The organism is Kosakonia sp. LAM2021 (genome assembly GCF_016620385.1).
Lineage (GTDB): Bacteria > Pseudomonadota > Gammaproteobacteria > Enterobacterales > Enterobacteriaceae > Kosakonia > Kosakonia sacchari.
Genome location: NZ_JAENHT010000002.1, coordinates 1 through 461,373 on the forward strand (window position 1 = coordinate 1; position 461,373 = coordinate 461,373).

General features: G+C 54.3%; 418 protein-coding genes, 2 tRNA genes, 1 rRNA gene, 2 other RNA genes, 2 pseudogenes and 1 other annotated feature (1 of these 426 only partly in view). Of the genes and pseudogenes, 235 read left to right on the plus strand and 190 right to left on the minus strand.

Going from position 1 to position 461,373, the window contains the following annotated elements; genetic code table 11:
* Positions 1-100: ribosomal RNA gene (locus JKP81_RS06455) — 16S ribosomal RNA — on the minus strand; the annotation flags it as partial.
* A gap of 475 nt (positions 101-575) precedes the next feature.
* Here JKP81_RS06455 and JKP81_RS06460 point away from each other — a divergent pair.
* On the plus strand, positions 576-1,265 hold the full coding sequence (locus JKP81_RS06460) for a FadR/GntR family transcriptional regulator (RefSeq protein ID WP_200551082.1): 690 nt from the start codon (positions 576-578) through the stop codon (positions 1,263-1,265).
* Positions 1,266-1,276: 11 nt separating this feature from the next.
* Positions 1,277-2,680, plus strand: a complete 1,404-nt coding sequence (gene mdtD / locus JKP81_RS06465) for a multidrug transporter subunit MdtD (protein ID WP_200551083.1) — start codon at positions 1,277-1,279, stop codon at positions 2,678-2,680.
* Here mdtD and rbsR read toward each other — a convergent pair.
* The 7 genes from rbsR to kup all read right to left on the minus strand — a co-directional run bounded on the left by rbsR (position 2,672) and on the right by kup (position 10,600).
* On the minus strand, positions 2,672-3,664 hold the full coding sequence (gene rbsR, locus JKP81_RS06470; protein ID WP_097407231.1) for a ribose operon transcriptional repressor RbsR: 993 nt from the start codon (positions 3,662-3,664) through the stop codon (positions 2,672-2,674). The two genes, mdtD and rbsR, sit on opposite strands and share 9 nt — an antisense overlap.
* Positions 3,665-3,667: 3 nt before the next feature.
* A complete protein-coding gene (gene rbsK / locus JKP81_RS06475) occupies positions 3,668-4,597 on the minus strand; it encodes a ribokinase (RefSeq protein ID WP_200551084.1) in 930 nt (309 codons plus the stop codon).
* 108 nt (positions 4,598-4,705) lie between these two features.
* Entirely contained in the window at positions 4,706-5,596 is an 891-nt protein-coding gene (rbsB, locus tag JKP81_RS06480; protein ID WP_131412971.1) for a ribose ABC transporter substrate-binding protein RbsB, read from the minus strand.
* 26 nt (positions 5,597-5,622) lie between these two features.
* Positions 5,623-6,588, minus strand: coding sequence for a ribose ABC transporter permease (gene rbsC / locus JKP81_RS06485; protein WP_200551085.1), 966 nt, complete (start codon positions 6,586-6,588; stop codon positions 5,623-5,625).
* Between the two features lie 5 nt (positions 6,589-6,593).
* Positions 6,594-8,099 carry a ribose ABC transporter ATP-binding protein RbsA gene (gene rbsA / locus JKP81_RS06490; protein WP_200551086.1) on the minus strand — a complete coding sequence of 502 codons (1,506 nt, stop codon included), beginning with the start codon at positions 8,097-8,099 and terminating at the stop codon, positions 6,594-6,596.
* Positions 8,100-8,106: 7 nt separating this feature from the next.
* The gene (rbsD, locus tag JKP81_RS06495; RefSeq protein WP_017458034.1) at positions 8,107-8,526 is read right to left on the minus strand and encodes a D-ribose pyranase; all 420 of its coding nucleotides are present in this window, start codon (positions 8,524-8,526) and stop codon (positions 8,107-8,109) included.
* A gap of 205 nt (positions 8,527-8,731) precedes the next feature.
* Positions 8,732-10,600 carry a low affinity potassium transporter Kup gene (kup, locus tag JKP81_RS06500; RefSeq protein WP_200551087.1) on the minus strand — a complete coding sequence of 623 codons (1,869 nt, stop codon included), beginning with the start codon at positions 10,598-10,600 and terminating at the stop codon, positions 8,732-8,734.
* A gap of 223 nt (positions 10,601-10,823) precedes the next feature.
* On the opposite strand from kup, the gene ravA reads away from it, so the two are divergent.
* Together ravA and viaA are read left to right on the plus strand one after the other, a co-directional pair.
* Complete coding sequence (ravA, locus tag JKP81_RS06505) at positions 10,824-12,323, plus strand: ATPase RavA (protein ID WP_200551088.1); 1,500 nt, start codon at positions 10,824-10,826, stop codon at positions 12,321-12,323.
* On the plus strand, positions 12,317-13,768 hold the full coding sequence (gene viaA, locus JKP81_RS06510; protein ID WP_200551089.1) for an ATPase RavA stimulator ViaA: 1,452 nt from the start codon (positions 12,317-12,319) through the stop codon (positions 13,766-13,768). Before ravA ends, viaA begins: the two co-directional genes overlap by 7 nt.
* On the opposite strand, the gene asnA is transcribed toward viaA, so the two are convergent.
* Positions 13,765-14,757: an aspartate--ammonia ligase gene (asnA, locus tag JKP81_RS06515; RefSeq protein WP_200551090.1), complete on the minus strand. Its 993-nt coding sequence runs from the start codon at positions 14,755-14,757 to the stop codon at positions 13,765-13,767. The genes viaA and asnA overlap by 4 nt on opposite strands.
* A gap of 150 nt (positions 14,758-14,907) precedes the next feature.
* On the opposite strand from asnA, the gene asnC reads away from it, so the two are divergent.
* From asnC to JKP81_RS06580, 13 genes are all read left to right on the plus strand, one after another.
* A complete protein-coding gene (gene asnC, locus JKP81_RS06520; protein WP_007369362.1) occupies positions 14,908-15,366 on the plus strand; it encodes a transcriptional regulator AsnC in 459 nt (152 codons plus the stop codon).
* 118 nt (positions 15,367-15,484) lie between these two features.
* A complete protein-coding gene (gene mioC, locus JKP81_RS06525; RefSeq protein WP_200551091.1) occupies positions 15,485-15,934 on the plus strand; it encodes an FMN-binding protein MioC in 450 nt (149 codons plus the stop codon).
* A 372-nt stretch (positions 15,935-16,306) separates the two neighbouring features.
* Positions 16,307-18,196 (plus strand): tRNA uridine-5-carboxymethylaminomethyl(34) synthesis enzyme MnmG, encoded by a 1,890-nt coding sequence (mnmG, locus tag JKP81_RS06530; RefSeq protein WP_200551092.1) that lies wholly within the window; start codon positions 16,307-16,309, stop codon positions 18,194-18,196.
* A gap of 54 nt (positions 18,197-18,250) precedes the next feature.
* Positions 18,251-18,874 carry a 16S rRNA (guanine(527)-N(7))-methyltransferase RsmG gene (gene rsmG, locus JKP81_RS06535; RefSeq protein ID WP_200551093.1) on the plus strand — a complete coding sequence of 208 codons (624 nt, stop codon included), beginning with the start codon at positions 18,251-18,253 and terminating at the stop codon, positions 18,872-18,874.
* A gap of 617 nt (positions 18,875-19,491) precedes the next feature.
* The gene (gene atpI, locus JKP81_RS06540; RefSeq protein WP_017458042.1) at positions 19,492-19,872 is read left to right on the plus strand and encodes a F0F1 ATP synthase subunit I; all 381 of its coding nucleotides are present in this window, start codon (positions 19,492-19,494) and stop codon (positions 19,870-19,872) included.
* 8 nt (positions 19,873-19,880) lie between these two features.
* Positions 19,881-20,699: a F0F1 ATP synthase subunit A gene (atpB, locus tag JKP81_RS06545; protein WP_017458043.1), complete on the plus strand. Its 819-nt coding sequence runs from the start codon at positions 19,881-19,883 to the stop codon at positions 20,697-20,699.
* A gap of 48 nt (positions 20,700-20,747) precedes the next feature.
* The gene (gene atpE / locus JKP81_RS06550; protein WP_007369368.1) at positions 20,748-20,987 is read left to right on the plus strand and encodes a F0F1 ATP synthase subunit C; all 240 of its coding nucleotides are present in this window, start codon (positions 20,748-20,750) and stop codon (positions 20,985-20,987) included.
* Positions 20,988-21,045: 58 nt separating this feature from the next.
* Complete coding sequence (gene atpF, locus JKP81_RS06555; protein WP_017458044.1) at positions 21,046-21,516, plus strand: F0F1 ATP synthase subunit B; 471 nt, start codon at positions 21,046-21,048, stop codon at positions 21,514-21,516.
* Between the two features lie 13 nt (positions 21,517-21,529).
* Positions 21,530-22,063 carry a F0F1 ATP synthase subunit delta gene (gene atpH / locus JKP81_RS06560; RefSeq protein WP_017458045.1) on the plus strand — a complete coding sequence of 178 codons (534 nt, stop codon included), beginning with the start codon at positions 21,530-21,532 and terminating at the stop codon, positions 22,061-22,063.
* Between the two features lie 12 nt (positions 22,064-22,075).
* Positions 22,076-23,617 carry a F0F1 ATP synthase subunit alpha gene (gene atpA / locus JKP81_RS06565; RefSeq protein ID WP_131412997.1) on the plus strand — a complete coding sequence of 514 codons (1,542 nt, stop codon included), beginning with the start codon at positions 22,076-22,078 and terminating at the stop codon, positions 23,615-23,617.
* Positions 23,618-23,667: 50 nt separating this feature from the next.
* Positions 23,668-24,531: a F0F1 ATP synthase subunit gamma gene (atpG, locus tag JKP81_RS06570; protein ID WP_017458047.1), complete on the plus strand. Its 864-nt coding sequence runs from the start codon at positions 23,668-23,670 to the stop codon at positions 24,529-24,531.
* 26 nt (positions 24,532-24,557) lie between these two features.
* Entirely contained in the window at positions 24,558-25,940 is a 1,383-nt protein-coding gene (gene atpD / locus JKP81_RS06575; protein WP_017458048.1) for a F0F1 ATP synthase subunit beta, read from the plus strand.
* Between the two features lie 20 nt (positions 25,941-25,960).
* Positions 25,961-26,380 (plus strand): F0F1 ATP synthase subunit epsilon, encoded by a 420-nt coding sequence (locus JKP81_RS06580; RefSeq protein ID WP_017458049.1) that lies wholly within the window; start codon positions 25,961-25,963, stop codon positions 26,378-26,380.
* Between the two features lie 337 nt (positions 26,381-26,717).
* Here the strand turns inward: JKP81_RS06580 and JKP81_RS06585 are convergent, their stop codons facing one another.
* Positions 26,718-28,835, minus strand: coding sequence for a right-handed parallel beta-helix repeat-containing protein (locus JKP81_RS06585; RefSeq protein ID WP_200551094.1), 2,118 nt, complete (start codon positions 28,833-28,835; stop codon positions 26,718-26,720).
* Positions 28,836-29,178: 343 nt separating this feature from the next.
* Between JKP81_RS06585 and glmU the strand changes: the two genes are divergently transcribed.
* The 8 genes from glmU to phoU all read left to right on the plus strand — a co-directional run bounded on the left by glmU (position 29,179) and on the right by phoU (position 38,131).
* Complete coding sequence (glmU, locus tag JKP81_RS06590; RefSeq protein ID WP_200551095.1) at positions 29,179-30,549, plus strand: bifunctional UDP-N-acetylglucosamine diphosphorylase/glucosamine-1-phosphate N-acetyltransferase GlmU; 1,371 nt, start codon at positions 29,179-29,181, stop codon at positions 30,547-30,549.
* Between the two features lie 207 nt (positions 30,550-30,756).
* The gene (gene glmS / locus JKP81_RS06595) at positions 30,757-32,586 is read left to right on the plus strand and encodes a glutamine--fructose-6-phosphate transaminase (isomerizing) (RefSeq protein ID WP_200551096.1); all 1,830 of its coding nucleotides are present in this window, start codon (positions 30,757-30,759) and stop codon (positions 32,584-32,586) included.
* A 66-nt stretch (positions 32,587-32,652) separates the two neighbouring features.
* Positions 32,653-33,231: a hypothetical protein gene (locus JKP81_RS06600; protein ID WP_200551097.1), complete on the plus strand. Its 579-nt coding sequence runs from the start codon at positions 32,653-32,655 to the stop codon at positions 33,229-33,231.
* Positions 33,232-33,503: 272 nt separating this feature from the next.
* Positions 33,504-34,544, plus strand: coding sequence for a phosphate ABC transporter substrate-binding protein PstS (gene pstS / locus JKP81_RS06605; protein WP_200551098.1), 1,041 nt, complete (start codon positions 33,504-33,506; stop codon positions 34,542-34,544).
* A gap of 122 nt (positions 34,545-34,666) precedes the next feature.
* The gene (gene pstC / locus JKP81_RS06610; protein ID WP_017458058.1) at positions 34,667-35,626 is read left to right on the plus strand and encodes a phosphate ABC transporter permease PstC; all 960 of its coding nucleotides are present in this window, start codon (positions 34,667-34,669) and stop codon (positions 35,624-35,626) included.
* The gene (gene pstA / locus JKP81_RS06615; RefSeq protein WP_200551099.1) at positions 35,626-36,516 is read left to right on the plus strand and encodes a phosphate ABC transporter permease PstA; all 891 of its coding nucleotides are present in this window, start codon (positions 35,626-35,628) and stop codon (positions 36,514-36,516) included. Before pstC ends, pstA begins: the two co-directional genes overlap by 1 nt.
* A gap of 46 nt (positions 36,517-36,562) precedes the next feature.
* On the plus strand, positions 36,563-37,336 hold the full coding sequence (gene pstB / locus JKP81_RS06620; RefSeq protein WP_017458060.1) for a phosphate ABC transporter ATP-binding protein PstB: 774 nt from the start codon (positions 36,563-36,565) through the stop codon (positions 37,334-37,336).
* A gap of 69 nt (positions 37,337-37,405) precedes the next feature.
* Entirely contained in the window at positions 37,406-38,131 is a 726-nt protein-coding gene (gene phoU, locus JKP81_RS06625; RefSeq protein WP_017458061.1) for a phosphate signaling complex protein PhoU, read from the plus strand.
* A gap of 36 nt (positions 38,132-38,167) precedes the next feature.
* Here phoU and JKP81_RS06630 read toward each other — a convergent pair whose 3' ends face one another.
* From JKP81_RS06630 to yieH, 3 genes are read right to left on the minus strand one after another with little or no spacing between them, the layout of a single operon-like run.
* Positions 38,168-39,070, minus strand: coding sequence for an ADP-ribosylglycohydrolase family protein (locus JKP81_RS06630; RefSeq protein WP_200551100.1), 903 nt, complete (start codon positions 39,068-39,070; stop codon positions 38,168-38,170).
* Between the two features lie 24 nt (positions 39,071-39,094).
* Positions 39,095-39,682, minus strand: coding sequence for a PF03691 family colicin E2 tolerance protein CbrC (gene cbrC, locus JKP81_RS06635; RefSeq protein WP_017458063.1), 588 nt, complete (start codon positions 39,680-39,682; stop codon positions 39,095-39,097).
* 26 nt (positions 39,683-39,708) lie between these two features.
* Positions 39,709-40,374 carry a 6-phosphogluconate phosphatase gene (gene yieH, locus JKP81_RS06640; RefSeq protein ID WP_200551101.1) on the minus strand — a complete coding sequence of 222 codons (666 nt, stop codon included), beginning with the start codon at positions 40,372-40,374 and terminating at the stop codon, positions 39,709-39,711.
* A gap of 169 nt (positions 40,375-40,543) precedes the next feature.
* On the opposite strand from yieH, the gene JKP81_RS06645 reads away from it, so the two are divergent.
* Entirely contained in the window at positions 40,544-41,881 is a 1,338-nt protein-coding gene (locus JKP81_RS06645; protein WP_200551102.1) for an NCS2 family permease, read from the plus strand.
* A gap of 37 nt (positions 41,882-41,918) precedes the next feature.
* Here the strand turns inward: JKP81_RS06645 and JKP81_RS06650 are convergent, their stop codons facing one another.
* From JKP81_RS06650 to rpmH, 7 genes are all read right to left on the minus strand, one after another.
* Positions 41,919-42,485, minus strand: coding sequence for an NADPH-dependent FMN reductase (locus JKP81_RS06650; protein ID WP_200551103.1), 567 nt, complete (start codon positions 42,483-42,485; stop codon positions 41,919-41,921).
* Between the two features lie 19 nt (positions 42,486-42,504).
* Positions 42,505-43,248 carry a 4'-phosphopantetheinyl transferase superfamily protein gene (locus JKP81_RS06655; protein ID WP_017458067.1) on the minus strand — a complete coding sequence of 248 codons (744 nt, stop codon included), beginning with the start codon at positions 43,246-43,248 and terminating at the stop codon, positions 42,505-42,507.
* A 197-nt stretch (positions 43,249-43,445) separates the two neighbouring features.
* Positions 43,446-44,810, minus strand: coding sequence for a tRNA uridine-5-carboxymethylaminomethyl(34) synthesis GTPase MnmE (gene mnmE, locus JKP81_RS06660; RefSeq protein ID WP_200551104.1), 1,365 nt, complete (start codon positions 44,808-44,810; stop codon positions 43,446-43,448).
* Between the two features lie 72 nt (positions 44,811-44,882).
* Positions 44,883-46,529: a membrane protein insertase YidC gene (yidC, locus tag JKP81_RS06665; RefSeq protein WP_065369724.1), complete on the minus strand. Its 1,647-nt coding sequence runs from the start codon at positions 46,527-46,529 to the stop codon at positions 44,883-44,885.
* Positions 46,530-46,531: 2 nt separating this feature from the next.
* Complete coding sequence (gene yidD, locus JKP81_RS06670; protein ID WP_017458070.1) at positions 46,532-46,789, minus strand: membrane protein insertion efficiency factor YidD; 258 nt, start codon at positions 46,787-46,789, stop codon at positions 46,532-46,534.
* Positions 46,753-47,112 carry a ribonuclease P protein component gene (rnpA, locus tag JKP81_RS06675; protein WP_200551105.1) on the minus strand — a complete coding sequence of 120 codons (360 nt, stop codon included), beginning with the start codon at positions 47,110-47,112 and terminating at the stop codon, positions 46,753-46,755. Before rnpA ends, yidD begins: the two co-directional genes overlap by 37 nt.
* Before the next feature lie 16 nt (positions 47,113-47,128).
* Complete coding sequence (gene rpmH / locus JKP81_RS06680) at positions 47,129-47,269, minus strand: 50S ribosomal protein L34 (protein ID WP_000831330.1); 141 nt, start codon at positions 47,267-47,269, stop codon at positions 47,129-47,131.
* A 606-nt stretch (positions 47,270-47,875) separates the two neighbouring features.
* Between rpmH and dnaA the strand changes: the two genes are divergently transcribed.
* From dnaA to yidA, 5 genes are all read left to right on the plus strand, one after another.
* On the plus strand, positions 47,876-49,273 hold the full coding sequence (gene dnaA / locus JKP81_RS06685) for a chromosomal replication initiator protein DnaA (RefSeq protein WP_017458072.1): 1,398 nt from the start codon (positions 47,876-47,878) through the stop codon (positions 49,271-49,273).
* 4 nt (positions 49,274-49,277) lie between these two features.
* Positions 49,278-50,378 carry a DNA polymerase III subunit beta gene (gene dnaN, locus JKP81_RS06690; protein ID WP_065369723.1) on the plus strand — a complete coding sequence of 367 codons (1,101 nt, stop codon included), beginning with the start codon at positions 49,278-49,280 and terminating at the stop codon, positions 50,376-50,378.
* Between the two features lie 146 nt (positions 50,379-50,524).
* On the plus strand, positions 50,525-51,598 hold the full coding sequence (gene recF / locus JKP81_RS06695; protein ID WP_017458074.1) for a DNA replication/repair protein RecF: 1,074 nt from the start codon (positions 50,525-50,527) through the stop codon (positions 51,596-51,598).
* 28 nt (positions 51,599-51,626) lie between these two features.
* Positions 51,627-54,041: a DNA topoisomerase (ATP-hydrolyzing) subunit B gene (gyrB, locus tag JKP81_RS06700; protein WP_200551106.1), complete on the plus strand. Its 2,415-nt coding sequence runs from the start codon at positions 51,627-51,629 to the stop codon at positions 54,039-54,041.
* A 151-nt stretch (positions 54,042-54,192) separates the two neighbouring features.
* Complete coding sequence (gene yidA, locus JKP81_RS06705) at positions 54,193-55,005, plus strand: sugar-phosphatase (RefSeq protein WP_200551107.1); 813 nt, start codon at positions 54,193-54,195, stop codon at positions 55,003-55,005.
* A 21-nt stretch (positions 55,006-55,026) separates the two neighbouring features.
* On the opposite strand, the gene JKP81_RS06710 is transcribed toward yidA, so the two are convergent.
* Entirely contained in the window at positions 55,027-56,115 is a 1,089-nt protein-coding gene (locus JKP81_RS06710) for an FAD-binding protein (protein WP_200551108.1), read from the minus strand.
* Between the two features lie 124 nt (positions 56,116-56,239).
* On the opposite strand from JKP81_RS06710, the gene JKP81_RS06715 reads away from it, so the two are divergent.
* Complete coding sequence (locus tag JKP81_RS06715; RefSeq protein ID WP_200551109.1) at positions 56,240-57,466, plus strand: DUF3748 domain-containing protein; 1,227 nt, start codon at positions 56,240-56,242, stop codon at positions 57,464-57,466.
* 1 nt (position 57,467) lies between these two features.
* Here the strand turns inward: JKP81_RS06715 and JKP81_RS06720 are convergent, their stop codons facing one another.
* The gene (locus JKP81_RS06720) at positions 57,468-57,794 is read right to left on the minus strand and encodes a YceK/YidQ family lipoprotein (RefSeq protein ID WP_200551110.1); all 327 of its coding nucleotides are present in this window, start codon (positions 57,792-57,794) and stop codon (positions 57,468-57,470) included.
* Between the two features lie 242 nt (positions 57,795-58,036).
* Positions 58,037-58,112 (plus strand) — a sequence feature (ROSE (Repression Of Heat Shock gene Expression) occurs in the 5'-region of heat shock genes and acts as an RNA thermometer to modulate expression.).
* On the opposite strand from JKP81_RS06720, the gene ibpA reads away from it, so the two are divergent.
* On the plus strand, positions 58,106-58,519 hold the full coding sequence (gene ibpA, locus JKP81_RS06725) for a small heat shock chaperone IbpA (RefSeq protein WP_017458080.1): 414 nt from the start codon (positions 58,106-58,108) through the stop codon (positions 58,517-58,519). (Overlaps the previous feature by 7 nt.)
* 110 nt (positions 58,520-58,629) lie before the next feature.
* Positions 58,630-59,058, plus strand: a complete 429-nt coding sequence (gene ibpB, locus JKP81_RS06730) for a small heat shock chaperone IbpB (RefSeq protein ID WP_200551111.1) — start codon at positions 58,630-58,632, stop codon at positions 59,056-59,058.
* Positions 59,059-59,100: 42 nt separating this feature from the next.
* Here the strand turns inward: ibpB and oxlT are convergent, their stop codons facing one another.
* Positions 59,101-60,363 (minus strand): oxalate/formate MFS antiporter, encoded by a 1,263-nt coding sequence (gene oxlT, locus JKP81_RS06735; RefSeq protein ID WP_200551112.1) that lies wholly within the window; start codon positions 60,361-60,363, stop codon positions 59,101-59,103.
* 288 nt (positions 60,364-60,651) lie between these two features.
* Here oxlT and JKP81_RS06740 point away from each other — a divergent pair, with 288 nt between their 5' ends.
* Positions 60,652-62,313: a putative transporter gene (locus JKP81_RS06740; RefSeq protein WP_200551113.1), complete on the plus strand. Its 1,662-nt coding sequence runs from the start codon at positions 60,652-60,654 to the stop codon at positions 62,311-62,313.
* On the opposite strand, the gene JKP81_RS06745 is transcribed toward JKP81_RS06740, so the two are convergent.
* Positions 62,281-63,027, minus strand: coding sequence for a GntR family transcriptional regulator (locus JKP81_RS06745; RefSeq protein ID WP_200551114.1), 747 nt, complete (start codon positions 63,025-63,027; stop codon positions 62,281-62,283). The genes JKP81_RS06740 and JKP81_RS06745 overlap by 33 nt on opposite strands.
* A gap of 220 nt (positions 63,028-63,247) precedes the next feature.
* Between JKP81_RS06745 and JKP81_RS06750 the strand changes: the two genes are divergently transcribed.
* The 5 genes from JKP81_RS06750 (at position 63,248) to JKP81_RS06770 (ending at position 68,108) form a co-directional block, all read left to right on the plus strand.
* On the plus strand, positions 63,248-64,864 hold the full coding sequence (locus JKP81_RS06750; protein ID WP_200551115.1) for an alpha-glucoside-specific PTS transporter subunit IIBC: 1,617 nt from the start codon (positions 63,248-63,250) through the stop codon (positions 64,862-64,864).
* A complete protein-coding gene (locus JKP81_RS06755) occupies positions 64,861-66,183 on the plus strand; it encodes a 6-phospho-alpha-glucosidase (RefSeq protein WP_200551116.1) in 1,323 nt (440 codons plus the stop codon). The genes JKP81_RS06750 and JKP81_RS06755 overlap by 4 nt, the downstream gene beginning before the upstream one ends.
* Before the next feature lie 105 nt (positions 66,184-66,288).
* The gene (locus JKP81_RS06760; RefSeq protein ID WP_200551117.1) at positions 66,289-66,636 is read left to right on the plus strand and encodes a YidH family protein; all 348 of its coding nucleotides are present in this window, start codon (positions 66,289-66,291) and stop codon (positions 66,634-66,636) included.
* Positions 66,626-66,976: a DUF202 domain-containing protein gene (locus tag JKP81_RS06765; RefSeq protein WP_200551118.1), complete on the plus strand. Its 351-nt coding sequence runs from the start codon at positions 66,626-66,628 to the stop codon at positions 66,974-66,976. Before JKP81_RS06760 ends, JKP81_RS06765 begins: the two co-directional genes overlap by 11 nt.
* Before the next feature lie 10 nt (positions 66,977-66,986).
* Positions 66,987-68,108 (plus strand): anaerobic sulfatase maturase, encoded by a 1,122-nt coding sequence (locus JKP81_RS06770; RefSeq protein WP_200551119.1) that lies wholly within the window; start codon positions 66,987-66,989, stop codon positions 68,106-68,108.
* A 1-nt stretch (position 68,109) separates the two neighbouring features.
* Here JKP81_RS06770 and dsdA read toward each other — a convergent pair whose 3' ends face one another.
* Positions 68,110-69,426, minus strand: coding sequence for a D-serine ammonia-lyase (gene dsdA, locus JKP81_RS06775; protein ID WP_200551120.1), 1,317 nt, complete (start codon positions 69,424-69,426; stop codon positions 68,110-68,112).
* Between the two features lie 161 nt (positions 69,427-69,587).
* Here dsdA and JKP81_RS06780 point away from each other — a divergent pair, with 161 nt between their 5' ends.
* Positions 69,588-70,676: a cellulase family glycosylhydrolase gene (locus tag JKP81_RS06780; RefSeq protein ID WP_200551121.1), complete on the plus strand. Its 1,089-nt coding sequence runs from the start codon at positions 69,588-69,590 to the stop codon at positions 70,674-70,676.
* Here the strand turns inward: JKP81_RS06780 and emrD are convergent.
* Together emrD and JKP81_RS06790 are read right to left on the minus strand one after the other, a co-directional pair.
* Positions 70,579-71,763: a multidrug efflux MFS transporter EmrD gene (gene emrD, locus JKP81_RS06785; RefSeq protein WP_200551122.1), complete on the minus strand. Its 1,185-nt coding sequence runs from the start codon at positions 71,761-71,763 to the stop codon at positions 70,579-70,581. The two genes, JKP81_RS06780 and emrD, sit on opposite strands and share 98 nt — an antisense overlap.
* A gap of 177 nt (positions 71,764-71,940) precedes the next feature.
* Positions 71,941-72,774 carry a DMT family transporter gene (locus tag JKP81_RS06790; RefSeq protein WP_200551123.1) on the minus strand — a complete coding sequence of 278 codons (834 nt, stop codon included), beginning with the start codon at positions 72,772-72,774 and terminating at the stop codon, positions 71,941-71,943.
* A gap of 211 nt (positions 72,775-72,985) precedes the next feature.
* Between JKP81_RS06790 and JKP81_RS06795 the strand changes: the two genes are divergently transcribed.
* From JKP81_RS06795 to JKP81_RS06815, 5 genes are read left to right on the plus strand one after another with little or no spacing between them, the layout of a single operon-like run.
* Complete coding sequence (locus JKP81_RS06795) at positions 72,986-73,174, plus strand: ATP-dependent helicase HrpA (protein ID WP_200551124.1); 189 nt, start codon at positions 72,986-72,988, stop codon at positions 73,172-73,174.
* A 42-nt stretch (positions 73,175-73,216) separates the two neighbouring features.
* Complete coding sequence (locus JKP81_RS06800) at positions 73,217-73,822, plus strand: EscI/YscI/HrpB family type III secretion system inner rod protein (RefSeq protein ID WP_200551125.1); 606 nt, start codon at positions 73,217-73,219, stop codon at positions 73,820-73,822.
* A 15-nt stretch (positions 73,823-73,837) separates the two neighbouring features.
* Positions 73,838-74,542 (plus strand): type III secretion system inner membrane ring lipoprotein SctJ, encoded by a 705-nt coding sequence (gene sctJ / locus JKP81_RS06805; RefSeq protein WP_200551126.1) that lies wholly within the window; start codon positions 73,838-73,840, stop codon positions 74,540-74,542.
* A gap of 25 nt (positions 74,543-74,567) precedes the next feature.
* Entirely contained in the window at positions 74,568-75,149 is a 582-nt protein-coding gene (locus tag JKP81_RS06810; protein ID WP_200551127.1) for a hypothetical protein, read from the plus strand.
* Positions 75,133-75,768 (plus strand): HrpE/YscL family type III secretion apparatus protein, encoded by a 636-nt coding sequence (locus JKP81_RS06815; protein WP_200551128.1) that lies wholly within the window; start codon positions 75,133-75,135, stop codon positions 75,766-75,768. The genes JKP81_RS06810 and JKP81_RS06815 overlap by 17 nt, the downstream gene beginning before the upstream one ends.
* 53 nt (positions 75,769-75,821) lie before the next feature.
* On the opposite strand, the gene JKP81_RS06820 is transcribed toward JKP81_RS06815, so the two are convergent.
* From JKP81_RS06820 to JKP81_RS06845, 6 genes are read right to left on the minus strand one after another with little or no spacing between them, the layout of a single operon-like run.
* Complete coding sequence (locus tag JKP81_RS06820; protein WP_200551129.1) at positions 75,822-78,146, minus strand: hypothetical protein; 2,325 nt, start codon at positions 78,144-78,146, stop codon at positions 75,822-75,824.
* A gap of 51 nt (positions 78,147-78,197) precedes the next feature.
* Positions 78,198-80,309 (minus strand): hypothetical protein, encoded by a 2,112-nt coding sequence (locus JKP81_RS06825; RefSeq protein WP_200551130.1) that lies wholly within the window; start codon positions 80,307-80,309, stop codon positions 78,198-78,200.
* Between the two features lie 31 nt (positions 80,310-80,340).
* Positions 80,341-82,290: a secretin N-terminal domain-containing protein gene (locus JKP81_RS06830; protein ID WP_200551131.1), complete on the minus strand. Its 1,950-nt coding sequence runs from the start codon at positions 82,288-82,290 to the stop codon at positions 80,341-80,343.
* Positions 82,291-82,307: 17 nt separating this feature from the next.
* Positions 82,308-82,529: a hypothetical protein gene (locus JKP81_RS06835; RefSeq protein ID WP_200551132.1), complete on the minus strand. Its 222-nt coding sequence runs from the start codon at positions 82,527-82,529 to the stop codon at positions 82,308-82,310.
* A 16-nt stretch (positions 82,530-82,545) separates the two neighbouring features.
* On the minus strand, positions 82,546-83,091 hold the full coding sequence (locus tag JKP81_RS06840; protein ID WP_234455546.1) for a GNAT family N-acetyltransferase: 546 nt from the start codon (positions 83,089-83,091) through the stop codon (positions 82,546-82,548).
* 9 nt (positions 83,092-83,100) lie between these two features.
* Positions 83,101-83,646, minus strand: coding sequence for an RNA polymerase sigma factor (locus tag JKP81_RS06845; RefSeq protein ID WP_200551134.1), 546 nt, complete (start codon positions 83,644-83,646; stop codon positions 83,101-83,103).
* Positions 83,647-83,992: 346 nt separating this feature from the next.
* Between JKP81_RS06845 and sctV the strand changes: the two genes are divergently transcribed.
* From sctV to JKP81_RS06890, 9 genes are all read left to right on the plus strand, one after another.
* Complete coding sequence (gene sctV, locus JKP81_RS06850; protein ID WP_200551135.1) at positions 83,993-86,101, plus strand: type III secretion system export apparatus subunit SctV; 2,109 nt, start codon at positions 83,993-83,995, stop codon at positions 86,099-86,101.
* An 11-nt stretch (positions 86,102-86,112) separates the two neighbouring features.
* Positions 86,113-87,015, plus strand: a complete 903-nt coding sequence (locus JKP81_RS06855) for an FHA domain-containing protein (protein WP_200551136.1) — start codon at positions 86,113-86,115, stop codon at positions 87,013-87,015.
* A complete protein-coding gene (locus JKP81_RS06860; RefSeq protein ID WP_234455563.1) occupies positions 87,009-88,385 on the plus strand; it encodes a FliI/YscN family ATPase in 1,377 nt (458 codons plus the stop codon). The genes JKP81_RS06855 and JKP81_RS06860 overlap by 7 nt, the downstream gene beginning before the upstream one ends.
* Positions 88,357-88,827, plus strand: coding sequence for a hypothetical protein (locus JKP81_RS06865; protein WP_200551138.1), 471 nt, complete (start codon positions 88,357-88,359; stop codon positions 88,825-88,827). The genes JKP81_RS06860 and JKP81_RS06865 overlap by 29 nt, the downstream gene beginning before the upstream one ends.
* A gap of 440 nt (positions 88,828-89,267) precedes the next feature.
* Positions 89,268-89,885 carry a FliM/FliN family flagellar motor switch protein gene (locus JKP81_RS23545; protein WP_234455548.1) on the plus strand — a complete coding sequence of 206 codons (618 nt, stop codon included), beginning with the start codon at positions 89,268-89,270 and terminating at the stop codon, positions 89,883-89,885.
* A complete protein-coding gene (sctR, locus tag JKP81_RS06875; protein ID WP_200551140.1) occupies positions 89,885-90,538 on the plus strand; it encodes a type III secretion system export apparatus subunit SctR in 654 nt (217 codons plus the stop codon). Before JKP81_RS23545 ends, sctR begins: the two co-directional genes overlap by 1 nt.
* Before the next feature lie 14 nt (positions 90,539-90,552).
* Positions 90,553-90,819: a type III secretion system export apparatus subunit SctS gene (gene sctS, locus JKP81_RS06880; RefSeq protein ID WP_200551141.1), complete on the plus strand. Its 267-nt coding sequence runs from the start codon at positions 90,553-90,555 to the stop codon at positions 90,817-90,819.
* A complete protein-coding gene (sctT, locus tag JKP81_RS06885; protein WP_200551142.1) occupies positions 90,816-91,619 on the plus strand; it encodes a type III secretion system export apparatus subunit SctT in 804 nt (267 codons plus the stop codon). The genes sctS and sctT overlap by 4 nt, the downstream gene beginning before the upstream one ends.
* Before the next feature lie 3 nt (positions 91,620-91,622).
* Positions 91,623-92,693 carry a flagellar biosynthesis protein FlhB gene (locus JKP81_RS06890; RefSeq protein ID WP_200551143.1) on the plus strand — a complete coding sequence of 357 codons (1,071 nt, stop codon included), beginning with the start codon at positions 91,623-91,625 and terminating at the stop codon, positions 92,691-92,693.
* A 55-nt stretch (positions 92,694-92,748) separates the two neighbouring features.
* Here the strand turns inward: JKP81_RS06890 and tisB are convergent, their stop codons facing one another.
* Positions 92,749-92,838 carry a type I toxin-antitoxin system toxin TisB gene (tisB, locus tag JKP81_RS06895; protein ID WP_017458115.1) on the minus strand — a complete coding sequence of 30 codons (90 nt, stop codon included), beginning with the start codon at positions 92,836-92,838 and terminating at the stop codon, positions 92,749-92,751.
* A 510-nt stretch (positions 92,839-93,348) separates the two neighbouring features.
* Between tisB and ivbL the strand changes: the two genes are divergently transcribed.
* The 3 genes from ivbL to ilvN all read left to right on the plus strand — a co-directional run bounded on the left by ivbL (position 93,349) and on the right by ilvN (position 95,529).
* The gene (gene ivbL / locus JKP81_RS06900) at positions 93,349-93,447 is read left to right on the plus strand and encodes an ilvB operon leader peptide IvbL (RefSeq protein WP_110093690.1); all 99 of its coding nucleotides are present in this window, start codon (positions 93,349-93,351) and stop codon (positions 93,445-93,447) included.
* 105 nt (positions 93,448-93,552) lie between these two features.
* On the plus strand, positions 93,553-95,241 hold the full coding sequence (ilvB, locus tag JKP81_RS06905; protein ID WP_200551144.1) for an acetolactate synthase large subunit: 1,689 nt from the start codon (positions 93,553-93,555) through the stop codon (positions 95,239-95,241).
* Between the two features lie 3 nt (positions 95,242-95,244).
* Positions 95,245-95,529, plus strand: coding sequence for an acetolactate synthase small subunit (gene ilvN, locus JKP81_RS06910; protein ID WP_017458118.1), 285 nt, complete (start codon positions 95,245-95,247; stop codon positions 95,527-95,529).
* A 9-nt stretch (positions 95,530-95,538) separates the two neighbouring features.
* Here ilvN and JKP81_RS06915 read toward each other — a convergent pair whose 3' ends face one another.
* Entirely contained in the window at positions 95,539-96,441 is a 903-nt protein-coding gene (locus tag JKP81_RS06915) for a LysR family transcriptional regulator (protein WP_200551145.1), read from the minus strand.
* Positions 96,442-96,545: 104 nt separating this feature from the next.
* Here JKP81_RS06915 and JKP81_RS06920 point away from each other — a divergent pair, with 104 nt between their 5' ends.
* From JKP81_RS06920 to nepI, 3 genes are all read left to right on the plus strand, one after another.
* The gene (locus tag JKP81_RS06920) at positions 96,546-96,998 is read left to right on the plus strand and encodes a DUF1198 domain-containing protein (RefSeq protein ID WP_200551146.1); all 453 of its coding nucleotides are present in this window, start codon (positions 96,546-96,548) and stop codon (positions 96,996-96,998) included.
* A 96-nt stretch (positions 96,999-97,094) separates the two neighbouring features.
* The gene (locus JKP81_RS06925) at positions 97,095-97,628 is read left to right on the plus strand and encodes an SRPBCC domain-containing protein (RefSeq protein WP_200551147.1); all 534 of its coding nucleotides are present in this window, start codon (positions 97,095-97,097) and stop codon (positions 97,626-97,628) included.
* Between the two features lie 201 nt (positions 97,629-97,829).
* Positions 97,830-99,014: a purine ribonucleoside efflux pump NepI gene (nepI, locus tag JKP81_RS06930; RefSeq protein WP_200551148.1), complete on the plus strand. Its 1,185-nt coding sequence runs from the start codon at positions 97,830-97,832 to the stop codon at positions 99,012-99,014.
* A 10-nt stretch (positions 99,015-99,024) separates the two neighbouring features.
* On the opposite strand, the gene JKP81_RS06935 is transcribed toward nepI, so the two are convergent.
* The 6 genes from JKP81_RS06935 to JKP81_RS06960 form a co-directional block, all read right to left on the minus strand.
* A complete protein-coding gene (locus JKP81_RS06935; protein ID WP_200551149.1) occupies positions 99,025-99,927 on the minus strand; it encodes an EamA family transporter in 903 nt (300 codons plus the stop codon).
* A gap of 114 nt (positions 99,928-100,041) precedes the next feature.
* A complete protein-coding gene (locus JKP81_RS06940) occupies positions 100,042-101,421 on the minus strand; it encodes a carbohydrate porin (RefSeq protein ID WP_017458123.1) in 1,380 nt (459 codons plus the stop codon).
* A 149-nt stretch (positions 101,422-101,570) separates the two neighbouring features.
* On the minus strand, positions 101,571-101,882 hold the full coding sequence (locus tag JKP81_RS06945) for a PTS lactose/cellobiose transporter subunit IIA (RefSeq protein WP_044489757.1): 312 nt from the start codon (positions 101,880-101,882) through the stop codon (positions 101,571-101,573).
* A gap of 6 nt (positions 101,883-101,888) precedes the next feature.
* Entirely contained in the window at positions 101,889-103,277 is a 1,389-nt protein-coding gene (locus JKP81_RS06950; RefSeq protein ID WP_200551150.1) for a glycoside hydrolase family 1 protein, read from the minus strand.
* Between the two features lie 37 nt (positions 103,278-103,314).
* Positions 103,315-104,643: a PTS cellobiose transporter subunit IIC gene (locus tag JKP81_RS06955; RefSeq protein WP_020455796.1), complete on the minus strand. Its 1,329-nt coding sequence runs from the start codon at positions 104,641-104,643 to the stop codon at positions 103,315-103,317.
* A gap of 12 nt (positions 104,644-104,655) precedes the next feature.
* Positions 104,656-104,970: a PTS sugar transporter subunit IIB gene (locus tag JKP81_RS06960; protein ID WP_017458127.1), complete on the minus strand. Its 315-nt coding sequence runs from the start codon at positions 104,968-104,970 to the stop codon at positions 104,656-104,658.
* A 293-nt stretch (positions 104,971-105,263) separates the two neighbouring features.
* On the opposite strand from JKP81_RS06960, the gene JKP81_RS06965 reads away from it, so the two are divergent.
* From JKP81_RS06965 to JKP81_RS07005, 9 genes are all read left to right on the plus strand, one after another.
* Positions 105,264-106,220 carry a LacI family DNA-binding transcriptional regulator gene (locus JKP81_RS06965; protein ID WP_200551151.1) on the plus strand — a complete coding sequence of 319 codons (957 nt, stop codon included), beginning with the start codon at positions 105,264-105,266 and terminating at the stop codon, positions 106,218-106,220.
* Between the two features lie 333 nt (positions 106,221-106,553).
* Positions 106,554-107,279 carry a hypothetical protein gene (locus JKP81_RS06970; RefSeq protein ID WP_200551152.1) on the plus strand — a complete coding sequence of 242 codons (726 nt, stop codon included), beginning with the start codon at positions 106,554-106,556 and terminating at the stop codon, positions 107,277-107,279.
* Between the two features lie 266 nt (positions 107,280-107,545).
* Complete coding sequence (locus JKP81_RS06975) at positions 107,546-108,238, plus strand: hypothetical protein (RefSeq protein WP_200551153.1); 693 nt, start codon at positions 107,546-107,548, stop codon at positions 108,236-108,238.
* Positions 108,239-108,691: 453 nt separating this feature from the next.
* Entirely contained in the window at positions 108,692-110,395 is a 1,704-nt protein-coding gene (locus JKP81_RS06980; RefSeq protein ID WP_200551154.1) for an ABC transporter substrate-binding protein, read from the plus strand.
* Positions 110,396-110,442: 47 nt separating this feature from the next.
* Positions 110,443-111,402, plus strand: coding sequence for an ABC transporter permease (locus tag JKP81_RS06985; RefSeq protein ID WP_200551155.1), 960 nt, complete (start codon positions 110,443-110,445; stop codon positions 111,400-111,402).
* The gene (opp4C, locus tag JKP81_RS06990; RefSeq protein WP_200551156.1) at positions 111,402-112,349 is read left to right on the plus strand and encodes an oligopeptide ABC transporter permease; all 948 of its coding nucleotides are present in this window, start codon (positions 111,402-111,404) and stop codon (positions 112,347-112,349) included. The genes JKP81_RS06985 and opp4C overlap by 1 nt, the downstream gene beginning before the upstream one ends.
* Positions 112,346-113,326: an ABC transporter ATP-binding protein gene (locus JKP81_RS06995; protein WP_200551157.1), complete on the plus strand. Its 981-nt coding sequence runs from the start codon at positions 112,346-112,348 to the stop codon at positions 113,324-113,326. Before opp4C ends, JKP81_RS06995 begins: the two co-directional genes overlap by 4 nt.
* A complete protein-coding gene (locus JKP81_RS07000; protein WP_200551158.1) occupies positions 113,323-114,300 on the plus strand; it encodes an ABC transporter ATP-binding protein in 978 nt (325 codons plus the stop codon). Before JKP81_RS06995 ends, JKP81_RS07000 begins: the two co-directional genes overlap by 4 nt.
* Before the next feature lie 249 nt (positions 114,301-114,549).
* The gene (locus JKP81_RS07005; protein ID WP_200551159.1) at positions 114,550-115,743 is read left to right on the plus strand and encodes a zinc-dependent alcohol dehydrogenase; all 1,194 of its coding nucleotides are present in this window, start codon (positions 114,550-114,552) and stop codon (positions 115,741-115,743) included.
* Between the two features lie 88 nt (positions 115,744-115,831).
* Here JKP81_RS07005 and nfsB read toward each other — a convergent pair whose 3' ends face one another.
* Entirely contained in the window at positions 115,832-116,485 is a 654-nt protein-coding gene (nfsB, locus tag JKP81_RS07010) for an oxygen-insensitive NAD(P)H nitroreductase (RefSeq protein WP_200551160.1), read from the minus strand.
* 203 nt (positions 116,486-116,688) lie between these two features.
* Here nfsB and JKP81_RS07015 point away from each other — a divergent pair, with 203 nt between their 5' ends.
* The 3 genes from JKP81_RS07015 (at position 116,689) to JKP81_RS07025 (ending at position 119,481) form a co-directional block, all read left to right on the plus strand.
* Positions 116,689-117,624 (plus strand): LysR family transcriptional regulator, encoded by a 936-nt coding sequence (locus JKP81_RS07015; protein WP_200551161.1) that lies wholly within the window; start codon positions 116,689-116,691, stop codon positions 117,622-117,624.
* 79 nt (positions 117,625-117,703) lie between these two features.
* Entirely contained in the window at positions 117,704-118,657 is a 954-nt protein-coding gene (locus JKP81_RS07020; RefSeq protein WP_200551162.1) for an aldo/keto reductase, read from the plus strand.
* Between the two features lie 116 nt (positions 118,658-118,773).
* Entirely contained in the window at positions 118,774-119,481 is a 708-nt protein-coding gene (locus JKP81_RS07025; RefSeq protein ID WP_200551163.1) for an SDR family oxidoreductase, read from the plus strand.
* Positions 119,482-119,484: 3 nt separating this feature from the next.
* On the opposite strand, the gene JKP81_RS07030 is transcribed toward JKP81_RS07025, so the two are convergent.
* Entirely contained in the window at positions 119,485-120,255 is a 771-nt protein-coding gene (locus JKP81_RS07030; RefSeq protein ID WP_200551164.1) for a molybdenum ABC transporter permease, read from the minus strand.
* Positions 120,255-121,148 carry an extracellular solute-binding protein gene (locus tag JKP81_RS07035; RefSeq protein WP_234455564.1) on the minus strand — a complete coding sequence of 298 codons (894 nt, stop codon included), beginning with the start codon at positions 121,146-121,148 and terminating at the stop codon, positions 120,255-120,257. The genes JKP81_RS07030 and JKP81_RS07035 overlap by 1 nt, the downstream gene beginning before the upstream one ends.
* Before the next feature lie 386 nt (positions 121,149-121,534).
* On the opposite strand from JKP81_RS07035, the gene JKP81_RS07040 reads away from it, so the two are divergent.
* Positions 121,535-122,428, plus strand: coding sequence for a WYL domain-containing protein (locus JKP81_RS07040; RefSeq protein ID WP_200551166.1), 894 nt, complete (start codon positions 121,535-121,537; stop codon positions 122,426-122,428).
* 102 nt (positions 122,429-122,530) lie between these two features.
* Here JKP81_RS07040 and JKP81_RS07045 read toward each other — a convergent pair whose 3' ends face one another.
* The 3 genes from JKP81_RS07045 to JKP81_RS07055 form a co-directional block, all read right to left on the minus strand.
* Positions 122,531-122,926: a cupin domain-containing protein gene (locus JKP81_RS07045; RefSeq protein ID WP_200551167.1), complete on the minus strand. Its 396-nt coding sequence runs from the start codon at positions 122,924-122,926 to the stop codon at positions 122,531-122,533.
* Between the two features lie 225 nt (positions 122,927-123,151).
* Positions 123,152-124,315 carry a multidrug effflux MFS transporter gene (locus JKP81_RS07050; RefSeq protein WP_200551168.1) on the minus strand — a complete coding sequence of 388 codons (1,164 nt, stop codon included), beginning with the start codon at positions 124,313-124,315 and terminating at the stop codon, positions 123,152-123,154.
* Positions 124,316-124,425: 110 nt separating this feature from the next.
* Positions 124,426-125,028 (minus strand): XRE family transcriptional regulator, encoded by a 603-nt coding sequence (locus JKP81_RS07055; RefSeq protein WP_200551169.1) that lies wholly within the window; start codon positions 125,026-125,028, stop codon positions 124,426-124,428.
* A 45-nt stretch (positions 125,029-125,073) separates the two neighbouring features.
* On the opposite strand from JKP81_RS07055, the gene JKP81_RS07060 reads away from it, so the two are divergent.
* From JKP81_RS07060 to vapC, 4 genes are all read left to right on the plus strand, one after another.
* Positions 125,074-125,766, plus strand: a complete 693-nt coding sequence (locus JKP81_RS07060; RefSeq protein WP_200551170.1) for a B3/4 domain-containing protein — start codon at positions 125,074-125,076, stop codon at positions 125,764-125,766.
* Positions 125,767-125,776: 10 nt separating this feature from the next.
* Positions 125,777-126,658 (plus strand): dihydrodipicolinate synthase family protein, encoded by an 882-nt coding sequence (locus JKP81_RS07065; RefSeq protein WP_200551171.1) that lies wholly within the window; start codon positions 125,777-125,779, stop codon positions 126,656-126,658.
* 110 nt (positions 126,659-126,768) lie between these two features.
* Positions 126,769-127,011 carry a type II toxin-antitoxin system VapB family antitoxin gene (gene vapB, locus JKP81_RS07070; protein ID WP_200551172.1) on the plus strand — a complete coding sequence of 81 codons (243 nt, stop codon included), beginning with the start codon at positions 126,769-126,771 and terminating at the stop codon, positions 127,009-127,011.
* The gene (vapC, locus tag JKP81_RS07075) at positions 127,011-127,415 is read left to right on the plus strand and encodes a tRNA(fMet)-specific endonuclease VapC (RefSeq protein ID WP_200551173.1); all 405 of its coding nucleotides are present in this window, start codon (positions 127,011-127,013) and stop codon (positions 127,413-127,415) included. Before vapB ends, vapC begins: the two co-directional genes overlap by 1 nt.
* 8 nt (positions 127,416-127,423) lie before the next feature.
* Here vapC and JKP81_RS07080 read toward each other — a convergent pair whose 3' ends face one another.
* Entirely contained in the window at positions 127,424-128,482 is a 1,059-nt protein-coding gene (locus tag JKP81_RS07080) for an AbrB family transcriptional regulator (RefSeq protein WP_200551174.1), read from the minus strand.
* Positions 128,483-129,337: 855 nt separating this feature from the next.
* Between JKP81_RS07080 and JKP81_RS23550 the strand changes: the two genes are divergently transcribed.
* From JKP81_RS23550 to JKP81_RS07090, 3 genes are all read left to right on the plus strand, one after another.
* Positions 129,338-129,604 (plus strand): hypothetical protein, encoded by a 267-nt coding sequence (locus JKP81_RS23550; protein WP_234455549.1) that lies wholly within the window; start codon positions 129,338-129,340, stop codon positions 129,602-129,604.
* 61 nt (positions 129,605-129,665) lie between these two features.
* A complete protein-coding gene (locus tag JKP81_RS23555; RefSeq protein ID WP_234455550.1) occupies positions 129,666-130,013 on the plus strand; it encodes a LuxR C-terminal-related transcriptional regulator in 348 nt (115 codons plus the stop codon).
* Positions 130,014-130,127: 114 nt separating this feature from the next.
* On the plus strand, positions 130,128-131,231 hold the full coding sequence (locus JKP81_RS07090; RefSeq protein ID WP_200551175.1) for an alkene reductase: 1,104 nt from the start codon (positions 130,128-130,130) through the stop codon (positions 131,229-131,231).
* 48 nt (positions 131,232-131,279) lie between these two features.
* Here the strand turns inward: JKP81_RS07090 and JKP81_RS07095 are convergent, their stop codons facing one another.
* The gene (locus tag JKP81_RS07095; protein WP_200551176.1) at positions 131,280-131,561 is read right to left on the minus strand and encodes a hypothetical protein; all 282 of its coding nucleotides are present in this window, start codon (positions 131,559-131,561) and stop codon (positions 131,280-131,282) included.
* Between the two features lie 243 nt (positions 131,562-131,804).
* Positions 131,805-132,113, minus strand: coding sequence for a SymE family type I addiction module toxin (locus JKP81_RS07100; protein WP_200551177.1), 309 nt, complete (start codon positions 132,111-132,113; stop codon positions 131,805-131,807).
* A 136-nt stretch (positions 132,114-132,249) separates the two neighbouring features.
* Between JKP81_RS07100 and JKP81_RS07105 the strand changes: the two genes are divergently transcribed.
* Positions 132,250-132,441: a toxin-antitoxin system HicB family antitoxin gene (locus JKP81_RS07105; protein WP_200551178.1), complete on the plus strand. Its 192-nt coding sequence runs from the start codon at positions 132,250-132,252 to the stop codon at positions 132,439-132,441.
* A 28-nt stretch (positions 132,442-132,469) separates the two neighbouring features.
* On the opposite strand, the gene JKP81_RS07110 is transcribed toward JKP81_RS07105, so the two are convergent.
* Positions 132,470-133,036 carry a hypothetical protein gene (locus JKP81_RS07110; RefSeq protein ID WP_200551179.1) on the minus strand — a complete coding sequence of 189 codons (567 nt, stop codon included), beginning with the start codon at positions 133,034-133,036 and terminating at the stop codon, positions 132,470-132,472.
* Positions 133,023-133,117, minus strand: a tRNA-Sec gene (locus JKP81_RS07115). Before JKP81_RS07115 ends, JKP81_RS07110 begins: the two co-directional genes overlap by 14 nt.
* Positions 133,118-133,406: 289 nt before the next feature.
* On the opposite strand from JKP81_RS07115, the gene JKP81_RS07120 reads away from it, so the two are divergent.
* Positions 133,407-134,792, plus strand: coding sequence for a glycoside-pentoside-hexuronide family transporter (locus JKP81_RS07120; RefSeq protein ID WP_200551180.1), 1,386 nt, complete (start codon positions 133,407-133,409; stop codon positions 134,790-134,792).
* Between the two features lie 16 nt (positions 134,793-134,808).
* Entirely contained in the window at positions 134,809-137,127 is a 2,319-nt protein-coding gene (gene yicI / locus JKP81_RS07125; RefSeq protein WP_200551181.1) for an alpha-xylosidase, read from the plus strand.
* Between the two features lie 50 nt (positions 137,128-137,177).
* On the opposite strand, the gene JKP81_RS07130 is transcribed toward yicI, so the two are convergent.
* From JKP81_RS07130 to gmk, 7 genes are all read right to left on the minus strand, one after another.
* Positions 137,178-138,914, minus strand: coding sequence for an AsmA family protein (locus tag JKP81_RS07130; protein WP_200551182.1), 1,737 nt, complete (start codon positions 138,912-138,914; stop codon positions 137,178-137,180).
* Positions 138,915-139,035: 121 nt separating this feature from the next.
* The gene (locus tag JKP81_RS07135) at positions 139,036-140,421 is read right to left on the minus strand and encodes an NCS2 family protein (protein WP_017458157.1); all 1,386 of its coding nucleotides are present in this window, start codon (positions 140,419-140,421) and stop codon (positions 139,036-139,038) included.
* 124 nt (positions 140,422-140,545) lie between these two features.
* Positions 140,546-142,627: an ATP-dependent DNA helicase RecG gene (recG, locus tag JKP81_RS07140; protein WP_200551183.1), complete on the minus strand. Its 2,082-nt coding sequence runs from the start codon at positions 142,625-142,627 to the stop codon at positions 140,546-140,548.
* A 3-nt stretch (positions 142,628-142,630) separates the two neighbouring features.
* Positions 142,631-143,320 (minus strand): tRNA (guanosine(18)-2'-O)-methyltransferase TrmH, encoded by a 690-nt coding sequence (trmH, locus tag JKP81_RS07145; RefSeq protein WP_200551184.1) that lies wholly within the window; start codon positions 143,318-143,320, stop codon positions 142,631-142,633.
* A 4-nt stretch (positions 143,321-143,324) separates the two neighbouring features.
* Positions 143,325-145,442 (minus strand): bifunctional GTP diphosphokinase/guanosine-3',5'-bis pyrophosphate 3'-pyrophosphohydrolase, encoded by a 2,118-nt coding sequence (gene spoT / locus JKP81_RS07150; protein WP_200551185.1) that lies wholly within the window; start codon positions 145,440-145,442, stop codon positions 143,325-143,327.
* A gap of 18 nt (positions 145,443-145,460) precedes the next feature.
* Positions 145,461-145,736 (minus strand): DNA-directed RNA polymerase subunit omega, encoded by a 276-nt coding sequence (gene rpoZ, locus JKP81_RS07155; protein WP_007369481.1) that lies wholly within the window; start codon positions 145,734-145,736, stop codon positions 145,461-145,463.
* A 54-nt stretch (positions 145,737-145,790) separates the two neighbouring features.
* Complete coding sequence (gene gmk, locus JKP81_RS07160; RefSeq protein ID WP_020455761.1) at positions 145,791-146,414, minus strand: guanylate kinase; 624 nt, start codon at positions 146,412-146,414, stop codon at positions 145,791-145,793.
* Between the two features lie 257 nt (positions 146,415-146,671).
* On the opposite strand from gmk, the gene ligB reads away from it, so the two are divergent.
* Positions 146,672-148,351 carry an NAD-dependent DNA ligase LigB gene (gene ligB / locus JKP81_RS07165; RefSeq protein WP_200551415.1) on the plus strand — a complete coding sequence of 560 codons (1,680 nt, stop codon included), beginning with the start codon at positions 146,672-146,674 and terminating at the stop codon, positions 148,349-148,351.
* Here the strand turns inward: ligB and JKP81_RS07170 are convergent.
* Positions 148,345-148,962, minus strand: coding sequence for a trimeric intracellular cation channel family protein (locus JKP81_RS07170; RefSeq protein ID WP_200551186.1), 618 nt, complete (start codon positions 148,960-148,962; stop codon positions 148,345-148,347). The genes ligB and JKP81_RS07170 overlap by 7 nt on opposite strands.
* A 266-nt stretch (positions 148,963-149,228) precedes the next feature.
* Positions 149,229-150,092: a YicC/YloC family endoribonuclease gene (locus JKP81_RS07175; protein WP_020455758.1), complete on the minus strand. Its 864-nt coding sequence runs from the start codon at positions 150,090-150,092 to the stop codon at positions 149,229-149,231.
* Between the two features lie 122 nt (positions 150,093-150,214).
* On the opposite strand from JKP81_RS07175, the gene rph reads away from it, so the two are divergent.
* Both rph and pyrE read left to right on the plus strand, forming a co-directional pair.
* Positions 150,215-150,931, plus strand: a complete 717-nt coding sequence (gene rph / locus JKP81_RS07180) for a ribonuclease PH (protein ID WP_017458165.1) — start codon at positions 150,215-150,217, stop codon at positions 150,929-150,931.
* Positions 150,932-151,114: 183 nt separating this feature from the next.
* Positions 151,115-151,756: an orotate phosphoribosyltransferase gene (gene pyrE, locus JKP81_RS07185; protein WP_200551187.1), complete on the plus strand. Its 642-nt coding sequence runs from the start codon at positions 151,115-151,117 to the stop codon at positions 151,754-151,756.
* Positions 151,757-151,789: 33 nt separating this feature from the next.
* On the opposite strand, the gene JKP81_RS07190 is transcribed toward pyrE, so the two are convergent.
* The 4 genes from JKP81_RS07190 to coaBC form a co-directional block, all read right to left on the minus strand.
* Positions 151,790-152,806: an SMP-30/gluconolactonase/LRE family protein gene (locus tag JKP81_RS07190; protein WP_200551188.1), complete on the minus strand. Its 1,017-nt coding sequence runs from the start codon at positions 152,804-152,806 to the stop codon at positions 151,790-151,792.
* 179 nt (positions 152,807-152,985) lie between these two features.
* Positions 152,986-153,582 carry a nucleoid occlusion factor SlmA gene (slmA, locus tag JKP81_RS07195; protein WP_097406397.1) on the minus strand — a complete coding sequence of 199 codons (597 nt, stop codon included), beginning with the start codon at positions 153,580-153,582 and terminating at the stop codon, positions 152,986-152,988.
* A gap of 124 nt (positions 153,583-153,706) precedes the next feature.
* On the minus strand, positions 153,707-154,165 hold the full coding sequence (gene dut / locus JKP81_RS07200) for a dUTP diphosphatase (RefSeq protein WP_017458169.1): 459 nt from the start codon (positions 154,163-154,165) through the stop codon (positions 153,707-153,709).
* Positions 154,143-155,354, minus strand: a complete 1,212-nt coding sequence (gene coaBC, locus JKP81_RS07205; RefSeq protein ID WP_200551416.1) for a bifunctional phosphopantothenoylcysteine decarboxylase/phosphopantothenate--cysteine ligase CoaBC — start codon at positions 155,352-155,354, stop codon at positions 154,143-154,145. Before coaBC ends, dut begins: the two co-directional genes overlap by 23 nt.
* A 173-nt stretch (positions 155,355-155,527) precedes the next feature.
* On the opposite strand from coaBC, the gene radC reads away from it, so the two are divergent.
* The 4 genes from radC to mutM all read left to right on the plus strand — a co-directional run bounded on the left by radC (position 155,528) and on the right by mutM (position 157,722).
* Entirely contained in the window at positions 155,528-156,196 is a 669-nt protein-coding gene (radC, locus tag JKP81_RS07210) for a DNA repair protein RadC (RefSeq protein WP_200551189.1), read from the plus strand.
* Positions 156,197-156,412: 216 nt separating this feature from the next.
* A complete protein-coding gene (rpmB, locus tag JKP81_RS07215) occupies positions 156,413-156,649 on the plus strand; it encodes a 50S ribosomal protein L28 (protein ID WP_002436699.1) in 237 nt (78 codons plus the stop codon).
* Between the two features lie 20 nt (positions 156,650-156,669).
* Positions 156,670-156,837, plus strand: coding sequence for a 50S ribosomal protein L33 (gene rpmG, locus JKP81_RS07220; protein WP_003024094.1), 168 nt, complete (start codon positions 156,670-156,672; stop codon positions 156,835-156,837).
* Positions 156,838-156,912: 75 nt separating this feature from the next.
* Positions 156,913-157,722, plus strand: a complete 810-nt coding sequence (mutM, locus tag JKP81_RS07225; protein WP_200551190.1) for a bifunctional DNA-formamidopyrimidine glycosylase/DNA-(apurinic or apyrimidinic site) lyase — start codon at positions 156,913-156,915, stop codon at positions 157,720-157,722.
* A gap of 12 nt (positions 157,723-157,734) precedes the next feature.
* Here the strand turns inward: mutM and coaD are convergent, their stop codons facing one another.
* The 7 genes from coaD to JKP81_RS07260 all read right to left on the minus strand — a co-directional run bounded on the left by coaD (position 157,735) and on the right by JKP81_RS07260 (position 165,578).
* Positions 157,735-158,214: a pantetheine-phosphate adenylyltransferase gene (coaD, locus tag JKP81_RS07230; RefSeq protein WP_200551191.1), complete on the minus strand. Its 480-nt coding sequence runs from the start codon at positions 158,212-158,214 to the stop codon at positions 157,735-157,737.
* Between the two features lie 3 nt (positions 158,215-158,217).
* Positions 158,218-158,988 (minus strand): glycosyltransferase family 2 protein, encoded by a 771-nt coding sequence (locus JKP81_RS07235; RefSeq protein ID WP_200551192.1) that lies wholly within the window; start codon positions 158,986-158,988, stop codon positions 158,218-158,220.
* A complete protein-coding gene (gene waaA, locus JKP81_RS07240) occupies positions 158,988-160,262 on the minus strand; it encodes a lipid IV(A) 3-deoxy-D-manno-octulosonic acid transferase (RefSeq protein ID WP_200551193.1) in 1,275 nt (424 codons plus the stop codon). Before waaA ends, JKP81_RS07235 begins: the two co-directional genes overlap by 1 nt.
* A 172-nt stretch (positions 160,263-160,434) precedes the next feature.
* Complete coding sequence (locus JKP81_RS07245) at positions 160,435-162,069, minus strand: sulfatase-like hydrolase/transferase (RefSeq protein WP_200551194.1); 1,635 nt, start codon at positions 162,067-162,069, stop codon at positions 160,435-160,437.
* Between the two features lie 20 nt (positions 162,070-162,089).
* Positions 162,090-163,061, minus strand: coding sequence for a glycosyltransferase family 1 protein (locus JKP81_RS07250; protein ID WP_200551195.1), 972 nt, complete (start codon positions 163,059-163,061; stop codon positions 162,090-162,092).
* Between the two features lie 7 nt (positions 163,062-163,068).
* Positions 163,069-164,052, minus strand: coding sequence for a glycosyltransferase (locus tag JKP81_RS07255; protein WP_200551196.1), 984 nt, complete (start codon positions 164,050-164,052; stop codon positions 163,069-163,071).
* Between the two features lie 158 nt (positions 164,053-164,210).
* A complete protein-coding gene (locus tag JKP81_RS07260) occupies positions 164,211-165,578 on the minus strand; it encodes an O-antigen ligase family protein (RefSeq protein WP_200551197.1) in 1,368 nt (455 codons plus the stop codon).
* Positions 165,579-165,823: 245 nt separating this feature from the next.
* Here JKP81_RS07260 and JKP81_RS07265 point away from each other — a divergent pair, with 245 nt between their 5' ends.
* Positions 165,824-166,927, plus strand: coding sequence for a glycosyltransferase family 4 protein (locus JKP81_RS07265; RefSeq protein ID WP_200551198.1), 1,104 nt, complete (start codon positions 165,824-165,826; stop codon positions 166,925-166,927).
* Here JKP81_RS07265 and JKP81_RS07270 read toward each other — a convergent pair.
* The 5 genes from JKP81_RS07270 to rfaD are packed head-to-tail and all read right to left on the minus strand — an operon-like array spanning position 166,906 to position 172,076.
* Positions 166,906-168,015 carry a glycosyltransferase family 4 protein gene (locus tag JKP81_RS07270; RefSeq protein WP_200551199.1) on the minus strand — a complete coding sequence of 370 codons (1,110 nt, stop codon included), beginning with the start codon at positions 168,013-168,015 and terminating at the stop codon, positions 166,906-166,908. The genes JKP81_RS07265 and JKP81_RS07270 overlap by 22 nt on opposite strands.
* Positions 168,012-169,115 (minus strand): putative lipopolysaccharide heptosyltransferase III, encoded by a 1,104-nt coding sequence (gene rfaQ / locus JKP81_RS07275; protein WP_200551200.1) that lies wholly within the window; start codon positions 169,113-169,115, stop codon positions 168,012-168,014. Before rfaQ ends, JKP81_RS07270 begins: the two co-directional genes overlap by 4 nt.
* A complete protein-coding gene (gene rfaC / locus JKP81_RS07280; RefSeq protein ID WP_200551201.1) occupies positions 169,108-170,091 on the minus strand; it encodes a lipopolysaccharide heptosyltransferase RfaC in 984 nt (327 codons plus the stop codon). Before rfaC ends, rfaQ begins: the two co-directional genes overlap by 8 nt.
* A gap of 3 nt (positions 170,092-170,094) precedes the next feature.
* Positions 170,095-171,141: an ADP-heptose--LPS heptosyltransferase RfaF gene (rfaF, locus tag JKP81_RS07285; RefSeq protein WP_200551202.1), complete on the minus strand. Its 1,047-nt coding sequence runs from the start codon at positions 171,139-171,141 to the stop codon at positions 170,095-170,097.
* A 2-nt stretch (positions 171,142-171,143) separates the two neighbouring features.
* Positions 171,144-172,076, minus strand: coding sequence for an ADP-glyceromanno-heptose 6-epimerase (rfaD, locus tag JKP81_RS07290; protein ID WP_200551203.1), 933 nt, complete (start codon positions 172,074-172,076; stop codon positions 171,144-171,146).
* A 216-nt stretch (positions 172,077-172,292) separates the two neighbouring features.
* On the opposite strand from rfaD, the gene kbl reads away from it, so the two are divergent.
* The gene (gene kbl, locus JKP81_RS07295; protein WP_045507523.1) at positions 172,293-173,489 is read left to right on the plus strand and encodes a glycine C-acetyltransferase; all 1,197 of its coding nucleotides are present in this window, start codon (positions 172,293-172,295) and stop codon (positions 173,487-173,489) included.
* A 9-nt stretch (positions 173,490-173,498) separates the two neighbouring features.
* Positions 173,499-174,524, plus strand: a complete 1,026-nt coding sequence (tdh, locus tag JKP81_RS07300) for an L-threonine 3-dehydrogenase (protein WP_200551204.1) — start codon at positions 173,499-173,501, stop codon at positions 174,522-174,524.
* A 36-nt stretch (positions 174,525-174,560) separates the two neighbouring features.
* On the opposite strand, the gene JKP81_RS07305 is transcribed toward tdh, so the two are convergent.
* Genes JKP81_RS07305 through gpmM form a run of 3 tightly spaced genes read right to left on the minus strand, consistent with a single transcriptional unit; the run spans position 174,561 to position 178,328 of the window.
* Positions 174,561-175,502 carry a divergent polysaccharide deacetylase family protein gene (locus JKP81_RS07305; protein WP_200551205.1) on the minus strand — a complete coding sequence of 314 codons (942 nt, stop codon included), beginning with the start codon at positions 175,500-175,502 and terminating at the stop codon, positions 174,561-174,563.
* 3 nt (positions 175,503-175,505) lie between these two features.
* Positions 175,506-176,771, minus strand: a complete 1,266-nt coding sequence (gene envC / locus JKP81_RS07310; protein ID WP_200551206.1) for a murein hydrolase activator EnvC — start codon at positions 176,769-176,771, stop codon at positions 175,506-175,508.
* A gap of 9 nt (positions 176,772-176,780) precedes the next feature.
* Complete coding sequence (gpmM, locus tag JKP81_RS07315) at positions 176,781-178,328, minus strand: 2,3-bisphosphoglycerate-independent phosphoglycerate mutase (protein WP_200551207.1); 1,548 nt, start codon at positions 178,326-178,328, stop codon at positions 176,781-176,783.
* A gap of 245 nt (positions 178,329-178,573) precedes the next feature.
* Between gpmM and JKP81_RS07320 the strand changes: the two genes are divergently transcribed.
* The 5 genes from JKP81_RS07320 to cysE all read left to right on the plus strand — a co-directional run bounded on the left by JKP81_RS07320 (position 178,574) and on the right by cysE (position 181,711).
* Positions 178,574-179,005, plus strand: coding sequence for a rhodanese-like domain-containing protein (locus JKP81_RS07320; protein WP_017458191.1), 432 nt, complete (start codon positions 178,574-178,576; stop codon positions 179,003-179,005).
* Between the two features lie 31 nt (positions 179,006-179,036).
* Positions 179,037-179,288, plus strand: a complete 252-nt coding sequence (gene grxC, locus JKP81_RS07325) for a glutaredoxin 3 (protein WP_200551208.1) — start codon at positions 179,037-179,039, stop codon at positions 179,286-179,288.
* 39 nt (positions 179,289-179,327) lie between these two features.
* Entirely contained in the window at positions 179,328-179,795 is a 468-nt protein-coding gene (gene secB, locus JKP81_RS07330; RefSeq protein WP_017458193.1) for a protein-export chaperone SecB, read from the plus strand.
* Complete coding sequence (gene gpsA / locus JKP81_RS07335) at positions 179,795-180,805, plus strand: NAD(P)H-dependent glycerol-3-phosphate dehydrogenase (protein WP_017458194.1); 1,011 nt, start codon at positions 179,795-179,797, stop codon at positions 180,803-180,805. The genes secB and gpsA overlap by 1 nt, the downstream gene beginning before the upstream one ends.
* A gap of 84 nt (positions 180,806-180,889) precedes the next feature.
* Positions 180,890-181,711 carry a serine O-acetyltransferase gene (gene cysE / locus JKP81_RS07340; protein WP_017458195.1) on the plus strand — a complete coding sequence of 274 codons (822 nt, stop codon included), beginning with the start codon at positions 180,890-180,892 and terminating at the stop codon, positions 181,709-181,711.
* Between the two features lie 243 nt (positions 181,712-181,954).
* On the opposite strand, the gene trmL is transcribed toward cysE, so the two are convergent.
* The 8 genes from trmL to JKP81_RS07380 all read right to left on the minus strand — a co-directional run bounded on the left by trmL (position 181,955) and on the right by JKP81_RS07380 (position 190,508).
* Positions 181,955-182,428 carry a tRNA (uridine(34)/cytosine(34)/5-carboxymethylaminomethyluridine(34)-2'-O)-methyltransferase TrmL gene (trmL, locus tag JKP81_RS07345; RefSeq protein WP_017458196.1) on the minus strand — a complete coding sequence of 158 codons (474 nt, stop codon included), beginning with the start codon at positions 182,426-182,428 and terminating at the stop codon, positions 181,955-181,957.
* Between the two features lie 36 nt (positions 182,429-182,464).
* Positions 182,465-183,652: an FMN-dependent L-lactate dehydrogenase LldD gene (gene lldD / locus JKP81_RS07350; protein ID WP_065369647.1), complete on the minus strand. Its 1,188-nt coding sequence runs from the start codon at positions 183,650-183,652 to the stop codon at positions 182,465-182,467.
* Complete coding sequence (lldR, locus tag JKP81_RS07355; RefSeq protein WP_200551209.1) at positions 183,649-184,425, minus strand: transcriptional regulator LldR; 777 nt, start codon at positions 184,423-184,425, stop codon at positions 183,649-183,651. Before lldR ends, lldD begins: the two co-directional genes overlap by 4 nt.
* Complete coding sequence (lldP, locus tag JKP81_RS07360; RefSeq protein ID WP_200551210.1) at positions 184,422-186,077, minus strand: L-lactate permease; 1,656 nt, start codon at positions 186,075-186,077, stop codon at positions 184,422-184,424. The genes lldR and lldP overlap by 4 nt, the downstream gene beginning before the upstream one ends.
* Before the next feature lie 262 nt (positions 186,078-186,339).
* On the minus strand, positions 186,340-186,702 hold the full coding sequence (locus JKP81_RS07365; protein WP_200551211.1) for a YibL family ribosome-associated protein: 363 nt from the start codon (positions 186,700-186,702) through the stop codon (positions 186,340-186,342).
* A gap of 55 nt (positions 186,703-186,757) precedes the next feature.
* Complete coding sequence (mtlR, locus tag JKP81_RS07370) at positions 186,758-187,345, minus strand: mannitol operon repressor MtlR (protein WP_044489524.1); 588 nt, start codon at positions 187,343-187,345, stop codon at positions 186,758-186,760.
* The gene (mtlD, locus tag JKP81_RS07375; protein WP_200551212.1) at positions 187,345-188,493 is read right to left on the minus strand and encodes a mannitol-1-phosphate 5-dehydrogenase; all 1,149 of its coding nucleotides are present in this window, start codon (positions 188,491-188,493) and stop codon (positions 187,345-187,347) included. Before mtlD ends, mtlR begins: the two co-directional genes overlap by 1 nt.
* Before the next feature lie 107 nt (positions 188,494-188,600).
* A complete protein-coding gene (locus JKP81_RS07380) occupies positions 188,601-190,508 on the minus strand; it encodes a PTS mannitol transporter subunit IICBA (protein WP_200551213.1) in 1,908 nt (635 codons plus the stop codon).
* Positions 190,509-191,022: 514 nt separating this feature from the next.
* On the opposite strand from JKP81_RS07380, the gene JKP81_RS07385 reads away from it, so the two are divergent.
* The 4 genes from JKP81_RS07385 to JKP81_RS07400 all read left to right on the plus strand — a co-directional run bounded on the left by JKP81_RS07385 (position 191,023) and on the right by JKP81_RS07400 (position 195,767).
* The gene (locus JKP81_RS07385) at positions 191,023-191,631 is read left to right on the plus strand and encodes a glutathione S-transferase (protein WP_200551214.1); all 609 of its coding nucleotides are present in this window, start codon (positions 191,023-191,025) and stop codon (positions 191,629-191,631) included.
* A 91-nt stretch (positions 191,632-191,722) separates the two neighbouring features.
* On the plus strand, positions 191,723-193,099 hold the full coding sequence (gene selA / locus JKP81_RS07390) for an L-seryl-tRNA(Sec) selenium transferase (protein WP_200551215.1): 1,377 nt from the start codon (positions 191,723-191,725) through the stop codon (positions 193,097-193,099).
* Complete coding sequence (gene selB / locus JKP81_RS07395; protein ID WP_200551216.1) at positions 193,096-194,940, plus strand: selenocysteine-specific translation elongation factor; 1,845 nt, start codon at positions 193,096-193,098, stop codon at positions 194,938-194,940. The genes selA and selB overlap by 4 nt, the downstream gene beginning before the upstream one ends.
* A gap of 353 nt (positions 194,941-195,293) precedes the next feature.
* Complete coding sequence (locus JKP81_RS07400; RefSeq protein ID WP_200551417.1) at positions 195,294-195,767, plus strand: 4Fe-4S dicluster domain-containing protein; 474 nt, start codon at positions 195,294-195,296, stop codon at positions 195,765-195,767.
* Between the two features lie 183 nt (positions 195,768-195,950).
* Here the strand turns inward: JKP81_RS07400 and avtA are convergent, their stop codons facing one another.
* Entirely contained in the window at positions 195,951-197,201 is a 1,251-nt protein-coding gene (gene avtA / locus JKP81_RS07405) for a valine--pyruvate transaminase (protein ID WP_353891281.1), read from the minus strand.
* A gap of 149 nt (positions 197,202-197,350) precedes the next feature.
* On the minus strand, positions 197,351-199,387 hold the full coding sequence (locus JKP81_RS07410; protein ID WP_200551218.1) for an alpha-amylase: 2,037 nt from the start codon (positions 199,385-199,387) through the stop codon (positions 197,351-197,353).
* 315 nt (positions 199,388-199,702) lie between these two features.
* On the opposite strand from JKP81_RS07410, the gene JKP81_RS07415 reads away from it, so the two are divergent.
* Complete coding sequence (locus tag JKP81_RS07415; RefSeq protein WP_044489523.1) at positions 199,703-200,530, plus strand: protein bax; 828 nt, start codon at positions 199,703-199,705, stop codon at positions 200,528-200,530.
* 47 nt (positions 200,531-200,577) lie between these two features.
* Here the strand turns inward: JKP81_RS07415 and xylR are convergent, their stop codons facing one another.
* The 4 genes from xylR to xylF form a co-directional block, all read right to left on the minus strand.
* A complete protein-coding gene (xylR, locus tag JKP81_RS07420) occupies positions 200,578-201,756 on the minus strand; it encodes a D-xylose utilization transcriptional activator XylR (RefSeq protein ID WP_200551219.1) in 1,179 nt (392 codons plus the stop codon).
* Between the two features lie 102 nt (positions 201,757-201,858).
* Positions 201,859-203,040 (minus strand): xylose ABC transporter permease XylH, encoded by a 1,182-nt coding sequence (xylH, locus tag JKP81_RS07425; protein WP_200551220.1) that lies wholly within the window; start codon positions 203,038-203,040, stop codon positions 201,859-201,861.
* Positions 203,018-204,559: a xylose ABC transporter ATP-binding protein gene (locus JKP81_RS07430; RefSeq protein ID WP_200551221.1), complete on the minus strand. Its 1,542-nt coding sequence runs from the start codon at positions 204,557-204,559 to the stop codon at positions 203,018-203,020. The genes xylH and JKP81_RS07430 overlap by 23 nt, the downstream gene beginning before the upstream one ends.
* Positions 204,560-204,637: 78 nt before the next feature.
* A complete protein-coding gene (gene xylF / locus JKP81_RS07435; RefSeq protein WP_200551222.1) occupies positions 204,638-205,630 on the minus strand; it encodes a D-xylose ABC transporter substrate-binding protein in 993 nt (330 codons plus the stop codon).
* Positions 205,631-205,980: 350 nt separating this feature from the next.
* On the opposite strand from xylF, the gene xylA reads away from it, so the two are divergent.
* The 4 genes from xylA to JKP81_RS07455 all read left to right on the plus strand — a co-directional run bounded on the left by xylA (position 205,981) and on the right by JKP81_RS07455 (position 210,393).
* The gene (gene xylA, locus JKP81_RS07440) at positions 205,981-207,303 is read left to right on the plus strand and encodes a xylose isomerase (RefSeq protein ID WP_200551223.1); all 1,323 of its coding nucleotides are present in this window, start codon (positions 205,981-205,983) and stop codon (positions 207,301-207,303) included.
* 49 nt (positions 207,304-207,352) lie between these two features.
* Complete coding sequence (xylB, locus tag JKP81_RS07445) at positions 207,353-208,807, plus strand: xylulokinase (RefSeq protein ID WP_200551224.1); 1,455 nt, start codon at positions 207,353-207,355, stop codon at positions 208,805-208,807.
* Between the two features lie 129 nt (positions 208,808-208,936).
* Complete coding sequence (locus JKP81_RS07450; RefSeq protein WP_200551225.1) at positions 208,937-209,473, plus strand: isochorismatase family protein; 537 nt, start codon at positions 208,937-208,939, stop codon at positions 209,471-209,473.
* Positions 209,473-210,393 carry a GlxA family transcriptional regulator gene (locus JKP81_RS07455; RefSeq protein WP_200551226.1) on the plus strand — a complete coding sequence of 307 codons (921 nt, stop codon included), beginning with the start codon at positions 209,473-209,475 and terminating at the stop codon, positions 210,391-210,393. The genes JKP81_RS07450 and JKP81_RS07455 overlap by 1 nt, the downstream gene beginning before the upstream one ends.
* On the opposite strand, the gene JKP81_RS07460 is transcribed toward JKP81_RS07455, so the two are convergent.
* On the minus strand, positions 210,386-211,381 hold the full coding sequence (locus JKP81_RS07460) for an acyltransferase (RefSeq protein WP_200551227.1): 996 nt from the start codon (positions 211,379-211,381) through the stop codon (positions 210,386-210,388). The two genes, JKP81_RS07455 and JKP81_RS07460, sit on opposite strands and share 8 nt — an antisense overlap.
* A gap of 172 nt (positions 211,382-211,553) precedes the next feature.
* Here JKP81_RS07460 and JKP81_RS07465 point away from each other — a divergent pair, with 172 nt between their 5' ends.
* The 3 genes from JKP81_RS07465 (at position 211,554) to glyS (ending at position 214,980) form a co-directional block, all read left to right on the plus strand.
* The gene (locus JKP81_RS07465; RefSeq protein ID WP_175273629.1) at positions 211,554-211,853 is read left to right on the plus strand and encodes a YsaB family lipoprotein; all 300 of its coding nucleotides are present in this window, start codon (positions 211,554-211,556) and stop codon (positions 211,851-211,853) included.
* Between the two features lie 136 nt (positions 211,854-211,989).
* Positions 211,990-212,901, plus strand: a complete 912-nt coding sequence (glyQ, locus tag JKP81_RS07470) for a glycine--tRNA ligase subunit alpha (protein ID WP_017458223.1) — start codon at positions 211,990-211,992, stop codon at positions 212,899-212,901.
* Between the two features lie 9 nt (positions 212,902-212,910).
* Positions 212,911-214,980: a glycine--tRNA ligase subunit beta gene (glyS, locus tag JKP81_RS07475; protein ID WP_200551228.1), complete on the plus strand. Its 2,070-nt coding sequence runs from the start codon at positions 212,911-212,913 to the stop codon at positions 214,978-214,980.
* A 56-nt stretch (positions 214,981-215,036) separates the two neighbouring features.
* Here the strand turns inward: glyS and JKP81_RS07480 are convergent, their stop codons facing one another.
* Genes JKP81_RS07480 through JKP81_RS07490 form a run of 3 tightly spaced genes read right to left on the minus strand, consistent with a single transcriptional unit; the run spans position 215,037 to position 217,020 of the window.
* Positions 215,037-216,008 carry a GGDEF domain-containing protein gene (locus JKP81_RS07480; RefSeq protein WP_200551229.1) on the minus strand — a complete coding sequence of 324 codons (972 nt, stop codon included), beginning with the start codon at positions 216,006-216,008 and terminating at the stop codon, positions 215,037-215,039.
* Between the two features lie 2 nt (positions 216,009-216,010).
* Positions 216,011-216,652: a chemotaxis protein CheC gene (locus JKP81_RS07485; RefSeq protein ID WP_200551230.1), complete on the minus strand. Its 642-nt coding sequence runs from the start codon at positions 216,650-216,652 to the stop codon at positions 216,011-216,013.
* Positions 216,649-217,020, minus strand: coding sequence for a response regulator (locus JKP81_RS07490; RefSeq protein ID WP_200551231.1), 372 nt, complete (start codon positions 217,018-217,020; stop codon positions 216,649-216,651). The genes JKP81_RS07485 and JKP81_RS07490 overlap by 4 nt, the downstream gene beginning before the upstream one ends.
* Before the next feature lie 413 nt (positions 217,021-217,433).
* Between JKP81_RS07490 and JKP81_RS07495 the strand changes: the two genes are divergently transcribed.
* Positions 217,434-219,053 carry an ABC-F family ATP-binding cassette domain-containing protein gene (locus tag JKP81_RS07495; RefSeq protein ID WP_200551232.1) on the plus strand — a complete coding sequence of 540 codons (1,620 nt, stop codon included), beginning with the start codon at positions 217,434-217,436 and terminating at the stop codon, positions 219,051-219,053.
* Positions 219,054-219,098: 45 nt separating this feature from the next.
* Here the strand turns inward: JKP81_RS07495 and JKP81_RS07500 are convergent, their stop codons facing one another.
* The gene (locus JKP81_RS07500) at positions 219,099-219,392 is read right to left on the minus strand and encodes an HTH-type transcriptional regulator (RefSeq protein ID WP_200551233.1); all 294 of its coding nucleotides are present in this window, start codon (positions 219,390-219,392) and stop codon (positions 219,099-219,101) included.
* A 390-nt stretch (positions 219,393-219,782) separates the two neighbouring features.
* Here JKP81_RS07500 and JKP81_RS07505 point away from each other — a divergent pair, with 390 nt between their 5' ends.
* Positions 219,783-220,496, plus strand: a complete 714-nt coding sequence (locus JKP81_RS07505; protein ID WP_200551234.1) for a DUF3053 domain-containing protein — start codon at positions 219,783-219,785, stop codon at positions 220,494-220,496.
* A 57-nt stretch (positions 220,497-220,553) separates the two neighbouring features.
* Here the strand turns inward: JKP81_RS07505 and ghrB are convergent, their stop codons facing one another.
* From ghrB to JKP81_RS07530, 5 genes are all read right to left on the minus strand, one after another.
* Positions 220,554-221,528: a glyoxylate/hydroxypyruvate reductase GhrB gene (ghrB, locus tag JKP81_RS07510; RefSeq protein ID WP_200551235.1), complete on the minus strand. Its 975-nt coding sequence runs from the start codon at positions 221,526-221,528 to the stop codon at positions 220,554-220,556.
* Positions 221,525-222,814 carry an MFS transporter gene (locus JKP81_RS07515; protein ID WP_200551236.1) on the minus strand — a complete coding sequence of 430 codons (1,290 nt, stop codon included), beginning with the start codon at positions 222,812-222,814 and terminating at the stop codon, positions 221,525-221,527. Before JKP81_RS07515 ends, ghrB begins: the two co-directional genes overlap by 4 nt.
* An 81-nt stretch (positions 222,815-222,895) precedes the next feature.
* Positions 222,896-223,837 carry a sugar kinase gene (locus JKP81_RS07520; protein WP_200551237.1) on the minus strand — a complete coding sequence of 314 codons (942 nt, stop codon included), beginning with the start codon at positions 223,835-223,837 and terminating at the stop codon, positions 222,896-222,898.
* Entirely contained in the window at positions 223,830-224,591 is a 762-nt protein-coding gene (locus JKP81_RS07525; protein WP_200551238.1) for a sugar phosphate isomerase/epimerase, read from the minus strand. The genes JKP81_RS07520 and JKP81_RS07525 overlap by 8 nt, the downstream gene beginning before the upstream one ends.
* A 112-nt stretch (positions 224,592-224,703) precedes the next feature.
* Entirely contained in the window at positions 224,704-225,720 is a 1,017-nt protein-coding gene (locus JKP81_RS07530; protein WP_200551239.1) for a LacI family DNA-binding transcriptional regulator, read from the minus strand.
* A gap of 190 nt (positions 225,721-225,910) precedes the next feature.
* On the opposite strand from JKP81_RS07530, the gene JKP81_RS07535 reads away from it, so the two are divergent.
* The gene (locus JKP81_RS07535; protein ID WP_200551240.1) at positions 225,911-228,241 is read left to right on the plus strand and encodes a molybdopterin guanine dinucleotide-containing S/N-oxide reductase; all 2,331 of its coding nucleotides are present in this window, start codon (positions 225,911-225,913) and stop codon (positions 228,239-228,241) included.
* Here the strand turns inward: JKP81_RS07535 and JKP81_RS07540 are convergent.
* Both JKP81_RS07540 and tag read right to left on the minus strand, forming a co-directional pair.
* Positions 228,204-228,650: an N-acetyltransferase gene (locus tag JKP81_RS07540; protein ID WP_200551241.1), complete on the minus strand. Its 447-nt coding sequence runs from the start codon at positions 228,648-228,650 to the stop codon at positions 228,204-228,206. The genes JKP81_RS07535 and JKP81_RS07540 overlap by 38 nt on opposite strands.
* Positions 228,631-229,209, minus strand: coding sequence for a DNA-3-methyladenine glycosylase I (gene tag, locus JKP81_RS07545; protein ID WP_200551242.1), 579 nt, complete (start codon positions 229,207-229,209; stop codon positions 228,631-228,633). Before tag ends, JKP81_RS07540 begins: the two co-directional genes overlap by 20 nt.
* 148 nt (positions 229,210-229,357) lie before the next feature.
* On the opposite strand from tag, the gene JKP81_RS07550 reads away from it, so the two are divergent.
* The 19 genes from JKP81_RS07550 to JKP81_RS07640 all read left to right on the plus strand — a co-directional run bounded on the left by JKP81_RS07550 (position 229,358) and on the right by JKP81_RS07640 (position 252,597).
* A complete protein-coding gene (locus tag JKP81_RS07550; RefSeq protein ID WP_200551243.1) occupies positions 229,358-230,047 on the plus strand; it encodes an autotransporter domain-containing protein in 690 nt (229 codons plus the stop codon).
* A 242-nt stretch (positions 230,048-230,289) separates the two neighbouring features.
* A complete protein-coding gene (locus JKP81_RS07555; RefSeq protein ID WP_200551244.1) occupies positions 230,290-231,492 on the plus strand; it encodes an MFS transporter in 1,203 nt (400 codons plus the stop codon).
* 115 nt (positions 231,493-231,607) lie between these two features.
* Positions 231,608-232,039: an organic hydroperoxide resistance protein gene (locus JKP81_RS07560; RefSeq protein WP_007369567.1), complete on the plus strand. Its 432-nt coding sequence runs from the start codon at positions 231,608-231,610 to the stop codon at positions 232,037-232,039.
* A 215-nt stretch (positions 232,040-232,254) separates the two neighbouring features.
* Complete coding sequence (gene eptB / locus JKP81_RS07565; protein WP_200551245.1) at positions 232,255-233,937, plus strand: kdo(2)-lipid A phosphoethanolamine 7''-transferase; 1,683 nt, start codon at positions 232,255-232,257, stop codon at positions 233,935-233,937.
* Positions 233,938-234,028: 91 nt separating this feature from the next.
* Positions 234,029-234,105: transfer RNA gene (locus tag JKP81_RS07570), tRNA-Pro, on the plus strand.
* A gap of 36 nt (positions 234,106-234,141) precedes the next feature.
* Positions 234,142-234,274, plus strand: a non-coding RNA gene (locus JKP81_RS07575) — RtT sRNA.
* Between the two features lie 36 nt (positions 234,275-234,310).
* Positions 234,311-234,443, plus strand: a non-coding RNA gene (locus JKP81_RS07580) — RtT sRNA.
* 674 nt (positions 234,444-235,117) lie between these two features.
* The gene (dppA, locus tag JKP81_RS07585; RefSeq protein WP_200551246.1) at positions 235,118-236,725 is read left to right on the plus strand and encodes a dipeptide ABC transporter periplasmic-binding protein DppA; all 1,608 of its coding nucleotides are present in this window, start codon (positions 235,118-235,120) and stop codon (positions 236,723-236,725) included.
* Between the two features lie 108 nt (positions 236,726-236,833).
* Positions 236,834-237,853, plus strand: coding sequence for a dipeptide ABC transporter permease DppB (gene dppB, locus JKP81_RS07590; RefSeq protein WP_017458244.1), 1,020 nt, complete (start codon positions 236,834-236,836; stop codon positions 237,851-237,853).
* A 9-nt stretch (positions 237,854-237,862) separates the two neighbouring features.
* On the plus strand, positions 237,863-238,765 hold the full coding sequence (gene dppC, locus JKP81_RS07595; protein WP_200551247.1) for a dipeptide ABC transporter permease DppC: 903 nt from the start codon (positions 237,863-237,865) through the stop codon (positions 238,763-238,765).
* A 10-nt stretch (positions 238,766-238,775) separates the two neighbouring features.
* Positions 238,776-239,759 (plus strand): dipeptide ABC transporter ATP-binding protein, encoded by a 984-nt coding sequence (dppD, locus tag JKP81_RS07600; protein ID WP_020455681.1) that lies wholly within the window; start codon positions 238,776-238,778, stop codon positions 239,757-239,759.
* Positions 239,756-240,769, plus strand: a complete 1,014-nt coding sequence (gene dppF, locus JKP81_RS07605; protein ID WP_017458247.1) for a dipeptide ABC transporter ATP-binding subunit DppF — start codon at positions 239,756-239,758, stop codon at positions 240,767-240,769. The genes dppD and dppF overlap by 4 nt, the downstream gene beginning before the upstream one ends.
* 631 nt (positions 240,770-241,400) lie before the next feature.
* Complete coding sequence (bcsO, locus tag JKP81_RS07610; RefSeq protein ID WP_200551248.1) at positions 241,401-241,913, plus strand: cellulose biosynthesis protein BcsO; 513 nt, start codon at positions 241,401-241,403, stop codon at positions 241,911-241,913.
* The gene (gene bcsQ, locus JKP81_RS07615) at positions 241,904-242,707 is read left to right on the plus strand and encodes a cellulose biosynthesis protein BcsQ (RefSeq protein WP_131411352.1); all 804 of its coding nucleotides are present in this window, start codon (positions 241,904-241,906) and stop codon (positions 242,705-242,707) included. The genes bcsO and bcsQ (JKP81_RS07615) overlap by 10 nt, the downstream gene beginning before the upstream one ends.
* A gap of 15 nt (positions 242,708-242,722) precedes the next feature.
* Positions 242,723-244,834, plus strand: a complete 2,112-nt coding sequence (gene bcsA, locus JKP81_RS07620) for a UDP-forming cellulose synthase catalytic subunit (RefSeq protein WP_200551249.1) — start codon at positions 242,723-242,725, stop codon at positions 244,832-244,834.
* A complete protein-coding gene (gene bcsB / locus JKP81_RS07625) occupies positions 244,831-247,116 on the plus strand; it encodes a cellulose biosynthesis cyclic di-GMP-binding regulatory protein BcsB (protein ID WP_200551250.1) in 2,286 nt (761 codons plus the stop codon). The genes bcsA (JKP81_RS07620) and bcsB (JKP81_RS07625) overlap by 4 nt, the downstream gene beginning before the upstream one ends.
* A gap of 14 nt (positions 247,117-247,130) precedes the next feature.
* Positions 247,131-251,114: a cellulose biosynthesis protein BcsC gene (locus JKP81_RS07630; protein WP_200551251.1), complete on the plus strand. Its 3,984-nt coding sequence runs from the start codon at positions 247,131-247,133 to the stop codon at positions 251,112-251,114.
* Positions 251,114-251,593 (plus strand): cellulose biosynthesis protein BcsD, encoded by a 480-nt coding sequence (gene bcsD, locus JKP81_RS07635; RefSeq protein ID WP_065369612.1) that lies wholly within the window; start codon positions 251,114-251,116, stop codon positions 251,591-251,593. The genes JKP81_RS07630 and bcsD overlap by 1 nt, the downstream gene beginning before the upstream one ends.
* 8 nt (positions 251,594-251,601) lie before the next feature.
* Entirely contained in the window at positions 251,602-252,597 is a 996-nt protein-coding gene (locus JKP81_RS07640) for a glycosyl hydrolase family 8 (RefSeq protein ID WP_200551252.1), read from the plus strand.
* 39 nt (positions 252,598-252,636) lie between these two features.
* Here the strand turns inward: JKP81_RS07640 and bcsG are convergent, their stop codons facing one another.
* Genes bcsG through bcsE form a run of 3 tightly spaced genes read right to left on the minus strand, consistent with a single transcriptional unit; the run spans position 252,637 to position 256,062 of the window.
* On the minus strand, positions 252,637-254,316 hold the full coding sequence (gene bcsG, locus JKP81_RS07645; protein ID WP_200551253.1) for a cellulose biosynthesis protein BcsG: 1,680 nt from the start codon (positions 254,314-254,316) through the stop codon (positions 252,637-252,639).
* Entirely contained in the window at positions 254,309-254,506 is a 198-nt protein-coding gene (gene bcsF, locus JKP81_RS07650) for a cellulose biosynthesis protein BcsF (RefSeq protein ID WP_175273650.1), read from the minus strand. The genes bcsG and bcsF overlap by 8 nt, the downstream gene beginning before the upstream one ends.
* Complete coding sequence (bcsE, locus tag JKP81_RS07655; protein WP_200551254.1) at positions 254,503-256,062, minus strand: cellulose biosynthesis c-di-GMP-binding protein BcsE; 1,560 nt, start codon at positions 256,060-256,062, stop codon at positions 254,503-254,505. The genes bcsF and bcsE overlap by 4 nt, the downstream gene beginning before the upstream one ends.
* Before the next feature lie 172 nt (positions 256,063-256,234).
* Here bcsE and bcsR point away from each other — a divergent pair, with 172 nt between their 5' ends.
* From bcsR to JKP81_RS07700, 9 genes are all read left to right on the plus strand, one after another.
* Complete coding sequence (gene bcsR, locus JKP81_RS07660; RefSeq protein ID WP_017458258.1) at positions 256,235-256,423, plus strand: cellulose biosynthesis protein BcsR; 189 nt, start codon at positions 256,235-256,237, stop codon at positions 256,421-256,423.
* Between the two features lie 12 nt (positions 256,424-256,435).
* Positions 256,436-257,200, plus strand: coding sequence for a cellulose biosynthesis protein BcsQ (gene bcsQ / locus JKP81_RS07665; RefSeq protein ID WP_200551255.1), 765 nt, complete (start codon positions 256,436-256,438; stop codon positions 257,198-257,200).
* Positions 257,197-259,800 carry a UDP-forming cellulose synthase catalytic subunit gene (bcsA, locus tag JKP81_RS07670; protein WP_200551256.1) on the plus strand — a complete coding sequence of 868 codons (2,604 nt, stop codon included), beginning with the start codon at positions 257,197-257,199 and terminating at the stop codon, positions 259,798-259,800. The genes bcsQ (JKP81_RS07665) and bcsA (JKP81_RS07670) overlap by 4 nt, the downstream gene beginning before the upstream one ends.
* Before the next feature lie 25 nt (positions 259,801-259,825).
* The gene (gene bcsB, locus JKP81_RS07675) at positions 259,826-262,210 is read left to right on the plus strand and encodes a cellulose biosynthesis cyclic di-GMP-binding regulatory protein BcsB (protein WP_200551257.1); all 2,385 of its coding nucleotides are present in this window, start codon (positions 259,826-259,828) and stop codon (positions 262,208-262,210) included.
* Between the two features lie 5 nt (positions 262,211-262,215).
* On the plus strand, positions 262,216-263,322 hold the full coding sequence (gene bcsZ, locus JKP81_RS07680) for a cellulose synthase complex periplasmic endoglucanase BcsZ (RefSeq protein WP_200551258.1): 1,107 nt from the start codon (positions 262,216-262,218) through the stop codon (positions 263,320-263,322).
* Entirely contained in the window at positions 263,304-266,792 is a 3,489-nt protein-coding gene (gene bcsC / locus JKP81_RS07685) for a cellulose synthase complex outer membrane protein BcsC (RefSeq protein WP_200551259.1), read from the plus strand. Before bcsZ ends, bcsC begins: the two co-directional genes overlap by 19 nt.
* Positions 266,793-267,012: 220 nt before the next feature.
* Positions 267,013-269,019: a biofilm formation regulator HmsP gene (gene hmsP, locus JKP81_RS07690; protein ID WP_234455553.1), complete on the plus strand. Its 2,007-nt coding sequence runs from the start codon at positions 267,013-267,015 to the stop codon at positions 269,017-269,019.
* 157 nt (positions 269,020-269,176) lie between these two features.
* Positions 269,177-270,463 (plus strand): dicarboxylate/amino acid:cation symporter, encoded by a 1,287-nt coding sequence (locus JKP81_RS07695; protein ID WP_200551261.1) that lies wholly within the window; start codon positions 269,177-269,179, stop codon positions 270,461-270,463.
* Between the two features lie 217 nt (positions 270,464-270,680).
* The gene (locus JKP81_RS07700) at positions 270,681-272,180 is read left to right on the plus strand and encodes a pitrilysin family protein (RefSeq protein ID WP_200551262.1); all 1,500 of its coding nucleotides are present in this window, start codon (positions 270,681-270,683) and stop codon (positions 272,178-272,180) included.
* A gap of 43 nt (positions 272,181-272,223) precedes the next feature.
* Here JKP81_RS07700 and JKP81_RS07705 read toward each other — a convergent pair whose 3' ends face one another.
* Complete coding sequence (locus JKP81_RS07705) at positions 272,224-273,153, minus strand: sugar kinase (RefSeq protein WP_200551263.1); 930 nt, start codon at positions 273,151-273,153, stop codon at positions 272,224-272,226.
* A gap of 233 nt (positions 273,154-273,386) precedes the next feature.
* On the opposite strand from JKP81_RS07705, the gene pdeH reads away from it, so the two are divergent.
* Together pdeH and JKP81_RS07715 are read left to right on the plus strand one after the other, a co-directional pair.
* Positions 273,387-274,157 carry a cyclic-guanylate-specific phosphodiesterase gene (gene pdeH / locus JKP81_RS07710; protein ID WP_200551264.1) on the plus strand — a complete coding sequence of 257 codons (771 nt, stop codon included), beginning with the start codon at positions 273,387-273,389 and terminating at the stop codon, positions 274,155-274,157.
* A 67-nt stretch (positions 274,158-274,224) separates the two neighbouring features.
* The gene (locus tag JKP81_RS07715; protein ID WP_200551265.1) at positions 274,225-276,279 is read left to right on the plus strand and encodes an AsmA family protein; all 2,055 of its coding nucleotides are present in this window, start codon (positions 274,225-274,227) and stop codon (positions 276,277-276,279) included.
* A 50-nt stretch (positions 276,280-276,329) separates the two neighbouring features.
* Here the strand turns inward: JKP81_RS07715 and JKP81_RS07720 are convergent, their stop codons facing one another.
* From JKP81_RS07720 to JKP81_RS07730, 3 genes are all read right to left on the minus strand, one after another.
* The gene (locus JKP81_RS07720; RefSeq protein ID WP_200551266.1) at positions 276,330-277,646 is read right to left on the minus strand and encodes an MFS transporter; all 1,317 of its coding nucleotides are present in this window, start codon (positions 277,644-277,646) and stop codon (positions 276,330-276,332) included.
* Between the two features lie 272 nt (positions 277,647-277,918).
* Entirely contained in the window at positions 277,919-278,950 is a 1,032-nt protein-coding gene (gene yhjD / locus JKP81_RS07725; protein WP_200551267.1) for an inner membrane protein YhjD, read from the minus strand.
* A 49-nt stretch (positions 278,951-278,999) separates the two neighbouring features.
* Positions 279,000-279,902, minus strand: coding sequence for a LysR family transcriptional regulator (locus tag JKP81_RS07730; RefSeq protein WP_200551418.1), 903 nt, complete (start codon positions 279,900-279,902; stop codon positions 279,000-279,002).
* A 119-nt stretch (positions 279,903-280,021) separates the two neighbouring features.
* On the opposite strand from JKP81_RS07730, the gene JKP81_RS07735 reads away from it, so the two are divergent.
* A complete protein-coding gene (locus tag JKP81_RS07735) occupies positions 280,022-280,780 on the plus strand; it encodes an SDR family NAD(P)-dependent oxidoreductase (protein WP_200551268.1) in 759 nt (252 codons plus the stop codon).
* A gap of 43 nt (positions 280,781-280,823) precedes the next feature.
* On the opposite strand, the gene JKP81_RS07740 is transcribed toward JKP81_RS07735, so the two are convergent.
* Both JKP81_RS07740 and JKP81_RS07745 read right to left on the minus strand, forming a co-directional pair.
* Positions 280,824-281,222 (minus strand): YdeI family stress tolerance OB fold protein, encoded by a 399-nt coding sequence (locus tag JKP81_RS07740; RefSeq protein WP_200551269.1) that lies wholly within the window; start codon positions 281,220-281,222, stop codon positions 280,824-280,826.
* Between the two features lie 71 nt (positions 281,223-281,293).
* Positions 281,294-281,836 carry a GNAT family N-acetyltransferase gene (locus JKP81_RS07745; RefSeq protein ID WP_370568870.1) on the minus strand — a complete coding sequence of 181 codons (543 nt, stop codon included), beginning with the start codon at positions 281,834-281,836 and terminating at the stop codon, positions 281,294-281,296.
* Positions 281,837-281,984: 148 nt separating this feature from the next.
* Here JKP81_RS07745 and JKP81_RS07750 point away from each other — a divergent pair, with 148 nt between their 5' ends.
* Positions 281,985-283,574, plus strand: a complete 1,590-nt coding sequence (locus JKP81_RS07750) for an STY4199 family HEPN domain-containing protein (protein WP_200551271.1) — start codon at positions 281,985-281,987, stop codon at positions 283,572-283,574.
* Positions 283,575-283,699: 125 nt separating this feature from the next.
* Here the strand turns inward: JKP81_RS07750 and JKP81_RS07755 are convergent, their stop codons facing one another.
* Positions 283,700-285,349: an alpha,alpha-trehalase gene (locus JKP81_RS07755; protein ID WP_017458277.1), complete on the minus strand. Its 1,650-nt coding sequence runs from the start codon at positions 285,347-285,349 to the stop codon at positions 283,700-283,702.
* A gap of 307 nt (positions 285,350-285,656) precedes the next feature.
* On the opposite strand from JKP81_RS07755, the gene JKP81_RS07760 reads away from it, so the two are divergent.
* On the plus strand, positions 285,657-286,064 hold the full coding sequence (locus tag JKP81_RS07760) for a GNAT family N-acetyltransferase (RefSeq protein WP_200551272.1): 408 nt from the start codon (positions 285,657-285,659) through the stop codon (positions 286,062-286,064).
* A gap of 31 nt (positions 286,065-286,095) precedes the next feature.
* Here the strand turns inward: JKP81_RS07760 and aguA are convergent, their stop codons facing one another.
* Together aguA and aguB are read right to left on the minus strand one after the other, a co-directional pair.
* The gene (gene aguA, locus JKP81_RS07765) at positions 286,096-287,178 is read right to left on the minus strand and encodes an agmatine deiminase (RefSeq protein WP_200551273.1); all 1,083 of its coding nucleotides are present in this window, start codon (positions 287,176-287,178) and stop codon (positions 286,096-286,098) included.
* A 3-nt stretch (positions 287,179-287,181) separates the two neighbouring features.
* Positions 287,182-288,066 (minus strand): N-carbamoylputrescine amidase, encoded by an 885-nt coding sequence (aguB, locus tag JKP81_RS07770; RefSeq protein ID WP_200551274.1) that lies wholly within the window; start codon positions 288,064-288,066, stop codon positions 287,182-287,184.
* A gap of 133 nt (positions 288,067-288,199) precedes the next feature.
* Between aguB and JKP81_RS07775 the strand changes: the two genes are divergently transcribed.
* Both JKP81_RS07775 and JKP81_RS07780 read left to right on the plus strand, forming a co-directional pair.
* Positions 288,200-289,093, plus strand: coding sequence for a LysR family transcriptional regulator (locus JKP81_RS07775; RefSeq protein WP_200551275.1), 894 nt, complete (start codon positions 288,200-288,202; stop codon positions 289,091-289,093).
* Positions 289,094-289,702, plus strand: a complete 609-nt coding sequence (locus JKP81_RS07780) for a histidine phosphatase family protein (protein ID WP_200551276.1) — start codon at positions 289,094-289,096, stop codon at positions 289,700-289,702.
* Between the two features lie 16 nt (positions 289,703-289,718).
* Here the strand turns inward: JKP81_RS07780 and JKP81_RS07785 are convergent, their stop codons facing one another.
* The 6 genes from JKP81_RS07785 to JKP81_RS07810 all read right to left on the minus strand — a co-directional run bounded on the left by JKP81_RS07785 (position 289,719) and on the right by JKP81_RS07810 (position 296,878).
* Positions 289,719-290,099, minus strand: coding sequence for a hypothetical protein (locus JKP81_RS07785; RefSeq protein WP_200551277.1), 381 nt, complete (start codon positions 290,097-290,099; stop codon positions 289,719-289,721).
* Positions 290,100-290,256: 157 nt separating this feature from the next.
* Entirely contained in the window at positions 290,257-291,576 is a 1,320-nt protein-coding gene (potE, locus tag JKP81_RS07790; protein WP_200551278.1) for a putrescine-ornithine antiporter, read from the minus strand.
* Positions 291,573-293,771 carry an ornithine decarboxylase SpeF gene (gene speF, locus JKP81_RS07795; protein WP_200551279.1) on the minus strand — a complete coding sequence of 733 codons (2,199 nt, stop codon included), beginning with the start codon at positions 293,769-293,771 and terminating at the stop codon, positions 291,573-291,575. Before speF ends, potE begins: the two co-directional genes overlap by 4 nt.
* Positions 293,772-294,027: 256 nt before the next feature.
* Positions 294,028-294,132, minus strand: a complete 105-nt coding sequence (gene speFL / locus JKP81_RS07800) for a leader peptide SpeFL (RefSeq protein ID WP_200551280.1) — start codon at positions 294,130-294,132, stop codon at positions 294,028-294,030.
* Between the two features lie 468 nt (positions 294,133-294,600).
* Positions 294,601-295,953, minus strand: coding sequence for a glutathione-disulfide reductase (gene gorA, locus JKP81_RS07805; RefSeq protein ID WP_020455643.1), 1,353 nt, complete (start codon positions 295,951-295,953; stop codon positions 294,601-294,603).
* Between the two features lie 82 nt (positions 295,954-296,035).
* Entirely contained in the window at positions 296,036-296,878 is an 843-nt protein-coding gene (locus tag JKP81_RS07810) for a 23S rRNA (adenine(2030)-N(6))-methyltransferase RlmJ (protein WP_200551281.1), read from the minus strand.
* 194 nt (positions 296,879-297,072) lie between these two features.
* Between JKP81_RS07810 and JKP81_RS07815 the strand changes: the two genes are divergently transcribed.
* The 3 genes from JKP81_RS07815 to rsmJ all read left to right on the plus strand — a co-directional run bounded on the left by JKP81_RS07815 (position 297,073) and on the right by rsmJ (position 301,325).
* Positions 297,073-298,341: a phosphatase PAP2 family protein gene (locus JKP81_RS07815; protein WP_200551282.1), complete on the plus strand. Its 1,269-nt coding sequence runs from the start codon at positions 297,073-297,075 to the stop codon at positions 298,339-298,341.
* Positions 298,342-298,525: 184 nt separating this feature from the next.
* On the plus strand, positions 298,526-300,568 hold the full coding sequence (prlC, locus tag JKP81_RS07820) for an oligopeptidase A (protein WP_200551283.1): 2,043 nt from the start codon (positions 298,526-298,528) through the stop codon (positions 300,566-300,568).
* Between the two features lie 4 nt (positions 300,569-300,572).
* Positions 300,573-301,325, plus strand: coding sequence for a 16S rRNA (guanine(1516)-N(2))-methyltransferase RsmJ (rsmJ, locus tag JKP81_RS07825; protein ID WP_200551284.1), 753 nt, complete (start codon positions 300,573-300,575; stop codon positions 301,323-301,325).
* Positions 301,326-301,540: 215 nt separating this feature from the next.
* Here the strand turns inward: rsmJ and uspA are convergent, their stop codons facing one another.
* Positions 301,541-301,978: a universal stress protein UspA gene (gene uspA, locus JKP81_RS07830; RefSeq protein ID WP_007369617.1), complete on the minus strand. Its 438-nt coding sequence runs from the start codon at positions 301,976-301,978 to the stop codon at positions 301,541-301,543.
* Positions 301,979-302,428: 450 nt separating this feature from the next.
* On the opposite strand from uspA, the gene uspB reads away from it, so the two are divergent.
* Entirely contained in the window at positions 302,429-302,767 is a 339-nt protein-coding gene (gene uspB, locus JKP81_RS07835) for a universal stress protein UspB (RefSeq protein WP_017458289.1), read from the plus strand.
* A 62-nt stretch (positions 302,768-302,829) separates the two neighbouring features.
* On the opposite strand, the gene pitA is transcribed toward uspB, so the two are convergent.
* Positions 302,830-304,326, minus strand: coding sequence for an inorganic phosphate transporter PitA (gene pitA, locus JKP81_RS07840; protein WP_200551285.1), 1,497 nt, complete (start codon positions 304,324-304,326; stop codon positions 302,830-302,832).
* Positions 304,327-304,555: 229 nt separating this feature from the next.
* On the opposite strand from pitA, the gene JKP81_RS07845 reads away from it, so the two are divergent.
* Positions 304,556-305,758 carry an NAD(P)/FAD-dependent oxidoreductase gene (locus tag JKP81_RS07845; protein ID WP_200551286.1) on the plus strand — a complete coding sequence of 401 codons (1,203 nt, stop codon included), beginning with the start codon at positions 304,556-304,558 and terminating at the stop codon, positions 305,756-305,758.
* Between the two features lie 72 nt (positions 305,759-305,830).
* On the opposite strand, the gene JKP81_RS07850 is transcribed toward JKP81_RS07845, so the two are convergent.
* Complete coding sequence (locus tag JKP81_RS07850) at positions 305,831-306,607, minus strand: DUF1796 family putative cysteine peptidase (RefSeq protein ID WP_234455555.1); 777 nt, start codon at positions 306,605-306,607, stop codon at positions 305,831-305,833.
* Positions 306,608-307,341: 734 nt separating this feature from the next.
* Here JKP81_RS07850 and JKP81_RS07855 point away from each other — a divergent pair.
* From JKP81_RS07855 to JKP81_RS07865, 3 genes are all read left to right on the plus strand, one after another.
* Positions 307,342-308,763, plus strand: coding sequence for a hypothetical protein (locus JKP81_RS07855; protein WP_200551288.1), 1,422 nt, complete (start codon positions 307,342-307,344; stop codon positions 308,761-308,763).
* Positions 308,764-309,107: 344 nt separating this feature from the next.
* Positions 309,108-310,286: a RimK family alpha-L-glutamate ligase gene (locus JKP81_RS07860; protein WP_234455556.1), complete on the plus strand. Its 1,179-nt coding sequence runs from the start codon at positions 309,108-309,110 to the stop codon at positions 310,284-310,286.
* Positions 310,287-310,308: 22 nt separating this feature from the next.
* Complete coding sequence (locus JKP81_RS07865) at positions 310,309-311,421, plus strand: phosphoserine transaminase (RefSeq protein ID WP_200551290.1); 1,113 nt, start codon at positions 310,309-310,311, stop codon at positions 311,419-311,421.
* 45 nt (positions 311,422-311,466) lie between these two features.
* Here JKP81_RS07865 and JKP81_RS07870 read toward each other — a convergent pair whose 3' ends face one another.
* The gene (locus JKP81_RS07870; RefSeq protein ID WP_020455632.1) at positions 311,467-312,171 is read right to left on the minus strand and encodes a GNAT family N-acetyltransferase; all 705 of its coding nucleotides are present in this window, start codon (positions 312,169-312,171) and stop codon (positions 311,467-311,469) included.
* Between the two features lie 530 nt (positions 312,172-312,701).
* Here JKP81_RS07870 and JKP81_RS07875 point away from each other — a divergent pair.
* The 8 genes from JKP81_RS07875 to JKP81_RS07910 all read left to right on the plus strand — a co-directional run bounded on the left by JKP81_RS07875 (position 312,702) and on the right by JKP81_RS07910 (position 323,331).
* Positions 312,702-314,627 (plus strand): type VI secretion system Vgr family protein, encoded by a 1,926-nt coding sequence (locus JKP81_RS07875; RefSeq protein WP_200551291.1) that lies wholly within the window; start codon positions 312,702-312,704, stop codon positions 314,625-314,627.
* Positions 314,627-315,046 (plus strand): DcrB-related protein, encoded by a 420-nt coding sequence (locus JKP81_RS07880; protein ID WP_017458296.1) that lies wholly within the window; start codon positions 314,627-314,629, stop codon positions 315,044-315,046. Before JKP81_RS07875 ends, JKP81_RS07880 begins: the two co-directional genes overlap by 1 nt.
* Before the next feature lie 2 nt (positions 315,047-315,048).
* On the plus strand, positions 315,049-319,581 hold the full coding sequence (locus tag JKP81_RS07885) for an RHS repeat-associated core domain-containing protein (RefSeq protein WP_200551292.1): 4,533 nt from the start codon (positions 315,049-315,051) through the stop codon (positions 319,579-319,581).
* Positions 319,578-320,204: an imm11 family protein gene (locus JKP81_RS07890; RefSeq protein WP_200551293.1), complete on the plus strand. Its 627-nt coding sequence runs from the start codon at positions 319,578-319,580 to the stop codon at positions 320,202-320,204. Before JKP81_RS07885 ends, JKP81_RS07890 begins: the two co-directional genes overlap by 4 nt.
* Before the next feature lie 201 nt (positions 320,205-320,405).
* Complete coding sequence (locus JKP81_RS07895; protein ID WP_200551419.1) at positions 320,406-320,729, plus strand: SMI1/KNR4 family protein; 324 nt, start codon at positions 320,406-320,408, stop codon at positions 320,727-320,729.
* A 152-nt stretch (positions 320,730-320,881) separates the two neighbouring features.
* A complete protein-coding gene (locus JKP81_RS07900; protein ID WP_234455557.1) occupies positions 320,882-322,195 on the plus strand; it encodes an RHS repeat-associated core domain-containing protein in 1,314 nt (437 codons plus the stop codon).
* 8 nt (positions 322,196-322,203) lie between these two features.
* Positions 322,204-322,860, plus strand: coding sequence for a pentapeptide repeat-containing protein (locus JKP81_RS07905; protein ID WP_200551294.1), 657 nt, complete (start codon positions 322,204-322,206; stop codon positions 322,858-322,860).
* Between the two features lie 309 nt (positions 322,861-323,169).
* Positions 323,170-323,331, plus strand: coding sequence for a hypothetical protein (locus tag JKP81_RS07910; protein WP_200551295.1), 162 nt, complete (start codon positions 323,170-323,172; stop codon positions 323,329-323,331).
* Positions 323,332-323,609: 278 nt separating this feature from the next.
* Here JKP81_RS07910 and JKP81_RS07915 read toward each other — a convergent pair whose 3' ends face one another.
* The gene (locus JKP81_RS07915) at positions 323,610-324,197 is read right to left on the minus strand and encodes a DUF4291 domain-containing protein (protein WP_200551296.1); all 588 of its coding nucleotides are present in this window, start codon (positions 324,195-324,197) and stop codon (positions 323,610-323,612) included.
* Between the two features lie 611 nt (positions 324,198-324,808).
* On the opposite strand from JKP81_RS07915, the gene JKP81_RS07920 reads away from it, so the two are divergent.
* Together JKP81_RS07920 and JKP81_RS07925 are read left to right on the plus strand one after the other, a co-directional pair.
* Positions 324,809-325,282: a hypothetical protein gene (locus tag JKP81_RS07920; protein ID WP_234455558.1), complete on the plus strand. Its 474-nt coding sequence runs from the start codon at positions 324,809-324,811 to the stop codon at positions 325,280-325,282.
* Positions 325,283-325,630: 348 nt separating this feature from the next.
* Positions 325,631-326,608 (plus strand): AEC family transporter, encoded by a 978-nt coding sequence (locus tag JKP81_RS07925; protein WP_200551298.1) that lies wholly within the window; start codon positions 325,631-325,633, stop codon positions 326,606-326,608.
* Between the two features lie 17 nt (positions 326,609-326,625).
* Here JKP81_RS07925 and JKP81_RS07930 read toward each other — a convergent pair whose 3' ends face one another.
* From JKP81_RS07930 to JKP81_RS07965, 8 genes are all read right to left on the minus strand, one after another.
* Positions 326,626-327,420: an SDR family NAD(P)-dependent oxidoreductase gene (locus JKP81_RS07930; protein ID WP_200551299.1), complete on the minus strand. Its 795-nt coding sequence runs from the start codon at positions 327,418-327,420 to the stop codon at positions 326,626-326,628.
* Positions 327,421-327,552: 132 nt separating this feature from the next.
* On the minus strand, positions 327,553-327,954 hold the full coding sequence (nikR, locus tag JKP81_RS07935; protein ID WP_017459603.1) for a nickel-responsive transcriptional regulator NikR: 402 nt from the start codon (positions 327,952-327,954) through the stop codon (positions 327,553-327,555).
* Complete coding sequence (gene nikE / locus JKP81_RS07940) at positions 327,942-328,727, minus strand: nickel import ATP-binding protein NikE (RefSeq protein WP_200551300.1); 786 nt, start codon at positions 328,725-328,727, stop codon at positions 327,942-327,944. Before nikE ends, nikR begins: the two co-directional genes overlap by 13 nt.
* The gene (gene nikD / locus JKP81_RS07945) at positions 328,724-329,488 is read right to left on the minus strand and encodes a nickel import ATP-binding protein NikD (protein WP_200551301.1); all 765 of its coding nucleotides are present in this window, start codon (positions 329,486-329,488) and stop codon (positions 328,724-328,726) included. The genes nikE and nikD overlap by 4 nt, the downstream gene beginning before the upstream one ends.
* A complete protein-coding gene (gene nikC / locus JKP81_RS07950) occupies positions 329,488-330,321 on the minus strand; it encodes a nickel ABC transporter permease subunit NikC (RefSeq protein ID WP_200551302.1) in 834 nt (277 codons plus the stop codon). Before nikC ends, nikD begins: the two co-directional genes overlap by 1 nt.
* Entirely contained in the window at positions 330,321-331,262 is a 942-nt protein-coding gene (gene nikB / locus JKP81_RS07955) for a nickel ABC transporter permease subunit NikB (RefSeq protein ID WP_200551303.1), read from the minus strand. Before nikB ends, nikC begins: the two co-directional genes overlap by 1 nt.
* Positions 331,259-332,830: a nickel ABC transporter substrate-binding protein gene (gene nikA, locus JKP81_RS07960; RefSeq protein WP_200551304.1), complete on the minus strand. Its 1,572-nt coding sequence runs from the start codon at positions 332,828-332,830 to the stop codon at positions 331,259-331,261. The genes nikB and nikA overlap by 4 nt, the downstream gene beginning before the upstream one ends.
* A 257-nt stretch (positions 332,831-333,087) precedes the next feature.
* Positions 333,088-333,945 (minus strand): LysR family transcriptional regulator, encoded by an 858-nt coding sequence (locus tag JKP81_RS07965; protein WP_200551305.1) that lies wholly within the window; start codon positions 333,943-333,945, stop codon positions 333,088-333,090.
* Between the two features lie 98 nt (positions 333,946-334,043).
* Here JKP81_RS07965 and JKP81_RS07970 point away from each other — a divergent pair, with 98 nt between their 5' ends.
* From JKP81_RS07970 to arnF, 8 genes are all read left to right on the plus strand, one after another.
* Positions 334,044-334,550 (plus strand): phenolic acid decarboxylase, encoded by a 507-nt coding sequence (locus tag JKP81_RS07970; RefSeq protein WP_200551306.1) that lies wholly within the window; start codon positions 334,044-334,046, stop codon positions 334,548-334,550.
* A gap of 428 nt (positions 334,551-334,978) precedes the next feature.
* On the plus strand, positions 334,979-336,115 hold the full coding sequence (gene arnB / locus JKP81_RS07975) for a UDP-4-amino-4-deoxy-L-arabinose aminotransferase (protein ID WP_200551307.1): 1,137 nt from the start codon (positions 334,979-334,981) through the stop codon (positions 336,113-336,115).
* A 1-nt stretch (position 336,116) separates the two neighbouring features.
* Complete coding sequence (gene arnC, locus JKP81_RS07980; RefSeq protein WP_065369572.1) at positions 336,117-337,100, plus strand: undecaprenyl-phosphate 4-deoxy-4-formamido-L-arabinose transferase; 984 nt, start codon at positions 336,117-336,119, stop codon at positions 337,098-337,100.
* Complete coding sequence (gene arnA, locus JKP81_RS07985; protein ID WP_200551308.1) at positions 337,097-339,076, plus strand: bifunctional UDP-4-amino-4-deoxy-L-arabinose formyltransferase/UDP-glucuronic acid oxidase ArnA; 1,980 nt, start codon at positions 337,097-337,099, stop codon at positions 339,074-339,076. Before arnC ends, arnA begins: the two co-directional genes overlap by 4 nt.
* A gap of 2 nt (positions 339,077-339,078) precedes the next feature.
* Positions 339,079-339,981 (plus strand): 4-deoxy-4-formamido-L-arabinose-phosphoundecaprenol deformylase, encoded by a 903-nt coding sequence (gene arnD, locus JKP81_RS07990; protein ID WP_200551309.1) that lies wholly within the window; start codon positions 339,079-339,081, stop codon positions 339,979-339,981.
* A complete protein-coding gene (arnT, locus tag JKP81_RS07995; protein WP_200551310.1) occupies positions 339,978-341,636 on the plus strand; it encodes a lipid IV(A) 4-amino-4-deoxy-L-arabinosyltransferase in 1,659 nt (552 codons plus the stop codon). Before arnD ends, arnT begins: the two co-directional genes overlap by 4 nt.
* 13 nt (positions 341,637-341,649) lie before the next feature.
* A complete protein-coding gene (arnE, locus tag JKP81_RS08000; protein ID WP_200551311.1) occupies positions 341,650-341,988 on the plus strand; it encodes a 4-amino-4-deoxy-L-arabinose-phosphoundecaprenol flippase subunit ArnE in 339 nt (112 codons plus the stop codon).
* Complete coding sequence (gene arnF, locus JKP81_RS08005) at positions 341,985-342,386, plus strand: 4-amino-4-deoxy-L-arabinose-phosphoundecaprenol flippase subunit ArnF (RefSeq protein ID WP_200551312.1); 402 nt, start codon at positions 341,985-341,987, stop codon at positions 342,384-342,386. The genes arnE and arnF overlap by 4 nt, the downstream gene beginning before the upstream one ends.
* Here arnF and acpT read toward each other — a convergent pair.
* The 20 genes and pseudogenes from acpT to JKP81_RS08105 all read right to left on the minus strand — a co-directional run bounded on the left by acpT (position 342,340) and on the right by JKP81_RS08105 (position 359,511).
* Positions 342,340-342,927 carry a 4'-phosphopantetheinyl transferase AcpT gene (acpT, locus tag JKP81_RS08010; protein WP_200551313.1) on the minus strand — a complete coding sequence of 196 codons (588 nt, stop codon included), beginning with the start codon at positions 342,925-342,927 and terminating at the stop codon, positions 342,340-342,342. The genes arnF and acpT overlap by 47 nt on opposite strands.
* A gap of 2 nt (positions 342,928-342,929) precedes the next feature.
* Positions 342,930-344,159: a beta-ketoacyl-ACP synthase gene (locus JKP81_RS08015; protein WP_131413136.1), complete on the minus strand. Its 1,230-nt coding sequence runs from the start codon at positions 344,157-344,159 to the stop codon at positions 342,930-342,932.
* Positions 344,156-344,887 (minus strand): 3-ketoacyl-ACP reductase FabG2, encoded by a 732-nt coding sequence (locus JKP81_RS08020; RefSeq protein WP_200551314.1) that lies wholly within the window; start codon positions 344,885-344,887, stop codon positions 344,156-344,158. Before JKP81_RS08020 ends, JKP81_RS08015 begins: the two co-directional genes overlap by 4 nt.
* A complete protein-coding gene (locus JKP81_RS08025; protein ID WP_200551315.1) occupies positions 344,884-345,360 on the minus strand; it encodes a 3-hydroxy-fatty acyl-ACP dehydratase in 477 nt (158 codons plus the stop codon). The genes JKP81_RS08020 and JKP81_RS08025 overlap by 4 nt, the downstream gene beginning before the upstream one ends.
* Entirely contained in the window at positions 345,357-346,526 is a 1,170-nt protein-coding gene (locus JKP81_RS08030; RefSeq protein WP_200551316.1) for a beta-ketoacyl-[acyl-carrier-protein] synthase family protein, read from the minus strand. The genes JKP81_RS08025 and JKP81_RS08030 overlap by 4 nt, the downstream gene beginning before the upstream one ends.
* Before the next feature lies 1 nt (position 346,527).
* Positions 346,528-347,112 (minus strand): DUF3261 domain-containing protein, encoded by a 585-nt coding sequence (locus JKP81_RS08035; RefSeq protein WP_200551317.1) that lies wholly within the window; start codon positions 347,110-347,112, stop codon positions 346,528-346,530.
* Positions 347,109-349,430: an MMPL family transporter gene (locus JKP81_RS08040; RefSeq protein WP_200551318.1), complete on the minus strand. Its 2,322-nt coding sequence runs from the start codon at positions 349,428-349,430 to the stop codon at positions 347,109-347,111. The genes JKP81_RS08035 and JKP81_RS08040 overlap by 4 nt, the downstream gene beginning before the upstream one ends.
* Positions 349,399-350,004: an outer membrane lipoprotein carrier protein LolA gene (locus JKP81_RS08045; protein WP_200551319.1), complete on the minus strand. Its 606-nt coding sequence runs from the start codon at positions 350,002-350,004 to the stop codon at positions 349,399-349,401. The genes JKP81_RS08040 and JKP81_RS08045 overlap by 32 nt, the downstream gene beginning before the upstream one ends.
* On the minus strand, positions 350,001-350,423 hold the full coding sequence (locus JKP81_RS08050) for a thioesterase family protein (RefSeq protein WP_200551320.1): 423 nt from the start codon (positions 350,421-350,423) through the stop codon (positions 350,001-350,003). The genes JKP81_RS08045 and JKP81_RS08050 overlap by 4 nt, the downstream gene beginning before the upstream one ends.
* A 3-nt stretch (positions 350,424-350,426) precedes the next feature.
* The gene (locus JKP81_RS08055) at positions 350,427-352,130 is read right to left on the minus strand and encodes a glycosyltransferase (RefSeq protein ID WP_200551321.1); all 1,704 of its coding nucleotides are present in this window, start codon (positions 352,128-352,130) and stop codon (positions 350,427-350,429) included.
* Entirely contained in the window at positions 352,121-352,474 is a 354-nt protein-coding gene (locus tag JKP81_RS08060; RefSeq protein ID WP_200551322.1) for a hydroxymyristoyl-ACP dehydratase, read from the minus strand. Before JKP81_RS08060 ends, JKP81_RS08055 begins: the two co-directional genes overlap by 10 nt.
* Positions 352,461-353,819, minus strand: coding sequence for an acyl-CoA synthetase (locus tag JKP81_RS08065; RefSeq protein ID WP_200551323.1), 1,359 nt, complete (start codon positions 353,817-353,819; stop codon positions 352,461-352,463). The genes JKP81_RS08060 and JKP81_RS08065 overlap by 14 nt, the downstream gene beginning before the upstream one ends.
* Entirely contained in the window at positions 353,816-354,346 is a 531-nt protein-coding gene (locus JKP81_RS08070) for a hypothetical protein (RefSeq protein ID WP_200551420.1), read from the minus strand. Before JKP81_RS08070 ends, JKP81_RS08065 begins: the two co-directional genes overlap by 4 nt.
* Positions 354,347-354,403: 57 nt before the next feature.
* Positions 354,404-354,655: an acyl carrier protein gene (locus tag JKP81_RS08075; protein ID WP_200551324.1), complete on the minus strand. Its 252-nt coding sequence runs from the start codon at positions 354,653-354,655 to the stop codon at positions 354,404-354,406.
* Positions 354,656-354,668: 13 nt separating this feature from the next.
* On the minus strand, positions 354,669-354,926 hold the full coding sequence (locus tag JKP81_RS08080; RefSeq protein WP_131413160.1) for a phosphopantetheine-binding protein: 258 nt from the start codon (positions 354,924-354,926) through the stop codon (positions 354,669-354,671).
* Positions 354,907-355,727 (minus strand): annotated as a pseudogene (locus JKP81_RS08085) (lysophospholipid acyltransferase family protein). Before JKP81_RS08085 ends, JKP81_RS08080 begins: the two are co-directional and overlap by 20 nt.
* Complete coding sequence (locus tag JKP81_RS08090; protein WP_200551325.1) at positions 355,706-356,428, minus strand: beta-ketoacyl synthase chain length factor; 723 nt, start codon at positions 356,426-356,428, stop codon at positions 355,706-355,708. The pseudogene JKP81_RS08085 and the gene JKP81_RS08090 overlap by 22 nt, the downstream one beginning before the upstream one ends.
* Positions 356,429-356,503: 75 nt before the next feature.
* Positions 356,504-357,562, minus strand: a complete 1,059-nt coding sequence (locus tag JKP81_RS08095) for a methyltransferase (protein WP_200551326.1) — start codon at positions 357,560-357,562, stop codon at positions 356,504-356,506.
* Positions 357,563-357,635: 73 nt separating this feature from the next.
* A complete protein-coding gene (locus JKP81_RS08100; protein WP_200551327.1) occupies positions 357,636-358,025 on the minus strand; it encodes a hypothetical protein in 390 nt (129 codons plus the stop codon).
* 436 nt (positions 358,026-358,461) lie between these two features.
* Positions 358,462-359,511 (minus strand): AI-2E family transporter, encoded by a 1,050-nt coding sequence (locus JKP81_RS08105; protein WP_200551328.1) that lies wholly within the window; start codon positions 359,509-359,511, stop codon positions 358,462-358,464.
* A 145-nt stretch (positions 359,512-359,656) separates the two neighbouring features.
* On the opposite strand from JKP81_RS08105, the gene JKP81_RS08110 reads away from it, so the two are divergent.
* Entirely contained in the window at positions 359,657-360,856 is a 1,200-nt protein-coding gene (locus JKP81_RS08110) for an MFS transporter (RefSeq protein WP_200551329.1), read from the plus strand.
* A 43-nt stretch (positions 360,857-360,899) separates the two neighbouring features.
* On the opposite strand, the gene JKP81_RS08115 is transcribed toward JKP81_RS08110, so the two are convergent.
* Complete coding sequence (locus tag JKP81_RS08115) at positions 360,900-361,457, minus strand: DcrB family lipoprotein (RefSeq protein ID WP_200551330.1); 558 nt, start codon at positions 361,455-361,457, stop codon at positions 360,900-360,902.
* 72 nt (positions 361,458-361,529) lie between these two features.
* Positions 361,530-362,195 (minus strand): 7-cyano-7-deazaguanine/7-aminomethyl-7-deazaguanine transporter, encoded by a 666-nt coding sequence (locus tag JKP81_RS08120; RefSeq protein WP_017459585.1) that lies wholly within the window; start codon positions 362,193-362,195, stop codon positions 361,530-361,532.
* Between the two features lie 187 nt (positions 362,196-362,382).
* Here JKP81_RS08120 and tusA point away from each other — a divergent pair, with 187 nt between their 5' ends.
* On the plus strand, positions 362,383-362,628 hold the full coding sequence (gene tusA / locus JKP81_RS08125) for a sulfurtransferase TusA (protein WP_025263810.1): 246 nt from the start codon (positions 362,383-362,385) through the stop codon (positions 362,626-362,628).
* On the opposite strand, the gene zntA is transcribed toward tusA, so the two are convergent.
* Both zntA and JKP81_RS08135 read right to left on the minus strand, forming a co-directional pair.
* Entirely contained in the window at positions 362,625-364,841 is a 2,217-nt protein-coding gene (gene zntA / locus JKP81_RS08130; protein WP_200551331.1) for a Zn(II)/Cd(II)/Pb(II) translocating P-type ATPase ZntA, read from the minus strand. The two genes, tusA and zntA, sit on opposite strands and share 4 nt — an antisense overlap.
* Positions 364,842-364,916: 75 nt before the next feature.
* Positions 364,917-365,543 (minus strand): lysoplasmalogenase, encoded by a 627-nt coding sequence (locus JKP81_RS08135; RefSeq protein WP_200551332.1) that lies wholly within the window; start codon positions 365,541-365,543, stop codon positions 364,917-364,919.
* 129 nt (positions 365,544-365,672) lie between these two features.
* Here JKP81_RS08135 and JKP81_RS08140 point away from each other — a divergent pair, with 129 nt between their 5' ends.
* Positions 365,673-366,038, plus strand: coding sequence for a DUF2500 domain-containing protein (locus JKP81_RS08140; RefSeq protein ID WP_200551333.1), 366 nt, complete (start codon positions 365,673-365,675; stop codon positions 366,036-366,038).
* 24 nt (positions 366,039-366,062) lie between these two features.
* Here JKP81_RS08140 and JKP81_RS08145 read toward each other — a convergent pair whose 3' ends face one another.
* Together JKP81_RS08145 and rsmD are read right to left on the minus strand one after the other, a co-directional pair.
* Entirely contained in the window at positions 366,063-366,332 is a 270-nt protein-coding gene (locus JKP81_RS08145; protein WP_025263811.1) for a DUF1145 family protein, read from the minus strand.
* Positions 366,322-366,924, minus strand: a complete 603-nt coding sequence (rsmD, locus tag JKP81_RS08150; RefSeq protein ID WP_200551334.1) for a 16S rRNA (guanine(966)-N(2))-methyltransferase — start codon at positions 366,922-366,924, stop codon at positions 366,322-366,324. The genes JKP81_RS08145 and rsmD overlap by 11 nt, the downstream gene beginning before the upstream one ends.
* Positions 366,925-367,113: 189 nt before the next feature.
* Here rsmD and ftsY point away from each other — a divergent pair, with 189 nt between their 5' ends.
* The 6 genes from ftsY (at position 367,114) to JKP81_RS08180 (ending at position 374,177) form a co-directional block, all read left to right on the plus strand.
* A complete protein-coding gene (gene ftsY, locus JKP81_RS08155; RefSeq protein WP_200551335.1) occupies positions 367,114-368,484 on the plus strand; it encodes a signal recognition particle-docking protein FtsY in 1,371 nt (456 codons plus the stop codon).
* 2 nt (positions 368,485-368,486) lie between these two features.
* Complete coding sequence (ftsE, locus tag JKP81_RS08160) at positions 368,487-369,155, plus strand: cell division ATP-binding protein FtsE (RefSeq protein WP_017459577.1); 669 nt, start codon at positions 368,487-368,489, stop codon at positions 369,153-369,155.
* Positions 369,148-370,206, plus strand: coding sequence for a permease-like cell division protein FtsX (ftsX, locus tag JKP81_RS08165; RefSeq protein WP_200551336.1), 1,059 nt, complete (start codon positions 369,148-369,150; stop codon positions 370,204-370,206). Before ftsE ends, ftsX begins: the two co-directional genes overlap by 8 nt.
* Positions 370,207-370,472: 266 nt before the next feature.
* Positions 370,473-371,330, plus strand: a complete 858-nt coding sequence (gene rpoH, locus JKP81_RS08170) for an RNA polymerase sigma factor RpoH (protein ID WP_017459575.1) — start codon at positions 370,473-370,475, stop codon at positions 371,328-371,330.
* A 236-nt stretch (positions 371,331-371,566) separates the two neighbouring features.
* Entirely contained in the window at positions 371,567-372,832 is a 1,266-nt protein-coding gene (locus tag JKP81_RS08175) for a 4-aminobutyrate--2-oxoglutarate transaminase (protein WP_200551337.1), read from the plus strand.
* A 241-nt stretch (positions 372,833-373,073) separates the two neighbouring features.
* A complete protein-coding gene (locus tag JKP81_RS08180; protein WP_200551338.1) occupies positions 373,074-374,177 on the plus strand; it encodes a branched-chain amino acid ABC transporter substrate-binding protein in 1,104 nt (367 codons plus the stop codon).
* 235 nt (positions 374,178-374,412) lie between these two features.
* Here the strand turns inward: JKP81_RS08180 and panM are convergent, their stop codons facing one another.
* A complete protein-coding gene (panM, locus tag JKP81_RS08185) occupies positions 374,413-374,796 on the minus strand; it encodes an aspartate 1-decarboxylase autocleavage activator PanM (protein ID WP_200551339.1) in 384 nt (127 codons plus the stop codon).
* A 487-nt stretch (positions 374,797-375,283) separates the two neighbouring features.
* On the opposite strand from panM, the gene livK reads away from it, so the two are divergent.
* From livK to JKP81_RS08215, 6 genes are all read left to right on the plus strand, one after another.
* Positions 375,284-376,393, plus strand: coding sequence for a high-affinity branched-chain amino acid ABC transporter substrate-binding protein LivK (gene livK, locus JKP81_RS08190; RefSeq protein WP_175274128.1), 1,110 nt, complete (start codon positions 375,284-375,286; stop codon positions 376,391-376,393).
* A gap of 54 nt (positions 376,394-376,447) precedes the next feature.
* Entirely contained in the window at positions 376,448-377,374 is a 927-nt protein-coding gene (gene livH, locus JKP81_RS08195) for a high-affinity branched-chain amino acid ABC transporter permease LivH (RefSeq protein WP_017459570.1), read from the plus strand.
* Positions 377,371-378,648, plus strand: a complete 1,278-nt coding sequence (locus JKP81_RS08200; RefSeq protein ID WP_200551340.1) for a high-affinity branched-chain amino acid ABC transporter permease LivM — start codon at positions 377,371-377,373, stop codon at positions 378,646-378,648. Before livH ends, JKP81_RS08200 begins: the two co-directional genes overlap by 4 nt.
* Positions 378,645-379,412 carry a high-affinity branched-chain amino acid ABC transporter ATP-binding protein LivG gene (gene livG, locus JKP81_RS08205; protein ID WP_200551341.1) on the plus strand — a complete coding sequence of 256 codons (768 nt, stop codon included), beginning with the start codon at positions 378,645-378,647 and terminating at the stop codon, positions 379,410-379,412. Before JKP81_RS08200 ends, livG begins: the two co-directional genes overlap by 4 nt.
* Position 379,413: 1 nt before the next feature.
* Entirely contained in the window at positions 379,414-380,127 is a 714-nt protein-coding gene (gene livF, locus JKP81_RS08210; RefSeq protein ID WP_200551342.1) for a high-affinity branched-chain amino acid ABC transporter ATP-binding protein LivF, read from the plus strand.
* Positions 380,128-380,467: 340 nt separating this feature from the next.
* Entirely contained in the window at positions 380,468-381,811 is a 1,344-nt protein-coding gene (locus tag JKP81_RS08215; RefSeq protein ID WP_200551343.1) for an ISNCY family transposase, read from the plus strand.
* A 15-nt stretch (positions 381,812-381,826) separates the two neighbouring features.
* Here JKP81_RS08215 and JKP81_RS08220 read toward each other — a convergent pair whose 3' ends face one another.
* The 3 genes from JKP81_RS08220 to JKP81_RS08230 all read right to left on the minus strand — a co-directional run bounded on the left by JKP81_RS08220 (position 381,827) and on the right by JKP81_RS08230 (position 382,981).
* The gene (locus JKP81_RS08220) at positions 381,827-382,111 is read right to left on the minus strand and encodes a type II toxin-antitoxin system RelE/ParE family toxin (RefSeq protein WP_004187019.1); all 285 of its coding nucleotides are present in this window, start codon (positions 382,109-382,111) and stop codon (positions 381,827-381,829) included.
* The gene (locus JKP81_RS08225) at positions 382,101-382,349 is read right to left on the minus strand and encodes a type II toxin-antitoxin system Phd/YefM family antitoxin (RefSeq protein WP_200551344.1); all 249 of its coding nucleotides are present in this window, start codon (positions 382,347-382,349) and stop codon (positions 382,101-382,103) included. Before JKP81_RS08225 ends, JKP81_RS08220 begins: the two co-directional genes overlap by 11 nt.
* Positions 382,350-382,807: 458 nt before the next feature.
* Positions 382,808-382,981, minus strand: a complete 174-nt coding sequence (locus tag JKP81_RS08230) for a GnsA/GnsB family addiction module toxin (RefSeq protein WP_041852351.1) — start codon at positions 382,979-382,981, stop codon at positions 382,808-382,810.
* 1,330 nt (positions 382,982-384,311) lie between these two features.
* Here JKP81_RS08230 and arsR point away from each other — a divergent pair.
* From arsR to arsC, 5 genes are read left to right on the plus strand one after another with little or no spacing between them, the layout of a single operon-like run.
* The gene (gene arsR, locus JKP81_RS08235; RefSeq protein WP_047370763.1) at positions 384,312-384,662 is read left to right on the plus strand and encodes an As(III)-sensing metalloregulatory transcriptional repressor ArsR; all 351 of its coding nucleotides are present in this window, start codon (positions 384,312-384,314) and stop codon (positions 384,660-384,662) included.
* Positions 384,663-384,709: 47 nt separating this feature from the next.
* On the plus strand, positions 384,710-385,072 hold the full coding sequence (arsD, locus tag JKP81_RS08240; protein ID WP_200551345.1) for an arsenite efflux transporter metallochaperone ArsD: 363 nt from the start codon (positions 384,710-384,712) through the stop codon (positions 385,070-385,072).
* 17 nt (positions 385,073-385,089) lie between these two features.
* On the plus strand, positions 385,090-386,841 hold the full coding sequence (arsA, locus tag JKP81_RS08245; protein ID WP_200551346.1) for an arsenite efflux transporter ATPase subunit ArsA: 1,752 nt from the start codon (positions 385,090-385,092) through the stop codon (positions 386,839-386,841).
* A gap of 47 nt (positions 386,842-386,888) precedes the next feature.
* Complete coding sequence (gene arsB, locus JKP81_RS08250; RefSeq protein WP_200551347.1) at positions 386,889-388,178, plus strand: arsenite efflux transporter membrane subunit ArsB; 1,290 nt, start codon at positions 386,889-386,891, stop codon at positions 388,176-388,178.
* Positions 388,179-388,190: 12 nt separating this feature from the next.
* The gene (gene arsC / locus JKP81_RS08255) at positions 388,191-388,616 is read left to right on the plus strand and encodes a glutaredoxin-dependent arsenate reductase (RefSeq protein WP_200551348.1); all 426 of its coding nucleotides are present in this window, start codon (positions 388,191-388,193) and stop codon (positions 388,614-388,616) included.
* A 134-nt stretch (positions 388,617-388,750) separates the two neighbouring features.
* Here arsC and JKP81_RS08260 read toward each other — a convergent pair whose 3' ends face one another.
* Positions 388,751-389,989 carry an IS110 family transposase gene (locus JKP81_RS08260; RefSeq protein WP_200551349.1) on the minus strand — a complete coding sequence of 413 codons (1,239 nt, stop codon included), beginning with the start codon at positions 389,987-389,989 and terminating at the stop codon, positions 388,751-388,753.
* A gap of 295 nt (positions 389,990-390,284) precedes the next feature.
* Between JKP81_RS08260 and JKP81_RS23565 the strand changes: the two are divergent.
* The 7 genes and pseudogenes from JKP81_RS23565 to ugpQ form a co-directional block, all read left to right on the plus strand.
* Positions 390,285-390,422: pseudogene (locus JKP81_RS23565) on the plus strand (Hok/Gef family protein); the annotation flags it as partial.
* A complete protein-coding gene (locus tag JKP81_RS23570) occupies positions 390,371-390,481 on the plus strand; it encodes a DUF5431 family protein (RefSeq protein WP_370568871.1) in 111 nt (36 codons plus the stop codon). The pseudogene JKP81_RS23565 and the gene JKP81_RS23570, both read left to right, overlap by 52 nt.
* Before the next feature lie 312 nt (positions 390,482-390,793).
* Complete coding sequence (gene ugpB, locus JKP81_RS08270) at positions 390,794-392,110, plus strand: sn-glycerol-3-phosphate ABC transporter substrate-binding protein UgpB (protein WP_017459565.1); 1,317 nt, start codon at positions 390,794-390,796, stop codon at positions 392,108-392,110.
* 99 nt (positions 392,111-392,209) lie between these two features.
* Positions 392,210-393,097: a sn-glycerol-3-phosphate ABC transporter permease UgpA gene (gene ugpA, locus JKP81_RS08275; RefSeq protein WP_017459564.1), complete on the plus strand. Its 888-nt coding sequence runs from the start codon at positions 392,210-392,212 to the stop codon at positions 393,095-393,097.
* A complete protein-coding gene (gene ugpE / locus JKP81_RS08280) occupies positions 393,094-393,939 on the plus strand; it encodes a sn-glycerol-3-phosphate ABC transporter permease UgpE (RefSeq protein WP_065369558.1) in 846 nt (281 codons plus the stop codon). The genes ugpA and ugpE overlap by 4 nt, the downstream gene beginning before the upstream one ends.
* 269 nt (positions 393,940-394,208) lie before the next feature.
* Positions 394,209-395,282, plus strand: coding sequence for a sn-glycerol-3-phosphate import ATP-binding protein UgpC (locus tag JKP81_RS08285; RefSeq protein WP_200551350.1), 1,074 nt, complete (start codon positions 394,209-394,211; stop codon positions 395,280-395,282).
* The gene (gene ugpQ / locus JKP81_RS08290; protein WP_200551351.1) at positions 395,279-396,019 is read left to right on the plus strand and encodes a glycerophosphodiester phosphodiesterase; all 741 of its coding nucleotides are present in this window, start codon (positions 395,279-395,281) and stop codon (positions 396,017-396,019) included. The genes JKP81_RS08285 and ugpQ overlap by 4 nt, the downstream gene beginning before the upstream one ends.
* Here the strand turns inward: ugpQ and JKP81_RS08295 are convergent.
* Entirely contained in the window at positions 396,016-396,429 is a 414-nt protein-coding gene (locus JKP81_RS08295) for a DUF2756 family protein (RefSeq protein ID WP_200551352.1), read from the minus strand. The genes ugpQ and JKP81_RS08295 overlap by 4 nt on opposite strands.
* Before the next feature lie 120 nt (positions 396,430-396,549).
* On the opposite strand from JKP81_RS08295, the gene ggt reads away from it, so the two are divergent.
* On the plus strand, positions 396,550-398,310 hold the full coding sequence (gene ggt / locus JKP81_RS08300) for a gamma-glutamyltransferase (RefSeq protein WP_200551353.1): 1,761 nt from the start codon (positions 396,550-396,552) through the stop codon (positions 398,308-398,310).
* Between the two features lie 33 nt (positions 398,311-398,343).
* Here the strand turns inward: ggt and yhhY are convergent, their stop codons facing one another.
* Positions 398,344-398,835, minus strand: a complete 492-nt coding sequence (yhhY, locus tag JKP81_RS08305; protein WP_017459558.1) for an N-acetyltransferase — start codon at positions 398,833-398,835, stop codon at positions 398,344-398,346.
* 324 nt (positions 398,836-399,159) lie between these two features.
* Here yhhY and JKP81_RS08310 point away from each other — a divergent pair, with 324 nt between their 5' ends.
* The 5 genes from JKP81_RS08310 (at position 399,160) to gntU (ending at position 404,123) form a co-directional block, all read left to right on the plus strand.
* The gene (locus tag JKP81_RS08310; protein ID WP_200551354.1) at positions 399,160-400,197 is read left to right on the plus strand and encodes an oxidoreductase; all 1,038 of its coding nucleotides are present in this window, start codon (positions 399,160-399,162) and stop codon (positions 400,195-400,197) included.
* 123 nt (positions 400,198-400,320) lie between these two features.
* Positions 400,321-401,016: a pirin family protein gene (locus JKP81_RS08315; protein ID WP_200551355.1), complete on the plus strand. Its 696-nt coding sequence runs from the start codon at positions 400,321-400,323 to the stop codon at positions 401,014-401,016.
* A 104-nt stretch (positions 401,017-401,120) separates the two neighbouring features.
* Positions 401,121-402,116, plus strand: coding sequence for a gluconate operon transcriptional repressor GntR (gene gntR / locus JKP81_RS08320; protein ID WP_200551356.1), 996 nt, complete (start codon positions 401,121-401,123; stop codon positions 402,114-402,116).
* 136 nt (positions 402,117-402,252) lie between these two features.
* Entirely contained in the window at positions 402,253-402,786 is a 534-nt protein-coding gene (gene gntK, locus JKP81_RS08325) for a gluconokinase (RefSeq protein WP_200551357.1), read from the plus strand.
* Entirely contained in the window at positions 402,783-404,123 is a 1,341-nt protein-coding gene (gntU, locus tag JKP81_RS08330) for a gluconate transporter (RefSeq protein ID WP_086872750.1), read from the plus strand. Before gntK ends, gntU begins: the two co-directional genes overlap by 4 nt.
* 35 nt (positions 404,124-404,158) lie before the next feature.
* Here the strand turns inward: gntU and JKP81_RS08335 are convergent, their stop codons facing one another.
* Positions 404,159-404,752, minus strand: a complete 594-nt coding sequence (locus JKP81_RS08335) for a YhgN family NAAT transporter (RefSeq protein ID WP_017459552.1) — start codon at positions 404,750-404,752, stop codon at positions 404,159-404,161.
* 172 nt (positions 404,753-404,924) lie between these two features.
* On the opposite strand from JKP81_RS08335, the gene asd reads away from it, so the two are divergent.
* From asd to glgP, 6 genes are all read left to right on the plus strand, one after another.
* Positions 404,925-406,031, plus strand: coding sequence for an aspartate-semialdehyde dehydrogenase (asd, locus tag JKP81_RS08340; protein ID WP_200551358.1), 1,107 nt, complete (start codon positions 404,925-404,927; stop codon positions 406,029-406,031).
* A gap of 258 nt (positions 406,032-406,289) precedes the next feature.
* The gene (gene glgB, locus JKP81_RS08345; protein WP_200551359.1) at positions 406,290-408,476 is read left to right on the plus strand and encodes a 1,4-alpha-glucan branching enzyme; all 2,187 of its coding nucleotides are present in this window, start codon (positions 406,290-406,292) and stop codon (positions 408,474-408,476) included.
* A complete protein-coding gene (gene glgX, locus JKP81_RS08350) occupies positions 408,473-410,449 on the plus strand; it encodes a glycogen debranching protein GlgX (RefSeq protein WP_200551360.1) in 1,977 nt (658 codons plus the stop codon). The genes glgB and glgX overlap by 4 nt, the downstream gene beginning before the upstream one ends.
* Before the next feature lie 14 nt (positions 410,450-410,463).
* Positions 410,464-411,756, plus strand: a complete 1,293-nt coding sequence (gene glgC / locus JKP81_RS08355) for a glucose-1-phosphate adenylyltransferase (protein ID WP_200551361.1) — start codon at positions 410,464-410,466, stop codon at positions 411,754-411,756.
* A gap of 82 nt (positions 411,757-411,838) precedes the next feature.
* Positions 411,839-413,272, plus strand: coding sequence for a glycogen synthase GlgA (glgA, locus tag JKP81_RS08360; protein WP_200551362.1), 1,434 nt, complete (start codon positions 411,839-411,841; stop codon positions 413,270-413,272).
* Between the two features lie 18 nt (positions 413,273-413,290).
* The gene (gene glgP / locus JKP81_RS08365; RefSeq protein ID WP_200551363.1) at positions 413,291-415,738 is read left to right on the plus strand and encodes a glycogen phosphorylase; all 2,448 of its coding nucleotides are present in this window, start codon (positions 413,291-413,293) and stop codon (positions 415,736-415,738) included.
* 76 nt (positions 415,739-415,814) lie between these two features.
* Here the strand turns inward: glgP and glpD are convergent, their stop codons facing one another.
* Entirely contained in the window at positions 415,815-417,320 is a 1,506-nt protein-coding gene (glpD, locus tag JKP81_RS08370) for a glycerol-3-phosphate dehydrogenase (protein ID WP_017459545.1), read from the minus strand.
* 189 nt (positions 417,321-417,509) lie between these two features.
* Between glpD and glpE the strand changes: the two genes are divergently transcribed.
* Genes glpE through JKP81_RS08385 form a run of 3 tightly spaced genes read left to right on the plus strand, consistent with a single transcriptional unit; the run spans position 417,510 to position 419,504 of the window.
* The gene (gene glpE, locus JKP81_RS08375) at positions 417,510-417,839 is read left to right on the plus strand and encodes a thiosulfate sulfurtransferase GlpE (RefSeq protein ID WP_200551364.1); all 330 of its coding nucleotides are present in this window, start codon (positions 417,510-417,512) and stop codon (positions 417,837-417,839) included.
* A gap of 58 nt (positions 417,840-417,897) precedes the next feature.
* Positions 417,898-418,728, plus strand: coding sequence for a rhomboid family intramembrane serine protease GlpG (glpG, locus tag JKP81_RS08380; RefSeq protein WP_200551365.1), 831 nt, complete (start codon positions 417,898-417,900; stop codon positions 418,726-418,728).
* 17 nt (positions 418,729-418,745) lie between these two features.
* Positions 418,746-419,504, plus strand: coding sequence for a DeoR/GlpR family transcriptional regulator (locus tag JKP81_RS08385; RefSeq protein ID WP_017459542.1), 759 nt, complete (start codon positions 418,746-418,748; stop codon positions 419,502-419,504).
* Between the two features lie 18 nt (positions 419,505-419,522).
* Here JKP81_RS08385 and malT read toward each other — a convergent pair whose 3' ends face one another.
* Positions 419,523-422,228, minus strand: coding sequence for an HTH-type transcriptional regulator MalT (malT, locus tag JKP81_RS08390; RefSeq protein ID WP_200551366.1), 2,706 nt, complete (start codon positions 422,226-422,228; stop codon positions 419,523-419,525).
* 605 nt (positions 422,229-422,833) lie between these two features.
* Here malT and malP point away from each other — a divergent pair.
* Both malP and malQ read left to right on the plus strand, forming a co-directional pair.
* Positions 422,834-425,227: a maltodextrin phosphorylase gene (malP, locus tag JKP81_RS08395; protein ID WP_200551367.1), complete on the plus strand. Its 2,394-nt coding sequence runs from the start codon at positions 422,834-422,836 to the stop codon at positions 425,225-425,227.
* A 9-nt stretch (positions 425,228-425,236) separates the two neighbouring features.
* Positions 425,237-427,327: a 4-alpha-glucanotransferase gene (malQ, locus tag JKP81_RS08400; protein ID WP_200551368.1), complete on the plus strand. Its 2,091-nt coding sequence runs from the start codon at positions 425,237-425,239 to the stop codon at positions 427,325-427,327.
* A gap of 43 nt (positions 427,328-427,370) precedes the next feature.
* Here the strand turns inward: malQ and gntT are convergent, their stop codons facing one another.
* From gntT to gntX, 4 genes are all read right to left on the minus strand, one after another.
* A complete protein-coding gene (gene gntT, locus JKP81_RS08405; protein ID WP_020455560.1) occupies positions 427,371-428,687 on the minus strand; it encodes a gluconate transporter in 1,317 nt (438 codons plus the stop codon).
* Between the two features lie 14 nt (positions 428,688-428,701).
* Positions 428,702-428,911 carry a hypothetical protein gene (locus JKP81_RS08410; RefSeq protein WP_200551369.1) on the minus strand — a complete coding sequence of 70 codons (210 nt, stop codon included), beginning with the start codon at positions 428,909-428,911 and terminating at the stop codon, positions 428,702-428,704.
* 135 nt (positions 428,912-429,046) lie between these two features.
* The gene (nfuA, locus tag JKP81_RS08415) at positions 429,047-429,622 is read right to left on the minus strand and encodes a Fe-S biogenesis protein NfuA (protein ID WP_131411915.1); all 576 of its coding nucleotides are present in this window, start codon (positions 429,620-429,622) and stop codon (positions 429,047-429,049) included.
* Positions 429,623-429,680: 58 nt separating this feature from the next.
* Positions 429,681-430,364 carry a DNA utilization protein GntX gene (gntX, locus tag JKP81_RS08420; RefSeq protein WP_200551370.1) on the minus strand — a complete coding sequence of 228 codons (684 nt, stop codon included), beginning with the start codon at positions 430,362-430,364 and terminating at the stop codon, positions 429,681-429,683.
* Positions 430,365-430,402: 38 nt separating this feature from the next.
* On the opposite strand from gntX, the gene bioH reads away from it, so the two are divergent.
* Complete coding sequence (gene bioH, locus JKP81_RS08425) at positions 430,403-431,176, plus strand: pimeloyl-ACP methyl ester esterase BioH (RefSeq protein WP_200551371.1); 774 nt, start codon at positions 430,403-430,405, stop codon at positions 431,174-431,176.
* On the opposite strand, the gene feoC is transcribed toward bioH, so the two are convergent.
* The 5 genes from feoC to greB form a co-directional block, all read right to left on the minus strand.
* A complete protein-coding gene (feoC, locus tag JKP81_RS08430; protein ID WP_017459532.1) occupies positions 431,173-431,412 on the minus strand; it encodes a [Fe-S]-dependent transcriptional repressor FeoC in 240 nt (79 codons plus the stop codon). The genes bioH and feoC overlap by 4 nt on opposite strands.
* An 11-nt stretch (positions 431,413-431,423) precedes the next feature.
* Complete coding sequence (feoB, locus tag JKP81_RS08435; protein ID WP_200551372.1) at positions 431,424-433,742, minus strand: Fe(2+) transporter permease subunit FeoB; 2,319 nt, start codon at positions 433,740-433,742, stop codon at positions 431,424-431,426.
* Positions 433,743-433,775: 33 nt separating this feature from the next.
* The gene (gene feoA, locus JKP81_RS08440; RefSeq protein WP_017459530.1) at positions 433,776-434,003 is read right to left on the minus strand and encodes a ferrous iron transporter A; all 228 of its coding nucleotides are present in this window, start codon (positions 434,001-434,003) and stop codon (positions 433,776-433,778) included.
* A 490-nt stretch (positions 434,004-434,493) separates the two neighbouring features.
* Complete coding sequence (locus JKP81_RS08445) at positions 434,494-436,833, minus strand: Tex family protein (protein ID WP_200551373.1); 2,340 nt, start codon at positions 436,831-436,833, stop codon at positions 434,494-434,496.
* A gap of 95 nt (positions 436,834-436,928) precedes the next feature.
* A complete protein-coding gene (gene greB / locus JKP81_RS08450) occupies positions 436,929-437,402 on the minus strand; it encodes a transcription elongation factor GreB (protein ID WP_200551374.1) in 474 nt (157 codons plus the stop codon).
* Between the two features lie 227 nt (positions 437,403-437,629).
* Between greB and ompR the strand changes: the two genes are divergently transcribed.
* Both ompR and envZ read left to right on the plus strand, forming a co-directional pair.
* Entirely contained in the window at positions 437,630-438,349 is a 720-nt protein-coding gene (ompR, locus tag JKP81_RS08455) for a two-component system response regulator OmpR (protein WP_001157751.1), read from the plus strand.
* Positions 438,346-439,698: a two-component system sensor histidine kinase EnvZ gene (gene envZ / locus JKP81_RS08460; protein WP_017459527.1), complete on the plus strand. Its 1,353-nt coding sequence runs from the start codon at positions 438,346-438,348 to the stop codon at positions 439,696-439,698. The genes ompR and envZ overlap by 4 nt, the downstream gene beginning before the upstream one ends.
* A gap of 45 nt (positions 439,699-439,743) precedes the next feature.
* Here the strand turns inward: envZ and pckA are convergent, their stop codons facing one another.
* The 5 genes from pckA to JKP81_RS08485 form a co-directional block, all read right to left on the minus strand.
* Positions 439,744-441,363: a phosphoenolpyruvate carboxykinase (ATP) gene (gene pckA / locus JKP81_RS08465; protein ID WP_200551375.1), complete on the minus strand. Its 1,620-nt coding sequence runs from the start codon at positions 441,361-441,363 to the stop codon at positions 439,744-439,746.
* Positions 441,364-441,702: 339 nt separating this feature from the next.
* On the minus strand, positions 441,703-442,581 hold the full coding sequence (hslO, locus tag JKP81_RS08470; RefSeq protein ID WP_200551376.1) for an Hsp33 family molecular chaperone HslO: 879 nt from the start codon (positions 442,579-442,581) through the stop codon (positions 441,703-441,705).
* A 24-nt stretch (positions 442,582-442,605) separates the two neighbouring features.
* A complete protein-coding gene (gene hslR / locus JKP81_RS08475; RefSeq protein WP_020455549.1) occupies positions 442,606-443,007 on the minus strand; it encodes a ribosome-associated heat shock protein Hsp15 in 402 nt (133 codons plus the stop codon).
* Positions 443,007-443,684 carry a GMP/IMP nucleotidase gene (gene yrfG / locus JKP81_RS08480; protein WP_200551377.1) on the minus strand — a complete coding sequence of 226 codons (678 nt, stop codon included), beginning with the start codon at positions 443,682-443,684 and terminating at the stop codon, positions 443,007-443,009. The genes hslR and yrfG overlap by 1 nt, the downstream gene beginning before the upstream one ends.
* A 60-nt stretch (positions 443,685-443,744) precedes the next feature.
* Complete coding sequence (locus tag JKP81_RS08485; RefSeq protein ID WP_200551378.1) at positions 443,745-445,883, minus strand: intracellular growth attenuator family protein; 2,139 nt, start codon at positions 445,881-445,883, stop codon at positions 443,745-443,747.
* Between the two features lie 316 nt (positions 445,884-446,199).
* Between JKP81_RS08485 and nudE the strand changes: the two genes are divergently transcribed.
* On the plus strand, positions 446,200-446,760 hold the full coding sequence (gene nudE / locus JKP81_RS08490) for an ADP compounds hydrolase NudE (protein ID WP_017459845.1): 561 nt from the start codon (positions 446,200-446,202) through the stop codon (positions 446,758-446,760).
* A 78-nt stretch (positions 446,761-446,838) separates the two neighbouring features.
* On the opposite strand, the gene mrcA is transcribed toward nudE, so the two are convergent.
* Positions 446,839-449,391 carry a peptidoglycan glycosyltransferase/peptidoglycan DD-transpeptidase MrcA gene (mrcA, locus tag JKP81_RS08495; protein WP_200551379.1) on the minus strand — a complete coding sequence of 851 codons (2,553 nt, stop codon included), beginning with the start codon at positions 449,389-449,391 and terminating at the stop codon, positions 446,839-446,841.
* A gap of 119 nt (positions 449,392-449,510) precedes the next feature.
* Between mrcA and JKP81_RS08500 the strand changes: the two genes are divergently transcribed.
* The 12 genes from JKP81_RS08500 to trpS all read left to right on the plus strand — a co-directional run bounded on the left by JKP81_RS08500 (position 449,511) and on the right by trpS (position 459,524).
* On the plus strand, positions 449,511-450,296 hold the full coding sequence (locus JKP81_RS08500) for a DNA utilization protein HofM (protein WP_200551380.1): 786 nt from the start codon (positions 449,511-449,513) through the stop codon (positions 450,294-450,296).
* Positions 450,296-450,832 (plus strand): PilN domain-containing protein, encoded by a 537-nt coding sequence (locus tag JKP81_RS08505; protein ID WP_200551381.1) that lies wholly within the window; start codon positions 450,296-450,298, stop codon positions 450,830-450,832. Before JKP81_RS08500 ends, JKP81_RS08505 begins: the two co-directional genes overlap by 1 nt.
* Positions 450,816-451,277 (plus strand): hypothetical protein, encoded by a 462-nt coding sequence (locus JKP81_RS08510; protein ID WP_234455573.1) that lies wholly within the window; start codon positions 450,816-450,818, stop codon positions 451,275-451,277. Before JKP81_RS08505 ends, JKP81_RS08510 begins: the two co-directional genes overlap by 17 nt.
* Positions 451,267-451,614, plus strand: a complete 348-nt coding sequence (locus JKP81_RS08515) for a HofP DNA utilization family protein (RefSeq protein WP_200551382.1) — start codon at positions 451,267-451,269, stop codon at positions 451,612-451,614. The genes JKP81_RS08510 and JKP81_RS08515 overlap by 11 nt, the downstream gene beginning before the upstream one ends.
* Positions 451,580-452,815: a DNA uptake porin HofQ gene (gene hofQ / locus JKP81_RS08520; protein WP_200551383.1), complete on the plus strand. Its 1,236-nt coding sequence runs from the start codon at positions 451,580-451,582 to the stop codon at positions 452,813-452,815. The genes JKP81_RS08515 and hofQ overlap by 35 nt, the downstream gene beginning before the upstream one ends.
* Positions 452,816-453,102: 287 nt before the next feature.
* A complete protein-coding gene (aroK, locus tag JKP81_RS08525) occupies positions 453,103-453,624 on the plus strand; it encodes a shikimate kinase AroK (RefSeq protein ID WP_017459852.1) in 522 nt (173 codons plus the stop codon).
* A 55-nt stretch (positions 453,625-453,679) separates the two neighbouring features.
* Positions 453,680-454,768 (plus strand): 3-dehydroquinate synthase, encoded by a 1,089-nt coding sequence (gene aroB / locus JKP81_RS08530; RefSeq protein ID WP_017459853.1) that lies wholly within the window; start codon positions 453,680-453,682, stop codon positions 454,766-454,768.
* Between the two features lie 88 nt (positions 454,769-454,856).
* Entirely contained in the window at positions 454,857-456,158 is a 1,302-nt protein-coding gene (gene damX, locus JKP81_RS08535) for a cell division protein DamX (protein WP_200551384.1), read from the plus strand.
* Between the two features lie 67 nt (positions 456,159-456,225).
* Positions 456,226-457,047, plus strand: a complete 822-nt coding sequence (dam, locus tag JKP81_RS08540) for an adenine-specific DNA-methyltransferase (RefSeq protein WP_200551385.1) — start codon at positions 456,226-456,228, stop codon at positions 457,045-457,047.
* 51 nt (positions 457,048-457,098) lie between these two features.
* Positions 457,099-457,776, plus strand: coding sequence for a ribulose-phosphate 3-epimerase (gene rpe, locus JKP81_RS08545; RefSeq protein ID WP_017459856.1), 678 nt, complete (start codon positions 457,099-457,101; stop codon positions 457,774-457,776).
* Entirely contained in the window at positions 457,769-458,527 is a 759-nt protein-coding gene (gene gph, locus JKP81_RS08550) for a phosphoglycolate phosphatase (RefSeq protein WP_200551386.1), read from the plus strand. The genes rpe and gph overlap by 8 nt, the downstream gene beginning before the upstream one ends.
* A complete protein-coding gene (gene trpS, locus JKP81_RS08555; protein ID WP_200551387.1) occupies positions 458,520-459,524 on the plus strand; it encodes a tryptophan--tRNA ligase in 1,005 nt (334 codons plus the stop codon). Before gph ends, trpS begins: the two co-directional genes overlap by 8 nt.
* Positions 459,525-459,573: 49 nt before the next feature.
* On the opposite strand, the gene cysG is transcribed toward trpS, so the two are convergent.
* Both cysG and nirC read right to left on the minus strand, forming a co-directional pair.
* The gene (gene cysG, locus JKP81_RS08560; protein ID WP_200551388.1) at positions 459,574-460,938 is read right to left on the minus strand and encodes a siroheme synthase CysG; all 1,365 of its coding nucleotides are present in this window, start codon (positions 460,936-460,938) and stop codon (positions 459,574-459,576) included.
* A gap of 17 nt (positions 460,939-460,955) precedes the next feature.
* Positions 460,956-461,373: the 3' portion of a nitrite transporter NirC gene (gene nirC, locus JKP81_RS08565; RefSeq protein ID WP_200551389.1), read on the minus strand. 392 nt of this gene lie beyond the right edge of the window; only the last 418 of its 810 coding nucleotides appear in the window; its start codon lies off the right edge, out of view; it ends in the stop codon at positions 460,956-460,958.

The following is a 461,373-nucleotide window of genomic DNA, read 5'->3' on the forward strand; positions in this document are numbered from 1 at the left end:
CTCGTCACCCGAGAGCAAGCTCTCTGTGCTACCGTTCGACTTGCATGTGTTAGGCCTGCCGCCAGCGTTCAATCTGAGCCATGATCAAACTCTTCAATTTAAAAGTTTGATGCTCAATGTTTCTTTATTTCTAAAGAAAAGAACTTCGTAATGAATTACGTGTTCACTCGTTGAGACTTGGTATTCATTTTTCGTCTTTCGACGTCAAGAATCCAGTCACCCTGAGTGCCCACACAGATTGTCTGATAAATTGTTAAAGAGCAGTGCCGCCTCGCTTTTTGCTGCGGCGCGGGTTGCGTATACTACGCTTTCCCGCTGTGAAGTCAACTGTTTATTTTCAGAATTCTTCACCTGACAGGCCGGTGTGTTTGCCGTTGTGCCGTGTCAGTGGAGGCGCATTATAGGGAGTTAATTCCCGCTGACAACCCCTAATTTCAAAAAACTTTTCAACCGTCTCTTTTTTCAACAAAGCGTGGTAAAAAGCGGCATGAATTGCCGATTTTGCTGTTTTTGCCACCGCTGCAAGGTATCGAATGGCATACTAGCCAGTGAAATAAAGAGATAAGGAAGTAAAAATGCCGCTAAACGCACAACAACTTGCCGCGCAGAAAAACATCTCCTGGGTTCTGGCTGAGAAACTGGCGCAACAAATCCTGAAGGGAGAATATGCCCCAGGCAGTATTCTGCCGGGTGAGATGGAGCTGGGTGAGAAGTTTGGCGTAAGCCGCACCGCTGTCAGAGAAGCGGTAAAGACATTAACCGCAAAAGGCATGGTGCTCCCTCGCCCACGTATCGGTACTCGCGTTATGCCGCGCGGAAACTGGAACTTCCTTGATAAGGAGTTGCTCTCCTGGTGGATGCATGAGGATAATTTCCAGGACGTTGTTCAACACTTTCTCATTATGCGTAGCAGTCTTGAGCCTCAGGCGTGTCTGCTCGCCGCCATGCTGGGTAGTGCGGAACAAAAAGCGTATCTCAATACATTAATGGAAGAGATGGTGTTCCTGAAAAAGAACTTCAACCGCGAACGCTGGGTAGAAGTCGATATGGCATGGCATGAACATATCTATGCGATGAGCGATAACCCGTTTCTTATTTCGTTCTCTACACTGTTTCATTCTATCTATCACACCTACTTTACCTCTATTACACAAAATGAAGTGATCAAGCTCGACCTTCACCAGGCGATTGTGGACGCCATCCAGGAGAGCGATGGCGACAGCGCGCTCCGGGCGTGCCAGCTGTTACTGAATACGCCGAATTAACAGGACAAGGTATGACAGAGAAGAAAGCACGCAGTATGGCCGGCCTGCCGTGGATTGCGGCAATGGCTTTTTTTATGCAGGCACTGGATGCCACGATCCTTAACACCGCACTCCCTGCAATAGCACAAAGCCTTGGCCGTTCCCCTTTAGCAATGCAATCGGCGATCATCAGCTACACACTCACAGTCGCCATGCTTATCCCCATGAGCGGCTGGCTGGCCGATCGCTTCGGTACCCGGCGCGTCTTTATGCTGGCAGTCAGCCTGTTTACTCTTGGTTCGCTGGCCTGCGCGCTTTCTAATTCATTATCGATGCTGGTCGTGTTCCGCGTGATTCAGGGGATCGGTGGCGCAATGATGATGCCGGTCGCACGCCTGGCATTGCTTCGGGCTTATCCGCGTAGCGAATTGCTGCCGGTACTGAACTTCGTCACCATGCCTGGGCTGGTCGGGCCGATTCTGGGGCCGGTAATGGGCGGCGTACTGGTTACCTGGGCGAGCTGGCACTGGATCTTCTTAATTAATATCCCGATTGGCCTCGCCGGTCTGTTTTATGCACGTAAATACATGCCGAACTTCACCACGCCACGGCGCAGTTTCGATATGGGCGGTTTTTTCCTGTTCGGTTTGAGCCTGGTGCTGTTCTCAAGCGGTATGGAGTTATTCGGTGAGAAGCTGGTCGCCAGTTGGATAGCTTTTACTATCATTCTGAGCGGCATTTTGCTGTTACTGGCCTACATCCGCCATGCGCGCCGCTATCCAACGCCGTTGATATCGCTCAACCTGTTTAACACCCGCACCTTCTCCGTTGGCGTTGCCGGGAATATTGCTTCGCGTTTGGGTACTGGCTGTGTGCCCTTTTTAATGCCGCTAATGTTACAGGTGGGCTTCGGTTATCCGGCATTGATCGCCGGTTGCATGATGGCGCCCACCGCGCTGGGTTCTATTCTCGCAAAATCGATGGTAACCCAGATATTGCGCCGGCTTGGCTACCGTAAAACGTTGGTGGGTATCACGCTGTTCATTGGTTTGATGATTGCCCAGTTCGCCTTACAAACACCGGCGATGGCAATATGGATGCTGGTATTACCGTTGTTCATTCTTGGGATGGCAATGTCCACGCAGTTCACCGCAATGAATACCATTACGCTTGCAGACTTAACCGACGATAACGCCAGCAGCGGCAATAGTGTGCTGGCAGTAACACAGCAACTGTCGATTAGCCTCGGCGTGGCGGTTAGCGCAGCAGTGCTGCGTTTCTATGAAGGATTTGACAGCACAAACACAGTGGAGCAATTCCACTACACCTTTATTACTATGGGCGCGATTACGTTGATTTCCGCGTTAGTGTTTATGTTGTTGAAAGCAAACGATGGTCGCAACCTGATTAAAGAACGGCACAAAAAGTCAGGCTGAGCCGCGCTCCATTAATATTGGCGTGAGCTGCAAACGCTGCTGTTGCAAGCCAGGCTCCGCAATCCGGTGGATAAGCACATCAATCGCCAGCTCACCCAGTTCATCTTTCGGCTGATGAATAGTGGTGAGCGGCGGCGTCATGTAGCGCGCCAGTTCAATGTCGTCATAACCGACGATCGCCATATCCTGCGGGATTTTCAGCCCCGCCTGGTACAGCGCCTGATACGCGCCAACGGCCATCGCATCATTACCAATAAATACCGCCTGCGGGCGTTCGTGCATTGCCAGTAATGCCTGCATCGCGTCGAAACCGCCGCCAAATTCAAAATCGCTCTCGATCTCATCCCCTTCACGGATCACCAACCCGGCGCGAGCCATCGCTTCGCGATACCCTTCCAGACGTAAACGTGCAGGCGTTTTATCCAGCGGGCCAGTGATGCAAGCGATACGCGTATGGCCTTTGTTGATCAAATACTGGGTCGCCATATCGCCGCCGAGCAACGAATTGTCCTGAATCAGATCGCTGTCGCCATCGAAGGGCGCCCAGTCCATCATCACAGTTGGAATTGAAGGATAGCGCTGCATGATCTCTTGCGAGGGCTGATGCGTTTCGGTACACAGCAACAGCAACCCATCGACGCGTTTTTGCATCAATGTTTCCAGGTTGCGGTTCATCCGCTGCTCGTCACCCTCGGTGTTGCACAACACCAGGCTGTAACCCCGCTCGAAGCAGCTGCGCTCCACGCCGCGTACCAGCTCCGAGTAAAAGGGATTAGTACTGGCGGTGATCAGCATGCCAATCGTACGCGTCTGGTTGATCTTCAGACTGCGCGCAATCGCTGAAGGCGCATAATTCAGCGTCTTGATCGCCGTTTCCACTTTTTCGCGGATAGCCTCACTGACAAAGCGATCTTTGTTAATCACATGGGAAACGGTTGAAGTGGAAACGCCCGCCAGGCGGGCAACATCCTTCATGGTCGCCAAGCATCACCCCTGCGAAGAGAGAAAATCGTCAATCTCATTGCGCCACGGCACAGACGGTTGCGCACCCTTACGCGTGACGGCAATCGCCGCCGCCGCATGAGCAAAACGAATCGCCTCATCCAGAGGTTTATCTTCCAGTAACGCGGTCAGCAGCGCGCCATTAAACGTGTCACCCGCCGCAATGGTATCGATGGCTTTCACGTTAAAACCCGGTACGCGTTTGCCTTCGCCACTAACGCTGGCCCACACGCCACGGCTACCGAGGGTAATAATCACCGTTTTAATACCTTTGGCGTGAAGCGCCTGTGCAGCCCGCGCGGCATCTTCGTCGCTGGATACCTTAATTCCGGTGAGTTTTTCCGCTTCGGTCTCATTTGGCGTGATGATATCCACCAGCGCCAGCAGTTCATCGGAAAGCTCGCGCGCCGGTGCCGGATTCAACGCCACGAGGGTATCGCTCTGACGCGCAATACGCGCCGCAGCCAGTACGCTCTCAACCGGTGATTCCAGTTGCATTAACAGAGCAGAAGCTTGTGCAATCAGATCCTGCTGCGCGTTGACGCGATCAATTGAGAGCGCCGCATTCGCTCCCGCATGAATACCGATAACATTCTCACCTTCAGCGTTGACGAAAATTAGCGCAACACCGGTGGATTCACCCGCAACAACGCTCACCGGCGCAACATCAATATTGTCGCTCTCGAGCTGTTTACGCACACGCGCACCGGTATCGTCATCACCGGTACAGGCAATAAACGCAATATCCGCACCGCTGCGCCCGGCGGCTACCGCCTGGTTTGCCCCTTTACCGCCAAAAGCCACCTGATACTGGCTGCCCGTCACGGTTTCGCCCGGAGCAGGGAAAGATTCAAGGTTAAGAATGTGATCGGCATTGATACTGCCAAGGACAACGAGTTTGCCTGCGGTTTTCATGATGAGCTTGTCCGTAAAATGCGCCACCTTTCGGTGGCGCGTGCCATGCTTTTCTTTTTTGCATTGTCCCTCAGGCGAAAGGTTTTTGCCCTCCACCAGAATGACCAATTACTGCTTGATAACCAGTTTCAGATCAACCGGGTTTTTGGCGTAGACTTTTTCACCTTTCAGCACTTTGTCTGCGGTATCCACGCCTTTCGCGCCGATCTGCTCCGGCAACTGAGCGATAGTCGCCGCCAGTTTACCGTCGTTAACCGCTTTCACGCCGTCTGGCGTACCGTCAAAGCCCACCACCATCACGTCGGATTTACCGGCAGTTTGCAGTGCGCGCAGCGCACCCAGCGCCATTTCATCGTTCTGTGCGAAAACAGCCTGCACATCCGGATGCGCGGTCAGCAGGTTCTGCATCACATTCAGGCCCTTAGTGCGGTCGAAGTCAGCCGGCTGGCTGGCCAGTACATTGAATTTGTGCGCAGCAACTGCCTGCTGGAAGCCTTCGCCACGTTCACGCGCAGCGGAAGTCCCGGCAATACCCGCCAGTTCGATAACTTTCGCGCCTTCGCCCGCTTTTCTGGCAATGTAATCGCCGGCAATTTTGCCGCCGAGCACGTTATCAGAAGCAATATGGCTTACCACTTCACCGCTGGACGCTACGCGGTCGAGGGTGATCACCGGGATTTTCGCCTGGTTTGCCATTTTCACAGCGTTACCTACAGCGTCGGAATCGGTCGGGTTGATCAGCAGCAATTTGGTGCCGCGCACGGTCAGGTCCTGCACGTTCGCCAGCTCTTTCGCCGGGTTGTTTTGCGAGTCCAGCACCACCAGGTCATAACCCAGTTTGTCCGCTTCTTTCTGCGCGCCATCCTTCAGGGAAACGAAGAACGGGTTGTTCAGCGTGGAAATCACCAGAGCAATAGAGTCTTTCGCCATCGCGTTCGCGCTTACGGTGGCGCTCAGTGCAACAGCAGAAACCAGAGTGGCCAGTTTTTTCATGTTCATTTTCATGAGTCCTGTTGTGTAGGTAATTACTGCTTTTTGTTGTCTACCAGTACCGCGAGCAGAATAACCACTGCTTTAACGATCATCTGGTAATAGGAGGAAACGCTCAGCAAATTCAATCCATTATTGAGGAAGCCAAGGATCAGCGCGCCGATTAATGTGCCGACAATACGTCCTTTGCCACCTGCGAGACTGGTCCCACCCAAAACAACCGCAGCGATAGCATCCAGCTCATAACCCGCTCCCGCAGTAGGTTGCGCCGAGGAAAGACGCGCCACTTCAATAATGCCCGCCAGCGAGGCCAGAAGGCCGCACAGGGAGTAAACGATAATTTTGACTTTATCAACGCTGATACCGGATAAGCGCGTCGCCGCTTCGTTACCGCCTAATGCATAGATATAGCGACCCAAACGGGTGTGATGCAACAGATACCACGCCGCGATAAAGACAACGGCCATTAGCCACACCGGCGTCGGAATACCGAACGGACGACCAATACCGAACCAGCCAAACACATCCGCGTTATCAGTAAAACCGGTATTCACCGGGCTACCGTTGGTATAAACCAGCGTCACACCGCGCAGCAGCAGCATCATCACCAGCGTGGCGATAAACGCCTGTACGCGGCCTTTCGCGACAATCGTACCGGTCAGCGCGCCAACAGCCGCGCCGAGCGCCAGCGCGCCAACAACCGCCACCAGCGCGTTAACTTCCATGCCCACCAGCGAGGCGGCAACCGCGCCGGTGAGCGCTAACAGAGAACCGACGGACAGATCGATCCCCGACGTTAAAATAACCAGCGTCATACCGACCGCCATAATGGCGTTCACCGAGGTCTGTTGCAGGATGTTTAACAGGTTATTGACGGTAAAAAAGTTCGGGCTCATGGTCGAGACAATCGCAATCAGCACCAGCAGGGCAATCAACGATTTTTGTTCCATCAACCATGCTTTGGTGAAATAACGGCGACCAGAAACAGCCTGGGTAGTCATCTTTTTTACTCCTGATTCACACGATTAAGCTTGCCCACAGCGGCAGCCATCAACACTTCCTGAGTGGCCTGCTCGCGCGTGAATTCCCCGCCGAGATGCCCTTCATGCATCACCATTATGCGATCGCTCATGCCCAGCACTTCCGGCATTTCGGAGGAGACAAGAATGATGCTCAGGCCATCGGCCTTAAACTGGTTAATTAACTGATAAATCTCTTTCTTTGCCCCAACGTCGACACCACGCGTTGGCTCATCGAGGATTAGCACTTTCGGCCTGGTCATCAGACCTCGGGCAATCGCTACTTTTTGCTGATTCCCGCCGGAGAGCAAACCAATGGTCTGTTCCATAGAAGGCGTTTTCACATTAAACAAACGAATAAAATCACTTACCGCCTGCTGCTCATCTTTGTGTTTTAGCGTACCGCCCGCATGGCTGAAGTAACGCAGCGCGGTCAGCGACATGTTCTCTTTAACCGACATGCCGAGTACCAGCCCGTCGCGCTTGCGGTCTTCCGAAATATAAACAATGCCGTTTGCCAGCCCGTCTTGCGGTGAGCGGGTGATCACTTCATGGCCATCAAGCGTCACATAACCGCTGGTGCGCGGCAGTGCGCCATACAGCACTTTCATCAGCTCGGTGCGCCCGGCGCCCATCAATCCGGCTACGCCAAGAATTTCGCCTTTACGCAGCGTGAAACTGACATTTTCCACGCCCGGCCCGCACAGGTTATCAACGGAAAGGCGAATCTCGCCCGGCGCTTTATCCAGCCGCGGATATTGATCTTCCAGTTTGCGGCCCACCATCATTTCAATCAGCGTATCTTCGGTCAGCGTGGCTACTTCGCGCTCGGCGATAAATTGCCCGTCACGGAAGACGGTCACGTCATCGCAAATCTCGAAGATCTCTTTCATGCGGTGAGAAATATAGACGATGCCGCGCCCCTGCGATTTCAACTCGCGAATGACGCGAAACAGCGATTCGGTTTCGGTATCCGTCAGGGCATCGGTTGGCTCATCCATAATGATGACCTGCGATTCGTAGCTCATCACTTTGGCGATTTCGACCATCTGCTGATCGCCAATCGACAGTTCGCCGACCAGTCGCTCGCTTTTAAAGCGCAGGTTCAGCTTTGCCAGCAGTTTGTCGGCTTCGGCAAACATCTTTTTCCAGTCTATTTTGCCAAAGCGATTCACAAACTCACGACCGAGGAAGATGTTTTCGGCAATGGTGAGTTGCGGGATCAGGTTCAGTTCCTGGTGGATGATGCCAATACCGGCTTCCTGGGAGGATTTCGGCCCGGTGAAGGTGGTTTCTTTGCCTAACCACAGCAGCGAACCGGCATCACGGGTGTAGATACCCGTCAGCACTTTCATCATCGTTGATTTGCCGGCGCCGTTTTCACCCACCAGCGCCATTACGCGGCCTGGGTAAACATTCAGCGCCGCGCCGGAGAGGGCTTTTACGCCGGGAAAGGCTTTGTCGATGCCTTTGAGTTGTAGTAACGCGTCCATGATGGCCTCAGAAGGTCACGCCAGCACAGAGAATGATATTCGCAAACGGGGAACACTCCCCGCTGCGAATCACCGCATGACTGTCCGCGGTGTGTTTTTTAAATTGCTCGTGCGTAACGTACCGCACGTCGATGTTATTTCCCTGGTGTTGCTGCAGCTGCTCAATATGCTTGAGCAACGTTTCATGGAGCTGCGGATTATGCTGCTTAATCTCCGAGGCGATAATCGCGGACTCAACCTGCATTTCCGCCGTCACCACTTCCAGTACTTGCATAAAGGAAGGCACGCCCTGCGTTAATGCCATATCAATACGTTGCGTGTTACGCGGCACCGGCAACCCGGCATCACACACCACCAGCGAATCAGTATGACCAAGACGAGAGATGACTGACGAGATGTCAGCGTTCAGCACACGACCTTTTTTCATTTTTTATGCTCCATCAGCGAAACGTTTCGCTGTATGCAGTGTAGTACGAAGAATGTGCAGAAAACTATCTTGCCGTTACAGAAGTGTGATCGATATCGAAACGTTTCGCTTGTCGAATTGATGAAAAAAAACAGCTTTCCTGTTTTAAGTGAAATAGTCAGCAATTAATAGCAAAAACCCCTCATATAGAGGGGTTTTATTGGCATTAAATTTCGACCTGCGTTCCCAGTTCTATCACCCGGTTTGGCGGGATCTCAAACTGGTCTGGCGCGCGCAGCGCGTTGCGCTGCAGCACCAGATAGAGCTTACCGCGCAGACGCAGATACCACGGCCGTTTGCCCAGAATCAACGACTCATGCGACATAAAGAACGATGTCTCCATCATGCGGCAGTTCAACCCTTCCAGCCCGCAACGGTGGAACACTTCTTCCACGTTCGGCGTTTCACGCCAGCCGTAGCTCGCCACCACACGCCAGAAGGTCGGCGACAATTGCTCAATCTGCACGCGGCGCACATTGTGCACATACGGCGCATCTTCAGTACGCAGCGTCAGCAGGATCACGCGCTCATGCAGCACCTTGTTGTGCTTCAGGTTATGCATCATCGCAAACGGAATAACGTTCAATGCACGCGACATGTAGACCGCCGTGCCCGGCACGCGCACCGGCGGTGATTTCTCCAGCGAGGCGATCATCGCCTCCAGAGAGTTACCGTGTTCATGCATACGGCGCAGCAGGCGGAAACGCTCGCTCTTCCAGGTGGTCATCACCATGAACATCACCAGCCCCAGGGTTAATGGCAACCAACCGCCGGAGACGATTTTGTCGAGGTTCGCCGAGAACAGCGGCACATCGATAGAGAGGAATAAGAGCAGAAGCAACCCCACCAGCACTTTGTTCCAGTGCCAGTTTTTACGCGCCACCGTGGTAGAGAGAATCGAGGTCAGCACCATGGTGCCGGTCACGGCGATCCCGTACGCCGCCGCCAGGTTACTGGAGTGCTCAAAGCTGACAATAACCAGCACCACCGCAAAGTAGAGCAGCCAGTTAATGAACGGAATATAGATCTGCCCGGATTCCATCTCCGAGGTATGGATGATGCGCATCGGCGCCAGATATCCCAGACGCACGGCCTGGCGCGTCAGCGAGAACACGCCGGAAATCACCGCCTGCGAGGCGATAACTGTCGCCAGCGTAGCGATAATCAGCATGGGGATCAGCGCCCATTCTGGCGCAAGCAGGAAGAAGGGGTTTTTAATCGCTTCCGGCGTTTTCAGCAGCAACGCGCCCTGGCCAAAGTAGTTCAGCACCAGCGACGGCAGCACAACGATAAACCACGCCACGCGGATCGGCAGCTTACCGAAGTGGCCCATATCCGCATACAGTGCTTCCACCCCGGTGATAGACAGCACCACCGCGCCCAGCGCCACAAAGGAGATAGCTTTATATTGCAGGAAGAAGTTCACCGCCCACATCGGGTTCAGCGCCTGCAATACTTCAGGATTATCAATAATACTGCGCGCACCGAGCACCGCGAGAATCAAAAACCACGCCAGCATAATGGGCGCAAACAGCTTCCCCACAAGGCCAGTACCGTGTTTCTGAATCGCAAACAGCAGGGTTAACACGACAATCGACAGCGGCACAATCCAGGCGTCGAGCGAAGGCGCGATAATTTCCAGCCCCTCTATCGCCGACATCACCGAGATGGCGGGCGTGATGACCACTTCACCATAGAAGAAGCTGCCGCCAATCAGCCCCATGATCACCAGCACCGAGGTCATCCTTGCGGAGGTATTGCGCCCGGCCAGCGACATCAGGGTTAAGATCCCGCCTTCACCGGCGTTGTCCGCCCGCATGACGAATGTTAGATATTTAATGGAGACAACAAAAATCAGCAGCCAGAAGATGAGCGACAAAAAGCCGAACACGGCATCGCGCTCAACGCCAAAACCAAACTGACCAGACAAACATTCACGAAGTGTATAAAGTGGGCTGGTGCCGATATCACCGTAGACAACCCCAATCGCCGCAAGCGTAACCGCAGGTAATGATTGCTTATTCTCAGTGCTCATAGACTAATCTTTTGATTGAATGCCAAAATGTGTGCTTAGTCCCTTGGCCCACAAAAAGCGCACAGTATGCACGATTATTTATGAAATCGTACCCCTAAATGCGGCCACATTAATCTGGCGCAAAGAAAATAAAGCCGTTCTTCAGTCTATTACAAGCCCTTTCAGGAACGTCTATACTCGCTTTTGCAAGCCGGATAACACGGCGAAAGGACGCAAATCTATTATGGCTCACTCACATTTATTAGCAGAAAGAATTTCCCGCTTAAGCAGCGCGCTGGAAAAAGGACTCTTTGAGCGCAGCCATGCCATTCGCCTGTGTTTGCTGGCGGCGCTAAGCGGTGAGAGTGTGTTTCTTCTTGGTCCACCGGGCATCGCCAAAAGCCTGATTGCTCGCCGTCTGAAGTTTGCCTTCAAACATGCCCGCGCCTTCGAATATTTGATGACCCGTTTCTCCACGCCGGAAGAGGTGTTTGGCCCGCTTTCTATCCAGGCCCTGAAAGATGAAGGGCGCTACGAGCGCTTAACCAGCGGCTATTTACCGGAAGCTGAAATTGTCTTTCTGGATGAGATCTGGAAAGCCGGTCCGGCCATTCTCAACACGCTGCTGACAGCGATTAACGAGCGGCGTTTTAGGAATGGTGCCAGCGAAGAGAAAATCCCCATGCGTCTGCTGGTGGCCGCCTCTAACGAACTGCCGGAAGCGGACAGCAGCCTTGAAGCGCTGTATGACCGCATGTTGATTCGTCTGTGGCTCGACAAAGTGCAGGAGAAGGGCAATTTCCGCTCGATGCTGATTAGCCAACAGGATGAGAACGACAACCCGGTGCCCGCTGAGTTGCAAATCACCGATGAAGAGTACGCCAGCTGGCAACAGGAAATCAGCAAGGTCAAACTGCCGGATAATGTCTTTGAGCTTATTTATACGTTGCGCCAGCAGCTTGATGCGTTGCCGAGTGCGCCGTATGTTTCCGATCGTCGCTGGAAAAAAGCTATCCGCCTGTTACAGGCCAGCGCCTTTTTTAGCGGTCGCGATGCGGTTGCGCCGATTGATTTAATCTTGCTGAAAGATTGCCTGTGGCACGACGCGGAAGGCATGCGTCTGCTGGAGCAGCAACTGGAAGTATTGATGACCGGGCACGCCTGGCAGCAACAATCGATGATTGCGCAGCTCACCACGATTTCGCAGCGCCACCTGCAACTTCAGCAACAACAAAGCGACAAAACGGCACTCAAAGTAAGCCGTCAGGGCGGGATGTTCAGCCGTAAGCCGCATTATGAGTTACCCGCCGGTTTAACCGAACCAGTGTTGACACTCCTCCTGCAACAGCCGTTAAAACTGCATGATTTGCAGGTTATTCACGTCACTCTTGAACGCAGTGCGCTGGAGCAGTGGCTGGCGAAAGGCGGTGAGATCCGCGGCAAACTCAACGGCATTGGTTTTGCGCAAGTGCTCAATCTGGAAGTGGATACCAGCCTGCATCTGTTGATCCGCGACGTCAGCCTGCAAGGATCGCGTCTTGCTCTGCCCGGCGGCAGTGCCACTGAAAATGTGCCGGAAGAGATCAAACAACAACTGGAAGCACTGGACAATACCTGGCACCAGCAGCACACCCGCTTTAGCGAGCAGCAAAAATGCCTGTTTATCGCCGCCGACTGGTTAGGTCGCATTGAAGCCAGCCTGCAGGATGTCAGAGCGCAGATCCAACAGGCGCGACAATGCTAACGCTGGAAACACTGAATGTAATGCTCACTATTAGTGAGGAGGCGTTGGTTGAAGAACTTATCGTCCTCCTGCTGGCTTCACCGCAACTGGCGCTGTTTTTCGAAAAATTCCCCAAACTCAAACATGCGATCACTGAAGATGTGCCGCGCTGGCGCGAGGCACTGAAAAAGCATCTGAAAGAGACCGAGGTGCCGCCGGAACTGGCGCAAGAAGTACTGAGCTATCAGCAAAGCCAGCTGCTTTCAACCTCGCAATTTACCATTCAGCTTCCGCAAATCCTGGATTTACTGGATAAGCTGCGATCCCCTTTCGCCACACAAGCCCGGCAAATGGTTGCCGATAACCCGGTCTTCACGCCCGCGCTGCATACCCTGTTTTTGCAACGCTGGCGGCTGAGTCTGGTGGTGCAAACCACCGCATTCAATCAGCAGTTACTGGAAGAGGAGCGCGAACAACTGCTCAGCGAGGTCCAGGAACGCATGACGCTCAGCGGCCAGCTGGAGCCGGTCCTGATCGAAAATGAAAATGCCGCAGGCAGGCTATGGGATATGAGCGCCGGGCAGCTCAAACGCGGTGATTATCAGTTGATCGTGAAGTACGGTGATTTTCTCAAAGAGCAGCCGGAACTCCAGCAGCTCGCGGAACAACTTGGTCGCTCACGGGAAGCCAGGTCGGTGCCGCGGAAAGATGCGCCGATGGAAACTTTCCGCACCATGGTGCGCGAACCGGCAATCGTACCGGAGCAGGTTGACGGGCTGCATCAGAGCGACGATATCCTGCGCTTATTACCGCCGGAGCTGGCAACGCTGGGAATCACCGAACTGGAGTATGAGTTTTACCGGCGGCTGGTGGAAAAACAGTTGCTAACCTACCGCCTGCATGGCGATGCCTGGCGGGAAAAAGTGACGGAACGCCCGGTCGTTCACCAGGATTTTGACCAGCAGCCGCGCGGCCCTTTCATTGTCTGTGTCGATACCTCCGGTTCCATGGGCGGTTTCAACGAACAGTGCGCCAAAGCGTTCTGCCTGGCACTGATGCGCGTGGCGCTGGCAGACAAACGATGCTGTTTTATTATGCTGTTTTCCAGCGAAGTGGTTCGCTATGAACTTACCAGTGCGCAGGGGCTGGAGCAGGCGATCCGCTTTCTTAGCCAGCGCTTTCGCGGTGGCACCGATCTGGCGAGCTGTTTTCGCGCGATCATCGAACGGATGCAGGGTGGAGAGTGGTATGACGCGGACGCGGTGGTGATTTCGGATTTCATCGCCCAGCGCCTGCCGGACGATGTCGTCAGTAAAGTAAAGGAGCTCCAGCACATACACCAGCATCGCTTTCACGCGGTGGCGATGTCGTCCCACGGCAAGCCCGGCATCATGCGTATCTTCGACCATATCTGGCGCTTCGATACCGGGATGCGCAGCCGCCTGTTACGACGCTGGCGGCGTTAAAGCAGGCCGGAAACCTGCTCGCTAACTTGCGCAGGCCATACGCCGCACTGCACTTGCCCGATGTGCGGTAATTGCAGCAGCAGCATGGTAAGGCGCGATTGCCCGATACCGCCGCCGATGGTTTGTGGCATCTCACCGCGCAGCAGCGCCTGGTGCCACTCCAGCTGTAAGCGATCTTCATCGCCGGTCAGCTTCAACTGGCGTTTTAAGGCGTCAGCATCGACGCGAATGCCCATCGACGACAGTTCCAGTGCGTCTTCCAGTATCGGGTTCCACACCAGAATATCGCCATTCAGACCGCTGAAACCGGCTTCCACCGCCGTGCTCCAGTCATCATAATCCGGTGCACGCACATCGTGGCGTTTGCCGTCGCTAAGCTTGCCGCCAATGCCCATCAGGAACACTGCGCCCAGCTCTTTCGCGATCGCTCTCTCGCGCCCTTTGGCATCGAGATCCGGGAAACGGCTCAGCAAGGTTTCGCTGTGAACAAAGTGGATCTGTTCTGGCAGGAACGGTGCCAGGCCAAATCGCTCGCTGACGGCGGCTTCGGTCTCTTTGATTCCTGACCAAATTGCCTCAACGGTGCTTTTTAACGATGCCAGCTGACGCTGATCGTCACCCAACACGCGTTCCCAGTCCCACTGATCCACATAGACGGAGTGAATAGAAGAAAGGCGATCTTCATCCGGGCGCAGGGCTTTCATGTGCGTGTAGAGCCCTTCTCCGGCGCTGAAGTCGTGCTGGCCCAGCGTCTGACGTTTCCATTTAGCCAGTGAATGCACCACTTCGAAACGGGCATCCGGCAGCGTTTTCACATTGACCTGTACCGCTTTTTCGCACCCCGACAAATTATCTTGCGTGCCATCACCAACGCGGCTAAGGATCGGCGCCTGAACTTCAATCAGGCCCAGTTTTTCCTCCAGCTGGCGAGAGAAAAAAGATTTCACGAAAGCAATCTGCCGTTGTTTTGCGATGTAAGCGGTTTTCATTATGTTACTCCTGTGTCCTGTTGCTGTTCATTAAGCAATAAAACATCGCGATAACTCAATAATTGACAATTAAAAAGGCGGTAACGATTTTGATTCGTCAATACGGCAAGCTAAAATAGAAGGAATCATTATTCTTCATAAGAAAATTCTATGGAAAATTATCAGATCGATAATCTGGACCGCGGCATCCTCGACGCGTTAATGGCAAATGCGCGTACTGCATACGCCGAGCTGGCCAAACAGTTCGGCGTCAGCCCCGGTACCATTCACGTTCGCGTAGAGAAAATGAAGCAGGCAGGGATCATTACCGGTGCGCGCATTGACGTAAGCCCGAAACAATTGGGATATGACGTCTGCTGCTTTATCGGCATCATTTTGAAAAGCGCGAAAGATTACCCCTCCGCATTGGCGAAGCTGGAAAGTCTGGAAGAGGTAACCGAGGCTTATTACACCACTGGCCACTACAGCATCTTTATTAAGGTGATGTGTCGATCCATCGACGCCTTGCAGCAGGTACTTATCAACAAGATCCAAACAATTGATGAAATACAGTCCACGGAGACGCTGATCTCCCTGCAGAACCCGATCATGCGAACGATCCGCCCTTAACCGGGCGTTTTCATCCTCAAATAATACCCGCATTGTCCACAGGTAGATCCCAGCCCATTCACAGCGTACAATGCCCCCCTATTTATCGCCGAATGGCGAGTAAAACGGAGCGGGCTTCATGGCAGACATCACTCTTATTAGCGGCAGTACCCTTGGCGGCGCGGAATACGTGGCGGAACATCTGGCGGAAAAGCTGGAAGACACCGGTTTCAGTACCGAGACGCTGCACGGCCCGCTTTTAGAGGATCTCGCTTTGCAGGGTACCTGGCTGGTGGTCAGTTCCACCCATGGTGCGGGCGATCTGCCCGAGAACCTGCAACCGCTTTTAGACGATTTGAATGAGCAAAAGCCGGATCTGTCCCAGGTACGTTTTGGCGCTATCGGTATCGGTAGCCGCGAATATGACACCTTCTGTCAGGCAATCGAAAAACTGGAAGCTTCATTAAAGGCGTGCGGAGCAAAACAGATCGGCGAAACGCTGAAGATCAACATCCTTGATCACGATATTCCGGAAGATCCAGCGGAAGAATGGCTGGGATCCTGGAAAAATTTACTCAACAACGATTAAAGATCGTGCGATCAGATGTGGATAACTATGCTTAAAAGCACTGATAAACCGGTAGTTATCCCATTAACAACTGCAGTTCAGTTTTTGACTTGTGTATAACTAGCCATTCTGATCCCAGCTTATACGGTTCAGGATCACCGATCATTCACAGCTAATGATCCTGCCTAATGAATTGATCTTAAAGTGATGATCCGGGTTATCCACAGCACCTGTCGATCCTAATAAGAGATCACAATAGAACAGATCTCTACATATAAAAGATCTTCTTTTTAATAGCCGGGATCCGATCCTTTCTCACTGGACTAAAGTTGAGTAGAATCCACGGCCCAAGCTTCAATCCAATTTCTAACCGCTCAGGCGAGGCATACCACCATGTTTTATCCGGATCCTTTTGACGTCATTATCATTGGCGGGGGTCATGCAGGCACTGAGGCCGCAATGGCCGCAGCGCGTATGGGTCAGCAGACCCTGTTGTTGACACACAATATCGACACGCTGGGGCAGATGAGCTGCAACCCGGCGATCGGCGGTATTGGGAAAGGACACCTGGTAAAAGAAGTGGATGCGCTCGGCGGGCTGATGGCGAAGGCGATCGATCAGGCGGGTATCCAGTTTAGGATACTAAACGCCAGCAAAGGTCCGGCAGTGCGCGCGACACGTGCGCAGGCCGACCGCGTGCTTTACCGTCAGGCAGTGCGTACAGCGCTTGAAAATCAACCGAACCTGATGATCTTCCAGCAGGCGGTTGAAGATCTGATCGTCGAAAACGATCGCGTTGTTGGTGCCGTGACCCAGATGGGGCTCAAATTCCGTGCGAAAGCGGTGGTGCTGACCGTAGGGACATTCCTCGACGGTAAAATCCATATTGGTCTTGATAACTACAGCGGTGGTCGTGCAGGCGATCCGCCATCGATTCCGCTGTCGCGTCGTCTGCGCGAACTGCCGCTGCGCGTCAGTCGCCTGAAAACCGGTACACCGCCGCGTATTGACGCTCGCACCATCGATTTCAGCGTCCTCACCCAGCAGCATGGCGATAACCCGATGCCGGTGTTCTCGTTTATGGGTAACGCTGCGCAGCATCCGCGTCAGGTGCCGTGCTACGTCACGCATACGAATGAGAAAACGCATGATGTGATCCGCAATAACCTCGATCGCAGCCCGATGTACGCCGGTGTTATTGAGGGAATTGGCCCGCGTTACTGCCCGTCGATCGAAGATAAAGTCATGCGCTTTGCCGATCGTAATCAGCACCAGATCTTCCTTGAGCCAGAAGGACTGACCTCAAACGAAATTTACCCGAACGGAATCTCCACCAGCCTGCCGTTTGATGTGCAGATGCAAATTGTGCGCTCTATGCAGGGGATGGAAAACGCGAAGATTGTTCGCCCTGGCTACGCCATTGAGTACGACTTCTTCGATCCGCGCGATCTAAAACCTACGCTTGAAAGCAAATTTATTCAGGGTCTGTTCTTTGCCGGGCAGATTAACGGCACCACTGGATATGAAGAAGCTGCGGCCCAGGGGCTGCTGGCGGGGCTTAACGCCGCGCGCTTCTCTGCCGAAAAAGAGGGCTGGGCACCGCGTCGCGATCAGGCTTATCTCGGCGTACTGGTGGACGATCTCTGTACCCTGGGGACGAAAGAGCCGTACCGCATGTTTACCTCCCGCGCGGAATACCGCCTGATGCTGCGCGAAGACAATGCCGATCTGCGCCTGACGGAAGCGGGCCGTGAGCTGGGTCTGGTGGACGACGCTCGATGGGCGCGTTTCAACGAGAAACTGGAGACTATCGAGCGTGAACGTCAGCGCCTGAAATCTCAGTGGGTATCGCCAGCCTCTGAATATGCGCCAGCGGTCAACGAACATCTGACCGCACCGCTCTCGCGCGAAGCCAGCGGAGAAGATCTGCTGCGTCGTCCAGAGATGACCTACGAGCAACTAGTTCAGTTGACTCCGTTCGCTCCGGGCCTGGAAGATCAACAAGCCGCCGAGCAGGTGGAAATCCAGGTGAAATACGAGGGTTACATCGCGCGTCAGCAGGATGAGATCGAAAAACAGCTGCGCAATGAGAATACGCTGTTGCCCGCAACGCTGGATTACCGCCAGGTTAACGGGTTGTCCAACGAAGTGATCGCCAAGCTTAACGATCACAAGCCGTCGTCCATTGGCCAGGCATCACGCATCTCCGGGATCACCCCGGCGGCTATCTCCATTCTGCTGGTGTGGCTGAAAAAACAAGGTATGCTGCGCCGCAGCGCCTAATCTTACTTATCTGCCCGGTTTTTACCGGGCATTTTAATTCCACAGGTAACAACCGTGCTTAACAAACTTTCTCGTCTGCTCGATGAAGCAGGTATTTCGTTGTCCGATCACCAGCAACAGCAACTGGTGGCTTACGTCGAAATGCTGCACAAATGGAACAAAGCGTACAACCTGACTTCCGTACGCGATCCCAACGAGATGCTGATCCGCCATATTCTCGACAGCGTTGTGGTTGCGCCTTATCTGCAAGGCTCTCGCTTTATTGACGTCGGGACCGGCCCCGGATTGCCTGGCATTCCGTTGTCTATCGTACGCCCTGAATCGCACTTCACTTTGCTTGATAGCCTTGGCAAACGGGTGCGGTTTTTACGCCAGGTTCAGCATGAATTAAAACTGAGCAATATCGAACCGGTGCAGAGCCGTGTAGAAGATTTTCCGGCAGAACCTCCATTTGACGGCGTTATTAGCCGCGCTTTTGCTTCGCTGAACGACATGGTGAGCTGGTGCCGACATTTGCCTGGCGAAGACGGGCGTTTCTATGCGCTTAAAGGTTTAGTGCCGGAAGAGGAAATCGCGCTGTTACCCGCTGATTTGTGTGTAGAAACTATTGTTAAACTGCATGTTCCGCACCTGGATGGCGAACGTCATTTGGTCGTCGTTAAAGCAAATAAAGTTTAATTTTTATCAAAAAATGTATCATTCGTGCGGTTGCCGCGATGTTAAAAAATGGCATTAAAAACGATGATACGTTCGGTTACATTTAACCGTATTTTTACCAGGATTTTTCTGACATTTAACGATGAGAATTTTATTAACGCTTAAAATAATCAACTGTGAAAATATCAGCCCGCTAAAAATCGGCCTCGATAACGAAATATTGATGTTAAATAATTATTAAAAATGTCAATAAATCGTTTTCATAGTAGATGCGAGTGTTTTAAAAAGAGTTGTGATAAATCGGCTTAAATATCAGAAAGATGAAAAGTATCAAATTCCTGCTGCGATAAATGTGGCAAGCGCATAAATGTTTATTTTGTGACCGAGTGCACGCTTTATCATCAGGAATTTCGCGTTATTTGCACTTTTGTCTGAAGGTTCACAGTTTCTGCAAAAGTTTAAAAATAGCCCTTGGGAAAAATATTTAAACATTTATTCACCTTTTCGCTACTTATTGTTTGAAATCACGAGGCCGCACCGTATAATTTGACCGCTTTTTGATGCTTGACTCCGGGCCCCAAAGAACGTTTTATACGACACGCGGCATACCTCAAAGGGAGCAGGAGTTAAGAAACGCAATGTCTGTGTCGCTCTATAGTCGAAACGTTGCTCGCAGGCTTCTGCTTATTCAGTTTCTGGCAGTAATGGCAAGTGGATTGCTGTTTAGCCTCAAAGACCCCTTCTGGGGCATTTCCGCCGTGTGCGGAGGTATGGCAGTCTTACTGCCGAATATGTTGTTTATGATTTTTGCCTGGCGTCATCAGGCGCATACACCCGCTAAAGGCCGCGTGGCCTGGACCTTCGCCTTCGGTGAAGCGCTCAAGGTGTTGATGACATTCGTGTTACTGGTGGTGGCGCTGGCGGTTTTTAAGGTGGCTTTTTTGCCGCTGATAGTCACGTGGGTTTCGGTGCTGGTAGTTCAGATACTGGCACCTGCTGTAATTAACAACAAAGGGTAAGAGGCATCATGTCTGCAGGAGAATACTCAACACCGCAGGAGTACATCGGTCACCATCTGAATAACCTTCAGATTGACCTGCGTACCTTCTCACTGGTGGATCCGCATAACCCCCCGGCCACTTTCTGGACGCTGAATATCGACTCCATGTTTTTCTCAGTGGTTCTGGGTCTGTTGTTCCTGGTGATGTTCCGTAGCGTAGCGAAAAAAGCCACCAGCGGTGTCCCGGGGAAATTCCAGACGGCGATTGAGCTGGTGATTGGTTTTGTTCATGGTAGCGTCAAAGACATGTACCACGGCAAAAGCAAGCTTATCGCACCACTGGCCCTGACGATTTTCGTCTGGGTATTCCTGATGAACCTGATGGATCTTTTGCCTATCGACTTCCTTCCGTGGATTGGCGAGCACGTCCTGGGTCTGCCTGCACTGCGCGTGGTGCCGTCTGCTGACGTGAACATCACCCTGTCGATGGCGCTGGGCGTATTTATCCTGATTCTGTTCTACAGCATCAAAATGAAGGGTATTGGCGGTTTCGCTAAAGAGCTGACTCTCCAGCCGTTCAACCATCCGGTATTTATTCCGGTAAACCTTATCCTTGAGGGCGTGAGCCTGCTGTCCAAACCGGTTTCACTCGGTCTGCGACTGTTCGGCAACATGTACGCGGGTGAGTTGATTTTCATTCTGATCGCGGGTCTTCTGCCGTGGTGGTCACAGTGGATTCTGAATGTGCCGTGGGCCATTTTCCACATCCTGATTATTACGCTGCAAGCCTTTATCTTCATGGTTCTGACGATTGTCTATCTGTCGATGGCATCCGAAGAGCATTGATTTTTAACAACACTACTACGTTTTAACTGAAACAAACTGGAGACTGTCATGGAAAACCTGAATATGGATCTGCTGTACTTGGCTGCCGCTGTGATGATGGGTCTGGCGGCAATCGGTGCTGCGATCGGTATCGGCATCCTCGGGGGTAAATTCCTGGAAGGCGCTGCGCGTCAGCCGGATCTGATTCCTCTGCTGCGTACTCAGTTCTTTATCGTAATGGGTCTGGTGGATGCTATCCCGATGATCGCTGTGGGTCTGGGTCTGTACGTGATGTTTGCTGTCGCGTAGTAAGGGTTGCTTTTCAAGCAATTGTTTAGAACGTTAACCAGATAAGAGGCATTGTGCTGTGAATCTAAACGCAACAATCCTCGGCCAGGCCATCGCGTTTGTCCTGTTCGTTCTGTTCTGCATGAAGTACGTATGGCCGCCGTTAATGGCTGCCATCGAAAAACGTCAGAAAGAAATTGCTGACGGTCTTGCTTCCGCAGAACGAGCTAAAAAGGACCTTGACCTTGCACAGGCCAATGCGACCGACCAGCTGAAAAAAGCGAAAGCTGAAGCTCAGGTAATCATTGAACAGGCGAACAAACGTCGTTCTCAGATCCTGGACGAAGCAAAAGCAGAAGCCGAGCAGGAACGTACCAAAATCGTGGCGCAGGCGCAGGCGGAAATTGACGCCGAACGCAAACGCGCCCGCGAAGAGCTGCGTAAGCAAGTGGCTCTGCTGGCAGTAGCCGGCGCCGAGAAAATCATCGAGCGTTCCGTGGATGAAGCTGCTAACAGCGACATCGTGAATAAACTGGTCGCTGAACTGTAAGGAGGAGGGGCTGATGTCTGAATTTGTAACGGTAGCTCGCCCCTACGCCAAAGCAGCTTTTGACTTTGCCGTCGAAACTCAGAGCGTTGACCGCTGGCAGGACATGCTGGCGTTCGCCGCCGAGGTGACGAAAAATGAAGACATGGCAGAGCTTATTTCCGGCGCTTTAGCACCGGAAACGCTCGCTAAGTCGTTTATCGCAGTTTGTGGGGAGCAACTTGACGACAAAGGTCAGAACCTGATCCGGGTGATGGCTGAAAATGGTCGAATTAAAGTGCTTCCTGATGTTCTTGAGCAGTTTATTCAGTTACGCGCAGCCAGCGAGGCTATCGCAGAAGTCGAAGTGACTTCCGCGTCCGCACTGAGTGAAGAACAGCTTTCGAAGATCCGCGCCGCGATGGAAAAACGTCTGTCACGCAAAGTGAAGCTGAATTGCAATATCGATAAGTCTGTAATGGCAGGCGTAATCATCCGTGCGGGTGATATGGTCATTGATGGCAGCGTACGCGGCCGTCTTGAACGCCTTGCAGACGTCTTGCAGTCTTAAGGGGACTGGAGCATGCAACTGAATTCCACCGAAATCAGCGAACTGATCAAGCAGCGCATTGCTCAGTTCAGTGTTGTGAGCGAGGCTCACAACGAAGGTACTATTGTTTCTGTAAGCGACGGTGTTATCCGCATCCACGGCCTGGCCGACTGTATGCAGGGCGAGATGATTTCTCTGCCGGGTAACCGTTATGCTATCGCACTGAACCTGGAGCGCGACTCCGTAGGTGCGGTTGTGATGGGTCCGTACGCTGACCTCGCCGAAGGCATGAAGGTTAAGTGTACTGGCCGTATTCTGGAAGTTCCGGTTGGCCGTGGCCTGCTTGGCCGTGTGGTCAACACCCTGGGCGCGCCGATCGACGGTAAAGGTCCGGTTGATAACGATGGCTTCTCGCCAATCGAAGTTATCGCCCCGGGCGTTATCGATCGTCAGTCCGTCGATCAGCCGGTTCAGACGGGTTATAAATCCGTTGACGCCATGATCCCAATCGGCCGTGGTCAGCGTGAATTGATCATCGGTGACCGTCAGACCGGTAAAACCGCGATGGCAATCGATGCGATCATCAACCAGCGCGATTCCGGCATCAAATGCGTATACGTCGCTATTGGCCAGAAAGCCTCTACCATTTCTAACGTGGTACGTAAGCTGGAAGAGCACGGCGCACTGTCCAACACCATTGTTGTTGTGGCAACCGCTTCTGAATCTGCTGCACTGCAATACCTGGCGCCGTATGCCGGTTGCGCAATGGGCGAATACTTCCGCGACCGCGGTGAAGATGCGCTGATCGTATATGATGATCTGTCTAAACAGGCAGTCGCTTACCGTCAGGTTTCCCTGCTGCTCCGTCGTCCGCCAGGACGTGAAGCATTCCCGGGCGACGTATTCTATCTCCACTCTCGTCTGCTGGAGCGCGCATCCCGCGTTAATGCTGAATACGTTGAAAACTTCACCAAAGGTGAAGTGAAAGGTAAGACCGGTTCTCTGACCGCGCTGCCGATCATCGAAACCCAGGCGGGTGACGTTTCTGCGTTCGTTCCGACCAACGTAATTTCTATTACCGATGGTCAGATCTTCCTGGAAACCAACCTGTTTAACTCCGGTATTCGTCCGGCGGTTAACCCGGGTATCTCCGTATCTCGTGTGGGTGGTGCAGCTCAGACCAAGATCATCAAGAAACTGTCCGGTGGTATTCGTACCGCACTGGCGCAGTATCGTGAACTGGCTGCGTTCTCTCAGTTCGCATCCGATCTGGACGAAGCAACCCGTAAACAGCTGAGCCACGGTCAGAAAGTGACCGAGCTGCTGAAACAGAAACAGTATGCCCCAATGTCTGTTGCACAGCAGGGCCTGGTGCTGTTCGCGGCTGAGCGCGGTTACCTCGAAGATGTGGAACTGGCGAAAATCGGTAGCTTCGAAGCCGCTCTGTTGGCTTTCGCTGACCGTGATCACGCTCCGCTGATGCAAGAGATTAACCAGTCCGGTGGCTATAACGACGAAATCGAAGGCAAGCTGAAAGGCCTCCTCGATTCCTTCAAAGCAACCCAATCCTGGTAACGTCTGGCGGCTTGTCTTAGGGCAGGCCGCAAGGCATTGAGGAGAAGCTCATGGCCGGCGCAAAAGAGATACGTAGTAAGATCGCAAGCGTCCAGAACACGCAGAAGATCACTAAAGCGATGGAGATGGTCGCCGCTTCCAAAATGCGTAAATCGCAGGATCGCATGGCGTCCAGCCGTCCTTATGCAGATACCATGCGCAAAGTGATTGGTCACCTTGCAAACGGTAATCTGGAATATAAGCACCCATACCTGGAAGAACGCGACGTTAAACGCGTGGGCTACCTGGTGGTGTCGACCGACCGTGGTCTGTGCGGTGGTTTGAACATTAACCTGTTCAAAAAACTGCTGGCGGATATGAAAGCATGGTCCGATAAAGGCGTTCAGAGCGAACTCGCGATGATCGGCTCTAAAGGCGTCTCTTTCTTTAATTCCGTAGGTGGCAACGTTGTCGCTCAGGTGACAGGTATGGGTGATAACCCGTCCTTGTCAGAACTGATCGGCCCGGTAAAAGTGATGTTGCAAGCCTACGACGAAGGTCGTCTCGACAAGCTTTATATTGTTAGCAACAAATTTATCAACACTATGTCTCAGGTTCCGACCATCACTCAGCTGTTGCCGTTACCGGCTGCAGAAGATGAAGAGTTGAAGCGTAAATCCTGGGATTATCTGTATGAACCTGATCCAAAAGCGCTGCTGGATACTCTCCTGCGTCGTTATGTTGAATCTCAGGTTTACCAGGGTGTTGTTGAAAACCTGGCCAGCGAGCAGGCCGCACGTATGGTGGCGATGAAAGCCGCGACCGACAATGGCGGCAGCCTGATTAAAGAGCTGCAGTTGGTATACAACAAAGCTCGTCAGGCCAGCATTACTCAGGAACTCACCGAAATCGTCGGTGGTGCATCCGCGGTATAACCAGGTTAATTCGTAGAGGATTCATGATGGCTACTGGAAAAATTGTCCAGGTAATCGGCGCCGTAGTTGACGTCGAATTCCCTCAGGATGCCGTACCGCGCGTGTACGATGCTCTTGAGGTTAAAAATGGTAACGAGACGCTGGTGCTGGAAGTTCAGCAGCAGCTCGGCGGCGGTATCGTACGTACCATCGCCATGGGTTCTTCCGACGGTCTGCGTCGTGGTCTGGAAGTTAATGACCTTGCGCACCCGATCGAAGTCCCGGTAGGTAAAGCAACACTGGGTCGTATCATGAACGTGCTCGGTCAGCCGATCGACATGAAAGGCGACATCGGTGAAGAAGAGCGTTGGGCGATTCACCGCGCGGCACCTTCCTATGAAGAGCTTTCCAGCTCTCAGGAACTGCTGGAAACCGGTATCAAAGTTATCGACCTGATGTGTCCGTTCGCCAAGGGCGGTAAAGTTGGTCTGTTCGGTGGTGCGGGCGTAGGTAAAACCGTAAACATGATGGAGCTGATCCGTAACATCGCGATCGAGCACTCCGGTTACTCTGTATTTGCGGGCGTGGGTGAACGTACTCGTGAGGGTAACGACTTCTACCACGAAATGACTGACTCCAACGTTCTGGATAAAGTATCGCTGGTTTACGGCCAGATGAACGAGCCGCCGGGAAACCGTCTGCGCGTTGCGCTGACCGGCCTGACCATGGCTGAGAAGTTCCGTGATGAAGGTCGTGACGTTCTGTTGTTCGTCGACAACATCTACCGTTATACCCTCGCCGGTACTGAAGTATCCGCACTGCTGGGCCGTATGCCTTCAGCGGTAGGTTACCAGCCGACGCTGGCGGAAGAGATGGGTGTTCTGCAGGAACGTATCACCTCTACTAAAACCGGTTCTATCACCTCCGTTCAGGCGGTATACGTACCTGCGGATGACTTGACTGACCCGTCACCAGCCACCACCTTTGCGCACCTTGACGCAACCGTGGTACTGAGCCGTCAGATCGCGTCTCTGGGTATCTACCCGGCCGTTGACCCGCTGGATTCCACCAGCCGTCAGTTGGATCCGCTGGTTGTTGGTCAGGAACACTACGACACCGCGCGTGGCGTACAGTCTCTGCTGCAACGTTATCAGGAACTGAAAGACATCATCGCCATCCTGGGTATGGATGAGCTGTCTGAAGAAGACAAACTGGTGGTAGCTCGCGCACGTAAGATCCAGCGCTTCCTGTCCCAGCCGTTCTTCGTAGCGGAAGTATTTACCGGTTCTCCGGGCAAATACGTCTCCCTGAAAGACACCATCCGTGGCTTTAAAGGCATTATGGAAGGCGAATACGATCACCTGCCGGAGCAGGCGTTCTACATGGTTGGTTCCATCGAAGAAGCAGTGGAAAAAGCCAAAAAACTTTAACGCCTTAATCGGAGGGTGATATGGCAATGACTTACCACCTGGACGTCGTCAGCGCAGAGCAACAAATGTTCTCTGGTCTGGTCGAAAAAATCCAGGTAACGGGTAGTGAAGGTGAACTGGGTATTTTCCCGGGTCACGCACCGCTGCTCACCGCCATTAAGCCTGGTATGATCCGCATCGTAAAACAGTTCGGTCATGAAGAGTTTATCTATCTGTCCGGCGGCATTCTTGAAGTGCAACCGAGCAGCGTGACCGTTCTGGCTGATACCGCTATTCGTGGCCAGGATCTCGACGAAGCGCGAGCCCTGGAATCGAAGCGTAAAGCAGAAGAGCACATTAATAGCTCTCACGGTGACGTGGATTACGCTCAGGCGTCTGCGGAGCTGGCGAAAGCCATCGCGAAACTGCGTGTTATCGAGTTGACCAAAAAAGCGATGTAACACCGGCTTGAACGTTAAAAAGCCAGTCTGGTTTCCAGGCTGGCTTTTTTTATGGCTGCGTTCCCGTAAATATGAAACTGAAAGTGTGTTTTATTATTTTGTGATGCAAGTCACAAAAATGTTGATCGGTTAAAAAATGAGGCGTAGACTCTTTTTTTGTGAAGTTCATCACAGAAAATAACCTTCAGTCAAAGCAGGAAACCATTATGAAACTGATCAACAAAATCATCGCTCTCTTCAGCAACATGAACATCTCTTTCGGTACGTTCAATCATTAATTGCTGATATGCCGAGTGGCGCCACGCTTACCGTTGTGTGATAAGCGAGCGCCATCTGGCTACATCTTCAGTTCCGCCAGCACTGCCCCGCTATCCAGCACTTTTCCTTTGTTGTTCACGCTCTGCCCTTTCGCAATAAAATAATTCGTCTCATCAATATTTCCGGTCACTGCATCGTCATAGCGGCCCGGCGCACTGCGCACGGATTTGTTATTGGTGAATTTCCCCTGAGTAGACGCGTCACCGTAGGGGCTTGGGCGAAAAATAAAGTTAAAGCGTTGATTATCCGCAGCAATATTGTTCTCTACCACCAGCGCGCCAGGGTTAAAGTTGTCGGTGAAACCGTCCAGATGGTTAGCAATCGCTTTACTGTTCCGCACCTGATGTGCGACTGGCTGCCCTTCTCCCCCCAGTTTGAAACCGTTGCTGGTATTGTTGCTGGCAATAGAATTCTCGATCACCACAACACCGTTGCCACCGTCCTCAATCTTGTTAAACAAATCAAAACCGTCATCGATATTGTCATGGGAGTAGCATCTCTCCAGGCGGTTCCCGTCACCGACGCGCATCTTCACCGCGAAACCGTCAGCGTTAATTTTGCCCGGATCTTCATTCCCCCATGACTCAGCATCGATCACGCGGTTATGGCTCGCCCACAATGCGCGACCGATGTTTTCCGGTGAGGAGATTTGAATGCCGGTATCGTCATTACGCCAGGCGACCACTTTTTCGATCACATTATGGCTACCCTGCACGCGCAGGCTCTTGTCGGTGACTTCAATGCCATTGATATTCCAGTAGCTGGCATCAACCAGTAAACCGTGGATCACCGCTTTGCCATCGGCTTGCAGCGTTTTTGGTTTATCACGTAAACCGCTGGCGGTGAGCGGGATCTCTGCCCGGGCATAATCTCCGGCTTTCAAGTTAATTGTCCCGCCTGGCGGCAGCAGAGAGATTGCTGTTGGCAAATCCAGAGGCGATGCAGCGGTGCCTTCACCATCCGCTTTACCATCGGCTGCGGCATACAGAGTAGAAGCCATCGTTCCGGCAACCCTTTCGACAGTGAATGTCTGCGAGATGGGAGTTGTGTCTTTGCCGCTTGTCGGCGTAAAGGTCAGTGCAAAGGTGTTCTCTGCCGACAGGTGGGTTGGCAGAGTATACATTTCACCCGCTTTCACCGGTTTTTCATTACCGATCACCACTTCATTCTGCCGAACGCTAAACAAGCCATCATAATTAGCGCGTGCCTGCACCGTGTAGGCTTCGCCAATGCTTTGTGTGGGAGAGGCTATTTGTACGACAACCGGCAACGGCTTAGCCTGCCAGGGCTTCGAGTCGATAGTCTGGGCTTTGCTGGTGGTCAATGTGGCATCGCTGACCACGATTTTGGCGTTACGTGAGGCAAAAAAACCCACGTAATAATGCTCCTTATTCTGCACTGAAATCAGATCGGCGCGCGGTACGCTGCGGCTAACCCATTGATCACTACCCTGCGGTGCCCATGCGGTGATAAAACCGTCATTGGTACGCTCTAGTTTCAGGCGGAAGGTTGGCGTCTGGCGAAGATCAACCTCTTCCTGATAACTCTGTTTCGAGATCGTGGCGCCGGCGTTCCCCCACGGTTGACTGATCCCCTCGCGGGTGATCGCTTGCATCTTCACGCGGAAATTATCTTTTTTATCCTGAGTCATAATGGCGTTCATCACCATATTCGATGCCGCCGGAAACTCTTCATAACCCTCTTTCAGCGGCTGCTGGCGCGGAGCACCTATCACGTCTCGTACCAGCAAACCTGCACCTTCCTGCGCGGCGGGTTTTGCACCGTTTTCCGGACCGAACTGTTCAACAGTAATGGTCGCCTGTAAGACAAAATTTTCGTTACTGGGAAGCTGGGTATAAAAAAACGTCAGCCCGTCGTGGGAATTGGCAATTTTGCCGCCACGGCTTTCAATGGTGATCGGATTGGTTAACGTTGCCTCATCCGCGACTGAGAGCTTTTTACCGGCGATGGTGACATCATTGACGCCTATTTTTTCCGGTAACACATTCGATGAGAAATTCACGTCGGTAGATTGCCCGAAAGCAATAGCTTTCCAGACAGGGGCTGTTGCAGACAACGCAGGAACGGAAATAAGTGAACTGCAAACTGTTAGGGCCAGAGGTATTTTATAATTCATTCTATTCTCCTGATTGATAATTACCCGCCATTATCATCAAGATGAAACGTTGTTTCTTTTTTGTGCGTCACACTCTTTGATGATTAAAACACTGTTTTGTTTTTGTGCGATCTTTATTCAGGATGAAAATAATGGCTAACTCGTTGTATGAATTAGCACCCTCAGGATATGGCGCTATTTTTCAGCGGCAAACTGATTTACTCTGCGCACCAAATAGCCTTCAAATGGCCTGTAACAGCGGAACTTGGGCGTTTCGTCGGCAATCCATTTCATGCTACAAAATATGTAGAATTTTCAACGCGAAAGAGGTTTACTTCTTTCCCAAAATAGAGTCAGGACGCATATGTTGAACACAAAAATGAGTGTGGTGATCCTTGCTGCGGGCAAAGGCACACGCATGTATTCCGATCTTCCCAAAGTGCTGCATACGCTTGCAGGGAAAGCGATGGTTCAGCATGTCATTGATACTGCAACTTTTCTTGGCGCGAACCACGTTCATCTGGTGTATGGCCACGGCGGCGATCTGCTCAAAAAACGCCTTTCTGACGATAAACTCAATTGGGTTTTACAAGCTGAACAGATGGGTACTGGCCATGCGATGCAGCAGGCTGCACCGTTCTTTGCGGATGACGAAGATATTCTCATGCTCTACGGCGATGTGCCGCTGATTTCAGTGGAAACACTGGAACGTCTGCGTGCTGCAAAACCGCAAGGCGGGATCGGTTTGTTAACTGTGGTTCTGGATGACCCTTCTGGATATGGCCGCATCACGCGCGAAAACGGTGTCGTTACGGGTATTGTTGAGCAGAAAGATGCCAGTGAAGAGCAGCGTAAGATTAATGAAATCAACACCGGTATTTTGATCGCTAATGGCGGCGATATGAAACGCTGGCTTGGTAAGCTCACCAACAACAATGCCCAGGGTGAATACTACATCACCGATATCATTGCGCTGGCTTATCAGGAAGGGCGTGAAATCGTCGCTGTGCACCCGCAGCGCCTGAGCGAAGTGGAAGGCGTTAATAATCGTCTTCAGTTGTCACGCCTGGAACGCGCTTACCAGTCTGAACAAGCCGAAAAATTGCTGCTGGCAGGCGTTATGCTGCGCGATCCTGCGCGTTTCGACCTGCGCGGTACGCTGGAGCACGGGCGGGATGTTGAGATCGATGCTAACGTCATCATTGAAGGTCACGTTAAGCTTGGTGATCGCGTGAAGATCGGTGCAGGTTGTATCCTGAAAAACAGCGAAATTGGCGACGATTGCGAAATCAGCCCGTATAGCGTTGTGGAAGATGCTCGTCTGGAAGCTGAATGTACCATCGGTCCTTTTGCGCGTTTGCGCCCGGGTGCTGAATTGCTGGTTGGCGCGCATGTCGGCAACTTTGTGGAAATGAAAAAAGCGCGTCTGGGAAAAGGCTCGAAAGCCGGGCATCTGAGCTATCTGGGCGATGCGGAGATTGGCGACAACGTGAACGTCGGCGCAGGCGTTATCACCTGTAACTATGACGGCGCGAACAAGCATAAAACCACCATTGGTGATGATGTGTTTGTTGGTTCTGATACGCAGCTGGTGGCGCCTGTCACGGTCGGTAAAGGCGCGACGATTGCCGCCGGTACTACGGTGACGCGCAACGTTAACGAAAATGAACTGGTTTTAAGCCGCGTGCCGCAGGTGCAAAAACAGGGCTGGCAGCGTCCGGTGAAGAAGAAGTAACGATTTCAGGGACGAGGGGAAAGATTATTCCCCCGCCCAAATGCAGTACCTATAAAAATAACCCCACTCTCTACAAGGCTCGGGGAGTCCGGTAATCGGACACTTACACTCAATAATTCGCGTTGTACAAAGGCAGCGTCGAAGAATGACGTGTAAACAGGTTGACCGACAACAAAAGGCATAATGCCAAAATCGGAATCAAAAAATATGTGTGGAATTGTTGGCGCAGTCGCGCAACGTGATGTAGCTGAAATCCTTCTCGAAGGCCTTCGTCGTCTGGAATACCGTGGTTATGACTCTGCTGGTCTGGCAGTGGTTGATGCACAAGGTCACATGACCCGTCTGCGTCGTCTCGGTAAAGTGCAGATGCTCTCTCAGGCAGCGGAAGAACACCCTCTGCACGGTGGAACCGGTATTGCGCACACCCGCTGGGCAACACACGGTGAGCCATCGGAAGGGAATGCGCATCCGCATGTTTCTGACCATATTGTTGTGGTGCATAACGGTATTATCGAAAACCATGAACCGCTGCGTGAAGAGTTAAAAGCACGCGGTTATGTGTTTGTTTCTGAAACGGATACCGAAGTTATCGCGCATTTGGTGCACTGGGAACTGGAGCAGGGCGGCACGCTGCGTGAAGCTGTACTGCGCACGATCCCGCAGTTACGCGGTGCATATGGCACGGTTATTATGGATACCCGCGATCCTAACACGCTGCTGGCAGCGCGCTCTGGCAGCCCGTTGGTTATCGGCCTGGGCATGGGCGAAAACTTTATCGCATCCGATCAGCTGGCGTTGCTGCCGGTTACCCGCCGCTTTATTTTCCTCGAAGAGGGCGATATTGCTGAAGTGACTCGCCGTAGCGTGACTGTTTTTGACAAATCCAGCGCGCAGGTTAAACGCCCTGAGATCGAATCTAATCTGCAATACGACGCTGGCGATAAAGGTATTTACCGCCATTACATGCAGAAAGAGATCTACGAGCAGCCGAACGCCATCAAAAACACCCTGACCGGCCGTATCAGCCATGGCGAAGTGGATTTGAGCGAACTGGGGCCGAATGCCAACGAATTGCTGTCGAAAGTTGAGCATATTCAGATTGTTGCCTGCGGTACGTCTTACAACTCCGGTATGGTTTCCCGTTACTGGTTTGAAGCGCTGGCAGATGTTCCGTGCGATGTCGAAATCGCTTCTGAGTTCCGCTATCGTAAATCTGCGGTGCGTCGCAATAGCCTGATGATCACGCTGTCGCAGTCTGGTGAAACGGCAGATACGCTGGCGGCGCTGCGCTTGTCGAAAGAGCTGGGTTATCTGGGATCGCTGGCAATTTGTAACGTTCCGGGTTCCTCGCTGGTGCGCGAATCCGACCTGGCGATGATGACCAAAGCCGGTACGGAAATTGGCGTTGCATCAACCAAAGCGTTCACCACTCAGCTCACCGTGTTGCTGATGCTGGTGGCGAAACTGAGCCGCCTGAAAGGGCTGGATGCGGCCATTGAGCACGATATCGTCCATGGTTTGCAGGCGCTGCCGAGCCGCATTGAGCAGATGTTGTCGCAGGTTAAACGCATCGAAGCGCTGGCAGAAGATTTCTCCGATAAGCATCATGCGCTGTTCCTTGGCCGTGGCGATCAATATCCGATCGCGCTGGAAGGAGCGTTGAAGCTGAAAGAGATCTCTTATATTCACGCTGAAGCCTATGCCGCAGGTGAACTGAAACATGGCCCATTGGCACTAATTGATGCCGATATGCCGGTGATTGTCGTTGCGCCAAACAACGAACTGCTGGAAAAACTGAAATCCAACATCGAAGAAGTTCGCGCTCGTGGCGGCGTGCTGTATGTCTTTGCCGATCAGGATGCCGGTTTCACCAGCAACGACAATATGCACATTATCGATATGCCGCATGTAGAAGAGGTGATTGCGCCAATCTTCTATACCGTGCCGCTGCAATTGCTGGCTTACCACGTTGCGCTGATCAAAGGCACCGACGTGGATCAACCACGTAACCTGGCGAAATCGGTTACCGTGGAATAAGGTCTTAAGCTTGTCATAGTGTAGAAAGAGGTTGCCTGATGGCAGCCTCTTTTTTTAAGGATACGCATGAGTTTGTTGGAAAAAATGGCGGGTGCGAAATTGCTTGCACTCATCAATTATTGCCGGGGCGTTGATGCGGGAATCGCGGGTCGCAAGCTGGCGCAGTTGAAGTTGGCGGCAGAGGCATTTAAAGAGATGCCAAAAGCCTATCCTGCAGGCAGAGGCGGGATGACATTTTATGGCAGCGTAACTGTCGTGTTTTATGCCTTGCTACTGAGCTATGTCTGCCTTGCGCTGACGGTGAAAACCGCCATTGGCGGCCTGGGTTTTATAATCGGTGTCGCGGTATTTTTAATCCTGGTCGTGGCGCTCATCTGCATAGAAAAAGGGCGCACGCTCTCCTTAAAATTATTTCTGGCTGTCTGGTTGTTGTTATGTGTTTGCAACGTGCCAGTGGCAGGATGGCTTCTCATTGTTCCGTTTTCCACACTGTCTCTGGTTTTTTGGGGGATTGGTATTGTTCTGTTATGGCTTACACGAAAAGTGATGAACGGACCGGAACTTACGAAATTAGTGCAGTGGCGTATATCGCTAAAAATCGCTCAATTCCGGCGTCAGGCGTTGACGCAATCTAAGCGTAAATAAAGTGATAAGCGGTGGCTTTTTCTCGCGTTTCGTTAGGACTTCTTGTCAGATTCAGCTACGTTTTTAATGTCATAAAACTAAAATTTTTCTGACATCTTATCGTCATCAGCTTTTTTATCTCGCTGATAAATCATCCGACATTCGTTAAATCTGACCGTAATTCGTTGCTGTCATCAAACCGTAACAATCATTGCATATAACTGTCATCAAAGTGTCCTATTTTGCTCATCGTAGCCACTAAACAACGATTTACGATTCTTGCAGGAGACATTATGAACGTTATGCGTACCACTGTCGCAACTGTTGTCGCCGCGACCTTTTCTCTGAGTGCATTTGCTGTAAACGCAGCTGCCAGTCTGACAGGCGCGGGCGCAACTTTCCCTGCGCCGGTGTATGCCAAGTGGGCTGATACCTACCAGAAAGAAACAGGTAACAAGATTAACTACCAGGGTATTGGGTCTTCTGGTGGTATTAAACAAATTACTGCTAAAACTGTTGATTTCGGTGCGTCAGATGCCCCGCTGTCTGACGACAAACTGGCTCAGGAAGGCCTGTTCCAGTTCCCGACCGTGATTGGCGGTATCGTGCTGGCAATCAACGTCCCGGGTGTTAAATCCGGCGAACTGGTGCTGGATGGCAAAACACTGGGTGATATCTACCTGGGTAATATCAAAAAATGGGATGACGCGGCTATCGCCAAACTCAACCCAGGCCTGAAACTGCCTTCACAGAACATCGCTGTGGTTCGCCGCGCTGATGGCTCCGGCACCTCCTTCGTTTTCACCAGCTACCTGGCGAAAGTGAACGAAGAGTGGAAATCTAAAGTCGGTTCTGGTTCTACCGTTAACTGGCCAACCGGCCTGGGCGGTAAAGGTAACGACGGTATCGCCGCGTTCGTTCAGCGTCTGCCGGGTTCTATCGGTTACGTTGAATATGCTTACGCTAAGCAGAACAACCTGACCTATACCAAGCTGCTCTCTGCCGATGGTAAAGCGGTTAGCCCGACGGAAACCAGCTTCTCCAACGCGGCTAAAGATATCGACTGGAGCAAGTCTTTCGCGCAGGATCTGACTAACCAGAAAGGTGCGGATGTGTGGCCAATCACCTCCACCACGTTCATTCTGGTACATAAAGAGCAGGCTAAACCTGAACAAGGCGCTGAAGTGCTGAAGTTCTTTGACTGGGCTTACAAAAAAGGCGGCAAACAAGCTAACGAACTCGACTACGCAACCCTGCCGGATGGCGTTGTTGAACAAGTTCGCGCTGCCTGGAAAGCCAACGTGAAAGATAGCAGCGGTAAAGCACTGTACTAAGCACACGTTTTTGAAGAACATGGCGGATGGCGCTTACACCATCCGCCTTACAGATCTTCTGTAGGCCGGCAAGCGCAAGCGCCTGCTGGCAATTCGTAAGACGTTAAACTGAAGAGTAATTTATGGCTGCAACCAAGCCGGCATTTAATCCCCCGGGTAAAAAAGGCGACATGTTATTCAGCGCACTGGTAAGACTGGCTGCGCTGATTGTGTTATTGCTGCTCAGCGGCATTATCGTGTCTCTGATTTTCTCCTCATGGCCAAGCATTCAGAAGTTTGGTTTTTCTTTCCTGTGGACCAAAGAGTGGGATGCGCCAAATGACGTCTACGGGGCGCTGGTACCGATTTACGGCACCATTGTTACCTCGGTCATTGCGCTGCTTATCGCGGTTCCGGTGAGTTTTGGTATCGCACTGTTTCTGACAGAGCTGTCGCCAAACTGGCTGAAACGTCCGCTGGGCATTGCTATTGAGCTGCTGGCGGCGATCCCGAGTATTGTTTACGGCATGTGGGGGCTGTTTATTTTTGCTCCGCTGTTCGCGACTTACTTCCAGGAACCGGTGGGCAATGTCCTTTCCAACATTCCTTTTGTCGGCGCGCTGTTTTCCGGCCCCGCATTTGGTATCGGCATTCTGGCTGCCGGAGTTATCCTCGCCATTATGATTATTCCGTACATTGCGGCGGTAATGCGCGATGTATTCGAACAAACACCAGTGATGATGAAAGAGTCGGCCTACGGCATTGGCTGCACCACCTGGGAGGTTATCTGGCGTATCGTGCTGCCATTTACCAAAAATGGGGTGATTGGCGGCGTGATGCTGGGTCTGGGGCGCGCACTGGGTGAAACCATGGCAGTGACCTTTATCATCGGTAACACCTACCAGCTCGACAGTGCTTCGCTGTTTATGCCCGGCAACAGTATTACTTCCGCGCTGGCGAACGAGTTCGCCGAAGCCGAATCGGGCTTGCATGTCGCGGCATTGATGGAACTGGGGCTTATCCTGTTCGTGATCACCTTTATCGTATTGGCCATTTCTAAATTTATGATCATGCGCCTGGCGAAAAACGAGGGGGCACGCTAATGGCTACGCTTGAAATGCAAAGCACCGCACAGCTGGCTGAATCGCGCCGTAAAATGCAGGCGCGCCGCCGTCTGAAAAACCGTATTGCCCTGACATTGTCGATGGCGACCATGGCTTTTGGTCTGTTCTGGTTGATCTGGATCCTGCTGTCGACGGTTACGCGCGGTTTTGACGGGATGTCAGTGGCGATGTTTACCGAAATGACGCCACCGCCAAATACGGCGGGCGGTGGCCTGGCTAACGCCCTGGCGGGCAGTGGCCTGTTAATTCTCTGGGCGACGGTTGTCGGTACCCCACTGGGCATTATGGCCGGGATTTATCTGGCGGAGTATGGTCGCAAATCCTGGCTTGCTGAAATTATTCGTTTTATCAACGACATTCTGCTTTCAGCGCCTTCGATCGTGGTCGGACTGTTCGTTTACACCATTGTCGTCGCGCAGATGCAGCACTTCTCTGGTTGGGCTGGTGTGATTGCGCTGGCGCTGTTGCAAGTGCCGATTGTCATCCGTACCACGGAAAACATGCTGAAACTGGTGCCGGACAGCTTGCGTGAAGCAGCTTACGCGCTGGGAACGCCGAAATGGAAGATGATTTCCGCGATTACCCTGAAAGCCTCGGTTTCCGGGATTATGACCGGCGTGCTGCTGGCTGTCGCGCGTATTGCGGGTGAAACGGCGCCGCTGCTGTTTACTGCGCTCTCCAACCAGTTCTGGAGCACCGATATGATGCAGCCTATCGCTAACTTGCCGGTGACGATTTTCAAATTCGCTATGAGCCCGTTTGCCGAGTGGCAGCAGCTGGCCTGGGCCGGGGTGCTGATCATCACTCTTTGCGTACTGTTGTTAAATATTCTGGCGCGCGTCATTTTCGCGAAGAGTAAACACGGTTAATTTTTGCGACGCGGCGAAAGCGGCGTCGAGTTGAGGAAAGAGATAAATGAGTATGGTTGAAACAACGCCGGGCAAGATTCAGGTTCGCGATTTGAACTTCTATTACGGCAAATTCCATGCATTGAAAAACATCAGCCTGGATATTGCCAAAAATCAGGTGACGGCATTTATCGGGCCGTCGGGCTGCGGTAAATCCACGCTGCTGCGTACGTTTAACAAAATGTTTGAGCTTTATCCTGAGCAGCGCGCGGAAGGCGAGATCCTGCTGGATGGCGACAACATTCTGACTAACACGCAGGATATTGCGCTGCTGCGCGCAAAAGTGGGAATGGTGTTTCAGAAGCCAACGCCGTTTCCAATGTCGATTTACGACAATATCGCGTTCGGTGTGCGCCTGTTTGAGAAGCTTTCACGCCCGGATATGGACGAGCGTGTACAGTGGGCTTTGACTAAGGCCGCATTATGGAACGAAACCAAGGATAAACTGCACCAGAGCGGGTACTCTCTTTCCGGTGGTCAGCAGCAGCGTCTGTGCATCGCTCGCGGCATCGCGATCCGCCCGGAAGTGCTGTTGCTTGATGAACCCTGTTCCGCGCTCGACCCGATCTCAACCGGTCGTATTGAAGAGCTGATTACGGAACTGAAACAGGATTACACCGTTGTTATCGTAACGCACAACATGCAGCAGGCGGCGCGCTGTTCCGATCACACGGCATTTATGTATCTCGGTGAGTTGATTGAGTTCAGCAATACAGATGATCTGTTCACGAAGCCGAAGAAGAAGCAAACGGAAGACTACATTACCGGGCGCTATGGTTGATTTGCCGGGCCGTAAAGGTCTCAGCAACCCTGTTACAACGTGAAATCTGTCGGGCATTTGGAGTGCACCATGGACAATCTCAACCTTAACAAACACATTTCCGGGCAGTTCAACGCTGAGCTGGAAAGCATTCGCACTCAGGTAATGACCATGGGTGGAATGGTGGAGCAGCAGCTTTCTGATGCGATCACCGCCATGCACAACCAGGACAGCGAGCTGGCAAAGCGCGTTGTTGAGGGCGACAAACAGGTCAATATGATGGAAGTCGCCATCGATGAAGCCTGTGTGCGTATCATCGCTAAGCGTCAGCCGACGGCGAGCGATTTACGTCTGGTGATGGCAATTATCAAAACCATCGCTGAGCTGGAACGTATTGGCGACGTGGCGGATAAAATCTGCCGTACCGCGCTGGAAAAGTTCTCCCAGCAACACCAACCCCTGCTGGTAAGCCTTGAATCGCTGGGCCGTCACACTGTGCAGATGCTGCATGACGTGCTGGACGCTTTCGCCCGAATGGATCTGGATGAAGCGGTACGTATCTACCGCGAAGATAAAAAAGTGGATCAGGAATATGAAGGCATTGTGCGTCAGTTAATGACCTACATGATGGAAGATTCCCGCACCATTCCAAGCGTACTGACCGCGTTGTTCTGCGCCCGTTCCATCGAGCGAATCGGCGACCGTTGCCAGAATATCTGTGAATATATCTTCTACTTCGTGAAGGGGCAGGATTTCCGTCACGTTGGCGGCGATGAACTGGATAAGCTGCTGGCTGGAAAAGATCCTAAAGAGTGATAAGAAAACCCCCTCTGCGATGAGGGGGTTTTTGTTTCAGGCCGATTTTGCCAGCAGCTTTCTTGCCAGCGTATCGATATCTTCGTACTGCCAGAGTTTGTCGCGCCACGTTTGCGGAATGCCGTTTACCCCGTAAAACGCGCCAGCCAGTTGCCCGGCAATGGCAGCGGTGGTATCCGCATCATCGCCAAGGTTGGTTGCCAGCAGGATGGTTTCTTCAAAATCGTTACCTTTGGCGAAACACCACAGCGCAGCTTCCAGGCTCTGCACGCAGTAACCGGTACCAAAAATCTCCGCCCGCGTTTTTTGCAGATAGCGACCTTCCGCAATATGGCGCAGGTTTTCCTGCTCCGGTAACTGCGCGATATCGGTCAGCGTTTCCCGTTTACTTTTGCCCTGTAAGGCATTCATAAGCTGTTGCGCGAACAGACGGCAACTGGCGAGCGCTTCCGGCGCGGCGTGCGTAGTGCGTGAAGAGGCTTCCGCATACTCCAGCACTTGCGCTTGATCCGGAAAGAACCATAGCACGACAGGTGCCAGACGCATCAGCGAGCCGTTACCGGCCGTTCGCGGATTGCTGGAACCGGCAAACGGTTCGCCATCATTGGCGAACTTCTGCAGCGCGCTGGCAACGGTCATGCCGATATCAAAACAGTGACCCGTAGCGCTTAAATAGCCCCACTTCCACCAGTTCAGATAACGGTTCATCTGATCCTTTGCGTCAAACCCGTTACAGGTGACCAGGCTTTCCGCAAGGCACAGCGCCATTGACGTATCGTCAGTCCACTGCCCGGCCTGTAAATGAAACGGGCCGCCGCCGACCATCCCGGTCACGGGTGGAAAGGAGTCCTTCGCGCTGAACTCCACTGTGGTACCAACCGCATCTCCTGCGGCCAGCCCAAGCAGGCAACCCTGATAACGTGCAAGTAATTCAGACATCTGTTGTGCTCCTGTCGCTCTCCATCAGGAGAAATCGGCCCACAGCCGAAGTTTCCCACAATGCAGACAGCGGAAGAGATAACCCTGGCAATCACCGCCGTCGAGCAGGTATTCGGGTAGTTTCTCGTAATCAATGCCGAAAGCATCGCAGTCGGCCTGCAGATCGGCAAATTGGTCCAGTTTGTCGGCAATCTCTTTCCAGCCCACGTACCCTTCGAAGGCGCAGAAATCATTACAGTGCGCCAGCCAGAACTCCTGCTGCCAGCCACAATATCCCGGCGTTCTTTCGGTCAATTCAATCACGCTGGCTTCCGGCCAGGGATTTTTAAAGCCGGTAAATTCGCCTTCGTCGTCGAACTCGCTTTCTATGCCCTCCAGAGAGGATTCATCCTGAAAGCTGCCGCCAAATTTCTCTGCGGCTGCACCATCTGCAATACACCATGGGCAGAGATAATCGACATCTTGCTGGGTATAGAACGGATTGGTGTAGTAGACATTGGTCGGCTGCTGACAGCAGGCGCAGGTGACCGTTTTGTCTTCAGAGAACACTCCGGTTTCCAGAGGCTGCGGGTGATACTTAAATACCGGTAGAGGGCGATGTGTCTGGGCCATAAAAACATCCTGTTTAGTGGTTTAGATTAACGCGTAACATGCCACCCGCGAGCGCGCCACAGCTCTGGCAACTGCGCCAAATCAGTGAACGTAGTCACTTTTGGGTGGTCGATGGGTTTGTTATGCGGATCGGCGCAGAAGTAAAATACTTCCATCCCTGCCGCGATACCAGATTGCGCCCCGGCGGTGGAATCATCCACCAGAATACAGTTTGCCGGATCGACATTAAGCGCTTTAGCTGCATGGTACATTATCGCCGGATCGGGCTTCCAGCGTTGGATGTCATAGCCGCTAAACAGTTTTTCAGGAAAGTGATGTAGCATCCCAAGTTTGCCCAAAGAGTGTTGCATTTTGCTGACGGGGCCGTTAGAAACGACGCACATCGGAATCGCCACCGCATCCAGCAATGCATTCGCACCGGCAATCACGTCCAGCTCGCTGTCAAACAGACGCGCCACTTCCGCGCGGTACACCGGTACCAGCGCGCTTTGATCCAGCGGTTTACCGTACTCCTCGCCGATAACATCGATGATTTCATACAGTTTCATGCCCTTAAATCGTTTAAAAACCTCGTCCAGATCGAGCGAAATACCAAACGCTTCAAACATATGCACGTACGCGCGGGAACAAATTACTTCACTGTCGACCAGGGTACCGTCACAGTCGAAAAATACCGCTTCAATGTGGGACATGCCGTTTCCTGTTTTATTGCAAGTTTAACGTTTACTTAACGCAGATTACGGGACGCAATCGTTGCCGTATAAGCAAATTCAATGAAAAAAAGTGTGTGATAACCGTCAACATTGTCTCATTTTGGTATAGGATAGCGACGAATTTTCCCTCCTATTCCGGAAATTGATAATGAGCCAACAACACACTACCCAGGCTTCACGCCAGGGGTTGCTTGACCGCGTGTTTAAACTGCGCGAGCACGGTACTTCGGCACGCACCGAAGTGATCGCCGGTTTCACGACGTTTTTGACGATGGTGTATATCGTTTTTGTTAACCCCCAGATTCTGGGCGTCGCCGGAATGGATACCAGCGCAGTATTTGTGACAACTTGCCTGATTGCCGCTTTTGGCAGCATTCTGATGGGGCTGGTGGCGAATTTGCCGGTCGCACTGGCTCCAGCCATGGGTCTGAATGCTTTCTTTGCGTTCGTGGTGGTTGGCGCGATGGGCCTCTCCTGGCAGATTGGCATGGGGGCGATTTTCTGGGGCGCGGTCGGTCTGCTGCTGTTGACCATTTTCCGCGTCCGTTACTGGATGATTGCCAATATCCCGGTGAGCCTGCGTGTTGGTATTACCAGCGGTATTGGTTTGTTTATTGGCATGATGGGGCTGAAAAACGCCGGTGTTATCGTCGCCAACAAAGACACGCTGGTGAGCATTGGCAACCTGACATCTCACAGTGTTCTGCTGGGTGTGCTCGGTTTCTTTATCATCGCCATTCTGGCGTCGCGCAACATTCACGCCGCGGTGCTGATTTCTATTGTTGTGACAACGCTGCTGGGCTGGCTGATGGGTGATGTGCAGTACCACGGCATCGTTTCCGCACCGCCGAGCGTGGCGTCTGTTGTCGGCAACGTTGACCTGGCAGGTTCGTTTAATATCGGTCTGGCTGGCGTGATTTTCTCGTTTATGCTGGTTAACCTGTTCGACTCTTCCGGTACGCTGATTGGCGTGACGGATAAAGCCGGGCTGGTGGATGAGAGCGGCAAATTTCCGCGCATGAAGCAGGCGCTGTATGTAGACAGCATATCTTCGGTTGCCGGTTCGTTTATCGGAACCTCTTCGGTGACGGCGTATATCGAATCGTCTTCTGGTGTCTCTGTTGGTGGGCGTACCGGCTTGACCGCGGTGGTGGTTGGTCTGCTGTTCTTGCTGGTTATCTTCCTGTCGCCGCTGGCGGGCATGGTTCCGGCGTATGCCGCTGCAGGTGCGCTGATTTATGTTGGTGTGCTGATGACATCCAGCCTCGCGCGCGTGAAGTGGGAAGATATGACAGAAGCCGTACCCGCGTTTATCACTGCGGTGATGATGCCGTTTAGCTTCTCGATTACCGAAGGTATCGCGCTCGGCTTTATCTCTTACTGTGTGATGAAGATTGGCACCGGTCGTTTGCGCGATCTGAGCCCGTGTGTGCTGGTGGTTGCGGTGCTGTTTCTGCTGAAAATCATCTTTATTGACGCGCATTAATCTTTCTCCCTCTCCCGCAAGGGAGAGGGATTTACTACTACCGCCTAACGCGCTGAATATAATCACCAAAAGCCGTTAGCTGCCCGGTCAAATGGTCGAGCGTGCTTTGATCGACCACTTCTCCCGTTTGCTGATCCACCTTGTTCTGGATCACGCCGCCCATAAACTCCGGCTTGTTCATCACCATTGCATCCAGGAACACCAGGATCTGGCGTAAGTGATACTGGCAGCGAGCGCCACCAATCGCGCCCATTGAACTGGTCTGGATCAAAACCGGTTTTCCGGCCAGCGGTTGCTCAGGCAGACGCGATAGCCAGTCGATGGCGTTCTTCAGGCCGCCTGGCACGGAGTAGTTATACTCCGGAGTCACAATGACCACGCCATCCGCTGCGCGGATTTGTGCCGCAATCGCTTCCACACTTTGCGGGAAACCCTCTTCTTGCTGGATATCCGCGTCATACAGTGGGATATCAGCAATGGAAGGCAACGGCGTCACTTCCATTCCTGCCGGAGCGAGTTTTGGTAACGTGCGTGCAACCATGGCATTAAATGAGCCTTTGCGCAGGCTCCCGAGAAGTGTCACAACCTTGAGTTCAGCAGACATGAGGACTCCTGTGTAGGGATTAATTAAGGATCAGGGCTTTTTCCGCAGGCAGGCTGGTGAATCGCATTAAGCGGGATGCGGGATCGTTAGCGCGTGTTTGCACATCTGAAAGGTAACGCCACCCTTTTTGACTGTCGAATTCCCAGATCTTCAGGCTTTCGATTGCCGGACTCACCGCGACCGACCAAATCAGCACATCTTCCGCGTCACACATCACTTCCACCTGCGACAGCTGCGCGGCGCGAAGACGCCCGGATCCCGGCAATAACTGTAGCTGGCCCGGCTCATCCTGCATCTGGTGCAGTAGCTTCATTACGCTCTGGCGTATGGTCAAAAGCTGGGTTTGCGCTTCGTTCGCATCGTTTTGGTTGTTGATCCACAACTGTTCATTATTGGTGAACGTGTGTTTATGCCCATGCGGGCTATGAAAACTCCGCGTTGCGCGCTGTAGCTCCATATCCAGCCCGCATTCACCTTCGGTGGTGATAGCCACACCGACCATGTTCCCGGCATACGCCAGTGAGAAGTGCGGCAGGCTGTTGTCGACAAACCTCGGTCTTCCGCTTGGCTCAACTTCTATTTCCGGCAGTTCACTCGCGCCGTAAAGCATAAACAGCATTTCGGCGAGTAACGCGCGGGAAGCGAGAAAGCGTGAGCGGCGATGTTCAGGAAGCTGGCGCGCCGTATCATGGCAGGCTAGTGGTAACCGGGTAGAGATGAGATTCCCTTCTGACAGGATCCCTCTTGCAAAGTGCGTCGCCATTTTTCTCTCCGTGATAATGGTCTGAGTTGATCGAATCGATAATCAATATTATCGCCCATACTGCATAGGTTTTAATGCGGAAATTCGCATCTGAAAAGTCCTAATGGGGATATTTACACTTTCTTTCGCTGATCCGAAACACTTTAGGAAAATCCACCGTAGTAACACAAACGGCCGTTAAAACGGCCGCCATGTCATTACTTACCAATACAGAAACTTGAGAAAATTCGCCCCAGCAAATCGTCTGAGGTAAATTCGCCAGTGATTTCACTTAAGTTTTGTTGTGCAAGGCGTAGCTCTTCGGCAAGCAGTTCACCCGCCCACGCCCCTAACAGCTGCGCTTTGCCCTGTTGCAGATGCTCTGCGGCCGTTTCCAGCGCTTGTAAATGACGACGACGCGCGAGGAAGCCGCCCTCCATGCTGGTGTCAAAGCCCATACTCTGTTTAAGATGCTGACGTAACACATCCACACCTTCACCGGTTCGTGCCGATAGACGAACAAGTGAGTGATTATTCACTTCACTAAGACCCAGCGGTTCGCCAGTCACGTCGGCTTTATTGCGCACCACGGTAATCGGTAGTTTCGCTGGTAAACGGGCAATAAAATCAGGCCAGATCGCCGCCGGGTCAACGGCATCGGTAGTGGTGCCATCCACCATAAACAGCACACGGTCGGCTTGCTCGATCTCCTGCCAGGCGCGTTCGATACCAATGCGTTCCACTTCGTCGCTGGCTTCGCGCAGCCCGGCGGTATCAATGATATGCAGCGGCATACCATCAATATGAATATGTTCGCGCAGCACGTCGCGAGTGGTGCCGGCGATATCGGTGACGATTGCCGCTTCGCGCCCGGCCAGCGCGTTCAGCAGGCTCGATTTCCCGGCATTTGGACGTCCGGCAATGACGACCTTCATCCCTTCGCGCAGCAGGCTACCCTGACGCGCTTCGGCGCGTACGGCGTCCAGATCGGCGATAACGTTATTCAGTTGCGCTTCGATTTTGCCATCGGAGAGGAAATCGATCTCCTCATCCGGAAAATCAATCGCCGCTTCGACGTAGATGCGCAGGTGAGTGAGTGCTTCCACCAGGTGATTCACGCGCGCGGAAAACGCGCCCTGTAATGAGTTGACCGCCGAACGTGCCGCTTGCTCAGAACTGGCATCAATCAGGTCAGCAATCGCCTCCGCCTGCGCCAGGTCGAGCTTGTCATTAAGGAATGCGCGCTCTGAGAACTCCCCAGGATTGGCGATACGCAGCCCAGGCAGCGTCAGGATACGTTTTAACAGCAGATCGAGGATCACCGGGCCGCCGTGGCCTTGCAGCTCCAGCACGTCTTCACCAGTGAAAGAATTCGGGCCGGGGAACCACAGCGCAATGCCCTGGTCCAGCGCGGTGCCGTCGGCATCCATAAACGGCAGATAGTCGGCATAACGCGGTTTCGGGAGCTTGCCCAGCACCGCTTGCGCTACATCGCGTGCCTTGCTGCCTGAAATACGCAGGATGCCCACGCCACCGCGTCCCGGTGGGGTTGCCTGGGCGACAATCGTGTCGTTGTGGTTCATGGTTTATTTTCCGAAATCTCAAAATAAGAAAGGCGGTCAGTTGACCGCCTTCCGTAGAGCTATGACTTTCTGTCAGGAGCTTTTCTTCTCGCGGCTATGCAAACCACGTTTCTCCAGACCACGGTAAATCAGCTGCTGCTGAATAATGGTCACCAGGTTGCTGACGATATAGTACAGCACCAGACCTGACGGGAACCACAGGAAGAACACCGTGAAGATGACCGGCATAAAGGTCATGATCTTCTGCTGCATCGGGTCGGTCACGGTGGTCGGCGACATCTTCTGAATGAAGAACATCGTTACGCCCATCAGGATCGGCAGGATGTAGTACGGGTCTTGCGCGGACAAGTCGTGGATCCACAGGGCGAACGGCGCGTGGCGCAACTCAACGGAACCCATCAGCATGTAGTACAGCGCGAGGAAGATTGGCATCTGAATCAGCAGCGGGAAACAGCCACCCAACGGGTTCACTTTTTCCGCTTTGTACATCGCCATCATTTCCTGGCTCATACGCTGCTTGTCATCGCCTAAACGCTCACGCATCGCCTGAATTTTCGGCTGCAGCATGCGCATTTTCGCCATGGAGGTGTACTGCGCTTTCGTCAGCGGGTACATGATGCCACGTACGATAAAGGTGATGGCGATGATGGCGAAGCCCCAGTTGCCGAGGAAGCTATGGATCCATTTCAGCAGTTTGAACAGCGGCTGAGAGATGAACCATAACCAGCCGTAATCCACGGTCAGATCCAGGTGAGGTGCCGCAGCAGCCATTTTGTCCTGAATCTCCGGGCCAACCCACAGGGTGCTGTTCAGCGCGGTAGTCTGGCCCGGCTGAACAATCACCGGCTGGGATTTGTAGCCGATAGCGGCCACGCCATTACCCAGATTGCTGGTGTAGAAGTTATTGGCACTGTTGCTGTTCGGGATCCACGCGGTAGCGAAATACTGTTGCAGCATCGCAACCCAGCCGCCATTGGAGCTGACGTTCAGGTTTTCGTTATCGGCGATGGTGTCGAATTTGTATTTCTCATACTTCGCGTCTGGCGTGGAGTACGCCGCGCCACGGAAAGTATGCAACGCAAAGTTGCTGCTGCCGGTATCACGATGAGTCGGTAAATTGATGGATTGCTTCAGCTGACCGAAGGCTGCTACTTCCAGCGGTTTTTCGCTGGCGTTCTGCACGTTATAGCCGACGTTCACCGTGTATTCACCGCGTTTCAGGGTGAAGACTTTGGTGAAGGTATTGCCAGCCGCATCGGTGTAGGTCAGCGGGATAGCCAGCTCGTTCTGACCATCAGCCAGCACAAACGCATCTTTTTCCACGTTATACAGCGGACGTGGACCGTTCGCCGGGTTATCCGGGCCATCACGACCTGTCAGGCCGCTTTGCGCCTGATAGATAAACTGCGGGGTTGTTTCCAACAGCTGGAACGGCTCGCTGGAACCCAGTTCTTTCGGGTAAGCCGGAAGCAGTGCCTGCTCAACATCACCACCACGGGTGTTGATGGTCAGCTCGAGCACATCGGTTTTAACCGTAATCAGTTTCCCCTGGCCACTGGCCGGAACGCCCTGGTCGGCTGCGTTACCCGCTGCGGTGGTCGTAGTCTGCGTGGTCTGCTGCTGCGCAGGAGGAGGATTTTTATCCTTCTCCCACGTTTGCCAGATCATGAAAGACACGAACAACAAAGCGATGATAAAAAGATTGCGTTGCGAATCCATCGTTAGTGTTCTCTGGTTTTAGAAGGTCCTGGCGGGACGGGATCGTCTCCACCCGGGTGTAAAGGGTGGCATTTTAATACGCGTTTCACTGTCAACCAACTGCCTTTTATCACTCCAAACCTGCGCAATGCCTCAATTCCATAGTGAGAGCAGGTTGGAGTGAAACGGCAGTGCGGCCCGAGTAGCGGACTAATCAGGCGTTGATAGACCCGAATGAGGGCTATCAGGACCCTTGAGCCTGGCGACAATGGCGGCGCCATAATTTTTCCAACGCTTCCGAGAGAGCACGGTTATCGAGGTCGGCAACCCCTTTCTTCGCCACCACCACAAAATCCATTGCCGGCAGTTCATGCTGGCGTAAACGGAAACTTTCACGCGTCAGACGTTTAATCCGATTGCGTTCATGGGCGCGTTTGACGTTTTTTTTGGCGACGGTAAGACCGATACGGGGATGCCCCAGCGAATTCAGGCGGCCGAGGATGGTGATTTGCGGCGTGCCAGCCCGTTGTGGCTGCTGGAAGACGAAAGTGAAATGAGTGGGAGTTAACAAACGTAACTCCCTGGGAAAAGCGAGCTTAACCACTCAGGGGTTAGCTTTATTACTTGGAAACGGTCAGACGTGCGCGGCCTTTAGCGCGACGACGAGCCAGAACCTGGCGACCATTTTTAGTAGCCATACGAGCACGGAAGCCGTGAGAACGGTTGCGCTTCAGTACAGACGGTTGAAAAGTGCGTTTCATGGCGGTTTCTACCTAAACTTGAATAAATTCACTGACTTTTGCGTATGCCTGAACGGATATCGAACGACTGGCGCGCAAGCCATGGGTAATTAAAGAGGCCGGATTGTAATAATTGTACACTCCGGAGTCAATTCTCTTTCCTTATTGCGCTCCTATTTTTGCACAGATCCGCACAAAAAATAAGCAGCATTCGACGCCCGAAGAAGAGCAAGACGCGCCGGGGGCAGAATTATACGGAGCCAACAGCAAAGCGCAAGGATCCTCCAGGATCTTCATTAGATCGTTTAAGCAATAAATCGGCGTTACTCATTAAATTTTCCAATATGCGGCGTAAATCGTCTCGCACGTCTGGTCGGATCGTTTACACTTACCCGATTCCGAATCGCCCTGTGGATAAATAGTGAAGAATCTGTGAGAAACACAAGATCTCTGCCTCGGTTTACGCTATGATCCGCGGTCCCGATCGCGATCCAGGATCGTGAGCAGGGCAAAAAACCGTAAATAGCGGTTCGCACGTCACCCGGTTGGGTCTTATCGACGTGTGTCAAAAAACATTAATGTTTCTGTCTTTACTATTTATCGATTTTCGTTCGAGTGGAGTCCGCCGTGTCACTTTCGCTTTGGCAGCAGTGTCTTGCCCGATTGCAGGATGAGTTACCAGCCACAGAATTTAGTATGTGGATACGCCCGTTGCAGGCGGAACTGAGCGATAACACGCTGGCTTTGTATGCGCCAAACCGTTTTGTCCTCGACTGGGTTAGGGACAAATACCTTAATAATATCAACGGGCTGCTGAATGACTTCTGCGGCACGGATGTTCCGCAGCTGCGTTTTGAAGTGGGCACCCGCCCGGTTAGCCAGACCCTGAAAGAACCTGCTGTTGTCGCTGCGCCCGCGCAGGCGGCGCAAGTGGTTGTGCAGCGTGCGGCACCTGCAGCTCGCCCTGGCTGGGATAATGTCCCGGCGCCGGCAGAACCGACCTACCGCTCAAACGTTAACGTGAAACATACCTTTGATAACTTCGTTGAAGGTAAGTCTAACCAGCTTGCTCGTGCGGCGGCTCGCCAGGTCGCGGATAACCCCGGCGGTGCGTATAACCCGTTGTTTTTATATGGCGGAACCGGTCTCGGTAAAACGCACTTGTTGCATGCGGTGGGTAACGGCATTGTGGCGCGAAAGCCCAACGCTAAAGTGGTGTATATGCACTCCGAGCGTTTTGTCCAGGACATGGTAAAAGCCCTGCAAAACAATGCGATCGAAGAGTTTAAACGCTACTACCGCTCCGTTGACGCCCTGCTGATCGACGATATTCAATTCTTTGCCAATAAAGAACGATCCCAGGAGGAGTTTTTCCACACCTTTAATGCCTTACTTGAAGGCAATCAGCAGATCATTTTGACGTCGGATCGTTATCCAAAAGAGATCAACGGCGTTGAGGATCGTCTAAAATCTCGCTTCGGCTGGGGGTTAACGGTGGCGATCGAGCCGCCGGAGCTGGAAACTCGCGTCGCGATCCTGATGAAAAAGGCCGACGAAAACGATATTCGTCTGCCGGGTGAAGTGGCCTTCTTTATTGCTAAGCGTCTGCGCTCTAACGTGCGTGAGCTGGAAGGGGCGCTGAACCGCGTTATCGCCAACGCCAATTTTACTGGTCGTGCGATTACTATCGATTTTGTCCGTGAGGCGCTGCGCGATTTGCTGGCGTTGCAGGAAAAACTGGTCACCATCGACAATATTCAAAAGACGGTGGCGGAGTATTACAAGATCAAGGTAGCGGATCTGCTGTCGAAGCGTCGATCCCGTTCGGTAGCCCGCCCGCGTCAGATGGCGATGGCGCTGGCGAAGGAGCTGACCAACCACAGTCTGCCGGAAATCGGCGATGCATTTGGTGGTCGCGACCATACTACCGTGCTGCACGCCTGCCGTAAGATTGAGCAGTTGCGTGAAGAAAGCCATGATATCAAAGAAGATTTTTCCAATTTAATCAGAACATTATCTTCGTGACGCTATGAAATTTACCGTTGAACGTGAACACTTATTAAAGCCGCTGCAACAGGTTAGCGGCCCGCTAGGCGGACGTCCGACGTTGCCTATCCTCGGTAATCTGCTGCTGCAGGTTACTGAAGGCGCGTTGTCGCTGACCGGCACCGATCTCGAAATGGAGATGGTGGCGCGTCTTGCATTAGTCCAGCCGCATGAACAGGGAGCGACCACCGTACCGGCGCGTAAATTCTTCGACATCTGTCGCGGTCTGCCGGAAGGCGCTGAAATCGCTGTGCAGCTGGAAGGCGAGCGTATGTTGATCCGTTCCGGGCGCAGTCGTTTCTCTCTTTCCACTCTGCCTGCTGCAGATTTCCCGAATCTGGACGACTGGCAAAGCGAAGTGGAGTTCACGCTCCCGCAGGCCACTATGAAACGCCTGATCGAAGCGACACAGTTTTCGATGGCGCATCAGGATGTACGTTACTACTTAAACGGCATGCTGTTTGAAACCGAAGGCGAAGAGTTGCGCACGGTTGCCACTGACGGCCACCGTCTGGCGGTCTGCTCGATGCCGATTGGTCAGGCGTTGCCGAACCATTCGGTGATCGTGCCGCGTAAAGGGGTGATTGAGCTGATGCGCATGCTCGACGGCGGTGATACGCCGCTGCGCGTGCAGATTGGCAGCAATAACATCCGTGCGCACGTTGGCGATTTCATTTTTACCTCCAAGCTTGTTGACGGCCGTTTCCCGGATTATCGCCGCGTATTGCCGAAAAACCCGGATAAAACTCTCGAAGCGGGCTGCGATTCGCTGAAACAGGCATTTGCTCGCGCAGCGATCCTCTCTAACGAGAAATTCCGCGGCGTGCGTCTGTATGTCAGTGAGAACCAGATTAAAATCACCGCCAACAACCCGGAGCAGGAAGAAGCGGAAGAGTTTCTCGATGTCACCTACGGCGGGAGCGAAATGGAGATCGGCTTTAACGTCAGCTATGTGCTGGACGTACTGAATGCGCTGAAATGTGAAAATGTGCGCATTCTGCTGACGGATTCGGTTTCGAGTGTGCAGATTGAGGATGCGGCGAGTCAAAGCGCAGCCTATGTTGTTATGCCAATGCGTTTGTAGTGATTAAAAGGGGCTGGTTTACTTGCCATTTCGCCTTCCGGCAGTGCTCGAAATGCTCACGTACTTCGTGTACGCTCCGCTTTCTGTGCGCTGGCGGTAAACGAACTGGCTGTGACACTCACGCCCCTGGACTGATGCTCTGAACTATGTCACTGACCCGCCTTCTTATTAAAGACTTCCGTAACATCGAGAATGCGGATCTCGCGCTCTCCCCTGGTTTTAATTTTCTGGTTGGTGCTAACGGCAGCGGCAAAACCAGCGTGCTGGAAGCGATCTATACGCTCGGACATGGGCGGGCGTTTCGCAGTTTGCAAATCGGTCGTGTGATACGCCATGAGCAGGAATCTTTTGTGCTGCACGGGCGTTTACAGGGCGAAGAGCGGGAAACGGCGATTGGCCTGACCAAAGACAAGCTCGGCGACAGCAAAGTGCGCATTGATGGCACCGACGGCCACAAAGTCGCGGAGCTGGCGCTGCTGATGCCGATGCAGCTGATCACGCCTGAGGGGTTTACTTTACTCAACGGCGGCCCCAAATACCGAAGAGCGTTCCTTGACTGGGGATGCTTTCACAACGAAACCGGTTTTTTCACCGCCTGGAGCAATCTCAAGCGTTTGCTGAAACAGCGTAACGCCGCGTTGCGCCAGGTGAGCCACTACGCGCAGCTTCGTCCGTGGGACAAAGAACTTATCCCGCTGGCCGAGCAAATCAGCCGCTGGCGTGCGGAATACAGCACCGCTATCGCTGAAGATATGGCGGATACCTGCCAACAATTTTTGCCGGAGTTCTCTCTCACCTTCTCTTTTCAGCGTGGCTGGGAGAAAGAGACGGACTATGGCGACGTGCTGGAGCGCAATTTTGAGCGCGATCGCATGCTGACCTACACCGCGCACGGCCCGCACAAGGCGGATTTCCGCATTCGTGCGGACGGCGCGCCGGTAGAAGATACGCTGTCGCGCGGGCAGCTAAAACTCCTCATGTGCGCGCTGCGTCTGGCGCAGGGCGAGTTTTTAACGCGCGAGAGCGGACGACGCTGTTTATACCTGATAGATGATTTTGCCTCAGAACTTGATGACGCGAAGCGCGGGCTGTTAGCCAGCCGCTTAAAAGCGACGCAGTCGCAGGTTTTCGTCAGCGCTATCAGCGCTGATCACGTGATGGACATGTCGGACAAAAATTCGAAGATGTTCACCGTGGAAAAGGGTAAAATAACGGATTAACCCAAGATTAAATGAGCGAGAAACGTTGATGTCGAATTCTTATGACTCCTCCAGTATCAAAGTCCTGAAAGGGCTGGATGCGGTACGTAAGCGCCCGGGCATGTATATCGGCGATACGGATGACGGCACCGGTCTGCACCACATGGTATTCGAGGTGGTAGATAACGCTATCGACGAAGCGCTCGCAGGGTACTGTAAAGATATTATCGTCACTATTCATAGCGATAACTCCGTCTCCGTACAGGATGATGGCCGTGGTATTCCGACCGGTATTCACCCGGAAGAGGGTGTTTCCGCGGCGGAAGTGATCATGACCGTTCTGCACGCAGGCGGTAAGTTCGACGATAACTCCTATAAAGTTTCCGGTGGCCTGCACGGCGTGGGTGTTTCCGTGGTTAACGCCCTGTCGCAGAAACTGGAGCTGGTTATCCAGCGCGATAACAAAATTCACCGCCAGATTTATGAGCATGGCGTTCCGCAGGCACCGCTGGCGGTTACCGGCGATACCGAAAAAACCGGGACGATGGTGCGTTTCTGGCCGAGCTATGAAACGTTTACCAACGTTATTGAATTCGAATATGAGATTCTGGCGAAGCGCCTGCGTGAACTGTCATTCCTGAACTCTGGTGTGTCTATTCGCCTGCGTGACAAGCGCGATGGCAAAGAAGATCACTTCCATTACGAAGGCGGCATCAAGGCGTTTGTTGAATACCTCAACAAGAACAAAACGCCGATCCACCCGAATATCTTCTATTTCTCCACCGAAAAAGACGGTATCGGCGTCGAAGTTGCGCTGCAATGGAACGATGGTTTCCAGGAAAACATCTACTGCTTTACCAACAACATTCCGCAGCGCGATGGCGGCACTCACCTTGCAGGCTTCCGCGCGGCGATGACCCGTACGCTGAATGCCTATATGGATAAAGAGGGCTACAGCAAGAAAGCCAAAGTCAGCGCCACCGGCGACGATGCCCGTGAAGGCCTGATTGCGGTGGTGTCTGTGAAAGTGCCGGACCCGAAATTCTCCTCGCAGACCAAAGATAAACTGGTTTCTTCCGAGGTGAAAACAGCGGTAGAACAGCAGATGAACGAACTGCTCAATGAATACCTGCTGGAAAACCCGTCCGACGCGAAAATCGTGGTAGGCAAAATTATCGACGCAGCACGTGCGCGTGAAGCGGCACGTAAAGCGCGTGAAATGACCCGCCGTAAAGGCGCGCTGGATCTTGCCGGCTTGCCAGGCAAACTGGCAGATTGCCAGGAGCGCGACCCGGCGTTGTCCGAACTCTACCTGGTGGAAGGGGACTCCGCGGGCGGTTCTGCGAAGCAGGGCCGTAACCGTAAAAACCAGGCGATTCTGCCGCTGAAAGGCAAAATCCTGAACGTTGAGAAAGCGCGTTTCGACAAGATGCTCTCTTCGCAGGAAGTGGCGACGCTTATTACGGCGCTGGGCTGCGGCATCGGTCGTGATGAGTACAACCCGGATAAACTGCGTTATCACAGCATCATCATCATGACCGATGCGGACGTCGATGGTTCGCACATCCGTACGCTGCTGCTGACATTCTTCTACCGTCAGATGCCGGAAATCGTTGAGCGCGGCCATGTCTACATTGCGCAGCCGCCGCTGTACAAAGTGAAGAAAGGCAAGCAGGAGCAGTACATCAAAGATGATGAAGCGATGGATCAATACCAGATCGCTATCGCGCTTGATGGCGCAACCCTGCATACCAACGCCAGCGCGCCTGCGTTAGCCGGTGAGCCGCTGGAAAAACTCGTCTCTGAGTACAACGCGGTGCAGAAAATGATTGGTCGCATGGAGCGCCGTTTCCCGCGCGCGCTGCTGAAAGAGCTGGTGTATCAGCCGACGCTGGCCGAAGCCGACCTTTCCGACGAACAGAAAGTGACTCGCTGGGTCAATGCCCTGGTTACTGAGCTTAACGAAAAAGAGCAGCACGGTAGCCAGTGGAAGTACGATGTGCGTGTTAATAGCGAGCTGAACCACTTCGAGCCGATTATTCGTGTACGTACTCACGGCGTCGACACGGATTATCCGCTGGATAACGAGTTTGTTGTCGGTGGCGAATACCGTCGTCTCTGCGCGTTGGGTGAAAAGCTGCGTGGTCTGATCGAAGAAGACGCCTTTATCGAACGCGGCGAGCGCCGTCAGCCGGTTGCCAGCTTCGAGCAGGCGCTGGACTGGCTGGTGAAAGAGTCCCGCCGTGGTCTCGCTATCCAGCGTTATAAAGGTCTGGGCGAAATGAACCCGGATCAGCTGTGGGAAACCACGATGGATCCGGACAGCCGCCGTATGCTGCGCGTGACCGTTAAAGACGCGATTGCTGCAGACCAGCTGTTCACCACGCTGATGGGCGATGCGGTTGAACCGCGCCGTGCCTTTATCGAAGAAAACGCCCTGAAAGCGGCGAATATCGATATCTGATCCGCTGTTTCCCCTCTCCATCCGGAGAGGGGAAAATCGAAAAGAGGCACTTCCCGCCCCGTTTCTATCCCCCTTTTCCCACCATCTCCGTGCTGTTTTTTGAGCGGAATCGCGTTAGCATGAGCCTGGAAATATCTCATCTGGGGATCTCATGGCTATCAAACTTATTGCAATCGATATGGACGGCACGCTGCTGCTGCCGGACCACACCATCTCTCCCGCAGTTAAAAACGCGATCGCCGCTGCGCGCGAACGCGGTATTAACGTGGTGCTGACCACCGGCCGGCCTTACGCGGGCGTACACAGCTACATGAAAGAGCTGCATATGGAACGGGAAGGGGATTATTGCATTACCTATAACGGCGCACTGGTACAGAATGCCAGCGATGGCAGCACCGTCGCGCAAACTGCGCTGAGCTATGATGATTATCGCTATCTGGAAAAACTCTCCCGCGAAGTGGGCTCCCACTTTCACGCGCTGGATCGCAACACACTCTACACTGCTAACCGCGACATCAGTTATTACACCGTGCATGAATCTTACGTCGCCACCATTCCATTGGTGTTCTGTGAAGCGGAAAAAATGGATCCGGCAATCCAGTTGCTGAAAGTGATGATGATTGATGAGCCAACCATTCTCGATCAGGCCATTGCCCGTATTCCGCAGGAAGTGAAAGAGAAATATACCGTGCTGAAAAGCGCGCCGTACTTCCTCGAAATCCTCGATAAACGCGTAAACAAAGGCACCGGCGTTAAATCGCTGGCCGATGCGCTGAATATCAAACAAGAGGAGATTATGGCGATTGGCGATCAGGAAAATGACATCGCGATGATTGAATACGCCGGCGTTGGCGTGGCAATGGATAACGCCATTCCCTCGGTGAAAGAGGCGGCGAATTTTGTCACCAAATCGAACCTGGAAGACGGCGTTGCCTACGCGATTGAGAAATTTGCGCTGAACTAAGCCGTAACATGCGCAAGGGCGCTACGCCCTTGCTGCGGTTGTCGGTTTTTCTGCGGTCAGTGGGATATGCGCAACACCGCTTTTCATGATCCATTTGCGTAACCATGGTGTGGTCAGAATGCGATTTTTGATGATTTTTCCCAGCAGTTTTACGCGTAATCCTCGCGTTTTTCGGCGATAGACGGTATTCGCATTGTCCGGCGTACTACAAAGCACGCCGCTGAGTATTTCGGCGCTATCCAGCGCATAACTGATGCCTTCGAGCGAGCTGGCGCTGATAAAACCAGCCGCTTCACCAATCAAAAAGGCATTATCTTCTCCACAGACAAAATCACCCCAGCGCGACGGGCATAACACCGTACATTTCTCGCTTTTCACCACTTCGCCGAAGCGGAAATCAAACGCTTCCAGCCGCGTTTTCAGCGCCTCAAAATTTTCACGGCTGTTTTTCAACGCAAACGCGCAGCCGAAAATAAAGTAGCCCTCCTTGCTGATGCTCCACGCGTAACAATCGGTGGTCGCGTTATCAAAAACGCAGGAGTAGAACGGCTGTGGATGTCGGTCTTTAAGCCACTGTTGCAGCGCGACATATTTACGAATTTCATGCGCCGGATAGATAACCCGCCTCACCATCGAATTTGCGCCGTCTGCACCCACCAGATGGCGGCATGACACAGTGGATTCCGCACCTTCGGCGCAAAATGTCAGATGCCAGAGATCGTTTTCGCGCCAGATTTTTCGGCACAGCGCATCGTGGTAAACGTTGACCGAGGGTGGAATCAACGATTTCATCCATAAATCAAACGCATGGCGATCGATATTCAGATAGCTGCGCTGATAGTTTCGCGTAATGCCACTTTGCACATCGACCGTACGCACGCTAAAAATCTGCGGATCGGCCATCACCTGCACCGGAAGCGTAATACCTGCACGGATAAACGCCCGCTGCGCATCGGGTGCCAGCAGCCCACCGCAAGGTTTTTTAAAGCCGCGATTGCCCTGCTGCTGCTTTTTATCCAGTGCGATAACGCTCAGGTTCCCGGCTAACTGCCGCGCCAGCGCTGCGCCTGCTGGCCCCAGACCGATTATTGCCACGTCAAAATGCTGCATTTTTTCCTCCTGTGTTGAGCGAGGAAGGCTAAACCGAGTCTGTGAAGTGACCGTGAAGTGCAGAGTAGGCGGATCCCGCGCATTGCGATACCCTGAGGCGACATTATGGCTTTAGGGTCTTTCCATGAAACAGCTCACCTTTGCCCCACGCAATCATCAACTTACCAATATCAACACCTGGACGGCGGACAGCCAGTGGCTGGTTTTTGATGTTCGTCCTTCTGGCGCATCGTTTACCGGTAAAACCATTGAGCGGGTCAATGTGCGCAACGGTGATGTTGAGGTGCTGTATACCGCAACACACGATGCGCATGTCGGGGTGGTGACGGTGAACCCTCGGGCGCAAGAGTATGTTTTTATCCACGGCCCGGAAAACCCGGATGCCAGCTGGCAGTATGATTTTCACCATCGGCGCGGCGTGGTATTGGCAAACGGTATTGCCCGTAATCTTGATGCGCTGGACATTACCGCGCCTTACACGCCCGGTGCGTTGCGCGGCGGCACACATGTGCATGTGTTCAGCCCGAATGGCGAGTTTGTGAGCTTCACATATAACGACCATGTATTGCACGCGCGCGATCCGGCCCTGGATTTACGCAATGTCGGCGTTGCGGTGCCGTTTGGCCCGGTAACGCCGCCTTGTACGCATCCACGCGAATATGGCGGAAGCCACTGGAGTGTTTTGGTCAGCCGCACGACGCCCGTGCCGCAACCGGGCAGCGATGAGATCAATCGCGCCTATGAAGAGGGTTGGGTGGGTAACCTGCGTCTGGCGTTTATCGGCGATACCTTATCGCTCAGCGGTGAAAAAGTGCCGGAGTTGTTTATTGTTGCGCTTCCCGGCGATGAGCTGGGCTGGAAAACACCGGGTGATACGCCGCTGGCGGGCAGCGAACAAACCCTTCCTGCGCCGCCAAAAGGTGTGATGCAAAAACGCCTGACGTTTACCCATCACCGCTGCTACCCAGGATTAGTGAATGTGCCGCGTCACTGGGTGCGCAGCAATCCGCAGGCCACGGCAATCGCCTTTCTGATGCGTGACGACAATGGCACTGTGCAATTGTGGCTGATAAGCCCGGACGGCGGTGAACCGCGCCAGTTAACGCATACCACACACGGAATTCAGTCAGCCTTTAACTGGCATCCTTCCGGCGAGGCGCTGGGGTTTGTGCTGGAAAATCGCCTCGCTATATGCGATGCGCAGCATGGCGATATCACCTTTTTGAGCGCCGATCATGCAAACCCGCCGTCGGCTGATGCGGTCGTGTTTTCACCGGATGGTAAGCAGATTGCCTGGATGGAAGAGGTGGACGGTTTCCGCCAGCTATGGATGACGGAAACCGGCTGGTAATTTAATGCGCCGGCATGGGCGCGGGTGGGATCACCGAATCGGTCGCCAGCGCGGCTTTCTCGCTCTGCTCCACCCGCGATTTAAGAGAATTATCGCGGCGGAAAAGATCCCACGGCAGCAACAGCGTATCCAGGATGGCGGTAAAGGGCATATCCAGCACCACCAGCGATTTCGTGCCTATGCCGGTGTCATCATCAGACAGCATCGCCGAACTGGCGCGTGTGCCGGGGTAGGTCCCCTCTTTGCCGCCAGTATGCGACATCACGCTTGAACATCCCGACAACACCATCCCGCTGAGCAATGCAGAAACTATCAGAATCGTTTTCATTTTCGATTTGTCATCGTTGTTTATTGTTTGAATGCTATCCGGGGGGTTATAGCCCCCCGAACGAGAAAGCGACAGCATTCGAGCTCCGCTCTGTGGCGGCATTCGCACTTTAACCATTTGTGCTGCAACCCCAGTCTATGCGTTGTGCCAGAAAGTGCAAAAAAAAGTCCAAATTGTGGGCTTGAAAACCTCTCCTTCAGCCACATTTTAGGAATGTAGCCCGGGAACATGCCGGAAGGGTGTTCGGCTACGTTAGTTGCCTGTCCATTGTGGAAGGCATAAAAATCTCGCTGATTTCAGGAGCTTTAACTATGCGTAACTTCGATCTTTCCCCGCTTTATCGTTCAGCCATTGGTTTTGACCGTCTGTTTAACCTGCTGGAAAACAACCAGAACCAGAGCAATGGCGGTTACCCTCCGTACAACGTCGAGTTAGTGGATGAAAACCACTATCGCATCGCTATTGCTGTGGCCGGTTTCGCTGAAAGCGAGCTGGAAATCACCGCCCAGGACAACCTGCTGGTGGTGAAAGGTTCCCATACCGACGAACAAAAAGAGCGCACTTATCTCTATCAGGGCATCGCCGAACGCAACTTCGAGCGCAAATTCCAGTTGGCGGAAAATATCCACGTGAAAGGCGCCAATCTGGTCAACGGCCTGCTGTATGTCGATTTAGAACGCGTGATCCCGGAAGAGAAAAAACCGCGTCGTATCGAAATTAACTAATTATGCAGGGTCGCGACTGGCGGCCCGTCCCAAACATGCTCGCCGACAGGGAGCATATGTGAGCTTACGCGCTCGCAGGTATTCACTCGCTTCTTAGAAGGAGAAACACAATGCGTAACTACGATTTATCCCCGCTGCTGCGTCAATGGATCGGCTTCGACAAACTGGCTAACGCCCTGCAAACCACCAGTGAGCAACAGGCATTTCCGCCCTACAACATTGAGAAGGGTGATGACAATCACTACCGCATTACCCTCGCGCTGGCGGGTTTTCGCCAGGAAGAACTGGATATCCAGCTGGAAAATGGGCGCTTAACCGTTAAAGGTACGCCGGAAAAACCGGCTAACGAGCCGAAATGGCTGCATCAGGGGCTGGTGATCCAGCCGTTTAGCCTGAGCTTTACGCTGGCCGACTATATGGAAGTCTCCGGCGCGACCTTCACCAACGGCCTGCTGCATATCGATCTGTTGCGTAACGTACCGGAAAGCGCCGCGCCACAGCGTATTGCCATCAGCAATCGCCCGGCGTTAAACAGCTAACGGTCAATAACGAAAAGGCTCCGCATGCGGAGCCTTTTTTGTTTATGCCCGCACGCTCTGCAAGAAGCGGTGACGCCAGGGTTTCAGCACAAAAAACGCCAACAGCGCGCAGAGAATATCCAGCGTAATGGCGCAGCCAAACACCAGATCCCAGCTACCGGTTTTCTGGTACAGCAGCGCCGCCAGCGGGCCGCCGAAAATCGAACCAATTCCCTGAGAAATATAGAGCCAGCCGTAATTCGCGGTGGCATGCTGCGTGCCAAAGGTGTCGGTGAGCGTGGCGGGAAACAGGGAGAAAATCTCGCCCCAGCCGAAAAATACCACCCCGGAAAGCAGCACAAACAGCAGCGGATCGTCTTTGCACAGCAACCACAGCGCCATTGCGCAGCCTTCCAGACCAAAGGCGATAAACATCATGTTTTCCCGGCCAATCCGGTCAGAAATATAACCGCACACCGGGCGCGTTAGCCCATTCATAAAACGGTCAATAGTCATTGCCAGCGGCAACGCTGCCATGCCCATTACCGTTACGGCGGTGATGCCGAAATCCTCAGCGAAAATGGCCATCTGCGACGTCACCATCAGTCCTGAGGTAGACATCATGGTCATCATCGCAAACATCAACCAGAACAGCGGCTTGCGCAGCATCTCTTTCGGCGCAAAACTTCTGTCGCTCATCTTCAGGTTACTGGTGACGTCTTCTGTTCGGCTGCTGTACGGTGCCCGCAGCCCCTGGCTGGCGAGAAACCCGATGACCGCCATCAGTAGACCAAATTGCCACAGCGTATTCTCCAGCCCTTTGGCGGCCAGCGATTGCGTCACCGGGAAAGTCGTCAGAATTGCGCCCATACCGTAGCCCGCCGCCACCATCCCTGTGGCAAATCCGCGTTTTTCCGGGAACCATCGCACCATCAGGCCAACCACGCCGATATAAACAATGCCGGTGCCAAGGCCGCCCAGTACGCCGTAATAGAGATAGAGTTCCGTCAGGCTGCTGATGGTGGCGGTCAGCATCCAGCTAACGCCGCTGAACACCGTGCCGATGGCAATTAGCCGGCGTGGGCCAAACTTATCAATTAATCGCCCCTGAAAGGGGGAGAAGAAGGTTTGCAGAATAATCAGCAGCGAAAAGGTGAGCTGTATTTCCGCCAGGGGTACGTGTAGTTTTTCCATAAACGGTCGCGTCAGCAGTGCCCAGACATACTGCGGGCTGGAAATGGAAACCATGCACACCAGGCCCAGCGCCAGTTGCATCCACTTTTTCGGGCTTGCTACCACCACGTTGGTCAATGTTGTATTTGTCATTCTGCCACCCTGTTGTTAACAAAAGTGGTCTTTTGCATTAACTATGCCATAACCTATTGTTGCGGTTGGGATTGCGCCGATGCTTAGCAGGCATAGGGTTTGAGCCCATCAAGAAGCGGTCAGACAGGTGAATAGCACTGCTTTGATTCGGGGCAACCGTCGTTTGCTGGTGCAATTTTCGCCACATCACGAAGCAGAGAAAATCCCTGCACTTTGTGCAGCATCACCCATACAGTTATTACAGCTTCTGCCAATATTCCTGTAGTCATCATGTACAGGGAAAAGATCATGAGTGATATCGCGTTAACCGTAAGCGTTCTGGCACTCGTTGCTGTCGTCGGGTTATGGATAGGTAACCTGAAGATTCGCGGCGTCGGGTTTGGCATCGGTGGTGTGCTGTTCGGTGGGATAATCGTCGGCCACTTTGTGGATCAACTGGGCATTCCGTTGAGTAGCCCAATGTTGTTGTTTGTGCAGGAGTTCGGCCTGATCCTGTTTGTTTATACCATCGGCATTCAGGTGGGGCCTGGCTTCTTCGCCTCGTTACGCGTCTCCGGCCTGCGGCTGAATCTGTTCGCTATTCTGATCGTGCTTCTCGGCGGCCTTGTCACCGCCATTTTGTATAAGCTGTTCGCCATTCCGTTGCCGGTGGTGCTGGGGATTTTCTCCGGCGCGGTCACCAACACCCCGGCGCTCGGCGCAGGGCAACAAATCCTGCGTGATTTGGGCATTGCAGGCCCGGTGCTGGATCAGATGGGCATGAGTTACGCGATGGCGTATCCGTTCGGTATCTGCGGGATTTTGCTCAGCATGTGGTTACTGCGCGTGCTGTTCCGCATCAATGTGGATGAGGAAGCACGTAAGCACGATGCCACGCTCAGTAACGGTACATCGCTGATTCGCACCATTAATATTCGCGTGGAAAACCCGAATCTCAACAAGATGGCGATTCAGGACGTGCCCATCCTCAACAGCGATAAAATCATCTGCTCGCGCCTAAAACGCGGTGAGTTGTTGATGGTGCCTGCGCCGGGCACGCTGATTGAAGCCGGAGACTTACTGCATCTGGTGGGGTTACCGAAAGATCTGCATAACGCTCAACTGGTTATCGGTCAGGAAGTTGATGTCTCGTTATCCACGCGCGGTACGGATTTGCGGGTAGAGCGCGTGGTGGTCACCAACGAAAAGGTGCTGGGGAAGAAAATCCGCGATCTGCACTTTAAAGAGCGCTACGACGTCGTAATCTCGCGCCTTAACCGCGCCGGGGTTGAGCTGGTGGCCAGCAGCGATGCCAGCCTGCAGTTCGGCGATATTCTCAACCTCGTAGGGCGACCATCGGCGATTGACGCCGTCGCTAATGAAGTTGGCAATGCGCAGCATAAACTGCAACAAGTGCAGATGCTGCCGGTGTTTATCGGTATTGGCCTCGGTGTGTTACTGGGATCGGTACCGGTGTTTATCCCCGGTTTTCCTGCGGCGCTAAAACTGGGTCTGGCCGGTGGGCCGCTGATTATGGCGCTGATCCTTGGGCGTATCGGCAGTATCGGCAAGTTGTACTGGTTTATGCCGCCCAGCGCCAACCTGGCGCTGCGGGAACTGGGCATTGTGCTGTTTCTGGCGGTGGTTGGGCTGAAATCGGGCGGGGATTTTATCGCCACGCTGACCCACGGCGATGGCGTGAAATGGATGTGTTACGGCATTTTCATTACTGCCGTTCCGCTAATAACCGTCGGTTTGCTGGCGCGGATGTTGGCGAAGATGAACTACCTGACCTTATGCGGCATGTTGGCCGGGTCGATGACCGATCCGCCCGCGCTGGCCTTCGCTAACGCGCTGCACCCTACCAGCGGCGCGGCGGCACTCGCCTATGCGACGGTCTATCCATTGGTGATGTTTTTGCGCATTATCACGCCGCAATTACTGGCGGTGATCTTCTGGGGAATGGGGTAACAGCGTTTCCGGGTGGATACGCCGCAAATGGTAATCCACCTGGTAATCGCGGGTGTTACGAAACATCACCGAGTAGTTAAGAAACTCGCCGCTGTCGCTGTAGGAAAGGGAGGTGATGCGCAGCAGCGGCGTTTGCTCCTGGATGTTCAATGTTTGCGCCAGTTGCTTATCCGCCAGCACCGGTGTCAGGCTTTCGTAGTTGCCACTAATCGTTATGCCGCACTCTTTTTCAATGTAATCAAACTTTGACCCTTCAAGGTGCGCCAATGAGAGCGTGCGGAACAGTTTCACCGGCATATAACTATCTTCCAGCATCAACGGCTTGCCCTCGACATAGCGAACCCGGCGCGAAAAGTAGATGCGTTCATTGATTTGGATGCGTAACTGGCTGGCTATCGCTGGTGGCGCAGGCATTACTTCAAACAGCAGCACTTTGCTGTACACCTCTTTGCCTTGTTGGCGCAGCACCTCTACCAGCCCGGTAAGATTGGTGGTTTCATGGTGCACATCCTTGCGCGCAACAAAAGTACCGCTGCCGTGACGGCGCACCACCAACCCCCACACCACCAGCAGATCAATGGCTTTTCGGATAGTCATTCGCGCTACGCCAAACTCCTGCGCCAGCGTTTTTTCACCCGGCAAGGGACTACCAACGTTGTAATCCGATGAATTGAGCCGCAGACGTAGCCGCTCGGCTATCGATTTGTAGATCACCTGTAGACCTCTTTACGCCTCTTTATCAGAACAGCCATCACTGACATGCCTATTTTTAATTCAAAAAGTAGACCTGAAGGGGCGAAATAAAACCATGAAAGGGATCACGGAACGCAGCGGCGTGTCCTGCCTGCAAGAAGGTGAATTCTTATGCTCATTTCAGGCCACTAAAACAAAACAAGGCCTCTCCCCCTACAGGTTGTTTCATGAGGATTTAACTATGCTCAGTCAAATACAACGTTTCGGCGGCGCAATGTTTACCCCGGTGCTGCTTTTTCCCTTCGCGGGCATGGTGGTGGGCATCGCCATTATGCTGCGCAACCCGCTTTTCGTCGGTGAAGCATTAACCGCGCCCGATAACCTTTTCGCGCAGATTGTGCACATTATCGAAGAGGGCGGCTGGACCGTGTTTCGTAATATGCCGCTGCTGTTTGCCGTTGGTTTACCGATTGGCCTGGCAAAGCAAGCGCAGGGGCGCGCCTGCCTGGCTGTGCTGATCAGCTTTTTGACCTGGAACTACTTTATCAACGCGATGGGAATGACCTGGGGTCACTTCTTTGGCGTGGATTTCTCCGCAGAACCGACGGCAGGCAGTGGCTTAACGCTGATTGCCGGGATTAAAACGCTCGATACCAGCATTATTGGCGCGATTGTGATTTCCGGCATTGTGACCGCCATTCATAACCGTTTTTTTGAAAAGCCATTACCGGTCTTTCTGGGGATTTTCCAGGGCACTTCGTTTGTGGTGATTATCGCGTTTCTGGTGATGATCCCCTGCGCGTGGTTAACCCTGCTCGGCTGGCCGAAAGTGCAATTGGGCATTGAATCCTTACAGGCCTTTTTACGCTCTGCCGGTGCGTTGGGCGTGTGGGTGTATACCTTCCTCGAACGCATTCTGATCCCGACCGGGTTGCATCATTTTGTCTATGGTCCGTTTATCTTCGGCCCGGCGGCAGTGGAAGGTGGCATCCAGGTTTACTGGGCGCAGCACTTACAAGAATTCAGCCAGAGCACTGAGCCGCTGAAAGCCTTGTTCCCGGAAGGCGGATTTGCGCTGCACGGGAATTCCAAAGTGTTCGGTTCTGTCGGTATCGCGCTGGCATTGTGGTACACCGCCGCGCCGGAAAACCGCGTCAAAGTTGCCGGCCTGCTGATCCCCGCCACGCTCACTGCTGTACTGGTGGGGATCACCGAACCGCTGGAGTTCACTTTTCTGTTTATCTCGCCGCTGCTGTTCGCCGTTCACGCCGTACTCGCCGCGTCCATGGCGACGGTGATGTACAGCTTCGGCGTAGTCGGCAACATGGGCGGCGGGCTGCTCGACCAGTTCCTGCCGCAAAACTGGATCCCGATGTTCCATAACCATGCGGCGATGGTGTTCACCCAAATCGCCATTGGTCTGTGCTTTACCGCGCTCTACTTCGTGGTTTTCCGCACATTGATTGTGCGCTTTAACCTGAAAACCCCGGGCCGGGAAGAGAGCGAAATCAAGCTCTACAGCAAAGCCGACTACAAAGCCGCGCGCGGGCAAACCACGGCGGCAGCGAATACCCAACTCGGTCAGGCCGCCGGTTTCCTGCAGGCACTGGGTGGCAGCGCAAATATAGAAAGCGTAAATAACTGCGCCACAAGGCTGCGTATCGCGCTGATCGATATGGCGAAAACGCAAAGTGATGACGTCTTTAAAGCACTGGGTGCGCACGGTGTGGTACGTCGCGGCAACGGCATCCAGGTGATTGTCGGGCTGCATGTCCCGCAGGTGCGCGACCAAATCGAATCGTTAATGAAAACCCCTTTAACCCCCGAACCATCTACCATGACAGAGGCTGTATCATGAAAAAATTCTCCGTTGTTATTGCCGGTGGCGGCAGCACCTTTACGCCGGGTATTGTTTTAATGCTGCTGGCTAATCGCGAGCGTTTTCCGCTGCGGGCGCTGAAGTTCTATGACAATGACGGCGCGCGCCAGGAAACCATCGCCGAAGCCTGCAAAGTCATCCTGCGGGAGCAGGCACCGGATATCGAATTTAGCTACACCACCGATCCGAAAACGGCCTTTACCGATGTCGACTTTGTGATGGCGCACATCCGCGTAGGCAAATATCCGATGCGCGAACAGGATGAAAAAATCCCGTTGCGCCACGGCGTTGTCGGGCAGGAAACCTGTGGGCCTGGCGGCATTGCTTACGGCATGCGCTCGATTGGCGGTGTGCTGGAGCTGGTGGACTATATGGAAAAATACTCCCCGAATGCCTGGATGCTGAACTACTCCAACCCGGCGGCAATCGTGGCAGAAGCGACGCGCCGCCTACGTCCGCAGGCCAAAATCCTCAATATCTGCGATATGCCGATCGGGATAGAAGGGCGCATGGCGCAGATTGTGGGCCTGCAAGATCGCAAACAGATGCGGGTGCGCTATTACGGGCTCAACCACTTTGGCTGGTGGACATCGATTGAAGATTTGGACGGCAACGATTTAATGCCGAAATTACGCGAATATGTGGCGAAAAATGGCTATGTACCACCTGCAAAAGATGAGCATACCGAAGCAAGCTGGAACGACACGTTCGCCAAAGCGAAAGATGTGCAGGCGCTTGATCCGGATACGATGCCGAACACCTATCTGAAGTATTACCTCTTCCCGGATTATGTGGTGGCGCACTCCAACCCTGAACGTACGCGTGCCAATGAAGTGATGGATCACCGTGAAAAACAGGTGTTTGGTTCCTGTCGCGCCATTATCGAAGCGGGTAAATCATCGGCAGGGGAGCTGGAAATTGACGAACATGCGTCGTATATCGTCGATCTGGCAACCGCCATTGCCTTTAACACCCAGGAGCGCATGTTGCTGATTGTGCCGAACAACGGCGCGATCCATAACTTTGATGCCGACGCGATGGTGGAAATCCCCTGCCTGGTGGGTAAAAACGGCCCGCAACCGCTCACGGTGGGCGATATCCCGCATTTCCAGAAGGGGCTGATGAGCCAGCAGGTCGCCGTGGAAAAACTGGTGGTCGATGCCTGGGAGCAGCGCTCGTATCAGAAGTTGTGGCAGGCGATAACCTTGTCCAAAACGGTTCCGAGCGCTTCTGTCGCCAAAGCCATTCTGGATGATTTAGTCGAAGCCAATAAAGCGTTCTGGCCTGAGCTGCATTAATCCCCGCGACCGGCATCGTCAGGATGCCGGTCCAAATATGAAACGTGTCGAAAAAATTCACAGTATCCGCTACTTTGTTGACCAGTACACCAACAAGGAGCACTGATGAAAATTTCTCGCGTTGGCCAGGCGCCGGACTACCGTTTCTCACTGGCGAACGAACGTACTTTTCTTGCGTGGATCCGCACGGCGCTTGGTTTTCTGGCGGCCGGAGTCGGTCTGGACCAGTTAGCACCGGAATTTGCCACGCCGTTGATTCGTGAAGTGCTGGCGCTGCTACTGTGTCTCTTCGCAGGCGGGCTGGCGTTGTATGGCTATCTGCGCTGGCTGGGCAATGAAAAAGCGATGCGCCTGAAAGAGGATTTGCCCTACACCCGTGCGTTACTGGTGATAAGCGTTATTTTGCTGGCGGTTGCACTGGTGGTGATGGGGCTGGTTTTCTATGGCGGATAACCGTAAAGCACGCCGCGAAAAAGATCCCGGCTTGCAGCCGGAACGCACGTCGCTGGCGTGGCTGCGCACGTTGTTCGGCTACGGCGCGCTGATGGCGCTGGCGGTCAGGCATAACTGGCAGCATTCGGGGCTGCCGTTTTGGATCTCGCTGGGGGTGCTGCTGTGCGTGGCGCTTCTGCTTTGGCGTTACACACATAAACGTATCTTAACGGATGTGAATAAAAGTGATTTCGTCTTATCCGGCGCGGTACGTGACAAATTATTGATCTCCCTCGCGGTGCTCTCCCTCGCATTACTGTTTGCTGTAACGCATATTCGTCAATTACTCCTGATTTTCTGAGGAACACCGCATGCCAGGCTGCCACGTTATGGCCAAGCCCGCCAGTTCTCGCTGCAATCTTAACTGCCGCTACTGCTTTTACATTGAAAAGCCGCAACAAAAGATCATGGATGATGCCACGCTGCAGGCGTTTATTCGCCAGCAGATCGACGCCCAACCGGGCAATGTCGTGCCGTTTGCCTGGCAAGGTGGTGAACCCACACTCAGCGGGCTGGATTTCTTTCGTCGGGTCGCCGCGCTTCAGACGCAGTTCGCCAACGGCAAACGAATCGAAAATGCCTTTCAAACTAACGGGATTTTGCTGAACGATGCCTGGTGTCGCTTCTTTCGCGAGCACGGCTGGTTAGTCGGTATCTCTATTGATGGCCCGGCAGAAATGCATAACGCTTACCGTGTTAACCGTAGCGGCAAGCCGTCACACCATAAAGTGATCGACGCCATTCAACGGCTGGCGAAACACAGTGTGGAATACAACGTGCTCTGCGTCGTCAACAACCTCAATAGCCAGCAGCCACAGCGCTTATACCAGTACCTGCGCTCTCTCGGTACGCCTTTTTTGCAGTTTATCCCGCTGGTGGAACAGGATGAGCAGGGAAATTTAACGGCGGAATCGGTGAGCGGCGAGGCGTGGGGGCATTTCCTGACCACGGTTTTTGATTGCTGGGTGCGCGAGGATATTGGCCGGGTTTATGTTCAGCTATTTGATTCAACGCTGGGCGTATGGAGCGGTTACCCGTCGCAAATGTGTACCTTTGGCGAAACCTGCGGTCACGCCTTCGCGCTGGAGGCGAACGGCGATATATATCAATGCGATCACTACGTTTATCCGGCCTACCGGCTTGGCAACCTGCACCATATTCCGATCAAAGAGATTAATCTCAGCCACGAGGTTATCGCTTTTGGGCAAAACAAAAAGAGTACCCTGCACGCTGCCTGCCGCCGCTGCGACGTACTGCGCTTTTGCCAGGGCGATTGCCCGAAGCACCGCTTTGTGCAGGGAAAAAGCGCGTTATGCCACGGCTACCTTCACTTTTTCAGCCATACCGCGCCGCATATGCGCGTTATGCGTGACCTGCTTAAACAGCGGCGTTCACCGATGGAGTTAATGTCTTTTATGCGCAACCACCGCTGAATCAGCGCGCGTTCGCCAGATATTGCGCCATCTCTTCTGCCGGAACCATACCGCCGCCCGTCGCCCACACCAGATGGGTGGCCTGCGCCAGTTGCGCCTGGCTAAAGCCGTGAAGCTGATGGTAAGAACTCTCTTCACAGATCTGTTTCGGTCCCGGCATGCCTGCCAGCGCCGACGGTTCCAGTAAAATGTTCTCTTCCTGCGCCAGTAATCCCAGCAGGTTATAAAGTGTTTGGTCATCGACGGTGTAAAAGCCGTCCAGCAGGCGTTCCATCGCGCGGCCAACAAAACCCGACGCGCGTCCGACGGCCAGCCCATCGGCGGCGGTTTGGTTATCAATGCCTAAATCCTGCACCGCGATGCCATCATGCAGACCGGTGTACACGCCAAGCAGCATGCACGGTGAATGCGTCGGTTCGGCAAAAATACAGTGGACATCATCGCCAAACGCCAGCTTCAGGCCGAACGCCACGCCGCCAGGGCCGCCGCCAACGCCGCAGGGAAGATAAACAAACAGCGGATGGTCTTTATCGACCACTTTACCGATGCGGGCAAACTGTTCTTTTAGCTGTTGCCCGGCGACGGCATAGCCGAGGAATAGCGTGCGCGAGTTTTCATCATCAATAAAAAAGCAGTTCGCGTCCGCTTGCGCCGCGCGGCGCCCTTGCTCAACGGCGACACCGTAATCTTCGGCATACTCCACCACGTTCACTCCGTGGCTGCGTAACAGCGCTTTTTTCCAGGCGCGGGCATCAGCAGACATATGTACTGTTACGCGAAAACCGAGGCGCGCGCTGATAATGCCGATCGACAGCCCGAGGTTACCGGTCGAACCGACGGCGATACTGTACTGGCTAAAAAAGCGGGTGAATTCCGGCGAGAGCAGGCGGCTGTAATCGTCTTGCGGCGTCAGCAACCCGGCGGCGAAAGCGAGTTTTTCCGCGTGGGTCAGCACTTCATAAATGCCGCCGCGCGCTTTGATAGAGCCGGAAATCGGCAAGTGGCTGTCTTTTTTCAGCCACAGCTCACCGGTGATGGTTTGTCCCAGACGGCGCTGCATTGCCGGGATCGGTATCACGTCGGATTCAATGATGCCGCCGTTGGCGGCGGTTTCCGGAAACGCCTTCGCAATAAAAGGCGCAAAGCGCGCCAGGCGGGCGTGCGCGTCGCTCACATCTTGCTGTGTCAGACCAACATGCGGCAAAGCCTCGGCAACCGGGGTAGTATTAGGGTTAAACCAGCGCGTTTCTTGCAAATCAATAAGGCGTTGCACTAGCGGGTCGTGCTGGATGAGCTTCTGGAGGTCGGCGTTTTTCATCGGTTCTTCATCATCGAAAGCGGATGGTTAAAGAAAACAGGAATACGCCGTCGGTGCAAGTGTGCAGACGTGGTGAGAATTTATTACGTTTTGCCGCTACACGTTGTGGCGTAAAGCATGCTAAATACATGTATTCGCCCCCAATTTTCACAAGGTTAACTGTGTTAAAGCCACTGATTGCTGTTGCTATGCTGCTGGCGGGAACCTCTGCGTTTGCCGCTGATACTCCGCTGACAGCGGCGCATTATGCGCAGCAGTTGGGTGTGGGGATGGATGTCGACTGGGCGCGTACCGACAGGGGAATTCGTGAGTTTGATCCGCTGGTGGTGCGTGATTTCTACGAGGCGGGCATTCGCCATGTGCGTATTCGCGTTGCCGATAACATGACCGAAGCGCGTCTGATCCATCTGCGAAAACTGGTGGAAGCCTGCGAAGCGTATGGCGTAATTCCGATTATTGCTTACCAGGCGGATAGCTTTAAAGCCGATCCCGACGCCAAAAATGAAGCGCAACTGGTGGTGTGGTGGAAAACCGTCGGCACCTTTTTTGGCACTGATCACCCTACGCTCGGTTTTGATGTGATTTATGAACCGGCCGATAAACTTAACCACGACCTTTCTGCGCTGAATCGCGCCTATGAAAACGTTGTCAGAACGCTGCATGATATCGATCCGCAGCGCATGATTTTTATCGCACCCCGGATGCGCGCCGCTCCTGAAGATCTGCCCTCGCTGAAGCTGCCGCCGCATAGCCAGAATTTCCTGCTCGCCGAATGGCACATTTTTCCCTGGGGACCGCTAAAAGCGAACGGCAAATACCCCTGGACCTCCGGCACGCCGGCAGAGAAAGCCGCTATTCGCGCGCGTATCAACACCGCTGTACGCTGGCAGCAGAAAACGGGCCATACCAGTTGGGTTGGCGGTTGGGCAGTCGGCGAGTCCATGAAAAGCGCGCCAACCGAGTCGCAGCTGGCGTTTGCCCGTTTTATGGCTTGCGAGCTGAACAAGGTGAAAATCCCTTACGCGATTAACACCGATACGCAATTTTATGACGGTGAAGAGGGCGCATGGCGACCCGCACCGGAGCCATTACTGAAGGTGATGATCGCGCCAGATTGCTGCAAGCCCGACGCGAAGCCGGGCCATCATGAGGTTAAATCGCCGGTTCGTGGCGAGCAAAACGCGACGCCAGCGGCAGCCAACACAGCAGGATCAAAAGCCCGGCCAGCGTCATCAGCATCCCAAGGCTAAACTGGCTGGTCTGCGGCAGTTGTGACGAAAGCCATGCCAGCCCGCCGGAGCCAATATTCTGCAAACCACCGACCAGCGCCCCCGCCGTTCCGGCGAGAAACGGGAACGGCTCCATCGCGCCGCTGGTTGCCAGCGGGAACAACATCCCGGCACCAAAGAAGAACAACGCGGCGGGAACCACCAGCGTCCAGATATTCATTACGCCCAGCAAACCGGGGATCCACATCAGAATACCGGCTGCCAGGCAGCTAATCACCGACTGCCACATCAGCGTGGTGAAGCGCTTATTCTGCCGCCCGGCAAACCATGCGCCGAAAAACGCCGCCGGAATCGGCAGGATAAACAGCACGCTGACCGTCATGCTGTTGAGGCCAAGAACACCGCCCATCAGCACGCCGGAACAAGCTTCAAACACCGCAATTCCCGCCAGACCGCCAATCAACATCAGCAGATAGCAGTTAAACGCGCCGCTACCGAATAGCGTTTTATAGCTGGCGATAAGCCGGATACGCGGCGCGTCCGTTGGGCGGGTTTCCGGCATCCAGCGCGCCATGCTGTAGGTGACAAACGCACAGAGTGCCAGCAGGAAAATAAAACAGGCGCGCCAGTTAACCAGCGTGTTCAGCACGCCGCCAATTAGCGGAGCCAGTAACGGGCTGACCAGAATCCCCATATTCAGAAGGCTGTTGGCGTGGCGCAGCTCCGTACCGGCGTAAAGGTCACGCGGCAGGGTTCGCGCCATCACGCCGCCGACGCCGGTACCAATGCCCTGTAAAGCGCTGGCCAGAATGAGCACCGTCAGGCTGTGCGTGGAGATAGCAATCAGCGTCGCCAGCATAAAAATGCTCATCCCGGCGAGGATCACCGGCCGGCGCCCAATTCTGTCCGCCAGCGGGCCATAAAACAGCTGCGAGACGCCATAAGTCAGCAGATAAGCCGCCATCACGCTCTGCACCGCGCCTTCACGCACATTAAGATCGCGCGCCATATCGGCGATGGCTGGAATGTAGATTGTCTGCGCCATCTGCCCGACAGCGACCAGCAGTACCAGCATCAACAACAAATTGACGTTTCTTTGCCTTTTCATCTCGATGATTACTTTAAGAAATTGAGGAATTAAAGAATATATGGCTGCAATTAAGCCTTAATGCGGGAGGAATCTATCACAGTCAGATGACAGAACCACTATGCGGCACAGCAAAGGCGATGCTGCGCCAGGCAGGTTTTGTAAACGATTTTCGGCAACTTTTGTTGCCAGTTTGTCTTATGAAAGACGCAGTAAAATTGCCCCAACGGCAATGCCGCAGGCAGCGATGATTCGCAGTCCGGCGACTTTCTCATTGAGCAATAAAAATGCCAGCAGCGCGCCGAAGAGAATCGAGGTTTCGCGCAGTGCCGCCACTACCGCCAGCGGCGCTTGTGTCATGGCCCACAGTGCCAGCCCATAGGAGCCCATCGTGCCGATACCGCCGGGCAATCCCTTTTTCCAGTTTGCCGCCAGATAACGCGTCACTTCTTGTCGGCGCGCCAGCATTGCCCACACCAGCAGGCAGAAGCCGTTCATAAAGAATGTCCACAGCGTGTAGCCGAGCGCCGAACCGGCGAGGCGCACACCAGTACCATCTACCAGCGTGTAACCGGCGATAAAGCAGGAGTTGAGTAATGCCAGCCAGATGCCTTTACGCGACTGGCTGCGGCCGTTGAACGCCATGCCGAGAATCGACAGACAGATCACCGCAATCCCGCCCCATGCCACGCTTGAGAGGGAATCGCCAAGCCACAGCACGCTGATTATCGCCACCAGCAACGGCGCGGTGCCGCGCATCAGCGGGTAGGTCTGGCTCATATCCGCTACTTGATAGGTTTTGGCGACCAGCACCGTGTAGATCACCTGTAAGGCGCAACTGGCAATGAGATAAGGCGCGCTGGCAAGCGTTGGCTGCGGAGAAAAAGGCAGCAAAACCAGCGCGATTAATGCGGCGGAACCACTGACGGCAATGGCCGAATAGAGCTTATCGCTGCCCGCTTTTACTATCGCGTTCCAGCTGGCATGCAGCAGCGCGGCGAACAACAGAATGAAAAACACAGAGAGGGTCATAGCGGCACACATGGGTGGAATGTCACCAAAATGTAACATGATGAACGTAATGGAAGCCAGCTAACCAGACCCGCGCAAATGGCGCGCTAAACAGTTAAAAACGTCCTGCGAAAAGTGAACAGTTTTATAAAAAAGCGCCACCAATAAATCGTAGCAACCCCAAGTCACTACTCATCAATAAGGAGAAAACGTTATGGCCGGAGGAGCTTCAATGGGAGCGTCTTTAGCTTCCATGGGACAACTGGATATGGTTTCCGCCGCAACAACCATGATGAATGCCCAGGCGCAGTCAGCCAAAATGATCACCGATACCATTAACGGTATTACCAGTTCGTTCATCGATTCATCAACGAAAGCGCAAAACTCAATGCAACAGGCGGGTAAAGCCATTCAATATTAAATGGCATCAACAAAATAACACTGTGCGATAAAGGAGTATTCTATGTGTTTTATTACCAGAGCAGCTTTAAGTATGGTAAGCAACCCACAGGTTGTTTTTCAGCAAAATAACAACAACACCAACAACGTGTTAACGCGCTGCGGTTCCACCCCTAAACCGCCTGAAAATAATAATAACTGCTGTAAACCAGACGATGGCAAAAACTGTAATAAACCCAATAATGACTGGAATCATTGCAACAAGCCAAACAACGACTGGAATAACTGCAATAAACCTAATAACAACTGTCATAAACCAAATAATAACTGGGATGGTTGCAACCGCCCTGATAATAATTGGAATGGTTGCAATCGACCTGGCAATAACGGGAATAACTGCTCCGGTTCAAATAATCACCATCGGCCGGGCAATGACCGAAATGATTGTAATACCGATACGAAGTCTATCCTGCGCCAGTTATCTGATATGTTAGAAAAGCTGTCCAGGCAGGCGGGACGGGATTTAAAAGCGGCTTCCGGTAGCAATGATCCTTATGATGTGCTGAAAGCCAACCGTTCGATGTCAAACTATTATTTAAATAATCAGTTTGTCTCGAAAATGATTAGCAAAATGACAAACAGCGTGGAGCGAATGACAAACCTCCAATAACGATAAAAATCCATTATGTTAATAAGAGCAATTAACGCCATCATCCTGTTATTCCTGGTCATCTTTCTCTCCGGTTGTCAGGGTGAGCTGGCGTTATATCAGGGGCTTGCTGAGCCAGCGGCTAACGCCATCGTTGCAGAACTCAAGGACAAAGGTATTGAAGCCGCGAAGCATTCGGATAAAACGGGTTATTCCGTTTCGATAGCTATGTCCGATCTTCCTGAAGCTGTGAAAATATTACATTCCGCAGGATTGCCCTCCCAGAGCTATGTTAGCCTGGGAGATGTTTTTCGTAAGGAAGGTATGATTTCATCACCGCTTGAAGAACGTGTTCGCTATATTTATGCCTTGTCTCAGGAACTTGAGTTTACGTTATCGCAAATAGATGGCGTCATTATGGCAAGGGTGCATATTGTTCTTCCGGAACGTATCTCAGTGGGCGAGCCAATACAACCCGCATCCGCGGCGGTATTTATTAAATATAATCGGGATATTGATGTGGGAAAATTACAGCCTGTTATTAGGCGTATGGCACTCAGCAGTATTCCGGGAATGGTTAATGCCGATGATAAAAAGCTCTCTATTTCCTTTATCCCCACTGCGGAATATAAAACACAAGGTATTGCGCCGGAAAATAAAAAACCAAACACCATGATATTGTATTTTCTCGGTTGTCTCTGCTTACTTGCATCGTTTTATTTCTTTATACAGAAAAAATAAAGCCAACTTTATTAAAGGGATTTTCATGCTGCGATGGATTCACTGGTGGCGCGATGGCTGGCGCCATAAACGTCATCACAGTTGGCCGTTGCCGGAAGAGTTGCACATTATCCATGCGGTTATCACTCATGCTGAAGCACATCAAAGACACTGGATCGACAGCCTTTTTGGCGTCAAACCTACGGCAATTCCTGAGCCAACAGAGGCGTTTATTAACGTCATTGAGCTCTTACAACACCAGCGCGTTTTATTATTTGAAGTCCTCTTTTGTGTCTGCGTGGATCATCCACAATCGGCCTATCGTTTTATGTCTTCAGGTGCTTTGCAATGGTGCCGCCGGTTGGCTATGGGGTTAAAACCTGGGCTGTGGACACCGCCTCTCTCTCCTGATCCGGAAATTACCGGAATCATCCTGCTTCGTGGCTGGGTGGGTGAGCCTGTCTGGTCGCGGATGCGTTTTTCTCTGCCGAAAGAAAAAGTCGAAGAGGTCGAGCGCCAGCCAGCCATCACTATCACAGCGCATAAGATCTCCACGCTGTGGATGGCGGTTATCGCCTGGATGCAGCGCAAACGCCAACGGGAAAACGGTCATGTTAACGGTACATAAAATTAATCTGCTCGCCGGGAATTCTCTTGTGCAACAACCGGTGCTGCGTAGGGAAGAGATAGCGAATTTTTTTGTCGCGCAACAGGCGTGCGACATTGCCAATCTGCGCGCCAGCGAGACGATAAAACATGCGCAATTAGCGGCAGAGCGGATTCGCCATCAGGCGTATGAAGAGGTGTCGAAGACGCTATGGAAACAGGCACAGGTATTACTGGATGACTGGCAAAAAGAGCGGGAAGAGATGCGTAAGCAGGCGGTCGAGTGCGCAAAACAGTTGCTTACCCAGGCGCTGCGCCTTGCTCTTGCCAAAGAGCCCGCCAAAGCACGTATAAACTTACTTTTCAAACAGTTGCAAAAGCATCCTGATGCTAACCATGCGGCAATGCTAATTGTTAATCCGCAGCAATATGAACAGGTCGAACAATTTTTAGGCGCGCAAGGCGATACGCCCTGGACGCTGGTGAGCGATCCTCAGCAGGCCAAAGACGAATTGTGTCTGAAAAGCCCTCACGGGAAATATACGATCGGCTGGCAGACATTAACCGACACTTTTCTTTCTGCCATCACGGAAAGCGCGGTGAACGCCAGCGGGGAAAATGAAACCGAAGGGGGAGAGTAAAGTCATTGCGGAGCCATTACGCGGCGGTAATAGCTCCGTTTATTTTGCGGGCGTTAATAGATTTTGGTTATTTTATCCGGCGTCACCTGGTCATTGGCCAGATGAACCTCATCGAATGACCAGGCGTAATCGCCAAATCTTTCCAGCTGATTGACGCTGCGCAGGCCGGCGACATATCCGGGCTGCATGGTGTTTGCCAGCTCCATATATTGCTCATTGTGTTCAATATTTTCCCGAAGTGAGACGCCGGGTATGCCCTGCGCATCAATTTCATACAGATGAAAACCGTTTATTAGCTCGCCACGGCCAAAACGTTCTGCGCCCTCACGGGTTCGCGCAACGAATACCACCGGCCTGGACATCATCTTCTCTACACCGGCAAAGTAATTGCCGTCCCTGAAGCCAACGTTCTGTGGATCGCCACGTCGGTCGACCCGATCTGCCTGTTCAACGCGGTACAACTTATTAAAATCCCTTCTCTCAATGTAGCCGCGATCGTTCAGATAGCTTCCTGGTGGCAACTGAACGTTATCCGCCCAGGGGTTGAAATTAATTGCATCGTCGGCGTAAGGCGTGTACCCGGCGCCGGAGGTTGCGACGGATGATGGGGTGCTCCTCCCAGAATTGTTTGGTGATCGCATTTCGACGGCCGATGACTCACTTTCCGCGCCTGGTGTTAACGGCCTGGAAAGGGGAGAACTTCTACCCTCTGAGCCAAACAGGGATGCGCCAGGTGTGCGCGGGAGACCCGTTGCGGAATAGCTTTCTGACATTGCTGGTGAGAAGGGGGTAACAGGTGTTGGCGCACGGCTGCTCGCCGGTGTGAATATAGGCGTGCCGGGCGTGGGTGGCAGGCTGTTTTCCGGCGATCGACTATCCGGTAAGCGGCGCGGCATACTCAGATCAAGAGGGCGTTCTGTTTCTGCTGTGTCGCGCGCTGTCGAAGGGCCTGGCTGTGAATCAACGTCCATCGGCGATGGACGCGAGGTTGATGCTGGCCGGGAGATCCTGAGGTCGAGTGGCTGCTCGGGAAGGTCTGCGCGTGGATTGCCATACATTTTACCTGCTGGCGCATTACCCGGGTTGACCCCACCGGGCAATGCGCTGCGCTGCCATTCGCCGTTGCCCGACTGCACTGTCAGTACCGGCTGGCGGGTTTGCGGGTCGATAATCCGCGCCCGCCCTTCGCCTGGCCGGAAATCCTGTCCCACTTCGTACACCCTGCTGTCACCTGTTCCCTCGCGGTAGCGCAGCAGCCAGCGGTCATTTCCGGCGGCGTCCTTCACCTGATGAATGCCCCCGGCGCTGGCGCGGCTCTCCTTAAGCAGCGCCTCGCCATCTTTTACCGCGTACTGGCTGATATCGCCCGCCAGTGAAGGACGCAGCCGGTTTACTGCTGCCGTTCCGGTTTCCCCGGCCGCTGCACTCGCTGCCGCCGTGGTTTCCCCTGCCAGTGCCCCTTTAGCGGCTCCGGCGGTGGCTGCCCTGGCTTCGCCGGCCATCGCCATTTCTGCCGCTGCGGTACCGGCTTCGCTGGTTATCGCCACACCGGCTTCCCCGGCTGCCGCCTGCTCAGAGGTGTTGCGCAGCGTGGCCAGCGCGCTCCGGCCTTCCGTGGTCACCGCTTTTTCAGTGAAGAACTCCGCCATGGCGCCCACTTCTGCAGCAATACCGTCGAGCATCAGCAGCGCGCCGATATCTTTCATCACCCGCTCAGCGTTGGTGGGCTCATTCTGTTCGGTGCGCAGCGGCTGCCCGGCAAAATGGCGCAGTGACTGCACTTTATCGCGGTCGCTGTACTGCGCCAGTGCCCTGCCTTCAAGGCCGGGTATGTCGTCGTGAGTATTGGTTTTGTACTGCGCGCCGGTATTGATCTGCTGGTCGAAAAAATCCCGCGCTGCCGCCACCAGAAGGGAAGGCGTGCGCGTGTTGCCCTGGGCGTCATAATGCGCCTGCGGAGAGGTGGCATACTGCTCGCGGACTTTATCCAGCAGCGCTGTCGTCTGTGTGCCCCCGCCTTCGGACAGGCTGGCCGGATCGTGAATGCCCGCCGCCGACAGGCCATAAGCGAGGAGGGATTTTCGCGCCTCGTAAGGCGCGCCGTAGGAGGCAGTAAAGCCGGATTCGCTGGTCTGCCCTTCGCGCTGGCGGATCATCTGCCCGGCAATCTGTTTCTCAAGGGAGGGATACCCTTCACCACGCGGATCGGGAGTAAAGACCAGCGAGCGGGCATCCGGGCGGACAGGGCGGTCGTCGTTATTGTTCTGCGGGCCGGTGTATAACGAGCCGGTGGGAATATCACGTTTGTTTTTGGCGGAGGTTTCCTCGCGAAGTATCGGCTGGGGAAATACAGGAACGGATAGAGAATCGATTTTCATAACCACCTCTTTTGCACAAATAAAAAAGATGTCGTACTTCAGGTCGTCAAATTAATGACGGATACCAAATTTTTTCAGGAATGGCACTTCGACGGCGGGTAATTCAATATTTCCGGAAAAAATATTCTTAATATCATGCCTGAAAGGGTGTTCTGCATCTTTCAATCTGACAATGGTTATGGGATCGCGTGATGCATTTCCTTCGATGGCGTGAATCTCTTTAACTTTTAATGGCGTGTTGGGATTAATTAAAATATGGTCCGGGAGCATTCCTCCGGCAGCCATTTTTTTTGGCGTAGTGTGGTCTAAAATGAAAAGCACTTTGTCAGTAGATTGCTTTTCAAATTGTCCAGTCCAGGTTTCAAGCCAGTTTATTGAATTCTGCGGTAATGCAGATGCCGACATAAATCCTGCGTCGGTCACCACATCGTTGACTTTTATTTTATTACCGTATGTACCCGAGGGAACTGTCGCCGCCCGGTATGCCGGTGCGTCATAATCCTTTAATTTTGATACAACTGCTTTTAGTTCTGTTGCCAGCGTTTCCCCTTCGGCTGAGGGACTAATATGCCGCAGATGGTTATTTATCGTGCGGTAAGTCCCATCTCCCCCTTCAATATATTCCGCAAGAATAGCTGACTCTTGCCTGTTTTTAACCGAATTCAAATCCAGAAGGATTTTTTCATCGGCTGCTTTCTCTTTGGGTGTTCTGGCCCGGTATTGCCCCTCATCAGGCCTCATATAAAGTTCGCGAAGCTCTTCGCTGACCGGTGAAAACTTTTCCTGGCGGGCAGAGGAGAGCGCACTGCCGCCGGATGTTCCGGCGCTCGCTGCAAAGCTGGTTTGCGGTTCGGTGTTGGTGCGCGGCTTGACCCCGCCGGGTAATGCGCTGCGCTGCCACTCGCCGTTGCCCGACTGCACGGTCAGCACCGGCTGGCGGGTCTGCGGGTCGATAATGCGCGCCCGCCCTTCGCCTGGGCGGAAATCCTGCCCGACTTCGTACACCCTGCTGTCACCTGTTCCATCGCGGTAGCGCAGCAGCCAGCGGTCATTTCCGGCGGCGTCCTTCACCTGATGAATGCCCCCGGCGCTGGCGCGGCTCCCGTTGAGCAGCGCCTCGCCATCCTTCACGGCGTACTGGCTGATATTGCCCGCCTGCGAAGGACGCAGGCGGTTTACTGCTGCCATTCCGGTTTCTCCGGCTGCTGCCGCCGTGGTTTCCCCTGTCATTACTCCCTTAGCGGCTCCGGCGGCGGCTGCCCTGGCTTCACCGGCCACTGCCATCTCCGCTGCTGCGGTACCGGCTTCGCTGGTTATCGCCACACCGGCTTCCCCGGCGGTCGCCTGCTCAGAGGTGTTGCGCAGCGTGGCCAGCGCGCTCCGGCCTTCCGTGGTCACCGCTTTTTCAGTGAAGAACTCCGCCATGGCGCCCGCTTCTGCGGCAATGCCGTCGAGCATCAGCAGCGCGCCGATATCTTTCATCACCAGTTCAGTGTTAGTGGGTTCATTCTGTTCGGTACGCAGCGGCTGTCCGGCAAAATGGCGCAGCGACTGCACTTTATCGCGGTCGCTGTACTGCGCCAGCGGTTTGCCTTCCAGACCCGGAACGTCATCGTGAGTGTTGGTTTTGTACTGTGCGCCGGTATTGATCTGCTGGTCGAAAAAATCCCGCGCCGCCGCCACCAGAAGGGAAGGCGTGCGCGTGTTGCCCTGCGCGTCATAATGCGCCTGCGGGGAGGCGGCATACTGCCCGCGCACTTTGTCCAGCAGCGCTGTCGTCCGGGTATGCCCGCTATCGGGCAGGCTGGCCGGATCGTGAATGCCCGCCGCCGCCAGGCCATAAGCGAGGAGGGATTTTCTTGCCTCGTAAGGTGCGCCGTAGGAGGCGGTAAAGCCGGATTCGCTGGTCTGCCCTTCGCGCTGGCGGATCATCTGCCCGGCAATCTGTTTCTCAATGGAGGGATACCCTTCGCCACGCGGATCGGGAGTAAAAATCAGCGAGCGGGCATCGGGGCGGACAGGTCGGTCGTCATTGTTGTTCTGCGGGCCGTCGTATAACGAGCCGGTGGGAATATCCCGCCGGTCCCGTTTCTCAATGCCAGGATCTTGTTTGTTCTCAACCGGTGTATTAGTAATAGCAGGGGTTAATGGGTTAATTTTCATTGTAGGGCTCCTTCACGAACTTCGGACGAGGTTATTTCTGTGCTTCGATCTTTCTGGCAATATAAACTTCGATATAAGCACCGGGTGATATAGGCGCATTGGGGTAAGGGATAATCATGACATTTTCATCGTTATCACAATCTGCATCATGAAATAAAACGGACTGTTGCCCTGCGTTTTTTATTAATGATGAAGAAATAGTATATTCCTGCGTTGCCAGCGATTTAACGTTTCCAGCCAGAACGGTCAGTGGCCAGTTAATATCGCAGATATCCTCGATGGTTATATCATCGTTAGTTGGCGACGTACCGGGTGGAATAGTGCCGCTGGATAGTCTGGTAATATCATCGAAAATCTGTTTGTACATCTTTTTAGAAAACGAGCCGCCATATTCTGATGCGTTTTTTCTTGCCCTGGTTTTTTCTTTATTAGCATCTTTTTGGATTATCTTCGGCGTAATGATAATAAACCGTTGCCGATTTTCACTTTCCCGCAAGTTGAAGGTAGTGTTCTTTTTTTCATGGACAGATAAACCGCCAATAATTAACGAATCACCCTCATCGACCGTTACCAGCGTGCTGAGATTGCCCGTCTTGTTGTTATCTTCAGGCGCTGGCGTTGTCCCTTTGTTATACATATTGACTTTTATCTGCAGCGCTTCCTGTTTGTCACTGGTAATAACACGAGGCGTGATTTGCAGCACCGCACCGTTGGATGCAGTAGAGAGCGGGTCATCTTTTGTCGCTTGTCGATTTTGATGACTAAAATTAAAGACTGCCGGAAAATTCTCCATTGTTGTCAGTGAAGGGCGAGCGGTTAACGACGCGCCGCCTTGCTCGACAATTTTTTGAATTTCAGCCTGGAATTTTTTCATCTCCTGGGCGTTAAGGACAGATTTGTTGCCGTTAATAACCTCATCGTAAACGCTGCCTCTGCGGCTTAAACGTTTTTCCTGCATGCCGGTGTTAAGAACCTGGCGGTTATCCACGTCGATAACCAGGGTGTCGATGGCGACCGATCTCAGTGGCACATCGAGTTTTTCAATGAGCTGCGCATATTCACTCCTTTTGGCGGGATTGTCCTGAATGAGGATGGCATTGCTGCGTGTACTGACCACGATTTTCGGTTTGTCCTCGCTGGACGCGGGCAGTGCGGGTGCTAGTGAAACGCGGTCAGTCAGGGCTGAAAACGAAGCGCCTAATCGGTTATTAAACGGGGTTTTGCCATCACCCGCATCGAGCGCAACTGGGTAATTGTACCGCTGAAGCTGTGGCGAGGATTTCTTTGCATCTAATAACTCGGATAATATTGTGCCAACACCCGGAATGGTGATCAGCTCATTCTGATATTCAACCCGGATATCGGCCGCTTCTGCGAAACGCAAAGGAAAGAACATGGTTTCAAAAGCGCCCTCTTTGTTTTTACTGGCATCAGGCTGCTCGGCAAACATCTTTATTAAATTGACATATTCGGTTGGGCCGCTTACCAATATTTCGGCGCTCTCCGGCAGCTCTCCCCAGCCAAATCGCTTTTCCAACAGACCTATATCCGTTAATGCCTTTTTAAGGCTGTCAATCGACTCGCCAGAAACTTTTATTTTGAGAGATTGCTGATCCGTTTTACTGCTAACGTATAATTTATCTTCAAAAATAAACCACTGTAAACTATATTCGAGCGCCAGACGTTCAATAAATTGCTGAGCCGTAGTAGCGCGTAGTTTATTCTTTACCTCTGCCGATATCTTTGGGTCTATAACCAAACGTAGCGAAAATGCATGGGCAAAATCCTCCAACACTTTATTTAACGGTGCTGGAGTATTTTGATAAGAAAACTCACCACTGTTTAATATGGCAGGCACCGCCGCCACGGCATGTTGATGTATCAGAACTGTTAAGAATATCAGGGCTAGCGTTGCGCATCGTTTATATTGCCTGGCGCAATGCGAAATTGGTGAATAAAAGACACGCCAGTATAATTTCATACATGCCACCTGTTAGTTTATCGGCCATCGTTGATAATTGAACGTGCCAGATTGTGATTGAGCGTCACTTCCTGGTTAGCAGCCCAGGTGGCTGAAGAATATTTTTTCATCTGCTGATGAAACGTGAGCCAGTCGCCCATTGACATGCCATTCATATTTTTTGCAGAGGTCTGAAAATCACTGCTGGCTTGTTTGAATTTACTATCTAACTGGCTACGCACAGATTCCATTTTTAGCATTACAATTATTCCTGTTTTATTTATAAAGACGCAGATCTGGCCGGAAACCAAAAAGCATAACGCTGGCGCGTTGTTCACCAAAACGGGCAATTCTGGGTAAGAAAGCCCATTGTTCTCCACCGAGATATTTAGCAATTCGTTGGCTGGCAAGGTTAGAAGCCATAATCCAGGCGACCATGGTTTCAAACCCATATTCACGGCCAAGCAGCAATGCCGCCAGCCCAAGATGCACGCCAAGGCCGCTGCCGCAGCGATCCGCGCGGACGTATAAGGCAATTTCCCCGGTTTGCCGGCAAGCTAACGTTCCCCAGCTAAAGCGGTTTATTGACAGCCAGGCGACGATTTCGCCTTCGCGTTCCAGCACATACACCGGCAATTTATCTTCTTGATAAAGCTCGATATAAAACCCCAGTTCTTTAACGGTGATCAGCCTTGTTACGGGAGAATTAGCGCCGGTATTTGCTGTCTCATTAAAAATCATGGTCATGGCTTCAATATCGCTTTTTTGCGCTACCCTCAGCCCGTGAGGCAGTCTTTTTAAGACGCGTTCATCTAATTTCATTTCCATTAATTACCTTTCTTGTTGATTATTTTTCAGTATTTTTCGAACTCTGGAGAGTCTGGAACGTATTGTTCCAATGGGAATACCTAATTGCTCGGCGGCGTCGTTATAACTGGTGTCTGAATCCATAATATGGTAAATGACGCTTTGCATTTTGAGCGGCAATTTATCGACCATGGCAATGGTTTCAGAAAGTTGTATTTTGTGTTCATTGATATAATCAGGATTGAATATCTGATCGGAAATTAAAAAGTTGACATCATCCAGCGCTACCACCTCAGGTTTACTAAATGTCTTTTTAAAATGATTTCGTACCAAGTTAGAAGCAATACCAAATAACCAGGTTTCTTTACTCGACGCGCCAATAAACTTATGTTGATTGCGAAACGCTTCAAGGTAAGTCATTTGCACAAGGTCATCAACATCGCTCTGGTTGTAAACCCGGCGGCTGATAAAGCTTTTGAGCCGAGTCATTGTCTTTGCAACTAACTCATCGATATCGAACGCGTCTTTATTCGCTGATTCATTCTTAACCCTGATGGGCAACTTCCCCATAAAACTTCCTTTTTCTTATCGATTTATTCCTTGTTCATTTATGAGTGGCAATTAAATGCAAATCTGCCTGGTTAGCATGAAGATTATTTTGAATGTGCCTCACCCGAGGCTGTGTGTTTTTATTTTTCGTGCTGCAGGAAAGTGTTAATCCTTTTTCCATAATGCCTGGTGAGCTTTTAGGCATTTTCTTTTGTACAGTTTTACACTTTATGCCCACTAACGTTGAGGTGTTGCCTTTTGATTGATTTGAAAAATGTCAATTTCTGATGCGTTATCTAATACTGAGATGATTATCGATGGTTAATAAAAATTACTTATTCGAACAATATGAAAATATGTGGTTTTCATGAGAATGCTTTTCACGAAACTGGCCGTTCGAATGGTTAACCAGACGGAACTCATTGGTGCGGTTATTGTCATGACGATTGTCTTTATGATGGTTTTACCGCTGCCAGTTTTTATTATTGATACCGCCCTCTCTCTGAATATCTGTATTGCCACGTTGCTGGCCATCCAGGCATTATTTATGCCCCATCCGCTGGCATTTTCGACGTTCCCGGCCGTTTTATTGCTGACAACCATGTTTCGCCTCGCGTTATCTGTCGCCACGACGCGCATGATTTTATTGCAGCATGATGCTGGTCATGTTGTTGAAACTTTTGGTAATTTTGTCGCCGGCGGCAACCTGGCTGTGGGGTTGGTTATCTTTTTGATCCTGACGCTTGTTAACTTTCTGGTCATTACGAAAGGGGCTGAGCGCGTTGCAGAGGTGTCTGCACGTTTTAATCTGGATGCAATGCCCGGTAAGCAGATGGCCATTGATAGCGATTTACGCTCGGGCCTGATTGATACGGCAGACGCGAGAGTTCGCCGCGAACAACTGACGAAAGAGAGCCAGCTTTTTGGCGCCATGGACGGGGCGATGAAATTCGTCAAAGGTGACGCCATTTCCGGGATTATCATCGTCTTTATTAACTTAATCGGTGGCTTTTCCGTCGGCATTTTGCAGCACGGCATGCCCGCCGCCGACGCCATGCATATCTACTCGATTTTAAGCATTGGTGATGGTCTGGTGGCGCAGATCCCGGCGCTGCTGATCTCGCTCGCGGCGGGCATTATTATTACGCGCGTCAATTCTGATAATGCAGCGTCCAGCGTCAATATTGGCGGTGAGATCATCTGGCAGTTAACGCGCCACCCGAAAGCCTGGATCTATTGCGGCATCATTATGGCGCTGTTTGCGGTGGTGCCTGGCATGCCAGCAATGCTTTTCACCACCCTGAGTTTGCTCTGCCTGACGTTAGCCTTCCTGCTCACCCGGCAGGAAAAGCACCGGCTTGAAGTGGCTGGGCAATCTAACCCATCGATTGTCGGCGCTGAGCAAGATAATTCAGCAGAACTAATGGGTTATGAAAATGTTCGCCGCTTTTTTCCGCTGCGCCCCTACCTGATGCAATTTCACCCACAGCATCAGCAACAGCCAGCGTTTGAACAACTGCTCCAGCGCATGTATGCCCTACGCAACGACACGGTTTTTGAATATGGCCTCACGCTGCCCTCTTTCGAGCTTGAGGGTAATGAGCAGCTGGCGCCCGATGAATTTCGTTTCTGCGTGTATGAAGTGCCGGTTATTCGCGCAACGTATGATCCTGATAAGTGCGCCGTCAACGCCAGACTGGTCGCAGAAGATGACGGTACGCCCGGGCTTGAAGAGCGCGAAGAGCAAGGCTTGCGATGGTTTGACGTTGACGATCACCGCTTATCTCAGTACGGGGACGAAAAGCGCACGTCTGGCGATCTGATCCTCGCCAGGATGCAGCGGACTATTCTGTCAACGGGGTGGAAATTTGTCGGCTTACAAGAGAGCAAATCGCTGGTCGACTGGCTACGAAGCGAGCAGCCTGAGCTGGCCGATGAACTCGAAAGGTGCTTGCCCATCGCGTGGTTTTCGGCTGTTTTGCAGCGGCTAGCCGCAGAACGTGTCACCCTGCGACCGCTGCGCCTGATTGCCGAAACATTGATTAAAAACAGCCGCCATGAATCCAACCTGATGGTGTTAACCGAGCAGGTTCGCCACGCGCTGAGAGAGCAGATTTGTTACCAGTACAGCCAAAATGAAACGCTGAATAGCTGGTTACTGGCACCCGCCACGGAAGCGGTGTTCCGCCAGGCATTAAACGCGGCGGATGCGCAGCCGATGACGCTCTCTTCAGTGATGCATGAGGCGTTACTTTCCCGTTTAGCGCAGTGCTTTCCCGCTGATGAAGAGTCCCCTTGCGTGCTGCTTGTCGAGCCAGAGTTGCGTGGCCCGCTTGCCGGTCTGCTACGGGAGTCGTCCACGTCTGTTCCGGTACTCACCTTTTCGGAGCTAATTCCATCGATAAAAGTCCAGATCCAGGGGCGGATCGATCTTGAAGCAGAAACCCACGAACCCGCAGAACATGCAGCAGATTGAGGGAAAATATCGTGCTCTATGAACTGAGAGTGCTTAGCGGTCTGAATAGCGGCGCACTGTTACCTTTAACCGGTACGCAGTGGTTAATTGGATCATCGCCCGATGCGGACATGGTGTTATACGACGCGGCGATTGCGCAAAACCATTGCCGGCTGCGTGCGACGGACAACGGCTGGCAGGTGGAAGCTTTGCAAGGCGCGGTGCTGACCAATGAAGGGCGGCGGGTCGAACAAATCGACAGCCTTGAACCCGGTACGCCATTCTCGCTGGCGGGGATTTGGTTATGTGTGGCGCAGTCCGACACGCCGTGGGAAACGGAAAGCGCTCCCACGGCGCAAGCAGACAGCCAGGCGGGTTCGCACGCGCCTGTAGCTGAAAGACCGCGCCGCCGACTGAATAAAGCCGTGGCTGCAGTTTGTTTTTTCCTTGCGATAGGCGCGTTCGGGCTGGGCGGTTTTTCCGGCAAGGACGAGCAACCGACAGCGATTTCAACGCCGGTGCCGAAACCGCAGAAAACGTTTCTTGAATCTGCCGCGCAAACCCGCGAAATGCTGGCCTCGCTGCTTCAGCAGGCCGGCTTAGGGCAACGCGTCGATCTGGAGATAACCGGCAATGACGACATCATTTTGCATCTTGTCGGCGATGATAAGTTACAGGCTGAAACGCAGGCGTTACTGCAACAGTTTGCCCGGCAGTACCAGAGTGCTGCGCAAATCTCAGTGGATATTGTCCAGCCGCCGCCACCGCTGCCTTTTCGCATTGCCCTTGTGGTAAAGGGAGCATCCCCGTATATCGTGACCGACCAGGGGCTGCGGGTGTTTATCAATGATGAGATTAATGGCATCAAACTTCTCGCCATTAACGAAGAAAAGCTGATCTTTCAGGGCGAAACGCGGTTCGAGGTGCCCTGGTGAGCGACTACTGGCAAGAGGAATTTGCCCGCTGGCAGCAGGCCACACAACGCCAGCTTGAGCAGACAGAGCCGGTAAACATTATCGGCTCGGTGACCGGGATTAGCGGCATCGTTTTGCAGTGTCATCTGCCGGGCGCGCGATTAGGAGACTTATGTCTTTTGCCACGCACGACGGGCGCCCCGATTTTGGCTGAAGTGATTGGCTTTGATGCGCAAGAGGTTTCACTTGCCGCGCTGGATACGCTGGAGGGAATTAAGCCAGGTTCAGCAGTCCACCCTTTAGGCTTGCCGCACAGTATTCACGTCTCGCCCGCGCTGAAAGGGGGCGTATTCGATGGGTTTGGTCGCGCCCTTGATGGGCAAGGCCGGGCTGCTTTCGTCGACACCTTAACTGCACAAGCCGTGCCCGTCATGCATAACGCCACGCTGGCGACCGATCGCCTGTGTATTGAGGCGCCGCTCTACACCGGGCTAAGCAGTATCGACGGTTTGCTGACGCTGGGCGCAGGCCAGCGGGCGGGGATTTTTGCCGGGGCGGGATGCGGTAAAACAACGCTGCTGGCGGAGCTGGCGCGAAACATCCCTTGCGACACTATCGTGTTTTGTCTGACGGGTGAGCGCGGGCGCGAGCTGCGTGAGTTTATGGACAGGGAGCTTGATGAAGCGCTACGCCAGCGCACCGTGCTGGTTTGTGCCACCTCGGATCGCAGCAGCATGGAGCGTGTGCGCGCCGCGTTTACTGCCACCGCCATCGCTGAAGGGTTTCGCCAGCAAGGGGAATCCACATTGCTCATTGTTGATTCGCTGACACGTCTTGCCCGCGCACAGCGCGAAATCGGGCTTGCCAGTGGCGAACCGCCGGGGCGTAATGGTTTTCCTCCTTCGGTTTACAACTTGCTCTCGCGGCTGGTTGAACGCAGTGGGCGTACCCGGCAAGGCGCCATCACCGCGCTGTATTCGGTGCTGGTTGAACAAGATTCGATGCAAGACCCGATAGCCGATGAAGTGCGCTCTTTAGTGGACGGGCATATTATCCTTTCGCGCAAACTGGCCGATCAGGGGCATTATCCCGCAATTGATGTTGCCGCCAGTCTGAGCCGGGTGATGAATACGATTACGGGAACTGAACAGCAAACTATTGCCACACATATAAGGCAATTAATGACGGCCTATGCCGATATCGAAATGTTAATTCGCCTGGGAGAATACCAGACCGGTAGCGATCCTTTTACCGATTACGCGGTTGCGGTTAATCCGGCACTGGATAATATTCTCAAACAATCATTACGCGCGCCGCGAGCGCCTGAAATAACCTTAAATCAATTACGGGAGGTCGTGGCGAATGCTCCGGATCCGCAAGGTGTTTTATAACGAAGAGGATGAAAATGCCGCAGATAAGTCATTAAGATTAACTTCGCTGCTGCGCCAGTTATTATCGCTTTATCATTACCGGACGGTAAAAACGGAATTGGCGTGGTTAAAGCAACAGCGCGAAATGGTAAAAATGGCGCAACAACTTGATGCGCTTAATCGCCATTCACAACATATCGCCCAATATAATCGTGATTACTTTTGTTCGATGAGCGACCGTAATACACAGCGCGCGTTATCGTTAATGGATATGCGAAAATGGCTTGAAAAAGAACAGGCAATGGTGCAGCAACAGCAAGATGCCGTGTCGCGGGTTAAAGAGCAAGAAACTGATTACCTGCGCCAGTGCGATAAAGTCGCCGCGCATTTCCAGCAGGTTATCGGGAAAAGAAAACGGCAGGAAAAGTTTCGTTTTATCCTTGAACATCTGCATGCCATTTAGTGTTGGGCAAAGAGCTATTATTGATGAATAAAGCTGCGCTGTTTTTTCCTCCTGTCAGCAAAGATGAGGTCATTGCTCGGCAATATCTGGATCGACAACCGATATTGAATTTTCAACTTAACGACCAGCAAGGCCAGTTACGGCTCTTTCCGTTGCAGGCGGGAGAACGACTGCCGAATAAACCGATATGTTTTGCCAGCCAATACGGGAAATTACGCCTTTATAATGCGGAACCTTTGCTGAACCTGTTATCGCTTTGTCCGTTATTAGCCGAAAATAATAATTCCTCGGCACATTGGTACTGGGATGTATATAACTCCGCGCTCAGTCAGGAAATTAAAAATATAGTGGGTTACTTGCAGCCTGCTGAGGAAAACCATGAACCGGAAATTTATTGTTGGATTGAAATAAAAAACAGCGAGCAATATGAAAGAGGGTTAATGGCGCTGTCGCCGTTAACATTAATTCGCCTGCTTCAGCATCCGGCATGGCACTTTTCCCCGACGCAGCAAAATAAGCATTTTTTACTCTCTTTCCCGTTGATCCTGGCCTCAACGGAGCTTGCGGCGTCGGCATTACGGCATTTGCGCGTTGGCGATATTGTGCTGCCAGAAAACCGGCTTTTTAACCCGGCAGGATCAGGGCAACTGCAAATCGGCGCACAGTGCTTCTCTTTACAACAATGCGCCCCGCTGGCGCACAGCTTTACGATTGTTTCCCATAAGGAGATTGAAATGGAATTCACCCCTGTTGATACGGCATTTCCGCACCCGGACGCGACGATTCCCCCGGTGCCTTTGTCGCGCGAGATCCCGTCACAACCTCATGAAATGCCGGATCTTTCATCTGTCCCCCTACGGATAACGCTGCGTGCCGGAACGCTAACGTTAACCCTCGACGCGCTGCAGTCGCTGCGGGCGGGTTCGATATTGACATTCACGGATTTTACCCCCGGTCAGGCGGCGATTTATTATGGCGAGCGCCCGCTGGCGCAGGGCACTTTGGTGGATGTTGAAGGCGTGCTGGGGCTGCAAATTATCCGCATGGAGCATTTCTGATGGATATTCAGCAGATCAATCCCGCGGCGCTGGCGCTGTTTATCGCGGCGCTGACGTTGTTGCCCTTGCTGATGATTATCTCCACCTCGTTTCTTAAAATTTCCGTTGTCTTGCTGATTGTACGCAACGCGTTGGGCATACAGCAGGTGCCCGGCAATATGGTGATCTACAGCATCTCGCTTGCCGCGACGCTGTTTATTATGGGACCGGTGTTTAATGATATAACCCAGCGCGTGCGACAAATCTCACCGGACAAAATAGATGTCGCCGCGATTTATGCTCACTACCCGACGGTAATTGCGCCGCTGCAAAATTTTTTACAGCGCAATATTGATGCAGATACCCATGTTCGTTTGACGGAAGCGGCAAAAAAGCTGTGGAAAGATCAGGCGAGTAACCCAATAACGCGCGATAACCCGGCGCTGATATTAAGCGCGTTTGTTCTTTCGGAATTACAGTCTGGCTTTAAAATTGGCTTTTTAATCTATATTCCTTTTTTAGTGATAGACCTCGTTGTATCGACAGTGCTGATGGCATTGGGAATGCAAATGGTGGCACCCATGTTTATTGCTATTCCGCTTAAGTTACTGCTTTTTGTTTTAATAGAAGGGTGGAGCCGTTTACTCGAAGGATTATTTTACAGCTACATTTAGCGATGAGAATAAATATGTATATTGTCGAACTGCTCAAGCAGGGATTAGTGCTGGCAATGTTGATATCGGTTCCTCCGGTGGTGACCGCTGTGGTAGCGGGTATTATCATTGCGCTGCTGCAATCGGTGATGCAATTACAGGATGCAACATTACCTTTTGCCATAAAAATGGTAGCTGTTGGCGTCATTCTGGCTTTTTCCGGCCACTGGATGCTGCAAAAAATAGTGCAATTAAGTATTAACTGTTTTGACTTAATCAGCCAAATAAGAGCCTGGCAATGACGTTTGTCTCTTTCGACTGGTTAGGTGAGGCGTTAATGGCACTGGTGAGTGCCTGTGCGCGCATTTATCCCTGCATGGCTATTATTATTGCTTTTTCTTTCAAGGAGATCAGAGGTGCGGTGCTCTACAGTATCGCGCTGGTGTTTACTTTGATTCCCGCAACCACCTTTTATGCGCAACCCGATTTTGGCAATGTCAAAGGCGTCATGTTTATTATCATGATGATAAAAGAGTCGCTGCTGGGTATTTTTTTAGGCTTTCTGTTAGTTGTACCTTTCTGGTTATTCGAAAGCGTCGGAGTTCTGTTTGATAATCAGAGCGGCGGTCAAATGGGTGAGCAAATAAACCCGGCGATAACCAACAGCGGATCATTTTTTGGCTATGTCTTTAAAAGTATTTTCCTGTTAATTTTTATTCATTTTCACGGTTTCGCTTATCTTATCGATATTCTCTGGCGCAGCTACACCTTCTGGCCGATAGATAAGCTCTTCTTCACTGACACAGCGGCAACCTTTAAACAGTGGTTATCTTTTATTGCAGAAATATTCTCTTTTATTGTTATTTACAGCGCACCTTTTGCGGTGCTGATGCTGATGATCGAATTTAGCGTGGCGATCCTGAGCCTTTACAGCCCGAAAATGCAGGTCACCACCGTGACCATCCCGTTAAAAATTATTATCGGTTTGTCCTTCCTGGTGGTGTATATCCCGACATTACTGCATCTCGCTGAGCAACAATTATTGCAGCCTGAGCGCGTCATCCCGATGATTTTTTCCACGCTTAACCTAAAAGCGGATTAAGCGATGGCGGAAAAAAACGAGCAACCCACACCGAAAAAAATCCGTGATGAGCGTAAGAAAGGGAATGTTTTTAAAAATGAAGGTGTGCCGTTGCTGCTGCTGATCACGCTGGCGATGGAATTCATTTTTATGATGATGGAGCGCGGAATTGCTCGCCTGCAGCAGCTCTTTACTGTGGCGCTGAGTTTCATGACGCTGCCGTTTATTACAGCGGCAAAGCGGTTAACACAATTGCTGGCAGTGGAGTTGAGTATCTTCCTGGCGCCTGTTCTGGGTGTGGCGATAGGGGCAAGGTTATTAGGAAACTGGCTGCAATTTGGCTTTCTCATCGCGCCCGAATCGGCGATGCCAAAATTTGAACGCCTGAACCCGCTACAAAAAATTCAGCAAATGTTCTCCTCCAGGGAGCTTGCAGAGTTGGTGAGCAGCCTGCTGAAATTCTTAACAATTGTCTATGCCAGCTACAGCGCGGTTTATCCGCATATCAACGAAATCGTCTTCCTGGCGGCAAGCCCGCTGATGCGCTTACCGCAGGTGCTGCGTAACCTGGTTAGCGACATCTTTCACCACATGTTGATATTGCTTGCGGTCTGGACGGCGCTCGATTTCGGCCTGCAAAAATATCTGTTTATCAAGACGCAAAGGATGAGCCTTGAGGAGGTTCGCCGGGAAAACAAAGATACCGAAGGCGATCCGCATATTAAATCGTACCGCAGAAGCCTGATGATGAGCCCGCCGCCGGTGCCCGTCGACGTGCCGCAGCCCGGGGAGATGTTAAAGCTGGCGGATGTGGTGCTGAATGATGCCGCATCACGGGCGGTTCTCCTGCGTTACGAACAGCAGAACATCGCGTTGCCGCATATTCTTTTTAAACAGCAGGGTAAAGACGCGGTATCCGGGCTTCTCGATAGCGCCCGCGCGTTGAACATTCCGGTTATCGACGCGCCGCAGTTAGTTCATCTGCTGATGCAATATGAGAGTGGGCAGGCCATTCCACGCCAGGCGATTGCCCACACGGCGTATATTTACAACCAGCTGCAGCAAATGAAAAATCGCGAGCCAGAGCCAGCCTGATAAGCGTAAAAGAGGGGCGGTTTCCCGCCCCTCTTTGGTGCGACTTGAACCTGAATTACCGCAAAAACTTCAGGACAGCTTCAAGCAGTTGCAACAAGGCAACAATGAGTTTCAGGATCAGAATAAACATCTCCATTCCGCCCATACGCTTCTCCTCTGGTCAAGGAGCACCGGCTGGCGTACCTTTCCGCTACCTGTTGCCAGCCTTGTTGTTGGCGTAACGCAGTGTGCTCTTGAGGGGTTAAGGCACTGACGGCACCACCCGTTTCAGCCAGGAATTCTTGCGCCGTAGAACGCGGCCCCTCACGCTGGTTCGCAAGGTCATTATATATTAACACTGTTTATATATACAGTATTTATTGGCGGAATTTTCGACATTGATCCATACTCAATGCGGGAAAAACCGCCTGAAAATTGCGCATCCGCAGGATTCGTCGTATAGTTGCTTGGTTGACGTAACGCAGTGTGTTTTGCGGTCACCAACCGCGAAAATGCTGACAAAAACCTCGCTCCGGCGAGGTTTTTTGTTTTCAGACGCCAGGCAAATAAACGTGATCGGCTGCGCAGTTTTCTGCGGGTGCGTAAAAAGCAGTTGTCGGCGAATGATTCCTGTGCTTGTATAAATCTCGTAAATAACACAACAGACAGGCCCCTAATGAACGCTTCCACCAATCCGATGAACCTACTAAAAACCGCGCATAACGCCGCGGTGGTCGTCGTGCGTGTGGTGGTGGTCGTCGGCAATGCGCCGTAGGGTCCGGAACAACACACGATTCCAAAACCCCGCCGGCGCAAACCGGGCGGGGTTTTTCGTTTAAGCCCCTCCAGGAAAGCCGGCTCAGAAGAAAAGGACTGGAGCATGGCAAGTTCGGGCAACACATCGCAATCCACGCGCTACACAGGCGCGCAGCTGATTGTTCATTTACTGGAGCGTCAAGGCATCACCACCGTGACCGGCATCCCCGGCGGCACCGTTTTGCCGTTATACGACGCGCTAAGCCAAAGCAAACAGATTCGCCATGTGCTGGCGCGCCACGAGCAGGGCGCGGGCTTCATCGCACAGGGTATGGCGCGTACGCAGGGCAAACCGGCGGTTTGTCTGGCATGTAGCGGGCCGGGGGCGACCAATCTGGTGACCGCCATTGCTGACGCGCGTCTTGATTCCATCCCGCTGATTTGCATTACCGGCCAGGTTCCGGCCTCGATGATTGGCACCGATGCATTCCAGGAAGTGGACACTTACGGCATCTCTATCCCCATCACAAAACACAACTATCTGGTTCGCGATATCAGCGAACTGCCACAGGTGATTTGCGATGCGTTTCGCATTGCGCAGTCAGGTCGCCCTGGCCCGGTGTGGATAGATATTCCTAAAGATGTGCAGACGGCGGAAATCACCCTCAGCGAGCTGCCGGAACCGGGTCATAAAGCGCCAGCGCCCGCCTGGAACGCCCAGGATGTTCACGCCGCCGCAGAGATGATCAATGCCGCCGAGCGCCCGGTGCTGTACCTGGGGGGCGGGGTGATTAACGCACCGCAGCAAATCCGCCACCTGGCAGAAAAAGCCAACCTGCCCACCACCATGACGCTGATGGCGCTCGGCATGTTACCGAAACAGCACCCGCTGTCGCTCGGGATGCTGGGAATGCACGGCGCGCGCAGCACCAACTACATTTTGCAGGAAGCGGATCTGCTGGTAGTGCTTGGCGCACGTTTTGATGACCGGGCGATTGGCAAAACTGAACAGTTCTGCCCGAATGCCAAAATTATTCATGTGGATATCGACCGTGCGGAGTTAGGCAAAGTGAAGCAGGCGCATGTGGCAATTCAGGGCGACGTTGGTGAAGTGCTCGATGCGCTGATCCCGCAAGTCGAAGCCCATTCCCGCCACGCCTGGCGCAACACCGTGGAGCAGCTGCAAAAAGAGTTTCCCGGCGCGATCCCGCAAGCGGGCGACCCGCTCACCCATTACGGTTTGATCAATGCGGTCGCTGCCTGCGTGGATGACAGTGCGATTATCACCACCGATGTCGGCCAGCATCAAATGTGGACGGCACAGGCTTACCCGCTGAACCGCCCGCGCCAGTGGCTGACTTCTGGCGGGCTGGGCACCATGGGCTTTGGCCTGCCCGCGGCGATTGGCGCGGCGCTGGCGAATCCGGAGCGTAAAATCATCTGCTTTTCCGGTGATGGCAGTTTGATGATGAACATCCAGGAGATGGCCACCGCTGCGGAAAATAATCTGGATGTGAAAATCATCCTGATGAATAACGAAGCGCTGGGGCTGGTGCATCAGCAGCAAAGCCTGTTCTACAAGTCCGGCGTCTTTGCCGCAACCTATCCCGGTATGATCAACTTTATGCAGATTGCCGCTGGCTTTGGCCTGCACGCCTGCGATTTAAACGCCGAGTCCAACCCGCAGGCCGCGTTGCAGGAGATAATCTCCCGTCCGGGCCCGGCGCTGGTGCATGTGCGTATCGACCCGCAAGAAAAAGTTTACCCGATGGTGCCGCCGGGCGCGGCGAATACAGAAATGGTGGGGGAATAAGCCATGCAAACAACTGATAACGTCATTCTCGAACTCACCGTGCGCAACCATCCGGGCGTGATGACGCATGTGTGTGGGCTGTTTGCCCGCCGCGCGTTCAACGTCGAAGGCATCCTTTGTCTGCCGCTACAAAGCGGCGAGCAGAGCCGCATTTGGCTCCAGGTGGCGAACGACCAGCGGCTGGAACAGATGATTAGTCAGATCGATAAGCTGGAAGATGTGGTGCAGATTATCCGCCACCAGACCGATCCCGGCGTGTTCAACAAACTCGGTCTGTTCTTTGAGTAATCGCCGCGCTTAACGCTGGCTGATGTCGAACAGCAGGTTGCGTAGCCACTGATGTGCCGGATCGCGGTGGCTGCGTTCGTGCCAGGCCAGGGTTTTGGTAAACCCCGGTATCGGCAAAGGCGCTTCACGTATACACATGCCCGGCGTCAGGCTGGCAAGGCGTTGCGGCACCACGGCAATCATATCGCTGACGGTTAACATCTCTGGCAGGATCAGGAAGTTATTCACCGACACGCCCACGCGGCGGCTTTTGCCGATTGCGGCCAGCGCGTTATCCGCCACACCGCGAAAGCGCTCGCCATCCCACGACACCAGCGCATGCTCCAGCGCGCAGAAGCGTTCAAGTGTCAGCGTTCCTTGCGCCGCATCCGGATGGTCAGCGCGCATCATACAGACAAAACGCTCATCAAACAGCGCCCGGCTGTGCAGCGCTTCCGGCGTGCTGTGCGGGGTCATTAACGCCGCATCCACTTCGCCGCGCTCAAGCTGGCTCACCAGCCGCTGCGGCTCCACGGGTTCAACGCGGATGCGGATCCCCGGCGCGTGCTTTTTCAGCTCCGCAATAAACGGCACGATCACCACTTTCAGCGCGTAGTCAGTGGCCGCCAGCGTCCAGATAAACGTGGCGCTGAGCGGGTCAAAGGCGGTGGGTTTCAGCAAGCGGTCGATATCCGCCAGAATCTGTTTAACCGGTGCCGCCAGGGCCTGCGCACGAGGCGTGGGCACCATGCCATGCGGCGCGCGGATAAACAGCGGGTCGGCAAAATAATCACGCAGGCGCGTCAACATGCCACTTACCGCCGGTTGCGTCAGCGAAAGGCGAGCGGCAGCGCGCGTGACATTGCGTTCATCAAGCAGGGCATCGAGCGTTTTCAACAGGTTAAGATCGAGGTTTCTGATATCGTTATTCATGATAGTGACCAGCCAGAGCGATAATAAAGATTATCGCATTTACGGCTGTCCGTAGCGGGTAATTTCCCCGTATGATGAGCCTCTTTTGCGCCTCGGGAGCGGTTATGATTTGGTTGATGCTGGCAACGCTGGTGGTGGTTTTTGTTATTGGTTTCAGGGTATTAACCTCTGATTCTCGCCGTGCGATTCGCCGCCTCACCGACCGAATCAACATCCAGCCCGTGCCGGTGGAATCGATGATCGACCAGATGGGAAAAAGCGCGGGTAACGAATATTTAAGCTACCTGACGCGCCCGGACGAAGCGCACCTGCAAAACGCCGCCCAGGTGTTACTGATCTGGCAGGTGTCTATTGTCGATAGCAGCGAGCAGAACCTGGTTTACTGGCACCGGTTGCTGCAAAAAGCGCGGCTGGCAACGCCTGTCACCGATGCACAAGTCCGCCTGGCGCAAGGGTTTCTTCGCGAACTGGAACCGGACAGAGCCGATCTCATCAATTTCCAGATGCGCTATAACACTTTGTTTATGCCCGAAGAAGGTGTTCACTGGTTGCACTGATATCACGCAGCGTGATGATGCTCATCAAAGATAGTCATTAGATTTATAACACCGCGCGGCGCAAAGTGGCTTCGTTCATCCATGACGAGGTACACCATGACTCAATCTCTGACGCAAAGCGCCATTGTCTGGCCGCAAGATTACCTGCCCGGCACCACCGATAATTTTGCCTCTAACGAAATCATTGTCGCCGGGCTAACGGCACACGACATTTGGGCGCAACTGAACGACACCCGCCTGTGGCCGACTTACTACAGCAACGCGCAAGATATCCGTTTCCATGATGGCAGCGGCCCGTTATTAAGCGCCAGTGCCCGTTTTTGTTTCACCACTTTTGGTTTTCCGGTCGAGGCGCAGGTGTGTGAATATGTGCCGCCGGTTGAAGGACAGGCCGCGCGTATCGCCTGGTACGGCTGGGTGGAAGGGGATGCGCAATCGCGCCTGGATGTGATTCACGCCTGGCTATTTGAGGATTTACCCGGTAACCGCGTGCGCATCCTGACCCAGGAATCGCAAACCGGTGTTCCGGCGCAGCAACTGGCGAGTGCGGTGCCAAACCCGATGATCAATGCTCACCAGGAGTGGATTGTTGGCCTGGCAACGGCGGCGCGTAACGCACAGGTTAAATAGCTCCTGGTGCTGGTGACGCGGCATAAAACCCGCCGCCGTTATGCCGCGACACCACGGTGGCGTATGCGCACTGGCGGACACGGCTTTGTGCCTGGCGGTTGAATTCATCGCCGCCACAGAGTTGCCAAATTGTTAATTGCGTCACACATTTTGAATGTTACACTGCGCGACTTTCACGAATAAAAACTAAGCAGGTAACTAATGAGTGAGCAATCTGTTACGCCCTCTTCAACGGATGCGGTAAGCCGCCCGAACTGGTCGGCGGTTTTCGCCGTGGCGTTTTGCGTGGCCTGCCTGATTACCGTGGAGTTTTTGCCGGTAAGCCTGCTCACGCCAATGGCGCTGGACTTGGGCGTTTCGGAAGGTCTGGCCGGGCAAACCGTCACCGTGACGGCGTTTGTCGCCATGTTCGCAAGCCTGTTTATCACCACGGTTATTCGCGCGGCCGACCGTCGTTATGTGGTGATCGCGTTCGCGGTGCTGCTTACGCTTTCCTGCCTGCTGGTGTCGTTTGCCACTAATTTCACCCTGCTGCTGCTGGGTCGGGCCTGCCTTGGTCTGGCGTTAGGCGGTTTCTGGGCGATGTCGGCGTCGCTGACCATGCGGCTGGTGCCGATGCGCGTCGTACCAAAAGCGCTGTCGGTGATTTTTGGCGCGGTGTCGATTGCGCTGGTGATCGCCGCCCCGCTCGGCAGTTTTCTTGGTGGCATCATCGGCTGGCGCAATGTGTTTAACGGCGCGGCGCTGATGGGTGCGGTCTGTATCATCTGGGTGTGGCGGGCATTGCCATCGCTGCCGGGGAAAACCGAGCACCACGAGAACATGTTCGGCCTGCTCAAGCGCCCTGGCGTACTGGCCGGGATGATCGCCATTTTTATGGTCTTCGCCGGGCAGTTTTCGTTCTTCACGTATATTCGCCCGGTTTATATGAATCTCGCCGGGTTTGACGTCGACGGGCTGACGTTAGTGCTGCTGAGCTTCGGTATCGCCAGCTTTGTCGGTACATCATTCTCCTCGGTGGTAATGAAGCGCTCGGTGAAACTGGCGTTAGCGCTTGCGCCATTAACCCTGGCAATTAGCGCGCTGGTGCTGATTCTGTGGGGCAGCGATAAGGTTGTCGCGGCGGGCATCGCCATTATCTGGGGGCTGGGTTTTGCGCTGATCCCGGTGGGATGGTCAACGTGGATCACCCGCACGCTTGCCGATCAGGCAGAAAAAGCCGGTTCCATTCAGGTGGCGGTGATCCAGCTTGCCAACACCTGCGGCGCGGCGATTGGCGGCTTTGCGCTGGATCACTACGGTTTACTCTCGCCGCTGGTGCTTTCCGGTAGCCTGATGTTGTTAACGGCGCTGCTGGTGGCCGCGAAAGTGCGGGTAAAAGCGTAAACCCGGCGGATCAGGCGGCGCGTATTTTGCGCCGCGAATCCCAGGAAATCAGCAAGACCGACGAGACAATCAGCAGCGTGCCGAGCCAGTCCGGCAGCGAAAACGCCACGCCGAGGAGCGCCACTGACAGCAGGGCGCTGCTCAGCGGTTCAGCGCAACTCAGAATGCTGGCTTTCGACCCGCCAATCATCTGCGCGCCTTTCAGATAGAGGCTAAACGTCAGCGCGGTGCCAATCACCACCAGGTAGAAAAAGGCCATCAGCAGGCGGCCATTCACCACAACATCATTTCCCTGCCCGCCAAAGAACGGCGTCAGCATCAATCCCGCCAGCAACATACTCCAGCCGACAATCGGCAACGTGCCGTAACGGGCGATCAGCTGCGAAGGGTAGGTAGTGTAAAACGCGGCGGCAAACGCCGAGACAATGCCCCACAGCAGCGCTTCAGGCGAGATAGAGAGCGACGTCAGATTGCCGTGCGTCACCAGTAAAAATGTACCGATAAGCGAAGTGACAATTGCCGACGCTACGGGGAAGGTGGGGCGCGCTTTGCGCACCAGGGCGAACCACGCCACGATAATGGTCGGGGAGAGAAATTGCAGCACCGTCGCGGTGGCGGCGTTGGATTTTTCAATTGTCAGCAGGAAAGTGAGCTGCACGGTCAGCGCGCCAAACAGCGAGAAGAACAGCAGGCTAAAGGCGTCTTTGCGGTTTTTCAGGATGGCGAAAATTTTGTCACCGTGGACAAACGACAGCGTTAACAAAATCACCCCGGTGAACAGCAGTCGCGTCATGGTCAGCCACGGCGAGGCGATATGACTTTTCTGCATGATGTACTGCGCGCAAACCCCGGAACTGCCCCATAAAACGGCGGCGGCCAGGACGTAAAACATCCCTTTCTTGCTCGAACCCATGTGCTAACCCAACTCTGTGATGCTGATGACTTATCGTGAGGCCGCGCATCATAACACATGTACAGAGTTTAACCGGAGGCGGCATGAGGGGGGACCGCCTCCGGTTTTGTTACCTTACCACCAGGCTTCCCACATCGCGCCGATGTTAAACGAATCGAGCGTCGAGTCGTTGGTGCCGTTCACGCGTGCGGTGCGTTTGTTATCCACTTCGCCGCCGGTCACGTAGAAGCGCAGCATCGGGCGGAACTCCGGTCCCATCGCGATAGAGATGTTCTGCGACAGGGTTGCTTTCCAGCCGTGGTTATCACCGCCGTCATCATAATCTACGCGTTGATAACCCAGTTCCAGCCAGGTGGAGTGCACATCGTTCCACCAGTGCATCGGGCGGACAATCGCGCCATAGTTGCGGCGGTTATCCGCTTTGTTGGCGCTGTTGTCGTAGTCGTGGTACGCGAGCAGGTAGTCCACCTGTGTCTGCCGGGAGAATTTGTAGCTGCCTTCGAAGCTGGCGTAAATCGCGGTCAGATCGTCGGTTTTGTTAAATACGCTGTTATCCGCGTTATCGGAGTAGCGCGCGATCAGTTTGTTAATGCCGTGGTCGTAGGTGTGGCTCAACACCGCACCACCTTGCCAGGCTTTCAGACGGGCATCGCTTTCAATCGCTTTCGAGTCAAAACCGTAGTTAGCGTAGATTTCCAGATCCAGCGGGCCGACTTTCATACCGTGGATTTTGGAGGTCACCGCATAGTTACCTTTATCGCCGACGTTGGAGCCGCCAGTACAGGTGATGCGCGACGGGTTGGCTTCATCTTCCAGTACTTCCGGGCTACAGGATGCGACCGAACCGACAGCCGCAACGTCAAACTGCACGCCGCCGATATCGAAGTTTTTCACCCCGGCGCCCTGGCCGTCGTGGTTCATCCAGAAGTAATCGTTGATGCCCTGTTGTGGACGCTGGTGGAAATCACGTCCCGCCCAGAAGTAGGCGTTCGGGTTGGACGCCAGAAGGTTGGTCACCCCGGCATAGGCTTTTTTCAGGTTAACTTCGTCGCCCCAGTGATCGAACATCACGTTGACGTCCCAGATAGCGCCGTTGTCGCCTTTAAAGGCTTTGGAGAGCTGGAATTCACCGCCGTTGCCTTCGTTGCCCAGACGACCAATCGCCGACGCGCCGTTATAGGAGCCATCAACGCCAACATATTTCTGATCGCCAGACTGGAAGTGCGCGCCGTAGCGGGCGTAACCGCTAAATTTCACGCCGTAAGGCACCGCCAAATCCGGGGTTTGCGCCGCGCTTTGCGGTTCCACCACCACATCCGCTTTTTTATCAATCGCGGCGTCCATTTTCGCCTGGCGTTCCGCCAGCGCTTTATCCACCGCCTTGGCGACGATGGCATCGATTTGCTCTTGGGTAAACTCTTGTGCGAAGACGGAGCCAGAGCAAAGGGTGGCCGCAACCGCCAGCGCCACTGGAAGTTTTTTATTAATTCTCATGGTTATCTCAATTTAGTAAGTTATTCTCAGACAATAACCATCCCGGGTGACCGGGCAGAGATTATTGCCATCACCATTACGAACTGCTTTTATTTTATAAATGCGGGTACAGCTTAATTAAGATTTACCGTAATCAATTTCTCCGTTAATTATTGCCGATATAAAGTGTGAAGCTGAATTATCTCTTCAGATAACTCACGCGCTAATAATGACGTCATTAAATGATCCTGCGCGTGTACCATAATTAATGTCATCGGTTGTCGGGCTTCGCCCGCATCCTGTTCGATTAATTTGGTTTGCATGTGATGCGCCTGGCGCGAGTAGCCATCCGCCTCCTTCAGCAACTGGCGCGCTTCGTCAAGATTGCCTGCCCTTGCCGCGCGCAGCGCTTCAAAGCACAGGCTGCGTGACTGTCCGGCATTGACGATAATTTCCATTACCGCTTCTTCGAGTTCAATCATTGTCATTTAATCCTGAGTAAAACCATTATTTTCAGCGGTGGCGGCAAACCACTCTCCACTTTTCTTAATGGTACGTTTTTGCGTTGCCAGATCTAATTGCACAAAACCGTAGCGGTTTTTATAGGCATTACACCATGACCAGTTATCAATAAATGTCCACATATGGTAGCCAAGGCAATGACACCCTTCGCTAATTCCTTTATGCAGCCAGATAAGATGATCGCGAACAAACGTAATACGATAGCTATCGTTTATTTGCCCATCTTCAATAAAACGCTGTTCGTTCTCGACGCCCATACCGTTTTCGGAAATAAAACAGCGTGGGTTACCGTAATTGACGCGTAAGTTAGTGAGAATATCGTAAATACCCGGCTCATAAATTTCCCACCCGCGGTACGGGTTCATTTTGCGCCCTGGCATTTCGTAATAATCAAACAACCACTCCGGCATAAACGGCGCATCGGGATTGACCGCGCTGTCCCGGCACTTTACCCGCCGTGGCTGGTAATAGTTAATGCCGAGCAGATCGATTTTCCCTTCTGCAATCAGCGCGATATCGTCCGGCTGGCAGGTGGGCAACTGGTCATACTCTTTCAGCAGCGCCACCAGGTCAGCGGGATACTCGCCGCGCAGTACCGGGTCGAGAAAACTGCGATTAAACAGCAAATCGGCATAGTGCGCCGCTTTCACATCCGCCGGGTGCTGCGAACGTGGATAGGACGGCGTCAGGTTCAACACAATGCCAATCTCACCGGCGTAAAACCCGGCGCGAAACGCTCTCACCGCGCTGGCATGCGCCAGTACCGTGTGGTACGCCACCGTGGCCGCACGTTTAAAATCCACCACGTTCGGGTAATGGAAATCGTACAGATAACCGCCTTCTACCGGCACAATCGGCTCGTTAAAGGTGAACCAGTGATGCACCCGATCACCAAACAGCTCGAAACAGATTTGCGCATAGCGGCTGAAAGCCTGTACCACTTCCCGGCTTTCCCAGCCGCCTTTTTCCTGCATCACCATCGGCATATCAAAGTGAAACAGCGTGATAAACGGCGTAATACCCTGCGCCAGCAGCTCGTCGATGACCTCGTTGTAGAACGCCACCGCCTGCGGGTTCACTTCACCGTCGCCATCCGGGATCAGCCGTGACCAGCTGATAGAGGTGCGAAAGCTGTTGTGCTTGAGCTGCTTTAATAGCGCGATGTCCTGCCGCCAGTGGCGATAAAACGTCGAGGTCGCTTGCGGCCCAATTTGCTGGTGAAAGCGCCACGGTTGGCTGGCATGCCAGGCATCCCATGTGGTCGCGCTTTTACCGCCTTGCTGGCTTTCCCCTTCGGTTTGCAGCGCAGAGCAGGCGCTGCCCCACCAGAAGTTTGCGGGAAATACGTATTTCATTACCGACTCCTTTTCGTTACTGCTAATGCATTACGGCTTAGTTACTGCGGACGGTTTCCGTCATCGGCGCGCTGCTCTGCGCTTTTTCTTCTTCTGCTTTCATTAATGAATGCTCGTAAGCACGCAGGAACGGCAGATACATCAGGGCGGACATCACCATACAAATCAGGCACATCACCACCGGGCTAAAGGCCCAGTTCGCCGCCCAGGACGCACCGATAGGCGCAGGCGTTGTCCACGGTGTCAGGGAGACGACTTGCGCCAGCAGGCCCATTTTGGTGGCGGTGTAAGCCAGCACGGCGTTAACCAACGGCACGCAGACAAACGGCACAAACAGCATCGGGTTCATGATGATCGGCGCGCCGAACAGAATCGGTTCGTTGATGTTAAAGAAGCTCGGTACGACGCCCATTTTGCCGATAGTGCGCAGATGTGCGACGCGGCTACGCAGCAGCAGGAACGCCAGCGGCAGGGTGGAACCGACGCCGCCAATCAGCAGGTAGTGATCCCAGAAACCTTGCAGATAAACGTGCGGCAGCGCAGCGCCCGCAGCCAGTGCAGCCTGGTTGGCGGAGAGGTTTGCCATCCAGAACGGGTTCATGATGCCGGTGACAATCAGCGAACCGTGGATACCGGCGAACCAGAAGATCTGGCACAGCAGCACGGAAAGCAGAATGGCAGGCAGGGAATCGGACGCGGAAACCAGCGGTTCCAGCACGTGCATAATCGCCTGCGGCAGGATCATGCCGGTTTGCGCTTCAATAAACAGGTTCAGCGGGTGCAGCGTACCAATGATCACCAGCACCGGAATGAGGATTTCAAACGAACGGGCAACGCCGGTCGGCACCTCTTTTGGCAGGCGAATGGTGATGTTGTGCTGCTTAAGCCAGGCGTAAACGCGGGTGGAGTAAATCGATGTCAGCAACGCGGTGAAAATGCCCTGGCCGGAGAGATACTGTGTAGAAATTTTGCCATCGGCATACGGTGCGGCAACCAGCAAAAACGCCATAAACGCCAGCAGACCGGTCATCACCGGATCGAGGTTAAACTGGCGACCCAGGCTCGCGCCGATCCCGACAGAGATAAAAAAGGTCATTACCCCCATGCTGAGGTTAAACGGCAGCATCAGCTGCGCGCGGTATTCGGTGGAGAAATCGAGCCACGCGCGGGCGAAACCAACGGTGGTGTCGGCGGAAAACGGCGGGAAGATAAACACCAGCATAAACGAGCCGATGATCATAAACGGCAGTGCGGCGGTAAAACCGTCGCGAATAGCGATAACGTACTTCTGTTGCCCGAGGCGACCGGCCAGCGGCGTAATACTTTGCTCAATAACCGTAATCATTGATTGATATAAGGAACTCATAAGAACACCTTTTTAATGCGCCGCTTCTATGAGCGACAGTGCATAGTCCAGTACCTCATTGCCACGTTGCATTCCGTAGTCCATCGGGTTGATGGGTTGGACCGGAATGCCCTGAGCGGCGGCCTTTTCTGACAGCGTGTTTAACATGTATTTGACTTGCGGTCCGAGAAGCACGACCTGGTAACGCGGAAATTGCGTGTCGAACTCCGCGACGCCATACGCGTCGATCTCTACCGGTATATCGCGCTCCTTCGCGGCTTCCAGCATTTTCCTCACCAGTAAGCTGGTGGACATACCGGCTGAACAGCACAACATAATCCTGAACATCGTTAACCATCCTCGAAGTGTAAAAAGTTATTGCGGGGTCGATTGGATATCATATGGAAACCGGTTTCCATTTGTTCGCCGCAGAAGTGTGATAGCTGTCAATGTCTATGAATTATCTGATGCCGTAATTGGATTTGCGTCACGGAATTTGGCACTCTGTTGAGAACAAAAAGCGCAAAACGGAAAATCGGTTTCCATCAAAAAGCGAAACCGTTATACTGCGTGTGGTTATATATTAGCCGTTGAAGTATTTAGATTTTGCGGGCGCAATGTGCGTCTGTCAGGGGAGAAAGATGTCTACAATCAACGATGTATCACGTTTAGCTGGGGTGTCGAAAGCCACAGTCTCACGGGTGTTGAGCGGTTCGCGCGGCGTTAAGGAAGCCAGTCGCCTCGCGGTGCTGAAAGCGGTCGAAGAGCTGAATTATCGGCCCAATGTTATCGCGCAGTCATTGCTCAGCCAGTCGACAGGCTGCATCGGTGTTATCTGCGCCCAGGACAATATCAACCAAACCACCGGCTACCTCTACGCGCTGGAAAAGCATTTAAGCCAGAGCCAGAAACATCTGCTGCTGCGCTTCGCCAATACCAAAGCGGAAGTGATGAGTGCGCTGGATGAGCTGACCTGCGGGCTGTGTGACGATGTGCTGATCATCGGCGCGCGTTTTCCGCTCAAAATTGACGATGAAAACGTCATCCTGGTGGATTGCGTTGAGTCTGCCGACGCCACGCCCAACTGTATTCAATTTGATCACGCCTTCGCCGCCGAAACGGCCTGTAACTACCTGATTAGCCAGAGCCGCCGACAAATTGCGCTTATTCACCCGCGTACCGCCGCAGCCGATCAAGTGCTGCACGGCTATAAGCTGGCGCTGGAAAATAATTTCCTGCCGTTTAACCGCAACCTGGTGTTTATGGATGACACCACGTCCTCTGTTGCGTTGCAGGTGCTGCTCAATAACGCCACCACCCTGAATTTCAACGCGTTGCTGGTGGCGGACGAGCAGGAAGCCCAGCGCGTGATCCCGCAATTGCAGGCGTTTAATAAATCGGTGCCGGGCGACATTATGGTCTTCAGCCTCGCCGGTTCACTGCATTTGCCAGGCATTCCTACCATTCCGGCTATCGAATATTCGATGGACGCGATGGCAGCGCGCATTGTCGCCTGGCTAAATGAAAAAACGCAGAGCGTGCTGGGTGCTTACCGGGTGCGCGGGGATTTAATTATTCCCGATGTCAGCAAACGCTAATCGCTTTTTTGAAAGCCTCCGGTCGGGGGCTTTTTTATTGATGTATAGAGTCTATCCTTTTCGACGTTAGCTGTTGTTAAGTGGATATATCTTTGTCTAATCCTAAATTTTAATTCGGATATAATATTTACGCCGAAGGATGGTGCTTTGTAATTTCTTTGATAGGATTATACTCAAAACGGATAATTAAATGAAATTTAACCTAAATTGACATTTTTTAGTTGGGTATTCTCTCAAGGATTCTGATCCGCCCCGCAGGCTGGAGAAAAGTTAAAAATAGGTGCAGGGAACAGACCGATCTCAGGTGTATACAACATTAAAAGGAAGTGAAAAATGGAGAGATATGTATTAGATATAACAGATAGTTATGAACGATTTATCTGTATGGATAGTGATGTTGGATTACATAATTACATTACCTTTCCTGAAATATCTTCATGGGGGAATGAGCAATTTGTTATAATCCTGGAAAATATCGAAATAAATATGTATGAAGATATTTGGTTTTCTCCAATTTTAAATCAGAATCCAAATAGCATAATAGCTACATTGTTAAAAGAAGTGGATATTAATCAGCCAGAATGCATATTCACTGTGGTATTAAAACGGGCAAGAGTGCTGATGGATAAAAGAAGTGTCTTTATGGTGTTGGAAAAAGGAGGAGAAAATCATTATCACTCTGATGATTGTGGTTTTGATATTGGTGATAAATACATTTTTCTTGCTGGAAGAAGTGCAGACTACCATAACACCATGGTATGGTTAACAATTATTGCTACAGGAAAATTATTCCTGGAATTCGATGAGTTCGATATAATTTCTCAATCCATCGAACTTGAGAACAACATAACTATTGAGTCTGCGAAAGCATTAAATAAAGCACAGGAGTTATTTATTGATCTCAAAAAAAGAGATTTTGATGCGTTGCATTTAAATAATATTCAAAGTCCTTTTCATGATCATTCATACCTTTCTCGCTATTTTAGTTATAGCGAAAATAATAATATAGCGATTAAAAGTCACGTTATTGATCATAAAATAAGATTTGTTCCTTTTTAATATTTATAAAGGCGACTACAACGCATTATTGAAGATGCTATTTTTTGCTTTCGCTTATTCAGCATCATACTATCGTAGCGCTAGTATTTATTCTCAGTAACTTATTTTGCATTGTTAAGTTAAATTTGCAAATTGATCACAAAAATGACCAAATTTTGTTGTGAAAGGAATTGCTTTAGTATCAAACTCGCACTCTGTTAGATAGAATAATACCAATCAATAGTGAAATATCTTCAGGTGTATTTCTTCAAAGTAAGGGGGCAGTAATGAATTACAAAATCAATATCACCGAGGGGTATCCGTCTTTGCTTAACCTGGATAATTCTTCTGGGTTGTATTCTTACTTTGCGATAGATCCCTGTGGTGAGACTGACAAAATCGTTGTGAGTGTAGAAAACCTTGAAATAAACGCTGATAAAAATCTTTGGTGTTGTCATGCCATTGCTGAAAATCCTGAAGGAGTAATTGCTAAATTTGCTGACAGGTATGATAGTGAGGATTCAGTAGCATCATTCTTGTTGAGAAAGGCAAAAATAGTTGCCGAAGGGGATGTCACATATTGTATGTGTCTCGATAATGGGTCAGGAAAAATTTATCACACACTTCCCGTATCTTTTTCTACCGGAAGTAAATATGTTTGGCTTTCTGGAAAGAGTTTAGATTACACGGATTCCAACATAGGATTGTATATATTTTTCTCGGGTAGTTTAAGTATTCAGTTCGAAGACCGAGACGTTCTATTGCAAATGCAAGATTTTAAAAATACTTTTAATATGGAAGAGGTTAAAATAATTAATAAAACACAAGAGATACTCAATAAACAAAGAGATGCGTTCATTGAGCATGATGTCTTTAATAATATAAAATCGCCTTTCTTTGATTTCGATTTTCTTATGAGCTATTTTGAGCATACAGAATATATCAATATAGCATTGAGAGATTTTTCAGGGCGACTTTAATTAACCAAGGCTTCTATGTGAGCATAATGTCTGGTTTTTATAATTAAACATAGAATTAATTTAAGATTGCACTTTTTAAATAACTATTCTGCTTTAGATGGGGTTGAAGGTTTATATTTTTTAGTAATGACTTGCAGGGGGAATGTTAAGAGATATTTGTTGTTATGCACTGCATTTCCTTAATAGTGCTAATGAACGTTCCTTTATGATGCTCACTTTACGGTGTTGTCCTCATTATTATGATTCCTCATCCAATAGCATTCGCATACGCAGGTGGGCTTGTAAGCCAGAAAACACGCTACTTAGCTAAATCCCACCAATCGTTAGCCATAAGTTTGCTAAGGACGTTTAGCTATAAGCCATACGTTTTCGTTGTTAGACAGGGTGCGGTGCGGCTCTTATCGTTCGTCATTATTTGTAAATTCCACGCAATCATTTGATGAGGGAGCAATTTTGGCCAGCTTTGTGAATAGCTTAAAAACGAAACCCACGCGCTTCACCCTCGCGCTGAAAATCGCGCTACTCAGCAGTGTGGTGGCTTTCTCGTCTGCCTCGTTCGCCGACGAAACCTTAAAAGAAGGCATCACACCGGCGACAGATGCCAGCCAGATCCCGGCGGCGGCGAAGCTGCGCAAAGACACGGTGGTCGCCGGTATTTCGGAGCCGCAGGGGATTTTTAACCCCTACTTCTTCGTCAATGGTTGGGATGAAAACGTCACCAACGTCATCTTCTCGCGCCTGATCGACTGGGACAGCCATGGCAAACTGGTACCGGGCCTGGCCGAAAGCTGGACGGTTAGCCCGGATAACAAGGTCTACACCATCAAGCTGCGCCCGAATCTGACTTTCAGCGACGGCTCGCCGCTGACCGCCGAAGACGTGGCTTTTACCCTGACGGTGCTTTACGACCCGAAATATGATGGCGACACGGATATCACGCTGGCGAATATCGCGGGTGGCGCGGAATACAAAGCCGGGAAAGCGGACAGCGTCAGCGGCCTGAAAGTGATTGATCCGTTAACGCTGCAAGTCACCACCACCCAGCCAGGTGCCACAACGCTGGCGAAAATCGGCGGGCCGGTGCTGTCCAAAGCCTATTACGGCAAGGATTATCAGCGCGGCAACCTGGATTACCTGCGCACACTGCACGGCAAACCGCTGGGCAACGGGCCGTATGTCTATGAGAAATACATTCCAGGTCAGGAGATCCGTTTCCACGCCAACACCCATTTCTACCGTGGCACACCGCCAACGCCGCGCTTTATCTACCGCGTGACCAATCCGTCCACCAATTTCCAGCTGTTCCAGACCGGCGAGACGGACTACGATGCGTTCACCTCGCGCCCGGATGATATTGAACAGCTGAAAATGCTCGGCTTCGCCAATATCAACCTGTACGGTTCCAGCGATTACAGTAAAGTGGAATTCAACGTGCGTCGCCCGGCGTTGCAGGACGTGAAAGTACGCCAGGCGCTGATTTACGGCCTTGATCGCCAGAAGCTGATTGATGTGGTGTATCAGGGGTACGGCAAAGTGGCGATTGAGCCAATTGCGCCGATCTCCTGGGCCTATAACACTGACGGGGTTAACCCGTACAAATTCGACCCGGCGCAAGCGAAAAAACTGCTGGATGAAGCGGGCTGGAAACCGGGGCCGGACGGCATCCGTGTGAAAGACGGCAAACGCCTGGAACTGACCTTGCTGGTGAGCAAGAAAGTGCTGAACGACGCGCTGATCCCGATTGCCAAAGAGAACTGGCAACAGATTGGCGTGCTGCTGAAACCGCAGGTTGTCGACTTCAACGCCCTGATGGCGCAGCGTAAAGCCGGCAATTATGACCTCGCCTCCTTTAGCACCAGCACGTTAAACGATCCGCATGACGGCGTGTGGGATTACTACAGCACGGAAGCGAAAGAGTCCGGCTATAACAATCCGCAGGTCGATAAGCTGATTAACGAAGGTAACGCGGTGCTGGATGTGGAAAAACGTAAACCGATTTACCACCAGCTGTATAAAGTGCTGGCAGATGATCCGCCGGTGATCCTGCTGGGCAACCGCGAGATTTTGTCGGCCAGCAGCGCCCGCGTCACCGGTTTTAAACCGGATATCTACAACGGCCTGACCGGCAGCCTGCCGGATGTGAAAATCGTTAAGTAACACCATCACAACTGCCGGGGCGTCCCGGCAGTTGCCATGAGAGCACTATGCGAAATTTTATCCTGAGGCGGCTGCTGCAAACTATTCCCATGCTGCTGCTGGCTTCGCTGATTATCTTCATGCTGTTTGCCAAAACGCCGGGCGACTTTATCGACGGCAACGTCACGCTGACCGCCGCCCGCGCCGCTGAACTGAAAGCCATTTATGGCCTCGATCAACCACTATTCACCCGCTATCTGCACTGGCTCGGCCAGTTATTACGCGGTGATTTAGGCTTCTCGTTGCAATACCAAATTCCGGTGAGCCAGTTGCTTAACCAGTACATCTGGAACTCGTTCCTGCTGGCAAGTGTGGCGCTGGTGTTTTACTGGGGCATCGGCCTGGCGGTGGGTATCGCCTCGGCGCTGAAACCCAACTCGCTGTTCGATCACCTGGTGAGCGTGGTGGTGTTTGCCGCCATGTCTTTTCCGACCTTTTTCCTCTGCCTGTTGCTGATTAAGTGGTTTGCGGTGGATCTGCACTGGCTGCCGGTCGGCGGTATGACCAATACCGGCAGCGACGAAGGCGGCTGGGCGTGGGTGATGCAGGTGGCGGCGCACCTGGTGCTGCCGGTACTGGCACTGGTGATGTTGCAGGCGGGCAGTCTGACACGCTATTTCCGCGCCAGTATGCTGGATGTGGTGAAGATGGATTTTATCCGCACCGCGCGCGCCAAAGGGCTGCGCGAACGGACGGTGATTTTTAAACACGCGCTGCGTAATGCGTTGCTGCCAATTATTACCCTGCTCGGGTTTGAGCTGCCGGGGCTGTTTTCGGGCGCGATCATTACCGAAAAAGTGTTTAACTGGCCGGGCGCGGGACATATTCATATCGATTCGCTGGCGGCGCGCGATTACCCGGTGCTGATGGGTTTTACCCTGTTCCTGGCGGTGCTAACCATTCTTGGCAACCTGATTGCCGATGTGCTTTACGCGTGGGCTGATCCACGTATTCGGGTGAGGTCGTGATGTTCGGTTCGCTTTTTTCAACCAATCGTCGCCTTCGTAAAGCGGAAATCCCGGCGCTGGCACAGGCCACACCTTCACCGTGGCGGCAAGCCTGGAAAGCGCTGCGCCATAATCATTTAGCCATGTTGTGCCTGTTTTTGCTGGTGGTAATGACAATCTGGTGCGTGATTGGGCCGCTCTGGTCGCCGTGGAAAAACGACGCCACCGACGCGCTGATGATCAACAAGCCCCCCGGTGCGGAGCACTGGCTGGGCACTGATTTTCTGGGCCGCGATGTCTATACCCGCCTGCTGCTGGCGGGGCGCATTTCGTTGATTATTGGTCTGCTGACCATGCTGCTCTCCGTGGCGCTCGGCTATCTGCTGGGCGCGGTCTCCGGTTATGCGGGCGGCTGGACAGACAAACTGATTATGCGGCTGGCGGACTTGGTGATGACCATTCCGAGTTTACCGCTGCTGATTGTCGCCGGTGCGATGCTGTCGGAACTCGATTTCTCCGCTGAATCACGCATCTACATGGTGGTTGTCATGCTCAGTTTGCTGGAGTGGCCGAAACTGGCGCGGCTGGTGCGCGGGCAAATTCTCTCCCTGCGCGAGCGCGATTTTATGCTGGCGACGCAGGTGCTGGGCTTGTCGTCGCGTCGCCGTCTGTTTGGTCACTTATTGCCGAATACCATCCCGATTCTGGTGGTGATGGCGACGATGGCGGTGGCGAACGCTATTCTGATGGAGTCCGCGCTAAGCTATCTCGGTCTTGGCGTGGTGCCGCCCACGCCATCGTGGGGCAACATGATGGACGCCGCCAACAGCCTGATTGATTTTCAGCGCCGCCCGTGGCTGTGGATGCCGCCGGGTATTGCCATTTTTATTACCGTGATTGCGATTAACGTGTTGGGTGACGGCCTGCGTGATGCGCTGGATCCGAAGATGAAACGGAGCGTGAAATGAGCGAACCGCTGGTCACCTTTAATCAATTGTCCCTCTCTTTTGCCGGCGATCAGGGGCGCGTGCGCGCCGTGCAGGACGTGTCGTTCACCATCAACGCCGGGCAAACTATCGGCGTGGTGGGCGAGTCCGGCTGCGGTAAAAGCGTCACCGCCATGTCGCTGATGGGGTTGTTACCACCGCAAGCGGCACGCATCGACGGCGGGCAAATCCTGTTTCAGGGCACCGATCTGCTGCGCCTGAAGCCGTCAAAAATGGCGGGTCTGCGCGGCAACCAACTGGCGATGATTTTCCAGGAGCCGATGACCGCGCTTAATCCGGTGCTGACCATTGGCGAGCAGCTTTGCGAACCGCTGATTCGCCATCGCGGTGAAACGCCCAAAGCGGCGTGGGCGCATGCCACGCAGTTAATCACCGAGGTGGGGCTTGCGCGGGCGGAGAGCCTGATGAGCAGCTACCCGCATCAGCTCTCCGGCGGCATGTTGCAACGCATCATGATTGCCATGGCGCTGAGCTGCCAGCCAAAACTGCTGATCGCCGACGAACCGACCACCGCGCTGGATGTTACCGTACAGGCGCAAATCTTGCGGCTGCTGCGCGACCAGGCGCGGGCGCATGAGATGGCGCTGATGCTCATTACCCATGATTTAGGCGTGATCGCGCAAATGGCGGAGCACGTGGTGGTGATGTACGCCGGGCGCATTGTTGAACAAGGCCCGACGGCCGATGTGCTGCGTAACCCGCTGCATCCGTACACCAAAGGGCTGATCGCGGCACGTCCTGTTCCGGGCGAGCGCAGGCGTCGGCTCTACTCCATTCCCGGCCAGGTGCCGGATCTCGCTGCGCTGCCGCCGTACTGCGCCTTTTACGATCGCTGCGAGCGGGCGACCGACGCATGCCGGGCGGGGATCCCGCCGCTTATCGGCCAGACGCGGCAAGCCGCGTGTATTCACAGTACGCTTCTGGAGCCAACCGCATGAGTGAGCAATATGTCATTGAAGTGGAAGGGCTGAAAAAGCACTTCCCGCTGCGTGACGGGCTGTTTGGCCAGCAAACCGGAGAGCTACGCGCCGTGGACGGCGTCAGCTTTAAGATTCGCCAGGGGACGATTTTCGGGCTGGTGGGCGAGTCCGGCAGCGGTAAAACCACCGTTGGCCGCACCTTGCTTGGGCTGTACGACAAAACCGCAGGCAGCGTGAAGTATCGCGGCCAGGAGCTGCAGGATCTGAGCGCGAAACAGATGCGCGCGCTGCGCCCGAAAATCCAGCTGGTGTTTCAGGACCCGTACAGTTCCCTGAACCCGCGTATTCGCGTGGGCGATGCGATTGGCGAAGCGATGCTTGAGCATAAGCTGTGCAGCCGGGCAGAGCTTATGCTCAAGGTGCTGGACGTGATGAAGATTTGCGGGCTGGCGCCGCAGCACTACAACCGTTTCCCGCACGAGTTTTCCGGCGGGCAGCGCCAGCGTATTGGCATTGCGCGCGCGCTGATCCTCAATCCGGATTTCATCATTGCCGATGAGCCGATTTCGGCGCTGGATGTATCCATTCAGGCACAAATCATTAATCTCTTTGCCGACCTTCGCGACGATCGCGGCGTGACATTCCTGTTTATCTCCCATGATTTGGGCGTGGTGGAACACCTGTGCGATGACGTCGCGGTGATGTACCTCGGGCAACTGGTGGAAACCGCCAGCCGCGACACGTTGTTTAACCGGCCGCTGCACCCTTACACCCAGGCATTGCTGGCGGCGGTGCCAACGCTCGACCCGGATAGCGAACCCGTCGCTGTGGTGCAGGGGGAAATTCCCGATCCGTCGCGCCCGCCGTCCGGCTGCCGTTTCTCGTCGCGCTGCCCGCTGGCGACCGCCCAATGCCGCGCTGAAATCCCGGTGCTGCGTGAAGTGGAACCAGGGCATCATGTGGCGTGTCATTTGGTAGGAATGGCAGAATAAATAATGGTCTTTTTATTTCTGGCTGGCGTTACGGCTCCAGCCAGAAATAGAGAAAAATAATCTCTCTATTACTGCCGAATAATTAATATTCATCTTTTTAATCAGCGAAGCGGTAATTTAACAAGCAATGTTGTTGTGACCAAAAATAACCGTTTCGCTGACATTAAGAATTACTGCTTATTTTATTTCTCTGCTCTGGTCTGTTCTATGCTTATCAGTTCTGTCTGAACCTTATAAGGAACAGGATATATGAGAGCACTGACTTATCACGGCGCGCATAAAGTTAGCGTTGATAACCGCCCCGATCCGGTTATTGAATCTTCAGACGATATTATTCTTCGCGTTACCGCAACGGCAATTTGTGGTTCCGATCTGCATCTTTATCACGGGAAAATACCGGGCACCAATCACGGCGATATATTCGGTCATGAATTTATGGGCGAAGTGGTGGAAACCGGGCCGGGCGTCCATGCTGTCAGCAAAGGCGACCGGGTAGTGATCCCTTTTGTCATTGCCTGCGGGGAGTGCTTTTTCTGCAAACTTCACCAGTACTCGGCCTGTGAACAAACCAATTCCGGCAAAGGCGCGGCGCTGAACCGCAAGGGCATCACGCCGCCTGCGGCGCTGTTCGGTTACAGCGATTTATACGGCGGTATTCCCGGCGGCCAGGCCGAATATGTGCGCGTGCCGAAAGCGAACACCGGGCCGTTTAAAGTGCCGGACAAACTGGCTGATGAGAAAGTGCTGTTTCTCTCCGATATTCTGCCTACCGCCTGGCAGGCGGTGAAAAACGCCGAGGTGAAACCCGGCTCCAGCGTGGCGATTTACGGTGCCGGGCCAGTCGGTTTACTCACGGCGGCCTGCGCGCGTCTGGAGGGAGCCGAACAGATCTTTATGATTGATGACAGCGACTACCGGCTGGCTTTTGCCCGCGATCGCTATGGCGTGATACCGATTAACTTCGATAACAATGACGATCCTGCGGCCTGGATTATTGAAAACACGGCGGGTCACCGTGGCGTTGACGCCGTTATCGATGCCGTGGGATTCGAAGCCAAAGGTAGCACCACCGAAACGGTGCTCAGTACGCTGAAAATCGAAGGCAGTAGCGGGAAAGTGCTCCGCCAGGCGATCGCCGCTACGCGACGCGGCGGGATTGTCAGCGTGCCGGGCGTATATGCTGGTTTTATCCATGCGTTTATGTTTGGCGATGCTTTCGACAAAGGGCTGACGTTCAAAATGGGCCAGACGCATGTGCATGCGTATCTGCCGGATTTGTTACCGCTGATTGAGTCTGGCCATTTGAAACCGGAAGAAATCGTTACGCACCACCTGCCGCTGGAAGAGGCCGCTCGCGGCTATGACATCTTCGATAAACATGCCGAAGATTGCCGCAAAGTGATCCTCGTACCGGGCCTGAATGCACAAAAAGCGACGATTTGACCTGTCGCTTTTTGGCTAACACCCGCGGGAATTGCTAGGACGTGCCATGCCTCTCCCGGCGAGGAGAGGCATACCGAAGCGCTGGAGCTTAAATAAAGGTGAAAATCTCGTCGCGCGACAGGCGCGATTTTGGCAGCGCGGCGTTGAAATCGTTGTCGCTGCGAACACCGAGCGACGCCAGCACCACGCTGGTCAGCCCTTTCTCACGCAGGCCGAGGGAGAGATCCAGTTCGCGCTGGTCGAAACCTTCCATCGGTGTGGCATCAATCCCCAGCATTGCCGCACCCAGCAGCAGGCCGCCAAGCGCCAGATAAACCTGTTTTTCCATCCACTGCGGCAGATCGCGCTGCTCATAACGGTGAATCGCTACGTACGAACGGCGGCCTTTATCCTGACCCGCTTTTGCCGCTTCGTCTTTAAAGCGACCATCTTTCTGCTCTTGTTCCAGTACATTTTGCAGGTGCTGCTCATCAAGATCGCTGCGGATGCACAAGGCGATAACGTGAGACGCATTGACGATTTTCGGCTCGTTATAGATGAACGCCGCAGTGGCGGATTTCGCCATTGCCGCGCGGCCTTCCGGCGTGGAGGCGACCACAAAGTGCCACGGTTGCGAGTTCACTGAAGAGGGGCTGTTTTGCAGCACGTTGAGCAAGGTGTCGATTTTATCCTGCGGCAGCGTTTTGCCGGGTTCAAAGGCTTTCACGGTATGGCGGGCAATTACCGCATCATCAAGTGTCATTGTCGTTCTCCTGCGCAATAGATGAAAAATTCGGGGCGAACCGTCCCGTAGAGTGTGACGAGAATAAACACAAAGCGGCACAAGATAAATCGGTGTAAAAAGGCAGCACTTTCACTCGGCGAGTGAAAATGGTGTTTGCCAGGACGCTGTTTTCTGGCAAAACAGAGAAGCCACTCGCCTGTTATTCATCCTGCGGAGAAACCATGATTCGGCTGGAAGATGTCACGCTGTTCGTCCGTTCAGCGCTACTGGGAAGTTTTTCAAACGCGGCGCGCGAAGCCGGGCTGTTGCCAGGCCAGGTGAGCGCGGCGGTACACCGGCTGGAGCGCGATCTGGATAAACGGCTGTTTGTCCGATCCACGCGCAGTTTGCGCCTCACCGCCGAAGGGGAAAAATATCTCCCTTTCGCCCAGGAGATGCTGGCGGTTGTCGCGGCCGGTGCGGAGAGTCTGCACAGCGGCGATAAAGAGATTCAGGGCGAACTGCGCGTGGCGGTGCCTTCCGATATTGGCCGCAATGTGCTGCTGCCGCTGATTACGCGCTTTTGCGAGCAGCACCCCAAAGTGTCGCTGCGGCTTTCGCTGTCCGATCAAATCAGCGATGTCTTTCGCGATCCGGTCGATATCGCCATTCGTTACGGCGTGCTGGACAACAACAGCTATGTCGCCTTGCCGCTGGCGGAGGATAACCGTCGTGTGCTGGCGGCGTCACCGGCTTACCTGGCGCAGCACGGACGCCCGCAAACGCTCGATGACGTGGTCAATCACCACTGTTTACTCTTCACCATGAACAGCCAGGTGTATGACAAATGGAGCTTTCCGGAAAACGGCATGCGCCGCCAGTTGATCGTCAAAAGCCGGATGCTGTGCGACGACGCTGATGTTGCCCGGCGTTGGGCGCTGGAAGGCATGGGGATTATTTATAAATCGTGGATCGATATCAGCGCCGATGTGCTGGCAGGGCGACTGGAAGTACTGTTGCCACAACACCCCGGCGAAGCCACGCCGCTGAATCTGATTTGCCCGCATCGCAAACAGTTTTCCCCGGCAATTCGCCATCTGCATAGCGTGCTGCGCGAACATCTGCGGCCGATCACCGCGTTGCTGCACACTCACCCGGCTTTTAAACCGCACGGATGACCAAAAAATGTACGCCACTGCGCGCCAGGATTAACCTCTTTGCACAGGATATTACGCACTCTTACGGAGGTATCAGCACATGGCTTTACGTTCACTGGGTACAACAGGATTACAGATCCCGACACTGGTTTTCGGCGGCAACGTTTTTGGCTGGACGGTCGATGAAAAGCAGAGCTTCAGCTTGCTGGATGCGCTGCTGGAAAGGGGTTTTAGCGCTATCGATACCGCCGATGTTTACTCGCGCTGGGCGCCGGGCAATAAAGGCGGCGAATCGGAAACCATTATTGGCAACTGGCTGGCGGCGCATCCTGGCGCGCGCGACAAAGTCACGCTGTTTACCAAAGTCGGCGCCGATATGGGCGAAGCGGGTAAAAAAGGCCTTTCCGCGCGCTGGATCACCCAGGCGGTGGAAGATTCGTTACGCCGCCTGCAAACGGACTATATCGATCTCTATTTCTCACACTGGCCAGACAGCGAAACCGCTTATGACGAAACGCTCGGCGCGTATGAAAAACTGCTGAAAGCCGGGAAAATCCGCGCCATTGGCGCATCCAACCTGAACGCCGAACAACTGGGCGAATCGCTAAAAGTGGCAGACGCCAAAGGCCTGCCTCGCTACCAGGTGCTGCAACCGGAATACAATCTTTATGACCGTTCCAGCTTTGAAGGCGCATTGCAGGATTTAACGATACGGGAAAATATTGGCGTGGTGACCTATTACAGCCTCGCGTCCGGTTTCTTGTCCGGCAAATACCGCAGCGAAAAAGATCTGAGCCAAAGCCAGCGCGGGCAGGGCATCGCCAAATATCTGAACCCGCGAGGTTTCGCCATTGTTGAGGCGCTGGAAAGCGTGGCGGCCAGCCACAATGTGAAACCCGCCGAAGTGGCGCTGGCGTGGCTGATTCAGCAACCGGGCGTTACCGCACCGATTGCCAGTGCCACCAAACTGGCGCATATCGACAGCTTTGTCACCGCCGTGTCGTTAAACCTCTCCACCGATGAAATCGCCGCGCTGAATAACGCAGGCGCGTAACCCCCATTGCCCGGCGGCACCCGCAGCCGGGCTGCATAACCTTATGCGCAATTGAGATAGAACCGCGCACCGATCCAGGCTTCAATACCTTCTTTGAAAACAAAGAGAAGCAGGCAATGACGCAACTTAACTACGCCATAATTGGCGGCACGTCGGGCATTGGATTCGCGCTGGCGAGTAAGCTAGTCGCGCGCGGCAACCGCGTGCTGATTGGCGGGCGCAGCGAGCAGAAGCTTCACACCGCGCTGGAACAGCTGGGCAAGAATGCCACCGGAGGCATCGTTGATATTACCGATCGTGTCTCGCTGCGTACCTTCTTCGACGGGGTTGAGCCGCTGTCGGGGCTGTTTACGCCCGCGGCATCCTATTCGACCGGTCACTTTCGTGATGGTGATGTTGCAACATCGGAAGGGTTGTTCGATGCCAAATTCTGGGCGCAGTACTGGGCAGTGTTCGAAGCACTGCCGTATCTGGACAAATCCGCCTCTGTGGTGTTGATGTCTGGCGCAGCATCGGCCAGACCGATTGGCGCACCGGCCTACGCCGCGTGTAACGCCGCGCTGGAAGGGCTGGCACGCGGACTCGCGGTGGAGTTGCGACCCATCAGGGTTAATTGCCTGTCGCCGGGAACCACCGATAGCGAACTGTGGCGCAACCGCGAAGCCAGCCAGCGGGAAGCGGCATACGATTACTGGAACAGTGTGACGCTGGTACAACGCCCCGGTACGGTGGAAGAGCAGGCCGATTCTGCACTGTTCTTGCTGGACAATAAAAACATGACCGGCAGTACGCTCTACTGCGACGGCGGTTATACGCTGCGCTAGGTCTCACGGTTGATTGATTTGCGCCCGCTTGCCCAGCGCCATACAGATCATCGGCAGCGGCAGGGTGACGACCAGCAGTAACCACAGCAGGGTATACACCGAAGCCACACCGTCGTTTTGCAGATTCGTGTACAGCTTGACCGGAATACCCTGCGGAAAATAGGCGAAGATCATTACGATGCCGAACTCGCCCACTGCCCGCACCCATGCCAGCGCAACGGCGGAGGCAAGCCCCGGCAGCGCCAGCGGCAGAGCCAGGTAACGAAACCGCTGCCAGCTGCCTGCGCCAAGGGTTTGACCCGCTTCGAGGATCGCTTTCGGCACGGTGCTAAATGCGCTGCGTGCCACCACGATAAAATAAGGCAGTGCGCCATAGATTTGCGCCAGCACAAACGCTGCGGGATTGTTGACCAGCGTCAGGCCTGCCTCTGTCAGCCAGTGACCGAAAACGCCGTAAGGACCCCATGCGGATACCAGCAGAATGCCCATCGACAGCGGCGGCGTCAGCAGTGGGATCATCACCAGCAACTCGGTGATGACACGTCTGCGCCCGCGTGCTTGCGCCAACCACCATGCCACCGGCAGCCCAATGACGATAATCAGGCACAGCGCCAGCAGCCCGAGGCCAAGCGACACGGCAATCGCATTCTCATCCCGCCAGGCAAGCCTGAAATGACCCCACGGCGTTTCATGCAGCAGGGTAACAAACGGAATACTGAGCAGCAGCAATGCGGGGAGTGACAGCCAGCCCGCCACTCGCCTGGTCGCGCGCATCAACGATACAGCGCATCGCCTTTCGGCGCGGCGTAACCATACTGATTAAGGATTTTCTGGCCTTGCGCGCTTTGCATAAATGCGACGAATTTTTTCGCCTGATCGGTGCCATTTGGCGCATTCTTCAGCACGGCGGCGTAGAAAACCATCGGTTGGGTATGCAGCACTTGATCGTTACCCGCGCTGTCTTTGATGGTGAAGCTCACGGTGTCATACCACTGTTTCGCCAGCGCCGGGTTGCTGAGGTTGATCTCATCTGGCAGTGCCACATACGGCAGGTGCGCGGAGCGAACTTCGCTCTCGTATCCGGCAGCGGCATCAATTTGCCCGCTTTCCAGGCGCGCCAGCAAACCGCCTTCCTGATGAGTCTGTTCCGGGTTTTGCAACTCTCCCAGCACTTTTTCCGCCATACCTGGCTGGTTATAATATTTTTCCGCCAGCAGCAGCGTAAAGACGATGTTCTGCCCTTTCGGGTCAACATACGGATCGGTACGACCAAAATGGACATCTTTTTGCGCCAGCAGTGTCAGCCAGGAAGCGTCATGTTTTTCATTGGCCTTTGCAAATTGCGCAGCGTACTTCCCTTGCGGGCTGTAGGCCACCACCATGCTAGTGCTGGCGACCGGTACGGCATCGTCGATTAAGCCCGCGTCTTTCAGGATCTGCATCGGGCCTGGGTTAATCGAAACAAACACATCCGCCGTTAGCTTATGGCTCGCCAGCAGACGCGCCATACCGTACGCACCTTGTCCTTGCCCCTGATAATCGCCATTCTGCGCTTTTGCGAACACCGGCCCTAAGCCTTGATCCATTACTTTGCCCATCGAACCGGCGTACGTTACGCGGATATCTTTTGCCATCGCGGGCGCAACGGTAAACACCACCAGAGCCATAACCACTGCCCATTTTCCTGTCAATACACGCTTCATTGCTCTCTCGTTATATACATAAGTAAATAGCGATTATCGGTATCACGCCGGAAAGGAACAATGTAAGCGGCGGACTTGTTGATACTTTGTTGAAGTAAACGCAGCGGTAACGTGCAAAAAACACCTGAGTGACACGCCCTGTCAGGGCGATCGTTTATCTTTCCCTGAGCGAAATCATGGCATTGTGTAATTGTTGCGCTTTGGGCAGAAATTTCATTTTAGTTTTTCGCATTACTGCCGTTAACCACTATGAAAAAACAAGGTTTTACCTGGATAGCAGGGCCGTGGCGCAAGGGTCAGGCCGTAACCGTTAACGTCTTCTGAGACTTAGTATTCCGGAACCCGTCACAATGAAGGAAAGTCACGACAGAAAACACGACCCGTTGATTGAGCGGCTGTGCGAGATCTTCGCGGCGTTGTATCAGGGAAAGATCATTGATAAGGCGTGGCTGTGCGAAAAATTCGGTATCACTGAACGTACGGCTTATCGCGATCTGGCACGGCTTGGGCATATTCTCGATCAGGTTTCGCCGGGGCGGTATAAACTCAGCGTCCATCTTCTTCCTGCCTTGCATAACGGCCATTTGGCGGAGTTCGCCGATTTTACCGGCGTGGCGCACCTTTTTCCGCGTAATGATGGTCAGTCACTGCGTAACAGTATGCAGCACCGCAGCAATATTACCTTTCACGCGCCGAGTAGCCGGGAGAACCGGCAAATTGAAGATGTCCTTAATCAGCTTAATCGCGCCATCACCGGGCATTGCGAAGTGGAATATCACTATCGCGATAAACCCCGGTGCGCACAGCCCTATCGGCTGATTAACCAGTACGGTCTCTGGTATCTGGCGGCGGTGGAAAATGGGCGGCTGAAAGCGTTTGAAGTGGCGCGAATAGAAAACCTGAAAAGCACGACTCTCCGTTTTGAACCCCATACCGAGGTGCTGGCGGAGCTGGAAAACAGCGTCGGCATCCGCTTTGGCTCACGAGTAGAAGCGCTGTTGCGCGTCTCAGCCCACGCCGCCGAATATGTCACCCGTCGGACGCTGTTTCCGGCACAACGCATTGTTGAACAGCATGATGACGGCAGCTTAACGCTCGCCACCGCCATCACCGATCCGCACACGCTGTTCCGCTGGTTGCGCTACTGGTTGCCGGATATCGGCATTCTTTCTCCGGCGTCGCTGCGCGAACAGTTCGAGCAGGATCTGCACCTGCGCTACGCCCACGGCGTGGCGCACAGATAGTGCTTGCGTTTATCGCGCTTACTGACCTAAACCTTACACTGTTCGGCCAGTGAGACCGGGCTACGCCGCGAATATGCTATTAAGCGGACGCTGTTCAGGCGGTTAGCCGTGATACTGCTCGTCGGTCACATGTTCAAGCCAGGTAACCGGGCTGCCGTTTAGTGATTCGGCAATGGCGATATGAGTCATTGCGTTTGTGGCTGTTGCGCCATGCCAGTGTTTCACGTCTTCCGGGATCCAGACGATATCGCCCTGGTTCATCTCCTGGACGGCTTCGCCTTCGCACTGAATCCACCCTTTACCGTGGGTAATAATCAGCGTTTGGCCCAGCGGATGGGTGTGCCACGCGGTACGTGCGCCGGGTTCAAACGTGACCGTCGCACCGCCAACGCGTGCGGGTTCGTCAGCTTTAAATGGCGCGTCGATACGTACGCGCCCGGTGAAATAATCTTGCGGCCCTTGCGCAGAGGGAACCGATGCGCTGCGGATGATTTTCATGTTGTTCTCCCGTGTTTGAATACGTTTTAAAGCGTAGTTGGCAGGCGAGAAATTGTTGCAGGCAGACCGCGCCAGTTCGCGACCAGAACCGCGACTAACGCCGGTAATAAACTCGATTTTCTGCGCCCTATTCGCTCCAAAAGGAAAAGTGACAGGGCGATCATAATCCTCACCGACTACCGGCACTATTGGGGGAAATCGGCATGAGCTTATGAGTAAAACTCATCAATGGCGGCGTGGCGCCATCATCGCGCTGGCAAGAGTAAACAGCGCCATGATCCACGCCATCGTCCACGGCGTTCCGTCGCGAAACCACGTCAGCAGCAGGGACGAGATAATACCGCTGCCATATTGCAGCGAGCCAATCAGCGCCGAGGCAGAACCGGCGATAGAGGGAACAGTGTCGAGCGCGGCGGCGGTTGAGGTGGCGGCGATAATGCCGTTCATCGAAAAGAACAGAAACACCGGAATGATCACCGCCGCAATACCGCCGAACTGCAACTTCACCGCCAGCGCCAGAGTTACCATTGCCAGCGCGGCAATGGTAACGGCAATTTTCAGTAACTTATCTAACGGATGGCGCTGCACCAGCCGCCGGTTCAGAAAGCTCACCCCCATTAAGCCGACAATATTGACGGCAAACAGCCAGCCGTAATATTGCGGATCAATACCGTAATAGCGGATGTAAACGAACGGCGAACCGGTAATAAAGGCATAGGCAGAGACGTAGAAAAAGGTCACACATAGCGTGTAACGCATAAACGCGCGGTTACGCAGCAACGCGAGATAGTTACGAAACACGCCCGGCAGCGAGGCTTTGGTGCGCTTTTCGGCGGGTAAGGTTTCCGGCAGGAAATAGAGCGAAAGAAACATCAGCGCGCCAATTCCCGCCAGCAGCCAAAAAATGGCGTGCCAGCTGGTGATTTGAATAATTTGCCCGCCCGCCAACGGCCCAACGATCGGCGCAATCGCCATAATGATGGTTAACGTTGAGAGCATTTGCGCCGCGCGGGTGCGGGCAAACAGATCGCGGATCATCGCCCGCGCCAGCATCGGCCCGGTACAGGCACCGAAAGCCTGAAACACGCGCCAGAACACCATCTGATGGATTTCTGTGGAGAGCGCGCAGCCGGCAGAACCGATGACAAACAACAGCATGCCAATAAACAGCGGCGTGCGGCGACCAACCGCGTCGCTAATTGGCCCCCAAACCAGCTGCGCCAGCGCGAAGCCGACCAAAAAACCGGTGATGGTCAGTTCGATATCGCCCTGTAACTCTTTTGCCATCAAAGGCATCGCGGGCAGATAAATATCCGTCGACAGGGAGGTAAAGGCCATCAGCGCGCTGAGGATCGCGAGAAATAGCGGCCCGTGGAGCTTGTTGTTCATAAGATCCTGATTAAGTCATGAAGGGAACGCCGGAAAAGGCGGAACGGTATCTTAATCAGTGCGGCACAAATGATAACGCCATTAAATCATAATGGCGTTATGAGCCAGATTCATGAATGGCGTTCACTGACTGTCATGGTGAAAATAACGGGTTGGCTGCTTTCATTGGCGTAATGGTGCGCGGTGTCGGTTTGCGCCACGGCAGAGCAGCCTTCGTCAATAATGAGCGCCGTTTGCCCAACCTGAATATGCAGCGTGCCGTGCTCAACATGCAGAAGCTCAACGGTGCCGGAAGGGTGACCAGGCGAGGCAAACCGTTCACCGGGGAACATCTCCCAGCGCCACATCTCCAGCATATCCGGCCCGCTGGTACCTGCCAGCAACCGCGCAGTGCCGCCGTTTTCGCCCTGCCACAACGTGGGAATGTCTTCTTTGTCTATCAGATGTGCGGTCGGTTTACTGGCGACGTCGACAATATCCGCCACGGAAACGCCCATCGCGGCGGCGATTTTGCACAGCAAAGCGATGCTCGGGTTGGCGAGACATTTTTCAATCTCAACCAGCATGCCTTTGCTGACGCCCGCGCGGCGCGAAAGCTCATCCAGCGAGAGTTTTTGTTGCTTACGAAACGCTTTAATACGCGTTGCCACCGCTTCACTGACGCGATGAACATCGGCGCCTGAATCGGTCGGTTTATTGACTTTTTTGGTCATCGGTCGATACTGTGCAATAAAATGGTCACTAAAAAGGATTATCCGATGCTTTCCGTTCAGCCGTCAATTGATGCTCGTCTTGCCGTCATCGCCCCTGGTTTTCGCGCGCTCAGCGTTTATGTTGATGCCGCGCCGCTACTAAACCCGCAAGTGGGCGAAGCGGCACTGGCAAGTGCGTGTGAATTTGTCGCGGCGGGCGGCCTGGCCTGGGCGGATGCGCATCTGGCAGCATGGGATGAGGTCTTTAAGCGCTTCGGCGCGAAGCCAAAACGCACGCCCTGCTCGGCGCAGGCGCTGCGAAAACGTGTGCAGCGCGACGGTGTGGTACCTGCAATTGACCCGGTGGTGGATCTCTATAATGCCATCAGCCTGCGCTACGCTATTCCGGTCGGTGGCGAGAATATTGCGGCCTATCACGGCGCGCCGCGTTTGACGCTCGCCGAAGGTACGGAGCTGTTCGACATGATGAAAGAGGGCGAGCTGGCGCACGAAACACCAGAGCCGGGGGAAGTTATCTGGCGCGATGACACGGGCGTAACGTGCCGCCGCTGGAACTGGCGACAGGGCGTGCGTACCCGCCTGAGTGCTGCCGACAGCCAGATGTGGTTTATCCTCGAAAGTCTGCCGGAAATGCCGCTGGACGCATTATGTGAGGCAGGCGACGAACTGATCGCCGGATTGCAACGTATGATGCCGGGCTGTCGTGTTGAAAAAACCAGGCTCGGGTTTGATCTCTGAAGGGGGAAGAATGGATTTCACAGGATTGAGCGCCTTTCCGCTGTCGCCGCTGCGCGACGAACGGCTGGATGAAGCGGCTTACGTGAAGTTGATTGAACGGCTGCGTGTTGCCGGAGTCGATTCGATTGGCGCACTGGGCTCGACGGGGTGCTACCCCTATTTCAGCCGTACCGAGCGGGCCAATGCGCTGCGCCTGGCGACGGAGCATTCCGGCGCGGTTCCGGTGATTGCCGGGATTGGCGCGTTGCGCACGCGCGATGTGCTGTGGCTGGCGGAAGATGCGCAGAAAGCGGGCGTTAGCGCTGTGCTGCTGGCACCGGTCTCCTACCACGCCTTAACCGAAGAGGAAGTGTTCAGCCTGTTTGCTGCTGTTACGCGCGAACTCTCTGTGCCGCTCTGCGTGTACGATAACCCCGGCACCACCCATTTCACTTTTAGCGACGAGTTGCTGCTTCGTATTGCCCAGTTGCCCAATATTGGTTCAATCAAAATCCCGCCGATTTCCGCACCCGAGCGGGCTGCGCGCCTGCGCCCGCAAATTCCGCAGAGCATTACGTTGGGTATCAGCGGTGATGCCGTCGCGGTTGACGGTCTTAGCGCCGGATGCGGTGTCTGGTATTCGGTGCTGGGCGGCCTGTTCCCGCAAGCGGCGCTGGCCATTTCCCGCGCGGCGCAGGCCGGTGATTTAACGCAGGCGCGCACCCACTCTGATGCGTTGCAACCCTTGTGGGATCTCTTTAAACGCTATGGCGGCAGCTTGCGGGTGATGGCTACCGCGGCGGAACTGCTGGGCTTAGCGGGTGCATCGTGTTTGCCTGCACCATTGCGGACGCTCACCGGCGATGCGCGCCGCGAGGTGGCGGAAGTGATTGAGCAACTGCGGTTAGCCTGATGATTACTCTTTGAACGTTTCTTTTTGGTTCGTTGCATGGGGTATTTTGTATATCCCATTGACATATCCCATTGGTAAATTATCCTGTCTTTCAGTGTGAAATTTCACCAATGGAGGCGCATGTGGAAAAAACGACACTTTTCAAAAGCAACCGTAGTCAGGCCGTGCGTTTGCCAAAGGCAGTCGCGCTGCCGGAGGACGTGAAACAAGTCGATATCATTGCTGTAGGAAGAACACGCATCATTACCCCCTCCGGGGAGGCCTGGGATAGCTGGTTTGATGGTGAAAGTGTGTCACCAGACTTTATGGCTGCGCGGGAGCAGCCAGGGGATCAGGACAGGGAAGACTTTTGATGCTCAAATTTATGCTGGATACGAATATTTGCATTTTCACTATCAAGAACAAACCTGAGATCGTCAGGCAGGCTTTTAATCAGCACAACGGGCAGATGTGTATCAGCTCTGTCACGTTGATGGAGCTGATTTATGGCGCCGAGAAATCAGCCATCCCCGAAAAAAATTTGCGTGTTGTGGAAGGGTTTATGGCGCGCCTGGAAGTGCTGCCATATGGTGTAGATGCTGCTGTTCATACAGGTCAGTTGCGTGCGGAGTTAGCCAGAGCTGGTACTCCAGTCGGACCATATGATGCCATGATTGGCGCACATGCTCGCTCACTGGGACTGGTACTTGTCAGCAATAACACTCGTGAGTTTGCCCGTATACCAGGCTTGCGTTTGCAAGACTGGACCTCGCATTAAGCTGGAGATTAAGCCCCAAGCCGTTTCGCCACAAAGCGGGAAATCGCCGGGCCGGTTATCAGCACCAGGATAAACCGCCCGGTCTGCATTGCCATTACAAACGAGATATCAACCTGGCTTGACGAGGCGATAATCGCCACTGTATCTGCCCCGCCGGGGCTGGTGGCGAGGTAGGCAGTGAGCGGATCGATCCCCGCAAACTGCACCAGTAACCAGGCAAAACCGCAGCACACCGCGACAAGCGTCAGCACCGACAGCAGCACGCGCGGTAACGCGCGGGCGGCGTAGCAAACAATCTCCCGCGTAAAACGCAAACCGATACTCCAACCAATCAGCGCGTAAGAAAGTGCCAGTAACCACGGCGGCAATTCCAGCGTCAGCAAACCGGTATCTTCCACCATTATTCCCAGCGCCAACGTTATCAGCATTGGCCCGGAGGGAATTTTGACGCAGCGGGCAATCAGGAAACCTGCGGCAATCACCAGTAATGTTCCGGCGAACGGCAGCCAGCGCACAGGGCCAAACAGGGTAAAGGTGGCGACCGCGTGATCCGCGCTCTCAGTTCCCATCCACATACGGGTCACCAGTACCGCGACCAGCGCCACGATCATCACCCGCAAATACTGCATAAACGCCACCAGGCGAACGTCCGCACCAAAGCTCTCGGCCATAATCGTCATGGCCGCCGCCGCGCCTGGCGACGATCCCCAAATCGCTGTTGAACCGGGGAAAACCTGCAATTTCGCCATGATCCAACCCAGGATTGCACTGGCGAAAATAACGGAGAAAATACAGCTGATAAACAGTGGCCAGTCGGCGGCGATGCGGCCAAATACGGACGGCGGGATCGCATGTGCAATCATCGCGCCGACTACCGCTTGCGCAGCGGCGAAGCATTTTTTACTGACGGTAACAGGCCGGTTGAAGATGGCGAGAAGAATGCCGGAAAACATCGGGCCCAACAGAAGCGCTGCGGGCAGATGAATCAGTTCCATCACAGCAACGAAGAGCAATGAAAGGCCGATTAGCTGTAACCAGTTGCGAAACCAGGGCGCATGTGTCGCCATCAGCGGCACTCCCTGCACGCTACAGCAGCGGCGGCAAGATCAATCAACAGCATAACGCTTCCCGAAAATAACGTGTTGAAAAGCAAGGTTGGGTCTTTGAATGTAAGTGTTCTTCTTCGTCCCTGCAAACGCACTTTCCCTCTCGGCACTGCTATTTGACCGATATTACCTATAATCCCAAGGGGGATTAGCCCTATTTTTGCTTAGTCAGCATATTTACAATCGTGAACTAACAAATAAGCGCTGCGGCAGGCGATCTTTTGCCAACGAATATTTTTTGGAAAATATATTTTTTCTAATTCAACTATTTTCAACTTCCGTAATAATTTGATTGGTATAGGCTATTATATCCATAGGTGTTGATGTTTGTGAAAATTCCTAATCTCATGTTGGCTTCCTTGCGTTATGTAACCATAGTGACTAATTTTTTATTACTCTATGTTTCTGTTGTTCTTTTAAAAGCATTAACTTATTAAAATTTAATGTTTTTTTCGATTCAACTTACGTTAATATTTATTTCTACGTTTTTATTTAAGTTAAAATAATACTTTCGGGCGATTGCCTCATAAAATTTCGTTCTTTCCTAAGTGAAATTCATCTCCAGGCACCCATGATTTCATTATGGATTAAACGGCTTTTTTTATGGATTTTAAGGCTATCGCTAAGAGCGCTCGTTTCAGCATTCTTTGGTGAAAGCCAGGGGCGGTAGCATTTTTTTTTGTTTTATTTATACGTTTGTTTCCAGGTTAATAATGGTATTTTTTGCCAAACGCGATATAACATTCACAATTAATGGAAACATAAATTTGCTTTCGCTAAAATTCGCTGGCAAATAATATTTCCCGGAGGTTGGATATGTATATCATCTCTCAGGATAGCTATTTTGTCATGGGCATGGATAAGCTGCTTAAAGCCATTAATCCGCATGCAACACATACGGTGGTTGCATTTGATCGGGGCGATGGGAAAATATTATTTTTTAGCATGAACTCATTGCTTTATATTTTAAGTGAAGAAAAAGGGTTTAATTCATTTATTTGCACTCGATTTATCTCTATTGATAAATCTTCATCTGTATCCTTGCTGCGGCATGAGATCAGAAAGATACTTAATTTCCTTTAAGGGTCATGAGGATATATATTCCTTTCGCGAAGTCCATTTTAGCGCGACGGAGTATAAAATTATGTTGCGGTTTCTTGAGTACCAATCCAGCGACACGATTTCGCAAGCATTGGGCATCGATAAAAAAATCGTCAGCAATTATAAAAACGCAATACTGCGTAAACTCGGTTTAAACAGTATGGCGGAGCTTATTCATATTTATAATAACTGGAACGACTGTTTTTGCTGCTTCGAAGGTACAGTCATGGAGGATGCGATATTTCTTCCCCGCATCGGGACGAATGAGCTAAAGATGATAAGACGTGGGAATAAGCATGTTTCAGAACCTGCGTTTTCACCTCTCTATTCTGGCACTTTCAGCCATATACCTGCGATAAGGGCAGGCCAGCGTTATTTATTGACAACATAGCAATAGTTTATTGCTTTTATTGCTGTTTATTCAAAACTCTAGTGCGCCTATCCTGCTTCGCATCAGGTTGTTAACCGCAACCACATTGACCGAATCAAGAAAGGATAAGCCACCATGTTATTCGATAAATACGCCCTGAATGCACTCGCATTGACTAACCGTATCGTTATGCCACCGATGACCCGCTCCCGCGCCGGAACGGGTGATGTGGCAACCGATATGATGGCGGATTACTACGCACAGCGCGCCAGTGCCGGGCTGATTATCAGCGAAGGCACACAAATCAGCCAGCAGGGTCAGGGCTACGCCTGGACACCGGGTATTTACAGCGATGCGCAAATTGCGGGCTGGAAAAAAGTGACCGATGCGGTGCATCACGCGGGCGGCACAATCTTTGCTCAACTGTGGCATGTGGGCCGCGTTTCCCACACCGTGTTGCAGCCGGGTAACGCAGCGCCGGTTTCTTCGTCGGCGATTCAGGCCGAAGGCGTAAAAGTGTTTGTTGATGTGGAAGGGCGCGGGCCGGAAAACGGCGTGGGCGATATGGTGCAGCACTCTATGCCGCGTGCGCTGGCTGTGGATGAAATCCCGGCTATCATCAACGATTACGCACAAGCGGCGCGTAACGCGATTGCCGCCGGTTTCGATGGCATCGAACTACACGGTGCGAACGGTTACCTGATTAACCAGTTTATTGATTCGCAGTCTAACCTGCGCGACGACGAATACGGCGGTTCGCTGCAAAACCGCCTGCGCTTTATGAAAGAGGTGGTGGAAGCCGTTTCTGCGGCGATTGGTAAAGAGCGTGTCGGCATTCGCCTGGCACCGCTCACCACGCTGATGGGCTCGCGCGACGATACGCCAGAAGCCACTTATCTCGCGGCGGCCAGCGTTCTGAATGCGATTGGCATTGCTTACATTCACATTGCCGAAGCGGACTGGGACGACGCGCCGGTCATGCCTGCGGCGTTTAAAGAAGCGCTGCGCATTATTTTCCACGGCACGCTGATTTACTCGGGCAAATACACGCCGGAACGCGCCGAAGAGGCGCTGGCGAAAGGCTGGGCGGATTTAATTGGTTTTGGCCGACCGTTTATCGCCAACCCGGATTTGCCGTACCGCCTGCAACATAACCTGCCGCTTAACGAACCGATCAGAGAGAAATTCTTTGGCGGCGGCGCAGAAGGCTACCTGGATTATCCATTACAGAAAGCGTAATAACGAACGGGGGCAAAAGCCCCCGTTTTTACGTGCTGCAAACCGCCGTCAGAAATCATAGGCATTAATAACTTTCATTAATGCCGCGTCATTCTTGTATTTTTCCCGCAGCGTTTTAAGCTGCACCACCGCTTTGCCACAGGTGGCTTGCAGGCTGGCGTCCAGCTCTTTCTGGCGCTGCTCGTCAAGATCCGAATCCTGCTCGCCGGCGAAATGCTCGCACTCTTCGGCAAGGTTGCGGAAATCCTGAACGTCTTTCGGCAACGGGGCGGCGGCAAAACTGCTGTTGAAAATAAAGGCGGTGGAGAGAATAAAAAGGAAGCGCTTCATCGGTGGTTGTCTGTGGAATTTCGAGGCGCTTATCTTACTCCTTAATAATGGTGATGCAGAGAGGGAAACGAACGACTTTTTACGCGTTTTTTTGCGTGCAATATTGAACCGATGCTGCCGATTTCACCGCGTTCTTCCCGCCGTAAAACACCTTCCAGGTTGGTCTTTTCATTTCCTTCTGCCCCGGCAAATACAGCCCGCCCACAGGCACGCTATATTTGTCATGCTGCAAATCGGCCGAATTCAGTCTGGTCGTGATTGCAGATACGCGTTTTTCATAACCTCCTTCACTTCCCTGAGCTGCTTACGCGTTTTATCCAGCGCCGTCGCCAGCCACTCCTCTTTATCACTGTATTTCACCAGCACGATGCAGCCCTGCATCACTTTCACCAGAATATGTTGCCCGGTATTAAACCCGGCATCGCGCAGCCACTTGCCGGAAAGCGTGATGCTCGGCGTGCTTGCGTCGCCCTGATTCGGGCGATATCGCACAATTACGTTGTGCTCGGTTCCGGCAATGGTGAAGTCTGAGGTAGAATGCGGATCAGCCATTATCAACTCCTTGATAGTTGGGGATGGTTAGCTCTCGTCTGGTATTGCGAGTACCTGGCGAGAGCGTTTAAGCATCAGGACGACTTATTGTTGGGTACGTACCTGAGTGATTAAATCTTACGCTTTAGGTACGTACATGACAACCACCAAACGCGATACGAATAAGTCAAAATGCGGCAAAGCTCCCACATTTCAAATGAGGATTACGCCGGAGTTAAAAGCACAGTTTGAGGCGGCGGCAGCCGAAGAAGGGGTGAGCTTAGGTCAATGGCTTAAGAACTTAGCTCGTAACGAGCTTCGTAATAAAGGAATCGAGCCAAATGGGTAAGACATATATTAAGATTATTTTTAAATTTTTACTTAGCATCTGTTTCAACAACATCATTAAAGGTGTTTTTTAAATTAAAAATCCTTTCAGAATAAACTTTCTCTCTCTCGCTCATAACTTGATTAATCTGTTTTATTTCATTGATGTATTGGTTTCTTGTGCTTTCAATAACGCTGTAATTATACTTTTCTACTGCCCCCTCCAGTGCTGAATTTAATGGGCGCATTGATTGTAAATGTTCTGAGTTAAGTTGGTTGATTTGTTTGCTAAGAATAGATGCTGTAGTTTCTTTTTTATCGGCAATCTCAAGTTCTTTTGATGCCCAAATAAAACCAACTATTCCACTAAGAAGGCAAAATATAGAAAAGAATGCCAGGAAAGGCCATGCGCTCTTTATTGATTGCTGCGATTTAATACTGTTATTAATAATTCTAAAAAACAGCATTACCGACAAAGCTAATAAACCTAGGTAACCATATTTTAAGAATTCAGGGAACATTAATAACTGTCCTTGTAAAGATAAAGAATGGAAGGGTTTAAATACTTCTGGAAATATCATAATGAAGTGCAATTCTAACTTTTGGCGGAAGATCACAGGAGTCGAACCTGCCCGGGACCGCTGGCGGCCCCAACTGGATTTGAAGTCCAGCCACCTCACCGGAGATGACGATCTTCCGCGCCTGCATTGCTACATGGAGGCGGGGCGCATTATAGCTACTTTCAGGCATTTACCACATACCTCCGTCATAAATTTTCGCATTGTGCTTCCGCCGCAAACGGTTGTTTAAGATAAATCTTCATCTTTTCCATGGCTTAGGTATTTTTCAACCGCTAAAGGAACCGCGATCACAGAAAAGAATAAACGTAATCAGATAACAAAAATTCGCAATACCCGGCTGAAATCCAATCGTTTACAACGTCTGAAACCGCTTCTTGCGTATTTTTCATGCGTAAAGGAAACAAAAATGGACAGTCAGATTATTTCTGTGAAAGAAAAGATTGGCTACGGCATGGGTGACGCCGCCAGCCATATCGTCTTTGATAACGTAATGCTGTACATGATGTTCTTTTATACCGATATCTTTGGCATTCCCGCCGGGTTTGTCGGCACCATGTTTCTGCTGGCGCGTGCATTAGACGCCGTTTCGGACCCGTGCATGGGGCTGCTCGCCGACCGAACCCGCAGCCGCTGGGGCAAGTTCCGTCCGTGGATAATTTTTGGCGCGTTGCCGTTCGGCATTGTGTGCGTTCTGGCCTACAGCACGCCGGATCTCAGCCTTAGCGGCAAGATGATCTACGCCGCTGTCACTTATACGTTACTCACCCTGCTTTACACCGTGGTCAACATTCCTTATTGCGCCCTCGGCGGTGTGATCACCAACGACCCGCAGCAGCGCATCTCGCTGCAATCCTGGCGCTTCGTGCTGGCGACGGCGGGCGGCATGCTCTCTACCGTGCTGATGATGCCGCTGGTGAAACTGATTGGCGGCGATGACAAAGTTTTCGGTTTTCAGGGCGGTATCGCGGTGCTCTCCGTGGTCGCCTTTATGATGCTGGCGTTCTGCTTCTTCACCACCAAAGAGCGTATTCAGGCACCGCCGAGCACCACCGGCATGCGTGAAGACCTGCGCGATATCTGGCAAAACGACCAGTGGCGCATCGTGGGTCTGCTAACCATTCTGAATATTCTCGCGGTCTGCGTGCGCGGCGGCGCGATGATGTATTACGTCACCTGGATCATGGGCGATGCCGCCATTTTCACCGCGTTTCTCACTACCTACTGCGTCGGCAACCTGATCGGCAGCGCACTGGCTAAGCCGCTCACCGACTGGAAATGCAAAGTCACCATCTTCTGGTGGACCAACGCGGCGCTTACCGTGCTCAGTATCGCCATGTTCTTCGTGCCGATTCAGGCCAGCGTCACCATGTTCATCTTTATCTTCGTCATCGGCGTGCTGCATCAGCTCGTCACGCCGATCCAGTGGGTGATGATGTCCGACACCGTAGATTACGGCGAATGGTGCAACGGTAAACGTCTCACCGGCATCAGCTTCGCAGGTACGTTGTTCGTGTTGAAACTTGGCCTCGCTTTCGGCGGTGCACTGATTGGCTGGGCGCTGGCGGGCGGTGGTTACAATGCCGCGGCGCAGAGCCAGAACAGCGCCACTATCAGCATCATCATTGCGCTGTTTACGCTGGTTCCGGCGACCTGTTACTTGCTGAGCGCTTTTATCGCCAAACGCTACTACACCCTGAAAACACCGTTCCTCAAAACGATCATGGAACAGCTGGCGCGCGGCGAGCACCGCAGCCAGCAACGGTTTGGGCATGTTTCACCACGGGAAGAGTGACTGTAAGGAGTCATGCATGAAAATCAGTGATGGCAACTGGCTTATCCAGCCGGGTCTGACATTGATCCAGCCGGTGCAGGTGTTTGAAGTCGAACAACAGGGTAATGAGATGGCGGTCTATGCCGCCCCGCGCGATGTGCGCGAGCGCACCTGGCAACTGGATACGCCGCTCTTCACCCTGCGTTTTTTCTCGCCGCAGGAAGGGATTATTGGCGTGCGTATCGAACATTTTCAGGGAGCAATAGATAACGGCCCGCACTTCCCGCTTAATGTTGCGCAAGACGTCCACGTGGAAATGCGCAATACCGACGATTTTGCCGAGCTGCAAAGCGGTGCGCTCAGTGTGCGCATAGCTAAAGGTGAAAACTGGGCGCTCGATTTCCTGCGAGATGGCGTGCGTATTACCGGTAGCCAGTTAAAAAACAACGGTTACGTGCAGGATGGCAACAGTGGCCGCAATTACCTGTTTGAGCGGCTGGATTTGGGCGTGGGTGAAACGGTCTATGGCCTCGGCGAGCGCTTTACCGCGCTGGTTCGCAACGGGCAAATGGTGGAAACCTGGAACCGCGATGGCGGCACCAGCACCGAACAATCGTATAAAAATATCCCCTTTTATCTCACCAATCGTGGCTACGGCGTGCTGGTAAACCATCCGCAAGCGGTGGAGTTTGAAGTGGGTTCGGAGAAAGTATCGAAAGTGCAGTTCAGCGTTGAAGGAGAATATCTCGAATATTTCGTGATCGATGGCCCAACGCCGCAGGACGTGCTGAACCGTTATACGCAATTGACCGGTCGTCCGGCGTTGCCGCCAGCCTGGTCGTTCGGTTTGTGGCTCACCACCTCGTTTACCACCAACTACGACGAAGCGACGGTGAACAGCTTTATTGACGGCATGGCGGAGCGTCAGTTGCCGCTGCACGTTTTCCACTTCGACTGTTTCTGGATGAAAGCCTTCCAGTGGTGCGATTTTGAGTGGGACCCGGTGACCTTCCCGGATCCGGCCGGGATGATCAAACGCCTGAAAGCGCGCGGGCTGAAAATCTGCGTCTGGATAAACCCTTATATCGGCCAGAAATCCCCGGTTTTTCGTGAGCTGAAAGAGAAGGGCTACCTGCTGAAACGCGCGGACGGTTCGCTGTGGCAGTGGGATAAATGGCAGCCGGGGCTGGCGATTTATGATTTCACCAACCCGGAAGCCTGCCAGTGGTACGCAAATAAACTCAAAGCGTTAGTGGCGATGGGCGTGGACTGCTTCAAAACCGACTTTGGCGAGCGCATCCCGACTGATGTGGTGTGGCATAACGGCGCATGTCCGCAGAAAATGCACAACCATTACGCGTACATCTACAACGAGCTGGTGTGGAACGTGCTGAAAGAAACCGTTGGCGAGCAGGACGCGGTGCTGTTTGCCCGCTCGGCATCCGTTGGTGCGCAACAGTTCCCGGTACACTGGGGCGGCGACTGCTACGCCAACTATGAATCGATGGCGGAAAGCCTGCGCGGCGGGCTATCAATTGGCCTGTCTGGTTTTGGTTTCTGGAGCCATGATATTGGCGGCTTTGAAAACACCGCTCCCGCGCATGTTTACAAACGCTGGTGTGCGTTTGGCTTGCTCTCCAGCCACAGCCGCTTACATGGCAGCAAATCTTACCGTGTGCCGTGGGCGTACGATGACGAGTCCTGCGATGTGGTGCGCCACTTCACGCAGCTAAAATGCCGTTTGATGCCGTACCTTTACCGCCAGGCTGCGCTGGCACACGAATTGGGTTTGCCGATGATGCGTGCCATGATGCTCTCCTTCCCGGACGATCCGGCTTGTGACTATCTCGACCGCCAGTACATGCTGGGCGATGCGCTGCTGGTCGCGCCGGTGTTCAGTGAAGCGGGTGACGTGCAGTTTTACCTGCCGGAAGGACGCTGGACGCATCTGTGGCACAACGACACATTAACCGGCAACCGCTGGCATAAACAGCGCCACGACTTTATGAGCCTGCCGGTGTACGTGCGGGATAACACCCTGCTGGCGCTCGGCAGCAACGACCAGCGTCCGGATTATACCTGGCATGACGGTACCGCTTTCCAGTTGTTTGCGCTGGAAGAGGGACGCGAAGCGTTGTGCGACGTGCCGGATGCCAGCGGTGCGGTGATCTTCCGTTTACGGGCCAAACGCGATGCGGGTGTGATTACCGTACGTAGCGAAGGAGAGTGTCACAACTGGACGCTGTGCCTGCGCAATATCGCGCAGATTGCGGGTGTACAAGGCGCCACGCAATCCGGTAGTGAGTCAGGCGTGGTGATTACGCCGCAAGACGGGGAGATACGGATTACGCTGTGAGTTTTTGCTTCGCGATATTCCTCTCCCGTGAGGGAGAGGGCATATCATGTTCAGGGAGCCGGCTGAGGTGAAGGCGTTGATGTGGATTCCGCCGGAGGCGCAACGACGCCGCCGGAAACCACACCGCCATGCATATTCTGTTTGATTTGCTGTTTCTGCACGTTAATAGCGGAAAGCTCGGCGTTCACCGACGGTTTAAGCGGCGCATCGGCGCGCACACTGCCGCTGGCGGTGAGCTGGAGATTACCGTCGCCGCTGATGGGCAGCGCCGGCCAGCCCCACTCCTGCAATACATTCACCGGCACGCCGCGACCGTTCAGGTTGAGGTTCACGCTACGATCCGGCGTTTGCGCAACCACCGCTTTGGCTTCCAGCAACCCTTGCCCGGTAAAGGCGCTTAGCTCGCTGATGGTGACGACATTGCTGTTGGCGTTCAGCGCCAGCGACGGGCGGCGCACGTCAACGCGATTAAACGTTGCGGCAGCGGCATTCAGCTTCGCCGTGCCACCCCATACGCCCCATTTGCGCTCGCGCACCAGTTGCAGGTTATCGCCGTAACCGTCCAGCGCCGTTATCTGCCACGGGAAAGCCGGATCGATATCAATCACCAGATTGCGGCTGGCGCTGAATTTTTTCAGCGTCACGGTGTTCAGCCACGCGGGCAAATCATCCATCCATAGCTGCTTCCAGTTTTCCGGCAGCGTATATTCCAGCCCGGCAAAGGCGGTGTCGTCCAGCACCAGCGCGTGACCTGCGCGATACCAGTTGCCGGATGTGCGCACCATACCGTTTTCCCAGCGCGAGGTGAACTGTTGCAGCGCGATGCCCTGCGGTGAGAAGTTAGCATTGAGGATCGGGTCGAACAGATGCAGCGAGCCGTAAATAAACTCGCTGGCGTTCATCGACAGCCTGCCGTCTTCGCTTTTCCAGTCGCCATTCATCAGCGTCAGATTGCGCAAACTCAAATCGAGATCGGTGACCGCCCAGCCAGGCCCTTGCAAACGGGCATCGGTCACTTCAACGCGGCCAATTTGCAGCGACGGCAATGTCGTCAATGGGTTAAAGAAATCGAGCAGCGATTTATCGCTTTGCAGGCGGATATCATTCAGCCGAAGATTATTCACTACCCAGCTTCCATTGGCGGCGCGCTGCGCGTCTCCGGTCAGAGAACCGCGCGCCATATCCGCACCGATGGTGGTCAGCGTAACAACATCTTTATCAATACTGCCCTGAATCAGCACGTTACTGGCGGGAACGCCGTTTAACGTCAGCGAACCGGCGCTCATCTGAATTTGCGCCTTGCTGCCCAGTACACTTCCCGCGACAGGCTGCCACGGTGCGACACCGCCAGTAACGCGCTGGGCGCTCAGATCCCAGCCGGTGGTCGGGCTGTTAAATGCCATATTGCTTAATTGCAGACGGTCGGCCTGGAACGGCAGCGGTGCGGCCGCCGGGGATAGATTCAGCGTGCCGTCCTGCAACAAAATGGTATCGACATGCAGAGGATCGGTAATTTGGCGGCTGCTCAGACCGATATCCACCGTTTTGGCGACCAGCGTAGCCGGCTTGCCTTTACGGCCAAAATTCACGCCTTTCAGCAACACATGGGAAGGAGAGGAGAAGCGGTGATCCATCGCTTCGAAAGTGAGGTGATAGTCACTGTTGTCGTTTACCCACTTGCTGACCTGTGTTGCACCCCAGCGGGTTTGCAGCAGGAAATAGCAAGCGATGACCGCCACAAGCAGGGCGATAACAACGACAAGGAGCAGCTTTCCAAGAAATTTCATGATCTTCCATCTCCAGTTGCCAGTCTGGCAGTTATGCACGATTTATGCGCAATGCTCAAGGGCGGAATGATGAAAGGGCGTTACGGCGGCAACGGTTTTCACCCCGTTGCCGCGGGGTTTATCAGTTTTTCTCTGGCGGAAAAATCAGATTCAGTACAATCGCGGTGATCCCGCCTGCGGCGATACCGGAAGAGAGCAGGTTTTTCAGCCAGTCCGGGGCGAATTGCAGGATTTGCGGCTGCTGGGAAACGCCCAGACCAACGGCCAGCGACAGCGCGATAATCAGGATCGCACGGCGGTTCAGCGGTTCGCGGGAAACAATGCGCACGCCGGATGCGGCAATCGTACCGAACATCACCAGCGTTGCACCGCCCAGTACCGGCTCAGGCAGTTGCTGTACAAAAGCGCTGACCGCCGGGAACAGGCCGAGCACCATCAGCATCACCGCAATGAAGAAACCGATATAGCGACTGGCAACGCCAGTCAGTTGAATAACACCGTTGTTCTGGCCGAAGCAGGAGTTCGGGAAAGTATTGAAAACAGCGGAAACAAATGAGTTGAGGCCGTTTGCCAGTACGCCGCCTTTCAGGCGTTTCATATACAGCGGGCCGGCAACAGGCTGCTCGGAAACGTCAGACGTGGCGGTGATGTCACCGATGGTTTCAAGCGAGGTGATCATAAATACCAGCATTAGCGGCAGCAGCAGGGTCCAGTCAATGCTCAGGCCGTAGTAAAGCGGCGTCGGCACCATAAAGGAAGTTGCCGGTGCGCTATAGGCCGGCAGCATGCCCATAAACATCGCCAGCACATAGCCAACGGCCATGGCGATCACCAGCGACGCAATGCGTAAATAGGGATTGCGCTGACGGTTAAGCAGAATAATCAGCCCCAGCACCACGCCTGCCAGCAGCAGGTTTTTCGGCGCGCCGAAGGTGTGGTTGCCCATCGCAGCAAAACCGCCGCCTACGGATGTCAGACCCACCTGAATCAGCGACAGGCCGATAATCATCACCACCACGCCGGAAACCAGCGGAGTAATAATGCGACGCGCAAACGGCAGGATGCGGGAGACAACCATTTCGGTGCAGCTGGCCAGCATCAGGGTGCCGAACAGCGCAGCCATCATCGTGGGCACATCCGCACCGCCAGTTTTCAGCGCGGTTCCACCCATAATCAGTGGCGCAACAAAGTTAAAGCTGGTGCCCTGAATCGAGAGCAGCCCGGAGCCGACCGGTCCCCAGGCTTTGATCTGGATAATAGAGGCGACGCCAGAGGCGAACAGCGACATGCTGATAATGTGCTGAGTGTCCTGAGCCGGTAAACCCAGCGCCTGGCAGATAAGCAGCGCGGGCGTGATAACGCCAACAAACATTGCCAGCAGATGCTGGAGCGCGGCAAACAGGGTCTGCGGCAGCGGCGGGCGATCTTCAAGGCGGTAGATCAGTTCGCTGGGTTGAGTCTGCGCAACCGGTTGCGCACTTTCTGACTCGATGGTGTTTACGGACATCTCAAGCAATCCCCTGATGGAAAAGCGCTGATTTTATCGGACTGTTTGGTAAAAGCAAACGGTTGCTATGCTAAAAACATACTTTTCTAAGGGGTGTTCGTTTTACGGGATAAGGTTCTAAAACTCAGGCGTTGGAGTAGCGTTCTGTTTCCGGCATCCAGCGGTCGATCAACGCTTCGGCAAGCTGCGGATAACGCTCATGAATATGGCGGGCAACGCGTTGTACTTCCGGGATCATCGCCTGGTCTCGCAGCAGGTCGGCGACTTTAAATTCCGCGTTGCCGGTCTGGCGGGTACCAAGCAGTTCGCCGGGGCCGCGAATTTCCAGATCTTTTTGCGCAATAACAAAGCCATCGTTGCTGTCGCGCAGCACTTGCAGACGTTTTTGCGCGGTTTTTGACAATGGGGATTTGTAGAGCAGTACGCAGTGGGAGGCTACCGCACCGCGTCCAACGCGGCCACGTAGCTGGTGGAGCTGCGCAAGGCCGAGACGCTCCGGGTTTTCGATAATCATCAGGCTGGAATTTGGCACATCCACGCCCACTTCAATCACCGTGGTGGCGACCAGCAGATGCAACTCGCCCTGTTTGAACGCCTGCATCACCGCCTGTTTTTCTGCCGGTTTCATGCGGCCATGCACCAGGCCAACATTCAGCTCCGGCAACGCCAGTTTTAGCTCTTCCCAGGTCGCTTCCGCCGCCTGTGCTTCCAGCAGATCGGACTCTTCGATCAATGTACAAACCCAGTAGGCCTGGCGGCCTTCGCTGGTACAGGCGCTACGTACACGGTCGATAATCTCGCTGCGGCGCGTATCCGGAATAGCGACGGTAGTGACCGGCGTACGGCCCGGTGGCAGCTCGTCGATCACCGAGGTGTCGAGATCGGCGTAGGCGGTCATCGCAAGCGTGCGCGGGATCGGTGTTGCCGTCATGATCAACTGATGCGGGTGAAAACCCTGCTGCTGGCCTTTTTCCCACAGCGCCAGCCGCTGGTGAACGCCAAAGCGGTGCTGTTCGTCGATAATTACCAGCGCAAGGCCGTTAAACTGCACCTGTTCCTGGAAAATGGCATGGGTGCCCACCACCATTTGCACCTGACCGCTGGCAATCGCTTCTTGCTGTGCCTGGCGCGCTTTGCCTTTTTGCTTGCCCGCCAGCCAGCCCACTTCCACGCCGAGCGGTGCGAACCAGTTGCGGAAATTGTTGGCGTGCTGCTCTGCCAGCAGTTCGGTGGGCGCCATCATCGCCACTTGTTTGCCATTGGCAATCGCCCGCAGGGCTGCCAACGCGGCGACCAGCGTTTTACCGGAGCCCACATCGCCCTGCACCAGGCGCATCATCGGCATATCCAGCGCCATATCGCGCTCAATCTCCGCGACCACGCGCGTTTGGGCGCCGGTTGGTTTAAACGGCAATGACGCCAGCAGGCGGTTTTTCAGTTCATCTCTGGTGCCGAGTGGTTGCGCATGATAACGCTGCGCGCCGGCGCGCAACGCCAGCATGCTGAGGTTGTGCGCCAGTAATTCTTCAAGGATCAAACGGCGCTGCGCCGGGTGCTGCCCGCTTTCCAGATCGCTTAGTTGCAGTGATGGCGGCGGGCGATGCAGCGTATGCAGCGCCTCTGGCAGGCTCATCATGCCTTGTGCCAGCTCCGGCGGCAGCAGTTCGCTGATGGCGCACGTCGCCAGTAATTCCAGCGCCTGGTCGGTGAGCTTGCGCAGTGTCGCTTGTTTGATGCCTTCGGTGGTGGGGTAAACCGGTGTCAGGGTTTCCTGCAATTCCGGGGTGCTGAGATCGCCCTGCACGCGGTATTCGGGATGGATCATCTCCGCGCCATACTTCCCGCGTTTCGCTTCCCCATAGGCCAGCACACGGCGACCGGTGGCGAGGCTGTTTTTCATCGCCGCGTTGAAGTTGAAAAAGCGTATGGTGAGAATGCCGGAACCGTCGCTAATCTGGCAGGTCATCATCCGGCGACCGCCGAACGTGATATTGCAGTTCAACACCTCGCCTTCCACCGTGGCGTAAACGCCAGGCAGCAGGTCGGCAATTGGGTAAAGCTGAGTGCGATCTTCGTAGCGTAGCGGGAGATGAAGCAGGAGATCCTGAACGGTATGCAGGCCGATTTTCGCCAGCTTGCTGCTCTGCGCCGCGCCGACACCGGTCAGCGAACTTAAAGGCACCGCATCGAGCAGCTTACCTTTCATTGGTTATCCCGCCGCCTGCATCGTTGCCCACCACGTTGGGTCGGCTTCGATTTGGCCTTCCGTATTTACGTGGGGGTAAGGCAGGCCTTTGCGTTTCGCGACTCTTGCCAGCACCGGATAGCCACCCTCAAACAGCAGGCGTTGCTGAACTTCATCCGGCAACATGCTGTTTTCACGTTCATACATACCGGCGTTTTGCCGCTGGCGCTGCGCTTCGTAAAGAATCAACGCTGACGCCACGGAAACATTCAGCGACTGCACCATGCCAGTCATCGGGATGATGATGTCCCGATCCGCCAGATCCAGCGCTTCCTGCGTGATCCCGGTTTTCTCCTGGCCCATCAGAATGCAGGTCGGGCGGGTGTAATCGATCTCGCGGAAATCAACGGCGTTATCAGATAAGTGGGTCGCGAGGATCTGCATGCCGCGCGCTTTCAGCACGCCGACAGCATCACCAATGGTACGGTGGGTTTTCACTTCCACCCAACTGTTGCTGCCCGCAGCAGATGAGGCCATGGTGCGCATGCGGTTGCCCGGCCAGACGGCGTGAACTTCATGCACGCCGACGGCGTCCGCAGTGCGGATAATGGCGGAGACGTTATGAGGTTTGTGAACCTGCTCCATGCAGACCGTCAGATCCGGCTGACGCCTGGCGAGCATCTCGCGGATACGCGCATAACGTTTAGAATTCATAAAGTTAGTTTCGGTTGCGGGTGACTTTTATCACATCCGGCATCACGCGGATTTTGCGCATGATATTCGCCAGATGGACGCGATCGCGCGCCGTTAGACGGATGAACGCGCTGTAGACGCGGCCATCTTTTTCTTCGGTATTCAGGCTTTGAATGTTCGACGAGGCCGTATTAATCGCTGCCGTCAGGTTCGCCAGTGCGCCCTGATGGTTGAACATATCCACCTTGATCTCGGTGATAAATTCCTGCGCGGTCTCTTTGTCCCACTCAACAGCCATGAACTTCTCTGGCTCTTTCTGGTAGCCACGAATGTTGCGGCAGGACTCATGGTGAATAACCAGCCCTTTGCCGGGACTGACGTGCGCGACAATCGGGTCGCCTGGAATGGGGCGACAGCATTTGGCAAAGGTGATCAGTACGCCGTCTGCACCTTTAATCGGCAGATGACCACCGTTTGCGCCAGCCGGTGTTTGCGTGCTCTGCACGGCTTCCCCTTGCTGCAGGTTTTTCGCAACCACGACGCTCATGGCGTTGCCGAGGCCGATTTCTGCCAGCAAATCGTCGAGCGAAGCGAGCTTCATGCGATCCAGCTCGCGCTGCACATGTTCCTGCGGGATTTCGGCCAGTTTACGGCTTCCGCCCAGCGCGTGATTCAGCAGACGGCGGCCGAGGCTCACCGAGTCGTCACGCTTGAGGTTTTTCAACATCTGGCGGATTTTGGCGCGTGCTTTCGAGCTGACGACAAAGTTCAGCCATGCGGCATTCGGGCGTGCGCCCGGTGCGGTGATAATTTCTACCGTCTGGCCGCTGGAGAGCGACTGCGACAGCGGATACGGCTGGCGGTCGACACGTGCGCCAACACAGGCATGGCCGATATCCGTATGCACCGCATAGGCGAAATCCACCGGCGTGGCGCCAGCGGGCAGCTCGACAATACGGCCTTCCGGGGTGAAAACATAAATCTCATCGGGGAAGAGATCAGATTTAACGCTCTCGATAAATTCAAACGAACTACCGGCGCTCTGCTGCAGTTCCAGCAGGCTTTGCATCCATCGCTGAGCGCGGATTTGCGCGGTGGTACTGCTCTCGCCATGCTCTTTATACGCCCAGTGCGCGGCAACCCCCATCTCTGCCATCTGATCCATATCTTCGGTACGGATCTGCACCTCGACCGGCACGCCATGCGGGCCAATCATCGAAGTGTGCAGAGATTGATAGCCGTTCGCCTTGGGGATGGCGATATAGTCTTTCACGCGGCCAGGACGTGGTTTGTACAAGCTGTGCATCTGGCCCAGAACGCGATAACAGGTATCCAGATCGTGAACAATCACGCGAAAGGCGTAGATATCCATAATCGAGTGGAAACGCTGCTCTTTCAGCACCATTTTGCAGTAGATCGAGTACAGGTGCTTTTCGCGACCGCTAACGCGGCAGGGAATACCCGCTTCCTGTAAACGCCCTTCGATTTCCGAGAGGATTTTTTGAATCATCTCTTTGCGGTTGCCACGCGCGGCTTTGACCACTTCTTTGATGACGCGATAGCGGTTTGGATATAGCGCTTCAAAGCCCAGCTCTTCGAGCTCGGTTTTGATGTGATGAATACCTAAACGGTGCGCCAGCGGGCTATAGATTTCGAGGGTTTCACGGGCGATGCGACGGCGTTTGTCCGGGCGAAGAGAACCCAGCGTGCGCATATTGTGGGTGCGGTCGGCGAGCTTGATAAGAATGACGCGGATGTCCTGCACCATCGCCATAATCATCTTGCGAAAGTTTTCAGCCTGCGCTTCTTTCTTATCCTGAAACTTGAGCTTATCAAGCTTCGACACTCCTTCCACCAGCTCGGCAACGCTTTTGCCAAACAGCTGTTCCATATCCTGGTAGGTGGCGGGGGTATCTTCAATCACGTCATGCAGTAGCGCAGCCATCAGCGTTTCGTGGTCGAGTTTCATCTCGGCCAGAATGCAGGCTACCGCTACCGGGTGCGTGATATAAGGTTCACCGCTTGAACGTGTCTGGCCCTCGTGAGCGTCACGTGCAACGAGATACGCCTGCCTGAGACGTTTGATTTGATCTTCAGGCAGATAGTGTTGAATCAGCTGATTCAGGCTTTCAAACAGATACAAGGGTGACCTGCAGGTTAATTAACGACGACCTTCAGCAATGGCGGTTACGGCCTGCAGTTCTGCGGCTTCCTGCTCTTGCTGTTCCTGGCGCTCACGGACATCGAGGATCTGGTTGTTGATCAGACCTTCTTCGATTTCGCGCAGCGCGATAACGGTGGTTTTATCGTTTTCTTCCGGGACTAACGGATCTTTACCGCCAACCTGCATCTGACGAGCGCGACGCGCGGCGACCAGCACCAGGTCAAAACGGTTACCAACTTTCTCTACAGCGTCCTGAACAGTTACGCGTGCCATACTTAAAATGCTCCACAGGTGAAGAAATGACTGGGCATGATACTGAAACCAGGCTCAGTCTGCCAATAGTTTGCTGATTAAAGCGTCATGTCGCTGCTTTTGGCGGCTCATGCGCAGACGTTCGGCGCGAATAATGGTTTTCAGATCACCCAACGCGGTATCGAAATCATCATTCACAATCAGGTAATCATATTCCGCGTAATGGCTCATTTCCGCAACTGCCTGCGCCATACGTTTCGCAATGACCTCTTCGCTATCCTGGCCGCGCCCGCGCAAGCGGCGATCGAGCTCCAGTTTAGAAGGCGGCAGAATAAAGATGCTGCGCGCCTGCGGCATACGGGCGCGAATTTGCTGCGCACCCTGCCAGTCGATATCAAGAAACACATCTACACCGGTTGCCAGCACTTGCTCAATGGCTGCGCGCGAGGTGCCGTAATAATTACCAAAGACTTCTGCATGCTCAAGAAACGCGTCCTCGCCAATCATGGATTTAAATTCATCATGATTAACAAAGAAATAGTGTTCACCGTGCACTTCACCCGGACGCGGAGCGCGCGTGGTATGCGAAACAGAAACCTGCGTATCGTATAACGGTTGGGTTTTTAGCAAAGCCTGAATGAGGCTTGATTTACCCGCGCCGCTAGGGGCGGAAACAATATAGAGCGTGCCTTGAGCCATGAGAGTCTTTTGTATGTGAATTGCGAAAGGAAACTTACATACGTGCCTATTATACACATCGGCGCTATGTGACGTAGCCTTTGTCACACTTTTTCCCGCTGAGTTTGACATTTTGAGGCCTGCTTTCCTGTTTTATTTGCAAATTTTCACAGCGGCAGTGAATTGCCGGAATCCTCCTCGCAATCTCTCTCTTTCCATGTCGTCAGCACAGCGTTGGCCACGCTATAAGAGCGGCGCTATCACAAGGAGAAGGGATGATGTGGAAAAGAACCGGATTCGCGGTGTGTTTGTTGCTATGGAGCCTGTCCAGCCAGGCGGTGTGTCCAGTCTGGTCACCATCTAGAGCGCAAGATGAGGTTAACCGCCTTCAGCAGCAACTTGCCCAGTGGAATGAGCACTACTGGAAGCAGGGCGCAAGTGAGGTAAGTGACGCTGTTTACGACCAACTCAGCGCACGGCTGGCGGCGTGGCAGCGCTGTTTTGCGCTTGAACCTGCAAATTCAACACCTGTCTTACCCAGCGGCAGTGTGAAACATCCTGTCGCTCATACTGGTGTACAAAAGCTGGCGGGTAAGCAAGCACTACAGCGCTGGATGACAGGAAAAACCGATCTATGGGCGCAACCAAAAGTGGATGGTGTCGCTGTGACGTTAATCTATCGTAATGGTGAACTGACACAGGCAATCAGTCGCGGCGATGGACTGGCTGGTGAAGACTGGACGGCAAAAATACGTGCTATCCCATCGATTCCTGAAAAAGTGAGTGGTGCGCTGGCGAATAGCGTATTGCAGGGTGAACTGTTTTTACGCACGGAAAACCATATTCAGAAACAGGCCGGTGGGCTTAACGCCCGCGCAAAAGTTGCGGGTACAATGATGCGCCGCGACGAGCCCGCCATTCTCAATGATCTGGCGTTTTTCGTCTGGGCTTGGCCAGACGGCCCGGCAACGCTGGCGCAAAAGTTAGCGGAACTCAGCAAAGCGGGGTTTAGTGACGAAGTGCAATATAGCGTGCCAGTGAGCACTGCAGAAGACGTGGAAAAGCTTCGCAGCCTTTGGTTTACCTCGGAATTGCCTTTCGTCACCGATGGTGTTGTGGTGCGCTCTGGAACCGAACCGGCGGGAAATACCTGGCTGCCGGGGCAGGGTAATTGGGTGGTGGCATGGAAATATGAACCGCCCGAGGAAATTGCAACGGTAAAAGATATTCAGTTTGCCATTGGGCGTACCGGTAAAATCTCCGTGGTGGCTCTGCTGGAACCGGTTCGACTCGATGATAAGCGCGTTCAGCGGGTCAATTTGGGTTCTGTCAGACGCTGGCAGGAGCTGGATGTTGCGCCTGGCGATCAAATCGCTATCAGCCTTGCCGGTCAAGGGATCCCACGCATCGACAGTGTGGCGTGGCGTTCACTTGTTCGCGATAAACCTGTTCCGCCTGCGCCACGTTTTACCCCGTTGACCTGTTTTTATGCTTCTGCGGAATGTCAGGAGCAATTTATTGCTCGCCTGGTATGGCTCAGCTCGGCAAAAGCGCTGGGGATTGAGGGGCTTGGCGAAAGTGGCTGGAGGGGATTGAATCAGGCGCATCACTTCGAACATCTTTTTTCCTGGCTGGCGCTGACAAAAGAGCAATTACAGTCGACGCCTGGCATTTCGCCGGAACGCGGTTTACAGCTCTGGCATCGCTTTTCGCTGGTACGAGAAAAACCGTTTATTCGCTGGCTTATTGCACTGGGAACACCGCTACCGCAGTCTGCCCTGAAAGTCACTGGCGACACAACATGGCAGCAAATGCGCACACGTAACGAAAAGGAGTGGCAACGTTTCCCGGCAATTGGTGCTGAAAAGGCCCGGCAGATCGTTGCCTTTATGCATGCTCCCGAGATTGAACAACTTTCGGCTTGGTTAGGCGAACAAGGAATAAAAGCGTTTCAGTGAGTGCTGTGCTTGTAGTGGAACACGGGCAAGCCGAGCCTCCAGCGGATAGCCAGTAACCGCGTAATGAAGCCAAACAGCAACGTTGCAATTACCACCATATCGTGGCTGGGAATCATATGACCAAGAACGATATAGAGCACGGCAGAGGCAAAGGCGATCCCAGCGTACAGCTCTTTCTGGAACACCAGCGGGATACGCTTACAAAACATATCCCGCAACACACCGCCGAACACTCCGGTGACCACAGCGGCAATCACGGCGATAACCGGGCCTTCACCCATGTCGAGGGCAATCTGCGCCCCGATAATGGAAAACACCACCAGCCCCAGGGCATCAAGCACCAGAAATAGACGGCGCAGATGCGGCATCACTGGCGCGAAGATAGTCGTTAATACTGCCGCGACGGCAACGATAACGACATATTCCGGGTGCTTTACCCAGCCGAGCGGGTAGTGACCAAGCAGAATATCGCGTACCGATCCGCCGCCCAGCGCTGTTGCTGTGGCGATAATTATCACGCCAAAGGTATCCATTCTGCGACGGCCTGCAGCCAGAGCGCCAGTCATTGCCTCGGCTGTAATGCCAATCAGATAGAGAATATGTAACAGCATGCCCGCCCCCGTAAATCAGAAGCGGCAGGGTAGCGATTTATACACAGGCATACGATTGAGATTTTCTAAGGAGCGATATTTTGGATAAGTTTCACTAATGCGATATGCAGGATATTAATAGGCTTATCTATATGATTTAAAAATTTAAAATAATTGGAAAATGGCTGATAAACGGCAGCGATTAATAAAATTGAGCATAAGTAAATTACAGGCGGCATGATAAATAAAAAGGCCCCGTCGGGCCTTTTCAACATGTTGCAGAGAGATTACTCAATATTCTGGATCTGCTCGCGCATTTGCTCAATCAGTACCTTGAGCTCGATAGCGGAGTTAGTTACCTCTGCGTTAATCGACTTGGATGCCAGCGTGTTCGACTCACGGTTGAACTCCTGCATCATAAAGTCGAGACGGCGGCCAACTGCTTCTTTTTTCTTCAGAATGTTGTAAGTTTCTTTAACGTGCGCTTCGAGGCGATCCAGCTCTTCGGCGACATCGATGCGCTGTGCCATCAATACCAGTTCTTGCTCAAGGCGGTTATTCTCAAGCTGCACCTGCGCCTCTTCCAGCTTGGCGACCAGGCGCTCGCGCTGCCATTGCAGGATTTCTGGCATATGAGCGCGGACTTTGCTGACTTCGGTGCTCACGCCTTCCAGACGCTGTTCAATCAGCCCTTTCAGCGCCTGACCTTCGGTTTCACGGGCAACGATAAAATCATCCAGCGCGCCGTCAAGTGCGGCGAGGATCTGCGCTGCGATGGCGTCCAGATCCTGCTCTTGCGCAGCCATTACGCCTGGCCAGCGCAGAATATCAACCGGGTTAATTTCTCCTTCATCGCTCTGCATTTTGACCCAGTTCGCCGCATTCACCAGCTGTTTAGCCAGTTTTTCGTTCAGGATCAGTTCGCCTTGCGCACTGGCATCTGGCTCAAAACGGAGATTACACTCCACTTTACCGCGCGTCAGACGGCTACGGAGACGTTCACGGACAACCGGTTCGAGGCTGCGAAATTGCTCCGGCAGGCGGAAGTAAGTTTCCAGATAACGCTGGTTAACCGAGCGCAGTTCCCAGGAGGCAGAGCCCCATTCACCCTTGATTTCACGCCGGGCATAGGCGGTCATACTGCGGATCATAGACGTTCCCGTTTTCAAAGAGAGATGCGGGGATTATAGCTTTCGTGGCCTTATCAGGATAGGAATAACCTTGGTAAGCCAGTATAATGCGCAGCCACATTCGATAAGCCGGAGAAATTATCATGCGTCCAGCAGGCCGTAGCGCCAACCAGGTGCGCCCCGTCACCCTGACCCGTAATTACACAAAACACGCAGAAGGCTCCGTGCTGGTTGAATTTGGTGATACCAAAGTACTGTGCACTGCGTCCATCGAAGAGGGCGTTCCGCGCTTTCTGAAAGGCCAGGGCCAGGGCTGGATCACCGCCGAATATGGCATGCTGCCGCGCTCCACCCACACCCGTAACGCGCGTGAAGCCGCAAAAGGCAAACAGGGCGGGCGTACCATGGAAATCCAGCGTCTTATCGCGCGTGCGCTGCGTGCAGCGGTTGATTTGAACGCGCTGGGCGAATTTACCATTACGCTTGACTGCGACGTCATTCAGGCCGATGGCGGCACGCGTACCGCATCAATTACCGGCGCGTGTGTCGCGCTGGCGGACGCGCTGAACAAACTGGTCGCTGCCGGGAAGCTGAAAACCAATCCGATGAAAGGCATGGTTGCTGCGGTCTCCGTGGGTATTGTTAATGGCGAAGCCGTTTGTGATCTTGAATATGTGGAAGACTCCGCAGCTGAAACCGACATGAACGTGGTGATGACTGAAGACGGTCGCATGATTGAAGTTCAGGGTACGGCGGAAGGCGAGCCCTTCTCCCATGAAGAGTTACTCACCCTGCTGGCGCTGGCCAGAGGGGGGATCGAATCGATTATCGCGACGCAGAAGGCGGCGCTAGAAAATTAATTTTAAGGGCGACTGATGAGTCGCCCTTTTTTTTGCGCTTTATACTTCACGCGGTTTCTTTGTCGGCTGCCGCGACTCATACCTGCGCTATTCTCCAGGTATGATTTACGTGGTCTGCACGAGGTCGCGCGACGTATTTTGCGTAATCTGTAAATAATGAAAAGTGAGATGAGGAGCGGATCCATGAAAGCGTATCAGCGTCAGTTTATTGAATTTGCGCTTAACAAGCAGGTACTGAAGTTCGGCGAATTCACGCTGAAATCCGGGCGTAAAAGCCCCTATTTCTTCAACGCCGGGCTGTTTAATACCGGGCGCGATCTGGCTCTGTTAGGGCGTTTTTACGCCGAAGCGCTGGTGGATTCCGGTATTGATTTTGATCTGCTGTTTGGCCCGGCTTACAAAGGTATTCCTATCGCGACCACCACGGCTGTGGCGCTGGCGGAACACCACGAGCGCGATGTGCCTTATTGCTTTAACCGTAAAGAAGCCAAAACCCACGGCGAAGGCGGCAATCTGGTGGGCAGCGCGTTGCAGGGTCGTGTCATGCTGGTGGATGACGTAATCACCGCCGGAACGGCGATTCGCGAATCGATGGAGATTATCCAGGCGAACGGCGCAACGCTTGCTGGCGTGCTGATTTCTCTGGATCGCCAGGAGCGTGGTCGCGGTGATATTTCGGCGATTCAGGAAGTGGAACGCGATTATGGCTGCAACGTGATTTCGATTGTTACGCTCAAAGAATTGATTGCCTACCTGGAAGAGAAACCGGAGATGGCCGATCACCTGGCCGCTGTGCGTGCCTACCGCGAACAGTACGGCGTTTAAATGTGTTCCCGGCAGACGACTGCCGGGTCCGTTTTACAGCAGCTTTGCGCCCTGAGTGTTTACATAAAGTGAATAGACCGAGGTGCTGGAAGCCATAAACAGGCGATTGCGTTGTTCGCCGCCAAAGCACAAGTTAGCGCAGCGCTCCGGCAGGTGGATCATTCCAATCGCTTTGCCTTGCGGATTGAACACGCGCACGCCGTCCAGCTCTTCTGTACCCATTCCCCAACCGCACCACAGATTGCCATGCACATCAATGGCAATGCCATCTGCCGTGCCGTTACCGCAATCGATATGTACCCGCCGGTTTTTTAGCTGATTACCTTCGATATCCCACGCCAGAATTAAGCGATTGGGCGTCGCGCGGCTTTCCACCACAAACAGCGTTTTTTCATCCGGCGAGAAGCAGATGCCGTTTGGCCCTTTAACATCGCCCAGCACCACTTCCAGCTTGCGGGTTTCAGGATCCAGGCGGTAAACGTTTTGCGGCAACTGCGGTGTGGCTTTGTGCCCTTCATAAAAACCAGCAATGCCAAATGGCGGATCGGTAAACCAGATGGAGCCGTCGGATTTCACGGCAATATCGTTCGGCGAATTCAGCGGCTTGCCATCGTAGCTGTCTGCCAGCACCGTGATCGTACCGTCATACTCTGTGCGCGTAATGCGTCGGGTATCGTGCTCACAGCTGATTAAACGCCCTTGTCTGTCGCGGGCGTGGCCGTTGGCGTTATTGGATGGCTGGCGAAAAATGCTGGTTGCGCCGGTAGCTTCATCCCAGCGCATGACCGCGTTGTTGGGAATATCGCTCCACAACAGCATGCGGGTATCGCCAAACCAGACGGGCCCTTCTGCCCAGCGGCATCCGGTTGCTATCTGTTCTACTTTGGCGCTGGAAACCATATAGTCGCGAAAGCTGTCATCCAGCGCGACGATGCTGGGATCGGGATAGCGGGCCGAGGGTGCCCAGGCGGCGATACTCTTTTGGCTTAGAAGTAACGATGCGGTGGCAATACCGCTGAGTTTAAGCAGTTCCCGACGTGATGTTGCCATCAAGCGTCTCCTTATTTGTAGGGTATTTATGAGGATATTTCGCTTAAGTGGAAAGATACTGCCAGAGGGAGGGTAGGGGATCCACGACGCCACAACATCTGGCATCTTAACGAATTACGTTGGGCTTTTTCACAGAGTGCGGGGAAATGAGAATGCAGCCGCAAGGGCTGCATGAGGTATTACTGTAATTGTGCGGCCAACAGCGGCCAGCGGGCGTCGAAATCTTCGGTCGGGCTGTATTTAAACTCGCTGCGCACAAAGCGCGACAGCATCCCTTCGCAAAACGCCAGCAGCTGGCTTGCCAGTAACGTTTCATCCGTCACGTAGGCTTCGCCTTCACGCATCTTGCGTTCGCGCAGCACCTGGCGCAGCTGCGCTTCAATGCGTTCGAACAGCTGGCTAATGCGCCCTTGCAGGCGGTCTTGTTCGAACATCAGCGCATGGCCGGTCATGATGCGTGTCAAACCCGGATTACGTTCACCAAAGCCCAGAATCAGCAGCACAATCAAACGCAGACGCGCAGTGGTGTCTTTCTCGTCTTTTAAAATCAGGTTGATACGGGTAATCAGGCTATCTTCGATAAATTCAATCAGACTGTCGAACATGCGCGTTTTACTGGGGAAGTGGCGATACAGCGCCGCTTCAGAAACGCCAACGGACGCCGCCAGTTTTGCCGTCGTAATACGCTGGCTTCCATCGCTGGATTCCAGCATCAACGCCAGAGATTGAAGTATTTCCTCGCGACGATTCCTTTTCGCAGTTTGTTTTTCTGCCATGTTCCAAAATACCCCTGAAAATAAGCACTTGTCAGGCGAGCAACCACAGGGCGACCGCAAACGGAGTGCGTTTGCGGTGATGTTATCGCGTTATTTCGCCGTGTGATGCGTTAAATAGGGCTGCTTATTGGCGCCCTGAATGGCCGAAGCCGCCTTCGCCGCGCTCGGTCGCGTCAAAGGATTCCACCAGGTTAAACTCTGCCTGAACGACCGGCACAAAGACCATTTGCGCGATGCGTTCACCCGGCACGATGGTAAAGCTGTCCTGGCCGCGGTTCCAGACGGAAACCATCAATTGACCCTGGTAATCCGAGTCAATCAGCCCCACCAGGTTGCCCAGCACGACGCCATGTTTATGGCCCAGACCGGAACGCGGCAGAATGACCGCAGCCAGTGATGGATCGGCAATATGGATTGCCAGACCGGTCGGCAGCAATGTCGTTGCGCCAGGCGCCAGCTCTACGGCGTCGTCGAGACAGGCGCGCAGGTCAAGTCCGGCGGAACCGGAGGTGGCATATGTCGGCAGCGGGAATTCCTTGCCAACGCGCGGGTCCAGAATCTTAACGTCGATTTTTTTCATCATAACGGGTAACGATCTCGTCCAGTAATAGGTGTCCCAGAAGCTCTTTGCGCTCCAGCGGCAAGCGTTTGTCGCCATCCTGCCAGAAAAGGTGTAATGCGTTGTTGTCGCTATTAAATCCCTGATTCGATTGCGAAACATCGTTGGCGCAAATCAGATCAAGGTTTTTGCGGGCGCGTTTTTGCCGGGCATATTCTTCCACATTATTTGTTTCGGCAGCAAACCCAACAACATAAGGGCGATGAGCAGAAAGTGCGGCAACGCCGGCGACGATATCCGGGTTTTTCACCATTTTTATCGTGATTTCATCGCCTTGCTTTTTGATTTTTTCTTCAGCGACGCTGGCGGCGCGATAATCCGCAACGGCGGCGCAGCCGATAAAAATATTCTGCTGCTGAACGCGGCTCTGAACCGCGGCCTCCATCTCCAGCGCAGTGGTCACATCCACACGTTGCACCAGCGGCGGCGTTGCCAGCGAAACAGGGCCGGAGACCAGCGTGACATTCGCACCGCGGCTTGCCGCGGCGGCGGCAATAGCGAAGCCCATCTTACCGGAACTGAGATTGGTGATGTAACGCACCGGATCTAACGGTTCACGCGTCGGACCGGCGGTAATCATGATGTTCAGATGTTGCAGATCTTTGACCGGCGAGAAATGCGCGGCGGCCATATCCACAATGGTCAGCGGATCGAGCATTCTTCCTGGACCCATATCGCCACAGGCCTGGCTACCGCTGTCCGGGCCCCACAGCAACAGCCCGCGCGAGGCCAGCACCTGCAAATTATGCTGGGTGGCGGCGGCGCGGTACATCTGCTGATTCATCGCGGGAACAACGGCGACAGGCGACGGTGTGGCAAGGCAAATAGTGGAGACCAGGTCGTTTGCCATACCGGCGGCGACGCGGGCGATTAAATCTGCGGTGGCGGGGGCGAGAATCACTAAATCAGCCCATTTGCCCAACTCAATATGGCCCATTGCCGCTTCGGCGGCGGGATCGAGCAAGCTGTCGGAAACCGGATAACCGGAAACGGCCTGCAGGCTCATCGGCGTAATAAAGGCTTTGGCTGCCTCGGTCATTGCCACACGGACTTCCGCTCCGCGATCGCGCAGACGGCGTACCAGTTCGGGCGCTTTATAGGCCGCGATACCGCCGCTCACGCCAAGGACAATCTTTTTACCCGCCAGACTGATCATGATTCTTTCCTGTTGGATTTCACCAGAAGCTGGGCATTTTATCACAATCCTGGTGTTGTCGTGCTGTTGCCCACAAACCACTTTGCGAGGCGCTACGCAGAGATATGACTCCCTGGTCGAAGCGAAACGGCAGGTATGGCAGCATTGGCAAGAGTGAAGGAGAAATGTATATGGATATTGTTTTTACGCCCCAGAAACCGCGTGAAAAGATGATGAAGTTCGGTATTGAGTCACTGACTGACGTGGAACTTCTGGCGCTTTTTTTGCGCACCGGAACACAGGGTAAGAGCGTGCTCACCGTGGCGCGTGAAATGCTCAAGCAATTTGGTTCGTTGTATACGCTGCTCTCCGCCGATCTCGATGATTTTAAGGAGGTGCATGGCATTGGCCTTGCCAAATATGCCCAATTACGGGGCATCGGTGAACTGGCGCGGCGCTACTATAATGCGCGCCTGCTGGAAGAGAACTCATTGCTGAGCCCGGAAATGACGCGCGAGTTTTTACAAAGCCAGCTGGCGGGCGAAGAGCGCGAGATCTTTATGGTGATCCTGATGGATAACCAGAACCGGATACTTAAACACTGTCGGCTTTTTACCGGCACGATTAACCAGGTTGAGGTGCATCCGCGAGAAATTTTGCGTGAAGCGTTAAAAGTCAATGCGGCCGCCGTGATCCTCGCGCATAATCACCCCTCTGGTAACGCTGAGCCGAGCAAAGCGGACAGGCAGATCACCGAACGGGTAATAAAATGCTGCCAGTTCATGGACATCCGGGTGCTCGATCATCTGGTTATTGGCCGCGGTGAGTACGTTTCTTTTGCCGAACGTGGTTGGATTTAGACCACTTTGCGCGATCCATCGGGATCTTTGTCTGTTCGGGACTTGAGCACACCGCCGACTCAGCGTATACTACGCCACCTTTGAGAATCTCGGGTTTGGCATTTGGGCCTGGCAATCGAGAGTTCACATAGAACTGCGATGACCGGGCTGTAAAGCCTGACGAGGCGCCGATACCCCATACGAAGCTCGAGCTAATTTGATTTTTGGAGAATAGACATGTCCCGAGTCTGCCAAGTTACTGGCAAGCGTCCGGTGACCGGTAACAACCGTTCCCACGCACTGAACGCGACTAAACGCCGTTTCCTGCCGAACCTGCACTCTCACCGTTTCTGGGTTGAGAGCGAAAAGCGTTTTGTCACCCTGCGTGTATCTGCTAAAGGTATGCGTGTAATCGATAAGAAAGGCATTGATACAGTTCTGTCTGAACTGCGTGCCCGTGGCGAAAAGTACTAAGTACTTAGAGGATATAAATCATGGCTAAAGGTATTCGTGAGAAAATCAAGCTGGTTTCTTCCGCTGGTACTGGTCACTTCTACACCACCACGAAGAACAAACGTACTAAGCCGGAAAAACTGGAACTGAAAAAATTCGATCCAGTTGTCCGTCAGCACGTGCTGTACAAAGAAGCTAAAATCAAATAATTTTAGTTTTCTTGCACAAAAACCCCGCTCTGTCGGGGTTTTTGCATTTCTGACCACCCATAAACCGGAGACGAGATGCCTGAATTACCCGAAGTCGAAACCAGCCGCAGAGGTATTGAACCGCACCTTGTTGGCGAAACCATTCTTCACGCGGTGGTGCGCAACGGGCGATTGCGCTGGCCGGTTTCCGAAGAGATCCACAGCCTGAGCGATAAACCGGTACTGAGCGTTCAGCGCCGCGCCAAATATTTACTGCTCGAATTGCCCGACGGCTGGATCATTATTCACCTTGGCATGTCCGGTAGCCTGCGCATTCTTCCCCATGAGTTGCCTGCTGAAAAACACGACCACGTCGATTTGGTGATGAGCAACGGCAAAGTGCTGCGCTACACCGATCCACGTCGTTTTGGCGCGTGGCTGTGGACGAAAGAGCTGGAAGGTCACAATGTGCTGGCGCATCTCGGCCCGGAACCGCTCAGCGACGCTTTCAACACTGACTATTTCCAGCAGAAATGCGCGAAGAAGAAAACCGCCATTAAACCCTGGCTCATGGATAACAAGCTGGTGGTCGGCGTGGGGAATATCTACGCCAGCGAGTCGCTGTTTGCCGCCGGGATCCATCCCGATCGGCTGGCGTCGTCGCTCTCAGCACAGGAGTGCGAAATTCTGGTGCGGGTTATCAAAGCGGTGCTGCTGCGCTCTATCGAACAGGGCGGAACCACGCTAAAAGACTTTTTGCAAAGCGACGGCAAACCGGGCTATTTCGCTCAGGAGTTGCAGGTATATGGTCGGGAAGGGGAACCTTGTCGCGTCTGCGGCACACCGATTGTTGCCGCAAAACATGCACAGCGCTCAACGTTTTACTGCCGACGCTGCCAGAAATAAGAGCCAGAAAGCTTACTTAAGCTTCTCTAACAGCGCCTGGTGAACGTGAGATGGCAGAAAGTGGGTGACATCGCCCTGATGGCGCGCCACTTCTTTGACCAGCGTAGAAGAGATAAACGACCACTCTTTTGACGGCATAAGAAACACGCTTTCCAGCTCCGGCATCAGGTGGCGGTTCATATGCGCCAACTGCATCTCATATTCGAAATCCGCTACCGCCCGCAAGCCGCGAATAAGGATATTTGCCTGCTGGGCGCGGGCAAAATTGGCCATCAAATCACTAAACCCCACCACCGAAACATTCGGCAGATGCGCCGTCGCGGCTTGCGCCAGCGCCACGCGCTCTGGCAGGTCAAATAGCGGTTTTTTGCTTGGGCTGGCAGCGATCGCTAACACCACCTCATCAAACATCGTGGCGGCGCGGGTCACAATATCAATATGCCCGTTAGTAATGGGGTCAAAGGTGCCGGGATAAATCGCTTTTGTGCTCATCGCTTATTCTTTCTCTGAATAACCGTGGTTCAGCGCCCACAGCTCGGTGTATTTATTGAAAGTATACTGCGCATTAACCACCGCCAGCAGCCAGCCCTGTTTCCCATCCAGCACGCCGCCGCGCAGTAATAATGTTTTGGCGAATGCGCCCAAAGTATGCGCGAAAATACCCGGTAGTGACGTTTTTTTACCGTGCTGATGGCGTTCCTGCGCCCACGCGGTGGCGTAATTGAACTGTTTACGCTGAAAACTGGCGAAATCCCGGCATGTCAGATGCAGCAAATCACCACTGAGCGCAATGACCGGTGCTTGCGGTGCATCCAGTGATTCATGCACCAGATTACCGTTGTACTGATAGCGCTCGCGCTCGTACAGGCGAGTAACGCGATCCGGATACCAACCGCTGTGGCGCATAAAGCGACCAAGGAAATAGTTACGGCGGGAAATGCTGTAAACGGCGCCCGGCTGCGGTGCGGTGAGCGTCGCGCGAATATGCTCTGCGAGTTCCGGGGTGACGCGCTCGTCGGTATCAAGCATCAGGATGTAATCGCCGCTGGCGTAGCGCTGTGCCAGCTGGCGCTGTACGCCGTAACCCGACCAGTCGGTATGGGTGAAGACTTTGGCACCTGCGCGGCTGGCAATGCCTACCGTGTCGTCGCTGCTGCCGGAATCCAGCAGCACAATTTCATCCGCCCAGGCAATGGATGCCAGACAATCGGGCAGCAGATCCGCCGCGTTTTTGGCGATCATCACCACCGACAAACGTTTGGACATTAATGGCTCCGCTGAGGCAAATACGGTTGCAGAAGTTGCAGCAGACGCGCCAGCGCGCCCTGGTTCTGGTGCAGCACTTCCACCGCGTGGCGGCCGTACCATAAACGGTAATCTTCATCCGTCAGCAGGGTCGAAACTTCTTTCACCAGCGAATCCGCATCGATAATGGTGATCAACCCTTCCGCTTCCTGCAGGCGTGCACAGATATCTTTGAAATTAAACGTATGTGGCCCCATCAGCACGGGAATAGCGTGCGCGGCGGGCTCCAGCGGGTTGTGGCCGCCACGTTCAACCAGGCTGCCGCCGACAAACGCCAGATCGGCGATACCGTACAGCAGCATCAGTTCACCCATCGTGTCGCCGATCACCACCTGGGTACTGCTGGAGGGGATTTCGCCCGAGCTGCGCAAGGTGTAGCTGAAGCCGGCTTTCTGCGTCAAATTGCGCGCATCCGGGAAGCGTTCCGGGTGGCGAGGCACCAGGATCAACAGTAAATCAGGGAAGGTTTCCAGCAGCTTGCGGTGCGCCTGTAAAATAATCGCCTCTTCGCCGTCGTGCGTGCTGGTGGCAATCCACACCTGGCGTCGTGGTGCCCACTGGCGGCGCAGCGTTATTGCGCGGGCAGCGAGTTCAGGCGTCACGGAGATATCAAATTTCAGGCTGCCGGTCACGGTCAACTGGTTGCGCTTCAAGCCTAATTGCAGAAAGCGGTCGGCATCTTCCTGGTTTTGCGCGGCAATCAACGTGATTTTGCTCAGCAGGCGGCGCATGAATTTGCCCAACTTGCCATAACCTTTTGCCGAGCGTTCTGACAGCCGTGCGTTAGCGATAACCAGGGGAATTTGGCGCGCTTTCAGCGCGGAGATCATGTTCGGCCACAGTTCGGTTTCCATCACGATCACCAGCTTCGGGCGAACATTGTTGAGGAAACGGTTCATGGCGCAGGGCAGATCGTACGGGAGATAAACATGATGTACGTCTTTGCCGAACGCCGACATCACCCGTTCCGAGCCGGTTGGCGTCATGGTGGTCACGGTGATGGGCAGCGAAGGGTAGCGATGGCGCAGCGCGCGTACCAGCGGGATCGCCGCCAGCGTTTCTCCCACGGAGACGGAATGCAGCAGAATACCGTCCGGCTTCACTTTGTTACGACAAAAACCATAGCGTTCAGCCCAGCGTTTGCGGTAAGCAGGGGCTTTGCGGCTGCGAAGTAATAATCGCAACCACACCAGAGGCTGAATTAAGTAAAGCAGGGTGGTATACAACAATTCCAAGCGACTATCCGTTTTTTTAAGATTCGGCGGGCAAATTCTAAGCATTTAGGGCGGCTAAAGCTATACCTTTGGCGCGCAAGCCACTTCTTTTGAGGGCGTAACGTCCTGTAGGGAAATGATTCTGGTGGGAAATTAAGAAAAGGCGGGCATTTCTGCCCGCCTAACGCGGTGATTATGGTTTAACGTCCGAAAGGGAATCCAGATGATAAGTCACCTTTTCGGAAAGGCCGCGGATATCGCCCCCGGTGATGTAGTAGCTGTCATCTTTTTGATTGGGGTTGCTCACATCAAAACCGATCATTTTGTTTATCAGAGTTGCCAGTTGGTAATGGTTGCGTGGCGCTTGTGGTGAAATAGCGCTTAGCGACATTGTGGGGTCGTTACTGAAATAGATAAACGGCACCTCTGCGATCGGCATTTCAACGACCGAATGTCCAAATAAACCGCCTTCTCCAACCCGCTCGCCGTGGTCGGAAGTAATAAAGACCAGCACTGGTAGTTTCGATTTCGCCATAACGGTACGGATGGCGGATGCCAACTCTTTGTCATAAAAGCGCACAGCGTCGTCATATTCATTTTTCTTCTGCGCCACGGTGTCGCTGAGCGCAGGCGTTGAGAATTTAGCAAACCCTTGCGGGATATTACTATCGTAAGGAATATGTGGTGCACGGCTGTTTAAAACCATCAGGAATGGCTTATCCCAGTTCATTCCCGCATCTTCAACCGACGGAGTTAACACTTGATCCGCACCGATGTCGGGTGCCGGGCGAATCTGCGTGTCTTCCCAGAGATCGATATCGTGGATACCAATCCAGTTACTCAAGCCTTCAAGCCCTTGCGCCGAAATGAACGCAGTCTCAAACCCCTGTTTGTTCGCGTTAGCGAAAATATTGGTCGCTTTTGACTTGTACGCAAAATAGTTGTCTGGCTCACGCAAATTATTCACCAGCATCGGGATCGCGACACGGGTAGAAACGGCGTTGGAGACGATCAGTTTGCTACTGCCATGATATTGCTCCATCAATGCCTTCAGCTCCGGCGTCGTATCGCGCTCATAGCCAAGAGCGCTGATACGGCGCGGATTCAGGCTTTCGCCAATCGCCAGAATGATTGAGTATTTACCAAACTGGAAATCACTTCTTGGTGTCACCTGATAAGGCTCGTAACGCGCTATATTCTGATTCTCACCGGATATGGCTTCAGGGATCAGGCGCATGGCGCTGAAGCTTACCGCAGACAAACCATTACGTAGCAATGAGTGGCGCAGATCCGGGTTGAATTTATACATCTGCCCATCTTTGGCCTTATAAAACTGACCGACAAACATTACCGTGATGGCTAACAGGCACGGTACCGCCAGGGAATTTCGCCACTGCGGCGCAAGGCGGCGAGTAAAACCGAGAATGAAGACAAGCGCGATCGCCAGAATAGAAAAGAAAATCCCCAGTGAACCCAGGCTGTCAAGCATGCCTCTGGCGATATCTTTTGTTTCAACGAAAGCCAGCCAGACTTCGCTTGGCCCATAGAACTGACCATAAAATTGATAGTAAATGGCCTCTGTAACCTGAATGATGAAGGTCACGGACAGCAATAAACGCGTAATGATGAAACGCGCACTGATAGCGGCCAGCAGAGCAATAATGAGATAAAGCGCAATATCATCACTTTTGGGGCGATAGACATGATCCTTCGCGATAACAATGAGTTCAGAAAAAGAAAAAAGCACTACAAAAGATAACGTCAGGAGCAGAGTCCGTACGCTATCACGCCCCAATTTTCCGTGGGCCGATAAAGACTTACTTAACATTTAATTACCTGGTTTTTTTATTAAAACTTCCTGGTAAGCGGACGAATCGCCTTACTCAATACGAAGCGCAAAGCGCGCCCGGCGGTAGTGCGGTTGTGTAGCCCTTTTTTCCAGATACTTTCAAACAAGGCATTCCAGTTAGCTGCAACAGCTTCATGGGAATGCGCAAGTCGCCGTTTTTCTCCTTGTTCACGCATGCAAGCAAACAAGTCAGGAGAATTTTTCAACTTCATAATGGCGGCAAAGGTTTCATCGGGCGTTTTGGCGATCAAATAATCCAGTTCACTTTCGCGTATAGCCCGAAAAGAGGGTTCGTCATCGCAGATCATGACGGTTTTGCCCAGCCAACTATTAATTAATTTACTGGCCGGTTTACGTGCCAGCCGGTGATCGTGGTTTTTGCGAAAACTCAGACATATGTCCACATCGCGGTAATCTGTCCAGTTATCAAACGAGATGCGCAGCGTAATACCTTGATCCGCCAGCCGCTGTTTAAATTCTTCGGTCTGGTATGCCTCCGGAAGGCTGTCTTTACTGCCGAAGTAGGCGACGGTATGCACGGTGTTATCGTCACGTTCACGCGGTTGCAAACCTGGTTGAGGCCAATGCGGGATGAATATTCGTCCTGGTGTCGATAAGACCGCCGGATTTTGTTCAACCACATAATCTGCGCCGAGCACGGGCGGGCGATCGGTCCGGGCGACAACAGTAAGACCATTCCACGGTTTTATCCGATAGCCGAAATGATCGTTATGCAGCAAATTAATGGCGTCTGCACGGCACTCAGTGCCCCATGAAAAAGCCATTTCGCCAGGGTAGTAATAATTCAGGCTGAGCATGGTTTGAAATGTCCATACACCCCGGCCCCCGCAATAAAACCGTTGGGGAATATCATCCGGATTGACGCTTTCATCCATCAGGGTCTGAAAATCGGCAAAATGCGTCGCGATAAAGTCGTCATGTGAGACGATATGTAACCTAAATTTGGTCATGGTTTAGTTATTTAATAAGTTTTTTAAGCCGAAAATAGCGACGCCCAAGCCGCCAGCGCTGGCGGAATCCACGTGCGTTCTGCCAAATCATTGACCAAATCCCACGGTCAAAAAGCTCCTGCGTGATCTCACGTTTTTTTGCCAGATCATCAATGTTATTAATTTCATGCAGAATGCCCAACCCCTCTTTGGCGATTTGCCACTGACAAGCCGGAACACGTTTGACTTGTTCCGGATATCGACGGTTAATCGCGTCGAGCATTTCGAGAATTTTCATATAATGACGCGCTGAACGCATGCGAGTGTCATTGGTACCTGGAATATGTGATACCGATGCAGAATGGATCAAATAGTCGTAAAACGTTTCATCCACATATTGAACACGCTTCGCGGTAAGTAATACTTCCGTTGTCCAGGGGATATCCTGATGGCGCAAACCGTGTTCGAACGTAAAACCGTGCTCTTTGATAAACGCATGACGATAAATATTCAGCCAGGTGACGTGCAGAAATTTGCGCGACGAGAGCGCCATTTGCAACCAAACCGGCCCTTCCAGTACGCCTGTCGAAGAGAGTTTATCGGACGGAAAAATTTTTTTTGCCGGACGACCGTCATCATAGATGTAAGTGCCATTACAGGTTGCGACATCCAAATTACCTTGCGTCGCCATCTCCAGCAGACGCGGATACATGCCGGGATAGATCACATCGTCGATGTCGGGGAAAGCCAGATAGTCACCGCGCGCGACGGCAAGGCCGGTATTTCGCGCTGCTGAAACGCCCTGGTTAGCCTGGTTGATCACCTGAAAGTGAGCAAACTCACTGGCGTAACACGCGATCACTTCAGCAGAACTATCGGTTGAACCGTCGTTAACAACAATCATCTCGAGGCTTTCAAGCTGTTGAGCCTTGATACTGTCAAAGAATGCGCTGAGGAATTTTTCGCCATTATAAACAGCAATAACGAGGCTCAGTTGCGGTGTATCGGACATGCTTTCTCCGTTAAAAGCGGGCTGTGCGAGGGATTACCCTGATAGTTGATGGCCTCTTAAAGACCATCGAAGCGGCAGATTTGTTCCGTGGTGGTTGCGCCAGCGGTGCTCATTATCTACGAAGTGATAAAGAAAGCTACTGGCGCACGGGGAGACTGTTAGATTTTGGGGGGATCAGCGCGCAGCTGCTGTAAAGCACACATGCCAATCAATAGACCAGTTAGAAACATGTATTGCTCAAGATAGTGATCCAGCAAGTTATGATCAACCAACGTGCGTGAGAAGAAGCCAATGGTAAATAGCAGCAAAAACATACCAATCATCGTGTTACCATGACGAAAATGCCGCCAGCCGATATACCAACATCCCGCCAACAGAATTAACCAACCCGCGATACCTGCGAAACCATTTTGCAGACCGAATTCAATCAAACCGTAATGGCTATGTGGGATGGTAATGCGATCGGTATGTAAATCACGATTCAAAATATAGTTGAAAGCTTCTTTGTGGGGGCCCATCCCTGCAGGGTACTTGAAGACCAATTTCCATCCCTGATGGAAAAAGCTGGCCCGGCAGCCATTAGAGTGGTTCATCGGCGTATCCATGTCGTTTATGGGGGCGGCTGCGCTCTTGATATAGCAGAAACTGTCAAAAGGGGCATTCCAGCCGGTAATCGCATCGCTTTCCAGACTTTGCCAGCGTGGGTCTGTTTTCCACGAAGCGTAGCCCAGCGCCGCAGATGCCGCGATAATTGCCACTAAAATGCCACAGGTCAGCACGACCCGGCTGCGTTGCATATTATGCAGCGTGATAAGGATGAAGGCGGAAAACAGGCCGCCAACCAGGCCGATAGTCCCCCAGCGTGTGTCCACTAATGCGGTACAGACGAGGTTAGACAGCAGTAACAAGCCAAGCACCGGTGTGCTCAGACGCAGAAAACGCTGGTGCATTAAACCGCGCGCTAACAGCTCTGCGAGAATAAAACCGGTGATCATATTGATCTGGAAACTCATGCGCGTGCGGTTAAACACAATGCGCGTCTCACCCCAATGGATTATCCCATCACGCCAGTAAAGCCAAACCGTATCCAGCAAGTGAATAAGAATGACGCCCCAGAAAGAGAGCACAATCAACGTAAATAGCCGGGCAGCGGAAAAATTGGGGAAAGCCGTTTGTACGGCTGGCAACAACACGATACCCGCACAGAAAAGTAGTGCGGGACGCACCCATTGCCCATCCCAGGTACCGATCATCTCTTTCAAATCTGGTGCGACAAACAAGCCGTTGATCAGCAGGAACAGTGTTAACGCACCAAGCGTATAAAGGACAAAGCGCAACTGTTTACCGTGCAACTGAGCGCGAGCTTGTGGAGAAGTGAAAAACAGGCCGAGTGACAGCGCGATAACCGGATAGATGAATCCATTTCTGTGGAAAGGTAATTGACCGTTAGGCATTGGCCAGACAAAACACAAAGCGAGGGTAAACAGGACCAGGATCCCTGCCAAAAAAGTGCGAGTTTTAGTCATAATTCTCAGGCTGATTAATAAATTTGTGGCCTTATCGGCAAATTAACGTTCCAGAATGCATTCCCCAGGATCGCCAGGGCAGTGTGATGAAGCCCGGGGAAAACTACCACAGAAAAATTATGTTAAGAAGTGGCTTCTTTGTAACCAGGGCTTTCTCCTGGAAATAGCTCGCCGTGCACTTCGGCGCTACCGATGTATATAATGCCCCCACTTATGGCGTCTGTAAGCCAGGTCACAGGAAATCTATGCATATTGTTCACACCGAAGCAGATGGCGGGAAAGGCGGGCAGCCGCTGCGGATTATCAATGAGTCGTTAGGCATGCTGGAGCGCGGCCATCAGGTGACTATCCTGTGTCCGGAAACGGCGCCGCTGCACCAGATGGCGAGCGATGCCGGACTAACGGTGGTGACCATGCCGCTGAAACGCAAAAATATCAGTAACCTGCGTGCGCTGCGCCGCTGGTTGCGCGCGAACCGCGACAGCATTGATGTGATTAATAGCCATAATTCCGCCGATACCTGGCTGGTGGCGCTGGCGAACCTTACGCTGTCGCGCCCGGTGCCGCTGGTGCGTACCCGCCACGCTTCCGGTACACCGCGCAATAACTGGACTACGCGCTGGCTGTTCCGCCGCGCCTGCGCGCATATTGTCAGTACCGGAGAAGCGCTGCGCTATCAGATGGTCGATATCGGTGTGCCGCTGGAACAAACCACCTCGGTGCCAAGCGGCGTCGATACCCGGCGTTTTCATCCTGCTGATAAAACGGCTGCGCGTGAACAGTGCGGGTTAGCGCAGGATGCCCTGTGGCTGGGTGTGGTGTCCCATTTGCGCCCGAACAAAGGGCATAGCGTGCTGCTAAAAGCGCTGGCGCAAATTAACGACCCGGCGATCAAACTGGCGATTGTCGGTGAAGGGCCACATCGGGCGACGCTGGAACAGGAACTCGTTCAGCTAGGTTTGCAGGATCGCGTGCTGATGGCGGGCCATCAAAGCAATCCTTCGCAGTGGTTTCCGGCGTTCGATATTGCGTTAAGTCCATCGCACGATATGGAAGGTGTACCGCAAGGCGTACTGCAATCGCTGGCTTGCCGCATCGCGACTATCGCTACAGATGCGGGGGGCACGGCGGATGCCATTATCAATGAACAAACCGGTTTGCTGGTGGCACAGCGCGATGTGAAAGCCCTGTGCGGTGCGATTGTTCGCCTGGTTGACGATGCCGAGCTACGCGATACGCTGGCGCAACAGGGTTATGATTACCTGTGCGCCCACTTAACGCGTGAATGTATGCTGGCGGCGATGGAAAAGGTGTTTGCCGACGCCGCTCAGCGCAGCAGGTCGCGGTAAAGCGCCTGCAACTCCTGGGCCATCCGGTCCAGCGTCCAGGGTTCTGCGGTGGCGCGCGCCACCGCCGCATAATCCACGCCGCGCGTACGGCCAGTAAGCCACTCACCGACAGACGCACTGTAACCCTCGCTATCCAGCGCATCGCGCACCCAGCCGTTTTCCCCTTCGACCACCCATTCGGCAGCACCGCAGCCTGGGCTGGTGAACAACGGCAGCCCGCAAGCCAGCGCTTCAACGCAGACGTTCGGGAACGGATCGTAGAGCGTTGGCAGGATCAGCGCATCCGCTGAACCGTAGACCTGGCGAATATCCGCCACCGGGCCAAGAAAACGCACACGCTTTGCCACGCCTAACTGCCGCGCCAGCTTTTCAAACTTACGGGCGTGTTTATCGCGTCCGGCAACCAGCAGCCACACGGACGGATGCGCGACAATTGCACGCAGCGCCGTCGCGACGCCTTTACGGGTAAAACCGGAACCGACATACGCCAGCACCGGCGCATCGGCGGGAATGCCCAGCGCTGTTCGCAGAGACAGTTCACGCACGCTGGGGTGGAAATGGGCGGTATCGACGCCGTTATAAATTACCGTTAACTGGTCGTCGCGCAGTTGAAAACGGCGGGCGATATCATCGCGCACCATCCGCGAATTACAGATAACCGTGCGCAGCGCAGGATGGGCGAACATCTGGCGCTCCGCCTGCAAAATGTAGTGGTGATAGGGACTGAAATTCTGCGACCAGCGTTTTAGCGGTGACAAAATACGGCTGTACTGCTCAAGCCAGGTGGCGTGTACACCGTCTCCGGCGCGGAAAATGGTCGCACCGGGAATGCGCTCATGGCTCTGCACAATGTCGAAATCGGCAAAGTGCGCCGCTGCGGCGTCAGCAAAACCCGCTTCGCGCATTTTGCGGTTACGAAATGGCGGATTGACCGTCAGAGTGTGCCAGCCAGCAGCGTTTTCCCATTCACGGGCGATCAGCGTGACATCGAGCGATGTGTCCTGCGCCAGCACATTCAGCGCGCGGGAAACGAAACGTTCTGCGCCGCCGTTCGGATTATAGGTTTGTCTGACGATAGCCAGCTTCATGCGGGATTTTCCAGCAGTAAAGTATCAATCGCGCCGAGCACCTGCGCAGGCGTAATGGCGGTAATGCAATCAGAAACCTGGCTGTCACCGCAGCCCGCTTTGCCGCAAGGCTGGCAGGTGAAACCGGCGGTAATAACCCGGTAAGTGACCCCCCAGGGTGCCCATTTTATCGCGCCTGTCGGGCCGAAAATGGCGACGGTGGGCGTACCCACGGCGCTGGCCAGGTGCATTGGCATGGAATCCACGCCGAAGAAGAGCCGCGCGTGTTTCATCAACGCGCCCAGTTCTTTCAGATTCAGTTGCCCGCTTAAATCAAACACTGGTTGTGTCAGTGCGGCGCGCAGCTTATCCATATAGTCGCTCTCTTCTTTCGACGGCGCGGCCGAGAGAATGATCGGTAAGCCACGGGCTGCCAGCGTGTCGATGGTCGCCGCCAGCTTGTCGATTTGCCAGGCTTTGAACATCCAGCGCGATGTCGGGTGCACCAGAATGTAGGATTTGCTGGCGAGACCAAAGCCCGCCAGTTTTTGCAAAATGGTGTTTTCCGCTTCCTCGCCTGGCGTAAACAACGTGCGTTTGTCCTCGGCGCTGGCCGGGTGGATGCCAATACGGCGCAGGGCGTCCAGGTTCACTTCCACCATATGGCGGCTGTTATCCTGAATTGCCGGGTAGAGCGTGGTGAAGGATTTCACCCAGCGCCAGCGGGCGAGACCGCCGCGCTTATCTGGTTTGAAGCCGACAGAGACGCGGGGTTTCAGCTTGCGCGCCAGACGCGCACCGTGCCAGTGTTCGGTGAGGTTTATCAGCACATCGTAATTGCGCGCCTTTAGCCGGTTGCGCAGGCCGCGATAGAGGCTTAACTGCTTCAGCCAGCCTTGTTTGCGCCATTTGCGCCCGATGGTATGCACCTGATCGATATACGGATGGTTGGTTAACATCGCCTGAGTATCGTCGTACACCAACGCATCCACTTCGACGCCGGGCCAGTTTTTCTTCAGTACGGTAAACATCGGCGAGGTCAGCAAGACATCACCGTGGTGACGCAACTTGATAATCAGCACCCGTTTCGGCGGGCGTTCGGGTGAGAAGAAATCAGACATGGACACGCTCAGCTGTCAGCAAAGGCTGTAATTGGCGATAAACCGCAGCGGCAGAAAGGTTGCTCAACTGCGAAGAGTTTTCCGGGCGGCAAATGGTTTGGTTTTTCCCGTAGCCACCGATAAGACCGGGATCCGTTGGCCCATAAAGCGTGACGTTCGGCCTGTCCAGCGCAGCGGTAAGATGGCTTAAACCGGTATCAACCGAGACGACGAACCGCGCACCTGCCAGTTCCCGCGCCACATTTTCAAGGCTCATCCGTGGCAAGACGTCAACAAAATTCAGCCCTTGCGCCAGCCGTTTCGCGCGGGCTTCTTCATGCGGCGCGCCCCACGGTAACTTTATGCGTAAGCCGCTATTCGCCAGCAGATTAAGTAGCTCGCGCCAGTGCGCTTCCGGCCAGTGCTTATCATCGCGGGTGGTGGCGTGTAAGAACACGGCATAGGGCGAATGCGCCGCGTCCGCGACAGCAAAATGGCGGGCGATGGCGTAATCGCCCTGCGTTTGCGGTTTGGTATAACCGAGGCTTTTGGCGAATAATTCGCGGGTGCGCTCAACCGCATGTTGCTGTTTAGCAATGTGGTGGCGGCGATTGTAAAACAGGCTCGCTAAGGGCTCGCGCGCGGTGCGCCAGTCCATACCGTGTTTCACGCCGTGCGCCAGCCGGGTGACCAGCGCGGCGCTTTTCACCAGCCCTTGCGCATCAATAATCGCGTCGTACCGCTCAGCCTGTACCGCCTGGCGAAAGGCTTTACGCTCGGCGGCAATGGGGGCGGAAAACCAGGCTTTGCGCCAGCGGCGGATCGCCACCGGAATAACGCGCTCAACGGCGGCGTGCCAGGAGGGGATCTGGGCGAAACCCTCTTCCACTACCCAGTCAAAACGGATGCCGGGAATCGCCTGCGCGGCGTCGGTGAGCGCGGGCAATGTATGCAGCACATCGCCCATCGACGAGGTTTTAACGATCAATACCCGCATCGGTTATCCTTCCGCGTCCAGCAACAGCGCGTTCAACTCTTCCAGTACGCGCTGTGGGGTAATGTCGATCAGGCTCTGGTGATAGCCTTCAGCGGCGTCGCCTTTGCGCACTTTGTGGTAGCCGGAAATCAGGCGGATCACGCGGGCTTTGTGCGACAGCGGCGGGGTGAAATCCGGGCTGCTTGGCCCGTAAAGCGCCACCAGCGGGCGATTAAGCGCGGCGGCGACATGCATCAAACCGGAATCATTGGTAACAACCGCTTTACAGGCGGCAATCAGCACAACGGCTTGCTCCAGCTGCGTTTCACCGGCCAGATTACGGCACCAGGCTTGCTGCTCTGTGCTCAGCGAAGCCAGAATCTCGTTGCCCGCTTCGTGATCTTTCGCCGAACCAAACAGCAGCACCTGGTAGCCTTCGTCAATCAGTTGCTTTGCCAGCTCTGCGTAATGGTAGTGCGGCCAGCGTTTGGCCGGGCCGAACTCTGCGCCTGGGCAAAAACCAATCATCGGGCGTTCTGCAGAAATAGCAAATGCCGCGCAAACTTGTAATTTCTCGCTGTCGTTAACCTGCAACTGCGGCCACAGCAGCGGCTGCGGTAGATCCTGCGCCGAGCGCATCACGCCTTTGTCATAGGCCAGCGCCACATAGCGCTCCACCATTAACGGCCAGGCTTGTTTATCCAGTACGCGAGCGTCATTGAGCAGACCGTAACGCATTTCACCGCGCCAGCCGGTACGGTGCGGCACGTTGGCAAAGAACGGTACCAGCGCGGATTTAAACGAGTTGGGCAGCACGTAGGCGCGGTCATAACGGCGCTCGCGCAGGCTGCGGCCCAGCTTACGGCGTGCGCCAATTTCCAGCGCGCCGTGGCCGAGCGGCATCGGGATCGCTTCGTTGACTTCCGGCATGCGTGATAAAAGTGGACGGCACCACGCGGGTGCCATCACATCGATTATCGCCTGGGGAAAGCGCGCTTTAAGCGTGCGGTAAAGACTCTGCGACATCATCATGTCGCCGACCCAGGACGGGCCAATGACCAAAATTTTCATACTTACGCGTCGCGGTTCAGCCAGGCCATATACTCGGTTACGCCTTCGGCGACGGTTTTAAACGGTTTATCGTAACCCGCCGCGCGCAGGTTGGTCAGATCCGCCTGGGTAAACGCCTGGTAGCGGCCTTTCAGTTTGTCCGGGAACGGAATGTATTCGATGCTGCCTTTTTTGTGGAAAGCCAGCGTCGCATCGGCAACGGCCTGGAAAGATTCCGCGCGACCGGTGCCCAGGTTGTAGATACCGGAAACTCCATTTTCCCAGAACCACAGGTTTACCGCCGCCACGTCGCCAACATAGACGAAATCGCGTTTGAAGTTATCGCTGCCTTCGAACAGTTTCGGGCTTTCGCCGTTGTTCAACTGGGTATTGAGGTGGAAAGCCACGCTCGCCATGCTGCCTTTGTGCCCTTCGCGCGGGCCATAAACGTTAAAGTAGCGGAAGCCGACGATCGGTGAGTTCGCTTCCGGCAGGATGCTGCGCACATACTCGTCGAACAGCATTTTTGAGTAGCCGTAAACGTTAAGCGGCTTTTCGTATTCGCGGGATTCAATAAAGTCCGAAGTGCGGCCGCCGTATGTCGCGGCAGAAGAGGCGTACAGGAACGGGATTTCGCGCTCCAGGCAGTAGTGCAGCAGCTCTTTGGAGTACTGATAGTTGTTATCCATCATGTACTTGCCATCCCACTCTGTGGTGGATGAACACGCACCTTCGTGGAATACGGCTTCAATATCACCGAACTCTTCGCCAGACATAATCTGGATCAGGAAATCTTCTTTATCCATGTAGTCGGCAATGTGCAGGTCGACCAGATTGACGAATTTGGTGCCGTCTTTCAGGTTGTCCACCACCAGAATATCGGTGATACCTTTATCATTCAGGGCCTTAACGATGTTGCTGCCGATAAAACCCGCGCCGCCGGTCACGATGATCATAACTGTACCTTTGAAAATTGGAGCGTTGAGACGATCTCAGACACTAATGTCTCTTATCATATCATCACATTGACGACCCTTCAGCCATTCACCCAGTGAACGATATGGCTATGCGTGATTTATGCTACAAAATGAAGAATGGATGCTGTGTCATCTCGTATCACCGTATACCTTTCGGTAATATGTGCCGAAATTTGCCCAGTCTGGAGAATTGCTATGCGTGGGGATTTTTATAAACAGTTAACGAACGACCTGGAAACCGCGCGTGCGGAAGGGTTGTTTAAAGAAGAACGTATTATCACGTCGGCCCAGCAGGCTGATATCACCGTGGCCAATGGTGACCATGTCATTAATTTCTGTGCCAATAACTATCTTGGCCTCGCCAACCACCCCGATTTGATTGCTGCCGCGAAAGCCGGCATGGACAGCCACGGCTTCGGTATGGCCTCAGTGCGCTTTATCTGCGGCACGCAGGACAGCCACAAAGCGCTGGAGAAGAAGCTGGCCGATTTCCTCGGCATGGAAGATTCCATTCTTTACTCCTCTTGCTTCGATGCGAACGGCGGCCTGTTTGAAACGCTGCTCGGCGCGGAAGACGCCATTATTTCCGACGCGCTGAACCATGCTTCTATCATCGACGGTGTGCGTCTGTGTAAGGCGAAGCGCTATCGCTACGCCAATAACGACATGCAGGAGCTGGAAGCCCGCCTGAAAGAGGCGCGTGAAGCGGGTGCGCGTCATGTACTGATTGCGACTGACGGCGTGTTTTCGATGGATGGCGTGATCGCTAACCTGCAAGGCGTGTGCGATCTGGCGGATAAATATGACGCGCTGGTGATGGTTGATGACTCTCACGCGGTCGGTTTTGTGGGCGCCAATGGTCGCGGTACGCATGAATATTGCGACGTGATGGGGCGCGTGGACATCATCACCGGCACGCTGGGCAAAGCGCTTGGCGGCGCGTCCGGCGGTTATACCGCTGCGCGTAAAGAGGTGGTGGAGTGGCTGCGTCAGCGTTCCCGCCCGTATCTTTTCTCCAACTCACTGGCGCCAGCCATTGTTGCAGCGTCCATTAAAGTGCTGGAAATGCTTGAGTCCGGCGCTGAGCTGCGCGATCGCCTGTGGGCCAATGCCCGCTTGTTCCGCGAAAGAATGACCGCCGCAGGTTTCACACTGGCAGGTGCAGATCACGCGATTATCCCGGTGATGCTCGGCGATGCGGTGGTGGCGCAAAACTTTGCCCGCGAACTGCAAAAAGAGGGGATTTACGTCACCGGTTTCTTCTTCCCGGTGGTGCCGAAAGGTCAGGCGCGCATTCGCACACAGATGTCTGCGGCGCATACGCCTGAACAAATTGAGCGTGCGGTTGCTGCCTTTACCCGCATTGGTAAACAACTGGGTGTGATTGCCTGAGGGCGTGAAATGAAAGCGTTATCCAAACTGAAAGCGGAAGAAGGCATCTGGATGACCGACGTACCGGAGCCGGATGTTGGTCATAACGATCTGCTGATTAAAATTCGCAAAACCGCGATTTGCGGCACTGACGTGCATATCTACAACTGGGACGACTGGTCACAAAAAACCATTCCTGTGCCGATGGTGGTCGGGCATGAATATGTCGGCGAAGTAGTGGGCATCGGCCAGGAAGTGAAAGGTTTTAAAATTGGCGATCGCGTTTCCGGGGAAGGCCATATTACCTGCGGCCACTGCCGTAACTGCCGCGCCGGGCGTACGCATCTGTGCCGTAACACCACGGGTGTGGGTGTCAACCGTCCGGGCTGTTTTGCCGAATACCTGGTGATCCCGGCGTTCAATGCTTTCAAAATCCCCGACAATATTTCTGATGATTTAGCGTCGATTTTCGATCCGTTTGGTAACGCGGTGCACACAGCGCTCTCCTTTGATTTAGTCGGAGAAGATGTGCTGGTCTCCGGCGCAGGCCCGATTGGTATTATGGCCGCGGCGGTGGCAAAACACGTTGGTGCACGCCATGTGGTTATCACCGATGTGAATGAGTACCGCCTCGATCTGGCGCGCAAAATGGGTGTTACCCGCGCGGTTAACGTCGCCAAAGAGAATCTGGCGGATGTGATGGCAGAACTGGGCATGACCGAAGGGTTCGACGTGGGCCTGGAAATGTCCGGCGCGCCGCCGGCATTTCGCACGATGCTCGACACCATGAACCACGGTGGTCGTATTGCGATGCTGGGGATTCCGCCGTCCGATATGTCTATCGACTGGACTAAAGTCATCTTCAAAGGGCTGTTTATCAAAGGGATTTACGGCCGTGAGATGTTTGAAACCTGGTATAAGATGGCGGCGTTAATCCAGTCTGGTCTGGATCTTTCCCCGATCATTACCCACCGTTTCAGCATAGATGAGTTCCAGCAGGGCTTCGACGCGATGCGCTCGGGACAGTCCGGCAAAGTGATTCTGAGCTGGGATTAATGACGAAAAAGGCGCCTGTGGGCGCCTTTTTAATGCTTAAGGGTGGGTTGTTTTCCACCCTTGCCACTGATTCTGCATATAACGCACCAGCGTACTTTCCCCAACACTTTCACTGATTACACCAAAGAAGCGGCTGGCATAAACCGGTTCAGGTTTGTGCTTCGCTTTACACAGTTTTGCGCCGCGAAACGGATTACGCGGTGGCTGAACGGTACCGCCTGGCGGTGTGGCGTTGGGCGTTGAGGTATCTGTCTGCGGTTCATTGAGCAGATCGCTCGGGCGCACCAGCGTAATATCGGCCGGCAGGCTGGGGAGCACTTGCTGTAACACGCGAACGGTAGTGGGATGCGGGTGACCAATTGCAATGGCGGAACCATTGCGACGCGCTAACTGTACGGCGCGGTCAAACTGACGGCGGATATCGCCTTCGTTTTGCGTATCGTCGAGGAACACCTTGCGCTTAATGACTTTCACTCCGGTGCCGGAAGCGGCGCGCAGTGCCTGACTATTGCCGATAGTCATGCTATCGAGGAAATAAAGGTTGTAGCGCTCCAGCGCCTGCATCACTTTCTGCATGCCAAACAGACTTGATGTCATGGCGCTGCCCATATGGTTATTCAGCCCGACGGCATACGGCACTTTGTTGACGGCATCGCTGATGATGCGCTCAATCTCTGCGCTACTCATTTCCGGGCGCAGCGTGTCTTTTTCCAGCGGCTGTTTACTCAAAGGTGCCATTGGAAGATGGATCAACACTTCATGGCCACTGTTGTGCGCTTTGGTCGCCATTTCGCGCGCATGCGTTGCATTGGGCAGCACTGCGACGGAAACCGCCTGCGGCATGGCCAGCACCTGATTTTCAGTTTGTGGACGGTAGCCGAAATCGTCGATCACGATGGCCAGTTTCCCGGCGAATACCGGAGCGGAAAACGCCAGCGCAGTGGCGAGCGTCAAAACAATACGACGAAATTGAAGCAAACCTTATCTTCCCAACCACGGCTGTGGATTGACCGCCTGACCCTGACGGCGAATTTCGAAATAGAGTGAAGGCCGGCCCTGACCGCCACTGCTCCCTACGAGGGCTATCGGCTGACCGGCGCGAACCTGAGTGCCTACGCTTACCAGCGCGCTCTGGTTGTAGCCGTAAAGACTCATGTCGCTCTTGCCGTGTTCAACCACCACCACCAGGCCATAGCCTTGCAGCCAGTCGGCGAGGATCACGCGCCCGTCGGCGATAGCTTTCACTTCGCTGCCTTCCGACGCGCCGATAACAATCCCTTTCCAACGTAGCTCACCCTGCAGTTGTTCGCCATAACGATGCAGCAACGGGCCGCGAACCGGCCAGACGGCCTGACCTGACGGCGAACCTAAACCGCCGGTGCGGGACATCAGCGAGCGTTCGCTCTCGGTGGGTTTATACGTGGTGCCTTTGCGGCTGGCTTCATTCTGGCGGTCACGCACGGCTTGCGCTTCGCGGGCTTCACGTTCGGCACGGGCTTTAGCTGCCGCTTCCGCGCGGGCGAGGCGATCGCGCAAGCGAGATTCGTTGGCGCGCATTTCGCTTAGCTGTTGTTGCCCTTCCTGAATGGAGGATTCCAGACCAGAAAGGGTTTTCTGCCGCTCGCTGCGTGCTTGTTCAAGTTTGGCCTGCTGCGCTTTTTGCTCATACAGCAGCGTTTGTTGCTGGCTCTGCTTCTCTTCCAGCTCGGATTTTTGCGTGGCGACTTCTTCACGCGTCTGTTTCAACTGAGCGATGGTTTCCTGTCGCGCCTGGTTGAGATAACCAAAATAGGCCTGCAAACGCTGGCCGCGCTGGCTCTCTTCACCGCTCAGAATCAGCTGGATCCCGGTGTGTGGCCCCTGGCGGAACGCCGCATCAAGCTGCGCCGCAAGGTTGTGTTCCTGCGTGGTGCGCTGACGTTCCAGTTTGGCAATCGAGGCGTTCATTTCGGCAATCTGCTTATTGAGCTGAGCGAGGGTATTTTGCGTTTCCCGTAGCTGGCGAGTGGCGGCGGAGATGGCTTCTTCTTGTGCCTTTAACTGGGCAAGAAGGCCCGCGCGTTGCTGTTGTTGCTGGCGTACCGCGCGCTCTTTTTCAGCGATATCGGCCTGAATCGATTTGAGCTGATCGCGGTCATCCGCATGGGCGGAAACGGCGCACAGCAATGCGCCAGCGCTGAGTGCGCTGGCGCAAAGAAAGGGCCGGATCCCGACCCATGTAATTGAAAAAATCGCCTTTCCCCTCATGGGGAGCGATTATTCCACGATGAACAGCGGCTTACCAGTCATCTCTTGCGGGATTTCCATGCCCATCAGCGTCAGCATAGTCGGCGCGATGTCGGAAAGTTTGCCACCGGAAACGGCTTTTAGCGCTTTATCGCCAACGTAGATCAGCGGCACCGGCAGGTTGGTATGCGCCGTGTGCGCCTGACCGGTTGACGGGTCGCGCATCTGCTCTGCGTTACCGTGGTCGGCGGTGATCAGCATCTGGCCGCCGACGGATTCCACCGCTTTGCTCACTTCGGCAACGCAGTGATCCAGCGCTTCAACAGCGGCGACAGCCGCTTCAAACACGCCGGTATGACCGACCATATCGCCGTTCGGGTAGTTACAAATAATGGTGTCGTACTTCCCGCTGGTGATCGCGACTACCAGTTTCTCGGTTAGCTCTGCGGAGCTCATTTCCGGTTGCAGGTCGTAAGTCGCCACTTTTGGCGAGTTGATCAGAATGCGGTCTTCGCCCGGGAACGGCTCTTCTACGCCGCCGTTAAAGAAGAAGGTGACGTGGGCATATTTTTCCGTTTCGGAAATACGCAATTGAGTTTTGTTGTGCTTCGCCATCCACTCACCGAGCGTATTCGCCAGAGAAGCCGGTGGATAGGCGACGGCGGTTTTGATATCGGCGGCATATTCGGTCAGCATGACGAAATCGCCAAGCTTAACGACTTTCTTACGCGCGAAACCGTCGAAGTCTGCGTTGACGAACGCGCGGGTGATTTCGCGTGCGCGGTCGGCGCGGAAGTTCATGAAAATCAGCGCATCGCCATCTTCCATTGCCGCATCGGGCTGGCCTGCGGCGCGGATGACCGTCGCTTTTACAAACTCGTCATTTTCGTCGCGAGCGTAAGCCGCTTGCAGACCCGCAACGGCGCTATCAAAGGTGAACTCGCCTTTGGCCTCGGTCATCAGGTTGTAAGCTTGTTCCACGCGATCCCAGCGGTTGTCACGATCCATCGCATAGTAACGACCAATAATGCTCGCAACACGGCCTTTACCCAGCGCGGCGAACTTGTCTTCGAATTTTTTCAGCGAGGATTCTGCGCTACGCGGCGGCGTGTCGCGACCGTCGAGGAAAGCGTGCAGATAGATTTTTTCCGCGCCGCGTTCCGCAGCCAGTTCCACCATCGCCAGAATGTGGTCTTCATGGCTGTGCACGCCGCCTGCGGAGAGCAGACCCATAATGTGCACGGCTTTGCCAGCGGCAACCGCTTTGTCTACCGCACCGGCCAGCACCGGGTTGCTAAAGAACGTACGCTCTTTGATCTCTTTATCCAGGCGAGTGAGATCCTGGTAAACAATACGCCCTGCGCCCAGGTTAACGTGGCCGACTTCGGAGTTGCCCATCTGGCGATCCGGCAGGCCGACTTCGAGGCCTGACGCGTCAATCAGCGTATGCGGGCGGGTTGCCCACAGTTTGTCCATTACCGGGGTTTTGGCGTTGAAAATAGCGTTATCCTGCTGGTCTTCACGGTAGCCGTAGCCATCCAGAATCACCAGTACCATAGGTTTTTTAGAAACCGACATTGCGACAACCTCATGCTCAGAAGACAAAAAATTTGCGTAATTTTACTACAGCTGAATCGATAAAATAGCCGCAGAAGATCAAAGAAAGCGGCTGACCAGCCCCTTGTTTGCGCCGCGAGTCTTTATTTTTTCTGTAACACTCCGCAGAAAATGCATTCCGTCGCGCTCGCTGGCTGTATTTGCCCCACTGCGCAGGTATACTCCTTGCTGGTTTTTAATCACTAAGTCCGGAGTTGTAACCCCAGATGCAAGAAATTATGCAATTTATTGGCCGCAACCCAATCCTGTGTATCGCCTGGATTGCGTTGTTCGGTGCTGTGCTGTTTACCACTTTCAAGGGCATTGCGTCTAAAGTGAAAGTGATTTCTCGCGGCGAAGCTACGCGCCTCATTAATAAAGAAGATGCCGTGGTAGTGGACTTACGCCAGCGTGATGATTTCCGTAAAGGTCACATCGCAGGCGCGGTGAATTTGCTGCCAAACGAGATCAAAGCCAATAATGTAGGTGAGCTTGAAAAACACAAAAGCGCGCCGATTATCGTTGTTGATGGTACCGGCATGCAGGCCCAGACGCCGGCGAACGAGCTGGTGAAAGCCGGTTTCGAGAAGGTCTTTGTACTGAAAGACGGTATCTCTGGCTGGATGGGCGAAAACCTGCCGTTAGTTCGCGGTAAATAATTTACCCACGGGTAAACATCGGAGAAGAGATATGGCCAATATTGAGATCTACACGAAAGCGACTTGCCCGTTTTGCCACCGCGCAAAAGCGCTGCTGAACAGCAAAGGTGTCGCGTTTGCTGAGCTGCCGATCGACGGCGACATGGTAAAACGTGAAGAGATGATTCAACGTAGTGGCCGTACGACGGTTCCGCAGATTTTTATTGATGCGCAGCACATTGGCGGCTGCGACGATTTATATGCGCTGGACGCGCGTGGCGGGCTGGGTCCGCTGTTGCGTTAATGCTTTTAGAGCACTACAACACTAAAGGGTTATTCACTCATGTCTGAACAAAACAACACCGAAATGACTTTCCAGATTCAGCGTATCTACACGAAAGATATCTCTTTCGAAGCGCCGAATGCGCCACACATCTTCCAGAAAGAGTGGCAGCCGGAAGTGAAACTGGATCTCGACACTGCCTCCACTCAGCTGGCGGAAGGTGTTTATGAAGTGGTTCTGCGCGTTACCGTGACCGCTTCCCTGGGCGAAGAAACTGGTTTCCTGTGCGAAGTACAGCAGGGCGGTATCTTCTCTATCGACGGTATCGAAGGAACGCAGATGGCGCACTGCCTGGGTGCATACTGCCCGAACATTCTGTTCCCGTATGCCCGCGAGTGCATCACCAGCCTGGTTTCCCGCGGTACTTTCCCGCAACTGAACCTTGCGCCAGTGAACTTTGATGCGTTGTTCATGAACTACCTGCAACAGCAGACTGGCGAAGGTGCCGAACAACATCAGGATGCCTGATGAACGCACTTAATGCTGCAATGACTGTGATCGGTGCCGGCTCTTACGGCACCGCTCTTGCCATCACGCTGGCAAGAAATGGCCACCCGGTTGTGCTGTGGGGCCATGACCCAAAACATATCGCGACCTTGCAACACGACCGTTGCAACGCCGCGTTCCTCCCCGATGTGCCTTTCCCCGACACGCTGCAATTAGAGAGCGATCTTGCCCGCGCGCTTTCCGCCAGCCGTAATATTCTGGTAGTGGTGCCAAGCCACGTCTTTGGCGATGTGCTGGCGCAAATCAAGCCGCTTATGCGCGATGACGCGCGTATCGTCTGGGCGACAAAAGGGCTGGAAGCCGAAACCGGGCGTCTGCTCGAAGAGGTGGCGCGCGAGGTGTTAGGCCCGGATATTCCGCTGGCGGTAATTTCCGGCCCGACCTTTGCCAAAGAGCTGGCGGCAGGTCTGCCAACGGCAATTTCCCTCGCTTCTGCTGATCCTCAGTTCGCCGAGGATTTACAGCAGCTCCTTCACTGCGGCAAAAGTTTCCGCGTCTACAGCAACCCGGATTTCATCGGCGTGCAACTGGGCGGCGCGGTGAAAAACGTCATTGCGATTGGCGCGGGCATGTCCGACGGTATTGGCTTTGGTGCCAATGCGCGTACGGCGCTGATCACCCGTGGTTTGACTGAAATGTCGCGTCTCGGTGCCGCGCTCGGTGCCGACCCTGCCACCTTTATGGGCATGGCGGGTTTAGGCGATTTGGTGCTGACCTGTACCGACAACCAGTCGCGCAACCGCCGTTTTGGCATGATGCTTGGTCAGGGCATGGACGTGCAAAGCGCCCAGGACAAGATTGGCCAGGTGGTCGAAGGTTACCGCAATACCAAAGAAGTGCGCGCGCTGGCGCATCGGTTTGGCGTCGAAATGCCAATAACCGAGGAAATTTATCAGGTATTGTATTGCGGAAAAAATGCGCGCGAGGCAGCATTGACCCTATTAGGTCGTGCCCGCAAGGAAGAGCACTAACCCCTTAGTCGCAGGGACTCATTTTGAACTCACGATAAGGCTGGCGTAGACCAGCCTGTCGTCTTATCACGTCTGGAGTAAGCAATGCCGTGTGAAGAACTGGATCTGGTCTGGAAAAATATCAAAGCCGAAGCCCGGGCACTGGCGGAGTGCGAACCAATGCTGGCCAGTTTTTACCACGCGACATTACTCAAGCATGAAAACCTGGGCAGCGCGCTGAGCTATATGCTGGCGAACAAACTGGCCTCGCCGATTATGCCCGCGATCGCCATTCGTGAAGTCGTCGAAGAGGCCTACGCCGCCGACCCGGAAATGATCGCCTCTGCCGCCTGTGATATCCAGGCCGTGCGCACGCGCGACCCGGCGGTGGATAAATACTCTACGCCACTGCTCTATCTGAAAGGTTTCCACGCGCTACAGGCATACCGCATTGGGCACTGGCTCTGGACGCAGGGGCGCGAGGCGCTGGCGATTTTCCTGCAAAATCAGGTGTCGGTCAGTTTCCAGGTCGATATTCACCCGGCGGCACGCATTGGTCGCGGTATTATGCTCGACCACGCAACCGGCATCGTGGTGGGCGAAACGGCAGTCATTGAAGATGACGTGTCGATCCTGCAATCGGTCACGCTCGGCGGGACCGGCAAAACCAGCGGCGATCGCCATCCGAAAATCCGCGAAGGGGTGATGATTGGCGCGGGTGCCAAAATTCTCGGCAACATCGAAGTGGGCCGTGGGGCGAAAATTGGCGCGGGTTCGGTGGTATTGCAACCGGTGCCGCCACATACCACGGCTGCAGGCGTTCCGGCGCGCATTGTCGGTAAGCCGGAAAGCGATAAACCGTCAATGGATATGGATCAGCATTTCAACGGGATAAACCACGGGTTCGAGTACGGCGACGGGATTTAATTGCCTGGTTATTTTGCTCGCCAGTCTGAGTCAGGGCTGCGAGCAAGACGCGACAGCATGTTGAGCACCTGCTGGAGGCGCGAAGCGAAAGTCCTTGTAGATTTTGTGTTCGCGCCGGTTTACCGCGCCGCTCGTGTTTTACTGCCTTCGCCAGTTAGCGCAGAAAAATAGATGCGTCAGTCATGACGGACATCGTTATCCGCAGGGCGGATTAACGTGTCGCTGTCATCCGCCCATTCCCCTTCAGCTACGCAGCACCGCGCCCGGGTAACCAAGCTGGCGCCAGGCTTCATACACCACCACTGACACTGCATTTGACAGGTTCATGCTGCGGCTGTCCGGCATCATCGGAATGCGGATTTTCTGCTCCGGCGGCAGCACGTCAAGGATAGCCGCTGGCAGACCGCGCGTTTCCGGGCCAAACATCAAATAATCACCATCCTGGTAGCTCACCGCGCTGTGCGCTGGCGTGCCTTTGGTGGTGAGGGCAAATAAGCGTTGCGGCTGCTCGGCGTCGACAAAGGCGGCGTAATCATGATGGCGCTTTACCGCGGCGAACTCATGGTAATCCAGCCCTGCGCGACGCAGGCGCTTGTCGTCCCAGGTGAAGCCCATCGGTTCAATAATATGCAGACGAAAACCGGTATTGGCGCATAAGCGGATGATATTCCCGGTATTTGGTGGGATTTCAGGTTCGAATAAAACGATGTTTAACATACTGCCCCCTTAATAGCGGGGGCAGGATAGCACTCTCTAGGCGGCGTCGCCATGCGACAACGGTGCCAGCGCGGCAGGTAACTGGTTCAGCCCCTGTACCAGCGAATCTTTGCTGATGTCGCGAATCGATTTCGCGCTGGTCAGCGTCATCGCCACGCGCATCTCTTTCTCAATCAGATCGAGCAAATTCGCCACACCCTGGCGGCCATGCGTCGCCAGCGCATACAGATAAGCGCGGCCCAACAGGACAGAATCTGCGCCAAGCGCCAGCATGCGCACCACATCCAGCCCGTTACGGATGCCGCTGTCGGCCAGGATCGTGATATCGCCTTTCACTGCATCGGCAATCGCCGGAAGCGCGCGGGCGGAAGAGAGCACGCCATCAAGCTGGCGGCCGCCGTGGTTGGAAACCACAATACCGTCTGCGCCAAAGCGCACCGCGTCGCGGGCATCTTCCGGGTCGAGGATCCCTTTGATCACCATCGGGCCATCCCAGAATTCACGGATCCACTCCAGGTCTTTCCACGAAATCGACGGATCAAAATTCTTCGCCAGCCAGCCAATGTAATCCTCCAGCCCGGTCGGCTTGCCGAGATAGGCGGAGATATTCCCCAGATCGTGCGGGCGGCCATTAACGCCGACATCCCACGCCCACTGCGGATGCAGCACCGATTGCAGATAACGGCGCAGCGCCGCATTCGGGCCGCTCATGCCGGAATGAGCATCGCGATAACGCGCGCCTGGGGTAGGCATATCCACGGTGAATACCAGCGTTGAGCAGCCGGCGGCTTTCGCCCGCTCCAGCGCGTTACGCATAAAGCCGCGATCGCGCAGCACATATAACTGGAACCACATCGGGCGTTTAATCGTCGGCGCAACCTCTTCAATCGGGCAGACGGAAACTGTCGAGAGCGTAAAAGGAATGCCTTTCGCATCTGCCGCGCCCGCCGCCTGCACTTCACCGCGCCGGGCGTACATGCCGCACAAGCCAACCGGAGCAAGCGCCACCGGCATCGATAACTTTTCATTAAACAATGTGGTTTCGAGGCTCAGTTCAGACATGTCTTTCAGCACCCGCTGGCGCAGCGCCACCTGAGACAGGTCTTCAACGTTACGGCGCAGGGTGTATTCGGCATACGCGCCGCCATCGATATAGTGAAACAAGAACGGCGGCAAAATGCGTTTAGCCGCCGCGCGATAGTCGCTGGCTGCGGAAATAATCATGCTTTTTTCTCCCTGGAGTGAGTGTGCTGCTCGTCGGGCAGGCGGGTGATGCGTGCCTGACGGGCCTGATCTTCATCGAATTTGCGAATAGTGGTATGCACGAAACTGAGGTGCGCCATCATCGCCTGGCGCGCGCCATCGGCGTCGCCGGCAAGAATGGCGTTCATCACCGCCTGGTGCTGTTCGGTCAGCTGTGAAAAAACGGGGGGAACGAGGTACATACGCTGGCGGCTCTGTTTAACCGAGGATTGCAGCAGGTCGAAGAACCCGCGCATGGTTTGCAATAACACCACGTTATGCGAGGCCTCAGCGATGGCGAGATGGAAACGCACATCGGCCTGCGAAGCGAGATCCGGGTCGTCGGATTGGGTGGCTTCAAAGCACAGCACAATTTTCTCTTTATCGGCCTCGGTGGCGCGCATCGCCGCGTGCCAGGCGGTGCTGGCTTCAATGGCGTGGCGCGCTTCGAGAATATCGAAACTGTAATCCGGATCATCATGCAGCAGCGTTTTCAGCGGCTGGACGATGTTTTGCTCCGACCAGTCATCATGCTGCCAGCGCACAAACGTACCGCCGCCGCGACGGCTGAGCAGCAGGCCTTCGCTGACCAGTTTTGATAACGCTTCACGCAACGAGTTGCGCGACACGCCAAGCTGTACGGCGAGCTGGCGCTCTGCGGGCAATTTCATGCCCGCTTCCAGTTGTTGCTCGGCAATCAGCGCCCGCACACGATCGGCAACCTCGTCTGTCAGGCGTCTGGGTAACACTTTCATGGGATCATCCAGGTCAGTACATAGGCCTGAAGTGTGGTAATCACCCCCACCATGCAGGTGAAAATCAGGCTGTGTTTAACAGTAAAACGGAACAGGTCGGACTCTTTCCCCACCAGACCCACCGCCGCACAGGCAATGGCGATTGACTGCGGCGAAATCATCTTGCCGGTAACGCCGCCGGTGGTATTCGCCGCCACCATCAGCACATCCGACACGCCAATTTGCTGCGCCGCCGTGGCTTGCAGCGCGGCGAACAGCGCATTGGATGAGGTATCTGAACCGGTCAGGAAAACACCCAGCCAGCCGAGAAACGGCGAGAAGAAGGGGAAGGCGCTGCCGGTGTGCGCCAGCGCCAGTGCCAGTGTTGATGACAGCCCGGAATAGTTAGAGATAAAGGCGAACGCCAGCACCATACCAATCGAGTAAATCGGTAGCGCCAGATCACGCAGCGTGCTGGTAAACGTCGTGACGGCATCCTTCGGCTTCATGCGCAGCCAGATAATCGACAAAATGGCGGCAAACAGAATGGCGGTGCCGGTGGCGGAGAACCAGTCAAATTTATACACCGCAGCATAAGGCGTTGCGGCGCTCACCACCGGCGGCATCCGCGCGACCAGCTTGTCGAGGTGCGGTACAGAAATGGTGAATACCCAGTCATACAGCGCACCGCCAGGGGCAAACAGCGCCTTAAATGGCGGCACGCTCCACAGCGTCACGGTGGCGGTCAAAAACAGAAATGGCGACCAGGCGCGCAGGATCTGCCCGCCGCTGTATTGCGTACGTTTTAAATCGAGATCCACCTGCGATGCGCCCATATCGCCGAAGCGGAAGATGCGCACCGGACGCCAGCGCTTGAGGAACAGCGTCAGGCAGACCAGCGAAACCAGCGACGAGATGATGTCCGGCAGTTCCGGGCCGATAAAGTTGGAGCTCAGATATTGGGCGATAGCAAACGAGCCGCCCGCGACAATCACCGCTGGCCAGGTCTCTTTTATGCCGCGCCAGCCGTCCATAATCGCCATGATCCAGAACAGCACGATAATGGTCAGGAACGGTAACTGGCGGCCAACCATCTGGCCGATTTCAAAGCTATCCAGCCCGGTGACCTGTCCGGCAACCAGAATCGGAATACCCATTGCGCCAAAGGCGACCGGCGCGGTGTTGACGATCAGACACAGGCCTGCGGCATAGAGCGGGTTAAACCCTAAGCCCACCAGCAACGCGGCGGTAATGGCGACCGGCGCGCCAAATCCGGCGGCTCCTTCCAGAAACGCGCCGAAAGAGAAGCCGACAATCAGCATTTGCAGGCGCTGGTCTGGCGTTATCGACAAAATCGAAGAGCGGATAATGTCGAACTGCCCGGTTTTGACCGAGATTTTGTAGACAAAAACGGCGGCGATAATGATCCACGCAATCGGCCACAATCCGTAGAAGAAACCATAAACCACCGAGGCCAGCGCATGATCGAGCGGCATACGGTAAAACAGCAGCGCCACGCCAAGGGCAATGACGACAGTCCAACTGGCAGCCACATAGCCTTTCAGTTTGAGCTTTATCAGCGCAAAAAAGAAAAACAGGATCGGTAGCGATGCAATTAAGCTGGAAAGCCAAAGGTTGCCAGCCGGGTCGTAATTCTGTTGCCAGAGATTCATGCAGGTCTCCTGAGAACCACAACAAAACCGGTGAGCGGCAAGTCTGCGCTTAGCTCTGCGTCACATTTTTTGTAAAAGTGGTCCTGCCAGTTGGGTTGTGTAGGGGTTGTGATAACGAATGGTTATCCAGATGTTGCTGGCAGGCAATATATCTGTGACGGGATTTGATGGATTTGTGAACCAGGGAGAGGAACAGCAGGAATTGGTAGGGCCAATTAAACAACCCTGGCGTTAACGTATGGCCAGGGCTGTTAAAGAAGGATCAGAACTCGCTGTTGGCGAAGCCGGTCATTGCATCAAGACCCATTTCTCGGCCCAGCGCGGTCATCGGGTGGACAACCACCAGACCACGGACGCTTTTTTTCAGCTTACCGAGATCGGCCTGCTCTTTTTTGGTGATGGCGCGGCGAAACGGCATTTTCGTCAACTTCTGCGCTTCTTTGCTCAGCTTTTGCGAGTACTGCTCACGCAGACGGGCGATTTCGCTTTCCAGCGTGATTTTCTCTTTTTCCAGCTCCGCGTATTTTTCTGCTGCATCAACTAAGGAGAGATCCGCCTGCTGGTGGCGAATCGCGTCGAGGCGGTCGCTCAGACGCTTGATTTCGTTTTTTTCGACTTCTTTCATGGGGCTCAATTCGTTGGGGAGTAAAACGATAAGGATACAGTATTTATGGCGCAGGTTATTTCTGGAATGCTTTTTTTAAGCTGATACGGGAAATAAGCTCGGTCAGAGAGAGCACCATGGTTGAACGCACCACTTGCTGGTAGCGCTGTTTTTGCATGGCCAAAAGCCTTGCGTCACTGGTATCAAACACCGGCGTTGGCGGCAGTGCGGCAACACAGTGCAGCTCGCCAAACGGCCCGAGGATCTCATCATCGGTAAACGCGTACTCTGTGCCATCGTGGTTGAGCTCTTCACGCAGCGCCATCAACAGCTCGGCGTCTTCGTATTCCGGGCGGGAAATGACACCCAGACCGTAAATCAGCTTTAAACGCACCGACAAATTGCCCAGCGGTCCATCTCCGTCAAGCAGCGGCTCTACAGCGTATTTCACCGCGTAGTCATCTTTGCGAAATACCTGCAACACCAGAATATTGATAGCTTCGTTGAGCAACTCAACGGCGGCGATCAAAAAGCTTCGCACGGTTTTGCCAGCATTCAGACGCTCGAGAACACGGTTTTCGAAAGCCTGCGTTTTTTCCATTATTGCCTGCATATCTGACAATTTCGTTAACTGGCGCGGGATCTCCCGCGCCATCGTCGGCATCATGCCCTGGCGTTATAGGCGCTGACGGCTTCGTTAACGACCGGGCTGTTAGCATCCAGGCCGGAAACCTGCGCCAGCGCGGCTTGCGGGCCTTTCTCTTCGATAAGCTGAGCCAGCTCCTGCGCCTGCGGATCCTGCTCGCTGCGGTAATGCATAGCAGCGGCAATGCCTTTTACCAGGTTGGCGTGCGGCAGGTTGTACTCCAGCGTGCCGAGCAGCGGTTTGATCAGGCGATCGCCCGCGCTCAGCTTACGCAGCGGTTGACGACCTACGCGCTCAACATCGTCTTTCAGATAGGGGTTTTCAAAACGGCCCAGGATTTTCTGAATATACGCAGCATGCTTGTCGGCATCGAAGCCATAACGTTTGATCAGCACCGCGCCGCTCTCTTCCATTGCGCCTTTCACAACCGCACGGATATTGGCATCCAGAATTCCGTCGCGAATGGTTTGATGGCCGGTCTGTTTTCCAAGGTACGCGGTTATAGCATGCCCGGTATTCAGCGTGAAGAGCTTACGTTCAACAAATGCCATCAGGTTATCAGTTAATTCCATACCCGGAATGTTCGGCAGCGTGCCTTTGAACTGGGTTTTGTCGACAATCCACTCGCTGAAGGTTTCCACCGTCACTTCCAGCGGATCGTTAGTGGCGGATGCAGACGGCGGAACAATACGGTCAACGGCGGAATCCACGAAGCCAACGTGTTCTTCAACCCAGGCTTTGTCGGCGTCCGCTAACGCGGCAATAACATGGCCTTTCAACTGCGTGGTGCCGCGCACCATGTTTTCACAAGCGATAATGTTCAGCGGTGTGTTAACGCCCTGCGCTTTACGTTTTGCCAGACCTTTAGCGATAGCCGGAGCGATACGTTCCAGCACCACCGGGCCGACCGCCGTGGTCACCAGATCAACGTGCGCAATCAGGTCGACAACCTCGTCGCCAATGCTGCTCACGGCGTTAACGCCGGAGACGGTATCGACCTGCTCTTTTTCACCAACCACATGCACCTGATAGCTATGACGGGCATTAAGGGCGTCGAGCACCACCTGGTTCACATCGGCGAACGTCAGTTCAATCCCCGCGTCGGCGAGCAACTTGCCGATAAAGCCACGTCCGATATTACCTGCGCCAAAATGTAATGCTTTCATAGTCTTAACCTTTATCAATGTTTTTACCCGAGAGGGCTGGGGTGAGGAACCGCAAATATTTCCCCTCACCCTAGCCCTCTCCCCGTGGGGAGAGGGAGGAAAACCGATTACTTGCCGAGCAGTGCCAGCACTTCTTCAACGCTGGTGGTGTGCGCCAGACGCTGAATCACGGTCTCGTCATCCAGCGCATTGGTGAGGCTGGTGATGACCTGGATGTGCTCATTGTTACGTGCCGCGATGCCAATCACCAGACGAGCGATGTCATCTTCGTCTTCACCGAAGCGAACACCTTCCGGGTACTGGCAGAACACCACGCCGGTTTTCAGCACGCGATCTTTCGCTTCCACAGTGCCGTGCGGTACCGCGATGGACTCACCCAGATAGGTCGGGGTCAGTTTTTCGCGTTCCAGCATGGCATCCACATATTCCGGCTGAACGTAGCCGCCTTTGACCAGCTGTTCACCGGCAAAACGGATGGCTTCTTCTTTGTTGCTCGCCGTGCGGCCAAGGAAGATATTCTCTGCGCCCAACTTGAACAGGTTACTGTTCGTGGCATCGAAACTATCTTGCAAGCTGCTGGTGACTTTGGCTTCGTTGTCAGTATGGCGCTGTGCGGCGACCAGACGTTCGGTCAGGTTGGTGTACAGGCCGCTGTCGAGGAAGTTTGTCAGCGAAATATGTTGCGCCTGCGGTGCCTGGCGCATGGCGCGCTCGGTCAGATCGCGGTGCGTAATCACCAGGTCAACATCAGACGGCAGGCTGTTAATGGCGCTGTTGGTGACAGAGATATTGCTCAGACCCGCATCCTGCACTTTCTTACGCAGCACGCCTGCGCCCATAGCGCTGGAACCCATACCAGCGTCACATGCGACGATGATTTTACGCACATGGCTCAGATCGTTGGTCACGTCGCCCGCCGCCAGCGGGGTTGCGCCTTTAGATTCGGCTTTCATTTCGTGAATACGACGGGTCGCTTCTTGCAGGTCTTCGTCGTCTTTCACTTTGCTGGTTTTCAGCAGGATGGAAGAGATAACGAAAGAGACAATCAGCGCAGCGAAGATCGCCGCCAGGTTCGCGAAGTACGCGCCTTTTGGTGTCATGGCCAGCACCGCCAGGATGGAACCCGGAGAAGCCGGAGAGACCAGGCCGCCGTTCAGCACGCTCAGGGTGAACACGCCAGTCATACCGCCGAGGATAACGGCAAGCAGCAGACGCGGGTTCATCAGTACATACGGGAAGTAAATTTCGTGGATACCACCCAGGAAGTGGATGATAGCCGCGCCGCCAGCAGACTGTTTAGCGCTGCCGCGACCAAAGAACATGTACGCCAGCAGCACGCCCATACCCGGACCCGGGTTCGCTTCGATCAGGAAGAAGATGGACTTGCCGAGATCATGCGATTGCTGGATACCCAACGGTGAGAAGATACCGTGGTTGATGGCGTTGTTGAGGAACAGGATTTTCGCCGGTTCCACAAAAATAGACGCCAGCGGCAGCATTTCGTGCGCAACCATGAAGTTAACGCCCGCCGCCAGAACTTTGGACAGCACTTCAACCGCAGGACCAATGCCGAGGAACGCCAGGATGGCGAGGATCATACCGATGATGCCAGCGGAGAAGTTGTTCACCAGCATTTCGAAACCGGATTTGATCTTACCGTCGACCCAGTTATCAAAGTGTTTAATCGCCCAGCCGCCAAGCGGACCCGCGATCATTGCACCGAGGAACATCGGCATATCCGCACCGACGATAACCCCCATAGTGGTGATCGCGCCGACTACGCCGCCACGATCGCCGCCTACCAGACGACCGCCGGTGTAACCGATGAGCAGCGGCAGCAGATAAGTAATCATTGGGCCAACGAGTTTCGCCAGCGTCTCGTTAGGCAACCACCCTGTAGGAATAAACAATGCGGTGATGATCCCCCACGCGATAAACGCGCCGATATTCGGCATCACCATATTGCTGAGAAAACGACCAAAGCTTTGCACCTTGATCTTGATATCGGATGACATAAAACACCCCTTCTTATGTTTGCTATCGCACAGGCCGGAAGCCCGAGGTTTTTTGTTAACGTGGCGGCAGAGGTAGCCGGACCTGGGTTATCTGTGAGGCGAAATCTCGCACCGAATCGTGTAGCTGTCCAGATGGCGCGCTTTTGTGTGATTCAGATCACACTAACGTAGGGGGTATGCCACCTATTAGTGTGATGTTAGTCACAAAAAATACGTGTAAAAAAAGAACAAAGCGCAAAAACCACGCGTTATGAGCCTGTAAGTGTGATGTTATTCACATTTTATGCGCGATGGTTTGTTATGTATTTGTGATATAGATCACAAGATATTTTCGTCAGGACTTTTCCGAATGTGATCGTCAGCAAACTGTATTTTTGACGACCTGCAGAACCTGTAACTTCCTTTCACTGCCTGCTGCGATATGCACAGTAGCGCCAGAAGTTTTCATCTTGATGAAACAATCTGCGCACGCTCGTTCATACTTAGGTTTTTGTTGGCGGAAACGGAGAAGGCAATGAAACTGATCGGCAGCTATACCAGTCCTTTTGTACGCAAAATTTCGGTGATCCTGCTGGAAAAGGGCATCACCTTCGAATTTATCAACGAACAGCCTTATAACGCCGTTAATAGCGTGGCGCAGTACAACCCGCTCGGCAAAGTGCCAGCGCTGATAACTGATGATGGCGACGTGTGGTATGACTCGCCGATCATTGCGGAATACATTGATTTGCTCAATATCGCTCCAGCCATGCTGCCAACCGATCGCAAAGCAGCATTGAAAATTCGCCAACTCGAAGCGCTGGCCGATGGCATTATGGATGCGGCGCTGGTTTCGGTTCGCGAGCTGGCGCGCCCGGTCGAACAGCAATCGGAAACTGAACTGTTGCGCCAACGGGAAAAGGTTTCGCGCGGTCTGGATGCGCTGGAAAGCTATCTTAAAGACGGCACGCTGAGCGTGGATGACTTGAATCTGGCGACGGTAGCAATCGCCTGCGCTATTAGTTACCTGAATTTCCGCCATGTTTCGCCCGGCTGGTGTGTTGATCGCCCCTTGTTGGTAAAACTGGTGGAAAATCTGTTCCAGCGCGAGAGTTTCGCCCGCACCGAACCGCCGAAGGCTTGATAAGCATGATGTCCGCCTGAGCAAGTCACTGTACAATCCCCTCACGTCAAACCCCCTGACGGGAGGGGGCAACTCATAGCCAGGCCTTTTCATGACAACTCTTTACAGCCAGATCCCTTCGACCGATCGCCTGTTACGTGACGAGGCGTTCGCCACTTTATTAACCACTTTCGGCCACAGTCGCGTGGCGCAAACGCTGCGTCAGCTGCAGGACGAGGCGCGCGCGCAGATCCGTGAAGCACAAACCCTACCCGCCTGGTGCTCCGACTGGGCAGCGGCGGCGCAACAGCGGCTGGAACAAAGCGACAGCAGCGCGCTGCGCCCGGTGTTTAACCTGAGCGGTACGGTGCTGCACACGAATTTAGGCCGCGCGGTACAAGCGCAGGCCGCTATTGATGCCGTCGCGCAGGTAATGGGCTCGCCGGTGACGCTTGAATACGATCTCGACGGCGCGGGGCGTGGTCATCGCGATCGCGCCCTGGCCGATCTTCTCTGTCAGCTTACCGGCGCGGAAGATGCCTGCATCGTTAATAACAATGCCGCAGCGGTGTTGCTGATGCTGGCGGCCACGGCGGCTGGCCGCGAAGTGGTGGTGTCGCGTGGTGAGCTGGTAGAAATTGGCGGCGCATTTCGCATTCCGGACGTGATGCGCCAGGCGGGCTGTGAGCTGCACGAAGTCGGCACCACTAACCGTACGCATGCGAAAGATTTTCGCCAGGCGATTAACGACAGCACCGCGTTGCTGATGAAAGTCCACACCAGTAATTACCACATTGAAGGCTTTACCAAAGCGGTGGATGAAGCGGAACTGGTAGCGCTGGGCGAAGAGCATGCGCTACCGGTGATTGTCGATCTCGGTAGCGGTTCGCTGGTTGATTTAAGCCGCTACGGTTTGCCGCAGGAACCAATGCCGCAGACGCTGATTGCCGCTGGTGTGAGTCTGGTGAGTTTCTCCGGCGATAAGCTGCTCGGCGGCCCGCAGGCGGGCATTATCGTGGGTAAAAAAGCGCTGATTGAACAGCTGCAACAGCACCCGCTGAAACGCGCGTTGCGGGCGGATAAAATGACCCTTGCGGCGCTGGAGGCGACGTTACGCCTCTATCTGCACCCGGAAAAACTCACTGAGAGCCTGCCGACGCTGCGTTACTTAACGCGCCCGGAGGCAGAAATTCGCGAGCAGGCGCAGCGCTTATGCGCGGCGTTGACGGCGCGTTATCACGAATTTGAGCTGCGCGTGGAAACCTGCCTGTCACAAATTGGTAGCGGTTCGCTGCCGGTCGACAGGCTGCCTGGCGCGGCGCTGACGTTTACCCCGCGCGATGGCAGTGGCCGTCGCCTGGAGATGCTGGCCGCGCAGTGGCGGGCGTTGCCGCAGCCGGTGATTGGCCGTATTTACGATGGTCGCCTGTGGCTGGACTGTCGCTGTGTTGATGATGAATCCCGCTTGCTGGAGATGTTGCTGAAATGATTATTGCCACTGCCGGGCACGTCGACCACGGCAAAACCACCCTGATTGAAGCCATTACTGGCGTGAATGCCGATCGCCTGCCGGAAGAGAAAAAACGTGGCATGACCATCGATCTCGGTTATGCCTACTGGCCGCAGCCGGATGGCCGCGTGCCGGGTTTTATTGATGTGCCAGGGCATGAAAAGTTCCTTTCAAATATGCTGGCGGGCGTTGGTGGCATTGACCATGCGCTGCTGGTGGTGGCGTGTGACGATGGCGTCATGGCGCAGACGCGCGAGCATCTGGCAATTTTGCAATTGACCGGTAACCCGGCGCTGACGGTAGCGCTAACAAAGGCTGACCGCGTGGATGATACACGCATTGCCGACGTGCGCGCGGAAGTCCAAAACACGCTCCAGGCCTTTGGTTACCCGCAGGCGACGCTGTTTGTTACCGCTGCCACGGAACAGCGCGGTATTGCTGAATTGCGCGAACACCTGTTGCAGTTGCCAGAACGCGCGCACCCGGAGCATCAGCGTTTCCGCCTGGCGCTCGATCGCGCTTTCACGGTAAAAGGTGCCGGGCTGGTGGTAACGGGAACGGCGCTTTCCGGCGATGTCCGCGTAGGCGATACGCTGTGGCTGACCGGGGCGAATACACCGATGCGCGTGCGCGGGTTGCATGCGCAGAATCAACCTGTCGAGCACGCTCATGCCGGGCAGCGTATTGCGCTGAACATTGCCGGTGATGCGGAAAAAGAGGCGCTCAGTCGTGGTGACTGGCTGTTGTCGCAGCAGCCCGACGAACCCACCGAGCGGTTAATCGTCGCCCTGCAAACTCACGTTCCGCTGACGCAATGGCAGCCGTTGCATATTCACCATGCCGCCAGCCACGTTACCGGGCGCGTGTCGCTGCTGGAAAATGGCCTTGCCGAACTGGTGCTTGATTCGCCGCTGTGGCTGGCGGATAACGATCTGCTGGTGCTGCGCGATATTTCTGCGCGCACGACGCTTGCGGGCGCGCGCGTGGTGACGCTGAACTCACCGCGTCGCGGCAAGCGCAAGGCAGATTACCTGGCGTGGATTGGTGAGCTGGCGCAGGCCAAAGATGATGCCCAGGCGCTGGCCGTGCATTTGTCGCGCGGGGCGGTGGATTTGCGTGCATTTGGCTGGGCGCGCCAGTTAAGTGGCAGCGGCCTTGCGGCGTTACTCGATAACCCCGGTTTTATCCGGGCGGGTGATAACCTGCTCAATGCGCCGGTGGCGGCGCGCTGGCAGCGTAAGTTGCTGGACACGCTGTCGACTTACCATGAGCAGCACCGCGAAGAGCCGGGTCCAGGGCGCGAACGTCTGCGACGCATGGCGCTGCCGATGGAAGATGAAGCGCTGGTATTAACGCTGATTGAACGCATGCGTGAGAGCGGCGATATCCACAGCCACCACGGCTGGCTGCACTTGCCGGAGCATAAAGCCGGTTTCAGCGACGAACAGGCTCAGCTCTGGCAAAAAGTCTCACCATTGTTTGGCGACGAACCCTGGTGGGTGCGGGATTTAGCCCGGGAAATCGGCGTCGATGAACAGGTGATGCGCGGCCTGCTGCGGCAGGCGGCGCAGCAGGGGCTGATTACGGCGATCGTTAAAGATCGTTATTACCGTAACGATCGTATTGTGACCTTTGCCAGCATGATCCGCGATCTTGATGAAGCGCGCGGCTCGACCAGCGCGGCGGATTTTCGCGATACGCTGAACGTCGGGCGCAAACTGGCGATTCAGATCCTTGAGTATTTTGACCGCATTGGTTTTACCCGCCGCCGTGGCAATGACCACATCCTGCGCGACAAAGCGTTATTCCTCAAAGAGTGATCAACTCTCAGGCTGGCGATTTTTCGCCAGCCGCATCACCCCTCGCAAAAACCTTCTTACCGCAAGGAAGCGCTGGTCATCGCCTGCAATAACGTCCAGAACTCAACGGAAAACCTGCCGTTAAGCGCAAAAAAACCGGCAACGGGTGTGAATTATCTGGAACGTGATAAGCAGGCACAACACGCGCTGGCGAACGGCTCCTGCACACCTTTAGCGGCATTTTGAACGCGTGCTACAGATTGCCGGAAATGTTCAGGCAAATGACAAAACTGGCGGCTTTCCCGGTTGCGATCAAAGCATTGCGGCGCTTTTTTCTGGCACCCTTGTCGTTTTCGTGTCCGGTGGAGTGGGGAATGAACCGTTTTATTATCGCTGATCCGGCCAAATGCATTGGCTGTCGCACCTGCGAAGTGGCGTGTGTGGTGTCGCATGAAGATAATCAGGACTGCTCGGGTGTGAAACCCGCAACTTTTTCCGCACGCATCCGCGTGGTGAAAACAGGCGATTTTTCCACTGCCGTCACTTGTCATCATTGCGAAGACGCACCCTGTGCCAATGTCTGCCCGGTCGGCGCGATCGGTCGGGCCAACGGTGTGGTGCTGGTGGAGCAATCGCGCTGTATCGGCTGTAAAAGCTGTATGATTGCCTGCCCGTTTGGTGCCATGCAGGTGATGCGCGTTGAGAATCGGGCGCAGGCGCTGAAGTGCGATCTGTGCCAGCATCGCGAAAACGGCCCGGCCTGTGTCGACGCTTGCCCGACCAACGCGCTGCGTTGCATAAACCCGGTGCAGCTTCGTGAGAATCGGCTACAAAGCCAGCGGCTCTAGCCAGCAAATCGGCATGAATGGCGCAAAGCAGCGGAAAACCCGCCAACCTTAAAGAAAAGCTGCTGCCAGTTCTGCGCGCGTTAAATCCGCAGACGTCAGGCAGAGCAAACTCGGTACTGATGCACCCGTTTTCGTGAGTGATAAAAAAGCCCTCGACAGAGGGCTTAATTCAGCGTGTTCGCTTTAGTTTTCCTGCCAGGCTTTCTCAATCTCTTCGGCGAGGATTTTCACGCCCGCTTCGATAAGCTCCGGCTCCGGCACATAGTTCATGCGCATGCACTGATGCGTGTGCGGCCAGGGTTTATCCAGGCCCGGGAAGAAGTAGTCGCCAGGCACCATCAGCACGCCACGTTTTTTCAGGCGCTGGTAGAGCAGCTCAGTGCTGATTGGCAGATCTTTAAACCACAGCCAGAGGAAAATCGCCCCTTCCGGTTTGTGAATAAGGCAGCGTTCTTCCGGCAAATAACGGCGCAGCGTGGCGATCGTTTCCTGTACCCGCTGGTAGTAAAACGGCTTGATCACCTCTTCAGAAAGGCGCAGCAAATCTTTGCGTTTAATCATTTCGCACATCATCGCCGGGCCAATGCCGCCCGGCGCGAGGCTGATAATGCCGTTCATATTGCGGATCGCGGAGATGATTTTTTCGCTGGCGATAATAATGCCGCAGCGGCTGCCCGGCAGGCCCAGCTTCGACAGGCTCATGCACAGAATAATGTTCGGATTCCACAGCGGGCGCGCTTCGCTAAAGATAATGCCCGGGAAAGGGACGCCGTAAGCGTTATCAATTACCAGCGGAATGTTGTGCTGATTCGCCAGCACATCCAGCTTCATCAGCTCTTCGTCGGTGATCACGTTGCCGGTCGGGTTGGTCGGGCGTGAGACGCAGATCATGCCGGTCTCTTCGCCAATATGCAGGTGTTCAAAATCGACGTGGTACTTAAACTGCCCGTCCGGCAGCAGTTCAATATTGGGGCGCGCGGAGACAAACAGATCTTCTTCCAGCCCGGAATCGGCATAGCCGATGTACTCCGGCGCCAGCGGGAAAAGCACTTTCCTGGTGCTTCCATCGGCGCGACGGCCAGCAAACAGGTTGAACAAGTAGAAAAACGCGCTCTGGCTGCCATTTGTTAGTGCAATATTCTGTGGCTCAATATCCCAACCTAACTCTTCACGCAGCATACTTGCCAGCGCCGTCAGTAGCTCCGTTTTACCCTGCGGGCCGTCATAATTGCACAGCGCATCAGTCGCTTTGCCGTTTTCCACCATGTCTGCAAGCAGGTTGTGGAAGTAATCGGTCATCGCCGGGATTTGTGCCGGGTTACCGCCGCCGAGCATGATAGCGCCAGGGGTGCGTAAACCGTCGTTGAGATCCTCCATCAGGCGCGTAATGCCTGCGTGGCGGGTAAATTTGTCGCCGAAAAGTGAAAATGTCATCGCTACTGCTCTGTCGGGCTGCGGATCAAAGTGGCTAACCATAGCGCTCCGGACGACGAGGTGCAAATCGCCGCCGGCGCGCCTTTTCCACGCTTAATTCTTATCGATGGCAGTTGAGCGATATATTGTGCTGATATTTGTCTTATGGCTCAGTGGCGAACCGCGCCCGCCCAGACCACCATCACTTTGTCCTCACCTTGTTCACGAACAAAACCGTAGCCCTGCGGTAGCGTAAGCGTGGTCTGTTTTCCCATGCCCAGCGCCGAGTGGCGAGCACGGAACTGTCCCAGTGTTTGCCAGTGCCGCAGGCTGGCGGCGCTTTTGCCGTTGAGATCCTGCCAGTTCATATCCGATCGCGTCCCTTGTAGTGGATCCGATCCTGTCGGGCCAAACGGCCGCGCGCTTTCATCACCGTAAAAGATCTGCACTGCGCCGGGGGCGAGCAGCAAAAGCTCTGCGGCTTGCTGGCCGCCCTCGCGGAACAACCGGGTATCGTGCGAGGAGAGATAGCTCAGCACATTAAAGCCTTGCAGTTTGTCGGCCATCTGTTGCCAGACGGTATCCATATTCGCCAGACACGATACTGCGTCGGCGGCCTGTTGCTGATAGTCAAAATTGATCATCGCATCAAAACCATGGCGGTAATAATCACTCTGCATCACACCGTGACCCCAGGATTCGCCGGTCATCCAGAAAGGGGCGTCATCGATTTTTTTCTGCGGATTGGCCTTTTTCCATTCGGCGAGCGCCGCCGTGGCCTGCGTTTTTAATTGTTGCCAGGCCGCCAGCTCGACATGTTTGGCGGTATCAACGCGAAAGCCGTCAATGCCGTACTCGCGCACCCATTCACTGAGCCAATGGGTGAGGTAATCGCGCGGCGTAAACCCTGCGATTTCACGTGCGTGCGTATCCGGTTTGTGGCGATAAAATACCGGCAGCCCGGAAGGCGTGGTGGATTCGGTTTTCAGATCCGGCAAAAATGCCAGCGACATGGTGAGGTCGTCAAAACCGGGGTTGTCATAATCGCCGATATCGGTGCGGATCCAGTTCTTACCCCACCAGTTTTGCCAGGCGCTTTTATCGCTAAAGTTGATGTAATCGTTGAAGCTGTGCCAGCTTTGCCCGGCGGCGGGGCGCCAGTCTGTCCAGTGCTCGCCGAGGATTTTTTTACGCTCTTCTTCTTTCAAATACAGCGCGCCGAACTGGAAGGTTTGCATATCGGCCAGCGTCGCATAGCCGGTGTGATTCATTACCACGTCAAACAGTACGCGGATGCCGCGTCGGTGTGCTTCATCAACCAGTTTACGCAAATCGTCTTCGCTGCCCATGTTGGCATCGAGGCGCGTCCAGTCCTGCGTGTAATAACCGTGGTAGGCATAGTGGGGGAAATCGCCTTTCGTACCGCCGCCAACCCAGCCGTGGATCTGCTCCAGCGGCGAACTTATCCATAACGCGTTTACACCAAGTTGCTGTAAGTAATCCAGTTTGCTGGTCAGCCCTTGCAGGTCGCCCCCGTGAAAGGTGCCAATCTCCTGCATGCCATCTTTGTGCCGCCCGTAGCTGTTGTCATTGGCGGGATTACCATTCACGAAGCGGTCGGTAAGGACAAAATAGACCGTGGCGTTATGCCACTGAAAGGGGGCTGCGCCCTGCGTCTGTGCTTTTTCCAGCAGGAGAAGACCGTCACTTTCCGGTGCAGGTTGCAGGGTGATTTTCCCGTCGCGTACCGTGGCGGTTTGCTGGCTGTAAAAATCACGTACCAGGCTGCCTTCCGGGAAGGTGTTGCCAACAGGCACGGTCAGCGGCTTATCGTCACGTACCGGACACTGGCGCGCAACGTTAACCGGCGTTTCGCTGGCCTCGCTTTTGACACTTAGCAGCAATGTTGGCGTGCCGGAACGAGTATCGAGTTGTATCTGGTAATCGCCATCACGGAATATCCGCCACTGCGGCGTACGCCCGCTGCAAGGCTTCAACGAAAGCATTTGGTTCAGCTTGATGTCGCTGGCGGGCTGCCAGCATTGCTGACCCTGCTGTAACGCGATCGGATGCTCGCCTTTTTTCAGCGCGGCCTGGCTGCGCCAGAGACCGGTGCCGTCGTCAGTTAAAGGGGGAAAACCGGCGGCGGACCAGTCGGCGAGAGCGATGCCGGGAAGCAACAGCAGTAACAGTGCGGAGTGTTTCATCGGATGTCCCAGTGATGGCGATTTTACCCAGTTTGCCACTCCGCCTGGCGGGGAAACTCCTCCCTGGTCGTAATCGCCAGGGAGGAGGGCGCAGGGTGAGCGATCGCGCACATATCGTTGATGTGGATTTGCGATAACCGCCACATTTATAAGAGATTGTCCGTTTTGTGTGCAGTTTCCTGGTGACATGATTTCAGAATTGGATTATTTCTGTACGTGCTCTTGCAGGCTATTTTTGGTATGATTTGAGATTCAGCTCTCAAAATCATGCAAAAAAGAAGGTGTTGGAATGTTCATATCCGACCAGGAGACCTAATGATATCGATACCCATGCGACGACTTGGGGCCACGATACTCATGTTTTCCACCTTGATATTTTCAGGTGGGGTGCTGGCAAAGACGCACACAGAAACAGCGAGTCACAAAGCCCACGTCACTAAGGCAAGCGTAAAAAAACAGGCAAGCAGTAAACAAGAGTATTCTCGCAATAGTGTAAAAAGTAGTTCACTTCCTGATTTGCGAAAATACCCTTCCGGAACACCAAGGAAAAAAGCGTTTCTCCGGACGGTAATGCCTTATATCACCAGTAAAAACTCTGCGATTACCGCCGAGCGTAACTGGTTGCTGTCAAAACAGTACAACAGCCAATGGTCGCCTGCCGAGCGCGCGCGTCTGAAGGATATTACTCAACGCTACAAAATCAGCTGGAACGGGAATACGCGCCGTATTCCATGGAACGCCCTGCTGGAGCGTGTAGACATTATCCCGGACAGCATGGTTGCTACCATGGCGGCGGCGGAAAGTGGTTGGGGCACGTCAAAACTGGCGCGTACCAACAACAATCTGTTTGGCATGAAATGTGCGAAAGGTGCCTGTAAAAACGGGGCTGGCAAAGTGAAAGGTTACTCTCACTTCAACTCCCTGCAGGAATCGGTTGATGCTTACGTCACCAACCTGAATACGCACACGGCCTATGCGTCATTCCGTAAATCCCGTGCGCAATTGCGTAAAGCGGACCAGGAAGTGACCGCAACCAACATGATTCACAAGCTGAAGGGTTACTCAACCCGTGGCGAGAGTTACAACAACTACCTGTTTGCCATGTATCAGGACAATCAGCAGTTAATCGCCGCCCATATGTAATATCAGCTCTGTAAACGCCTTCCAGCCGGAAGGCGTTTTTCTTTGTGCTAGATAAGGATTTCGCTATAGCGGTCGCGATAGTCTTTTGGTGTGCTGTCGTACTCTTTACGAAACACCGAATAGAAATATTGCAGTGACGGGTAGCCGCACATCTGTGAGATTTCATTGATCGAGAGCGATGTCGATATCAGCAGGCTACGCGCCTTTTCCAGTTTCTCCGCATGAATTACCGCGTGAATGGTCTCTCCGACCTCTTCTTTAAAGCGCTTTTCCAGGTTGGAACGCGAGATGCCAACGGCATCCAGCACCTGATCCACTTTGATGCCTTTACAGGCGTGATTGCGAATGTAATGCATCGCCTGAATCACCGCCGGGTCATTCAGCGAGCGGTAATCCGTGGAGCGCCGCGCCACCACGCGCACCGGTGGCACCAGTAATCGCTGTAACGGCATGGTTTCGTTATCCAGCAGACGATGCAGCAGCTTTGCCGCCTGGTAACCCATTTGCCGGGTTCCCTGCGCCACGGAAGAGAGCGCAACGCGTGAAAGATAGCGGGTGAGTTCTTCGTTATCGATGCCGATCACGCACAGTTTTTCCGGCACCGGAATATGCAAATGGTCACACACTTGCAGAACATGGCGCGCGCGGGCGTCGGTCACGGCGATAATGCCGGTCTGCGGCGGCAGCGTTTGCAGCCAGTCCGCCAGCCGGTTTTGCGCATGTTGCCAGTTCTCTGGCGCGGTGGTCAGCCCCTGGTAAACCACACCGCGGTACTTCTCTTGCGCCACTAACTGGCAGAAGGCGTGCTCACGTTCTGCCGCCCAGCGTTTGCCGCTGGAGGCCGGCAGGCCGTAGAACGCAAAACGGTGCACGCCTTTCTCTTTCAGATGCAAAAACGCGCTCTCCACCAGCGCGTAGTTGTCGGTTGCGATGTAATGCACCGGCGGGTAGTGCTCTGGGGTGTGATACGAGCCGCCCACGCCGACAATCGGCACGTCGACATCCGCCAGCAGCCGCTCAATGTCCCGATCGTCATAATCGGCGATCACGCCATCGCCCAGCCACTCTTTGATATTTTCAATGCGGGCGCGAAAATCCTCTTCTATGAAAATATCCCACTCGGATTGCGAGGCCTGCAAATACTCGCCAACCCCTTCGACAACCTGGCGGTCGTAGGCTTTATTGGCATTAAATAACAACGTGATGCGATGGCGCTTCTCAAACATGTTGGTTTGCTTCCTGACTTTCCATCCGATCTCATTATCATATTCATCAAACCGATGAATAAAAAAGATCCGGCCGTGTGATCGCGCCTTAATTCACAACTTTCAGGCCCGCCGTTTGGTGGCGGAATCCATCCACACAGCCAGCAGCAAAATGGCTCCTTTGACGATGTATTGCCAGAACGTCGGCACATCCATCATGCTCATGCCGTTATCCAGCGACGCCATAATAAACGCGCCCATTACCGCACCCGCGACGCTACCAATACCGCCTGCAAGGCTGGTGCCGCCAATCACACAAGCGGCAATGGCGTCCAGTTCGGCGATATTTCCGGCGGAAGGTGAGCCTGCCCCGAGGCGCGAACTGAGGATCAAACCGGCAATCGCCACCATCAATCCGTTAATCGCGAATACCGCAAGTTTGGTGCGCTCGACGTTAATGCCGGAAAGCCGTGCCGCTTCCAGGTTGCCGCCAATAGCGTAAATACGGCGGCCAAACGCGGTGCGTGTCGCCATAAACATGCCCGCCAACAATAAAAACGCCAGCAGCAGTACCGGCGTGGGGACACCTCGGTAATCATTCAGCAGCCAAATGGCTCCCAGCACGATCACTGCGATAATTGCCTGACGTCCAACCGCCGTTGATGCGGGTGACGTTGCCAGCCCCAGCGTCTGCCGGCGCATACGCCCGCGCCACTGCCAGAGTACAAAAGCCACCAGGCCCAGCAGACCCACGCCGAAACCGACGCCGTCTGGTAAGTAGCTTTGGCCAATCTGCGACATTGCCGCGCTGGTGGGGGAAACCGTGGTGCCGTTAGTAATGCCGATCAGTACGCCGCGAAAAGCCAGCATTCCCGCCAGCGTGACGATAAATGAAGGGACTTTGCGATACGCCACCCACCAGCCATTCCAGGCGCCGAGTAGCAGGCCGAGCACCAGTGTTACCGCCACGGTCAGCGGTAGTGGCCAACCCAGCCAGACATCGAAAATCGCCGCCGCGCCACCGAGCAGCCCCATCATGGAGCCGACGGAAAGGTCGATTTCGGCGGAGATAATCACAAACACCATTCCCACCGCCAGGATGCCGGTGATCGCGGTCTGGCGCAGCAGGTTGGAGATATTACGCGCGCTCAGGTAGGCGCCATCGGTCATGCCGGTGAAAAACAGCATAATCACCACAATGGCGGCAATCATTACAAACACTTGTAAATTAAGGGACTTTAGCCCGGAAAAAGCCCCTGGTGAGGCGGTAGTTAACTTGATTTCAGACTGGTTGCTTTTCGACATGATGTTCGCTCCTCAGCGCCGCTTCCATGACCTGCTCCTGGGTCAGATTACGATTGATGAGATCGGCTTTTAGCTTGCCTTCATGCATCACCAGCACCCGATCGCTTAATCCCAGCACTTCGGGGAGCTCAGATGAGATAACGATGACGGCGATCCCCTGCTGCACTAATTGGTTAATCAGTTTGTAGATTTCGTATTTCGCGCCGATATCGATACCGCGCGTGGGTTCATCGAGGATCAGGATGCGCGGGTTGAGTAACAGGCAGCGGGCGAGAATCGCCTTTTGCTGGTTGCCCCCGCTCAGGCGGCCGATCGCCAGCTCCGGGGAAGACGTTTTCACTTTTAGCCGCTGGAGCGACTGTAAAATGCACGCCTGTTCGGCGGCGTCGTCCAGGCTGCTTAACGCGCCGGTAAACTGGTTAAGCGCCGCCAGCGTGATGTTCTTACCCACCGCCATCACCGGCACGATGCCGTCTTTTTTGCGATCTTCCGGCACCATGGCAATGCCAAAGTCGATAGCCTGCTGGCAGTTGTGAATCTGTACCGCTTTGCCATCAAGGAAAATTTGCCCTTCCCAGCGCCCCGGCCAGACGCCAAACAGGCACTGCACCGCTTCGGTCCGCCCTGCGCCGACCAGCCCGGCGATGCCAAGGATCTCGCCGCGCTTCAGGCTGAATGAAATATCGTTCACCCGTTTGATATGGCGGTTTACTGGATGCCAGGCGGTAAGATGTTCAACGCGCAGGATCTCGTCGCCTGTCGCATGCGGTTCATTGGGGTAGAGCGCGGTCAGTTCGCGACCTACCATCATCGTGATGATGTCGTCTTCGCTCATGCCAGCGGCATCACGCGTACCGATATGCTTGCCATCACGGATAACGCAGATGGTGTCCGATATCGCTTTGACTTCATTCAGCTTGTGAGAAATGTAAACGCAGGCGATATCGTGGTTGCGCAGGTCGCGGATGATATCCAGCAACACGGCGGTTTCCTGCTCGGTCAGCGAAGCGGTGGGTTCATCAAGGATAAGCAGCCGCACCTGTTTGTTCAGCGCTTTGGCGATTTCGACCAGTTGCTGTTGCCCGAGCCCTAAATCGCCCACGCGAGTATCCGGTGAAATCGACAGGCTCACCTGTTTAAGCAGCTTTTCGCAGCGCAGCGTCATTTGGTCATAATCCATCACGCCGTGACGGGTGATTTCCGTACCGAGGAAAATGTTTTCCAGCACGGTTAAATGTTTTACCAGCGCCAGCTCCTGGTGAATGATGGCAATACCTTTTCGCTCGGTATCGCGGATATGGCTGGCTTGCAGGGTTTCGCCCGCAAAAATGATTTCTCCCTCGTAACTGCCAGCCGGGTAAATCCCACACAGCACTTTCATCAGCGTGGATTTACCCGAACCGTTCTCACCGCACAGCGAGAGCACCTCACCCGCGTTAAGGTGCAGGCTGACGTTATCTATCGCCTTTACGACACCAAAAGTTTTGGTGATATTTTTCATTTCAAGTAAGTAAGGCATGGCTGCTCCACGTCATTCGCTGATATACAGCGCCTGAAAGAGATGGCAGCCGACGCGCCCGTAGGCGCGCCGACGGTTTTAGAGCTGGTTTTTCTGATGGAAGCCGTCTTTGATGACAGTAGCGTCGATGTTGTCTTTGGTGACTTCAATTGGTGTCAACAGGCGGGCAGGGACATCTTTCAGGCCATTATTCAGTGAAGCGTCCGCTTTTGGCGTTTTGCCGTTGCCTAGCTCGACGGCGATTTCCGCAGCCGTATTCGCCAGTTGGGTGATTGGCTTATAGACCGTCATGGTCTGGCTGCCGTTAATCAACCGTTTCACGCCTGCGAGGTCGGCATCCTGTCCCGAAATCGCCACTTTTCCGGCCAGTCCCTGGGCGCTCAGCGCCTGAATTGCGCCGCCAGCGGTCGCATCGTTGGAAGCTACCACCGCATCAATTTTGTTATTGTTGGCGGTGAGGGCGTTTTCCATAATCTTCAGCGCGTTTTCCGGTAACCAGCCATCGACCCATTGATCGCCGACAATTTTAATTTTCCCGCTATCAATATAGGGTTTTAATACCTTCATTTGCCCGGCGCGGAATAACTTGGCGTTATTATCAACCGGCGATCCGCCCATTAAAAAGTAATTTCCCTGCGGGACTTTGCTTACCAGGCTTTGCGCCTGTAATTCCCCGACTTTTTCATTATCGAAAGAGATATAGAAATCGATGTCGGCATTATTAATCATGCGGTCATAAGCCAAGACTTTAATTCCTTCCTGTTTGGCTTCTTTTATTACGTTACTTAATACCTGGCCGTTGTAAGGAATAATAACCAGCACATCGACACCACGGTTTATCATATTTTCAATTTGCGACATCTGCGTTTCTTCATTCCCGTTTGCGGATTGAACAAACACGTTAGCGCCGAGCGACTCGGCTTTTTTCACAAAAATATCGCGGTCTTTTTGCCAACGTTCAAGGCGCAAATCGTCAATCGCCATGCCGATTTTCACCTCTTTGGCATGGCCGAAAGCGCTTACCAGCAGCAGGGAGGCGCAGAGTGTAAGGCAAAGGTTCTTTATCTTCATAATAGTAATACCTTTTGTAGGGTGAAGGGCGAGATAAAAGAAACATGCACTGCTATAGACGAGCAAATTCTTAACGCAGAATTCCTCGCTGGCAATTACAGATTTTTATCCGGGCGTTACGTTTTTTGGTTTATTTGCTGATTTATGACCGCGATCTTATTTTAAAAAAAGCAAAACCGATTTTGCATAAAAAAGAGGAATGCACCTCGCAGCGGCAGATAGCATTATTTTGCGAGCCAGCGCACGTTTGTGCATTCTCTTAATAGCAGTGTGAAATAACGTAATTGAGCGAGTCAGAGAGAGAATCCAGTATTAACGTCAGATTTGTACACTCGCCAATGGAGCTCATTATGCAAGCTTATTTCGACCAGCTGTATCGGGTTCGTTTTGAAGGTCCAAAAACCACGAATCCTTTAGCGTTTCGTCATTACAATCCGGATGAGCTAGTGCTCGGTAAGCGCATGGAAGATCACCTGCGTTTTGCTGCCTGCTACTGGCACACCTTCTGCTGGAACGGCGCAGATATGTTTGGTGTGGGCTCCTTCGATCGCCCATGGCAACAGCCTGGCGAAGCCATCGCGATGGCGAAGCGTAAAGCCGATGTCGCGTTTGAGTTTTTTCATAAACTCAATGTGCCCTATTACTGCTTCCACGATGTGGACGTTTCGCCAGAAGGTGCGTCGCTGAAAGAGTATCTGAACAATTTTGCGCAGATGGTGGATGTGCTGGCGGAAAAACAACAGCAGAGCGGCGTGAAGCTGTTATGGGGCACGGCGAACTGCTTTACCAACCCGCGCTATGGTGCGGGCGCGGCGACCAACCCGGACCCGGAAGTGTTCAGCTGGGCGGCGACGCAGGTGGTGACCGCCATGAACGCCACTCACAAACTTGGTGGTGAAAACTATGTGCTGTGGGGCGGTCGCGAGGGCTATGAAACCCTGCTCAATACCGATCTGCGCCAGGAGCGTGAACAGATTGGCCGCTTCATGAATATGGTGGTTGAGCACAAACACAAAATCGGTTTTCGCGGCACGTTGCTTATCGAACCGAAACCGCAGGAACCGACCAAGCACCAGTACGATTATGACGCCGCCACCGTTTATGGCTTCCTGAAACAGTTTGGTCTGGAGAAAGAGATTAAACTGAACATCGAAGCCAACCACGCAACACTTGCTGGTCACTCTTTCCATCATGAAATCGCCACGGCCATCGCGCTGGGGCTGTTTGGTTCGGTGGATGCGAACCGCGGCGACCCGCAGCTCGGCTGGGATACCGACCAGTTCCCGAACAGCGTCGAAGAGAACGCGCTGGTGATGTATGAAATCCTCAAAGCGGGCGGTTTCACCACTGGCGGCCTGAACTTTGACGCCAAAGTGCGCCGTCAAAGCACTGATAAATACGATCTCTTCTATGGTCATATTGGTGCGATGGACACTATGGCGCTGGCGCTGAAAGTGGCGGCTCGCATGGTGGAAGAGGGCGAGCTGGATAAACGCGTGGCGAAACGATATGCGGGCTGGAATGGTGAGCTGGGCCAGCAAATTTTGCAGGGGCAGCTTAGCCTCGCAGAGCTGGCGAAGTACGCTGAACAGCAGAACATCGCGCCGCGCCACCAGAGCGGTCACCAGGAGCAACTGGAAAACCTGGTTAACTACTACCTGTTTGATAAGTAAACCGTTCTGCGCCGCCGATAACGCGGCGCACTAAAAAGGAGTGGTCACTATGTATATCGGGATCGATCTTGGCACCTCTGGCGTGAAGGTGATTCTGCTCGGTGAGCAGGGCGAGGTGTTGGCCTCGCATACGGAAAAACTCAGCGTGTCGCGACCGCACCCGCTGTGGTCGGAGCAAGATCCCGAAGCGTGGTGGCAGGCGACGGACCGGGCCATTCTGGCATTGGGCGAGGCGCACTCGTTACAGCAGGTGAAAGCGATGGGCCTCGCCGGGCAGATGCACGGCGCGACGCTGCTTGATAAGGATAACCAGGTGTTGCGTCCGGCCATTCTGTGGAATGACGGTCGCTGTGGCGAAGAGTGCGCGCTGCTGGAAGAGAAGGTCAAAAATTCCCGTGCGATTACCGGCAACCTGATGATGCCCGGTTTTACCGCGCCGAAACTGCTGTGGGTGCAGCGTCATGAGCCAGAAATATTTGCTCGTGTGGCGAAGGTCTTGCTGCCTAAAGATTTTCTGCGCCTGAAAATGTCTGGCGTATTCGCCAGCGACATGTCCGACGCGGCGGGAACCATGTGGCTGGATGTGGCGAAACGCGACTGGAGTGATGACATGCTGGCTGCCTGCTCGCTTTCACGTGCGCATATGCCTGCGCTGTTTGAAGGCAGCGAAATCACCGGTGAATTGCTGCCCGAGATCGCCCGGCGCTGGGCGATGCCCGTCGTTCCGGTTGTCGCGGGCGGCGGAGATAACGCCGCCGGTGCAGTCGGCGTCGGTATGGTAGACGCAGGCCAGGCGATGCTGTCGCTGGGCACATCCGGGGTCTATTTTGCCGTCAGCGAAGGGTTCCTCAGTAAACCCGAAAGCGCGGTACACAGTTTTTGTCACGCGCTGCCTGGCCGCTGGCATTTGATGTCGGTGATGCTTAGCGCAGCGTCGTGTCTGGACTGGGCGGCGAAGCTTACGGGGCTGGAGTCAGTTCCTGCATTGATTAACGCCGCGCAGCAGGCGGACGATAACGCCGGGGATCTGTGGTTTTTACCCTACCTTTCCGGCGAGCGTACACCGCATAACAACCCGCAGGCGAAAGGCGTGTTCTTTGGTCTGACGCATCAGCATGGCCGCGAAGAACTTGCCCGCGCCGTGCTGGAAGGTGTCGGTTTCGCGCTGGCGGATGGTATGGATGTCGTCCACGCCTGTGGCGTCACGCCGCAGAGCATTACGCTTATCGGTGGTGGTGCGCGTAGCGCATGGTGGCGACAAATGCTGGCGGATATCAGCGGATTGCAGCTCGATTACCGCACCGGCGGCGATGTTGGGCCAGCGCTTGGCGCGGCGCGGCTGGCGCAAATTGCCGTCAATCCGCAAACGCCTCTGGCGACACTGTTGCCGCAACTGCCGGTTGAGCAACAGCATGCGCCGGATGCTGCCCGACATGCTCATTATGCGCCATGCCGCGAAACGTTCCGCCGTATCTATCAGCAGCTACTGCCGTTGATGTCCTGATTTTTCCTGCTTATCCGGCCCGCTGTTCAGGTGGGCTGGAATCACCCTGATGTTGTCCTTTTTTGGTCTTAGCAGGCGCAAAACTCCTTGCCACAATAGCGTTAACCCTACTGAGCAAGGAGTCCTGAAATGTCCCGCACCGCGCTGATTAACATCGACACACAGCAATCTTTTTTCCATCGTGACTACTGGCAAGATACGGATTTCGCCGCGTTTCAGCAGGCCATCTCCACGCTTATCGCTGGCTGTGAAGCACGTGGCGTACCGGTAGTCGATATCTTTCATGTCGCCGACAGCGGGCCGTTTTCGCTGGAGAGCGGTTTTGTCGCGCCGATGCCCTTCCTGCAACACCGCGCCGCCGTAACGTTTTATAAGCATGTGCACAATGCGTTTACCGATACCGGGCTCGATCACTGGCTGCGCAGCCGCGACATCAACCATCTGATTATTTGCGGTATTCGCACCGAGCAGTGCTGTGAAACCACCGCGCGCGTCGCATCGGATCTGGGGTATCGTGTGACCTTTGTCAGCGAAGCGACACTGACCTTCCCGATGACGCATAAAGGGGTTACGCTGGATTGCAGCGCGCTGCGCCACCGCACTGAAACCGTGCTGGAAGGCCGCTTCGCTGCCATTAAAACCGTCCACGAAATCCTGGAACTGTAATGACCACAGATGTCTGGTTTGTGATGTTGCCCGGCGTTCTGGCGCTGGATATGACCGGCCCGGCGGAAACCTTCGCGCTGGCAGGCAACGCCTTTCGCCTGCATTACGTTGGGCCGGAAGCCAATGTGTCGACCTCGATTGGCCTGACGATGGGCAACATTGCACCGTTACCGGACACCTTGCCGGAAGGCAGCCTGCTGGTGCTGCCTGGTGTGTCAGATTCCTCACGGTTATTCGACACACCACAGGCGAACGCGGTACGGCACTGGCTGATGCGCTTGCAACCGCTGATCCACAGCCAGAGTATTACGTTGATGTGTGTCTGTTCCGGTGCGGTGCTGGCGGCGAAAGCGGGTCTGATGAACGGCATTCAGTGCACCACTCACCATGATGTTATTGCGCGTTTACGCGCGGTGGCACCTGCGGCGCTGGTAAAAGAGAACCGTATTTTCATTGAGGATCGCAGCATCTGGACCAGTGCGGGCATCACCTCCGGTATCGATCTGGCGCTGCATCTGATTAACCGCTTTTGCGGGCCAGAGACGGCGCTGGCGGTCGCGCGGGAGATGGTGGTCTGGTTCCGCCGTTCCGGGGAAGATCCGCAAATTTCACCGTGGCTGCGCTACCGTAACCACCTGCATCCGGCGGTGCATCGCGCACAAGATGCGTTGACGGCGGAGCCGCAAAAAGCCTGGCAACTGAGCGACATTGCCGAGCGGGCGCACGTCAGCCCTCGACATTTAACGCGTCTGTTCCAGCAACATCTCGGGATCAGCGTGCGTGATTATCTGGAGCAGTTGCGGCTGGTGATTGCCGAACAGTATCTGCTGCAAGGGCGCGGCACCGAGCAGGCTGCGCTTGCCGCCGGGTTCTCCTCACCGCGCCAGCTACAGCGGGCGCGCCAGCGTACGATTAACTGACGAAACGGCGTTTGTCGAGGCGTTGTACCAGCATCGACAGCGCCAGGCTTGCCAGCAGCGTGGCGGTGAAAATCCACACGATATCGAGCAGCGGTGACGCGTGGATTTCAACGCCGCGCGTGCGCAGGGCGTGAATAATCAGCGCGTGGAAACCGTAAATACCCAGCGAGTGGTGAGAAATGAGTGTCAGCCCCGGCAGCGTGCGGCTATTCAGCGTGTTTTTGATGAGCGTAAACAGCGCAATGGCACACAGAAAGACCATCGGTCCGCAGTAGAGATACCAGGTATCGGCGAAATTGCCGCGCCATTTCAGCTCATTGAGCGTACCGCGTGAAATCACCAATACCGCGGCTAAAAACAGGGCGGCGCAGGCCCAGCTTAATGCCCGTTTTTGCGTCTCCATCATGCCGATAGCGCGCCCCAGCATACCGTACAGAATGTAGTAAAACGTATCCCCGCCAATATAAAGATTGACCGGCAGCCACTCAAAACCGCCGATTTTCTGCGGCACTGTATTCGGGTTGGCCACAATGCCAATCACCACCACTAATGCCAGCAACATTTTGCTGCTGAGCGCTTTCACCTGAATCAACGGTGACACCAGGTAAATGACGATAATGGCGAAGAAAAACCACAGGTGATAGAACACCGGCTTTTGCAGCAGATTTTTCAACGACAGCTCGCTGTTAATCGAGGTGAACAGCACGATATAGAGCAGGGCGATAAGGCTGTAGAACACCAGACAAAGCGCGATGCGCAAGAAGTGGCGCGGCTGTGCGCTGCGTTCGCCAAAAAAGAGGTAGCCGGAAATCATAAAAAACAGCGGCACGCTCACGCGGGAAGCGGAGTTGAGGATATTGGCGATATTCCAGTCGAAAGTGGTAATACTGGCAGGATTGGTGATGTACCAGGTAGTGGTGTGGATCATCACTACCATTAAACAGGCTATCCCTCGCAGATTATCTATCCAGTAAATTTTCGACTGCATCAGTTCCTCTGTGTTCACGTTAAAGACAACTCCCTCAGACTGTAAGATTATCTACCTGTCTCATTAGATAATTCTGAGTTTTACCGCTCTTGCTTGTGCGTTTTGCGCAGATTTGCAAAATTTGCGTCCCCCGCCTTTAAAAATAACAGCCCGCGAGCAGGCAGTGATAAAAATGATGAAGTGTATTGCCCCCGCGCTGGTGCTGCTATTAGCAGGCTGCAGCGCCTCTGCAGATATTCCCGCGCAGCAAGCGCAAAAAGCCAGACCCGGCCCCGAACATTCGCTGGATATGGAAAATTTATGCAGACAAAACGCCGCACGCCGTTACAACACCGGCGTACAGCAAATTGATGTCACCGGCTTTGAGCAATTTCAGGGCAGCTATGAAATGCGAGGCATGACGCCGCGCCGGGAAGCCTTTGTCTGCACTTTTGACGCGGAAGGCCAATTTTTACACCTTTCGATGCGCTAAACCGCCAGATTTCCGCCCGGTGGCGCGTGCTTTCCCCAATTTTCCTTAAACAAACCCGTTTCGTACTGTATATCTTGCAGCCAGCGGGTATACTGGGCGCTTCCTTTAAATCCACACGTATCCAGCACGAAAGAATATGCAAAAGTTTGATACCAGGACCTTTCAGGGTCTGATCCTGACCTTACAGGATTATTGGGCTCGTCAGGGCTGTACCATTGTTCAACCTCTGGACATGGAAGTGGGCGCCGGTACATCGCACCCGATGACCAGCCTGCGCGCGCTGGGGCCAGAACCGATGGCAACCGCGTATGTGCAACCTTCCCGTCGTCCGACCGATGGACGCTATGGCGAAAACCCGAACCGTTTACAGCACTATTATCAGTTCCAGGTGGTGATTAAGCCGTCTCCGGATAACATTCAGGAGCTGTACCTCGGGTCACTGAAAGAGCTGGGTATGGATCCGACCATTCACGATATTCGTTTCGTGGAAGACAACTGGGAAAACCCGACGCTGGGTGCCTGGGGTCTGGGCTGGGAAGTGTGGCTGAACGGCATGGAAGTGACGCAGTTTACCTACTTCCAGCAAGTTGGCGGTCTGGAGTGTAAACCGGTTACCGGTGAAATCACCTACGGTCTGGAACGTCTGGCGATGTACATTCAGGGCGTGGACAGCGTTTACGACCTGGTCTGGAGCGATGGCCCGCTGGGTAAAACCACTTACGGCGACGTGTTCCATCAGAACGAAGTGGAGCAATCCACCTACAACTTCGAATACGCGGATGTCGACTTCCTGTTCAGCTGCTTCGAGCAGTATGAAAAAGAAGCTCAGCAGCTGCTGGCGCTGGAAAACCCGCTGCCGCTGCCTGCCTACGAGCGCATTCTGAAGGCCGCCCATAGCTTCAACCTGCTGGATGCGCGTAAAGCCATCTCCGTGACGGAACGTCAGCGCTATATTCTGCGCATCCGCACGCTGACCAAAGCAGTGGCTGAAGCGTATTACGCTTCCCGTGAAGCCCTTGGCTTCCCGATGTGTAACAGAAATAAATAAGAGGCGGCCATGTCTGAGAAAACTTTCCTGGTGGAAATCGGCACCGAAGAGCTGCCACCAAAAGCCCTGCGCAGCCTGGCCGAGTCCTTCGCTGCCAACGTTACCGCTGAGCTGGATGCGGCGGGTGTCACCCATGGCGACGTGCAGTGGTTTGCTGCGCCGCGCCGTCTGGCGGTAAAAGTCGCGAAACTCGCTGCTTCCCAGCCGGATCGCGAAGTTGAAAAACGCGGCCCGGCGATTGCCCAGGCGTTTGACGCTGAAGGCAAACCGAGCAAAGCGGCTGAAGGCTGGGCGCGTGGTTGCGGTATCACCGTCGATCAGGCCGAGCGTCTGACCACCGACAAAGGTGAATGGCTGCTCTATCGTGCGCATGTCAAAGGCGAAAGCGTGGAAACGCTGCTGCCGAACATGATTGCTAACTCGCTTGGCAAGCTGCCGATCCCGAAACTGATGCGCTGGGGCGCGTCGGACGTGACTTTTGTCCGTCCGGTTCACACCGTCACGCTGCTGCTGGGCGACACCGTGATTCCGGCAACCATTCTGGGTATTGCGTCCGATCGCGTGATCCGCGGCCACCGCTTTATGGGCGAGCCGGAGTTCACCATCGACAACGCCGATCAGTACCCACAAATCCTGCTGGAACGCGGCAAAGTGATTGCCGATTACGACGCGCGTAAAGCGAAAATCAAAGCGGATGCTGAAGAAGCGGCGCGCAAGATTGGCGGCAATGCCGATCTGAGCGACAGCCTGCTGGAAGAAGTGACGTCGCTGGTGGAATGGCCGGTAGTGCTGACCGCGAAGTTCGAAGAAAAATTCCTCGCCGTTCCGGCGGAAGCGCTGGTTTACACCATGAAGGGTGACCAGAAGTACTTCCCGGTGTATGGCAACGACGGCAAACTGCTGCCGAACTTTATCTTCGTCGCTAACATCGAATCGAAAGATCCGCAGCAGATTATCTCCGGTAACGAAAAAGTAGTGCGCCCGCGTCTGGCGGATGCCGAGTTCTTCTTCAATACCGACCGCAAAAAACGCCTCGAAGATCATCTGCCGCGTCTGCAAACCGTGCTGTTCCAGCAACAGCTGGGTACGCTGCGCGACAAGACCGATCGTATTCAGGCGCTGGCGGGCTGGATTGCCGGGCAGATTGGCGCGGATGTAAATCACGCCACGCGCGCGGGCCTGCTCTCCAAATGCGACCTGATGACCAACATGGTGTTCGAATTCACCGACACCCAGGGCGTGATGGGCATGCACTATGCGCGTCACGACGGCGAAGCAGAAGACGTTGCGGTGGCGCTGAACGAGCAGTATCAGCCGCGTTTTGCCGGTGATGAACTGCCGTCGAACCCGATTGCCTGCGCACTGGCGATTGCCGATAAGATGGACACCCTCGCGGGCATCTTCGGTATCGGCCAGCATCCAAAAGGCGATAAAGACCCGTTCGCACTGCGCCGCGCTGCGCTGGGCGTGCTGCGTATTATCGTTGAGAAGAACCTGGCGCTGGATCTGCAAACCCTGACCGAAGAAGCGGTGCGTCTGTACGGCGACAAGCTGACCAACGCGAAAGTGGTCGATGATGTGATCGACTTTATGCTGGGTCGTTTCCGTGCCTGGTATCAGGACGAAGGTTACAGCGTGGATACCATCCAGGCGGTGCTGGCGCGTCGTCCGACCAAACCGGCAGATTTCGATGCGCGTATGAAGGCGGTTTCGCACTTCCGTACGCTCGACGAAGCGGCGGCGTTGGCGGCAGCGAACAAGCGCGTTTCCAATATCCTGGCGAAATCCGACGAGACACTGAACGATATCGTTCACGCCTCGGTGCTGAAAGAAGCGGCGGAAATCAAGCTGGCGGGCAACCTGGTGGTGCTGCGCGATAAACTGCAGCCGTACTTTGCCGAAGGCCGTTACCAGGACGCATTAATCGAACTGGCGCAGCTGCGCGAGCCGGTGGATGAGTTCTTTGAGAACGTGATGGTGAATGCCGACGACAAAGACGTGCGTATCAACCGTCTGACATTGCTGTCTAAACTGCGTGAACTGTTCCTGCAGGTGGCGGATATCTCTCTGCTGCAGTAATCGTCATGGCAACAAAAAACCCGCTGCGGCGGGTTTTTTTATGTCTGGCGTCAGGGCTACGGCGTGTTTTGCTCGCCGGGATAAGGGACGAAAGGCGTAAATGTGGCGTTGACGCGAACGTTGTTACGGCCTGCGCGCTTGGCTTCATACAACGCATTATCAGCGCTCTGGATAAGCTGCCCGTACTCAGTGTGGTTTTTCTGGCAAAGACTGGCGACGCCAATACTGACGCTGACGATACCGCCAGGGGAACTGGCGTGGGGCAAATCCAGCAGTTGTACGCTGGTGCGGAGTGTCTCGGCGAGCTCAACGGCATCGGCACAGCGGGTTTCCGGTAACAGGGCGCAAAACTCCTCGCCGCCGTAACGGAACAGGACATCGGCAGGGTTTTTCAGCGCGCCGCGCATCGCGGTGGCGATTTGCTGCAAGCACTCATCGCCGCGCTGGTGACCATTGCAGTCGTTATAAAGCTTGAAGTAATCCACATCAATCAACAGCAGTGACAGCGGCTTGTTATTGCGCTTGCTGGCGCGCCATTCACGCTCAATGCAAAGGTCGAAATAACGGCGGTTACCCACACCGGTCAGCCCATCTGACAGCGATTGTGACAGCAGCTCATGCGCCTGGTCACGCAGTAGGGATTCGCGGCGCACGGCGGCGGTAACATCGACTATCTGAATCAGGCAATAACGTTCCGCATCGCCTAACGGCACAATGGTGACCGCCTGGCTCAGGCGCGCGCCAGGGCGTGAAGGTTCGGCGTAGAGCGGGAAGGGCGAACGGTGCAAAGATTGCGAAAGCAGGGCAGATAAATTGTGGCCAATAGCCTGACGAATCGCATCGCCGACACGGTGATACGCCAGGTCGGGGAATACGCTAAAAAAATCCTCGCCAACCGTATCGCAGGCCGCACGCCCGGTGTGCGTTTCTAACCACGCGTTCCACAGGGCGATACGGTAGCGTGCATCAACAATGATCACACCGAGGCTTAAGGATGAAAAGGCATCAAACAACAACTTATCTTTCATTTTCAATGCATTCCGTCTGGAACACTGCCGGTTTCTACCCGGCTGATATAAAGCCGGATCTGCTCGCGTAAATCACGCAGCGCGGACATATCAAGGATAAAGGCGAGATATCCCTGAATCTGCTGGCGCTCAAGCGCAAAATCGATGCGCAGCATCATCACCAGCGGGTCGTTGTCATCTTTATTCGGGTTGAGGATCTGCTTGCTGCTGCCCACGCGAACGACGGGCAGCGAACCTTGCAGCTCTTTCTGGAACATATTGGCCAGCGTCCCGACACAGGCGTTGAGCACAATATTGCCAATTTCGCTCATCGCTTCGCGTTCCATCTCGCCCAACTCATGCGCGGGGATCAGGTCACCCACCATCATGCGCACAATTTCAAAGCTGGCGGCTTCAGGAAACATCAAAATCGCTTCGGTGGCATACGCGCCCTGATAGTGCTGGCTAATGCCGAATAACGACATGCCCGCTCCCAGCTCATCAGCAGCTTCAGAGCGCGGCGTAAAGCGGATCGTCGGCACCGACATCCGCACTTCTTCATTGACAATATTACTCATCGCGGCGGCGGCCTGGCCGACACCGATGTTGAAAATCTCCATCAAGCTGTCGGTTTCAATTTCGCTGATATCCGGCAATTCACTCATGGATGTGCCTCCAGGCTGTTCAACAACGCGTGGAGTTGCGGCTCTTTCAGCGGTTTTGGCAGAAAGCCAAGACCGAGCGTTTGCGCAGCGGTTTGGATGGAGTTCTGAACGTTGGCGGTGAGCAGAATGATATGCGTGCCAGGGTGCGTCTGGCGGATGCGCGAAGCGGTTTCCATGCCGCCAATACCCGGCATGTTTACATCCAGCAAAATCGCATAAGGTGTGTGCGCCGATGCCAGTTCGATCGCCTCTTCGCCCGTTCCGGCTTCGTCGATTTTCCAGTCCTTGTGCAGGCTGAGCACATACTGGCGTGAAATCATGCGTGACAGGCGGCTGTCATCGACAATCAAGATATATTTCGACATCATTCATTCTCGTCTGGTTATTCATTGCCTGAAAAGGACAATGCAAAGCGCCCGGGGTGGCTCTCTTCCCTGATGAATGCGGCTTAACGTCTCAACATCGTTGTGTTTTCACATAACGCGCTGTTTCGTTGTTTCCTTTGTGAAATTCTCTTCCCGGTTTACACGCACGGCCTGCTACTTTTAGTTAAGTCACCCTATTCATCGGCAAAAACATGCAAATGATTAGCCTCTTTATGACGAGATGGTGAAAATTTAATCTTGAAGAGGGGAGATGATGCGACTATTCTTTGCGCCGACGAACCTCTCGTCTCACCGGAGCGCTTTCTGAAAATGAACAAACACGACTGATGAACTCGGATCCTTGCTAAACGCGCAGGCGTCAGCAGGGGATGTATTGATTTCATTCAGGAGTGCTTATGACTCATTGCGCCCAGATCCCCGCTTTTATTTTGCATCAGCTCACCTGTCAGTTTGCGACGGGCGAGACGCTTTTTGGCCCGCTTACCCTCTCCCTTGAACCGTCGCTGTGCGGCCTGGTGGGGCGCAATGGCGTGGGCAAAACGCAATTACTCCGTCTGCTTGCCGGGCTAGCCACACCTGCCGGCGGGCATATCGAACGCTTCGGCACGCATACGTATGTTGCACAGCAGCACGCGGTTTCTGCGTATACCACGCTTGCGGAACTGCTGGGTTACACAGACATTTTCGCGGCCCGCGAGCGCGTCGAACAGGGCGCATACCAGCCCGACGATCTCGACAAACTTGAAGGGTACTGGGATCTGCCGGAACGCCTGGCAGTGGCTTTTTCTGACGCTAGACTTCCCGCTTTCGACCCGAATAGACCTGCCATTACGCTGAGCGGCGGCGAGCGCGTGCAGGCACTGTTATGCAGTGCGTTTATCGCCAGTGCGGATTATCTGCTGCTGGATGAACCGACCAACCACCTCGACAGGCCGGGACGCGAGTGGTTTTATGCACAGCTGGCGCAGCGAAACGGCGGTGCGTTGGTGGCGACTCACGATCGCGAACTGCTGGCGCTGATGCCGCGCATTCTTGAACTCACGCCCGCCGGGTTGCGCAGTTATGGCGGTAATTATGACGACTACCAGCGCCAGCGTGATGCGGAGCAGCAAGCCGCGCGGGCAATGCTTGAACACGCCGTCAACGAGCGTCGCCGTACCCGCAGCAGAATGCAGAAAGAGCATGATGCCAGCCAGCGGCGCTCGGCGCAGACGCTGCGAACCGTCGATTCGTTAAATATCGCCTCGTTTGAGCGCGTGAAATACAAAAACGCGGCGAAAGAGCGGCCCGATAGCTGGCGCAAGCAGCACCGCGACCAGAATGAGGCGCTTAACACCGCCGTTAACCAGGCGCGCGAGCGGGTGGAAGAGGAGATGCCGGTCCTGTTTACGCTGCCTGGCAGCCATCTTCCCGACGGTAAGCAGGTGCTGGTCATGGAGGATTTGCTGCTGCCGCACGTAGCGCTTGCTCCGCTTAACTGGCGTATGGATGGCCCAATGCGCGTGGCGGTGCGTGGGCCGAATGGTTGCGGTAAATCGACGCTACTGAAAGTGATCCTCGGCGAGCTGGCTCCCCGCGCCGGTCTGTGTCAGCGCTCGGTCACCTGCGCGTACCTTGATCAGCACTTATCGCAGCTCGATCTCTCGCTGTCGGTGCTGGCACATCTCAACGCTGGCGATACGCAGATAGAGGAGGGCGTGCTGCGCACCCGTCTGGCGCAACTGCAACTGGGGGCAGATAAAGTGGGGCTACCGCTGGCGGCGCTGAGCGGCGGCGAGCGGTTAAAAGCGGCGCTGGCGTGCGTACTGTGGCGGCGCGATGCCACGCAGTTGCTGCTGCTGGATGAACCAACAAACCACCTCGATCTGGCATCAACGCAGGCGATTGAAGCGGCGCTGGCGACATTTCCTGGCGCGATGCTGGTGGTGTCTCATGATGCGTCATTTCTTCAGGGATTAACGCTTACGCACAGTCTGGTATGGCGGGAAGAGGGCTGGTACTGCGAAGCGGAGTAAGGTGGACATTAACCCCCGGATTATCGGGGGTTCTACCATCACTATTTAATCAATTAACTGCTTACTGAGCGTTGGGTTCGCATGAATCAGACGCATCAGTTTCATCTCGGTGGCAGTGGGTTTTATTCGTTGTGATTCCCATTCATGAACCATCGATACTGAGACTCCCATGGCACGAGCGAAGTCATCAATTTTAAGCCCGGTTCCACGTCGCAATTGTTCAAAGTCACTAAAGAAATTCGGCTTTTTGCTCAGGGTTACCGGCTGCGTTAGGTCTTTTTTAAAAACAATTTGTTCCAGGCTGCTTAGCAGCTCAAATTCTGGATCTTTATATTCCATCGAGCACTCCTCGTAAAATCACACAGCGGGATCGTGATACAGCTCATTAAGAATAGTCGTGAAAATTCCTGGTGTGGTGGTTGCGCCAGTGATTATTTATGCGTCGAAACGTTTTGATGCTGTTGAAATACACGTTTACGCACTGTGTGATCGCTTAATTGCTTGATTACTCTCAAGCTGTATTTATTCAGTATATTTTTGTAAACCTTCAGCAGAATTTTCGATTAAGAATTATCTGTACCGATTCGCGGAAAATTTCATGCCAGGTCGGTTTCGCGCGTTTAAGAATGCATTGAAGGGGTATCTTGCGAAGCAGACCTGGACTATCCTTGTAAGCCTTCAGGCACGCGTGTGCCGGTATGCGCTTTTATGGGTGAAAGGAGTAACAAAATGGCGACAGGAAAGTCCTGCTCTCGCTGGTTCGCGCCTCTTGCGGCGTTATTAATGGTAGTTAGCCTGAGTGGGTGTTTCGACAAGGAAGGCGATCAGCGCAAGGCGTTTATCGATTTCCTGCAAAATACGGCCATGCGCAGCAGCGAACGACTGCCCGCGCTGACGGCGGATCAGAAAAAACAGTTTGGCCCGTTTGTCTCTGATTATGCCGTGATTTATGGCTATTCCCAGCAGGTTAACCAGGCGATGGACTCCGGTCTGCGTCCGGTGGTGGACAGCGTTAATGCTATCCGCGTGCCGCAGGATTATATGACGCAGCGTGAACCGCTTCGCCAGGCCAACGGTTCGCTGGGCGTGCTGAGCCAGCAACTGCAAAACGCAAAAATGCAGGCCGATGCGTCGCATGCCGCGTTAAAACAGGCTGACGATCTGAAACCGGTTTATGACCAGGTGTTTACCAAAGTGGTCACTAATCCGGCAAATGCGTTGCAACCGCTGATCCCGGCGGCGCAGGTATTCACTCAGCAACTGGTTCAGGTGGGTGATTTTATTGCTCAACAGGAGACGCAGGTGAGCTTTGTTGCCAACGGTATTCAGTTCCCGACGTCGCAACAGGCCAGCCAGTATAACGCGCTGATTGCGCCGCTGGCGGCGCAGCATCAGGCGTTCAATCAGGCCTGGACGGCAACCGTTGCTGCCACACAGCAGTAATCCAGCACAGGCAAAAAAAGAGGCGACATGTTCGCCTCTTTTTTATTGCGCCTGGCGTTAGCTCGCCACTTGCGGGTTGACGCAGTTTTTCTCAACCTTGCCGTTCAGCGCGTCGATCAGGTTATCTACCGCGCACTCCGCCATGTTGTAGCGTGTTTCATGTGTTGCAGAACCGATGTGCGGCAGCGCCACTACATTGGGCAGCGACAGCAACGGCGAATCAACCGGCAGCGGCTCTTGCTCAAAGACATCCAGCCCGGCGGCGTGGATCTCGCCGTTTTTCAGCGCATCGATCAGCGCCGCTTCATCAACCACCGGGCCGCGCCCGGCGTTGATAAAGATGGCCGATTTTTTCATCATCTCAAACTGCGCCTTGCCGATCAGGTGATACGTCTCATCCGTCAGCGGCAGCACCAGGCAGACGAAATCGGACTCTTTCAGCAGCGTCTCTAAATCACAATAGCGAGCCTGAAAGCGCTCTTCCGCCTCGGTGTGGTGGCGACGTGCGTTGTAAAGGATTGGCATGCCGAAACCGAAGTGCGCGCGCTGTGCCAGCGCAAGCCCGATGCGCCCCATGCCGATAATGCCCAGCGTTTTATGGTGTACATCAATGCCAAACCAGTCAGCGCCAATGCCGGATGTCCATTCGCCCACTTTCACCCGCTCGGCCACTTCAACCACGCGGCGCGCGCTGCTCAGCACCAGCGCCATGATGGTATCGGCGACCGTTTCCGTCAGCACGGTCGGAGTGTGCATCAGCAGGATTTTACGCGCGTTCAGCGCATCCACATCAAAGTTGTCATAGCCTACCGAGATAGTCGACGTGGCGCGTAGCTGCGGCATTTTTTCCAGCAGTTCGCTGTCCACTTTTTCGCTGGAACCCAGCAACCCTTGCGCGCTGGCGAAGGCATCGGCGTGTTGCGCCACCGTTTCCGGTTTCAGGTTCGCCACGCGGGTCACGGTGAAATGCGTTTCCAGACGTTGCAGTAAATCATCGGGCAAGGCTTTGTACAGGATGATGGATGGCTTCATGCGGTTCTCCCTTGTGATGGTGCGCCTGCCGGAATCTGCTTATTGTTAGCAGGCTTAACAATTAAAGTAAGCCACACGGAGGCGAAAAGCGCCACCCCCATGAAAATGTACGAGGCCGCCGGGCTGCCGGTGGCGCCGTTGAGATAACCCACCACCCAGGAGCCGCAGAAAGAGCCCAGCGCGCCCATACTGTTGATGAGCGCCATCGCCCCACCGGCGACGTTGCGCGGCAGCATTTCAGGAATAATGGCGAAGAAAGGTCCATAAGGGGCGTACATCGCCGCGCCAGCAACTACCAGTAATGAGTAAGAAACCCAGAAATGATTTGCCCCAACCGCCCACGAGCCGATAAAGGCAAACGCGCCAATCAGCAGCAGCGGCCAGACGAACAGTTTACGGTTTTGCAGCTTGTCCGATGCCCACGAGGCGAGGAGCATCGCCAGCGTCGCCGCCAGATACGGCACAGCGGAGAGCCAGCCGACTTCCACCATGCCCAGGTTTTCACCACCGCTGCGAATAATCGATGGCAGCCACAGGACAAAACCATAGACACCAATACTCCAGGCGAAATATTGCAGGCACAGCAGCACCACATTGCGTGAGCGGAAGGCTTCGCTGTAATTACGCACCGCTTTAATGCCCTGCTGTTCTTTATCAAGCTGGGTTTGCAGCGCGGTTTTTTCATCACTCGACAGCCAGTTCACCTGCGCCGGTTTATCTTTTACCAGCACCCACCAGCAGAACGCCCAAATCACCGCCGGAATACCTTCGATAATGAACATTTCGCGCCAGCCGAAGGACTGGATCAAATAACCGGACACCACCGACATCCACAGCACGGTCACCGGGTTACCGAGGATCAGGAACGTGTTCGCGCGTGAACGTTCGGATTTGGTAAACCAGTTGCTGATATAGATAAGCATTGCGGGCATGACGGCGGCTTCCACCACGCCGAGGATAAAGCGGATGGCGGCAAGCATCGGGATATTACTCACCATGCCGGTTAACGATGCGCAACCGCCCCACAGGATCAGGCAGATAAAGATCAGCTTGCGCACGCTGCGGCGTTCGGCGTACACCGCACCGGGGATCTGGAAAAAGAAGTAGCCAAGAAAGAACAGCGCGCCTAACAGCGAGGAAACGCCTTTGGTGATACCTAAATCGTCGTTAATCCCGGCAGCGGAAGCAAAGCTAAAGTTGGCGCGATCGAGATAGGCCAGGCTGTAGGTAATGAACACGATTGGCATGATATACAGCCAGCGTTTTGTTGAATTTGTAGCGTTCATAAGGTTGCCTCTGTGGTTGAGGTGGTAACCGCCTGTTTGTAGGGTACAGAGCGGTGAATCATGTTTTGGCGGCAGGGTGCGTTACAGCGCGCCCAGCTCCGCACGGGTTGGCAATCCTTCGCTGTCGCCCGGCACCTGGATAGCCAGCGCGCCGATGGCGTTACCGCGGCGCACCGCTTCGGGCAAGGTTTTGCCTTCCAGCAGGGCGCTGATTACTCCTACGGCGAAACCGTCACCAGCACCGACCGTATCGACGACGTTCTCCACTTTTACTGGCGCAACGGCACCCTGTTCTCCGCTGGCGGTTTTAAACCATGCGCCATCGCCACCGGTTTTGATCACCACCGCTTTGACGCCGCGTTGCAGGTAGAAATCGGCAATCCCTTCCGGCGTGTTTTCGCCTGTCAGGATGAAGCCCTCTTTCAACCCTGGCAGAACCCAGTCGGCCTGGAAGGCGAGGCGGTTGAGTTTTTCCACCATCTCCGCTTCGCTTTTCCACAGCACCGGTCGCAGGTTAGGGTCAAACGAGATGGTTTTGCCCTGCGCTTTCATGCTCCGCGCCGCATGTTCGAGCAAGGCGTAAGAAGAGACGGACAGCGCTGCCGCCACGCCGCTGAGGTGTAAATGACGGGCTTCGTTAAACAGCGCTGCGTGAAAATCGTCTGTCGAGAGGTGGCTGGCCGCCGAGCCTTTACGGAAGTACTCCACGATGGGATCGGTTCCATTTTCGGCTTTAGATTTCAGTTGAAAGCCGGTGGCATAACGCCCGTCGAGCGTCACGCCAGCGGTACTGATGTTTTCTTTACGCAGCGTATTGAGGATAAAGCGCCCGAAGCTATCATCGCCGACGCGGCTTACCCAACTGACCTGCAAACCCAGGCGCGCCAGCCCGGTGGCGACATTCAGCTCCGCGCCAGCCGCCCGCTTGATAAACTGCCCGGCATCGGCCAGATCGCCGGTTTCGGTAGCGACAAACATCGCCATCGCTTCGCCAATCGTGATGACATCCAGCGGCTTATGCATGGTGGGACTCCTCGCGTAACAAATTAACGTAATGACGGGTAACGGCGGTCAGATCCTCGCCCTCGAGCGGGAACTCGATACCGCGCGGCGCATCGGCAGGTAAGTTATTCAGCAGCGCCAGCCAACGGGCATCGGCAGCGTCCGGCGGTACGGCACGGAAACTGTCGCCATGCGTCACGGCGGCTTTGACATGGATATAACTGACCGCTGGCGCTAACTGGCGTGCGGCTTCTTCGGGATGTTCGCCAACCCACAGCCAGTTACCGGTGTCGAAGGTCAGGCTCACCGGCAAGGCAAGCGTGTGACAGGCGGCTTTAAAGCGCAGCATTGGCGCGAGTTTGCCGCAGGCGGTCTGGTCGTTTTCCACCACCAGCGGCACCGGGCTCGTCGCCAGCCAGTCGCGCAGCGTTTCCAGGGCAGCGTTGTGGCGAAAGTGGCCGAGCGAAACTTTCAGCCACTGAGCTTTCAGCGTCTGCGCTTCTGCCAGCAAGGCCGGTAAGCGCGGGTTCAGTGCGCCATCCGCTTCGAACAGCGCTTCCGGTACGGAATAACAGACTTGCAGATTGTGCAGGTCGATGGCGAAAGCCAGCGAGGCCAGATGGGTTAACGCCTCTTCGCTTAACAGCTCGCGGCGGATCTCAACGCCGTCGGCTCCGGCTTCGGCGATAATCGGCAGCAGGGCAATTTGCCCGCCCAGCGCCTCGATTTGCGTGTGGCCGTAAGCGGCGGTGACGACGATAATTTTTCTCTGCATTGTCCGACTCCCGGGCGACTTTCTCGCTTTCGTATGTCTTTAACGCTAGATGGAACCGGTTCCAAAGAAAAGATCGCTGTGCCGGAAGTATGATCGTCATCACGAAGGTTATTTAACGCGCTGTAGAACCGCGAACGATCAGTTCGCCGGAAAAAACCTGTTCACGAACGGTGTCGCTGTGGCCTTCAATGCGCCGCACGACTTGCTCGACGGCAGCAAAGCCAATTTGCCAGGTCGGTTGTTTGAGGGTGGTGATGCCAACGCCTGCCAGCTCGGCCCACTCCAGCTCATCAAAACCGAGCAGACCAATGTCGCTGCCCCAGTTCAGACCGATACGTTTTAGTGAACGCGCCACTTGCAGAGTGAGTGCGCCGTTGGCGGAGATAACGGCTTTGCGCATTCCCCGGTGGCTGGCGTGGAACTGGCGCAGGGTATTATCGAGCTGCGCGGCTTCATGCAGCACAATTTCGGCGTTTTCCGCCACCATGCCGGGATAACGGGCAAGCGTCGAGCGAAACGCGGCCAGCCGTTCTCGGCGGGTATTCACCGAGCCCAGCGGTTCGCTCAGGAACAGCAGCGCTTCAAAACCCTGTTCAATCAGGTGCTCGGTGGCGGTCGTGGCAGCCTGAGTGTTGTCCAGCCCGACCACATCGCAAGCGAAATCGGGGATTTTGCGGTCAATCAGCACCATCGGCAGTGAAGATTGTTGCAGGCGGTTTAGCCCCTCTTCACGCATGCCGACGGCGTTCACCACAATGCCTTCCACCTGGTAACTGCGCAGCAGGTCAAGATAATGCAGCTCCTGATCCACTTCGTTGTTGGTGTTACACACCAGCGGCGTGAACCCTTTTTCGCGACAGGCGGCTTCGATGCCGCTCAGCACATGCACGGAGTAGGGGTTGGTGATATCGGCGATGATCAGGCCAATCAGGCGGGTGCGGCCGCGCTTTAACCCACGAGCCATCAGGCTTGGACGGTAGTCGAGATCGGCCACCGCCTGCTCGATACGTGCCAGCAGCGCGGCGGAAAGCAGATGTTTTTCACCATTCAGATAGCGTGAAATACTGGTTTTTCCCGTTTTTGCCGCTTTCGCGACATCACTGATTGTTGGCCGCGCCGTTTTCGCCATGGTTGCTTCCCTCGCCGTGAATGGTTGCCCACACCTTAGCGCGAAATAGCGCGCAATCAAGCACTAAGCGAGGCTTATCACCCGCAGTGTGAGCGTAATGACGTTTAATTCTTTGCTATCGCGCTGCCGCTGTGGATGATAGAGCGCAAAACAAAATCGACACCACCTGCAATCTATCCAGGAGCGCGCGTTGGCAAACTCTGCAATCAAAACTGTTCTCACGGCTGCCCACTGGGGGCCGATGCTGGTCGACACCGACGGCGAAAAGGTGCTCGCTTCGCGCGGCGCGCTGCCGACGCGTCACCCCAACTCACTGCAAACCGTTGTGCAGGATCAGGTGCACAGCCCAACGCGCGTGCGCTACCCGATGGTGCGTAAAGGTTTTCTCGCTTCGCCTTCCAGCCCGCAGGGTGTGCGCGGGCAGGATGAATTCGTGCGCGTGAGCTGGGATGATGCGCTGACGCTGATTCATCAGCAGCACCAGCGCATCCGTGAAACTTACGGTCCCTCGTCGATTTTCGCCGGTTCTTATGGCTGGCGCTCCAATGGCGTGCTGCACAAAGCGGCGACCTTGTTGCAACGCTATATGAGCCTTGCCGGAGGCTATACCGGACATCTGGGCGATTACTCTACTGGTGCGGCGCAGGCTATCATGCCGCATGTCGTTGGCGGCAACGAAGTCTATCAGCAGCAGACCAGCTGGCCGCTTATTCTTGAGCATAGCGATGTGGTGGTGCTGTGGAGCGCTAACCCACTCAACACGCTGAAAATTGCCTGGAATGCCAGCGACGAGCAGGGCATTCCCTATTTCGACGCGCTGCGCAAAAGCGGCAAGCGGGTGATCTGCATCGATCCGATGCGTTCGGAAACCGTTGATTTCTTTGGCGACAGCATGGAATGGATTGCGCCGCATATGGGAACCGATGTCGCGCTGATGCTCGGTATTGCGCATACGCTGGTGGAAAATGGCTGGCAGGATGCGGATTTCCTCTCCCGTTGCACTGTCGGGTTCGACACGTTCGCTGCCTACCTGACCGGCGAGCGTGACGGTGTGGCAAAAACCGCTGAGTGGGCGGCAGAGATTTGCGGCATTACTGCCAACAAAATCCGCGAATTGGCAGCACTTTTCCACGAAAATACCACTATGCTGATGTCCGGCTGGGGAATGCAGCGCCAGCAGTTCGGCGAGCAAAAACATTGGATGCTGGTAACGCTGGCGGCCATGCTGGGACAAATCGGCACACCCGGCGGCGGTTTTGGTCTCTCTTACCATTTCGCCAACGGTGGCAACCCAACGCGCCGCGCGGCGGTGCTGGCCTCGATGCAGGGCACGGTGAAAGACGGCATTGACGCGGTGGATAAAATCCCCGTTGCGCGCATTGTTGAAGCGCTGGAAAACCCCGGCGCGCCATATCAGCACAACGGTATGGACAGGCACTTCCCGGATATTCGCTTTGTCTGGTGGGCGGGCGGCGCAAACTTTACCCATCACCAGGATACCAACCGGCTGATTCGCGCCTGGCAAAAACCGGAGCTGGTGGTAATTTCTGAATGCTTCTGGACAGCGGCAGCGAAACATGCGGATATCGTGCTGCCAGCAACCACCTCGTTTGAGCGTAACGATCTCACCATGACCGGTGATTACAGCAATCAGCATCTGGTGCCAATGAAGCGCGTGGTCGCGCCGCAATATGAAGCGCGCAATGATTGGGAGGTATTTGCTGAGCTGAGCGAACGCTGGGAACCGGGCGGCCGCGCGCGTTTTACCGAAGGCAAAAACGACCTGCAATGGCTGGAGACGTTTTACAACATCGCTGCCGAGCGCGGTGCCAGCCAACAGGTGACGCTGCCGCCGTTCGCCGAGTTCTGGCAGGCGAACCAGCTTATTGAAATGCCGGAGAGCGAGCAGCATGCGCGCTTCGTTCGTTTTGCGGATTTCCGCCGCGATCCGCAAGTTAACCCGTTGAAAACGCCGAGCGGAAAAATCGAAATTTTTTCCGAGCGGATTAACAGCTTCGGTTATGCCGATTGTCCGCCGCATCCAATGTGGCTGGAGCCGGATGAATGGCACGGTAACGCACAACCGCAGCAGTTACAGGTGTTGTCTGCGCATCCGGCGCATCGTCTGCACAGCCAGCTTAACTATTCCCGCTTACGGGAAACGTATGCCGTTGCTGGTCGCGAACCTGTCACGCTGCATCCTGCCGATGCGAAAGCGCGCGGGATTGTTGCGGGTGATGTGGTGCGCGTGTGGAACCAACGCGGGCAGGTGCTGGCGGGCGCGGTGGTAACCGACGGGATTAAACCCGGCGTGATTTGCATTCACGAAGGCGCGTGGCCGGATCTTGACCCTGCTGCGGGCGGCATCTGTAAAAACGGCGCGGTGAATGTGCTCACCAAAGATTTGCCCAGCTCACGGCTGGGCAATGGTTGCGCCGGGAATACGGCGCTGGCGTGGGTAGAGAAATATCAGGGACCGGCGCTTACGCTGACGGCGTTTGATCCGCCTGCCAGTTCATGATCCACGTCGGGTGGCGGGTTTCTTCCTGCCAGGCGCTATCTTCGATACGAAAGCCCTGAGCATGGTAGAAATTCACTGCCCGCACGTTTTTCTGATACACCTCAAGGCTTAGCCAGCTAAAGCGCTGTTTGGCGTGATCCATCAGCGCTTTGCCAATGCCGCGACCAATGGCGGCGGGGCGCACAAACAGCGCCCCGATAAACTGCGCGTCCATCACACTGATAAAGCCTTGCAGCTCGCCGTTCTCTTCCCAGACCCAGGTTTTTGCCACCGGCAAATAGGCGTCGCGCACCAGCGCTTCGCTGTCCTGCCAGTAGCGCACATCAATAAACGGATGGGCAAAGCTTGTGCTCTCCATCCACAGCGTGAGCAGCGGCGACAGATCCTTGCTACGCCACGCGCGGATCATGCTTTCCTCCGGGGTGACAGAAACAGCCGGTAATATGGTCGTTGACCAGCCCGCACGCCTGCATAAATGAGTAGCAAATGGTGGTGCCGACAAATTTGAAGCCGCGTTTTTTCAGCGCTTTTGATAATGCATCTGACGCCGGAGTGGAGGTGGGGATTTCCGCAAGCGTGGCGGCCTGAGTGAATTGCGGGGTGTTATCAACAAAACCCCAGACAAATTCTGAAAATGGCTCGCCGTTTTGCGCCATCGCCAGGTAAGCGCGGGCGTTGCCGATGATGGCTTCAATCTTGCCGCGATGACGAATAATACCGGCGTCTTGCTGCAGAATTTCTACCTCTTCAGCGGTCATTGCCGCGACGCGTTCAGGATCAAACTGGTGGAAAGCTTTGCGGTAGTTTTCCCTTTTTTTCAAAACGGTAATCCACGATAACCCCGCTTGTTGCCCCTCGAGGCAAATCATCTCGAACAGCTTTTTACCGTCCTTTTGCGCAACACCCCACTCGGTATCATGGTAAGCGAGATAAAGCGGATCCTGAGTAACCCAACCACAACGCTGCATATCCTTACTCCGTCTGTGATATGTAAAATAAACCTCTGCCTGTCTTGACGCGCACCCCAGAAAGACAATATTTATTAAAGGGTCTTGACCCTAACAAACAACGATAACAATTACGCCGAATTCGGCTCTTCTCTGGAGTCGCAACTTGATGAAAATAAACCGCAGTGGCCTTTCGCTGGTGCTACTGCCTGCTTGTCTGCTTTTTTGCCAGACGGCAGCGGCCTGGCAGCAAGAATACAGTGGCAGCGACAAACTGAATGTGACCGCCGAACGCTACACCTGGGATAGCGATCGGCAGCCGCGCTATAACGACATTCTTGAAGAGCGCATCCGCTCGACGCAAAACTTACCCGGCGTGGCGTTTAATCTGCCCGATGAAACCCCGCTGGATTCCATCAGTACCATGAGCATTGGCCTGAATATTCCGCTAGCAAGCCGCGTGACAACCGGCCCGGTTGCGGCGTGGCATTACGATGGCTCAATGACCTCAATGTATAACGAATTTGGCGACAGCGCGACCACCATGCAGTACAGCGATCCGCTGTGGCACGCCAGCGTGAGCTCGCTCGGCTGGCGCGTGGATAGCCGCTTTGGCGATCTTCGCCCGTGGGCGCAAATCAGTTTCAACCAGCAGTTTGGCGAAAATGTCTGGAAGAGCCAGTCCGGGCTTTACCGCTTAACCGCTGCCAACCAATACGGCAACTGGATGGATGTGACACTCGGCGCGGACATGCTGCTGAATCCGCATCTGGCGGCTTACGCGGCAATGTCGCAGTCGGAAAATGCCACCTTTGGGCAAAATTATCTCTACAGCATGGGCGTAAGCGCGCGTTTCTGATCTCTATTTAAAACAAACTTTTTACACTTAAGAAACAATCGTCGCGCCTTTTAGCGCGATAGTATGTACTAACTCACATTTACGATTCGGCGCGGGACGTGTTGCCCGTGCCATTCATTCCCGCTTACGTGCATTTCATTCCTTCTGACGCGCATTTCATGCCTTTTTTAACCAGGCGTGAAATGCGCTTCGTTATTGTTGTCGGCAGTGAATCCCTTCTCTTTCTTTGCAGGACGACTGCCATGAATACACCATCTGCTAATCGCACTCGCTGGCTGACACTGTTCGGCACCATTATTACGCAGTTTGCATTAGGGTCTGTTTATACCTGGAGCCTGTTTAATAGCTCGCTTTCCGAAAAACTGGGCGAGCCGGTAAGCCAGGTGGCTTTCTCGTTTGGCCTGCTGAGCCTTGGTCTGGCGCTCTCTTCTTCTGTCGCCGGGAAATTACAGGAACGTTTTGGAGTAAAACGCGTCACTATCGCTTCCGGTCTGCTGCTGGGGCTGGGCTTCTTCCTGACTGCGCACTCCAGCAACCTGCTGATGCTGTGGCTGAGCGCCGGTGTGTTGGTCGGTCTGGCGGATGGCGCAGGTTACCTGCTGACGCTTTCCAATTGCGTGAAGTGGTTCCCGGAACGCAAAGGGCTGATCTCCGCGTTCTCCATCGGTTCTTATGGCCTTGGCAGCCTGGGTTTTAAATTTATCGACAGCCAGCTGTTAGCCAGCGTCGGCCTGGAAAGTACATTTATGATCTGGGGCGCGATTGTGCTGGTGATGATCGTTTTTGGCGCGATGCTGATGACCGATGCGCCGCTGCAAAAAGTCTCCACGGTTAATGGCGTGGTGGAAAACGACTTCACACTGGCGCAGTCAATGCGTAAACCACAGTACTGGATGCTGGCGGTGATGTTCCTGACCGCCTGCATGAGCGGCCTGTATGTAATTGGTGTAGCAAAAGATATTGCGCAGGGCATGGTGCATCTGGATGTCGCGACCGCGGCAAATGCGGTAACCGTGATTGCCATCGCTAACCTGAGCGGCCGCCTGGTGCTTGGCGTGCTGTCTGACAAAATTGCCCGCATCCGTGTGATTACGCTGGGCCAGGTGATTTCTCTGGTCGGTATGGCGGCGCTGCTTTTCGCACCGCTGAATGCCATGACCTTCTTCATGGCGATTGCCTGCGTTGCCTTTAACTTCGGCGGCACCATTACCGTGTTCCCGTCGCTGGTGAGCGAGTTCTTCGGCCTGAACAATCTGGCGAAAAACTACGGTGTGATTTATCTGGGCTTCGGTATCGGCAGTATCTGCGGGTCGATTATTGCTTCGCTGTTTGGCGGCTTCTATGTCACCTTCTGCGTCATCTTCGCCCTGCTGATTGTTTCTCTGGCGCTCTCTACCACCATTCGCCAGCCACAACGCCGCGTTTACAAAGAAGCGCACGCCTGAAAGTAAAATTGTGCAGAAACCGCCGCAATGTCGGCGGTTTTTCTGTATCTGCCGCACACTCCCGCCAGAGCGACTATCCTTATTGGTCAGGTTCTACCTACTAAAGGAGTCTCAAATGTCTTTAGAAAAAGTGGTTTATCGTGCGAAAGCGAAAGCAACCGGGGGCCGTGATGGTCGTGCAACCTCTTCTGATGGCGTGCTGGATGTGAAGCTGGGTGTGCCAAAAGAGATGGGCGGCGCGGGCGGTGAAGTGACCAACCCCGAGCAGCTTTTTGCCGCAGGTTACTCCGCCTGCTTCCTTGGAGCGCTGAAACATGTTGCGTCGGTAGAGAAAAAGAAAGTGCCGCAAGATGCCTATATTGAAGGGCAGGTAGGCATTGGCCCGTTGCCGACCGGTTTTGGCATTGAAGCGCAGCTGGATATTCACCTGCCAGGCATGGATCACCAGGAAGCGGAAGCGCTGGTGCAGAAAGCACACATCGTTTGCCCGTACTCGAATGCGACCCGCGGCAATATTGATGTGAAGCTCAACGTGATCACCTCCTGATAGCCCATCTCTGTTACGGTTTTCTGACCCCGGCCATATTTTTTTGTAAATATATGGCCGGTTAGCACTTCCTCATGACACTTTTTCCCGCCGCTATGGTCTACTTAGCGCGCTTTAGGAGTTTCCGGGAAAATCTTCCAGCGCGACTTATCACCTTGCGGACGTTAGCGAATAACGCTCGTCAGGTGTTTTTTTCTTCCTTCAGAGTTGCTTGCATGACTTATATCAAAGCGATGACGCAGCAGAAGCTGAGCTTCCTGCTAGCGATTTATATCGGTCTGTTTATGAATAGCGCTGTGTTCTACCGTCGATTCGACGGTTACGCACAAGCGTTCACCGTTTTGAAAGGACTCTCTGCGGTTGTTGAGCTTATTGGTACGGTGTTGGTCACCTTCTTTTTGCTCCGCCTTTTGTCGCTGCTGGGCCGCCGGGTTTGGCGTGTACTGGCGTCGCTGGTGGTTATTTTCTCCGCCGCCGCCAGCTATTACATGACGTTTCTCAACGTGGTGATTGGTTACGGCATTATCGCCTCGGTGATGACCACGGATATCGATCTCTCCAAAGAGGTGGTGGGCTGGCAGCTTATCGTTTGGGTAGTGCTGGTCAGCGCGCTGCCGTTGCTTTCCATCTGGAGTAACCGCTGTCGTGACACATTGCTGCGCCAGTTGAGTACGCCGGGCGCGCGCATTCGCAGCGTGAGCATCGTGCTGCTGGCCGGTTTAATGGTCTGGGGACCGATTCGCCTGCTTGATTTGCAGCAGAAAAACTCGGAGCGGACGTCCGGTGTCGATATGCCGAGCTACGGCGGCGTGGTGGCAAACTCTTATCTGCCGTCGAACTGGCTTTCAGCGCTGGGCTTGTATGCCTGGGCGCAGGTGGATGAATCGTCCGATTACAAATCGCTGATCAACCCGGCGAAAAAATTTACCTATGTCGCGCCGAAAGATATCGATGACACCATGGTGGTGTTTATCATCGGCGAGACCACGCGCTGGGATCATATGGGGATGCTGGGCTACTCCCGCGATACCACGCCGAAACTGGCGCAGGAGAAAAACCTGGTGGCGTTCCGTGGTTACTCCTGTGATACCGCAACCAAGCTATCCCTGCGCTGTATGTTTGTGCGTGAGGGCGGGGCGGATGATAACCCGCAGCGCACGCTGAAAGAGCAAAACGTCTTTGCGGTACTGAAACAGCTCGGCTTTTCCAGCGATTTGTATGCTATGCAGAGCGAGATGTGGTTCTACAGCAACACCATGGCCGACAACATTGCGTACCGCGAGCAGATTGGCGCTGAGCCGCGCAACCGCGGGAAAAACGTCGATGACATGCTGCTGATTAATGAGATGCAGGCTTCTCTGGATAAAGGCACCCCCGGTAAGCGCTTGATTATTATGCATACCAAAGGCTCGCACTTTAACTACACGCAGCGCTATCCGCGCAGCTTTGCGAAATGGACGCCAGAATGTGTGAGCGTGGATGATAAGTGCAGTAAGGAAGAGCTGATTAACTCCTTCGATAACTCGGTGACGTATGTGGATCACTTTATCGATACGGTGATTGATAAGGTGCGCGATCGCAAAGCGATTGTGTTCTATGCGGCCGATCACGGTGAGTCGATCAATGAGAAAGAGCATCTGCACGGTACACCACGCAAAATGGCGCCGCCTGAACAATTCCGCGTGCCGATGATGGTCTGGATGTCGGACAAATATTTGCAGGATCCGCAGAAGGCGCATATGTTCGCGCAGCTCAAGCAGCAGGCGGCATTTAAAACGCCGCGCCGCCATGTTGAGCTGTATGACACCATCATGGGATGTCTGGGTTATACCTCGCCGAACGGCGGGATTAATGAGAACAACAACTGGTGCCATTTGCCGTCGCAGGCGGCGAAATAAGCCGCTTGCTGGCTTTATCACCAGTCAGTTAGCTTTTTTACACGAAGGGATTGACGGGGCATGTCGGCGGCAGTAAGATGCGCCCCGCATTCGGTGATTGGCGCAGCCTGGTAGCGCACTTCGTTCGGGACGAAGGGGTCGGAGGTTCGAATCCTCTATCACCGACCAAATTCAAAAAAGCCCAACCGAAAGGTTGGGTTTTTTGCTTTCTGCATCCGAAAGAGGATGAGAACCTCCGGGGGCAGAGGTTCGACTCGAGCGTAGCGAGAGAACGTTGCTTCAGCAACGGCCCGCAGGGCGAGCCACGCAGTGGTGAGTCATCCTCTATCACCGACCAAATTCAAAAAAGCCCAACCGAAAGGTTGGGTTTTTTGCTTTCTGCGCCCGAAAGAGGATGAGAACCTCCGGGGGCCGAGGTTCGACTCGAGCGTAGCGAGAGAACGTTGCTTCAGCAACGGCCCGCAGGGCGAGCCACGCAGTGGCGAGTCATCCTCTATCACCGACCAAATTCAAAAAAGCCCAACCGAAAGGTTGGGTTTTTTGCTTTCTGCGTCCGAATGCGGATTAGAACCTTCCAAAAAAGAGACTGCGCGAAGAGCGAAACCTGCAATTTCATCCGAAATCTCCCTTATCCCCATTTCCCGCTGCCAGTTCACTGTTTTGTGCGATATTCCATTGTATTTTTTTATATATGTTTGAATCTTTTTTCGCGTTGCTTATGGATAGAGGCAGCATTTTCACCTGTGCGTTTTAACGTTCGCGGCATTAATCGCTCAGATATTCAGCATTTCGCAAGAATTTTTTCATTATATGCATGAATGTTAATCACTGATTACGGCGAATTAATAAGCGCATTATTCTGGCTACTTGCCGCTAGCACAAATTTCCCTGCTGAAAACAGGCGCCTGAAGTTTTTTTAAACTTTGTTTACCGATTCTCACCGTCGTTGTAAATCCCGGTTACCTGTATTGACGTTTTGACATTCTGTTGACAGATTGTAGGGCGTGAGGGGCATTTCAAGGAGAATCTGCACTGCAACTCAGTCAACCTTGTGAAAGGAATCCCCATCTCTCATAACGCCTTCGGGCACAACCGACCAGACCGGGTAAAAATCTAATAAAGGGCTGTCGGATATACCCACTGCATGGGTAACAACACATATCACATTGGAGCAGAATCAATGAGTATTTCCTTGAAGAAGTCAGGGATGCTGAAGCTCGGTCTTAGCCTGGTGGCAATGACCGTCGCGGCAAGCGTGCAGGCTAAAACCCTGGTTTATTGTTCTGAAGGCTCGCCTGAAGGCTTTAACCCACAGCTTTTCACCTCTGGTACCACTTACGATGCCAGCTCCGTGCCAATCTATAACCGCCTGGTAGAATTCAAAACCGGCACCACGGAAGTGATTCCGGGTCTGGCTGAGAAGTGGGATATCAGCGCCGATGGCAAAACCTACACTTTCCACCTGCGTAAAGGCGTGAAGTGGCAGGACAACAAAGATTTCAAACCGACGCGTGAATTCAACGCCGATGACGTCGTCTTCTCCTTCGATCGTCAGAAAAACGATCAGAACCCGTATCACAAAATCTCTGGCGGCAGCTACGAGTACTTTGAAGGCATGGGCCTGCCGGACCTGATTAGCGAAGTGAAGAAAGTCGACGACAACACCGTTCAGTTCGTGCTGACTCGCCCGGAATCACCGTTCCTGGCTGACCTGGCGATGGACTTCGCGTCCATTCTGTCCAAAGAGTACGCCGATAACATGCTGAAAGCGGGCACGCCGGATAAAGTTGACCTGGATCCGATCGGTACTGGTCCGTTCCAGCTGCTGCAATACCAAAAAGACTCCCGCATTCTGTACAAAGCGTTTGAAGGTTTCTGGGGCACCAAGCCGAAAATCGATCGTCTGGTCTTCTCCATCACGCCTGACGCATCCGTACGTTATGCCAAACTGCAGAAAAACGAGTGCCAGGTTATGCCGTACCCGAACCCGGCTGACATCGCGCGTATGAAGCAGGACAAAAACATTAACCTGATGGAGCAGGCTGGCCTGAACGTCGGTTACATGTCCTTCAACACCGAGAAAAAACCGTTTGATGACGTGAAAGTGCGCCAGGCGCTGACTTACGCGGTAAACAAAGAAGCGATCATTAAAGCGGTTTACCAGGGCGCGGGCGTTGCGGCGAAAAACCTGATTCCGCCGACCATGTGGGGCTATAACGACGACGTTAAAGACTACACCTACGATCCTGAGAAGGCGAAACAGCTGCTGAAAGAAGCCGGTCAGGATAAAGGCTTTACCGTTGAGCTGTGGGCAATGCCGGTACAACGTCCGTACAACCCGAACGCTCGCCGTATGGCTGAGATGATTCAGGCTGACTGGGCGAAAGTGGGCGTACAAGCCAAAATTGTTACCTATGAGTGGGGTGAATACCTGAAGCGCGCGAAAGCGGGCGAACACCAGGCGGTAATGATGGGCTGGACCGGCGACAACGGGGATCCGGATAACTTCTTCGCGACCCTGTTCAGCTGCGCAGCGGCTAAAGACGGTTCCAACTACTCTCGCTGGTGCTACAAGCCGTTTGAAGATCTGATTCAACCGGCGCGCGCCACCGACGACCACAACAAGCGTGTTGAACTGTACAAACAGGCTCAGGTGGTGATGCATGACCAGGCTCCGGCGCTGATCGTCGCTCACTCCACCGTTTACGAGCCAGTGCGTAAAGAAGTCAAAGGCTATGTGGTTGATCCGTTAGGTAAACACCACTTCGAAAACGTGTCTGTTGAATAATAAGCACGGTGCCTTTTCCCTCTCCCCTTTGGGGAGGGGGAATTTACATTTGTGAGCAATACAGACGCGCCGTCGCCAGGCGTAGCGTCACTACTGAGAATCCGGGTTATGTTGCAGTTCATTCTCCGACGTTTGGGGCTGGTTATCCCAACGTTTATCGGTATCACCCTTCTCACCTTTGCCTTTGTCCATATGATCCCCGGCGACCCGGTAATGATCATGGCGGGTGAGCGTGGTATCTCTCCTGAGCGTCACGCCCAGTTGCTGGCCGAGCTTGGTCTCGATAAGCCGCTGTGGGAGCAATACGTCAACTATGTGTGGGGCGTGCTGCATGGTGATTTAGGCATGTCGCTGAAAAGCCGTCTTCCGGTGTGGGACGAGTTCGTACCGCGTTTTAAAGCGACGCTGGAACTCGGCATCTGCGCCATGATTTTTGCGGTAGCCGTAGGTATTCCGGTGGGCGTAATGGCCGCTGTGAAGCGCGGTTCCATCTTCGATCACACTGCCGTGAGCCTCGCGCTGACCGGTTATTCCATGCCTATCTTCTGGTGGGGCATGATGCTGATTATGCTGGTCTCGGTACAACTGAATCTGACCCCGGTTTCCGGGCGCGTCAGCGATATGGTGTTCCTCGACGACAGCAACCCATTGACCGGGTTTATGCTGATTGATACCGCCATCTGGGGCGAGGACGGAAACTTCATCGATGCCGTTGCGCACATGATCCTGCCCGCCATCGTGCTCGGTACGATTCCGCTGGCGGTGATTGTGCGTATGACGCGTTCGTCAATGCTGGAAGTGCTGGGTGAAGATTATATCCGCACTGCGCGCGCGAAGGGGCTGACCCGTATGCGCGTGATCATCGTTCACGCGCTGCGCAACGCGATGCTGCCAGTGGTGACGGTGATTGGCTTACAGGTCGGCACGCTGCTGGCGGGCGCGATCCTGACGGAAACCATCTTCTCCTGGCCTGGTCTGGGGCGCTGGTTGATTGATGCACTGCAACGCCGTGACTATCCGGTCGTGCAGGGCGGGGTATTGCTGGTCGCGACGATGATTATCCTCGTCAACCTGCTGGTCGACCTGCTTTACGGCGTGGTGAACCCGCGTATTCGGCATAAGAAGTAAGGGGCCATCATGTCACAAGTCACTGAAAATAAAGTTGTCTCCGCACCGGTGCCGATGACCCCGCTGCAGGAGTTCTGGCACTATTTCAAACGCAACAAAGGCGCGGTGGTCGGGCTGGTTTATGTGGTGATCATGCTGATTATCGCCGTGTTCGCCAACTTCCTCGCCCCGCATAACCCGGCGGATCAGTTCCGCGATGCGCTGCTTGCGCCCCCGGTCTGGCAGGATGGCGGCACCTGGACGCACATCCTCGGTACTGATGACGTTGGCCGCGATACGCTGTCGCGCCTGATGTTCGGCGCACGTTTGTCGCTGTTGGTCGGCTGTTTAGTGGTGGTGTTGTCGCTGATCGCCGGGATTATCCTCGGTCTGGTCGCCGGTTACTTCGGCGGCGTTATCGACAACATCATTATGCGTATCGTCGACATCATGCTGGCGCTGCCGAGCCTGCTGCTGGCGCTGGTGCTGGTGGCTATTTTTGGCCCGTCGATAGTTAACGCCTCGCTGGCGCTCACCTTCGTGGCCCTGCCGCACTATGTGCGTCTGACGCGCGCGGCGGTGCTGGTGGAAGTGAACCGCGATTACGTCACCGCTTCCCGCGTGGCGGGCGCAGGCGCGATGCGCCAGATGTTCGTCAATATTTTCCCTAACTGCCTTGCGCCGCTGATTGTTCAGGCGTCGCTTGGTTTTTCCAACGCCATTCTCGATATGGCCGCCCTTGGCTTCCTTGGCATGGGTGCGCAGCCGCCAACACCGGAGTGGGGCACCATGCTCTCCGACGTGTTGCAGTTCGCACAAAGTGCCTGGTGGGTCGTGACCTTCCCCGGTGTTGCGATCCTGCTGACGGTGCTGGCATTTAACCTGATGGGTGACGGCCTGCGTGATGCGCTCGACCCCAAACTGAAGCAGTAAGAGGCTCGAGATGGCGTTATTAAATGTAGATAAATTATCGGTGCATTTCGGCGATGTTGGCTCCGAATTCCGCGCCGTAGACCGCGTAAGTTATAGCGTAAGCCAGGGCGAAGTGGTCGGCATCGTCGGTGAGTCCGGCTCCGGTAAGTCGGTCAGTTCGCTGGCGATTATGGGGCTGATTGATTTCCCTGGCCGCGTGATGGCGGAAAAACTGGAGTTTAACGGCCAGGATCTGAAACGCATTTCGGAAAAAGAGCGCCGCAGCCTGGTGGGTTCCGAAGTGGCGATGATTTTCCAGGATCCGATGACCAGCCTGAACCCGTGCTACACGGTTGGTTTCCAGATTATGGAAGCCATTAAGGTGCATCAGGGCGGGAATAAGAAAACCCGCCGTCAGCGGGCGATTGACCTGCTGAACCAAGTGGGTATTCCCGATCCGGCTTCGCGTCTGGATGTTTACCCGCATCAGCTTTCCGGCGGTATGAGCCAGCGCGTGATGATTGCGATGGCGATTGCCTGCCAGCCGAAGCTGCTAATTGCAGACGAACCGACAACCGCGCTGGATGTGACCATCCAGGCGCAGATCATCGAGCTTTTGCTGGAATTGCAGCAAAAGGAAAACATGGCGCTGATCCTGATCACGCACGATCTGGCGCTGGTGGCGGAAGCGGCGCACAAAATCATTGTGATGTATGCAGGCCAGGTGGTGGAAACCGGCGAAGCGAAGGATATCTTCCGCGCGCCGCGTCATCCCTACACGCAGGCGCTTTTACGTGCGTTGCCGGAGTTTGCGCAGGATAAAGCGCGTCTGGCCTCGTTGCCGGGCGTGGTGCCGGGCAAATATGACCGCCCGACTGGCTGCCTGCTGAACCCGCGCTGCCCGTATGCCACGGACAAATGCCGCGAGCAGGAGCCGGAACTGAACACCGTCGATGGCGGCCGTCAGTCCAAATGTCACTACCCACTCGATGACGCCGGGAGGCCGACACTATGAGTACGCACGAGGCCACCTCGCAACAACCGCTGTTGCAGGCTATCGACCTGAAAAAACACTACCCGGTGAAGAAGGGGCTGTTTGCCCCGGAACGCCTGGTAAAAGCGCTGGACGGCGTGTCGTTCACCCTTGAGCGCGGCAAAACGCTGGCGGTGGTGGGCGAATCCGGTTGTGGTAAATCCACGCTGGGTCGCCTGCTGACGATGATTGAAACCCCGACCGGCGGTGAACTTTACTACCAGGGGCAGGATTTGCTGAAGCACGATCCGCATGCGCAAAAGCTGCGTCGGCAGAAAATCCAGATCGTCTTTCAGAACCCGTACGGTTCGCTGAACCCGCGTAAAAAAGTCGGGCAGATCCTCGAAGAGCCGCTGCTGATCAACTCGTCTCTCAGCAAAGAGGCGCGTCGGGAAAAAGCGCTGGCGATGATGGCGAAAGTCGGCCTGAAAACCGAACATTATGACCGTTACCCGCATATGTTCTCCGGTGGTCAGCGCCAGCGTATCGCTATCGCCCGTGGTCTGATGTTGGATCCGGATGTGGTGATCGCCGATGAACCGGTTTCCGCGCTGGATGTTTCCGTGCGTGCGCAGGTGCTAAACCTGATGATGGATTTGCAGCAGGATTTGGGGCTCTCTTACGTCTTTATTTCGCACGACTTGTCGGTGGTTGAGCATATTGCCGATGAAGTGATGGTGATGTATCTCGGCCGCTGCGTAGAGAAAGGCACCAAAGAGCAGATCTTCTCGAACCCGCGTCATCCATACACGCAGGCGCTGCTTTCCGCGACGCCGCGCCTGAACCCGGACGAGCGCCGCGAGCGTATCAAACTGACCGGCGAGCTGCCAAGCCCGCTCAACCCGCCGCCGGGCTGCGCCTTTAACGCCCGCTGCAGCCGTCGTTTCGGCCCCTGTACGCAGTTGCAACCGCAGTTGAAAGACTACCGCGGGCAGTTGGTTGCTTGCTTTGCTGTCGACCAGGATGAAAACGGCGAAAAACCGCACGTTTAATCCCCACGTTATGCCTGGTGGCCCAGTGTTTACCGGATCTACGCAGTGTTGTAGGTCCGGTGATGGTGGTGCCATCAGGCATTATCGTTTATGGCCTTCCCTTACAAACATTCCGGTTTTATTTAGAAATTTCCAAAAAATAGTCTGAAACGCCGTGGTGAAATAATTTCAACGGGAATAATGAGTTAGAGAAATACTTCTTTTTAATGCAACTATATATATTTCTAAGTATTTCAGGTGGTAATAAAAAATTAACAATAATTTAAGAGACGCCAGCGTATTTGGCTTTTTATTCATTTAAAAATGATATTTAAAATAAGTAATTTATCTTAAGTGTGAATGTTGCTGGGTGATTTTTGTTTAATCGCGTCATTTACACTTTAATAGATTTCGCGTGAAAAAAAGATGGCGCATCTATAGCCAATGTTTATATATTTGCTGCAATTAAACAGCGTTTTAGCCCTACTAAACTTTGGCACATAAAACCAGGCTGAAAACCATCGCTGAAGCTTTACTTCGTACCCGCGTAAAACCGCACCGCCGCCATTAAAAAAACATCACTTGATGCTATCAGGACACCGATCCTGACGGTGATGGACGCAATTTTATTTTGTAAATCATGAGAATAACTATGGGTCATTACGATGATTTGCAGAGGTTTAAGGACAAGACTCGCAATCAGAAGCACGATTTTAAGGATCTCTCCGCACAGAACCTCGCACAAGACCAGAGCAATTGGGCAATCATTAATCAACTTTCTCCCGCCACGGATGAATCCATGCTGGCGATGGGCGGCCATGTGTCACTGCCTGTCCCGCAATCCGTCGATCCTGAGGTGTTTGCCGCGCAAGAACGTGCTGCGACGGTGGATGACGTTGTGCCTGCACCTGCGCCAACTACCTCTCTGCTAAAAGACGTCGCCAGCCAGCTCGATGCAGTGGCTCCGGCATTCAACACTGTGGCCTACGCGCCTGCGCCTGCAAGCGTAGCACCAGTTATGCAGATGCCATCGCCTGCAAATCCTTCTTCGGCTCCTGTCAGCTATGCGCGCCTGTTCGCAGCGAAAGCGGTGGAAGAGAAGCCCCGCGCGGAAAAAAATCAGCCCTTACACTCGTTGTTAGAAAGGATCGCTTCATGCCGTTGATTTGTGTGTGTTCGCCGAAGGGCGGTGTCGGAAAAACGACCCTGACGGCAAACCTGGCCTACGCCCTTGCCCGCGCAGGCAGCAAAGTGCTGGCGCTTGATTTTGACGTGCAAAACGCGCTGCGTTTGCATTTTGGTGTGCCGCTGTCGGACGGGCGCGGGTATGTGGCGCGCGCGGCGGAGTCCTCTGACTGGAGCCAGTTTGTGCTCACTGCGGGCGGCAATATTTTCGTGCTACCGTATGGTGATGTGACAGAAGAGCAGCGCGTCGCCTTTGATGAGCGTTTAACCAATGACGAGCATTTTCTGACGCGCGGCCTGAATACGCTGCTCAACTATCCGGGCTTAATTATCGTTGCCGACTTTCCTCCGGGCCCGTCTGCGGCGCTGAAAGCGATGTCACGGCTTGCGGATGTGCATTTAGTCACGCTGCTGGCCGATACCGCCTCGCTCTCACTGCTGCCCTATATCGAAAATAACCGCCTTACCGGCGATGTGCTGAACCGCAAAGCGGGTCACTACTTTGTGGTCAACCAAAGCGACAACCGTCGGCAAATCAGCCGCGATGTTACTGCGTTCATGGAACAACGTCTGGGCAATCAACTGCTTGGCGTGTTGCACCGCGATGAAAGCGTCGCCGAAGCCAATGCTTCACAGCAGTCGGTATTTGATTTCAGCCCGGCGTCCGCCGCGGCGTTCGATATCGAATTGATTGCTAAACGGGTCGCCGGAATTTTGGGCGTCAAAATCGGTGATGGCACGGTACACAACTCACCACGCATGTCAGGCTTCTAACGCTTCGGGCAACGTATGAAAAAGTTTCTCTCTCTTTTGCTGGTTCTGGCAGTGCTGCCTGTTGCCCTGTTGGTGGTGATCACGCCCATGGACAGCCAAAAACAGTACATTTTTGGCCTGATCAGCATCGGTATTCTCTGTTTAATGGGCTTGAGCAAAAAGCGCTCTATTTCGGTGATCATGGTGGTGATGTCGGTGCTGCTCTCGACGCGCTATATCTATTTTCGCCTGACACAAACCCTGCACTTTAATTCCGAGATTGAAACCCTCCTCGGCATGGGACTGTTTCTCGCGGAAGTTTATGTCTGGGTAATGCTGCTGCTCAGCTACCTGCAAACGGTCTGGCCGCTGAAACGCGAACTCGTACAGTTGCCGGATGACATGAGCCTGTGGCCGACGGTCGATGTCTATATTCCAACCTATAACGAACCGCTGGATGTAGTGCGCGATACGGTGCTGGCTGCGCAGTGCATGGATTACCCGCGCGATAAGATGAAAATCTATCTGCTCGACGACGGCAAACGCAGTGAATTCGCCGTATTTGCCGCCGATGCCGGCGTCGGCTACATCACCCGCAACGATAACGCGCACGCCAAAGCCGGTAACCTCAACCATGCGATGAAACTCACCAACGGCGAGCTGATTTGCGTTTTTGACTGCGACCACGTCGCGACGCGCATCTTCTTGCAGGCCACGGTCGGTGGTTTCCTGACAGACCCGAAACTGGCGCTGGTGCAGACGCCGCACTACTTCTATTCGCCCGATCCGTTCGAACGTAATCTCTCTGTCGGGCGCAATATCCCCAACGAAGGGGCGCTATTTTACGGCCCAATTCAGCAGGGCAACGATAACTGGAACGCCACCTTCTTCTGCGGCTCGTGCGCGGTGATCCGCCGTAGCGCGCTGGAAGAGATTGGCGGTTTTGCCGTAGAAACGGTCACCGAAGATGCGCATACCGCCCTGAAAATGCAGCGTCTCGGCTGGGGTTCGGCGTTTATTGATATTCCGCTGGCCGCAGGCCTGGCGACCGAGCGTCTGGTGCTGCATGTGATCCAGCGAACCCGCTGGGCGCGCGGTATGACGCAGATTTTTCGTCTCGATAACCCGTTGTTTGGCCGTGGGCTGACCATCCAGCAGCGCCTGTGTTACCTGAGCGCAATGCTTTATTACCAGTTTGCTTTGCCGCGCATTGCCTTTGTCACCGCACCGCTGGCTTACCTGCTGTTTAACCTGAATATTATTCACTCTTCGGCCAGCCTGGTGTTTGCCTATGCGCTGCCGCACCTGTTCCTGGCGGTGTACGTTAACTCACGGCTGAATGGCCGTTTCCGTTACAGCTTCTGGGGCGAGATTTATGACCTGGTGATGGCGTTTCACATTGCGCTACCGACGATGGTAACCATGCTGTTTCCCAAACGCGGCAAGTTTAACGTCACCGACAAAGGCGGGCTGCTGAATGTCGGCTATTTCGACTTCAGCGTGGTGCGCCCGCATTTGATCATTGCCTTGTTGCTGGCGGCGGGCGTGGTCGCCGGGATTGTCCGCGCCTGCGCGCATGACTACTTTGGTGTGGATCCGCGCGTTATTGTGCTGAACGTTGCCTGGGGCTTGTATAGCCTGATTTTCCTGCTGGCGGCGATTGCCGTCGCGCGCGAAACCCGCCAGACGCGCAAAACCATCCGTATTGATGTCGATATCCCGGTGCTTATCCATTACGCCAGCGGGATCACATCGCGCAGCCAGACGGCGGATTTGTCGATGGGCGGCTGTCGTATCGTGGCGCCGGACGATCGTCATCTGACTGATGAAATCGAAGCGATTGAACTGCTGCTGCAATCCGGCGCGATTAGTATTCCGGTGCAAACCGTCGCCAGCGACGAGCAGCATATCCGCCTGATGTTCGACGATATTCCGCTGTCGCGCCGCCGTGAACTGGTGCGCGTGGTGCTTTCCCGCGCCGACGCATGGATCCACCCGCCGAAGCCGCAGGACAACCCGTTCCGCTCCATGTTGACGATTGTGCGTTGTGTCTTTGACCTCTTCTGGCTGACGTGGAAATCACGCCGCGAAAACCGCCGTTTACGCGCGCAGCACGCAGCAAAGGTTGCGCAGGAGGAGAGCGTATGAAACGGCTAACCACGCTTGCGGTACTGCTCGGCGCGCTGTTTATCGCGCCGTTACACAGTGAAGAAACAACGGTTGAATCGCTGCTGCCGCTGGATCTGCCGCCGCCAACGATAGCGCAATCCACGCCGACATTTGTACCTTTGGTGATGAGTAGTGTCAGCATCGCGCAGATGGGCCAGCCGCAAGGGATCACCCTCAGCGGCGGGCAATTCCAGGGCGGCGTTGATTTTACTCTGCCGGTCGACCAGGTGATGACCAGCGCCCGGCTGGCGCTCAACCTGCGCATCTCCCCGGCGCTGGCGGCGCGTAACGCCACCATGCAGTTGATGCTCAACGGCCAACCGCTCGGCACTGTGCCGCTGACGGCGACCGACAGCGACCTGGCCCGTTACCAGCTTGATATTCCCGCCGCGCTGATGGTCTCCAGTAACAGCCTCAGCTTTAAGATTAACGATGGCGATGCCATGCAGTGTCAGCGCGACCTGAGTGACAAATATCGTGTCACTATCCTGCCGGATTCGCGCTTTGAGCTGGAAGGGCAGCAACTGGATATCGGCGCGGATCTGAGCCATTTTCCGCGCCCCTTCTTTGACAGCATGCAGATGTCTCCGGCGGCGATTGCGGTAGCATTCGCGTCAAAGCTGAGCCCGGATACCATTAGCGCCGGGGCGCTGATCGCCTCGTGGCTGGGGATTCAGGCTGATTATCGCGGCGTTTCGTTCGCGGCCTACCACGACCGTCTGCCGGAAAAAAACGGCATTCTGATTGGTCACCCCGGCGAGCAAATTGGCGGTTTAACGCTGCCGCAAACCAGCCAGCCGCTGCTGAAAATTATCGATAACCCGGCGAACCCGGTTTACAAACTGCTGCTGGTGGTGGGGAAAGATGAAAGCGAATTACGCGCGGCGGCCTGGCGCTTAACGCGCGGCAACTTTGCGCTGCAAACCCCGGCGGTGGATGTCGATGCGCAGACGATCCCGTTGAGCAAACCGTACGATGCGCCGCGCTGGATCCCAACCGATCGTCCGGTGAAGTTATCGGAGCTGATCCGTAAAGATCAAAGCCTGACCGCCACCGGGATCTGGCATCCGCCGTTGCAGGTGGCGTTCCGCGCTGCACCCGATCTGTTCTTGTGGGACGGTGAAACCATCCCGCTGCATATTGGTTACCGTTTCCCGACGGAGAACTGGATTGACGAACAACGTTCGTGGCTGAGCATGACACTGAACGACACGTTCCTGCACAACCTGCCGGTCAATAAGCAGGGGGCGCTGGAGACGCTGTGGCACAAGCTCGGTGGCGATGCGCGCCAGGAGCAGTTTGATATGCCGCTGGAGCCGTACATGATTTACGGCGACAACCAGCTTTCGCTCTATTTCAACATCGTGCCGAAAAAGAACGCGCCGTGTAGTACGTTGTTGAATAACAACATTAAAAGCCGCATTGATGATGATTCGTGGATCGATCTTAGCCACACCCGCCACTTTGCGCTGTTGCCGAATCTTTCTTATTTCGTCGGGGCTTCTTTCCCGTTTACCCGCCTGGCAGATTACTCAGAAACGGTCCTGATGCTGCCGGTCAATCCCAGCGAAACGCAGATCGCCACGCTGTTTGATATGGCGGCGCGCTCAGGCAACGCCACCGGAACCGCGCTCGGTCACAACCGCGTGGTGTTTGGTGTACCGACCGGCGGCAGTTTTCTGGAGCTCTTGCGTGACCGTGATGTGCTGGCGGTAAGCGATATGGATCAGCATGACTTTAACCGTGCGCTGCTGGCGCATTCGCCGTTTGTCACCCATGACAGCACGTTGGGTGTGCGTGAGCCTTCCAGCTGGCAGAAAGTGCAGCGCTGGATAGCAGGCGACTGGGCGGCAGAAGGGCTGGAAGCCGATCGCTACTTCTCTTCCAATGAAGCGTGGCGCGGTTTTATCAGCTTTCGCTCGCCGTGGAACGATACCCGGCTGGTGGTGCTGGCGCTTGGCAGCAACGACGAGCAGTTATCGCATCTGCATGGCGATCTGGCTTCTGCAAAAATCAACGCCGGCATTCGCGGCGATGCCGCCATCATCACCAATGAAAACGGTGTGCGCAGCTTCCGCGTCGGCGAGCAGTTCCCCAGCGGCGAAATGCCGCCGCAGATGAAAGTGGTCTGGTACGCCAACCAACACTCTGCGCTGCTGGCGATCCTGAGCCTGCTGGTCGGGTCGCTGGTGGGTGGCATGGTGTATCGCGTGCTTAAAAAACGCGAGCGTAAACGTCTGGATGCGGGGAACAGCAAGTGAAAAGGGTGACAATAATGTCTAAAAAAACCGCCCGTCGGCTGACAACAATTTGCCTCTCCGGCGCGCTGACGCTGGCGACCTCCGGCCTCGCGCAGGCCGCGTCAAATGACGCGGCGCTCAAGGCGCTGTTTGATCAGGCTAACTACTGGCACGAAAAATCCCATGACGACCTGGCGATGGAATCGCTCAAAAAGGTGTTAATGGTCGATGCCAATAACACCCAGGCGATGTACCTGATGGCGCTGTGGGCGCAGCAAAATGGTGATTTACAAACCGCCGCGCAGTGGCGAGCCAGGCTGGCGAAAACCGCGCCGGACGATAGTGGTTTGCAGGCGCTGGATAACGCAAAACAGCTGGCGCAGGTGCCGCAAGGGCAGTTAACGCTTGCTCGCCAGCAGGCGCGTAGCGGCAATGTTCCGGCGGCGCTGGAAACCTGGCGCAGCCTGTTCAATGGCGACACGCCGCCGCCGAGCCTCGCGCCGGAATACTATTTGACGATGGCGGGCGATAAAGCGCTCTACCCGCAGGCGCTGGCGGAAATTCAGCGCTTCATCGCCCAGCATCCACAGGATAATGCCGCCCGCGTGGCGCTGGGCAAGATGTTGACCTGGCGTGAAGCGACGCGTCGCGACGGGATCTTGCTGCTGGAGCCGATGGCCAGCGGCAATAAAGAGGCAGATGAAGGGCTGCGTCAGGCGCTGCTATGGCTTGCGCCGCAGGCTGGCGATGAACGCTTTTACGATACCTGGTTGCAGCGCCATCCGCAGGATAGCGAGATGCAGGCGTACTACCGTAAAAATGTCGGTGGCAGCGCGAAAGGCGCAGGCTTTACCGCGCTGAATAGTGGCGACAGTAATGCCGCAAAACGACAGTTTGAGCAGGTGTTGCAAACCAACCCTGAGGACGCCGATGCGCTGGCAGGCATGGGGTATATTGCCCAGCGCAACGGTGATTACCAGGCGGCGGCACAATATCTGAACCGGGCGGCGAGCCAGGGAGGCGAGGCTTCAGCAGAACGTAAAGCTCAGGCGGAAGACGCCGCATTTTATGGCCAGCTGGCGCAGGCACAGCAAGCGTTAAAAACGGGCAATGTCAGCCAGGCGCTGGCGCTTTCAGCGCCGCTGGCGCAGCAGAGCGGTGAACGCGGCACGGCTGCCAAATTGTTCCGCGCTGATGTGCTCCGCCAGAACAAAGATTACCCACAAGCGGAACAAGCCCTGCGCGAGATCCTGAATGAGCAGCCGCAGAATGCGCCGGCGCGGGAAAATCTCTATTACGTGCTGCGCGATCAAAACAAAGCGGCAGAAGCGCAAAGCCTGCTGCGCACGTTACCGGCGAGTTTGCAGGAAAAACTGCAACCGCGCGTAGTGACGGGTACGCCTGGCGACCCGCTGCGTCGGCAGGCGCAACAACTGGCAGCCAGCGGAAATACCTCGCAGGCCATTGCCGTGTTGCGCCAGGGCGTGGCGCGCCTGCCGGATGACCCGTGGTTGCGCCTTGATTTGGCGCGTTTGCTGCAACAAGCGGGTCAGGAAAATGAAGCCGCGAACGTAATGCTGACCGCGCAAAACCCGCGAGCCGGTGCCAGTTCGCTGTACGCTGCCGCACTGTTCGCCAGTGAAAATGGCGGCTGGCAGCAGGCCAGTTCGCTGCTGTCCCGTATTTCGCCCGCCAGCCAGAACGGCCAGATGCGCGACCTTGCGCAGCGGGTTAATTACAACCTGCAAATGGCGACCGCTGAGCGCTACCTCGCTCAGGGCAATATGACGGCGGCAGCCAATACCCTGAAAGCGCTGGCGGCCACACCGCCGAAAAGCCCGGTCGATGCCGGTAAACTGGCGCGAATGCTGGCGCAGACCGGCGATACCACCACCGCCGTTGCGCTGGTGCGTGAAAGTATGAAACAGGGCGTGCAGGGCAATATTGGCGATTATGCCGATCAGGTTGCGGTGCTGAACCAGGCGGGGCTTAACCAGGAGGCGCAGGCTTTTGTTTCCCGCCCGGACGTGCAGGCGCGCAGCACGCCAGCCCAGCTTGCCGGGGTGCGTAATGGCTATGTGATCAACGAAGCGGATCAACTGCGTGAGCAGGGCAATTATGCCGCCGCCTATGACAAGCTGATCCGCGCGTTGCAAAACGACCCGCAGAACACGGATTTGATGTTCGCGATGGGGCGTTTGTATCAGTCCGGCAAGATGAACAAAGAAGCCGGCGTGCTGTATGACTACCTGATGACGCGCGACAGCGAAGATCAGGCAGCGCGCGTCGGCGCGATTGATGTCGCGCTGGCGGAAAATAACGTCGATAAGGCGCAAACCTTAGCCAGTGGCTTGCGCAGCAATACTTCACCGGATCGCTTGTTACTGCTGGCGCGACTGGAAGAGGCGAAAGGCAATCATCAGCAGGCGATGACCTATCTGCGCAGCGCGCGCGGCAAGCTGGTGGGGCTGGAGTCGAATAACAGCGCGGCAACGCCGACAATCGGCGGTGTGCTGCTGGCGGATAACCCGTTTACCACCACCAGTAAAAGCGCGGCGCCGCAGTCGCTGTATGGGCAAACGCTGCCGTGGCAAGTCGCTCAGGTGGCGCACGAACCGGGCAGTAACTTGCCGGGTACCACGCGTACCGATCTGCCGGTCGAAACGGCGCAAACGCGAACGCTGCGCCAGGTCGACGACATGATGCAACAGATGAACGAGAAAACCGGCATGTGGTTGCAGGGCGGTGTGGAGATCCGTGGTCGCGACGGGGAAACCGGCACCAGCAAGCTGACGGAAGCCAAAGCGCCGCTCACCTGGTCCAGCTCGCCGTTTGGCGATGCACGCTTTGAATTTACCGCGACGCCGGTTTCGCTCAGTTCCGGCAGTGCTAACGGGGATGCCTGGCGGCGTTATGGTGCGAATCCGCTGGCGAATGGGGTGAGTAACATTGCGACCTCAATTAAAAACGCTAACCAATCCACGGCAACCGACGGCAGCGATAAATTTACCGATCTCGCGAGCTATGCCGATGCCAGCAAACTGTCACCGTTTACCGAATCGGGTTACGACAACCTCACCTCGCTGCTGTCATCGAGCCGTTTGAAGAGTTTGAGCGCATCAAACTATAAGACCAACTATAGCGATCCGATTAAGTCCTCCACCGATTCGCAAAACGCCAGCGGCGTTGAGCTGAATATGGCGCTGAGCGGCGACAGCTATAAGCTGGATATCGGCAGCACGCCGCTGGGGCAGGATTTAACCTCGCTGGTCGGCGGCGTGAAATGGTCGCCGAAACTGACCAATTACCTGACGCTTATCCTTACCGGCGAGCGTCGCGCGGTGACTGACAGTTTGCTGTCATATGTTGGGCTGCGGGACGCTTACTCCGGCGAGCGTTGGGGGCAGGTCACCAAAAACGGCGGCAGCGTACAGTTGAGCTACGACGACGGCGACGCCGGGTTCTACATTGGCGGCGGTGGGTATAGCTATATCGGTAAAGATGTGGCGAGCAACACCAGCGTGAACGCCAATGCCGGCGTTTATCTGCGCCCGTGGCACGATGATTTCCGCCAGTTGCAGACGGGGCTGAGCGTTAGCTGGATGAACTACTCGAAAAACCTCAGTTACTTCACTTACGGCCAGGGCGGTTACTTCAGCCCGCAGAATTACGTGAGTGTGTCGCTGCCGGTTGATTTATCACAGAAAATCGATAACTGGAAACTGAGCATTGGCGGCGCGGTGGGCTACCAGTCCTACACGCAGGACAAGAGCAACTACTTCCCGACAGAACCGGAAGCACAGAAGATGCTGCAACAGCTCGCCGATATGGGTTTTGTGAAAGAGGCGCAGTACCAGGGCGGTTCACAGAATGGCATTGGCTATAACTTCCATGCCGGACTCGATTACAACGTGAATAAAAACATGTCGGTAGGTGGAAAAGTCGGTTATGACACCTTCGGCAGTTACAACGAAAGCACCGCCGGGGTTTGGCTCCGGTACATGCTGGGGGATAAATAATGACAACCAACACTGCAAACACGCTGCTGCTTGGCTATTTCCAGCAACAGCAAACGCCGCCGGGCTGGTTTGATTTGCTGAGCGTGATGATTGACGGCATGGTGAGAAACGTCGGCGAAGCGGAAAGCCTGCCGTTTCTGCGCCAGATGGGCGAAGCATTAGCGGACCGTGTACCGCTTCCGGCGTCGGCGACGGTGGGCGAGCTGGAAGCGAATATTAACGCGCAACTGGCGGTGTTCAACTGGGGGTTTATTGATATCGAAACCACTGAACACGGCATGGCGTTTCGCCACCAGGCGCTGCCGGTGGCTCGCGAAGAGGCCTACCAGACCCGCTGGTGCTATGCGTTTTGCGCCATTCTTGAAGGGCTTTATTCGCGCTGGCTGCAAAACCAGGGCGGCGAGGCGAGTCTCGTGTTTACCCGCGAAAGGCTCTATTCTGTGGCGGATGTTCTCTTCCGTTACGCTAACCCACAGTGAGTTTGCCCATGTTGAAGCGCGTTTTCACCGCGATGGTGGTGATGGTGAGTCTGCTATTTGCATCCGTTTCCCAGGCCGCTGGCGCCTGGGAGAGTTATAAAGCGCGGTTTTTGATGCCGGATGGCCGCATTGTCGATACCGGCAACAAAAACGTCTCCCACACCGAAGGCCAGGGTTTCGCCATGCTGATGGCGGTCGCCAGCGACGACAAAGTGGCCTTTGAAAGCATGTGGGGCTGGACTAATAAAACGCTGAAGAACAAAGCTAATGGCCTGTTTTACTGGCGTTATAACCCGGTGGAAGCCGATCCCATCGCTGATAAAAACGACGCTACCGATGGCGATGTGCTGATAGCCTGGGCACTGCTGAAAGCCGGTGAGCGCTGGAATAATGCCGCTTACCTTGCCGCTTCCGATGCGATTACCCAGGCGGTGCTCAAACATGCGGTTATCAGCTTTGCGGGTTACCGCGTGATGTTGCCGGGTGCCAACGGTTTTAACCTCAACACCTATGTAAACCTGAATCCGTCCTATTTTATTTTCCCGGCATGGCAGGCTTTCGCTGAGCGCAGCCATCAGGTGGTGTGGCGCGATTTGATCAAAGACGGGCAAACGCTGCTTGGCAACATGACGTTTGGCAAAGCGCGCTTACCAACGGACTGGGTTTCACTTTCGGCGGATGGCAAGCTGAACCCGGCGAAGGAGTGGCCGCCGCGCATGAGCTACGACGCGATTCGTATTCCGCTGTATGTGAGCTGGCAGGATCCGCATAGCGCGTTATTAACGCCGTGGCGCAACTGGTGGCAGGGTTTTGGCCGCAGCCAGACTCCCGCATGGGTGGATGTGGCGACCAACGATAATGCACCGTACAACATGAACGACGGTTTACTGGCGGTGCGGGATTTAACGTTGGGTGTAACGCCTGTACAACCGCAGATCACCGCGCAGGATGATTACTACTCCGCCAGCCTGAAAATGTTGGTCTGGCTGGCGCAGCAGCGCTAAAGCGATAACCTCTCCCCGCCAGGGGAGAGGTTGGCAGGATCACTGCGGGTAGGGCACCCAGTCACCGCCGTTCAGGCGAACATACGGCTTATTCTGGTACTGCAACACAACGGCGTTGGCGTTTTCGGATACCGGCGCGGTTTGCGGCAGATTACTGGTCAGTTGCTGCCAGTTGACGTTGTCCTCGGTAAAGATTTTGCCATCCAGCACGCGGGTAACAATCTCGGAGATAGCGAGGAAGCTGCTCGGCTGCGTAATGGTTATCGGCGCACCCTGATGCGGGGATTTCATACCAAAGAATTTAATCGCCGTTGGCACGTTGGTAATCGACGGGCTTGGGATATCGCGCAGGCCGGAAACCTGCATTTTATCGCCCTGTAGCGCCGCACCGTGTTCCGGCACCAGCACCACCATTACCTTACGCCCGGATTTATCCAGTTGCGTGAAGAACGCATCCAGCTCATCAAACAACTTCTGCGCGCGCAGTTTGTAATCGGCGGTTTTGCGATTGCCCGGAAAGTGGTTGCCATCGTGCAGCGGCAGCAGGTTGTAGAAGGTCGCGGTGCGCTGGCCTTGTTTAAAGCTGTCGGACTCCATCCAGCGGTTCAGTACCGCGGTGTCGTCATAAATCGGCGAGCCGTCAAACGAGAGCAGCACCGGCGGCAGACCCGCCTGGTTCATCAGCGGCGCTTGCATACCGCCGTTGTCGCGCACTTCTTTGAGGAAACCGCCAAACTCACCGTTGTGGTCCATCATCAACTGTTGAGTGAAGCCAAGTTTAGACAGGTTATCAAACAGGTAGCACTGCGTGTTGGCCTGCTGGTAGAGGTTTTTATGCGACGGCTGACCACAGCTGGCGCGCAGCAGGCGAATCGCCGCCGGGCCGCTGTAGGCGGTGGCCGAGTTGAAGTTTTTGAACTCAATATCAAAGTGTGACCACAGCGGGTGCGACGCCAGACCGGCCGCTTCAATATCGGCCCATGAGAGGGAACAGATATTGATGAACAGCAGATCGAACGGTTGCGCGTCTGCCGGAAGCTGCGCCGGGAAGGTGCTCTGGCGCTTCTCTTCGGCGGCGTAGAAACTTGCCAGCCACGCGTTCAGATTCTCTGAGGTCGGAGGCGCGGTTTGTGCGGGAATATCGCCAACCACCGGCGTATCGCCCGCCGCTGCGACCGTTGCCGCCGCCGAACCGCCAGTGGTGGTGACGGTCGTGGTTGGTTGACCTGCGGGCCACAGATTAAACGCCGGCCCGGTCAGCGTCAGCACGTTTAACCAGATCATAATCGCGACGACAAACACGGTGACGCGGATCCACTGCGACAAAAACAGCCAGGCAATCAGCATCACGAAAATCGCGCCAATCATCTGCCAGTTGATAAAACGCGTCACCAAATCCCACAGGTAATCAGCGCTGAAGCCCGCGACCTGCGAGCCCTGGCTCATCATACTTTCAAGACCCGGCAGCCAGGTGTCGTGCCAGAACAGACCGAAACCGATGGGAATGGCAATCCAGTGACGTAAGCGATGCAGGCGGACACGCGGCAGCGGCATCAGCAGAAAAGCCATAAACACCAGATTCAGCAGCGGGTGAAAGTTAAGGTAGCCCGCCCACAACAGACCGAATTTCACCAGAAAATAGAAATTCCAGCCGGAAAGACCGCGCCAGTATTGCCACAATGGCGAAGGTGTTGAAGTGGTCATAGTATGATTAGTCATGTTTTCGGTCTGCCTTGACGAACGATTCCCGGCGCAGCACGCCCGCCGGTTTTACATAGCGTGGTTTGGTAAACAGTATGCGAAACGCGCTGCGGATAGGGCGTATCCAGTGGCGTGTAAGGTAGCCCAGCGGGAAAAAGATCAGGGCGCAAAGCACCACAAGCTGAATAATATCGCTGACTGACATCATGATGTGCGCTCCGTGGCTTTACTGAATAACCGCAACGGTTCCGGGATCCGACGCCAGCTTGTGCCGTCGTGCTCAGCGTTAATGATTTTCTTCCCGGCGGCGGTAACGGGCAGCGGTTTTGCCCATTTCTCCGGTGACAGCGTGCGCATTTGCACTAACTCTGCGGCAATCTGGTTATCTTCAAACCACACCACGCGATTAGAGAAAATATCTGCCGTGGGCAGCGGGAAAATGTGGTTTAGCGCCGTGTCGAGATCGTTAACCCGGCAGAACGACAAAAACAGCACCAGACGATTATCGCCGAGGCTGACAATATCGCCCACGCGGTTTGGGCGGCACAGCGTGAGTGCTTGTTCAACGCGGATGCCTGGCACCGGGCGCAGCGCGACCAGAACCCCTTTGCCATCGGCGGGCAACAGTGGGTTATTAACCATATTCCCGACGGCGTCGCAGAACACGTTCCACGGCTGAAAACCGCGCAGTTTTAGCGGCTGAGTCATGGACAGCAATGTGGTGATATCTTCCGGCACCAGGCGGTTAAACTGCTGGCCCTGCACGCTTTCAATCAGCGTCAGACAGCGGGAAAGGGGCGCATTCCACGGGATCACCATATTGGCACCACAACCGAGCAACAAACGTTCGTCGGTAGCACGCAGGCTGGCCTGGCTTTCACGAACAATAATTTTCAGCCCGCTGCCGCGCTGGCGGCGCAATGTGTGCACCTGGCGTGCGATATTGTCGATTTGATTGTTTCGCGCAAGGGTGAAAATCAATGTCGCCGCCTGGCTGGATCGCGCTTCTTCAAATAACGCTTCGTTGGTATCAAATAATGTCCAGTGTTCCGACAGCGGCGGTGCGCCTTCCAGCACGGCGACATTACTTAATATACGTTTCTCATCGCTGCGCGGTTGTACCGACGTCTCTTCTTGCTGCGCGAGTTGCCAGCGACCTTGATGATGATTAAGCACTAATTGCTGGCGCGCACTAATCCCTTTTTCATTACACCACCAGGCAACATCATAAAGATACATATCGTTTCGGTAGCGTAAACTCGCCAGCCCAAACAACGAACGATATTCACTCATTAAAATGGAAGATTGTTTGTCGTTATTGTTGCCAGGGTTAATAACCAGTAAGGAACATTTATGATATTTCGCCCAGGTATGAGTTCTTTCTAACCATTGTTGTAAATCAGGCGCCGATATATTCTGCCATGCATTATTTGCGCAGAGCAGAATCAGTAAATAATTTTCAGGTTCAAATGAGCAAAGCAAATCACGGGCGAAAAAGTATAGACCATCTTTCTGATTTGGCATTGTGAAAATTCTGGTTTTATCAGGGCCATGCTTTTTATCTAACTCAATGATTTTCCGTAGGTCATGACCCATACCAATTGCCGCTACCAGCGCGTCTTTATCCTGGGCCGCTAGCGTTTGATTTATCAGGCTTATTGCATCTTTTTCACGATCGGTATTTACCCACCAAACGCCGCCCGCAGGCATATGACGCAATTCGTCCCATAACGACTCAATGCCGATAGAAAATATGGGCTCCACGATGTCCCTCTTGATGCAAAATTGTCTGTATCTCAGTTTACTAGCGAAAGCAGAGAAATAAACCTAACATTGAAATTAAAGAACATCAGATTTAGCATGTAAACGAATTTTCTCGGGTACGATGCCTTGCTACATCTGTACATGTATTTCTATTCAAAGGGATCGGGCCAGAATGCATAACAATGAACCCAAAACGCAGTCAGACCCTACTCTGGGCTATACATTCCAAAATGATTTTCTGGCGTTAAGTAAAGCATTTTCATTGCCTGAAATTGATTACGCCGATATTTCCCAGCGAGAACAGTTGGCGGCGGCATTTAAGCGCTGGCCGCTGCTGGCAGAATTAGCCCGTCAACAATAAGGGATAACCAGGATGGCCATCTTGGGATTACAGGGGATTCGCGGTGGTGTGGGTACAACATCGATCACTGCGGCTCTGGCCTGGTCATTACAAATTTTAGGCGAATCGGTGCTGGTGATTGATGCCTGCCCTGATAATCTTTTGCGCCTGTCATTTAATGTCGACTTTGAATATCAACACGGCTGGGCGCGCGCGGTATTGGATGGGCAAGACTGGCGCGATGCCGGAATGCGCTATACCTCGCAGCTCGATCTCCTGCCTTTTGGCCGTCTGGCGGAAAATGAGTGGGAAAACCTCCATTTATTGCACGAACCGCTTAGTCAACTCACCACCATTTTGCAGGCGCTGAAAACGCAGCAAAGTTATCAGTGGGTATTAATCGATCTCCCGCACGACGCTTCACCGCTGACGCGCCAGTTTGTGGCGCAGTGCGACCATCTGTTTACGGTGGTAAAACCCGACACCAACTGCCATATCCGTTTGCATCAACAACTGTTGCCTGCGGGCGCGCATATTCTGCTTAACGATCTGCGCATCGGCAGCCAGTTGCAGGACGATCTCTGGCAGGTGTGGCTGCAAAGCCAGCGGCAGATCCTCCCGACCCTTATCCACCGCGATGAAGCGATGGCGGAATCGCAGGCATCGAAACAGCCATTGGGCGAATACCGGGCGGATTCGCTGGCGGCGGAAGAGATATTAACGCTGGCGAACTGGTGCCTGCTGCACTGTGCGCACACGCAAGAAGTAACCGGTGAGCAGGAAGGGAGCCCGCAATGAGCCGCCTTTCCGCCTGGTTGCTGATCCCGCCGGTGAGCGCGCGGTTAAGCGAGCGCTACCAGCGTTACCGTGAGCACGGCGCTTCCGGGTTTAGCGCAGCCTCTGGCTGTTTCTGGGCGATCCTCGCATGGATGTTTATTCCGCTGGAGCACCCGCGCTGGCAGCAGCTCCGTGCGCAGCAGCATTTGTGGTTCCCGCATATTGATCCTGATAAACCGCGACCGCTCGATCCGGCGCGTTACCTGCTGCAAACCTTGTGGTTGCTGGTCATGCTCCCCTGGGGCGACAGAAAGTCGCCCCGTCGCCAACGTTTTGCCCGGGCGCGCGTGCTGCGCGGGCGCTGGTATCACTGGCTGGATACGCTGCCGGAGCGCGTAACGCGCCGTACCAGCCATCTGGATGATAAAAAAGAGTTGGCGCATATCAGCCCGCGTGCGCGCCGCTTTATTCTCGGCATCATTGTGGTTTTCTCGCTGATCCTCGCCATTCTGTGCATTACGCAGCCGTTTAACCCACTTTCGCAGTTTGTTTTCCTGATGCTGTTGTGGGGCGTGGCGCTGCTGGTACGCCGAATTCCGGGGCGTTTCTCCGCCCTGATGCTCATCGTCCTCTCGCTCACCGTTTCCTGTCGCTATATCTGGTGGCGCTACACTTCGACGCTGAACTGGGACGACCCGGTGAGCCTGGTGTGCGGCCTGGTGCTGCTGTTCGCCGAAACTTACGCGTGGATTGTGCTGGTGCTTGGCTATTTCCAGGTGGTATGGCCGCTTAATCGCCAGCCGGTGCCGCTGCCGAAAGATATGTCGTTATGGCCTTCTGTCGATATCTTCGTACCGACCTATAACGAAGATTTGAATGTGGTGAAAAACACCATTTATGCCTCGTTGGGCATCGACTGGCCGAAAGACAAGCTGAAGATTTGGATCCTCGATGATGGCGGGCGCGAAGAGTTCCGTCAGTTCGCCAAAAGCGTCGGCGTCGAGTACATCGCGCGAACCACCCATGAGCACGCAAAAGCGGGCAACATCAATAACGCGCTGAAATACGCGAAAGGCGAATTCGTGTCGATTTTCGACTGCGACCACGTGCCGACACGCTCGTTCCTGCAAATGACCATGGGCTGGTTCTTAAAAGAGAAAAAGCTGGCAATGATGCAGACGCCACACCACTTTTTCTCGCCGGATCCGTTTGAACGCAACCTGGGGCGTTTTCGTAAAACCCCGAATGAAGGCACGCTGTTCTACGGGCTGGTGCAGGATGGTAACGACATGTGGGACGCCACCTTTTTCTGCGGTTCTTGTGCGGTGATCCGCCGTGGGCCGCTGGATCAGATTGGCGGTATCGCCGTAGAAACCGTCACCGAAGATGCGCACACCTCGCTGCGTTTACACCGTCTTGGGCATACGTCGGCGTATATGCGCATCCCGCAGGCGGCGGGGCTGGCGACAGAGAGCCTGTCTGCGCATATTGGCCAGCGTATTCGCTGGGCGCGCGGCATGGTGCAGATTTTCCGCCTCGACAATCCGCTGATGGGCAAAGGGCTCAAACTGGCGCAGCGTTTGTGTTACGTCAACGCGATGTTCCATTTCTTATCGGGTATACCGCGGCTTATCTTCCTGACCGCGCCGCTGGCCTTTTTGCTGCTGCATGCCTACATCATTTACGCACCCGCGCTGATGATTGCGCTGTTCGTGCTGCCGCACATGATTCACGCCAGCCTGACTAACTCGAAGATTCAGGGCAAATATCGTCACTCTTTCTGGAGCGAGATCTACGAAACCGTGCTGGCATGGTATATCGCGCCACCGACGCTGGTGGCGCTGTTCAACCCGCACAAAGGGAAGTTTAACGTCACCGCCAAAGGCGGCCTGGTGGAAGAAGAGTATGTGGACTGGGTGATTTCACGTCCTTACATCTACCTTGTGCTGCTCAACCTGGTGGGTGTACTGGTCGGGATTTGGCGTTATTTCTACGGCCCGGAAAACGAAATACTCACCGTCTTCGTCAGTATCGCGTGGGTATTCTACAACATGATTATCCTTGGCGGTGCGGTCGCGGTCTCTGTAGAGAGTAAACAGGTTCGTCGCTCGCATCGCGTTGAAATGTCGATGCCGGCGGTGATTGCCCGCGAAGATGGGCATCTTTTCTCCTGTACCGTACATGATTTCTCCGACGGCGGGCTTGGCATCAAAATTAACGGCCAGGCGCAGGTGCTCGAAGGGCAAAAAGTGAATTTGCTGCTCAAACGCGGCCAGCAGGAGTATGCGTTCCCCACCACCGTGGCGCGTGTTCACGGCAATGAAGTGGGCCTGCAACTGATGCCGTTGACGACCAAACAGCATATCGATTTTGTGCAGTGTACTTTTGCCCGCGCCGACACATGGGCGTTGTGGCAGGACAGCTTCCCGGAAGACAAGCCTCTGGAAAGTCTGATGGATATTTTGAAACTGGGTTTCCGCGGCTATCGCCATCTCGCGGAATTTGCTCCACCGTCTGTCAAAGTGATTTTCCGCTCATTCACCATGATGGTGTCCTGGGTGGTGTCATTTATTCCGCGCCGTCCGGAACGGAATGTAGCGGTACAGCAACCGATGACGTGACTGGCTCAACAATGATGAAAACGCGATGAAAAGAAAACTTTCCTGGATTTGTGCAGTGGCTATGGGGACGAGTGTTTTATCTCCGGTGATGACGTATGCAGCGCCAGCCCCGACGGTTCCGGCTGTTGCGCCCGCCACTGAGCCGGTGGCAACGCCTGCGCCGGGACAAACGGAATCATTGACGCCAACCACGCCGACAGACGGCCAAAATGTCGTCGGACAGGTGATGCCGGGCGTACCGGGGGCGAATGCGCCGGTGGTCGCCGCCAACGCGCCGTCGCGCGATGTGAAACTGACTTTCGCCCAAATCGCGCCGCCACCGGGCAGCATGGTGCTGCGCGGTATCAACCCGGACGGTGGCGTTGAGTTTGGTATGCGCAGCGATGAGCTGGTTTCGAAAGCGGTGCTCAACCTTGAGTACACGCCATCACCCTCTCTGCTGCCCGTACAATCTCAGTTGAAGGTCTATCTGAATGATGAACTGATGGGCGTCTTGCCGGTCACCAAAGAGCAGCTCGGCAAAAAAACGTTGGCGCAGGTGCCGATCAACCCGCTGTTTATCACCGATTTCAACCGTGTGCGGTTGGAATTCGTCGGCCATTATCGCGATGTGTGCGAAAACCCGGCCAGCAGCACGTTATGGCTGGATATTGGTCGCAGCAGCTCGCTGGATTTGACTTACCAGAAGCTGGCGGTGCAAAACGATCTCTCCCACTTCCCGATCCCGTTCTTCGACCCGCGTGACAACAGAGCGCTGACGCTGCCGATGGTTTTCGCCGGCGCACCGGACATTGAACAACAGCAGGCCGCTGCGGTTATTGCCTCCTGGTTTGGCTCCCGCACCGGCTGGCGTGGGCAGAGCTTCCCGGTCACTTACAACGCGTTGCCGGACCGCAACGCGATCGTCTTCGCCACCAATGACAAACGTCCTGATTTCCTGCGTGATGCGCCGGCGGTGAAAGGGCCGACCATCAGCATGATCAACCACCCGAATAACCCGTACGTGAAGCTGCTGGTGGTGTCTGGACGTGATGACAAAGACCTGATGCAAGCGGCGAAAGGTATCGCTCAGGGTAACGTGCTGTTCCGTGGCGATAGCGTTACGGTAGATGAGGTGAAACCGCTGCTGGCGCGCCAGCCTTACGATGCACCGAACTGGATACGTACCGACCGCCCGGTCACCTTTGGCGAACTGAAAACCTATGAAGAGCAGTTGCAGTCAACCGGGCTGGAACCCTCGGCGATTAACGTGTCGCTGAACCTGCCGCCGGATCTCTATCTGCTGCGCAGTACCGGTATCGATATGAACCTGAATTACCGCTATACCGCGCCGCCGACCAAAGACAGCTCGCGCATGGATATCAGCCTGAACAACCAGTTCCTGCAATATTTCAACCTGACCAGCAACCAGGACACCAACCGTCTGCTGCTGCATCTCCCTGTGTTACAAGGGCTGCTGGACAGCAAAACGGATGTCTCTATTCCGGCGCTGAAGCTGGGCGCGGTGAACCAGTTGCGCTTTGATTTCCAGTATATGAACCCGATGCCGGGTGGCACCATTGAGAACTGCGTGACCTTCCAGCAGGTGCCAAACCGCGTGGTGATCGGCGACGACTCGACCATCGACTTCTCGAAGTATTACCACTTTATTGCGATGCCGGACTTACGCGCCTTCGCCAACGCGGGTTTCCCGTTTAGCCGGATGGCCGATTTGTCGCAAACTATCGTCGTCACGCCGCCGCAGCCCACGCCTGCGCAAATGGGCACGCTGCTCGATTCGCTGGGTGCGGTGGGCGCACAGACCGGCTTCCCGGCCATCAATGTGCAACTCACTAACGACGGTAATCAAATCAAGGATAAAGACGCCGACATCATGATCATCGGCACCATTCCACCGGGGTTAAAAGACGATAAGAAAATCGATCTGCTGGTGAATGCGGCGCAAAGCTGGGTGAAAACGCCGCTGCGCCAGACGCCGTTCCCGTCGATTGTGCCGGATGCCGCCGACCGTCAGGCCGATGCGCAAACCGGGATCACGTCCGATGGCCCAATGGCGGCGATTGTCGGCTTCCAGTCGCCATATCACGATCAGCGCAGTGTGGTCGCGCTGCTGGCAGACAGCCCGCGCGGGTATGAATTGCTTAACGGCGCGATGAATGACAGCGGCAAGCGCGCGGCGATTTATGGCTCGGTGACCGTGATTCGTGAATCTGGCGTAAGTGGCCTGCGCGTCGGCGATATTTACTACGTCGGTCACTTGCCGTGGTTTGAGCGCATCTGGTACGCGCTGGCTAACCATCCGGTGCTGCTGGCAGTGCTGGCGGCGGTCAGTGTGGTGTTACTGGCGTGGGTACTGTGGCGTCTGCTGCGGATCATTAGCCGTCGCCGCCTCGACCCGGATCACGAGTAACGAAAATGAGAACGCGACGTTGGTGGGTGATAGTGGCGTTGTTGCTGGTGGCGGTAAATGTGCGCGCCGCCTGCACCTGGCCTGCCTGGGATCACTTCAAACAAGCCTATATCAGCGATGGCGGCCGGGTGGTTGATCCCAGCGATCAACGCAAGATAACCACCTCGGAAGGGCAGAGTTATGCGCTGTTCTTCGCGCTGGCGGCTAACGATCGCGACACCTTTGCCAGGGTGCTGCAATGGACGCAAAACAACCTGGCGCAAGGTTCGCTCAGTACCCATCTTCCCGCCTGGCTGTGGGGCAAAAAAGGGGACGATAGCTGGACGGTGCTCGATACTAATTCAGCGTCTGACTCCGATCTGTGGATTGCCTGGTCGCTACTGGAAGCGGGACGTTTATGGAAAAACGACGAGTACAGCCAATTGGGTAAGGCGCTGTTAGCCCTCGTCGCCAAAGAAGAAGTGGTGACGGTGCCAGGGCTGGGTTCGATGCTGCTGCCGGGCAAAATCGGCTTTGCCGAACCGACCACCTGGCGTTTTAACCCGAGCTATTTACCGCCGCAGCTGGCGAGCTATTTCAGCCGCTTTGGCGCTCCATGGTCGACGTTGCGCGAAACCAATCTTCGCCTGTTGCTGGAAACCGCGCCGAAAGGCTTCGCACCCGATTGGGTACGTTTTCAAAAAGGGAGCGGTTGGCAGCTTAAGTCCGAAAAGACGCTGGTGAGCAGTTATGATGCTATCCGCGTTTATTTGTGGGTCGGCATGATGCACGACCGGGACACGCAGAAAGCGCGCCTGCTGGAAAAATTTAAACCGATGGCCAGCGTGACCGCGAAAAACGGCCGCGTGCCGGAAAAAGTGGACGTGGCGAGCGGAAAAATTCTTGGGGATGGCCCGGTGGGGTTCGCCGCCGCGCTGTTGCCCTTTTTACAGGAGCGCGATGCGCAAGCCGTACAACGGCAACGGGTCGCCGATCATTTCCCCGGCGACGATGCCTACTATAGCTATGTCCTGACCCTGTTTGGCCAGGGGTGGGACCAGCACCGTTTTCGCTTCACCCCTCGCGGTGAGTTACAACCTGACTGGGGCCAGGAATGCGCAACTTCACAGTAAGCTTACTCTGTTTCTCACTCGCCCTTGCGCTGGCTCCCGCCGCGCTTGCGGCCGATACTGGCGCGCAGCAGCAACTGCTTGATCAAGTCCGCCTTGGCGAAAGCACCAAGCGCGAGGATCTGGTGCGCCAGTCGCTCTACCGCCTTGAGCTTATCGCGCCGGATGACCCGGAAGTCATCGCCGCGCGCTTACGTTATTTGCTGCGTCAGGGCGATAACACGGGTGCGCAAAAGCAGCTTGATCGCATGAAACAGCTGGCACCTGATTCCAGCACCTATAAATCAGCGGTGACCACCATGGCACTTTCTACGCCGGAAGGTCGCCAGGCGCTACAACAAGCGCGTTTGCAGGCTACCACTGGCCATACGCAGGAAGCGCTTGCGGCCTACGACGCCTTGTTCAAAGGTAATCCGCCGCAGGGCGATTTGGCGGTGGAGTACTGGATGCTGGTGGCAAAAGTGCCCGCGCGTCATGCGGAAGCGGTTAAACGTTTGCAAGCATTGAATGCCGCGAATCCTGGCAACGATCAGTTGCAGGGCGGGCTGGCGCAACTGTTGTTTGCCGACGGACGCAGCGCGGAAGGGTATGCGGTGCTGGAACAGATGGCGAAAACCAGCAATGGCCGCGCAGCAGCAGCGAGCATCTGGTATCAACAAATTCAGGCGATGCCGACCAGCGACGCGAGCGTGAAAGCCCTTCAGCGTTTTCTGACGCTGTTTAGTTCTGGCGACACGGTAGACAGCGCCCGTACGCTGCTTGCCGCGCAGCAAAAACAGCTAGCTGACCCGGCGTTTCGCGCGAAGGCGACAGGGCTGGCGGCAGTGGATGCCGGGCAGGGGGCAAAAGCGGTGGGCGAGTTGCAGCAAGCTGTCAACGCTAACCGTGCGGACAGCGAAGCGGTTGGGGCGCTGGGGCAAGCCTATTCGCAAAGTGGCGATCGCGCCCGCGCGGTAGCGCAACTGGAAAAAGCTATCGCCATGGATCCGACCAGCGGCAACCGCAGCAAGTGGGATAGCTTGTTGAAAACTAACCGCTACTGGCTGTTGATTCAGCAGGGTGATGCGGCGCTGAAAGCCAACAACGTGCAGCAGGCGGAACGTTATTACCAGCAGGCACGCAACACGGATAACACTGACAGCTACGCGGTGCTGGGTCTTGGTGATGCCGCCGCAGCGCGCAAAGATAATGCGGCGGCTGAAGGTTTCTATCGCCAGGCGCTGCGCATGGATAGCGGCAACAGCAACGCGGTGCGCGGTCTGGCGAATATTTACCGCGCGCAGTCGCCGGAAAAAGCGGAACAGTTTATTCAGTCGCTCTCCGCCAGCCAGCGGCGCAGCATAGATGATATTGAACGCGGGTTGACAAACGACCGCCTCGCGCAGCAGGCAGAAGCGCTGGAAAACAGAGGTGAATGGGCACAAGCGGCAGAGCTGCAACGCAAGCGGCTGGCGCTCGATCCCGGCAGCGTATGGATAACTTACCGGCTGGCCAGCGATCTGCGCCAGGCGGGGCAGCGGGGCGAAGCCGATTCGCAGATGAACCGTCTGGTCACGCTCAAACCACGCGACCCGGAACAGGTCTACGCGTATGGCCTCTATCTTTCCGGCAATAACCAGCAACTGGCGGCGCTGAATCACCTTAATGCGCTGCCGAAAAGCCAGTGGAACAGTAATATTCAGGAGCTCGCCGACAGGCTGCAGGCCAACCAGTTGCTGGACAACGCCAACCGTCTGCGCGATGGCGGTCATGAAGATCAGGCGATAGCATTGCTGGTGCAGCAACCGGCGTCTTCACGAATTGATTTAACACTGGCCGACTGGGCGCAGCAGCGCGGCGACAATAGTGAAGCACAACGTTATTACCAGCGTGTTCTGCAAAGAGAACCCGCCAATGAAGAGGCGTTGCTTGGCCTGGCGGAGCTGTATGCCGCAGATGGCAACCATATGGCCGCGCGTGGCGCGCTGGCGAAACTGCCGGCAGCGACGCCCGCCCAGCCGCCATCAATCAACACCCAGCGTCGGCTGGCGCTGGTACAAACCCAGTTGGGCGATACCGCCAGCGCAAAACGGATCTTCACAGCCATCCTCCCGCAGGCAAAATCTCAGCCGCCATCAATGGAGAGCGCGCTGGTATTGCGTGATGCAGCGCGTTTTGAGGTACAAAATGGCGAGCCACAGCAGGCACTGGACAGTTATAAAGATGCGATGGTGGCGTCTGGCGTCACGACGACGCGCCCGGTGGATAACGACACCTTTACCCGCCTGACACGCAATGATGAAAAAGATGACTGGCTGAAACGCGGCGTGCGCAGCGATGCCGCCGATCTTTACCATCAGCAGGATCTGAATGTCACATTGCAGCATGAGTTTTCGGACTCCAGCGGTACGGGCGGGTATTCGGATTTGAAAGCGCATAACACCATGTTGCAGGTGGATGCGCCGCTGTCGGACGGGCGGATGTTCTTCCGGACTGACGTGATAAATATGGATGTCGGGACCTTCAGTAAACGCGATGACGGCACCTATCGCCCGCGCTTTGGTACCTGTGTTGATGTTCCTTGCGTTGGCGGTAATCGTCACCAGTCTGATAGCGGTGCCAGCGTTGCGGTGGGGTGGCGAAACAATACCTGGTCGATGGATATTGGCACCACGCCGATGGGCTTTAATGTTGTGGATGTGGTGGGCGGGTTAAGTTACAGCAGCGATGTCGGGCCGTTTGGCTATACCGTGGATGTGCATCGCCGCCCCATTTCCAGTTCATTGCTGGCCTTTGGTGGGCAAAAAGATCCGAGCAGCAACACCGGTAAAACCTGGGGTGGCGTACGGGCGAACGGCGGCACGCTGAGCCTCAGTTATGACAAGGGCGAAGCGAACGGCGTGTGGGCGAGCCTCGGGGCGGATACGCTGGAAGGCAAGAACGTGGCAGATAACTGGCGCGTGCGCTGGATGACCGGTTACTACTACAAGCTCATCAATGAGAACAACCGACGCGTAACCGTAGGCCTGAACAATATGATCTGGCACTACGACAAAGATTTGAGCTATTACACCTTAGGCCATGGCGGTTACTACAGCCCGCAGGAGTATCTCTCATTTTCGGTGCCGGTGCTGTGGCGTGAGCGTACGGAGAACTGGTCATGGGAACTTGGCGGTACGGTGTCGTGGTCGCACTCCCGCACCAAAATGATGCCGCGTTACCCTCTGCTTAGCCTGATCCCCGCGGATTTTCGCACCCTGGCAAGCGAGCAGACCGAATCCGGCAGCAGCAGTAATGGCTATGGTTATACCGCGCGTGCGCTGATTGAACGTCGGGTGACTTCCCACTGGTTTGTCGGTGCCGGGATCGATATTCAGCAGGCTAAAGACTACACCCCAAGCCACGCGCTGATTTATGTGCGTTATTCCGGCGCGGGCTGGCAGGGCGATATGGATATGCCGCTCCAGCCGCTGGTGCCGCACGCCGACTGGTAAAAAAGGAGTATTCCTGGCGGGAGATAACGGTATAAAGCGATAGTCGCACCGTTGTTAACCGCCAGAAATTCAACACGTTATCACCTTATTTCCCCGCAGTTTTCCGCGAATTGAGATTCTGCTTAGCGGTTTATCTCAAGCGACGTGCGATAGAGTATACTCTGGCGGCTAAGTACCCTTTTTTTCTGTTCTGCGCTCATTGTGTCTCTGGAGAGTGATTTTGCGTGTCAGCCGTTCTTTAACCATTAAACAAATGGCCATGGTTGCTGTTGTCTCTATGGTGTTTGTTTTTATTTTCTGCGTCATTTTGCTGTTCCATTTCTTACAGCAGAATCGCTATAACACGGCCACACAACTGGAAAGCATTGCCCGCTCCGTACGCGAACCGCTTTCAGCGGCGATTTTAAAAGCCGATATTCCCGAAGCAGAAGCGATTATCAAACAGATTAAACCGGCGGGCGTTGTCAGCCGCGCGGATGTGGTACTGCCGAATCAATTTCAGGCCTTGCGCATGAGTTTTATCCCGGAACGTCCGGTTCCGGTAATGATCACACGGATGTTTGAACTGCCCGTACAGATCTCCTTGCCCATCTATTCGCTGGAGCGTCCGGCAAACCCGCAACCGCTGGCCTACCTGGTGCTGCAGGCGGATTCATATCGGGTTTATAAGTTCGTGATCAGTACCTTATCAACGTTAGTGACGGCTTACTTACTTTTAACGTTAATGCTCACGGTGGCGCTCACCTGGTGTATCAACCGGCTGGTGGTTCACCCGCTGCGAAAAATTTCCCGGGCGCTTAATGATCTTCCGGCGTCGGAACTGGCCGGGCATCAACTGCCGGTGCCTCGCCTCCATCATGATGATGAAATTGGCATTATGGTGCGCAGCTACAACCGCAACCAGCAGTTGCTGCTGCGTCAGCAAGTAGAGCTGAACACCCAGGCGACGCATTTCCCGGTTTCTGAACTGCCGAATAAAGCTTTCCTGATGGCGCTGCTGGAACAAACGGTGACCCGGCAAAACCCGACCGCGCTGCTGGTTGTCGCCTGTGAAACACTGCGTGATACCGCCGGTGTGCTGCAGGAGTCTCAGCGCGAGATGTTGTTGCTGACGCTGGTGGAGAAACTGAAATCGATACTGACGCCGAACATGGTGCTGGCGCAGGTGAGTGCCTATGACTTTGCGATTATCGCTCACGGTGTGAGTGAGCCATGGCACGCCATGACGCTGGGTAAGCAAGTGCTCACTGTAATTAACGAGCGAGTGCCGCTGCACGGCATTCAACTGCGCCCCAATGCCAATATTGGTGTGGCGATGTTTTACGGCAACCTTTCTGCCGGGCAGCTTTACCACCGGGCGGCTTCCGCTGTTGTCAGCGCGCAGCGCAAAGGGAAAAACCAGATCCAGTTCTTCGATCCCGAGCAGATGGAGCAGGCACAGCAATGGCTGGCGCAGGAGAGCGACATTCTTACCGCGCTTGATGAGGGACGTTTCGCGATCTGGTTACAGCCGCAGGTGGATGCGGCGAGCGGCGAACTGGTAAGCGCGGAAGCGTTGCTCCGTTTGCGCCAACCAGATGGCAGCTGGGCATTACCGGAAGGGCTTATCGAACGTATCGAGTCCTGCGGATTGATGGTCAACGTCGGGTATTGGGTGCTGGAAGAGTCTTGCCGTCTGCTGGCGGGCTGGCAATCGCGCGGCATTATGCTGCCGCTCTCGGTGAACCTCTCGGCCTGTCAGTTGACGCATCCCACTATGCTGGCCGATATGCTGGATTTGTTGCAGCGTTACCGTATTGCGCCGCAAACGTTGATTCTCGAAGTGACAGAAAGCCGTCATATTGATGATCCCCAGGCAGCAGTGGCGATTTTGCGCCCGTTGCGTGACGCCGGGGTGCGCATTGCGCTGGATGATTTCGGCATGGGCTATGCCGGGCTGCGCCAGCTGCATCATATGAAGTCGCTGCCGGTGGATGTGTTGAAAATCGACAAAATGTTTGTTGAAGGTTTGCCGGATGAAAACAGCATGGTGGCCGCCATTATCCACCTGGCACGTAGTCTGGATCTGCGCATCGTCGCTGAGGGCGTGGAGAATGAAGCGCAACGGGCATGGCTGGCTGATGCGGGTGTTGATGTGGCACAGGGCTTTTTATTTGGCCGCGCGGCGTCTGCCGAGGCGTTTGAACAGCAGTTTTTTGCCGTATCGGATAAGCCTGAAAACACGTAATTTGTTACGGGCTTGTGCGAGTCAGTTCAAAGTTTTTAACATTGTTGTTTCAGATTTGATGTAAGTTTATTTCTGTCATGTTTGACGGGTGTTATTTTTAAACCGCAGGCTAACTGAAAACCCTACAAAGCCTGAGGTTTAATATCAAGGACACCTTATGAAAACCTCCCTGTTTAAAAGTCTCTACTTTCAGGTTCTGACCGCGATTGCCATCGGTATTCTGCTTGGTCATTACTACCCTGAACTCGGGGCGCAGATGAAACCGCTTGGTGATGGCTTCGTGAAGCTCATCAAGATGATCATTGCCCCGGTGATTTTCTGTACTGTTGTTACTGGTATCGCCGGCATGGAAAGCATGAAGGCGGTGGGTCGTACCGGTGCGGTTGCACTGCTCTACTTCGAAATTGTCAGTACGCTGGCGCTCATTATCGGGCTGGTTATCGTTAACGTGGTGCAACCGGGCGCCGGAATGAACGTCGACCCTGCAACACTTGATGCCAAAGCCGTGGCGGTGTATGCCGAGCAGGCGCAACAGCAGGGGATTGTCGCCTTCTTGCTTGATGTCATACCGGCGAGCGTGATTGGCGCTTTCGCCAGCGGCAATATTCTACAGGTGCTGCTGTTCGCGGTGCTGTTTGGCTTCGCGCTGCATCGCTTAGGCCATAAAGGCCAACTGATTTTTAACGTTATCGAAAGTTTCTCGCAGGTGATCTTCGGCATCATCAATATGATCATGCGCCTGGCGCCGATTGGCGCATTCGGGGCGATGGCGTTTACCATCGGCAAATATGGTGTCGGTACGCTGGTGCAACTCGGCCAGTTGATTATCTGCTTTTATGCCACCTGTATTCTGTTTGTGGTGGTGGTGCTGGGTACAATCGCCCGTGTTACAGGCTTCAGCATCTTCAAATTTATCCGCTATATCCGTGAGGAACTGCTGATCGTTCTGGGCACCTCTTCGTCTGAATCGGCACTGCCGCGCATGCTGGAGAAGATGGAGCGCCTGGGCTGCCGTAAATCGGTAGTTGGGCTGGTTATCCCAACCGGCTACTCCTTCAACCTGGATGGCACCTCCATTTATCTGACGATGGCGGCGGTGTTTATCGCCCAGGCAACCAACAGCCATATGGATATTTTCCATCAGATAACGCTGCTGGTCGTGCTGCTGCTGTCGTCAAAAGGCGCCGCCGGGGTGACGGGCAGCGGGTTTATTGTGCTGGCCGCCACGCTTTCCGCCGTCGGGCACTTGCCGGTGGCGGGGCTGGCGCTGATTCTGGGCATCGACCGCTTTATGTCCGAAGCACGCGCGCTGACCAACCTGGTGGGCAACGGCGTCGCGACTATCGTGGTGGCGAAGTGGGTAAAAGAGCTGGATCAAAAACAGCTGGTCGACACGCTGGATAACCGTTCCAGCGCGGCGAAAACCCCCGGAATTTCTTCATAATTTCGTGACTTATGGCCGCAGTCCCTTGTCGGGCTGCGGGTACCTGCGCATAATTACCTCCTGGAACCGTCACAATTTACGATGAAATTTCGTGATAATTCACGTCGCGATGTGACGTTTTGCATTTCCCGCGGTCTAAAAGCGAAGTGTTTTAACACGCTTTTAGCCCCTTTGTGCGGGCATACTTTTTAACCAGGAATGTTGATTAGGGGTTCACATGCAGGGCACAAAAATTCGACTGTTAACGGGCGGTTTGCTGATGCTGGCGGCTGTCGGTTATGTGCAGGCAGATGCGCTCCAGCCTGACCCGGCCTGGCAACAAGGGACGCTGACAAATGGTTTTCAGTGGCAAGTTCTGGCCACGCCCCAGCGCCCCAGCGATCGCATTGAGATTCGCCTGTCTATTGATACCGGTTCGCTCACCGAAGGCAGCCAACAGAGCGGTTTCAGCCACTTTATCCCCCGCGTTGCGTTGACCCATAGCGGTCGGCTTGAACCTTCCCAGGTGCGCTCGCTGTGGCAACAAGGTATTGACCCGAAGCGCCCGCTGCCACCGGCGCTGGTCTCCTACGAATACACGCAATATAACCTCAGCATACCGAACAACCGCAGCGACCTGCTGAAAGAGGCGATGGTCTATCTGGCGGATGCCGCCGGGAATCTCACCATCACGCCGGAAACGGTCAATCACGCCCTCGCCAGCAACGATATGGTTGCTACCTGGCCGCCCGATACCAAAGATAGCTGGTGGCGCTACCGCCTGAAAGGTTCGCCGTTGCTGGGACACGATCCCGCCGGAACGCTGAAAGAGCCGGTTGATGCGGCGCAACTGAAAGGTTTCTACGAAAAATGGTACACGCCGGACGCTATGACGCTGATTGTGGTCGGCAACGTAGATAGCCGCGCCATCGCCGAGCAGATTGGTAAAACCTTCGGCGAGCTGAAAGGAAAACGCCAGACGCCTGCGCCGGTCGCGACGCTGTCGCCGTTACCGCGCCAGCCGGTTAGCCTGATGACCGAGGGTGTCACCCAGGATCGTTTGTCGATTATGTGGGATTCCGCCTGGCAACCGATTCGCGAGTCTGCCGCGCTTGAGCGTTACTGGCGTGCGGATTTGGCACGTGAAGCTCTGTTCTGGCATATCCAGCAGAACCTGAGCAAAAACAACGCCAAAGAGATTGGTCTCGGTTTTGACTGCCGGGTGCTGTTCCAGCGGGCGCAATGCGCCATTAACGTTGATTCACCTAATGACAAGCTCAATACCAACGTCGGCGTGATAGCGCGTGAGCTGGCGAAAGTGCGTGAGAAAGGGCTGCCGGAAGAGGAATTTAAAGCGCTTATCGCGCAGAAAAACCTTGAGCTGCAAAAGCTGTTCGCCACCTATGCGCGCGCCAGTACCGATATTCTGATCAGCCAGCGGATGCGTTCTTTGCAAAACCAGGTGGTGGATATTGCGCCGGAGCAGTATCAAAAGCTGCGCCAGAGCTTCCTGAACAACCTGACGCCGCAGATGCTGAACCAGGATCTGCATCAGCAGCTTTCACAGGATATGGCGCTGGTGTTGCTGCAGCCGAAAGGCGAGCCGGAGTTCAACATGAAGGATTTGCAGGCAACGTGGGATGAAGTGATGGCACCACCAGCGGATAACGCCGCAGCGCCTGCTGCCAGTGGTGACGAAAGCCATTCTGACGTCTCGGACATTCCTCCGCAGCAGTAATGCTTAATTGCCCCTCTCCGGTAAAGGAGAGGGGTGAACTCCGTTATTGCGGCATGGCATCGCGCGGAATAATCGCGCCGCGATACTGAATGACCGTACTTGCGGTTAAATGCCCGCGTTTTGCCGCTTCTGTCGCGTCGCCACCGGTCAGACGTACCGACAGGTAACCCGCGCTGAAGGAATCCCCTGCTGCTGTGGTATCAACCACTTTTTCTTTCGGCAGTTTCACTGCCGGAACTTCCACCAGTGCTTCACCGGCAATCGCCACCAGGCAGGAGTCTGCGCCGCGCTTGATAACCACTTCTTTTACGCCCGCGCGCTGCGTGCGTTCGATAACTTCTTCTACCGGTTTCTCGCCCCACAGCAGATCTTCGTCATCCAGCGTCAGGAACGCGATATCCGTGCAAGCCAGCATTTGTTGATAAACCAGACGCGTCTCTTCTTTGCTGGCCCACAGGCGCGGACGGTAGTTGTTATCAAAAATCACTTTGCCGCCATTTGCACGGCATGCCTGCAATAACGACAACAGTTTGTTGCGACTTGTCGGGCTAAGAATGGCAAGGCTGATGCCGCTCAGGTAGAGATAATCGAAGGTCGCAAGCTGTTCGCAGATAGCCGCAGACTGCTCGCTCTCCAGCCAGAATTTGGCGGCCGCTTCGTTACGCCAGTAGTAGAACGTGCGTTCGCCGGTGCTGTCGGTTTCGATGTAATAGAGACCAGGCAGGCGATTTTCCATACGTTGTGTCAGGCTGGTGTCGACATCCTCGCTTTGCCAGGCATCCAGCATCTGCTGGCTGAAATTGTCGGTGCCAAGCGCGGTAACATAGTGCACGGAAAGCGCCGCAGGATTGACCTGGCGGGCGATATAAACAGACGTGTTAAGCGTATCGCCACCAAAGCCACGGTTCACTTCCGTGCCTTTTTGTGACAGTTCAATCATGCATTCGCCAATGACGGCAATTTTCCTGGACATAGTCATCAACCTGGATCAGATAAATTAACGGTAGTGTGCGTTAGTGGGTGATTCGTGGTCAACTATATTAAAACAACGTTCCAGTATTTTTTTGAGCTAAAGCCTGTTCCTGGCAGATTTCCCGTCGGCGGTTTTTAAATTTGCCCGCAGACGGAGCGTAAAGTTATCGACACGCCCGCCGATAACTCATTGACGAATTCCTCCCGGTCATCGCCTTCGACAGGACAGCAGAAATGAAGTTAAAGCAGGTCATCCAGCAGCTAAACATTCCGGAAGCAAGCATTGAAAGCTTGCAGGAGCGTCGTTATTGGCTGCAATGCGAACGTGCTTATACTTATCAGCCCATCTATAAAACCGATGGTCGTCTGATGGCTGTTGAAGTATTGACCATTGTTACCCATCCGTCGCAGCCGGAAACGCGAATTGCGCCGGATCGCTACTTTTCCGAAGTGGCGGTGCGCCAGCGTGTTGATGTGGTGCATGAGCAAGTGGCGCTGCTGGCGGAACAAAAAGCGTTTTTCCTCAGCAATGTTGTGCTGGCCTCGGTGAATGTTGACGGCCCAACACTGCTGGCGATGCGCCAGGATACCGATCTGATGACGCTGGTTAATTCGCTGCCGTGGATCCGCTTTGAATTGGTGGAACATATCCGTCTACCGCAGGATTCAACGTTCGCCTCGATCAGCGAAATCGGCCCGCTGTGGCTGGACGACTTTGGCACCGGCATGGCGAATTTCTCTGCGTTAAGCGAAGTGCGTTACGACTACATCAAAGTGGCGCGCGATCTGTTCATCATGCTGCGTAAAACGCCGGAAGGGCAAAATCTGTTCACCATGCTGTTGCAGTTGATGAACCGCTATTGCCAGGGCGTGATTGTCGAAGGCGTGGAAACGCTGGAAGAGTGGCGCGATGTTCAGGATTCACCAGCTTATGCGGCACAAGGCTATTTTCTCTCCCGTCCGGTTCCTTTAGCCAAACTTGAACACGTGATACTCGAACTGTAACCGCAGCCCTTTCCGCGAGCCTCTACTATCTTTATGACAGGTAAGGCTTTAAAGGAAAGGCAGAACGATGACAAAAACGAGTAAAGCGATTATTGCCGTCCTCGCGACGTTGCTGGTGCTGATTGTGGCCGCCATTATCATCATCGCCACATTCGACTGGAACCGCCTCAAACCCACCATTAACGAAAAAGTCTCCATGGAGCTTAACCGTCCGTTCGCTATTCGCGGCGATTTGGGCGTGGTGTGGGAGCGGCAAAAAGAGGAAACCGGCTGGCGCAGTTGGGTTCCATGGCCGCATGTTCACGCCGACGATATTATCCTGGGCAACCCGCCGGGCATCGACGAAGTGACGATGGTGCATTTACCCCGCGTTGAAGCGACGCTCGCGCCGCTGGCGCTATTCACCAAAACCGTTTACCTGCCATGGATCAAGCTGCAACAACCCGATGCCAGGCTGATTCGTCGCTCGGAAAAGCTCAATAACTGGACCTTCACGCTTGCCAGTGACGCCAACAAAGACGCCAACGCGCAGCCTTCCAGTTGGTCATTCCGGCTGGATAATATTCTTTTTGATCGCGGGCGTATCGCGATTAACGATGCGCTTAACCGCGCTGATATCGAGATTCTGATAAACCCCTTAGGCAAGCCGCTGCCGTTTAGCGAAGTGACCGGCAAAAGCGACAGCAAAGTCAAAGCCGGGGATTACGTCTTTGGTTTGACGGCGAAAGGGCATTACAACGACCAGCCGCTCTCCGGCAATGGCAAAATCGGCGGCATGCTGGCGCTGCGCAGCGAAGGGACACCTTTCCCGGTGCAGGCTGATTTCCGCTCCGGTAACACACGCGTGGCGTTTGTCGGCACCATCAACGACCCGATGAACATGGGTGGCGCCGACTTACAACTCAAGTTCGGCGGCAACTCCCTTGGCGAACTGTATGACTTAACCGGCGTGCTGCTGCCGGATACGCCGCCGTTTGAAACCGATGGTCATCTCATCGCGAAGCTCAGCAACGAAAAAGGTTCGGTGTTTGACTATCGCGACTTTAATGGTCATATCGGCGAGAGCGATATTCACGGCACGCTGCGCTACACCACCGGCAAACCGCGACCAAAACTGGAAGGCGACGTTGAATCGCGCCAGTTACGGCTGGCGGATTTGGGGCCGCTGATTGGTGTCGATTCCGGCAAAGGCGCTGAGCAGTCAAAACGCACCGAGCAGCAAAAGGGCGAGAAAGCGGGGCAACCAGCGGGCAAGGTGCTGCCGTATGACCGTTTTGAAACTGACAAATGGGACGTAATGGATGCCGATGTGCGTTTTAAAGGCCGCCGGATTGAGCATGGCTCAACGCTACCCATCAGCGACTTGTCGACCCACATTCTGCTGAAAAATGCCGACCTGCGCCTGCAACCGCTGAAGTTTGGTCTTGCGGGCGGCACCATCTCATCGAATATCCATCTCGAAGGGGATAAAAAACCGATGCAAGGGCGGGCGGAGATTCAGGCGCGGCGGCTGAAGCTCAAAGAACTGATGCCTGATGTTGAACTGATGCAGAAAACCCTCGGTGAGATGAACGGTGACGCAGAGCTTCGCGGCGTGGGCAACTCCGTGGCGGCGCTGCTGGGCACCAGCAACGGCAACCTGAAACTGTTGATGAACGACGGTGTGGTCAGCCGTAACCTGATGGAAATTCTCGGCCTTAACGTCGGCAACTATATTGTCGGTCAGCTGTTTGGTGATGACGAAGTACGGATGAATTGCGCCGCAGCGAACCTCGATTTAGTCAACGGTGTCGCGCGTCCGCAAATCTTCGCTTTTGATACGGAAAACGCGCTGATTAACATAACCGGCACCGCCAGCATGGCGTCGGAACAGCTCGACTTAACCATTGATCCTGAAAGCAAAGGCGTGCGTATTGTCACGCTGCGTTCACCGCTTTACGTGCGTGGCAGTTTTAAAAATCCGCAGGCGGGCGTTAAACCCGGGCCGTTGATTGCGCGCGGTGCGGTGGCGGCAGCGCTGGCAACCTTAGTCACCCCGGCGGCGGCACTGCTGGCGTTGATCTCGCCATCAGAAGGCGAGCAGAATCAGTGCCAGACCATTTTGTCACAGATGAAACACTAAGCAGCTCGACGGGAAGTGGCCCTCTCTTCAGCGAAGAGAGGGCAAAAAGGTTACAGCGACTGGTGTTTGGTTTCGTGAGTCAGCAGCAGCGCGATAAGCGTTAATGTTGCCATCGCGGCCAGGTAAATCCCGACGTACATCAGACCATAATTCGCCTGCAGCCAGGTGGCGATATAAGGTGCCACCGATGCGCCGAGGATCGACGACACGTTGTAAGAGAATGACGCGCCGGTATAACGCACTTCCGTCGGGAACAACTCCGGCAGCAGCGCGCCCATCGGTCCGAAGGTCAGCCCCATCAGGCTCAGACCAATCAGCAGGTAGGCCATCACCAGCGCCGGGCTACCGGAACCGAGCAGCGGCGGGAAAACAAACAGTGCGAACAGAATAATCAGCGACGTGATAACAATCATGCTCTTACGGCGGCCAAACGCGTCCGCCAGCAGGCCAGCGACTGGCACCATCACACCAAAACCGATCACCGCCATCATCAGCATCCACAGCACTTCGTTACGCGGCAGACCCAGGCCCTGCGGCGAGGTACTGAAGGTCATGGAGTAGACCGTCATAATGTAGAACAGCGTGTAGGTCGCCAGCATGATAAAGGTGCCCAGCACGGTGACGCGCATATGTTTGGTCAGCAGCGTGCCCAGCGGCACTTTCACCTGTTTCTTTGCGGCGGCGACTTTGGCGAACACCGGTGTTTCATGCAGCGAAACGCGAACGTACAGACCAATCAGCACCAGCACGGCAGAGAAGATAAACGGCACTCGCCAGCCCCACGCCATAAACTGCTCATCGGTCAGTAACCAGGAGAGCAGCAGGAAGGTGCCGTTCGCAAAGAAGAAGCCAATTGGCGCGCCCAATTGCGGGAAAGAGCCGTACAGCGCGCGCTTGCGCGGTGGGGCGTTTTCCGTGGCCAGCAGCGCCGCGCCGCCCCATTCACCGCCCAGCCCCAGACCCTGGCCGAAACGCGCCAGTGCCAGCAGCAACGGTGCCATTACGCCGATGGTTTCGTACCCCGGCAGCAGGCCGATCAGCACGGTTGAAATCCCCATTGTCAGCAGCGATGCCACCAGCGTCACTTTACGGCCAACGCGGTCGCCAAAGTGTCCAAACACAGCGGAACCAATCGGGCGCGCAATAAAAGCAATGGCAAAGGTCGCCAGCGACTGTAGCGTGGCGGCCGTCGGGTCGCCCTGCGGGAAGAAGATATGCGGGAACACAATCACCGCGGCGGTGGCGTAAATATAGAAATCGAAGAACTCGATGGCGGTGCCAATCAGAGACGCAACGACGACTTTATTACGTGAATTTACCGGCGGATTTTCCTGCTCGTTGTCGAAAGTTGTAGCTGTAGCTTGCATAGAATTTTCTTATTTTTGCGCGAACGAACGACCATATTAGCCACAGCAAAAGCGACATTTCAATCTGTAACAAACCGGGTTTTAGCGCAAAAAACAGGCAAAAAGCGAATAATTTTCAGACTCACGATTTACCTTCTATGAAATGCTTCACAGTTTTTAATAATTAGAGAATAAAACTAGTTTTTGGTTAAATAAAAGTTACGGACTGGATTTTCATGCTGAAATCGCCGAGCGGGCTGAAATATTCCATTTCCCTCAGCCCGATAGCAGGATTAGCGGTGGGTTTTGTCCGGCATGCGCGGGTCACCTTTGTACTGCGCGGTGGCGATCCACGCGGCGCAAAATAGCGTCAGACGAGCAAAGAAGTAGAAGAATGCCATCAGCCCGAGCACAGAACCAAACGCCGCGCCGGAGGGCGATTTCACCAGCGATGGCAGCGTCCAGGTCATGATGATTTTGATCACTTCAAACCCAATTGCGGCGAGAAATGTACCGCGTATCAGCGCCTTCTTGCGCGGACGGTGGCGCGGCAAGCGCCAGAAGATCCAGAAGAAGAGCAAATAGTTCGCGAAAATCGAAATGGCCAGGCCAATCAGCCGCCAGGCTGGTTTCAGCCATTCAATGTAATTGAGATGCAGCACGTTGATGATCAACTGCTGCGCGGAGCCCGCCACCGACGTTATTGAAAGCGTGACGATCAGCGCGACTAACAAGCCAATCAGCGAAATGAAGTCGCGGAAATACTTTACCCAGATTTTTTCTTCATCCTGCGCGTTACGCTCCCAGACATCTCGCGACTGGGCGCGGATCGCCTCACGCAGGTTGCCGGTCCAGTTCACGCCGGAATAGAGGGCGATAGCCAGCCCGACAATCCCTACCGTCGTGCGCTGCTGCACGGCAATATTGAGGGTGTTTTGCAGTGTCGAAGCCATCGTCGGGTCGCTCACGCTCATCAGGATTTTATTGAAGATGTCCTGCAATAGCGTTGGGTGCGAGGCGAGTACAAAACCGGCGGCGGCAAACGACACCATCATGATGGGTATCATCGACAGAAACGAGAAGTAGGTGATAGCCGCGCCAAACTGGTTACCCATGCGGTCGTTAAAACGTTCCGTTGCGCGGATCAGGTGTGCAACCACAGGCCAGCGCTGGATCTTTTGCACCATGTCGGTGAGGGATGCCAGCGTTGTACTGGCGGCTGTGGGGGCAGAATGTTTCTTTTCGGTGGGCTGCTCAGCCATCTTCCTGACGGGTTCGTAGTCGAGGTCTTGCGTCGGGCGTTTTTCATGATTTTCCGGCGTCATCAGGTCTGTTTTCCTTCTCCTGAATGTGTTGTAACTGAAATTATAGCTGCTAGTGGTCGATGTAATCCTTCAGCACGGTTGCCAGCCACTCCATAAACAGATGCACGCGGCGCGACAAATTACGGCGGTGCGGGTAAATCAGCGAAACCGGCATCGGTTCCGCACGATATTGCGGCAGGATCTCTACCAGTTTCCCCGTCCGCAGCGCTTCGCGTACACCCACGCGCGGAACCTGAATAATCCCTAATCCGGCCAGACAAGCAGCGTGGTATGTTTCGGTGCTGTTTACCGTCAGTATTCCACCCGTTTTCACCCAGTGTGTCTGCTTATCCTGCCAGACCTCAAAGCCCGGCGGGCGCGTACCGAGGTTAACGGCGTAATGCACCAGTGCGTGGGAGGATAAGTCGTCGAGGGTTTCGGGGTAGCCAAAACGCGCCAGATAATCGGGGCTGGCGCAGTTAATGACCGACAGCCGACCGAGCTGGCGGGCGATCAGGCCGGAATCTTTGAGCGTGCCGACGCGCACGACGCAGTCGAACCCTTCGCGAATAATATCCACCAGCCTGTCGCTGCTGCTGAGCTCCAGTTCAATGCCGGGATATTGTTGCAGGAAAGCGGGCAAGCGCGGGATCACAAGGTTTTTCGCCACCCCGACCGGCATATCGACGCGCAAACGACCGCTGATGCTCGATGGATCATGCAGGAACATGCCGTCGAGCTCATCCATATTCGCCAGCAGATCTTTCGCCCGCTCGTAGTAAACCATGCCGTCCTGCGTAAGCTGGACGCGGCGCGTGGTGCGGTGCAACAACTGGGTGCCGAGGTGCGTCTCCAGCGCCTGAATCTGGCGCGATACGCTACCTTTAGGCAGCCCCATCGAATCCGCCGCGCGGGAAAAACTCTCCAGTTCCGCCACGCGGATAAACAGTTGCATTGCGTAAATTTTATCCATCATCACTCTCGATTGTTGCCTGTAATGAAACAGTGAAGCGTAATTTAGCACCTTTATTGTTTATTCGTCAGCTAATAAGCTTTTTCCACAGTCTCACATCAGCGAAAACGAGGTTTCTTATGACACAACATATTGCTTTAGTGACAGGTGGCAGCCGCGGTTTGGGTAAGAACGCGGCGCTGAAGCTGGCGGCGAAGGGAACGGGTATTATCCTGACCTACAACAATAACGCCGAAGAAGCGCAGAATGTGGTGCGTGAAATTGAACAAAAAGGCGTGAAAGCGGTGGCATTGCAGCTTAACGTCGGCGATATCACCGGGTTTGATGCTTTTTTGCGTAATGTGCAGGAACAGTTGAAATCGGTATGGCAGCGCGAGACATTTGATTATTTATTGAACAATGCTGGCGTCGGTATCAGCGCAACTTTCGCTGAAACCAGCGAAGAGCAATTCGACCAGATGGTAAACATCCACTTTAAAGGACCGTTCTTTCTGACGCAGTTGCTGTTGCCGCTGATTAAAGAGGGCGGGCGCATTCTGAATGTTTCGACTGGCTTAACGCGTTTCTGCCAGCCGGGTCGCGCCAGCTACGCCGCAGTAAAAGGGGCGATGGAAGTGTTGACCCGCTATCAGGCAAAAGAGTTAGGCGAGCGCGGTATTTCCGTCAACATCATCGCGCCGGGCGCGATTGCCACCGATTTCAGCGGCGGTGTGGTGCGGGATAATGAGCAGGTTCACCAGTACATTGCCTCGCAAACTGCGCTGGGCCGCGTCGGACAGCCGGATGATATTGGCGATGCGATTGCCGCGCTGCTGAGCGACGATTTGGCCTGGATGACGGCGCAGCGCGTGGAAGTGTCGGGCGGGATGTTCCTGTAAAACCGGTCACGCCCGGCGGCGTTTTCGCCCCGGGCGTGCAGTATTACTGTTTCTGAAAATGCGTTACCCGGACGCGCGCCGGTTGCTGTTTTTTATCCAGCGAACCGCTGATGCCGACCAGTTCATCCGGCGACACGGATTTACCATCAAATATCGCCGTTGGGATATAGACCTGAATTTGATCGGTTTTGTCGCGGAACAGGTAGATATCACCGCTCTCCTTCTCAACCAGGTTACCGCGCAGCGAGACGGACGCGCCATCATGCAGGGCTTTTGCCTGTTTGACGGTCATGGTGCGCGCATCTTCCATGCCGCGATAGCCGTCATCCATTTTATGCGGCGGTGGCGGCGCTTTGTCCGCTTTCAGACCGGGTGCATCTTCTGCGAATGCCGTCATGGAGAACAGCGCCACCAGACCGGCGGCAAGCACAATTTTCTTCATAACCTCTCCTGAATATTGCCAGAACACGTCCTTAAGCCTGGCAGAGCATAGCGAAGTATGCTGATGAATTATCATTTTTCGTCATATTCGTGGCGCAGTAAGCCAAACAGCCAGTCGTTATGCCAGCGTCCTCCCAGCCAGTAGGACTCGCGCAGTTCGCCTTCGAGGATAAATCCTGTTTTTTCCAGTAAATGCCGGGATGCGCCATTACCCGCCGTTACGGTGGCGGTAAGTTTGCGGATACCCCCTTCGTTAAAGGCAAAGTCGCACAGCGCTTTTAGCGATTCCTGGCCATAGCCTTTGCCCTGCGCGGCAGTCGCGAACAGGAAGCCGACTTCGGCGCAATCATCCTCGCGGTGAATATAACCGGTGACGCCCAGCGGTTCGTTTGTCGCCGTGTCGCGTACCAGCAGGCAGAGCCAGTGTCGGCTGCCGGGGGACCAGGGAGCAAGCCGGGTGTCGAATGCTTCACGGATCTCATGTTCACTCCGGGCATCGGCAACATAGCGCATTACCTGCGGATCTTGTTGCAGCGAAATAAAGAATGGCCATGCCTCTTCTGTTATTGGCGAGCAGGTTAGTCTTGGGGTAAAAAGTATTAACACAGTGAATATCTCCTGCTGTTTTTTTTTCGGCTTGAAACCACTATCACTGATAATAATCGTCAACTGAGCTATCTTTTAGCTACTCATAAATAAAGAAAAAATTAAGCGCTCAGGTTGGCCAGTTAATTGTTTCTTCAGTTGTACTTAAAGGAAAATAATGACTCTTTCTGCCCCCTTGAATACGGGTGAACAGTTTGAAAAATGCATTGCTATTATTCGCGAGGCGTCTGTTGAAATCTTATTGCTGCTGAATGTGCATTTTGATGAAGGCAAAGACCCGCGCTGGTTTTTGGAACAACTGGATGTTGCTCGCCTGAGTTTGGGTGGCTGGGGCGCGGTGGCTAAACGACTCAAACTCAACGATGCGGAATTAACACAGTTCACTTTACAGCTTCGTCACTTGCAGCAGCTCGTTCCGCGTTATGAAAACGGGCAGAATGTGACGGAAAATCAGCTTATTGCGGCGCTGCGATTTATTAGCGCGCTGGAAAACCTGCGTAATAAGCAGAAGTTGCTGAGCTACAACACCGCCTTGCCGTCGGATGAGGCGCAGCAGCGGCAAGGGCTACAGCAGCTACGCGCCATGGAAACGATGATTAAATCGCTGGTGATGCAGGTATGGCCGGATAGCGAAAAGCTGCGTAATCACCTGAAAACCCAGTTTGGTGCCGATCGTGTTCGGCGCTGGTTACGGCTTGGCGATCACAACGATGTACTGAGCGGTATGCGGTTTAGCGAGCTGGCGCTGTTACTGATAGATAAAAAAGAGTTTAGCCAGCGTTATGCCCGGCTGTTTAATGACGCCTCGGAATTGAACCTGCTACTGGAACCGCGCAAAACGTTGCAAACCTTTCTGGATGACATTCGCCAGATGCGCGCAAGCGTGGTGTCAGGACAGCCGCTCACCTCTAATCAGTTGCTCTTATTGAACAGCTATTATCCGCAAATTACCGGACCGGTTCAGCGCGCGTTTGACGAGGGGCGCACGCAAACCAATCCCGCTGAAATACTGCGTGAGGCCGGCGGGGATTTAGACGCTTACTGGGAGCAGACGCGGAAAAAAGATCGCGCTGCCGGAGGTGATGCGATGCCGATGCGTGACAGTATTGATAAACCTGCAAAACGGTCGGTGCGCAGCCGCGAAGAGCGCGACCAGATGCTCTCTGGCGTGCTGTGGAGCGCGGTTGGTGTGATGGTGTTGCTGATGGTGATTGGCGCCTTCTGGATGTTTACCAGCGGGATGTCTGGACCAGTGGCGCGCCAGGCCCGGGTTACTGTGCCGATTGCCGAGGATCGCGAACGCCCCTCACCAAAAGAGGAACTCAGCCGCCTGGGGCTGCCGCGTGACGAAAATAACTTCCGCGCGGCGATTGATCGCAACGATACGCGCGTGGTGTCGCTGTTTTTACGTACCGGGATGAACTGGAAACTCTCCTGGACGGAAAACGCGGTGATAGCGGATTACAATGATGTGCTGGATCTGTTGCTTCGTTACCGCCTGCAAATGGATGAAAATCGCCCATGCCGACGTTTTATCACCACGCTGACGCACGAAATGGCGGCCAATAACAAAAAGCTGACCTCGATTACACGCGACTATTTACGCGCGTTTTGTACCGTCAAGCCGGTAGTTGATCGCCAGCGGTATGAGATGGAGCAAGCGCAGTTACGTTTCGAGGCCGATCCGTCGGATGAAAATCGCAAGTGGTCGGATATTCAAACCTCGATTTATGACGTGATTGATTAATTTTCTCAGGCAGATGCTTTGGCGTTACGAACAGCAAACTGGCACATCCTGGTCGCTTACATTTGTAAGCGCCAGGATGTGCCAGCGTAGCCAATCAAGTGATAGCGCGCCGCTGAAGCGGCAGCTTACGGTTCGCCGTACAAACCGATAAGGCGGCGCACCACACCGTTCGTCCAGCCAAAACCATCCTGTAACGGGTATTCACCCCCGCCACCTTCTCGCGGCGTACTGCTGGCGATGTGGTACTTCTCAATCAGCTTGTGGTGCTGCTGATAGTAGTGATTCACCGTCTGCAACCAGCTATGGGCGATTTCATTGCCCAGCGAGTCGTTACCGTACATTTTGAAGCCCTGAATCGCCATCCATTGCAGCGGTGCCCAGCCGTTGGGTTTATCCCACTGTTCGCTGGTTTCGTACTCTGTTGCCAGAATACCGCCAGGCGTGAGCAGGCGTGCTTTTACGGCGTCCGCCAGACGTTCTGCCTGCTCATGAGTTGCCATCCCAACATACAGCGGGACAATACTGGCTGCGGAAAACAGCGCCATCTGCTCACGACGCCAGTCGTAGTCGCGATAACAGCCATTCTCGTCATCCCACAGATAGCGGTTCACGGCCGCGCGGCGATCGCTCGCTTTCTGGCGGAACAGCGCTTCACGCTCTCTGTCGCCTTTCAGCCCGGAAATATTAGCGATAGCGCTTTCCAGTTTGAACAGAAACGCGTTCAAATCAATCGGGATAAACTGCGTGGTGCGAATGCTCGCCAGCCGTTGCGCATCGCGCAGCCAGCGTGAAGAGTAGTCCCAGCCGGAAGCCGCGCCCGCGCGCAAATCGCGATAGACTTCACTTGCCGGTCGCCCGGAATGGCGCGCGGTTTCAACGTCCTCAAGCCAGGATTCGTCGCGCGGCGTGTCGCGATCGTCCCAGTAGCGGTTGAGCAGCGAACCGTCTGGCATACGCACTGCGTGGCGGTACGCCTGGTTCAGCGCCAGCGATTCAGCGCCATCCATCCAGAACGCGTACTCCATTAACAGGTGATCAAGATAGCGCCGCGCACCGCGTACGCCGTCCTCTTCAAATAGCTCGACCATCAGTGCGAAAACCGGCGGCTGCGAGCGGCTCAGATAATAGGTGCGGTTGCCGTTCGGAATATGACCGTAACGCTCAATCATCCACGCGAAGTTATCCGCCATACAGCGCAGCAAATCGTCGCGACCGCTCTCTGCCAGCCCCAGCATAGTGAAGTAGGAATCCCAGTAGTAGGTCTCGCGGAATCGCCCGCCGGGCACAATGTAAGCCTGCGGCAGCGCCAGCAGAGAGGACCACGGAATGTGATCCTGCGGCTCGCGGGTGAGTATCGGCCACAACTGGTCGATATGCTCTTTTAACGAGTTCTCCGGGTTGGAGACGTACGCTTTGGAATAGTCCTCTGGCATCCAGAAATGCGCTTTCACGAATTGGCGCAGATCGAACTCCGGTTTACGTTTGATTTTGCGATAGCGAATCAGAATATCGAGCGGATCCATTTTCGGCGCGCAGTCGGGAAAGGTTTTGCTGTCGGCAAAAATGCGCGACGACTGCACGTGTTCAAACAGTTCAAGGTAACGATCGGCAGGGGTTAGCGCGTCGGACGCCGGTAACCCTTCGATCATTTCCGGCTCCGGCTCCGCCTCGATCATTTCATCCAGTTTTAACTCGCACGGATCGGTTTCGTAAACGATCTCTTCCTCAATCACGAACTCGACGGATTCTGCGCTTTGTAGTTTCTGGTTGAACATAAGGATTATGGCCTCCGGATGTCGTCGTAAAAAATTACGGGTGTTGCCCGGCTATCTATTAAGCGTAGACATTCGCTTCGATCCGTGAAGGACGAAGTGTGCGGTCGATCACATTTTAGCGCAGTAAGAAATGAACGCTAAAACACACAACCTACTGATTAATAGTGTATAAAACGTACTGAAGCTTATTTAACGCAGCGGCGAAATTAGGAGCATTCGTTTTGCAACGATTTGTGAATAATCGCCCGCAGAACCTAATCATGGGGTGTAGCCGGTCAGTACCCCCGCAATGACTGAGGAAAAGCCTTTGCAGCTCGTCTCTATTACGTTAGAGCAATGTCTCGATATCCGCCATACGGTACTGTGGCCGCATTTTCCCCGCAATGCTTCGCGCGTAGAAGGTGATGACGATGCCCGCCATTTTGGTGTGCTTGAAACCGGGCAAATTGTCAGTTGCTTATCGGTTTTTATGCTTGGTGAACGGCAGTGCCAAATCCGTAAATTCGCCACCTTGCAAACGTATCAGCAGCAAGGTTATGGCCGCTTTCTGTTGCAAGGCGTGCTGGAAAAGTTAGTCCAGGCGGGCGTTGAGTTTGTGCAGCTCGATGCCAGAATAGCGGCGGTGGCGTTTTACACACGTTTTGACTTTATTGCGCAAGGCGAGCCGTTTTACAAAAAAGAAGTGCAATACATTCGTATGTCGCGCACGTTGTAAAACCCGGCGACGAACGCCGCCGGGGTAAGGATCAACGCGGGATTTGCTGCGTAATGCAGTGGATGTTGCCACCGCCGAGCAAAATCTCACGCGCCGGAACGCCAGTAATGACGAAATCCGGGAACATCTCTTCGAACAGCGCTTGCGCTGCGCCATCGGTCGCCGGATCCAGCAGCGGGTAAATAATCTGCTGGTTACTGACCAGGTAGTTAACGTAGGAACCTGCCAGGCGGTTGCCTTCGTGGCGCTCAATCGCTGTGCCTTTTTCGACATCGCTGGTCTCTTCAGCGCTGGCGAACAGCGGCAGCGGAGATGGTACTTTCCACACTTTCAGCGTGCGCCCTTGGGCATCTTTAGTGTTTTCCAGCACCTCAAGTGCGGCAACGGAGCGCGCGTACTGCGGGTCGTCTTGATCATCTGTCCAGTGCAGCGCCACTTCCCCAGGACGAACGAAACAGCACATGTTATCGATATGACCGTCGGTTTCGTCATTGAACACCCCTTCCGGCAACCAGATAATCTGCGACACGCCCAGGTAGTCGCGCAGTTGCTGTTCGATCTGCGCTTTGCTCAGATGCGGGTTACGGTTCGGGTTCAGTAAACACTCTGCGGTGGTCAACAATGTGCCTTCGCCATCGACATGAATGGAGCCGCCTTCCAGCACCAAATCGGTGTTATAGCATGGCATCTGGTGGTAAGCCGCAACCTGCTTGGCCACCAACTGATCGCGATCCCAGCTTGCATACAAACCGCCATTCAGCCCGCCCCAGGCGTTAAATGTCCAGCTAATACCACGTTTTTCACCCGCGTTATTCATTACCACGGTTGGGCCGGTATCGCGCATCCAGGCATCATCGCTTTCCATTTCTACCAGCGTCACTTCCGCTGGCATGGTGGCGCGCGCTTTGGCCATTTCGGCGGCAGGCACACCCATGATCACTGGCGTGTTGCGCGAAATCGCTTTGGCGACCGCAGAAAACGCCTGCTGCGCCGGCGCGGCGTCGGCACGCCAGTTATCGGTGCGGTAGGGCCAAATCATCCACACTGCCTGATGCGGCGCCCATTCTGCCGGCATGGCGAAACCGTCTTTCACGGGCGTGGTCAGCTGTACCATCGCTTAGCTCCTTACGCTGCCATCGGAGGTGGCAATCGCGCTGTACATATTCGGGCGGCGATCGCGGAACAGCCCCCACGCGGCGCGCTGTGCGGCAATGGCGTCGAGATCGAAGGTGTGCACCAGCACCGCTTCGTCAGTTTTGTTTGCCTGCTCAACCAGTTCACCGGTTTGATCGGCGATGAAGGAGGAGCCATAGAAAGTCATTTCCAGACCTTCGATGTATTTGCTGGTTTCGGTGCCAATACGGTTAGACGCAATCACCGGAATGACGTTTGCGGCGGCGTGGCCCTGCTGAACGCGCGTCCAGTGCGGCTGGCTGTCGATATCCGGATAAGCCGGTTCTGAACCAATCGCGGTCGGGTAGAAAATCACTTCCGCGCCTTGCAAGGCGAGAACGCGAGCGGTTTCCGGGAACCACTGATCCCAGCAGATGCCGACGCCGATTTTCGCATAGCGGGTGTTCCACACTTTGAAACCCGTGTCACCAGGGATAAAGAACTGTTTCTCCTGGTACGCCGGCCCGTTTGGAATATGGGTTTTACGGTAGGTATCCAGCACGCTGCCGTCGGCGTCAATCATCACCAGCGAGTTGTAATAGGCGTTGTTGCTCTTTTCAAACAGGCTCAGCGGCAGTACCACTTCCAGCTCTTTGGCCAGCGCAGAGAAGTGTTTGATCAATGGGCTATTCGCTACTTCCTGCGCCAGTGCGTAGTGTTCCGGGCTTTGATCGATGCAGAAGTAAGGCGCGGCGAACAGCTCCTGAATCAGGATCACCTGCGCGCCTTTGCTGTGCGCTTCACGCACCAGACGTTCAGCGTTTTGAATGTTCTTATCCAGATCCCAGCTACACGCCATTTGCGTTGCGGCGACGGTTACATTTCTCATAAAAAACTCTCCCGTTGTTCTCGGTTCAGGCAGTGCAAATCGTCAGCACTTATTTTGCTGCAAACTATAGCAACGAAATACGTTATGCATAAAATGTATTGTTATCATGAAAACATGAACAGGATGCATAGTAGTGATCGACCTGAATTTGCTGCGGCTGGTGCCGATTCTGGCGAAAGAGAAGAGCGTGACCCGTGCGGCGCTGAAAGCGAATCTGTCGCAATCTGCTTTTAGCCATGCCCTGAATCGCCTGCGTGAGCAGCTCAACGATGAGATGTTTATCCGCACGCGCAACGGCATGGAACCGACGCCCTACGCCGCGATGATGATCCCGGTGATCGAGAGCGCGCTGAGCAAGCTGGATACCGCCACGCGTGGACCAAGCCATTTCGACCCGCTGCGCGACGCACACACGTTTTACATTGGCGCGGTGGACTATTTCGAGTTCATGTTTATGCCGGTTCTGACCGCGCGGTTTAAAACTATTGCGCCAAATGTCCGGCTGTCGGTCGATATTCTTTCAGAAACCATTAAGGTTGAGCGGGTGGAGCAGGGGCAACTGGATGCGTTTATCGGTGTCGATAACGTTCAGCATATCCCGCATTATTTTAATAAACATAAGCTTATCTCCGACCACTTTGTCGCTATCGCTTCCGTCGAACGCACCGATTTGCCGGAACAGCTCACCATGAGACATCTGGTAAGTGAAGCGCAAATCCATTTACCGGCGGTCAGCTCCGGCGCGGATCATATTGACGGCTGGCTGCTCGAACAGCACCTCTACCGGCCGCTGGCGACGGTGGTACAAAGTTACGCCGTTGGCGGGCGCGTGGCCGTAGCGACTGGCTATTTGATGTGCGTGCCGTTTCGCATTGCCAGGGAACTGGCAACAATGTTGCCGCTGCGCATTATGCAACTGCCGGAGGGCGCGCCATCGTATGATTTGCTGCTGCTGACCCATCGATTATTCGACTACCAGCCAGCGGTGCAGTGGCTGATTACGGAGCTCAAAGCGGCGAGGATTTAGATGAAAGTGATTTTAATACGCCATCCTCAAACTGAGTGGAACCGGGCGGGGATTATCCAGGGGCAGCTCGATAGCCCGCTAACGACACGCGGGCGCGAAGAGAGCCTCGCTTTGATTCGCGGGCTGCGGGATGCGGGGTTTCACCCTGACGTCGTTTTTTCATCCCCGCTCGGCAGGGCGCAACAGATGGCTTTGTTAATCGCGGAACAATACCACTGTGATATCCGCCTCGACGAGGCGTTACAGGAACAGAATTTCGGTGAGTTTGATGGTCGGCTGCTGAGCGATATTCGCCGGGAATATCCCCGTTTCGCGGATGATGAGGCTTTTCAACCGCCGCAGGGGGAATCGCTGGTGCAGGCCGCGCAGCGATTGCTCGGATTTTTACACCGCTTACCGGACATCTGCCCACATCACACGGTAGCACTGGTGTCGCACGGACAAATTATGCAGGCGGCGATAGCGCAGTTGTTGGAAACTTCTCTTGAAAATGTGGCGCGTTACCACCATCCCAACTCCAGTTATTCGCTGCTGGAGATTAACGACGACACCTGCCGGGTAGTGCGCTGGGGAGTGGCCAGCCATTTGCTGGGGTTAAAAAGCGGCTAATTGTCGCGCCTGATGGTCACTTCTTAAAAAAGCCGGTAATTTTTTGCATCAACGACGGTTTCCCCTCTGGTATTGCCCACGACGGATTTAATAAATCGCCCGGCAGCAGATAGAGGCGGTCATCATCGTCCCGCACTTGCGCCTTCAGGACTGCAGCGATTTCCAGCATTTTGCAGTAGAGCGGTTCTGCGGGCGATTTGGCGGTGATTGCGCCATCATTCCACTCCAGCCAGCAGGTTTCTTGCCCTTTCCATAGCGCGTAAAATTCACCGTTGCGCCGATCAAAAGCGAGCTCTTCATCATGATTCACCAGTTGAACCCACTCTTCGCTGCCGATCGGCTGCGTTTCACTTTCCGACCAACATTCCGCCCGGGTGATATGCATTTCCCAGCCCATCTGTTACGCCTTTTCTGTCGTTAAATAGGTTCGCTATCGTGCCAGAAAAGAGGGGCGGAATAACGTTTCTGGCTGCATTAAGCAAAAAAAGAAGCCCGTACTGGGCTCCTTTGTTGTTTCGCTTACCGGGAACTTGATGTTGCGCCCGGTTTTACACTCAGTTGTGCTTGTTATTCAGTTCAAAGCGCGGCGATACCAGGCCATACAGCGTCCAGCCGAGGAAAGTCACAATGGAGCCGTACAGCATCGCTTCTTCACCCGAAGAGTAAAGTGCGTAGAAGCTATACAGCGCACCGATGAACGCGACAGCGTTCGCGGCTTTCGCTTTTGTCGGGTTGACGTTGGCCATTTTTTGGATGATCACCAACGCGGCCATCGACAGGATATACGGGATGATATTGGTCACCACCGCCAGGTTAACCAGCACGTTAAACTGGCTATTCAGCGACGGGCTAATAGTCATCAGCGATAACCCACTCTGGATAATCACGATAGCGAGCATCCCTTGTACCGGGGCATCCACTTTAGTGACGCGCGAGAAGATTTTCGGAAAATAACCCTCATCGGCTGAAGATTTAAACACCTGAGCAATGGTGAACTGCCAGCCCAGCAGCGAGCCGCAACAGGACATGATCATCAGCGCCATGATCACTTTCCCCACCGCCGGCGTAAACATCTGCGCAAAGGCCAGACCGAACGGCGCAGTTGAGTTCGCCAGATCCATATTCGGCACGATCCCGGCAATAACGTTGGTAGAGATGATGTAGATCACCGCCGCGCCCAGCGTGCCGCCGAGTACGGCAATCGGTACGTTACGTTCCGGGTTTTCCACCACTTCCGCATTCGCACAGGCGGATTCCAGGCCAAGGAATGCCCACAATGTCATGGCGATGGAAGAACCGACCGCCCCGAAGAAGGGAACGTGATGCGGGTTCCACGCCTCAACATACATGGTGGGGCTAAACCAGAACCAGCCGATGATGCACAGACCCACCACCGGGATTATCACACCCCAGACGGTAATACCACTGATCTGCCCGGTGACGCGCGCACCGCCAAAGTTCGCTACGGTACACAGCCACAGCACGCCGATAGTCGCAAGGCCGATTTGCACCGGCGAAAGCGTGACACCAAACAGCTCAGTGCCATAACCCACCGCGGAAATCGCGATAGCGACGTTAGCAATCAGCAGCGAAACACCGTAGGTGTAGTTCGCCATAAAGTTGCCGGATTTGCCAAATGCATACTCGGCATAGCCACCCATGCCGCCGGATTTACGGCTGAACATTCCGCACTTGGCGAAAGCCCAGGCCAGCGCCATTGACCCAACAGCTGTCACCAGCCATGAAATAATCGAGATAGTGCCGACTTCAGATAATTTAGTGGGCAGCATAATTATCCCGGAGCCCATCATATTGACCATGGTCAGAACGGTGAGCTGGACGACGCCCATTTTATTGGATTTGGTGGAACTCATAATTTTTCCCCTTTCAGCAGCGCGCGTTGTTCCTCGCGTGGCTTAACGACGTAGCACCACACTTGTTTACGGCCGTCGTGTTCTTCGAGATAGACACCCTGAAGCTCCGGCGCAAAGCCCGGCAGCAGGTTGATCCCCTCTTCCAGTGCGCTGAAGTAACGCAGTACCGCACCGCCCCAGACTTCGCCCGGAACCACGCACAGCACGCCCGGCGGGTAAGGAAGCGCGCCTTCTGCCGCAATGCGGCCTTCGGCTTGTGGCAAGCGAACCAGTTCCACTTCACCACGCAGATAGGCGTAATTCGCTTCCTGCGGGTTCATACTGACGCGCGGGAAATGTGATTTACGGAACATCTCTTTCTGCAACTGCTTCACATCATGCTGGGCGTACAGGTCATGCATTTCCTGGCACAGCTGACGCAGGGTGTAACCGGCGTAACGCGCTTCGTACTGCTTGTAGATAGACGGCAGTACGTCAGCCAGCGGCGCATCGGACTCAAGCAGTTTTTCGAAACGTACCAGCAGGGCGACAAGCTGTTGCAGCTTGGCCATGTCTTCCGCTGGCGTCAGCAGGAACAGGATGGAGTTGAGATCGCATTTTTCCGGTACCACGCCGTTTTCGCGCAGGAAGTTGGCAAGGATGGTTGCCGGTACGCCAAAAGCGTCATATTCACCGGTGCGCGCATTAATGCCCGGTGTGGTGAGCAGCAACTTGCAAGGATCAACGAAGTATTGATGTTCAGCGTAACCTTCAAAGGCGTGCCAGCGTTCGCCCGGAATAAAGTGGAAGAAACGCAGATCGTTGGCGATCTCGGCTGTTGGGTAAGATTGCCACGGTTTGCCATCGACCATTTCCGGTACAAACGGGCGGATATGCTGGCAGTTATCGAGGATCAGTTTGCGTGCATCAATGCCGTTGGCGACACAATCCATCCACATATTGCGACCGCTCACGCCTTCATGCATTTTGGCGTTAATGTCCAGCGCGGCGAACAGCGGGTAAAACGGGCTGGTGGAGGCGTGCATCATAAAGGCGTTATTCATGCGCTTATGCGGCACATAGCGTGACTGACCTTTGATATGGCTGTCTTTTTTGTGGATCTGCGAGGTCTGAGAAAAACCGGCCTGCTGTTTGTGCACGGATTGCGTGACCAGAATGCCCGGATCGTTTTCATTCAGCTCCAGCAGCAGCGGCGAACAATCCGCCATCATCGGAATAAACTGCTCGTAGCCCACCCAGGCAGAATCAAACAGGATGTAGTCGCACAGGTGGCCAATTTTATCCACCACCTGACGAGCGTTGTAGATAGTGCCGTCATAGGTGCCAAGCTGAATCACCGCCAGGCGGAACGGACGCGCATCTTTCGCACGCTGCGGTGCCGCTTCGTTAATCAACTCACGCAGATAATCCTCTTCGAAACAGTGCGCATCGATACCGCCGATAAAACCGTACGGGTTACGCGCCGTTTCCAAATAGATTGGCGTTGCGCCAGCCTGCAGCAGCGCGCCGTGGTGGTTGGATTTGTGGTTATTGCGATCAAACAGCACCAGATCGCCCGGCGTCAGCAGCGCATTAAGCACCACTTTGTTGGAAGACGATGTACCGTTCAGCACGAAGTAGGTTTTATCGGCGTTGTAGACTTTGGCCGCATGTTGCTGAGCAGTGCAGGGGGCGCCTTCGTGGATCAGCAGATCGCCCATGGCGACATCTGCGTTGCACAGGTCAGAACGAAAAAGCGTTTCGCCAAAATATTCCACGAACTGATTGCCCGCCGGATGGCGACGGAAAAATTCACCGCCCTGATGCCCAGGACAATCAAACGCGCTATTGCCCTGCGCGACATAGTCAACCATGGCGCGGAAAAACGGCGGGCGCAGCTCTGTTTCATAATGGCTGGCAGCTGTTTCCAACTGGCGACCATAAAATTCGGTGCGGGCTTCGTTACCTTCAAACGCCCCTGAAATGCGCGGCAAATGCTCTGCCGGGACGCGTTCATCATTTTGCGTGGCGACAAAAACAGGAATGCCATATCCCGTGGCATCAATTTCATCAAGTTTACCTCGTTCAATATCATTGACAGATAACACGATGGCAGCCACATCAATGAAACGAGTTTCATCAATATTGACAATATTGCGCAGGGTGGAAAAACAATCAGGGCATGAACGGCTTACAGCAATTTTTAAATCAGACATTTTCGGTTTCTTTATTTGCAGATAATAGCAGGTCCTCAATTTCTCAATCGAGAAATTGATATTTCCGGAAAAATAAAAGTTCTGCACCAATTAATAAATTAGTACTTTGCTTTTTATTGGATGTAATAAACCCTAACCTGTCCGGTCACAGAAAATACAAAGGCTTATTTGGTTGAGTACCACGGGATACAGGCGTTTAGCCTGTACGACAACGGATCAGGAGGACCTGTATACTGGAGTGCCCCGAGTCGAAAGACTACTGGGCATTAAAGAAATGGAAGTCGAAGCTATTGCGGTTGGCAAACATCATAATATGCGTAGTACGCCTGATATGAGGCATTGTACGGCTATTATTTTCCATTTTATTTACCTCTCCTGGGTAGATGTAAGGTGAAGGGTATTTTATCCAGGAAATGGCTATTATGTGTGATAAGGATCAATAAAAAACGATCGCTGTAGAAATATTTAATCGCGTTTTATGCATATTTCAGGATAACGGCGCTGTTTGTTTATTAAATGTTATATTTGTATTAATTATATTAAATCCCCAAACAAGAAAAATGCTGTAATAAATGATTTCTTTTCCATGAATTAATAAAAATTAATTTTATGGTTATTTAAAAAATATGAATAATAATTCCCTAAATGATCTGACAACCGCATGGATTCATTGGTTTAGTGAATATAAATGACATTTGAGTCGCGAAAGCGGCAGAGGAAGGCGCCTGATGAGCCGAACCTGATGAGCCGAATATGAAGAGACAATAAAAAAGAGAAGCCTGTTGCGGCTTCTCTTCTGGGTTATCGCGATGCAAGGGGAAGGCGCTGCTTAACGCATGGTAACGAATTCTTCCGCTGCTGTCGGGTGAATGGCAACCGTGTTATCGAAGTCTTTTTTGGTCGCGCCCATTTTCAGTGCCACCGCGAAGCCTTGCAGCATCTCGTCCATGCCGGAGCCGATACCATGAATGCCGACAATTTTCTCCTCCGGGCCAACGCACACCAGCTTCATACGACACGGCTGGCGGTGGGTGGTCACAGCGGTATACATCGCGGTGAAGGATGATTTATAGATTTTCACCTGGTCATCGCCGTACTGCTCACGTGCTTGCGGTTCGGTCAGGCCAACGGTGCCAATCGGCGGATGGCTGAACACCACGGTCGGGATGTTGCTGTAGTCCAGATGCTCATCCGGCTTGTTGTTAAACAGGCGTTCGGAGAGGCGGCGACCGGCAGCCACGGCGACCGGCGTCAGTTCTACCGCACCGGTGTTATCGCCCACCGCGTAAATGCCCGGCACGCTGGTGTTCTGGAACTTATCGACTTCGATATACCCTTTGTCGTTGGTTTTCACGCCGGTGACCGCAAGGTTGAAATTATCGGTTGCCGGTTCGCGGCCAATCGCCCAAATCAGGCTGTCCACGGTTTGTGAACGGCCATCTTCCAGCGTCAGCGTCAGGCTGCCGTCGGCGTTTTTCACCACCTCTTTCGGCACCGCGTGGGTGTGCAGCGTCGGGCCTTCTGCCGCCATCACTTCAACCAGCGTTTCAGTGATTAACGGATCAAAGCTGCGCAGCGGCGCGTGTTTACGCACGAACAGGTGCGTTTCGGCACCCAGACCGTTGATCACGCCCGCCAGTTCCACGGCGATATAACCTGCGCCAACCACCGCCACGCGTTTTGGCAGCGCGGGCAGTGCGAAGAAACCGTCGGAATCAATACCGTATTCCACGCCCGGAATATTCGGGTGGCTTGGACGGCCGCCGGTGGCGATCAGGATATGGTCGGCAGTGATCGTTTCGCCGTTCACTTCCACGGTTTTGGCATCGACAAAGCGCGCGAAACCCCGGATCACATCGACATTGTTTTTACCCAGCACGTTATCGTACGAGGTATGAATGCGGTCAATGTAGGCGCTACGGCTGGCAACCAGTTTGCTCCAGTCGAAATGGTTTACGGTAGTATCGAAGCCGTAATCCGGGCCGTACAGATGAATCGCTTCAGAAATCTGTGCCGCGTGCCACATCACTTTTTTCGGCACGCAACCGACGTTCACGCAGGTGCCGCCAAGTTCTTTTGCTTCGATCAGCGCGCATTTTTGACCGTACATAGCCGCACGGTTAATCGATGCGATACCGCCGCTGCCGCCGCCAATAGCGATGTAGTCGTAATGTTTGCTCATGGTTGTTTCCTTAATCCTGAACGAAGTCGAAAATATTCGCGATTGTAGCGCGCAGCCGAAAAGGTTCCACCAATGGCTGCGATTACTCCGGCACCACCTGGTGAATCAGCGTATGCCCGGTACCGGCTGGCACCAGTTTGCTGTGCAGCCACGGCAGCACGCTGTTCATTTGCGCTTCGAGTTTCCACGGTGGGTTAATCACAATCATGCCGGAAGCCGTCATGCCGCGCTGATCGCTGTCAGGGCGCACGCCCAGCTCGATTTGCAGGATGTTGCGAATGCCGGTGGCTTCCAGATCGCGCAACATACGTTTGATTTGCTGGCGCAGCACCACCGGATACCACAGTGCGTAAACGCCGGTGGCAAAACGTTTGTAACCTTCGTGGATACCGCTGACTACCGCCTGATAGTCGGTTTTCATTTCGTAGGGCGGATCGATAAGGATCAAACCACGACGGGAAACCGGCGGCAGCTTGGCTTTTAACTGCTGATAGCCGTCGCCGCGCGCGACGCGAGTGCGGCTATCTTTCTGGAACTCCTGGCGCAGCAGCGGGTAGTCGCTCGGGTGCAGTTCAGTCAACAGCAGGCTGTCCTGCTCGCGCAGTAGTTCGCGGGCAATCAGCGGAGAACCCGGGTAGTAACGCAACTGCTCGCTACGGTTGAAATGACGCACCACGTTCATGTACGGCTCCAGCTCAGCCGGTAAATCATCCTGCTGCCAGATACGGGCAATGCCTTCCAGATATTCGCCAGTGCGTTCTGCATGTTCGCCGGAAAGCTGATAGCGCCCGGCACCTGCGTGGGTGTCGAGATAGAGAAACGGTTTCTCTTTTTCTTTCAGCGCTTCGATTATCAGGCTCTGAACGGTGTGTTTAAGGACGTCGGCATGGTTGCCTGCGTGGAAGCTGTGGCGATAACTGAGCATGGATACTGAGATTCCGGAAAATAAACGAGATTTCGCACAGTTTACCGCAGATTGGCGCAGATTACCGTAGCCCGCGCCCGCTTGTTTCAGCGGGGCGCAAAAAGTTTCAAAACATAACTGTGTCATGAAAATGTCAAACTGCGGGGCTAGCGTCGCTTTCAGGCAAGGCAATTGTTTGAATAAAAGGATAAAAAATGAAAATTCGTCTCACGCTTTTAACTGCCGCGCTGCTACTGGCTCATCAGGCGAGCGCGAAAGATATTTCCGTTATGCAAGCGCGCGATATCGCGAATACGACGACGCCTGCGTCAGAAAGCCAGGCGTATGTTGTACTGGAAGCGCAGTCGCTGGCGGGCTTGCGCCAGGCGTTGCAGGGAAGTGCCTCCTCGTTGACGCGCGATCAACTTGAGCACTCAGCCCAGCATCAACAAGCGGACAACGCGTGGCTAAAAGCGCGGGGTTATGACTTCCAGGTCAAAGCCAATCAGCAAGCCGGGATTGCACTACTTTCCGCATTTAGTTCGCTGCCAAAAACGACGCTGGATGCCAACCTGCAAACTGCCGAGGAAATTAACCTCAACGCGACAAAAGGTTTACGTCGCCAGGCGCTGGCCGATGCCGAAGGCATCAGCTATCTCTACTTTATTGCCGATGCGCTGGGACCAAAGCTGGGCAAAGCGTTTCTCACCGCCTATGACAAAGGCGAGTTGGGTAAAGCCGCGGCGCTGATCAAAGCTACGGAGATCAGCACCAGCGCGGCGAAAAAGCACTTTGATTACAAGCGTCCATTCCTGATTGCGGGCAACACCATTCACCTGGTGGCGGACGATGTGGTGGTGAAAGACAATAAAGCCTACACCGCAGACGGCGGCTCTTTCCCGAGCGGCCACACCAATACCGGCTATACCGATGCGCTGCTGATGGCGGAAATGCTCCCGGAACGTTTTGATGCGTTGATGACGCGCGGTGCGCGCTACGGCTACTCGCGCGTGGTGTTAGGCGTGCATTATCCGCTGGATGTTATGGGGTCGCGCATGGTGGCGCAGCGCAATGTGGCGCATTACCTCAACGATGCGGCTTACCGTGCGATGTTTAACGAAGCCCGCGATCAGTTGCGTGCCGCGCTGGAAAAAGAGTGCGGTACGACGCTGGCGCAATGCGCGCAGACCGCCGGTAAAGACGATCCTTATCGTGACCCGGCAATGCGCGATTTCTACCGCTTTACAATGACCTACGATCTGCCACAACAGAAAGGGGCAGCGAAAGCGGTGACTGTACCGCAAGGCGCAGAAGTGCTGCTGGAAGCGGCGCTGCCGAACCTTTCTGCCAGTCAGCGCCGTGCGTTGATGGTCAAAACGGCCTTACCGGCGGGTTACCCGCTTTCCGGCACGACAGATGAGCAAAATTTCTGGCAGCGTTTGAACTTGTCCGCCGCCTTCGAAATGGCGCATAAAGCGCGTTGAGTTATCCGCATAACGACGCCCGGCTGGTGCAATGTCGCCGGGCTTTTTCTTCGCTGCTGCTTATTGCAGCGATACCCAGCTAAGCGCAACGTCCGGGATTGAAATCTCCTACACTTAACCCCATGCTAGAAAACATTGCCAAGCGCCTGAGCGCTTTATTCACCTCATTCCAAGGACTGCGCATATGACCAACCCTTTATTGACGCCTTTCGTGCTGCCACCGTTTTCTCAAATCCTTCCTGAGCATGTTGTTCCCGCCGTGACCAAAGCGCTGGACGATTGCCGGAACGCGGTGGAAAGCGTTGTCGCGCAGGGCGGCCCGTATACCTGGGCGAATCTTTGCCAGCCGCTGGCGGAAGTGGATGACCGTCTTGGTCGCCTCTTCTCGCCGGTCAGCCACCTGAACTCGGTGAAAAACAGCCCGGAACTTCGCGAGGCTTACGAACAAACGCTGCCGCTGCTCTCTGAATACAGCACCTGGGTTGGGCAGAACGAAGGGTTATACAACGCCTACCGCGATCTGCGCGACGGGGAGCATTACGCTTCGCTGAGCATCGCTGAGAAGAAATCGGTCGATAACGCGCTGCGTGATTTCAAATTGTCGGGCATCGGCTTGCCGAAGGAGAAACAGAAACGTTACGGCGAAATCGCCGCGCGTCTCTCTGAGCTCGGCAACATCTACAGCAACAACGTGCTGGACGCCACCATGGGCTGGAGCAAGCTGGTGACGGACGAAGCGGAGCTGGCCGGTATGCCGGAAAGCGCGCTGGCGGCGGCGAAAGCGCAAGCGGAAGCCAAAGAGCAAGAAGGCTGGCTGCTGACGCTGGATATCCCGAGCTATCTGCCGGTGATGACCTACTGCGATAACCAGGCGCTGCGTGAAGAGATGTATCGCGCTTACAGCACCCGCGCTTCCGATCAAGGCCCGAACGCCGGGAAATGGGACAACAGCCCGGTGATGGCAGAGATCCTCGCGCTGCGCCACGAGCTGGCGCAACTGCTGGGCTTTGAAAGCTACGCCTTTAAATCGCTGGCCACCAAAATGGCGGAAAACCCGTCGCAGGTGCTGGAGTTTTTAACCGATCTCGCCAAACGTGCGCGTCCGCAGGGCGAAAAAGAGCTGGCGCAGTTGCGCGCTTTCGCTAAAGCCGAGTTCGGTGTGGATGAGCTGCAACCGTGGGATATTGGCTACTACAGCGAAAAACAGAAACAACATCTTTATAGCATCAGCGACGAACAGCTGCGCCCGTACTTCCCGGAAGAGCGCGCAGTGAACGGTCTGTTCGAAGTGGTGAAACGCATTTATGGCATCACCGCCAAAGAGCGCAAAGATATCGACGTTTGGCACCCGGATGTACGCTTCTTCGAACTGTATGACGAGAGCAACGAGCTGCGCGGTAGCTTCTACCTGGATCTCTATGCTCGCGAGAACAAACGCGGCGGCGCCTGGATGGACGACTGCGTGGGTCAGTTGCGCAGAGCCGATGGTTCGCTGCAAAAACCGGTGGCTTATCTCACCTGTAACTTTAACCGCCCGGTGAATGGCAAACCGGCGCTGTTTACCCATGATGAAGTGATCACCCTGTTCCATGAGTTTGGTCATGGCCTGCATCATATGCTGACGCGCATTGAAACCGCCGGCGTGGCGGGTATCAGCGGTGTGCCGTGGGATGCAGTCGAACTGCCGAGCCAGTTTATGGAAAACTGGTGCTGGGAGCCGGAAGCGCTGGCGTTTATCTCCGGTCATTACGAAACCGGCGAGCCGCTGCCGCAGGAGCTGCTGGATAAAATGCTGGCAGCGAAGAACTATCAGGCGGCGATGTTTATTCTGCGTCAGCTGGAATTCGGCCTGTTCGACTTCCGCCTGCATGCCGAGTTCAGTCCGGAGCAAGGGGCGAAAATCCTCGAAACGCTGGCAGAAATCAAACGCCAGGTTGCGGTAGTGCCGGGGCCGTCGTGGGGGCGCTTCCCGCATGCGTTCAGCCATATTTTCGCCGGTGGTTACGCGGCAGGTTACTACAGCTACCTGTGGGCCGATGTGCTGGCGGCAGATGCGTTCTCCCGCTTCGAAGAAGAGGGGATTTTCAACCGCGAGACCGGGCAGTCGTTCCTCGATAACATCCTGACTCGTGGTGGTTCGGAAGAGCCCATGGATCTGTTCAAACGCTTCCGTGGCCGCGAGCCGCAGATTGACGCGATGCTTGAGCATTACGGTATCGAAGGCTAATGCATTGAAAATCTGTTTGCTGGATGAAACAGGCGCCGGAGACGGCGCCTTATCTGTTCTTGCGGCCCGCTTTGGGCTGGAGCAGGACAACGACAACCTGATGGCGCTGGTGCTCACGCCGACGCATCTGGAGCTACGTAAGCGCGACGAACCGAAGCTCGGTGGGATTTTTGTCGACTTTGTCGCCGGCGGCATGGCGCACCGGCGCAAGTTTGGCGGCGGGCGCGGTGAAGCGGTGGCGAAAGCGGTTGGCATCAAAGGCAGCTATCTGCCGGAGGTGGTGGATGCGACCGCCGGGCTTGGGCGCGATGCGTTTGTGCTGGCATCGGTGGGCTGTCGGGTACGGATGCTGGAGCGCAATCCGGTTGTCGCCGCATTGCTGGAAGATGGTCTTAATCGCGGCTATGCCGATGCGGAGATTGGCCCGTGGCTGCGTGAACGGTTGCAGTTGATTCACGCCTCAAGCCTGACCGGCCTTGCGGATATTACACCGCGCCCGCAGGTGGTTTACCTCGACCCGATGTTCCCGCATAAGCAGAAAAGCGCGCTGGTGAAAAAGGAGATGCGGGTGTTTCAGTCGCTGGTTGGCCCGGATCTGGATGCCGACGGTTTACTTGAGCCCGCGCGCCAGCTCGCTATTAAACGCGTGGTGGTTAAACGCCCGGATTATGCACCGCCGCTGGCAGGGTGCGCGACCCAATCGGCGGTCGTCACGAAAAGTCATCGCTTCGATATTTACCCCGGTTCCGGCGAGTAATCATCCGCGGTCACAGAAGACAGCATGGATTGCGCCCCGGAAAGGTGTACTAAAAACGTGCCATTTCTGTGAGATTAAAATCTCCGGACAACGCGAAGCTAAAACCTGTTGATGACAACGCTCACCGCATGGGGTTTTCCGTAAGCAATAAAAAGCCCGGCCGCATTGCGCGAGCCGGGCGGTATTTAGCCTAACGTTTAGCCGTTAGCGAAATATCAATCTTCTTCTTCATCCCGTAGCGGGACAATCAGCATATCGACGTGCACGGTGTTAATAAGCTGACGCGCGGAAGACATTAGTTTGCTCCAGAAGTCCTGATGGTGGCCGCACACCACCAGATCCATATCGTATTTCTTAATAGCATCCACCAGTACTTGCCCCAGATCGCCGCTGCCGCTCAGGGTTTCAGTGATCGGGTAACCTGCGTTGGTGGAAAGCTCGGTCAGTGCCTGATGCGTTTCGTCGGAGATTCGTTTTTGCATATCGCCGAGGTTAACGTCGATAAGGCCTGTATAAAGATCGGAGTAGTTTACATCGACATGAATCAGGGAAATTTTCGCGTTGTACGGTCGCGCCATGGATACCGCTTTCTCAACCAGCAATTTGCTTTCGGGGGAGAGATCGACTGCGATAAGGATATGTTTGTAAGCCATAGTGTTACTCCTTCCATAAGTTGTCGATGACCATCGGGGTTAAAACCCCCTGATGCTGTTGCACTGCGCCCGCATCCTGCGTTTCACGTGAGCGTAGCGCCCGGCCTTAAAGATCTCATTGTGAAGATATTTCTACCTTATAACGCTCTTTTAGCACCGTCAATCAACCTGGATCACGATTCACTTAAGCCAGATTTACAGCCAGATGCGTTGATGACGGTGATGCTGGTGGCAAAAAAATAAACTGATCTCCTACACTATAAATAAACCGTACGGAAAACAGACGGTGTCCCTCAGTTGTCTGGCGCATGGAAGCGAAGTCAATTGCGGGACACCGCCTGTGTTGTCATCCCGTACGGCGATTAATACTCTTCGTTGTTTGGCTTGGTTGGGTATCCGGGAGCGAGGGTCCAGGAGCGAATCTCTGTGGGCGGTCGCCGGGGAGGGGATATGGTAATCAGCACTGTTGCGCTGTTTTGGGCTTTGTGTGTCGTATGTGTGGTTAACATGGCGCGTTATTACTCATCGCTGCGCGCGCTGTTAGTAGTACTTCGCGGATGCGATCCTCTACTTTATCAATACGTGGACGGTGGCGGCTTTTTCACTTCCCACGGTCAACCGAGCAAACAGATGCGGCTGGTGTGGTATATCTACGCCCAGCGCTATCGCGACCATCATGATGATGAATTTATTCGCCGCTGCGAGCGTGTGCGCCGTCTGTTCATTTTAACCAGTTCGCTCTGCGGTCTGGTGGTCGTAAGCCTGATCGCGCTGCTGATTTGGCACTGAATTGAAATCATAAAAAAACGGGCCAGCAAGCTGACCCGTTTTTGTCGTGCGCGAAAAACGCGTTAAATCAGATGCAGCGACAGCCAGTAGAGCACGCCGGACAGAATAATCGATGCTGGCAGGGTGAAGACCCAGGCCATCAAAATATTGGTCACGGTTTTGCGCTGCAGGCCACCGCCGTCGACGATCATCGTCCCGGCAACGGAAGACGACAGTACATGCGTAGTGGAAACCGGCATCCCGGTATAACTCGCCAGACCAATAGAAACGGCGGCCGTCATCTGCGCGGACATGCCCTGCGCATACGTCATGCCTTTCTTACCGATCTTCTCACCGATGGTTGTCGCCACGCGACGCCAGCCAATCATCGTACCTAAGCCTAACGCCAGCGCGACGGCCATGATTATCCAGATTGGCGCGTACTCGATGGTGCTCAGCATATCGCCTTTCAGCTTCTTCAGCAGACGCTGGTCGTCAGCGCTGACTTCCGGCTGCTTCGCCACCTGATCGGTGATATCAGACAGGCAGAGCATAATGCGACGCAGCTGGCTGCGTTGTTCCACTGGCAGTTTGTCGTAGCTTTCAACGTTGGTCAGCATCGTTTTCGCGCGATCCAGCGCCATAATGGCGCGGCCCGGATGGCAATGGAACTCACCCGGTTGGGTGGCCACTTCTTCCGGCGTTGGAATGAGCGGATCGACACCGGTCGCTTTTTGCAGCAGCGCCGGATGTTGCTGGAAGTACGTTTCCACGTTGTTGACGGCATCACGCGTACGGGTGATGTCGTAACCAGAGGCATTCATATTGACCACGAAGCCCGCAGGCGCAACGCCAATCAGCACCAGCATAATCAAGCCGATACCTTTCTGACCGTCGTTCGCACCGTGCGAGAAACTCACGCCAATCGCGGAGAGGATCAGCGCGATACGCGTCCAGAACGGCGGCTTTTTCTTGCCGTCGATTTTCTCGCGTTCAGCGGGGGTCATATGGATGCGCGCACGTTTTTTCGTGTTGCTCCAGTAACGACGCAGGATAAACACCAAACCGCCAGCGAAGACCAGGCCTACGATCGGTGAAACGATCAGCGAAGCGAAGATATTCAGCACTTTCGGGATGTTTAACGCGTCCACCACTGAGGTACCGGTCATCAATGCATTGGTTAAACCAATACCGATAATCGCGCCAATCAGGGTGTGGGAGCTGGAAGCAGGCAGGCCCAAATACCAGGTGCCAAGGTTCCAGATAATAGCGGCCAGCAGCATGGAAAAGACCATCGCCAGACCATGCGCAGAGCTAACATTCAGCAGCAGATCGGTCGGCAACATATGCACGATCGCATACGCGACGCTCAACCCACCCAGCAAGACGCCGAAGAAGTTAAACACCGCTGCCATCACGACCGCCAGCTGAGAACGCATAGCGCGTGTATAAATGACGGTTGCTACGGCGTTGGCTGTGTCATGGAAGCCGTTAATAGCTTCATAGAACAGAACAAAAACCAGAGCAAGCAAGAGTAATAGCCCGGTATGAAGATCCAGGCCGGCAAACAAATGTACCATAGGTCGTTAAGCCATTTTGAGGACATGAACGCGGCGCATTATCAGGGACATTGGCAGCGTCGGCAAAGTGAATTATGGATTTTTTTTGACATTATTTCTTAAATTAAACTGGGATTTTAAAATTAATTTATATTTTTCAATGCCCTGTTACCTTTCGCGCGTATTCACGCTGGTGCGACCAGCGTGAACTCTTTACAATCCGCCACGATTTATCAATGAGGGTGAAGTTGTGGAAAAGTTTGATGCCATTGTTATCGGCGCCGGTGCGGCGGGCATGTTCTGCGCGGCGCTGGCCGGGCAGGCGGGCCGTCGGGTGTTATTGCTGGATAATGGCAAAAAACCCGGCCGCAAGATTTTGATGTCCGGCGGCGGACGCTGCAACTTTACTAACCTTTATGTCGAGCCTGCGGCATATTTGAGCCAAAACCCGCATTTTTGCAAATCTGCGCTGGCGCGCTACACCCAGTGGGACTTTATCGATCTGGTCGGTAAATACGGCATCGCCTGGCATGAAAAGACGCTGGGGCAGCTTTTTTGCGATGATTCGGCGCAGCAAATTGTCGATTTGCTGGTGGCCGAATGCGAAAAGGGCAACGTTATCCAGCGCCTGCGTACGGAAGTGCTTAGCGTTGAGCACAACGACGATGGCTACACTTTGCAACTCAACGGCGAAAGCGTGCAGGCGAAAAATCTGGTCATTGCTTCCGGCGGTTTGTCGATGCCGGGGCTGGGAGCCTCGCCGTTTGGTTATAAAATCGCTGAGCAGTTCGGTTTAAAGGTGCTGCCAACGCGCGCCGGGTTAGTACCGTTTACCCTGCATAAGCCACTGCTGGAGCAGATGCAGACGCTTTCCGGCGTCTCGGTGCCATCGGTGATTACCGCCGAGGACGGCACGGTTTTCCGCGAAAATTTGCTGTTTACCCATCGGGGATTGTCCGGCCCGGCCATTTTGCAAATTTCCAGCTACTGGCAGCCGGGTGAATTTGTCAGCATCAACTTGCTGCCCGATGTCGATCTGGACGGCTTCCTTAATCAGCAGCGCGATGCGCACCCGAATCAGAGCCTGAAAAACACGCTGGCTTTGCAGTTGCCAAAACGGCTGGTGGAGTGTCTGCAACAGCTTGGACAGATCCCGGATGTCACCTTGAAACAGCTCAATAGCCGCGAGCAGGAGAATCTGGTTGCGCTGCTGACGAACTGGCGCGTGCAGCCGAATGGTACCGAAGGGTATCGCACGGCGGAAGTGACGCTCGGCGGCGTCGATACTCATGAGTTGTCGTCGCGCACCATGGAAGCCCGCAATGTGCCGGGGCTGTACTTTATTGGTGAAGTGATGGATGTCACCGGCTGGCTTGGCGGGTACAACTTCCAGTGGGCGTGGTCGAGTGCCTGGGCCTGCGCACAAGCCTTAGCGGCGGATCCTTCTGCCTGAGTCCGCGCTGCGATGAATAAAAAGCCCTGCCCGGGCTTTTTTATCGCCGGTGAATCGCTCATGTTTCTTTTGTTACAGCGGTACGCTTGAGCCGGTGGAGACGAGAACGCTTTCAGGAAACGTGCGGTGTTTGCTGAGGTTGTACTGGTCCACGGTTTCGAACATCTGGGCGAAAAGGGCATCGTCTTTTTTCGCCCAGAATGTCTCTAAATCATCCCCGCCCCATATCTCGTGGGTATGACATACAAATTCCAGCAAACCGCTTTCATGCGGCGTGAAGTCGATACGTTTGGCGCTATTTGCCGCAATAATGTATTGATAGAAAAGCACGATCTTACAGTCGCAGCCTTGCGCGTTGTACAACGACAGAAATGCGTTGAGATGTTCCCGTAAAAGGGAGAGATCCGAATGCTCGGTGATTCTGTGATGATAGAGAAACACAAAATCTTTTTTGCCCCGGTATTGTAGCTGGCGGGAAATGCGGCGTTGAAATGCGCGGCTGTCTTCTTTAATTCTTAGCGGGTCATGATGGGTGAATTCAAAGCCCAGCATATGTCTTTCGCTGTATTGTCCCACGCATTTTTCGTAAAACGTTGAACGCACAACAGTATGCTCACCATCCGGGAAATGTTGTAAATGCTCTTTTTCCAGCAAATGGCGATAATCGTCTTTTTCCATTTGCAGAATATATTCAATATTCGAGCGGCCAGATGAAAAAACGGAACTGAAGGATTTTCGGTTATGTCGGCGAAGAATATCATCGGGAAGGCAATTCTCACCCAATGAAACCCAAAGTACTTGCGAAGTGAAATTATTGCGATATTTCCATTTTTTATGCAGGTTGCGCATCGTTCTTTTCAGCGATTTGAGGTTATCTCTCACGCGTTGTTTAATGGCTTCGCCTTTCATCAGGGGCACCTCATGTTGTTATTACACCATTCCAGATAAAGCGATGAGTGACCTTATCGCTGCAGATTTTATCTATTCCGCTGCCTCTAAATGTATGTGCAGCGTTAAGGCAAGTTATTGTTATATTTATTCTTGTCTGACGCAGGGTTGCTATTCTGCGTAGGCGTTGTGAAATAAAGAAATTCGCTTTATTACCCGTGGTAAGTAAATGACGGACGAATGTGTGACATCCGCTATTACTTCTCTTTGCGGATTTTAAAATAAGAAATTTTTGTTGATGGCCTGGTGGTGATTATTTCTTTGGCAGAAGAAATAAATTATGCCAGCCATAATAATAAAGTTAGATCATATACATGATATATCCTAAGTTATGCTCTTCATTAAGAAATTCCTCGCGGCACGTTGCATTAGCGCCATGAACAGGAGATAAATTTGATATAAAGACTCACACGCCGTTACATATTTTACACTTTGTCTTGCCTTTACCCCTCATCAGGAAAATCTCAAAATCGTCCGTCCGGCTTGATGCAGGTCGCGGAATTAAAATAAAGCCGCGTCAATTTTTCGTGGAGCCGATTGTTTTTACGCCTTTAATATTTGCCGTCCTCTGCCGATAACCTCAGCACGCCCTCTGTTGCGCAATGACTGAAAAATATCTCTGACAAGGAATGAGAATGAAAACCGGCACGTTACTTCTGCCTGCACTGCTTGCCACCGCTATTAGCGCTCAAGCCACTGATTACCCTGAAATCCAGGGCAAAAAAATCGTTAGCAACACAGTAAACCCGTTGTTAATGCTGCGTGTGAACGACCGCATTTCCGCCATGAATCAGGTGGTGTTTGACGACGGGCAACACATTAACCGCTGGGATGGTTTTGATTGCACCACCAACAAAGCGGTGAAGCTGTACTGGGAAATGCTGGATGATAAAGACGCGGTGGTTCGCCGCTTCTACGGCGACAGCTACGACCGTTACGCAGAGCCACAACCCCAAAGCGCGCTGGATGATATTGCTAAAAATCTTTGCCAGGCTTCCCGACTGAAAAACCCAGGCTGGGTCTATATCGAGAAAATGTCGAAATACGACACGCCAATCCTGCTGGATACGGCTTCTGTGTTGCGGGTTAATGAGTTAGTGATCGCTAAAATTGGCTTTGAATACAGCGAGATCACTTTCGATCCGCCGTATGACGCGCCCTACGATTTGAAACTTGAAGTACATGGTTATAACTGTGAAACCCAGCATGACAATGTGATTGCCGGGCTGGATATCACGCCCGAAGGTTATGTCTCGGACAGCCTGACCGGTAAAGCGGCACAGCGTCGCGCGGACACATTTGTCAACACACCTGCCACCGCCGCTGCGTTCAAACAGCTTTGCGCCATGAGCACGCCAGCTGCGTTTAAAGGGGAAGGGGTGTATGTTCCGTCAACGAAGAAAAAAAGCGTTTCCTCCACGTCTGGCCCGGGTCTGCCAGACTTCACCAACAATTCACCGCAATGGATGGCCCAGTTCCCGCTGCACGCAGATATCGAAAAACAGGCTCTGCAAATCGTTAATCCGTGGGCCACACCGCGCTTTAAAAAGCTGACATGGAACATGCAGTGGAGCGATAACGATGTCGTACCGATGCAACTCGATGTGCAACCCAACGGGCTTATGCTGCTGCTGGAAAACTACAAAATGTTCAAGGCGCAGCGCCTGACGATGGGCAACCTTGGGCAGTTAAAAGGAGCCATCAGCCTGAGTTACACCCCAACGGTAACCCGTGAACTTCACACCAATCTGCGCTTCCCGCTGCACCAGGGGCAGACATTCACCTTTGATACGGTGGCACCGAAAACGGGCAAAGATGAGAAGAATACGGTGATCAATCGTCGTTGCGAAGTGACCGGCAGTGATGACGCGCACCAGGTAAGCAGTGTGCTCAGCGGACGTTACTGGAAAGTCGCCTGCGAGATTGAAAGCGATGGCGACACGCGAAAAGAGACGCTGGCCTGGCTGTCTGATTTGAACGTCTTTATGCCATTAACCCAGTGGGTAAAAGGCAAAGAGGTACCGGTGAAAGTGACCAATATTGAAGTCACACGCTAGTCAAACGTAAACCTGAGCCGGCTGGCTCAGGTTTACTCCTCAATTCTGGCCGTGTTGTAGCGGCTTTTTGGGTTCTCCATATTCTCTTCCGTTTTTCTTCATAATTTCCCGACATTTCACACCCATAATCCCCGATCGCGCGCTTTGCTCGCAAAGCCATTTTCGTTAATAACTCTATTAATTTCGGTAAGTTACGTTCAATTATCACGTTAATTATTGCCGCTATTCTCCTCATTGCCTGTCAGTGTTTTGTAGCAACATAAGTTATATGCACAGCACAAACAGGAACTATAACAATGTCTTTAACTTCAGAATCAGACGTTTCGTCTGAACGATTTCTTGGAATGGCGCCTTTTTTGCGCATGAGTATCGCCGGCGTTGATTTTTCCGCCATTACGCAGCAGATGATTGCACAGGCAGAAAATAACCCCGACAACGCTGTCCTGTGGATGAATCTCGCCACCGCCATGATGAGTCTCAGGCATGAAGCGCTGGGCTTACAAATTCAGGAACAAGCGCTGGCAATGCAGCGTGTCTATTACTGGCCAGCGCGCCAGCCCGCGACATTACGGCTGTTGATGCTCATGGTGCCCGGTAACCTCTCTGCCAACATCCCGCTTGATTGCCTGCTGGAAGAGAGCGACATCGATTTGATCTACTACTTTGTTGATCCGAACGCTGAAAACCCGCTTACGTCGCCGCTACCTGAACATGATCTGGTGATGGTGGCAATCGGAGCCAGCGATGAGCAGGAGAGCGTGCTATTGCGCCTCGAATATGCCCTGCGCGGCTGGTCGAAACCGGTACTTAACCCGCCGAAAAACGTCCCTACTTCCGAGCGGCATAACGCCAGCTTGCTGCTGCAAAATGTGCCTGGTTTGGTTATCTGCCCGGCGCTGCATGCCACCCGGTCAGGGCTGCAGGCGGTGGCATGCGGACAAGAAACATTGCCGCACATTGTCGAAAACCATGACTTTCCGATAATCGTGCGCCCGGTGGGCAGCCATGGTGGACACGGGCTGCAAAAAATCGATGCGGCGGATGAACTGGAGTCTTATCTGGCGCAAACCGCAGGCGATGATTTTTTTGTTTCGCGCTTCGTTGATTACCGCGGCGCTGATGGGATGTTTCGCAAAATGCGGTTGGTGTTGATCGGCGGTAAGCCGTTTGCCTGTCATATGGGTGTTTCCGCGCACTGGATGATCCACTACGTCAACGCCGGGATGTATGAAGATGCGGATAAACGTGCGCAGGAAGCGCGTTTTTTTAATACCTTCGCCAATTTCGCCGGACGTCATCATGCCGCACTGGCCGCCATCAGCCAGCGCACCGGGCTTGAATATATCGGTATCGACTGCGCGGAAACCGCAGATGGCGAGCTGCTGATCTTCGAAATTGATCCGGCCATGGTGGTCCACGCCATGGACGATGAAGCCATGTTCCCCAATAAGCAAATTCATATGCATAAAGTCAAAACCGCGATGCGCGAGATGTTATTTCAGCGCGCTGGCGTTTCGTTTTAACCTTTTTTCAGGCAGGGAAAATATGTCACTTAATCCAAATAATGCCCTCAACTTTTCCGGCGGGCCGGGCGCGCTGCCGGACATTGTCTTACACCAGGTTCAACAGGCAATCATTAATGTCCCGGAAGCCGGTTTATCGATCCTTGGCATTAGCCACCGTTCAGAATGGTTTGAGAATGTGGTGCGGGAAACCGAAAACAACATTCGCACGCTGCTCGGTTTGCCCGCCGATTTCCATATTCTTTTTTTGCAGGGCGGCGCAACACAGCAATTCTCCATGGTGCCAATGACGATGTTGCGCGGCAAAAAACACCCGGCGGAGTATTTCGACACCGGCTACTGGAGCCGCAAAGTGATCACCGAAGCGATGCGCGAAGGCCCGGTTCGCGTTATCTGGAGCGGTGAAAAGGAGGGCTATCGCCGCCTGCCTGGCGATGATGAGCTCGACTTCTCGCCCGATGCGCCCTACATCCATTACGTCTCGAATGAAACGGTAGAAGGTCTGCAATTTAACCGCATTCTGGGGGGCGATGACGTGCCGCGCGTCTGCGACATGTCCTCAGATTTTTTATCTAAACCGTGCGACGCCGGAAAATTTTCACTGATCTACGCCCATGCGCAGAAAAACATTGGCCCGGCGGGTGTGACGATTGTGCTGGTGCGCGACAGCGTGGTGCAAAACGCGCCGCACAACCTGCCAGCCTTTCTGGACTATCGCCGCCAGGTGGAATCCCACTCCAATCTGAATACGCCGCCGGTGTTCGCCATTTACGTTGTGTTGCTGGTCACCCGCTGGCTGCTTAATGATGTTGGTGGGCTGGAAAACATGGCGCAAATAAACCAACAAAAAGCGCGGCTGCTCTACAGCCTGATTGACGACAGCAACGGGTTTTACCGCAACTGGGGCGATGCCGCTTTCCGCTCCGATATGAACGCCGCATTCACGCTGCCGACGCCGGCGCTGGAAGATAAATTCCTGCACGACGCGGCAGCAGCGGGCTTCTCCGGCCTTGGCGGCCACCGGGCGATCGGCGGCGTGCGCGCTTCCATCTATAACGCGCTAACGCTCGGTGCGGTGGAAAAACTGGGCGAATTTATGGAGGACTTCCGCTTTAAACAACAGGCAAAAGCGTAATTTTCCAGAGCCATGCGTTGAGGTATGAATCAACGCATGGCGCTATCAGTAGCGGCGGAATGAAGAGAGTTTATGCAACTGGCGGCCGCGACCGTCAAAGTTGTCCTCGTTCAGCCAGCCATTCATCATTGAGGAGAGACCCGACCATTCGCGCACGGTAATCGAGAACACCGTAATATCGCTAAGCCGCCCTTTACGAATTTTCTTCTCCCGCAAAATTCCTTCTTTCACAAAACCAATACGTTCCGCCGAATGAATCGCGTCCGCATTATAACTGCCGGTGCGCCATTCACATCTGCGATACTTCAACTGATCGAAAAAGTAAGACAAAACAAGGTAAAGACTTTCGGTACTCATGCGGGTTCTTTTCATTAATGGCGTCCAGTTAACGTCACCAATATCGAAAGAACCATTTTCCTGATCGAATTTCCCGGTATAGAAAATGCCTTTTATTTGTTTATCGGCTTTATCTTGTACCGCGAAATAGATCCTGTCAGGGCGTGATGCGAGATTTCTGAGATAGGCATAACATGCGGTCATATCTTTCGGCCGGGGATCTTCAAGGTAGGTCCAGTCCCGGTCATCATCAATGCTTTGCCATTCCGGGAAGAGATCTTCCGCGTGATCCACGACAAGCGGTACAACGTCGCAGTAACGGCCTTTAAGCGAAATTTTTTCTGGCAGCGGGCGTTTTGTCCAGTCCTGGATCTCCTGACCAATGCGCTGTCCATACTGATTAAAAAATTCCATTATCCCCTCCTGATTATTACGAATTTAATCCTGCTTAACTCTTATTTAATGGGTGTTAAATGGCAATGACATATAGAGCTATATTTTATCGGCATATAATTATGAGACTTTATATAATCACGCAAATAATATAACGGCGGGTGTTTTAAAAACTTATACTGCTTTTCATCTGGCGTGTCTGCGCTTTCGCGTGAAAGTGGGATAATAATCGCGAAACATGTATTGCATAATTTAACTTAGCGCTTTTGAATAACACGGTTGCAACAGCGCAATAGCAATTTAGCGGTATGAGATTTGGCCTAAGCGTCATTTTTTAACGATTGTTCCCGTCTGCTTGTAAAAAAATGACTCTTTTTTTAGTAGGTTAATCGCGGATTAGGATAATTCCTGGCATTTCTTGCCGTGAAAAACCAGACAATATTGATCTTTTTGTTTACAGCAATCGTGCGGTAGCTTTTTCTCAAACCCGTAACGTTAAACTTCTGGACAGCACCCGGAATCGTGCATGTCCCTACGTCAGGATCCGATTTATGAGTAATCGAATTACTGTTCAGTTACCCGTCGATGGACTGCTTTTCTGGAAAATCTCCGGACGGGAAGCGCTGTCCGAAGCCTTCACCTTTAACCTGCAGTTGCTGGGCACCGACGCGCGAATGGACCGCAGCACGCTGCTGGGTAAATCGGTGACTGTCGCTATTCCAACCCAAACGCTGACCGGTGCGCCGCGCTACCTGAACGGCAAAATCACCCGCGTGGCGGTGAGCGCTATTGAACTTTCCGGCACCCGCTACGCGGTGTATCAACTTACCGTGGAACCGGATCTGTGGCCGATGAAGCGCGACCGCAATCTGCGCATCTTCCAGGGTCAGACAGTACCGCAAATCGTTAAAACCCTGCTCGGCGAATACCAGGTCAACATTGAAGACAAACTGACCGGCAGCTATCGTACCTGGGACTACTGCGTGCAGTACCAGGAGAGCAGCTTTGATTTCATCAGCCGTCTGATGGAGCTGGAAGGCATTGCTTACCACTTCCGCCACGAAGCGGACAAACACATGCTGGTGCTGACGGATGCGGCGACTCAGCATGATCCCTTCAGCGGTTACGAAACGATCCCTTATCACCAGACCCCTTCCGGTGGCAGTACCGACGAAGAGGGCATCAGCCAGTGGGCGCTGGAAGATAGCGTAACGCCGGGGCTTTATAGTCTTGATGACTACGATTTCCGCAAACCCAACGCGTGGCTGTTCCAGGCGCGGCAAAATCCGAGTTCACCCTCGCCGGGTACCATCGATGTTTATGACTGGCCAGGCCGCTTTGTCGAACACGGTCACGGCGAGTTTTACGCCCGTATCCGCCAGGAACGCTGGCAGGTGGAGCATCAGCAAATTGAAGGCACGGCAACAGCAATTGGCATTGTGCCGGGCAGCACGTTCCAGTTGACCAATGCGGCGTTCTTTAACGATAACGGCGAATATCTGGTGACGGCGGCGAACTACTTTTTTGAAGAGAACCGCTATGCCAGCGGTGCTGACAGCGAAACCATTCACCGCATTGATTTCAGCGTTATCCCCTCATCGGTGGTGTTCCGCCCGGCGCAGCAAACCGCATGGCCGCGCACCTACGGCCCGCAAACTGCGCGCGTCGTTGGCCCGCAGGGTGAAAGCATCTGGACGGATAAATATGGCCGCGTGAAGGTGAAATTCCACTGGGACCGGCTGGCAAAAGGCGATGACACCAGCTCCTGCTGGGTGCGCGTCTCCAGCGCATGGGCCGGGCAGGGCTTCGGCGGCGTGCAGATCCCGCGCGTGGGTGACGAAGTGGTGATCGACTTTATCAACGGCGACCCGGACCGGCCGATTATTACCGGACGTGTCTATAACGAAGCCAGTATGCCGCCGTGGGCGCTGCCCGCTGCCGCCACGCAGATGGGCTTCCTCAGCCGCTCAAAAGATGGCTCGGTCGATAACGCCAACGCCCTGCGTTTTGAAGATAAAGCGGGCGAAGAACAGGTGTGGATCCAGGCGGAACGTAACATGGATACGCACGTCAAAAACGACGAGACGCACAGCGTTGGCGGTTCACAAAGCGTGAGCGTCACCCGTGATTACACCGGTTCGGTGGCGGGCAAACATACCCAGGCAACACAGCTCTCGCACGAACAACTGGTTGGTGGCGGCTTTACACAGATGGTGCAAGGGCCGCTGGTGCAGGCTTCTGACAACAGCATTCAGCTGGTGGCGGGTCAATCGGTGCTGACGCTGGGCGCAAACGGCACCGTCACGCTGAAATGCGTGGATTTTCAGATCGATGCGATCGGCTCAGGTGCTATCAACACTGCGGGCTTGCTGGATTTAAACCTGACAAAACCGACAAAAGGTGAAGATGCGCAACCCACCATTGCGCAGATCCAGGCGGCGGTAAAAGCGGCATTTAATCAAGGGACGGATAAATAATGGCGACGGCGCAATTTGTACTTTCCGAAGGCGAACTCACGCTGCCGGATGCTTACCAGGATCGCAGCATTAACGTGCTGAAATTCAAAGAGAACAACGCCACGCTGGTGATCACCCGTGCGTGGGATATCAAACCCGGCGACGAAGAGAGTTTCCTTAACCAGCAACTGGCGAAAGTGAAGCGCAGCATGCGCAAAGTGGTGACCGGGGAAACGCAGGACAGCACGGTTGCCGGGCAGCCCGCCCGCGAAGTGTCGCTGCGTTTCGAAAACCAGGGCGCAGTGATCTATGAAAAACTCGCCGTGACCCGCATTGACGACCATCTGCTGGTGCTGACGCTCAGCCGTACTATGCCGTTTGATACGGACGCCGATGCGTTCTGGACATCAATCCGTACAGGTTTACAGCTGAGGGCGTAAGGATGACGGATTACATCGCGGCCCGCATTGAAGACCCGCTGGTTCATAGCTCTGCGCTGGCGGATATGGTCAGTGGGTTGGTAGAAGGGGCGATTGTCCTGGGGATTGTGTTCGTCGCCGGAACGGGCATTGGCGCCGTGGTGGGCGCCGTGGCGATTGGCGCGCTGATGGTCAGCGGTACGCTGGGCAAAATTGGTGATGCGGCCGGGAAAATGGTGGATGCGCTCATCGACCCCGGACCGCCGGATGCGCATATCGTATCCGGCTCGGACGATGTCTTTATCATGAAAAAAAAGGCGGCGCGCGCCGCCGCGACGGTGGACAGGGACTACTTACAAAACCTTGCCGCCGCGCCTGCCGATGAGAGCATCGACTGGGCGGCTATCGGCATGTTAGCCCTTGCTGGTGCAGCCGCGGTGATGAAAACCGCCCTCAACCCGAGTGCAGCGCTGCTGGCGGTGGCCGAACGCGCCAGCCATCTTACGCTCGACGACATGAAAAAGTGGGGCTCTAACCTGTGGGATGACTTGACGCAGCCGATGGTAGAGAGCGCCGATCCGCATGCCACCCCGATGCCGAAAGATAATGTCGACTGCAAAAAAGGGCACATGGTTACCAGCAGTAATTTTGTCGCCCAGGGCTCCAGAACCGTTTTAATCAATAACCAGCCTGCCGCGCGCAACGGCGAGAAAAGTACCTGCGAAGCCGAAATCAAAGTCAAAGAAGATCCGCGCGTGCGCATCGGGGGCGAAACCATTACCGTGCGCGATATCCGCAGCGGCAAAAACCAGCTGGCTTACCTGATTGGTAACCTGCTGGGGAGCCTGGGTATTGGCGCGCTGTCGCGCCTGATCAAAATGGCCTGTGAGCGCCAGCTTATTCGCGGCCTGCTCAAAGAGATCATCTGCCCGCTCGGCGGAATGGCCATTTCACAGGTTCTTACCGCCGCAGCCATCAGCGCGGTGAATACCGCCTTCCCGGTGAACATTCCTACCGGCGCAAAAGTCCTCGCCAAAGAAGAGGATCTCGATTTTGTGCTGCCAGACCGTATGCCGCTTTACTGGCAGCGTATCTATCACAGCCGCAACCGCGCCACCGGCATGCTCGGCACCGGCTGGATGCTGCCGTTTGAAACACGATTGCTGCGCCTGGCCGATAACCAGTTGATCTTCCGTGATATGAGCGGGCGCGAGCTGGGTCTGGGCGAAGTGCTCAGCGGCGATATGATCTCCTACCCGGAAGACGGCCTGAAGCTGTTTTGCAGCCCGAACGGCGCAATGGTTATTCAAACCGGCGACGGCGAGCAGCAGATTTATGAGCCGGATCCAACACGGCCCGGCGAGTGGCGTATGCACCGTCTGTATGACCGCCACGAAAACGCCCACTATTTTAGCTGGAACGAACAAGGCCAACTGGCGCGTATCTCCAGCGATAACGAAGCGCTGGACGTGGAGCTGGAGTACGAAGCAACGTTCGGACGACTGCGTGCGGTTTACCAGGTTTACGGCGGCGCGCGCCATCTGCTGGTGTCCTATCGCTATAACGAACAAGGACAACTGATTGCCGTTACCGACGCTGATGATATCGTTACTCGCCAGTTTGGCTGGGATCGCGCCAGCGATATGCTGGCCTGGCACGGCTTTTCGACCGGCTTAACCGTCCATTACCAGTGGCGACCCGCAGCCGATTCCTGCCACTGGCGCGTGAGCGCCTATCAGGTGCATGACGAGCAAGGCGCGGTGCTGGAAAACTGGCGTATCGACGCCGATGAAACCAAACGCTATGCCCGCGTCAGCAACGATGAAGGCGTGGTGAGTGAGCACCACTGGGATGCGCTGTACCGCATCACGGACTACACCGATGTGCACGGCGGCAACTGGCAATTTAGCTGGTCGGGGAAATCCGAGCAGCCGCTTGCGGTGATTCAGCCGGACGGCGGTCGCTGGGAATATGCGTGGGACGATCGCGGCAACATGACGCTGGAGCGCGATCCGCTCGATCGCGCGACGCTGAAAACCTGGCACCCGCTGTACGATTTCCCGCTGACCGAGGTGTTACCGGACGGCGCAAGCTGGCGCTATGAGTACAACTTGGCGGGCGATGTGGTGTCGTTGACCGACCCGGAAGGTGGTGTGACCCGCTTTGAGTGGAACGACCAGGGCGATTTACTCCGCCGCATCGATGCGCTGGAAAACAGTCACCGCTTCTGGTGGGATGCGCTGGGGCAGTTGATCCGCGAAGAGGATTGTTCCGGCAATCTGAGCCGCCGCCAGTATGACGATGCCGGTCGGCTTGCGCTGACCACCGATCCGATGGGCAACACCGAACGCTATATCTGGAGCCCGGCTGGTCGCCTCAAAACGTTCATCCGCGCCGATGGCCGCGAAACCCTCTTCCGATACAACAAAGCCGGGCTGTTATGCGGCCAAAGCGTAGATGGCGTCAGCGAGCGCAAAGTGACGCTTAACGCGCGCGGGCAAGTGACCGAAGCCATCGATCCCGCCGGGCATGTGACCCGTTTCCACTTTAACCGCGCGGGTCGCCTGGTGACGCTGACCAACCCCAACAACCAGCAATGGCGCTTTGATTACACTGCCACCGGTTTGCTGACGCGCCAGTATGATTACGCCGGACGGCAAACCGAATATCAGTACAACGCCCTGCAACAAGTCGCCACGCTGGTGCGCCACCCTGTTAGCGGCAGCAACCTGCCGCCGCAGGTGATGAATTACGAATATGACGCGCTTGGGCGCATGATCGCACGGGAAACCGAGCAGCACCGCACCGAGTACCGCTATAGCGAACTGGCAACGGAAGTGCGCCGCTATGTCTACAGGGAGTGGCGTCAGGCGGCGATTGATATGCGCGAACCGGAAAATGCAGAAGTGATTGTTTTCCAGCGCAATAAACTTGGCGACCTGGTGAGCGAGGAGAACCACGCTGGCAAATTCGAACACCAGTACGACGCATTAAGTAACCTCAGCGCCACCACGTTCCCGGACGGGCGGCAGATGCAGTACCTGCGCTACGGCACCGGGCATTTGCTGGAGATGCAGCTCGTGTTCGGCGGCAAAACGCTGCCTATCACTGGCTATCAGCGCGACAAACTGCACCGCGAAACCCATCGCACGTTGGGCGCACTGGAACTGGAGACGCAGTACGATATCGCCGGGCGCATCACGCAGCGCCGCTGCATGGACAATGTGCGTGACCGGCTGGTCTTCGAACGCCGCTACCAGTGGGATCGCGCCGACCAGATTATCCGCCAGATGTATACCGACGGCGCGCCGCCAACTCCTGCGGAGAAATACCGTCAGTCGCTGTGGGGCTACGACGCGGCTGGTCGCATGACGCAGAGTATTCAGCCAACCGGCGAGGAGCGTTTCTGGTATGACGCGGCGGACAACCGCACCACGCCGGATTTACTGCCGGTGTGGGACAACCTGCTGAAACGCCTGGAGGGCGTACGCTGGGAGTATGACGGTTTTGGGCGCATGACCGAACGCCACGACAGCCATCGCGGCACGGTGCAGCGCTTCAGCTATGACGATGAACATCGCATCAGCCAGGTGATAATTGAGGGCGACGCGGAGTTCACCCGGGCCGAATACCGCTATGACGCGCTCGGTCGCCGCACGGAAAAACAGGTGTGGCGACGCCATACCCGTAACGCGGAACGCACGCAGTACGCATGGTCGGGTTTGCAGATGGTCGGCGAATGCAGCGACAGCAACCCGGACGCGGCCGTGCAGTATATCTACACGGAAAACAGCTACGAACCGCTGGCCCGCGTCGACAGCCGCGGCGAGCACGCGGAAGTTTACTGGTATCACACGGAGCTGAACGGTCTGCCGGAAAAAGTGACCGACAGCAGCGGTGATATCGTCTGGCAGGGCGTTTCCACCACCTGGGGACGCAGCGAGCGGGAAAACAGCAACGCGGACTGGGATGTGCCGCAGAACCTGCGCTTCCAGGGCCAGTACCTCGACCGCGAAACCGGACTGCAATACAACACCTTCCGCTACTACGACCCCTGCGGCGGACGTTACACCCAGATGGACCCGATAGGGTTACTGGGTGGGCTGAATACCTATACGTATGTGGTGGATCCGCTGGGATGGGTGGATCCGCTGGGGCTGAGCAGTTGTGTGTTAGGTCGTAACATGGGAGCACGGAGTGGCGATGGCATGGCGAACCATCACCTTATTCCGGAAGAACTGATAAAGGATAAAAACTTCAAGCCAATCTTTGAAAGACTTCAAAAAATTGGCTGGAATGGCGACGGTGCTTCAAATGGAATTTTCTTACCTGGATCTCAAGATTTGGCAGGGAAAATTGGCCTCCCTGGCCACTGGTCTAATCATAATCAGTATACCGCTGCCGTCAGAGGCCGATTAACTCAACTTGCAAGTCAGGCAAACAGGATGAGTGATACTCAACTGGCTCTGGGTGTAAAAAATATTCAGGATTGGGCAAGCAAAGGTCTTGAGTCTGGTATGTTTAAAATTGATCCGAATACTGGGAGATTGTTATGAATAATACAACTGAACAATTTTACGTTATGGAGTATTTGCCAGATGATGCGGGCTCTCCGTACTTTATGGATAAGGAGTGGTCCCCTGAATTGCCGGACTATGATATCTTTACTGCTCCGCCAAGTGCCACTGACTTTTCTCCTGCATATCGTCTAAGAGCGAGTACCACACAACTTGATAGTGATTTTCTGGTTAATGATAACCTCGTTTCATTTGATTTTTTGAAACTCTGTGAAGAATCTCTGGTACGTAGCATTCATATTCCCGTTGAGGTCTCCCTCCTTAAAAAGAAACAACCTAAGAAAGAATATTATTTGTTTTTTTTACTGGATTATATTGAGATTCTTGATAAAGAAAAATCTAACTATACGATTTCTCAGGACATTGAATCAGGTTTGCTGAACACGCCAGAAGCTCGAGGGCTTGATAAAACATATTATGACACGATTGATTTATTTGTAGTGAGAAAAGGATTAAAAAATAATCTCTTTTTCTGTCAGGAGTTATCAAAGCCGGTATGCTCAAAATATTTTAAAGAACAGTTTGAGACGTTCAATTTAAAAGGAGTTGAATTCAAGCCTATTGATGAGGATTTTAAATATGATGCTTGGGCTGGTTGGTGATTATTAAATAACAATATCTCAACTGCTTTTAGTATTACAAATGGTCGTTTTGAAAATTTATTAAAAGCGACCTAACTAACAGAACAGTGGATTACCCGATTACACTGAAGAGAGCAGTGTAGTGGCATATTGCAGAGTTGTGCTGTCACATGGATGAAAAGGTGTTGCGGGGCCACTGTCTCGCTCTTGCGGGTAAAATAAATAAAGTATGGAACGCTAACGTTCAATGGTCTGTCATTTTATGGAATATCACAACAGGGACTATCAGCTAACTCTGCACCCGACGTTAAGTATGTAACCTTAGAAGCAAGGAAAGCAGGTGATATAGATCATAATATGGTGAAGGTATTATCTTCAGGTTATGGTCCTTCATTTTTTATAGATACCTCCATTAAAAATGAAAATGGAGAGTTTGCCGTAATAGAAACAGAATTATCATTTAAAAGAGATGGAAGTAAGAAAATTGTTGCTTATAGTTTCGCAGAATTTTTACTGCAAGAAATAGAGGCGTCTTTAGGAGAATAAATCTGCTATATGCAGGGCGGGAGAAATAATTTATTGCTCCCGTTTTTCATTAATTTATCTCCGCTAAATCCTTATTTTCAGTCCAGCGGCGCTTACTTACAGCCACGGATAACCGCTACCAGTGGGATCGCGCCGACCAGATTATCCGCCAGATGTATACCGACGGCGCGCCGCCAAGCCCTGCGGAGAAATATCGTCAGTCACTCTGGGGCTACGACGCCGCAGGGCGCATGACGCAGAGCATTCAGCCAACCGGCGAAGAACGTTTCTGGTATGACGCGGCGGACAACCGCACCACGCCGGATTTACCGCCGGTGTGGGACAACCTGCTGAAACGCCTGGAGGGCGTGCGCTGGGAGTATGACGGTTTCGGGCGCATGACCGAACGCCACGACAGCCATCGCGGCACGGTGCAGCGCTTCAGCTATGACGATGAACACCGCATCAGCCAGGTAATTATTGAGGGCGACGCAGAGTTCACCCGGGCCGAATACCGTTATGACGCGCTGGGTCGCCGCACGGAAAAACAGGTGTGGCGACGCCATACCCGCAACGCGGAACGCACGCAGTACGTGTGGTCGGGACTGCAGATGGTCGGCGAATGCAGCGACAGCAATCCGGACGCGGCCGTGCAGTATACCTACACGGAAAACAGCTACGAACCGCTGGCCCGCGTCGACAGCCGGGGCGAACACGCAGAGGTTTACTGGTATCACATGGAGCTGAATGGTCTGCCGGAAAAAGTGACCGACAGCAGCGGCGATGTCGTCTGGCAGGGCGTTTCCACCACCTGGGGACGCAGCGAGCGGGAAAACAGCAACGCGAACTGGGATGTGCCGCAGAACCTGCGCTTCCAGGGCCAGTACCTCGACCGCGAAACCGGACTGCACTACAACACCTTCCGCTACTACGACCCCTGCGGCGGACGTTACACCCAGATGGACCCGATAGGGTTACTGGGTGGGCTGAATACTTATGACTATGTGCCGAACACATTAAGATTTATCGATCCGCTTGGGTTGGCAGCATGTGGTGTGGGTTCCGGTGGTAAAGGGTTAGGAGGTCACCAGGCAGTCGATCGTGCCGCTGCTGAATTAGATACAGCTGCGCAACGTGCGTCACGATTACTCGACCGAGGGGGCCATATGAATACAGCATGGGGAAAAATTTATCAGCGGTGGGCTAATAATCAATATGTACCTCAATGGCTTAAAAACGTTTCCCGAGGCAATGCTATTCAACAAATAACTGACAGACTGACATTAAACAATAGATATTTAACTGATATAGACATAAAGCGGAATGTAACGGGTTCATGGTGGGGTAATCTCCGTCCTGACTATCATGCAACTTTACCTAATGGAAAAGTTGCTGTGTTTGATATAACAACGCCTGGTCAGGCTCCTAAAATTATGAAATATAATGTTGACGGCGTAACGGATTTTTTGATCAACATTCTTTATTGAGGCATTTTATGAGTAAGAAACTGAAAAAAGAATTAGTTGAGAGATGGAACCATGAATTGGATTTTGGTATCAATCATAGTCTTAAAAAAGAAAACTGGAAGGATAAGAATACGCCTAATTCTCGCTGGGGCGAGCATCCTTTTGGCATAACTGAAGAAGGCAAAATTGATTTTAGAGGTTTTCCGTTTAGAGAGCCTCTTAAATTTCATTACCTACAAAACATAGATTTTTCTTATTCCTTATCACTTAATGAGATGACTAAAGGGTATGGGATGTCTCGTGGTGGGAGCATAATTTCATCTATAGTTGAATGTTGCTCTTTTGTTGAGTCTTTAATGCCTGCGAATTTATCTGAAAAGTTCGTTGGATGTAATTTTGATAATGCTCTTTTTGACTCGACAAGAATAAATGCATTGTTCGAATCATGTACTTTCATTAAATGCAAAATAAAAAATGTTCTTGGTGAAATGAGGTTCATTAATTGTAACTTTGTGGGGGCTAATCTGAAAAAATCTAATTTTTATTCCTGTTATTTTGAAAACTGTCAGTTTGATGAAGCAAATTTCTCTGGGTGCAATATTTCAGGGTCAACGTTCGTTGGTACAAAACCGTCAGAAGCTCAGATAGCAAGCTGTGCCGTGGCAGATAAGTTGAAATTTATGTGAATATAAATTCCTCAGGAGATGTTTTTGGGCTGATTTAATTATTTGAGTTCGATCACGCCCAAGCTTTTTCGTTTGGAAATCATCGGCGCATAGATATTTAAGTTTATGCGGTATGCGGATTTTTTATAGCTAAGTATATTTAAATGAAAGCTAGTAAGAAGGGGCTTGTTGCTGCTTCTTTTTCTGAATTAGGTTATGTTACAGTTACTGGTAAATTATCTTTCTTAAGTTATATGATAAGACGGCAGTATATACATTCGTAAACACTAATACGTCAGGAATCCTCTTTATGTTCTTTTTGGGGTAAAAATGAATGATGATTTCTCGATTTTAAATGAATTAATTATGGAAGTGGCCGTAAAGATCAGAAATGCAGATACACCTGGCGAGGGAGAGATAAATGCATTGTATCGGGAGTTAGACGGTTTTTTTGATACGTATAAAGATGAAGACCTTGTTCCTAAAAAATAATTTATGTGCTTTTTATCCTTCACGATAATCTTGAAGGTATGTTTCAATATTCATCAAAGGGAAACTCTGCTTATTTCTCCGAAGTTAATGCCAGGGGCAATGAATATATTGAGAGGTTTTTTAGGTTAAAAATAATTTTTATATGCTTAAAGCTGTGTCTGGGAATGAATGATAATATTAAAAAAACTACCATGAGCATCTCGATAATACATCCAGTCTTCATGGCTGACTGTATTGTTTCGACGGTTAAACTCTATTTCTTACATAACCCATGTTAATTAAATATCATAAATCCGCTCTTCCGGTAACAATTCAAGCGCTTCGCTGATGCGGTCATTTTCCACCAATTCATGAATTTTTGCGGCAAGCTCCGTAACATCGCTAATGTTCACAATCCATTTCTGGCAGTAATCGGCGACCGCCTGATTGCGCAATCCTATCTGAATCGTGCGGTGATCCAGTTTGTTCAAACGGATATCACGCTCCGGATCCCACTGGATCACCACATCTGACGCTTTTATTTGGCTTTGCCACTCAGCTTCTTCTGCGCCTGAGTACCGGTGATGGCTCAAAATTCCCTGATTAAGGATTTGCTTAAACCCGTCATGGGTAAGATCAATCGCCAGAATCCGGCGCTGATTTGGATCTTTCTTTCCCCAGCCGGAGCGGTACATCATCCACAGAAAAGAGGGTTTAATCCACGTCATGCGGGTCATACTGAAAGGCGGCGAGACGAAGGTGCCATGCGCAAGCGCGCTGTCTGCGATGGTGTCGGAATAAGCCTGGTAAACGCGGATAAAATCGTTGTTGTAGAATGCTCTTAATTGCTTTTCGGCAGTTAATTCATCTGCCTGGTTTTTTTTCATTATTCGTGTACTCATCCTAAGTGAACATATTGCCTGGTCATTCTAGCACAGCGCTTAACATTGAGGATAAGCACGATTCCGAAGCATAAGAATTATTAGTGTTCGAATAATCTCATTCATACGCGAACCGCATTCCTAATCTGCCGATGTAACAAATTACATTCACCATAAAAAATATTAATCGACAATCTCTGGCAACGGAAAATGTTGTCGCTCTTAATTATGCCGCTAACTGTTTTGCATTCGATGTGATTGATAGCATAAGCAATGCATACGCCTTTCGGAAATTCCTTATCAGACTTGAAACGCATACCAGTGATAAAATGTGTTCGAAACGTGACGGGTAGACCTACCAATAACCGTAGTTTTTATAATGAAAATATAACGTATACGATTTGTCGTACATTATTTTATGGACATAACAGCCGTTATTCGATGAAAAAATATTTATAAAAGAAAAGCTAATGCATGCGCTACACTGCATAGAAAAGCGCATCCTTTCAAGGAACTGATAAAAGAAATTACTCGCATTTAGTATTGGTTTATTCTGGGTTTACTTAATTTTATATATCGTGCATCAGAGATGGTTTAATAGTTACGGAAGGATGTTTATGGTTGACTTTAACGCGGATATTGTGAGCTTTATATCATTAGGGAATGTTCTTCTTGGCGATTCCATTGACCTTTACCTGGAAGACATTTTTAATAATTATACTGTGGAAATTAAAGAGTATTCTCTGCCTGCACCGTCCAGTGAAATCCGGTATGCTTATTCGATACAAAATGGCACGCTAATAATAGTAACCACCACGGATGATATTATTGTTTCAGTCGGCTGCAATGAAAAATATGCCGGGAAATATAAAAATAGATTGTATGCCGGTATAACCATGCAAGAACTTTCTCAGCGTAGCAAAGACCTGCGTATCCTGAACGGTGCGCTGATTGTTGACCAGGACTACGGTCTCTCATTTTCGTTGCCGCCACCATACGATGAGATTGCCGATTCCCTTGGGCAAATCCCACATGATTTATCGCTTAATGAAATTTATGTGTGCGATCATTCTGGCTGGATAAACAAATAATAAGCCTCCTTTTGAAAACTCTGTTGATAATGATGTCTGATGCAATATTTTTGTACTAAAGGCAAACTCAACAGAGTTTTTATATCGATATTAACAACGCCATCGTACCCAGCTAATTCACAATACTATTGACCATTAATCGCTGCTGCTTGACCAGGCGACAATCCCCTGCAGGCGCATGAATGCATCAGGCGTTAACGCCAGTGCTGTGAGCGTTGGGTTATACGACATGCTTTTTTCAGCTAAAACCTCAAAGCGGGCGTCAGGCACGCTGACGTTGGTGATACCTTCCCCTATACTGCGGAAAACAAAAGAAAATAACCGCTCGCTACATTTACAGGGTAAAGAATGGATACGGCTGAATTCTTCGCGCAGCTCGCGCAACAACTGCTGCTCTCTGCACCACTTTTTTTATTGATTGCGCTGGGATATTGCCTCGGGCGCTTCGCCGGTTGGCCTGAATCGGTCAACGAAGGGCTCAACCGCTTCTGCTTTAACGTGGCCATTCCATGCATGTTGTTTAAAGTGATGAGCAAGTTCTTCGAAAGCCCGCCGGTGGATATGCGGCTGCTGATTGCCTACTTCGGCACCTGTTTTGTCATCTATGTGATTGGGCGCATCGCGGCGAAAAGCCTGTTCCGTATGGACGCGGTTTCGGCCTCGGTGTTCGGTCTGGCGGGTATTTTCTCCAATAACGTGATGCTGGGTATTCCGGTTGCCATTATTTTACTTGGTGCATCGAGCCTCTCATCGGTGGCACTGGTGCTGGTGTTTAACAGCCTGATTTTATGGACACTGGTGACCGTGTCGGTGGAATGGGCGCAAAACGGCAGTTTCTCAGCGCGGGGAATTGGCAAAACGCTGGTGAGCGTGCTGCGCAACCCAATTATCATCGGTATCTTCAGCGGGTTCGCCTGGAGTTTTTTGATTCATCGCCCGCTGCCGCCGTTCCTCGATAGCCCGGTAAGCATGGTGGCGCAGGTCGCCGCGCCATTAACGCTCATTACCCTCGGCATGAGCTTGTCCCGCTACCAGATCCGCAAAGGACTAGCGGAAAGTTTGACCATCTGCCTGCTGAAACTGATTTTGATGCCTGCTTTGATTTGGCTGATTGCCTGGTTGCTGCATCTGCCGCGCGAAGAGAGCCAGGTGGTGGTGCTGTTGGGGTCAATGGCGGTGGGGATTAACGTCTATCTGATGGCGCAAAAATTCCAGGTGCTACAGGGCGCGACGGCGACCAGCATGCTGCTTTCCACGCTTCTGTCGACCGTGACCACGCCGCTGTTTATGATCCTGATGACGCATTTCTATCCGAACTGGCCCTGAGGCCAGCCGGAAAACCGTTAAACGATATCATCCACCACGCCGCCGTCCACGCGCAGCGCCGCGCCAGAGGTTGCCGAAGCCTGTTTCGAACAGACATAGACCACCATGTTCGCCACCTCTTCCACGGTGGCGGCGCGCTGGATAACTGAACTTGGGCGATTCGCCATCACAAACTCTTTTGCCAGCGTTTCCAGCGATTTCCCGGTCTTTTCCATCTCTTCTTTCATCATGCCGGCAAAACCGTCTGACATTGTTGGTCCGGGCAGTACGCTGTTAACAGTGACGCCGCTGCCAGCGACTAATTTCGCCAGCCCGCGTGCCAGCGAAAGCTGCGCGGTTTTCGTCACGCCGTAGTGGATCATATCCGCCGGGATATTCAGCGCCGATTCAGAAGAGATAAACACCACACGTCCCCAGCCCTTTTTCACCATTGCGGGCAGCAGCGCACGCGAGAGGCGTACGCCAGACATCACGTTGGTTTGCCAGTAATTTTCCCAGGTCGCATCGTCGGTGGCGTAAAAATCCTGCGGGCCGTAAATCCCGGCGTTATTCACCAGAATATCGACCTCACCGCTGGCTTTCAGCAGTGTTTCCACGCCCTGCGCCGTGCCGAGATCGGCAATCGCGGTACGCAATTTCACACCCGGCACCTGTTTTTCCAGCGCCGCTTTTGCCTTATTCACCGAATCTTCGCTGCGCCCGTTAAGGATCACTTCCGCGCCGCTTTCTGTCAGCCCTTTGGCAATCGCAAAACCAATACCGCCCGTCGAAGCGCTGACCAGCGCAACTTTCCCGTCGAGTGAGATTTTCATTGTCTGCCCCTTATCCAGTGGATTTCACAAATGTATTAAGGCTAGCAGTTGAGGCCCGGAGCGCGTTGCCAATTGTTGCTCATAAAATGTGCGCGTCGGGTTAATACCCGCCGCAATATGACGGCGGCAACGTTACTCTTCGGCGGCGAGACACTGTAAATGACCATGACGCACGCCGCGCTGGGCAATAACGTCGTCGGCGAAGTGTTGCACATCGCCCATCTTGCCTTTCAGCACGGCGATCTCAAGGCAGTCGTCGTGGCTGATATGCACGTGCAGCGTGGCGACAGATAAGTCGTGGTGATGGTGTTGCGTGGCGACGATGCGGCTCGCCAGGTCGCGCTTCTCATGTTCATAAACATACGACAGCACCGCGTAACCCTGCTGTTCATTGTTCTGCACAGACTCCTGTGCCAGCGCGCCGCGCAAAATATCCCGCAGCGCTTCCGAACGGTTGTGGTAACCACGCCGCGCGCTAAGGTTGTCCAGCGTATCGAGCAGGTCATCATCCAGAGTTATGGTTACGCGTTGCATGGTTGTGTCCTTTGTAATGAGAGCGGGAAGGCGGGCAGCACCGCCTGTTGCAGCGCCTGGCCTGCCGGTGAACGCAAGCGCAGCGGTGAAGTAACGTCGAGCGTTTCCACCAGCGCGCCGCTCTCCATCACCAGCACGCGCTGGCAAAAACGTTCCACCAGCCGCAAATCATGGGTGATAAACAGACAAGCGACGCCGGAACGCTGTTGTAGCCGCTGTAAGAGCCGGATAACGCCCGCTTGCAGCACTAAATCCAGGCTGGAAACCGCTTCATCCAGAATCAATAGCGTGGGTTCCACCGCCAGCGCGCGCGCCAGGCAAACGCGCTGCAACTGCCCACCGCTCAATTGCGGAGGGCGTTTATCAAGCAGGGAGGTATCCAGCTCGACATCTTCCAGCAATTGTTGGATGCGTGCCTGCTGCTCTGCTTTGGGCAGTTTCAACAGATGGCGCAGCGGTTCACGCAGAATGTCGCGCACGGTTTTACGCGGGTTCACTGCGCTGACCGGATCCTGAAACACCATCTGAATATCACGGCGAAATGCCTGGCGGGCGCGGGCGTTAAGCTGTTTTAGCGGTGTGCCCTGCCAGCGCACTTCGCCTTCGTCTGGTGATTCCAGCCCTACCAGCAGCCGCGCCAGCGTGCTTTTCCCGCAGCCGCTGCGCCCGAGCAGCGCCACGGTTTCCCCGCTTTTTAACTGAAAAGAGATATTGTTCAGCACCGGTCGCTGGTGGTAGGTGTGCGAGACACCGTTCACATCAAGAAGGTTCATTGCGCCAGCTCCAGTCCATACAGCGCCAGGTGGGCCGCCACTAATTCGCGGGTCACTGCCTGTTGTGGCGCGCTGAACAGGGTTTCCACCGCGCCTTGTTCAATAATGCGCCCGTTATCCATTACCGCGACATCATCTGCCAGCCGTGCCACCACGCCCATATCGTGTGTAACCAGCAGCATGCCGGGCTGACGCTCGCGCATAATCTGCGCCAGCAAATCGAGAATGCGCGCCTGCGCCACCACATCGAGATCGGTCGTGGGTTCATCGGCTACGATAAATGGCGCATCGCTCAGCAGCGCCATGGCGATCATTATGCGTTGCAACATGCCGCCGCTCATCTCGAACGGGTAAAGCGTGAGCACACGTTCGGCATCCTCCAGCCCGACATCCTGCAATGCCGCCAGCAGTGTGGCGTTATCGGCGGGTTTACCGAGCGCCAGGCAGGTTTCCCGTGCATGGCCGGCCATGGTGCGCAGCGGGTTAAAGGCGCTGCGCGGGTTTTGCATAATCGTGGCAACTGTCGTCCCGCGCAGTGTTTGCGGTGTGACGGGCTGACTATCTGCCATCAGCTGACCTGCCGTTTGCCGCACGCCTGCAGGCAGCACGCCAAGCGCTGCCGCGCAGGTTAATGATTTGCCGCTGCCGCTGCCGCCCACCAGCGCCAGTACGCGTCCGCGTTGCAGGGTTAACGACACCTCCTGCACCAGCGGTCGTTCCGCGTGCAGGGTGATATTTTGCAGGCTCAGTTGTGCAGGCATCAGTGGGCGTGCTCCGTTTCCAGGTGAGGATCGAGATGGTCGCGCAGCGCGTCGCCCACCAGGTTAAACGCCATCACGCTGATGAACAGCGCCAGCCCTGGCCACACCATTTGCAGTGGCTGCGTCCAGATATATTGCCTGGCATCGTTGATCATCACGCCCCACTCTGGCGTAGGTGCTGTGACGCCAAGCCCGAGGAACGACATCCCGGCGACGTGCAGCATCATATGTCCAATATCCAGCGTCGCCAGCACCAGCAGCGAAGGCACTACCGCACCCGCCAGATGATCGCGAAACACATGCAGATAACTCGCGCCACTTAAACGCGCCGCCAGTACGTACTCACGGCTGCGCAGTGAAATCACCAGACTGCGCACCATGCGCGCATACCAGGCCCAGTGCGAAAGCGCGATAGCGATAATCACGTTGGTCAGCCCTGTCCCAAGCACGCCGACCATAAAAAAGGACAGGATCGACGTGGGAAAGGTCATAAAGATATCCGCCACGCGCATGATGGCCTGGTCGACGCGCCCGCCGAGCAGCCCGGCGCAGCCGCCCGCGCTTAAACCAAGCGCCAGCACCAGCAGCAGACACATCATCACCGACCCCAGCGATACCCGCGTGGCCGCCATTAAGCGAGAGAAAATATCGCGCCCTAGGTGATCGGTGCCAAGCCAGTGTTGGCTGCCCGGCGGCAACAGGCGCGCGGGTAAATCGATGGCTTGCGGATCGTAAGGCGTCCACCACTGGCAGGTCAGCGCAATCACCAGCAGCAACAGTAGGATCAGCAGCGCGAAACGCATCGGCCAGTGGGCCGTTTTCACAAAGTGCATCAGTGCGCTCCTTCATGGTGGCGAATACGGGGATCGAGCGCCGCGCTCAGCAGATCGACTGCCAGATTGCACAGCACAAAAACCATCACCATCACCAGCGTAAAGCACTGGATCACCGGATAGTCGCGATTGAAGATGGCCGACACGGCGTAGCGACCAATACCGGGCCAGGCGAAGATGCTTTCGATGATCATCGTGCCGCCAATCAGCTCGCCAATATGCATGCCCAGCGCGGTGATCACCGGCAGTGAAGCATTACGCAAAATATGTCGCCGTTCGGTCTGCTTGTCACTTAACCCGCGCAGCCGCGCCCACGTCACGTGGCGTTGCCCTGCGGCTTCCAGCATGCTGGCGCGCAGCAGACGGGCGTTAATGGCCAGCGACATAAAGGCAATCGACACCGCAGGCAGGATCAGGTGCTGCCAGCCGCCGTAGCCCATCGCGGGCAGCCACTGCAAATGCACAGAAAAAAACATCACCAGCAGGAAGGCCAGCCAGAAGTTCGGCATCGACACGCCAAGAAACGCCACTGCGCGTACCAGAAAATCCGGCAAACCATCGCGGTGGCGCGCTGCCCAGATACCAAGCGGTACAGAGGTGAGCAGGATCAGTACCAGCGCCGCGCCTGCGAGTTGCAATGTCGCGGGCAGAAAATGCAGTACATCGTCGAGCACTGATCGCTGCGTGGCATAAGAAATGCCGAAATCAAGATGCAGCGCGCGCCACAGCCAGTGAAGATATTGACTGGCGAGCGGCTGATCCAGCCCCAACTGAATGCGGGTGGCGGCAATCATTTCCGGTGTTGGCGGCAGGTTTGACAGGCGCAGGTAATCCATCGCCGGATCCCCCGCACCGAGACGCAGCAGCAGGAAAATCACCACCGAGGCGGCTACGATCATCGGGATCAACAACAGCAGACGGTGCAATAAAAAGCGGCTCATTGCGCGGCGTCCGGGGTTATCTGATCAAACGGGATCTCCGAGGCGATCGGAGCAAACGGAATGGTGCCGAGCTGCGGTTTTGCCACCACCATCATCGAGATATAACTGATGGGCAGGTAAACCGCGTCGTTGTGCAAACGGGTGAGAATATCCCGGTACAGCGCCTGGCGCGCGCTGTCATCGCTGGTGGTCAGCACCTCGCCAATTTCTTTGTCGATAATCGCTTTGTCCGGCAGGCCTAACTGCGCCTGGTAATCGGCATGCGACGGCACGCGCATTGAACTCATAAACGCATGTGGATCGTACGGTGCGCCCCAGGTGCGGTTGAAAATCATGCCGAAACGGCCATCGCGCTGACGGGCATAAATACTGCTCTCTTCCTCGCCGATCAGGGCCACATCGACGCCAATTTGGCGCAAGTTGGCCTGAATGATTTCGGCCATCGACTTACTCAGCGCATCCGTGCCGATATAAGCCAGTTCAATATGCAGCGGTTGCCCCGCTTTTTCGCGGATGCTTTTCCCGGCGGGCAGCAGCCAGCCCGCTTTATCCAGCAGCGCGCGCGCCTGCGCCGGATCGTACTGGCGCGGTTTCAGGCCGATATTGGCATACGGCACGGAAGGGGCGAACAGCGTGTCGGCAACCTGCTGCGTGCCATACAGCGCGCCATCGACCAGCGTTTTCTTATCTACCGCGTAGTTCAGCGCTTCGCGTACGGCTAACTCATTGGTTGGCGCATGCGTGGAGTTCAGCGCCAGCATTACCGTCTCCATTGGCGCAGAAAGCTGGGTGCGCCAGGCGGGGTTCTGGCTGAAACGGGCAAACGTATCCAGTGGCAGCAAACCTTCGTTGCCGTAGAGCAGGTCGATATCGCCGGTTTCAAATGCCACCGCGCGGCTGGTCGGGTCAGGGATCACTTTGACAATAATTTTGCTAAGTGCCGGTTTTGCGCCCCAATAGTGTTCATTTCGTACCAGCACGTCGTACTGGTTCAGCTTTGATTCCTGTAATACCCACGGTCCGGTGCCAATGGGTGCTTTAATCCCGTTCAACGTTTCATGGTTTTTAAATTGCGACGGGGCGATAAAGCGGAACGGGCGGGGCAGGGCGAGTTCTTGCAGGAAAGGGTAGTAGGCGCTTTTCAGGGTGATTTGTAACTGGTTGGGGCTAAGAGCTTTGACGTCGGTGATTTGGTTGGCAAGCTCAAGCCAGGCGTGGCGCTGGCGGTTATCCAGCACGGCACGGAAGTTCTCCGCAGCGGCGGTGGCGTTAAACGGCTCTCCGTTGGAGAACGTCACCCCGTCGCGCAGGGTAAAGACCCATGTTTTGCCATCCTCCGAGTGCGTCCAGCTTGTCGCCAGCCACGGTTTCACGCTGCCGTCAGCCTGGTATTTCACCAATGGTTCATAAACCATGCTTTGCGCGAACATCTGGTTTGGTGTGTAAAGATGCGGGTTCAGCGGGCCAACATTCACCGGCCAGGCGGTGGTTAGCGTGTTTTGTGCCGCGAAAACGGCAAAGGATGCGCAGAGCAGAAGCAGAGCGCCAGCCTGACGATAGAAAGACACGTTCGGTTTCCTGACGAAAAGTCGGTGGCGAGAAAAGTATGACGATTTTAGTAATTCATCATACGAATAGTATGTTCTGGATCAAAGGCCCTGTTTTTAACAGGGATTTATCGCATTTCGCGTGATGTGGATTGCTTGCTGGTGGGCGGAACACCTGAAGCGCGCAAGGCAATTTATTCGTCTGGATTATCGCTTTGTCTGGCGCAGGCATTGAGCGAGACGTAAAAATCCGTTTGCAGAAATTCAGGGGTAGAGCGCTACCCCTTAAACAGTTGCAGCAGCATTTCTACCTGCTCATCGAGCGGCGCGAGGTCTTTTTTCACAATCAGGTGCAGCGGTGTGGCGCGGCGCGTACCGTGGCTGAGTGGCAGCGTTTTAAGCACACCGCTGTCGAGCAAAGGCTGAATGCGCTCCTCCGGCAGCCAGCCGTAACCCACCTGGTACAGCACGGCTTCCACCGCCGCATCGATGGTGGAGAACGTCCACGACTCCTGCGCCACCGGGCTTTGGCGATGGTCGCTTTCGGCAATGCGAATCAGCGGCCAGCCGGCGAGCATCGCTTCGCTTACCTGTTCCGCCGCGCACAGTGGGTGATCGCGATGCGCTACGGCGACAAAATCAATGTTCATCAACCATTCGCCGCGCCCGGTCATATCCTGACGGCGAGTCAGTATCATGACATCGGCTTGCGCATGCACCGGCAACTCGCTGGAGGCGGTTTCCAGCACTTCGGTCAGCCGCACCTGCGTTTGCGGATAACGCTGCTGAAACCGGCGCAAAATGGCAAACAGCCGCGCGCGGGGGAAAATGCTGTCGACCACTAAATCCAGCCGCGTGCGCATGCCATTGCGCAGCGTGGCCGCGCGGGTTTCTACCCAGTCGAATGCCTTGAGCAACGGTTTTACCTGGTTGAGCAGCAACTCGCCCGCCGGGGTAAGTACCGCGCGCCGCCCTTCCTGTACCAGCAGAGCAACGCCGAGCCGCTCCTGCAACAGCGCCAGGTTGTAACTGACCGATGACTGGCTGCGGTGCGTCTCTTCCGCCGCTTTCGCAAAGCTCCCCAGCTCCACCACTTTATGCAGTAGCGTCCATTGTTCCAGCGTCGTCTTGTGCATAACTAATCTAAAAAATGAATCAATTTGATGCAAATATAGCGTTATTTAATCGATTTTTGCAGGCGTACGATCATTTAAAACACCAGAGGAGATAAAAAATGAGTACCTTTGATAAACATGATTTGAGCGGTTTCGTCGGCAAACATCTGGTTTATACCTACGATAATGGCTGGAACTACGAGATTTATGTGAAAAACGCCACGACGCTCGATTATCGGATCCACAGCGGTATCGTGGCGAACCGTTGGGTGAAAAATCAGCAGGCCTACATTGTTCGCGTTGGCGAAAGTATCTATAAAATTTCCTGGACTGAACCGACCGGCACCGATGTCAGTCTGATTGTGAACCTTGGCGATCGCCTGTTCCACGGCACCATTTTCTTCCCGCGTTGGGTTATCAATAACCCGGAAAAAACGGTTTGCTTCCAGAATGATCACATTCCGCTGATGGAGTCTTATCGCGCGGCTGGCCCGGCTTATCCCACCGAAGTGATCGATGAGTTCGCGACCATCACGTTTGTGCGTGATTGCGGCGAAAATAATGACAGCGTGATTGACCGTGCCGCCAGTGAATTACCAGCCAGTTTTCCGCAGAATTTGTCATAAAAATTTCACGCTATTTAATATATTTTGGTTGTAACGAATGAAATAATTCATTGCATAATGATATTAATTTTCGTGCATTCGTTGATGTACCGTTTAAATAACTACGCTAACGCCTTTGTATACATTGCAAGGGCGTTAAATATTTCAGTTTTTTGACATTCATCACGTTAGGATTTTGCTGTTTTCATTTTTAACGCATTGTTTTAAGTAAATTATTTTATATTTATTAAGCTTAGAATTTATCCCTTTTCTTAATCTTGCCCTAATATTCAATTGGTAGCATTCTCCGACTAACCGTAATGAATAATAAATGCAGGAAACGCGCATTCATTATATTTTGGTTTAACTTTCATCCGCCATTTTACTCACTAGCCGCAGCGTGTCTTTGTGGCGGTTCGTTAACGCGTCAGTGACGCCAAGGAAAAACGATGAGTGATTTTTTACCGTTCTCACGCCCGTCAATGGGGGATGAAGAGTTCGCCGCCATTCAGCAAGTGCTGGCATCTGGCTGGATCACGACAGGCCCAAAAAATCAGGCGCTTGAAGAGGCTTTTTGCACACTGACGGGCAACCGCCACGCCATTGCCGTTAGCTCGGCGACGGGGGGCATGCACGTCACCCTGATGGCGCTGGGGATTGGTGCCGGGGATGAAGTGATTACCCCGTCGCTGACCTGGGTTTCCACCCTCAATATGATTGTGCTGCTCGGTGCGACGCCGGTGATGATCGATGTCGATAAAGAGACACTGATGGTCACGCCGGAAGCTATCGAAGCGGCCATCACGCCGCGTACCAAAGCGATTATCCCGGTGCATTACGCCGGTGCGCCGGTGGATATCGACGCCATCCGCGCGATTGGCGAGAAGCACGGCATTACTGTGATTGAAGATGCCGCTCACGCCGCCGGAACGTACTACAAAGGCCGGCATGTTGGTTCACGCGGCACCGCTATTTTCTCCTTCCACGCCATTAAAAATATGACCTGCGCGGAAGGTGGGCTGGTGGTGACGGACGACGAACAACTGGCAAACCGTATTCGCAGCCTGAAATTCCACGGGCTGGGCGTCGATGCCTACGACCGTCAAACGCATGGTCGTGCCCCGCAGGCAGAAGTGATCTCCCCCGGTTTTAAATACAACCTCGCTGATATCAACGCGGCAATTGCGCTGGTGCAACTGGGAAAACTGCCCGCCGCTAATGCCCGCCGCCAGGAGATTGCGCAACGGTATTTGCAGGAACTGGCGGATACGCCGTTTCAGCCGCTGGCCTTGCCGTCATGGCCGCACCAGCACGCCTGGCACCTGTTTATTATTCGCGTCGATGAGCAACGTTGCGGTATCTCCCGCGACGCATTGATGGAAACCCTGAAAGCGCAAGGCATTGGCATTGGCCTGCATTTTCGCGCGGCACATACGCAAAAGTATTACCGCGAACACTTCCCCCTCTCTTTACCCAACACGGAGTGGAACAGTGCGCGCATCTGTTCGCTACCGCTTTTCCCGGATATGACCCATGACGACACAACCCGCGTCATTCACGCGCTCCGCAACATTGCAGGGCGCTGATATGTTTAATTTACCGCCTGTAGAGAAAGTTTCTGTGGTGATCCCGGTCTACAACGAGCAAGAGAGTTTGCCGGAGTTGATTCGCCGCACCACGGAAAGCTGCGATGTACTGGGCATTGATTACGAAATTTTGCTGGTGGATGACGGCAGTAGCGATAACTCCGCGCTGATGTTGAGTGAAGCGGCAGAACAACCCGGCAGCCACGTAGTCGCGGTGCTGCTGAACCGCAACTACGGCCAGCACTCGGCGATTATGGCCGGATTCAGCCATGTCACCGGTGATTTGATCATCACGCTGGACGCCGATTTGCAAAACCCGCCGGAGGAGATCCCGCGTCTGGTGGCGAAAGCCAATGAGGGTTATGACGTGGTGGGCACCGTGCGGCAAAACCGCCAGGACAGCCTGTTTCGTAAAATGGCCTCGCGTACCATCAACCGTCTGATCCAGCGTACCACCGGTAAAGCAATGGGGGATTATGGCTGCATGTTGCGTGCATATCGCCGCCATATTGTTGATGCCATGCTGCATTGCCATGAACGCAGCACTTTTATCCCGATCCTTGCTAATACCTTTGCCCGTCGCGCGGTGGAAATCCCCGTGCACCACGCGGAGCGCGAGTTTGGCGATTCCAAATACAGCTTTATGCGCCTGATTAACCTGATGTACGACCTGGTGACCTGCCTGACCACCACGCCGCTGCGCTTGCTCAGCGTGTTTGGCAGCGTGATTGCCGTGCTGGGCTTTTCGCTCGCCGTGCTGCTGGTGGTGCTGCGTCTGGCGTTTGGCCCGCAGTGGGCGGGAGAAGGGGTGTTTATGCTCTTCGCCATTCTCTTCACCTTTATCGGCGCTCAGTTTATCGGCATGGGGCTACTTGGGGAGTATATCGGGCGCATCTATAACGATGTTCGCGCGCGTCCCCGCTACTTTATTCAACGTGTTGTTCGTCAGGAAAATGACGTTTCGCAAGAGGAAAAAAATCAATGAAAGCCGTTGTCTTTGCTTACCACGATATGGGATGTGTCGGTACACAGGCGTTACTGGATGCAGGTTTCGAGATTGCGGCGATTTTTACCCATCCCGACAGTGCCAATGAAAACCATTTTTTCGGCTCGGTGGCGCGTATTGCCGCTGAGCGCGGCATTCCGGTTTATGCCCCGGAAGATGTCAACCATCCGCTGTGGGTCGACCGTATTCGCGATCTGAACGCGGATGTTATTTTCTCTTTCTATTACCGCAACTTGCTGTGCGACAACATTCTCAATACCGCGCGGATCGGTGCATTTAACCTGCACGGCTCGCTGCTGCCTGCCTACCGTGGTCGTGCGCCGCTGAACTGGGTGCTGGTAAATGGCGAAAGCGAAACCGGCGTCACGCTGCACCGCATGGTTTCCCGCGCAGATGCGGGCGCGATTATCGCGCAACAGCGCGTCGCCATTGCTGACAACGATGAAGCTTTGTCGCTGCATCGCAAATTAGCGGAAGCCGCAAAAGGCATGCTGGCCAGCGTGCTGCCGACGATTAAAACGCAAACCTTCAGCGAAACGGCGCAGGACGACAGCAAAGCCAGCTACTACGGTCGCCGCACGCCGGAAGATGGCCGTCTGGACTGGGAAAAACCTGCCCAAACGCTGCAAAATCTGGTGCGCGCGGTTTCTGACCCGTGGCCGGGCGCGTACAGCTTTGCCGGTACGCATAAATTTATCGTCTGGAAATCCCGCGTACGCACCGAGGTGGCTCCGGCTCGCGCGGGCACTGTGCTCTCTGTTTCGCCGCTGCTGGTGGCCTGTGGCGATGGCGCGCTGGAGATCCTCACCGGACAGATGGACAACGGCGTCTACATGCAGGGCGCACAGCTGGCGCAATCGCTCGGCCTGGTTGCCGGAGCGTTGCTCACCAGCAAACCGGTAGTGGCGGTAAAACGCCGCACCCGCGTGCTCATCCTCGGCGTGAACGGTTTTATCGGTAACCATTTGACCGAACGCCTGCTGCGTGACGATAACTACGAGATCTTCGGTCTGGATATTGGATCGGATGCGATCAGCCGTTTCCTCGGCAATCCGCGTTTCCACTTTGTGGAAGGCGATATCAGCATTCACTCCGAGTGGATCGAATACCACATTAAGAAATGTGACGTGGTGCTGCCGCTGGTGGCGATTGCCACACCTATCGAATACACCCGCAACCCGCTGCGCGTGTTCGAGCTGGATTTCGAAGAGAACCTGAAAATCATCCGTGACTGCGTGAAGTACAACAAGCGCATCATTTTCCCGTCGACCTCGGAAGTGTACGGTATGTGCACCGACAACAATTTCGATGAAGACAACTCGAATCTGGTCGTTGGGCCTATCAACAAACAGCGCTGGATTTACTCGGTTTCGAAACAGTTGCTCGACCGTGTGATCTGGGCCTATGGCGACAAACACGGCCTGAAGTTCACCCTGTTCCGTCCGTTTAACTGGATGGGGCCGCGGCTGGATAACCTGAATGCTGCGCGTATCGGTAGCTCGCGCGCCATCACCCAGTTGATCCTCAACCTGGTAGAAGGTTCGCCGATCAAGCTGATCGAAGGCGGCAAACAGAAACGCTGCTTTACCGATATCAGCGATGGTATCGAAGCCCTGTTCCGCATTATCGAAAACAAAGATGGGCGCTGCGACGGGCAGATCATCAACATTGGTAACCCGGACAACGAAGCGAGCATTAAAGAGCTGGCGGAGATGCTGCTGGCAAGCTTTGAAAAACACCCGCTGCGCGACCGCTTCCCGCCGTTCGCTGGTTTCCGCGAAGTGGAGAGTAGCAGCTACTACGGCAAAGGCTACCAGGATGTGGAACACCGCAAACCGAGTATCCGTAACGCCAAACGTTGCCTGCACTGGGAACCGACTGTGGATATGCGCCAGACCATTGACGAAACGCTGGATTTCTTCCTGCGTACCGTTGAACTGACGGATGAGAAATAAGCATGAAATACGTCGGCTTACGTATTGATGTCGATACCTTTCGCGGCACGCGTGACGGCGTTCCGCGCCTGCTGGAGCTACTGAAAAAGCACAACATTCAGGCGAGCTTTTTCTTTAGCGTTGGGCCGGACAACATGGGGCGCCACATCTGGCGCCTGCTTAAGCCGAAATTTCTGTGGAAGATGCTGCGCTCGCGCGCGGCATCGCTCTACGGCTGGGATATTTTACTGGCGGGCACCGCGTGGCCCGGCAGGCTTATCGGTGAAGGCAACGCGGACGTTATCCGCAAAACCGCGCAGGCGCACGAAGTGGGGCTGCATGCCTGGGATCACCATGGCTGGCAGCGCTGGAGCGGCGTGTGGGATCAGGCGCATCTCGAAGCGGAAATTGAGCGCGGATTACTGGCGCTGGAGCTGATTATAGGCCGGTCTGTGAGTTGTTCCGCCGTGGCGGGCTGGCGCGCCGATCAGCGAGTGGTGAAAGCCAAAGCGAATTTTAATTTCCGCTATAACAGCGACTGCCGGGGCACACAGCCGTTTCGCCCGCTCATCGCCGAGAACACCTATGCAGCACCGCAGATCCCGGTCACGCTACCCACCTGGGATGAAGCCGTTGGCATTTCGGTGGCGGCGGAGCACTACAACCGTTTCATTCTTGACGCGATGAAGCAGGATAGCGGTACGCCGGTTTATACCATCCACGCCGAGGTGGAAGGCATTATCGGCGCGGAAGGTTTCGATGAACTGCTGAGCATGGCGGCGCGCGAAGGCATCGCTTTTTGCCCGTTAAGCCAGCTGTTACCGGAATCGTTAGAGACGCTACCGGCAGGCAAAGTGGTACGCGGAGAAGTGGCTGGCCGGGAAGGCTGGCTGGGTTGCCAACAACTGTTGAGTCCTGGGTTATGAAATCCATTCACTATGGTCTGGCGCTGGTTGCGCTGTTCGCCCTCTACTATGTTGTTCCCCTGGAATATCGTCTGCTCTGGCAGCCGGATGAGACCCGCTATGCGGAGATCAGCCGTGAAATGCTTACCAGCGGCGACTGGATTGTGCCGCATTTCCTTGGCCTGCGTTATTTTGAAAAACCCATCGCCGGTTACTGGATCAATAGCATTGCGCAGTGGCTGTTTGGCCATAATAACGTCTCCGTGCGCCTGGGCTCTGTTTTCTCCATCACCATGTCGGCGCTGCTTGTGGGCGCGCTGGCATGGAAAATGTGGCGCGACAAACGTACTGCCGTGCTCTCGGCGGTGATCTTCCTGACCGCGTTTCTGGTGTATGGCATTGGCACTTATGCTGTGCTCGATCCGATGATCACGCTGTGGATGACGCTGGCGATGTTCAGCTTCTGGCTGGCTGCGCAGGCGAACACCTTACGCGGTAAGTTTGGCGGCTATGCGCTGCTTGGCGTGGCGTGCGGCATGGGCGTGATGACCAAAGGTTTTCTCGCGCTGGCGGTGCCGGTGATTGGCGTGCTGCCGTGGGTGATTGTGCACAAACGCTGGAAAGAGGTGCTGCTCTGGGGCTGGCTGGCCGTGATCTGCTGCGTGCTGACGGTGCTGCCGTGGGGGCTGGCGATTGCGGCGCGCGAACCCGATTTCTGGCGCTACTTCTTCTGGGTTGAACATATCCAACGTTTTGCGCAGCAGGACGCACAACATAAAGCGCCGTTCTGGTATTACATACCGTTCCTGATTCTAGGTTCTTTGCCGTGGCTGGCGCTGCTGCCCGGTGCGCTGAAAACGGGCTGGCTGGCGCGTAAAGAGGGCGTGCGGGAAGCGTTTTATCTGCTGGGCTGGGTGGTGATGCCGCTGCTGTTTTTCAGCATCGCTAAAGGGAAGCTGCCGACTTACATTCTGCCCTGCTTCGCGCCGCTGGCGATATTGATGGCGCGTTATGCCATGCAGATGGCGCAAACCAATGGGCGCGCGCTGCGCGTCAATGCGTGGATCAATATCGGTTTTGGCCTGGTTGGCGTGATTGCCGCGCTGGTGGTGTCGCCTTTGGGCTTCATGAAACATCCGGTGTGGACGCAAATTGAGATCTACAAAGCGGCGCTGGCGGCGTTTGCTTTCCTGGCGTGGGCGCTGGTTGGGGTGTTTACCTTGCGCGCCAGTGCCGATCGTTGGTCATACGCGGCGCTGTGCCCGCTGGCAATTGCGCTACTGGTGGGGATTGTTATCCCGGACAAGGTGATGGATTCCAAGCAGCCGCAATTTTTGATTAACTTTGTTAACGAGCCGCTGACGCCGAGCCGCTACGTGCTGGCCGATAACGTCGGGGTTGCCGCAGGTCTGGCCTGGGAGCTGAAACGTTCAGATATTATGCTGTTTGGCACGCGCGGTGAGTTAACGTACGGTATGTCGTATCCTGACGGCGAAGGGCGGTTTGTGCGCGAAGACGATTTCACCGACTGGCTGTCACAACATCGTCAGGAAGGGGTGATTTCACTGGTGCTGCACCAGTCGAAAAAAGATGACTTTACCCGCATGCCGATACCGAAACCGGACAACGTTTATGTACAGGGGCGTATGGTCTTTATTCAGTACTTTCCGCAATGATGAGTAAGCCGCAATGACAAGCTGGCTCTGGCTCGCGCTGGCAAGCCTGCTCAGTTGCGCAGGCCAACTGTGCCAGAAGCAGGCGACGCGTCCGGTGCCGATTGCCAGGCGGAGTAAGCATCTCGGTCTGTGGCTGGGGCTTGCGCTGATGGCGCTCGGTGCGGGCATGGCGCTGTGGCTGCTGGTTTTGCAACGCATTCCTGTTGGCGTGGCGTATCCGATGTTGAGCCTTAATTTTGTCTGGGTGACGCTGGCGGCGCGTTTTTTCTGGTGTGAGCCTGTGAGCCTTCGCCATGCGTTCGGCGTGGCGCTGATTATCATCGGCATTGTGCTGCTGGGGAGCTCGCTATGAAGGGGCTGCACTGGGCGTTACTCAGTGTGTTGCTGGTAAGCGGCGCACAACTGATGTTGCGCTATGCGATGGTGTCGCTACCGCCGGTGACATTCTCCTGGTCTTTTGTTTCGGCGCTGCTGCAACCGCAAAAAGGGACGCTGGCGCTGATGTTGGGCCTGTTTGGGTATCTGGCATCAATGGGCTGCTGGTACTTTGCGCTGCACCGTTTGCCGCTCAGTAAGGCTTATGCCTTGCTGAGCCTGAGCTACATTCTGGTGTGGGCGGCGGCCATCTGGCTTCCCGGATGGCACGAGCCGTTTTCCCTGCGCGGCGCTTTAGGCGTACTGGTAATTGTGGCGGGCGTGCTGGTTATTTTTCTTCCCCGACGCTCTCGATCTGGTCGGCAGCGAGAGTAAAAGGCGTAGGAGTGCAGACCGCGAGACTTAGCCCCGCACGGTGAGAATGGCTAAGGTGCAGATTGAGAGGGTTGCAACTGTCTACGCTGACGATCTCCCAGGCGCTGCCGCCACGCTGTTTGATAATGGCCTCTTTACGTGTCCAGATGCGCCAGAACGCGTCCAGTTGCTGCGCGGGATGCTCCTGCTCGATTTCACAGTGTTCCGCCTGGCTAAACACCGCATTCGCCAGGCTACGCCAGTTGTTACGCGGGCGTATCACTTCGATATCGCAGCCGACTTCTCCTTCATCGCTCACCAGCAGAGCAATATGATCGCCGCTGTGGCTCAGGCTAAACCATAACGGTAGATCGCCAGCAAATGCGGGCTTACCCTGATCCCCATAAACTATCTCCGGCAACGGGGAGATCACGCGGTTAAGCAAAAGCCGCCCGGCAAGCCAACTATTATGACGAACGCCGGATGGCGCCGCTGATTTTAGCTCGGGTGGGATCTCCTGCGCGCATAGTTCAGAAAGAGTAGCCAGTAAAACGCGATACATTGTTACGCCCAACGTTTGATGATAATTGAGGTATTTATTCCGCCAAACGCAAAGTTATTGCTTTGCAGGAATTCACAATCAATATGCCTTGCTTCACCGCGGATATAATCCAGTTCGCCGCAATTTTCATCCGGAGTCGTCAGGTTTAGCGTTGGCGCAAACCAGCCTTCGCGCATCATTTGTAGGCTCATCCACGCTTCAAGCGCACCACAGGCGCCAAGCGTATGACCGAAGTAGCTTTTTAATGAGGAGATGGGCACCGTATTGCCGAAGATAGCGGCGGTTGCCTGGCTTTCTGCAATATCACCCCGATCGGTAGCGGTGCCGTGTGCGGAAATGTAGCCGATATCCTGCGGGCTGAGCCCAGCGATGTTAAGTGCCTGCTCCATACAAATTTGCATTGTCTCACGCTGGGGCTGAGTGATATGCGCGGCATCGCAGTTGGTGGCAAACCCGACAATCTCGCCATAAATGGTGGCACCGCGCGCTTTCGCATGTTCCAGTTCTTCCAGAATCAGCGTTCCTGCGCCTTCACCAATCACCAGACCATCACGACGGGCATCAAATGGAGACGGAGTGGTTTTCGGCTCATCATTGCGTTGACTGGTGGCGAAAAGCGTATCAAAAACGGCGGCTTCCGATGGACATAACTCTTCCGCACCGCCCGCGACCATCACATCCTGATAACCGTGGCGAATGGCTTCCCAGGCGTAGCCTATCGCCTGGCTACCGGAAGTGCAGGCGCTGGATGTAGGGATCACCCGACCACGCAACCCGAAAAACAGGCCGGTATTAACCGCGGTGGTGTGCGGCATCATCTGCACATAGGTCGTGCCAGTGATGTTATTGGTGTGCTTTTCGGTCAGCATGGTCGCAAATTCACTTACCGGACCAGTGCTGCCAGTCGACGAACCATACGCAATGCCGGTTCGGCCCTGGGTGAGAACAGGATCATCGATTAACCCTGCCTGTTCCAGCGCCAGTTCGCTGGCTCTGGTGGAGAGCAACGAGACGCGTCCCATCGCGCGGATGCGTTTGCGGGTGTAATTTTCCGGCAGCACAAAATCATCAATGGGCGCACCCAGCAGAGTATGCAGACCATCATAAATTTGCCATTCCGGCATTTTCCGTACGGCATTCTCGTAAGCCAGTAACCGCTTCGCAACTTCCTGCCAGTTTTGACCAAAGGCGGTAACGCCGCCCATACCGGTAATAACTACGCGACGCGTCATAGCATGCCTCCGTTAATCGAAATGACCTGGCGGGTAACATAACCCGCAATATTGGACATTAAATAGCTGGCGAGTCCGGCCACTTCTTGCGTTTGGCCCATACGTTTCATCGGGATCAGGGACATCGCTTCTTTCAGTGCCGCCTCTTCCATCTCAATCATGCCGGTGTCAATCAGGCCCGGAGCAATACAATTCACGGTGATTTTGCGTTTCGCCAGTTCGATAGCCAGCGCTTTTGTCGCGCCAATGATCCCCGCTTTAGCTGCGCTGTAGTTGACCTGGCCACGGTTGCCCATTACGCCGGAAACCGATGAAAGCGTAATGATGCGTCCGCCGTTGCGAGCAGAGATCATGGGCATAATGCAGGGTTGGATCACATTGTAAAAGCTGTCGAGGTTGGTATGGATGACCATGTCCCAGTCCTCTTCGCTCAGCGCCGGGAAGGCTGCGTCGCGTGCAATCCCGGCATTACTGACCACTCCGTACCAGGCGCCGTGGCGGTCAATTTCGCTCTCCAGCACCTCACGACATTGCTCGCGGTTGCCAACATCGAAACTGAGCAGACGTCCGTTTCCCCCTGCCTGTTCAATCGTGTGCAGCGTTTGCTGCGCGCCTTGCTCATCACGATGGTAATGCACGCCGATCGTAAAACCGTCTGCGGCAAGTTGTTGGGCGATGGCGCGGCCGATGCCTTTGCTGGCACCAGTGACCAATACGGAACGATTCATGCCGTTTTTCCTTGAATAAAAAGTGACGTTAACTCTTCCTTTGTCGGCTGGAAGGTATTGACTCGGCCCGAAGCCAGCGTGTCGGTTTGAGCCTTAATGGTGCAGTCGAAGCTGCCGAAACGTTCATCCTGCATCAGGAGCCTGACGTGGATATCCAGCACGGCATTCGCTGGCAGCGAATTCGCCGCACAGGTTAATTCTCTGGCACCCAACACCATACCGAGGGCGATATTTTCCTCACCGCGTTGCTGGCGATGCCAGCCCGACCAGACGCCAATACTTTGCGCCATCAGTTCGAGAGCATACCAGCCAGGCAAGTGGCCTTCGGCATCAATAAACGGTGCAAGGACGCCTTGCTTGTTAACGGTCACGCGGCAATGGGCGCAATCGGCGCCGACAGCGATGACCTCTTCCAGCAGGATCATCGGTGCCTCATGAGGTAAATAGGCACCGGGTGCAAGGTAATGGCTCATGACACTCTCCCCAGCAAAATGCTGGCGTTGTTTCCGCCGAAGGCGAAGGAGTTCGACAAAATCACCGGGCGTGAAAGCGGCTGGGGGACGCTTAGCAGGCCGCACTCTGGCAAGGTTATGTCCCGCGGATAATGGCTGAAATTCTGCGGTGGCAATGGCAAATCGCGCAGCAGAATCAGTGCGCTCAGTGCTGCTTCAGTGATACCCGCCGCGCCAAGAGTATGACCGGTCAAATGTTTAGTAGAACTACAGGGGATACGATCGCCAAACAGCGTATGCACGACCTGCGATTCAATTTGATCGTTAAGGATCGTGGCGGTGCCGTGCAGATTGATATAACCAACGTCGTCTGGCGTCAGGCCCGCCTGGGCGAGCGCCATGTTTATTGCGCGGATCGCGCCTTCGCCTTGAGGATGCGGTGCAGAAATATGCCAGGCATCGCTGGATTCTCCACAGCCTAACAGCGCCAGCGGCTGCGGTTCCCGGGTCAGAACCATTAACGCGGCAGCTTCACCAATAGTGATGCCGCAACGGTCACGACCAAATGGCTGGCATAATGTCGGCGAGAAGGATTCAAGACTATTAAAGCCGTTGATCGGCATCTGACTAAGGGTGTCTGCGCCGCCAACGATGGCCACATCCGCGAGCCCCGCATTAATCAGGCGCTGACCATTAATGATCGCTCTGGCACTGGAGGAACAAGCGGTAGAAACCGTAAATGCCGGGCCGTCGAGGGCCAGCCAGCGGCTTAAAAAGCGCGACGGATCGCCTAGCTCCTGTTGCGAATAGCGCCATTCCAGACTCTCTTCGCCGTTATGCAGGTAATTAACGTGTCTACCCCCTTCTTCCAGACCCGATGTGCTGGTGCCCAAAACGACGGCAACGCGATCGCGGCCATAGCGGGAAATCGCCTCATCCACCGTAGGCTGGATCTGTTCCAGCGCGACCAACAAAAGCTGGTTGTTGCGGCTGCGATGCGCCTGCCACTCCTCGGGCATCGGCGGAAGTTCTGTATCCACGCCGCCGAGCATGACTTCACCATCGCCCTGTAACCAGCCTTTTCGGTTGATCATGCCCGGCGCGACGCCACGGCTCAGATTGGCAGCAATTTCATCGCAGGTGTTTCCCAGCGCGTTAATCATGCCAATCGCGGAAATGTAGATCATCTCAGTCACCCAGATATTGAATGGTGATGTGGTATTTAAAGACGTGCTGCTCAATGCTAATTGGCTCGCGTTTGCCTTTGCGCTGTAGGTAGGTGATTTCCGTCACCAGCTTTCCGCGCGCATTGCGCAGCTCGCGCTTGTCGCCTGTGTCGGTGAGCGTCCAGCCTTTCGGTAACTGCGGTTGCCAGACGGCGACAGGCCAGTGGCTGATCATTACATCGGCCAATACCTGGCTTGCCGGTGGTAACTGCGGTACGACAACAGATTGCTCAGTATGAATACCGTTTTCGTCGTAGGTGACGAGGAACAGGCGAATCCCTACGGAGGAGAGGCCGGCGAGCGTGATTTTTTTCTCGTCGGCGGTCATCATCACCAGCAGCGACTGCGTTTTCCCGTTAAAGCTCCCGGTGAGTAGCTGCTGGGAATTGACCGCCGGGCTAATTCCCGGTGCCGGTAACGTCACGCGCGTGCCGGGCTCCAGCCATGCTTGCGGGCGGGCGCTGTCGGAGGAGTGCGTGGTGGAACTGCATCCGGTGAGCAGTAGGGCAGTGGCCAGCGCCATGCCGGTCCAGAGGGTGCGGATCATCGTTTTCTCTCTTTTTTACCCGGCATTGCGAGTGGTGAAAGTAAAAAGGCGGTAAAAATGCCGCTTACCAGCACGATGCCAAAACAGCTAATCGCCTGGGTATCGCTGAATACCAGCATGCCCAGCGTGAGGAGCGTTGTTACCATCGCCAGCGAGATCGCCAGTAGCGAGGTGAGCGGTGTGCCGCGCGGGTTACTGAAAAACAGCGTGTAATTAATGCCAATCCCTAACACCAGTACCAGCGCCAGCAGGGAGAAGAGGTTGACCGAATGGCCGCTTAGCGATAATGCTGCCAGCCCGCAACCGAGTGACAACACAGAAGGGACAAGGCTGATAAGCCCCTTTTTCCAGCCAAGACGAAGTATGGCGCCCGCCGCGATCACTGCCAGCGCAACACACAACAGGCCGGTTAACACCAGACGATAGAGCGCGAAAAGCTCGTCGAAAGCGCTTTTTCGATCCACCCAGGCAATACCTGATTGCGCCTGTGCCAGCGCACTTAACGCTGCGCTATCTTTTACGCCATCAACGGGCACCAGAACGCCGCTCTGTCCGTCTGGTATGGTCAGCCACAGCAAACGCCAGCCTTCACTGGCCGGACTGGCAAGCCACTCATCAACCGTGACCGTCATTGGGCTGAGATCGGGGGTAACCGCCTGCAAACCAGCGTTCTGCAAGGTATGAGCAACGGTGGGCGCGGCATTTTTGAGTAACGCCAGATCCTGCTGCTGGCGTGAGATCGAGTTGATCGGCACATAACGAAAACCCGAAAATGCGCCGTTCTCACGCGCTTGTTCCAGACGTGGAATAAACGCTTCCAGACGTTCCAGTGTCAGTTGGGGATTTTCGCCATAAACCACAAACCATTTCTGATCGACGCTCTGTCCGGTGAGTGCAGTGATGGCTTTTTCCTGCGCAAGGATGTTCTGCGGTAATGCCTGTAACTGGCTGATATCGTCATTGATGCGCAGTGTCGACAACCCGGCAAGAGAGACCGCCGCCATTATCAGCGGCAATCCCACCGACAGTTTTTTATTGCGCCTCCAGGCTGCCAGCCAGCGCAGTAACAGTACCATCGCAGGCACGGGACGTACCGGTAAACCACGGCACAGCCAGGGGTGCCAGAAGACAACCGTCAGGCAAGAGGCGCTGAGTCCGGTAGCGGCGAAAATCGCCATCTGGCGAATACCAGGGAAGGGCGCCAGCATCATGATCAGATACGCCACGACGGTCGTCGCCAGTGCCAGCAACAGCGCATTTCGTACTTTTGCCAGGCTTTGCCATGGCGATGACTCTGCGCCATGCACCATACGTTCGGTGAGATAGTAAAGTGTATAGTCCGCAGAGATCCCGATGATGCTCATGCTCATCACCAGCGTCATCAGGTGCAACTCGCCGAAGACCAGCAGTGTCACTACCGTACCGGCCAGCGCGCCAACGGCGATTGAAAGCAGGCATAACAGCAATGGGCGCAAGGAGCGGAACACGGCAATAATCAACAGCATGACGCCGACGATAGTTGCGATCCCCAACGTTGAAATGTCGCGCTTTGCCTGCTGGCTGGCGTAGTCGCTATAGAATACCGTGCCGCGTGATAGCAATTGCGCCTGTGGAAACTGCTTCTTGAGTTGTGTTTCCAGCGAGCCGAGCGTGGCGACAAACTGGTGTGTTTGCTGCATATCGAAGGAGGAGCCTGCCAGCTCGCCGTGGAGCAGATACCAGTAGTTGCCGTCGTTGTCCTGGGTGACTAACCACCCATCCATTAACCGCAGTCGCTGCGTATTTTGCGCCATCGCCAATTGTGCGCCGCGCATCAACATTAGCGGATCGTTTTGCAGCTCTTTACCCGATACGCCGGAAAAGGCCGAGTAGAGCTGAGTCAGCACCCATTGTGCCTGCGCTTCGCCGCCGTTTTGCAGACGCGCGCGGGTTGCGCTATCAAGCAGAGCGTTACGGTGCTGCCAGAAAAATGCGCCCCACGCTTGCTGACTCTTTGCATCCATTGCGCCTTTCAGGTGATTAACCGCCTGCGATTGACCTAACAGCGTCAGCCAATATTGCGCCACCTCGGGATTGGCCTGTTTACCAGGGCTGACCAACCAGACGAGTTGCTTATCGAGGCGTTGCATAAAGCCGTCATTCAATGCCGCAGGCAGCGCGCCCATGGTCTGTGCCGGGAGCATCGCCAGTACGCTGCTGTTCATTCGCGCTTTGGGAAGCAGCACGAGCAGCATACCCAGCATCACCAGGCATACTGCGCCCCACAGTAGTGCCGGGCGTGGGGAATTAGTGCGTTGCAAAACGTTGGCGTTCGTCATCAGTCAGCGTCGTGGGCGTGAGTCGGTGTTGGGAAAAAGCGATATCGGTGAGATCGCCCTGTTTATCATTCAGGCGGATGCTGTCGAGATAGTGATCCCCGGCCAGGTCGATGGAGGTGAATATTTTATCCAGCGGCGTGGTGATTGGGGTCAACTTCAGGGTCCAGCGGCCTTTCCCGGCATCGTTAAAGTCAATGCGGAAGTTCTGTTCCAGCACGGCGCGATCGGCCTGAAACAGGGCGCGCAGAAGATGATTAAACTGGAACATTTGCGGGTTGTTCTGCGCAGTGATCACCTGCGGTGGCTGACCGTTAATGATTTGCACCATCCGCGAATCATCAAGCATTAGCATCATCGGGAACGGCGCGGTCTGATCCCACAATAATCCTTGCTCACGAGCGATAAGCATTTCGCCCTGCGAGCGCAGTGGCTGCGGCAAGTCTTTAATGGTGCGGGTCTGGGTGAAATGCGCACGTACCACCGGTTGTTGGGTAAAGCGCTGCTGTAATTCCTCCAGCGTCACTGCATTGACGAAGGGAGCGAACAGTAGAACCAGCAGGGGCCAATATCTCATGGTGTGACCCCCATACGTTCAAACAGAATAGCCGGGCTGACGAAGCACATCTCCCGGCTTTTCTCCTCCACCGCCACCTGAATGGTGTAACCGGTGGTGGTCCGTTTGCCGCTGGCGGCGTCGATGATTTCATACGCGATTTTCAGCCGGTTTTCGAACTCTTCGATTCGGGCGCGTACGCGAAAATGCTGTTCGAATGTCAGTACATCACGGTATTTCACCCGCGTATCCACGACCGGCCACAAATACCCCGATACTTTCATCTGGCGGTAGCCGTAATCAAACTGATTCAGTAGCGCCTCGCGCGCTATCTCAAAGTAGCGAAAATAGTTGCCGTGCCAGACAACGCCCATCATATCGACGTCGTGAAAGGGAACGCTTAGCGCAACCTCGGCTGTGAAACGGGGATCGTTTAACACCTGTTACTCCTTATCCGTGGCTTGCGGTGCGTGGTCAGGCAACCGCCAGAAATCAAAAAAATTAAACCAGTCGAGTGGTGATTGCAGTGCGTAGTGTTCAAGGCGTGCAGCGTAGTTGTCGACAGCCGCTTGCAGCGCTGCTTGTCGATTTGCGCGAGGCATGGGCAGCGGATCGGCAAAAGGTTCGCAGTGCAGGCGCAATTTGCCGTTTTGGCGCAAAGCAAACATTAACAGCACCGGGCAGCGTAGCGCCGCCGCCAGAATAAATGGCCCTTGCGGGAAGGGGGCGGCGTGACCCATAAACGTGCTCCAGCACACCCGCCAGTCGCCGCCGCGCTGTGGGTTAACCGCAATACGATCGCCGACAATGGCCACCCACTCGCCCCGATCGAGCTTATCTTTCAGCAACATGGCGGTATCCGGGCCAATATGCGTTACCGGGATAAGGTGTACTCCGGCTTCGGGAGCCATCTCTTGCATGATCTGTTTAAAACGCTGTGCGTTTTCATGAAACACCAGCGCATTGATCACTTTGCTGTTATGTAATTGCGCCAGCGCACGACAGGCTTCAACATCGCCCAGATGGGATGCCAGCAAGAGCTTGCCGTTGTTATCGTCCAGCCCCATTGCGGCTTCAGCGCCGGGTGCGAATTCAACGTCACGGCCTAACTGGAGTTCGCCGCGCCAGCCTGCCACTTTATCCAGCATGGCTTCGGCAAAACGCAGAAAGTGGCGATAGCTACTGAGCTTTGCTGGTGACGGCAGCCCGCCCAGCGCCAGGCTGGTGCGCACACGCGCCAGCCAGAGCTGCGATGCCCGCCGCGCGTTACCGGCGCTAAGCCAGTAGACGGCGACAACAGGATAGAGCAGCAGCGAGAATGCTCGGCGTCCAAGCACTCTCCAGACCAGTAACATAAAGCGCATACCCCATAATCCCTTCCGCTCGTGCTGCTGCGCCCAGTGCGTATCAGCGCGGCGAAACAGCAGGGAAGGAATGCGCGGCAGCATGCCGAAGAATAAGCGGGTATGCATCAGCGAGATGCGAACATTGTCTTTCAGCGCATCAAAGTGAGAAAGACCGTCCTGCGGATACGTTACGCGTGTCGGGACAAAGTAGCTGGGAGTTCCCTGCCAGTAGAGGCGAACCATCACTTCTGTGTCGAAATCCATACGCCTGCCCAGCGTGACACGTTCAGCAAGCCGCAGCGTGGAGGCGATGGGATAGACGCGAAAACCGCACATGCTGTCTTTCAGTTGCAAAGACAATGTTTCTATCCACACCCATACGTGTGTGACCCAGCGGCCATATCGCCGCGAACGGGGAATGGAGTCATCATAAACAGGCTGGCCTGAAATCAGCGCTTGCGGATGTTGCCTCGCCAGATCCAGTAATTTGGGAATATCTTCGATGGCATGCTGCCCGTCAGCATCGACCTGCACGGCGTGAGTAAAACCCGCGCGTAAGGCGTTTTGCAAACCCTGGATCACTGCCTCGCCTTTACCGGCGTTTTGCGCAAGCCGCGTCAGGGTAAGCATTTCATTTCCTGCGGCCAGTGTTTCCAGCACCCGCTGCGTTGCCTCATCACTGCCATCATCAACGATAAAACAGTGCAGGCCTGTCGGTTGCAGGCGTTCAACCACGCGCGCCATCATTGCACCGTGGTTATAGCAAGGGATGACCACACAAGGGTTAAACGTTACTGACATAAGCGAATTTTCCCACTGCTACAGGTATGGCGTTCTTCGCCCGCATGGCGCAGGTAGCTGAAACTCAGTTGCTGCTTCTGTTCCTGCCAGTCGAGTCGCAGCGTGACTCTGTTTCCCGGCAGGAGTGGAGCCTGGAATTTAACGTTTTGAATGCTGTGGAAACGATAGCCCGGGGTGAGCATTAACGTGGCGTAATGCATCACCCAGTCGAGTTGCGCTACGCCTGGCAGCAACGGCTGAACCGCAAAATGACCGCGGAACCAGAACAGGTCCGTCTCCAGTTGGATATCGATTTCAGCGTGCGTCGGTGACACCTGACGGTGTGCAATTTCATGAGGTTTCATGAAATAACTCCTGTAGTTGAGCATAAACACGCTTGTTCATACTATTAACGGGGATCTCTTCCAGGATGCGCCAGTAACGTGGCACCGCCACCGGTTCCAGCCACGGAATCAGCGCTCTTCGCCAGGCAAGCTCCATTGCTTTGCTGTCACAATGAAGCCACTGGCGATGTGCCTCTTCTTCCAGCACCAGCAGTACGCCAACGCCCTGGCGCCCGCCACGGGATACAGGGAGAGCTGCGGCATCCCGAATACCCTCAAGCGCTAACACGCGTCTCTCTATTTCACTCAGCGAGATGCGTTTCTCTTCGATTTTAACAACGCGGCCACGACGCCCGGCGATGTGGAAAGTCCCGCCGTCATTAAAGAGCAGGATATCATCGAGCAACAGGCCGTCTGGTTCGGGAATAATCGGCGAATGCGCGCGAAATGCCTCACCTTCCGGCACGATCGAAACCCCCGGAAAAAGTTTCCACGGGATGCTATCGTGCTGGCGATGCCGCCAGGCCAGAATGCCTGTTTCGGTGCTGCCATATATTTCATCTGGTTGAACACCGCACCAGTCAGCGGTTCCCTGAACATCTGTCCACGGCAGCATTCCACCAGCCGAGAGAATGATCGCCATCGGCGGTGGTGCGAGCCGGGGATCAAGGCGTTTTAAGAACGCGGGACTGCTGATAAACGCATAGCGATGGTGGCTTTCCAGCGCGGCCAACTGCTCGGCGTAATAGAGCATTGCGGCGTGAAGCGGCAGTCCGAGCGACATTGGCAGAAAGATGCGGAAGGTTAGTCCGTATAAATGTTGCGGCACGACCGAAGCCACGACGCGACAGCCCGCCAGTTGGTCACTAAAACGCGCGGCGAGCAGCGTCGCTTCACGATCGAGACAGGCTATCGGTTTGATAACCCGGCGCGGCTGCCCGGTTGAACCGGAGGTAAAAAGTTCGATAAACGCCCCTTCGCGAAGGGGCGGAAACACGGGGTCTTTCGCGGCGTGTGGTGCGTTTGCCTTTACCACACAATGCGGGCCTTCCCAGCGTAAAGGCTGATCGCTGAGTACTCCCTGAAAGAGCGTTTTTTGCTCGGCCAGCAATGATTCCCGGCAGTGCCCTGGAATTACAGGTGTTTTCCCGGCATGCAGCGTAGCCAGCAGCGCGACAATAAAAAGGTAGCTATTTTCAAAGCACAGCGCCCAGCGTTCATCGTCCTGCGTCTGTAGCCAGGTCATAAGCTGGGCGACATCGCTGCGCAGGTCTTCCAGCGTCCACGTCCGAACACCAAGCCAGGCGATGGGAGTATCATTGGCCCGCGAATGGCTGAGCCAGTCGGCGAAAGGAAGGGTTTTCATTGCATCTCTCGTTTTATCATCTGGCGGCGTATCAGCCATTCACCTGCCATCAGCAAACCCATCAGCAGGTAGGAGATCATGCCGTTCCAGAGCGTCCATAGACGCATATCGCCATACAGCGCTGTAAATAGCGCAGTCCCGCCATTCAACACGAAAAAAACACACCAGACTTGCGTCACGCGGCGGGTATAGCGTACGGCTTCCTCAGGAAGGTCGGGGCTGCGCAGGCGAGCCAGACGCTCGACCAGCGGCATTGCGCTCCACAGTGAACTGCCAAATACCAGTAACATGATGAAACTGACGGCGACCGGGTAATAGAGCAGTAGCTGATGCGTTTTTAACAGCCAGCTTGCCGCGCACAGCGCGATACCGGTCAGGGCAACGCTGCGCGTGACAAAGCGCATCGGCGCAAGCCCCTGGTGGGCTTGCCGCAAACGGAAAAGCAGCATGACGGCCATCAAAGGGAGCAGCCAGTGCAGACTGTTATGCGCAAGGCCGAACCAGATCACAAAAGGCCAACAGAGCATCAATAGCGCGGCGAGCAGCTTCAGGCCCGTTTCCAGGCGAGGTCCGTACACGGTGGATTATTCTTCCCGCAGCAGATGTGCTACCGCATCGACAACATCCTGTACGGTGCGCACCGCTTTAAACTCTTCCGGTTTGATTTTCTTACCGGTCTTTTTCTGAAGATGCACAATCATGTCGACAGCATCAATGCTGTCTAGCTCCAGATCTTCGTACAGACGAGATTCGGGAGTAATATCCTGCGGATCGATTTCAAAAAGTTTGATAAGAAGAGCGGAAACTTCCTGATAAATTTCGTTTTTCTCGGTCATAGCGTATCCGTTTTTATGCGCGTTGGGCCTGAATAAAAGATGCCAGCGTGGCGACAGAGTAGAAATGCTGGCGCATCTCTTCGCTTTCCGCTGAAAGCACCACCGCGTATTGATTTTTGATCGCCAGACCAAGTTCGAGCGCATCGATAGAATCCAGCCCCAACCCATCCCCGAAGAGCGCGCTCTCGGTTTCGATGTCGTCGGCGCTGAGTTCATCCAGATTTAAGGTGCTGATAATAAGATTTTTAATTTCAAGATAGAGCTGTTGCATCATCCGTTCCTAAAAAGGTGCAAAACCTGATGTTAATTGATGCAGAAGATGCCGGTTGAGCTGTCTTGCCGCCAGTGCCGGTTCTTGCGATTCCGCATCATAAAATTGTTTTATCGCCACGCGCTCCCGCACCTTAACGGTAAAAAGAGGTTTGCATGGCGGGACGTCATACCATCGGCTGTGTTTGTCCAGCAGATGTTCACTACAGTGGATAACCACGATGCGTAAATCACAACCGCAGCGCACGGCAATATTCGCCGCGCCGCGTTGCAGTGTCATTTTTTCGCCGGGACGCGTACGCGTTCCTTCCGGGAAAATTAAAATGGTTTCGCCGTGCCGAAGGCGCTCTTCACAGGCGGAGAGCAGCGTATCCGCCTGGCTGTTGATCAAATAGTCTGCCGCTCTAATCACCCCGCTAACGAAGGGATTATTGAGCAGTGCGCCTTTGACCAGACAGTCTGTTTCGGGCATCACAGAGGCCAGCAGAACGTAATCTATCAAGGTGGGATGATTGGCAATGACCAGGCAACCGCGCTCGCCGCGCAGCGCGTCAATCCCTTCTATTCGGTAATCCAGCGCGCCAGTCAACTTTGCGGTGTTTAAAAACAGGCGAAAGCTGGCAGCAATGCTGCGGCGCGCCAACATGCGTCGCTTTGCTTTGTTACGTACCACGAGGATCAGCAGGTTAAACCACACCAGTGACAGCAACAAACCACCAATGCCGAACAGTGCAAAACACAACCCGGTCATGAGTAAACGCCATAGCCAGTTAATGCGGCTCATGCACGGCTCCAGCGCCAGTTGAGACGCTCGCCGGCAATGCTGAATTCAGACTCATTAAGCAGATAATGCTGCAAAAACTGCATACTTTGCGGCAAATGGGGTTCACCGTTACATATCGCGGATTCGCTGACGCACTGTAGGGTATCGCCCGCTTCGATAACGAGCGCAACCGCATAGGCCCAGGTGGGCATATCCGGATGCAACCCCGGGTGATAAAACGCCGGAAGAGTGCCGTCGAAATCCACCATCAATACGCGTTTATAGCCCGCCTGTAAGAAACAGATCGCTTCACACAGCCCCTGCTGGAATGTGTCAAGCCCGGCTGAAACAGAGGAGGATGCAATCGGCTGTTGCATGGCGATAGTGAGGTTACCCACCGCGGAGTTATGCACCGACATAGCAAAATCGGTAGGGGAGATATCCTGGTCTGCCGCCAGCGCCTGAAGAATGCGATAGTTGCGTTCCAGTTCACCATGACGGCTGCTAAACACAACGGCATCCACCGTATGCTGGCGCATCAGCGTTATGCCACATTCAACAGCCAGTCGGCTGCCTGAACTGAGGCGACGCGCGGTCATCATCGGCAGCGCGGCGAGTTTCGCCTGCGCAAGCGCAGGATCAATAGCACCACTACCCAGCGACCATTGCTGCCACTGTGTCGTTTCGCTCAGACCTGGCGCTCTGGCCAACCAATCCGTAATGTTTAGTGCAAATTTCATCAACGCGTATCCGCGAAAAACGGTTTTTCCAATGATGCCGGTAAGGCATCATGGCGGCACAGTCGCCGCCCTGTCTTATTTTTTATGACATATCAATAAGGTATGTCCCACCCCGAGATTATCGAGGCGTTTTTCAATGCTGAAACCGGCCATTTCCAGGTAGCGTAGAAAGTTCTCCGCGCTATAGAAACGGCTGTTACCGTTCGCCATGCAGGTAAAATAGAGTGACGTTGCATTCAAGCTAAAGGCGGCAGCATCAAATTTTTGTGCGTCCCAGAAAAGCTCCATAACACAGAGTCTGGCACCCGGTTTCATGACCCCGGCTATTTTACTTAAGATGCCAACAATTTGTTCTGGTGAAAAGCAATCCAGGAATTGACTCATCCACCAAATATCCGCTTCACCAGGCAGCGGTGCTTCGCTAAGCATATCGACCGGATGGAAGTGAATCCGTGATGAGAAGCCTGCGGCATCGACATTTTTCTGCGCCAGTGCAATTTGTTCAGGCAAATCTAATAGGGTTACCGCGACATTTGCATCATATTTGCAACAAGTCATCGCCCATTTTCCGGTATTGCCGCCGACATCGTACAGGCTTACAGGCTGGCTTGCGAATATATGTGGCAGAGCCGCCGTAAATGCCGCATCGGAATAATAGTGATCAAAAGCGAACCAACTATCCCGTGCCGGGTTAGGCAATTGTGATAAAGCTGGATAAATCGTTGGCCAGTCACCAAATACGCGCAACCCCGCGGGTTTGCCTTCTTTTAAGGCATCCTCCAGGAAATACAGTCCCTGGTAACAAACATCCTGCGAGAAATCCATATTGACTCGCGTCATCGGATCGTGCAGAAGGAAATGCCCTATCTTCGCGATATAAAAACGCTCTTCACTGCGGGTGACAATCCGTCCACTCAGCGCCATATCAAGCAATACACTGGCGGCGTAGGCATCAGCTTCGCAACCTTCGACAATCTCATCGAGCGTTGCGCCCTGCTTGCCTTGCTTATCCAGAAATTCCAGCAACCCGAATTTACGCAGACAAACCGCGGTCTGAAATAACATGGGGGCAAAAGCAATACGCTGCGCTTCAGCTATCGCTTCCAGCGCGCTGAAGGGATCTTGTTCATACATGGTGTGCACAACCTTAATTAAGAGCACATTGATTATCGGACCGTTCCCGGTCCGACTTTAGGCTGGATGACAATTAAAGCGCAGCACCTGATGATAAATTCAGCTGAATATCTTTGTCGAGGTTGTTAACCCAGCGGTTGTAATTCTTATGAATCTTCCCGTCTGAGGCTTTCAGATTCATGCTGTTTTCATAGTTAATTGAATAGCTGTTTGCAGAGTAGTTAATACGAATTTCTGCAGTATGGTCGCGGCTTTGCATGCGACCTTTGATAACGCCCGGACCTGCATCTGTCATGATCCACTGGCGTTGTTGGCCGGCTTTCAGAATGGCAGCACGTACCTGCGCCTGAGAATGGCCCGCACTGACCGGGGTGTTAATATTATGAATACTGGCAGTACGCGCGCAACCCGTTAGCGCACCTACGACAGCAATGGCAGTCAGTAACTGAACAATCTTTTTCATGAGAACTCCGTATCAAATAAATATAAGATTGGTGACACATTTAATAACGCAAACTTAGGCGAAATAATGATGCTGTTCTGAAAATAAATGGTACCACCTTGATTTTTATGCTGGAATCATAAGTATTTACAGAACGAGAATGAATGCGCGGACGATAAAATACCATTATGCTTTGCGCAACGGTAGCTTTTATTAGGAAACTGATAACCAAATTGATGCGTGGATAAGATAACCGCCAAGCTCCTTGATTAATAATTGGCTATTTAACCGCGTTATATATTTGTTATGTTTATTATCTCATCTTAAGGTAAATTTCCGCGATTTATCTCATTCGGGATTTAAAAATAAAAACGCCCATAATCTTATGGGCGTTTTTATTTTCTTAATATTAGCAGTTGTGATTACGGATATAAAACTACCCTGGTTGGTAGGTACTTTACCCAGGAAGACGACTTTTCGGTCTGCCTGGCCCCAGTAAAATTGCCAGTTTGCTGCCGCCGGTGGTGGTTTCCATCCAGATTTTACACACGCTGGTTAACGGCACTGACAACAACATTCCCACAGGGCCAAGCAGCCATCCCCAAATCAACAACGATAAAAACACCACCAGCGTCGACATCCCCAGGCGGTGGCCCATCATGCGGGGTTCCAGGATGTTGCCAAGTAACATGTGCACCACAAGGAACAGCCCGCCCACCAGCAAACATTCGTAAGTGCCGTTAAACAGCAGCGCCTGGATCATGGGCGGGATAGCGGAGATCACCGAGCCGATATTGGGTACGTAATTGAGCAGGAACGCCAGCACCCCCCACATCAGCGCAAATTGCACATCCAGAAACACCAGCCCGACCCAGACAATCAGGCCTGTCCACACGCTCAGCAGAGTTTTCAGCGCCAGGTAGTGGGAAACGCCTTTCAGCGCGCGGTGCAGTCCGGCGATATGAATTTGCGGGTTATGCAGTGCAAAGCGCAGCTTATAAGGTACATGGCGCACTTCAAACAGCATAAACACCACGGTCATCACCAGCAGGACAATGCTGGCCATCGCGTTCGAGAGCTGGGTCGCCATGGTGGTGGCAAAGCCCATTAGCCGCTCGGAGTCCATCCGTTGCAACATACGTTCTGGCGACATGTGCAAACGAAGAAACGGCATCGCATCCTGCAACTGCATAAATTTCCTGGTGAATTCGCGGTTGTACTTCGGCAGCAGCGTCATAAAGTCGTTGACCGACGCGGCAAGCACGCCGAAAAGCGCAGTGAGAAAAACCAGCATCACAAGCACCACAATACCGATCGCCACCGGGCGCGAAATGCCGCGCCGGAGAAACCAGGTAACCAGCGGATTGAGAACAATCGCGAAAAACAGCGCCAGAAGAAGCTGCACAATAATGTCGGCCGCAGCATGAATGCCGGCCAAAATGATCACCAGCGAAGCCAGCTTTAACAGAATATGTAAACCCGCCCGATCGGGTTGAGGATGTGTCATGGTTAATTCCTTTTGTTATCGGCCCGTTAAGTGTAGTGCCCCGCCACACCTTCGCTCGCGAGAGATATTCTTAAAGTGAATGCTGCTTTCTGTTTCATCACGTGGTAATAGTGAAACACTGTTGTGAAAAGCTGAGTAAAACTCCATGCCTGAAAACGCCGCCGAACCGGCGCTAAGCGGATTGCGCCTCAATCTGCGGATTTTGTCCGTCGTTATGTTTAACTTCGCCAGTTATCTCACTATTGGCCTGCCGCTCGCGGTGCTCCCCGGCTATGTCCATGATGTGATGGGTTATAGCGCGTTTTGGGCCGGTCTGGTGATTAGCCTGCAATACTTCGCAACGCTGCTGAGCCGACCGCATGCCGGGCGCTATGCTGATTTGCTGGGGCCGAAAAAAGTGGTGATCTTCGGTTTGTGCGGCGCGTTTCTCAGCGGGTTGAGCTATTTGCTGGCGGGCGTTGGCGGCAGTGTTGGCGTGTTAGGCTTGATATTGCTTTGTCTGGGGCGCGTCATTTTAGGTATCGGCCAGAGTTTCGCCGGAACCGGCGCGACACTCTGGGGTGTGGGTGTCGTCGGGTCGATACATATCGGGCGGGTGATTTCGTGGAACGGTATTGCCACCTATGGCGCGATGGCAATCGGCGCGCCGCTCGGTGTGATTTGTTATCAGTACGGCGGGTTGCATGGACTCTCGCTTACGATTATGGGTGTGGCGCTGCTGGCGATAATACTGGCGCTGCCGCGTGCGGCGGTGAAAGCCAGCAAAGGCAAGCCGTTGCCGTTTCGCGCCGTGCTGGGACGCGTCTGGTTGTACGGGATGGCGCTGGCGCTGGGTACTACCGGTTTTGGCGTCATCGCTACCTTTATTACCCTCTATTATGATGCGAAAGGCTGGGAGGATGCGGCGTTCGCTCTCACCCTTTTTAGCTGCGCCTTTGTTGGTGCGCGCTTGCTGTTCCCGAATGGGATTAATCGCTTCGGCGGTTTAAATGTGGCGATGCTCTGTTTTGTGGTCGAAACCCTTGGGCTGGTGCTGGTTGGCCTGGCCGTGGAGCCGTGGATGGCGAAGCTCGGCGTGTTCCTTGCCGGAGCCGGTTTCTCGCTGGTTTTCCCGGCGCTGGGCGTCGTGGCAGTCAAAGCGGTGCCGCAGCATAACCAGGGTTCTGCGCTGGCGACATACACGGTGTTTATGGATTTATCGCTGGGGGTAACCGGGCCGTTGGCTGGGTTGCTGATGGCGTGGGCGGGAGTCTCGGCTATCTATTTCGCCGCCGCAGGGCTAGTGGTAATAGCCTTACTGCTGGCCTGGCGGCTGAAGTACCAGCCGGTGGTGGTAGCTGAGTAGAAAAAAGGGAACCTTCAGGTTCCCTTTTTATGTTCTGTCGGGCTTATTTCACCGCGATGGTGTTAATAATGTTTTCCGCTGTGGTTTGCGCCTGCTGTTGGTTATCCGCCGGCAGCGTTACCTGGATGGTCAGCAGTTTGTCGTCAACTTTACCCAGCACCACAGAAGACCATGCCGTCTGGCCTTTGGCGGAGATGATGCTGTCGAGCTGTTGCAGTTTCTGGCCTTTCAGTTCGATGGATTTGTTGGTGACCACCTGCAACTGCGGGTCGCGGCTGCGCTGTTGTTCTTCAAGACGTTTTGCCAGCGCGCTTAACTCTTCTGTCGTGTTGTCGCCGACAATCACAATCACCGCTTTCTGACCGGTGGCATCGGAATATACGTGCATATTATTGGACTGGGTGCCCAGTTTGCCGCTCTGATCGGTCATATCCGCAGGCAGCGAGAAGCTGAGTTTGCCGTCGAGCAGGGTTACCGGTTGACCGTTGGCGTTGCTTTCGGCGGCAGCACCCTGAACAGGTTTTTTGCTGTCGCTGTTATCACAAGCCGCCAGCCCAACAACCAGCAGGCCGATACCGACATATTTCACCAGATTGCGCATTGACTTCTTCCTTTCAATAAACAGCCATAACGGCTCATCGGCGCATCTTATCACATCTGATAAGCCGTACCTTTAACTCGCCTGCAACGCGCTAATTTCAGATTTGTCTGCCAGTCTTTTCAGCAACATATTCAACAACACACCGTACATCGGCAGGAAGAACGCGATGCTGATAAGCACTTTGAAGCTGTAATCCACCAGTGCGATTTCCGTCCAGTGCTGCGCCATAAAGGCATCCGGGCTGCGCCAGAAAGCGATAAAGAAAAAGGCGATGGTGTCGCTGGCGTTACCAAACACGGTGGATGCGGCAGGTGCGAGCCACCAGCGGCGGTTCTGGCGCAGGCGATTAAAAACATGCACATCGAGAATTTGTCCCAGCGCGTAAGCCATAAAGCTGGCGGTGGCGATACGGGCGACAAACAAATTGAAATGCGCCAGCGCGCCGAAACCCTGCCAACTGCCCATGTAGAACAGCGAGGAAATAACGTAAGAAGCAAGCAGCGCGGGCACCATCACCGCGAAGATGATTCGCCGGGCTAACGGCGCGCCGAAAATACGCACGGTTAAATCCGTTGCCAGGAAGATAAACGGGAAGCTAAATGCGCCCCAGGTGGTATGGAAACCAAAGATAGAAACCGGCAGCTGCACCAGATAGTTACTGGAGATAATCACCAACAGGTGAAAAAGCGAAAGCCAGACCAGCGCCTTCATGCGCTGTGCGTTTGAAAAGTGCGTCATATTGTGACCTTTTTGGTAAATGGGGTGAGGGAACCCAGTACTTTTTATGCGCTGACAAGCAGAGCCGCCGCATGATACTGCAATCGGAGTGGGATGCAATGGTTAATTTTAGCGCAATCGTTAACCTCGCTTGCGTCACAAAAAAGGCGGCGTAAACTAATGCGGTTTTTTCCCTTGCGAGATGAAGATGACCGATCCGTTTTCCACCGCCGACCACACGCTGGATGCTCAGGGCTTACGCTGCCCGGAACCGGTGATGATGGTGCGCAAAACCGTGCGCAATATGCAAATCGGCGAAACGTTGCTGATTATCGCCGACGATCCGGCAACCACCCGCGATATTCCCGGCTTTTGTCGTTTTATGGAACACGAGCTGGTCGCCGGGCAAACCGAGTCTTTGCCGTACCGCTATGTAGTGCGTAAAAACCATTAATCTTTAGTGCGCAACAGGCGCAGCGCGTTGGCGGTTACCAGCACCGTTGCGCCCGTATCGGCGAGTACTGCCAGCCACAGCCCGGTTATTCCCAACAGCGTTGTCACCAGAAAAATCGCTTTCAGGCCGAGTGCCATAGCGATGTTCTGGCGAATATTGCTGTGCGTGGCGCGCGCCAGGTGAATCATCTGCCCCAGACCAATCAGCCGGTTATGCGTGAGCGCGGCGTCGGCGGTTTCCAGCGCGACATCCGTCCCGCTCCCCATCGCAATACCGAGGGTCGCGGCTTTCATTGCAGGCGCATCGTTAATGCCGTCGCCGACCATCGCCAGCGGCGCTTGCTGGTTGAGCGCACGTACCGCATCGACTTTATCTTCCGGCAGCAAGCCGGCGCGAAAATCCAGCCCCAGTTGACCGGCAATCGCCGCTGCAGCGCGTGGGTTGTCGCCGGTGAGGATCACGCCCTGAACGCCGAGCGCATGCAGGGCGGCAACGGCTTCTTTGGCGTCGTCGCGCAGCGTGTCTTGCAAGCCGATCGTACCGATAACCTCGCCGTTACGTTGCACCACCACCACGGTTTGCCCACGGCTCTCCTGCTGCGCAATCTGCGCCAGTACGGTGTCGTGAAGCGCGCCTTGCGGCAGTTTGTCCGGCGCGCTGATAAGCACCTGCTGCCCGTTAATTGTCGCCTCGATGCCTTTACCCGCCAGCACGCGCTGCCCTGTTGCTTCAGGAATCTCCAGCGCACGTCGCTGCGCTTCCTGCACAATGGCCAGCGCCAGCGGGTGAGTGGAGCCCTGTTCGATAGCGGCGCTGATCGCCAGCAATTCTGCTTCTTCTGTACCGGCTAATGGCGTGATGGAGGCGACTTGCGGTTTGCCGACGGTCAGCGTGCCGGTTTTATCAAACGCCACCTGACGAATGCTGCCAAGTTGCTCTAATGCCGCGCCGCCTTTAATCAACGCGCCGCGACGTGCCGCCGCCGCAAGGCCCGAGGTGATCGCCGCCGGCGTGGAGATCACCAGCGCGCACGGGCAGCCAATAAGCAACAACGCCAGCCCTTTGTAGATCCACGCAAGCCAGGGCTGCGCAAATAAAAGCGGTGGAACGATGGCGACCAGCAGCGCCACGGCCATGATAGCCGGGGTGTAAATGCGGCTGAAACGGTCGATAAAACGCTCAATCGGCGCGCGGCGCTCTTCTGCTTCTTCAATCAGTTTCAGAATGCGGTCAATCGCGCTTTCGCCCGGTTTAGAAACCACTTCAAGCTGCACCAGACGGTCGACGCTGGTGGCACCTGCCGGAACGCTTTCACCTTCTGCGCGCTCAACCGGCACGGACTCGCCCGTTAATGCGCTTTCGTCAAAGCTGGCAAAGGGCGAGATCAGCCGACCATCCGCAGGCAAACGCCCGCCCGCCGGGACTTCAATCACATCGCCCGGTTGCAGATCGCTTGCCGCGACACGCTGGCGCTCACCGTTGCGCAGGCGTGTGGCGGTATCCGGTTTTAACGCCATTAACGCGCTGACACCGCGTCGCGCACGACTGGCGGCCCAGCCTTCAAGCCGCTCGCCAATTAAAAACAGCAGCAGCACCATCGCCGCTTCTGCCGTCGCACCAATAAACAGCGCGCCGATGGCCGCCACGCTCATTAACGTTTCGATGGCGAACCAACTGCCGCTTTTCATTAAGCGCAGCGCCTGGCGGGCAATCGGCCACAGCCCGACCAGCGTGGTGGCGATAAACGCCATCTGACCGAATGGATGATTGACCTGTTCCAGCCCCCAACTGAGCGCCATCATCGCGATCAAGAGGAGAAGCGGCAGGTTTTCGCGCAACCGTGACGTTTCTGGCGCTGGTGCGTTTTCGCTGCGCAGTTGATACCCGGCCTGTTGCACGGCGCGCTCTACGCGCTCACGCACATCATCTTGCGCAACGACGATAAGTTTTTCGGTGGCAAAGGCGACCTGAACCTGGCCGACGCCTTCGACCTGGCGCACCGCGTTTTCCACCTTGCGGGCGCAGGCGGCGCAATCCATACCGTCAACCTGCCAGCTATAGCGTTCGCCATCGGTGGAAATTTCGGGTGTTTCGCGCGCTTCGCAGTGGCTATCAGCGCAGCAGGATGTCGCCTTTTCTTCGATTGGGCGCAGTTTAACCGCCGCGAATTGCGGGGCTTTTTTCAACTCAGGCGATGAGGTGGGAGTTGGCATGGCATCCTCCGGTGAATGATAATTTTCTCATTAACCGGAGTATGCACTCTGGAGTCGACTCCAGAGTCAAGCCTTTTAAATATACAGCGAGCGGACAATCAAAAAGTGCCCGGCAAAATAGCAGGCGGAGGCGATGGCGTTATCGGCGCTAAAGCGTTTGCGGTAGTGGCTGCCTAACCAGACCACGTTGCCGAGCAGCAGCAGCGATGCGCCAACGAAAGCCGACAGTGCCGGGCTGGTCGGGCGGAAAAACCACAGTTCACCTGCCAGCCACACCATCACCAGCGTCATGGCGATAAAGGTACATACCGCCATGCGCAACTCTTCGAGGCGCGACCAGATCACGGCCACCAACAGCGCGCCGATAATCAGCAACGCCACCGGTAGCGGCCAGAAAAACGAAAGCGTCATCTGGCTGGCGAAATAGATGGTATAGAGCAAATGCGCGAGGAAAAACGCGCCGATGGCATAGAGCAGTTTTTGCCGCGGCAATAGCGTGAGCGCATCACCGACTAGCGAGGCACACAGACCCGCCAGCACAAGGTAGCTAATGGCATCGAACATGGGCGCTTGCCAGGCCAGTAACAGCAGCAGTAAGAGCGTAACGGGTTTAAAAAACCAGCGCTGCCAGACCGGGCCACGGTACGAAGCGTCGACATATAGCCAGGCGGAAAGGCAGACAGCAATAAATGACCACAGCATAATTAAGTCCCTGTATCTGTTATTGTTGCGTAAATCTCTCTTACTCAGTGTAGTGGCGGGAAAAGGAGGATGACAACGCTATTTCCGCCGCGATAAGCTCAATTCCGCTTTTTCCGACAGGTATTCGCCATGAGTAAACCACCGCTTTTTTTCATTATCGCTATTGGATTGATTGTGGTTTTTGCTTCTTTCCGCTTTGTACAGCAGCGGCGCGAAAAAGCCGAAAACGATAGTGCGCCGCAGCAGCAAAAAAGTGTGATGGTGAGCAACAAACGGGAAAAACCGCTTAATCCGCGCCGTTCTCGCCAGCAACAGGTTACGCCAGCGGGAACCGCCATGCGTTATGAAGTGAGTTTTAAACCGCAAACCGGCGGGCTGGAGATGCGTTTCCGTCTGGATGAGCAGCAATATAATGCGCTGACGGTAGGCGACAGAGGCGTGCTGCGTTATCAGGGCTCGCGTTTTTTGGACTTTACGCCGGAAGTGGCCCGGTAAGCATGACGCCACCGGGCAGTGGGGTTATTTCTTCTCTTTTAATTTCTTCTGCCAGATGAGCAGCTCAAATACGCCGAAGAGAAAAACACGGATCTGCTCCGCTTTGCTCATCTGCGGGCCGTCTTTCGGCAGTGCCGTTTTCAGCATGGTGGCTTGCAGCGCATGCATAAAAACGGTGAAGACAAGCGCGACGTTAACGAAAATATTCAGCGGACGCGGAAAGGGCTTAATCAGGTTCAGGATCAGAAACGCCCAGATGCAGAGCATCAACAGACGCCCGAGGTTAATCAACAGCGGCATGCTTCTCTCCTTGTGCTTCGCGGTGATACAAACGATATGCTACCTGCCCGGCGACTTTTTCCCGATGCAGTTGCCAGTGAGTGGGTACGGGCGGTAATCCATTTTCAACTTCGCTTTCGATATAGACCAGCGCGTCATCGGCGAGCCAGCCGTTGTTTTCCAGCAGGCGTACGGTATCTTCCAGCATCCCTTTACGAAACGGTGGATCGATAAACGCAATATTGTGCGGCGTGCCGGGATTGGCTAAAAACGTCAGCGTGTTGGTGTTGACCACTTTCGCGTTGGCGGCTTTTAACGTGGCCAGGTTTTGCTGCAACTGCTGGGCGACGCTGCGCTCCATTTCCAGCAAGGTTGCGCTGGCGGCATAGCGCGAGAGCGCTTCCAGCCCCAGCGCACCGCTGCCGGCGAAGCAATCGAGACAGTGGGCGTCTACCATTGACGGTGCCAGCCAGTTGAATAAAGTTTCACGCACGCGATCGGTGGTCGGGCGCAGGCCGGGGCTATCCGGAACCGGTAATTTACGGCCCCGCCACTGGCCGCCAATAATGCGGATCTGGCCGGTGGCGGCACGGGTAGGTTTCTTCATGGTTATCGCTTTGCTCATCATTTCGACCTGCTATTCTAGCGGTCTGTCGAATGACGTTAAACCCTAATCCTCAAGCCGTGATGCAAGTTGAGGAAAGTGGTAGACTATCCGACTAATTAACAAATGTTTTCAGTCCCGGCCGTGCAGACGGGCTGCGCCATGAAACAATAGCGAGGAGTGTGGTCGCCAATGGCAAATGAGAAGAAACGTGGCTTTTTTTCCTGGCTTGGCCTTGGGCAGAAAGAGAAGGCTGAAGAGGCGCAAACCGAACAGCAACCTGTAGCTGAGCAGCCGGTTGAAGAAACCCCGGTTGCCGAGCCAGCAGCCGACAGCGAAAAATTCGCCGAAGAAGTTGTCGAAGTCAGCGAGCAACTGGTGCACGAAGAGGCGTCGGCGGAAGCTGTCATCGAAGAAAGCCCGGCGGTTATCGAACATGAAGAACTGCCGCTGCCAGAAGAGGTGGCTGAGCAGGAGATCGGTGCGGAAGAGTGGCAGACGGAAGCTGAACCGCTGGAAGAAGACGATGTTCCGCTAAGCGACGAAGAGCTGGATGCCCAGGCACTGGCCGCCGAAGCGGCGGAAGAAGCGCTGGTTGTCGTGCCGGTTGAAGAATCCGTGCAGGCGCAGGAAAAACCGACAAAAGAAGGTTTCTTCGCACGCCTGAAGCGCAGCCTGCTTAAAACCAAAGAAAACCTCGGTTCCGGATTTATCAGTCTGTTCCGTGGGAAAAAGATCGACGATGATCTGTTTGAAGAACTGGAAGAGCAGTTGCTGATTGCCGATGTCGGTGTGGAAACCACGCGCAAAATCATCACTAATCTGACGGAAGGCGCGAGCCGCAAGCAGTTGCGCGACGCGGAAGCGCTTTATGGTTTGCTGAAAGATGAGATGAGCGAGATCCTCGCCAAAGTGGATGAGCCGCTTAACATCGAAGGCAAAACCCCGTTTGTGATTTTGATGGTTGGCGTTAACGGCGTGGGTAAAACCACCACCATCGGTAAACTGGCGCGCCAGTTTGAGCAGCAAGGGAAATCGGTGATGCTGGCGGCGGGTGATACCTTCCGTGCCGCTGCCGTTGAGCAGCTTCAGGTTTGGGGCCAGCGCAACGATATCCCGGTGATTGCCCAGCATACCGGCGCGGATTCCGCTTCGGTGATTTTCGATGCCATTCAGGCGGCGAAAGCGCGCCATGTGGATGTGCTGATTGCTGATACCGCAGGCCGCTTGCAGAACAAAGCGCACCTGATGGAAGAACTGAAGAAAATTGTCCGCGTGATGAAGAAGCTGGACGAAGACGCGCCGCATGAAGTGATGCTGACGATTGATGCCAGCACCGGGCAAAATGCCATTAGCCAGGCCAAACTGTTCCACGAGGCTGTCGGCTTAACCGGCATTACGCTGACTAAACTTGATGGCACCGCCAAGGGTGGCGTTATTTTCTCGGTGGCGGATCAGTTTGGCATTCCTATCCGCTACATCGGCGTCGGCGAACGTATTGAGGATTTACGTCCGTTTAATGCGGGCGATTTTATAGAGGCACTTTTTGCCCGAGAGGATTAACAATGATTCGCTTTGAACACGTCAGCAAAGCCTATCTCGGTGGGAGACAAGCGCTGCAGGGGGTGACATTTCACCTGCAGCAGGGCGAGATGGCCTTTCTGACCGGGCATTCCGGTGCGGGGAAAAGTACCCTGCTGAAGCTGATTTGTGGGATTGAGCGGCCAAGCGCCGGGAAAATCCTCTTCGGCGGCCACGATATTACCCGTTTGAAAAACCGGGAAGTGCCGTTTTTGCGTCGTCAAATCGGGATGATTTTCCAGGATCACCACCTGCTGATGGACAGAACCGTGTTCGATAACGTGGCGATCCCGCTGATTATCGCGGGTGCCAGCGGTGATGATATTCGCCGTCGCGTTTCGGCGGCGCTGGATAAAGTCGGGCTGCTCGACAAAGCGAAAAGCTTCCCGATCCAGCTCTCCGGTGGTGAACAACAGCGCGTGGGGATTGCCCGCGCGGTGGTAAACAAACCGGCCGTGCTGCTGGCGGATGAACCGACCGGTAACCTGGATGAAGCGCTTTCTGAAGGGATTTTACGTCTGTTTGAAGAATTTAACCGCGTAGGGGTAACGGTGCTGATGGCAACGCATGATATCGGGCTGATTTCCCGTCGTTCGTACCGCATGCTGAGCCTGAGCGACGGTCATTTGCATGGAGGCCTGGCGGGTGAATAAGCGCGATGCACTAAACCACATTCGGCAGTTTGGCAGCAAATTAGACCGTTTTCGCAAATCGTCTGCATCCTCCAGCGAGGGCAACCGCAATGCGCCGCGTCGCGGCAAAGCGCCAGTTAAAGCGCCTTCGCGTAAGAGTAACGTTTTTAACGAGCAGGTACGCTACGCCTGGCACGGTGCGTTGCAGGATCTGAAAAGCAAACCACTGGCGACGCTCCTGACGGTGATGGTCATTGCCATCTCCCTGACGCTGCCCAGCGTCTGTTACATGGTCTACAAAAACGTTAATCAGGCGGCGTCGCAGTACTATCCGTCACCGCAGATCACCGTCTATTTCGATAAAGCACTGGATGACAACGCGGCGCAGCAGGTAGTGGGCCAGCTTCAGTCCGAACAGGGCGTGGAAAAGGTGAACTACCTGTCGCGTGAAGATGCACTGGGCGAGTTCCGTAACTGGTCCGGGTTTGGCGGCGCGCTGGATATGCTCGAAGAGAACCCGCTGCCTGCCGTGGCGGTAGTGGTACCGAAACTCGATTTCCAGAGTACCGATTCGCTGAATACTTTACGTGACCGCATTTCCCGCATTCAGGGTATTGATGAAGTGCGCATGGATGATAGCTGGTTTGCGCGGCTGGCGTCGCTGACTGGCCTGGTCGGGCGTGTGGCGGCCATGATTGGTGTGCTGATGGTTGCGGCTGTGTTCCTGGTGATCGGCAATAGCGTGCGGCTGAGTATTTTCGCCCGCCGCGATACCATCAACGTGCAGAAGCTGATTGGTGCGACGGACGGTTTTATCCTGCGCCCGTTCCTCTACGGCGGCGCGTTGCTTGGTTTCTCCGGGGCGTTTTTATCGCTGATCCTGTCGGAAATTCTGGTGATGCGCTTGTCGTCGGCGGTGACGGAAGTGGCGAAGGTGTTCGGCACGCAGTTTGAGCTGAGCGGGCTGTCATTTGACGAGTGCTTGCTGCTGTTGCTGGTGTGTTCGATGATTGGCTGGATTGCCGCCTGGCTGGCGACGGTTCAACATTTACGTCACTTTACTCCGGACTAAAGAATCTCTGGTATACTCCTTCCCTGCACGTGAAGTATTCCCGTAGCAGGGAAGCGTAATACCCTTCTGAGGTTCCTTGCTCCGGTTTATCATCTTGATGTCACATTTTGTGCGTAATTTATTCACAGACCTACAAGGAACTTGTGGATAAAATCACTGTCTGATAAAAATGTGAATGCTATTCTCGTTGCTCAAAAGCGCTGGCATGTTTGTTGCCTGATGGGGACAGACCGCCGCCAGCTGATAAGTGAATTGAGAGGATTTGAATGACCAAAGAAATGCAAACTTTAGCTTTAGCCCCTGTTGGTAACCTGGAATCTTACGTCCGGGCTGCGAACGCATGGCCGATGTTGACGGCTGATGAAGAGCGGGCACTGGCTGAAAAGCTGCATTACCAGGGCGATCTGGAAGCAGCGAAAAAGCTGATTCTGTCTCACCTGCGCTTTGTTGTTCATATTGCTCGTAACTACTCGGGCTATGGTCTGCCGCAGGCGGATCTCATCCAGGAAGGTAACATCGGGCTGATGAAAGCCGTTCGCCGCTTCAACCCGGAAGTGGGTGTGCGCCTGGTCTCTTTCGCCGTGCACTGGATCAAAGCTGAGATCCACGAGTATGTGCTGCGCAACTGGCGTATCGTGAAAGTCGCGACCACCAAAGCTCAGCGTAAGTTGTTCTTTAACCTGCGCAAAGCTAAACAACGTCTTGGCTGGTTTAACCAGGACGAAGTGGAAATGGTCGCCCGTGAACTCGGCGTGACCAGCAAAGACGTGCGTGAAATGGAGTCGCGTATGGCGGCGCAGGACATGACGTTTGATATGTCTTCCGATGACGATGCGCACGACAGCCAGCCGATGGCACCAGTGCTCTATCTGCAGGATAAATCCTCTAACTTTGCCGACGGCATTGAAGATGATAACTGGGAAGAGCAGGCGGCCAACAAGCTGACCGATGCGATGCAGGGTCTCGACGAACGCAGCCAGCAGATCATCCGCGCCCGTTGGCTGGACGAAGATAACAAGACCACATTGCAGGAACTGGCCGATCGCTACGGCGTGTCCGCTGAGCGTGTGCGTCAGCTTGAAAAAAACGCAATGAAAAAACTGCGCGCCGCTATCGAAGCGTAAGCGTATTGCAGTGAATAAGCCGGGTCGGCGCAAGCCTCACCCGGCTTTTTATTATCTAAATTATCCCGCCGTCAATATCTTCACATCATCACGCGTTCATTCGTCTTCTGTCACAACGCGGCAGTAAAGCTGTCCTGTCGGTGTCCCTGCGCTTGCGCGAGACTGAGTAAAACATCGCTTTATCAAAGGCGCTATATACTTGGTAAGCGGGCATACACAGACAGGGGGCAATCAAGGTGAAGAACAACGAATTGAATCAGCGCCGTTTACAGGCGACGCCGCGTGGTATTGGAGTCATGTGCGGTTTTTACGCCGAAAAAGCGGAAAACGCGACGCTGTGGGATGTGGAAGGGAACGAAGTGATCGACTTTGCCGCCGGGATCGCGGTGCTTAATACCGGACATCGGCATCCAAAAGTGATGGCGGCGGTGGAAAAACAGCTGCAGGCATTTACGCACACCGCTTACCAGATTGTTCCTTACGAAAGCTATGTCTCGCTGGCGGAACGTATTAACGAACGCGTGCCGATTGCTGGTCCGGCGAAAACGGCGTTTTTCTCGACTGGCGCAGAAACGGTGGAAAACGCCGTTAAGATTGCCCGTGCCTATACCAAACGCCCCGGAATTATTACCTTTGGCGGCGGTTTCCACGGTCGCACCTTTATGACCATGGCGCTCACCGGCAAAGTTGCGCCGTATAAAATTGGATTCGGCCCATTCCCCGGTTCGATTTATCACGCCCAGTATCCCAATGCGCTGCACGGTGTAAGCAGTGAAGAGGCGTTGAAAAGCCTTGAGCGTATTTTTAAAGCGGACATCGCGCCGGATCAGGTAGCGGCCATTCTGCTGGAGACCGTGCAGGGAGAGGGCGGTTTTAACATTGCACCGAACGATTTTATGCAGGCGCTGCGCACGTTGTGCGATAGCCACGGTATTTTGCTGATCGTTGACGAAGTGCAGAGCGGTTTTGCCCGTACCGGCAAGCTTTTTGCCAGCGAGTATTACGATGTGAAACCGGATTTAATCACCATGGCGAAAAGCCTGGCCGGTGGTTTGCCGCTTTCGGCGGTGGCCGGACGTGCGGAGGTGATGGATGCGCCTGCGCCGGGTGGTTTGGGCGGCACTTATGCAGGCAATCCGCTCGCTATCGCGGCGGCGCATGCGGTGCTGGATGTGATTGAAGAAGAAAATCTGTGCGAACGGGCGAACCATCTGGGTCAGCATCTGGTGGAAGTGCTGAACCGTGCAAAAGCGCAGTGCCCTTATATCGCTGATATTCGTGCGCAGGGCTCTATGGTGGCGGTGGAATTTTACGATCCGCAAACCGGTGCGCCATCGGCTGAATTCACTAAACAGGTGCAGGAGAAAGCGCTGGGGGACGGGCTGTTGCTGCTGAGCTGCGGGGTTTATGGCAATGTTATTCGCTTCCTCTACCCGTTAACCATTCCGGAAGTTCAGTTCCGCAAGGCGCTGGATATTCTCTCCCAGTCGCTGACGCATTAATTATTCAGCCGCCTGATGGGCGGCTTTCTCATTTTCTGTTATCAGTCTGTCGTACAACCTTCAAAATTGTTATTCCATATTCCGAAAAATGGGGTATGTTTTAGCAGAGTATGCTGCTCAGGCACGGGCGGAACGGTTAAAAACTACTATCATATTCTTTGCTTATGACAATAAGCGAAATAATGTGCCACACAACAACATCACAACAAATGCAATAACCATAACAATGGGGAAACTCAGGATGAAAATGAAGGGCAAAGCGTTACTGGCAGGATGTATTGCGTTAGCAATGAGCAACGTGGCATTCGCCAAAGATATCAAAGTTGCCGTTGTCGGGGCGATGTCCGGTCCGGTTGCGCAGTACGGTGACCAGGAATTTACCGGTGCGGAACAGGCTATCGCCGATATTAATGCCAAAGGCGGGATTAAAGGCGACAAACTGGTTGCGGTAAAATATGACGATGCCTGTGACCCGAAACAAGCGGTGGCGGTCGCCAACAAAGTGGTCAACGACGGCATTAAATACGTTATCGGCCACCTCTGCTCCTCTTCTACCCAGCCGGCGTCTGATATCTACGAAGACGAAGGCATTCTGATGATCACGCCTGCGGCGACAGCGCCTGAGCTGACCGCGCGTGGTTACAAACTGACACTGCGCACCACCGGTCTGGATTCCGACCAGGGCCCGACCGCAGCGAAATATATTCTGGATAAAGTGAAGCCGCAGCGCATCGCCGTTATCCATGACAAACAGCAGTACGGTGAAGGCCTGGCGCGTGCAGTGCAGGACGGGCTGAAAAAAGGCGGCGCGAACGTGGTGTTCTTTGACGGTATCACTGCCGGTGAGAAAGACTTCTCTACGCTGGTTGCGCGCCTGAAAAAAGAGAACATCGATTTTGTTTACTACGGCGGTTACCACCCGGAAATGGGGCAGATCCTGCGTCAGTCTCGTGCTGCGGGTCTGAAAACCCAGTTTATGGGTCCGGAAGGCGTAGCGAACGTTTCCCTGTCTAACATCGCCGGTGAATCGGCAGAAGGTATGCTGGTCACCAAACCGAAAAACTATGATCAAGTTCCTGCGAACAAACCGATTGTGGATGCGATCAAAGCGAAGAAACAGGATCCAAGCGGCGCGTTTGTCTGGACGACTTATGCCGCGCTGCAATCTCTGGCTGCGGGCCTGGGTCAGTCTGCCGATCCGGCGGCTATCGCAACCTGGCTGAAAGGCCATTCAGTGGATACCGTAATGGGGCCGCTGTCCTGGGATGAGAAAGGCGATCTGAAAGGCTTTGAGTTTGGTGTGTTTACCTGGCATGCGAACGGTACAGCGACTGACGCAAAGTGATTTTCTAAGATGACCGCCGCCTTTCGCGGCGCAGAGGCGTTAGCTGCATTCGCTCACCCCGGTCGGTCACTTACTTCAGTAACCTCCCGGGGATGAGCGAACTTACCGCCTTCCTGCGATGCGAAAGTCCAGGTCAGAAGTAATTGAAAAAGCCGGGAGAAACCCGGCTTTTTTTCTTTTTTTGACGACGGGTCTGGTAAGCGTCACGCCACCAGGCACATCCACAGCGCGGGCTTTACCGTTTTTCCCAGCCGTTTTCCTGCGCGGTAAATCCCAGTCTCTGGGTGAAGGCAGCCATTACGGCCCGGTCTTCGACGCCGATATCGGCTATCCACCAACTGGTGATCGACGGGTTATCACGCATCACTTCTTCCACCAGATATTGCCCCACGCCGCGACGACGAGTGATATCGCGCACGCGCAGGGAATCCAGCGCCCCTTCGACGCCGAGTAGTGTCACGCGAACGGCTGCTAACAAACGGTCATTAAAACGCGCCGCGTAGATGCGGTGAGTGTCATCCACGTCAAGCGATGCAGAGGAGTATTCCGGCCAGACTTTCGCTAAATCAATATGATCCTGTTCGGTGAAGGTCACCAGCCGGACGATAGTCAATTTCATGTACAGCTTGTCCAAAACGCAAAACATAGTGTGAGTGTAATCAATTTCGCAAGGCAGGGTTTGATCGTTTTTTATTTTTCATTCGACAGGTGAATAATTTTACCGCAGCGGTTGGCGTAGTGTTAAACATTGGAGATAGAAAAACAGGCAGGATTTTAACCTAAGTGGTAGCGTTTTATTCCGCTTTATATGCCGTTATTTTATGCTGGGGTCGGGGCTTTTTTTGTTTATCTCGGAAGAAATACAGAATATTATCTCTGCTTAATAGCCTGAAAAATAGAGGATTTAGTCTGGTTTTTGCTAAAAAACTGCGCTAAACCATTAAAGGCACTGGTAAAAATAGCGTTGTGCATTAAAAGTACAGAATGCTTTTTAACCATAATAAAACAAAATTATTACACGAATAATTCAGGCAACAGCAAGCCAACGTTCCGGCTGCCTGAGGCAGGAAGTGTAAACACGACATCACGAATGGGGATTTACAACAATGAAAAGGAACGCGAAGACATTAATCGCGGGGATAGTAGCACTTGCGATGTCTCACGCGGCCATGGCGAAGGATATTAAGGTAGCGGTTGTCGGTGCGATGTCCGGTCCGGTTGCCCAGTGGGGCGATATGGAGTTCAACGGTGCGCGCCAGGCTATCCACGATATTAACGCTAAGGGCGGGATCAAGGGCGACAAACTGGTCGCCGTGGAATATGACGACGCCTGTGACCCAAAACAAGCCGTTGCCGTGGCGAACAAAATCGTCAATGACGGTGTGAAATATGTAATTGGCCATCTTTGCTCATCATCAACACAGCCCGCATCGGACATCTACGAAGACGAAGGTATCCTGATGATCACGCCCGGCGCGACCAACCCGGAACTGACGCAGCGCGGCTATCAACACATTATGCGTACCGCCGGGCTGGACTCCTCGCAGGGGCCAACCGCCGCGAAGTACATCCTGAACACCGTAAAACCGCAGCGTATTGCCATTATTCACGATAAGCAGCAGTACGGCGAAGGCCTTGCACGCTCCGTGCAGGAAGGGCTGAAAGCAGGCGGCGCGAATGTGGTGTTCTTCGACGGTATCACCGCCGGTGAGAAGGATTTTTCTGCGCTGGTGGCGCGTCTGCAAAAAGAAAATATCGACTTTGTCTACTACGGTGGTTACTACCCGGAGATGGGACAAATCCTGCGCCAGGCGCGCGCCAGCGGTCTGAAAACCCAATTTATGGGGCCGGAAGGCGTGGGCAACGCCTCGCTGTCGAATATTGCGGGGACTGCGGCAGAAGGCATGCTGGTGACGATGCCGAAGCGTTATGACCAGGATCCGGCGAACCAGAGTATTGTCGATGCGTTGAAAGCCGAGAAGAAAGATCCGAGCGGTCCGTATGTGTGGATCACCTACGCCGCCGTGCAATCGCTGGCCACCGCGCTGGAGCGCACCGGCAGCAGTGAGCCGCTGGCGCTGATTAAAGATTTAAAAGCCAACGGGGCTAAAACCGTGATTGGGCCGCTGAACTGGGATGAAAAAGGCGATCTGAAAGGATTTGAATTCGGTGTCTTCCAATGGCACGCCGATGGTTCGTCGTCCGTGGCGAAATAACTGTCATCCCTCTCCCGGGGCGCAATGTTTCGGGAGATTTTAGAAGGTTACGTTATGTCCGAGCAGTTTCTCTATTTCTTGCAGCAGATGTTTAACGGCGTCACGCTGGGAAGCACCTATGCATTGATCGCCATTGGTTACACCATGGTTTACGGCATTATCGGCATGATCAACTTCGCCCACGGCGAGGTCTACATGATCGGCAGTTATGTCTCCTTTATGATCATTGCCGCGCTAATGATGATGGGCATCGACTCCAGTTGGCTGCTGGTCGCGGCCGGTTTCGTCGGCGCCATTATCATTGCCAGCGCTTACGGCTGGAGTATCGAACGGGTGGCGTATCGCCCGGTGCGCAGCTCCAAGCGTCTGATTGCGCTGATTTCCGCCATCGGTATGTCTATCTTCCTGCAAAACTATGTCAGCCTGACCGAAGGTTCCCGCGATGTGGCGCTGCCAAGCCTGTTTAACGGCCAGTGGGTTGTCGGCAGCAGTGAACACTTCTCGGCAAGCATCACCACCATGCAGCTGGTTATCTGGATTGTGACGTTTGTGGCTATGCTGGCGCTGACGCTGTTTATCCGCTATTCCCGCATGGGGCGCGCCTGCCGTGCCTGTGCGGAAGACCTGAAAATGGCAAGCCTGTTGGGTATCAACACTGACCGCGTTATCGCGTTGACCTTTGTGATTGGCGCAGCGATGGCGGCGGTTGCGGGCGTACTGCTTGGCCAGTTCTATGGCGTTATCAACCCGTATATCGGTTTTATGGCCGGGATGAAAGCGTTTACTGCCGCAGTGCTGGGCGGTATTGGTAGCATTCCGGGCGCGATGATCGGCGGCCTGATTCTGGGTGTCGCAGAATCTCTCTCTTCGGCGTATCTGAGCACCGAATACAAAGATGTGGTGTCGTTCGCGCTGTTGATTGTGGTGTTGCTGGTGATGCCGACCGGCATCCTCGGTCGCCCGGAGGTTGAAAAAGTATGAAACCGATGCATTTTGCGCTGGCGCTCCTGTCGGCGGCGATGTTTTTCGTGCTGGCGAGCGTCTTTATGGGCGTTCAACTGGAGCTGAACGGCACCAAACTGGTGGTTGATACTGCGGCGGATATTCGCTGGCAGTGGATCTTCATCGGCACAGCGGTGGTGTTTTTCTTCCAGTTGCTGCGGCCTGTATTCCAGAAAAGCCTGAAGGGCGTTTCCGGGCCGAAATTCGTGCTGCCGGCGATTGATGGTTCTACGCTCAAACAGAAACTGTTCCTGTTGGCGCTGCTGGTGATTGCGGTAGCGTGGCCATTTGTCGTTTCACGCGGCACGGTGGATATCGCCACCATGACGATGATCTATATCATTCTCGGCCTCGGGCTGAACGTGGTGGTCGGGCTTTCCGGTTTGCTGGTGCTGGGTTACGGCGGTTTCTATGCCATCGGTGCATATACCTTCGCACTGCTCAACCACTATTACGGTCTCGGTTTCTGGACGTGCCTGCCGCTGGCGGGGCTGGTTTCCGCTGCCGCGGGTTTCCTGCTGGGCTTCCCGGTGCTGCGTCTGCGCGGTGATTATCTGGCGATTGTGACACTGGGCTTCGGCGAAATCGTCCGCATTCTGCTGTTGAACAACACCGAAATCACCGGAGGCCCGAACGGTATCAGCCAGATCCCCAAACCGACCCTGTTCGGACTGGAGTTCAGCCGTACCGCCCGTGAAGGGGGTTGGGATACCTTCAGCAACTTCTTTAACGTGCCTTACGACCCCAGTGACCGCGTGGTGTTCCTCTACCTGGTTGCGCTGCTGCTTGTGGTGCTGACGCTGTTTGTGATTAACCGTCTGCTGCGCATGCCGCTGGGGCGTGCGTGGGAAGCGCTGCGTGAAGATGAAATCGCCTGCCGCTCGCTCGGCCTGAACCCGACACGCATTAAGCTGACGGCCTTTACCATCAGCGCCGCGTTCGCCGGTTTTGCCGGTACGCTGTTTGCCGCGCGCCAGGGCTTTGTCAGCCCGGAATCGTTCACTTTCGCCGAGTCCGCATTTGTGCTGGCGATTGTGGTGCTGGGCGGTATGGGGTCGCAGTTCGCTGTGATCCTCGCGGCTATCCTGCTGGTGGTTTCCCGCGAGTTGATGCGTGACTTTAATGAATACAGCATGTTGATGCTGGGTGGTTTGATGGTACTGATGATGATCTGGCGTCCGCAAGGCTTGTTGCCGATGACCCGTCCGCAGTTGAAATTGAAAAACGGGCAAGCGAAAGGAGAGCAGGCATGAGTCAGCCACTGTTATCCGTAAACGGTTTGATGATGCGCTTTGGCGGTCTGCTGGCTGTCAACAATGTGTCGTTAGAGCTGCACCCGCAGGAGATCGTTTCGCTGATTGGCCCGAACGGCGCGGGCAAAACCACCGTGTTTAACTGCCTGACCGGTTTCTATAAACCGACGGGCGGCACCATTATGCTGCGCGATCAGCACCTGGAAGGGCTGCCGGGCCAGCAAATCGCCCGTATGGGCGTGGTACGGACTTTCCAGCATGTGCGTCTGTTTCGCGAAATGACGGTGATTGAAAATTTGCTGGTAGGACAGCATCAGCAGCTTAAAACCGGGGTTTTCTCCGGCTTGCTGAAAACACCGGCGTTTCGCCGCGCGCAGAGTGAAGCGCTGGATCGCGCCGCAACCTGGCTGGATCGCATTGGTTTGTTAGCGCACGCTAACCGCCAGGCCAGCAACCTCGCTTATGGTGATCAGCGCCGTCTGGAGATTGTGCGCTGCATGGTGACGCAGCCGGAAATCCTGATGCTCGATGAACCGGCGGCCGGTCTGAACCCAAAAGAGACCAAAGAGCTGGATGAGCTGATTGTCGAACTGCGTAACCATCACAACACCACCATCCTGCTGATCGAGCATGATATGAAGCTGGTGATGGGGATTTCCGACCGGATTTATGTCGTGAACCAGGGCACGCCGCTGGCGAACGGGACGCCGGAAGAGATTCGTAACAACCCGGACGTGATCCGCGCATACCTTGGTGAGGCATAAGATGGAAAAGGCGATGTTATCTTTTGACAAAGTTAGCGCTCACTACGGCAAAATCCAGGCGCTGCATGATGTCAGCCTGCATATTAACCAGGGCGAAATCGTGACGCTGATTGGTGCCAACGGCGCGGGGAAAACCACGTTGCTCGGCACGCTGTGCGGCGATCCGCGCGCCAGCAGCGGGCGCATTGTGTTTGATGGCAAAGACATTACCGACTGGCAGACCGCGAAAATCATGCGCGAAGCCGTGGCAATTGTGCCGGAAGGCCGCCGCGTCTTTTCGCGGATGACCGTGGAAGAGAATCTGGCGATGGGCGGTTTTTTCGCCGATCGCGAGCAGTATCAGACGCGTATTCAAAGGGTTTATGAACTGTTTCCGCGCCTGCACGAGCGCCGCATCCAGCGCGCTGGCACCATGTCCGGCGGCGAGCAGCAGATGCTGGCGATTGGCCGCGCGCTGATGAGCCAGCCGCGTTTGTTACTGCTGGATGAACCTTCGCTGGGTCTTGCGCCGATCATTATTCAGCAAATCTTCGACACCATTGAGCAACTGCGCAAAGAAGGAATGACCATCTTCCTGGTGGAGCAGAACGCCAACCAGGCGCTGAAGCTCGCCGATCGCGGCTACGTGCTGGAAAACGGCCATGTAGTGCTGGAAGATACTGGCGACGCGTTACTGGCGAACGAAGCGGTGCGCAGCGCTTACCTGGGCGGGTAACTTGTTGATGTAATAGCATTTAAACCGGTCTCGCAAGAACCGGTTTTTTGTCTTAAAAACGTTTTCCTGCGATGCGACCAGACGGTTTGATGGGATATGATGCGGGTGGCGCTTGAGGCTTTTTGCCTCATGACGGTAAAAAGTTGTGCGGCAGAAAGAAGAAAGCCCCGAAGGTCATTTTTCAATTAACCAACGAGGCCTGTCTATATGCTCGACACATGTAGAGTAGCCTCTTACCCGCCGAAAGGCAAGGAGCCGCAGGCTATTGTTAATGCTATGCAATAATGTCCCTTTTGACCCATTCTGAAATGTCCCCGTAGCTTCTCAGCCAGGATATTTCATGTCAAAAGAGATCATTAGCATGAGCCTTAAAGAACTTGACCGTCTTCAGATAATTCGGGATTCAGTCAGCCGACAGATCACCCAGGAACAGGCTGCGGACCGTATAGGCATATCAATCCGGCAGGTAAAACGTCTCGTTCAGCGCTACCGGATCGAAGGTCCTCAGGGACTGGTTTCTCGCCGCCGAGGACAACGTCCCAATAATGCTTTTACGTCGGAATTTCGGACTCTCGTCATCTCACTTGTCAGAGATAAATATCCGGATTTCGGCCCCACTTTTGCCTGTGAGAAATTACGGGAGATCCATGGACTGGCTTTGTCGGCCGAAACTTTGCGCAAATGGATGGTTGAAGAAGGTTTATGGCGTGAGCGACGCCGAAAAATTGCCCGCATTTATCAGCGTCGGCAACGGCGCCCATGCTATGGCGAACTTATTCAGATTGACGGTTCTCCGCATGACTGGTTTGAAGATCGTGGGCCTCGCTGCACATTAATTGTCTTTATTGATGACGCCACCAGTGCGCTTATGGCGCTCCGCTTCGCTCCTGCAGAAACGACACGTGCTTACATGGAAACGTTACGTGATTATCTCGACAAATATGGGCGTCCCCTTGCCCTGTATTCTGACAGACACAGTATTTTCCGTGTGAATAACCCGGAACGTGAAGGCGAGCTAACACAATTTACCCGTGCAATTAAAACTCTTGGGATCGAGCCGATTCACGCTAATACTCCTCAGGCTAAGGGCCGGGTCGAGCGTGCTAATCAGACGTTACAGGACAGACTGGTTAAAGAATTACGCCTTCGCAATATCAGTGATATCGAATCAGCTAACCTGTGGTTATCTGAGTTTATGAAGGATTATAACTCTCGCTTCGCTTCAGTCCCTCGTGAAAATGGTAACGCTCACAGGGAGATTCTTCATTCTCCGGAAGAACTTAACTACATACTCTGTTATCAGTCCCGTCGGGTGCTTTCCAAGAATCTGACCTTTCAGTATAAAACGAGCGCATATCAGATCCGTTCAGAAGGGCAGGGATACCGTCTCAGGCACGCGATTGTCACGGTTTGCGAGAACTTTAACGGTGAAATAACGGTGCTTCATGAAAGTCGGCCGTTGGGCTACGAAATATATGTCGATGGGCCTGAACCAATACCTCTTGATGATGAAAAGAGCGTACATGAGCGTGTGGATAATGCGAGGTATAATTTGCGCTCAAAATATTACGTCAAACCTGCTGCTGACCATCCCTGGATGACACGGCGAACGCAGAGCAAAGATGATGTGAAGCCGCCAACGTTACCCAGAAAGAAAGTAGACCCGGATACGACTCCCAAATAGTGCTTACAGCATTAGTCAATTGCGATTAAGGGTTGCATTATAAATGTCGTCGTTTTCGCGTTTGCCTACACCGATAACAGTGACGGTAACAATGTCGTCCTCTACACGATAGACAAGCCGGTATCCGGCACCACGTAGCTTAATTTTATACTGGTCCTTACGTCCATGTAGCTGTGATGCCGGAACTCTGGGGTTCTCCAGGCGCTCTTTGAGCTTCTTTTTGAATTGCACCTGCAGTGTATGACCCAGCTTCTTCCATTCTTTCAGAGCGGATTCGTTGAAAGCCAGCTTATAGGTCATCAATATTGACCTCTATAACCTTTTCTCCGCTTCGCTCATCAGCTATCCGTCCCAGCTCTTCATCTTCCAGAAGTTCCATCAACTGGGCATACAGTGCCGGTGGCACGCAGTAGAATGCAGGCTCATTACGATTCAGAATGGCTACCGGAGCGCCCTCCCCGGCGTGGAAAGTACCCATAGGGTCACGTTTAAGTTCAGTAATGCTGGCTGCCGTAGTGGTCAGAACCTGAAATGCCATAATGTTACCTCCTCAGTTTGAGTGTTAATTTTAGATCATTTAAATGCACCTTTAAAGGTGCTTTTTGTTGGGGTTTATCCGGTAATAAGGCTGGATAGCGTGATATGACTTACTGAGAAAAGTTGCAGAAACAAGAAAGAGGGGAGGCGAATGTATTGAAATCAGGGCCTAAGCACTTTTGTGCGTTTATATGCAGTGAGGTAAAATTCATCTCCTGCGTTTCTGGCGGTTTTTCGGGTGGTTTGTTACCAGTTTTACCGTTCTGCCGTCAGAAACGCCCTGAGCGCGTTTTGGCGGTGCGCGAAATGACGCGTTATGGTAAATCTTCTGAAGTCATGTCCGCTGTGAGCGAACAGCGGAAGTTCGTAATTTATCCCACAGCTGATAACGCGCGTTAATAAACGGGAAGCAGGTCAATTGGGAGCAATAAAAAAGGCCGCCTAAGCGACCTATTTATTTTACATAAGCTTTATTTTTACTTTATACCCCTCAAGACCGGACATGGTCTCACTCGGTATAAACTCGATCTCGGAAACTTCTTTGCCTGTTTTTTTCCGTAGCTCAGCGATTTTTTTAGTAATAAGAGCAGAAATTTCTTGCTCAGCTTTACGCTCCAGTTCTTCAGGTTTCATATATGTACTCCTTTTTCATACCCAACCTTTTATAAATCATAGGTTATCTTCCATGAGGGCGCACAGGAATCATCCCTCACGCCACCGGTAAATCGGGAGTGGGTTGCAATGCCCAAACCGCCGATGCCGGTCGCCTCGTTCGCAGGACATCTGGTGTCGGGCCGCAGCCGACACTTGCCATATTTTTCCTGGCATTATCACAGACACACAGTGAATGCCTGATGTAATGCCGTAATAGTCTTTCCTCTGCCCCGTTAATAAAACTTTTTTGAATTTATTCTTCCGCTTACGCTTGTTGTAAATGGTTTGTAGACCACACTTGGAGAGGCTCCTGAAGGATGCGCACCCCGACCCAGGGAATGACTTATGGATGAGTCCATACCTTCAGCGGGAGCTGAGGGAACTGAAAATAAGAACCGATGCTGTACCTCAATATTGCCTTCGCTTAGAAGGCATTTTTTTACTTTCAGAAATTAACAAACTCAAGCTATTTCAAAAGTTTGTTTGCAGCTTCGACGATTTCATGTGATGTAACCTCTCTGTCTGAGGCTACACAAAACTCAGTATGATCGCCAGTAAGCGAATGAACTCCCGCATACATAATCTTAAGGTTAGTTTCCTCACCATTCGGGTATTCACGGAGTATTGTGGTAGTGCCATCTACAACCCTGACAACCACCACTGGCTGCCGATTGAAGAACACCAGAACATTTTTCATAGGCATCCCTAATGTTGAGAAAAGGCCACAATAAGTGGCCTTTGATAAGTATCAGCTTGAAGTCAGAATAGTGATTCGCAGGAGCCACCCGGGCGATTCATGTTTTCTGATCGACCAATAACCGCTGCCTTTCTTGTGTAGGCAAGGCGGCGGTGAATTGAGTCTACAGAGTTTTAATGTTTTCACATGGTAAAGGGCAAGATGATGGTAGTTATGCTGCAACTTTTGATTTCCATCTGCGATTAAACTGTTTCGGCAGTTTTAACCACTGCAAGTCGTGTGACCTGCTCCCCATAAATTAACATATCTCAATGTTATCAATGTCTGCTGTTGGCACGAAGCGGACAAGTTAACTGAGCTGAATGTCCGCTGCGAGTGAGGAGCAGACGTAGAAGATACTTTTTGTTCCCACGTTAAAATTCACGGGGTGAGTATCGTTGGTTAGCTTTTAGGCTCACGGGTTCGTACAAGGTCTTTTTCCTGGTCGGCTATCTCCACGAAAACCGGGTCATATTTTCTATAACCGAAACATTAACGTATTTGAATTACCGTATGTGTTATTGATTTTATTACTCCGGAGAGTACCATGTGCCTAAATGAGAAGGAGGAATAATGTCTCTGACTGCCCTGCAGCTTTTCAAAAACCTGTCCGATGAAACTCGTTTGAGTATCGTCCTGCTGCTCAGTGAAATGGGCGAGCTTTGCGTATGCGATCTTTGCACGGCGCTGGAACAGTCACAACCCAAGATCTCCCGTCACCTGGCAATGCTCCGGGAAAGTGGTCTATTGCTGGATCGCAAGCAGGGAAAATGGGTTCACTATCGCCTGTCTCCGCATATTCCTTCCTGGGCCGCCCGGGTGATTGAGCAGGCCTGGTTAAGCCAGCAGTATGAGATACAGGCCATCGCCCGTAAACTGGCATCGGCAAACTGCTCTGGTAGCGGTAAGGCTGTTTGTATCTAAAAAATTTGCCTGAACATATATGATTTTTCAAATGTGAGGTATTCAGAATGAAAACGTTAACGGTATTTGACCCGGCAATGTGCTGCAGTACCGGCGTATGTGGCTCAGATGTCGATCAGGTTCTGGTTGATTTCTCTGCTGACGTGCAGTGGCTGAAAGGTCGCGGCGTACAGGTTGAACGTTACAACCTGGCGCAGCAGCCCATGAGCTTTGTTCAGAACGAGAAAGCGAAAGCATTCCTCGAAGCATCCGGAGCAGAAGGGCTTCCGCTACTGCTGCTGGACGGCGAAACGGTGATGGCAGGGCGATACCCAAAACGCGCTGAGCTGGCTCGCTGGTTCGGTATTCCGCTGGTGAAGGTAGGGTTGGCTACCACCAGATGCTGTGGTGGTAATACTTCCTGTTGCTGAATATGTCAGGAGGACACATGAAATTCTTACAGAACATCCCGCCTTACCTGTTTTTTACCGGTAAGGGAGGTGTAGGAAAAACTTCTATTTCCTGCGCGACGGCTATCCGCCTTGCTGAACAGGGTAAGCGGGTTTTGCTGGTTAGTACCGATCCGGCTTCCAATGTCGGCCAGGTATTCGATCAGGCTATCGGTAACACGATACGGCCTGTGACAGCAGTGCCTGGACTTTCCGCACTGGAGATTGACCCGCAGGAAGCCGCCCAGCAATACCGCGCCAGAATCGTTGATCCTATCAAAGGTCTTCTGCCTGATGACGTTGTTAACAGTATCAGTGAACAGCTTTCGGGGGCCTGTACGACTGAGATTGCGGCGTTCGATGAGTTCACCAGCTTATTGACTGACACTTATCTGCTGACCCGCTTTGATCACATTATTTTTGATACAGCGCCGACGGGCCACACGATTCGCCTTCTCCAGCTTCCCGGTGCCTGGAGTAGCTTCATCGAAAGTAATCCAAATGGTGCTTCCTGCCTTGGCCCGATGGCCGGGCTGGAAAAACAGCGGGAGCAGTATGCACACGCGGTAGAGGCGTTATCCGATCCTGTACGTACCCGTCTGGTTCTGGTTGCACGACTGCAGAAATCCACTTTGCAGGAAGTCGCCCGCACCCATGAAGAACTCGCCGCAATTGGCCTGAAAAATCAGTATCTGGTGATTAATGGGGTTCTGCCGACAGCCGAAGTAGAACATGACGCACTGGCTGCTGCGATATGGCAACGGGAACAGGAAGCACTGGCAAATCTTCCTGCCGGGTTATCCGGGCTGCCGACAGATACCTTATTACTACAGCCAGTCAACATGGTTGGCGTGTCTGCATTGAAAGGACTGCTGGATACCCGTTCTGAGGCATTATCACTCCCTGTAGCGAACGTCCAGTACACGCCTGAAAACGTATCGCTCTCTGACCTGGTCGATGATATCGCCCGCAGCGAACATGGTCTGGTTATGCTGATGGGCAAAGGTGGCGTGGGTAAAACCACGATGGCGGCGGCCATCGCCGTGAGGCTGGCAGATATGGGTTTTGATGTCCATCTCACGACCTCAGATCCCGCGGCACACCTCAGCACAACGCTCAACGGCAGCCTGAATAACCTGCAAGTCAGCCGGATCAATCCACACGATGAAACCGAACGTTATCGCCAGCATGTCCTGGAGACGAAGGGAAGAGATCTGGACGAAGCAGGAAAAAGGCTACTGGAAGAGGATTTACGCTCTCCCTGCACAGAAGAAATCGCCGTGTTCCAGGCCTTTTCCCGGGTGATTCGTGAATCGGGTAAGCGGTTTGTTGTTATGGATACCGCCCCTACGGGACACACGCTTTTGCTGCTGGATGCGACGGGGGCTTATCACCGCGAAATTGCCAAAAAAATGGGCGACAAAGGCCATTTTACTACCCCGATGATGCAGCTTCAGGACCCGGAGCGAACCAAAGTTCTGCTGGTTACGCTTGCGGAAACCACTCCTGTGCTGGAGGCAGCAAATTTGCAGGCTGATCTTGAACGAGCAGGGATTCATCCGTGGGGCTGGATTATCAATAACAGCCTTTCTATTGCGGATACGCGTTCTCCATTGCTTTGCCAGCGCGCCCGGCAGGAATTGCCTCAGATTGAGGCGGTTAAGCATCAGCATGCTGACCGTATAGCGCTTGTTCCGTTACTGGCATCAGAGCCTGCCGGTATTGAAAAGCTCAGAGCGTTGATGCGTTAATTTTTGGGTATATACAGGGCGGCGGTGCCGCTCTGTCAGGAGGTTTTATGTTACTGGCAGGCGCTATTTTTGTCCTGACCATCGTGTTGGTTATCTGGCAGCCGAAGGGGTTAGGGATCGGCTGGAGCGCGACGCTGGGCGCAGCCCTGGCTTTGATTTCAGGCGTTGTGCATGTGGGTGATATTCCGGTGGTGTGGAATATCGTCTGGAACGCGACAGCGACATTTATTGCCGTGATTGTCATCAGCCTGCTGCTTGATGAGTCCGGCTTTTTCGAATGGGCAGCGCTGCACGTTTCCCGTTGGGGCAATGGTCGTGGCCGTTTGCTCTTTACCTGGATAGTCCTGCTCGGCGCAGCAGTAGCGGCACTGTTTGCCAACGACGGTGCGGCACTTATTCTGACGCCGATAGTCATCGCCATGCTGCTGGCATTAGGGTTCAGCAAAGGCACCACGCTGGCATTCGTCATGGCCGCCGGGTTTATTGCCGATACCGCCAGCTTGCCGCTTATCGTGTCGAACCTGGTGAATATCGTCTCGGCGGATTTCTTTGGTCTGGGATTCAACGAATATGCGTCGGTAATGGTGCCGGTGGATATTGCAGCCATTGTTGCCACTCTGGTTATGCTGCATCTTTTCTTCCGCAAAGATATTCCGCCGACTTACGACCTGGCTCTCCTGAAAGCACCAGCAAAGGCGATTAAAGATTTAGCAACCTTCAGAACTGGCTGGATAGTTTTAATTCTTCTGCTGGTTGGGTTCTTTGTCCTCGAGCCGCTCGGTATTCCCGTTAGCGCGATTGCGGCTGTTGGAGCTGTGATCCTGTTTGCAGTAGCTAAACGAGGCCATGCCATTAACACTGGCAAAGTGCTGCGCGGTGCGCCATGGCAGATCGTTATCTTCTCACTGGGGATGTATCTGGTGGTCTACGGTCTGCGCAACGCCGGGCTAACCGAATACCTTTCAGGTGTGCTGAACGTACTGGCGGATAAAGGACTCTGGGCCGCGACGCTGGGTACTGGCTTCCTGACGGCTTTCCTGTCTTCCATCATGAACAACATGCCTACCGTGCTGGTTGGCGCGCTCTCTATCGATGGCAGCACCGCAACCGGTATTATCAAAGAGGCGATGATCTACGCCAACGTGATTGGCTGCGACCTAGGGCCGAAAATTACCCCTATTGGGAGCCTGGCAACGCTGCTCTGGCTGCATGTCCTTTCACAGAAGAATATGACGATTACCTGGGGATACTATTTCCGCACCGGGATCGTTATGACACTGCCTGTGCTGTTTGTAACGCTGGCCGCGCTGGCGCTACGTCTCTCTTTCACTTTGTAATGAGATACTGATATGAGCAACATCACTATTTATCATAATCCGGCCTGCGGCACGTCGCGTAATACGCTGGAGATGATCCGCAACAGTGGTAATGAACCGACCGTTATTCATTACCTTGAAAATCCACCGTCTCGCGATGAACTGGTCAAACTTATTGCGGATATGGGGATTACGGTTCGGGCGCTGCTGCGTAAAAACGTCGAGCCTTATGAAGAACTGGGGCTGGCGGAAGATAAATTTACTGACGATCAGTTAATCGACTTTATGCTGAAGCATCCGATCCTGATTAACCGCCCTATCGTCGTGACGCCACGGGGAACACGCCTGTGTCGTCCGTCTGAGGTTGTGCTGGATATCCTTCCTGATGCGCAACAAGGCTCTTTCGCCAAGGAAGACGGAGAGAAAGTCGTTGATGAAACAGGTAAGCGATTGAAATAAATATAAAGGGGGAGCGAATGCCCCCTCAGGATAACTTAGCCATTCATTCCCGCTGCTCTACCCAGAACGGTTCATTATTCTATAAAGTTGTTTTGGAACGTCCGCTTCACGCCCGGAGACATTCGACAAGCTTTCTACGGCAGTAGTAAGGGCGATTTTCGCGCTTCCAGTGCCAGCAAATATTTCGCTTCGTCATAACGGGTTCTGGTCTTCCAGCAGCGGTAAATAATCCTTATCCATTTGAATGCCAGAGCCCGGATTGCAGACTGGTGAGATTTTCCTTTTTCTCGCATCCCCTGATAATACAACCTGGCCCAGTATGATGAGTTAACCGTCTTGGCAGCCCATTCGATAAAGGTTTGTCTGACGAACTTGGCACACTGCCATCTCCAGTGAACCCAAGATTTTTGACCGCTTCGCTCGGTTACTGGCGCGATGCCAACATAGTTTTGAATTTCTTCGGCGCTGTTAAAGCGGTCGCGGTTATCACCGAGTGCGGCAAGCATACGCGGTCCCATACACGGCCCCATGCCTGGAAGTGATTTGAACAGTTCAGCATCTGGCAATGGGTCAAATAGCGTTTCAATGCGTTCGTCATAGGTTTTGATGATTTCACTCACGACTTTAATTTGTGTCGCCAGTGCTGTTGCCATCAAAGCATTAGCTTCTATAACACTCGGGTCTGCAGTCAATGGGATCGCGTTATTAATACTTGCAACACGTTGCTCGGTGAGGGCTGTTGCGCGGCCACCTTTGGCATTCAGAAAGTGGCGAACGGTGTCGCGTCTGGCTCGTTTCAGTTTTTGCAGACTGGGCCACCGTATAATCAGTTCACACAACAGCAAACTACCCCGATGTGAGAACCATTCAAGGGGTTGAGGATAATACTGCTTAAGCGTGTTAATGAGCCGATTAACAAAGCGGCGTTTGTCTTCTACCAGCAGTCTACGCTGCTCCACTAGTTGTAGAAGTAAACGGATATCAGCATTGTCGGGTTCGATGGCTTTTATCTTTTGGGGATAGCGAAGCATCAGATCTAACGCTAACTCGGCATCCTGCGGATCATCCTTCGCACCACTTGGCCAGAAGGTCTGCCGATAGCGGGCCAATGATAACGCGTGTACAGGAAAGACAGTAACAAAGGGGTACTTCTGGAGAGCATACACTACCGGTCCTTTCTTGAGTTCAAGGGCGATAGCGATCCTGCCTCTGACCTTCTGGTGCAACTCATTGAGCCAGGTATCAAGCGCTTCCGGGGTATGTTTAATCACATGGAATGTGCGCTCACCGTTTTTAAACTGAACGCAGACATCGTGCTTTCTATCCGCCCAGTCCAGACCAACATGAGCAGCAAACTGATCTATAGCAGTCATCACCAACTCCTTTTAACCGGGGATTGGTATGCATTCCACGCTCTTCGAAAGAAATATAGCCAGCAGTTTATCTGCATGCCCTGAGTATTCGTTAGCGAACGTGGAGCACTTACTGGCTCGAAAGCAAAGCGGCAATCATCAAATCACATGATTCTGGCACAATATTCGTAACCAGTAAGCGCATACCCTGAATCACTTAAAAGTGTAACCCTCAGGGTTCGAATGACTATATCTGGCACTTAGCTGCCATAGGCCATAGACAGTTAAGCAACTCACAGGACATTTCTGTTTCGCAATGAAGGTGTCTTTTCTGCTTTGCGTTGACAGGCCGCAGGCTATGAAGCTACCGCAAGGAACCCTTATCTGGTGCGTGTTTATCGTGTGTTTCACACTGCTGATATTCACTTATCTGACACGAAAATCGCTGTGCGAAATTCGTTACAAAGATGGGTTCCGCGAGGTCGCGGCTTTCATGGCTTACGAATCCGGTAAGTAGCAACCTGGAGGCAGGGAGAATTCCCTGCCTTTTCAGGGGAAACGGTGATGTGTATACCTCTTGGCGCCTTTACAAAGGGCTTCTCTGTTTAACAGGGAAGCCCTTTTTCCTTTCAAAAACGCGACGGCACCGCCCATTAACCGCCATTTTTCCTTCACCATACCATCATCCTGGCGACATTTTCCTGACGCCTGGCTGTCATCTATTTGTAATTAAATGGTTATTTTTCTGTAATTCGAGCATGTCATGTTACCTCGCGAGCATAAAAACGCGTGAAATCGCGCATCCGCATAACAAGAGAGAGCACAATGACAACGTTACGACATACAGCTTTGGGTCTGGCGATGGGGTTAGTCTTTGCAGGCAACGCCATGGCGGTAACCACCATTCCGTTCTGGCATTCGATGGAAGGGGAGTTAGGTAAAGAAGTTGACTCCCTGGCGCAACGTTTCAATGATACCCACCCGGATTACAAAATCGTACCCATCTATAAAGGCAACTACGAGCAGAGCCTGAGCGCAGGTATCGCGGCCTTCCGTACCGGTAATGCACCTGCGATTTTGCAGGTTTATGAAGTCGGTACCGCCACCATGATGGCGTCTAAAGCGATCAAACCGGTATACCAGGTGTTTAAAGACGCGGGCATCAACTTTGATGAAAGCCAGTTTGTGCCGACCGTTGCGGGTTATTACACCGATTCTAAAACGGGTCATTTGCTCTCTCAGCCGTTCAACAGCTCTACGCCAGTGCTGTATTACAACAAAGATGCCTTTAAAAAAGCGGGCCTGAACCCGGATCAGCCGCCGAAAACCTGGCAGGATCTGGCCGAGTACACCGCTAAGCTGAAAGCTGCCGGGATGAAATGCGGTTACGCCAGCGGCTGGCAGGGCTGGATCCAGATTGAAAACTTCAGCGCCTGGCATGGTCTGCCGGTTGCTACCAAAAACAACGGCTTTGATGGTACCGACGCGGTACTGGAGTTCAACAAGCCGGAGCAGGTAAAACACATCGCCATGCTGGAAGAGCTGAACAAAAAAGGCGACTTCAGCTACTTCGGGCGTAAAGATGAATCCACTGAGAAGTTCTATAACGGCGACTGCGCCATTACTACTGCCTCTTCTGGTTCGCTGGCGGATATTCGCCATTACGCCAAATTCAATTATGGTGTTGGCATGATGCCGTATGACGCCACCGTGAAAGGTGCGCCGCAGAACGCCATCATTGGCGGCGCAAGCCTGTGGGTGATGCAGGGTAAAGATAATGCCACTTACAAAGGCGTTGCCCAGTTCCTCGACTTCCTGGCGAAACCGGAAAACGCAGCGGAATGGCACCAGAAAACCGGCTATCTGCCGATCACTACCGCAGCGTACGATCTGACGCGTAAAGAGGGCTTCTATGACAAGAACCCGGGCGCAGATATCGCTACGCGTCAGATGCTGAACAAGCCGCCGTTGGCATTTACCAAAGGTCTGCGTCTGGGCAACATGCCGCAGATCCGTACCATTGTTGATGAAGAGCTGGAAAGCGTGTGGACCGGTAAGAAAACCCCGCAACAGGCGCTCGATTCTGCCGTTGAGCGTGGTAACCAGTTGCTGCGCCGCTTCGAGCAGTCAACCAAGTCTTGATGTAGCGCTTTGCCGGGGCAGATGCACTTACCCGGCAGACAAACACGGCCTACTTAACGGTAGGCCGTTGCTATCCGGCCTATCTGAAAAGAGTTGCTTATGTCCTCATCCCGTCCGGTGTTTCGTTCGCGCTGGCTCCCGTACCTGTTAGTTGCACCGCAGCTGGCGATCACCATTATTTTCTTTATCTGGCCTGCGGCTGAAGCGCTGTGGTATTCGGTACAAAGTGTCGACCCGTTCGGCCTCTCCAGCCAGTTTGTCGGGCTGGATAATTTTGTCGCGCTGTTTCACGACAGCTATTACCTGGACTCCTTCTGGACCACCATGCGCTTTAGCGCGTGGGTGACGTTCAGCGGCCTGCTGGTTTCCCTGTTTTTTGCCGCGCTGGTGGATAACGTGGTGCGCGGCAGCCGCATTTATCAAACGCTGATGCTTTTGCCCTACGCCGTTGCGCCAGCGGTTGCCGCTGTGCTGTGGATTTTTCTCTTTAACCCCGGCCGTGGCTTGCTTACCCATTTCCTGGCGCAGTTTGGCTATGACTGGAACCACGCGCAAAACAGCGGTCAGGCAATGTTCCTCGTGGTTTTTGCTTCGGTATGGAAGCAGATCAGCTACAACTTCCTGTTTTTCTTTGCCGCCTTGCAGTCGATTCCACGCTCATTGGTGGAAGCCGCCGCCATTGACGGTGCCGGACCGATCCGTCGCTTCTTTAAATTGTCGCTGCCGCTGATTGCGCCAGTCAGTTTCTTCCTGCTGGTGGTTAACCTGGTGTACGCCTTTTTCGACACCTTCCCGGTGATCGACGCCGCGACAGCAGGCGGGCCGGTTCAGGCGACGACGACACTAATTTATAAAATTTACCGCGAAGGTTTCGCCGGGCTGGATCTCTCCGCGTCCGCAGCGCAGTCGGTAGTGCTGATGTTTCTGGTGATAGTGCTAACGGTTGTCCAGTTCCGTTATGTTGAAAGTAAGGTGCGCTACCAATGATTGAGAATCGCCCCGGACTGACATTGTTCAGTCATATCATGCTTATTCTCGGGATTGCGGTGGTGCTATTTCCACTGTATGTCGCCTTTGTAACGGCGACGCTGGATATCAACGCCGTTTACGACACGCCAATGACGCTTGTCCCCGGCACCCATTTGTGGGAGAACCTGCGCAACATCTGGGTCAACGGTATTGGCGCGAATAGCGCACCGTTCTGGTTGATGCTGACCAACAGCTTCATCATGGCGTTTGTCATCACCGTCGGCAAAATCGCTGTGTCGATGCTCTCGGCCTTCGCCATTGTCTGGTTTCGCTTCCCGCTGCGTAACCTCTTCTTCTGGATGATCTTCTGTACGCTGATGCTGCCGGTTGAGGTGCGTATTTTCCCGACGGTGGAAGTGATAGCGAACCTGAAAATGCTCGACAGCTACACCGGTTTGACGCTACCGCTGATGGCCTCTGCAACAGCAACGTTTTTGTTCCGCCAGTTCTTTATGACCTTGCCGGACGAGTTAATGGAAGCGGCGCGAATTGATGGCGCATCGCCAATGCGTTTTTTCCGCGACATCGTGTTGCCGCTGTCAAAAACCAACCTCGCGGCGCTGTTCGTCATCACCTTTATCTACGGCTGGAACCAGTATTTGTGGCCGCTGCTGATCATCAGCGATGTCAATCTTGGCACCGCCGTGGCGGGGGTAAAAAGCATGATCGCCAGCGGTGAAAGCACCACGCAATGGAACCAGGTCATGGCAGCTATGCTGCTGACGTTGATCCCCCCGGTCGTTATCGTTTTAGCCATGCAGCGCGCCTTTGTGCGTGGCCTGGTCGACAGTGAGAAGTAGGTTGTATCCCTTGATTGTGCGTGACGTCGACGCTGAGCCGAAATCGCGTAATCAAGGCGGAGGATGATGGACATAGTGGGCCTATGTCCAAATCCGACAACGCAGAGTACGCGGTTTCGGCACGCGTCCCGAAGGGCTGGGGCCATTTTTGCCCAAAGTTGCGTTACTCGCGTTTTATTTGGGCCCACCAAACTTCGCCGCTCGCGCCTTGCCTTGGGCAAAAATGGCCGCCAGCGACGTTCACGAACAATCAAGAGATGCAACCTTATATGGCAGGATTAAAATTACAAGCGGTCACCAAGAGTTGGGACAGCGGCAAAACCCAGGTGATCCAGCCGTTGACGCTGGATGTCGCCGACGGCGAGTTTATTGTGATGGTTGGCCCGTCGGGCTGCGGTAAATCAACGCTGCTGCGTATGGTCGCAGGTCTGGAGCGCGTGACCAGCGGGGATATCTGGATTGATACCCAGCGCGTCACCGAGATGGAGCCCAAAGATCGCGGTATCGCGATGGTGTTCCAGAACTATGCGCTCTACCCGCACATGAGTGTGGAAGAGAACATGGCGTGGGGGCTGAAAATTCGCGGCATGGGTAAAGAGCATATCGCCGGGCGTGTCGCGGAAGCGGCGCGTATTCTTGAATTAGACGGTCTGTTAAAACGTCGCCCGCGCGAACTCTCTGGCGGCCAGCGCCAGCGTGTGGCGATGGGCCGTGCGATTGTCCGCGATCCGGCGGTATTTCTCTTCGATGAACCGCTTTCCAACCTCGATGCCAAGCTGCGCGTGCAGATGCGCCTCGAGCTGCAACAGCTGCATCGCCGCCTGAACACCACTTCGCTGTATGTTACTCACGATCAGGTGGAAGCCATGACGCTGGCGCAACGTGTGCTGGTGATGAATAAAGGTGTGGCGGAGCAAATCGGTACGCCGGTTGAGGTGTATGAAAAGCCTGCCAGCCGCTTTGTGGCGAGCTTTATCGGCAGCCCGGCGATGAACCTGCTTGATGGTCGTATCAGCAGCGCTGGCACGCACTTTGAGCTGGAGAGCGGCATGGCGCTGCCGATCAACTGGTACTATCGCGGGTATGCAGGCCGCAAGATGACGCTGGGTATCCGCCCGGAACATATTGCGCTAAGCTCACAGGCCGCAGGCGGTGTACCGCTGGTGATGGACACGCTGGAGATCCTTGGCGCGGATAACTTAGCGCATGGTCGCTGGGGCGAGCAGAAACTGGTAGTGCGTTTGTCGCATCAGGATCGCCCGACGGCGGGCAGCACGTTGTGGCTCCATCTGCCGGAAAATCACCTGCACTTATTTGATGGTGAAACAGGACAACGAGTATGAGCAACTGGCCATATCCCCACATTGTCGCCCATCGCGGCGGCGGTAAACTGGCGCCGGAAAACACGCTGGCCGCCATTGATGTTGGCGCGCGTTACGGGCACACGATGATCGAGTTTGATGCCAAGCTGTCGAAAGATGGGCAGATTTTCCTGCTGCATGACGACAATCTGGAGCGTACCAGTAACGGCTGGGGTGTCGCGGGCGAGCTGGCGTGGAACGATCTGTTAAAAGTGGATGCGGGTGGCTGGTTCAGCGGTGAATTCAAAGGCGAACCGCTGCCGCTGCTCTCCCAAGTGGCCGATCGCTGCCGCCAGCACGGCATAATGGCGAATATCGAAATTAAACCGACCACCGGCACCGGGCCGGTGACCGGTAAAGTGGTGGCGCTGGCTGCGCGCGAGTTGTGGGCAGGAATGACACCGCCGCTGCTTTCATCGTTTGAAATTGACGCGCTGGAAGCGGCACAACAAGCCGCACCGGAACTGCCGCGCGGTCTGCTGCTTGATGAGTGGCGCGACGACTGGCAGGCGCTCACTGAGCGGTTGGGCTGTGTGTCGATCCATCTGAATCATAAACTGCTGGATGAAGCCCGCGTGCGTATGCTGCGCGATGCGGGCTTGCGCATCCTGGTCTATACCGTCAATCAGCCCGCGCGGGCGGCAGAACTTCTGCGCTGGGGCGTTGACTGCATCTGCACCGATAAAATCGACGATATCGGGCCGCACTTTCAGTACTAAGGTGTTGTCGACGGCGATGTGCTTTGCAGCATGTCGCCATTTTGCGTTTGCGGCAGCATATGTTGCTGCGTCATACCGCTGCTAGTTGTTCCCCCGCTGAGCATCCCGGGGCTGTTGTTGGGGAGCATTTGCTGGCCGCCGGGATTGAGCTCCCCCGGCTGCGCCTGCCTTACCCGTTGGGAATTGTTGTTCATCTGCGTCTGCAATTGTTGCTGTTGCAGCTGGGTTTGCGTCTGCATCTGCTGTTTCAGCATTCCTTGATGTTGCTGCTGCTGGTTGAGCATCTGCGTCTGCATCCGCTGCTGGCTTGGGATCACATACCCCGGCTGGTGCGGATCATTGGTGGTGTTTAATGGCTGCGCGAAGGCGCTAAAGGGCAGCAGCGCCGCCAGAATCAGTAATCGTTTCATCGTCCTGTCCTCCATTGAGGTTTCCTATCAGTTTACTCGCTTTCATTCGTGACAATGCATTTTTAAGAGTTGTGAACCAGGCTTAAGCGGGGACTGTAGCCCTTACTCGGGAGAAAGACGATGATGAAACAGAAGTTTGCGCGTTGGCTGGCGATTGCCGCGCTGATGGCGGGAGGATGTTTTGGCGTTGCGGCGGCGCCGCCAGAAGGGCAGGCAACCGCGCCGCCTCCGGTGTCTTACGGGGTTGAAGCCGATGTCTTCCATCCGGTGGTGGCGAAACAGGGCATGGTTGCCTCGGTGGATGAAACCGCCACGCGCGTCGGCGTCGATATTCTTAAGCAGGGCGGTAACGCGGTGGATGCCGCCGTAGCAGTTGGTTACGCGCTGGCGGTCACGCACCCGCAGGCGGGTAATCTTGGCGGTGGCGGCTTCATGCTGATTCGCAGCAAAGAAGGGAACGTTACGGCGATTGATTTTCGCGAGATGGCACCCGCTGGCGCGACACGCGATATGTTTCTGGACGATCAGGGCAACCCGGACAGTAAAAAATCCCTGACTTCCCATCTGGCGTCCGGCACGCCTGGCACTGTTGCGGGTTTCTCGCTGGCGCTGGAAAAGTACGGCACGCTACCGCTGAACAAAGTGGTGCAGCCGGCCATCAAGCTGGCTAAACAGGGCTTTGTGGTGAACGATGCGCTGGCTGGCGATTTGAAAACCTATGGCAGCGAAGTATTGCCTAACCACGAAACCAGCAAAGCCATTTTCTGGAAAGATGGCGAACCATTGAAAAAGGGCGACAAGCTGGTACAAAGCAATCTCGGCAAAAGCCTGGAGATGATTGCGGAGAAAGGCCCGGACGCCTTTTACAAAGGCGCGATTGCTGAGCAAATCGCCCAGCAGATGAGCAAAAACGGCGGGCTTATTACCAAAGAGGATTTAGCCAACTACAAAGCCGTGGAGCGCACGCCGATAAGCGGCAGCTATCGCGGTTACGAGGTTTACTCCATGCCACCGCCCTCATCAGGCGGAATTCATATCGTGGAAATCCTCAATATCCTGGAAAACTTCGATCTGGCGAAGTATGGCTTCGGTAGCGCGGATGCGATGCAGGTGATGACCGAGGCGGAGAAATATGCCTATGCCGACCGTTCGGAATATCTGGGCGATCCGGACTTTGTCAAAGTGCCGTGGCAGGCGTTAACCAACAAAGAGTACGCCAAATCGATCGCCGCACAGATTGATGTCAACAAAGCGCGCCCCTCCAGCCAGATCCGCCCCGGTAAGCTGGAACCTTACGAAAGTAATCAAACCACGCACTACTCAGTGGTGGATAAAGACGGCAATGCGGTTGCGGTTACCTACACGCTGAATACAGTGTTCGGCACTGGCATTGTCGCTGGCAATACCGGCATTCTGCTGAATAACGAAATGGATGATTTCTCTGCCAAACCGGGCGTGCCGAATGTCTACGGGCTGGTAGGCGGCGATGCGAATGCGATTGGGCCGGGCAAACGTCCGCTCTCTTCAATGTCGCCAACCATTGTGCTGAAAGATGGCAAAACCTGGCTGGTAACCGGCAGCCCCGGCGGTAGCCGAATTATTACCACGGTGCTGCAAATGGTGGTGAATAGCATCGATTTTGGTATGAACGTTGCCGAAGCTACTAATGCGCCGCGTTTTCATCATCAATGGCTGCCGGATGAACTGCGCGTCGAGAAAGGCTTTAGCCCGGACACGTTAAAACTGCTTGAGCAGAAAGGGCAAAAAGTGACAGTGAAGGAAGCGATGGGCAGTACGCAGAGCATTATGGTCGGGCCGGACGGTACGCTGTATGGCGCGTCGGATCCGCGCTCGGTGGATGATTTAACCGCCGGATACTGAACAAATCCTCTCCCCGTTGGGGAGAGGATATTTTTAGCCTTTCATGCGCGCCATAAAGTACGAATCAACAAATTCGCCGTTACGCAGCGCATAGCGCTTACCGGTGCCTTCGATTTCAAAACCAAACTTGCGATACACCGCCAGCGCTGGAGCGTTATCGACAAATACCGTCAACTCAATGCGTTCAATGCGCAGCCAGTTATCGCACAGGTTAATCATCTCACGCATCAGCGCGCTGGCGACGCCACGGTTCTGGAAGGCGGATGAAACCGCCATGCCGAATATCGCCACATGGCTGCGGCGCGGGTTTTGTTCCACCATTAACGTCAGGTTTCCGGCGACTTGCTCGTCAATGCACGCGACCAACTGGCGGCGACCGGGTTGCGGCTTCAGGCGATCTTCCCATAGTTCAGCAGGGGGATGAGGTAGCTGTAGCAGGTTATGGTACACCTCGGGTTGCGCATAAAACTGACGTAAAGATTCTGCATCGCGCGCTTCGGCATGGCGTACCACTATCTCACTCATCCTGCTTCTCCTGTTGATGGGGTAGATGATTACCTTCCTGGCTTTCTGGCGAAGCGTCAACTGCCATTTTTTGCAAAAAAAAGTGGACAAGTGCGAATGATAATGATTATTATTGCCATGCGTTCAGGGAAACCGTTGCGGTAATCCTGAAAGCACGACATTGCTCACATTGCTTCCAGTATTTCTTAGCCAGCCGCGTGCTGGCTTTTTTTTGCCTGCGATTTCCTTCCCGCTTGCCGCCCTTTTGGGAAAAGGGGCTGGGACACGTCCTTTGCAGATGCGCTATGGTTGTGAGAGTCAACTTAAGAAGGACTGGACTTGATTATGACTCTACATTGCGCCTTTATCGGCTTTGGTAAAAGCACTACCCGTTATCACCTCCCGTATGTTCTGCACCGCAAAGACAGCTGGCATGTGGCGCATATTTTTCGCCGCCATCCGAAGCCGGAAGAGCAGAATCCGCAGTATCAACATATTCATTTCACCAGCGATATTGACGACATCTTTAATGATCCGCAGGTAAACCTGGTGATCGTCTGTACCCATGCCGACAGCCATTTCGACTACGCGAAGCGCGCACTGGAAGCAGGGAAAAATGTGCTGGTGGAAAAACCGTTCACCCCAACAATGGCGGAAGCGGTAACGCTGTTCGAGCTGGCAAAACGCAAAGGCCTGACGGTAACGCCGTACCAGAATCGCCGTTTTGACTCCTGCTTCCTCACCACGAAAAAGGCGATTGAAAGCGGCAAACTTGGCAACATCGTGGAAATCGAAAGCCATTTTGACTATTTCCGCCCGGTTGCGGAAACCAAGCCTGGTTTGCCGCAGGACGGCTCATTCTATGGCCTTGGCGTGCATACGATGGATCAAATCATTTCGCTGTTTGGCCGCCCGGATCACGCCGCGTATGACATCCGCAGCCTGCGCAATAAAGCCAACCCGGACGATACTTTCGAAGCCCAGCTGTTTTACGGCGATTTGAAAGCCATCGTCAAAACCAGCCATCTGGTGAAGATTGATTACCCGAAATTTATCGTCCATGGCACCAAAGGGTCGTTTATTAAATACGGTATCGACCAGCAGGAAACCAGCCTGAAAGCCAATATCATGCCGGGCGATCCCGGTTTTGCTGCTGACGACAGCAAAGGCATTCTGGAATATGTGAATGCGGCAGGTGAAACGGTGCGGGAAGAGGTAACTCCGGAAACGGGTGACTACGGACGCGTCTACGATGCGCTGTACGAAACGCTTTCAAACGGTGCGCCAAATTACGTCAAGGAATCTGAAGTTCTCACCAACCTTGAACTGCTGGAACGCGCCTTTGAACAGGCTTCTCCTGCCACGATAACCCTCGCGAAATAACCGAAAAAGACTCCTCATAACTTGTTCACTTTTTTTGAACAGAGGAGTCAATTTTCACCCTCTATGATCGTTGGTCAATTGCGTCCACACTTACTCCATCGAAAACATACGGGGGTAAAAAACATGATCTTCTTACGCAAAGCAAATGACCGTGGCCATGCAAATCATGGTTGGCTGGATTCCTGGCACACCTTCTCGTTTGCCAACTATTACGACCCAAATTTTATGGGTTTCTCGGCACTGCGGGTGATTAACGATGACGTTATCGATGCAGGTCAGGGCTTTGGCACTCACCCGCACAAAGACATGGAAATCCTGACGTATGTGCTGGAAGGTGCGGTTGAACACCAGGACAGCATGGGCAACAAAGAGCAGGTTCCTGCGGGCGAGTTCCAGATTATGAGCGCCGGTACTGGCGTGCGCCACTCGGAATACAACCCGAGCAAAACCGACCGTCTGCGCCTGTACCAAATCTGGATTATTCCAGAAACTAACGGTATCACGCCGCGCTACGAACAGCGCCGCTTTGATGCGCTGCAGGGCAAACAGCTGGTACTGTCGCCGGATGCGCGTGATGGTTCGCTGAAAGTGCATCAGGATATGGAGCTTTACCGTTGGGCGCTGTTGAAAGATGAGCAGTCTGTCCACCAGATCGCCGCCGAACGCCGCGTGTGGATCCAGGTAGTAAAAGGCGAAGTCACCATCAACGGGACCAAAGCCACCACCAGCGATGGTCTGGCCATTTGGGATGAGCAGGCTATCTCGGTGCATGCCGATAGCGACAGTGAAATCCTGCTGTTCGATCTGCCGCCGGTATGATGTTGGTTAAATAAATGACGCAACCTCCTGGTTTTGGCCGGAAGGTTGCGCGTTGTCCGTGATAAACTGAGGAAATCTCTCACTCAGAATAAAATGTCAGGACGATGAAAAAGAAAAGACCCGTACTTCAGGATGTGGCCGATCGCGTTGGCGTGACCAAAATGACCGTTAGCCGATTTTTACGTAACCCGGAACAAGTTTCCGTCGCGTTACGGGGCAAAATCGCGGCTGCACTTGATGAACTGGGTTATATTCCGAATCGGGCTCCCGATATTCTCTCCAACGCCACCAGCCGGGCAATTGGCGTGTTACTTCCCTCTTTGACCAACCAGGTTTTTGCTGAAGTTTTACGCGGCATTGAAAGCGTTACCGACGCGCACGGGTATCAAACCATGCTGGCGCACTATGGCTACAAAGCTGAGATGGAAGAAGAGCGCCTGGAATCGATGCTTTCGTGGAACATTGACGGCCTGGTCCTTACCGAACGCACCCATACCCCGCGCACGCTGAAAATGATCGAAGTTGCTGGTATTCCGGTGGTGGAGCTAATGGACAGCCGCTCGCCGTGCCTCGATATCGCCGTTGGCTTTGATAACTTCGAAGCGGCACGGCAGATAACGTCAGCCATCATTGAGCGCGGCCACCGTCGGGTCGCTTATCTCGGCGCGCGCCTGGACGAACGTACTATCATCAAACAGAAGGGTTACGAGCAGGCGATGCTGGATGCGGGTTTAACGCCATACAGCGTGATGGTGGAGCAATCTTCCTCTTACACCGCAGGCATTGAGCTGATGCGCCAGGCGCGCCGCGAGTACCCTCAGCTTGACGGAATTTTTTGTACTAACGATGACCTTGCCGTAGGCGCGGCGTTTGAGTGCCAGCGTCTGGGGCTGAAAATTCCGCAGGATATGGCAATCGCCGGGTTCCACGGTCACGACATTGGCCAGGTAATGGAGCCGCGTCTGGCAAGCGTGCTCACGCCGCGTGAACGCATGGGGCGTATTGGCGCTGAACGCTTACTGGCGCGCATTCGTGGTGAGTCAGTTACGCCGAAAATGTTAGATTTAGGTTTCACTTTGTCACCAGGCGGATCTATTTAGTCTGACAAATTTGAACTAGCTCACACTTATTTATCTCTGGCACGAATGGATATTGCTTCTCCATTACCCCAGCAGGACAATGTTACCGATAACAGTTACCCGTAACAATTCACTCTTGCACCTGTGGGGGCTACCCTTGAGCACGACTAACCTTGATCACCACGTTTATGTTCTGATGGGCGTTTCAGGCAGCGGCAAATCTGCTGTCGCCAGCGAAGTGGCGCATCAGTTACATGCCGCGTTTCTCGACGGCGATTTCCTCCATCCGCGCAGCAACATCACCAAAATGGCGTCCGGTGAACCGCTGAACGACGATGACCGCAAACCGTGGCTGCAGGCGCTGAACGACGCCGCTTTCGCCATGCAGCGCACCAACAAAGTGTCGCTGATTGTTTGCTCGGCGCTGAAAAAACACTATCGCGACCAGCTGCGCGACGGTAACCCTAATCTCTCTTTCATCTACCTGAAAGGCGATTTCGAGGTGATTGAAGGCCGTCTGAAAGCGCGTAAAGGGCACTTCTTCAAAACGCAAATGTTAGTAACGCAGTTTGAAGCGCTGCAAGAACCGGGCGCGGATGAGCCGGATGTTCTGGTTGTGGATATTGACCAGCCGCTGGATGGTGTTGTTGCCAGCACCATTGAAGTCATTAATAAAGGCAGTGCTAAGTGAGTACATTAACGCTTGTTTTAACAGCAGTAGGCTCGGTTTTGCTGCTGCTGTTTTTAGTGATGAAAGCGCGTATGCACGCTTTCGTTGCTTTGATGGTGGTTTCCATTGGTGCAGGGCTTTTTTCCGGGATGCCGTTGATCAAAATCGCGCAGACCATGGAAAAAGGGATGGGCGGCACGCTCGGCTTTCTGGCGATTGTGGTCGCGCTTGGCGCGATGTTCGGCAAAATCCTTCACGAGACCGGCGCGGTGGACCAAATCGCCGTCAAAATGCTCCACTCTTTCGGCCACAACCGCGCCCATTACGCGATTGGTCTGGCGGGGTTGATTTGTGCGCTGCCGCTGTTCTTTGAAGTCGCGATTGTTCTGCTGATTAGCGTGGCGTTTTCCATGGCGCGTCATACCGGCACCAACCTGGTGAAACTGGTGATTCCACTGTTCGCCGGCGTTGCGGCAGCCGCGGCGTTTCTGCTGCCGGGGCCTGCGCCAATGCTGCTGGCATCGCAGATGCACGCTGATTTCGGCTGGATGATCCTGATTGGCCTGTGCGCGGCGATTCCGGGCATGCTGATTGCCGGTCCGCTATGGGGCAACTTTATCAGCCGCCATGTGGAGCTGCACATTCCTGATGATATTAGCGAGCCGCATCTGGGCGAAGGCAAAATGCCCTCGTTCGGTTTCAGCCTGTCGCTGATTTTGCTCCCGCTGGTGCTGGTGGGGATGAAAACCATCGCCGCGCGTTTTGTAGCCGAAGGCAGCAATTTGTACGACTGGCTGGAGTTTATTGGCCACCCGTTTACCGCGATCCTCGTTGCATGCCTGGTGGCGATTTATGGCCTGGCGATGCGTCAGGGGATGCCGAAAGATCGCGTTATGGAAATCTGCGGTCAGGCGCTGCAACCGGCGGGCATTATTCTGCTGGTGATTGGTGCAGGCGGTGTGTTCAAGCAAGTGCTGGTGGATTCCGGCGTTGGCCCGGCACTGGGCGAAGCGCTGACCGGCATGGGCTTGCCTATCGCGATTACCTGTTTTGTGCTGGCCGCTGCGGTACGCATTATTCAGGGTTCCGCCACGGTTGCCTGCCTGACGGCTGTTGGCCTGGTAATGCCAGTTATTGAACAACTGCACTTCAACGGCGCGCAGATGGCGGCACTCTCCATCTGCATCGCGGGCGGTTCGATTGTGGTAAGCCACGTGAACGATGCCGGTTTCTGGCTGTATGGCCGCTTCACCGGCGCAACCGAAGCGCAAACGCTGAAAACCTGGACCATGATGGAAACCATCCTTGGCACCACCGGTGCGATTATCGGGATGATCGCGTTTTCACTGTTGAGCTAAGTTTGCACACCCTCTCCCCCGGGAGAGGGTTCGTTTTACCCTTTCATCCACACCCGAATCCCATCCAGGAACATCTGGGTGGCGAGCATCACCAGAATCAGCCCCATCAGCCTTTCCAGCGCGTTAACCCCTTTCTCGCCGAGCAGACGCAAAAACAGCGACGATTGCAACAAGATAGCCACGGTGCCGCCCCAGGCAATCAGCAGCGCAATCACCAGGTGACTCATTTGATTCGGATATTGATGGGAAAGCAGCATTAACGTTGCCAGCAGTGTTGGGCCTGCCACCAGCGGAATTGCCAGAGGAACAATAAATGGCTCTTCGCCAGCGGGCAGCCCAGAGCTGCTGCCGGATTCGCTGGGAAAAATCATCTTAATGGCAATCAGGAACAGAATGATGCCGCCGGAGATAGAAACCGTCTCCGCGCGTAAATTGAGCAGCGCGAGGATTTTCTCCCCGGCGAAGAGGAAGATAAACATCACCAGCAGCGCAATCAGCAGTTCGCGGATCATGATCGCCCGTCGGCGCTTCGGCTCAGTATGTTTCAATACCGACATAAAGATGGGCAGGTTGCCCAGGGGATCCATAATCAGGATCAACAACACGGTGGCGGAGATGATATCAGTCATTCACTCTTATCCCTGACGCAGGCAGCAAAATTACAGTAATTAGCTGCATTTCTGATACGTTCGCGATCATTGATTAATTTCACTTGCGACTTTGGCTGCATTTTGTAATGTGGCTATTCCCAGTGGGATACTGGTTCGTATACACAGCACACACCTTCGCAGGAACTTCGCTATGAAAAATGTTGGTTTTATCGGTTGGCGCGGAATGGTCGGCTCCGTTCTCATGCAGCGCATGATTGAAGAGCGCGATTTCGACGCCATTCGCCCTGTCTTCTTTTCCACTTCCCAGTTTGGGCAGGCTGCACCCGCGTTTGGCGGAAGTACAGCAGGCACGCTTCAGGACGCATTCAATCTGGAAGCGCTGAAGGCACTCGACATCATTGTCACCTGCCAGGGCGGCGATTATACCAACGAAATCTATCCAAAGCTTCGTGAAAGCGGCTGGCAGGGTTACTGGATCGACGCGGCTTCCTCTTTACGCATGAAAGATGACGCCATCATTATTCTCGACCCGGTCAACCAGGCGGTAATTAACGACGGTCTGAACAACGGCGTGAAAACCTTCGTCGGCGGTAACTGCACCGTCAGCCTGATGCTGATGTCGCTCGGCGGGCTGTTTGCCAATGATCTGGTGGAGTGGGTTTCAGTTGCCACTTACCAGGCCGCATCCGGCGGCGGCGCGCGCCATATGCGTGAACTGCTGACGCAAATGGGCCAGTTGCACAGCCATGTTGCCGCCGAGCTTGCCGATCCGGCGTCAGCGATTCTGGATATCGAACGTAAAGTGACCGCGCTGACACGCAGCGGCGAGTTGTCGGTCGATAACTTTGGCGTACCGCTGGCGGGCAGCCTGATCCCGTGGATCGACAAACAGCTTGATAACGGCCAGAGCCGCGAAGAGTGGAAAGGTCAGGCGGAAACCAACAAAATTCTTAACACTGTTAATGTCATTCCGGTTGATGGTCTCTGCGTGCGCATCGGCGCGCTGCGCTGCCACAGCCAGGCGTTCACCATCAAGCTGAAAAAAGATGTGTCGATTCCGACCGTCGAAGAGCTGCTGGCGGCGCATAACCCATGGGCGAAAGTGGTGCCAAACGATCGCGAAATCAGTATGCGCGAACTGACGCCAGCCGCCGTCACCGGCACACTGACCACGCCGGTTGGTCGTCTGCGTAAATTGAACATGGGACCGGAGTTCCTTTCTGCCTTCACCGTTGGTGACCAGCTGTTATGGGGCGCAGCCGAACCGCTGCGTCGTATGTTGCGCCAACTGGCGTAACAGAGTTCACCACCACAAGGGGCGCTGCGGCGCCCTTTTTTTGTGCTTTTTTGCCAGAAAGAAGCACAGATGTGTTTATTTTCTCAAGTGTTGAAAAGTGTTGGCTATGCTTTAGACAAGGTGTCGGAACATCTTGCCTGAAGATGGGACGGGGCAGAGAGGACGCACATTTGGTGCTGCGCCGTTCAGGTCAAAAAAGTGTCGCAACCGGACTTACTACGGTGGAAGGTGCGATGCCACAACAACAGGATGAGAACCATGTCCGTTCGTGTTGATAAAGACGTCATTAACGCGCTTATTGCGGGTCATTTTGCTGATCCTTTTTCGGTGCTGGGGATGCACCAGACCGAAGCCGGTCTGGAAGTACGTGCGCTGCTGCCTGATGCCACCGAAGTGTGGGTTATCGAGCCGAAAACAGGGCGCAAAGTGGGAAAACTGGAGTGCCTGGATTCCAGGGGTTTCTTTAGCGGCGTGATGCAACGCCGTAAAAACCCTTTCTATTATCAGTTCGCCGTTATCTGGCACGGCCAACAAAACCTGATTGACGATCCCTACCGTTTTGGCCCGTTAATCCAGGATATGGATGCCTGGCTGCTGAGCGAAGGCACGCATATGCGGCCTTACGAAACGCTGGGTGCGCATGCCGATACGGTCGATGGCGTGGTGGGAACGCGTTTCTCCGTCTGGGCGCCGAATGCTCAGCGCGTCTCGGTAGTGGGACAATTTAACTACTGGGATGGCCGCCGCCACCCGATGCGCCTGCGTCGGGAAAGCGGTATCTGGGAGCTTTTCATTCCCGGCGCGCTCAATGGGCAGCTCTATAAATTCGAGATGATTGATGCGCACGGTAAGCTGCGTATCAAAGCTGATCCTTATGCGTTTGAGGCGCAGATGCGGCCCGACAGCGCGTCGCTGATTTGCGGCTTGCCGGGCAAGAAAACGCAGAGCGAAGAGCGCAAACGCGCCAATGAATTCGATGCGCCAATCAGTATCTATGAAGTCCATCTGGGCTCCTGGCGTCGCCATACCGACAACAATTTTTGGCTCAGCTATCGCGAACTGGCGGACCAACTGGTGCCTTACGCGAAATGGATGGGATTCACCCATCTAGAGTTGATGCCTGTGAATGAACACCCGTTCGATGGCAGCTGGGGTTATCAGCCTACCGGCCTGTATGCACCCACCCGCCGTTTTGGTACGCGCGATGATTTCCTGCACTTTATTCATACCGCGCATGCTGCCGGTTTAGGGGTGATCCTCGATTGGGTGCCGGGCCATTTCCCCTCAGATGACTTTGGTCTGGCGGATTTCGACGGCACCAAACTCTACGAGCACAGCGATCCGCGTGAAGGCTATCACCAGGACTGGAACACGCTGATTTATAACTATGGCCGCCGGGAAGTGAGCAACTATCTGGTCGGTAACGCGCTGTACTGGATTGAACGCTTCGGCATCGACGCTCTGCGCGTGGATGCGGTGGCGTCGATGATCTATCGTGACTACAGCCGTAAAGAGGGGGAATGGATCCCCAATGAATACGGGGGGCGCGAGAACCTCGAAGCGATCGAGTTTTTGCGTAATACCAACCGCATCCTCGGTGAGCAAGCGCCCGGTGCCGTGAGCATGGCGGAAGAGTCTACCGATTTTGCTGGCGTGTCGCGCCCGCCGTCGCAAGGCGGGTTGGGCTTCTGGTACAAATGGAACCTCGGCTGGATGCACGACACGCTGGATTACATGAAGCTTGATCCGGTGTACCGCAAATACCATCACGACAAGATGACCTTCGGTATTCTCTATAACTACACCGAAAACTTTATTCTGCCGCTTTCCCATGACGAAGTGGTGCATGGTAAGAAATCGATTCTTGACCGTATGCCCGGCGATGCCTGGCAAAAATTCGCCAACCTGCGCGCCTATTACGCCTGGATGTGGGCGTTCCCCGGTAAAAAACTGCTGTTTATGGGCAACGAATTCGCACAGGGCCGCGAATGGAACCACGACGGCAGCCTCGACTGGCACTTGCTGGAGGGCGGTGATAACTGGCATCACGGCGTGCAGCGTCTGGTGCGCGATTTGAACCAGGTTTATCGCCATCATAAAGCGCTACACGAGCTGGACTTCGACCCGTACGGTTTTGAATGGCTGGTAGTGGATGACCATGAAGCTTCGGTATTTGCCTTTGTCCGCCGTGATAAGCAGGGCAATGAAATCCTCGTTGTCAGTAACTTTACCCCCGTGCCGCGCCCGGATTACCGCATCGGCATTAACCAACCGGGGCGCTGGCGCGAAGAGTTAAACAGCGACTCCGTGCATTACCACGGCAGCAACACCGGCAATGGCGGCGTGGTGCATAGCGACGCGATCGCCAATCGCGGGCGTGAGCACTCCCTACTGCTGACCATACCGCCGCTGGCGACTATCTGGCTGGTGCGGGAGGGCGAATGAGCAAGCTGACGACCGGAAAAGCGACGCCTCACGGCGCGCATGTGCAGGGCAACGGTGTGAACTTTACGCTGTTTTCTGCCCATGCTGAGCGCGTGGAGCTGTGCCTGTTCGACGATGAGGGCAATGAACAGCGCGTCGACTTACCCGGTCGCACCGGCGATATCTGGCACGGTTTTCTGCCGGGCGCGAAGCCGGGCTTGCATTACGGCTACCGTGTTCATGGCCCGTGGGAACCCGCTCGTGGGCACCGTTTTAACCCGGCCAAATTACTGCTCGATCCGTGTGCGCGGCGTGTTGAAGGCGAAACGCTCGACAACCCGCTGTTTCACGGCGGTTATGACGCGCCGGATCCCCACGATAACGCCGTGCTCGGCTTACGCAGCGTGGTGGTGCATGAAAACTACGACTGGGAAGAGGACGCGCCGCCGCGCATCCCCTGGGGTAACACGGTCATTTACGAAGCGCATGTCAAAGGGCTGACGTGGCTGCACCCGGAGATCCCGCAGGAAATACGCGGCACCTACAAGGCGCTGGGCCACCCGGTGATGATCAACTGGTTTAAACAACTGGGGATCACCGCGCTGGAATTATTACCCGTGGCGCATTTTGCCAGCGAGCCGCGCCTGCAGCGGCTGGGGCTTTCAAATTACTGGGGCTATAACCCGCTAGCGCTGTTTGCGCTGGAACCCCGCTACGCTACTCATCCGGCGCAGGCGATGACTGAGTTTCGCGATGCGGTAAAAACGCTGCATCGGGCCGGGATCGAAGTGATCCTCGATATCGTCCTCAACCATAGCGCTGAAAGCGATCTCGACGGGCCGACCTTTTCCATGCGCGGCATCGACAACCGAAGTTATTACTGGACTCGCGAAGATGGCGACTACCACAACTGGACCGGCTGCGGTAACACGCTCAATTTGAATAACGCCGATGTGGTGGATTACACGCACGCCTGCCTGCGTTACTGGGTCGAAACCTTTCATGTGGATGGTTTTCGCTTTGATCTGGCCTCAGTGATGGGACGCACGCCGGAATTCAGCCAGCAGGCACCGCTGTTTAACGCCATTAAAAACGATCCGCTCCTGCGCTCTCTTAAGCTGATTGCCGAGCCGTGGGATATCGGTCCCGGTGGTTATCAGGTGGGGAACTATCCGTCACCTTTTGCTGAGTGGAACGACCATTTCCGCGATGCGACGCGCCGTTTCTGGCTCGAACAATCCCTCTCATTGGGGGAGTTCGCCGGGCGCTTTGCCGCGTCCAGCGATGTATTCAAACGTGATGGTCGCCAGCCATCGGCCTCTATCAATCTGATCACCGCTCATGACGGTTTTACGCTGCGGGATTGTGTCTCTTTTGACCATAAACATAACGAAGCCAATGGCGAAGACAACCGCGACGGTACCAACAGTAATCACAGTTTCAATCACGGAACAGAAGGATTAGGCGGCAGCCTTGATGTGGTTGAAAGACGGCGTGCGAGCATGCACGCGCTCTTAACCACGTTACTGCTTTCTCAAGGTACGCCAATGCTGCTGGCTGGCGACGAAATGGGGCATAGCCAGCACGGCAATAACAATGCTTATTGCCAGGATAACGCATTAACCTGGCTTGACTGGAGCCAGGTGGATAGCGGACTGGTGACTTTTACCGCCGCGCTTATCCATTTGCGCCAGCGTATTCCTGCGCTCACGTGTGACGCGTGGTGGGAAGAGGGTGACGGCAACGTCGCCTGGTTAAATGACGAAGGGCAACAGCTCACGCCGCAGGCGTGGCAAAACGGGGTGCGCCGCTTACAGATCCTGTTATCAGACAGCGTGTTAATCACCCTTAATGCCACCGCAGAAGTTGCAGAAATGGCTTTACCCGCAGGTGAATGGTGCGCCATTCCGCCTTTTGCCGGAGAGGACAATCCGGTCATCGTCTCTGTCTGGCACGGGCCCGCGCATGGAGTGTGCGTATTTCAGCGGTCATAAAAAAGGAGTTAGTCATGGTGAGATTAGATAAGAACGACCCAACAATGCTGGCGCGCCAGTTGCCGCTAAAATCTGTTGCCCTGATCCTGGCGGGCGGCCGGGGGACGCGTCTGAAAGATTTAACCAAAAAACGCGCCAAACCGGCGGTGCACTTCGGTGGCAAGTTCCGCATCATCGACTTCGCGCTTTCCAACTGCATTAACTCCGGCATTCGGCGAATTGGCGTCATCACGCAGTACCAGTCGCATACGCTGATTCAACATATTCAGCGCGGCTGGTCGTTTTTTAATAACGAGATGAATGAGTTTGTCGATCTGCTGCCCGCTCAGCAGCGTGTGCATGGTGAAAACTGGTATCGCGGCACGGCGGATGCCGTCACGCAGAATCTCGACATCATTCGCCGTTATCGCGCGGAATACATCGTCATCCTGGCGGGCGATCACATCTACAAGCAGGACTACTCGCGCATGCTGATTGATCATGTCGAAAAAGAGGCGCGCTGTACCGTTGCCTGCCTGCCGGTGCCCGTACATGAGGCCACCGCTTTTGGCGTAATAGCCGTGGATGAGAACGACAAAATAATCGACTTCGTGGAGAAACCCGCGTCGCCACCCAGCATGCCAGGGGACGACAGCAAGGCGCTGGCCAGCATGGGGATCTATATTTTTGATGCGGAGTATCTGTACGACCTGCTGGAGCAGGATGATGAGAATGAAAATTCCAGCCATGATTTTGGCAAGGACATCATTCCGCAGATAGTGAAGTCAGGCATGGCGTATGCACACCCGTTCCCGTTGTCCTGTGTGCAGTCCGATCCTGACGCCAGCCCGTACTGGCGGGATGTCGGTACGCTCGAAGCCTACTGGAAAACGAACCTTGATTTAGCCTCGGTGATGCCGGAACTGGACATGTACGATCAAAATTGGCCTATCCGTACCTATAATCAATCTTTACCCCCGGCGAAATTCGTCCAGGACAGGTCGGGCAGCCACGGCATGACGTTGAACTCGCTGGTATCCGGCGGTTGCGTTATTTCAGGATCGGTTGTTGTGCAGTCGGTGTTGTTCTACCGCGTGCGCGTCAACTCATTCTGCAATATCGACTCTTCGGTCTTGCTACCGGAAGTGTGGGTGGGGCGCTCCTGTCGCCTCCATCGCTGCATTATCGACAGAGGCTGCGTGATACCGGAAGGAACGGTGATTGGTGAAAATGCGGAAGAAGATGCGCGTCGCTTTTACCGCTCCGAAGAAGGCATTGTGTTGGTCACACGTGAAATGCTGCGCAAATTAAAAGCTGAAAGCATCTGATTATAACCTTGCGCGGAAGGGGTCCGCGCGCTGTTTCCCCATTTCTGGCATCAAGGCCAACGGGTTTTGAACAGGAGCGATAATGCAGGTTTTACATGTATGTTCTGAGATGTTTCCGTTGCTGAAGACCGGGGGTCTGGCAGACGTGATTGGCGCGTTGCCTGCGGCACAAATTGCCGGTGGTGTTGATACTCGCGTTCTGTTGCCTGCGTTCCCTGATATTCGTCGTGGTGTGAGCGATGCGAAAGTGGTGTCCCGGCGTGAGACATTTGCCGGCCATATTTCGCTGTTATTCGGTCACTTCAACGGGGTGGGGATTTACATGATCGATGCGCCGCATCTGTATGATCGGCCCGGAAGTCCCTATCACGACACGAATTTGTTCGCCTATACCGACAACGTGCTGCGTTTTGCGTTACTCGGTTGGGTCGGCAGCGAAATGGCCAGCGGACTTGATCCATTCTGGCGCCCGGATGTGGTGCACGCGCACGACTGGCATGCAGGGTTGGCACCGGCGTACCTCGCGGCGAAGGGGCATCCGGCCAAGTCGGTGTTTACGGTGCATAACCTTGCCTATCAGGGCATGTTTTATGCACAGCATATGAATGACATCGAACTGCCATTGTCGTTCTTTAATATGCATGGGCTGGAATTCAACGGACAGATTTCGTTTCTCAAGGCGGGGCTCTATTACGCGGATCATATTACCGCCGTCAGCCCGACTTACGCGCGCGAGATCACCGAACCGCAGTTCGCCTATGGTATGGAAGGGCTGTTGCGCCAGCGCCAGCAAGAAGGGCGTTTGAGCGGCATCCTGAACGGCGTGGATGAAAAGATTTGGGATCCGGCCACCGATTTGCTGCTCGGTGCGCGCTACACGCGCGATACGCTGGAAGAAAAAGCGGAAAACAAACGCCAGCTGCAAGTGGCGATGGGGCTGAAAGTGAACGACAAAGTCCCGTTGTTTGCGGTGGTGAGCCGCCTGACCAGCCAGAAAGGGCTGGATCTGGTGTTGGAAGCCTTGCCTGGGCTTCTGGAACAGGGCGGTCAACTGGCGCTGCTCGGCGCGGGCGATCCGGTATTGCAGGAAGGTTTCCTCGCTGCCGCCGCAGAACACTCCGGGCAGGTAGGGGTGCAGATTGGTTACCACGAAGCGTTCTCGCACCGCATTATGGGCGGGGCGGATGTCATTCTGGTGCCGAGCCGCTTTGAACCCTGCGGCCTGACGCAGTTGTATGGTCTGAAGTACGGCACGCTGCCATTAGTGCGCCGCACGGGCGGGCTGGCGGATACGGTTTCCGACAGTTCGCTGGAAAACCTGGCGGATGGCGTCGCCAGCGGTTTTGTCTTTGAAGACAGTAATGCCTGGTCGCTGCTTAGAGCCATCAGGCGTGCTTTCGTGTTGTGGTCCCGTCCATCACTTTGGCGTTTTGTACAGCGTCAGGCGATGGCGATGGATTTTAGCTGGCAGGTCGCCGCGCAGTCATACCGCGATCTTTACCTTCGGTTGAAATAGTTTTCCAGGAATCATTATATGAATGCACCTTTTACTTATGCTTCACCTACGTTAAGTATTGAGGCGTTAAAACATTCGATTGCCTACAAACTGATGTTCACCATCGGTAAAGATCCGGCTGTCGCCAATCGCCACGAATGGCTGAACGCCACGCTGTTTGCCGTGCGCGATCGGCTGGTGGAGCGCTGGCTGCGTTCCACCCGTGCGCAGCTCTCTCAGGAAGTGCGCCAGGTTTACTACTTGTCGATGGAGTTTCTGATTGGCCGCACCCTTTCTAACGCCTTGCTCTCACTCGGTATCTATGACGATGTGAAAAATGCGCTGGATGAAATGGGGTTCGACCTTGAAGAGCTGATTGATGAAGAGAACGACCCCGGTCTTGGCAACGGCGGGCTCGGTCGCCTTGCCGCCTGCTTCCTGGATTCGCTGGCGACGCTGGGATTGCCCGGTCGCGGTTATGGCATTCGTTACGACTACGGGATGTTCAAACAAAACATCGTCGACGGGCGGCAGAAAGAGTCGCCGGATTACTGGCTGGAGTACGGCAACCCGTGGGAGTTTAAACGCCACAACACGCGCTACAAAGTGCGGTTTGGCGGGCGCATTCAGCAGGAAGGCAGAAAGAGCCGCTGGGTTGAAACCGAAGAGATCCTTGCGGTTGCCTACGATCAGATTATCCCCGGCTACGATACCGATGCGACGAACACGCTGCGTTTGTGGAATGCGCAGGCTAGTAGCGAAATCAACCTCGGTAAATTCAACCAGGGCGACTACTTTGCCGCCGTGGAAGATAAAAACCACTCGGAAAACGTCTCCCGCGTGCTCTACCCGGATGATTCCACCTACTCCGGTCGCGAGTTGCGTCTGCGTCAGGAGTACTTCCTGGTCTCTGCGACGGTGCAGGATATCCTCAGCCGCCACTATCAGTTGCACCAGACTTTTAGCAATCTGGCAGATAAAATCGCCATTCACCTCAATGACACCCATCCGGTGCTGTCGATTCCCGAGCTGATGCGTCTGCTTATAGACGAGCATAAATTCGAATGGGATGACGCCTTTGAGGTGACTTGTCAGGTCTTCTCTTACACCAACCACACGCTGATGAGTGAGGCGCTGGAGACCTGGCCGGTAGATATGCTGGGTAAAATTTTGCCGCGCCATTTGCAAATCATCTTTGAAATTAATGATTATTTCCTCAAGACCTTGCAGGAGCAGCACCCGAATAATACCGATTTGTTGAGCCGCACGTCGATTATTGACGAAGCCAGCGGACGCCGCGTACGTATGGCCTGGCTGGCGGTGGTGGTGAGCCATAAAGTGAATGGCGTTTCCGAGCTGCACTCCAATTTGATGGTTCAGTCGTTGTTTGCTGATTTCGCAGAAATCTTCCCGATGCGTTTTCTCAACGTCACCAACGGTGTGACGCCACGGCGCTGGCTGGCGCTGGCGAACCCGTCGCTATCGCATGTGCTGGATGAAAATATTGGTCGCACATGGCGTACCGATCTCAGCCAGTTGAGCGAGCTGGAGCAGCATATTGATTATCCGACGGTGAATCAGGCGGTGCGCCAGGCGAAGCTGGAGAATAAAAAGCGGCTGGCGATTGTTATCGCCCAGCAACTGAACGTGGTGGTGAACCCGAAAGCGCTCTTCGATGTGCAGATCAAACGCATTCATGAATATAAGCGCCAGTTGATGAATGTGTTGCACGTTATCGTGCGTTACAACCGCATCAAGGCCGATCCCACGGCGCAATGGGTACCGCGCGTCAATATCTTCGCCGGAAAAGCCGCGTCTGCTTACTACATGGCAAAACACATCATCCACTTGATCAATGATGTCGCGCAGGTGATCAATAACGATCCGCAGATTGGCGACAAACTGAAAGTGGTCTTTATCCCCAATTACAGCGTCAGTCTCGCGCAGGTCATTATTCCGGCGGCGGATCTTTCCGAGCAGATTTCACTGGCGGGCACGGAAGCATCCGGCACCAGTAATATGAAATTTGCCCTCAACGGCGCGCTGACGATTGGCACGCTGGATGGCGCGAATGTTGAGATGCAGGAACACGTTGGCGAAGAGAATATCTTTATCTTCGGTAACACGGCGGATGAAGTGGAAGCGCTGCGGCGTAAAGGCTATAAGCCACGTGAATACTACGAGAAAGATGAAGAGTTGCATCAAGTGCTGACGCAAATCGCCACTGGCGTATTCAGCCCGCAGGAACCCGGGCGCTACCGCGATCTCGTCGATTCATTGATCAACTTTGGTGACCATTATCAGGTACTGGCGGATTTCCGTAGCTATATCGACTGCCAGGAAAAAGTGGATGAGCTCTATCGCCACCCGGAAGAGTGGACCAATAAAGCGATGCGTAACATCGCCAATATGGGGTATTTCTCATCGGATCGCACTATTCAGGAATATGCCGAGAATATCTGGAATATCAAACCGGTTCGGCTGTAATAAAAAAACCTCTCCCGGTTGGGAGAGGTTCCTTCTCTTGTAATGCCACTCTCCCATAGGGGAGAGACTGATTCTGTTACGACGCCAGCGACAGCTCCGCTTTATGATGACGCGTTAACCATTGCGCCACTCGCGACTGCTCTTCCGCATTCAGCCACATGCCGAGTTTGGTACGACGCCAGATAGCGTCGTCCAGGCGTCTTACCCATTCGTGTTCGACCAGGTAACGCAGTTCGGCTTCATACAACTCGTGACCGAAATGCTCGCCTAGCTCTTCAAGGCTGGTGGCATTCGCCAGTATCAGCTCGCTGTTACTGCCGTATGTGCGAGCATAATGGCGCGCCAGCGATTCGCTGATAAACGGATAACGGCGGCGCAATTTGGCGGCGTAATCATCGCGGTCGCCGGCAATATCCCCGCCTGGTAATACGCAGCTTTTCGTCCATGCCGGGCCAATGCCTTTGTAGTACGGCGTCAGTTTTTCCAGCGCGTGTTCGGCCAGCTTGCGGTAAGTGGTCAATTTGCCGCCAAACACTGACAGCAGCGGCGCTTTGCCGTTTTCGTCGTGGATATCCAGCGTATAGTCACGGGTGATGGCCTGCGGTGAATCGGATTCGTCATCGCACAGCGGGCGTACGCCGGAGTAAGTCCAGACAATGTCCTCGCGGCTCAGCTGTTTCTTGAAGTGACCGTTATAGACTTTCAGCAGGTAGTTAATCTCGTTTTCATCGATCTCAACGTGCTTCGGATCGCCTTTATATTCCACATCCGTGGTGCCGATAATCGAAAACTCATCCATCCACGGAATCACAAAGACAATACGCTTATCTTCGTTTTGCAGGATATATGCCTGTTTTTGCGCGTGCGCGCGCGGCACCACAATATGGCTGCCTTTGATCAGGCGGATGCCGTACGGGGATGGCAGATGCATGCCGTCATCGAAGAATTCTTTCACCCATGGGCCGGTGGCGTTAACCAGACCGCGCGCCTGCCAGCTGAATTTTTCTCCGGTGTCGATATCTTCCGCTTCAACAATCCACATGCCGTTTTCACGACGTGCGCTGGTGGCGCGGGTGCGGGTCATCACTTTGCCGCCTTTTTGTTCCACCATCTGCGCATTGGCTAGTACCAGACGCGCATCGTCCACCCAGCAGTCAGAATATTCGAAACCGCGCACGATTTCCGGTTTCAGCACCGATTCTGCGCCAAAACGCAAACCGCGCGATGCAGGCAAACTGGTGCGTTTACCGAGGTGATCGTACATAAACAGACCAATGCGGATCATCCACGCCGGACGCAGGTGCGGACGGTGCGGCAGACGAAAACGCATCGGGAAAGCGATGTGCGGTGCCATTTTCAGCAGCACTTCGCGTTCGGCCAGCGCTTCGCTCACCAGGCGGAATTCGTAGTGTTCAAGGTAGCGCAGGCCGCCGTGAATCAATTTGGAGCTGTTGCTGGATGTCGCGCAGGCGAGATCCTGTGCTTCCAGCATCAGCACGGACAAACCACGCCCTGCGGCGTCAACCGCGATACCGGCACCATTAATGCCCCCGCCTATCACAATCAGATCTTTGGTTTCCATGCTGTCCTCATGCACTTTCGTTATAGCTCAAAAATGTTCGATATCGCTCATAATAGCAAAGGAACGCGCTTTTGGTAACATCAAAAAAACAATTTAGAGTGATATGCATAACATAATGGCGCTAACCCGCTGTCACGACGTACACTTGACGGCAGGATAGCCATTAACTGTGTCAATTAAGAGAACGTCATGGATCACTTTGAGTGTATTAACGTAGAAGAAGCCCACCAAAAATTGCACCAGCAGCAGGCCGTACTGGTGGATATTCGCGATCCGCAGAGCTTTGCGATGGGGCATACGCCAGGCGCGTTTCATTTAACTAACGACACGCTGGGCGCGTTTATGCGTGATAACGACTTCGAAACGCCGGTGATGGTGATGTGCTATCACGGCAACAGCAGCAAAGGCGCTGCGCAATATTTATTGCAGCAGGGCTACGATCAGGTCTACAGCGTGGACGGCGGTTTCGATGCCTGGCATCGCCGCTTTCCGTCTGAAGTGATGCACGGCGCGCTGTAGGCATTACGCTCGTCTTCGGTATACTGTCTTTTTTTGTAGGGACTAAACGACGCCTGCCATGTTGATGATTACCTCTTTTTCCAACCCTCGCGTCGCCCAGGCGTTTGTTGATTATATGCAGACCCAGGGTGTGATCCTCACCCTTCAACACCATCAGCAAAGCGATGTCTGGCTGGCAGATGAAAGTCAGGCGGAGCGCGTGCGCAGCGAACTGGCGCGTTTTATGGAAAACCCCGGCGACCCGCGTTATCTGGCGGCGAGCTGGCATTCCGGGCAAATCGATAGCGGCTTGCACTATCGCCGCTTTCCGTTGCGGGCGGCGCTGCGTGAGCGCGGCGGGCCATTAACGCTGTTGATGTCGGCGCTGTGCATCGTGGTGTTTGTGATGATGAGCGTCATCGGCGATCAAACGGTGATGATGTGGCTTGCCTGGCCGTGGGACGCAAGCGTGCAGTTTGAAGTCTGGCGCTACTTCACCCATGCGGTAATGCACTTTTCGCTGGTGCATATCATCTTCAACCTTTTCTGGTGGTGGTATCTTGGCGGCGTGGTTGAAAAACGTCTGGGCACCGGAAAACTGGTGGTCATTACCCTCATTAGCGCTTTATTGAGCGGTTTTGTGCAGCACCAGCTTACTGGCCCGTGGTTTGGCGGCTTATCCGGCGTGGTTTACGCACTGATTGGTTATGTCTGGCTGCGCGGTATACGTGACCCGGAATCGCAGATTGCGTTACCTAACGGATTGTTTATCTTCACCGTTGTGCTGATGGTGGCGGAGTGGTTCGGTTTGACCGGCTTCGCCATTGCTAACGGCGCGCACACGGCGGGGATGGTGATTGGGCTGGCGATGGCGCTGGTCGACACGAAAAATGTGCGAAAACGAACATAATTATCCAGGGACAATTCATGAAACAAACACAGCGTCATGACGCAATTATTGAACTGGTTAAACAGCAGGGATACGTCAGTACCGAAGAGTTAGTCGAGCAATTTTCCGTTAGTCCACAAACGATTCGCCGCGATCTGAACGATCTGGCGGATCAGAATAAAATTTTGCGTCATCACGGCGGTGCGGCGCTGCCATCGAGCTCGGAAAACACCTCCTGGCACGATCGCAAAGCGACGCAAACGGCGGAAAAAGAGCGTATCGCCCGCAAAGTGGCGGAACAAATTCCCAACGGCGCCACGCTGTTTATTGATATTGGCACCACGCCGGAAGCGGTTGCCCATGCGCTGCTCAACCACAGTGATTTACGCATCGTCACCAACAACCTGAACGTCGCCAATACATTAATGAAGAAAGACGACTTTCGGGTGATTCTGGCGGGCGGAGAACTACGCAGCCGTGACGGCGGGATTGTGGGCGAGGCGACGCTCGATTTTATCTCTCAATTCCGCCTCGATTTCGGCATCCTCGGCATCAGCGGTATCGATGCCGATGGCTCATTGCTGGAGTTTGATTACCATGAAGTGCGCACCAAACGGGCGATCATTGAAAACTCGCGCCATGTGATGCTGGTGGTGGATCACTCGAAGTTTGGTCGTAACGCGATGGTCAATATGGGCAGCATTAGCATGGTGGACGCGGTTTACACCGATACCATGCCACCCGCCAGTGTGGTGCAGGTGATTACCAGCAACAACGTGCAACTTGAGCTGTGCTAAACCGCCTTACGGCGGTTTTTACACCCCATAGCCCATAATCTTCAGCAACTGCTGCGCATGCTGAACCGCGTCCTGGCGATGGGCGACGCCGAGTTTCTGATAGAGGTTGCGGATATGGGTTTTAATGGTCGTTGCCGCGACAGCCAGCTCGCCCGCAATCTGTTCATTACTGTAGCCAGAATAAATCAGCCCCAGCACCTGCCACTCGCGCTGTGTCAGCGGGCTGGTGCGGATCAGTTCCGGTACTTCCGGGTGAGTGAGCAGCCGTTCGACAAAGTTCTCGTCAAAATGCGCGAACTTGTGACGGTGGTGCTGATTGATATCGCGCAAAATGCGCTGGGCGCGGTGCTGATCCAGCTCCGGCAGCGTATTAAGTTGAATTAACTGACGCAACTGCTGCGCCATCGCTTCCCCTTCAATCACGAAGTGGCTGATAAACCCGGTGCGGTTAGCCAGTTGTAAAGCTTCCAACAACACCCGCTGCGCGTCATTTTTACGTCCCACCTGCCAGTAAAGCTGGTTCAACAGCAACAGGTTGCGGTTGATATCGCTCATCAGGCGCAGGCCACGCGCGTTTTCATTTAATTCCTCAAGCACCATTTCTGCCGGGTCGTAATCGCCGAGCAGGATCTGCGCGCGGGCAATATTGCGCCACTGGCTTTGCAGAAAATGGTTATTGGCAAATTCAGGTTTAGGCGTCTGGCGCAGCCACTGGGCCGCTGCTTTTTTATCGCCGGTCATTTGCCAGTAGATCACCCGCACTTTGTCGGCGTTCGATACCCAGTCGCTATGGTATTGACCATTGCCGAGCAAATTCTCCAGCCGGTGCAGGTGGCTACGGGCATTATCGAGATCGCCGCGCGCCAGCGAGTTTTGCACCAGCAACGCCAGACACTGCAACTGCTGCTGCGGTTGCAGGGCGGAAAGTACCTCCATACCCTGGCGTGCCGCCGCTTCGGACTCGTCCAGCCGCGCCCACGCCCACAGCAGCTGCGCGCGGATGCGCAGTAAAAATTCATGCATCGGCAACTGCTCAAGATGCTGCTCACGGATAAGCGCGAAGGCTTTCTCTTGCATCTCCCAGGCCGCTTGCAGAAAGCCCTGGGCGAACAGAATTTCGCTTTGCTGAATAAGGCTCCACAACGCGTAGTGCCAGACATCGTGGCGACGCGCCATCTGTTCGGTTTGCTGCATAACCGACAGCGAATTGGTCAGCTCGCCTTTGCAGTGCAGCACTTCGCCGTGGACCGAGGTGGCCACAATGCGGCTGTAATAATTTGCCAGCGGCAACTCTTCGAGTGCCACCATCGCCAGCCGTTCGGCTTCCACCGGGTCACCATCATTGATGGCGACCTGCGCGCGCAGGGCATTGAAATCGCCGTGTAGCGAGGCGTCCATTTGCGTGGTCATCTCCTGTTCGGCGCGCGCCAGGAGCGTGTTCACTTCGCTGTAGCGGTGCTGGCTTTGCATCAACCAGGCTTGTAACAGCACCAGCCGTGGGTTTTCCAGCAGGCTTTCCCACGGCAGCGCTTTTAGCGACTCTTCCAGCACGCTCAGCTCGCTGTGGTTAAACAGCCCCCAGGCATGATGCAGCAGAATATCGCGCAGCATAATGCCATCGCCCGCCGCCAGCGCATGGTGAATGGCTTCGCTCGGGAAACCTTGCGCCATCCAGCTTTCCGCTGCCGCGCGGTGAATATCCGGTAATTCTGTCGCCAGTTCCCACTGGCAACGCTGGCGCAGGAAGTTGCCAAACAGCGGATGGTAGCTAAACCATTCGCCGGAATCGTCCATCCGTTGCAGAAACAGGCCCTGGCGCTCAATCTCTTCCAGCCGCATCTGCCCGTTCTCTTCGCCGGTCACGCGCACAATCAGCGCATCGTTCATTGAACGCAGCAGCGCGCTTTTTAGCAGGAAATGACGGGTATCGACATCGACATTATCCAGCACTTCATCAACCAGATAATCCGAAAGATGGCTGGCGTTAATGCCCGCCAGGCGGCGCGCAGACTGGTGCGGCGCGCTGTGGTTTTGCCGGGCAGAAAGCGCTATAAGCTGGAGCGCTGTTGCCCAACCGGCCACGTCGTCGCACAGGCGGCTGCTCTCTGCCGCTTCAATAGGGGAGGTCAGGCGACAGTCAAAGAACTGTTTGGCTTCCTGATGGGTAAAGGCAAGCTGGTGGCTGCCAATTTCCAGTAACTGCTCGCGCACACGTAAATTAGCGATACCTAACTGCGGTAAGTTGCGCGACAGCACAATCAGCGTCAGGTTTTCTGGCTGATGGCGTAAGAAAAAGCGCATCGCATCGTGGATCACCGGGTTGGTGACGAGATGGTAATCATCAATCACCAGATACAACGGGCGCTGCCATTCGGTCAGCTCAATAAATAACTGTGAAAAAAGCGACGGCAGGCTGGCGTACTGGCGTTTTTGCGCCATCACTTCACTGCTAACACAGTGCCCGCCCGTCGCCTGCTGGACAGCGGCGATAAAATAACTGGCAAAGCGTTCCTGCTGGTTGTCTCCTTCATCCAGCGAATACCAGCCAACGTCGTTCTTACCTGCCGCCCACTGTGAAATGAGCGTAGTTTTGCCGTAACCCGCAGGGCTGGTTACCAGCGCAAGCCGATAATTGTTGGCGCCGGAAAGTTTAGCCAGCAGCCGTTCCCGCACCACCGTGTGGTCGAGACGAACCGGGCGACTTAATTTAGACGGAATCAACATAGTTATCACTTCACTGTGCGAAAAACGGAGGGGACGATTTTTTTTGCGCTTCGTAATTAATAGTAATAAGGTCGGCCAGATGAAGAAATATTGCAAGTTATGTCCGAATCTGGCGATTGTGAATTTGCACCATGTCACATTTCTATTTATGTCGTGAATAAAGAAAGCACAATAATGGCAAAAGAGGGGGAGTCAGAGCTGGCGGGCGATGCAGGCCGGGATTTGTAATACAATCGGCAACTATAAGGTCTTTATAAGAAATATTAAGACATTGGCTGACATAAACGCACAAATAGCAAAAAACGAACAATTCCGCTCAGCGAAATATTATTTCGCTAAATTCTCACCGGTCAGCAATATTTATTCTCTCCGAAACATCATTTCATTTTGCCTGTAGGCAGGGTGAATTTCCCCTCATCTGTTGCTGCTTTTTTGATTGAGTAATGTTCAAAAAAGACGCTACCTTTAGGTGGCGGCGATCACACTTTTCGCTCATCCCCGCTACTCCTCCCCGGCTAATCCCTGGCAGGATGAGGAAGTCACCTGTTGAGCCAGGCACACTAGCACAAACGTCGATTTACTTCATTACAGGACCCGGATTCTTTATGTCAAAGCCAACGTTTAATAAAGCGGAATTTGAAACGGCTCTTACGCGCCAGTGGCAGCGTTTTGGGGTTCAGGCCGCGAGCGACATGACAACCCGCCAGTGGTGGCAAGCGGTCAGCGGTGCGCTGGCGGAACTGCTGGCGGCGCAGCCTGCACCGAAAACGGCGAAAAATCAGCGCCACGTTAACTATATCTCCATGGAGTTTTTGATTGGTCGCCTGACCGGCAACAACTTGTTGAATCTGGGCTGGTATCAGGGCGTTGGCGAGGTGCTGCAACACCATAACATCAACCTCACCGACCTGCTGGAAGAGGAGATCGATCCAGCGCTCGGCAACGGTGGTTTAGGGCGCCTGGCGGCCTGTTTCCTCGATTCGATGGCCACCGTTGGTCAGTCGGCCACTGGTTACGGTCTGAACTATCAATACGGCTTGTTCCGCCAGTCTTTTGTTGACGGGCAACAACACGAAGCGCCGGACGACTGGCATCGCCGCAGCTATCCATGGTTTAGCCATAACGAGCAATTAGATGTGCAGGTAGGCATTGGCGGGAAAGTCAGCAAAGAAGGTCACTGGCAACCGGCTTTCACGATTGTAGGCGAAGCCTGGGATCTGCCGGTTATCGGTTATCGCAATGGTGTCACTCAGCCGCTGCGTCTGTGGCAGGCGACCCACGCGCATCCGTTTAATCTCACTAAGTTTAACGATGGTGATTTCCTGCGTGCCGAACAAACGGGTATTGATGCGGAAAAACTTACCAAAGTGCTCTACCCGAATGACAACCATCAGGCGGGCAAAAAGCTGCGTCTGATGCAGCAATATTTCCAGTGCGCCTGCTCGGTAGCCGATATTTTGCGCCGCCATCACCTGGCCGGACGCAAGCTGGCGCAACTGCCGGACTATGAAGTCATTCAACTCAACGATACGCACCCGACCATCGCCATACCGGAGCTGCTGCGTGTGCTGATCGATGAACATCAGCTGAGCTGGGATGATGCGTGGGCGATCACCAGCCGTACTTTCGCCTATACCAACCATACGTTGATGCCGGAAGCGCTGGAGCGCTGGGACGAAACGCTGGTGAAAACGCTGCTGCCGCGCCATATGCAAATCATTAAGCAGATCAACGACAAATTTAAAGTGCTGGTCGAGAAAACCTGGCCGGGCGACAAAGCGGCGTGGGAAAAACTTGCGGTAGTGCATCACAAGCAAGTCCGCATGGCGAACCTGTGCGTGGTTGGCGGTTTCGCGGTCAACGGCGTTGCGGCGCTGCACTCGGATCTGGTGGTAAAAGATCTGTTCCCGGAATACCACCAGTTGTGGCCGGGCAAATTCCATAACGTCACCAATGGCATCACTCCGCGTCGCTGGATCAAACAGTGCAACCCGCAATTGGCTGCGTTGCTTGATAAGACGTTGAAAAAAGAGTGGGCCAACGATCTCGACCAGTTGATTAACCTGGAGAAATACGCCGACGACGCGGCGTTCCGTAAACAGTACCGCGACATAAAACAGCACAACAAACAGCAGCTGGCGGCGTTTGTGAAAGCGCGTACCGGCATAGAAATCAATCCGCATGCGCTGTTTGATATCCAAATCAAGCGCTTGCATGAGTACAAACGCCAGCATCTTGGTTTGCTGCATATTATTGCGCTGTATAAAGAGATCCGCGAAAACCCGCAAGCAGACCGCGTACCGCGCGTGTTCCTGTTTGGTGCGAAGGCCGCGCCGGGCTACTACCTGGCGAAAAATATTATTTATGCCATCAATAAAGTGGCGGAAGTGATTAATAACGACGCCAGCATTGGCGACAAACTGAAGGTCGTTTTCCTGCCGGATTATTGTGTATCGGCGGCGGAAAAATTGATTCCGGCGGCGGATGTTTCCGAGCAGATTTCGACTGCCGGTAAAGAGGCATCCGGCACCGGCAACATGAAGCTGGCGCTGAATGGCGCGTTAACCGTCGGTACGCTGGACGGTGCTAACGTCGAGATTGCCGAACAGGTGGGTGAGGAGAATATCTTTATCTTCGGTAACACCGTTGAGCAGGTGAAGGCGCTGAAAGCGAAAGGTTACGACCCGCTGAAGTGGCGCAAAAAAGACAAGCAACTGGATGCGGTGCTGAAAGAACTGGAAAGCGGTAAATACAGCGATGGCGATAAACACGCATTCGACCAGATGTTGCACAGTATCGGCAAACAGGGCGGCGACCCGTATCTGGTGCTGGCGGATTTCGCCGATTACGTGGCCGCGCAAAAACGTGTCGATGTGCTCTACCGTGACCAGGAAGCCTGGACGCGTGCCGCGATCCTGAACACCGCACGCTGCGGCATGTTCAGCTCCGACCGTTCGATCCGCGATTATCAAACCCGTATCTGGCAGGCGAAACGCTAAGGAAGGGTGATGGAGAGTAAACGTCTGGAACAGGCCGCGCTGGCGGCGGGGATCAGCCCAAACTACATCAATGCGCACGGTAAACCGCAATCCATTACTGTGAAAACCAAGCAGCGTTTGTTGGATGCGATGCATCCAGTGCCTGCGGTGGCAGCCAGTGCGCCGCCGGTGCCCGTGGTACAAGTATTTATCCATGGCAAGAAAAAGGTGCTGCCGGTTGCTGGTAAAGGAGATTTCCAGTGGCAACTCACCACGGAAACGGGCAAGCAGTACCAGGGCGACGTGCGCGGAGGGGGGAGTTTGCCGCTGCCCACCGGCCTGGCGCTGGGTTATCACACGCTGACCGTGACGCAGAAAAATCAGCACTGGCAGTGCCGGGTGATCATCGCGCCAGCGCGCTGTTATGAACCTCAGGCGCTGCTCGACGGTAAGAAACTGTGGGGCGCATGTGTGCAGCTTTACACCCTGCGTTCTGAGAGTAACTGGGGGATTGGCGATTTCGGCGATCTGAAAAAGATGCTTGGCGAGGTGGCCAGCCGTGGCGGGGCGTTTATCGGGCTTAACCCGATTCATGCGCTCTATCCGGCGAACCCGGAGAGCGCCAGCCCGTACAGCCCGTCATCGCGCCGCTGGTTGAATATTATCTATATCGATGTCAATGCGGTGGCGGATTTTCGCGACAGCGAAGAGGCGCAGGCCTGGTGGCATCTGCCCACGACACGCGAAACGCTGCGGGCCGCCCGCGATGCGCAATGGGTGGATTACGCCACCGTCACCGCGCTGAAACTGGAGGCATTGCGTATGGCGTGGCAGCGCTTCCGCCAGCGTGCGCAGAGCGATGAACAGGCTGTGGCGTTCCAGCGTTTTGTGCAGCAGGAAGGTGAAAGCCTCTACTGGCAGGCGGCGTTCGATGCCATTCACGCAAACCAGGTGAAAGAAGATCTGCTGCGCTGGGGCTGGCCGGTGTGGCCGGAGGGATACCAGAATACGCACAGCCCGCAGGTGAAAGCGTTCTGCAAAACCCATGCGGATGAGGTGAATTTCTACCTCTGGCTGCAATGGCTGGCTTATACCCAGTTCGCCGATTGCTGGCAAACCAGCCAGGGTTACGCGATGCCGATTGGTTTGTATCGCGACCTGGCCGTGGGTGTCGCCGAAGGTGGTGCAGAAACCTGGTGCGACCGCGAGCTGTATTGCCTGAAAGCTTCCGTTGGTGCGCCGCCGGATATTCTCGGCCCGCTGGGGCAAAACTGGGGCTTGCCACCGATGGATCCGCACGTGATCCACGCCCGCGCTTATACACCATTTATCGATCTGCTGCGTGCCAATATGAAAAACTGCGGTGCGCTGCGCATTGATCATGTGATGTCGATGCTGCGTCTTTGGTGGATCCCGTATGGTGAAACGGCGGATCACGGTGCGTATGTGCAGTACCCTGTCGATGACCTGCTCGCCATTCTCGCGCTGGAAAGCCAGCGTCATCAATGCATGGTAATTGGTGAAGATCTGGGAACCGTGCCGGTGGAGATTGTCGGTAAATTGCGCAGCAGCGGCGTGTACTCCTACAAGGTGCTCTACTTCGAAAACGATCATGAAAAAACGTTCCGCGCGCCGCAGGCGTACCCGCAACAGTCAATGGCGGTGGCGACAACGCACGATCTCCCTACATTGCGAGGCTACTGGGAAAGCGGCGATTTGACGCTCGGTAAAACGCTGGGACTCTATCCGGATGAGGTTGTTTTACGCGGCTTGTATCAGGATCGCGAACTGGCGAAACAGGGGCTGCTCGATGCGCTTCATCAGCACGGCTGCCTGCCGCAGCGTGCCGGACACAAAGCGTCACGCACGCCAATGACGTCGGTGCTCAACCGTGGAATGCAGCGTTATATCGCCGATAGCAATAGCGCGTTGTTAGGCCTGCAACCGGAAGACTGGCTGGATATGGCCGGGCCGGTGAATATTCCGGGCACCAGTTACCAGTATAAAAACTGGCGGCGGAAGCTGGCGGTGTCGCTGGAGGCGATGTTTGCCGATGAAAAGGTCAATAAGTTATTAAAAGACCTCGACCGACGTCGCAAAGCGGCGGCAAAGCGGAAATAAAAAAGGCCCGGTTATCCGGGCCTTTCTACGTGCAGTGACTGAATTAAACCACCATGCCCAACAGCAGGCAGCCAACCAGACCGCAAACGGAAATGATAGTTTCCAGCGCCGACCAGGAGCGCATGGTCTCGCCGATGGTCAGGTTGAAATACTCTTTGAACAGCCAGAAACCCGGATCGTTAACGTGAGAGAAAATCACGCTACCGGAACCGACCGCAATCACCATCAACTCCGGGCTCACGCCGGTGGTGGCAATCAGCGGCGCCGCAATACCGCCCGCTGTAATTGCCGCAACGGTGGCGGAACCCAGCGCGATACGCAGCACTGCGGCAATTGACCACGCCATAAACAGCGGGGAGAGATTGGTGGAATGCATCATTGAAGCGATGTATTTATCGACGCCGCTATCAACCAGAACCTGTTTGAACGCACCGCCACCGCCGATGATCAGCAGCATCATGGCAATGATTTTGATGGAGCTGGTCAGCGTTTCGTTGATGTCGTCCATCGAACGACCACGATTCAAGCCGAAGGTGAATACCGCAATCAGCACCGCAATCATGGTTGCCATGACCGGGTCGCCGAAGAACTCTGCGTAAGGCAGCAGCGCATGGCCTTTCGGCAGCAGCATTTCTGCTACCGCGCGCAATGCCATCAGGATCACCGGTACCAGCGATGTCCAGACGCTGACGCCAAAGCCCGGCATCTCTTCTTCGGTGAAGGTTTTCGCGTTGTAGAGGCCATCCGGGATCGGTTTATCAATGCTTTTCAGGAAACGGGCATAGACCGGGCCAGCAAGGATAACGGTTGGGATACCAAGCAGCGTACCGTAGAGCAGCGTTTTGCCCATATCCGCATGGAAAATGGTCGCAATCGCCGTTGGACCCGGGTGCGGAGGCAGGAAGCCGTGCGTCACGGACAGGGCTGCCGCCATTGGCACACCAACATACAGCAGCGGAATGCGTGCGGACGCCGCGATGGTGAACACCAGCGGCAGCAGCAGTACGAAGCCAACTTCATAGAACAGCGCGAAACCGACGGTAAAACCGGTCAGCACGACTGCCCATTGAATGTACTGGCGACCAAACTTTTCGATAAGCGTGGTGGCAATGCGCTGTGCGCCGCCGCAGTCCGCCAGCAGTTTGCCGAGCATGGCACCAAAGCCCATGATCAGCGCAAGGCTGCCGAGCGTCCCGCCGACACCATTTTTAATCGATTTAATAACGGCATCGAGCGGCATGCCCTGCATCATCCCCACGGCGAGCGCCACGAGGATCAGAGCAATAAATCCGTTCAGTTTGAAGCGGATCATTAACAGGAGTAAGAGAGCAACACCGATAGCGACAATGACTAATGGCATGATTTACCTGGCCTTTAATTTGTTATGGGTAACGTCAGTGTTTCTGGCAGCCGCTGATAATTCCCAAAGAGGAAAGAGCGAGCTGCGGCACCGTTGCGGCTGACATCCATTGCTAAAAATTGTAGTCGGATGTTTTTTAAGTTGTCGGTGCTGGCAGGAATGATACGGGTAACATCCATGAAAAGAGAATCACTCTGGCGATCTAAATGTAAGATCTGAGACATGCGTCATATTAACGCCAGGAAACTAAACAGGTAAGAAAAGAGAAATGTGGGCGGGGAGATACGGGTAACAGTTGGATTAACGTTGTAGACCCGGCAGGCAGAACGCCGCCGGGCAATCTATAACAGAAAGCAGACTTAGTAGTAAGAGTGCTCGCCGCGCTGGTGTTCCGTCAGATCGCGAACGCCTTTCAGCTCCGGGAACTCGGTCAGCAGTTGCTTTTCGATACCCTCTTTCAGCGTCACGTCGACCATGGAGCAACCGTTACAGCCACCGCCAAACTGCAGAATGGCGTAGCCTTCATCGGTGATCTCCATCAGCGAAACGCGGCCGCCGTGGCCGGCCAGCTGTGGGTTGATTTGGGACTGCAGCAGATACTCCACGCGCTCCATCAGCGGCGCGTCGTCGGACACTTTACGCATTTTGGCATTCGGCGCTTTCAGCGTCAGCTGAGAACCCAACTGGTCGGTGACAAAATCGATTTCCGCATCTTCCAGATACGGCGCGCTCAGCTCATCGACATAGGCAACCAGTTGTTCAAATTTCAGCGCGGTATCGGTGGCTTCAACCGCGTCCGGCGGGCAATAAGAGACGCCACACTCAGCGTTGGGCGTGCCTGGGTTAATCACAAATACGCGGATTTGTGTCCCTTCTTCCTGATTTGCCAGCAGTTTGACAAAGTGCGCTTGGGCAGCGTCGGAAATACGGATCATAGCAATGGCCTAATAGTTGACTATTTTACTTGGTTATAATACGCCCATCATCGAGGGTCTACAAGGTTCGACACAGGCACCAGACCTGAACAGTTGCTGCGCCGCTGCGTAAAAGCAGCCGGGTGATTTCCGCAACGGTGCTGCCGGTCGTGACGACATCATCCACCACGACGATATGGAGACCGGCAACGGGCAATTCAAGACGAAAGGCATTTTTCAGGTTCTGCTTGCGCAAACGGGCATTGAGTTGATGCTGAACAGGCGTTGCCCGCACCCGCCGCAGCGCGGCAGGATGATAGGGACTTCGTAACCAGTGAGCCAGCTCCCGGCACAGAAGATCGCTTTGATTAAACCCTCTGCGCCACTGGCGACGCGCATGCAGCGGTACGCTTAAGATCATATCCGGCGTCTGCCAGTTTCCGCTGCGGCGGGCGTTTAACACGGCTAACAGCAGCAGACGGGCCAGCGCACGGGCGATTTCCGGGCGAGGCAAAAATTTAAACTGCTGCACCAGCGGGCTAAGTGGTGGCGCGTAACGGCTGACGGCAATCAGCCGCTGCCAGGGCGGCGGTTTTTGCAGACAGCGCCCGCAGGCAATGTCGTCGCGAGAGGTGGGTAAACCGCACAAAGGGCAAACTTTTTCGCGCACTTTCATGGCGCGCGTGCAGCCGGAACAGACTCCCCACTGGCTCAGCATCAATGGCATTCGACATAGCCAGCATAAGCCTGGCACTGTTAGCATGTGCCACCTCCTTGTGTGAAAGAAGAGAACAATAGCTGATGAAGAACATCTGGTGGCAAACCAAAGGCGAAGGAAATTGTCATCTTGTGCTGCTGCACGGATGGGGGCTGAATGCTCAGGTCTGGGATTGCATTACACCGGAACTGAGTTCGCAATTTACGTTGCATTTAGTGGATCTGCCAGGCTATGGCAGAAGCGAAGGGTTTGGCGCACTGACACTGCCGCAGATGGCGGATATCGTGTTATCTCACGCGCCACAAAAAGCGATTTGGTTGGGCTGGAGCCTGGGTGGGCTGGTGGCGAGCCAGATTGCGTTGCAATCACCTGAACGCGTTAGCGCGTTGGTTACGGTGGCCTCATCGCCCTGTTTTAGCGCACAGGGTGATTGGGCGGGCATCAAACCTGAGGTGCTGGCCGGATTTCAACAGCAATTGAGTGAGGATTTTCAGCGTACCGTTGAGCGTTTCCTGGCCTTGCAGACGCTCGGCACCGAAACCGCAAGACAGGATGCGCGCGAGCTTAAAAACGCGGTACTGTCGCTTCCGATGCCGCCAACCGAAGTGCTGAACGGCGGGCTGGAGATTTTAAAAACGGTGGATTTACGCGAAGCACTGAGTGGACTGACGCTGCCGTTTTTGCGTATGTATGGACGTCTTGACGGGTTGGTGCCGCGTAAAATCGTTCCGTTACTGGATGATATATGGCCGCAGAGCGAGTCGTTAATTTTCCCGAAAGCGGCACATGCGCCGTTTGTTTCCCATCCTGCAGCGTTTTGCGAGGCGTTGTTGGCGCTGAAATCCAGGCTCGTTTAACGAAGCGCCCACCACTCACGAGAGCAGGCGCTTTTCCCTTCCGGGCACTGCTTGCAGCTACCGGTTAAACAACCGGTAGCCTCTTCCTGAATACGCACAGCTTTACCCATGGCTTCCATGCGACCGAGCATGGCGTCGATCATCGCACGCGGCGTATGCAGCGCGGCGCTCAGTTGCTGAGCCTCCATCCGGCCTTGCAATGCCAACAAATCACGCACTTCAATTAACGACGCCATGTGGTTGCTCCTTAGTGACAATCGCCTGCCGGGCTGTCGCAGCAGCTGACGACAGTTTTACGCGTGGCCAGCAGGCTGACATCCACCCGGCTTCTGGCGCGACGAAGGGCGCTAATTACCACCACGTTAAAAAGCAGAACCGCCAGAATGCAGGTCAGGCTGTAGACCGAATGATCGCTGAAAGTCGCCGTCTGGTAAAAGAGCGTGGCGAGTGAGTAGGCGATATTCAGCCCCCACAGCACCGAGAAGCCCATCCAGCCCCGGCTGGATTCGCGGGCGATAGCGCCCATCGCGGTGATGCACGGCACATAAAGCAGCACAAAAATCAGGTAGCTGTAAGCGGCTGCTGCACTGCCAAATTTTTCGCTCATCACGCCCATGGTGCCGGTCGCCATTTCGCCATCTCCTTTACTGGCTTCGATTGGGTTAGCCAGCACGCTCAGGCTGAATGTCTCTTTCACGCTTTTCGCCGTGTCTTCCAGAGCGGCAATCAGCTCACCCGTCAGGCTGAATTCCGCCGGGTTAAAGACTTCCTGTTCAATATTTTCCGCGGTGTAAAGTGAGTTCAGCGTACCGACGACCACCTCTTTCGCCATTGCGCCTGTGACAAGACCTACGGTGGCTTGCCAGTGGTCGCCATGCACACCAATCGGCTCCAGCAGCGGGGTAAATACACGGCTGACAGAGGCCAGTGCGGATTCATCAATTTTGTGTACGGTGCGGCCATCCAGCGAGAAGCTGTTCATCGCGCTGAGGAAAATGCTGACGATGATAATCACTTTACCCGCGCGGATGACAAAGCCTTTCAGACGCTGCCAGGTTTGCAGCAACAGGCTTTTCAGATGCGGAACGTGGTAAACCGGCAGCTCCATCACAAACGGTGATGCTTCGCCGCGCAGCAGCGTATGTTTCAGCACCAGGCCGGTAAGGATCGCCATGACGATACCGATCACATACAGCGAGAAGACGGTGAGCGCTCCCTGCTGGCCGAAAAAGGCGGCAGCGAAAACCGCGAAGATGGCCAGACGCGCGCCGCAGGACATAAACGGCGCCATCATAATGGTGATCAGACGTTCACGCGGCGCGTCTAATGTACGCGCGCCCATCACTGACGGTACGTTGCAACCGAAACCGACAATCAGCGGTACGAAAGATTTGCCCGGCAGCCCCAGCGATTGCATCAGGCGGTCCATCACAAACGCGGCGCGTGCCATGTAACCGGAATCTTCAAGAAAGGACATAAACAGGTACATCATGCCGAGCTGCGGCACCAGCGGCAGCACGGTGTTGACACCGCCGCCAAGCCCTTGTGCCAGAAACACGGTCAGCCATTCCGGGAAGTGCAGCGTATAACCCAGCCACTGAATACCATGAATAAATATGGCTACTGAGCCCGCGTCGAAAATGGGCTGGAATGCGCCGCCGATGTTAATGGCAAACAGAAACATCAAATACATGACGAACAAAAAGATCGGCAAACCCAAAAAGCGGTTAATGATGATGCGGTCAACCGCGGCGGTGAACTGGCTTGGCTCGGCGGTGAGCGTGTTGCTGACGGTATCGCAAATCGCCGCAATCGACTGATAACGCGCATCGGCAATGTGCAACGCAGGGTCGTCCATTTCCGTTCCCAGACGTGCGAGCGAGGCAGCCAGTTGCTGTTCGCTGACGCCAGAGTTGGCGCGGCTGTAAATATCACCTTCGAGCATTTGCAGGCCCATCCAGCGACGCTGCTGCAACGGCACATCATCGGCCATTTGCTGCGCCAGCGCGTCTGCTTCGCGGGAAAGGGGTTGGGCGTAATGCACCAGTTCAACATTGTCGTTGTGTTGGTGACGATCGACAGCCATTTTCAGCGCTTCAATCCCGCGACCACGCGTGGAAACCAGCGGGATCACCGGGCAGCCCAGGCGTGCGGCCAGGCCGTCGATATCAATGCGGACTTTCTGTTTTTCGGCGATATCCAGCATGTTGAGGGCGATAATGCACGGTACGCCCAGCTCCAGCAATTGCAGCGTCAGGTAGAGGTTGCGCTCAAGATTGGAAGCATCGACCACGTTAATCACCAGATCGGCATCGCCGCTTAAAATGTAGTGGCAGGCGATTTGCTCATCGAGCGACGTTTGCGCGGAAATAGTAGTGAGCGAATAGGTTCCGGGAAGATCGACCAGCGTCACCTGGTTGTCGGTGGTGTTGAACTGGCCCTCTTTGCGCTCAACGGTTACGCCGGACCAGTTTCCTACCCGCTGACGCGCGCCGGTGAGCTGATTAAATAATGTGGTCTTGCCAGAATTCGGGTTACCAATTAAGCCAATGGTCAATTTTTTCATTTTTACTTTGCACTCTTTGTAACGACTGGCTGATTAACGAGATACCGCTTCCAGTTCGAGGAACGCGAGATCTTTTTTCCGTAACACTAAATTAACGCGGCGGGTTTCAATATGAATAGGGTCACCCAAAGGGGCGACGCGTACCACATTAAAAGAGGATCCGGGCAACATCCCTAATGACAGGAGTTTCTGTCGCCAGGCCGGGCTTATTTCTTGAGAGAAACCGGTAATTTTCCACGCGCTGTCAGGAGAGAATTGCATAGAGCCTACTTATTTACGCTGCGAGCCAAGAGTTATCACGCGCCGTCTGGCGCACTGTTCATCATCGAAGGAGTGGAGAAATAATCTACTGACCCGATGATAATGAGAATAGTTTTTATCATCAATCATAAAAATGCGTTTGCCGGGGGCAGAATTGATAATTTGATTCTCTTTTGATGTAGCGCAAAAATTCGTAGGGTTGTGAATTCCCGCTACAAAAGGAAGAAATATTGCCGGCAGGTTAAAAAGATAATTTTTATTTTACAAAGTTAATGCGTGTTTAATATTTGTAATGTGCACCGCGCAAGGAAAATAATGCAGCTGTCGTTAGTGCAATTAAATATAAGCGTGATTAGTTAATAATTTTGAATAGTAAATGACAGGTGAAATAACGAGTTAATTGCTTTTCGTTCATCAGGCGGCAGATTTAATTTGGACTTTTTCGAATGTGTTTGCAAAAACCCCCTCCCGGTTAAGGGAGGGGGAAAGATTAACGTTTTTTACCCATTGCCGCAGCGAGCGCATCCATCATTGCACTGTTGCCGCTCGGCTGGCTGTCGCGACCGCGTGGTGCTTTCGCCGGGCGCGCAGCATTACGATTGCCGTTATCGCGGTTGCTGCTGTTGCCGTTGCCACGACGAGAACTGGTGTCGCCTGGCTGCTCGTCCAGACGCATAGTCAACGCGATTCGTTTACGCGGTAAATCCACTTCCAGCACTTTGACCTTCACGATATCGCCCGCTTTCACCACGGTATGCGGATCTTCGACAAACTTATCCGCCAGCGATGAGATATGCACCAGGCCATCCTGATGCACGCCGATATCAACGAAGGCGCCAAAGTTAGTCACGTTGGTTACCGCGCCTTCGAGCACCATTCCCGGCAGCAGGTCATTCATCGTTTCCACGCCTTCGGCAAAGGTCGCGGTTTTAAACTCAGGACGCGGGTCGCGCCCCGGTTTCTCCAGCTCTTTGATGATGTCAGTCACCGTCGGTACACCGAACTGTGCATCAGTAAAATCACTGGCTTTCAGTTTGCGCAGCTCCGCGCTGTTGCCCATCAGATCGCGCAGTGACTGCTCGGTTGCCGCCAGAATACGTTCAACCACCGGGTAGGTTTCCGGGTGAACAGTAGACGCATCCAGCGGGTTGTCACCATGGTTAATGCGCAGGAAGCCCGCACACTGCTCAAAGGCTTTTGGCCCCAGACGGCTCACTTTCAGCAGCTGCTGGCGGTTCAGGAACTGACCGTTCTCATCGCGCCAGGCGACAATATTCTGCGCCATCATGCGGGTTAAACCGGCGACGCGCGTTAGCAGTGGCACAGAGGCGGTATTCAGATCAACGCCAACGGCGTTTACGCAATCCTCGACCACCGCATCCAGTTTGCGCGCCAGTTGCGTCTGGCTGACATCGTGCTGGTACTGGCCGACACCGATAGATTTCGGATCGATTTTCACCAGTTCCGCCAGCGGATCCTGCAAACGACGGGCGATGGAGACCGCGCCGCGCAGTGAAACATCCAGATCCGGGAATTCGAGCGCTGCCAGCTCGGAAGCGGAATAAACCGATGCGCCCGCTTCGCTGACAATCACTTTCTGTGCGGTCACTTTCGGGAACTGTTTCTGCACATCAAGGTAGAAGCGTTCCGTCTCGCGCGAGGCGGTGCCGTTACCAATCGCCACCAGTTCAACATTGTGTTTTTCGCACAGCGCCGCGACGGCTACTGCCGCTTTTGCTGCCTGCCCGGTATGCGGATAGATGGTGTCGGTGGCGACCAGTTTGCCGGTGGCATCCACCACCGCGACTTTCACACCGGTACGCAGACCCGGATCGAGACCCATCGTGGCGCGCAGCCCGGCAGGGGCGGCCATCAGCAGATCGTGCAGGTTGCGGGCGAAAACATTGATGGCCTCATCTTCCGCGCGTTCGCGCACGGTACCCATCAGCTCCGTTTCCAGATGCATCAACACTTTGATACGCCACGTCCAGCTCACTACGCCTTTACGCCAGCTGTCCGCTGGCGCATTGTTCAGGCGCAGGCCGAGGTGGTCGATAATAATTTGCTCGCAGTGGCTCTCTTTTGGCGGCTCATCAAACTGCGGATCGGCGTTCAGCGCCAGTTGCAGCACGCCTTCGTTACGCCCGCGAAACATCGCCAGCGCGCGGTGCGAAGGGACAGTCGAAATCGGTTCGTGGTGATCGAAATAGTCGCGGAATTTGGCACCTTCGTCCTCTTTACCGCTAACTACGGTGGAGACGAGATGGGCGTTTTTCCACAAATAGTCACGCACTTTTGCCAGCAACGCGGCATCTTCCGCGAAGCGTTCCATCAGGATATAGCGCGCGCCATCCAGCGCCGCTTTGCTGTCGGAGACGCCTTTATCGGCATCGACAAACGTTGCGGCCAGCGTTTCCGGGTCTTGCGACGGGTCATTCCACAGGGAATCTGCCAGCGGTTCCAGCCCCGCTTCAATGGCAATTTGCCCGCGCGTGCGGCGCTTTGGTTTGTACGGCAGGTAGAGATCTTCAAGCTCGGTTTTGCTCAGCGTGCCGTTAATGGCGTTTGCCAGCTCATCGCTGAGTTTGCCCTGTTCGCCAATCGATTTCAGAATCGCCTGGCGGCGCTCTTCCAGCTCGCGCAGATAACCAAGGCGGGTTTCGAGCTGACGCAATTGCGTGTCATCCAGACCGCCGGTGACTTCTTTACGATAGCGCGCGATAAACGGCACTGTGTTCCCTTCATCAAGCAGGCGAACGGCGGATTCCACCTGTTCGGTTCGTGCCTGAAGTTCACCCGCAATAATGCGGCAGAGCGAATCATTCATCATGTCATTTCATCTTCTGAACAAAAATCAGGGGATAGTTATACGGACTGGCATTGCAAAATGCCAGCCGCGCAGGGCTTCTCAGACGGTTCTGGGGGCTATTTCACGTATTCAATTTGATTAACGTACCAGGTTGCTTCACCGCCGGGGGTTTGCACTACCGCCACGTCGCCTTCCTCTTTCTTCAGCAGGGCGCGTGCCATCGGCGAATCGATAGAGATGTAATCTTTGCGGCCAAAAATTTCATCATAGCCAACGATGCGAAAACGTAATGCATCGCCGTCGTCGTTTTCAATTTCCACCCATGCGCCAAAAAAGACTTTGCCTTCCTGCTGAGGGGAGTAATCAACGATTTTGAGATTTTCCAGGCACTTGGTGAGATAGCGTACGCGGCGGTCTATCTCGCGCAGGCGCTTTTTGTTGTATTGATAGTCGGCGTTTTCGCTGCGGTCGCCGAGGCTGGCCGCCCAGGTGACTTTTTTGGTGACTTCCGGGCGCTCCTGACGCCAGAGAAAATCGAGTTCCTGCTTCAGTTTTTCATAACCTTCGCGGGTAATCAGGGGCGTTTTCATTCTTGGGCCTTATTTCCGTGACGTTCTTGCCTGCACACACTTTACAAACGGGATAGTGTAAGGTGCAGATTAATCATGCTTTCTGTGATGAAATATGCATATAAGCTGCTGTTAAATATGCTTTGTAACAATTTCGACTAGAATGTATACCAGATTTCGCTGGTCGTGAACGCGCACTTTTCTAGAATACGGAAACATTATTGTCGGAACCTTTGGGAGTATAAACAATGCAAGAGAATTATAAGATTCTGGTCGTGGATGACGACATGCGCCTGCGCGCATTGCTTGAGCGTTACCTTACCGAGCAGGGCTTCCAGGTTCGCAGCGTGGCTAACGCTGAGCAGATGGATCGTCTGTTAACCCGTGAATCTTTCCATCTGATGGTGCTGGATCTGATGCTGCCCGGAGAAGATGGCCTCTCTATCTGCCGCCGTTTACGCAGCCAGAGCAACCCGATGCCGATTATTATGGTGACGGCGAAAGGCGAAGAAGTGGACCGCATTGTGGGTCTGGAAATTGGTGCCGACGATTATATTCCCAAACCGTTTAACCCGCGTGAGCTGCTGGCGCGTATTCGCGCAGTGCTGCGCCGCCAGGCGAATGAGCTGCCGGGCGCGCCGTCTCAGGAAGAAGCGGTAATTGCGTTTGGTAAGTTCAAGCTGAATCTTGGTACGCGGGAGATGTTCCGCGAAGATGAACCGATGCCGCTGACTAGCGGTGAGTTCGCGGTGTTGAAAGCGCTGGTGAGCCACCCGCGTGAGCCGCTGTCTCGCGATAAGCTGATGAACCTGGCGCGCGGGCGTGAATACTCGGCGATGGAGCGCTCTATTGACGTGCAGATCTCTCGCTTGCGCCGCATGGTGGAAGAAGATCCGGCACATCCTCGTTATATTCAGACGGTTTGGGGTCTGGGCTACGTGTTCGTGCCGGACGGCTCTAAAGCATGATGCGAGTGCGTTTCTCGCCGCGAAGTTCATTTGCCCGCACCCTGTTACTTATCGTCACCTTGCTGTTCGCAAGCCTGGTGACGACCTACCTGGTGGTGCTGAACTTCGCCATTCTGCCTAGCCTCCAACAGTTTAATAAGGTTCTCGCGTACGAAGTGCGTATGTTGATGACCGATAAACTGCAACTGGAGGACGGCACGCAGCTGGTGGTGCCTCCGGCGTTTCGCCGTGAGATTTACCGCGAGCTGGGCATTTCGCTTTATTCCAACGAGGCCGCGGAAGACGCCGGCCTGCGTTGGGCGCAGCATTACGAATTCTTAAGCCAGCAAATGGCGCAGCAGCTTGGCGGCCCGACCGAAGTGCGCGTCGAGGTGAATAAAAGCTCGCCGGTGGTGTGGCTGAAAACCTGGCTGTCGCCCAATATCTGGGTGCGCGTACCGCTGACCGAAATTCATCAAGGTGATTTCTCCCCGCTGTTCCGCTACACGCTGGCGATTATGCTGCTGGCAATAGGCGGTGCCTGGTTGTTTATCCGTATCCAGAACCGCCCGCTTGTTGACCTGGAGCACGCCGCGCTGAAGGTTGGTAAAGGGCATATTCCGCCGCCGCTGCGTGAATATGGCGCGTCGGAAGTGCGCTCGGTTACCCGCGCCTTTAACCAGATGGCCGCCGGGGTGAAGCAGCTTGCCGACGATCGCACGTTATTGATGGCGGGCGTCAGCCACGATCTGCGTACGCCGCTCACGCGTATTCGCCTGGCGACGGAGATGATGGCGGAAGAAGATGGCTATCTCGCTGAATCCATTAATAAAGATATTGAAGAGTGCAACGCGATTATCGAGCAGTTTATCGATTACCTGCGTACCGGGCAGGAAATGCCGATGGAAGTGGCTGAACTGAATGCGGTGCTCGGTGAAGTCATCGCGGCGGAAAGTGGCTACGAGCGTGAGATCGATACCGGATTGAAAGAGAGCGAGATTTTCGTGCGCATGCACCCGCTTTCCATCAAACGCGCGGTTGCCAATATGGTGGTTAACGCGGCGCGCTACGGCAATGGCTGGATCAAAGTCAGCAGCGGCACCGAGCACAATCGCGCCTGGTTCCAGGTTGAAGACGACGGTCCAGGCATCAAACCGGAGCAGCGCGAACACCTGTTCCAGCCGTTTGTCCGCGGTGATAGTGCGCGCAGCACCAGCGGTACTGGCCTCGGGCTGGCGATCGTTCAGCGTATTGTGGATAACCATAACGGCATTCTTGAATTGGGCACCAGCGAGCGGGGCGGGCTCTGTATTCGCGCCTGGCTGCCGATCCCGATTGCCCGACTGAGTGGGCAGAATAAAGAAGCATAAAAAAACCCGCCATCTGGCGGGTTTTGTTTCTCTTGCGTAGCCAAATTACACTTTTGGCCCGGCGCTGACTAACGCGGCGCCGGCAGCGGTATCGGTGTACTTCTCGAAGTTTTCAATAAACAACGTTGCCAGCTGCGCGGCTTTCTCCTGCCACTGCGCCGGGGACGCATAGGTATTGCGTGGGTCGAGAATCCGCGTATCCACGCCGGGCAACGAGGCCGGGATTGCCAGGTTGAACATCGGCAGGGTAAAGGTTTCCGCATCGTCCAGCGAGCCATTAAGGATCGCGTCGATAATCGCCCGCGTGTCCTTGATAGAGATGCGTTTACCGGTGCCATTCCAGCCGGTATTGACCAGATATGCCTGCGCGCCGGCGGCCTGCATTCTTTTCACCAGAACTTCCGCATATTGTGTTGGATGCAGCGATAAAAACGCGGCACCAAAACAGGCCGAGAAGGTCGGTGTCGGCTCGGTGACGCCGCGTTCGGTGCCGGCAAGTTTAGCGGTAAAACCGGAGAGGAAATGGTACTGCGTCTGGCTGGCGGTCAGGCGTGAAACCGGAGGCAGTACGCCGAAAGCATCCGCTGTCAGGAAGATAACTTTCGTTGCGTGGCCTGCTTTGGAGACCGGTTTAACGATGTTCTGAATATGGTAAATCGGGTACGACACCCGGGTATTTTCCGTTTTCGACGCATCATCATAATCAATGCTGCCATCGGCGCGGACGCTGACATTTTCCAGCAGCGCATCGCGACGAATGGCGTGGAAGATATCCGGTTCAGCCTCTTCCGAAAGCCGAATAGTTTTGGCGTAGCAACCGCCTTCGAAGTTGAAAACACCGTCATCATCCCAGCCGTGTTCATCATCGCCAATCAGGCGGCGTTTCGGATCGGTAGAGAGGGTGGTTTTGCCGGTGCCGGAAAGGCCGAAGAACACGGCAACATCGCCTTTTTCACCGACGTTTGCTGAACAGTGCATCGAGGCGATACCCTGCAATGGCAGCAGGTAGTTCATGATCGAGAACATACCTTTCTTCATCTCGCCGCCGTACCAGGTTCCGCCAATCAACTGGATGCGTTCGGTGAGATTAAAGGCGACAAAGTTTTCCGAGTTGAGACCTTGCTCTTGCCATTGCGGGTTGGTGCACTTCGCGCCATTCATCACGATAAAATCCGGCGTAAAGCTTGCCAGCTCTTCTTCGGTCGGGCGAATGAACATGTTCTTCACAAAGTGCGCCTGCCAGGCCACTTCGGTGATAAAACGCACCGAGAGACGCGTGTCCGGGTTTGCGCCGCAAAACGCGTCAACAATAAACAGACGCTTGCCGGAAAGCTGCCGGGTAACCAGGCCTTTTAGATGTTGCCAGACGTCAGGCGAGATCGGCTTGTTGTCGTTCTTGCCTTTGCCTTTATCGGACCACCACACGGTATCGCGGGTGGTGTCATCACGCACAATATACTTATCCTTCGGCGAACGGCCGGTAAAAATACCGGTGTCGACGGCGACAGCACCAGAATTCGTCAGCACACCACGCTCATATCCTTCCAGGTCTGGACGGAGCTCCTCCTGATACAGCGTATCGTAATCGGGGTTGTAGACGACATCCTGAACATCGTTGATACCATAAGCCTTGAGATCCTGCGGGGTTAAGCTCTTAACGCGCATGTCACTGCTCCTTAGCCAATATGTACTGCCTTAAATTGTAGGGTTGTTTTTTACCCGCTTACCGGGACGAGGCTCATAGATTTACCTAACTCGACAAACCCAGACTGACGGAAAACACTGTGATTGTGGTCACGTAACGAGACGGATTATGGCAAAAATAGTCTCATTTATGGGGTAAATGTTCCAAAAATGGCGTAAGACGACATTTTTAACCGCAGCTTTGTGACTGTAATCGCTTTCATGAAAGTAAGTTACGTAACACTTTCATTGGGGATTTTAGCGGAAACGTGATGAGCCATGCAAAACGCCGCCCGCAGGCGGCGTGAGGAAAGAAGAAATTTAGTGGACTTGTGGATCGGCAGGGGAGGCGTTGTTGCGGATCTCGGCAATGTCCATTGCGTTAAACAGATAGTGGCTGCCGCAATAGTCGCAGTGCATGTCGATTTCACCTTCTTCCGCGAGGATGCTGTCTACTTCTTCGTCCGGCAGCGTCTTCAGCGCACCCGCGCAGCGTTCACGTGAGCAAGTGCATTTGAATTCCACATCTTGCGGATCGTACAGCGTGACTTCTTCTTCGTGATACAAGCGCCACAGCACATCTTCCGCCGCCAGCGTCAGCAACTCTTCCGCTTTAATGGTTTCTGTCAGCACCGCCAGATGCTCAAAATCATCGGCCTGCGTTTCCTGCGCCGGTAATACCTGCAGCAGCATGCCGCCCGCTGCTGGCTGGCCATCAACCTCGCCGGTGCGGATAAACAAGCGTGTCGGCAGCTGTTCTGAACGCAGGAAGTAATCTTCCAGGCATGCCGCCAGCGTATCACCTTCAAGACCCACAACGCCCTGATAACGCTCGCCCTCTTCCGGCGTAATGGTGATAACCAAATAACCGTTACCCACCAGCGTTTTCAGATCCGCATTTTCCGGCACATCGCCCTGAACACGCGCCACACCGCGCATTTGCTGGCGATTATTACCATTAATCACCGCCAGGCTCATCGGGCCATCACCCTGCAACTGCACGGTAATATCACCGGCAAATTTCAGCGTTGCGGTCAGCAGACTGGTGGCGACCAGCAACTCGCCGAGCACCGTTTTTACCGGCAGCGGATAGTTGTGGTTGTCGAGGATCTGTTTCCAGGTATGGGAAACGGTCACCAGCTCGCCGCGAACAGCATAGTTTTCAAAAAGATAGCGGTGTAATTGGTCTTGAATGGCCATGATTATCTCTCTTGCGGGTGAGCGTTATTCGCTATCACCCAATTTAAATTTTATTAGATCGCGACGTTCTTTCTTATCCGGGCGGCGATCGGGATGGGGCATGGTGAGCGCGTTAAGTTTGCGGGCCAGCGCCATTTTTTCGCGTTTCTCAATGCTTTCTGCCGTCTCTTCATACAGCTCGACGGCTTCATTTGCCGGACGGCGCTGCTCCGTAATGCCTTTAATGATGACGGTTCGCTCATCATTTCCCTGACGCAGCGTGAGCGTGGCGTTCAGCTCGACGATTTTACTCGGCTTGCTGCGTTGCCCGTTGTAATGCACTTTGCCGCCGTCAACCATTTCGCGGGCAAGGGCGCGGGTTTTATAAAAACGCGCGGCCCACAGCCACTTATCCAGACGAACTTCCTGCGCAGGCTGCTGTTTCATCACATCTCCTTGAGAAGTGAGGGGATCAAGCCGCGGTAGTCATTAGTGCCCGGATGGCGCAGATAATGTTTCTCCGCAAGCCCCGAGTCCGGGTTGGTGACGCCCAGGCAATAGCGGATGCCAAATTTCGCCGCCGCATCAAGAATCGGTTCGCTGTCATCGATAAACAGCGTCCGTTCAGGATTGAGCCCGGTTTCATGCGCGACAGCCTGCCACAGGCGCTGATCCTCTTTCGGATAACCAAATGTATGGGTGGAAAGTAATAAATCAAGGTGCGACGCGAGACCCGTGTGCTCAAGTTTGACCGCCAGATTATGCGGATGCGCATTGGTCAGCAAAATGCGGCGTTTACCGCTTTTTTGTAGCGCATCCAGAAACGGTACCGTATCTTCACGCAGCACCGCGCGCGGCCCCTGCTGGGTGGTCATAGCGCAAATATCCAGGCCCAGGCGTTCGCTCCAGTAATCCAGACAGTACCAGTTTAGCGTATGCTGCACGGCGTGATACTCCTGGCGGAGAACGTTCTGCGCTTCTTCCGGCGTTAAGTCTTGTTTGACGCCAAAGGTTTCCGGCACCAGTTTTTGCCAGAAGAAGTTATCAAACGCGAGATCGAGAAGCGTGCCGTCCATATCCAGCAAAACGGTATCGACGTCCTGCCATGCGATATCAAGGTGCATTAAAAACTCCAGCCAGAGAAAACGTGCGCGACAGGTTAACACAGCTCGCACGACAGATCGTTAGCTGGTGAGGCTATCCTGGGTGGGCAGAAACTGGGGGTTCAGACAGCTTGCATAATACTGCTGAATCTCTTCGATACGTGTGCGGTTGCGCTGGTAACGCCGCAGCGCCAGCATACCGTTGTAGAGGCTGCAAATCACCATCGCGACCAGCAGAAGTGTGGTTCCCGCATAACGCCACAGGCCGCTGGCATCCGGCATGCGATGCAGGCTGATGTGTTTGGTGCCGTTGGCATCGGTATAGATATTGGTAATGATCCCTTCCGCGCGAAACGGCGTCTGCATCAGCATTTGCGCCAGCCGCTGGAATTCATTCCATTGTTCCTGCGCGGGGTAGTCATACAGCGCAATCGGCGGCCAGGGTTGATCGACCAGCTCGCTACCTTCTTCACTGCTAATCACAAAACCGCCCGGAGCCGGGCTGTTCAGCGCCTGCGCTGCACGGGTGGTTTCCCGCATAATGAACGGCGCGGTGGACGTGGTGACCAAATTATCCAGCGACTCGGCGCTTACCGGGCGCAGTAAGACGTTAACGCCGGTGAGTTTCCCGTCGCTGGCGCGTTTGGTCAGTGTCTCCCAGTCTTTACTGTTTCCGAGGTTGACTAGCGCGTTTTTCAACCGCAGACACTCATCCTGGCCAGCGCACAAATCCTGAGTTTTCAGTACGATATCGGCGAAGTCATCCAGCAGCACCATGCCGGACTTCTGAATGGCTGAGCGTAACACCGGGCTTACGCGGGAATCGTCTTCGGTAGTGGGATGAAGCTGGCGGCTGACCGCCTGAGCAAGCGCGGTGGCTTTGTTCACAATATCGGATTCTGGCAACGGCAAGGGCGGGGCGTTGTTCCAGATAATTTGCGAGCAGTCGAACGGCGTAAACGGCGACGTCTGGCGCGAGGTCCAGTTGTTTTGCATGTGGATATTACACATGCCGGTGCCGCTGATACGCAGCGTGTCACCAATCCGCAACCCAGCGGCTTCCAGCTGATTCACGCTGCTGGCTTCAACGGTCTGCGCGCCTTTGATCCACGACACGGTAAATTTGATCGGCATATCCAGCGGCATCCAAATCAACAACATCGCCAGCACCACCAGCGAACCGACGGAAATGACGGCGCTGCGCACCCAGTGTTGTAACGGGAAATTTTTCACTTCATCGTGCAGGGAAAGAAAACGCCCCTGGCGCACAACGTGGCGATCAAGGTAGATATCAATATCGGTTTGCTGGCCCAAATCCTGTGCGACGAAGGGCTGCCAGTGACGCGGATAAATCAGGTCGATAATACCTAACGAGATATTATTCATTTGCTCCTGATTATTTTCACCGAACAGCCCCCAGCGCTTTGGTGTGCCACGCAGACAATGAATCTCCCGCAGTGTGTTTTTAGCCGGTGGCGCATATAACCCCCAGAGCCCTGCTGCAAGCAGCATCACGCCGCCGCCCGCCAGCCACGGGATAAAGACATCGGGCGAGGCCAGACAGAAGAAAAACAATAGAAACGAGACCGAGATCAGCAGTGCTTCGCGCATGCCGTCCGGGCGGCTTAATGCGTACTCCTCCGACGTTTCCCGGCGAATATTGAGCAACTCAATTTGCTCACTCTCTTCGCCACGGATGGCGGATTGGCTCGACGATACGCGCTCAAGTTCGCCCCCGCGCTCTTCATGCATATATTCGCTGAGCGTGTGCCCATTGAGCGAGATAACCAGCGGCATGGAGTCGGTGCGGATCAGTTCAACATTGTTCTCGTCGGTAATGTACTGTTCCCAGGAAGGGGGCAAATGGACTTCGACAGAATCAAGGTAGTAGCGCCATTTATTCGGGGCGTCAGTGGTGATGCCATAGCGGGTGATCGAGTGCGTGACATACAGTACCGTGTTGCTATGCGCGGTAAGATTGATGAAAACAGGCGCGGCAGTCGCGCCCGTCGGGGCGAGATTGTTTTGCGTACGAGAGAGCGCTTCCAGATAACGCTCCGCCATTTCACGTTCTTCAGGTGTTAATTTGCGGGTCGTCGCGCCGGTGAAAGCCTGTAAATACGGCAGTCGATACCGACGTTGCGACCTGAACCTGAAAATCCATCCGGCGAGGAATGCGCAGGCCAGCATAGCAGCGAAAAAAATCAAAATGGTGCTCATGCTTTCCCCATCTTACTTTTTCTAACAGGTGTAGTCAGTTGCACCCTTCCCGTAACAATCTAATGTGGTTGGCCTTTTAAGCAAGCAATTAACTTGAGTATTTTTAAGCGCATACCAATGTCAAAGAGAATAGCAAAACCACCCTAACGGGAATATCAGCAAATTCTTATTTTTATTTCAAGCTATTGACTTTTGGGTCAAATTGGGAATTGATTTCGAAGAGGTTGCAAGAATGTAAATTAGCGGCAAAGTACATTGCCCAAACAGTGCGTAGTGTCGCACAATAACGAAAGTTTCTCTGCAAAGACCGATAATAATGAGCGAATCATTGCAAAAACCCACCATTCTTAACGTAGAAACGGTCGCATCTTCACGACTTTTTAACGTCGAAAGTGTGGATCTGGAATTCAGTAACGGCGTGCGCCGTGTTTATGAACGTATGCGCCCCTCTACGCACGAAGCCGTGATGATTGTGCCAATTGTTGACGATCACCTGATCCTGATCCGCGAATATGCGGTTGGCACTGAATCCTACGAGCTGGGATTTTCCAAGGGGCTTATCGATCCAGGTGAGAGTATATACGAAGCGGCGAACCGTGAACTAAAAGAAGAAGTCGGATTTGGCGCAAAAGAGCTTACTTTTCTGAAAAAACTCAGTATGGCGCCTTCTTACTTCTCCAGCAAAATGAACATCGTTGTTGCTGAAGATCTCTATCCGGAGTCGCTGCCGGGTGATGAACCAGAACCGCTACCGCAGGTACGCTGGCCGCTGAAGCACTTAATGGACCTGCTGGAAGATCCTGATTTCAACGAAGCCCGCAATGTCAGCGCGCTGTTTTTGGTTCGCGAATGGCTAAAAGGCCAGGGGCGGCTTTGAACGCACGAAATAATAAATGAAAAGGGCGCATTCGCGCCCTTTTTGCTGTCTGTAAGCCCGGGCTAGCCCGGCGCAGAGTTAAAACAGCTCGTGAGACTCACCGTTATCCATTAACGTGGTGCCCACTTCATGGACGGCTTGCTGCGTTGGCTGCGTGCCTTCAATAAAGTATTCCTGGCGGCTGCTACCACCGTTCGCCAGTTGGCCGGTGCTGCGGTCGATATTCACCGTCACCACGCCTGGCGGCGGCGTTAATGGCTCTTCAGGAACCCCATCCAGCACGACTTTCATATACGCATCCCAGGCGGGTTGCGCGCTTTTCGCGCCGCCTTCGTAGCCAGAAATCTGATCTTTAATCGCGCCGGATGCGGTAGTACGCCCCAAATCCCTACGATGATCGTCAAAGCCGATCCAAACGGAAGTCACCACACCTGGTCCATAACCCGAGAACCAGGCATCTTTCGAGCTGTTTGTGGTCCCGGTTTTACCGCCAATATCATTGCGTTTGAGATCACGCCCTGCGCGCCAGCCTGTGCCCTGCCAGCCTGGCTCGCCAAAGATGTTACTGTTCAGCGCGCTTTTGATCAAAAACGACAGCGGGGTGCTGATAACATGTGGCGCGTACTCTTCGGCGCCGCTTCTTTGCACCAGCGCCTGGTTGGCTTGCTCAAGCTGTGGCTGCGGTACTGCTGAATTCTGCTGCTCTTGTGAGGTGGCGACGTTTTCCATGTCTTTGTTTTCCAACACGTTCGATTTCGGCGTATCGCCGTAAATCACCGGAATATCACAATCGGCACAGGCGACTTTCGGACGTACTTCAAACAGCACATTGCCCTGATCGTTTTCGATTTTGGTAATGAAATACGGATCGATCAGGAAACCACCGTTCGCCATCACCGAATAACCACGGGCGACCTGCATTGGCGTAAAGGAAGCAGAGCCCAGCGCCAGCGATTCGGTATGAACAATGTTTTGCGCCGGGAAGCCGAAACGCTGCAAATATTCCGCCGCGTAATCCACGCCCATTGCGCGCATTGCACGCACCATCACCACGTTTTTCGACTGCCCCAAACCCTGGCGTAAACGAATCGGACCGGCATACTCATCCGGTGAGTTTTTCGGACGCCAGTCGGAGCCTGCGCCCGCATCCCAACGGGAAATTGGCGCATCATTCAGAATGCTCGCCAGCGTCAAGCCTTTATCCATTGCTGCGGTGTAGAGGAACGGCTTGATGTTAGAACCCACCTGGCGCAGCGCCTGTGTCGCGCGGTTAAACTTGCTTTGGTTGAAATCGAAGCCGCCAACCAGCGCTAATACGGCGCCGTTACGCGGGTTAATGGAAACCAGCGCGGAGTTAACATCTGGCACTTGCGCCAGCCACCAGGCATCGTCCACCTGGCGAACCCAAATCTGCTGACCGACCTGCACCACGTCAGTGACTTTGCGTGGCGTTGCGCCTTGTTGCGTGTCGGAACGATACGGACGCGCCCAGCGCATGCCTTCCATGCGCAAAGAGACCGATGTGCCATCGGCCATCATCGCTGTCGCTTCTTGCTGATTGGTACTGGTCACGACTGCCGGCGAGAGCGGGCCGTAAGTCGGCAGCGTTTTCAGGGAATCGGTGATTTTTTTACTGTCCCACGCCGCTTCGCCCACTTTCCACAACACATTTGACGGGCCGCGATAGCCGTGGCGCATGTCGTAATCCATCACGTTATTACGCACGGCAGCCTGCGCGGCCTGCTGCACTTTGCGGGTGATGGTGGTGTAAACGCGGTAGCCATCTTCATAGGCTTTATCGCCATAGCGATTGACCAACTCCTGGCGCACCATTTCGGAAAGGTAAGGCGCGGAAAAAGCGATTTCCGGCGCATGGTAATTGGCATCGATAGCTTCACCGCGCGCTTGATCATACTGCTGCTCGGTGATGTAACCTTCACTTTCCATACGCGCCAGCACAACGTTACGGCGCGCAGTGGCGCGGTCTAGCGAATAGAGCGGGTTAAACGTAGACGGTGCCTTTGGCAGACCGGCAATCACCGCCATTTCACTCAACGTTAGCTGATCGACCGTTTTCCCAAAGTAGACCTGCGCCGCGGCGCCCACGCCATAAGCGCGATAACCGAGGTAGATCTTATTGAGATAAAGCTCAAGGATCTCATCTTTGCTCAGCAACTGTTCAATGCGGATCGCCAGGAACACCTCTTTAAGCTTACGCATCAGCGTGCGTTCCGGGCTTAAGAAAAAGTTACGTGCCAGCTGTTGCGTAATCGTACTTGCGCCCTGCGACGCGCGTCCGGAAAACATCGCTACGCTGGCGGCGCGAAAAATCCCCACCGGGTCGACACCGTGATGTTCATAAAAACGGCTATCTTCCGTGGCGATAAACGCTTTAACCATGACAGGCGGGATTTGATTCAGCGTCAGCGGAATACGGCGTTTTTCGCCATATTGCGCGATCAATTCGCCATCAGCGCTATAGACCTGCATCGGAATTTGTAGCCGCACGTCTTTCAGCGTGGCGACGTCAGGTAGCTGTGGCTCAATATATTTGTACAGACCATAAATCGAGCCTGCTCCCAGCAGAATGCAACATACTGCAAGGATGAATAAATACTTTACGAACTTCACTGGAGATTTCCCATTTAGAGTCATTTGGGCAGTTTATAAACAACCGCGCGGTAGTATAAAGGCAAGCCTGATGCATTGATATAGCGTCATCCAGCGAGACGATAAGGAGATCGGGATTTATGGCATTCAGGCACTGGCAAATTGGTTTGCATATTCAACAAGATGGCATCTTCATTGTCGCCCTTGCCGCCGGGCGTCGCGGCCAGGCGCTGCGCCGTTGGTGGCATCTTCCACTATCCCCTGGCGTCGTGGTGCAGGGGCGGATAAAAGCGCCAGACGAACTGCTCGATGCATTGCGTCCCTGGCGGCAAACCCTACCGCAACGCCATTGCGTACGCATGGCATTTCCCGCCGGGCAAACCCTGCAAAAAAAGCTGCCGCGACCGGCAATCACGCTGCGCGAACCAGCTTTAACAAGCTGGGTTTCGCAGGCAATGGCGCGTGAACTGGATATGGCAGAAAACGATCTCTGTTTCGATTTCACCGAAGATGAGCCCGGCAAAGCGTACGGCGTTACTGCTGCACAAAATAAAGATGTGGCGTCGCTGATGGAGATAGCGCAGACATTATCTCTTCATCTTTCCTCTATTACCCCGGACGCCAGTGCGCTGCAGCCATTGTTACCCTGGCTTACGCCACCGGCTCGTTGCCTTGCCTGGTGTGATGAGCGCCAGTGGCTATGGGCTACGAGAGAGAGCTGGGGGCGACGAGCGCGGGAAGAAGCCGAAAATGCTACTCAGCTTGCCGCCGTGCTTGGGCTGCCCGCAGATGAAATCGCACAGTGCGGCGAGATGCCCGGTGGATTTGACTGCTGGAGCGCTGTCCCGTCGCGCCAGCCACCTTTACCCGATGCCGGAGAACGCTACGCGATAGCGCTGGGACTGGCTGTTGCCAGGGGATACTGATGCAGCCCGCCGTGAATTTTCTCCCCTGGCGGCGTCAAAAGCGGTTGCGCGACATACGTGTGTGGGGCGCGGTTTTTATCGCGACAGCGTTGGTGATTGTGCTGGGTGGCGCATTATGGCGGGCATCCGCTGTGGTTGACCTGCGTCAGGCTACGCTGTGGCAGCAATCTGATGCCGCCTTACTCGCCGGGTTACACGCCGCCGAGCAGCCGTTGCAGCTTCTACACCAGCGCTGGCAGCAGGAGCAGGCGCAGCGATTACGGCTTCAGCGTACTCAGGCGTGGCGACAGACGTTGCTCACCCTCGCGGAAAATCTGCCGCCCAACGCCTGGCTTACTGCTCTGCGCTGGCAAGAAAACCAGCTTGAAATCGCTGGCCTGGCCGGTTCCTTTCACGCATTAAGCGAGCTTGAGCAAGGGTTGCAGAAAACGACAGGATTTCAGTTGCAACCCGCAGGCACAGTAGAACGTGATGCGCAGGGGCGCTGGCAATTCCACTACCAATTGAACCGGGAGCGTGATGATGCTCAACCCTGATGTTTGGTTTGCTTTGTCATTACGAATGCGCGTGCTTTGTTGGCTACTCAGTTCACTTTGCGCACTGGCACTTTTATGGTGGTTGGCGATATCTCCGGTCAAAGAGACGCAGATGCGGCTGGTTGCTCAACAACCGCAACAACGCACAAAGCTGCGCGCGCAGTGGCAAAAGTTACATGCGCTGGTGCCGCCGTCAGAAACAGTGGCCTTGCCGGAGCTTCAGGCATTTAGCCCGCTCGATTTTCAGTCACAGGGGCGCCAACTTGCCCGCTGGCAGCCTGCTCAAGGGGGCGGAGAATTAGTGCTTGAGACCGGCTGGAAAGGTGTAGTCGAGACGTTTTCGCTGCTAACAGCGCGCGGCATGCAGGTTCCTGCGTTTTCATTAATGGTCAGTGAAGGCGCGCTGAATTTTACGTTGCGAGTGGAGCAGGACAATGCGAATTAGACGTTTGTTACTGGCCGCGCTGCTCCCCCTGTTTCTGTGCGGCATGCGCGATCCTTTTCAACCACCGCCAGATAGATGTCAAACCGCGCAACTTGGCAACTGGCATTTTCACGGCGCAGTGACTGGCGAGCAACCGATAGGGATCGTGCGCGATGATACCGGGCACTGGTATCGCCTTATTACCGGCGAAACACTGCCCACCGGATGGCGCGTTGTCGCTATCCACCAGGATGAAATGCTGATTGAGGTTGGCGAAGAGTGCACTCCAGCGCAATGGCGCTGGCAACGAGAAGGAACTCAACATGCGAAAATGGATAGCGAGCGCGATGCTCTTTAGCCTGCCACTTGCTGGCGCGCAGACATCACGTGTCGTCACAATGACCGTCGACGACGTACCTGTCACCCAGGTATTGCAGGCGCTGGTTGCGCTGGAGAAGCAGAACATGGTGATTTCACCTGAGGTCAGCGGCACGGTGTCGCTGAACCTCAAAGATGTTCCCTGGCAGCAGGCGCTACAAACCGTTGCTGCCAGTGCCGGATTAACGTTAAACCAGCAGGGCAATATCTGGCAGGTTCATACCACGGCATGGCGACAGCAAAAGCAGGCGGAGCAGGAGGCCGCTCTGCGCCAGCGCAAGCAGAACATACCCTTGCAAACACGCAGTTTTGTGTTGCGCTATGCCGACGCGGTAGAGCTGGCAAAAGCCGGGGAAAAACTGCTCAGCCCACAAGGAGCGATGACGGTTGATGTGCGGCTTAACCGGTTACTGGTGCGTGACAATAAAGAAGGGCTCGCCGCACTGGAAAAATGGGTCGCGCAGATGGATTTACCGGTCGAGCAGGTAGAGCTGGCGGCTTATATCGTCACCATAAATGAAAAAAGCCTGCGCGAGTTGGGGGTGAAATGGGGGCTGGCGCAGGATAAACCCGCAGCGCGTGGTCAGCTTAGCGGCATTTCTGCCGATCTCTCCGTTCCGGATGCCAGTACGCGCGTCAGCTTTAATATCGGCAGTATCAACGCCCAATTGCTGGAGCTGGAATTGTCAGCGCTTGAGCAAAAACAGCAACTTGAAATTATCGCCAGCCCGCGCCTGTTGGCCTCTCACCGCCAGCCAGCGAGTATCAAGCAAGGGAGCGAAATACCTTATCAGGTTGCCAGCGGCGATAGCGGTAGCACGGCTGTGGAATTTAAAGAAGCGGTGCTGGGAATGGAAGTCACGCCGACGGTGCTGCCCGATAATCGTGTACGGCTGAAGTTGCGCATTAGCCAAAATATGCCGGGCCAGGTGCTACAGCAGGCAGGGGGTGAGGCGATGGCGATTGACAAGCAGGAGATTGAAACGCAGGTAGAAGTAAAAAGCGGCGATACGCTGGCGCTGGGCGGCATCTTTTCACAAAAGAATTCCGCCGACAGTGCGCAGGTTCCGGGTTTAGGCTCGATTCCAGGCATCGGCAGGTTATTCCGCCAGGACGCGAAAGATAATGAGCGGCGCGAGCTGGTGGTGTTTATTACGCCCAGGTTGGCGGCGGTACATTAAATCTGCCGTAACTCCCCCTTTTTCAATGGAACTTGGTTCATGTGTTTGACGTGAGACATGATTTAGCTTACAAGGAGTACCGATTTGAGCGTCAGTGGTCTCCGTCGAACAATGAGCAGCATGAAGGATTACGTGTTTATTCAGTTGCCAAACAAGCCGGAGTACTGAGATAATTTTCGATCTGACTCTCGCACTATCGCATATGAGGTTTCAGTTCATGTCCTGCTACGCCGAGTCTTTGCGAAGCGGGTTTATCATCAACGAATAGTCTTAGTAGTACCGAAAAAATGGCAGAGAAACGCAATATCTTTCTGGTTGGGCCTATGGGTGCCGGCAAAAGCACTATTGGGCGTCAGTTAGCTCAACAACTCAATATGGAATTTTACGATTCTGATCAAGAGATTGAGAAACGAACCGGAGCTGATGTGGGCTGGGTCTTCGATGTTGAAGGTGAAGAAGGCTTCCGCGATCGCGAAGAAAAAATCATCAATGAGCTGACGGAAAAACAGGGCATCGTACTGGCGACCGGCGGTGGCTCTGTGAAGTCTCGCGAGACCCGTAATCGTCTCTCCGCCCGTGGCGTAGTGGTTTATCTGGAAACCACTATCGAAAAGCAATTAGCTCGCACTCAACGTGACAAAAAACGCCCGCTTTTGCAGGTGGATACGCCGCCGCGCGAAGTGTTGGAAGCGTTGGCCGACGAACGTAATCCGTTGTATGAAGAGATTGCCGACGTGACCATTCGCACTGACGATCAGAGTGCTAAAGTGGTGGCAAACCAGATTATTCATATGCTGGAAAGCAACTAATTCTGGCTTAATTCACACGCCTGCGGGTTTAAGCAACTAAGGTGGATGTCGCGTCATGGAGAGGATCACAGTCACTCTCGGGGAACGTAGTTACCCTATCACCATCGCGGCTGGTTTGTTTAACGATCCAGCTTCCTTCTCGCCTCTGAAGTCTGGTGATCAGGTTATGCTGGTCACCAATGAAACACTGGCTCCGCTCTATCTTGATAAAGTCCGCCATGTTCTTGAACAGGCTGGCGTGAAAGTGGATAGCGTGATTCTGCCGGATGGCGAGCAGTACAAAAGCCTTGCGGTGATGGACACAGTCTTCACCGCGCTGTTGCAAAAGCCCCATGGCCGCGATACCACACTGGTCGCGCTGGGCGGTGGAGTAGTGGGTGATTTGACCGGCTTCGCGGCAGCCAGCTATCAGCGCGGCGTGCGCTTTATTCAAGTGCCGACCACGCTCCTTTCTCAGGTTGACTCCTCTGTTGGCGGCAAAACAGCGGTGAACCATCCCCTCGGCAAAAACATGATCGGTGCGTTTTATCAGCCTGCATCGGTGGTTGTCGACCTTGATTGTCTGGCTACGCTTCCTGCCCGCGAATTGTCCTCCGGCCTCGCGGAAGTGATCAAATACGGCATTATTCTCGACGGCGAGTTCTTTACCTGGCTGGAACAGAACATGGATGCGTTGCTGCGCCTAGATGGTCCGGCGATGGCGTACTGTATTCGCCGTTGTTGTGAGCTGAAAGCAGAAGTTGTTGCCGCCGATGAGCGGGAAACAGGCTTACGTGCTTTACTGAATCTGGGGCATACCTTCGGCCACGCTATTGAAGCGGAAATGGGCTACGGGAACTGGTTACACGGTGAAGCTGTCGCGGCAGGTATGGTGATGGCGGCGCATGCATCGGAGCGTCTTGGTCAGTTCAGCAAAGCGGACACACAGCGTATAAAGGCGCTGCTGAAACGCGCAGGTTTGCCGGTACAAGGCCCGCAGGAGATGTCTGCGCAGGCTTATTTACCGCACATGATGCGCGATAAAAAAGTGTTGGCGGGAGAGATGCGTTTAGTACTCCCGTTGGCAATAGGGAAGAGTGAAGTTCGCGGCGGAGTGTCGCACGACGTAGTACTTGGCGCTATTGCTGATTGCCAGCAGGCGTAACTATTAGAAAGGTCTGGTCACGCACCGCGTGGCGTTTAACTTCGGGCGAGATGCATGATGTGGCATACGCCTTTGTGTGGGGTGTTAAATGGATGAATTCAAACCAGAAGACGAGCTGAAACCCGATCCCAGCGATCGTCGTACTGGTCGTTCTCGCCAATCTTCCGAGCGTGTCGATGAACCGCAGATCAACTTTGATGATGTTGATGTCGATGCGGACGAACGCCGCCCTTCTCGCAGCCGCCGGGCGCGTGATGAGCGTGAAGAAGAGAGCTATGAAGAAGATGAAGAAGCGTTTGACGAGGATCGCGAAGAGCGCCGTCCGCGTAAACGTAAGAAAGCGGCAGCCGCGAAACCCGCTTCCCGTCAGTATGTGATGATGGGCGTCGGCATTCTGGTTCTGCTTCTGTTAATCATCGGCATCGGTTCTGCGCTGAAATCCCCCGCACCGACAACGAACAACGAACAAAACGCACCGGCGGAGAAAAGCATCGATCTTTCCGCTGGCAATAACAATGCCAGCAATATCGGTGCCGCAGATCAGGCAAATGGCGCACAGCCTGCACCTGCCCAGCAACCCACTTCAGGCAATGCACCTGCGCAGCAGGATGTCTCGCTGCCGCCAATTTCTTCTACACCATCACAAGTTGAAGCTCCTGCCGCGCCTGCAGGTCAGCAGCGTGTTGAAGTGCAGGGCGATCTGAATAGCGCACTGACTCAGCCACAAAATCAGTCTCAGTTGGATAGCGCGGTAAATTCGACGCTGCCAACCGAGCCTGCAACGGTTGCGCCGGTACGTAACGGCAACGGCGCTGCTGCGCGTCAGCAACAGTCTGCTATAGCTGAAAGCCATACCGCTGCGCCGCGTACCGAACGCAAGCAGATGGTGATCGAGCCGAAGGCGGTGGCTAAAGAGTCCGTGTCGAAAGCGGAACCGAAAGCCGAATCCAAAGCTGTCGCTCAGCCGCCGAAGCGCACTGAAACCGCCTCTACCGCGCCGGTAAAAGCGCCTGCGGTAACGTCGTCACCTGTGCAAACTCAGCCCAAAGCCGTGACTGCACCTGCCGCCAGCGCCGCGCCTGCGGCAAGCACTGCTGCCGCTACCGGAAATGTTGGAGCGTTAAAGTCTGCGCCGGGTAACCACTACACATTGCAGTTGAGCAGTTCCTCGAACTCCAACAACCTCAATGCGTGGGCGAAGAAAGAGAATCTGAAAAACTTCGTGGTATACCAGACAACACGTAACGGCCAGCCGTGGTACGTGCTGGTGAGCGGTGTGTACGCATCTAAAGACGATGCGAAACGCGCTGTTGCGGCGTTGCCGGCAGACGTACAGGCGAAAAATCCCTGGGCCAAACCGATACATCAGGTTCAGGCCGATCTGAAGTAATGTATAAAGCGCAGGATGCTGTCGGAGCTTTCTCCACAGCCGGAGAGAGTGTAAGTAATCAGTCAGCATGAAAAAGAATCGCGCTTTTTTGAAATGGGCAGGGGGGAAATACCCCCTGCTGGACGATATCGGAAGGCATCTGCCGCAGGGTGAATGCCTTATCGAGCCGTTCGTCGGCGCGGGTTCGGTGTTTCTCAACACGTCGTTCCCCCGCTATATCCTCGCTGATATCAACAGCGACCTGATTAGCCTCTATAACATCGTTAAAGACCAGCCTGACGAGTATGTGCGCCAGGCACGGGCGCTGTTCGCGCCTGAGACGAATCAGTCTGTGGTTTATTACCAGCTGCGCGAAGAGTTTAACCAGTGCCAGGAGCCCTTCCGGCGCGCGCTGCTGTTTTTATACCTCAATCGCCATGGCTACAACGGTCTGTGCCGCTATAATTTGCGCGGTGAATTCAACGTGCCGTTCGGGCGTTATAAGAAACCCTATTTCCCGGAAGCGGAGTTGTATCACTTCGCCGAAAAAGCGCAGAATGCCTTCTTTTACTGTGAATCTTACGCAGATAGCATGGCGCGCGCTGACGAGAACTCCGTGGTCTACTGCGATCCGCCTTACGCCCCGCTGTCGGCGACGGCCAATTTTACGGCGTATCACACCAACAGTTTCAGTCTTGAGCAGCAGGCGCATTTGGCGGCGATTGCCGAAAGCCTGGTGCAAAACCGGATCCCGGTATTGATTTCCAACCACGACACGCTGTTAACGCGTGAGTGGTACAGTCAGGCAAAATTGCACGTGGTAAAAGTGCGGCGCAGTATCAGCAGTAACGGTGGTACACGTAAAAAGGTGGATGAGCTGCTGGCACTCTATCGCCCGGCTCCGCGATAATTCGCATTCACCGCGCTGCCTGCCGAACCCTACTTTCTCAAGGAGATGCGGATGAAACAGTATTTGATTGCCCCTTCGATTCTGTCGGCTGATTTTGCACGCCTCGGCGAAGATACCGCCGCCGTACTGGCTGCAGGTGGTGATGTGGTGCATTTCGACGTGATGGATAACCATTACGTGCCGAATTTGACCATTGGCCCGATGGTGCTCAAAGCGCTGCGTAATTATGGCATCACCGCGCCTATTGATGTTCACCTGATGGTGAAACCGGTTGATCGGCTGATCCCGGACTTCGCCGCCGCTGGCGCAAGCATTATCACCTTTCATCCCGAAGCGTCCGAACACGTCGATCGCTCCCTGCAGCTCATCAAAGAGCACGGTTGTAAAGCGGGGCTGGTGTTTAACCCGGCAACACCGCTCAGCTACCTGGATCATGTGATGGATAAACTGGACGTGATCCTGCTGATGTCGGTAAACCCCGGTTTTGGCGGTCAGTCTTTTATTCCGCACACGCTGGATAAGCTGCGTGAAGTGCGTCGCCGCATTGATGCTTCAGGCTTTGATATCCGTCTTGAAGTCGACGGCGGTGTTAAGGTGAGCAACATTGGCGACATCGCCGCCGCGGGCGCAGATATGTTTGTCGCGGGTTCGGCGATTTTCGATAAACCCGATTACAAACAGGTTATTGATGAAATGCGTAGTGAACTGGCAAAGGTAAGTCATGAATAAAATGCAGTCGATTCAGGGTATTGCTTTTGATCTCGACGGTACGCTGGTGGATAGCGCGCCGGGTCTGACCGCTGCTGTTGATAGCGCGCTGTATGCTCTTGAGTTACCGCAGGCGGGCGAAGCACGCGTGGTAACCTGGATTGGTAACGGCGCAGATGTGCTGATGGAGCGGGCGTTTAACTGGGCTCGCCAGGAACGCAGCAGCCAGCGCGCGGCGCAAGGCAAGCCGGACGTAGGTAACGATATTCCGCAAGAAGAGCAGATACGCATGCTGCGTAAGCTGTTCAACCGTTATTACGAAGAGACCGTGGAAGAGGGCAGTTTTCTCTTCCCGGACGTGGCGCAAACGCTGGCGGCTCTGCATGCTAAAGGCTTGCCACTGGCGCTGGTCACCAATAAGCCGACGCCGTTCGTGGCACCGTTGCTGGAGGCGCTGGGCATTGCGCAATACTTCACGTTTGCGGTCGGCGGCGATGATGTGGTGAACAAAAAGCCGCACCCGGAACCGTTGCTTCTGGTGTGCAAAAAGCTCAATATTCAACCTCATGAGTTGCTCTTCGTTGGTGATTCGCGTAATGACATTCTGGCCGCTAAGGCTGCAGGTAGCGCTTCTGTTGGCCTGACCTACGGGTATAACTACGGCGAAGCGATTACCGTCAGCGAGCCGGATTACGTGTTCGATCACTTCAAAGATTTACTGCCCGCACTCGGGCTTTCGCACAGTGAAAATCAGGAAATGAAAAATGACTAAGCCCATCGTCTTTAGTGGCGCACAGCCCTCAGGTGAATTAACCATTGGCAACTATATGGGTGCGCTGCGTCAGTGGGTGAACATGCAGGACGACTATCACTGTATCTACTGCATCGTTGACCAGCACGCGATTACCGTGCGCCAGGATCCGCAAGCGCTGCGTAAGGCGACGCTGGATACGCTGGCACTTTATCTGGCGTGCGGCATCGATCCGCAAAAAAGCACCATCTTCGTTCAGTCCCATGTGCCGGAACATGCGCAGCTCGGCTGGGCGCTGAACTGCTACACCTATTTCGGTGAACTGAGTCGCATGACTCAGTTCAAAGACAAATCCGCACGCTATGCGGAAAACATCAACGCCGGTCTGTTTGATTACCCGGTGCTGATGGCGGCGGACATTCTGCTGTACCAAACCAATCAGGTACCGGTGGGTGAAGATCAGAAACAGCATCTGGAACTGAGCCGCGATATCGCCCAGCGTTTCAACGCGATTTATGGCGATATCTTCAAAGTGCCTGAGCCGTTCATTCCGAAATCCGGCGCGCGCGTGATGTCGCTGCTGGAGCCGACCAAGAAGATGTCCAAATCGGATGATAACCGCAACAACGTTATCGGCCTGCTGGAAGATCCGAAATCGGTAGTGAAGAAAATCAAACGTGCGGTGACCGATTCCGACGAGCCGCCAGTGGTTCGTTACGACATCGCCAACAAAGCGGGCGTTTCCAACCTGCTGGATATTCTCTCTGCCGTGACCGGTCAGGGTATTGCGGAGCTGGAACAGCACTTTGAAGGCAAAATGTACGGTCATCTGAAAGGGGAAGTGGCGGATGCCGTTTCCGGCATGCTGACCGAGCTGCAAGAGCGTTATCATCGCTATCGCAATGACGAAGCTTTCCTGCAACAGGTGATGAAAGACGGCGCGGAAAAAGCCAGCGCGCGGGCATCGGAAACCCTGAAGAAAGTCTACGAAGCGATTGGTTTCGTTGCTAAACCGTAATTGATGACAGAATAAAAAAGGGCAGGTTCTACCTGCCCTTTTTCTATTTTTAGAACCACTTAAGCTTATCGCGCAGCCCCACCACACGGCCAACAATGATCAGCGCCGGGCTTTGCACCTGCTGTGCCAGCTCGCCCAGCTGCGACAACGCGCCGCTGACGACTTTCTGCTGCACAGAGGTGCCGTTCTCAACCAGCGCCACTGGCATGTCTGCCTGCATTCCGTGCGCCATTAATTGCGCCTGAATCGTTGCCGCCTGATTCAGTCCCATATAGAACACCAGCGTTTGCTTTTCCGCAGCCAGGTTGGCCCAGTCCAGCTCGCCACCGGTTTTCAGGTGGCCGGTCACCAGCCGCACGCTTTGCGCATAATCACGATGGGTTAGCGGAATGCCGGAGTAAGCTGAACAGCCCGATGCCGCCGTAATACCGGGCACTACCGAAAAAGGGATACCCGCGTGGCAGAGCGTTTCCAGCTCTTCGCCGCCGCGACCAAAAATAAACGGGTCGCCGCCTTTAAGCCGGACAACGCGTTTACCGCTTTGCGCTTCGCGCAGCAGGATCTGATTGATCTCCTCCTGCGGCACGCAGTGATAGCCCGCGCGTTTGCCCACAAAAACCCGGTCGGCATCGCGGCGCACCAGGTTCATGATCTCATCGGAAACCAGCCGGTCATACACCACCACATCGGCTTGCTGGATTTGCTGCAAACCTTTTAAGGTCAGCAGCCCGGCGTCGCCAGGCCCTGCGCCAACCAGTACCACTTCGCCACGGTTATCCAGCGGCTCGGTCAGCAGTTGTCCGGTAATTTTCTCCACTGAACTGGTGTCCTGGTTCGCCAGGGATTGCGCCAGGCGGTCATTGACGAACAATTTTTCCCAGAAGCGGCGGCGCTCGCTCATACTGGCGAACTGCTTTTTGACCCGGCTGCGTAGTTTGCCTGCGTAATGGGCGACATGACCCAGATGCTGCGGCAACAGCGATTCCAGTTTTTCACGCAGCAAACGCGCCAGCACTGGCGATGTGCCACCGGAAGAGACCGCCACCATCAACGGCGAGCGGTCAATGATTGACGGCATGATAAAGCTTGCCTGTTTGGGCGCATCGACAACGTTACAGAAGATACGGCGCTGCTCTGCGGCGTCGCTGACGCGCTGATTAACCGCTTCGTCATCCGTTGCGGCAATCGCCAGCCAACACGCGTCTAACAACGTTTCGCTAAATTCGCCTTCAACCAGCGTCAACATGCCTTCTTCGGCCCAGACGGTGAACTGGGGAACAAACGTGAGCGCGTTAACGGTAAGCCGTGCACCCGCATCCATTAACAGCCGGGCTTTACGTTCTGCGACATCGCCACCACCGACAAGCAGGCACTGGCGATCGCGTAGCTGGCAAAAAATTGGCAAATGATCCACGACATTACCTCAACATTTTAGTTATTCGCTGTAGCCTGGCTTACCACGCGGGTGACCGCAGAAGGACGCTCAGATTTCGGCGTAGCATACCAGTAACCTAACCCCATAAATACTGCACCAGAGAGGGTATTGCCAAGCGTTACCCACAGCAGGTTATGACCGATACCAGACAGCGTATACGCTTCGCTGTGATGACCAAACCAGGAGAGCGCGAAGAGCGTCATATTGGCGATGGAATGCTCGTAACCCGAGGCGATAAACGCCAGCAGACACCACCAGATAGCGAGAAACTTCGCCGCGCCTTCGGTGCGGATTGCCATCCAGATAGCAAGGCATACCAGCCAGTTACACAGCGCCCCCTTAAAAAACAGCACCGTTGCTGGCGCACTGGTTTTCGCCAGTGCTACCGCGTGCACCAGGCTGGTGTCTACGGGT

Excerpts from the sequence above, each read along its gene's own strand:
- JKP81_RS07870 (WP_020455632.1), bottom strand. The coding sequence starts at position 312,171 with ATGGAATTTTTTAATCAGTATGGACAGCGCATTGGTCAGGAGATCCAG.
- JKP81_RS07875 (WP_200551291.1), top strand. The coding sequence starts at position 312,702 with ATGAGTAATCGAATTACTGTTCAGTTACCCGTCGATGGACTGCTTTTC.
- opp4C (WP_200551156.1), top strand. The coding sequence starts at position 111,402 with ATGTTCGGTTCGCTTTTTTCAACCAATCGTCGCCTTCGTAAAGCGGAA.
- pstB (WP_017458060.1), top strand. The coding sequence starts at position 36,563 with ATGAGTATGGTTGAAACAACGCCGGGCAAGATTCAGGTTCGCGATTTG.
- bcsQ (WP_131411352.1), top strand. The coding sequence starts at position 241,904 with ATGCCGTTGATTTGTGTGTGTTCGCCGAAGGGCGGTGTCGGAAAAACG.
- bcsZ (WP_200551258.1), top strand. The coding sequence starts at position 262,216 with ATGAGAACGCGACGTTGGTGGGTGATAGTGGCGTTGTTGCTGGTGGCG.
- JKP81_RS07265 (WP_200551198.1), top strand. The coding sequence starts at position 165,824 with ATGCATATTGTTCACACCGAAGCAGATGGCGGGAAAGGCGGGCAGCCG.
- arnC (WP_065369572.1), top strand. The coding sequence starts at position 336,117 with ATGTTTAATTTACCGCCTGTAGAGAAAGTTTCTGTGGTGATCCCGGTC.
- glpG (WP_200551365.1), top strand. The coding sequence starts at position 417,898 with ATGTTGATGATTACCTCTTTTTCCAACCCTCGCGTCGCCCAGGCGTTT.
- JKP81_RS06645 (WP_200551102.1), top strand. The coding sequence starts at position 40,544 with ATGAGCCAACAACACACTACCCAGGCTTCACGCCAGGGGTTGCTTGAC.
- JKP81_RS06460 (WP_200551082.1), top strand. The coding sequence starts at position 576 with ATGCCGCTAAACGCACAACAACTTGCCGCGCAGAAAAACATCTCCTGG.
- ugpB (WP_017459565.1), top strand. The coding sequence starts at position 390,794 with ATGACAACGTTACGACATACAGCTTTGGGTCTGGCGATGGGGTTAGTC.
- atpB (WP_017458043.1), top strand. The coding sequence starts at position 19,881 with ATGTCTGCAGGAGAATACTCAACACCGCAGGAGTACATCGGTCACCAT.
- JKP81_RS06940 (WP_017458123.1), bottom strand. The coding sequence starts at position 101,421 with ATGAGAATTAATAAAAAACTTCCAGTGGCGCTGGCGGTTGCGGCCACC.
- rpmH (WP_000831330.1), bottom strand. The coding sequence starts at position 47,269 with ATGAAACGCACTTTTCAACCGTCTGTACTGAAGCGCAACCGTTCTCAC.
- JKP81_RS07730 (WP_200551418.1), bottom strand. The coding sequence starts at position 279,902 with ATGGATAAAATTTACGCAATGCAACTGTTTATCCGCGTGGCGGAACTG.
- JKP81_RS06710 (WP_200551108.1), bottom strand. The coding sequence starts at position 56,115 with ATGCAGCATTTTGACGTGGCAATAATCGGTCTGGGGCCAGCAGGCGCA.
- JKP81_RS07530 (WP_200551239.1), bottom strand. The coding sequence starts at position 225,720 with ATGGCGAAAACGGCGCGGCCAACAATCAGTGATGTCGCGAAAGCGGCA.
- bioH (WP_200551371.1), top strand. The coding sequence starts at position 430,403 with ATGAAGAACATCTGGTGGCAAACCAAAGGCGAAGGAAATTGTCATCTT.
- oxlT (WP_200551112.1), bottom strand. The coding sequence starts at position 60,363 with ATGACAAATACAACATTGACCAACGTGGTGGTAGCAAGCCCGAAAAAG.
- trmL (WP_017458196.1), bottom strand. The coding sequence starts at position 182,428 with ATGTTAAACATCGTTTTATTCGAACCTGAAATCCCACCAAATACCGGG.
- malQ (WP_200551368.1), top strand. The coding sequence starts at position 425,237 with ATGGAGAGTAAACGTCTGGAACAGGCCGCGCTGGCGGCGGGGATCAGC.
- JKP81_RS07055 (WP_200551169.1), bottom strand. The coding sequence starts at position 125,028 with ATGACCAAAAAAGTCAATAAACCGACCGATTCAGGCGCCGATGTTCAT.
- JKP81_RS07500 (WP_200551233.1), bottom strand. The coding sequence starts at position 219,392 with ATGGAATATAAAGATCCAGAATTTGAGCTGCTAAGCAGCCTGGAACAA.
- JKP81_RS08510 (WP_234455573.1), top strand. The coding sequence starts at position 450,816 with ATGATGCTCAACCCTGATGTTTGGTTTGCTTTGTCATTACGAATGCGC.
- kbl (WP_045507523.1), top strand. The coding sequence starts at position 172,293 with ATGCGTGGGGATTTTTATAAACAGTTAACGAACGACCTGGAAACCGCG.
- JKP81_RS07525 (WP_200551238.1), bottom strand. The coding sequence starts at position 224,591 with ATGCAGAGAAAAATTATCGTCGTCACCGCCGCTTACGGCCACACGCAA.
- JKP81_RS06650 (WP_200551103.1), bottom strand. The coding sequence starts at position 42,485 with ATGTCTGCTGAACTCAAGGTTGTGACACTTCTCGGGAGCCTGCGCAAA.
- atpD (WP_017458048.1), top strand. The coding sequence starts at position 24,558 with ATGGCTACTGGAAAAATTGTCCAGGTAATCGGCGCCGTAGTTGACGTC.
- rbsA (WP_200551086.1), bottom strand. The coding sequence starts at position 8,099 with ATGGACGCGTTACTACAACTCAAAGGCATCGACAAAGCCTTTCCCGGC.
- JKP81_RS07555 (WP_200551244.1), top strand. The coding sequence starts at position 230,290 with ATGAATACACCATCTGCTAATCGCACTCGCTGGCTGACACTGTTCGGC.
- JKP81_RS06815 (WP_200551128.1), top strand. The coding sequence starts at position 75,133 with ATGTTAACGGTACATAAAATTAATCTGCTCGCCGGGAATTCTCTTGTG.
- sctT (WP_200551142.1), top strand. The coding sequence starts at position 90,816 with ATGACGTTTGTCTCTTTCGACTGGTTAGGTGAGGCGTTAATGGCACTG.
- JKP81_RS08110 (WP_200551329.1), top strand. The coding sequence starts at position 359,657 with ATGCCTGAAAACGCCGCCGAACCGGCGCTAAGCGGATTGCGCCTCAAT.
- JKP81_RS08060 (WP_200551322.1), bottom strand. The coding sequence starts at position 352,474 with ATGAAACCTCATGAAATTGCACACCGTCAGGTGTCACCGACGCACGCT.
- uspA (WP_007369617.1), bottom strand. The coding sequence starts at position 301,978 with ATGGCTTACAAACATATCCTTATCGCAGTCGATCTCTCCCCCGAAAGC.
- lldR (WP_200551209.1), bottom strand. The coding sequence starts at position 184,425 with ATGAAAGTGTTACCCAGACGCCTGACAGACGAGGTTGCCGATCGTGTG.
- aroB (WP_017459853.1), top strand. The coding sequence starts at position 453,680 with ATGGAGAGGATCACAGTCACTCTCGGGGAACGTAGTTACCCTATCACC.
- mdtD (WP_200551083.1), top strand. The coding sequence starts at position 1,277 with ATGACAGAGAAGAAAGCACGCAGTATGGCCGGCCTGCCGTGGATTGCG.
- JKP81_RS07855 (WP_200551288.1), top strand. The coding sequence starts at position 307,342 with ATGAAAACCGGCACGTTACTTCTGCCTGCACTGCTTGCCACCGCTATT.
- JKP81_RS07810 (WP_200551281.1), bottom strand. The coding sequence starts at position 296,878 with ATGCTCAGTTATCGCCACAGCTTCCACGCAGGCAACCATGCCGACGTC.
- JKP81_RS07705 (WP_200551263.1), bottom strand. The coding sequence starts at position 273,153 with ATGTCCAGGAAAATTGCCGTCATTGGCGAATGCATGATTGAACTGTCA.
- JKP81_RS06585 (WP_200551094.1), bottom strand. The coding sequence starts at position 28,835 with ATGAATTATAAAATACCTCTGGCCCTAACAGTTTGCAGTTCACTTATT.
- JKP81_RS08135 (WP_200551332.1), bottom strand. The coding sequence starts at position 365,543 with ATGCTGTGGTCATTTATTGCTGTCTGCCTTTCCGCCTGGCTATATGTC.
- selB (WP_200551216.1), top strand. The coding sequence starts at position 193,096 with ATGATTATTGCCACTGCCGGGCACGTCGACCACGGCAAAACCACCCTG.
- JKP81_RS08225 (WP_200551344.1), bottom strand. The coding sequence starts at position 382,349 with ATGGCATTTCAGGTTCTGACCACTACGGCAGCCAGCATTACTGAACTT.
- glmS (WP_200551096.1), top strand. The coding sequence starts at position 30,757 with ATGTGTGGAATTGTTGGCGCAGTCGCGCAACGTGATGTAGCTGAAATC.
- JKP81_RS06840 (WP_234455546.1), bottom strand. The coding sequence starts at position 83,091 with ATGAAATTAGATGAACGCGTCTTAAAAAGACTGCCTCACGGGCTGAGG.
- JKP81_RS06760 (WP_200551117.1), top strand. The coding sequence starts at position 66,289 with ATGAAAATTTCTCGCGTTGGCCAGGCGCCGGACTACCGTTTCTCACTG.
- JKP81_RS06845 (WP_200551134.1), bottom strand. The coding sequence starts at position 83,646 with ATGGGGAAGTTGCCCATCAGGGTTAAGAATGAATCAGCGAATAAAGAC.
- bcsB (WP_200551250.1), top strand. The coding sequence starts at position 244,831 with ATGAAACGGCTAACCACGCTTGCGGTACTGCTCGGCGCGCTGTTTATC.
- mnmG (WP_200551092.1), top strand. The coding sequence starts at position 16,307 with ATGTTTTATCCGGATCCTTTTGACGTCATTATCATTGGCGGGGGTCAT.
- JKP81_RS07415 (WP_044489523.1), top strand. The coding sequence starts at position 199,703 with ATGATATCGATACCCATGCGACGACTTGGGGCCACGATACTCATGTTT.
- ftsE (WP_017459577.1), top strand. The coding sequence starts at position 368,487 with ATGATTCGCTTTGAACACGTCAGCAAAGCCTATCTCGGTGGGAGACAA.
- yieH (WP_200551101.1), bottom strand. The coding sequence starts at position 40,374 with ATGTCCCACATTGAAGCGGTATTTTTCGACTGTGACGGTACCCTGGTC.
- tisB (WP_017458115.1), bottom strand. The coding sequence starts at position 92,838 with ATGGGCGGAATGGAGATGTTTATTCTGATCCTGAAACTCATTGTTGCC.
- dsdA (WP_200551120.1), bottom strand. The coding sequence starts at position 69,426 with ATGAAAAACGCCGACCTCCAGAAGCTCATCCAGCACGACCCGCTAGTG.
- glpE (WP_200551364.1), top strand. The coding sequence starts at position 417,510 with ATGGATCACTTTGAGTGTATTAACGTAGAAGAAGCCCACCAAAAATTG.
- JKP81_RS06600 (WP_200551097.1), top strand. The coding sequence starts at position 32,653 with ATGAGTTTGTTGGAAAAAATGGCGGGTGCGAAATTGCTTGCACTCATC.
- glyQ (WP_017458223.1), top strand. The coding sequence starts at position 211,990 with ATGCAAAAGTTTGATACCAGGACCTTTCAGGGTCTGATCCTGACCTTA.
- JKP81_RS08315 (WP_200551355.1), top strand. The coding sequence starts at position 400,321 with ATGATCTTCTTACGCAAAGCAAATGACCGTGGCCATGCAAATCATGGT.
- JKP81_RS08295 (WP_200551352.1), bottom strand. The coding sequence starts at position 396,429 with ATGAAACGATTACTGATTCTGGCGGCGCTGCTGCCCTTTAGCGCCTTC.
- JKP81_RS07485 (WP_200551230.1), bottom strand. The coding sequence starts at position 216,652 with ATGAGTGAATTGCCGGATATCAGCGAAATTGAAACCGACAGCTTGATG.
- rpoH (WP_017459575.1), top strand. The coding sequence starts at position 370,473 with ATGACCAAAGAAATGCAAACTTTAGCTTTAGCCCCTGTTGGTAACCTG.
- JKP81_RS07245 (WP_200551194.1), bottom strand. The coding sequence starts at position 162,069 with ATGTTAAGTAAGTCTTTATCGGCCCACGGAAAATTGGGGCGTGATAGC.
- gph (WP_200551386.1), top strand. The coding sequence starts at position 457,769 with ATGAATAAAATGCAGTCGATTCAGGGTATTGCTTTTGATCTCGACGGT.
- JKP81_RS06580 (WP_017458049.1), top strand. The coding sequence starts at position 25,961 with ATGGCAATGACTTACCACCTGGACGTCGTCAGCGCAGAGCAACAAATG.
- JKP81_RS06995 (WP_200551157.1), top strand. The coding sequence starts at position 112,346 with ATGAGCGAACCGCTGGTCACCTTTAATCAATTGTCCCTCTCTTTTGCC.
- JKP81_RS07170 (WP_200551186.1), bottom strand. The coding sequence starts at position 148,962 with ATGCTGTTACATATTCTCTATCTGATTGGCATTACAGCCGAGGCAATG.
- JKP81_RS08035 (WP_200551317.1), bottom strand. The coding sequence starts at position 347,112 with ATGATCCGCACCCTCTGGACCGGCATGGCGCTGGCCACTGCCCTACTG.
- JKP81_RS07815 (WP_200551282.1), top strand. The coding sequence starts at position 297,073 with ATGAAAATTCGTCTCACGCTTTTAACTGCCGCGCTGCTACTGGCTCAT.
- gntR (WP_200551356.1), top strand. The coding sequence starts at position 401,121 with ATGAAAAAGAAAAGACCCGTACTTCAGGATGTGGCCGATCGCGTTGGC.
- JKP81_RS07965 (WP_200551305.1), bottom strand. The coding sequence starts at position 333,945 with ATGCACAAGACGACGCTGGAACAATGGACGCTACTGCATAAAGTGGTG.
- ilvN (WP_017458118.1), top strand. The coding sequence starts at position 95,245 with ATGCAAACAACTGATAACGTCATTCTCGAACTCACCGTGCGCAACCAT.
- yidC (WP_065369724.1), bottom strand. The coding sequence starts at position 46,529 with ATGGATTCGCAACGCAATCTTTTTATCATCGCTTTGTTGTTCGTGTCT.
- JKP81_RS07755 (WP_017458277.1), bottom strand. The coding sequence starts at position 285,349 with ATGTTCAACCAGAAACTACAAAGCGCAGAATCCGTCGAGTTCGTGATT.
- damX (WP_200551384.1), top strand. The coding sequence starts at position 454,857 with ATGGATGAATTCAAACCAGAAGACGAGCTGAAACCCGATCCCAGCGAT.
- JKP81_RS07255 (WP_200551196.1), bottom strand. The coding sequence starts at position 164,052 with ATGTCCGATACACCGCAACTGAGCCTCGTTATTGCTGTTTATAATGGC.
- JKP81_RS06740 (WP_200551113.1), top strand. The coding sequence starts at position 60,652 with ATGAGTGATATCGCGTTAACCGTAAGCGTTCTGGCACTCGTTGCTGTC.
- JKP81_RS07455 (WP_200551226.1), top strand. The coding sequence starts at position 209,473 with ATGACCACAGATGTCTGGTTTGTGATGTTGCCCGGCGTTCTGGCGCTG.
- JKP81_RS07260 (WP_200551197.1), bottom strand. The coding sequence starts at position 165,578 with ATGACTAAAACTCGCACTTTTTTGGCAGGGATCCTGGTCCTGTTTACC.
- JKP81_RS07480 (WP_200551229.1), bottom strand. The coding sequence starts at position 216,008 with ATGAAAGATAAGTTGTTGTTTGATGCCTTTTCATCCTTAAGCCTCGGT.
- arsR (WP_047370763.1), top strand. The coding sequence starts at position 384,312 with ATGTCTCTGACTGCCCTGCAGCTTTTCAAAAACCTGTCCGATGAAACT.
- coaD (WP_200551191.1), bottom strand. The coding sequence starts at position 158,214 with ATGAGCACAAAAGCGATTTATCCCGGCACCTTTGACCCCATTACTAAC.
- lldP (WP_200551210.1), bottom strand. The coding sequence starts at position 186,077 with ATGAATCTCTGGCAACAGAATTACGACCCGGCTGGCAACCTTTGGCTT.
- JKP81_RS07740 (WP_200551269.1), bottom strand. The coding sequence starts at position 281,222 with ATGAAGAAAATTGTGCTTGCCGCCGGTCTGGTGGCGCTGTTCTCCATG.
- arnF (WP_200551312.1), top strand. The coding sequence starts at position 341,985 with ATGAAGGGGCTGCACTGGGCGTTACTCAGTGTGTTGCTGGTAAGCGGC.
- JKP81_RS08090 (WP_200551325.1), bottom strand. The coding sequence starts at position 356,428 with ATGAAATTTGCACTAAACATTACGGATTGGTTGGCCAGAGCGCCAGGT.
- bcsD (WP_065369612.1), top strand. The coding sequence starts at position 251,114 with ATGACAACCAACACTGCAAACACGCTGCTGCTTGGCTATTTCCAGCAA.
- yrfG (WP_200551377.1), bottom strand. The coding sequence starts at position 443,684 with ATGCACCTTGATATCGCATGGCAGGACGTCGATACCGTTTTGCTGGAT.
- cbrC (WP_017458063.1), bottom strand. The coding sequence starts at position 39,682 with ATGGCCCAGACACATCGCCCTCTACCGGTATTTAAGTATCACCCGCAG.
- asd (WP_200551358.1), top strand. The coding sequence starts at position 404,925 with ATGAAAAATGTTGGTTTTATCGGTTGGCGCGGAATGGTCGGCTCCGTT.
- JKP81_RS08200 (WP_200551340.1), top strand. The coding sequence starts at position 377,371 with ATGAAACCGATGCATTTTGCGCTGGCGCTCCTGTCGGCGGCGATGTTT.
- JKP81_RS07020 (WP_200551162.1), top strand. The coding sequence starts at position 117,704 with ATGGCTTTACGTTCACTGGGTACAACAGGATTACAGATCCCGACACTG.
- envZ (WP_017459527.1), top strand. The coding sequence starts at position 438,346 with ATGATGCGAGTGCGTTTCTCGCCGCGAAGTTCATTTGCCCGCACCCTG.
- trmH (WP_200551184.1), bottom strand. The coding sequence starts at position 143,320 with ATGAATTCTAAACGTTATGCGCGTATCCGCGAGATGCTCGCCAGGCGT.
- JKP81_RS07780 (WP_200551276.1), top strand. The coding sequence starts at position 289,094 with ATGAAAGTGATTTTAATACGCCATCCTCAAACTGAGTGGAACCGGGCG.
- arsA (WP_200551346.1), top strand. The coding sequence starts at position 385,090 with ATGAAATTCTTACAGAACATCCCGCCTTACCTGTTTTTTACCGGTAAG.
- JKP81_RS08335 (WP_017459552.1), bottom strand. The coding sequence starts at position 404,752 with ATGACTGATATCATCTCCGCCACCGTGTTGTTGATCCTGATTATGGAT.
- JKP81_RS07640 (WP_200551252.1), top strand. The coding sequence starts at position 251,602 with ATGTTGAAGCGCGTTTTCACCGCGATGGTGGTGATGGTGAGTCTGCTA.
- ivbL (WP_110093690.1), top strand. The coding sequence starts at position 93,349 with ATGAACGCTTCCACCAATCCGATGAACCTACTAAAAACCGCGCATAAC.
- rpoZ (WP_007369481.1), bottom strand. The coding sequence starts at position 145,736 with ATGGCACGCGTAACTGTTCAGGACGCTGTAGAGAAAGTTGGTAACCGT.
- xylR (WP_200551219.1), bottom strand. The coding sequence starts at position 201,756 with ATGTTTGAGAAGCGCCATCGCATCACGTTGTTATTTAATGCCAATAAA.
- JKP81_RS07320 (WP_017458191.1), top strand. The coding sequence starts at position 178,574 with ATGCAAGAAATTATGCAATTTATTGGCCGCAACCCAATCCTGTGTATC.
- bcsC (WP_200551259.1), top strand. The coding sequence starts at position 263,304 with ATGCGCAACTTCACAGTAAGCTTACTCTGTTTCTCACTCGCCCTTGCG.
- ggt (WP_200551353.1), top strand. The coding sequence starts at position 396,550 with ATGATGAAACAGAAGTTTGCGCGTTGGCTGGCGATTGCCGCGCTGATG.
- JKP81_RS06945 (WP_044489757.1), bottom strand. The coding sequence starts at position 101,882 with ATGATTGAACTCGAAGAAGCGGTAATGGAAATTATCGTCAATGCCGGA.
- JKP81_RS08115 (WP_200551330.1), bottom strand. The coding sequence starts at position 361,457 with ATGCGCAATCTGGTGAAATATGTCGGTATCGGCCTGCTGGTTGTTGGG.
- JKP81_RS07925 (WP_200551298.1), top strand. The coding sequence starts at position 325,631 with ATGGATACGGCTGAATTCTTCGCGCAGCTCGCGCAACAACTGCTGCTC.
- JKP81_RS07550 (WP_200551243.1), top strand. The coding sequence starts at position 229,358 with ATGAAAATAAACCGCAGTGGCCTTTCGCTGGTGCTACTGCCTGCTTGT.
- JKP81_RS06865 (WP_200551138.1), top strand. The coding sequence starts at position 88,357 with ATGCTCCGGATCCGCAAGGTGTTTTATAACGAAGAGGATGAAAATGCC.
- aguB (WP_200551274.1), bottom strand. The coding sequence starts at position 288,066 with ATGAGAAATGTAACCGTCGCCGCAACGCAAATGGCGTGTAGCTGGGAT.
- gpmM (WP_200551207.1), bottom strand. The coding sequence starts at position 178,328 with ATGTCGGTTTCTAAAAAACCTATGGTACTGGTGATTCTGGATGGCTAC.
- phoU (WP_017458061.1), top strand. The coding sequence starts at position 37,406 with ATGGACAATCTCAACCTTAACAAACACATTTCCGGGCAGTTCAACGCT.
- rpe (WP_017459856.1), top strand. The coding sequence starts at position 457,099 with ATGAAACAGTATTTGATTGCCCCTTCGATTCTGTCGGCTGATTTTGCA.
- JKP81_RS08230 (WP_041852351.1), bottom strand. The coding sequence starts at position 382,981 with ATGAAACCTGAAGAACTGGAGCGTAAAGCTGAGCAAGAAATTTCTGCT.
- xylA (WP_200551223.1), top strand. The coding sequence starts at position 205,981 with ATGCAAGCTTATTTCGACCAGCTGTATCGGGTTCGTTTTGAAGGTCCA.
- recG (WP_200551183.1), bottom strand. The coding sequence starts at position 142,627 with ATGAAAGGTAAGCTGCTCGATGCGGTGCCTTTAAGTTCGCTGACCGGT.
- avtA (WP_353891281.1), bottom strand. The coding sequence starts at position 197,201 with ATGACATTTTCACTTTTCGGCGACAAATTTACCCGCCACGCAGGCATT.
- nepI (WP_200551148.1), top strand. The coding sequence starts at position 97,830 with ATGAGTGAGCAATCTGTTACGCCCTCTTCAACGGATGCGGTAAGCCGC.
- dam (WP_200551385.1), top strand. The coding sequence starts at position 456,226 with ATGAAAAAGAATCGCGCTTTTTTGAAATGGGCAGGGGGGAAATACCCC.
- dnaN (WP_065369723.1), top strand. The coding sequence starts at position 49,278 with ATGAAATTTACCGTTGAACGTGAACACTTATTAAAGCCGCTGCAACAG.
- JKP81_RS06960 (WP_017458127.1), bottom strand. The coding sequence starts at position 104,970 with ATGTTCAGGATTATGTTGTGCTGTTCAGCCGGTATGTCCACCAGCTTA.
- hslR (WP_020455549.1), bottom strand. The coding sequence starts at position 443,007 with ATGAAACAGCAGCCTGCGCAGGAAGTTCGTCTGGATAAGTGGCTGTGG.
- dppF (WP_017458247.1), top strand. The coding sequence starts at position 239,756 with ATGAGTACGCACGAGGCCACCTCGCAACAACCGCTGTTGCAGGCTATC.
- glmU (WP_200551095.1), top strand. The coding sequence starts at position 29,179 with ATGTTGAACACAAAAATGAGTGTGGTGATCCTTGCTGCGGGCAAAGGC.
- JKP81_RS07135 (WP_017458157.1), bottom strand. The coding sequence starts at position 140,421 with ATGTCCGTAAACACCATCGAGTCAGAAAGTGCGCAACCGGTTGCGCAG.
- arnD (WP_200551309.1), top strand. The coding sequence starts at position 339,079 with ATGAAATACGTCGGCTTACGTATTGATGTCGATACCTTTCGCGGCACG.
- feoB (WP_200551372.1), bottom strand. The coding sequence starts at position 433,742 with ATGAAAAAATTGACCATTGGCTTAATTGGTAACCCGAATTCTGGCAAG.
- tdh (WP_200551204.1), top strand. The coding sequence starts at position 173,499 with ATGAAAGCGTTATCCAAACTGAAAGCGGAAGAAGGCATCTGGATGACC.
- glgA (WP_200551362.1), top strand. The coding sequence starts at position 411,839 with ATGCAGGTTTTACATGTATGTTCTGAGATGTTTCCGTTGCTGAAGACC.
- JKP81_RS07465 (WP_175273629.1), top strand. The coding sequence starts at position 211,554 with ATGATGAAGTGTATTGCCCCCGCGCTGGTGCTGCTATTAGCAGGCTGC.
- JKP81_RS08015 (WP_131413136.1), bottom strand. The coding sequence starts at position 344,159 with ATGACGCGTCGCGTAGTTATTACCGGTATGGGCGGCGTTACCGCCTTT.
- JKP81_RS07860 (WP_234455556.1), top strand. The coding sequence starts at position 309,108 with ATGGCGCCTTTTTTGCGCATGAGTATCGCCGGCGTTGATTTTTCCGCC.
- JKP81_RS08140 (WP_200551333.1), top strand. The coding sequence starts at position 365,673 with ATGAGTAAACCACCGCTTTTTTTCATTATCGCTATTGGATTGATTGTG.
- JKP81_RS08075 (WP_200551324.1), bottom strand. The coding sequence starts at position 354,655 with ATGACCGAGAAAAACGAAATTTATCAGGAAGTTTCCGCTCTTCTTATC.
- JKP81_RS08385 (WP_017459542.1), top strand. The coding sequence starts at position 418,746 with ATGAAACAAACACAGCGTCATGACGCAATTATTGAACTGGTTAAACAG.
- livG (WP_200551341.1), top strand. The coding sequence starts at position 378,645 with ATGAGTCAGCCACTGTTATCCGTAAACGGTTTGATGATGCGCTTTGGC.
- ravA (WP_200551088.1), top strand. The coding sequence starts at position 10,824 with ATGGCTCACTCACATTTATTAGCAGAAAGAATTTCCCGCTTAAGCAGC.
- JKP81_RS06920 (WP_200551146.1), top strand. The coding sequence starts at position 96,546 with ATGATTTGGTTGATGCTGGCAACGCTGGTGGTGGTTTTTGTTATTGGT.
- JKP81_RS07515 (WP_200551236.1), bottom strand. The coding sequence starts at position 222,814 with ATGAACGCTACAAATTCAACAAAACGCTGGCTGTATATCATGCCAATC.
- yhhY (WP_017459558.1), bottom strand. The coding sequence starts at position 398,835 with ATGAGTGAGATAGTGGTACGCCATGCCGAAGCGCGCGATGCAGAATCT.
- arsB (WP_200551347.1), top strand. The coding sequence starts at position 386,889 with ATGTTACTGGCAGGCGCTATTTTTGTCCTGACCATCGTGTTGGTTATC.
- JKP81_RS08505 (WP_200551381.1), top strand. The coding sequence starts at position 450,296 with ATGCAGCCCGCCGTGAATTTTCTCCCCTGGCGGCGTCAAAAGCGGTTG.
- nikB (WP_200551303.1), bottom strand. The coding sequence starts at position 331,262 with ATGAGCCGCTTTTTATTGCACCGTCTGCTGTTGTTGATCCCGATGATC.
- mtlD (WP_200551212.1), bottom strand. The coding sequence starts at position 188,493 with ATGAAAGCATTACATTTTGGCGCAGGTAATATCGGACGTGGCTTTATC.
- JKP81_RS07720 (WP_200551266.1), bottom strand. The coding sequence starts at position 277,646 with ATGCAAGCTACAGCTACAACTTTCGACAACGAGCAGGAAAATCCGCCG.
- dppD (WP_020455681.1), top strand. The coding sequence starts at position 238,776 with ATGGCGTTATTAAATGTAGATAAATTATCGGTGCATTTCGGCGATGTT.
- xylF (WP_200551222.1), bottom strand. The coding sequence starts at position 205,630 with ATGAAGATAAAGAACCTTTGCCTTACACTCTGCGCCTCCCTGCTGCTG.
- selA (WP_200551215.1), top strand. The coding sequence starts at position 191,723 with ATGACAACTCTTTACAGCCAGATCCCTTCGACCGATCGCCTGTTACGT.
- pyrE (WP_200551187.1), top strand. The coding sequence starts at position 151,115 with ATGAAAGCGTATCAGCGTCAGTTTATTGAATTTGCGCTTAACAAGCAG.
- JKP81_RS06965 (WP_200551151.1), top strand. The coding sequence starts at position 105,264 with ATGTCTACAATCAACGATGTATCACGTTTAGCTGGGGTGTCGAAAGCC.
- JKP81_RS06835 (WP_200551132.1), bottom strand. The coding sequence starts at position 82,529 with ATGCTAAAAATGGAATCTGTGCGTAGCCAGTTAGATAGTAAATTCAAA.
- JKP81_RS06765 (WP_200551118.1), top strand. The coding sequence starts at position 66,626 with ATGGCGGATAACCGTAAAGCACGCCGCGAAAAAGATCCCGGCTTGCAG.
- gpsA (WP_017458194.1), top strand. The coding sequence starts at position 179,795 with ATGAACGCACTTAATGCTGCAATGACTGTGATCGGTGCCGGCTCTTAC.
- JKP81_RS07865 (WP_200551290.1), top strand. The coding sequence starts at position 310,309 with ATGTCACTTAATCCAAATAATGCCCTCAACTTTTCCGGCGGGCCGGGC.
- JKP81_RS07850 (WP_234455555.1), bottom strand. The coding sequence starts at position 306,607 with ATGCGCAACCTGCATAAAAAATGGAAATATCGCAATAATTTCACTTCG.
- JKP81_RS23545 (WP_234455548.1), top strand. The coding sequence starts at position 89,268 with ATGGCGCTGTCGCCGTTAACATTAATTCGCCTGCTTCAGCATCCGGCA.
- JKP81_RS08055 (WP_200551321.1), bottom strand. The coding sequence starts at position 352,130 with ATGTCAGTAACGTTTAACCCTTGTGTGGTCATCCCTTGCTATAACCAC.
- JKP81_RS08515 (WP_200551382.1), top strand. The coding sequence starts at position 451,267 with ATGCGAATTAGACGTTTGTTACTGGCCGCGCTGCTCCCCCTGTTTCTG.
- pstA (WP_200551099.1), top strand. The coding sequence starts at position 35,626 with ATGGCTACGCTTGAAATGCAAAGCACCGCACAGCTGGCTGAATCGCGC.
- rbsK (WP_200551084.1), bottom strand. The coding sequence starts at position 4,597 with ATGAAAACCGCAGGCAAACTCGTTGTCCTTGGCAGTATCAATGCCGAT.
- bcsO (WP_200551248.1), top strand. The coding sequence starts at position 241,401 with ATGGGTCATTACGATGATTTGCAGAGGTTTAAGGACAAGACTCGCAAT.
- JKP81_RS07490 (WP_200551231.1), bottom strand. The coding sequence starts at position 217,020 with ATGATGTCGAAATATATCTTGATTGTCGATGACAGCCGCCTGTCACGC.
- gntX (WP_200551370.1), bottom strand. The coding sequence starts at position 430,364 with ATGCTAACAGTGCCAGGCTTATGCTGGCTATGTCGAATGCCATTGATG.
- JKP81_RS07700 (WP_200551262.1), top strand. The coding sequence starts at position 270,681 with ATGCAGGGCACAAAAATTCGACTGTTAACGGGCGGTTTGCTGATGCTG.
- hofQ (WP_200551383.1), top strand. The coding sequence starts at position 451,580 with ATGCGAAAATGGATAGCGAGCGCGATGCTCTTTAGCCTGCCACTTGCT.
- atpI (WP_017458042.1), top strand. The coding sequence starts at position 19,492 with ATGTCTGTGTCGCTCTATAGTCGAAACGTTGCTCGCAGGCTTCTGCTT.
- JKP81_RS07735 (WP_200551268.1), top strand. The coding sequence starts at position 280,022 with ATGACACAACATATTGCTTTAGTGACAGGTGGCAGCCGCGGTTTGGGT.
- JKP81_RS06820 (WP_200551129.1), bottom strand. The coding sequence starts at position 78,146 with ATGAAAATCGATTCTCTATCCGTTCCTGTATTTCCCCAGCCGATACTT.
- mtlR (WP_044489524.1), bottom strand. The coding sequence starts at position 187,345 with ATGCCGACGATGGCGCGGGAGATCCCGCGCCAGTTAACGAAATTGTCA.
- JKP81_RS08500 (WP_200551380.1), top strand. The coding sequence starts at position 449,511 with ATGGCATTCAGGCACTGGCAAATTGGTTTGCATATTCAACAAGATGGC.
- JKP81_RS07495 (WP_200551232.1), top strand. The coding sequence starts at position 217,434 with ATGACTCATTGCGCCCAGATCCCCGCTTTTATTTTGCATCAGCTCACC.
- JKP81_RS07560 (WP_007369567.1), top strand. The coding sequence starts at position 231,608 with ATGTCTTTAGAAAAAGTGGTTTATCGTGCGAAAGCGAAAGCAACCGGG.
- JKP81_RS07460 (WP_200551227.1), bottom strand. The coding sequence starts at position 211,381 with ATGCAGTCGAAAATTTACTGGATAGATAATCTGCGAGGGATAGCCTGT.
- JKP81_RS08220 (WP_004187019.1), bottom strand. The coding sequence starts at position 382,111 with ATGACCTATAAGCTGGCTTTCAACGAATCCGCTCTGAAAGAATGGAAG.
- pdeH (WP_200551264.1), top strand. The coding sequence starts at position 273,387 with ATGAAGTTAAAGCAGGTCATCCAGCAGCTAAACATTCCGGAAGCAAGC.
- pstC (WP_017458058.1), top strand. The coding sequence starts at position 34,667 with ATGGCTGCAACCAAGCCGGCATTTAATCCCCCGGGTAAAAAAGGCGAC.
- emrD (WP_200551122.1), bottom strand. The coding sequence starts at position 71,763 with ATGAAAAGGCAAAGAAACGTCAATTTGTTGTTGATGCTGGTACTGCTG.
- JKP81_RS07410 (WP_200551218.1), bottom strand. The coding sequence starts at position 199,387 with ATGAAACACTCCGCACTGTTACTGCTGTTGCTTCCCGGCATCGCTCTC.
- JKP81_RS06825 (WP_200551130.1), bottom strand. The coding sequence starts at position 80,309 with ATGAAAATTAACCCATTAACCCCTGCTATTACTAATACACCGGTTGAG.
- JKP81_RS23555 (WP_234455550.1), top strand. The coding sequence starts at position 129,666 with ATGTTGCGGTTTCTTGAGTACCAATCCAGCGACACGATTTCGCAAGCA.
- hslO (WP_200551376.1), bottom strand. The coding sequence starts at position 442,581 with ATGGCCATTCAAGACCAATTACACCGCTATCTTTTTGAAAACTATGCT.
- JKP81_RS07910 (WP_200551295.1), top strand. The coding sequence starts at position 323,170 with ATGAATGATGATTTCTCGATTTTAAATGAATTAATTATGGAAGTGGCC.
- xylH (WP_200551220.1), bottom strand. The coding sequence starts at position 203,040 with ATGTCGAAAAGCAACCAGTCTGAAATCAAGTTAACTACCGCCTCACCA.
- rpmB (WP_002436699.1), top strand. The coding sequence starts at position 156,413 with ATGTCCCGAGTCTGCCAAGTTACTGGCAAGCGTCCGGTGACCGGTAAC.
- eptB (WP_200551245.1), top strand. The coding sequence starts at position 232,255 with ATGACTTATATCAAAGCGATGACGCAGCAGAAGCTGAGCTTCCTGCTA.
- JKP81_RS07045 (WP_200551167.1), bottom strand. The coding sequence starts at position 122,926 with ATGAAAATCATCCGCAGCGCATCGGTTCCCTCTGCGCAAGGGCCGCAA.
- JKP81_RS07080 (WP_200551174.1), bottom strand. The coding sequence starts at position 128,482 with ATGGCGACACATGCGCCCTGGTTTCGCAACTGGTTACAGCTAATCGGC.
- JKP81_RS07105 (WP_200551178.1), top strand. The coding sequence starts at position 132,250 with ATGACAACCACCAAACGCGATACGAATAAGTCAAAATGCGGCAAAGCT.
- JKP81_RS06915 (WP_200551145.1), bottom strand. The coding sequence starts at position 96,441 with ATGAATAACGATATCAGAAACCTCGATCTTAACCTGTTGAAAACGCTC.
- JKP81_RS07100 (WP_200551177.1), bottom strand. The coding sequence starts at position 132,113 with ATGGCTGATCCGCATTCTACCTCAGACTTCACCATTGCCGGAACCGAG.
- JKP81_RS07880 (WP_017458296.1), top strand. The coding sequence starts at position 314,627 with ATGGCGACGGCGCAATTTGTACTTTCCGAAGGCGAACTCACGCTGCCG.
- JKP81_RS07905 (WP_200551294.1), top strand. The coding sequence starts at position 322,204 with ATGAGTAAGAAACTGAAAAAAGAATTAGTTGAGAGATGGAACCATGAA.
- asnA (WP_200551090.1), bottom strand. The coding sequence starts at position 14,757 with ATGAAAACCGCTTACATCGCAAAACAACGGCAGATTGCTTTCGTGAAA.
- JKP81_RS08120 (WP_017459585.1), bottom strand. The coding sequence starts at position 362,195 with ATGACGCACTTTTCAAACGCACAGCGCATGAAGGCGCTGGTCTGGCTT.
- JKP81_RS07630 (WP_200551251.1), top strand. The coding sequence starts at position 247,131 with ATGTCTAAAAAAACCGCCCGTCGGCTGACAACAATTTGCCTCTCCGGC.
- JKP81_RS07970 (WP_200551306.1), top strand. The coding sequence starts at position 334,044 with ATGAGTACCTTTGATAAACATGATTTGAGCGGTTTCGTCGGCAAACAT.
- JKP81_RS06800 (WP_200551125.1), top strand. The coding sequence starts at position 73,217 with ATGTGTTTTATTACCAGAGCAGCTTTAAGTATGGTAAGCAACCCACAG.
- JKP81_RS07035 (WP_234455564.1), bottom strand. The coding sequence starts at position 121,148 with ATGGCTCTGGTGGTGTTTACCGTTGCGCCCGCGATGGCAAAAGATATC.
- nikC (WP_200551302.1), bottom strand. The coding sequence starts at position 330,321 with ATGCACTTTGTGAAAACGGCCCACTGGCCGATGCGTTTCGCGCTGCTG.
- bcsQ (WP_200551255.1), top strand. The coding sequence starts at position 256,436 with ATGGCCATCTTGGGATTACAGGGGATTCGCGGTGGTGTGGGTACAACA.
- malT (WP_200551366.1), bottom strand. The coding sequence starts at position 422,228 with ATGTTGATTCCGTCTAAATTAAGTCGCCCGGTTCGTCTCGACCACACG.
- yidA (WP_200551107.1), top strand. The coding sequence starts at position 54,193 with ATGGCTATCAAACTTATTGCAATCGATATGGACGGCACGCTGCTGCTG.
- JKP81_RS06830 (WP_200551131.1), bottom strand. The coding sequence starts at position 82,290 with ATGAAATTATACTGGCGTGTCTTTTATTCACCAATTTCGCATTGCGCC.
- arsD (WP_200551345.1), top strand. The coding sequence starts at position 384,710 with ATGAAAACGTTAACGGTATTTGACCCGGCAATGTGCTGCAGTACCGGC.
- JKP81_RS08180 (WP_200551338.1), top strand. The coding sequence starts at position 373,074 with ATGAAAATGAAGGGCAAAGCGTTACTGGCAGGATGTATTGCGTTAGCA.
- sctR (WP_200551140.1), top strand. The coding sequence starts at position 89,885 with ATGGATATTCAGCAGATCAATCCCGCGGCGCTGGCGCTGTTTATCGCG.
- aroK (WP_017459852.1), top strand. The coding sequence starts at position 453,103 with ATGGCAGAGAAACGCAATATCTTTCTGGTTGGGCCTATGGGTGCCGGC.
- rfaQ (WP_200551200.1), bottom strand. The coding sequence starts at position 169,115 with ATGTCTGATTTCTTCTCACCCGAACGCCCGCCGAAACGGGTGCTGATT.
- nfsB (WP_200551160.1), bottom strand. The coding sequence starts at position 116,485 with ATGACACTTGATGATGCGGTAATTGCCCGCCATACCGTGAAAGCCTTT.
- sctJ (WP_200551126.1), top strand. The coding sequence starts at position 73,838 with ATGTTAATAAGAGCAATTAACGCCATCATCCTGTTATTCCTGGTCATC.
- JKP81_RS06790 (WP_200551123.1), bottom strand. The coding sequence starts at position 72,774 with ATGACCCTCTCTGTGTTTTTCATTCTGTTGTTCGCCGCGCTGCTGCAT.
- nikR (WP_017459603.1), bottom strand. The coding sequence starts at position 327,954 with ATGCAACGCGTAACCATAACTCTGGATGATGACCTGCTCGATACGCTG.
- JKP81_RS07890 (WP_200551293.1), top strand. The coding sequence starts at position 319,578 with ATGAATAATACAACTGAACAATTTTACGTTATGGAGTATTTGCCAGAT.
- ugpQ (WP_200551351.1), top strand. The coding sequence starts at position 395,279 with ATGAGCAACTGGCCATATCCCCACATTGTCGCCCATCGCGGCGGCGGT.
- bcsA (WP_200551249.1), top strand. The coding sequence starts at position 242,723 with ATGAAAAAGTTTCTCTCTCTTTTGCTGGTTCTGGCAGTGCTGCCTGTT.
- JKP81_RS07520 (WP_200551237.1), bottom strand. The coding sequence starts at position 223,837 with ATGCATAAGCCGCTGGATGTCATCACGATTGGCGAAGCGATGGCGATG.
- dppB (WP_017458244.1), top strand. The coding sequence starts at position 236,834 with ATGTTGCAGTTCATTCTCCGACGTTTGGGGCTGGTTATCCCAACGTTT.
- JKP81_RS07270 (WP_200551199.1), bottom strand. The coding sequence starts at position 168,015 with ATGAAGCTGGCTATCGTCAGACAAACCTATAATCCGAACGGCGGCGCA.
- glgB (WP_200551359.1), top strand. The coding sequence starts at position 406,290 with ATGTCCGTTCGTGTTGATAAAGACGTCATTAACGCGCTTATTGCGGGT.
- ibpB (WP_200551111.1), top strand. The coding sequence starts at position 58,630 with ATGCGTAACTACGATTTATCCCCGCTGCTGCGTCAATGGATCGGCTTC.
- gyrB (WP_200551106.1), top strand. The coding sequence starts at position 51,627 with ATGTCGAATTCTTATGACTCCTCCAGTATCAAAGTCCTGAAAGGGCTG.
- JKP81_RS06975 (WP_200551153.1), top strand. The coding sequence starts at position 107,546 with ATGAATTACAAAATCAATATCACCGAGGGGTATCCGTCTTTGCTTAAC.
- arsC (WP_200551348.1), top strand. The coding sequence starts at position 388,191 with ATGAGCAACATCACTATTTATCATAATCCGGCCTGCGGCACGTCGCGT.
- rfaD (WP_200551203.1), bottom strand. The coding sequence starts at position 172,076 with ATGATCATCGTGACCGGCGGCGCGGGTTTTATCGGCAGCAACATCGTT.
- JKP81_RS07920 (WP_234455558.1), top strand. The coding sequence starts at position 324,809 with ATGGTTGACTTTAACGCGGATATTGTGAGCTTTATATCATTAGGGAAT.
- nikE (WP_200551300.1), bottom strand. The coding sequence starts at position 328,727 with ATGAACCTTCTTGATGTGAACGGTGTCTCGCACACCTACCACCAGCGA.
- gntT (WP_020455560.1), bottom strand. The coding sequence starts at position 428,687 with ATGCCATTAGTCATTGTCGCTATCGGTGTTGCTCTCTTACTCCTGTTA.
- lldD (WP_065369647.1), bottom strand. The coding sequence starts at position 183,652 with ATGATTATTTCCGCAGCCAGCGACTATCGCGCGGCGGCTAAACGCATT.
- JKP81_RS06795 (WP_200551124.1), top strand. The coding sequence starts at position 72,986 with ATGGGAGCGTCTTTAGCTTCCATGGGACAACTGGATATGGTTTCCGCC.
- pckA (WP_200551375.1), bottom strand. The coding sequence starts at position 441,363 with ATGCGCGTTAAGAGCTTAACCCCGCAGGATCTCAAGGCTTATGGTATC.
- JKP81_RS08100 (WP_200551327.1), bottom strand. The coding sequence starts at position 358,025 with ATGAAAAAGATTGTTCAGTTACTGACTGCCATTGCTGTCGTAGGTGCG.
- xylB (WP_200551224.1), top strand. The coding sequence starts at position 207,353 with ATGTATATCGGGATCGATCTTGGCACCTCTGGCGTGAAGGTGATTCTG.
- recF (WP_017458074.1), top strand. The coding sequence starts at position 50,525 with ATGTCACTGACCCGCCTTCTTATTAAAGACTTCCGTAACATCGAGAAT.
- ligB (WP_200551415.1), top strand. The coding sequence starts at position 146,672 with ATGTGGAAAAGAACCGGATTCGCGGTGTGTTTGTTGCTATGGAGCCTG.
- JKP81_RS08040 (WP_200551318.1), bottom strand. The coding sequence starts at position 349,430 with ATGACGAACGCCAACGTTTTGCAACGCACTAATTCCCCACGCCCGGCA.
- ugpA (WP_017459564.1), top strand. The coding sequence starts at position 392,210 with ATGTCCTCATCCCGTCCGGTGTTTCGTTCGCGCTGGCTCCCGTACCTG.
- yicI (WP_200551181.1), top strand. The coding sequence starts at position 134,809 with ATGAAAATCAGTGATGGCAACTGGCTTATCCAGCCGGGTCTGACATTG.
- JKP81_RS07130 (WP_200551182.1), bottom strand. The coding sequence starts at position 138,914 with ATGAAATTTCTTGGAAAGCTGCTCCTTGTCGTTGTTATCGCCCTGCTT.
- nudE (WP_017459845.1), top strand. The coding sequence starts at position 446,200 with ATGAGCGAATCATTGCAAAAACCCACCATTCTTAACGTAGAAACGGTC.
- dut (WP_017458169.1), bottom strand. The coding sequence starts at position 154,165 with ATGATGAAAAAAATCGACGTTAAGATTCTGGACCCGCGCGTTGGCAAG.
- pitA (WP_200551285.1), bottom strand. The coding sequence starts at position 304,326 with ATGGTACATTTGTTTGCCGGCCTGGATCTTCATACCGGGCTATTACTC.
- JKP81_RS06630 (WP_200551100.1), bottom strand. The coding sequence starts at position 39,070 with ATGTCTGAATTACTTGCACGTTATCAGGGTTGCCTGCTTGGGCTGGCC.
- uspB (WP_017458289.1), top strand. The coding sequence starts at position 302,429 with ATGGTAATCAGCACTGTTGCGCTGTTTTGGGCTTTGTGTGTCGTATGT.
- bcsG (WP_200551253.1), bottom strand. The coding sequence starts at position 254,316 with ATGACTAATCATACTATGACCACTTCAACACCTTCGCCATTGTGGCAA.
- mioC (WP_200551091.1), top strand. The coding sequence starts at position 15,485 with ATGGCAGACATCACTCTTATTAGCGGCAGTACCCTTGGCGGCGCGGAA.
- speF (WP_200551279.1), bottom strand. The coding sequence starts at position 293,771 with ATGTCTGATTTAAAAATTGCTGTAAGCCGTTCATGCCCTGATTGTTTT.
- JKP81_RS08065 (WP_200551323.1), bottom strand. The coding sequence starts at position 353,819 with ATGAAAACCCTTCCTTTCGCCGACTGGCTCAGCCATTCGCGGGCCAAT.
- rsmD (WP_200551334.1), bottom strand. The coding sequence starts at position 366,924 with ATGAAGAAACCTACCCGTGCCGCCACCGGCCAGATCCGCATTATTGGC.
- JKP81_RS07015 (WP_200551161.1), top strand. The coding sequence starts at position 116,689 with ATGATTCGGCTGGAAGATGTCACGCTGTTCGTCCGTTCAGCGCTACTG.
- bcsB (WP_200551257.1), top strand. The coding sequence starts at position 259,826 with ATGAAAAGAAAACTTTCCTGGATTTGTGCAGTGGCTATGGGGACGAGT.
- JKP81_RS07250 (WP_200551195.1), bottom strand. The coding sequence starts at position 163,061 with ATGACCAAATTTAGGTTACATATCGTCTCACATGACGACTTTATCGCG.
- JKP81_RS07050 (WP_200551168.1), bottom strand. The coding sequence starts at position 124,315 with ATGAACAACAAGCTCCACGGGCCGCTATTTCTCGCGATCCTCAGCGCG.
- yhjD (WP_200551267.1), bottom strand. The coding sequence starts at position 278,950 with ATGACGCCGGAAAATCATGAAAAACGCCCGACGCAAGACCTCGACTAC.
- JKP81_RS06715 (WP_200551109.1), top strand. The coding sequence starts at position 56,240 with ATGAAACAGCTCACCTTTGCCCCACGCAATCATCAACTTACCAATATC.
- JKP81_RS07000 (WP_200551158.1), top strand. The coding sequence starts at position 113,323 with ATGAGTGAGCAATATGTCATTGAAGTGGAAGGGCTGAAAAAGCACTTC.
- bcsF (WP_175273650.1), bottom strand. The coding sequence starts at position 254,506 with ATGATGTCAGTCAGCGATATTATTCAGCTTGTGGTGCTTTGCGCCCTG.
- JKP81_RS07540 (WP_200551241.1), bottom strand. The coding sequence starts at position 228,650 with ATGATCCGCGCGTGGCGTAGCAAGGATCTGTCGCCGCTGCTCACGCTG.
- panM (WP_200551339.1), bottom strand. The coding sequence starts at position 374,796 with ATGAAATTGACTATCGTCCGGCTGGTGACCTTCACCGAACAGGATCAT.
- JKP81_RS08215 (WP_200551343.1), top strand. The coding sequence starts at position 380,468 with ATGTCAAAAGAGATCATTAGCATGAGCCTTAAAGAACTTGACCGTCTT.
- tag (WP_200551242.1), bottom strand. The coding sequence starts at position 229,209 with ATGCAGCGTTGTGGTTGGGTTACTCAGGATCCGCTTTATCTCGCTTAC.
- JKP81_RS08020 (WP_200551314.1), bottom strand. The coding sequence starts at position 344,887 with ATGAATCGTTCCGTATTGGTCACTGGTGCCAGCAAAGGCATCGGCCGC.
- bcsR (WP_017458258.1), top strand. The coding sequence starts at position 256,235 with ATGCATAACAATGAACCCAAAACGCAGTCAGACCCTACTCTGGGCTAT.
- radC (WP_200551189.1), top strand. The coding sequence starts at position 155,528 with ATGGATATTGTTTTTACGCCCCAGAAACCGCGTGAAAAGATGATGAAG.
- atpA (WP_131412997.1), top strand. The coding sequence starts at position 22,076 with ATGCAACTGAATTCCACCGAAATCAGCGAACTGATCAAGCAGCGCATT.
- JKP81_RS06950 (WP_200551150.1), bottom strand. The coding sequence starts at position 103,277 with ATGAAATACGTATTTCCCGCAAACTTCTGGTGGGGCAGCGCCTGCTCT.
- JKP81_RS06750 (WP_200551115.1), top strand. The coding sequence starts at position 63,248 with ATGCTCAGTCAAATACAACGTTTCGGCGGCGCAATGTTTACCCCGGTG.
- JKP81_RS08070 (WP_200551420.1), bottom strand. The coding sequence starts at position 354,346 with ATGCTCTGTTGGCCTTTTGTGATCTGGTTCGGCCTTGCGCATAACAGT.
- livH (WP_017459570.1), top strand. The coding sequence starts at position 376,448 with ATGTCCGAGCAGTTTCTCTATTTCTTGCAGCAGATGTTTAACGGCGTC.
- atpG (WP_017458047.1), top strand. The coding sequence starts at position 23,668 with ATGGCCGGCGCAAAAGAGATACGTAGTAAGATCGCAAGCGTCCAGAAC.
- JKP81_RS07915 (WP_200551296.1), bottom strand. The coding sequence starts at position 324,197 with ATGAAAAAAAACCAGGCAGATGAATTAACTGCCGAAAAGCAATTAAGA.
- JKP81_RS06955 (WP_020455796.1), bottom strand. The coding sequence starts at position 104,643 with ATGAGTTCCTTATATCAATCAATGATTACGGTTATTGAGCAAAGTATT.
- JKP81_RS07400 (WP_200551417.1), top strand. The coding sequence starts at position 195,294 with ATGAACCGTTTTATTATCGCTGATCCGGCCAAATGCATTGGCTGTCGC.
- JKP81_RS08260 (WP_200551349.1), bottom strand. The coding sequence starts at position 389,989 with ATGACTGCTATAGATCAGTTTGCTGCTCATGTTGGTCTGGACTGGGCG.
- pstS (WP_200551098.1), top strand. The coding sequence starts at position 33,504 with ATGAACGTTATGCGTACCACTGTCGCAACTGTTGTCGCCGCGACCTTT.
- JKP81_RS08285 (WP_200551350.1), top strand. The coding sequence starts at position 394,209 with ATGGCAGGATTAAAATTACAAGCGGTCACCAAGAGTTGGGACAGCGGC.
- JKP81_RS08310 (WP_200551354.1), top strand. The coding sequence starts at position 399,160 with ATGACTCTACATTGCGCCTTTATCGGCTTTGGTAAAAGCACTACCCGT.
- JKP81_RS07380 (WP_200551213.1), bottom strand. The coding sequence starts at position 190,508 with ATGTCATCCGATATCAAGATCAAGGTGCAAAGCTTTGGTCGTTTTCTC.
- JKP81_RS07885 (WP_200551292.1), top strand. The coding sequence starts at position 315,049 with ATGACGGATTACATCGCGGCCCGCATTGAAGACCCGCTGGTTCATAGC.
- JKP81_RS07430 (WP_200551221.1), bottom strand. The coding sequence starts at position 204,559 with ATGCCTTACTTACTTGAAATGAAAAATATCACCAAAACTTTTGGTGTC.
- JKP81_RS06810 (WP_200551127.1), top strand. The coding sequence starts at position 74,568 with ATGCTGCGATGGATTCACTGGTGGCGCGATGGCTGGCGCCATAAACGT.
- bcsA (WP_200551256.1), top strand. The coding sequence starts at position 257,197 with ATGAGCCGCCTTTCCGCCTGGTTGCTGATCCCGCCGGTGAGCGCGCGG.
- glgX (WP_200551360.1), top strand. The coding sequence starts at position 408,473 with ATGAGCAAGCTGACGACCGGAAAAGCGACGCCTCACGGCGCGCATGTG.
- secB (WP_017458193.1), top strand. The coding sequence starts at position 179,328 with ATGTCTGAACAAAACAACACCGAAATGACTTTCCAGATTCAGCGTATC.
- arnT (WP_200551310.1), top strand. The coding sequence starts at position 339,978 with ATGAAATCCATTCACTATGGTCTGGCGCTGGTTGCGCTGTTCGCCCTC.
- ugpE (WP_065369558.1), top strand. The coding sequence starts at position 393,094 with ATGATTGAGAATCGCCCCGGACTGACATTGTTCAGTCATATCATGCTT.
- rbsC (WP_200551085.1), bottom strand. The coding sequence starts at position 6,588 with ATGACTACCCAGGCTGTTTCTGGTCGCCGTTATTTCACCAAAGCATGG.
- gmk (WP_020455761.1), bottom strand. The coding sequence starts at position 146,414 with ATGGCTCAAGGCACGCTCTATATTGTTTCCGCCCCTAGCGGCGCGGGT.
- JKP81_RS07095 (WP_200551176.1), bottom strand. The coding sequence starts at position 131,561 with ATGAAGCGCTTCCTTTTTATTCTCTCCACCGCCTTTATTTTCAACAGC.
- JKP81_RS07005 (WP_200551159.1), top strand. The coding sequence starts at position 114,550 with ATGAGAGCACTGACTTATCACGGCGCGCATAAAGTTAGCGTTGATAAC.
- JKP81_RS06655 (WP_017458067.1), bottom strand. The coding sequence starts at position 43,248 with ATGGCGACGCACTTTGCAAGAGGGATCCTGTCAGAAGGGAATCTCATC.
- feoA (WP_017459530.1), bottom strand. The coding sequence starts at position 434,003 with ATGCAATTCTCTCCTGACAGCGCGTGGAAAATTACCGGTTTCTCTCAA.
- yidD (WP_017458070.1), bottom strand. The coding sequence starts at position 46,789 with ATGGCGCCGCCATTGTCGCCAGGCTCAAGGGTCCTGATAGCCCTCATT.
- JKP81_RS08045 (WP_200551319.1), bottom strand. The coding sequence starts at position 350,004 with ATGAGATATTGGCCCCTGCTGGTTCTACTGTTCGCTCCCTTCGTCAAT.
- greB (WP_200551374.1), bottom strand. The coding sequence starts at position 437,402 with ATGAAAACGCCCCTGATTACCCGCGAAGGTTATGAAAAACTGAAGCAG.
- feoC (WP_017459532.1), bottom strand. The coding sequence starts at position 431,412 with ATGGCGTCGTTAATTGAAGTGCGTGATTTGTTGGCATTGCAAGGCCGG.
- JKP81_RS07235 (WP_200551192.1), bottom strand. The coding sequence starts at position 158,988 with ATGTCCAAACGTTTGTCGGTGGTGATGATCGCCAAAAACGCGGCGGAT.
- JKP81_RS06970 (WP_200551152.1), top strand. The coding sequence starts at position 106,554 with ATGGAGAGATATGTATTAGATATAACAGATAGTTATGAACGATTTATC.
- JKP81_RS06925 (WP_200551147.1), top strand. The coding sequence starts at position 97,095 with ATGACTCAATCTCTGACGCAAAGCGCCATTGTCTGGCCGCAAGATTAC.
- JKP81_RS06935 (WP_200551149.1), bottom strand. The coding sequence starts at position 99,927 with ATGGGTTCGAGCAAGAAAGGGATGTTTTACGTCCTGGCCGCCGCCGTT.
- rfaF (WP_200551202.1), bottom strand. The coding sequence starts at position 171,141 with ATGAAAATTTTGGTCATTGGCCCGTCCTGGGTCGGCGACATGATGATG.
- ghrB (WP_200551235.1), bottom strand. The coding sequence starts at position 221,528 with ATGAAGCCATCCATCATCCTGTACAAAGCCTTGCCCGATGATTTACTG.
- glgC (WP_200551361.1), top strand. The coding sequence starts at position 410,464 with ATGGTGAGATTAGATAAGAACGACCCAACAATGCTGGCGCGCCAGTTG.
- JKP81_RS07025 (WP_200551163.1), top strand. The coding sequence starts at position 118,774 with ATGACGCAACTTAACTACGCCATAATTGGCGGCACGTCGGGCATTGGA.
- slmA (WP_097406397.1), bottom strand. The coding sequence starts at position 153,582 with ATGGCAGAAAAACAAACTGCGAAAAGGAATCGTCGCGAGGAAATACTT.
- rph (WP_017458165.1), top strand. The coding sequence starts at position 150,215 with ATGCGTCCAGCAGGCCGTAGCGCCAACCAGGTGCGCCCCGTCACCCTG.
- JKP81_RS23550 (WP_234455549.1), top strand. The coding sequence starts at position 129,338 with ATGTATATCATCTCTCAGGATAGCTATTTTGTCATGGGCATGGATAAG.
- livK (WP_175274128.1), top strand. The coding sequence starts at position 375,284 with ATGAAAAGGAACGCGAAGACATTAATCGCGGGGATAGTAGCACTTGCG.
- atpH (WP_017458045.1), top strand. The coding sequence starts at position 21,530 with ATGTCTGAATTTGTAACGGTAGCTCGCCCCTACGCCAAAGCAGCTTTT.
- JKP81_RS08030 (WP_200551316.1), bottom strand. The coding sequence starts at position 346,526 with ATGATCTACATTTCCGCGATTGGCATGATTAACGCGCTGGGAAACACC.
- sctV (WP_200551135.1), top strand. The coding sequence starts at position 83,993 with ATGAGAATGCTTTTCACGAAACTGGCCGTTCGAATGGTTAACCAGACG.
- JKP81_RS08445 (WP_200551373.1), bottom strand. The coding sequence starts at position 436,833 with ATGATGAATGATTCGCTCTGCCGCATTATTGCGGGTGAACTTCAGGCA.
- acpT (WP_200551313.1), bottom strand. The coding sequence starts at position 342,927 with ATGTATCGCGTTTTACTGGCTACTCTTTCTGAACTATGCGCGCAGGAG.
- rbsD (WP_017458034.1), bottom strand. The coding sequence starts at position 8,526 with ATGAAAAAAGGTCGTGTGCTGAACGCTGACATCTCGTCAGTCATCTCT.
- JKP81_RS07065 (WP_200551171.1), top strand. The coding sequence starts at position 125,777 with ATGGATTTCACAGGATTGAGCGCCTTTCCGCTGTCGCCGCTGCGCGAC.
- potE (WP_200551278.1), bottom strand. The coding sequence starts at position 291,576 with ATGAGTTCCACCAAATCCAATAAAATGGGCGTCGTCCAGCTCACCGTT.
- livF (WP_200551342.1), top strand. The coding sequence starts at position 379,414 with ATGGAAAAGGCGATGTTATCTTTTGACAAAGTTAGCGCTCACTACGGC.
- tusA (WP_025263810.1), top strand. The coding sequence starts at position 362,383 with ATGACCGATCCGTTTTCCACCGCCGACCACACGCTGGATGCTCAGGGC.
- speFL (WP_200551280.1), bottom strand. The coding sequence starts at position 294,132 with ATGGAAAATAATAGCCGTACAATGCCTCATATCAGGCGTACTACGCAT.
- ilvB (WP_200551144.1), top strand. The coding sequence starts at position 93,553 with ATGGCAAGTTCGGGCAACACATCGCAATCCACGCGCTACACAGGCGCG.
- JKP81_RS07695 (WP_200551261.1), top strand. The coding sequence starts at position 269,177 with ATGAAAACCTCCCTGTTTAAAAGTCTCTACTTTCAGGTTCTGACCGCG.
- JKP81_RS07060 (WP_200551170.1), top strand. The coding sequence starts at position 125,074 with ATGCTTTCCGTTCAGCCGTCAATTGATGCTCGTCTTGCCGTCATCGCC.
- sctS (WP_200551141.1), top strand. The coding sequence starts at position 90,553 with ATGTATATTGTCGAACTGCTCAAGCAGGGATTAGTGCTGGCAATGTTG.
- JKP81_RS07785 (WP_200551277.1), bottom strand. The coding sequence starts at position 290,099 with ATGGGCTGGGAAATGCATATCACCCGGGCGGAATGTTGGTCGGAAAGT.
- asnC (WP_007369362.1), top strand. The coding sequence starts at position 14,908 with ATGGAAAATTATCAGATCGATAATCTGGACCGCGGCATCCTCGACGCG.
- mutM (WP_200551190.1), top strand. The coding sequence starts at position 156,913 with ATGCCTGAATTACCCGAAGTCGAAACCAGCCGCAGAGGTATTGAACCG.
- glyS (WP_200551228.1), top strand. The coding sequence starts at position 212,911 with ATGTCTGAGAAAACTTTCCTGGTGGAAATCGGCACCGAAGAGCTGCCA.
- zntA (WP_200551331.1), bottom strand. The coding sequence starts at position 364,841 with ATGCCAACTCCCACCTCATCGCCTGAGTTGAAAAAAGCCCCGCAATTC.
- JKP81_RS07190 (WP_200551188.1), bottom strand. The coding sequence starts at position 152,806 with ATGGCAACATCACGTCGGGAACTGCTTAAACTCAGCGGTATTGCCACC.
- arnE (WP_200551311.1), top strand. The coding sequence starts at position 341,650 with ATGACAAGCTGGCTCTGGCTCGCGCTGGCAAGCCTGCTCAGTTGCGCA.
- JKP81_RS06770 (WP_200551119.1), top strand. The coding sequence starts at position 66,987 with ATGCCAGGCTGCCACGTTATGGCCAAGCCCGCCAGTTCTCGCTGCAAT.
- JKP81_RS07365 (WP_200551211.1), bottom strand. The coding sequence starts at position 186,702 with ATGAAAGAAGTCGAAAAAAACGAAATCAAGCGTCTGAGCGACCGCCTC.
- JKP81_RS08410 (WP_200551369.1), bottom strand. The coding sequence starts at position 428,911 with ATGTCTCAGATCTTACATTTAGATCGCCAGAGTGATTCTCTTTTCATG.
- nikD (WP_200551301.1), bottom strand. The coding sequence starts at position 329,488 with ATGCCTGCACAACTGAGCCTGCAAAATATCACCCTGCACGCGGAACGA.
- JKP81_RS06755 (WP_200551116.1), top strand. The coding sequence starts at position 64,861 with ATGAAAAAATTCTCCGTTGTTATTGCCGGTGGCGGCAGCACCTTTACG.
- vapC (WP_200551173.1), top strand. The coding sequence starts at position 127,011 with ATGCTCAAATTTATGCTGGATACGAATATTTGCATTTTCACTATCAAG.
- kup (WP_200551087.1), bottom strand. The coding sequence starts at position 10,600 with ATGAGCACTGAGAATAAGCAATCATTACCTGCGGTTACGCTTGCGGCG.
- envC (WP_200551206.1), bottom strand. The coding sequence starts at position 176,771 with ATGAGGGGAAAGGCGATTTTTTCAATTACATGGGTCGGGATCCGGCCC.
- JKP81_RS07450 (WP_200551225.1), top strand. The coding sequence starts at position 208,937 with ATGTCCCGCACCGCGCTGATTAACATCGACACACAGCAATCTTTTTTC.
- ompR (WP_001157751.1), top strand. The coding sequence starts at position 437,630 with ATGCAAGAGAATTATAAGATTCTGGTCGTGGATGACGACATGCGCCTG.
- JKP81_RS08080 (WP_131413160.1), bottom strand. The coding sequence starts at position 354,926 with ATGCAACAGCTCTATCTTGAAATTAAAAATCTTATTATCAGCACCTTA.
- JKP81_RS08095 (WP_200551326.1), bottom strand. The coding sequence starts at position 357,562 with ATGTATGAACAAGATCCCTTCAGCGCGCTGGAAGCGATAGCTGAAGCG.
- JKP81_RS07900 (WP_234455557.1), top strand. The coding sequence starts at position 320,882 with ATGTATACCGACGGCGCGCCGCCAAGCCCTGCGGAGAAATATCGTCAG.
- arnB (WP_200551307.1), top strand. The coding sequence starts at position 334,979 with ATGAGTGATTTTTTACCGTTCTCACGCCCGTCAATGGGGGATGAAGAG.
- JKP81_RS07090 (WP_200551175.1), top strand. The coding sequence starts at position 130,128 with ATGTTATTCGATAAATACGCCCTGAATGCACTCGCATTGACTAACCGT.
- arnA (WP_200551308.1), top strand. The coding sequence starts at position 337,097 with ATGAAAGCCGTTGTCTTTGCTTACCACGATATGGGATGTGTCGGTACA.
- vapB (WP_200551172.1), top strand. The coding sequence starts at position 126,769 with ATGGAGGCGCATGTGGAAAAAACGACACTTTTCAAAAGCAACCGTAGT.
- trpS (WP_200551387.1), top strand. The coding sequence starts at position 458,520 with ATGACTAAGCCCATCGTCTTTAGTGGCGCACAGCCCTCAGGTGAATTA.
- JKP81_RS07715 (WP_200551265.1), top strand. The coding sequence starts at position 274,225 with ATGACAAAAACGAGTAAAGCGATTATTGCCGTCCTCGCGACGTTGCTG.
- glpD (WP_017459545.1), bottom strand. The coding sequence starts at position 417,320 with ATGGAAACCAAAGATCTGATTGTGATAGGCGGGGGCATTAATGGTGCC.
- malP (WP_200551367.1), top strand. The coding sequence starts at position 422,834 with ATGTCAAAGCCAACGTTTAATAAAGCGGAATTTGAAACGGCTCTTACG.
- rbsB (WP_131412971.1), bottom strand. The coding sequence starts at position 5,596 with ATGAACATGAAAAAACTGGCCACTCTGGTTTCTGCTGTTGCACTGAGC.
- cysE (WP_017458195.1), top strand. The coding sequence starts at position 180,890 with ATGCCGTGTGAAGAACTGGATCTGGTCTGGAAAAATATCAAAGCCGAA.
- gorA (WP_020455643.1), bottom strand. The coding sequence starts at position 295,953 with ATGAGCAAACATTACGACTACATCGCTATTGGCGGCGGCAGCGGCGGT.
- JKP81_RS06890 (WP_200551143.1), top strand. The coding sequence starts at position 91,623 with ATGGCGGAAAAAAACGAGCAACCCACACCGAAAAAAATCCGTGATGAG.
- viaA (WP_200551089.1), top strand. The coding sequence starts at position 12,317 with ATGCTAACGCTGGAAACACTGAATGTAATGCTCACTATTAGTGAGGAG.
- JKP81_RS07930 (WP_200551299.1), bottom strand. The coding sequence starts at position 327,420 with ATGAAAATCTCACTCGACGGGAAAGTTGCGCTGGTCAGCGCTTCGACG.
- JKP81_RS07030 (WP_200551164.1), bottom strand. The coding sequence starts at position 120,255 with ATGCGCGCGACCAGGCGAGTGGCGGGCTGGCTGTCACTCCCCGCATTG.
- JKP81_RS07040 (WP_200551166.1), top strand. The coding sequence starts at position 121,535 with ATGAAGGAAAGTCACGACAGAAAACACGACCCGTTGATTGAGCGGCTG.
- JKP81_RS06720 (WP_200551110.1), bottom strand. The coding sequence starts at position 57,794 with ATGAAAACGATTCTGATAGTTTCTGCATTGCTCAGCGGGATGGTGTTG.
- dppC (WP_200551247.1), top strand. The coding sequence starts at position 237,863 with ATGTCACAAGTCACTGAAAATAAAGTTGTCTCCGCACCGGTGCCGATG.
- JKP81_RS07385 (WP_200551214.1), top strand. The coding sequence starts at position 191,023 with ATGAAACTGATCGGCAGCTATACCAGTCCTTTTGTACGCAAAATTTCG.
- glgP (WP_200551363.1), top strand. The coding sequence starts at position 413,291 with ATGAATGCACCTTTTACTTATGCTTCACCTACGTTAAGTATTGAGGCG.
- nfuA (WP_131411915.1), bottom strand. The coding sequence starts at position 429,622 with ATGATCCGTATTTCCGACGCTGCCCAAGCGCACTTTGTCAAACTGCTG.
- ftsY (WP_200551335.1), top strand. The coding sequence starts at position 367,114 with ATGGCAAATGAGAAGAAACGTGGCTTTTTTTCCTGGCTTGGCCTTGGG.
- grxC (WP_200551208.1), top strand. The coding sequence starts at position 179,037 with ATGGCCAATATTGAGATCTACACGAAAGCGACTTGCCCGTTTTGCCAC.
- JKP81_RS06985 (WP_200551155.1), top strand. The coding sequence starts at position 110,443 with ATGCGAAATTTTATCCTGAGGCGGCTGCTGCAAACTATTCCCATGCTG.
- JKP81_RS07750 (WP_200551271.1), top strand. The coding sequence starts at position 281,985 with ATGACTCTTTCTGCCCCCTTGAATACGGGTGAACAGTTTGAAAAATGC.
- JKP81_RS08485 (WP_200551378.1), bottom strand. The coding sequence starts at position 445,883 with ATGAGCACCATTTTGATTTTTTTCGCTGCTATGCTGGCCTGCGCATTC.
- rfaC (WP_200551201.1), bottom strand. The coding sequence starts at position 170,091 with ATGCGGGTATTGATCGTTAAAACCTCGTCGATGGGCGATGTGCTGCAT.
- dppA (WP_200551246.1), top strand. The coding sequence starts at position 235,118 with ATGAGTATTTCCTTGAAGAAGTCAGGGATGCTGAAGCTCGGTCTTAGC.
- JKP81_RS07175 (WP_020455758.1), bottom strand. The coding sequence starts at position 150,092 with ATGATCCGCAGTATGACCGCCTATGCCCGGCGTGAAATCAAGGGTGAA.
- JKP81_RS08025 (WP_200551315.1), bottom strand. The coding sequence starts at position 345,360 with ATGAGCCATTACCTTGCACCCGGTGCCTATTTACCTCATGAGGCACCG.
- aguA (WP_200551273.1), bottom strand. The coding sequence starts at position 287,178 with ATGGTACAGCTGACCACGCCCGTGAAAGACGGTTTCGCCATGCCGGCA.
- ibpA (WP_017458080.1), top strand. The coding sequence starts at position 58,106 with ATGCGTAACTTCGATCTTTCCCCGCTTTATCGTTCAGCCATTGGTTTT.
- mnmE (WP_200551104.1), bottom strand. The coding sequence starts at position 44,810 with ATGAACCACAACGACACGATTGTCGCCCAGGCAACCCCACCGGGACGC.
- atpE (WP_007369368.1), top strand. The coding sequence starts at position 20,748 with ATGGAAAACCTGAATATGGATCTGCTGTACTTGGCTGCCGCTGTGATG.
- rpmG (WP_003024094.1), top strand. The coding sequence starts at position 156,670 with ATGGCTAAAGGTATTCGTGAGAAAATCAAGCTGGTTTCTTCCGCTGGT.
- JKP81_RS07505 (WP_200551234.1), top strand. The coding sequence starts at position 219,783 with ATGGCGACAGGAAAGTCCTGCTCTCGCTGGTTCGCGCCTCTTGCGGCG.
- JKP81_RS07120 (WP_200551180.1), top strand. The coding sequence starts at position 133,407 with ATGGACAGTCAGATTATTTCTGTGAAAGAAAAGATTGGCTACGGCATG.
- JKP81_RS08105 (WP_200551328.1), bottom strand. The coding sequence starts at position 359,511 with ATGACACATCCTCAACCCGATCGGGCGGGTTTACATATTCTGTTAAAG.
- prlC (WP_200551283.1), top strand. The coding sequence starts at position 298,526 with ATGACCAACCCTTTATTGACGCCTTTCGTGCTGCCACCGTTTTCTCAA.